This window comes from Enterobacter cloacae complex sp. BZL2005, from assembly GCF_049238885.1.
Taxonomy (GTDB): Bacteria; Pseudomonadota; Gammaproteobacteria; order Enterobacterales; family Enterobacteriaceae; genus Enterobacter; species Enterobacter roggenkampii.
The window spans coordinates 114,404-571,813 of record NZ_JBMKGI010000002.1; the positions used below are offsets into that span (position 1 = coordinate 114,404).

Sequence of the window (457,410 nt, forward strand, 5' to 3'; positions counted from 1 at the left end):
TTTCCTGCGCCTGCGCCCCGGCACGCGTAAAGCCGATATTCTCCCGGCGCTGAAGCGCGTGCAGGCAGGCCATCTTGTCGATGCGCCGCTGCAAAAACTGTCCGGCGGTGAAACGCAGCGCATATTACTTGCCCGTGCGTTGCTCAGCAGCCCGCAGCTGCTGGTGCTGGATGAGCCGACTCAGGGGGTCGACGTCAACGGCCAGGTAGCGCTGTACGATCTTATTGACCAGCTGCGTCAGGAACTGAATTGTGCGGTACTGATGGTATCCCACGACCTGCATCTGGTGATGGCAAAGACTGACGAAGTGCTGTGTCTTAACCACCACATCTGCTGCTCCGGCACGCCAGAAGTCGTCTCCATGCACCCGGAATTTATCTCCATGTTCGGCCCTCGCGGCGCTGAACAGCTCGGCATCTATCGCCATCATCATAATCACCGCCATGATTTGCAGGGACGAATCGTTCTGCGTCGGGGAAATGGACACTCATGATTGAACTGTTACTGCCCGGCTGGCTGGCCGGGATTATGCTTGCCTGCGCCGCGGGTCCACTCGGCTCGTTTGTGGTGTGGCGCAGAATGTCTTACTTCGGCGATACCCTGGCGCACGCGTCCCTGCTGGGCGTGGCTTTTGGCCTGCTGCTGAACGTCAACCCGTTCTATGCGGTGATTGTGGTCACGCTGCTGCTGGCGGCCGGTCTGGTCTGGCTGGAAAAACGCCCTCACCTCGCCATCGATACCCTGCTTGGCATCATGGCGCACAGCGCCCTGTCGCTGGGCCTGGTGGTGGTCAGCCTGATGTCGAATATCCGCGTGGATCTGATGGCTTACCTGTTCGGTGACCTGCTGGCCGTCACGCCTGACGATCTCATCGCTATCGCCATTGGCGTTGTGGTGGTGCTCGGGATTCTGCTCTGGCAGTGGCGTAACCTGCTGGCGATGACCGTCAGCCCCGATCTGGCGTTCGTCGATGGCGTGAAGCTGCAGCGCGTTAAGCTGCTGCTGATGCTTGTAACGGCGTTAACCATTGGCGTGGCGATGAAGTTTGTCGGCGCGCTGATTATTACGTCGCTGCTGATCATCCCTGCGGCTACGGCGCGTCGTTTTGCCCGTACGCCGGAGCAGATGGCCGGTGTGGCCGTGATTGTCGGAATGATTGCGGTAACGGGTGGACTCACCTTCTCGGCGTTCTATGACACGCCTGCCGGGCCGTCCGTGGTGCTGAGTGCGGCGGTGCTGTTTATCTTCAGTATGATGAAGAAGACCGCGCAGTAGTGGACATGTCCCCGGTGGCGCTTCGCTTACCGGGGCGACAAATTATCGCTGCTTACGGCATTGCCGGTGGCGTAATGCCGAAATGATTCCACGCCCGCACCGTCGCCATACGTCCACGCGGTGTGCGCTGCAGGAAGCCCTGCTGAATCAGATACGGTTCAAGCACATCCTCAATGGTTTCACGCTCTTCCCCGATTGCCGCCGCCAGGTTATCCAGCCCGACCGGGCCACCAAAGAACTTGTCCAGCACCGCCAGCAGCAGCTTGCGGTCCATGTAGTCAAAACCTTCGGCATCGACGTTCAGCATATCCAGCGCCTGCGCGGCGATCTCTGCGGAGATCGAACCGTTGTGCTTCACCTCAGCAAAGTCACGCACGCGGCGCAGCAGGCGGTTGGCGATACGCGGCGTACCGCGGGAACGTTTCGCCACTTCAAACGCCCCCTCTTCGCTCATCTCCAGCCCCATATAGCGGGCGCTGCGGCCAACGATGTGCTGGAGGTCGGCCACCTGGTAAAACTCCAGACGCTGCACGATACCGAAGCGGTCGCGCAGTGGAGAGGTCAACGACCCGGCTCGCGTTGTTGCGCCAATCAGGGTAAACGGCGGCAGATCGATTTTGATGGAGCGTGCCGCCGGACCTTCACCAATCATGATATCCAGCTGATAATCTTCCATCGCCGGATAGAGCACCTCTTCCACCACCGGTGACAGGCGGTGGATCTCATCGATAAACAGCACGTCATGCGGTTCGAGGTTGGTCAGCATGGCCGCCAAATCGCCCGCCTTCTCCAGCACCGGGCCGGAGGTGGTGCGCAGGTTAACGCCCATTTCATTAGCAACGATGTTCGCCAGCGTGGTTTTGCCTAAACCCGGCGGGCCAAAAATCAGCAGGTGATCGAGCGCATCGCCGCGCAGCTTTGCCGCCTGGATAAAAATCTCCATTTGGGAACGAACCTGCGGCTGGCCAATGTACTCATCAAGCAGTTTTGGGCGAATCGCGCGATCCACCACATCCTCTGCCTGAACAGTGCCTGCCGAAACCAGGCGGTCTGCTTCAATCATCCTTTACCTCACAATGCAGCGCGCAGCGCTTCACGAATCAGGGTTTCACTGCTGGCGTCCGGTTTGGCAATTTTGCTCACCATACGGCTGGCCTCCTGAGGTTTATAGCCCAGTGCCACCAGCGCGGCAACCGCTTCCTGCTCCGCGTCATCATCCGCCGCAGGCGCGCCTGGGGAGGTCAGCACCAGATCGGCCGCCGGCGTGAAGAGATCGCCATGCAGGCCTTTAAAGCGGTCTTTCATCTCGACAATCAGGCGCTCTGCCGTTTTCTTACCAATGCCAGGAAGCTTAATCAGCGCCGCAGGATCTTCACGCTCAACGGCATTCACAAACTGTGGTGCAGACATGCCGGATAAGATCGCCAGCGCCAGCTTCGGCCCGACGCCGTTGGTTTTAATCAGCTCGCGGAACAGGGTGCGTTCCTGTTTGTTGTTGAAGCCGTACAGCAGCTGAGCATCTTCACGCACCACAAACTGGGTAAAGACAATCGCCTCTTTGCCCGCGTCCGGCAGCTCGTAGAAGCAGGTCATCGGCATATGGACTTCATAGCCCACGCCACCCACTTCCAGCAGCACTAACGGGGGTTGTTTTTCAATGATGATGCCTCTAAGTCTGCCTATCACGTGACGCTCCTGCGTTCTGGAAGAAATTAACTGCCGACATAATAAAAAAAGGCTGGATAAACATCCAGCCTGATTTGTCATTATCGTAACCTGCCTCGCGCCAGATTGAGCCGCGATTCGCTCATTTGCATCGCGTTCTGGCTGACGTGACAGTGGGTAATCGCAATCGCCAGCGCATCGGCGGCGTCGGCCTGCGGGTTAGCAGGGAGCTTGAGCAGGGTCCGCACCATGTGCTGCACCTGACTTTTCTCCGCGCTACCGATGCCCACCACCGTCTGCTTAACCTGCCTTGCCGCGTATTCGAAAACCGGCAAATCCTGGTTCACCGCAGCGACAATGGCCACCCCGCGCGCCTGACCGAGCTTTAGCGCCGAATCGGCGTTTTTCGCCATAAAGACCTGCTCGATGGCGAAATAGTCCGGCTGAAACTGGGTGATGATCTCCGACACGCCCGCATAGATGAGCTTCAGGCGCGACGGCAGATCGTCCACTTTGGTGCGAATACAGCCACTGCCCAGGTAGGTTAACTGGCGTCCCACCTGACGGATAACGCCATAACCGGTGACGCGTGAGCCTGGGTCAATCCCGAGAATAATCGACATCACGCGTCTCCTGTAACGGGTTTACACGCTCCCATCAGAGAGTCGCTGCAACCTCATCAGAGATTTCACCGTTGTGATACACTTCCTGCACGTCGTCGCAGTCTTCGAGCATGTCGATCAGACGCAGCAGTTTTGGTGCCGTTTCTGCATCCATGTCCGCTTTGGTGGACGGGATCATGGAGACTTCAGCGTTGTCCGCTTTCAGGCCCGCCGCTTCCAGCGCATCGCGCACGGCACCCATCTCTTCCCAGGCGGTATAAACGTCGATAGCGCCGTCGTCGAAGGTCACTACGTCTTCCGCACCGGCTTCCAGCGCCGCTTCCATGATCGCATCTTCGTCGCCTTTCTCGAAGGAGATGACGCCTTTTTTGCTGAACAGGTAAGCAACGGAACCGTCAGTGCCCAGGTTGCCACCGGTTTTGGTGAACGCGTGGCGCACTTCCGCAACGGTACGGTTACGGTTGTCGGAGAGGCATTCAACCATCACCGCCGTACCGCCAGGACCGTAACCTTCATAGATGATGGTTTCCATGTTCGCGTCTTCATCACCGCCGACGCCACGTGCGATAGCACGGTTCAGGGTGTCACGCGTCATGTTGTTAGACAGCGCTTTATCCACCGCCGCACGCAGACGTGGGTTAGAGGCCGGATCGCCGCCGCCCAGACGCGCTGCCGTCACCAGCTCGCGAATGATTTTGGTAAAGATCTTACCGCGCTTGGCATCCTGTGCCGCTTTGCGGTGTTTGGTGTTGGCCCACTTACTATGACCTGCCATAAAAATATCCTCAAAGAGCGCGCCTTTTCAGGCAGCGTTAATTACAAATTCTTCAATCGCCTGCCGGTTGCTCCACGACTTGGTCAGTGCGGCGGCATCCGCCGCATTCACCCAGCGGTAGGTCAGGTGTTCGGTAAACACGATCTCCCGTTCATGGGGGAGCGCGAGACAGAACCACGATTCCGTATTGCGCTCGGTACCCGGCGCGTAGCGATGACGTAAATGGCTAAAAATTTCGAACTCCACCGTGCGCTGACAGTCCTTCAGGGTCAGTTGCTCGCGGGCAACGTCAATGGCGACCTCTTCCTTTACTTCACGCGCGGCGGCCTGCGGCGCGGTTTCCCCCTCTTCCAGACTGCCGGTAACCGACTGCCAGAATTCAGGGTCATCGCGCCGCTGCAACATCAGCACCCGCTTCGTGTCTTCTGCATAAATGACCACCAGGACCGAAACGGGGAGCTTATATGTCATATCAGTTTTTCTCTTCCTTCTTCACCACCTCAATGCCCAGCTCAGCCAGTGCGGCCGGGTTGGCAAAGCTTGGCGCTTCGGTCATCAGACACGCTGCAGCAGTGGTTTTCGGGAAAGCGATAACATCACGGATGTTATCGGTGCCGGTCAGCAGCATGGTCAGACGGTCAAGACCGAAGGCCAGACCCGCGTGCGGAGGCGTACCGTATTTCAGCGCGTCCAGCAGGAAGCCGAATTTCTCGCGCTGCTCCTGCTCGTTGATGCCCAGGATGCCGAACACGGTCTGCTGCATTTCACCGCTGTGAATACGCACGGAACCACCGCCCACTTCGTAGCCGTTGATGACCATATCGTAGGCGTTGGCGACGGCCTCTTCCGGTGCCGCTTTCAGCTCGGCAGCCGTCATGTCTTTCGGCGAGGTGAACGGGTGGTGCATCGCGGTCAGGCCGCCTTCACCGTCGTCTTCAAACATTGGGAAGTCGATAACCCACAGCGGCGCCCATTTGCTCTCGTCGGTCAGATTCAGGTCTTTACCGAGCTTCAGACGCAGCGCGCCCATCGCATCCGCAACGACTTTCTTGTTATCTGCACCGAAGAAGATCATGTCGCCGTCCTGCGCGCCGGTGCGCTCCAGGATCGCTTCCACGATGTCCGCGTTCAGGAATTTCGCAACCGGGCTGGTGATACCTTCCAGACCTTTCGCACGCTCGGTCACTTTAATATAGGCCAGACCTTTCGCGCCGTAGATCTTGATGAAGTTGCCGTAGTCGTCGATCTGCTTACGGCTCAGAGCCGCGCCGCCCGGTACACGCAGCGCGGCCACGCGGCCTTTGGCGTCGTTAGCCGGACCCGCGAAGACCGCGAACTCCACGTTTTTAACCAGATCAGCTACGTCCACCAGCTCCATCGGGTTACGCAGGTCGGGTTTGTCAGAGCCATAGCGACGCTCGGCTTCCGCGAAGGTCATGATTGGGAAATCGCCCAGCTCAACGCCTTTCACGTCATTCCACAGGCTACGCACCAGGGCTTCCATCACTTCACGCACCTGCTCGGCGGTCATGAAGGAGGTTTCCACATCGATCTGGGTAAATTCAGGCTGGCGGTCAGCACGCAGGTCTTCGTCGCGGAAGCATTTCACGATCTGATAGTAGCGATCGAAGCCGGACATCATCAGCAGCTGTTTGAACAGCTGTGGAGACTGTGGCAGCGCGTAGAATTTGCCTTTATGAACGCGGGATGGCACCAGGTAATCGCGCGCGCCTTCCGGCGTGGCTTTGGTCAGCATCGGGGTTTCGATATCGAGGAAACCGTGGTCATCCATAAAGCGACGCACCAGGCTGGTGATTTTCGCACGGGTTTTCAGGCGCTGAGCCATCTCCGGACGACGCAGATCCAGGTAGCGGTATTTCAGACGCGCTTCTTCAGTGTTGACGTGGTTGGAGTCCAGCGGCAGCGCTTCAGCACGGTTGATGATCGTCAGATCGGACGCCAGCACTTCAATGGCACCCGTCGCCATGTCGGCGTTAACGTTTTTCTCGTCACGCGCACGCACGGTGCCGGTGACCTGAATGCAGAACTCATTACGCAGCTCAGAGGCCAGCTTCAACGCATCTGCACGATCCGGATCGAAGAACACCTGAACGATACCTTCGCGGTCGCGCATATCGATGAAGATAAGGCTACCAAGATCACGACGACGATTGACCCAACCACACAGGGTGACCTGCTGTCCGACGTGGGACTGACGCAGCTGCCCGCAATATTCTGTACGCATGAGATATCCCTTAATTAGCCGCAGGCTAAATGTCGCCTGGTATGCAGGCTACTATGTCGCAGCTTTCTGTATGTCACAACTGGATGAAAAAAGGCGGCTATTATACTGGAAATTCCGCCGGACGATAAGAGCGAACCACGGCCAGGCGGTCGTTTGCTGCACTCTTATTGCGCATTCTCACAAAAATTAACAAAATTATGCGACCAATAACAGGCCATCGCGTCGTATGGTGTGTGGAAGTGATTCATTTAACGGGAGTAACGATGTTAACCCTTGATGCCAGCAAAACCGCGCTTGTGGTGATTGATTTACAGGAAGGCATTTTGCCCTTCGCCGGTGGCCCGCATACCGCGGACGATGTGGTCAGCCGAGCCGCCCGCCTGGCGGAACAATGCCGTGCCAGCGGTGCCCCGGTTGTCATGGTGCGCGTCGGCTGGTCTGCGGATTACGCAGAAGCGTTAAAACAGCCCGTTGATGCGCAGACTCCCGCCCGCGCCCTGCCGGAAAACTGGTGGACGTACCCGGTATCGCTTGGCAAACGCGACAGCGACATTGAAGTCACCAAACGCCAGTGGGGCGCCTTCTACGGCACCGATCTTGAGCTGCAGCTCCGCCGTCGCGGCATTGACACGATCATCATGTGCGGTATTTCCACCAACATCGGCGTGGAGTCGACTGCCCGCAACGCGTGGGAGCTCGGCTTTAATCTGGTGATCGCCGAAGATCCCTGCAGCGCGGCCTCCGCGGAACAGCACCAGGGCAGCATGACCCATATCTTCCCGCGCATCGGCCGCGTGCGCAGCACGGATGAGATTGTCAGCGCGCTATGATGTATGTCGGTTTACCCCAGTGGTCGCACCCGAAATGGGTGCGCCTTGGCATCACCAGCCTTGAAGAGTATGCTCGACACTTCAACTGCGTCGAGGGTAACACTACCCTCTATGCGCTCCCGAAAGCCGAGATTGTTGCACGCTGGCGGGAGCAAACAACCGACGACTTCCGCTTCTGCTTCAAGTTTCCGGCGACCATTTCTCACCAGGCCGCGCTGCGAAACTGCGGTGAGTTGACCGACGAATTCTTTGGCCGGATGGCGCCTCTGGCAAACCGCATCGGCCAGTACTGGCTGCAGCTTCCGGCCACGTTTGCTCCGCGCGACCTGCCTGCGCTCTGGCAGTTCCTGGATGCCCTGCCCCGGGAATTTACCTACGGCGTGGAGGTTCGACACCAGGACTTCTTTGCGAAAGGCGAAGCGGAAAAAGCGCTCAACCGCGGCCTGCTTGAGCGTTCCGTTAACCGGGTGATCCTCGATAGCCGTCCGGTGCACAGCGCGATACCGCATAACGAGGCCATCGTTGAAGCTCAGCGTAAAAAACCGAAAGTGCCGGTCCACGCCATCGTGACCGCGAAGAACCCAATGGTCAGGTTTATCGGCAGCGATAACATGCTGCAAAACCAGGCGATGTTCGCCGTCTGGCTGGAAAAACTGGCCTCGTGGGAACACACCACCACGCCGTATCTCTTTTTGCACACGCCGGATATTACCCAGGCCCCCGAACTGGTCGATGCTCTGTGGCAGGCCTTGCAGGCTGCGGTGCCGTCCGTGGGCAGCGCCCCTTCCATCCCACAACAATCTTCTCTTTTCTGATATCACCCCCTATCATAGGGAAGTGCCATCTGCCAAAAACAGGGAGTTTGTATGGTCAGCGCGCTGTACGCGGTGTTAGGTGCATTACTGCTGATTAAGTTTTCATTTGACGTTGTGCGCCTCAGAACGCTCTACCGCGTTTCTTACGGTGACGGCGGCTTTTCCGAGCTGCAAAGCGCTATCCGCATTCACGGCAATGCGGTCGAATACATCCCCGCGGCCCTCATCCTGCTGCTGTTTATGGAGATGAATGGCGCAGAAACCTGGATGGTGCACATCTGTGGCCTGCTGCTTATCGCTGGCCGCCTGATGCATTATTACGGCTTTCACCACCGCTTAATCCGCTGGCGTCGTTCCGGCATGAGTGCAACCTGGTGTTCGCTTTTGCTGATGGTGCTGGCTAACCTGTGGTATATGCCGTGGGAGTTGGTTTTCTCCCTCCATTAGCGCACAATACGCCACTTTATTTTTCCCGGATTTTTACGTTATGTCAGATCGCGACACGCTTTTTTCCGCGCCTATCGCCAGCCTGGGCGACTGGACCTTCGATGAACGGGTAGCCGAAGTCTTCCCGGATATGATCCAGCGCTCTGTTCCCGGTTATTCCAATATTATCTCTATGATCGGCATGCTGGCTGAGCGCTTCGTTCAACCCGGCACGCAGGTCTATGACCTGGGCTGCTCGCTCGGCGCGGCAACGCTGTCGGTACGTCGTAACGTTCATCACGAAGGCTGCCGAATCATTGCCGTGGATAACTCTCCGGCCATGGTGGAACGCTGCCGCCGCCATATTGACGCCTACAAAGCCCCTGTTCCGGTTGACGTGGTGGAAGGCGATATCCGTGAGATTGAGATCCAAAACGCCTCGATGGTGGTGCTGAATTTCACCCTGCAGTTCCTGGTGCCGGAAGACCGCCAGCTGCTGCTGGACAAAATCTATCAGGGGCTGAATCCTGGCGGCGCGCTGGTGCTCTCGGAGAAATTCAGCTTTGAAGATGCCGAGGTTGGCGAGCTGCTGTTCAATATGCACCACGATTTCAAACGGGCGAACGGCTACAGCGAGCTGGAGATCAGCCAGAAGCGCAGCATGCTCGAAAACGTGATGCTGACGGACTCCGTAGAAACCCACAAGACGCGCCTGCGTCAGGCCGGATTTGAGCATAGCGAACTGTGGTTCCAGTGCTTCAACTTTGGGTCTCTGGTGGCGCTGAAAGCGGGGAAACCCGCATGATCGAGTTCAGCAACTTCTATCAGCTGATTGCCAAAAATCACCTCTCCCACTGGCTGGAGACGCTGCCTGCGCAGATTGCCGCCTGGCAGCGGGATCAGCAGCACGGCCTGTTAAAGCAGTGGTCAAATGCGGTGGAGTTTCTGCCGGAACTGACCCCGCATCGTCTGGATCTCCTGCACAGCGTCACCGCAGAGAGTGAAGAACCGCTTCCGCCAGGGCAGATCAACCGTATCGAAACGCTGATGCGAAACCTGATGCCGTGGCGTAAAGGGCCGTTCTCGCTGTACGGCGTGAACATCAATACCGAATGGCGCTCAGACTGGAAATGGGATCGCGTTCTGCCGCACCTTTCCGACCTGACCGGGCGCACCATTCTGGACGTGGGCTGCGGTAGCGGCTATCACATGTGGCGCATGATTGGCGCAGGCGCGCATCTGGTGGTTGGTATCGACCCGATGCAGCTGTTCCTGTGTCAGTTTGAAGCGGTACGTAAGCTGCTGGGTAACGACCAGCGCGCGCACCTGCTGCCGCTGGGTATTGAGCAGCTGCCCGCACTGAAAGCCTTTGATACCGTGTTCTCCATGGGCGTGTTGTATCACCGCCGTTCCCCACTGGAGCACCTGTGGCAACTGAAAGATCAGCTGGTCAGCGGCGGCGAGCTGGTGCTGGAAACGCTGGTGATCGAAGGCGATGAACATGCCGTTCTGGTACCGGGCGATCGCTACGCGCAGATGCGCAACGTTTACTTCATCCCTTCCGCGCTGGCGCTGAAGAACTGGCTGGAGAAGTGCGGATTTGTGGATGTGCGAATTGCCGATGTCAGCGTGACCTCTATCGAAGAGCAGCGCCGGACCGAGTGGATGATCACCGAATCGCTGGAGCAGTTCCTCGACCCGACCGATCACAGCAAAACCATTGAAGGCTATCCAGCCCCGATGCGAGCGGTGTTGATTGCGACGAAGCCGTAGCCTGTTAGCCGGGTGGCGGCTGCGCCTTACCCGGCCTACTCCCGATTTTCCAGGTCCGGTAAGCGAAGCGCTACCGGGCGCAGGAGAAAAAAAGGCCCCTGTGTAATTTGCAGGGGCCTGGTACAAGCAAGCATCATATTGGGCGACATGATGCGCGGTAAAAATCGGTACGTTGCTACACGTGATGGCGCTCAATCAGCGACTTCATTTCCGCAACCGACTCTCCCTCGACACCGTAGCGTGAATACTCATCCGCTTCAGCATCCGTCGACATTGACAATCCTGTATTGCGATAACGCATGGGTGACGGCATCCATTTGCCTGCCGAGCTGTGCAACTCTTCTACCCCGGCGTTTAAAAACCGTTCCAGATTGCTGGCACGGACTCCCGCACCCGCCATTATTATTGGAACACCGGAATGTGCTTTTAGTTCCGTAATTAATTGCAGTCCTTTTTCAGCGGACGGCTGTTGACCCGATGTCAGAATGCGCGCCACGCCAAGTTCTCCAAGCGTTTCAAAGGCCTGAAGCGGATCTTTACACATATCAAATGCGCGATGAAAAGTGACGGCGAGCCCCTGCGCTGCGCTCATGACCTGACGCATGCGCGGGAGGTCGATATTGCCGTCTTCATCCAGCAGGCCGGTGACCAGCCCGGGGAACCCCAGGTCGCGCACGAGGGCGATATCATCAAGCATGGCACCGAACTCGCCCGCCGTGTAACAAAAATCACCGCCGCGTGGACGAATAATCGGGTGAACGGGAATCGTGACGGCCTGACGGGCAGCCTTCAGCACGCCGTAAGCAGGCGTCAGCCCGCCCTCTTTGGGTGCCGCACACAGTTCAATGCGGTCAGCTCCGTAATTTTGCGCGGTGACGGCACACTCCACGCTGTAACAGCAAATCTCCAGCAGCGCCATGTAATCCTCCTTAAATTCCACCAAACGAACCATCATGACATGCCGTCTGTTTTCAGTCCCGGCGGGAACTCACATCTCTTGCGCCTCACTGTCAACGATTTGCTCAATGGTCGAGGGATGAAACTTCACCGTGACCTGCCCGTCCGTGACGGCCAGCGTCGGGTTGGGTAACCGCTCTCGTTCGCCTTTGGGCGAACTGGTCTTCACAAAAATCCCCGGCTGGCTTAAGCCTTCGTCAGCTAACAGGGCCAGCGCGCGCGCGTTTAATGTCTCCGGCTCACCCGGCAGGACAATTTCAATGTGCTCCCACCCTTCGTGCGGATAGCGCTTCTCGCCCGGCCACGGCAGTTCAACCACGGTGAATTGCCAGTGGGCCACGTTCACCGGCTCACGCAGCCTGAACAGGCAGATGGGGCGACCGTTAATGATATTCTCGGACAGTAACTCGCCGCACTGTTCAAATCCGCGACGCCAGCGCTCTGCGGTAGCATTCTGATGGCAGCGCAAAGAGATGTGATCGGCCTCGAGCGGCGCGATATCCAGGCCGAGACGGGTGGCAAGTTCTGTGAACGCCTGGGTGAAGCGCGGTAAATCTGCGGAAATATCATGCAGTTCGTCAATGGATTGCCAGTTCGCCATAAGTCACTCTCTTTTCGTGTCGCAAAGCCGCTAATTTACTCTGTTGCTCTGTTTTGACCAACCGCAGAATCCGGCTTTTTACGACTGCATGTTTATGCACACCTTCTTAGCCTGGATTCTGAGCAATCTTCAGGCCCCGCGATGCTGACGGCAGAAGGCATTTGCAGTATACTCCCGCCCTAAATTCTCTAACTGGCGCGGGTGGTTGTGAGCCCGCATCAAAAAAGTAAGGTATCCAGGTGAATATTCAGGCTCTTCTCTCCGAAAAAGTCAGTCAGGCACTGATTGCCGCAGGCGCGCCTGCGGATTGCGAACCGCAGGTTCGTCAGTCAGCAAAAGTACAGTTTGGCGACTATCAGGCTAATGGCGTGATGGCAGTGGCTAAAAAACTGGGTATGCCGCCGCGACAGCTCGCTGAGCAGGTACTGACGCATCTGGATCTCGCCGGCATTGCCAGCAAAACCGAAATCGCCGGCCCGGGCTTTATCAACATCTTCCTTGAGCCTGCCTTCCTGGCAAGCCACGTTGACGCGGCGCTGAAATCCGATCGTCTGGATGTTTCCCAGCCGGAAGCGCAGACCGTCGTGATCGACTACTCTGCCCCGAACGTGGCGAAAGAGATGCACGTTGGCCACCTGCGCTCCACCATCATCGGTGATGCCGCGGTGCGTACGCTCGAGTTCCTCGGTCACAAGGTGATCCGCGCGAATCACGTGGGCGACTGGGGTACCCAGTTCGGGATGCTGATTGCTTACCTGGAAAAACAGCAGCAGGAAAACGCAGGCGAAATGGCGCTGGCGGACCTGGAAGGGTTCTATCGCGAAGCCAAAAAGCACTATGACGAAGACGAAGCCTTTGCCGAGCGCGCGCGCAGCTACGTGGTAAAACTGCAGGGCGGCGATCAATACTTCCTCGAGATGTGGCGCAAGCTGGTTGACATCACCATGTCGCAGAACCAGCTTACCTATAACCGTCTGAACGTCACCCTGACCCGTGATGACGTAATGGGTGAAAGCCTGTACAACCCAATGCTGCCCGGCATTGTGGCTGACCTGAAAGCGAAAAACCTGGCGGTGGAGAGCGAAGGCGCAACGGTGGTGTTCCTTGATGAGTACAAAAACAAGGAAGGTGAACCGATGGGCGTGATCATCCAGAAAAAGGATGGCGGCTATCTCTACACCACGACCGACATTGCCTGCGCGAAATACCGTTACGAAACGCTGCATGCCGACCGCGTGCTGTACTACATCGACTCCCGTCAGCACCAGCACCTGATGCAGGCGTGGACCATCGTGCGTAAAGCCGGGTACGTACCGGACAGCGTTCCGCTGGAACACCACATGTTCGGCATGATGCTGGGTAAAGACGGCAAGCCGTTCAAAACCCGCGCGGGCGGGACCGTGAAGCTCTCCGACCTGCTGGACGAAGCGCTGGAACGCGCCCGTCGTCTGGTGGCCGAGAAGAATCCGGACATGCCGGCCGACGAGCTGGAAAAACTGGCGAACGCCGTAGGTATCGGCGCGGTGAAATACGCGGACCTGTCCAAGAACCGTACCACCGACTACATCTTCGACTGGGATAACATGCTGGCGTTTGAAGGCAACACCGCGCCATACATGCAGTACGCTTACACCCGCGTGCTGTCGGTCTTCCGCAAAGCCAATATCGACGAAAGCGTGCTGGCGAATGCCACCGTGACCATCACGGAAGATCGTGAAGCGCAGCTGGCGGCGCGTCTGCTGCAGTTCGAAGAGACGCTGACCGTGGTCGCACGTGACGGCACGCCGCACGTGATGTGTGCTTACCTGTACGATCTGGCGGGTCTGTTCTCCGGCTTCTACGAACACTGCCCTATTCTCTCTGCGGAGAATGAATCGGTCCGCAACAGCCGCCTGAAGCTGGCGCAGCTGACGGCGAAGACCCTGAAGCTGGGTCTGGATACTCTGGGTATCGAAACCGTAGAACGTATGTAATACAAAAAACCCGGCAATCGCCGGGTTTTGTTTTTTTGCAGTCCTGACAATTCAACCGTCAGCGGTAGTTCACGATGACAGAATTACTCTGCACCTTCAGCGCCGGGATCAAACGTCCCCCGCCCGGCACTTCCCAGATGAAACGCAAAGGTTCAATAGCCGGCACGCCGTTGAACGCCTGCGTTGTTCCATTTTCGCCGTCGATTTCCGTGCAGCGCGTCTGAGAGCAGAGGCGCACCCGCAGGCCCGCTGGCGTTGGGCCAATCAGCCGGTAGTTCCAGACCACCAGACCCATCAGACCGGAAACCTCTTCAGCAGGCGCCAGCGGGTTAGACGACATGGCAACACCGCGGTTGCTGAGGGTCACCCCCATGCTGCTCGCCTGCCAGGCGCCTCCCCCGGCAGCCTGCGCCGCCAGCGGGAAGAGCAACATCCAAAGCCATTTACGCATTATTTTCCTCCAATCGTCGCGGTCATGCGGATATGACGGTTATCCGACAGCTCCAGATTCGACAGCACGACCAGCTGGCTCAGGCTGCGGCGCAGGAAGCGGGACAGCAGCGGACGCAGCGCGTGGTTCACCAGCAGCACCGGCGGCGCGCCGAGCATCTCCTGACGCGCCAGCGCCTCCTGGGTTTGCGCCAGCAGACGGTCGGCCAGGCCCGGCTCCAGGCCGCCGCCGCCCTGCAGGGCCTGCAGCAGCAGACGCTCAAGCGGCGTATCGAGGCCGATCACCTGCACTTCCCCGGTTCCCGGGAACCACTGCTGGGTAATGGCGCGTCCCAGCGCCACGCGCACCACCGCCGTCAGCTCGTGCGGATCGCTCTGGATTGGCGCGTGCTCTGCCAGCGTTTCCAGAATGGTGCGCATATCGCGGATCGGCACCTTCTCGTCGAGCAGGTTTTGCAGCACCTTGTGCAGCGTGGTTAAGGTCAGCACGCCCGGAACCAGATCTTCCGTCAGCTTCGGCATCTCCTGCGTGACGCGGTCCAGAAGCTGCTGCGCTTCCTGACGGCCAAACAGCTCCGCCGAGAATTGCCCAATCAGGTGGTTAAGGTGGGTTGCCACCACGGTACTGGCTTCAACAACCGTGTAACCCTGGATCTGCGCCTGCTCTTTCAGCGCGCTTTCAATCCAGATCGCGGCCAGACCAAAGGCCGGATCGATGGTTTGCTCGCCCGGCAGCGTGCCTGCGGCGGTGCCGGGGTTAATCGCCAGCCAGCGGCCCGGATAGGCATCACCGCTGCCAATTTCAACGCCTTTCATCAGGATGCGATAGCGCGCGGGCGGCAGGTCCATATTGTCGCGGATGTGTACCACCGGCGGCAGGAAGCCCATGTCCTGGGCGAATTTTTTACGGATACTGCGGATACGGCCGAGCAGCTCGCCGTCCTGCTGGAAATCGACCATCGGGATCAGGCGATACCCGACTTCCATTCCCAGAGAATCCTCCAGCTGAACGTCGTTCCAGGTCGCTTCGACGGCCTGATTATTCTCCGGCATTTTGACCGGAAGAGGTTCCGCTGCCGGTTTGGTTTCACGGCCACGCATCCACCAGGCAAGGCCCAGCAGCGCCGCCGTAAACAGCAGGAAGACGAGGTTTGGCATACCCGGCACCAGACCGAGCAACCCGAGCACCACCGCGGCCAGCAGCATCACGCGCGGGTTACTGAACAACTGGCCCACCATCTGCTCGCCAACGTCCTGATCGGTGCTCACGCGGGTCACGATGACACCCGCCGCAGTGGAGATCACCAGCGCCGGGATCTGCGCGACCAGACCGTCACCGATGGTCAGCAGCGTGTAGCTTTCCGCCGCGTGGCCCATGTCCATCCCGTGCTGCAATACGCCCACCAGCAGGCCGCCGACCACGTTAATCACCATGATCAGAATGCCCGCGATGGCGTCACCGCGCACAAACTTACTCGCACCGTCCATGGATCCGTAGAAGTCCGCTTCCTGCGTCACTTCCGCACGGCGCTTTTTGGCTTCATCTTCGGCGATTAGCCCGGCGTTCAGGTCGGCGTCGATCGCCATCTGCTTGCCCGGCATTCCGTCCAGCACAAATCGCGCGCCCACTTCCGCAATACGCCCTGCACCTTTGGTGATAACCATAAAGTTGATGATCACGAGGATGACGAACACCACGATCCCGATAGCGAAATTACCGCCCACCAGGAAGTGGCCGAACGCTTCCACCACTTTACCTGCCGCTGCCGCCCCGGTGTGGCCTTCCATCAGGATGATACGCGTGGACGCCACGTTCAGCGCCAGTCGCAGCAGGGTGGTAAACAGCAGAATGGTCGGGAACGCGGCGAACTCCAGGGTACGCTGGGTGAACATCGCCACCAGCAGCACCATAATGGACAGCGCGATATTGAAAGTGAAAAGCAGGTCGAGGATGAACGCCGGGAGCGGCAGTACCATCATCGACAGAATTAGCAGGATCAGAATCGGCCCGGCCAGGATCTGCCATTGGGTCGATTTCAGGTTGCCGGGCAGGCGCAACATTGCCACCAGATTAGCCATCAGTGTCCTTCTCGTTCATAAAATCCAGCGCGGCAGGCACCGGAAGGTTCTCAGGTTTCACAGGCCGTTGACCGCCGGCCAGACGCCAGCGCTTCAACTGCCATACCCAGGCCAGCACTTCCGCCACGGCGGCGTAGAGTTGTCCGGGGATCTGTTGTCCAATATCCGCATGGCGGTACAGGGCACGCGCCAGCGGAGGGGCTTCGAGGATCGGCACGCGGTGTTCGGTGCCAATTTCACGGATACGCAGCGCGATCAGTCCCGCCCCTTTCGCCACCACTTTCGGCGCGCTCATTTTGTTTTCGTCATAGCGCAGCGCAACGGAATAGTGTGTCGGGTTGGTAACGATGACGTCGGCCTTTGGCACATCGTCCATCATGCGGCGACGGGCGGCGGCACGTTGCATCTGGCGGATGCGCCCCTTCACGTGCGGGTCACCTTCCATCTGCTTATATTCGTCACGGATATCCTGACGCGACATCCGCAGCTTCTTGAAGTGGGTATAGAGCTGGAAGATCACGTCAAAACCCACCATCGGGATAATGCTGAGCACCACCAGCAGCGCGCAGAGCCCGACCAGATTCAGCGCGTTGCTCATCGCGGTGAGCGGCGACTCGCTGATAAGACGCATCATTTCCGGCCAGTGGTACCAGAGGTAAAACCCCGCGGAGCTGCCCATCAGCACCGATTTGAGAATGGCTTTGAGCAGCTCGGCCCCGGTCTGGGCAGAGAACATTTTCGCAATACCCGGCAGCGGGTTGAGTTTGGAAAATTTCGGCTGCAGCGATTTGGCGCTGAAGACCAGACCGCCGAGCATCACCGGCGAGACCAGCGCGACCAGCACAACCCCGGTAATGAGGGGCAGCAGCGCAACCATGGCCCCTTTAATCAGCTGAATAATCTGGCTGAGGATCAGATTCGGATCGTTGACCATACTGTGGTCAAAACGTAAGCCGGTTGAGAGCATGCCCGCCAGCTTGCGGGCGAGCGACTCCCCGCCCCACCAGATAATGCACACCCCTACGATAAGGATCAGCAGGGAGGTCAATTCTCGGGATCGGGGGATCTGCCCTTCCTCACGCGCCTTTTCTAGTCGGTGGGGTGTGGGGGCTTCCGTTTTGTCGTCGTTCTCTTCTGCCACTGTGCACGCTCAGCCCATTACGTCACGGGTATCATGCCAGCGCAGCGGAAATCCAATGGCGGGAAAAGCCCGTTTATTCGGGCTCTTTTCGGTGATTTTGTCGCAAACCGCCCCAGGCGGCGTTACCCCCCTGAAGCGGAATGGACCATCAGAAGCCGAGGCTGTCCAGCAGGTCGTCCACCTGATCCTGGCTTGCCACCACGCCCGCCTTGCTGGCGTCGAGCTGTGGACCATTGAGCAGGCTTTCGTTCTCGCGTTTTGGACGGGCTGCCGGTTCCGGGATGTTCTCCAGCAGCACCATCAGCAGCTGGCGCTCAATCTCCTGGATCACATCCATCATGCGCTTGATCACCTGACCGGTCAGGTCCTGGAAATCCTGCGCCATCATGATGTCCAGCAGCTGGGCGTTGGTGAAGCTGGTGTGGCCGGGCACATCCCCCAGGAACTGACGGGTGTCGGTCACCAGTTCGCGGGCATCCGCCAGCTCGATTGGGTTCTCAAACCACTCGTCCCAGCGTTTGGTCAGCGCTTTCGCACCCTTTTCCATCGCATCCTGGTGCGGTTGTGACGCTTCAACGCTGTTCAGCGCACGTTCCGCGGCCTGAGCGGTCATCTGCACGACGTAGTCCAGACGATCGCGCGCATCAGGAATCGCTTCCGCCGCTTCGGCAATTGCCTGATCCAGACCCAGCTCACGCAGGCTGTCACGCAACATGCGCGTCAGGCTGCCGATGCGGACGATAATGTCGCTCGGCGAGTGTTCTTCAACGGGTTTCATAGCAGGTTGCATCATAACCAACACCTCACATGCCGAGTTTCTCGAAGATCTTACCGAGCTTCTCTTCCAGGGTCGCCGCCGTGAATGGCTTCACCACGTAGCCGCTTGCGCCCGCCTGTGCAGCGGCAATGATGTTCTCTTTTTTCGCTTCTGCCGTGACCATCAGAACCGGCATGGACGCCATTCCCGCATCAGCACGAATGGTTTTCAGCAGTTCCAGACCGTCCATGTTTGGCATGTTCCAGTCGGAGATCACAAAACCAAACCCGCCCGCCTGCAGCTTGTTCAGCGCATCCACGCCGTCTTCTGCTTCTTCAACGTTATTGAAGCCCAGCTCTTTCAGCAGGTTGCGCACAATGCGACGCATGGTGGAAAAGTCATCCACAACCAAAAACTTAAGCTCTTTATCCGCCATAAAATAATACTCCTGAGTCAAATACGTATTGCCTGTCCGGCACTGATTTTCGCCAGCATCTGCTGGCTTACCTGGCTAAGATCGACCACTTCGCTCACGCCACCCATATTGATGGCCTCGCGCGGCATGCCGAACACCACACAACTTGCTTCATTCTGCGCAATCGTCCAGGCGCCAGCCTGGTGCATTGCAAGCATTCCGGCGGCCCCGTCGTTGCCCATCCCCGTCAGGATCACCCCCACGGCGTTGCGCCCCGCATGTTTCGCCACCGAATGAAACAGCACATCCACCGACGGACGGTGCCGGTTGACCGGCGGTCCGTCATGAATTTTGATTTGATAGTTAGCGCCGCTGCGCGCCAGTTCCATATGCTTGTCGCCAGGGGCGATATAGGCATGTCCCGGCAGCACGCGCTCGCCGTCTTCCGCCTCTTTCACGCTGATCTGGCACAGCTTGTTCAGGCGTTCGGCGAACGAACGGGTAAAGCCTGGCGGCATATGCTGCGTGATCAGAATACCCGGACTTGAGAGCGGCAATGGCTGGAGTACATGACGAATTGCCTCTGTTCCTCCGGTTGACGCGCCAATGACCAGCAGTTTTTCCGAACTGAGTAAGGGACCGGCCTTCAGGGTCGCAGGCGCGGCCATCGGCGTATGGGCGGCAAGCTTTGCCCGCGACGCGGTGCGGATCTTCTCGGCGATCATCTCGCTGTACGCCAGCATCCCCTCGCGAATGCCGAGCTGCGGCTTGGTGACAAAGTCCACCGCTCCCAGCTCCAGCGCGCGCAGGGTGATTTCCGATCCTTTCCCGGTCAGGGAGGAGACCATCACCACCGGCATGGGCCGCAGCCGCATTAATTTTTCGAGGAAATCTATGCCATCCATGCGCGGCATCTCGACATCCAGCGTTAGCACGTCGGGGTTATATTTTTTAATTAAATCCCGCGCTACGAGCGGATCGGGGGCGGTTGCCACCATCTCCATGTCGCTGTGGCTATTGATAATTTCAGTCATGATCTGACGCATCAGCGCTGAATCATCGACGGACAATACCCTGATTTTACTCATGCTTTTTCCTTACTCAGCGCATATACCGTTTGCCCACGCAGGCTAAACTCACGCACAAGGTTGCTGAAGTTTTCCGAGTGCCCGGCAAACAGTAAACCGTCAGGCTTGAGCAACGGAACAAACCGACGCAAAATGTCCTGTTGCGTCGTTTTATCAAAATAGATCATGACGTTACGGCAAAAAATGGCGTCGAACGGCCCCGGCACGTTGTACTGCTTATCCAGCAGGTTAACGGGCGCGAATTCGACGCAGTTCGCCAGCTCCTGGCGTACGCGTACCAGGCCTTCATGCGGGCCCGTGCCGCGCATGAAATAACGCTGCAGCTGCTGCGGCGACAGCGTTTTCAGTTCATCCTGGCGATAAACACCGTTACGCGCCTTCTCCAGCACTTCGGTATCGATATCGCTGGCGTAGACCTTCCAGCGTCCCGGCGCCATCCCCAGCGTATCGGCAAGGGTGATCGCCAGCGAGTACGGCTCTTCCCCCGTCGAGGCGGCCGCACTCCAGACGCGATACTCCCCGGTGCGCCGGCGCGCATGCTCGGCCAGGACCGGGAAGTGGTGGGCTTCACGGAAAAACGCCGTCAGGTTGGTGGTTAACGAGTTAATAAAAGCCTGCCACTCGGCGCTGTTCTGGTTCGCCTCGAGCATGCTCAGATAGCGACCAAAATCATCCAGCCCCAGCGTACGCAAGCGCCGCACCAGACGGTTGTAGACCATGTCCCGCTTATGATCCGCAAGCACGATCCCCGCACGCTGGTAGATTAACTGACATATCCGACGAAAATGCGCGTCGGACAGCGCGAGGCGCTGTGTCATCTGCAACAATAATGACGTTTGCCCAGGGGGCATTGGTGATGTCATAGCGCCTTCTTAATTACATTCAGGATACAACTGGCACGGCCTGCGACCGCCCGACTTCTGTTACTGCTTCAACGTGCTCTTTCACATTAAATACCGCGACCAGCCCGGTCAGACGATCCGCCTGGCTGGCCAGCTGATCGGTTGCCGCTGCCGCTTCCTCAACTAACGAGGCGTTCTGTTGCGTCACCTGATCCATCTGGGTGACCGCCTGAGCAACCTGCTCAATCCCGCGACGCTGTTCATCCGACGCCGAGGCAATCTCGCCCATGATGTCGTTCACCCGCGTCACCGAGGTGACGATTTCGTGCATGGTTTGTGCCGCCGTATCCACCAGGGCAGAGCCTTGCTGAACCCGTGACACCGATTCTTCAATCAGCACCTTAATTTCTTTCGCCGCGTTGGCGCTGCGGCTCGCCAGGTTACGCACCTCACCCGCCACCACCGCAAACCCGCGCCCCTGCTCCCCGGCACGCGCGGCTTCAACGGCAGCATTCAGCGCCAGAATGTTGGTCTGGAATGCGATACCGTCAATCACGCTGATGATGTCACCAATTTTCTGTGAACTGGTGGCGATCTCCTGCATGGTGCTGGCGACATGGGACGCCTGGTCGCCGCCCTTCTTCGCCGTCATCGCCGCCTGTTTTGACAGGTCAGACGCCTGACGCGCGTTATCGGCGTTCTGGCTAACCGTCGCGGTCAGCTGCTCCATGCTGGCTGCCGTCTGCGCCAGCGAGGCCGCCTGCTGCTCGGTGCGGGATGAGAGATCGTTGTTACCCGCCGCAATCTCTGAGATCCCGGTGTGCATGGCATAACTGCCCTGACGCACGTCGGATACCGTTTCCCGCAGCGATCCCTGCATCGCCTTCAGGCTGGCAAAAATCGCCGAAATTTCGTTTTTGCCGAACACCGCCACCGGACGCGCCAGGTTGCCTTTCGCAATGCTGTCGAAGTGGCTGCTGATAATCGCCAGCGGCTGCACAATCATTTTGCGTGACCAGAGCAGCGCGGCGCCGGTCAGCAAGCCCGCCAGAATCACCATCACGCCGAAGATGACGCCCGACATGTGATAGCTGGTGCGGCTTGCTTCACCGGCGCGCAGAACAGACTGATTGATATCCTGCTGCCATGCGTCAAAGCTGCCGTCAAACGCCGCCTGTGAGGCCTGAACCGGCGCGGTCATAAAGTCCGACAGCTGGTTGTTCTCAAGCCACGTCGCCTGATGGTCGAGATCGCTGTACCACTGTTCAAAATGGGTCTTCATGGCGGCCTTCAGCGCTTTCTCTTTCTCGCTGCCAGTGGCCTGTGCCGCAAAGGCCTTAAACTGTGCGTCAGCCTGTTTCAGGCTGTCGCGCGCGGTGGCCATCAGCGCCTTAATGTCATCCGGCGGATAACTTAGCGCGGTTAAGGTTCCCGCCTTGTTCAGCGCAGTGCTTGCCTGCAACAGCACGGCACGGGTTTGTGCCAGTGCGGAGCGCTGCTGATTACTCGTCTCAACGTCCTGCAAATTCTGATAGCCATCGCGAAACGCCCAAAAAGACAACCCGTTACTGCCAACCTGCAACACACCGCAAAGGATCAGTATCAAAAACAGTGTGGTCGAGATACGAATACGATTTAACATCCACGCTCCCATCAAGCGGCAAGCAGCCGCGGTTTAATTGTCAGTCAAAATGTTTCCCAGTTTTCATCTTGTCCGGTCGTCGCGGTACGCGTACGGTTGGCAGCCGTTTCAGCGGCTGGCGCGCGGTACGTCGCCTGCGGGGTGACCGTGTTTCCAGCGAGTGAAGCGAGACGAAACGCCGAGACGGCCATCTTCAGACGGCTCACCTGGTCTTCCAGGGCAGCGGCCGCCGCAGCGGACTCCTGCACCAGGGCGGCGTTTTGCTGTGTCACGCGATCCATTTCCGATACCGCCAGGGCAACCTGGTCGATACCACGACTCTGCTCATCAGACGCAGAGGCGATTTCACCCATGATGTCCGTCACGCGGGTGACGGCATTCACGATGTCATTCATGGTCTCCCCGGCGCTTTCCACCAGCACGGAGCCGGTATCGACGCGGGAGACGGAATCTTCAATCAGCGATTTGATCTCTTTTGCCGCGTTGGCGCTGCGGCTGGCCAGGTTGCGCACTTCCCCGGCCACCACGGCAAACCCGCGTCCCTGTTCGCCCGCGCGCGCCGCTTCCACGGCGGCGTTCAGCGCCAGAATGTTGGTCTGGAAGGCAATGCCGTCGATAACGCTGATGATGTCGGCGATTTTCTTCGAGCTCTCGGCGATGTCGTGCATGGTTTTCACTACGCCATCCACCACGCGGCCGCCGCGCTGCGCCGTCTCGGAGGCGCTTTCCGCCAGCTGAGACGCCTGGCGGGCGTTATCGGCGTTCTGCTTCACGGTCGCGGTGAGCTGCTCCATGCTGGCCGCCGTCTCTTCCAGGGCGGACGCCTGCTGTTCAGTGCGCGATGAGAGGTCGTTATTGCCCATCGCAATTTCGCTGGTGCCGGTATAGATGGCATCCGTGCCGCTACGCACGTTGGCGACGGTATCGATAAGCGAACGCTGCATATGGTCAACGCTGTTTGCCAGCTCGGTGATCTCATTGCGCCCGGACACGGTCAGCGTTTTGGTCAGGTCACCGCCGGCAATGTCACGAATATGGGCGATGACGCGACCGAGAGGGTTCAGCAGGATATGGCGAATGCCGTACCAGACCGCGATCAGCACAATGACCAGCGCCAGCGCCAGCACCGCCATCTGCCATTTCGCAAAGCGGTAGTCATTCTGGCTTTCAGCAAACGCGGAGTGATACAGATCGCCACTGACCTTTGCATATTCCCCCAGCGCCGCGCCGAGGGCGTTTTGCATCCCCTGCGTCGGCTGCGCGAAATAGGCGTCCATGTTGCCGCTCTCCAGGAACTGAATCAGCTCTGCCAGACCGGCATGGTAGGCGTTGTATTTTTCGTCGATATTCTGGCTCACCTGCTCCATCGCAGGCTGCGGGGTGATTTTCTTAAAGGCCTCGTAATGCTTTGCGGCATCCGCAAGTGTCGCCCGGGCATTTTTCAGCAGATCGGTTTTCGCGCTGCTCTGCTGATTGTTGGGATCCATCATCATGCGCGCGGACGAGCGGCTCAGGTTGATACGCGTTTGCAGCATCAGATCCCACGTTGAGGTGAGTTCACTCTGCTGCAGGCGGAGATCGTTCGAGGCCGCGAAGCTGTCCTGGTTTTGTTTTAATGACGAGAAAAAAAGCCCGCCGGAGATAAGCTGAAGTAGTGCGAAAATGACCAGCACCATCATAAGCATTGTGACAACGCGGATACGGTTCAACATACAACACCTTCTCATAGATTTATTAACGGTGTTATCGGCACAGCCAACAGGAACTTTACATTTGAGAAAGGGAAAAGCGCGGGGTTAGAAAGCCACGTCGACAATCAGCGTATCGGTGTAGGTTCCGGCGGGTGGCGTGGCCTGATTAGTTAGCACTTTCGCGGTGTAGTTGTAGGTACGCAGTAAACCGTCGGCACTGACCTGCGACGACGTCGCGCTGGTCCAGCGTTCGCTGCCGCTGCCGCCCCAGCGGTTACCCGTGGCTTCTTTGTAGATGTCATAACTGAGGTAGTTACTGCCGCTTACCATCCGGCGCACGTTATTCAGCGCGTTAGCACCGTTGTTAATGCCGATGGTATAGGTACTGCCTTTGGTACAGGTGACGGCAATCGCCTGTGAGACGGTGGGGAAACTTTGTACCAGCGGCGCGCTGTTGAAGTTGACGTCCGGCGTGGTCATGGCGCTACAGTCGTTGGTGACGGTCATATCCAACAGGATGGTGGTTGTTGAGGTCCCCGTCTGGGCATTCGTACAAAGGCTTCCAACACCGAAGGCACAGACGCTGTAGCTGATGCTGAAGGTCAACTGCACCTGGTAGGGACCGGCAGTGACGTTTTGTCCAGCGACGGTGCGAAAATAGAGCGGAATGTTATACTGCCTTGTCCCCAGCAGCCCCAGCAAGGTATTCCCGCTCCAGGTATACGTTTTACTTATCTGCACCTCGCTGCTGCTCGCACAAGCCGATAATCCGCACAGCCGGGTGGGGATTACGTCCGTAATGGCGGCATTATCCGTACGTTTCATGGTCGCGCGACTGTTGCCCGAGACTGACGCCGCGGTGTAGCTCAGGGTCACCGAATCGTTGGTCAGAACGTTGAGCACGGTATCACACGCCACAACAAGCCTGCCGGTGGTTTCAACCTCCCCGGTTCCGCTGAGCGCGAACGAGGTGACGCTGCCAAACGACGCATTAACCGTACTGACGGTACACGCCGCCCAGCCGCCGCCGGAGAATAGCAACAGCATCAACAGCAGCAGACGCTTCATGGCGCCTCCCGACACACCAGCGGACCGTAGGTTTGCAGCTTGTGCTCCGGGTTGGCTCCCACGGTCAGGGTGACCTTGCAGCGTTTTCCGTCAGGCGCGATCACCTCCAGCGGATTCACATCGCTAAGGTTTTCCAGCCAGGCAATACCGTCATACCCCACCACCGCATTGCTGCGCGAGGCACGCCGGACCTGGCTTCCCACCGGCAGCGCCTGGCCGCGCGCATCGTGGAGGATGACGCTTGCCACCCTCTCCTGCTCCATCGGGAAATCGACCAGATAGCCGCTGTGACGCCGAATTGCAATTCGCCGCTCGGTCTCTTTCAGCCGGGTGTCCGCCGGCAGGTTCAGGGTATCAATGCGGTAGCTTGCCGGGTAATACGCCGACACCCCGCTGACCAGCAGGTAACCGTTGTTATTCGTTTTGCCAACGGGCTGGTTCTCATAGCTGACGGGCACGTCCGGATGGCCGTCGGTACTGATGACCACAAACGCATCGTTGATCTTATTCGCCGCGAACAGCTCGCCATCCATCAGAACAATCGCGCCCATCGCCTCGCCCCACCAGGTCATCATGTCCCTTTCGCCGTAGCCGCCGCCCTGCAGTTCAATATTGTTATTACGCCAGCCCAGCGTGCCCTGCTGATAGTCACTGGATTTTGACTGGTTGGCCCAGGCCATGTTCCAGCTAAAGCCGCCGTCAGACGGCATGGAATGGTTGTAGTTAATGCGCTGGGTGTTGCCCGCATCCGGGGCGTTTTCGACGGTGAACGCGGCGCTGTCGCGTGCCCCCAGCGGCACCTGCAGCGACAGCGCGACCGTCCAGTCTCCCCGCTGCTGGTCCCGGCTCCCGGCGAGGTAAATACTGCTCGCGCCCCACAAATTACGGCTCCATGAGAGATTAAGCAGCTCGGTTTTTTGACTGTCAAAACTCTCCACGCCAATCCAGGCTGCGCCGATGTTGCCGTACTGTCCCAGGTTGAAGGTCAGAGAATACTGGTCCGTATTGCGGCTGAAGCTGGCGATGGGTTTATCGTTCTCGTCATACACCGTAGGCTGGTCGTAGAGGGCCAGATTGCCAAAGCCGCGGTCCCGACGCGTGTGCTGGGTGGCCACGCTGAACTCGCTGGTGCTGTACTGGTAACCCCAGCTGATTTGCCCGCCCGCCTCCCCGCGCATGCGGCTTTGCGAGTAAGAGGTATTCACCACGCCAAACTGGCCGAGTTTAATCACCGTCCCAGCCCCGCCCAGTGCCAGCGCCTCCGCCCCTTCGGCATGACCCTCCAGCGTCAGCCAGTCCGTCACCCCGTAGCGATACGAACCGCTGCCTGCCGCCGGGCCGTAGTCAAAATTCTTGATACCGTAATTACGCCGCAGGCTGCCCAGCGTCACGGCGCCGTCGCTCAGCCCTTTTTTGAGCAGGTCGCTGGAGACGTAAAACGGCAGCGTGGTGCTGACCTGGCGCCCTAATGCATCCGTCGTGACCAGTACCGCATCCCCGGCGCCGTTGATATAGGGCAGATTGGTCAGGGTGAAGGGGCCCGGCTGAAGCTGGGTTGAGCCGGACCGATAGCCGTTGATAAAGAGATCAACCGAGGTGGGTACCGCCGCTTCCCCCGCGAATTCGGGCAGCGGCCACGTCACCAGGTCAGGGCGCAGGGAGAAATCCCGCCCGACGCTGATCCCTCCCATCCGCACGCTGGAGCTCCAGCTCAGGGCATCGCTGATCACGTCCCCGACGCTCCAGCTCATTGCGTCATCCTCATTCGTGAACAGCAGGGTCGTGTCATAGCGGACATACCCTTCCTGCTGACCGTCGTTACCGGTGAAATTTTCCCGGGCATAGCCGGTGGAGGAAAACGAGCCGTTCTCATTGAAATAGCGGAATTCATGCCAGAGGGACGCCTGTCCGCCGATATGCTCCGTGTGGTTGGTGTAGAGATCGTAATTGAGCAGCGCGCCGCGCCCGAAGTGCGGTTTGGCCTGCGCCGTTTGCGCGCCGAACGGCGTCACGCGGGATGCAACCCAGTCCCGGGGAACGGTCAGCAGCAGGCGCTGTCCGGCGCTGTCGTACTCCACCCGAACCTGAGAAAGCGATGAGAGATTCACCTCTCCGGCAGGAACATGTTCTGGGGGCAGCCCCGCGCGCAGCAGGTCAGCGCTGGAGATAAAGAAAGTGCCTTTGCGCTGCGTCACGGGCACGACCAGACCGGTATCGTAGTGGTTGAGCACGAGGGCAAGCTGGAAGACCGCTTCATCATGTATCGCCTGTGCCTGGGGCGGCGGCGGAAGGCTGTCATCGCCGGACTCAGCCCAGGTCGCGGAACTGACGCAAAGCAGTATCATCATCGCCGGCTTCAGTTGACGGGCGTCGACTGCCATTGTGCGTCCCTGGCATTAATCTGCGCGCTCATCCGCTCTGGCTGACGAACGCCTGCGGGTATCGGCCAGCTGCGGGTGCTGCCGGGAAGTACGTAACCCAGCAATCCCTCCGCGACCGTGCGTTTCTGCCCTCCCTGCTCCAGCGCCACCTGGCTCAGCCTGACATGGACATCCCCCCGATTCCGAACCTCCAGTACCGGCTGCCCATCCGCTCGCGTCACCCGCCAGCTCAGGTTCCGGGTCTCCACCAGCGCGTGATGCGCCCCCTCTTTTATTGTCGGGATCCCCTGGCCATACACAAACAGCGGAATGGAGTAACGCATCTGCAACTTGAGGCCGATGGCGGGTTCGGCTTTGGCATCAGGCTGAGGAATTTCATCCACGATAATGCGGTAGGCCTGTTCGACGCCTGCGGGAACGGGGGCCTGCTTAATAAGACGGATAAGCTGCTTGCTGCCTGTGCCAATCGTGACGATGGGCGGGCTGGCGACCACATCCTGCTGCGCGGTGTAGCGCTCGTGTCCGTCCTCCTGCTTCCAGCGCACAATGCGCACCTGCATCGTGGTGGCGCTGTTTCCCTGGTTCTGGATCCACAGCTCCGTGGCGTTGGCGTCTGCCGCAAGCCACGGGTCGATAGGCCAGAGCAGAATGGTGGCAGCCGCCTGCGCCTGACCGGTTGCCACAGCCATTCCCAACGCGCCCGCCAGACAAACAGGTCTGAAAACTGGCTTCATCAACACTCTCCCTTTATTACCATGACAAGGTCACGGTGAGCTGATCGGAATACGTTCCTGCCGGGCTAAATCCGGTCAGTAGCGCCACGCCAAAAAGCGGCAGCGCGATGTTATTGCTGTTGCTATAGGTCACCGGTATCGCCTGGTTGACGCCAATTTCGCTGTTCGCGGCCAGCGAGCTGCTGCTGTAAAGCCGGTATCCCACCACGTCGGCGCCGTTCGAGCGCTTCATGCGGCGAACGGTTGAATAATTCTGTCCGCCATTAATGCTCATGCTCAGCGCCACGCCCGGCGTGCAGGCGATAGACAACGCCCCGTTTGGCACAAAGCTGGTGCTGACCGGTGCGCTCTCGACGCCGTTATGGGTGCCAAAATCCAGCGTCCCGAGAACCCCTCCGCTGCCGGTGGCCACCGCGCATCCCGGAACAATCGTCGCGCTGACCTTAAAGGACTGTGACGTCACCGCATCCGCCGCGGGCGCCATCAGCAATCCGACGATCAGCGCGAAAAAAGGCTGCACGTATCCCTCTGCGCATATGCGCAGACCAGTAAGAGTTGCCTTCATGGCGGTGCAGGACTAATAGGTGACGCTGACGTTAATCGTGTCGGTGTAGGTGCCCGGGACGACCGTCACGCTGTTACCGCCGCCGGTAATACGCCCGTAGAGGGTGTAACTGTCCACCCCTCCGGCCGTAGAGGCGATCGGCAGCGCGGTGTTATTGGCAATCACGCTGTTAAACCCGCTGTCGCTGTACAGGCTGTATGCCACGCCCTGTGCCGCGTTGGCGGTGTTAACCAGATAGCGCGCAGGGGTTCCCGGGGTGCCGACAACGGTGCCGGGTGCGGTGGAGTTGGTGTTGCCGGTGATCGCCACCGTATAGCTGGCGGTCGTACATTGAATAGTGAAGGTGTTTCCGCCGCTGGCGCCGGTGAGCTGCGTGGTCAGAGTGGAAAACGTTGCGGGATGGGTGCCGAAATCCAGTGTCCCGAAGTTAATACCGTTTTGCGTGGGCGATCCGTTTATCAGACAACCGTTCGTGAGCGTCAGCGTCGCGCCGATGGTGCCGCTACTGGTGACGGCCAGCGCCTGATGGACCGTTGTCGCAGTCAGTAAGGTGCCTGCGCAGATCAAAAGGAGTTTTCTTTTCATTTACCACCCTCCAGAAGACGTCTCCGTTCCCTTGCCACGTTTTATTTTTGTCGTTCAAGATGTTAGCCCCGCTTAATGTTCCTCTGAGGGGGGTTATTGAGAATTTAGTTTACGGATATCGCTTCGACCACCTGCCCCTTAACGCATAAGCACTTTGTCTTATTGACTTCCTATTGCCTTAAATAACAGAGAGTTAAATTATCTTTTTCAGCATTTTCATGCTATCAGGAGAGAATATATCCATTAAAGTGTGATGCGGATCACAATATATCGTCAGGGCAATAACAACAAAATTAATAAAACTTAAAAAGGAGTTGTATCCCCCTACGCTTTGCGTCAATTTATGTGCCGAATAATTTCCCGCGTCGTAATAAAAAATTTATATGTATCGGTGCGGGCTACATCTGAAGCGCATAGAGGGTCTTTTTTCGTGGCAAGTGCAAACAAACTCACACTCTTCATCGTGATATTCATGCTGGCGGGTATTCTTTCAGGGGCAGCAATTCATGAATATGCATCTGCGGATGCCATCAAAGCCTGGTCGGATAATATTACCCTTCTGACCGATATTTTCCTGCGACTGATCAAAATGGTCATTGCGCCGCTGGTCTTCAGTACGCTCACCGTCGGCATTATGAAGCTGGGCGAAACCTCCACCATTGGCCGCGTGGGCGGCAAAGCGATGGTATGGTTTATCAGCTCATCCGTGCTCTCAATTCTGGTCGGCCTGTTTATCGTCACGCTGGAGCATCCGGGCAGCGGACTGAACCTGACCGTTCCGACCGAGGCGGTGGATACCGGATTAGCCGTTGGGGGGATGACGCTGAAAGCGTTCCTGTCTCACACCATTCCGACCAGCATCGCGGGGGCGATGTCGAACAATGAGATCCTGCAGATTGTGGTGTTCTCCATGTTCTTCGGCATTGGAGGCGCGTCGCTGGGGCAGAAATTCAACGCCCCGCTGGTGGCTGCGCTGGACGTGGTTTCCCATATCATGCTGAAGGTCACAGGCTACGTGATGTACGTTGCGCCGCTGGCCATTTTCGCGGCAATCTCATCCGTTATCGCCACGCAGGGTCTGGGCATTCTGTTGAACTATGCCTCCTTTATTGGCGGCTACTACGTTGCCATTCTTCTCACCTGCATGGTGCTGCTGGCCGTGGGTTACATGGTGCTGAAAAAAGAGGTGTTCCGCCTGGTCAGCATGCTGAAAGATCCGGTTCTGGTGGCGTTTACCACCAGCAGTTCTGAAGCGGCCTACCCTAAAACGCTGGAGCAGCTGGAGCGTTTTGGCTGCTCGCGCAACATCGCCTCTTTCGTACTGCCGATTGGCTACTCCTTCAACCTGGTGGGGTCGATGGTGTACTGCTCTTTCGCCTCGATGTTTATCGCGCAGGCGTACAACATTCATCTGAGCTTCTCTGAGGTGACGGTGCTGATGCTGACCCTGATGCTGGCCTCAAAAGGGATTGCGGGCGTACCGCGCTCCTCGCTGGTGGTGCTGGCTGCGACGATCCCAAGCTTTAACATTCCGGTGGCCGGTATTCTGCTGCTGATGGGGATCGACCACTTCCTGGATATGGGCCGTTCCGCAATTAACGTCCTGGGTAATGGTATTGCGACCGCCATGCTGTCGCAGAATGAAGGCGCGCGGGACGCGGAAGCTGAAGCTGAACTGGTAAAGCAGGAAGCGTAATGGCATGAAAAAGCCGGGTGGCGGCTTCGCCTTACCCGGCCTACAAATGGCCCGAACGCGTAGGCCGGGTAAGCGTCAGCGCCACCCGGCTTTGTTTTAGGCTACGCGACTAGCCGCGATATCCTGCAGTGAAGACGGCCCCCGAACATTAACGTATGGGTGGCCACGGAAGCTGAGCAGGTGGAGCAGGATGTAAAAAAGCCGGGTGGCGGCTTCGCCTTACCCGGCCTACAAATGGCCCGAACACGTAGGACGGGTAAGCGTCAGCGCCACCCGGCTTTGTTTTAGGCTACGTGACTCGCCGCGATATCCAGCTGCGAAGACGGCCCCGAGCATTAACGTATGGGTGGCCACGGAAGCTGGGCTGGTGGAGCAGGATGTAAAAAAGCCGGGTGGCGGCTTCGCCTTACCCGGCCTACAAATGACTTGAACACGTAGGCCGGGTAAGCGTCAGCGCCACCCGGCTTTGTTTTAGGCTACGTGACTCGCGGCGATATCCAGAAGCGCCATCTCATCGCTGTTCAGCAACTTCTCAATGTTCACCAGAATCAGCATACGCTCGCCGAGCGCGCCCAGACCGGTCAGGTATTCGGTCGACAGCGTGACCGCAAACTCTGGCGCAGGACGAATCTGATCAGAGGTCAGGGAAAGCACGTCAGACACGCCATCCACCACGATCCCCACCACGCGCTGCCCCAGATTCAGGACGATCACCACGGTGTTGTCGTTGTAGTCAACGTCGCCCTGGCTGAACTTCACGCGCAGATCCACGATGGGCACAATGACGCCACGCAGGTTAGTGACACCTTTAATAAACGCAGGCGTGTTAGCGATGCGGGTAACCTGGTCGTAACCACGGATTTCCTGCACTTTCAGGATATCGATGCCGTACTCTTCATCGCCTAAAGTGAATACCAGAAATTCCTGTCCTGATGGCTCGCCCGCCAGTTTCGTTACATTACTCATACCGGTCATGTTATTACCTTCTACTTAATCAGGCGGCTGTGTACGCCACACGTTGTTCACGATTTAATCCCTGAAGCGCCGACACGTCGACGATCAGCGCCACGCTACCATCACCCAGAATGGTGGCGGCAGAAATACCCGGCACTTTGCGGTAGTTGCTTTCGAGGTTCTTCACCACCACCTGGTGCTGACCGATCAGCTGATCGACCAGCAATGCGTAGCGGCGGCCCGCGCTTTGCAGGATCACCACGATACCCTGCGTGGCCTCGGTCTTCGCCCCGTCCACTTCGAACACTTTCCACAGTTCCACCAGCGGCAGGTACTCACCGCGCACTTCGAGGACGCGCTCGCCGCCCGCCAGCGGATGCAGATCTTCCTCACGCGGCTGGAGGGATTCCATCACGGCGTTCAGCGGGAGGATAAAGACTTCGTCCGCCACTTTGACTGACATGCCGTCGAGGATCGCCAGCGTCAGCGGCAGCAGGATGCGAATGGTCGTGCCGGAGCCCTGTTTGGACTGGATCTCAACGTGGCCGCCCATCTCCTGGATGTTACGTTTCACCACGTCCATGCCCACGCCGCGTCCGGAGACGTCGGTCACCTGCTCTGCGGTAGAGAAGCCCGGTGCGAAGATCAGCATGCCCACTTCTTCGTCGGTCATGTTTTCATTGACCGCCATTCCCTGCGAAATCGCTTTTGCCAGGATGCGCTCGCGGTTCAGACCGGCGCCGTCATCGGTCACTTCAATGCAGATGTTTCCGCCCTGATGTTCCGCAGACAGGATCAGATTCCCGACCGGGGATTTCCCGGCGGCAATGCGGTTTTCCGGCAGTTCGATACCGTGGTCGAGGCTGTTACGCACCAGGTGCGTTAACGGGTCAATGATGCGCTCGATCAGGCTCTTATCCAGTTCGGTTGAGCTGCCCATCAGGGTCAGTTCAATCTGCTTGTTCAGCTTGCTGGCGAGATCGCGAACCAGACGCGGGAAGCGGCTGAAGACATATTCCATCGGCATCATACGGATGGACATGACCGATTCCTGCAGATCGCGGGCGTTACGCTGCAGCTGGCCCATGCTGGTAATCAAATCCCCGTGGGTGACCGGGTCGAGTTCGTTTGAACGTTGCGCCAGCATCGACTGGGTGATCACCAGTTCGCCCACCAGGTTAATCAGCTGATCAACCTTCTCAACGGCGACACGGATGCTGGTCGACTCGCTGGAGCGCGCGGCAGGTTTTTCACCACGGCCCGGTGCAGCAGCCTCTTTTGGCACCGCCTTGAGCGCCGGAGCCGCAGGCGCCACAGCCGGTGCGGCAGCCTGAGCGACAACAGCCGCCTCTTCCACAGCCGCAGGGGCATCAACCGCGACCGTTTCGGTTTCGAAGGCGATTTGATCGGCTTCAATCACAAAGCACAGCACCGCCACGATATCGTCCTGGCCAATACCGTCATCAAGCGTCGCGGCCAGGCTGTCTTTGCCTTTAACCACGTTGCTTAATTTCGCCAGGTTACCCAGCTCTTCTTCCAGCAGGTTAACTTCATTCTCTTTCAGGCGAGACAGCACCACGCGCAGCTTGCCTGCCGGTGCGTCAGCAGGGGCAGACGCCTGCGCGGCAACCGTGTCCACAACGCTCAGTTTTGCGGCAGGAACCACGGCTGCGGCAACCTCACCTTTGGCTTCCAGCGCGAGCTGGCGCAGCGCATTGCAGATGTATTCAAAGCTGGCGGCATCAGGCTCTGCCGAACTTTTATAGGCGTCGAGCTGTTCCTGCATAATATCTTTGGTTTCCAAAAACAGGTTGATAATGTCGGTATTGAGCTGCATCTCACCGCGTCGTGCTTCATCAAGCAGGTTTTCCATTAAATGGGTCGTTTCCTGCAGGATGGTAAATCCAAACGTTCCGGCTCCGCCTTTAATGGAATGCGCCGCACGGAAGATGGCATTGAGCTGCTCGGAATCCGGTGCTTCGGGCACCAAATCGAGCAAGTGTTGCTCCATATCGGCCAACAATTCGTCGGCTTCATCAAAGAATGTCTGGTAAAAATCGCTAATATCCATGCTCACGCTATCACCTCGGATTGGCTGGTGGCGATGTTGGAACGGCAGCCGAAGGAACGGCCCCAGGCTGTTTTAAATCGTCCAGTGACTCATTCTGACTTTCGGCGTTTTCATGCAGGATGGCCTGCTCCGCCTGCTGGTTCAGCACTAAAAGACTGATACGACGGTTGATGGCATCATCCGGCCCGCGGTCGGAAACGCGCATGGTTGCGGCCATGCCGACTACGCGCAGTACCTTGCCATCATCAAGCCCACCTGCCACCAGCTCGCGGCGCGAGGCGTTGGCACGGTCGGCAGAAAGTTCCCAGTTGCTGTATCCCTTCTCCCCACTGGCGTACGGGAAATCATCCGTGTGGCCTGACAGGCTGATTCGGTTAGGAATGCCGTTCAGCACCGGTGCAATGGCACGCAGAATATCGCGCATGTACGGTTCGACTTCCGCACTCCCGGTTTTAAACATCGGGCGGTTCTGGCTGTCGATAATCTGGATACGCAGCCCTTCCTGCACCAGGTCAATCTTCAGATGCGGTCGCAGCGCGCGCAGCTTCGGATCCGCTTCAATCAGCTGATCGAGATCGCCACGCAGTTTTTTCAGGCGCGCCTGTTCCATCTTTCGTTTCAGCTCGTCGATGTTCGGCTCTTTTTTCACCTCACCCTTCTGCTGGGTGTAATCATCGCCGCCGCCCGGGATCGGGCTTTCGCTGTTAGAGATACGCGGCCCGCCGGCCACCGCCGTTGCCAGCGGCGTGCGGAAATATTCGGCAATCTGGATCAGTTCTTTTGGGCTGGAGATGGAGATCAGCCACATCACCAGAAAGAACGCCATCATTGCGGTCATAAAATCGGCGTACGCGATTTTCCACGAGCCGTGGGCGCCATGCCCACCGCCCTTGTGCTTGCGTTTTTTTACGATGACGATCGGATGGGACTGGTTTTTCATGCGTCCTCAGTTGTCGTCTGTTGGTTTGGGTTTTTCACCGCACGCACGTGTTCTTCAAGCTCGATAAACGACGGACGCTCGCTGGAGTAAAGCGTTTTACGGCCAAACTCAACCGCGATCGGTGGCGCATAACCGTTGAGGTTAGAGAGCAGCGTGATCTTCACGCACTGCATCATTTTGGTGGTTTCCGCGCTCTTCTGGCGCAGCACGCTGGCCAGCGGAGAGATAAATCCATACGCCAGCAAAATACCGAGGAAGGTGCCCACCATCGCATGGGCAATCAGCGCGCCGAGCTCGGCTGCCGGACGGTCTGCCGAGGCCAGGGCGTGAACCACCCCCATGACCGCAGCAACGATACCAAATGCCGGAAGCGAGTCGCCGACCAGCGCCAGGCTGTTGGCCGGTACTTCCGATTCGCTTTCATGGGTTTCAATCTCTTCATCCATCAGCGCTTCGATTTCGAAGGTATTCATGTTGCCACTGATGATCAGTCGCAGATAGTCGACGATGAAATCCAGCATCATGGCATCAGCGAGAATGCGCGGATAGCTGGCAAAAATTTCGCTCTCTTTCGGGTTTTCAATATCCCGCTCAAGCGAGAACATGCCCTGCTGACGCGACTTCGCCATCAGGCGATAGAGCAGTGCCAGCAGATCCATATACATGCTTTTGGTGTATTTTGAGCGACGGAACAGCAATGGAATTGCTTTCAGCGTGCCCTTGATCGATTTACCGTTGTTGCCAACGATAAAAGCCCCTACCCCTGCGCCGCCGATGATAATAAGTTCAGCCGGTTGATAGAGTGCTCCAAGGTGCCCGCCGGTCATCATGTAACCGCCGAAAACTGTACCGAGAACTACCAGGTAACCTAATAAGATAAGCACGACATCATCCTTCCGCTAGTGACTATGGCAAGGACGTCCAGCTCGCAGCGTTGACCGTTCGCGGGGTAAAAAAAAGCAGCGGTAATCGCTTACCGCTGCTGGAATCTTTCCCACACGTTCGGGTTAAACAGCTTGTTCGATCTGTTCATCCAGCAGTTGTGGAATAATATCGGCAGCATCCCGGGAAAGTTTACGTCTTTTTACTGCACGGGAAGGAGGCTGACATAAACTACAGGCGAAGCTGCCTGCAGGTTGGTGAGCATGGGTAATGAAATTGCCGTTGCAGCAGTTGCAGCGCGACAGCTCAAGCATTCCGCTCTCAACAAAACGCACCAGCGTCCATGCGCGGGTCAGCGCCAGCAGAGGACCTTCTTCCTGCTGTGGGCATTGTTCAAGGTAAAGTTTGTAGGCTTTGATCACGGCGTCAACGCCGCTGCACAAACCGGTTTTGAGAAGATACTGCCAGGCATTGCAGAACATGGAAGCGTGAATATTCTGCTCCCACGTCATAAACCAGTCGGTAGAAAACGGCAGCATGCCTTTCGGCGGGGGACTACCACGTAACTCTTTGTACAGTTTGATGAGACGACCACGGCTCAACTGCGTCTCGCTTTCCAGCATTTGTAAACGAGCACCCAGCGTAATCAGCTCCATGGCCAACTGTATGTCACGCGCTTCCTGAACAATGCTTTTCTCGCTCATTGCTAGGCCCTTTTCTTACGGGCTACGTCATCAGGCTGGCTGATTTCGTTAAGCAAGCGAGTAGAGAGAAGAATACCGGTATGGATCTGTTGAAGATCGTCTACACGGGACTCCTGCGTCAGACGCGTTATAGTCTGAGAGTCATCGAAACGGAACTGGCAAACCAGTTGATTCGTTTCAGCCAGTTTAACCATCTGCGGGAGGGTTAAACCACCCAGCATGGTTGCCATCTCTTCGTTAATACCCAGACGAAACATCGCGGACGCCTTGTCCTGACTAATCAAACGCTGCGCGAGCAGTAAATACGACAAATTGATGTCATAGATATGTTTTAGCAACTCGGATGTATGCATTGTTCCCATCCCGAATAACCAACTATTATTTTTATGCGGAAAGACCGCACCCCGTGATGTCGCCGGGAAATCACCCGGTATAAAAAAGAAAAGGCTAAATGCATAGTTGAATTTAGGTTTGTATTCATCGAAACGCGTAAGAGAGGAAACGCAAATGCGTCTCTTACATGTTTTATCATTTCTTACAAATAACTAAGATTTTTCCTAATTCGACGCAAACTCTACTCGTCAGTTTTGACACATACAATCCAGCCATCCTCAAATTTAAAAAAAATGTGATCTACGTCACACAATTTAAGTGAATATGACCCATAAATCCATCAGTATGACTTGTAATTTGCTCAAATATTAACCAATCAACACTGTTTTGTATTCTTAATTGACGAATACTCATGCAGAAGGGGGATCAGAACTGGCATGCAACGTGCTTTTCCTCGGGTGGGCGTCGCGCGGAAACATTTACATCATTCACCCCTCCAGGAAACATTTTTCTTACTGTGAAAAAACATAGAGTTATGCAGGCAGCCCAAAAAAGATGTTTCAGAGAGTGATCATTCGAAATGATTTTGTAACGCATCAAAACGATTCAACAGTCAAGGCACAAAATTGTGTGATTTACGTTAAGTTGTTAATTTTTTTCATTTAGGGGCATTTTTCAGTTATTCTTCTTATAAGAATAATTAATGAATAATTATGATAAGCTTCACACTAATGTCGTAATCAGCCCTTGCAGAACCCGCAAAATCGCGGTAAAGGTGATCAAACGCTGTCAGTCAGACACCCAAGGAGTGCGCCATGAGTTACTCCCATCTACTTGTTTCTGTTGCCGTTTCCCCAGAAAGCCATCAACTCGTCGCCCGGGCAGTTTCCATTGCCAGACCTCACAATGCCCGCATCAGCCTCATCACGCTTGCGGCCGAACCCGAGATGTATAATCAGCTGGCTGCCCCCATGCTGGAGGATATTCGTGAGGTACTTCAGGAGGAAACGCAGCAATTTCTGCGCGAGCTGGTCGAAAAGGCACACTATCCTGTCTATGAAACCGTAATTGCGACAGGAGAACTTAATGCCCATATTCTCGACATGTGTCGTAAACAGAATATTGATTTAGTGATATGCGGGAATCATAACCACAGCTTTTTATCGCGCGCGGCCTGCGCGGCGAAATCCATTGTCGCATCAAGTCAGGTTGACGTGTTATTAGTGCCGCTTGGGGGGCGTTAACCCCCCAGGGAAATATCAGGCAAGTTTAGGGAAAGTTGCGATCTTTTTTTGTAAATCGCCTTCATGGCTTTGTGGGGCGATATCGCGGAGATCCTGAATAAAACGCGCCTGCCAGTGGCTAATATCGTTCTTCCGGATCGTCTCCATCATTTCAGCATGGCGGGAAATACGTTCCGTGAGCGGCATGGTCAGCGCGCGGTTCAGGGCATTCGCCACGTCATCGCGATCGTAAGGGTTCACGATAAGCGCCGACGTGAGCTCATTCGCGGCCCCGGCAAACTGGGAAAGCACCAGAACACCCGGATCGGCGGGATCCTGCGCTGCCACGTATTCTTTCGCGACCAGGTTCATCCCGTCGCGCAGCGGCGTCACCAGGCCAACGTCCGCATAGCGGAAGACCTTCATCAGGATCTTGCGATCGAAGTGCTGATTCAGATAAAACAGCGGCGTCCAGCCCAGTTGCCCGTAGCGGCCATTAATGCGCCCGGCTTCTGTCTCCAGCTGATGGCGAATGTCCTGATAGGCCTGAACCTCACCGCGCGACGTCGGCGCAATCTGGGTATAACGGATTTTACCGTGATGCTCCGGATATTTATCCAGCAGCGTTTCATATGCCAGGAAGCGTTCCGGCAGCCCTTTAGAATAATCAAGACGCTCGACCGAGAAGATATTTTTCACGTGCTTGAGTTCATTCTTAAGCTGCGCCAGCTTCGGCGGCAGCGGGCCGGAGGCCTGCTCCGCGATTTCGTCAGGTTCAATCCCTATTGGATACACTTCGGTGTGGAACGTTTTTCCCCACGCCGTATGGGTTTTCCCGCCTTTGGTCACCAGACGCGCTTTCCCTGACACGGAGTCCAGGAATGCCAGGCGGTCATTTTCCGTCTGGAAGCCCAGCAAATCGTAGTCACACAGCGCTTCCAGCAGCTCTTCATGCGGCGGCAGCGCGGTAAAAATTTCCGGCGTCGGGAACGGGATGTGCAGGAAGAAGCCAATCCGGTTATTCACTCCCCTCTTTCGCAGCTCTCTGGCGAACGGCAGCAGGTGATAATCGTGGATCCATAAAATATCGTCTTCCTCTATCAATGGCAGCAGTTTATCCGCCAGCAGCGCATTCACGCGCGCGTAGCCTTCGAAGGTTTCACGCTGGAATTTGACCAGGTCAAGACGATAGTGAAACGCCGGCCACAGGACGGCATTCGAGAACTGCGAGTAATACTCGTCGTAGTCTTTCTCTTTCAGTGCAAACGACGCCCACGTGATGTTCCCGCGCGTCACTTTTGTGAGCGGTTTCTCTTCTTCACTGATTTCTCCGCTCCAGCCAAACCACAGCCCGCCAGCGGCTTTCAAGGCACCTAACACCCCTACCGCCAGGCCACCCGCACTGGCTTTTTTATCATCAGGCGGTGCGATTCGGTTAGAGACGACGACTAAGCGACCCATAATGGTTTCCCCCTTTGTTTTGCGCTATTTGTTGTTGTTGCTGGTTAGCGATATCAGATACCCACTGCCAGACGCTGGCGACATCCGCCAGCCGCCATTCGGCGACAGTGTCACCAGGCCCTACCTTAACGGCGATCCCTCCGGCCTGATTAACCACACGGAACCCGGCCTCGTCGGTCAGGTCATCCCCTAAGAAAACAGGCGTCCGGCCCTTAAAAGGTGCCTCCGCCATAAATGCGGCGATGGCAGCGCCTTTATTAATCCCCTTCGGCTTTAACTCCACCACGCATTTGCCCGGCTGCAGCGCCAGCTGTGGATGCGCATCCGCAACCGTCTGAGCAAGCGCGAGCACGGCATCTCCGTGCTGCGGTGCCTGGCGATAATGCAGGGCAAAGGCCATGCCTTTGGCTTCCAGCTCGGTGACAGGCAGGTCGGCCAGCGCAGCAGAGAGCCGCTTCTGGAGCGTTTGCGTAAGTGCGTCGGGGAGTGAAACGATATGCGTTTGATCATGGATGTCGCGGCGCTCCGCTCCGTGTACACCGGCCAGCGGAAAGTGGTATGGACTGGCGAGCAGATCCAGCTCGGCCATTGAGCGCCCTGATATCAATGCCAGTGCTCCCTCATTCATGAGCGAGAGCTGATGCAAATCCTGTAACACCGCCTCCGGAATAGACACCTGATCGGGGTGCGGTTTTATCCCGGCGAGCGTGCCGTCGAGATCAAAAAAGAAAGCATAATGTCCGGGCAGTACAGGCGGTGCGGTTAACAAGTCAGCCACCCTTTTCCTCCTTACGGTTGACGAGAGGTAAACGCCTTTACCTCTTTCATAGCCATGTAAGTATAGACAGTGTGACGTCGCTCGCCATTTGACAACCGCCCCGCCAGTTTTACTGGCGGGGCGGTGAAGGGGTCAGCTATGGTTATAAGTTGAGCAATAAAAGAGGTGCAAAACGGTTACACGGTACGCTTCGCTTTTTGCTTGTAACGGTCGAATATCACCGCTGCCAGCAGGATCAGACCACGCACCACGTACTGCGAGAACGGCGAAATATTCAGCAGGTTCATGGCGTTCTCTACCGTGCCCAAAATCAGGATACCGGCCACCACATATGAGATTTTTCCGATGCCTCCCTTGAGGGAAACGCCCCCTAACACGCAGGCCGAAATAACGATCAGCTCATAACCGATAGAGGTCATTGGCTGGCCGCTGGTCATACGCGACGCCAGAATAATCCCCGCCGCGGCAGAAACGAGCCCCGAGAGCACAAAGATAATAATCTTGGTGCGCACCACCGGCACCCCGGCCAGACGGGCGGCCTCTTCGTTACCGCCAATCGCCAGCGTATTACGGCCAAAGGTGGTCCGGTTAAGCAGGAAGCCGAACAGGATCAGGCAGGCCACGGTCAGCCAGATAGGCGCAGGCAGACCCAGCCAGTTGGCGTAACCCAGCGTAAAGAAACGCTCGTCTTCAATCCCCACCGCTTTACCGTCGGAGATGATATAGGCCAGCCCGCGGACAATTTGCATTGTCGCAAGCGTCGTGATCAGGGCGTTAATCTTCAGGCGCGCGATAACAAAACCGTTCACCAGGCCGCTGATGACGCCGAGTAACAGACCGGCAAAAACGCCAATCCACAGGCTCTCCGTCATGTTGATCACCACGGCCGTCGTAACGCCTGCACAGGCAATCACCGACGCCACCGACAGGTCAAAATCGCCGGAGGCCAGACAGAACAGCATCCCGCAGGCCACCATCCCGGACATGGAGATGGCGAGACCCAGCCCCTTCATATTAATGAAGGTGGCAAAGTTGGGGACAAAGATCGCGCAGGCGACGAACAGTGCGGCAAACACCACCAGCATGCCGTACTGATCCCAGATACGCCCAACGCTCAACGCCGACTTCGACTTCGGCACTCCGGATGTAGTAACAGAGGACATCATTAACTCCTTACTCAGGCGACGGCCTGGCTAACTTTAGGCATGGCGAGGTTCAACGCCTGTTGTTCATTCGCCTGTTCATGAAGTAATTCGCCGGCAATTTCGCCTTCACGCATCACCACAATGCGGTCGGCCACGCCCAGCACCTCCGGCAGATCGCTGGAGGCGAAGAGCACCGCCACGCCGCGTTTTGCCAGCTCATAGATCACGTTATAAATCTCGTGTTTTGCCCCCACGTCGATACCGCGCGTCGGCTCATCCAGCAAGATGACCTTCATATCCTCCGACAGCCAGCGGCCCAGAATGGCCTTCTGCTGGTTTCCGCCTGACAGATTCATGATCAGCTGTTCCGGACCCGGCGTTTTGATATTCAGTGAACGAATATGGTGGTCGGCATTGCTCGACTCCCAGCTATCGTTTATCAGGCAACCTGCGCGAATAAACTTACGGCGGGCGGAAATATTGATGTTGTCGCGTACCGAGTGCACCGGAATAATGCCCTCTGCTTTCCGGTCTTCCGGACAGAGCATCATTCCCGCCCCGATCGCGTGGGCCGGTTTCTGAATGTCTACCCGCTCGCCGTCAATGGAGACCTGCCCATCGGTAATACGGGTACCGCCGAACAGCCCTTTCATCAATTCGCTACGCCCCGCGCCTACCAGACCAAACAGGCCGACGATTTCACCGCTGCGTACGGATAACGAAATCGGCGTTCTGACGCCCGGCGCTTTTACGCTATCGAGGCGCAGACGCTCAGGGCCGTACTGGCGAGGCTGCCAGTGATAGATATCACCCAGATCGCGTCCGACCATCGCCTGAACAAGCTGGTCATGGTTCACCTGCGCCATGTCGGTAAAGGTGCGCACATAGCGTCCATCTTTAAACACGGTGATGGCATCGCTGAGAGCAAAAATCTCTTCCATGCGGTGCGAAACGTACAGAATCGTCCGGCCTTCCTGACGCAATTCGCGGATCACGCGGAACAGATTTTCGATTTCCCGCTTCGAGAGCGAACTGGTGGGTTCATCGAAGGCAATAATTCTGGCGTTACGCGCCAGCGCCTTGGCAATTTCAACCATCTGCCACTGGCCGATGGAGAGATATTTCAGGGGCGTCTGGGGATCGACGTCCAGACCCAGGTGTTGAAGCTGCAGCCCCGCTTCATAATTAAGTAGCGAACGATTCACCACGCCGCCTTTGTGCGGGAGCTGTCCTAAATAGATGTTTTCCGCCACGGTCATCTCAGGGATGAGGTGCAGCTCCTGATAGATAATGGCCACCCCGGCATTGAGCGCCGCCGTGGTATCGGCAAAAGAGACCTCTTCGCCGCGGATCGCCAGCGTGCCGGTTGTTGGCGAGTAGTTGCCGCTGAGGATTTTCAACAGCGTGGATTTTCCCGCACCGTTTTCCCCCATCAGGGCGTGAACCTGGCCGGCATAGCAGTCGAAGCTGATATCGGTCAGCGCGTTCACACCGGGGAAGGTTTTCCCGATGCCGCGAAAAGAGAGATACGGATCAGACTGTCGCATAACGTCTCCGTGATTCCTGTAGTGTGTACGTCAGGCCCCTCACGCAGGATGAGGGGCACAATCACCGCGAATTACTTCCCGCCCAGTCCTTTTTTCGCCAGCTCCTCTTTGAAGTTGTCGCGGGTGATGAGCACCACGTCGGTCACTTCGGTAAATTTCGGCGGTTCAGCCCCTTTGGTGACCCAGTTGTAAAGCATCTCGCTGGATTTATAGCCGTGAACGTCCGGGCTTGGCAGCAGTGAGCCGTAGAAGCCGGTGGCCTGCGCTTTGGACAGCTCGCTGACGGCGTCAACGCCGTTGATGCCAATCCCGATCACGTCAGGTGCCTTGAAGCCCTGACCTTCCGTCGCGCGCACGCCGCCCAGCACGGTGTTGTCGTTCATGCCGACCACCAGCCAGTGTTTGACCTCCGGATGCTGAACCAGCATGGAGTTGGCGGCGTCGAAAGCGCCCGGGATATCGTTAGATTTGGTTGGGACTTTGTAGATTTGTTTTTCCGGGAAACCGGCCGCCTTCAGCGCGTCCATTGACCCGGTTGTACGACGACGCGCCGTGTCCAGCTCATCCGCTGTAATAGCCATCACTGCGGTCTCTTTGACGTCCCAGCCGCGTTTTTGCATCTCTTTATAGAGTTCCTGGCCCTGACGTTCGCCGATTTTTGTCGCGGCCATCATGACCAGCGGGACGCTGTCCATCGGCTTGCCTTTGGCGTTCACGAACTGATCGTCAACGGCAATGACCTTCATGTCGTAACCGCGGGCTTTTGCCGCGATGGCCGAGCCCAGCTTTGGATCCGGCGTACAGATAACGAAACCTTTCGCACCGCTGGCCGCCAGGCTGTCGATGGCGTTCAGGGTTTTCTCACCGTCAGGCACGGCGATTTTAATCACTTCAAAACCTAAATCTTTCCCGGCCTTATCGGCGAATTTCCACTCCGTCTGGAACCAGGGCTCTTCGGGCTGTTTTACCAAAAAACCGAGTTTTAAATTCTCAGCAATAGCGGATTGTGACATAACGGCAGCCAGACCGATGGCCGCCAGCGCTTTAGTAAATTTGTGCATGGTAAACTCCAGCTTTAGCTTTCTTTTCTGTAGGGAATATGTGCGTGCTTCTTATTTAATCGGACTTAAAACAAGGCATTAGCGCTTACCTCGTTATAAGCGTTATTGCTGGTGATAGTTTTAGCGGGAAATTAATCATCCATAAGAGAGCCCCATCACACCGCAGAATTACAGTAATTGCGTACATAAATTCAGCGAAAAATGACATAAAAAAGGCAGTATTTGTCAGACAAATGAAATGAGGGTAAGCAGGATTATCCATAAGATTAGCTAAGATATCCCTGATGCCCCGGATCGGGCACGAGAACGCTGGACGTCAGAAAAGTGCAGTATGTTTTCCATCAAAAATGCCACACGCGCTGAAAATTATTTACTCCACAGAATTTGATGTAGCGCAATTTTATTAATGCACCTGATATACGGAATAATTAATCCGTGATTCATTTTTTTACGGAGCATTATTCCGGTTTAATATTCCCGAAAGAGTAACAGCATATCTCTTCGATAAAAAATGTTGATTATCAGAGGATTATCTAAACACCGATCTATGGCGAGCTAATTGTATTTCTGTACTATATTAAAGTTTGTAATGTATGGTAAACACAGCCAATTTAAGAGTTTTCTTAGACCAAAGACAAGGGTATGCTTATTTATATCGAACACAGGAAGTGAATTTCGGTCGACTTCGTTTACTGCAGAAAGCGTATTTCTGCTCTTTTTCTTCGTACTTGCCTGGTGCTCAGGTTAAGCAGCGGACATCACGTCCCACCGTCAATAAGGATATGAGTATGGCTACCCAAACGATGATGCAAAAACTTAACGCGCAGATGAACCTTGAGTTCTACGCCTCCAACCTGCACCTTCACTTAAGTGCCTGGTGCGCTGAGAATAGCCTCACGGGCTCTGCCACCTTCTTTCGCTCTCAGGCACAAAGTAACGTCACCCATATGATGCGCGTTTTTAACTTCCTGAAAGCTGCAGGGGCAAACCCTGTCGTTAAAGCCCTTGATGGGATAAACGAGAGCTACTCTTGTCTGGAAGAACTGTTTCAGAAAACGCTTGAAGAGTATGAACAACGCTGCAGCACCCTCAACAAACTGGCCGATGAAGCCAAAGCGCAGCAGGACATTACGACGCTGAGATTCTTACGCGATATGGATAAAGAGCAGCAGCAGGATGGCCTGCTGCTGAAGACGCTGGCGGATGAGCTGCATAACGCGCAGCAGGCAGGTTTATGTCCTGAGCAAACCGACCGTCACCTGCTCGACATTGTGGCGGTGCAGCACCACTGAGTTTTTGGCCTGCTTCCGTCCCGGGGAGCAGGTCCCCTTCCCCTCTCCAACCTTCTGCTTTTGCTGAAATTTAACAAATCAGATCTGGCTCCCAATGATTAACCACACAACGTGTGATGATTTATTTAATTACATAATCATTGACGAGGGAGCATCATGATCACCATTGAGTTTGTTGTCATTCTCCTCTGCCTGCTGACGGGTACGCGTTTCGGCGGTATGGGGCTTGGGTTAATCAGCGGTATTGGTCTTTTTATTTTATGTTTCGTCTTTGGTCTGCAGCCGGGTAAACCCCCGGTTGACGTCATGCTGACCATCCTCGCGGTGATTGGCTGTGCCGCTACCCTGCAAACGGCGGGCGGTCTCAACGTGATGATGCAGTTTGCGGAACGTCTGCTGCGCAAACACCCGCAGCACATCACCCTGCTCGCCCCGTTTACCACCTGGATGCTGACCTTTCTGTGCGGCACCGGCCATGTGGTCTACACCATGTTCCCGATTATTGCGGATATCGCCCTGAAAAAAGGGATCCGCCCGGAGCGCCCTATGGCCGTGGCATCGGTCGCGTCGCAGATGGCGATCACGGCCTCCCCCGTTTCCGTTGCCGTCGTGTCGCTGGTGTCCATCCTGGCAGCCCAGCATGGGATCGGCCACGCGTGGGGAATTCTGGAAATTCTCGCCGTGTCGGTTCCTGCTTCACTTTTCGGCGTGGCTATTGCTGCACTGTGGAGTTTACGCCGCGGGAAAGATTTGGCGGACGACATGGAGTTTCAGGAAAAGCTAAAAGATCCTAAGCAGCGCGAGTTTATCTACGGCGGAACAGAGACGTTAATGAATCAGCGTTTCCCAAAACAGGCCTACTGGTCCACGTGGATTTTCTTTGCCGGCATTGCCGTGGTCGTTCTGCTGGGGGCCTTCCCTGAGCTGCGCCCCGCCTTTGAACTGAAAGGCAAAATGACGGCGCTGTCGATGAACCTTGTCATCCAGATGATGATGTTAATTGCGGGTGCCGTGATGCTGATGGCCTGTAAGGTCAATGCCTCCGCGATTTCCAACGGCGCGGTGTTCAAGGCCGGTATGGTTGCGATCTTCTCGGTATTCGGCGTGGCGTGGATGAGCGATACCTTTTTCCAGGCACATCTCGACGAGTTAAAGCTGGCCCTGGAAGGCGTGGTGAAAAGCCACCCGTGGACATATGCGATTGTGCTGTTTCTGGTGTCAAAACTGGTGAACAGCCAGGCGGCGGCGCTGACGGCGGTGGCGCCGATGGGGTTGATGTTGGGCATCGACCCGAAAATGCTGATCGCCTTTTTCCCGGCGTCTTACGGCTATTTTGTCCTGCCGACCTATCCCAGCGATTTGGCCTGCATCGGCTTTGACCGGTCAGGCACGACCCGCATCGGTAAATTTATCATCAACCACAGCTTTATTTTGCCAGGGCTGATTGGGGTAAGCTGCGCGTGTGCCGCGAGCTACCTGCTGGTCCAGACGTTCTTCTGATAACATCAAAGGGCGACGCATGCCGTCGCCCATTTCCCTGCGTCAGTGGGACTCACCCTGCGGCGTGAATCGCAGCTCGATCAGCGCGATGGCTTTCTGGATCGCACGAAGCGTTACCGGGTCAGCGGCAGCAGGATGGCTGGCAAAATCGATGTTTTTCAGCTGGGTAGACATCTTCTCGCGCACTTCAACCGGCGCAATCACGTCCAGAACATCCAGGATTTGTTTGATAACCAGCTGGCAGGCGACAACGTCAGAGACCAGTTCCTGATCGGCGCTCAGGTTTTGTGACATGGGGTTTCTCCTTATTTAAAGGCCGCCATAGTATCAAAACACGCCCCCTGACATCTTCCCTTCAACGTCTGCAGGTATAAAAAAACCTGCCGAAGCAGGTTTTTTTTATCAGAACATGGCGCCCGGCGGCACGTCTTTGAACGTGCGGCAGTAATTGGCCCACATACTTTTCAGGATTTTGCGCAGTTTCACAGTGATGCTCCATCAACGTGTTATACAACTTTATCGTCAATGCGCCTATAATATGACCACCATCACAAAAATCAATGCTTTTGTGATAGAAATCACAATTTAATCAGAATGGGGTCTGATCGCGTTCACCATCAACCCGTTGCGAAGAGTGAGGGCAGATTATCCGGCTATTCAAGCCATTGCGGCGGGCATCTGCGGGTACGATAACGTATTTCCATCCACTCAGAGCGAACCATGAAAAGAGTCATTGTAGCCGGCACACTCCTCCTGCTCGCGGGGTGCAGCATTAACCGCCAGGCTGAAGTCAGCAGCCTCGATGCGCCGAACGGCATCGTCCGCCTTAACTACGGTCAGGCAGCGCTGCAAAATGCGTATTCCGATGAGTATGTGAATAACGGTACGGCGGCAAAAGCGTGTCAGAGCATGGGGTACGCCACTGCCTCAGCCTATGGTCAGCCCATTAAAACCTGCACCCTCATTAGCGGCTCGTTGTGTCTGAACGAGAGCGTGACTATCCAGTATAAATGTATGGGTTATGCCGTGAGCCCTAAGTCAAACAATCCGTGGTATTAATCCAGACTGCCAGCGCAGGCTGGCAGTTTATTTATTACGAACAAAAACAATTCTCATTAATAAATGATAAAATCGCCAATGCGTTTTATTCCCATTCGTATTTTAAATAAATAAAATAAATATTTTACGTTTTGCAAATAATTAAATAACAAATTATAGTGTCGCTCATTGTGAACCAGAAATAATAACCCGGAGCGCCACCATGCTGAAAACTGAAATGATCGACAAGCTCAACGCACAAATGAATCTTGAGCTGTATTCATCCCTTCTCTACCAGCAGATGAGCGCCTGGTGCAGCTATCACAGCTTTGAAGGCGCTGCCGCGTTTCTGCGTCGTCACGCGCAGGAAGAGATGACCCACATGCAGCGTCTGTTTGATTATCTGACGGATACCGGCAGCCTGCCGCGCATTGAAACCGTGGCATCCCCATTTGCTGAATATAATTCTCTCGATGAACTGTTCCGCGCCACCTACGAGCACGAGCAGCTGATCACCCAGAAAATTAACGAACTGGTTCATGCCGCGATGACCAGCCAGGATTATCCAACCTTCAATTTCCTGCAGTGGTATGTCGCCGAACAGCATGAAGAAGAGAAGCTGTTTAAATCCGTGCTGGATAAATTATCTCTGGTGGGGAAATCAGGCGAAGGTCTTTACTTTATTGATAAAGAACTTTCCACGTTGGATACGCAGAATTAATTTCAGCGCGGTGCGGGTTCCCTGCACCGCGTTAATTTACATACACCCAGCGCAGCTGGTACAGCGCCAGTCGTGGGGATTCACGGCCTGGTAAAAATAGCGGTAGCTGGCCGTCTCCAGCGGAATACCCCTCTCGTAGAACATATCCGTCAACCAGTCGACATTCTCTATGATCCACTCATCTTCCTGTAAGCCTTGTGCAAAGGTCTCATCCTCAGGATCAATAACCGAATAGATTCCCCAGGTGCCCATATCTTTTTCGCGGCGGGACTCCGGAAGTATCAGGGGCTGGTTCTGCCAGTGGATTATCCAGTGGCCATGGCACAACAGGTTGCCTCCACGGCTCCATGCCGCGGTAAAAGGATTCTCCCCCGCCATAAAACCCTCACTTTATTTGATAATTTATATTAATTGTTTACGTTACGCCGAAATGTTGCTCAGCAACATTGCCCTCATGTAGTAGGCGGAAGCCTATAAAGGGTCAGAGGAACATTAATGTGTAAAACATTCATTACACTGCTTGTAACGGTGATTTGACGAGTTACGGCTTTTCCCTTACTCTGCGCCGCAGATTTTGTCGCGGTTAAGAAGCGTTGTAGAGGAAAGCGTGAAAAACAGAACTCTGGGAAGTATTTTTATCGTCGCCGGAACGACGATTGGCGCAGGAATGCTGGCAATGCCTCTGGCAGCCGCGGGCGTGGGATTTGGCATGACCCTGCTGCTGCTGGGGACGCTCTGGGCGCTGATGTGCTACACCGCCCTGCTGTTGCTTGAGGTTTACCAGCATGTACCCGCCGATACCGGTCTGGGTTCCCTCGCGGCGCGCTACCTGGGACGCTACGGCCAGTGGATAACCGGCTTCAGCATGATGTTCCTGATGTACGCCCTGACCGCCGCCTACATCAGCGGGGCCGGGGAGCTGATCGCCTCAAGCGTTAACGACTGGTTTGGCTCTGACATTACCCCGGCGACGGGCGCCATCTTCTTTGCGCTCATCGGCGGCGGCGTGGTCTGCGTGGGAACGTCGCTGGTCGATCTGTTTAACCGTTTCCTGTTCAGCGCCAAAATTCTGTTCCTGATTGTCATGCTGGTCCTGTTGGCACCGCACGTGCACAAGGTCAACCTGCTGACGCTGCCGCTGGAAAAAGGGCTGGCGCTTTCCGCTATCCCGGTCATTTTCACCTCGTTTGGCTTCCACGGCAGCGTGCCGAGCATCGTCAGCTATATGAACGGCGATATTCGCAAGCTGCGCCGCGTCTTTGTTATCGGCAGCGCGATCCCGCTGATTGCCTACATTTTCTGGCAGCTGGTGACCCTGGGCAGCATCGACTCTTCAACCTTTATTGGCCTGATGGCACAGCACGCAGGCCTGAACGGTTTTCTGCTGGCGCTGCGCGAGGTCGTCACCTCCCCGCACGTGGAGCTGGCGGTACACCTCTTTGCCGACCTGGCGCTGGCAACCTCGTTTCTGGGCGTGGCGCTTGGCCTGTTTGACTATCTGGCTGACCTGTTCCAGCGCCGCAATACCGCCGCAGGACGATTACAGACCGGGGCCATCACCTTCCTGCCGCCGCTGGCCTTTGCGCTGTTTTATCCACGCGGGTTTGTGATGGCGCTGGGGTATGCGGGGGTGGCGCTCTCGGTCCTTGCCCTGCTCCTCCCCTCCCTGCTGGCGTGGAAGAGCCGCCAGCAGCATCCGCAACAGGGTTACCGCGTGGCGGGAGGAAAACCGCTGCTGTGCATTGTGTTTGGCTGTGGCGTGGTGATTATTCTGGTGCAGGTACTGATTGCGGCGGGAATGCTGCCGGAAGTGGGTTAATGAAAAAAGGGGCTGTCATCAGCCCCTTTTTTTATCAGTGCAAACAGCAGCTCTTGAACTTCTTCCCGCTGCCGCAAGGACACGGATCGTTACGCCCAACCTTCGTGCCGTTCACCATCGGCTTCTTCACCTCCGGCTGCTGCGGATTGTTCACCCAGTAGTTATACAAGCGCAGCGCCGCAGGCTGAATGCGTTCAATGCTGGCGGTATATTCTTCTTCGGTCAATTCATCCAGCTGGTCGCCGATCTCTTCGCTACCGTGCAGCGCAATCACATCCAGATCGGCCTTCAGCTCGTCCGGCAAGGATGACCAGTCCGTCAGCGCCACGCCGCGCATGTAGCCGTAGCACCACTCTTCCACCACGGTATAGCTCTCATCGTCAATGTCGTTATAGCCAAACATCGGTTCAAACTGGTCCGGATATTCGCTCAGGCGCTCGGCAATATCGTTCATATGCTTAAAGCAAAGATCGATAAAACGGTTCATCTCGCGATCGTTTTTCCAGCGCGGAATGTATTTCTCGCCACCCCACACCGCCACCAGCCAGGTATCTGGCTCAACGACAACAGGACCGGAAAGCACTGCGGTAAACATGCCGTCCAGTTCAGACACGTCAAGCACGGACGCATCGTCATGACCGTAAGAGATTAACGTCTCTTCAAGCCACGCCATTTCGCTTTCATTTAATGGGCCTTCAGTCATCGCTGACACTCCTGATAAAAAGGAAACGATCCTAACACATATCTCACGCCTCTCCGGGCTGAAGTTTAGGTCTTTATTGCTGCAAAAACGTGCAAATCGTGACCTTTGCACAACTTATGGGCTTTATTGTTAACGATATGTGATCTCCGCTGTAATTTCTTCTCCTCCCGCAAGGCGGCATAACGCGGCGCTCTATACTCAAACATGTCACAGGCCCGTCAATGGGTTAACCATTCTGGCAACGTTTTTGCTTAATGTTCTTCGCGCGACGCTGCGCAGGGAAACCTCGCCGTATATGCAGGATGCCGTCTGTATCTTGTTCGTTTAGTGCATTTTGTTCTTGCTCGTGTTTCGGATTGGCTGCGCCGTCGGGCGTTCGGGTTTACGCCGTGGTGCAAAAACCTCTTTGCTAAGGAACATAATAATGTCGCTGAAATTTATCAGAACTCCGCTTTCTCTCGTGTTGGCCGGTTGCCTGGTGACGGCGTTTTCCGCCAGGGCAGATATCGTGATTGGCGTGGCCGGGCCGTTCACGGGTCCTAATGCCACCTATGGCGATCAGTACTGGCACGGCGCAACGCAGGCCGCTGAAGACATTAACGCCGCCGGCGGCATTAACGGCGAGAAGATCAAACTGGTTCAGGGGGATGACGCCTGCGAGCCTAAGCAGGCGGTGGCGGTGGCCAACCGCTTAGTCGACCAGGATAAAGTCAACGCCGTGGTCGGTCATTTCTGCTCCTCTTCCACCATGCCCGCCTCCGAGGTTTACAGCGATGCGGGGATCATCGCTATTACCCCCGGTTCAACCAACCCGCTGATCACCGAACGTGGCATGAGCGACATGTTCCGCATGTGCGGCCGCGATGACCAGCAGGGCCAGGTGGCCAGCGACTTCATCATCGACAAGCTGAAAGCCAAACGGGTGGTGATTATTCACGATAAAGACACCTATGGTCAGGGCCTGGCTGACGCCACCAAAGCGGCGCTGGCGAAACGCGGGGTTCAGGATGTGATGTACGAGGGGTTATCCCGCGGTGAAAAAGACTTTAACGCGCTGGTCACCAAGATCGGCGCGCAAAAACCGGACGTCGTGTTCTTCGGGGGCTGTCATCCGGAAGCCGGCCCGCTGGTTCGCCAGATGCGTGAGCAGGGCGTGCAGGCGAAATTCTTCTCCGGGGACTGTATCGTCAACGAAGAGATGGTGACCGCGGCGGGCGGCCCGCAATATACCAACGGCATTTACATGACCTTCGGTAAAGATCCGCGCCTGATCCCGGACGGCAAAGCGGTAATCGAGAAATTCCGCGCCGGTAAATTCGAGCCGGAAGGTTACACCCTGTACTCCTACGCCTCGGTACAGGCGATTGCCGCCGCCTTCAAGGCCACCGGCGGCAAAGACTCTGCCAAAGCCAGCGAGTGGCTGAAGGCCAATTCCGTCGACACGGTGATGGGCAAAAAAGCCTGGGACAGCAAAGGCGATCTGAAAGTCTCTGACTACGTGGTTTACCAGTGGGACGACAAAGGAAAATATAAGGAAGTGGAGTAACGGGACGGAGTCACGCTCAACGCCGACGGGCTTTCCCGTCGGCGCGTAATAAACATCAGGCTGCGCGGCTCGCGCAGCCTATAAAACGAGCGCGCTAAAATGAGTACATTCTTCCTGCAACAGTTAATCAATGGCTTAACGCTGGGTTCCGTCTACGGCCTGATCGCCATCGGCTACACCATGGTGTACGGCATTATCGGCATGATTAATTTCGCCCACGGCGAAGTGTATATGATTTCCGCCTATCTCTGCGCCATTGGCCTGGCGCTGCTCTCATTCTTCGGCCTGCAGTCCTTCCCGCTGCTGATCCTCGGCACGCTGGTGTTCACCATTGTGGTCACCGGGGTGTACGGCTGGACCATCGAGCGTATCGCCTATAAGCCGCTGCGCAACTCCACGCGCCTGGCACCGCTGATCTCCGCCATCGGGATATCGCTTATCCTGCAAAACTACGCGCAGCTGAGCCAGGGCCCGCGCCAGCAAGGGGTACCGACCATGCTGGACGGCGTGATTCGCCTGCATCTGGGCGAAGGGTTCGTGCAGATAACCTACACCAAAGTGTTTATTCTGGTGGCCTCGTTTGCCGGCATGCTGGTGCTCACCTGGATAATCAACCGTACCCGGCTGGGGCGGATGTGCCGTGCGGTGCAGCAGGATCGCAAAATGGCCTCCATTCTGGGGATTAACACCGACCGGATTATTTCGCTGGTCTTCGTCATCGGCGCGGCGATGGCGGGCCTGGCGGGGGTGCTGATCACCATGAATTACGGCACCTTTGATTTCTACGTCGGGTTCGTGATCGGCATTAAAGCCTTCACGGCGGCGGTACTGGGCGGCATCGGTTCCCTCCCCGGCGCCATGCTCGGCGGCCTTATCCTGGGCGTGGCGGAAGCGCAGTTCTCGGGCATGGTGAACTCGGACTATAAAGACGTCTTCTCGTTTGGCCTGCTGGTGATGATCCTGATTTTCCGCCCTCAGGGGCTGCTCGGGCGCCCGATTGTGGCCAAAGTGTGAGGGAGACAATGATGACGTCACACGGTTTTTCACTTAAACGCTGCATTCTGGACGCGATTTTCTCCGGGCTGATTGCGCTGATTATCTTCGGCCCCATTGCAGGTGTGGTGCTGGACGGATATAGCTTTACCTTCGCCGGGCAGCGACTGGCCTGGATGGTCGGTATCGTCATGGCAGGGCGTTTTCTGCTGAGCGCTTTTTTAGGTACCGCTGCCGGTGCTCGTTTCCAGGCGCGCTTCGAGGCCGATAGCGCGGGCGTATATGTCCGCCCCCCGGAATATAAAAGCCGCATGCGCTGGATTATTCCTCTGGTGATTACCCTTGCGATTTGCTTTCCGTTTGTCGCCACCAAGTATGTTCTGACCGTCGCCATCCTCGGGCTGATCTACGAGCTTCTCGGTCTGGGGCTGAACATCGTCGTGGGCCTGGCCGGTCTGCTGGATCTGGGGTATGTCGCGTTCTATGCGATTGGTGCGTACGGCCTGGCGCTGGGATACCAGTATCTCGGCCTGGGCTTCTGGAGCATGCTGCCGCTCGCGGCAATCATGGCCGCTGCCGCAGGTGCCCTGCTCGGCTTCCCGGTACTGCGCATGCACGGTGACTATCTGGCCATCGTCACCCTCGGCTTCGGGGAAATCATTCGCCTGATACTGAACAACTGGCTGACCTTCACCGGCGGCCCCAACGGCGTGTCTGCCCCTCCCCCCACCTTTTTCGGTCTTGAGTTTGGGCGACGCGCAAAAGAAGGCGGCGTGCCCTTCCACGAGTTTTTCCACCTGACCTACAACCCGAACATGAAGTTTATCTTTATCTACGCGGTGCTGTTTCTGGTGGTGATGCTGGTGCTTTACATCAAGCACCGCCTGACGCGCATGCCGATTGGTCGGGCGTGGGAAGCCCTGCGCGAAGACGAAATTGCCTGCCGCTCAATGGGGTTAAATCATGTTCTGGTTAAGCTTTCCGCCTTTACGCTGGGCGCGTCCACCGCAGGCATTGCCGGGGTGTTCTTCGCCACCTATCAGGGGTTCGTGAATCCGACCTCCTTTACCTTCTTTGAATCGGCATTGATCCTCGCCATTGTGGTGCTGGGCGGTATGGGTTCTACGCTGGGCGTAGTGCTGGCCGCCTTTGTGCTCACGGTAACGCCGGAGCTGCTGCGCAGTTTTGCCGAGTACCGCGTCCTGCTGTTTGGCATGCTGATGGTGGTGATGATGATCTGGCGTCCACGCGGTTTGATCCGCATTAACCGCAGCGGGTTTGCCGTGCGTAAGGGCGTCGCACCATGAACGAAACGATATTACGCGTTGAGCATCTGATGATGCATTTTGGCGGGATTAAGGCGCTAAACGACGTCAACCTGGACATGCAGCGCGGCTCCATTACCGCCCTGATTGGCCCCAACGGGGCGGGAAAAACAACCGTGTTTAACTGCCTGACGGGCTTCTACAGAGCCTCCGGCGGCAACATTTTGTTTAATACCCGCCATAAAACGACCAACGTTATTCAGGTCCTCGGGCAAAATTCCAGCCCGGCGACTGGATTAACCCCGCGCAGTTCGGGCAGCGTCTTTTCTACAAAATGTTTGGCGGAACCCACCTGGTCAACCGTGCCGGGCTGGCGCGCACGTTTCAAAATATCCGTCTTTTTCGCGAGATGTCGGTCGTGGAAAACCTGCTGGTCGCGCAGCATATGCGCGTTAACCGTAATCTGCTCGCCGGGATCTTAAATACGCCGGCATACCGGCGGGCGGAAAGCGACGCCCTGGACAGAGCCTTCTACTGGCTGGAAGTGGTGGATCTGGTGGAGTGCGCCAATCGCCTGGCGGGAGAGATGTCATACGGCCAGCAGCGGCGACTGGAAATCGCGCGGGCAATGTGTACCGGGCCGGAAATGATCTGTCTGGATGAACCCGCCGCCGGGCTTAACCCGGTTGAAACACACAAGCTGAGCGGCATTATTCGCTTTCTGCGGGATCATCACGACATCACGGTATTGCTAATTGAGCATGATATGGGGATGGTGATGGACATTTCGGACGACATTATCGTGCTCGACCACGGCGATGTGATTGCCAGGGGGAAACCCGAGCAGATCCAGCATGATGAAAAGGTCATTGCCGCCTACCTGGGCACGGATGAAAGCGAGGTCTCCCTATGAGCGAACCGCTGCTGGCTTTTCGCGAGGTGGATGTGTTTTACGGCGTCATTCAGGCGCTGAAGCAGGTCTCTCTTGAGGTGAATAAGGGGGAAACCGTGGCGCTGATTGGCGCAAACGGCGCGGGTAAATCGACATTGCTGATGTCCATCTTCGGCCAGCCCCGTATCCGCAGCGGGCAGATCCTGTTCTGTGGTGAAGATATCAGCCATCAATCCACCCACTACGTTGCGTCCGGCGGCATTGCGCAGGCACCGGAAGGCAGACGTATCTTCCCGGATATGACTGTGGAAGAGAACCTGCTGATGGGGACCATCCCCATCGGCAACCAGTTTGCCGCTGAGGATATGCAAACCATGTTCGACCTTTTCCCTCGCCTTAAGGAGCGACGTAAACAGCGCGCGATGACCATGTCCGGCGGAGAACAGCAGATGCTGGCGATCGCCCGGGCGCTGATGAGCCGTCCGAAGCTGCTGCTGCTGGATGAGCCCAGCCTGGGCTTAGCCCCGATTGTGGTGAAGCAGATCTTCCAGACGCTGCGCGAGCTGGCCCGCAGCGGCATGACCATTTTTCTGGTGGAGCAGAATGCGCACCATGCGTTGAAGCTGTCTGACCGCGGGTATGTGATGGTGAACGGACAGATCCGGCTGAGCGGCAGCGGTGAGGAATTGCTGGGGAATCAGGAGGTGAGGAAGGCGTATTTGGGCGGGGTGTGATTTGACACCTAAGGAACCATTAGAAATATTTTCATATAAATAACAATGAGATATTCACGAAAAGTATAGCACGCAATGCCTTGAGAAGGCCTGAGTTTGTTGATTTATTAGTCTTTGACAATCACGTCAAACTCACTGAAAAGGAGCGTTCAGAATGGCTATACCCGCATATTTATGGCTCAAAGATGACGGAGGTGCGAATATTACAGGTTCTGTAGATGTTCAGCACCGTGAAGGTAGCATTGAGGTTTTATCGTTTGGCCATGGTTTACACATTCCAACCGATGGCAATACAGGGAAACTAACCGGTACCCGCGTCCACTCCCCACTAACAATCGAAAAAGAGTTTGATTCATCCTCGCCTTACCTTTACCGGGCTGTAGCAACTGGCCAGACCCTAAAGTCAGCTGAAATCAAATGGTACCGTATCAACGATGCAGGGCAGGAAGTTGAGTATTTCAACATGCTTTTAGAAAATGTGAAAATCGTAGGGATAACGCCTGTAATGCATAACGTAAAAAATCCCTCAATGGAAAAACACAATCACCTTGAGGCGATAGAACTGCGTTATGAGAGAATCACATGGAAGCACTGCGACGGGAATATCCAGTTTACTGACGGCTGGAATATTCGGGTTACAGCATGATTATTGCTCGCTATGCATTGAATGGCTTACCGTCATCTATTCTTACCGTTCCGGGTATAGGAAACTTTCCGGCATTCTCAGGCCAGCTCTATGGCAGAAACAATCCGACTATGGCAAGCAAACCAGAAATCGGACCTATCCCGCCAGGACGTTACTTCATCGTGAACCGACAGAGCGGAGGCAGGCTCGGAGGACTAAGTGATTTTGCCCTGAAAAATATTTATGGCACCGATCGCTCAAAATGGTTTGCCTTATACAAAGATGACTGGCAGATAGATGATCAAGTATTTGTTGAAGGTGTCCGGCGTGGCCATTTCCGCCTCCATCCGATAGGACCAAGAGGGTTAAGCGAAGGCTGTATAACCCTTCTTCATCTGAGTGACTTTGATTACTTGCACGAAGCTCTTATGAAAACAACTATGATGCCGGTACCTTGCACGAGCTTTAAAGCTTACGGGACAATAACAGTAACATGAGGACTTTTATAGAAATCACCTTCAGCCTTGCAATCGGTCTTATCAGTTTTCTTTTATATACGCGCTGGCTTTTTATTTTGATACCTGTCGAATGGGCTTATGCCGTGATGGACCATTTCGGGACATACGGGATAGAAGAACTGGAGGATACGTTAGTCGATATCGCCTCTTTGTTTGGATTGCTTCCGGCAATTCTTACAGGTTTGTTAGTAAGAAAAGCAGTAAAAAGAATGTGATTTATGAGCCTTCAGGCTTAGCCTCGAAGGCTTTTTTGACCCGGAAAAGCAAAACCCCGAAAGTTGGATACCCAACTTTCAGGGTTAACTTAATTTCGATGGTGACACGATAACGTCGTTAAATAAAACTATCGTCGTCATTGCTGTAGTCGTCATCTACATCGTCGTTCTGCCAGACGTCGTTATTACTGCCGAACGGATCGTTCTGGTTGAGGAAACGGGTGTCAGAGACGTTATTAACGTCGCCGTATTGATTACCGACAAACGGTTCACCACCGACGGGCATTGTCGGCTCTTCGATGATGTTCACGATCTCTTCCGGCCGCGACTGATGGAACATGCTGGTAAGCATCTCGGCAAGCGCGATGCCACCGGCCACGCCAGCGGCTGTCTGGAGCGCGCCAGCCATAAAACCGCCGCCGCGAGTAGCCGACGCTGGCGCCCGAGAGTAATCCTGCGCCGGCGGCTGTTGCGGCTGGGCATTCCAGCTGTTGTCAGGCTGCGGGTTACTTTTCCCGCCACCAAACAGGCCGCCGAGGAAGCTGCCGCCCGTCGAGGGTTTGCTTTTTTGCGCGGCTAATTCGCTTTCAAGCTCCTGAACCCGGGCCTGCAGACGTTTCAGCGCCGCTTCCTGAATCAAAATCGACTGCGCCATATAGTAGGGGGCCGCAGGCTGCTGTCTGACAAATTCAGCGATCTGACGCTCTGCATCTGCATCCCGTTGGCTGTTTTGTTGTTCGGCCTGTTTAAGACGCTCGAAAAGGCCGTTGATAAGCTGCTGTTCTTCATATTGCATGACAATAACCTTCCGCTCTCCAGGGTGGATACCGACCAGTTTATCAGCGGCGGCAACCTGTGTCTGGCGAGTGAAATGTTTGTTTAAGATTGGTTGCAGGTTAGCTGACAATCGCCCTGCTTTCCGGGCTTGATATTAGAGAGTCAGGCTTAACGTTCTGGTATGGCAGCAAATTCCCGGGCACAGCACGATCGTGATGACGATGAGATACGCTCACTTCGCGCTAAACTGGAGGCACAAAAAAACCACCTTTCGGTGGTTTCACGACACTGCTTATTGCTTTGATTATTCTTTGTTTCCCATGGTAGCCGGAGTGGGACTTGAACCCACACAGCGCGAACGCCGAGGGATTTTAAATCCCTTGTGTCTACCGATTCCACCATCCGGCCAGGGAAGAAAGTGGAGGCGCGTTCCGGAGTCGAACCGGACTAGACGGATTTGCAATCCGCTACATAACCGCTTTGCTAACGCGCCGTAAAACTTTTCAAACTGACACCCGCTGTTGCGCATGTCTTTAATCTGGAGCGGGAAACGAGACTCGAACTCGCGACCCCGACCTTGGCAAGGTCGTGCTCTACCAACTGAGCTATTCCCGCATGTCATCAAGTAAATGTCTAACCACTTGATTTCATTATCGTCCGGCTTGCTGTGCCGCCGTTCGATGCGTTGCATTCTACTGATATGACGTTATGAGTCAACGTTATTTTTTGCATCCCCGGATCGTTTGCTGAAAATTACGGCGAAACGATCACTGATCAAGCAAATCTCCGCGCGCAGCGTTCAAATATTGCAGCATTGACCACAGCGTCAGCACTGCCGCCACCCACAGGAGGCCAATCCCCGCCCACTCAACCCAGGCGTTCGGACGCCACAGCATCCAGACCAGCGCCGCCATCTGCGCCGTCGTTTTCACTTTACCAATCCAGGAAACCGCCACGCTGCTGCGTTTCCCCAGTTCCGCCATCCATTCGCGCAGCGCAGAGATAATAATCTCACGGCCGATCATGGTTGCCGCAGGCAGCGTCACCCACCAGGTGTGATAGTGCTCAGCCACCAGCACCATCGCAATCGCGACCATCACTTTATCCGCCACCGGATCGAGGAAGGCGCCGAAACGGGTGCTTTGATTCCAGCGGCGCGCCAGATAGCCATCAAACCAGTCTGTTACCGCTGCAATAAGGAAGATCAATGCGCAGGCAAAGGGTGCCCAGACAACCGGCAGGTAAAACGCCAGCACAAAGAACGGGATGAGTACGACACGAAAAAGAGTGAGCAACGTAGGGATGTTATATTGCATAGTGACGGTAACTATTTGTTGTCAGTAAAATTTAGCTCTATGTTGCTACAGAGCCCTCAATGTTTCAACGAGTAGTAGATCTTTTCTGCCAGCCCTTGCGAAATACCCGGCACTTTTGCAATTTCCTCCATGCTGGCGTTGAGTAATCCTTGCAATCCGCCCATATACTTCAGCAGCATCTGGCGACGTTTTGGCCCCACGCCTTCGATCGTCTCGAGTGAGCTGGTGTTTTTCACCTTCGCCCGTTTTTTGCGGTGACCGCTGATGGCGTGATCGTGCGATTCATCGCGAATATGCTGAATGACGTGCAGCGCCGGAGAGTCCGGCGGCAGGCTGAAGCCCTCACCTTCCGGCTCGAAGAACAGTGTCTCCAGACCGGCCTTACGATCGGCCCCTTTTGCGACGCCCAGCAGCAGCGGATGGTTTTTATCCCAGCTGACATCAAGCGATTCAAATACCGCTTTCGCCTGGCCGAGCTGCCCTTTCCCGCCGTCAATCAGGATCACATCGGGGATCTTGCTCTCTTCTATGGCTTTACCATAGCGACGACGCAGCACCTGATTCATCGCCGCATAGTCATCGCCCGGCGTGATGCCGGTGATGTTATAGCGGCGATACTCGGCGCGCAGCGGACCGTTAGCATCAAACACCACGCAGGACGCGACCGTCTGTTCACCCATCGTATGGCTGATGTCGAAACACTCCATCCGTTTCACTTCCGGCAGCTTCAGCAGCGCCGCCAGGGCCGTTAAACGCTGGTGCACCGTCGACTGCTGCGACAGCTTCGTGCTCAGCGCCGTTGCCGCGTTGGTCCGCGCCAGCTTCAGATAACGCGCGCGATCGCCGCGCGGTTTGGTTTGAACATTGACCCGGCGCCCCGCCAGTTCAGAGAGCGAATCGGCCAGCAGGGTTTTATCGTCAAGATTAAAATCGAGCAGGATTTCAGAAGGCAGCGTGCGCATCTGGCTGCCCTGCAGATAGAACTGGCCGACAAAGGTTTCCACCACTTCACCCAGTTCGGTACCGCCAGGCACTTTCGGGAAATAGCTGCGGCTGCCGAGCACTTTGCCCTGGCGAATAAACAGCACGTGCACGCAGGCCATTCCGGCGTCAAAGGCCACGCCGATGACATCAAGATCGTCACCGGTATTTGAGACAAACTGTTTCTCAGTCACTCTGCGCACCGCCTGGATTTGGTCGCGGATACGCGCGGCCTCTTCGAACTCGAGTGCGGCGCTGGCTTTTTCCATCCGCGCGATCAGCTGCGTTAACACCTGATCGTCCTTGCCTGCTAAGAACAGGCGCACATACTCCACCTGCTGGGCATACTCTTCTTCACTCACCAGCCCGGCCACGCACGGTCCCAGGCAGCGTCCAATCTGGTACTGCAGGCACGGGCGCGAACGGTTACGGTAAACGCTGTTTTCACACTGGCGGATCGGGAAGATTTTTTGCAGCAGCGCCAGCGTTTCTCGCACGGCATAGCCGTTGGGGAACGGCCCGAAATATTCACCCTTCGCATGTTTTGCACCACGGTGCATAGCGAGGCGCGGATGGGTGTCGCCGCTCAGAAAGATAAACGGATAGGATTTATCATCACGCAGCAGGACGTTGTAGCGCGGCTGGTAGAGCTTAATATAGTTGTGCTCAAGCAGCAGCGCTTCTGTCTCTGTATGCGTGACGGTAACATCAATATTCTGAATGAGTGAGACCAGCGCTTCGGTCTTACGGGAGGCCAGGTTACTGCGAAAATAGCTGGAGAGACGTTTTTTAAGATCTTTTGCCTTCCCCACATAGATAACCGTACCGCCAGCGTCATACATGCGATAGACGCCAGGCTGGCTGGTTACGGTTTTCAGAAATGCTTTTGAATCGAACACATCACTCACTGACTTAACAACGTCTCCGCATTACACAAACCATGTCGGATGGCCAGATGCGTCAGTTCGACGTCACCATGAATGTTCAGTTTACTGAACATCCGATAACGATAGCTGTTTACCGTTTTCGGGCTGAGATTCAGCTGTTCCGAGATCTCATTCACCTTCTGACCTTTGGTGATCATCAGCATAATCTGCAATTCACGCTCGGACAAACTGGCAAAGGGTGATTCGGTTTTCTCGGGCTCGATCTGACTCAGCGCCATCTGCTGAGCGATGTCGGACGCAATATAACGCTGTCCGGCAAACACGGAACGGATAGCATTGACGACTTCCTGCGGTGCAGCACCTTTACTCAGGTAACCCGCGGCCCCCGCCTGCATCACTTTCGCGGGCAGTGGATTTTCGGTATGCACAGTCAGCATGATGACTTTGGTGTCTACAAAGGTACGCGCGATTTTGCGTGTTGCTTCAAGACCACCGATACCGGGCATGTTCATATCCATCAGCACCACATCGGCGGAGTGGGTACGGCACCATTTTACCGCATCTTCGCCACAGCATGCCTCACCGGCAACTTTAATACCTTTAATATCTTCAAGAATGCGTCGTATCCCTGCGCGCACCAGTTCGTGGTCATCAACAAGAAGGACGTTGATCAAAGGAAATGTCTCCAGAATAGGGATAACGCTACTGTGTGATAATTTGGTTTATATTAACGGTTTTCCTGACAAGATTAAAACGTTAAAAAACCGGCTATTCGATTTTGCTCTCGTTTTTGGAAATTAGGCTGTACAGGCGGTGGAAAGAGAGCCCGTGCATTCTGGACTCTTGCAGCTTTTTTTAACCATCTGTATTCAAAAAGTTACAAAAAACGGGCTGGCTTAACCTGCGCAAAAACAGGGTTCAACTTTTTGTAACAATAATTAACGGCCAGCGAACCCGACCTAAACAATTAATAATCATTAAGCGGGTTGAGTTTACCGGTACGATCTGTTTACGCAATTAAACATCGGCGTAAAAGTACGAAAAACAACCGCTGCATTTTTTGCTTCAGCTTGTGGTATACTCCGCCGCCTTGACTTTCGTCGTCGCGCTTTAGCGCCGTTTAATAATGAGGAAAATAAATGAGCACACCTGAATTTGCCACTGCGGAGAATAACCAGGAACTGGCACAGGAAGTAAACTGCCTGAAAGCACTGCTAACGCTGATGCTGCAGGCGATGGGCCAGGCTGATGCCGGTCGTGTGATCATTAAAATGGAAAAACAAATCGCGGAGATGGAAGACCAGGCTGAATCAGCGGTATTTGCTAACACCGTTAAGCAAATCAAGCAAGCGTACCGTCAGTAACAAAAAACGGCTGGATGCAGTGCATTCAGCCGTTCGCTCGTCTGTCACGCAGAACGTTTTACTGCGTCAAATCAGTCCCGTTGCCGCCGCATAGCACGCGATCTGCGTCTTGTTGGGCGCGTTGAATTTCTTCTGCATATTCTTCTGATGGAAGTTAACGGTATTCTCTGAGATCGAGAGAATGATCGCTATTTCCGCTGACGTCTTCCCTTCCGCAGTCCATTTCAGAATTTCACGCTCGCGCTTGCTGAATTTCATTTCCGGCGGCATGACCATCTCATCGTCAAAACGCATCAGCGAGGTTAAGGCCATTTGCACCAGCATTTGCAACCGCAGCTCTATTTCTTCATGGGCTAATGGCCCTTCCTGTACACGCGTACGAGAGACGGACAGGAAACCAAGCGCATGATTTGGCAGCATCAGGCACTGCGTTATTCCCGAGCGTAAACCGTGATCCTGGGCGCTGTGCCATAATTCCTGCGCCTCAGCGAATAATGCATCTGTCCAGGGGAGATGGCCCTGAATGAAATTCTCCGGTTTTAAAACCGGATCAATCGCGAAATAGTTCGCGGATTGATATTGCGCCATCCACAACTTTGGGTAAGTGGTTTGCAGGGAGATCTTAGGGCGGGTAAATGGCACGGGATGGCGCACGCAGAGCGCGTAATAATCGAATTCCAGCGCCTGAGTTTGTCGCTCCAGCTCATGATATACCTCGGCGGCACAGGTCAATTCCTGAAACCGGAGGGAGCAATCCCGTCGCCAGGTGAAAAAGTCTAAATCCTTCATACTTACTAAATGAAGCCTCTGAACAGATAATCATTATTATGGTGAATATAAGCTAACACATAAAACTTTTTTCTAGCCACAAAATATCGGCAATAGCACAATTAACTTTACTATCGATAAGGTTTATCCGATCTGGATGGAATAAAAAAACAGAAGCCCTCGTGCAGAGGGAGAATAATTTGCTCCAGAGTCAATTTCTGGAGCAAATGCGTGCAAAAATGCTACTGCATAAGGAATTTTTCAAGGAATTGACGGGTTCGCGGCTGTTGAGGGTTAGCGAACAGGCTTTTCGCTGGCCCCTGCTCCACAATCCGTCCCTGATCCATAAAGATGGCTCTGTCAGCGACATCGCGCGCAAAGCTCATTTCATGGGTCACGATCACCATCGTACGTTTCTCCTGTGCCAGTTGGCGAATGGTGTTCAGCACCTCGCCCACCAGTTCCGGATCGAGCGCAGAGGTCGGTTCATCAAACAGGATCACGTCCGGGCGCATCGCCAGCGCGCGCGCAATCGCCACGCGCTGCTGCTGCCCGCCCGACAGGCGACGCGGATAGCTGGTCTCTTTCCCCGCCAGCCCGACTTTGGCGAGCAGTTCGCGAGCCCGCGCCGTCGCTTCTTCTTTTGGCTCACCTTTAACGATCACCGGCCCTTCGATGATGTTCTCCAGCACAGTACGATGCGGGAAAAGGTTGAAGTTCTGGAAAACAAAGCCGACATGCTGGCGCAGGCGGCGAATCAACCCTTTCTGTTGGCTGATGGATTTCCCGGTATCAATCGTGATCTCCCCGACCCGGATGGTACCGCCTTCCGGCTGTTCAAGCAGGTTAATGCTGCGCAGCAGCGTCGTCTTACCCGAACCGCTCGGTCCAATAATCGCCACCACTTCGCCCTGCTCGACTTCCAGATCGATCCCGTGGAGCACCGTTTGACCGTGGAATTTCTTCACCAGGTTTTTGACGTCAATTGCACTCATTTTGGATCACGCTCCTGGCGGTTAAGCTGGTTTTCGAAATAGTTTTGCAGAGCAGAGAGCACCGTCGCCATCACCCAGTAAATCAGCGAAGCGGCCAGATACATGGTAAAGACCTCAAGCGTACGGGAGGTGATGAGCTGTGCCTGACGGAAAAGCTCCGGAACCTGAATCGTTGCCGCCAGGGAGGTATCTTTCACCAGGCTGATAAAGCTGTTGCTGAGCGGCGGAAGCGCCACGCGTGCCGCCTGCGGCAGGATGGCCCGGCGCAGCGTCTGCCAGGGCGTCATCCCGATACTGGCCGCCGCTTCCCACTGCCCTTTGTCAATGGAGGAGATGGCCGCACGCAGGGTTTCGGAGGTGTACGCCGCGGTATTGAGCGACAGGCCAATCATCGCCGCCGGGATCGGATCCAGCTCGATTCCGAACTGCGGTAAGCCGTAGTAGATCATAAAGAGCTGGGCGATAAGCGGCGTACCGCGAAACACGGAGATATAAAAGCGCGCCAACCAGCGCACCGGCAGGACAGGCGACAAGCGCATTAAGGCCAGTATAAATCCCAGTACCAGCCCAAAGAACATCCCGCCGATACTGAGCTGCAACGTAAATACCGCACCTTTCAGCAGGTACGGCAGAGAATCAATAACCAGTTGAATACTTTCTTGCATTATTATTTTTCGACCTGATTTTTAAACGTGAGGATGGTAGGCAAACAGCGCAGGCGCTCCGCCGGTATGGACAAATAAAATCGGCCCTTCATCCTTAAAGCGTTTTTGCGCAATGCCGTCGATCAGTCCGGCCATCGCTTTGCCGGTATAGACCGGATCGAGCAGTATGCCCTCGAGGCGCGCCAGCAGTTTCACCGCTTCCATTCCCTCATCGTTCGGCGTGCCGTAACCCGGCGCAAAATAGTCATCCCAGAGGAGAATATCGGCCGTGGAATTCAGCTCCAGCTGCTCTGCGACCGCCTGCTGTAGCGTAACCACTTTCGGCTTCTGATCCGCCACGCTGCGGGACACCGTCACGCCAATCAGTTCGACCTCCGGAAGCAGTTGCTCCAGCCCCACCGCCAGCCCGGCATGGGTGCCCGCACTGCCGGACGCGACCACGACGGAGGAGAGACTCACCGCCCCCTCGCACTGCTGCGCGATTTCCAGCGCGCTTTCAACGTACCCCAGCGCGCCCAGCGCATTCGAACCGCCGACGGGAATAACGTAGGGGCGAAAACCCTGCGCTTCCAGACGCGTCGCCAGCTCATCGAGCTGGGCGGTCGGGTCGGTCAGCGCGTCAACCATCTCAACCTGCACGTTAAACAGGTCTAACAGCAGGCGGTTACCGTTGGTGAGATAGTTTTCAGCCCGCGTGCCAATCGGGTTTTCCAGCAACGCCACGCAGTGGAGCCCAAGCTTCGCCGCCACGGCCGCCGTCTGGCGAACGTGGTTGGACTGGATGGCCCCGGCAGTGATGAGCGTATCCGCACCTTCGCGCAGGGCGTCCGCCGCCAGAAACTCCAGCTTGCGCAGCTTGTTGCCCCCCATCGCCATGGGCGTCACGTCATCACGCTTAATAAAAATATCGCGCCCTAAATAATCAGAAAATCGCGGGAGATACTCCAGCGGCGTCGGCGCGCCGATGAACTCCAGGCGGGGAAAGCGCGTTAAATTCTGTAGTGACATGGATGCTCCGGTAACTCAGACAAAATGTGATATTTTTCATTATGCACGCAGACGCGTAAGAAATAAAAAAGGCGCTTTTAAAAGCGCCTTTTTTTACGTCAGAAATTTATTTCGTGACGTCTGCCCCGAACCACTTCTCGGAAAGCGCCTTCAGGCTACCGTCTTTTTGCATGTCAGCAATCGCGGAATCAATCGCTTTCACCAGGTCTTCGTTACCTTTACGAACGGCCACGCCGGATTCCTGACGAGAGAACGCATCACCCGCTACCGCCAGGGTGTTGTTGGTTTTCTTCACCAGATCCAGTGCTGCCAGGCGGTCAACCAGAATGGCGTCGGTGCGGCCCACGCGCAGATCCTGGTATTTCGTCGGGTCATCATCATAGGTGCGGATATCCACGCCCTGAACGTTCTGGCGCAGCCACTCTTCGTAGTTGGTTCCCAGACCGACACCGACTTTCTTCCCTTTCAGGTCCGCAGCCGTTTTGATGGTGCCTTCGTTGCCTTTCTTCACCAGCGCCTGAATACCGGACACGGTATACGGGGTGGAGAAGTCATACTTCTTCTTACGCTCGTCAGAGATGGTGACCTGGTTGATGACCACGTCAATGCGTTTCGAATCCAGCGACGCCAGCATACCGTCCCATTTGGTCGGTTTCAGGGACGCTTTCACACCGAGGTGTTTCGCCAGCTCTTCAGCAAACTCCACTTCAAAACCGGTCAGCTTGCCGTCATCGCCCTGGAAGCTGAACGGAGGATAGGTTCCTTCCAGCCCGACCAGCAGCGTACCGCGCTCTTTTACTTTATTCAGCAGGTTTTCTGCGGCGAACGTTTTCACGCTCATGCCCGCAACCAGCGCAACGGCCATAACACCCATCAGCGCCTGACGACCCAGAAGTGCAAATTTCATAAATACCCCGATATAGTGGAATTTTTACGTAGTGTAGAGAAATCGCCTGCAACGTCAAAGGCGACTGCGCTACATCTTATTCTTTTTTAATATATATCAGAAGTTGTTCCGGCGTGGGCTTTCTGCTTTATGGCACCCGGCATTTGTACCTTATATTGTGCGTACTTGCGCAGCGCAATCCGGTAGTTGTTGGTGCTGGTCGCAGGCAACCACGGCTCCAGGTTCTCGTCGAGATAACCGGTTTTGAGCAGATCGCGGGAAATGTTGTTCACGGTCAGATGCTGCCCGAGGCGGCGCAGGCGAACTACGTATTCGCGAACGGTGCCGTGGCTCATCTCCGTTTGTTCAAACAGGAACTGCTTGAAGCCGATAATGTCGAAGAAGTCGCTTTGCTCTTTGCAGTGGAGATCGCCACAGAAACGGCAAAGCGCCACCCACTCTTTTTGCTCTTCGAGCCATGCTGCTTCGTCCATCAACGTGTCGAGGCGCGAAATCGCGATCTTATTGACGATTTCGCCGCGGCGAACCAGCGTGATACGATCGAGTAACTTGTTACAGTGGGCGCAATGCGTCTGGCTGTGTTTAAAGTCTTTCAGGTAGCGGCTTAAAGGCCGTCTTTTAGATTGCTGCACCGTCATGATAACTCCTGGTTGTCAATACGTTGTGCGGCATTTTTAAGGTGAATCAATCACCTATAACTTACCCAGCTTGGTTCGTAAGCGTTTAATGGCCTGGCTGTGCAGCTGGCTCACCCGCGACTCTCCCACCTCCAGAACAGCGCCAATCTCTTTGAGGTTAAGCTCTTCCTGGTAATAAAGGGTCAATACCAGCTGTTCGCGTTCAGGCAGAGCTTCAATCGCTTCCATGACGCGCTGGCGTAAATTCCCTTCCATTAAATGGTGTAACGGGTTTTCTTGCTGGTGCTCATCCGTCACCAGCTCGATGCTATCGCCATGCTCTTCTCGCCACTCGTCATAAGAGAAGAGTTGGCTATTATTGGTATCGAGCAACATCTGACGATACTCTTCAACAGCAATGCCAAGACGATCCGCCACTTCGGTTTCCGTTGCGTTGCGTCCCAGTTCCTGTTCCAGCTGCCCCATCGCATGCGCCACTTCGCGTGCGTTGCGGCGAACACTGCGTGGCACCCAGTCACGGCTGCGCAGCTCGTCCAGCATCGCACCACGAATACGCTGAACTGCGTAAGTCGTAAATGCCGTTCCTTGCAGAGCGTCGTATCGGTCAACTGCATTCAATAACCCGATACCGCCCGCCTGTAGCAGATCGTCGAGTTCCACGCTCGCCGGCAAGCGCACCTGGAGGCGCAATGCTTCGTGACGCACCAGCGGGACATAACGCTGCCACAGCGAGTGTTTATCCATTACACCTTCAGCGGTATAGAGTGAATTCACGATAAACAGCCCTGCGTTAGTTGAGTTATCGGCATGATTATCCGATTCTGGAGGGGTTTTAATCGGGAGAATAGTGGGTGAAATGGGGGGTTATTTAGGGGGTTATCAGAAATCAGGTTGCTTCAAGACCATAAAATAGCGGCAATAATTCCCTATAACCTGATGAAGTTACTCATAAATCGGCCTTACTTCCCTTAATTGTTAATGGAAACGGATGAAGGGCGGCCTTTAACCGCCCTTCATTGGTTTAAGCTGCAACAAACATATATTGCTTAAGCATACTATCCAGTACAGGTTTATTGATGTTTTGTTTTAAACGGAAAACACCTGTGCTTTCCACGATGTCTACAGCCTCGAGAAATTCAAGCACGACGTGATAATCTGAACGGTTCCAAAAATCAGGAATGAAGATGCGGGTATCAGCCGTGTTTTTCTGCTTTTCAAGCGTATGCTTGATGGCGTTTAAAGTGCAGGCCACACGGAAGCGTCCATCCACCAGAATAAGATCGAAAGGCTGATCATATTTGAGGATAGCCGCACTGTAATCGGCAAATTTATCCTGATGTGAGTCATCCACCGGATAGCCCCACTCTTTGGTTGGACCGATATCAACATATTCAACTTTGCACAATTCACCGGTCTCTTTATGCAGAGTATCGACCCAGAACTTATCGCTTTCAACGCCATAGACAGCAACATTGTTGCGTGCAGCCAGCTTTGTCGACCCTCCGCTACCAAACTCAAAGTATGCCTCGGCTTGTTTGATATGTTTTTCAAACAACGCGATTTCACTTTGTGACATTCTTGGCATAACCGGAATAATCGTTTTTGCGGTCTCGAAAACTGGTCCTGTGCTTTTACTCTCTTCACCGTTCAGACTATTAAGATAATCCTCAGCACGTTCATATGAGGTTGCTGAAAGCACATGCCAGGCCGCATCTTTCATGTCATAAACTGAATGAAGAATGAAGGCTAATTTCTCATTCTGGCTTTTATCAAGGATATGCAACCGTTTTTCATCTGGAATGAACAGCGCCTTCGCGGATAGCATTTTAGAAGATGCTATGTCACCAAATTTAGGGTGTGAGACAGGATTTTCGTATTCAATTTCATTAAAGGCGTGGAATACCAACCCATAATCACTGAGCAAGGACGAGATCGCCTCAAACGACATTTGGTCCTGATGCGTTTGGACAAAACTGATGCGCACATCAACAGCCAAACACCCCTGAATAATGTGTGAGCCAAACTCAAAAACAGGTTTAAGATCGAACTTATTATCCAGCGCTAATAATTCAAGTTTTTCTAGGCCATGAATATTATCGAGTTTTGATGACTGTGACTGTAGTGCAACCAGAATTTCTGCTCCCGAATTTCCTGCATCAGCAATAGGTTTCAACGTACTGCTAAGTTGATTATCCAAGCACATATAGACTGGCGTCAATTCGCCATTGCCCAGCGCATGCAGTTTGATATGTTGGATTGATTTACGGCGCGGTGGCAGGTGATTATCATTTATCACCCCAAGCGTATCCATGATAACGAAGAAGAATGAATCCAGCTCAGTCAGACTGATAAATTTCTTACTCATGGCAAAACTGCCACCGAAATCCATCATCATAATTCTGCCCGCCAACTGGAACGAGAAATCTTTACTTTCGACTCTTTTTTCCACGGTCGCGGCACCTCCAGGCATCTGCAGTACTACGGGTTCATTATCATCATGGAAATACGGAGCTTCGCCATGATGTAAGGTGAGCGCCTCAGGCTTTTTGCCCTCGCAGTAGCGTTGCCATACTGCACGCATGGCGTCAGCAAAGTGTTTCGCAAAACGCTGACCATCGCAGACTGGGGAGGCGAGCAAAATCTCACGTATATTGCTGCGAATAATCTCCAGGCTGGATAAGTCTTGCGTCAGACCCACGGTAATATCGATAAAGTTTTGCCAGTCAGAGGCGACCAGTTCCTGCAGGCCAGCGTTCACAAGGTGCGAAGCTGAGTGGCGTCCGGCAAAGGTCGGGCCAGGTAACGTGACCACTGGCACCCCCATCGCAAGGGCTTCACAGGTGGTCAGCCCGCCAGAGTACGGCCAGGGATCAAGGGCAATATCAACATCACTATAGCACGCCAGAAGTGCGTGGTGCGGTGCCATCCCTTCAATACGAACACGATCGCGCGAAATGCCATGCCCTTCGAGAGTGCTAAGAATACGCTCTTTCAGGTTTTCGTTATCAAAGTTAAAACTTTTCAGAAACAGTCGGGAGTCCGGGACGCTGTGTAGTAACACCGCCCACTGATTCAATAACAGGTCATTGATCTTAGACGCATTGTTAAAACAACCGAAGGTAAAGTAACCTTTGGATTTAACCGGCATATCGCTGACAGGCGGCAGATAGAAAGGCGGGTCGTAGCAAATGTAGTCATCCGGCATACGGATCAACTTTTCAGTATACAGTGAATCCGCCCACTCCGGCGTTTCGATGGAGTCGCTGAGCAGGTAGTCCATGCCGGCCAGCCCGGTGCTGCTGATTAACCCCCCTACCCACTTGATTTGAATAGGCGCAGGCTGCAGCTGGAAGGTTTGCATACGGCTGTTAGCGTTGTATCCGCAGAGGTCGAACAGAATATCAATCTCGTCATCGCGGATAATCTTATCAAGTTCGGCGGCGCCAACATGCTCAACGACTCGCCAACTGGCGCACATGCGCTTCAGTCGATGGGTCAGGTGATCTTCCTGATAGTTGGTGCTGTAGGCGTAGAATTCGATCTGGGAGGCGGGAATGTGCTCCAGCCCCATCACAATCATCTGCCCGACCGGATGCATGCGCAAACCATCCGAGACAAAACCAATACGCAGACATTTATCTGGTGCTTTATTTTTGGCAACCGCACGCTTAACCGAGCGCGGGGGGAACTTTTCCTGCCAGTTTTTACACAATTCAAGAATGTCTGCGGCGCTGCGCTCCGGATTATAGTGCGCACCAACGATACGGTTAAAATAAGGCGTAGGGTTATCTTTTGAGACTTCACAGCTGTGCTGGTACGCCTCATCCATCTCGTTGAACTGGCTCAGGTCTTGTTGGACAATCGCCAGGTTATTCCAGTAGAGCCAGTTAGCTGGCATTTCCGTAGTTAACTGCTTATAAAGCGCCTGTGCCTGTTCATATTTTTTTGCTTTCTGCAGAACGGTAGCGTGAAGCAGACGCAGCGGCCTGGCGGTACTCTTGTCTATACGAGATATCGCATCCGTTAGATATTCTTCTGCTTCCGACAAACGATCGCTGCGGTATAACAAATCTGATTTTGCATAGATGGCTTCGACATTAGTCCTGTCAATTTTCAGTGCATTATCAATACATTCACCCGCCTGGAAAAACTGCCCCAGTCTCTGATGAGCGCGTCCAGCGATGACCAGTAGCAGGATATTATCCTTATTATTCACCATTAGCTCATTTACCAGAGCAAGAGAATCTTGTGGGCTGGTAGTTAACCAGTCCACAGCAAGACGCATCTTCTCATTAAGCAAATTATTAATAGCCTGTTTACTATTTGGGAAAGACGTGGCGGGTGATTTTTTCATAAAGGCACATTAATCCAGGTTAAACCGTCTGGCTGAGATTGGGCGTTCAGTATAAAAAGCACAAAAAAAAATAACGGGTGAAATACCCGTTATTTTTTAGCTTAATTAGACAGATTGTTACTCAGCGATTAACGCAGCAGGGACAGAACTGTCTGAGGAACCTGATTAGCCTGAGACAGTACAGAAGTACCAGCCTGCTGCAGGATCTGCGCGCGGCTCATGTTGGATACTTCTGTCGCGTAATCGGCATCTTCGATACGGCTACGAGCTGCAGTGATGTTGTTAACAGTGCTGTTCAGGTTGTTAACGGTAGATTCGAAACGATTCTGGGTCGCACCCAGGCTTGAACGCAGGGAGTCAACGTCAGAAATTGCTTTGTCGATTTCAGTCAGCAGATTGGTGTTAACAGTTGCAACGGTCGCAGTGGTACCGGCAGCAGCAGTGTAGGCTGACAGGATGCCAACAGCAGCTGCACCGGTGGAGCCTTCGGTGATACCAGTCAGGCCTGCGGTGCTGAACAGAGTGGTTGAATCGATCTTCTTAAGGGAGATACCGATGGTTTCGTCGTCGTTTGCGCCAACCTGGATGTTCAGAGTCTGTGCAGTAGACAGTACTTTTACGCCGTTGAAGCTGGTCTGTGCAGAAACACGGTTGATTTCTTTAACGCGGTCAACGATTTCGTTGTTGATAGAAACCAGGTCATCACCGGAGTTAGTATCGTTGTTTGCCTGTACAGTCAGTTCACGAATACGCTGTAAGTTGGTGTTGATTTCGTTCAGTGCGCCTTCGGTAGTCTGTGCAACAGAGATACCGTCGTTAGCGTTACGTGCAGCCTGAGTCAGTCCTTTAACCTGTGCGGTCATACGGTTAGCAATTGCCTGGCCAGCAGCGTCATCTTTTGCACTGTTGATACGCAGACCAGAGGACAGACGCTCGATCGCAGTACCCAGGGAAGACTGAGATTTGTTCAGGTTGTTCTGAGTAGTCAGGGACAACAGGTTAGTATTGATAACTGCCATAATTTTATTTCCTTCAAAAATGGGTTTAGGTTTCGGTGCCTAACACTCACGGCGTCTCTCACCGTCAACAAGGTTATCGACGCGTCCCAAAAAGACTTTAGAATCAATTTCAAAAAAAAATTATTTCATTGATTCATATGTGTTTATATATCAAACCTGCTTTGCGGTGACGCATCCTAAAAGCAAATCCTCTGCCCTGTCAGTGTTTGTTTAACACTTCTCGTTCATGGACGTAAGTTGCCCTTTTCTTTACCTCAAGGTGTAATCCAGCTATAAGCCCCCGCCTCTGGTGGCTATTCCAGGGATTATTTTTTTGTCTCTGGCGTAAACTTTTCCACCATTGCGCCGATAAAGAGTCCTGTTCTACCACCGCATTTAAGGAAAAGAGATATGGCTACTATCACTAACCTCGGGATAGGCTCAGCAGGACTCGGGGACTTGTATAATCAGTTAGATACAGCAGAAAGAACGAAGCTGAAAACCATTACAACCCAGCAGACGACCTACAATGCGCAATTAAGCGCGTACGGTAAGCTGCAGAGCGCCATGACAAATCTACAAACTGCGACGGCTGCACTGGCAAAACCTGCGACCTGGAACTCCACGTCTGTCAGCAGTACGAATACCGCGTTCACGGCGACAACCTCGACCGAGGCTTCTACCGGCACGTTTACGGTCAACGTGAACCAAATGGCCAAAGCGCAGGTCCTGAGCAGCGGCTCTATTTCAAGTAATACTGAAAAATTGGGTGAAGTAACCGGTGCTAAACGTACCATTACAATTACCCAGCCAGGTACGAAAAAGCCGCTGGAAGTTGAGCTCTCTGACGCAGACACGTCTCTGAGCGGCATCGCTAGCGCGATTAACAAAGCGAACGGCAACGTCACCGCCAGTGTTATTAAAGCTAAAGATGGCGACTACCGTCTGTTGTTGACTTCGAAATCAACGGGTACCGACGGTCAGATGACCATTAATGTCACCGGCGACAATACCTTACAGGCAGCGATCGGTTATGACTCTGCAAGCGCTACGGGTGCACTAACCGTACAGACGAAAGCACAAAATGCCATCATGGTGGTGAATGACATCATCATCGAGCGTCAGAGCAACACGATTTCTGATGCGCTGCCGGGCGTGACGTTTACGGTCAAAGCGGAGAGTAAAGCAGACGAAACGCTGGATATTACCCGTGCAACCGATGCAAATCAGAAAGCGATCTCTGACTGGGTAACGGCATATAACTCGCTACAGTCCACCATCAACAGCGTCACCAAGTATGTGGCTGTAGACGCGGGTGAAGATCAGTCCGCCAGCAACGGGGCATTAGTGGGTGACGGTAATGTCCGTAGCATCCAGGCGCAGCTTCGCAGCATGTTGACGGATATTCAAAGCGGCTCCGTACAGATTATGGCGCAGATAGGTATTACTCAGGACCCGGCGAAAGGTAGCGATGGCACTATGGGTAACCTGAAAATTGACAATGATAAACTGAAAAAGGCACTAACAGACAACCCTGCTGGTGTACAGCAATACTTTATCGGTGATGGAAAAACCACCGGGCTGGCCACTAAAATGAGCAGCACGCTGGATTCTATGCTGAGTACCAGCGTCGGTAAAACCGGGGTCATCCAGAATGCCAAAGACGGTATCAATAAAACACTTAAGAGTCTGAGTGAACGCTACGATGATATGGAAGCGTCTATCGATGCAACTATGGCGCGATACAAAGCCCAGTTTACCCAGTTGGACGTACTGGTGACGAAAATGACCAATACAGCGAACTATCTGACTCAGCAGTTCACTAAATCATCATAAATGTAGGAGTAAGTATGTATAACACCTCTGGTGTCCAGTCCTATCAAAATATAGGAGTGGAAAGCGCGGTGATGAATGCCAGCCCTCACCAGTTGATTGTCATGCTCTTCGATGGGGCGCACAGCGCCCTTATCCGAGCGCGCTTGTTTCTTGATGCAGGACACCTTGCAGAGAAAGGCCTGGCGCTTTCAAAAGCAATCAATATCATCGACAACGGATTGAAATCAGCGCTGAACATGGAGGCTGGGGGAGAACTGTCAATTAATCTGGCGTCTTTATACGAATATATGGTTCGACGGTTATTAATTGCGAATTTGCATAACGACGTTGAGGCAATTGTTGAGGTTGAAAACCTTTTAAACAATATTGCGGATGCGTGGAAGCAAATTGGCCCCAATGCGTCCTCTATCTCAGGATAATTTTGATGAATATGCCCAGCGCAGCGCTTAGTCAATGGCACGCTTTACATGCTCAAAGCATAACGATGCTAAATCTTGCTCATACCGGTAAGTGGGATGAGCTCATTGAGCAAGAGATGCATTACGTACAATTGGTGGAAAGTATTTCCAGTAATCCCATTACGTCGTGCCCTCCTGCTCAAGTAGAGCAAGCGCGTTTCCTGTTAAAAAAAATCCTCGAAAATGAGAGTGAACTTAAAGCGCTGCTCCAGTCCCGAATGGATGAATTACGCAATCTCATCGGCCAGACCGGTAAACAGCAATCCATCACGTCTACCTATGGAAAGCTGTCAGGGAATATTCTTTACCCAGAAAGTTTTACCCGCGACACACAACTATGATTTCTTCATCCATACTCCAGAAGTCTGCCAATGGCTTCTGGAGCAAGGATGATGAAAAACCCCACCCTGTTACAATGTTTTCACTGGTACTACCCTGCTGGCGGTGAATTGTGGCGAGAGGTCACGGCGCTAGCCCCCAATCTTAACGAAATCGGCATTAACATGATCTGGCTCCCGCCCGCCTATAAAGGCGCGTCAGGCGGGTATTCTGTCGGCTATGACTCCTATGACCTGTTCGATCTGGGCGAGTTTGACCAGAAAGGCAGTATCGCCACGAAATACGGTGACAAAGCGCAGCTGCTGGAAGCCATCGACGCCCTCAAGCGCAACGACATTGCCGTACTGCTGGACGTGGTGGTGAACCACAAAATGGGTGCCGATGAAAAAGAGCCCGTCCGCGTTCAGCGCGTGAACGAGCAGGATCGCACGCAGATCGACGATGAGGTCATCGAGTGTGAAGCCTGGACCCGCTATACCTTCCCTGCCCGCGCCGGGCAATATTCGCAGTTTATCTGGGACTACAAATGCTTCAGCGGCGTCGACCACATTGAAAACCCCGATGAAGACGGCATTTTTAAAATCGTCAACGACTACACCGGCGAAGGCTGGAACGATCAGGTTGATGATGAGATGGGTAACTTCGATTATCTGATGGGCGAAAATATCGACTTTCGCAATCACGCCGTGACCGAGGAGATCAAATACTGGGCCCGCTGGGTCATGGAACAGACGCGCTGCGACGGTTTTCGTCTGGACGCCGTCAAGCATATTCCCGCCTGGTTTTACAAAGAGTGGATTGAGCACGTCCAGGAGGTCGCCGACCAGCCGCTTTTTATCGTGGCGGAATACTGGTCCCATGAGGTGGATAAACTTCAGGCCTATATCGACCAGGTCGAAGGCAAAACCATGCTGTTTGATGCCCCCCTGCAGATGAAATTCCACGAGGCGTCACGTCAGGGCCGGGATTACGACATGAGCCAAATCTTTACCGGCACGCTGGTGGAAGCCGATCCGTTTCATGCGGTCACCCTCGTCGCAAACCATGACACCCAGCCTTTGCAGGCGCTGGAAGCCCCGGTCGAAGCCTGGTTTAAACCGCTGGCGTATGCGCTGATCCTGCTGCGGGAAAATGGCGTGCCGAGCGTCTTTTATCCGGACCTCTTTGGCGCCAGCTATGACGATACGGGTGGAGACGGTGAAACGTACCATATTGATATGCCTGTGATTGAGCAGCTCCACGAGCTGATCCTCGCGCGCCAGCGTTTTGCCCACGGCGTGCAGACGCTCTTTTTTGACCATCCTAACTGCATCGCCTTCAGCCGCAGCGGCACGGAAGACGATCCCGGCTGCGTGGTGGTGATGTCGAACGGGGACGACGGCGAGAAGGTAATTTGCCTGGGGGAAAACTACGGCAACAAAACGTGGCGTGATTTTCTCGGCAATCGCGAAGAAACGGTCACCACGGCGGAGGATGGCGAAGGGACGTTTACCTGCAAAGGCGGAAGCGTAAGCGTGTGGGTAATTGAGGATGCGTTGTAGAAACCATGCCGGGTGGCGGCTTCGCCTTACCCGGCCTACTGGAGGGCACTTTTGTAGGCCGGGTAAGCGTCAGCGCCACCCGGCAACAAACGGCTACGGTAGTTTACTCTCCAGCGGATGCTTGCTCAGGTAATCGGCACACTCAACCGTTGGGCGATCGACCTTCTGCAGCTCCAGCCCGTCGTACTCAAGCGTCGAGCCATCGCGCTCCAGCGGATAGATATCCAGCTTGCGCGTCACGTTGTAATAACTGTCTGAACGCAGCATGATTTTACCCGGCACGGCAATCACGCGCTGCCACTGACGGCAGTCCAGCGTATCGCCCTCTTCCGTCACCACCAGCGTGGCAATCGCTTCAGGGCTGACCATTTTGCTCTGCGGCCCTTTTGACTGCCAGTATCCCGCCAGATGCGCCGGGACAGGATGCTTGATCACCTCTTTATAATTATCGACCTGAACGCACCCGGTCAGTGCCAGCAGCGCGCCAGCAATTGCTATTTTTTTCATCATCTTTCCTGCATTCGAAGAAAAAAATATTGTGGCATTAAAGCGCTGCGGCTGCCAGCGAAGATCGACAGGTCTTAGACCTGCATCCCCATCATATGAGCATACATTTTTCATAATCGACAAAGATCGTCCAAGAGCGCACCAAATAACAGATGGTTAGAGTCGTCGAAAACATCAGTCGTCTAAGTTCACCTTAGAGCGAGTGCTGTTTTGTGTCCCACCCATGCCCCATCACATGCAAAGCCTTGCCAACCGAAGCAAAGCTTTGTATGCCCCATTTTTTCTAAGATTACAAAACAGAGTACGTGACGTTTATCTGTACCCGGTCAGCAGGCGCTGTTTCATAAAATGTAACTGCCCCATCCGCTCCAATGAGGATGATTGCCGGAGACCATGCAGCTCCAATCATCTTCATTCCACTCACCATGACTTGTTTTTTCGGTCTGCACCACGCTGGCAGGGTTGTGATTTTAGTAGACGGCGAACTTCCTCCTACTCCAAAGGAACCTTGCAGGGTTACGACACCAGACCTCAGAACGGCTGATATTGGGTCAACTACAATGATGTTTGGAACTGTAGGAAGCAGATCATAATATTTTATGGTGTAGCTTCTTCTCTGAATATTTGCAGATTCAACAACCGGCCTGACTATAGCCGCTACACCCTGAGAAGAATAATGGTTAACTCCATTACCACCCCATGGCTTTTTAGATTTTGCGTCAATGCCAGGAGTGCCAAAAATATCATCATCAAACAAGCTTTGCTGCACCCTTTCAGGGTATCCCATGGACAGATAATAACTACTGAATGGGCCATCATCTGTGTTTGGGTAGCTAATTCTTGGATGAAATTCTCCACCATGCCGAATGCAGTTGAATCTTACAATCTCACTTTCACCATCCAGTGAAATGACAATATTTATTGAGGTTACGGAAAGGCTGATACTTCCGATGGAAGATACCGGCATTGTATAATTTATGTTTTCATAAACACCGGCATTTGTCTGGGCGACAATATTGATTTGATTACCATTTTTATTGATGGTAACCCAATCCTGAGACCCTGCACCCACAATAAATCTGACTGGCCTGTTGTCTCCCCATGATGAGGCACTGCCATTAAAATAATACTCATGGCACGCATCAGAAGGCGCTGCGTACGATCCAGATTTAACTTCCTGCACGGTCATTGGGCACGACAGAATATCCCTTCCGTCTCTCAGCAGGTTTGTCTGCCTGTTGATATCAAGCAAACCGTAACCATTCCTTTTAGCATATGACCTTACATACCCAGCAACGTAATCCCTTCCTTCCTGACTGGCATAATCATAGAAACCCGATCCATTACCGTATAGCGTGGACATTGAAGGGTTAGGCGTTGTTACGAAGACAATGCTTGGAACCTTACTCCATGATTTTATTTTGGCAATAACAGCATGCATGGATGGGGCATCAAAACCCTGCGCATCATTCATCCCGAACGCAAGAAATAATAAATCAGGAGATAAATCCTTAACATAGTCAAGCCATGGCTTCTGGCGATCTACATACCATGCAGGAAAAGCTCCTGGAAGATTGTTGGCGTTACCCCACACCTGACCACCGATGCCACGATTATAAAATCTTATTTGAGTGTCCGGATTCTTTTCTTTGATGTGCTGAACAATGCATCCATACATTGAATCAGGAGGCGTGCAGTCTGAAACGGAATAACCACTAAGAGAGTCGCCCATCATTACGACAACAGGACTTGCCGCATCACTGAACTGTTTTAATGATATATCAGGGATATTCCCTCCTATCCTGCAATTTGATGGCTCATTCCCTTTAAGTGATGCCCTGCGATATAAACCCTGAATATCATTGCCATGCAGAAAAATTCTTGTTTTATTTCTTACCGGAACTGTAACATCATCAACAACAAAATCACTGTTAACATACAGGTTTTTAATACCATTACTAATACAGCTATCAATAGCGGAATTAAGGCAGTTAGCATTTTCCTGCGGTGTTTTTGATGGTGAGCAACCAAAATCTTCTACATTTACACGCATATCGTCTCCTGGTGTAAAAGGCTTACTCGTGCTCTCTTTGTCTGTGCTTGCTAAAGCTGTGGCGACCGGCGCTATCGCCACACCACATAAAAACTTCCTGCGATTAATGAACATACAAACGTCTCCTAACATCCATGATGGAGACTTTATCACATGGGGTTACTCAGGAATAGGAGTCCATACCATCGACTCAGTGACGTCAAGAGACTGAACTTTATCAATATAATCAATCCACTTGTTCAGATAATCCTTTTCAGCATCTGAGACATCCCTCCCAAGCAGAAGTTTTGTCTGTGGCACCATGATTTTCGCTTTCGCCTGCTCGATTCTAAATGCCTTCTCTGCGGAATTAAGTAAAATCATTTCTTCAGATGAAATTTCTACTGATGGAGGGCTTGAGAAAACACCGTCCTTGTAAAAATAACCAATCAGAACTGACTCATCGCATGGCTCAAGAGTTGCGTCGTCATCAACTGCATAATCACTTACGCCATCATATTTAATTCTGTTTACCACCACGCCATCACGTATGATCGCATATTCATCTGACATTATGCATACTCCCAAATGATACAAAGCCCATTACCACCACTACCCCCTGCAAATGTGGCTCCAGCAGAGTTTGCATTGCATGCCCCGCCACCTCCAGCACCATAGTTAACTGAAGAAGTGCCGGTTTTCGCCGGACCTGATGGCTGAGCACCGCAACCAAACCATCCTCGACCACCTCTGCCGCCAAACGGGTTTGTGAGGCTATTTGCTACACCACTCCAACCGCCTTCACCGCGCTCAATTACTGTGGCTCCAGTTGGCTCCAGCGCAGGAGAAAGCCCGCCCGCTGCCGAACTTGGTGCCCCGGCTGTGCCAACCGTTCCGCCATTGCCACCAGGGCATGACAGAAGCGCACCGAATGATGAGGTTCCACCATTACCACCTGTTGCACCAGTGACGCCAACACCGCCAGTTCCAACGGTCACTGATACGCCGGAGAAATCTGAAGAAAATACAGCTGCACCATAGCTGCCAGCTGTACCGCCTGTTCCGCTACTTACCTGAGATGAGTTGGTAACAACCGCGCCGCCTCCTGCGCCACCGGCCCCAATAAGCTCAACATAAACAAACTTTGTACCTGTTGACGGTGTATAAGTGCCAGAAGAGGTAAAGATTTGAGGCGCACCTAAAAGCCTGCCAGTACCCAACCCTAAATATGAAACAACATCAGCAATAGTGCTCTTGCCGATAATGTCCCGGCCTACAGATGTTAGATCTGTGAGCGCAGCAGTATCCGGCCCATTGAAATACGCCAGCTTATTCGCAGCGCCAGTGAGAGCTGCAATGGCTGTCAAGGTAGCGTCAAGAGGCTGGAAATCAGCACCAAATGCGGTATGCATTTTGGTAATGAAACCAGCAACGTTACCGTCATCAAGCACATTTTGCCCGCTTTTATCAGCGGTATACTGCGCCAGTGCAGATGCGATGAAGAGAGCCTGGCGGATCGCTTTGTTGATCTGTGCACTGCTGGCTTTGCCGGACTGAAACCCGGTAGCCAGGGCGGCAAGTGCCACCCAGTCAGCTTGTGACATTACGTTTGCCCCGGAACCTGTTGCGAAGGGCTTAAAGTCATTGGTAGGCATTAGAGTAATTTCTCCCATGAGCCGTCATCAAATCCGGCGATATAGTCGTTGTCCATGTCAAAACCGAAAAAACGGTTTCCTTCCGATGGCGTTTCCACCGCCGGTATTTCAATACTTCCCCCCCACACGCCAGCAGCTTTAACGGTCAAATAGCCCTGTTTAATTGCCGCGATGAGTTCAAGCGAAACATCTGAGATATCAACCTCCGGAAATACCCAGATACTGATCGTCATGTCCTGATTGTCGACGATCTGCATTCGCAGGCCGGAGCCGGTCAGAGCTGTATCAAGGATTTGAGGCAACGAATCGTTGGTACCGTCCCAGTTGTTGATAGCGATTTTTGCCTTAAGAATTACGCGGTATGTTTCATCACTCAGTGCCGTATAGCCGCTGTCCGGGTCAAATGGTCCCTGCCATACGCCCTGATCCCATCCGAGGCCATCAGTATCGAACGAGAAATAAATTCCGCTGATTGGCACACTGACGATGCGACTGCGCCCGATCCACTCACCAAGAATGTCCAGTTGCACACCGACTGCAGTATCTATGTCGAAGGCAGCAATTAGACTATTAAGCGAAGTAGAGACGTCGGTAAGTGGCCGGGTGGATAAATCAACATGCTGAAAAAAAAGGGGCTTCCCGGCGTGGTAGTTGGTTATCAGGTCGGTGTATTTGCTCATGATGACACCGTGATAGAGATATTGGCTGTCGTGCAGCTTGCTGACTCGTCATACGCAATAGCAATATTCGCTGCCGCTTCACTACCAGCAACCTTGCCAATAAGCAGTTCAGTAATATCGTAATAGCGCGCGTTTCCGCCACTTACGACACCAAGGTTTGCCGGTGAATAAATCCGGCTTAGCAGAACGCTGTCGCCGATTTTCAGGCTGTTAATGTAATCCGAAACTGCTTTTTTAATGTCTTCCCCGATCTGCGACGTATAACCAGTAAAAACGCGGAGAGTAATAGCGACATACACAGGCACATCAACTGGACGTGAAAAGCTTATGTTATGTGGGTTGCCATAATAATCAGGAACCTGAACAGTAGTTGTTCCATAAGTGGCAACCCCTTGACCTTTTTTACCCCGGATAGTCTGCGCGATCGTTGTTGCGTCACCGCCGTCCACAATTGCCGATATGGAGTGAGCCGGAAGTCCGTTAGCATCACCGGCGCCAGTATCGTTTTCATAGAGCTTATGGCGCGTAACGCCTGCAATGTTCGCCAGCGCACCGTCAACAGCATCAAAAGGCGTCAGAGACGGTAAGGCAACGCTCTGTGATTGCCGGACACGCAATTCAGCATTTGTTTCGGCGGCAACGCCTACCGTAGCCGCTTGCGGGTTAGTTACTGATACCCAGCCACGTGTCGGGGTGTTTATCTTATTAACTGACCCGGCAGGGGCGGCCACAGCGCCAGCAACAGAACATGTCGCAGTAGCAATAACCGTCCCATCAATACCAATTGTCACCTGAGCAGGAAGATTCCAGATGATGCCGTTGGCATCTTTCACAGAGCCGTTTGTGATTAACGTTCCGGCCTCACCCTCGATCAGCTCATCGACCGTAGAGTTTGTCGCAGCACGGCGAGTGATGCCGTTAATTTTGACGTTACTGGTTAATGCATCGTCCAGCGCCGTCGATGGAGAAAATGACCGGTAAACAGAAATGGCCGTGTTGTTCGCATCGTGAATGGCCAGAGCCACCAGAGCGACCATCTGGCCGTCTTTGCTGTCCGGGTCGAGATAGGCATCACTGCCATAAATCTGCTGAAAATAGCCGGTGATGGTGTCCAGAACGGTCTGATAGTCGGGCGCACTTATCCCCTCAGCGGTTACCGTTGCCGATAAGCCGAGTGTGTCGAGGTCCAAAGACATTACGCCTCCGAAGTTACTGTGGTTGTCCCGTAGATGGTTTCCACCGTCGCTGTGAACGTTACACGGCGTGTGGTGCCGTCAACGGTGGTATTAAATGCAGTGATTGAGCTAACCCCCTGCGTTTCCAGGATGCGCCGGCGGATAGCCAGGTTGTAGGTGTCAGGCTTTTGCTTACCCAGTACGGACTGAATCCAGGGTGTTCCCTCTGTGGTGTCGAGGAACCACTGACCGTACCAGAGCAGGAAGCGCGTTTTAATGGCCTGCGCTACGGCCTCCGGAGAGTTCACCAGCCAGGTATCATCGCCCTCACCGAAAGTGTAATCCCCGTCATCATCTTCACGTCGGTATCGCATTATTCAGGCTCTCCGGTGCTATCGTTGCCATGTTCAACGCCACCATGCGTGTGCGTCATTAGGCTCTTACCGCCTGCAGTCACGTCGTTGGTTACGGTGACCGGGCCGTGCATTGTGGCCGTGCCTCCTCTCTCACCCATTCCTTGCGACAGGTTGCCGTTGATCGTCACGTTGCCGTTAAGGACGATTTCCGGGGCGTTAATAGTCGCGCTGCCGGCGGTGGTGGCAGTGATATCCCCTCCGGCTGCCACCTCAATGAAAGCCGAACCATCATCGGTACGCAGCTGCGCTCCCGTAGTGCTGATGCCGCCGATTTTCTTCGCCTGCGACTGCGGGCCCACGATACAGAACGCATCCGATAAATCATGCATGCGCCCGTCTACCGGCTCCTGTACACCCCCGCTTTGCCACCAGAAATCAATGCAGCGGTCGGCAAATATCACCAGACACTCATCGCCTTCGCTAACGGGAAAAGTGAGCGTACAGCCGCCCCCGCGGGGGAATACAACTGGAACATCCACCAGCAGCGGATAATCCTTCGTGCTTTTGTTGCCGTCGTTGTCGCGCTCGATGTAGCGGATCGCTGGCTGAACAACAGCCGTCAAAGATTCTGGGTCGAATGACTGGATGATCCCCGGCAGTGCTACGCGCATTTGCTCGCTAAGCGTCTTTCGCTCAGACGCCAGAACCTCCGCCAGCGCCCCACTACGGGTTTGGCTTGATACGCCCATGTTTTCTCCAGATAATGATTACCCTCACTTAGTGAGGGGTAGAATAAAAATTTAATTACTTAGTATTTTTGACTACAGGAGATACCTATGGGCTTCAGATTTAGGAAGCGGATACGCATAGCTCCAGGCCTAGCAATCAATATCAGCAAGAGTGGCGTTAGTACGTCGATTGGCCCAAAAGGCGCCACTACCAACATAAGTGGAAGAGGAATAAAAACCACCGTTGGAATTCCGGGATCCGGTTTGTCATACACCGTTGGCCCAGGGAAAAAATCTGGAAAAGCTACATCGGAAGAGGAATTTTCAGAACAGGAACCAACGGCTCAAAGGGAAGGGATCCATTGGTGGAGGCTTGCAGTTTTCATCATTGCCGCCATAGTTCTATCGCAAATATTTAAGCAGTGAGATTTTAGCCCTGATTAACTCAGGGCTTTTTTATACTGTTTTGCATGGATATGAACCAATCAATTTAGGCGCATCCATACTGTTCTGTAGCAGTTGAACATTGAGCCAAGATTTGCCATCCCGCTTGATGAATTGAAATCCGTAATTATTTCCATCACGGGAAGGCATTATACCCATATCCCATTTGGCATTTGATTCGTCACCTTTCTTTCCGAGATATTTAACCTTTTGACTGGTAACCAATTCTCCATTGATTCTTACCAGACCCTCAGAATCGTTAATAGTTAGCTTGTAACCGCCACATTGGATGGCAGAAAGTGCCGGTGCAGAAAATAAAGCGATCAATATCAATAATTTTTTCACCCAGCGCCTCTCTCCAGTGCTGATTGAGTTTTTAGATCCATCGCGCCACGCGCTTCACACATCATATCCATGTACGACGCCTGGCCCCTTGTGTCGCCAGTGTACATAATGCCACGGACAATATAAACGCCGTCAGTAGCAATACTGGCAGGCTGCGCAGTTGTGCCTTCAATGGTGATGTTTCCGTTGTTGTTCTGGTCAGTGATACGCCCTTGCGTCATGGCGATATCGTTATTCCCCAGCACGGTACGGAACACAGAAGCCTGATTCAGCTCGATCAGGCCATTAACGCGGATGTTAGGGTTAATCAGGCAACGGACGTTAACGCCGCTACCAATGGTCTGCTGAGGCATGCCGACAAGGCCGGTGGCGCTGTTCAGCTTAATGGCTTCGTGAACAACCTCATTTTTCGCCACCATTTCCCGCTTACCGTCGACAAACATCCAGTCAGCCTTGCATTGCTCGGCGACGTTATCCATCAGATGCCTGGTCATACCAAAAAGCACCCTGCCGCGAGGAAACACCGTTGCAGGCATGGCGGGGGTATTCCCTTCCGTGGCTCCGTTAGCGTTGAAGTCCTTCATGAGCACTGCATTGACGTCAGAGACCGTATAGCCAGCCGCCAGCGTCTGCGCAGTGATCGAGGTAGCGAATGCCCGGTCAGAATCAGCCGCCTGAATAAGGACAAAGCTATCAACGGGGTTATCTTTTCCTGTGATGGTGTACCGGATTTCTCCGTCGAAAATCAGCCCATAATTTCGACCGTCCATCTGCCCGACTTCATCGGGTTTTACTGTCCTGGCGACGCCTACCTGGCTGGCGGGAACGTCAGCTGCAATGCCATCGTAACCAGCGATAACCCTAATCCGGGAGAATTCCTCTCCGACGATCCGGTTTACGGTATCAGCTGAAAGGTTATAGATTTTGAAAGTACCTACTCGCGTTTCGCTGCTGAGATTAAACCAGTCGATAGTAAAAGTGCTCTTGAAGCTACCAAAATCAGTGGCGTTCCCCTTCGAATCGACTAACTGCAATTCGAAGTGCCGCATCCAGTTCTGAGACATTTTTACTCCGTTACCGCATAAAGATGGCTGTAAATACCCAGATCGGCCTCAGTTGGATTTTCGCTGGACTGGTTGTCGCAGCCCACATAAAGCGAAAAGCCAAGCCCGAGATAGCGATACTGCGCCAGCAGGTCGGCGCCGGTGATAAGCGGGATCCCCTTTATCAGGTCCGCGCCGCTGCTATCCATAATATCCAGACACCAGAAAGCAGCACGCCAGGTCACAGCCATTTGCAGACTTTGACCTGCCACGGATATGGAGAATCGCTGGTTTTCCGGAGAAAGAGGGATTTCGCTGATCGTCATTTACCCTCCCGCTACAAAGCCACTTAACCGGCTCAATATTGATTCATTTTTTTGAACTGGCGTTTTCACCCCGGAGTTTTGCACGGCTGAGGTGTTCGCCCCTAACTTCATATTGGACTTTGAAGCTACCTGCGTGGTGGTTGTGCTTGTGATAATCACTTCCCGGAGCGTCAGCACAGCAGAGAGAATATTTTCCGACGTCCTGTCGGTAGTGACCTCAAGCGCACGGATCAGCATATTGGTGTAAATCCGCTTACCGGTCACCACATCTAAAGGCACCCTGCTGCTCTGCAGATTTAACAGCTCCTGATAAGTCTCCTTCGGGCCAATACCAACGCTTAGCCCAAGAGAAGATGTATCTACGAAGTCAAGTAAGGAACCGCCACCAGCAAAACCGACCTGCATTACCACTTCCGAAGGACGTCGAAATGCATGGTCGGAAATTGCTGCGCCAACCTCTACGGGATGCTCGGTTATTTCAAGAGAGTCATCATGCTTTTCCGAAATAACAACACTGGGGACTATCAGCCCGATCCGCCTGCTCTGCTGCTGAAAGAGAGTAGAAAGAATATCCATCATCCTGCTCCAGTTTGGTTATTTCTCAGCACCCTGGCATTAGCATCAAGCTGGCGGCGACTGACTTCCTGCCCAATCTCCTGAGCATTACCGCCATAGATGTTGTAGGTGTTTTGCTGATTCACCTGCGCTCCAGCAGCCTGATGGGCAAGTGGGCTATTCCAGTTCGAATATCCCTCTTTGCGGGCCATAGACTGCATGAGCATAGCCATCGTATTGGGGTCGGACAGGTTTAATGCTGCTGTCGGCGATACACCCATCCAGCCAGCAACGTCACGGGCATATTTGGCAGGATCGTTGTTATCGGCCGCAGGCGCCCAGGTGCTGACGATATCCATGATAGTCTGCAGGCGGCGCCCGGTCGTTTTACCAGTAAAGTACCGCATGAGCTGGTTTTTCATGGCCTCCCAGCCTTCCAGCGCAGAACCAAACGCACGAAAACCACCACCGCCTACGGGCCGAATATTGCCGGGGTTATTGTTGCGATCTGCAAGCGTATTCCCTTCGCCACGGAAGAAACGGCCTATGCTGCGCGGGTCAAATCCGGTCTTATCCTTTATCCAGTCAGCTGCGCTATTGGCACTATCAGAAACGCCGGGCAGCGCATCAGGCTGGTTACTGCCTTGCTTGAGAAGAGCCCTGCCAATGCTTGCAGCATCCGACCAGCGACCGTCCTTGATAGCGTTAAGCAGGTCGCCGATCATACTCAGCATCTTACTAAACTCACCCATCTGGGTAATGAAGTTGCTGAAATCCCATTTCAAAGACCAGGATTTAGGGTCGATATTGAGCAGCTTTGCCAGCGCTTTTCCGAGGTCGAGGATAGTCTGTTTCAGGTCGCCGACCATCTTCAGTGCTGCGTCTACTTCAGGCTTCCATTTCTCCCAATCGATAAGGCTTTTACCACCTTCTCTGAAGGTTTTGTAATCCTCCCATAGCAAAGCGATGGCAGCGGCAAGACCAAGAACCCACGTAATCGGCGATGCGAGCATAGCGCGGTTTAGCATCCACCACGCTGCGGTTAACGCTCCAATTAGTTCGATCAGCTGCTGCGACTGCTTATCAAGAGAGTCCCACCAGTCGCTGATACTCTGACCCAATTGGATGAGGCGGTAAATTACCCTGCCTACCATCTCGCCAGCCCAGAGAATTCCTTTCACGGTACCGGTTATCGCGCCTTCAATTTTCGGGAAGTTTTCCAGGATCTGGCGACGCAGCCTGTCCAGAGAGCCAGCAAGTCCATCAGCGAGACTGGAGCCGATTTTATCCCGCGCCATGCCTGCCATCAGCCCAAAGGAGCGCAGCGAGGTCATGAATTTATTGGAGCTGACGGCGGCCACATCAGCGTTATAGCCGATCGCCTTCGCCATCGCGGTGTATTCGCCACTAAACTGGCCGATACCGCGACGCATTGCCATCAGGGTGTTTTCATCCAGACCCAGCATCTCAGCGTACTGGTTCGCGCGGTAATACGGCATGCTGCTAAGACGCTGGCCGACGCCGGTAAAGATCGTCGCCATATCCCGCATGTTGCCGCTGGCATCACGCGTTTGAACACCCAGCCGGTTCAGGAAACCCTCAGCGCCGGGATTGTTACGCATGAACCGGGCAAGATTTTCGAGAGAGCCGCGGGCCCCGTCGACACTGCCGCCAACCTGACTAACCGCATACCCAATCTGCTTAATGCCCTCCACCGTCGCGCCTGTGCGCTGAGAGGCCCAGTACAGGTCGTCGAGACCGCTGGCAATTTTCGCAGTGAATGCAACGACGGAAAGCGCCGCCGCCTCAACTTTGACGCCCAGCTCAATCGCTTTAAGCGTTGTCCCGGCAACGACGGCATCGAATTTTCTGGCGCCAGCCTCATCAACGTTAAACCCAAGCGAGATCAGAAAGTCCTTGAGCGTTTCAGCGTTCATTAGCCTCTCTCCATTTCGCTATGCGGTATTCGTTATCGGCTTTCAGGTCCAGCCAGTCATTCATGCGGGCAACGTCGGCCAGGTCGACCGAACCGTCCTTCAATGCGGTATAAGGAATGTACCCGGCTTCCACCGGGCGCATCAGGAAGCTTTCGCCTTCCGGCAGGGATTCCAGCGTTAAGCCTGCGGCGACGGGGCCACCTTCTCGTTGTCGGGGAGTTCTTTCAAAAAATTTCCCAGGCTGTCGGCGACCACCCGCGCCACCAGCTGCAGCATCGTAAACAGATCGATATCGTCGAACATCAGTACGCCCTGATCGAAGACTTTCGCCCATCCCTTTTCGTGCTGGCGGGACACGACACCCAGACACGGGTAAATCACCGCGTTAACGTCCTCGTCCGGCAGCGCGGCCAGCGTATCGGCAATTTTCGGCAGTACGCTTTCCAGCACAGCACCCGAGTTACCCGCAGCGGCCTGAGCTTTCAGCGTGGAAAATTCGCTGACGAGCCCAGCCAGCACCGGGAGCAGCTTGCGGCTGACTTTCAGTTGCTGGAAAACGTCGAGTTTGGCGGTACGGTAGTTGACGCCTTTGATTTCAAATTCCATCTGTTAAAACTCCCCCAGAAGCTGATCAATCTTGCCGCAGTCAAAGACCCACGACACCGTGTTGCCGACTTTTGCGTTAGCGTGATCCGGCTGTTTCTGGAAAGCACAGCTGCGCGCGGTGGTGATGTCGCCAGATGCTTTGTTTCGCACGACGATCACGTTGTTACCCCAGGTAGCGGAGGACTGGCTCTGGGCGTTGTACATCAAAGACAGCTTTTTGTTGACCGGGGAGGTTTTCAGCAAGGTTACCGTGATTGTGCCGCTCTTTCCGGCGTGCAGGCTGTGCATCACTTCCCCGTCAGCGCCGACAGTCATGGTGTTTTTTGCCTCGGTCATCGTAACCGTGATGCCCTCTTCGGAGTTCGCCGAGCCGTAGCCCAGATCGATACTTCCGGTTGGGCCGGTAAGGGAGGCCGAGACGTCAATAAAGCTGTAGGTGTTTCCCATTTATTCCCCCTTATCGAACCACGTTGATCTGTACGTCGCCATAGTGAATCGCCCCTGCCATCTTAATGGCCGCCTGAATCACAGGCGACTTACGCGCTTCCCTGTCAGATTGTGCCTGGTTGGCTACCGCATCTGCGTAGACGTAGTAACCCTTGGTCAGGGTATCGCCGGATTCAATATGGCCAATCGGGCCACCATTCCAGACGCCCGGAGCAATCAGCCCGTTATTTACCGCCTGATCCAGCGATGCTTCGACGTTGGTCATTAACCGGGTTACGCCCGCGTCGGTCTGCGGAATTTTGGTGGTCGAGGTGTACAGCAGGTTATAGAGATTGGTCTGAACGTAGTTCTGCAGCCAGTCCAGCCCGTGGCGTTCGTCGAAGAAATCACCGTTCGCCATCACGCCCTGCTGGATAATCGCCGTATCGTTGGCGTAGTAGACGTAGACGTTACCGTTAATGGCATCAATGGCGGCTGCCTGCGCGGTCGTCAGCGTCTCGTATGTCACGCCTGGCTCAGTCTTGAACTTCAGGGTGATCGTGGTGTTGTTGCCGGTAAAGTTCACAGTGAACGCACGACCAAAGGCCGAGATAGCGGCATATTTGCTGCTGGTACTGTACTGCCAGAATGTGCGGGAGTAGCCCGCCGCCTTCAGCTTATAGCCGATATTGCCGGTATTACCGGATACCAGTACATTCGCGTCATCAGTGGTAACCGCCAGAATACGGCTCAGACTGGAAGCCTCGATCGCCGCGGCCACCGAAATCACATCCGCTTCAACCAGATCGGCGCTATCGGCAATCGCCAGGCCGTACCAGTTGGTATATTGCAGAGAGGCATTAACCGCCTGCAGCAGGGTTTCTACAGTACCGGATTCACCCGTTGCCAGGGTCTTCGCCCAGCGGCCGATATAGACCAGCGTGGGTTTTGGTGACTGTGAAAAGAAGATGGTCGCCGCCTCGTACTCGGGAGAATCGACACCAAAATCATCGCCGATATCCTCAATGGCTGAATACTGGCGAATACGCTCAGTGACCGGGATAACCGTAGAGGTACCCAGAATGAGGAGCGCGCCGAAGTTACGCCCCGTTGCCGCTACCGGTGACATGATGACATCAACGTTAACGACATTGGAAACAGGTAAGCCCTGTGCCATGTTTTAATCTCCAAAGAATTGCACTGGCGCGTCGACCAGCGATTTAATGCCGTACTGGCGGATGATTTTGCGGCGCAGGTCAACGCTGATATCGTAGCGGCGCACCCACTGGTTATTGATGAGCTCGGGCAGATTGAGGATCCGCCCATGCTGCAGGAACGTCAGCCCGACGTGGTTCAGTTCGTCGTTGTTCTGAGCCACCAGGAGGCCATCACGAAAGCGCGTGGCCGCCGCCAGCCCCTGCGGGCCATAAAAACAGAGGATCAGGCTGATGGTTTCATGCGACCACTGCTCGGTGTTCTCTTCACCCTGCACGTACGCGGGGTTGAAGTCCTCCTGGATGCCGGTAATACCGAACGCGCACCAGGTGGCGCCGTTTTTTGGAATGGCTTGCTGCGGGTCGGTCCAGCGCGGGTAAACCAGCGTGGCAGCCAGCCCGGTCACGCCCCGTACCCAGCGACTGATTAGCCGTTCCAGATCTTCATCGTAGGGTGGAGAGTTACCGACGGGAGTCAGGTAACCGGCCGTTGTGCTGTCGTTACTCAACTGGTGTACCTCCGTCAAACTCCAACAGTTCGCAATGCGCCTGAACGAAACCGGCGCCGTATGCCGGGTACGGGTCGACAAAGGTCACGCGGTACTCTCTCCCTCTGTACGTCACAGTGTCAGCGTCTAGCCCTGGCTGGCCCTGCGTTAGCCTGAATTGCGTCACAATGAGGATTGCGCCGTTGATGTTCTGCCCGGCAGCCATTCGCTTGGCTTCAAGCGAGCGGTCGACAGTCACCACGCCAGAGAACGGGATATCCTGCGCGGTGTTAACCGGGAAGTTATCCTCATCAACCGTCTGCACCTGCCGGTGACATACCAGAGTCAGATCGACAAAGTCCGGATCAAGCAGAACATCAGTCACATCGAGAAACGGCATTATTTTTTCCTCACGACATACTGAATAGCTCTGAAAAGGTATCCGCGCGCACGCAACGGCTTATCGCCAGGGATAGGAGGTTTCATTGCTCTGCGCTTCTTGATGGTCTTTTCAGATAGCGGGGTCAGTCGATCGCCTGCCTCAATGACAGCCTTTGAGGCATCACGCGCAATCTGTCCTGCGGCTTCAAGATGCATCGACGCCACATCTGCCTTACCTTCAAGCGCAGACTGTGCGGCCAGTTTTAAACGCTCGGTCGTTTTATCCCGCGAATCCTCAATGCCCATGTCCAGAAATGGCCTTGGCGGCAGAGTAACGGTCTCCCCGTCTATCTCTACGGTTGCCCCGGTGGACTGGAGATACCCCAGCTCAGCGTTACTCAGCGGCGCATCATCGCGCGGAGGACCTGCCGGGATACCAACCAGCACATCAGTGCCTGACAGTTGTTTCAGCGCATCCAGAACGACACTGTAATTGTCTTCCCGAATTGTGAGCCCGCTTTTCATTCCGGCGTCCCCAGTTGAACCGCTCCGGCACCAAACATCATCAGGTATTCCCAGAACTCCGATCCGTAACGGGTGTTGTTCCAGAAACCGGCATTAGGGTCCAGAGTTGCGCTTGCGTCGTAACTGGCCGAAACCTTATCCACTGATTTTGCGGTCTGTATGCCGCTATTTACACCACCAGCAGTACCCACAGCTACACCACGCATATCGGCGGCGTAAAGGTACATGTAGTGCGCAACATACAGCCCGACGATGTAGGGAAAGATATCCACGCCAAAGCGCGACTCACTCAACATGGCATCAGCAAGATTCAGTCGAGTCTGGATCATTGGCGTGGGGTACTTTGTATCGTCAGCGAACTGCGGAAAGGTTGCCCTGAACTGCTCAGGCGTCGGCAGACTTTGATTTCTTGCCATTATTGGTAGTCTCCGGCAATTGCGCTTCGAGTTCAGCAATACGCGCGTCTTTCTCGGCGATTTTTGCTTCCAGCTCAGCAATGCGCGGGTCTTCTGCGACCGCTGGCGCTTCGCCATCCGGAGAACAGTGCGCTTTTACGAACCAGTGATCAGCAACCGTGTCATCAACGTCGTGGAAGCCAACCGGGAAATGCTTTTGCTCTTTGCCGTCGTTGAAGTTAAACGGGGAGAGTACGTAAATCTTTTTCATTGCAAGTCCTCATGAGCGGCCCTTTCGGGCCGCCGCAGGTTAGATGCCGTCGACGTAGGCCAGAGTTTCCGGATAAACCGGCTCTACTGCACCGAGCTTGCCGTAATAGGTTACGAGCTGATACAGGCCGCGATACTGGATCGGCACGCTCATCAGCGGAACCATCGGGAAGCGAACGTATTTCTTGTCGTTGGTGTAGAACATCATGCGATCAGAGTTCGACACGCCACGACCTTTCGCCCATTTCACCGGACGGATGTTCAGAGGACGCCCGTTCTGGTGGTATGCGATGGTGTTGGTTTCCAGATAGGTCAGCAGGGACTGGTTACCAGCGCTGGATACGATGGTGCTTGCCAGCAGAGAGAACTGCTCCGGCGGGATCAGCAGGTCCGTCGGTACCATGGAGTAAGCCGAGTTGGCCCACGCAGCACTCAACCCGGCATTAATGCTCGCCCGGATTTCGTCAGCGGTGGAGGTCGCCCAGGTCTTCGCGGCGTTGGTCGGCGTTACCTGCGTCAGGTTCAGCAGGCCTTTAACGTCCAGACCGGAATCGCCGATATAAACCTGCTCGTCTGTGTCCATGTTCCACTTCAGCTGCATGCCGTCGTACTTCTGTGTGTCGATCGGGCGACCAACCTGCGCAGCTGCCTGCAATTCGGGAACGGTCCATCCCAGCTCCATACCCCAAAGGGTAAGCGGGAAGCCAGTTTTTGCGATGTCGACGTTAACGCCAGCCAGCGCGGTAGGGATTTTGCTAAGCCAGTTTTTACCGTTAGCATTCGGTGTACCGGCAGCAGCAAAGGTGGTGTTAGTGAACGAGCTGATCTCATCAGCAATAGACACATCTTCACGCAACTTGATATCGCGCGACCAGGTGAAATTCACCAGCGGCAGATTCAGTGTCTGATCGAGACGCTCCAGCTCATGGACAAGAAAGGCACCAGTGCCGTCGACTGTCGCCTGGTCAAATGTCATTGGCATTTGCGATTTCCTTAAATATTGAAGGCCAGCTCAATGTTGCCGCTGGTGTCGCCAGGGCCATTGAAGTAAGCGTTAGTGATCTGGACGGTATTCGAGCCATCAGCGGCGGCAAGGAACGCGCCGAGAGGGCTTGAGGCGGATGGTGTGGCCACTCGCATGTAGACCGGGCCATGCAGCGCAACGCTGGATGCATCCGCGCCGATGTTTACCGTGACGTAACCACGTACCAGGCAATCGCCGGTGAAGTTTTTACCGCTGCCTACCTGCTGGACTTTATCCGGCTGGCTGGCGGTCGGATACGGACGAACGTAAATGCCCACCAGCACCGACGCTGTATCGCTCGCAGCGATTGGCACAAATTTCCCGGAGGAAATCTTGCCGCCAAGGCCGTAAGCGGGGAAAAGGTTGGAGGAGTCCAGCAGTTGAGGTTCAACCGTCAGATCCTGCGGACGAGAAATTGCCCCGGCGATGCCCGCAGGCATCCGGTAAAGAAATGTATTACCCATTGGTTAGCCTCGTTTAGACCAGAATTCCTGCGCGGCCTGATTCATACCGGCAATGGTTTTAACAGTGGTGGCAGTCTGCGTTTGCAGGCTGTCGACGGTTTTGGTGTTGCGGTTTTTCGCCAGCTCAGAAACAGCCGTGAAAGCCATATCTACCGTGGCTTTTTTCAGCTTGCTGATATCGGCATCACCGACAATAGAGCGCACCAGAGATTGATCGGCAGAAGCGAGCACCTGGCGTTTGAACGCTGTCGGCTTAGCCTTTTCTGGCAACTGGATGCCTGGCTGAATCAGATCGGCGCGATAAGCGGCATCACCGGTTACTTTGCCTTCCTCCTCATCCTTCTCTTCTGGATCTTCATCACCAGTCGATTGCTCCTGACGCTCCATGCCTTCCAGCTTATCCAGACGGGCAATGATGGCCTGCGCCCAGTCGGGGACTTCTCCGCCTTCATCGCCAGTGCCAGGCAATGCCGGGCCGGGAAGCGGATTTTGCGGCGCAAGGTTAATGACCACTCCTCCGGGTGTCATGGAGGTCGATACATCGTTATCGCCAGTGACATCATCAGGCGGGTTGTCGATAAGATTCGCCATTTCGGCAGCGTCCCCGGTTTTACGGGCCTTCAGGAGCCGGGTAAACCAGTTTTTAGTAGTGCTTGGCATAGAATCCCCTATTGCACAACGTGAACCAGCCCGCCCGTTAGGGACAAAGGCCAGATGATTACCGGTTATCGCGTACTGCTCTGCGATGCCCGGTGAGATTTGTCGGTAGTCAGCGTCATAACCGCAGCTCACCTCTTCGTCGCCGTTCTCCACTGCCTGAATGGCCTCAGGCGTTTTGGCAATGACGTCCGCCAGCAGCAGGTCTGATTTATCACCCGCGCCTCGGCGAACATTCTGGATGTGGCCGTTAGAGAGTTGCCGCCAGTTTTCTGGCGTGACGAAGATGATGTTTCCGCTGAAGTCTTTGGGGTGGCCTATCGTGACGGCCATACCCTCAAACGATGCGATAGTGCGCTCGCTGAAAACTTCTTCAGGCGTGCGCTGTACGGTTATGAGTCCGTGGCTATCAGGCTGCAGGTCAGGCAGCTCCTCAGCGCCATATACCTGCTCACCAGTCCTTGCGATCGGGACGTCCTTAAACAGGACTGACCCATCAGCAAGTTGAAAGCGGGTATTACCAAGGCGGGTTTTAAAGAAATATTTCATCCATCTACCGCCTGCGTTGATTTAATGAATTCCCGCAGCAGATGTTTAATCTGGCGAACATTTCCGCGGCCAGTGATACTGCATCGACGTTTATCACCTGCACGCTGGAATGTTGCTGAAATACCGTCGTAGGAGGCGGTTATCTTTTCGATATCGCCAACCTGCTGCTTGAGGAAATAAATTGCTTTTTTCATGGGGTTACCTGCTGAATTGCGGGTATTGAAAAGGCCGCTCACTGGCGGCCTGTTATTTCTGTGGATCCGGGATATTCACTTCCGCCCAGCATTTGCAGTTCGGGAGGCATCCGGCATGTCCGGTCATACCGTCCAGCGTTGGCGGGTTATCCCACCTGACAAATTTATCTTTCATTTTGCGGTGTGAGGGCCGGGTGCCAGCACCCTCAATACGCCACCAGTAACCCTCAGAGCCAACGGATAACGCCCGAGCCTGAGTTAATGCGCCAGTTGCACGCCCTATCTCAGTGCGGGCTATCATCCGCGCCCTGCTGGCCGCCACGTCACCGGACTGCATGATCATCTCGTAAAGCTGATCGGGGCGCTCTCCGCGAATTACAGCCTCCATCGCCCGCGCCTGAATCTCAGAAACGCGGCTGGCAGCCTCAAGCGGAAGTGATTTCATGTACTGGACCTGACGGGCCACAATATCGCGCGCAACAGCACCGACAGGCGTATTACCCACGACGTCACGCAGGCCAGAGGAAATTTCTTCCGAAACAGAGCGCCACTGGTTCCACTCTTCACGCTCTACCTGGGCAAACATCTTTCGACCGACCATTTCGGCCCAGTCGTCAATCACCCCGGAGTAGTCAACAAGCGATTTAGCAATGCTGTCAGCGCTTGCCTGTGAACCATCGTAGGAGCCCGTGACGATTTGGTTTATCTGGTCGACTATCGCCAGTAGGCTTTTCTGGTACTGGACCTCCGATCGGCGGCGGAGGGCTGGTTTCAGATTCAGTCTCCTGCCACTGTTTCGCCGCATTCTGGATATCCTCATCGCTAATTGAAGCACCGATGCCGGTAACATCAGAAAGTTCGCGCAAATCGGTAAGCGCAGCAGCCGGGGACATTCCCAAATCACGCACCGCGGTTGCCAGAGCGGTAGTTGTGTTGGTCGCCACCGTAGAGCGATCGGTGTCGCTCATCTGCCACAGGGGGTTAAACTCAAAGGTGAAATCTTGCGGCAACGGCTCGCCAAACTCTGAGCGATGCAGTACATCGAATAACAGGCGGATGTGAGGCCGTAAATCTCGCTCCTGAAGCGTTCCCACGTCGTCGTAGTAGTTCGCGAGGTCAGCGTCACCGGTTGAAAAACCCTTCGGCGACTGGCGGAACAGACGGACAAGAGGAATGCCAACAGCACCCGCGATATCCTCTTTAAACTCGCTAAGCAGGTCAGACAGCCCTGCGAAAGAATAGGAATGTGTTTCAAATTCGTCCTCCGAATCAAACAGGGACATACCCTCGTTCGTCTGGTACTGGCGGACCATCTCCATATTCTTGATAAGCGCCTCAAACGCTTTACCGCCTGTGGCGATAATTTCACGCAGCTTTTTAATCTTTGCCGTTCGCAGATGTGCCTTGTAGGCAAGCTGGGCGGCGCCGACGCTGGTGCTATCGTAGGAAGTCAGGCGATCGAAGATGCGCTCGACAATGGACATGCCCCACTCGTTTTCGGTGATTTTCTGCTGGTAGGGCAGTTTCACACCATCCATGCGAATCAGTCGGCTGTGGTGAACGGTCCACGCAGGAAGCCCCTGCGCCGTCGTCACGATGTCATAGAATTCTGGCTTGCCGAGATTGGGGCCAAGTGCCTTAATGCGCCTGGTGAGCTGCGGGTTAATCATCCAGCGGTCAAGTACAGCCAGACCTTTAAAGCTGCCCTTGCCAACCTTATCCAGCACCAGCGGCGTCAGCGGTGCCTGACCTTCAATCAGAATCAGCGCCACCGCCCCGCCATACAGTCGGGACCATTTCAGCGTCTCGTTGATGCAATCCCAAAGCTGAAGCTCATCGAACCGCGATTCCAGAATGCCACGACGTTTCGGGTCAATCTCACTGGTGATCCGCACGCCCTTTTTGGTCATATCGTCCGCTTTCGAATCGACTGCGGCACCAATAATCCAGGAGGAGCGATAAGCCCACTCGATGAGCAGGCGGTTGCGGCTGGTATAGTTCGCCCTGTAGGTCGATGCGGCATGCTGGTTAGGCTGCTGCATGCCGACACGGGCAATAAAGTTATCGTACGAATCCGCCGTGGCGACTCGTCCTGTTTTCTTCGCCATGGTGACTATTCTCCGGATTTTTTGGTACTCGTGGCGGATAGGATAATTTGTTAAAAAACGACCCGATTTAACATAATGACTGTTACCCGCACCAGCCGGATCCCTCCCATGATGAAATGTCCGCCAAAGGCTTATTTATCGGGGTTAAGTGGCTAAAAGCGCGTGAATAAAACATGCATAAACAGGGTCGAAAAATGAATAGCGTGAATTTTGCGTGAAACGGTTATTTCCAGGTATTTAGCTGTTCCCCAGCGCTTCCCAGATATCCATTGCCGTATCAGTAGGAGCGAACGCCATGATAAAAGCGTCGGCCACGTTCGGCGATGGCACATCACGCTTGGCGAGGTCTTTTTTGCTTTCCACCATCACACGACCATTTTTGTCAAAATCGCGGTGAGGTGTGGAAAGCTCGAATTTCAGCTTTTCCAGTAACGGGCAGTCACTGTCGATGCTGATCAAATCGTCGACATCAAACTTTTCTCCGTTCTTCACTGCGTTGTAGGTGTTACGAAAACGTTCGGCCACCAGCCACCAGGCCTGAGCTTTCAGGTTTGCGAAGAAATCTTTATTCAGGATGTCGAGTTGATACACCTCATCCGGTTCGTGCACACCTTCACCAGCATTGAATTTTGTATGCTGGATGGCTGCTGAATGATAGGGATCAGCTGCTTTACGCTCGGCGTTGATTTCTTCGAACTTAGAACCACTACCAGCACCGACTCCTATGGAGTCGTAGACAATTTCCGCTCCGCGCTCCAGGGCTGCGTTATAGGTGCGCTTACAGCTTTTCATCAACTCGTCTTCTTTGGCCTTCCATTCGTCAGCCCAGTAGACGACAGAGCCATAGCGGTAGACGTTGGCGCATTTATCCGCGCCGCTGTCGGCTACGTCGAAGCCCAGGCGCTTACGCCCGGATGGTTCGAACCCAAGTTTTTTATGCGCATCAATCGCGGCTTCTACCCACGAAAGTTTGATAACAGCGTTATCGTCATCGGTGCGCGGCACGCCGAGATAAACATGCTCAAAGGTTTCCGGGTCACGTGCTTTAGCCGCGTCGATAACATTCTTCATGGTGCTGCTGAGGAACTTGTTTTCGTCGTAATTGATTTTTCGCACCAGCGTGTCAGGTGGTGGGTCAACAACGAAATTTCGCCAGACGTAATCCGTCACCAGTCGCGGGTTAAAGATAAACCAGCACTCCGATCCCTCTTTACGAATGGTAGGTTCGAGAATTTCCCATTGCGCTTCCGTAATAGCGTGCGCCTCTTCATTCCAGAGTACATCCACGCTTTCCAGCGACTTGATCTCTTCGATGTGCCGCCAAAGGCCGTAAAAAATGAACTCGGCCCCGGTGTGACGGTTGATGATTTTGTTGTCGAGAATGCGGAAACGGTGGCGCAGACCAAAGCGGTTAATCTGTATTTTCAGCAGAGCGTAAACCGATTCCTCGATTTTGTTCTGTATCTGACGCGTACAGAGAAAACGCAGCGGGTAATGGTCAGCCAGATAAATAGCGAATCCGGCAGCATCCCATGATTTTGACGATGACCGGCCACCGTAAAGCACCTTATTCCTGGCTCTCGTCGTCCAGAACGGACGCAGCGCCGGATTCAGTGTCGGTTTTGATGTCTGCATAGAAGTCGTTCAGGCCGCGAGGGGCATTGTTATTCGGGTCGCCCGCTTCACGTTTAAGGCGGTCAGCTTCAAGCGTTACTTTTTCAGCAGAGGCCAGGCGATGCTCGATAGAGGCTTTGGTTAACTCCAGCGATTCAATGCGCGCTGTGTTGCGGTGCATGGCTTTCTCAGCGGCGCTGATGTTATCCAGAAATTGCTGCCTCTCATCTTCGTCAGCGGCGTCGTCCATCATCGTGCTCCAGCGTCCGATATTCTCAGCCGCCGTGAGGTTCGCAGCACGTAGCCAGAATAATTCGTCATCAAGGCTAAGCGCCTGTGCGTCTTCGCTGGTTGCGTCCGAGAGGAGCAAACGGCGACCGTAGCCTCCATGTTTGAGCGCATGCTGATTGCCGGGAGCGAACGGATTGACAGGGGGCGCAGTGCGCGATCCGCGTATCGGTTTCGTGTCTCGGGAATTTTTGGTGCTGCCTGTTTCACAGTCGGATTTTTTCACCCTCCCGGATTTACTGGCCTCGCCCTTTCCCTTTTGCGAATTCGCACTTTTTTTCGCACTGCTTTTTTGCGAATTCGCACGATAATTCGTAACTTTGATGTAGCGTTTCGCAGATGCGTAATTCAGTCCCTGAGCCTGGCACCAGTCTTTAGGGGAAATACCTGTTTTGGCATGCTCGGCGAGGAACTGGTCTTGCAGTGCTCCCCAGTCCGGTTTTGCCATAAATTATCCTTTGTAATTCTCAGATTTTGCATGAAACTTAAGCTAAACAATTTGTTGAGGTTTGCAGATGAATAGAAGCGAATGGGATTGGTGTCTAAATAATGATGACTCTCTTTATTATTTCCCAATCAACCACACCGTAAAGGGAAACTACAGAATTCATTTTGAACTGAGTGGCTCTCACAACCTCAGAGTTTCTGACGCTGCTCTAGCAGGGAAGCCCGTTCTTCTGTTCGAATACGTTGATGAGGATGATGACCGTCCAGCCATTATTGGATTCATTGAAGCAGATTCCACTATCGAGTCCATGATTGATCATCTCAACAGCATTGACAGCATTTACCACGAGCCGATATACAAATGCGTGTATGAATGGGCGCTACAACTTTTCTATCGATAGTCATACGCCATTACGATGGGTCTGCCCATGGTGATGACTTTGTAAGTAAATTCTTAATATCCCACGCTTACGCTTGTTGTTACCTGTTGAGGTGCCAGGCTATTCGTGACTCTGATGCGGAGAATGCCAACTCCGGGGAAACATCAATAAAAAGAGCATTGAAACTGAGACTCCTATAGCCCTCCTTGTGGGGGCTCTTTTTTGCCATTATCAAGCCCACCAGCGGATGAGCTTTGTAATGGAAAGCCGTTGTGAAAGTGGCTCTCAAAACCACAAATCTGTGGTTATGCGGCCAGGCGGTGCTGCTCTTCGATAAGTGGCTGACGATGGTTACGCTCGAACATGCCACGCAGTACCTCTTTCCTTTGCTCGAAGTCCCACCCCATGCTGATAAATACCGTGTTGGCGCGCTGTAGCTCGGTGATGCAGTGAATTTGTTCCGGCGTCAGGTAATCGCGGATCGGTTCTTTCTTCCCGATTTCGTGATGCACGCGGAACTTGGCTGAAGTCATGCCCAAAGCCAGCCTGTTAATCAGGTCAGCCTCGTTGGAGAAGTGATGCGGTGCGATCTGTTTACCCTGAGCCTCTCGCTCATGCTTGATGGCGTCGGTCATAGGCTTGTACTCCAGGCGCGCGGAGTTGCGGTCCATCGTCTTCTTAGCCAGCGCGCTGCGCATCGTGAAGAATTCAGCCACAAGGCGCTTCTTGAAAGCCCGGACAACTTCGTTGTTTCGCATGTAGGTGATCAGCAGCGTGGTTTGCTGCTCGTTTAACAGTGCCACCCTTTGCTTTTGCTTGCCGCCCTTTGTGTCCAGGGTGCGGATTTCAAATCCGACCCCTCCAAACTCTTCAAGGTCACTTTTGTTACGGTCAACCAGCTTGATGATGGTGTCATGGTCTCGCCCAACACCTTCGGCGATGGCGGCAGTATTGGTTACCAGGTCGAGTTTCTTGATTTCAACTAATTGCATGGCGTCTTTACCTTTTAGAAAGTGAGCCTGTCTCACAGAAAAGCCGCCCGAGAGAGGTCGCCACCTATAACGGCATTTCTCAGGCTCGCTTACTGAAAGGCTCTCGTTGATGTACGCGTGAGATGCGCAGACATAAAAAAGCCCGACCGAAGTCAGGCTCTGTTATTTGGGTAACGAATCATTTAAGACACTGCTCTTTGATGTAGTCCTGCATGCCGCGAATCATCTTGTCAGCGGTTGCGATTCCGTCCCGGTGATCGAAATAATTCCGTCGAGCGTCTGGAGTAAGTTCGGGGGTTCCTGCATCATCCACGCCGGTGGCGGAGGTGGCTTTTGGCACTCCAGGGCAGGTTGCGGCGATGCGCAGCCGTTTAGCGCCAGAATCGACATCCCGACGCAAATCGTTAATGGTTTTTTTCGCATCGGACAATTCCTTCGTGTATTTGGCATCCAGTGCAGCGACATCACGCTGGCGGGTCTGCATGTCTTTGATTGTGTCGTTAGCCAGTGACAGGCTTTGCTCAGCGTCGTCAGCGCGTTTCTTCTCTCCCTTATAGCTGGAATACGATAACCACGATGCCAGCGCCAGCAGGAGAATCACGCCTGGCACTATCAGCGACTTCAGGCTGATGTTCATGCGGGGATCTCAACGTGAGGCGCGTCGATGAATTTGGTTTCGATAGGCAGCGCCGGGTCATTCTTCCAGTTGATGCCGAAGCGGAGTTTCAGGCCCTGTTCGTCAGCTGCCTGCTTAACCGCTTTGAGCAAAGGCTTGAACTCTTCAATCTTCCAGGTGGTGTTAACCGGGATGATGTCGACCGCATGACCGGTCAGGTGACGGCTGTTCATCGTCTGAGATTTACCGGTGGCGACCATCTCTTTCTGCCGGGCCTGCGTTCTCAGCCCTTCGATGACGATGAAGTCTACCGGTGTGATTTCCAGCGCCCGGCGGATCACTTTCACCAGGTCAGGATTTACGCCTTTAAGGTTGTTCTCACTGCGCTGTGAGAATTTGAAGTTATTGGTTTGCATTTTTCATCCCCGTCAGGCGTTCCCAGAAATAAGTCAGCGCAACAGAACCCATGGCGCCACTAACTCCAGCTGCCGCCAGAATCATATAAAGGCTCAGGCCACTTTCTACGCTGACAAGTCCACCAATCACGCCGGTAAAGCCAGAAACGGCTATCTGAGCCAGCGCATTGATCCAACTCCAGGTCGCTTTGTTCTGTTTAACGTCGATCAGGTAACGCACAAGGCCGCCCCAACAGGCGAGCACAAGGACGACGATCCAGGAAAGACCGGCAATGCTCTCTTTATCTTGCATACGTTTAGCCATATCACCTCCGAAAGAACGGGGTGCTGTTTGTAGTAAGGGATCAGGCCCTCGGGACGATTTAACAAGTAGGCGTGTCGATGATGGTTCCCGGAGCCTGAAATAAAAAAGCCAGCGACAGGCTGGCAATGTGAGGGTATGGCAATGTCGGCTCTCTGGCCGAAGGGTCCCAGGTAGTGGGTTCTGGTGTGTGGCGTACCGCAAATAAAAAAGCCCAAGGCGTTAACCTCGGGCTTGAATTCTTTGTGTCGACAATCAAAGCTATGGCGACGATATCAGATTTACATGAAATATATGCGTTTCAATCCAGTTTTGCAAGACTTGAGTCTAAATTTGTCGCCTTTTGTTGTGAACGTGATCGCGTAACCTGCAATAAAGCCCCGCTATCCAGGCGCAGGAAGATACGCCGCATCTCAACCCAACGGTCCGTAAACGTCTCTGACCAGTTCTTTGGTGTTACGCCAACCAGCGACGCCAGCGCCTGGTATTCGTACGTCTCCCGCCCCGCCAGCTCCGCTTTGACGTCCTGCGCCGCCAGCCAGATAAGTTTCTTCAGGCGCTCCAGCGTCTTGCCAGCCACCTTCTTCGTGCCGAGCTGTTCCCGAAACTCTGCCCACGCCCACTGGGTTATCGCCACCTGGTACTCGAATCGGATGTTCTCGCTGTAGTTCCATAGCAGCCATGCCTTCTGGTGCTCTTCCAGCGACAGGACTGCGCGGCGCCAGGATGCGGTAACAAACTCAACCGGACCCACCAGCGCGATAGATGATCCCTTGGCGCGCGACTGGCTGCCGCTCATCGGCGGGCCGTCAGGGTTCACTTTCCGGCCGGTTACCGGATCGGTTATTTTCTTCCGTCCTCGGCTGCGCGCCGTCGCGGTGAACTGCGCGTTCTCGGCGAAAGCTACCAGTTGCCCTTTCGTCGCCCCGCTCAGATCTGCGGTTGCCACAATGAGCTGCTGACGTACGTATTCCAGTTGCTGACTGTTCATTGTGCGGCTCCTGCAGGATGATAGATGCGAACGAAGTTACGGAGAATGCGGTAATCGACCAGCACGGAGCCCGGGCGGCGGTAAATCCGGAGGCGCTGCCAGCGCGCTCGGAGTATCTCGATCGTTTCTGGCTTCATGCTGCCTCCTGCTGTTTCAGTGCGCGAAGGCCTGATCTGGCCTTGGCGCGGATGCCATCCAGTTCTTCACGGGTGTATCGGTGGGTTTCGTTGTTGGATTCCAGCGCCAGCACGCGCTCTTCACCGATCAGTTCAACCAGCGCGGCGCGGTACGCCTCGATGCTCCCTGATTTGTGAACGTTGCAGGCGGAGCACTGGAGCCAGATATTGTCCGGGTTAAAGCGAAGCTGTGGTGCGGCTGCCGTGGTGCGGTAATGCCCGGCATGCCAGGCGAAGGCGGTCTTGGTACCGCAGGAGATGCAGCCATGCCCGGCGGCCAGCAGCGTTTCGCGCCGCCAGTCGTTGAAGGCGCGCTGAGTCATCTGCACCCAGTGACGGATCGGCTTCAGTTCATTACGGCGCGCAGCGCGCCGTTGGCGACCCTCCTTCTCTTCGGTGCGCTGGCGCTGCGCTTCCTTCTGCTGAGCGGCTTCGCGGGCTTTTGCGGTCTGTTCTTTGCCGATCGCGCTGGCGCATTCGAAGCTACAAACTACCTGCCCGTTGCGTACCGGGTGGAACCACTGGCGACAGCCATGATATGCGCACTTGCGGCGCGGTAACTTAGCCATGCGCCTTCCTCGCCGCGAGACGCAGCCATTTCTGATCCACCAGGCGCGCGGTGTAGCCTTTCATAGTCGGGATGTCGGACGGCTTAGCCGCTGGCTTGCGCTGGCGGCGCGCCGGAACGCGGAAGATTTCGTTTGAGATAACGCGGGAAAGTGGAGTTGACATCAGGCCTCCTGCTTATCGCGCAGCACCTGAAATTCGCTGCTTTGAGGAATTGTGAGCACCAGGCCAAACTGAGCGCACCAGCCTTCCACCTGGCACATGAAATGGTGCATGTCGCCAGTGTCCAGATCGGACGTGTGGCGCAGCTCTAATTCAATCGTCTTAATTCCGGTCACGAAGTCGGTGTATTCAACCTCTTCATAACCGAGATAGGTCTTTTTGAGGTTGCGCTTTACCCATGCAGGCGTGGCGTCAGTGCGCCCAGACTTGATCAGGTAATCGCTGATTTCCTCGTACCAGACATGGCTCAAGCTATTTTGAGAAAGGCTTCTCTTCTCGTGCCAGTCTTTGAGTTGCAGGCGGAAGCACTTGCCACTTTCGAGGAGAGGCTTCAGATGCTGAGTGATAGCACCAAGGTTGCCACGATGTAGCTTGATGCCGTCTTTTGGGAGAATCATACGCCACCTCCGAGAGGTAACGCAGAATGCAGAAAATCGCAGGTGCATTTCTGCATCTGTGACAAGGTGAGGAGTTCAGATTGTTGTCGCATTTAAGTCCCCTTAAATGCGAAGAAGTCACCGGAGTTGTTCAGGCTCCGATGACTTAATTATGGATGGATGATTATTGGAAATCAAACGTTGCTTGACGTTTAACTCACCATGGCAACAAGCACATGCCAACCAGCATTGACAGAGCGAACATAACCAGAATCACCAACATCACTGCGTCGAATGGGTTAGGCGTCATCGCTTGTCCCTTTTCAGTTTGGCGATCGGGTTGTTCCACGCGTCAATATCCTCCTGGATAAGTTTTCCTTTCCCTTTGCATAGCTCGCATTTTGTCAGCAACCCAAAGCACTCAGGGCACTTAACAAATGGACCAGCCTTTCTCTTCCATGAAAGCACGCAAGCATTGATGATTATCTTGTTTAAACTCTCCATCACTTCACCTCCTGCTGCGGTGCTGCTGGCAGCGGCATCCAGTGGGTTGGCTTGCAGTAGCAATCAAAGCCGTGTCCGTGTGCTGACCCGCCAACGTACGTTGCCATCCTGATTAATGGATCATTACTTTCCGGCGCGTCTGGACGGTACGCCAACACTTTTTCTCCTGCGGAAGGCATCCGCTCAACGCAAGCCACCCAACCATCCTGAATCACCGGAGAGTTGCCGCTCACGGCCTCCTGAAAGCGTTCAAGCTCCACGTACTCCTGACATGACCAACCGCCATCAATGAAATCACGAGCTTCAACAGCGTCGAAAGTGAATGATGTTTCGCCGCCAGTTGATGAGGTTAAGCCGTACAGGTCTGCTACTGGCTCAATCTGTGTTACAGGCTCTACCTTTTCGGTGACATCACCAAGATGGTTAACCATACCGAGCTTATCCTCGTGATGGTTCTTACCCTCATGTGTGAGGGATACATCGGCACCCTGAAGCATGGCGGCGCGGCAGTCATCAAGAGCACGGTTGTACCACTCCGCGCAGCCACCACCGACGCGACGCCCTTTGTACATCCACCATCCATCCGCGTCGTTACGCTTAATGGGCTCAGGCACAGAAACCGGCGCTGGAGGGGCGGTGTAGACAACGCTTTCAACCCAATGTGCACCATCTTCATTGCAATGGCACTTCGACTCTAACGGCTCATCCAAACCTTCGGCACCACACCCGCTACAGGTAAAGAGTTTCCGGCTTTTAGCTTCGAGCGATGCCAGCGCGATGCGCAGCGCCGCCAGCGTGTTGCCGTCGTCTTCGTCCAGGCCGAACGGGATTTCATCACGGGCAGCTTCCATCTCGGCAATTTTCTGCTGCAGCCATTGTTTGGTAATAGCGCTCATGATGCCTCTCCTTTACCGGCTGCGGCGGCGTTAACCATCGCACGATATACTTCAGCTAGGCGCTGTGACATCAGTCGAGACATCCGCCCGGTTGAAGTCAATCGACGCTTACCAGCTACCAGCTGATCAAGCGTGGGCTCGACCGGAACCAATGTACGCGCCTCCAGCTCAGCAATCCTCCTCTCTGCCTCTTCAAGTTGAGAGCGCAATTCAGGCGCTTTGTCATCTGCGTTCCGACGTAATGTTGTTACCTCATCAAACAGCTCTACCGCGATATTTCCCTGCTGTTTTGCCAGATTCTCTGCGGCTTCCAGCTCATCCAGCAGCGCCAGCACATCGCGAGTTTCCACGAACATATTCGGATCGAAGTTATCGACCGCTTTTTCTGCGGCTGCCTGCAATTTTTCTCGTGTGCGTTTGTCGATGTTGCTCATTGGGCGGCTCCTTCAAATTGGTAAGAAATTTTAATTCCCAACTTTTTAGCCATGGCATGCTCAGCGACGGCACCTTCCGACTCTTGCCACCCATGCAGCATGTGAATGGCGTCTGCGCAGCGAAGCATCGCCAGGCAGATGTCCATATACTCACGCTGAGATAAACCATCCGGGAGCGTGGCCGGATTTAATGCCACATGACCACCTGATAACATCTGCTGTGCTACTGCGTTAAACATCGGACGGTTGTAGTTTTCGTAACCCGTCATTGGTCCTGCGATGTAAATTTTCATACCCCTACCCCCCCCCAAACCATCAATACCCTTCTCATTGCCGCGCTGTTGCGGCACTCCTGGCAGATCACGTTTGTGTCCGTCCGCTGAATTAACTTCGACTTGCCCTGCTTCATGCCCGGTATCGTGTCAGGGGCGAAGCGCATGCCGTAACTGGTCAGGCTGTAAAGGCGCTGGCCATATTTGCCTTCGCAGCTGATCAGCCCATCGGCCAGCAGCGTGCTAACCGTCCCGGATATCTTTTTGGTGTCCATTCCGATAAGCGCTGCCAGTTTGGCGTTGTTCAGTCCTGGGTTATTGCGCAGGGCTGCCAGCACCTGCTCACGGATTGTTATGGTCATTGCCTACCCTCCGGATCCCATATTCACGAACGATTGCGAGCGAGATTACAGCTATTTCCCAACTCGATTTGTAAAGTGCTTTTCGCTTTTCATCGGTATCAACGCGCTCTATCCAGGCTGCATCCCCTTTCGAATACTGGTTGATAACGACATAGTCATCGCTGCATGCTTTCACGCTGCCCCCTTGGAACGGTAAGAATCCCAGGTGAATGACAGCGTGCACCCGCCGCCGTCGCTCATGCGGTCGATAACGCGCTCAGTCACGAACGCTGCCAGTTCTTCTTTGGTCTGGTTGCTGATCAGGATGGTCGGCTTCATCCGCTCGTAACGGGTGTTGATGATTTCGAACATGATCAGCTTCTCGGCTTCGCTGCCGAACTGGACGCCTACCTCATCGATAATCAACAGATCCGGAGTGGTGAAGTGCGAAATCACGTCGTTCTCGCAGCGCGTCGCTGTTTTCGACCACGTTGATTTGAACTCACGGGCAATCTTCAGCGCGGTGGTGAAAATTACCGGGCTCTGGTGGTTCTCGATGACATAACGGGCGATCGCCAGGGCAAGATGGTTTTTTCCGGTCCCCGGCTTGCCGCACATCACCAGCCCGCCACCCTGCTTCAGGCGCTCTGGCCACTTCGCGGCATACGCTTGGCAAACCCGCAGTGCGCGTTCTGACTCTTTGCCAACCGGCTGGTAGTTTTCCAGCGTGCACGTCACAAAGCGCTCGGGGATTTCGAGCTGGCGCAGCAGGCGATCGATGTTCTGCTGGCGCGTGCGGTCTTCCCAGCGTTTTTTCTCGGCATACAGGAAGGTCAACTCATCGCGCAGGCAGCCCGGGCAGCGAGTCGGCGGTGACGGTAGTTTTATCAGGCTGCTGGTAAGAACGCGTTTACGCTGTTCGTACTCGCCATGTTTCTCGCAAAGCACTGTTTCGAAGACTGTCTCGCAGTTAGGGAGTTGCTCTGGCGGCCTGCCGAGGACTTCCAGCATTTTTTCGATAGCGTCGATTTTTTCGAGCAGTTCCATACTCAGTCCCTCGCCCATGATGGGATTTCAGTCTGGCCGTAGTCTTTGCCAGCGAAGTTCTCAGATACGCGAGACGGAGCACGGGAAGGCTGCTTGGCGCCCTTAGGCTCAAACAACCCCTGCCAGCCGTTAGCAATGCTCTGGTTGATAATTTCTTCAGGCTGATATCCGCTGCACTTGCAACGCTCGAGCAGGTTGATGGCCTGGGTAACCGTCTGCTGAGACTTGATCGGTTTCTTCAGGTCACGACGATAATCTACCCATGACTTCCAGACTGAAACTGACAGCCACTCAGGAAGGTCAACACCAGCCGGATCGAACGAAGCCGGTTTGGGGGATTTAGGGGGTTTATTAATATTGTCTTTTTTGTCTTTTGTATGTTTGTCTTTTGTGTTTCCACCCTGGCTGAAAATGTCATTCCCACACGGTGTAAAACTTTCCTTCCCTGACGGTTGAAATGTTTCCATCACGGCAGAAATGTTTTCAACCGCTTGTGAAACTTTGATGTCGAACATCTCTCCGCGTATCATCTGTGCCTTGAGATTTTCGTGAATTACTGGTTCCATTGCGCCAGCATGAAGGCTGAAAGGAGACACGAAGAAAACCTTAGGGTTCTTGCCTTCAAAGTAGTGTCGAACCTCTTTCAGTCTCTCTTCAGACTTTCTGGTGGTAAAGCCAATCTTTACAGGCCCGCATTCACTTTCAGCAAAAACATAAATATACCCGGCCTTGTTTTTTGTAGCCCCGTATTCACGCCTGCGCTCTGGCTTACTTATCTGCCATTCTGAAATCATCTTGTTTATGCCGACATGACGACCGGACTGTGTCAAAACTGACTTGCGGATTAGTTCGTTTTTCGCTGTTGAGCAGCGAGTGGCGGCCAGGCCGGTCAGGGCAGATAGCTGATCATTGCTTACCCAGTCTGCCTTTTTGTTGAAACCGTATGTTTTGCGCATTACTGCCATGAAGACCAGCAGCTGATGCTGAGACAATCCAGCCAGCATGACAGCCTCCAGAAGTTCATTGGCGATGCGCGTATAGCCATCATCAAGATCTGCCACGCGCGGCTCCTTAGGTGCCACGTCAGGCACAGGGAAATTGATTACTTCGGCAGTGTTTGCCATAATTGCTCCTGTGAATTGATCCAGTTAATTCAACTTGAAAGCCGTTGGTGTTCCAGCACCGCGGCTTTTCCCCTTTCTACGTTCATGCTTCAAAATCTCCCTTCGCTCCATCCCTGTTCGAAATCAGGATGGCCAGCAGCAGCGACATGTTCGGGACCAGGTTCTCCCGCCACCGGCTTACGGTTGATTTGTTCACGCCAGCTACTTCGGCGATCTTGGTAGTCCCAAGATCTGCGATTTGCCGCTGCACCCAGCTCTCAATTCGTCGTGCCTCCGCTTTGTTGCGTGTCGTTAAGGTCTCCATTTGCGATACTTCCTCTGATTTAATTGGTTAGGGCCGCCGTTAAGCGGCATGGTTCTCTGGGTGTGGAAACAGGTCGGGAAGATCAGGTCGAATTTCGTGTGCCTTAATCTCGCCACCAGTAGCGTTTACGATGGCTGTTACTTTTTCCGGAGATACGGAACCACCGTTAAGCCACTTGTGAACCGCTGGCTGGCTAACGCCGCAAATATCTGCGAGTCGCTTCTGGCTGCCAACGATTTCTAAAGCTCGTTGAATAACTTTGTTCATGGATTTTACCTATCCGATTACTGGATTAATGAAAAGATAACCCAAGTTATGGGCATTGTCCATAACCTTTGTTATTTTACTCTACATAACCTCGGTTATATATTGATAAGATGAAAACATTTGCAGAACGACTGAACGCGGCTATGTCGGCCGCTGACATATCTCAAGGACAGTTGGCTGATAAAGTCGGTATATCCCAGCCTGCAATTCAAAAGATGACGTCAGGTAAAACGAGCGGCAGCCGTAAGATGGTCGAGCTAGCTCATGCTCTGGGTGTAAGGCCGGAATGGCTTAGTTCTGGAGTGGGGGAAATGCGGATTGATGGTAATGTGCCATCGGCAGCCCAACCGGTCTCGGAAACAATTGATGTCTTTCGGGTTGATGTTTTAGACCTGAAAGTAAGCGCTGGTCCGGGGTCTTTTATGATTTCTGAATTTGTTGAGGTCCTGCATGCTATTGAGTTCACAACTGAGCATGCCAGATCTCTTTTCGGGAACCGCACTCAAAATGATGTGAAGGTGATGACCGTAGACGGTGACAGCATGTGCCCAACGATTCAGTCGGGAGATCGCCTGTTCTTTGACGTTTCGGTGAGGAACTTCAAGGTTGACGGAGTATACGCATTTGTCTTCGGGCAGCACTTCCATGTCAAGCGCCTGCAGATGCAGGGCCTGCAGTTAGCCGTGCTTTCAGATAATCCGGCTTACAAAGATTGGTATGTGACAGAAGAAAATCAGGACCAGCTATACATCATGGGTAAAGCGCTTATTCACGAATCGATAGCTTACAACAAACTGTAGCAGTGGCCGGAAGAGACTTTTGGTTAGAGACGAAGATGCGGCTGGTCTGATCGGCAAGATGTTCTGGTCGGCGCATAGCTGGTAGCAATTGAGCAAGAATCTTCATCGAATTAGGGGAGTTTTCACTCCCCTCAAAATATAACATAGTAAATGGATTGAATTATGAAGAATGGTTTTTATGCGACTTACCGCAGCAAAAATAAAGGGAAAGATAAGTGCTCAATAAACCTGTCTGTTTTCCTTAATTCTCTGCTGGCTGATAATCATCACCTGCAGGTTGGCTCCAATTATTTGTATATCCATAAAATCGATGGAAAAACTTTTCTCTTTACCAAAACAAATGACAAGAGTCTGGTTCAGAAGATAAATCGCTCTAAAGCTTCAGTTGAAGATATTAAGAACAGCCTCGCAGATGACGAATCATTGGGATTCCCATCTTTTTTATTTGTTGAAGGCGACACCATTGGTTTTGCCAGAACTGTTTTCGGGCCGACCACATCCGATCTGACAGATTTTTTAATCGGGAAAGGAATGTCATTAAGCAGTGGAGAGCGCGTTCAGATAGAGCCACTGATGAGGGGAACCACCAAAGACGATGTTATGCATATGCATTTCATCGGCCGAACAACGGTGAAGGTAGAAGCCAAGCTACCTGTATTTGGCGATATATTAAAGGTCTTAGGGGCAACAGATATTGAAGGGGAGCTTTTTGACTCATTGGATATAGTCATTAAGCCAAAATTTAAAAGGGATATAAAAAAGGTTGCCAAGGATATTATTTCTAACCCGTCACCTCAATTTTCAGACATTAGCCTGCGGGCAAAAGATGAGGCCGGAGATATTTTAACAGAACATTATCTATCAGAAAAAGGCCATCTCTCAGCGCCTCTGAACAAGGTCACCAATGCTGAGATAGCTGAAGAGATGGCATATTGCTACGCAAGAATGAAAAGTGATATACTGGAATGTTTTAAAAGGCAGGTGGGCAAAGTTAAGGATTAATTATCAGGAGTAATTATGCGGAACAGAATCATGCCTGGTGTTTACATAGTCATAATTCCTTACGTTATCGTAAGCATTTGCTATCTCCTTTTCCGCCACTACATTCCTGGTGTTTCTTTTTCAGCTCATAGAGATGGTCTTGGGGCGGCATTGTCATCATATGCAGGAACCATGATTGCAATCCTGATTGCTGCCCTGACGTTTCTAATCGGAAGCAGAACGCGCCGACTGGCCAAGATTAGAGAGTATGGGTATATGACATCGGTAGTTATTGTCTATGCCCTTAGTTTTGTTGAGCTTGGAGCTTTGTTTTTCTGCGGGTTATTGCTTCTTTCCAGCATAAGCGGCTACATGATACCCACTATCGCCATCGGCATTGCCTCTGCATCGTTCATTCATATATGCATCCTTGTTTTCCAACTATATAATTTGACCAGAGAACAAGAATAACCCGGCCACCGCGCCGGGTTTTTTATTGCACACCCATAAAGCTATCCCCCATTCTGCCGATAACTATTCAGCCTGAAGCTGATAACAATAACTATCGCAACACTACCTGCCCGCCCGTGCGGGCTTTTTTATTGCCCTTTCCGCACTATCTCCGCCGCATCCCTGTTCACTCCCTTCCCTGTCACGTTTCCTGTTTCCTTCCGGTACTGCTTCAGCTTGTCGATGATGTTTTGCTGGGTCATGGGTAAATCAGCCAGTGACAATTCCATCACTGCCCGCCCCATCGCCTGAATTTTCATGCTTATACGCTCTTCATCCAGAACCATGCACATCCCTCCTGCTGTTTTTTTAAGCATAGCACTCATGATTTACAAAAATAAATTCATTTAGTTATCATTAATTTATAACTTATGTGATTGATATTATAAATTAGGTTATTGCCATCACTCATAACTAAGGTTATCTTTAATCCATCGAAACGAAACATCGACAGCTGAGCGAAGTTAGCCAGCGGCGGACAGCAAGTCGCCTGCTCATTAAGAATTCAGTCAAGCAGCAAATCACCCGGAGCGCTCCTGGCAAATTGAAATGGCGCCCAATGGGATTGAGGCAGGTGTGTAACGCGTGGCGGGTATAGCACACGAAGAGGACTCCGCACCGGAATGGTTTGCTGCTCAGTTCCCGAACATCGGGGAATCTTTACCAACAGCTCTTTGCGAGGGGCTGACGGTAAACAAACAGAGGGGTGTGTATGTCAGATAAAAAAACGGCGCCACTACTGCTTAACGTAGACGCCAGCGAGGTGCTTACTCAGACCGGGGAGCTTTTAAAGTTACTTGAACTTCCAGCCAGTTCCTTTCAGGGAATTCCTGAGCATGTCGTCGAGCTGTTTTTTGACCGTGTCCGTGGCCTGATTGACAACATCGTCCTTAGTGATTTCGCGACCACAGTCAGCACAACTGACGCCGGTGAAATTTGTCTCAAAGTCAAAATCATCGGGCTGGTTGAACATCTCACTTCCGCAGTCAGGGCACACGGTCCGCATGGTTTGCATGAATATATCCTTTCTACTGTTGGGGAGATTAAAGAGTAAGCGATTTCTTGCTGTTGGGGAATAGCGGGAAAGCGCGCGCCGGGCGCGGATAAATACCCCGGCACTCATTCAAGTTGAGGCTGCCAGGTAGGCGGCCTTTTTCATACCTGGAGTCATTTACGAGTGGCTCAAGTTATGACAACTGGCGGCCATCCACCGCCCATTGAAACACTGAATAAATGCGTTGAAGTCTTGTATTAACCGTTCCGTTCGCCGCGATAAGGCCAAGAGGATTTATGACAGTCACCCACAACGGCAAGCAGTACACCGCGAAAAAGCTCAACGATAACGAGTGGCAGCTGACGTCGGTATCGGCACCGAGTGAAAAGTTGGTACTTAACCGCTGGCAGATGCATATCGCTGGCCTCCTGAAACAGGTTGAGGTGAAGGCATGATCAATCATCACCTGCTGCGCGCAGCGCAGAGTAAAGCAGCCATTGCCCTGTTTATCGGTGATGGCGCCATGTGGATGGCAGCCTACGACGAAATGAAGGTTGCCATCGGTTATCCGTGGCATAGAAAAGCAGCCTAACCCCCTATTCAACCGATCGGCCTGGCATTACGCAGGCGGGATCTGCACATCCAAATTTCAGGAGAAACCATGAGCGAAGTAACGGACTTAACTGTCATCGAAATCAAGCCGGAACAGGCTCCGGTGCTTTACGTAGCGGGCGGCCTTGATGCTTATCTCGAGCAAATCCGCCAGGCGGTAAACGAAGTGCCGGACCTTTCCACGAAGAAAGGTCGTGACCGAATAGCTTCTCTGGCGGCGCAGGTGTCCCGCAGCAAGACGGCAATCGAAAAGCCGGGCCGTGAGTACCTGAAGCGCCTGAAAGAGGCTGTGCGTCCGGCTGAGGCCGAAATTAAGCGATTCTGTGATGCCTGCGACGAGCTGCGCGATGCGACCCGCCGCCCACTCACCGAATGGGAAGCCGAGCAGGAACGCATCAAGGCTGAAGAAGCTATGAACGCGCTGCACGCCGAAGCGCTGGTGATGAACGAAGAGTTCGACCTCCAGCGTGCCGCGCAGATCGAAGCAGACCACGAAATGGCTCTGCTGATGAATGACAAGTTTGACCGTGACCGCGAAGAGCAGCGCCGCCAGGCGGAACAGGCTCAACGTGAGCACGAAGAACGCATTAAGCGAGAAGCGGCAGAACAAGCCCGCCGCGATGCCGAAGCGAAGCACAAAGCGGAGATTGAAGCCGCAGCGCGCCGTGAAGCTGAAGAGAAAGCACGTGCAGAGCTGGCTGAACGCCAGCGCGTCGAAGCCGAACAGCGTGCGGCACGTGAGAAGCAGGAAGCGGAAGCGCGTGCTCGCCGCGAAAAAGAAGAAGCCGTAGCCGCGGAGCGCCGCCGCCTGGAAGAGGCAGAAGCCGCACGTCTGGCCGAAGAACAGCGTAAAGCGGAAGAAGAAGCGCGTCGCGCCGCGGACAAAGAGCACCGCCGCACCATCAACCGTCGCGTCATCGCAGACCTGATCGCTCAGGGTATCCCCGAAGAATTCGCGCAGAAAGCAATGCTGGCTATCGCTGGCGGCAAAGTGCAGGACGCGCACATCAAATATTGAGGCGAATCATGAATATCACATGCGAGTGCGTAGACATGCGCACATCTGTCGGCCCCCACAACACCATCAAAGTTGAGATGGAAGGCGTTGTGCTGGCCGGTACCGTTAAAACCCGTGACGTACTACCCCAGCTCGACGGCGCAGAAGTCATTGAGTGGCTGGCTGAGCAGGGTTACGTCATCACCCATCAGGAGCGTGCAGCATGACGGAAGCAGAACGGTGGGATGAAGAGTCATTCCTTCGCCTTATGCGCGACGAGCTGCCGGAAAAGCCGGAGGGTGATGACGAGCCAGTTAACCTGGCCGCCGAGCGGCAGAGCCCGGTCATTAGCTGGGATGAGTTTGTGGGGAATTACACATGAACCTTGATGATTTAGATGCGCCATTTGCAAGTGAGGATATTGAGTGGCGCATTCAGCAGGTGGGAAAAAACAATAACGGAATCTGGGCCAAGGTGCTGGCCTACGTAACTAACCGCGCAATCATGAAGCGGCTGGATGAAGTATGCGGCAAAGCTGGCTGGCGTAACGAATACCGCGATATTCCGAATAACGGCGGTGTTGAGTGCGGTATTTCCATCAAAGTTGATGGCGAGTGGATCACCAAGTGGGACGCCGCAGAAAACACACAGGTTGAAGCTGTGAAAGGTGGTCGCTCTGGCGCCATGAAGCGCGCTGCTGTGCAGTGGGGTATCGGTCGTTACCTCTACAACCTGGAAGAAGGCTTCGCAGTGGTTTCAGCAACACGCACGCCAGGGTTCCAGTACGCCAAATCAAAAGAGGTTGGTGTTTTCTACTGGAAGGCGCCCGCTCTACCGGGATGGGCATTGCCTTCAGGAACACCAATGGAGCATGACCAAAAACCGCAAGATGGTCACCAGCAGCCAGACCAGGCACATCAGTCCGTGGATGCGGACAAAATTCTCGCCGAATTCTCTGCATATGCTGGCTCTGAAAACGATAGCGATCGGCTTAAGCATCGCTATGAAGACACATGGAAATTGCTTAACGGATTTACTGAGCACCAGAACAAATGCAAAGACGTTACTGGCATTCGACTCAAAGAACTTAAACAGGCGGCGTAAATGGCTAGCAAAGGCGTAAACAAAGTGATCCTCGTCGGCAACCTCGGTCAAGACCCTGAGGTTCGTTATCTTCCGTCCGGCGGCGCAGTATGCAGCGTGACGCTGGCGACATCGGAGTCATGGCGAGATAAAGCCACCGGCGAGCTCAAAGAGCAAACGGAATGGCACCGCGTCGTTCTGTTCGGAAAGCTGGCTGAGGTAGCCGGGGAATACCTGCGCAAGGGCTCTCAGGTTTATATCGAGGGTCAACTGCGCACCCGAAAATGGACAGATCAGGCTGGCGTGGAGAAGTACACCACGGAGGTAGTGGTAAACGTCGGCGGCACAATGCAGATGCTTGGCGGCCGTCAGGGCGGTGGCCAACCGGTAGGTGGCGGTCAGAACCAGCAGCATGGCGGTTGGGGTCAGCCTCAGCAGCCGCATGGCGGCAACCAGTTCAGCGGCGGCGCGCAGTCTCGTCCGCAGCAGCATTCGGCACCTGCCTCATCTAACGAACCACCGATGGACTTCGACGACGATATACCCTTTTGAATCATCTCCCGGTCAGGAGAAACCAATGAACAAATTTACCCCCGAGTATCGAAAATATCTTCTCCGGCCAATCCCTGACCGGAAGCTTTCACCATCTGAGCGAGCCGATCGAAAAGAGCTTTACCAAATTATCCTGCAAGAAAGATCCAACGACGACTCACCCCCTTCCCCATCCAATTACACGCCAGTGGACCCATATATCAACGACAACCGCAAGGGCCTAGGTGGCGCTTCAAGGAGTGACTAATGACTCACGCTCACGACGACATCAGGGTAGGAAATCTGTGCCTCCCCTTCATTGGTAATGGCTGGCTAATGCCATGGGGTGAAGTTGTCAGCAATCCATTAAAGGCGCAGCGACTTGCTGAGGAATATCGGGAAAGGCAGGAGGCGGCATGACTGATTACACCGTCAGCAACACGCCCGCGGATCAGCGCGACCTCTGGCGCACACCACCAACCCTTTTCGCTTCCCTTAATGCTGAGTTTTGCTTCCAGTTGGATGCCGCCGCGGCGCCGCATAACGCGCTGTGCCGGAAGTTCATCACCGCCGAGCAGAACACGCTGGAAACGCCCTGGGCTGATTACCTGAGTATTCCCGGCTACGTTTGGCTTAATCCGCCATACAGCGACATCATGCCGTTCGTGAAGAAGGCTGCCGCCGAGAGCGCCAATCAGATCGGCACGGTCATGCTGGTTCCGGCAGACACTTCGGTTGGCTGGTTCAAGGAGGCAATCCAGACCGCCAGTGAGGTTCGTCTCATCACCGCCGGGCGGCTTGCATTTATCAACCCGGTCACCGGTAAGCCTGTCAGCGGCAACAACAAAGGCTCGATGCTCATCATCTGGCGACCGTACCCGCGTACACACTGCCACTTCGCAACTGTGGACCGGGACGAGCTGATGGCTTTCGGGGCGAAACTTCTCGCCCGCCGGGAGGCCGCATGACGCCAGAAACAGACAATGCCATCCGCGCCGCCTGCCGCCGCTGCACAGAAGAAATCCAGCAGGCCATGCGTAAGAAGCCAAAGCCTAACTGGAACGAAACGGTGCCTCCCATCATCAACAAGCATCACAAGAAAATTGAAGCTCTGGGAGTTAGCCTCCTGGAGTTCGTCGTCAAAACTGGCCGCCTTAACGGGCGGTTTGGAGCCGAACAATGACAACAAAATTCCCCGGGTCGCTATCGCGGCCTTTTTTATTGCTGGCGTTCACATTTAACCGAATTAACCGACAGTTCCGGGAGCATTGACCATGGCCGATATCATCGATACCGCAGCAGAGATTGAAGAGCTTCAGCGTAACGCTGCCCTTTCCGCTCACCGGATCAACCATAACGCCGTATCAGCTGAGCGTTGTGAAGAATTCGAAGAACCAATTCCCGAGCCGCGGCGCGCTGCCGTTCCCGGCTGCCAGACATGCGCGGAGTGCCAGAGCGTCATCGAATTGAGGAATAAGCAGAGGGGGATCCAGTGAAAGAGCGCGGAATGATTTTTAACGGCGAGATGGTTCGCGCCATCCTCGACGGCCGGAAGACGCAGACGCGGCGCATCATGAAAGTTCAGCCGTCTGATGGATTCCACCCAACACATAACGGTTACGATCTGGATTTAAACGCCCACTGGTACACGCCTGGCATGGTCGATAAAAACGGATACCTGCAGCCTGCAAAGAAAGATGTGTTTGGCGTTGCTGATGAAAATGAAGGCTATACCTGCCCGTTCGGTGCCGTCGGCGATCGCATCTGGGTGCGCGAAACGTGGGCTGAAGCTGGTGCTGGCGCGCCGGACCTGAAACTTTATCGCGCGGATTACCCTGAGCATGTTCCGACTCATTACGAGAATGTGCCGCCGGCTGATGAAATACGCTGGACGCCTTCGATTCACATGCCTCGCTGGGCCAGCCGACTCACTCTGGAAATTACCGGAGTGCGTGTTGAGCGGCTTAGAGATCTGAGTGAGGACGATGCAAAGTCAGAAGGCATTACGCCGCCTTCTGGCGGAGTTCTTCCCAGTTGGGAATATCGCATTAACTTCCGTGACCTTTGGATGAGCATCTACGGTGCCGACAACTGGGAAGCTAACCCATGGGTTTGGGTAATCGAATTTAAGGTGGTGCCCAATGTTCAGGATAATCCAGCCTAATACCTGGTACGCCGATCCCCACGGCGCGCCCTGAAAAATCCTCCGCGCTACCCACGAAGTCATCCATTACATCCGCAACGGTCGCACCTGCATCGCCAGTATGGGCCGCTTTCAGCATGAATTCGAGCCGCTGACCAAAGCACAGGCTGAGCGGTTCTCCGAAGAAATCGAAACAGCAGAACACCTGAAGAAGCTGCGCGCCCAGCGTGCGGCATGAGGAGAAATCGTGAAACCTTACGAATCGAAGAAATCACAATTCACCAGAAACCTGATCCGGCAGCGCCACGCTGAATGGTCAGCAAAGACCTTTGGCAATGTCGGCCCCGTCGGACCGCTGAAGCACCTTTCGAAAGAGGCGCTGGAAGCTGCAGCCGATCCTGGCGACCTCAGTGAATGGGCTGATATGCAGTTCCTGCTGTGGGACGCGCAGCGGCGCGCCGGTATCACCGATGAGCAAATCACCGCGGCACTGGAAGAAAAGCTAAAGGTGAATATGGCTCGCCAGTGGCCGGAGCCGAAAGACGGAGAGCCGCGCCTTCACATCAAATCATGACGCAACTGATAGCCAGTTATGAGCTGGCTATTGGGTGCGAAAGCACTGCAACGTCATCCCTTTTGCCCTCCACTGTGAGGGCATTCTTTTTGGGAGTTCACCATGCAATCAAACCCCATGACCTGGCTCATCGCCGCACTTATGGCGCTGGGCGCTCTCATCTCATTTCTTCACGAACCGGAAGGTGTGCAATGGCTGCTTTTAATGTGGGCGCAATAGTCCAGAAGAAGACCGGCGGCATTCATGGCGTGGTGGATAGCCTGCAGGACCTGGACGGCGACCATCCACAGTTCTGGGTGCGGTGGGACGACCGAAATTATTCAGTGCATCCGGAAAACGAATTACGCGCGGCCACGCCAGACGGTCCGCAGTTTTATAAAACGATGTCATAGGAGCGATCATGAGCGAAATTATTCAAATCGTGCCCAGTGATTGGGTGACAGAAGACCTGCTTGTGAAAATGACAGGGCTTCGCCCGGGAACGATAGCGAGAGCCCGTAAAAAAAGCTGGCTCTGCGGCAGGGAGTACGTCCACATGTCTCCGGACAGCATCCCAAAGGAAAACAGCGAGTGCTTGTATAACCACAAAGCGATCGACCAGTGGGTTGAGAGCCTCAAAAAGAAACAGCCGGGTGCGCGCCAATGAAGATCCGTTTATGCTTAGCGGGCTCTTGGACGTCAGGAGGGAATAATGGCTAAGTCAGCATACCCAACAGGCGTGGAGAATCATGGCGGAACGCTCCGCATATGGTTCATTTATAAAGGTAGCCGGGTGCGTGAAAGCCTCGGCGTGCCCGATACACCAAAAAATAGAAAGGTCGCTGGCGAGCTGCGTGCGTCGGTGTGCTTCGCGATAAAGACAGGCAACTTCAACTATGCCGCACAGTTCCCTGACTCGCCGAACCTGAGAAGGTTTGGGGTGGAGAGCAAGGAGATCACCGTGCTCGAACTGGCGAACAAGTGGCTTGAACTGAAGCGTATGGAGATCAGCACCAACGCGATGTCTCGCTATTCATCTATAGCGCGCAACATGGTGCCAAGGATCGGCAGTGATAGGCTGGTGTCTGCGGTGACGCAGGAAGACCTGCTGTTTATAAGGAAGGAATTGCTGACCGGTTATCACACACTGAAGGCTGGACAGAAAACGCCGGTTAAAGGCCGCTCCGTCAGAACGGTCAACAACTACATGAAGATCATGGGCGGGATGTTTAAGTTTGCCGCTGACAGCGGGTATGTCAGGGGGAACCCGTTCACCGGCATAGCCATGCTTAAGCGGTCACGTTGCGAGCCTGACCCGCTGACGCGCGAGGAGTTTGTCAGGATGATTAACGCCTGCGCCCACCAGCAACTGAAAAACATGTGGTCGCTGGCCGTCTACACCGGTGTGCGCCACGGTGAACTGGTGTCGCTGGCCTGGGAAGATATCGACCTGAAAGCGGGTACGATGATGATCCGCCGGAACCATACGTTAACGAAGGAGTTCACCCTTCCGAAGACGGAGGCCGGAACGGACCGCATCATCAACCTAATTCAGCCGGCGATCGACGTGCTGAAGAGCCAGGCCGAATTAACCCGCCTTGGTAAGCAGTATCAGGTTGAGGTGAAACTGCGCGAATATGGCCGAACCGATGTGCATCCATGCACGTTCGTGTTTAACCCGCAGATCGCATCACGTAATGGCCGTGCCGGGCATCATTACGCAGTGGGGTCAATAAACCAGTCGTGGGAAGCGGCAATGCGACGCGCCGGGATTCGCTATCGCAGAGCATACCAGTCCCGACACACGTATGCATGCTGGTCGTTAGCTGCCGGTGCCAACCCGAACTTCATCGCGAAGCAAATGGGCCACACCGACGCGCAAATGGTTTACCGGGTGTACGGATCCTGGATGGCTGAAAATAACCAGGACCAGGTACTCATCCTCAACCAGAAATTGAGTGAGTTTGCCCCATCCATGCCCCACGCAGTGGGATCGGATGGTTATTAATTATAAATATCATTAGGTTAGACAACCTAAACTTGCATGCCCATCACTTCCTGATAAGCCGACACCAGCTTGTTACGCACCTGGATCCCCATCTGCAGGGAAACCGAGGCTTTTTGCAAATCGGTCATCACATCATTCAGCGCCACGCCCGGCTCGCCGAGGGTGAACTTTTCTGCCTGCGTGCGCGCTGCGGTCTGGGTATCACTGATACGGTCAAGAGCGGCATGCAGTTGCCCTGCAAAGCTGATGCTCGGCTGCTGATCTGCCACATTCTGATTACGGGCCGTCATCGCCGTTGCCTGCAGCTGACTGATTACCCCTTCAATGCCCTGTATAGCCATGACTCTCCCCTGGATGGTTTTTTACGCGGTCAAGACTAACAGCTTGTCAATAAGATAATGGCGGTAAATAGCATGAAAAAACCAGGTTATTTGACGCATAGAAAATCACGAATCATCAAATAATGGCAGGGCCATCAATATGGAACATTTGTCGTGTTTGCCGACCCGGGAGTCAGTTTTGTTTCTCTACACGAATAACGTAAACCACCAGGATTTAAGAGGTGCGCAATGAGTGCAACAGCATCGACAGCGCCGCAGAATAAATCACTCGAGTGGATGAACCGCCTTCGCGCGAATCCTAAAATCCCGTTGATCGTGGCAGGCGCTGCCGCAATTGCGATCCTTGTAGCGATGGTCCTGTGGGCGAAAAGCCCTGATTACCGGACGCTCTACAGTAACCTTTCCGATCAGGATGGCGGCGCCATCGTCACCCAGCTGACCCAGATGAACATCCCTTATCGCTTTGCCGATAATGGCGGTGCGCTGGAGGTCCCGGCAGATAAGGTGCACGAACTGCGTCTGCGCCTGGCCCAGCAGGGGCTGCCGAAGGGCGGCGCGGTAGGCTTTGAGCTGCTGGATCAGGAAAAATTCGGTATCAGCCAGTTCAGCGAGCAGGTGAACTACCAGCGTGCGCTGGAAGGTGAGCTGGCCCGCACCATTGAAACATTAGGCCCGGTGAAGAGTGCCCGCGTGCACCTGGCGATGCCTAAACCTTCCTTATTTGTCCGCGAACAGAAATCACCTTCGGCTTCAGTGACCGTGAACCTTGAGCCAGGCCGCGCGCTGGACGAAGGGCAAATCAGCGCGGTGACGCATCTCGTCTCCAGCGCCGTGGCCGGTCTGCCGCCGGGTAACGTGACGCTGGTTGACCAGAGCGGTCACCTGCTGACGCAATCCAATACCGCTGGTCGCGATCTGAATGACGCGCAGCTGAAATATGCCGCCGATGTGGAAAGCCGTCTCCAGCGCCGTATCGAAGCGATCCTGGGTCCGGTGGTGGGCAACAGCAACGTGCACGCGCAGGTCACCGCGCAGATCGACTTCTCGAATAAAGAACAAACCGAAGAGCAGTACAGCCCGAACGGCGATGCGGCGCAGGCGGTGATGCGTTCGCGCCAGATCAACACCAGCGAGCAGATTGGCGGCGCAAACCCGGGCGGCGTGCCGGGCGCGCTGTCTAACCAGCCTGCCCCGGCTAACGCGGCGCCGATCTCTACGCCGCCGGCCAATCAGCAGAACGGCCAGCAGAATAACCAGCAGACCACCTCAACGGCGACGAACAGCGGTCCACGAAACAGCAGCCGTAACGAAACCACGAACTACGAAGTGGACCGGACGATTCGCCACACTAAACTGAACGTGGGCGATATTCAGCGTCTCTCCGTTGCGGTAGTGGTGAACTACAAAACGCTGGCGGATGGCAAACCGTTGCCGTTGACCGCCGAACAGATGAAGCAGATTGAAAACCTGACCCGTGAAGCGATGGGTTACTCCGAGAAGCGCGGCGATACCCTCAACGTGGTGAACTCACCATTCAACTCGGTGGAAGAGACCGGCGGTGAACTGCCGTTCTGGCAACAGCAGGCGTTTATCGACCAGCTGATGTCCGCAGGACGCTGGCTGCTGGTGCTGATTGTCGCGTGGCTGCTGTGGCGCAAGGGCGTTCGTCCACAGCTCCAGCGCCGTGCTGAAGCTGAAAAAGCGGCTCGCGAGCAGATGAATGCGCGTCAGGAAACGGAAGAAGCGGTTGAAGTGCGCCTCAGCAAAGATGAACAGATGCAGCAGCGCCGCGCTAACCAGCGCATGGGTGCCGAGGTGATGAGCCAGCGCATTCGCGAAATGTCAGATAACGATCCGCGCGTCGTGGCGCTGGTCATCCGTCAGTGGATGGGTAACGAACATGAGTAATACGCTTACGGGCACCGATAAAAGCGTCATCCTGCTGATGACCATTGGCGAAGATCGCGCGGCGGAGGTGTTTAAACACCTCTCCCAGCGGGAAGTGCAAATTCTCAGTGCGGCGATGGCCAACGTGCGTCAAATCTCCAACAAGCAGCTGACCGAAGTGCTGTCGGAGTTTGAGCAGGAAGCCGAACAGTTTGCCGCGCTGAACGTCAACGCCAACGACTACCTGCGTTCCGTGCTGGTCAAGGCGCTGGGCGAAGAGCGTGCCGCCAGCCTGCTGGAAGACATTCTGGAAACGCGCGATACCGCCAGCGGTATCGAAACGCTTAACTTTATGGAACCGCAGAGTGCCGCGGACCTTATTCGCGACGAGCACCCGCAGATTATCGCCACCATCCTTGTCCACCTCAAACGTGGTCAGGCGGCCGATATTCTGGCGCTGTTCGAAGAGCGTCTGCGTCACGATGTGATGCTGCGTATCGCCACCTTCGGCGGCGTTCAGCCTGCCGCGCTGGCGGAGCTGACCGAGGTGCTGAACAACCTGCTCGACGGCCAGAACCTCAAGCGCAGCAAAATGGGCGGCGTGAGAACGGCGGCAGAAATCATCAACCTGATGAAAACGCAGCAGGAAGAGGCCGTCATTACGGCGGTTCGCGAATTCGACGGCGAGCTGGCACAGAAAATCATCGACGAGATGTTCCTGTTCGAAAACCTCGTCGAAGTGGACGACCGCAGCATCCAGCGCCTGCTCCAGGAAGTGGATTCCGAGTCGCTGCTTATCGCCCTCAAAGGCGCCGAGCAGCCGCTGCGCGAGAAGTTCCTGCGCAACATGTCTCAACGTGCGGCCGATATCCTGCGCGACGACCTTGCCAACCGTGGTCCGGTTCGTCTGTCTCAGGTGGAAAACGAACAGAAAGCCATTCTGCTTATCGTTCGTCGTCTGGCGGAAACCGGCGAGATGGTGATTGGCAGCGGAGACGACACCTATGTCTAATGAGCTGCCGTGGAAGCGCTGGACGCCGGACGATCTGGCCCCTCCCCTCTCCGAGTTCACGCCAGCCGCGATCCCGACCGAGGCGCTTGACCCGGACGTCGAGCAGCCCGAGCTGAGCGAAGAGGAGCAGCAGGCGCAAATGCTGGCTCAGCTGCAAATGCAGGCGCACGAGCAGGGCTACAATGCCGGTCTGAACGAAGGCCGGCAGAAAGGCCACGAGCAGGGGTATCAGGAAGGCCTGGCGAAAGGGTTAGAGCACGGTATCGATCAGGCGCGCCAGCAGCAGGCGCCGATCCATGCCCGCATGCAGCAGCTGGTCAGCGAGTTTCAGCACACGCTGGACGCGCTGGACAGCGTGATTGCCTCGCGACTGATGCAGATGGCGCTGGAAGCCGCGCGTCAGGTGATCGGCCAGACGCCCGTGGTGGATAACACCGCGCTAATCAAACAAATTCAGGGTCTGCTGCAGCAGGAGCCGCTGTTCAGCGGTAAGCCGCAGCTTCGCGTCCACCCGGACGACCTGCAGCGCGTGGAAGAGAGCCTGGGCGCAACGCTAAACCTGCACGGCTGGCGGCTGCGCGGCGATCCGTCGTTACATCACGGCGGCTGCAAAGTCTCAGCCGATGAAGGCGATCTGGATGCCAGCGTCGCCACCCGCTGGCAGGAACTGTGTCGCCTGGCGGCACCGGGAGTCGTCTGATGACCGCACGCCTCACCCGCTGGCTCACCACGCTCGACAACTTTGAGACGAAGATGGCGCAACTGCCATCTGTTCGTCGTTATGGGCGGCTGACGCGCGCCACCGGTCTGGTCCTGGAGGCCACCGGCCTGCAGCTTCCGCTGGGCGCGACCTGCGTGATTGAGCGTCAGGACGGTCTGGAAACGCGTGAAGTAGAAAGCGAAGTGGTCGGGTTCAACGGCCAGCGCCTGTTCCTGATGCCGCTTGAAGAGGTGGAAGGTATTCTGCCCGGCGCGCGCGTGTATGCCAAAAACACGTCCGGCGATGGGCTGCAAAGCGGGAAACAGCTGCCGCTTGGTCCTGCCCTGCTGGGTCGCGTGCTGGACGGCAGCGGGAAGCCGCTCGACGGGCTGCCCTCCCCGGACACTACCGAAACCGGCGCATTAATTACCCAGCCGTTTAACCCCCTGCAGCGTACCCCTATCGAGCATGTGCTCGACACCGGCGTGCGACCGATTAACGCCCTGCTGACCGTGGGACGCGGGCAACGTATGGGCCTCTTCGCCGGGTCAGGCGTGGGTAAATCCGTTCTGCTCGGCATGATGGCGCGCTACACCCAGGCGGACGTTATCGTCGTGGGCCTGATCGGCGAACGCGGTCGTGAAGTAAAAGACTTTATTGAAAACATTCTGGGCGCGGAAGGCCGTGCCCGCTCGGTGGTCATTGCCGCACCGGCGGACGTGTCGCCGTTACTGCGTATGCAGGGGGCAGCCTATGCCACCCGCATCGCCGAAGATTTTCGTGACCGCGGCAAGCACGTGCTGCTGATTATGGATTCGCTGACCCGCTACGCGATGGCGCAGCGTGAAATCGCGTTGGCTATCGGTGAGCCACCGGCGACCAAAGGCTACCCGCCTTCGGTCTTCGCCAAACTCCCTGCCCTGGTGGAACGTGCGGGGAACGGCATCAGCGGCGGCGGCTCCATCACCGCGTTCTATACGGTGCTGACCGAAGGCGATGACCAGCAGGATCCGATTGCCGACTCCGCGCGCGCGATCCTTGACGGTCATATCGTGCTGTCTCGTCGTCTGGCCGAAGCCGGACACTATCCGGCGATAGATATTGAAGCCTCTATCAGCCGCGCAATGACGGCGCTGATAACCGAGAAGCACTACGCCCGCGTGCGTAACTTTAAACAACTCCTCTCCAGCTTCCAGCGCAACCGCGATCTGGTCAGCGTGGGGGCGTATGCCAAAGGCAGCGACCCGATGCTCGACAAAGCGATTACCCTGTGGCCGCAGCTGGAGGCATTTTTGCAACAAGGCATTTTTGAACGTGCCGACTGGGAAGATTCAATTCAGGCTCTGGAGCTGATTTTCCCGCAGGTGTAACACAGGTGGAGGGCGAAGGTCATGGCGCAAAACAGCGCGTTATCAACGCTGAAAGATCTGGCTGAAAAAGAAGTTGATGATGCCGCATTGCAGCTTGGCGCAATGCGACGCGGGTGCCAGCAGGCTGAAGAACAGTTGAAGATGTTAATCGACTATCAGCATGAATATCGCACCAACCTCAATACCGATATGACACAGGGCATTGGAAGCCAGCGCTGGATTAACTATCAGCAGTTTATCCAGACGCTGGAGAAGGCGATAGATCAGCATCGCCAGCAGCTACACCAGTGGACCCAGAAAGTCGATACCGCGCTGAATTTCTGGCGCGAGAAGAAGCAGCGACTGCAGGCCTGGCAGACCTTACAGGACCGACAGATTGCGGCAACGACCCTGGCGGAAAACCGCCTGGATCAGAAAAAAATGGATGAGTTTGCCCAGCGCGCATCAATGAGGAAACCGGAATGATCACACTGCAACAACTGCTCATGAGCGACAGCGACCTGTCAGGCGGTACGCAGACAGGAAAAGGCACCGACGGTGCACAGGACTTTCTCGCGCTGCTCGCGGGTGCCCTGTCGGACGCGACGGGCAAGGGCAACGATGCGCCCCTGACGCTGGCTGACCTGAAAGCCGCCGGCAGCAAGCTGTCCCACGTTGCTCAGGACGCCAAAGGGGATACCACCCTGCAGGCCAAAATTGCCGACCTGCTCTCGCGTCAAACTGCGCTGAATGGCGATGAAACGTCGCCCGTTACGTCGCTTGATACGCTGGTAACCGGGCTGGTGCCGCTGTCAAAGGGTGATGCCCTGAAAACGCTTAATGCGGTCAACAGCAAAGATGACGGCAAAAGCGAGCTGAGCGAAGAGGAGCTGGCCGGGTTAAGCGCGCTGATGGCCATGCTGCCGCACCAGCAGACCAGCACCTCACGTGCGGCAGGCAGTGACGGTGTGTCCGCCACCGCTACGCTGAGTTCAGCGGCGCTGACGCAAAACGGCGCGGGCCAGCCGTCCCTGAACGCGCTTCCGGGAAGCCATGATAAAGCCCAGAGTGCTGCGCCTTATCAGAGCCAGGCGAAAAACAGCGACCCGGCCCTGTCGGGTAACGCGCCGGCCACGCCGGCCGTGGCCGCAACGGCAGAGAAGCAGGAGCTTGCCAGTTCCTCCTCCTCAGCCTCACCGACGGCGACCCTGGCACCGATTATGTCCAGCCATGCGACCAGTCAGACGGCCGCCACCGTCGCCACCGCGCCGGTGTTAAGCCAGCCTCTGGGTACGCATGAATGGCAGCAGTCCCTGAGCCAGCACATCACCCTGTTCACTAAACAGGGCCAGCAGACAGCCGAGCTGCGTCTGCACCCGGAAGATCTGGGTCAGGTGCAAATTTCGCTTAAGCTGGATGATAACCAGGCACAGCTGCAGATGGTTTCTGCGCACAGCCATGTCCGTGCGGCGCTGGAAGCCGCGCTGCCGGTCCTGCGAACCTCACTGGCGGAGAACGGCATTCAGCTTGCGCAAAGCAGCGTCAGCAGCGAGAGCTTTGCCGGGCAGCAGCAGTCCTCATCCCAGCAGCAGCACCAGGCTTCGCGTTCCGGCAACACCGGCGGCTTTAATGACGAGAGCGATGAGTTACTGCCTGTCCCTGCCGCTCTGCAATCCGCCGCGCGCGGTAACAGTGCCGTAGACATCTTCGCCTAAACGCCAGAGGTAGCGTGATTATCCCCGTCTTTTCCACGCTTTGACGACAGCAGGACACGGGATAATCACCTTATTAAGCTGTACCGAAACAGGAAGCTCGTATCAGATGACTGACTCCGCTCTCACCAAAAAAAGTAAGCGTTCCATCTGGATCCCGCTGCTGGTGTTGATCACGCTCGCCGCCTGCGCTACCGCGGGCTATAGTTACTGGCGTATGCAGCAGGAACCTTCGACCGCTGCGGCCAAAGCCGAACCTGCACCACCGCCGGCGCCGGTATTTTTCCCTCTGGACACCTTCACCGTGAACCTCGGTGACGCGGATCGTGTGCTGTATGTCGGTATTACGCTGCGCCTGAAGGATGAAGCCACGCGCGCGCGTCTGAATGATTATCTTCCGGAGGTGCGTAGCCGCCTTCTGCTGCTGTTCTCTCGTCAGGACGCTTCGGCGCTGGCCACCGATGTGGGTAAGCAAAAGCTGGTCGACGCCATTAAACAAACGCTGGCGACCCCGCTGGTAAACGGCCAACCTAAGCAGGAAGTCACTGACGTTCTGTATACAGCCTTCATTCTGCGGTAACGACATGGGCGACAGTATTCTTTCTCAGGCAGAAATCGATGCGCTGCTCAACGGCGACAGCGATAAAAGTGATGATCCGCAACCGGGTATTGGCGGCGATAGCGATATTCGTCCCTATGACCCGAATACCCAGCGTCGCGTGGTACGTGAACGTCTGCAGGCGCTGGAGATCATTAACGAACGTTTTGCACGTCAGTTCCGTATGGGGCTGTTTAACCTGCTGCGTCGTAGCCCGGATATTACGGTCGGTGCGATCCGCATTCAGCCGTATCACGAGTTTGCCCGCAACCTGCCGGTGCCAACCAACCTTAACCTGATTCATCTGAAACCGCTGCGCGGCACCGGTCTGGTGGTGTTTTCGCCAAGCCTGGTGTTCATCGCGGTGGATAACCTGTTCGGCGGCGACGGGCGTTTCCCGACCAAAGTAGAAGGTCGCGAATTCACCCACACCGAACAGCGCGTCATTAACCGCATGCTTAAGCTGGCGCTGGAATCCTACAGCGACGCGTGGAAAGCGATTAACCCGCTGGAAGTGGAGTACGTCCGTTCTGAGATGCAGGTGAAATTTACCAACATCACTACCTCCCCGAACGATATCGTCGTGAACACGCCGTTCCACGTGGAGATCGGTAACCTGACCGGCGAGTTCAACATCTGCCTGCCGTTCAGCATGATCGAACCGCTACGCGAGCTGCTGGTTAACCCGCCGCTGGAGAACTCCCGCAACGAAGACCAGAACTGGCGTGAAAACCTGGTCCGCCAGGTCCAGCATTCGCAGCTTGAGCTGGTGGCGAGCTTCGCCGATATCCCGCTGCGGTTATCTCAGATCCTGAAATTACAACCCGGTGATGTTTTGCCGATAGAAAAACCCGACCGCATTATTGCCCATGTGGATGGTGTCCCCGTGCTGACAAGCCAGTACGGCACGATTAACGGTCAGTATGCGTTACGCGTTGAGCACTTGATCAACCCGATTTTGAATTCGCTGAATGAGGAACAGCCCAAATGAGTGACATGAACAATCCGTCCGATGAAAACAGCGGAGCACTGGACGATCTGTGGGCTGACGCGTTAAACGAGCAAAAAGCGACCCCGGCCAAAAGCGCAGCGGATGCCGTATTCCAGCAGCTTGGCGGCGGTGACGTCAGCGGCACGCTGCAGGATATCGACCTGATTATGGATATCCCGGTTAAGCTGACCGTTGAGCTGGGACGCACCCGCATGACCATTAAAGAGCTGCTGCGCCTGACGCAGGGCTCCGTAGTAGCCCTTGACGGTCTGGCCGGCGAGCCGCTGGATATCCTGATCAACGGCTATCTGATTGCTCAGGGTGAAGTGGTGGTGGTGGCCGATAAATACGGCGTACGCATCACCGACATCATTACCCCGTCTGAACGTATGCGTCGTCTGAGCCGTTAAGCATGAAAACCCAGGCAACAGTATCGCAACCTTCTGCCGTTCCCGGCTCGCCTCTGCTCCAGGTGAGCGGGGCGTTGTTCGGTATTATTGCCTTTATTCTTATCGCCGCCTGGCTGGCGAAGCGCTTTGGCCTGGCGGGGAAAACCGCCGGTGCCCGCGGGCTGAAGGTCAGCGCCAGCACCACGCTGGGGCCGCGTGAACGCGTGGTCATCGTCGAGGTGGACGATGCGCGCCTGGTCCTGGGCGTCACGGCGTCAAACATCAGCGTGTTACATAAACTGCCGCCCGCCCCTGCTGTGGTGGACGAGCGTGCAGAGGCCCCTGCGGATTTCCAGTCCGTGATGAAGAGTTTGCTTAAGCGTTCCGGGAGATCCTGATGCGCCGTTTGTTATCCCTGACGCTTGCGGGCGTTGGCCTGTTTGCTCCCGCGGTCTATGCGCAACTGCCCGGTCTGGTTTCTACCCCGCTCGCGGGCGGCGGCCAAAGCTGGTCGCTTCCGGTTCAGACGCTGGTGTTCATCACCTCGCTGACGTTTATTCCGGCCATCCTGCTGATGATGACCAGCTTCACCCGCATCATCATCGTTTTTGGTCTGCTGCGAAACGCGCTGGGCACCCCTTCCGCTCCGCCAAACCAGGTTCTGCTCGGGCTGGCGCTGTTTTTGACCTTTTTCATTATGTCGCCGGTGATCGATAAGATTTACACCGACGCCTACCAGCCGTTCAGCGAAGATAAAATCTCCATGCAGGAAGCGCTGGATAAAGGCGCGCAGCCGCTGCGGGAATTTATGCTGCGCCAGACGCGCGAAGCGGATCTGGCCCTCTTTGCCCGCCTGTCCAACACCGGCGAGCTGCAGGGACCGGAAGCGGTGCCCATGCGTATTCTGCTGCCCGCGTATGTCACTAGCGAGCTGAAAACCGCATTCCAGATTGGCTTTACCATCTTTATTCCGTTCCTGATTATTGACCTGGTGATCGCCAGCGTCCTGATGGCGCTCGGGATGATGATGGTGCCGCCCGCGACCATCGCCCTGCCCTTTAAGATCATGCTATTTGTGCTGGTCGACGGCTGGCAGCTGCTGGTCAGCTCGCTGGCGCAGAGTTTCTACAGTTAAGGAACGGCAATGACACCCGAATCGGTCATGATGATGGGCACGGAGGCGATGAAAATCGCGATTGCCGTTGCCGCGCCGCTGCTGCTTGTCGCGCTGGTTACCGGTCTTATTATCAGTATTCTCCAGGCCGCCACGCAGATTAACGAAATGACGCTGTCATTCATCCCGAAAATTATCGCCGTGTTCGTGGCGATTATCGTGGCCGGGCCGTGGATGCTGAACCTGCTGCTGGACTATATGCGCAACCTGTTTACCAACCTGCCGTACATCATCGGCTGACCTGACGATGCTGCACTTCACCAGCGACCAGTGGGTTCAGTGGCTCGGCGTCTATTTCTGGCCGATGCTTCGCATCATGGCGCTGATCTCCACCGCCCCCATTCTCAGCGAGAAATCGATCCCCAAGCGTGTCAAAGTGGGGCTGGGCATCATCATCTCCATTATCGTCGCCCCATCTCTTCCGCCGGTGGATATTCCGATCTTCTCGGCGAATGCCGTATGGGTGGCCCTGCAGCAGGTGATGATTGGCGTCGCCGTTGGCTTTACCATGCAGCTCGCCTTTGCCGCGGTGCGTACCGCGGGGGAACTGATTGGCCTGCAGATGGGGCTCTCGTTCGCCACGTTTGTTGACCCTGGCAGTCATCTCAACATGCCCGTGCTGGCGCGCATTATCGATCTGCTCGCCATGCTGCTGTTCCTGTCGTTCAACGGCCATCTGTGGCTTATCTCCATGCTGGTGGACACGTTCCATACGCTGCCGATTGGCGAAAATCCGGTGAACAGCAATGCGTTTCTGGCGCTCACCCGCGCGGCGGGGCTGATCTTCCTCAACGGGCTGATGCTGGCGCTGCCGATCATCACCCTGCTGCTGACCGTCAACCTGGCGTTAGGTTTACTCAACCGAATGGCACCGCAGCTTTCGGTGTTTGTCATTGGTTTTCCGCTGACGTTGACGGTCGGAATTTTATTAATGTCATTACTGATGCCACTTATCGCTCCCTTCTGTGAACATTTATTCGGCGAGATATTCAACCTGTTAGCGGATATTGTCAGCGAACTGCCACGTAAATAATAGCCCGCACTGTTGCTACTGTCTTTCTGAGGATATTCCTAAAATAAAACGCGAAAAACATCTTCCAGGATATATCTGACGCGGTTTAATTGTTTCTAACCACCTCACAATACTTAATATTTACTTTACTTTAAGAAGATTCCTGGCAAATTATACGTAACTTTACGGGATAGTGAGTCCGCCTGAAAGTCTTTGTCATGCTCACAGGTTTATTATTTTTTTCCATCCCGTATGGCTGTTTTGAGCTCTCAGGCAGATGGTGAATTATCGTTACGCATTGAGTGAGGGTATGCCATGTCAACGATCATTATGGATTTATGCAGCTACACCCGGCTAGGGTTAACCGGGTACCTGGCAAGCAGAGGGGTAAGAAAGAGAGACATCAACGATGCACACACCGTTGACGAACTCGCAGCCGCTTGTGACGAACTCAAACCAGGCGTGGTGTTTATTAATGAGGACTGTTTCATTCACGATCCAGCCAACAGTCAGCACATTAAGCAAATCATTAATCAGCATCCAAAAACCCTGTTTATTGTTTTTATGGCGATCGCGAATATCCATTTCGATGAGTATTTGTTGGTCCGTAAAAATTTATTGATCAGTTCTAAATCGATTAAACCCGAGTCGCTGGATGACATTTTGGGTGATTATTTGAATAAAGAAGTTAAAAATGTAGGGGCGGTTAACTTACCCACCCTATCATTAAGCAGGACTGAATCAAGTATGCTGCGAATGTGGATGGCGGGACAAGGAACTATTCAGATCTCCGACCAGATGAATATTAAAGCGAAAACCGTTTCATCACACAAAGGAAATATTAAACGGAAAATTAAAACGCATAATAAGCAAGTGATCTACCACGTGGTACGCCTGACCGATAATGTGACGAACGGGATTTTCGTCAACATGCGTTAGTCGCTTAAGAAAAGACCCTGTGCACCCTACCTTTGATCTCTGGCCTGGCCAGAGATTTTTGCTTTTACAGCGGGTGTCGGGCACGCAATGTGCTACCCGACGCCGTGCTAGTCTGCCTTCTCAACAAAAATCCCGTCCGGATGCCCCAGTTCGTTAAAAAACCAAATGCCGAGCGGGTAGTCTTCCAGTGATACCAGGTACATTGTACCTTCGCTAAACTCTTCAATTGCCAGCACCACACCCGGGCGGCGCGGCCCACCGTCCGTTTTAACGGTTACCCGATCGTTGACCTTCATACATTCCTCCTCTGGTTTTGAGCCAGTGTAGAACAAAACGCAAAAACGCACATCGCCGCCCGGCGTGAATGGCGTTTTTATGCACAGGCTATACTTAACCCTGGACACGTTTGCAGGTTGAAAGAGGAGTCCCGCAATGAAGACCGATAAAGAGTACAGCGATACCATCAAGCGCGAAGTCGAGGTGGATGTCGATGCCCTGCTGGCCGCCATCAATGAGATCAGCGAGTCAGAAGTCCGCCGCACGGACGACAATTCGGACCGCGTCATTGTCAACGGAAGGGATTATCACACCTATCGCGAGCTGGCCGAGGCCTTCGAGCTCGATATTCACGACTTTAGCGTGTCGGAAGCCAATCGTTAGGGCGAAAAAAATCCCGGTCATGGGGATGACCGGGATCAAAACTTGCTTATGCAAGAAGCACTTGAAAATTCGTTACACCAGGAAATCTGATGTACATGCCACACTATCCCCAACGAATTTGTCTGACAAGCATATATTCTTAGGATGAATATAATATTTTTAACATAATGCTTTTGGTTATGAGCAATAACATACGCCGAATGCGGGTTTGTCAGGGAATACTCTCATTTCTCCGGTTAACAATTCGGATATTTTTTAGGAATTTTCTTAGAGAGAAACGCATCCGTCACCGGGAGTCACTATGCCTTCACTGCGGGATACCTTGCTGATTTTTTCCGACCTAGATGGCTCGTTGCTGGATATTCATACCTATGACTGGCAACCCGCCATGCCCTGGCTGGACAGGCTGCAGGATAACCAGATTCCGATCATTCTCTGCAGCAGCAAAACCGCGTTAGAGATGCTGGATATTCAGCAGGATCTGGGGCTGGAAGGCCTGCCGTTTATTGCCGAGAACGGCGCGGTGATTCAGCCTGACGTGCGCTGGGACACTATCCAGCGTCAGATTAGAGGGATGACGCACCGGGATATTCGTCCGCGGATCGAGCAGATTCGCCTGCAGACGGGCTTTAAATTCACCACCTTTGACGATGTGGATGAGCACGTTATTAGCGAGTGGACCGGACTGACGCGCTACCGTTCGACGCTTGCCCGCAAGCACGAAGCCTCCGTCACGCTGATCTGGCGCGATACCGACGAGAACTTGCTTCAGTTTGAAGAGGAACTGGCGCACAGCGGCCTGCAATGCCTGCAGGGGGCGCGCTTCTGGCATATTCTGGACGCTCGCTGCGGTAAAGACGTGGCGGTTAACTGGCTGATTGAACGGTATCGCGAGCAGGAAGACATTGAACCCACCACGCTAGGGCTCGGCGACGGTCCCAACGATGCGCCGCTGCTCGACAGCATGGACTTCGCGGTGGTGATCAAGGGGATTAACCGCCAGGGCATCACGCTACGGGACGATAACCCCGCGCGGGTCTATCACACCCAACAGCCCGGGCCTGCGGGCTGGCAGGAGGGGCTGGATCATTTCCTGTCCTGATCCCGCCACACAACCCGGTTACGCCCGCTCTGCTTGGCCTGATACAGCCGGGCGTCCGCCACGGACTGCAGCTGTTCAAAATCGTAATTGCACGTTTCATCCGCGCTGCTGACGCCCAGTGACGCGCTGATGTGCAGGGTTGTGCTCTTCTTCACCAGGATCTCCTTACTGTTGATTCGGCAACGAATGCGTTCGGCGACGCCTCTCGCCTCCTCCAGACCAAGACCGGGAAGGACCACACAAAACTCTTCGCCACCGACGCGTCCGGCCACGTCATTCTTGCGTAACGCGCTGGCAATCACGCCTGCCGTATGGGAAAGCACCTTATCACCGGCCTGATGGCCGAAACGGTCGTTGATGTTTTTAAAATAGTCGAGATCGATCTGAATCACCGAGAACGGCAGAGACTGCTGACGACAGGTTTCCGCCAGCAATTTTGCTCGATCGAACAGCGCGCCGCGATTATTCAATCGGGTCAGCGGATCGTGCCAGGCCTGCCACTGTAGCGAGTGCTGAAGCGTATACATGTTACTCACCATCCGACGGATCACCAGCCACGAGATCAACAGCATGGCGGTAAAGAGCGCCCACAGCAGCGCCAGCACAATGCTGATACTGCCGAAGTCGTCCTGCACCCCTTCGTGCAGGGTGTGGATCCGCAGGACGACGCCATCGAAATGATCGAGCCGCTCCCAGGTGATAAACCGGCTCCCGAGGCGGATACCGCCGCCGGTATCATGCTCAATCGCCTGGGCAATCTGCGCCGTTTCGCGTTCGTCAAACTGGTTAACCGGACTTCCCGCGTGGGCCGAGGTGGCAATCATATTAAGCCGGGTATCGTACAGCTGATACTCCCCCTCCGTCCGGTCTTCCGTCGCGTCGGTCAGCAAACGCTGCATCGTGTCTAATGTAAAATCCATCGCCACGACGCCGTACCAGTAATGATCGAAATAGATGGGAACGCTGGCGGTGATCGTGCGTTCATCCCCGGTCCAGGATGAAGGCGTGGAGATAAACCAGCGCACGGCGCGGGCGCGGTTGTTACGCTCTGACTGCTGGGTAAACCAGGACTGCGTGACCAGATTATAATAGCGGGCGGTAATATCACCCGCCCGATCCGGCGTATCCGTGGAAAGGAAAAATCCGGCGCGGGAGACGTAGATCACCCGCGCTTCCGTTTGCGCTCTCGATGACGCCAGCCTGAGCAGATACCCCACTTCGAGCGCGGCAGAAATTTCATGACTGATGCGCTCAGCGTCCCGATTCAGAAGCGTGGTTTTATCCACGAACGCATCCGAGACCCCGTTGATGGGAAGGGTGCGCTTTTTATCAACGGCGAGCTGCCAGGTGGGGAGCATGCGGACGGTGTTAAAGCGTGACACCGCGTCCTGTAGGACATCAAAGGCCAGCGGCGTCTCGATTGCATCATGCATGCCCTGGCGGAATAACAGCATCCTGTCGACGCTGTTCTGTAACTGCCTGTCCAGCGAACTGGCCACCGTATCCAGATGATTGCGCTGGCTGGAGATGTACGCCTCTTCCAGCACCACCACCTCACGCCAGGTCAGGAGCGTGGAAAACACCAGAACGATCAGAAAACAGAGATTAACAATCCGCCCCGGATTGCTACGCTTATGCAGCCATTGCAAAAAAGTTTGTCTTACAACAAAGGTATCGCGCTGCACACACACTCCCTGATTACTGCTCTATACCCGAAACCTGAGATAAAAACGCCCGGCAAAGCCGGGCGTTATGTGATTAAGCCTTGTCCCGTTTGTGCTGCCCGTCCCCCGGCTGAAGCTCATCTTCACGGAATGCTTCCCGCTTGATGCTATAGCCATCGTGCCACCGGCATTCCACCATTCCGCTGGAATACCCGGTGACGATCATACGTGGGCCGCCCTTTTTAGGCTTAACTTCATCACTGACCAAAAAGACCATACCTGCCTCCTGTATCAGGGTGAAACTGTTTCAATTTAGACGAGGAATGGTCTTTTTGCATCCTGCCGACGGTAACAATTAGTGCGACGTGCCGCGAATTTTCTCAACCAGCTTCACCGCCGCAACGACGATAGCGCCAATGATAAAGCCCAGCACCAGGTTCAGCAGCGTGGGCAGAATCGCCGCGATAACGGCCCCCTGCGTGGAGGAGAAATGTTCGATGGCATGGTGCAGCGGCGCAATGCCGTGAACCACAATTCCGCCGCCTACGAGGAACATCGCCAGCGTTCCCACCACCGACAAGCTCTTCATCAGCCAGGGCGCCAGCACCAGCAGGCTTTTGCCGATGCCTCTTGCCACCGCGCTCGACTTTTCTTCCAGCCAGTAGCCAATATCGTCCAGCTTGACGATCAGTCCCACCAGACCGTACACGCCCACGGTGACCAGAATCGCGATGCCGGAGAGGATCAGGACCTGATTCAGGAGCGGCGCGTCAGAGACAATGCCCAGCGTAATCGCGACGATTTCTGCAGACAGAATAAAGTCGGTACGAATGGCGCCTTTGACCTTATCGCGCTCGAAGGTTTTCGGATCCTGCGCGGCCAGCGCTTCAAGACGCTGCTGGCGCACCTCCGGCGTATCGCTCTGCTTGCGCGCGCTAAAGGAGTGCAGCACCTTCTCCACGCCCTCGAAGCAGAGAAATGCCCCACCGATCATCAGTAACGGCGTGATGGCCCAGGGGATAAAGGCGCTGATCAGCAGCGCCAGCGGCACCAGGATCACCTTATTCAGGAAGGAACCTTTCGCCACGCCCCACACCACCGGCAGTTCACGGTTTGCCCTCACCCCACTCACCTGCTGCGCGTTAAGCGATAAATCATCGCCCAGCACGCCTGCGGTTTTCTTCGCCGCCAGTTTCCCCATCACTGAAATGTCGTCCAGTAGGGTGGCTATATCATCCAGCAATGTTAATAAGCTACTTCCTGCCAAAATCTTAATCCTTCATTTTTTGGTAATTAAGTGAATAGTATGGAGCAAAAGCGCAAACCCGGAAACAGGCACCTTACGTCAACAAAAAATTCACATCAGCTACACAATTAAAGGGCTCGCCAGCGCGATAGTTTTCGCGTTTACTATCAGCGACCTTTTTATTTCGACGTGAGGGATTATGCGTTTCCGGCAATTGCTACCGCTCATCGGGGCACTCTTTTCGCTGTACATCATCTGGGGCTCAACCTACTTTGTCATTCGCATCGGCGTGGAAAGCTGGCCGCCGCTGATGATGGCGGGCATCCGCTTCCTTTCGGCGGGTATCCTGCTGCTGGCCTTCCTGATGCTGCGCGGGCATAAGCTTCCCCCGCTGCGCCCGATGCTGAATGCCGCCCTGATCGGCCTGCTGCTGCTGGCAGTGGGGAACGGGTTTGTGACGATTGCCGAGCACCAGAACGTCCCGTCCGGGATCGCCGCCGTGGTCGTTGCCACCGTACCGCTGTTTACCCTCTGCTTCAGCCGTCTTTTCGGCATCCGCACCCGCAAGCTGGAATGGCTGGGGATTGGGATTGGGCTGGCCGGCATTGTTCTGCTCAACAGCGGCGGCAACCTGAGCGGGAATCCGTGGGGCGCGGTGATTATCCTGATCGGCTCGATGAGCTGGGCGTTCGGCTCCGTCTACGGGTCGCGTATCGAACTGCCGACCGGCATGATGGCCGGTGCGATTGAGATGCTCGCCGCGGGGATTGTCCTGCTTCTGGCCTCCACCCTGACGGGAGAAAAGCTGACCGCGCTGCCGGACCTGTCGGGCTTTCTCGCGGTGGGCTACCTGGCGCTGTTTGGCTCTATCATCGCCATTAACGCCTATATGTTCCTGATCCGCAACGTCTCCCCGGCGGTCGCCACCAGCTACGCCTACGTTAACCCGGTCGTGGCCGTGCTGCTCGGGACAGGACTGGGAGGAGAAACGCTTTCACCTGTGGAATGGATTGCTTTAGGGATCATCGTGTTTGCTGTCGTGCTGGTCACGCTGGGCAAATATCTGCTGCCGGCAAAACCGGTGGTCACGCCTTGTGAGGTGGAGAAACCGTAAGCAGGTGAATACCCTGCGTGTCGATCTGCGCGGTCTGACCGCCGCCGCAGATCCACTCTTCCAGCCGTTCGCGCAGATCGGTATCGTTCAGCTTTAGTCTGCCTCTCAGCGCACACTCCCAGACGATCAGCACCCGCCAGCCCTGCTCAATAAGCATTGAGAGATCCCGTTTGTCACGCTCGACGTTTTTACCAATCTTATCCAGCCAGAAATCGGTGCGCGTCGCGGGGACTTTAAACAGGTAGCAGTCGTGATGGTGCCAGAAGCAGCCGTGAGTAAAGATGATGCACTGCCAGGCCTCGATGACGAAATCGGGACGACCCGCCAGGGCGGGCTCCTGCACGCGAAAGTCAAACCCTGCCTGCGTCAGCAGCGCGGCCAGGCGCTTTTCAATGGCGGTGTCACGCGTGCCGATGGCACGCATGTTTTTACTGCGCGTGGCCTTATCGTGAACGTCCGTCATTGACGGCCTCACTCTGGCGTAGCGCCACCGCCTGTCTGATGCGCGGAGCCAGCAGTTTTGCGACAGCCGCAAACGCGGGAACGACGACCGAGTTACCAAACTGGCGGTACGCCTGGGTGTCTGAAACCGGAATGCGGAAACCGTAGCCTTGCGGCGTTTCAAAGCCCATCAACCGGGCGCATTCCCGCGGCGTTAAGCGCCGTGGGCGATGACGCTGATTGTGCGGATCGTCGAAATCTTTTTCACCCAGCGCTTTATCCCAGCCTCTGTCGATCAGGATTTCCGCACCGTCTTTATAGTAGCGAGCAGACAGCGTACGGGTGACGCTGTGCGGATCGTTCGGGTTGACCATCCCAAAACCGAAGCCGTTGCCTTTCGCCTGATGCTTCTTGGCATAGCGGTAAAGGTATTTCCACAGCACCGGGGTCAGGATAAATTTCGCGTCGACGACCGGTTCCAGCAGGTCGGCCACGGTAGGACGGCGCTCGGGATACAGAGAAGGAATATCCCGCAGGGTGAAATCCCCTTTCAGATTGAGATCGCGGCGGAAGCCCACCAGCACTATACGTTCGCGATGCTGGGGCAGGAAATGTTTCCCATCAATGATTTTAGGATCGTCCGCGCCCATGTCCTCTGAATCGGCCACGTCATAACCCAACTCATCCAGCGTTTGCATGATAATGCGGAAGGTTCTCCCGCCGTCGTGGCTTTTTAAGTTTTTGACGTTTTCCAGTACAAAAATGGCCGGACGACGGGCGTCAATAATGCGCGCCACGTCAAAAAACAGCGTTCCCTGCGTATCGCAGGCGAAACCGTGGGCGCGTCCGAGGGCATTCTTCTTGGAGACGCCGGCCAGCGAAAAAGGCTGGCACGGGAAGCCGGCCAGCAGCACGTCATGCGCGGGGATCGTCTGACGAATATGCTCGGCGGCCTGCTCATCGCTCACGCCGCTTTTATGGCTCAGGGTGACATCGCGAATATCGGCGTTGAAATGATGCTCGTGCGGGTCGCAGTACCAGTTGGCCTTATAGGTACGCACGGCGTGCTTGTTCCACTCGCTGGTAAATACGCACTGTCCGCCGATAGCTTCAAAACCGTGCCGAATACCGCCGATACCGGCAAACAGATCGATAAACCGGAAGGCATAGTTCGGGTGCGCGGCAGAAGGTCGCGGAAGCAGGTTTTGCAGATAACGAAACTCGCCTTCACTCAGGCGACGCCCTGCTCGCTCGCTGGACAGCAGACGTTTAAGGATCGCCGGGCTCCAGTGGCTTTCGCCGTGCGCCACCAGCAGACTGGCCAGCGTTTTAGCATCATAGATATCCAACAGCTGGCGCAGTAAGGCCTGCACCGTTGCCGTTGATTTCTCAGCCTGCGCGGGCGCGGGCTCTTTCACTGCTCGATTTTCCTGCATTCTTTTAACCGGAGAGTAAAGACTGGGAACAGATTACCACAGTTCAGTTGCGCAAACTGCGACGGAAGCGGCTCAGCACCTGGCTATCCAGCCCGAGGCAGTCGCCGTGTAATTCGGCGCTGAGTTTCGCCATAAACTGGATCAGGAAATCGGCATTGTGACGTGCCAGTTCGCGGCCCATTTCCGTCTGCATTGTATCAGGCAAACGCAGCAGCTTGGTCTGAAAATGGTCGAGGGCAAATGCCCTATCGTCGAGAGGGCGCGCATCGGCAAAGGGATCGTCCGCGTCAAATAGCGGCACGCCCAGCGCGCCCGAGACGGCAAAAACGCGCGCCAGGCCGATAGCACCTAACGCTTCCAGCCGGTCAGCGTCCTGCACTATTTTGGCTTCCATACTCTGCGGCGCGATTTCGGCGCTAAAGCTGTGCGCCTCAATCGCGTGCGCGACGGCGGCAATATGCTCTGGCGGAAAGTCCGGAAAGTCGCGTCGCAGAATGTCGCTCGTCTTACGCGCGGCGAGCCTTGACGACTGACTGCGTTCGGGATGATTTTTCGGCAGGCTGACAATATCGTGAAAATAGCATGCGGCCAGAATCACCCGCGGCTCGACCGCGTGGTGAACCATGATTTTTTGCGCCGTCATCCAGACCCGTCGAAAATGCGAAATATCATGTGCGGTATCGTCGTTCTGATGATTTTCCTTGAGCCAGCGCTCAAAGCCATGCTGCCACCGGGCCAGTTCCATCGTCATGTCCTGTTGTTAAAAAGAGGATGAATTATAACACAGCCAAATTAAATAAATTAAAAAATAGAAATGCGAAATATTTAATAATAATTACACCTTATAAATTCAATTAATTAATTCATCGGAAAAATAAAGAGATTTATAGAAATAATTTGAAATATTTCATCGAATTTTATTACATTTATTTTTGAAACTAAATCACATCTCCTGGAATAGTATCAACCCTGTAATTACGGAGGGTAATTACATATATTCATATAAATTATCTTTAAAGGGAATATATAATGAAAGAAAAGTTCTGGCAATTCTTGTACCCGCATTATTAATGGCAGGCGCAGCAAATGCGGCTGAAATGTACAACAAAGACGGCAATAAAGTTGACCTGTACGGTAAGGTTGATGCGCGTCATACCTTCTCTGACAATCCTGGCGACGACGGCGATGAAACCTATGTACAGATTGGTTTCAAAGGCGAAACCCAGATCACTAACGACCTGACCGGTTACGGCCAGTGGGAATATAAAACCTACGCTAACGATACCGAAGGCGCGGGTGATAAATCCTTTAACCGTCTGGCATACGCTGGCCTGAAATTTGGCGAATACGGTTCATTTGATTATGGCCGTAATTACGGCGTCGTGTACGACGTTGAAGCGTGGACCGATATGCTGCCTGTATTTGGCGGTGATTCCTACACCTGGACTGATAACTTTATGGTTGGCCGTACCAACAGTGTTGCGACCTATCGTAATAATGATTTCTTTGGTCTGGTTGATGGCCTGAACTTTGCGCTGCAGTATCAGGGTGCTAACGAAGGTGCTAACGCTAACGAAGATCAGGAAGGCACTAAAAACGGTCATAAAGACGTACGCTTCCAGAACGGCGACGGCTTCGGTATGTCCACCTCCTATGACTTCTCTGGCGATCTGTCCGGCCTGAGCCTGGGTGCGGCGTACTCTTCTTCTGACCGTACCAACGATCAGGTTGCCTACGGCAAAGCCGCAGAAAGCATCGGTTTTGCGGGTGGCGAAAAAGCTGAAGCCTGGACCGTTGGCGCGAAATACGACGCAAACAGCGTTTACCTGGCGATGATGTATGCGGAAACCCGCAACATGACGCCAATCGGCAACGTTGGTATCGCCAACCAGACTCAGAACTTTGAAGCGGTTGCACAGTACCAGTTCGACTTCGGTCTGCGTCCTTCCCTGGCATGGGTTTACTCAAAAGGTAAAGATCTGGACGGTAAAGGATTCAATCAGGATCTGGTTAACTACATCGACCTGGGCATGACCTACAGCTTCAACAAAAACTTCTCCACTTATGTTGATTATAAAATCAACATGCTGGACAACGATGAAGCGCTGTATGACGCATACGGTATTTCCACCGACGACATCGTTGGTGTGGGCATGACCTACCAGTTCTAACCTCTAAAATATCAAAGGCCGCATCTGCGGCCTTTTTTATTTCTTAACGGTACGTATTACGGCGCTTCCTGCAGCGCCACGCGGATAAACCCGTTATTCTGCACCAGCAGCTCATGAGCTTTCCACGCATCCAGCCCTGTCAGCACCATCAATACCGCTGTTTTACAGTGATGGTTACAGCTCTCCAGCGCCGCTTTTGCCTCCGCCCGGGAGCATCCCCCCGCTTCCATTACAATGGCGATTTGACGTTCGGCCCATTTGGTGTTGCTTGCCTCAAGATCCACCCGCAGGTTGCTGTATACGCGCCCGGTTCGAACGGCCAGCCCAGTAGCGATCATCGAGAGGATCATTTTTTGCGCGATCCCCGCTTTGGTGTTGAGGTAGCCGGCCACCACATCGGCACCCAGTTCGGGGGCTATAACCATACTCGCCAGCTGCGCGGCTTCACTTTGCGCATCACCGGTAATCACGGCGACCGGCGAACCCAGCGACCATGCATGCCGCATCGCTCCCCAGACCCACGGCGTTTTTCCGCTGACGGTCACGGCCAGCATCATATCGTGTTCACCAAATTTAATGGCCTGCAGGTCGGAAACGCCGCGCTCGTAGCTCCCTTCCCCCTCTTGTGCCGTTACGGCCATCACAGGGGTTTTGCCCGGCGCATAGTCATCGGCAACCTGTTGCGCGACACGGCCAGACGGCCCCGCCCCGACAATGACCAGGCGACCACCGTGATTGAGGGTCGCGGCAGCGTTATCCACCGCACGGGCAATCGTCTGTAAACAAGGGGTGATAGCAGCAGAAATGAGTGCATCATCCTGGTGAATGACTTTCAGCATGTCCAGCGTGGACAATCTATCGATATTCATCGTGCTGGCGTGCCGTCTTTCCTTGACCGAACCGGTAAGCATAATGCTCATAAACAGCCTCCTTATTATGAGTACCCACACACTATAAAGTGTTTTATATAGATGACCTGCGAGGAGGGTCACGAAAAGAGGACCAAATCCACGCTTTTACATGGCTTTAAGAAAAGTGCGTCATCGGCGATAATTACCCTCTTACTTAATCATCGCGGAGTGTTGATGAGCGATTTGCAGCCTTTCCTTCCGACGCGCAAGCGCCCCATGAAACTCAATACGCTGGTCACGCTGATGGTGTGCGCGATTATCGGTTCAGTTCTGCTGGTGGTTTTTGCGCTCTATTCGGTGCAGATCACCCGCGCAACGCGCGATGATGTCAAAGACACCGCGCTCGGCATTGCCCGCACCCTCGCCGACAGCCCCGAGATCCAGCGCGGCCTCATGCAGGCACCGCAGGAGAACATTATTCAGCCCATCGCCCAGGCGGTGACGAAGCGAAACGATCTGCTGTTCACCGTGGTCACTGATATGCGCGGGATCCGCTACTCTCATCCGAATGAGGCGCTGCTCGGGCTGCATTTTATCGGTGACGATTTAACGCCCGCGCTGGAAGGCAAAGAGAACGTATCGGTTAACCGGGGCGCGCTCGCCGAAGCGCTGCGCGTTTTTACGCCCGTCTACGACGCCCAGCACGAGCAGATTGGCGTGGTGGTCGTCGGAATCTCCCTGAATAAGGTTGAAGAGCAGATCGCTCGCGGGCGGCTCAACGCCGTCTGGACCATTTTGTTCAGTATTTTTATGAGTTCTATGGCGATTTGGGGTCTGGTGCGAGTTTTGAAGCGCATTCTGTTCGGGCTCGAACCCTACGAAATCTCCGCCCTGTTCGAACAGCGCCAGGCGATGCTGCAATCGCTTCGCGAGGGTGTTCTGGCCGTTGATATACACGGGCGCGTGACGATGATTAATCAGACCGCCAGAGAAATATTGCTTCTCCCCTCCGGCAAGCAGACCGAAAACACCAGCGCGCCCCTGCTGGCCAGCCTGCGTGACGTTTCGAAGACCGGCGTCGCACGCCAGGATCAGGAGATTAGCTGCAACGGTCGGCTATTGCTGTGCAACATGGTCCCCGTGAAAAGTCAGGATCGGGTGATCGGCGCCATCACCACCTTCCGTGATAAAACGGAAGTCAGCCAGCTGATGCAGCGTCTGGACGGCATGGTTAACTACGTCGATGCCCTGCGCGCCCACACCCACGAGTTTATGAATAAACTGCATGTGATACTCGGTCTGCTGAATATTAAGCGCTACGACAAGCTGGAAGAGTACATTCTCCAGACGGCACATCATTACCAGACGGATATCGGTACGATACAGAGCAAGGTAAAATCCCCGGTGGTTGCCGGGTTCCTGCTGGGTAAAATTAACCGGGCGAAAGAAGCGGGCGTCACCCTGACGCTGGCGGATGAAAGCCAGATACCGGATACCGCAAGTGAAGAGCAGGTCGCGGTGCTGATCACCGCGCTGGGCAACCTCATTGAAAACGCGCTCGACGCGATGGAAGGACAGCAGGAGGGCGAGATCGGCCTGCTGCTGCATTATCAGAATGGCTGGCTCAGCTGTGAAGTCAGCGACGATGGCCCCGGCATTGATCCCACTCAGCTGGAGTCTATTTTTACAAAGGGCTTCTCAACAAAAGGTGAAAACCGCGGCGTTGGGCTGTTCCTTGCTCGCCAGCAGATTCAGAACCTTGGCGGCGATATCTCCGTCGAGTCTGAGCCCGGCGTATTTACCCAATTTTTTGTTCACATCCCCTGGGATAGCGAGAGGAAAATCGCGTGATAAATGTGTTAATTGTCGATGATGACGCCATGGTAGCCGACCTCAACCGTCTGTATGTCAACCGTGTTGAAGGCTTTAGCTGCTGCGGCGTCGCCTCCACGCTAAGCCAGGCCGAGGCCATCATTAATAACCCCAGCCAGCCCGTCGATCTGGTGCTGCTGGATGTCTATATGCAGCAGGATAACGGGCTGGATCTGCTGCCCGTGATTCGCGCATCCGGCCGCCCAATCGACGTGATCATGATCTCCTCGGCCGCCGACGCCGCGACGATCCAGACCTCCATCCATTACGGCGTGGTGGATTATCTGATAAAGCCGTTCCAGTTCCCACGCTTTGAAGAGGCGCTGAACGGCTGGAAGGCAAAGCACAGCCTGATGGGGTCGCACCAGTATTACGAGCAGGCGGACGTCGACCGGCTGATCCACGGCGGGGCGCCGGAACTGGCGGACAGCAAAAAGCTGCCGAAAGGGTTAACGCCGCAAACGCTGCGCACGATTTGCCAGTGGATTGACGCTCACCCGGAGACGGAGTTTTCCACCGACGATCTGGCAAACGCGGTCAATATTTCCCGCGTGTCCTGCCGCAAATACCTGATCTGGCTGGCGCAAATCAATATTCTGTTCACCAGCATTCACTACGGCGCCACCGGGCGTCCGGTGTATCGCTACCGTCTCCAGCCGGAGCAAACGGGCCTGCTCAAGCAATACTGTCAGTAACGCGGTAGGTATCATCCAGCAGGGTAAAGCGGAAGTGGTGTGCTGAAGAGAACACCACTTCTTTTGTTTTGGTCACAAAGATGGCCTCAATGTCGGGGCGCGCACGCAGCGCGGCACAGCCCTTCTCCACGCCCATGCCGTACATCAGCGTGGTCCAGATATCGCCGTCGATGGAATCTTTGGAAATGATGGTCACGCTGTCCAGTTCGTTATCGAGCGGGTATCCGGTGCGCGGATCAAGAATGTGGTGATAGCGTTTGCCGTCTTGTTCAAAATAGCGCTCGTACGTTCCCGACGTGACGACGGACACGTTCTCAACGATCATCGTGCCGATCAGCGCATCTCCGGCGAACGGTTTTTTCAGCCCGACGCTCCAGCCCCCTTCCGGCGAGCCTAACGTCTGAATGTTGCCGCCGAGGTTAATCAGCCCCAGCTCCGCGCCCTCTTTATGCAGGTAATCCCGCACCCGGTCGGCGATATAGCCTTTGGCAATCGCCCCCAGATCGATCTGCATCCCCGCTCTGGTCAGAAACACGCTGCTGCTGGCCTCATCAAGGAGAACATCCTCGGGCCAGGTTATCGCCAGCAGCGACGCGATTTCATCGGCAGGCGGAACGCTGTCCCCCTGAAAGCCAATCTTCCAGCGCTTCACCAGGGGACCGATCGCCAGATTAAAGGCGCTGTCCTTGAGCAAGCTTGCCGCTTTTGCACAGCGGATCAGATCAAACACCGGCCGACTGACGGTGACCGGATGCTGGCCCGCCGCATGGTTAATGTCCATCACCTGCGAGTGCGCGCGGTTAACGGTGAGCAGATCTTCGTACTGTTTGATCAGACGAAACACGCGGGACGCGAGGGCTTCGTCATGGGAGAAGAGTTTCAGGAGGATGGGCGAGCCCATCAGAACGGCGGAGTAGCTGTAAACGCGATGGCTATCAGGCATGGCAGGAGTCCTCAGAAGTAGCCCCGGCAAGCTCCGCGCCGCCGGGGAAAATGCCGGATATCGCTGCGCGTATCCGGCCTGGGAAGCAGGTGCCTTACATCTTTTTCGAACGCAGAGCCGCCTGATGTCCTGCAAGGGTACCAAAAATGATGATATCTGCCACTGCGTTACCGCCGATACGGTTGCCGCCGTGGATCCCGCCGACCACTTCACCGGCCGCAAACGCACCTGGCAGCACGTTGTGGTTGCTGTCCAGCACGCAGGTTTCGGTGTTGATGGTCACGCCGCCCATGGTGTGGTGCACGCCCGGTGCAATCTGAATGGCGTAGAATGGCCCTTCATTGATTGGCGCACGCAGCGCGGTGGTACGTCCAAAGTCGTCATCGTGCTGTTTTTCAACGAAACCGTTGTAACGTTCCAGGGTCGCCAGGAAAGCGTGGTAATCCATGCCGAGCGCTTCCGCCAGCGCTTTTGGCGAGCTGGCGCTGGTCACGAAGCCTTTAGCGATGTACTCATCCGCGGCTTTGTTTTTGGCGCGAACATGCTCGTCAAAGACGATGTACGCGTATTTCTCCGGCAGCGCGATGATTGACGCCGAGACTTTATCGCGGGTCGACATTTCGTTGTAGAAGCGTTCCCCTTTCTGATTGACCAGAATCGCCCCGCCGCCGCGGATGGATTCGGAAATCAGGTACGAGGTTTTCTGCTCAACGGTTGGGTGGATCTGGATCTCGCCCATATCAACCGTACCTGCCCCGATACGCTCCAGCAGCGCGATGCCGCCGCCGGTCGCCCCTTTATGGTTAGTGGTAACGAATCCTTCCAGGTCAGGGCGGTATTTCACCACCATCTGGCTGTTAGCGCTGAAGCCGCCGGTGGCGACAATCACGCTTTTCGCTGCCACGGTGAGGGTTTCGTTCTCTTCGGTGGTCAGGCGCACGCCGGTCACTTCGCCGTTTTCGAAGATGATCTCGCTGACGGAGGTATCCAGCATCACCTCGATGTTGCGTTTGTTGACGTTACGCACCAGGCCGCTGATCAGGTAGCCGCCGACCGCTGAGCCGTCTTTTGGACGGTGGGTACGGTCAATGCTCATCCCGCCGGTGGTGGTGATGTCGTTCAGCATGATGCCGCGGGTTGCCAGCCATTCAATCGCCTGCGGCGCGTTCTCAACGAAGCGGTGCAGCAGTTCCGGGTTGTTCTTGTTGCCGCCACCTTTCAGGCTTTCCTGGTAGAACAGCTCTTTGCTGTCCTGAATGCCCTTCACGCGCTGGAAGCGGGTTTCTGCGGCGTTCATCCCGGCAGAGGCTTTAATGGTGTTGCCACCGATGGTTGGCATTTTCTCAACAATCAGCACGCTCGCGCCTTCGTCGTGCGCCTGAATCGCCGCCGCCAGACCGGCGCCGCCGCTGCCGACAACCACCACGTCCACGCTGCGGGTTTCGTTCGGGTCAACGCCCTCTTCCGCGGCCAGCGCTTTGCTGGATTTCAGCATCGCTTTAGAGACCGCTTTCTTCACCGCCTCGCTCTGGCTGGTTGCGCCGGTGATGGCATCCACGTGCGGGGTGTTGGCATCAAGAATGCGGGTGCGGATCTCTTCAAAGCTGGTGACAAACTCAACGTCTTCGCTCGGGCCAGAGGCCAGCTCGATGTCTGCAATGCGGTCAGTTTCCAGACTGACGTTAATCACCAGCTCGTTCGCGTCGTCCTGCACCTTCTCAGTAAACATGCCCGGTTTGAATTTCGATTCGCCCATGCTCATGTCGCGGATCATCGCTTCCACCAGCGAGAAGCGCCAGAGCGGCTCAGGAATGTTCAGCGCCTCGCGCTGGGTGCTGTCCATAAACAGCTCCAGTTTTTCCCCGGCCGCGATGCGGTCGGTCCAGTCCGGGTAAGCGATGGTGGCACGGCCAACGGCAATCAGGTCGTAACCGTGGTCCAGCGCTTCATTGGCATCGGCGGCATTCACCACGCCGCCCACGCCCATCACCGGTACCTGAGCCAGCGTTTCAGAACGCATCGCGCAGTATTTTTCGATCAGCGGCGTCGGGTCCTGGGTGTCAACAATGGAAGGACGCAGGGTCGCGCCGACGGAGAAGTGGAGGTAGTCCACGCCGCGAGCCGCCAGTTTTTCCAGCAGGTACATGGTGTCTTCAAAGCGGATGCCCGGCACTTCAAGCTCTTCAGGAGAGAAGCGGTAGCCAATAATAAAGGCGTCGTCCGCGTACTGGCGCACCATTTTGTGGGTGATATCCAGTACTGCCAGCGGGAACTTCGCGCGGTTGTCGCGGCTGCCGCCCCACTCGTCATCGCGCTGGTTAGAGTTTGGCGAATAGAACTGCTGAATCAGATAGGTGTTTGCCCCGTGGATTTCCACGCCGTCGAAGCCGGCCTGGATGGCGCGGCGCACCGCTTCACCAAACTTGCCGATCATGCCTTCCACTTCTTCGCCAGTCAGTGCCACTGGCGTTGCTGCGCCCTCACGCGGCGCGGCAACAGCGCTTGGGCCAACCGGCGTACGGCCACCGATCAGTTTCGGGTCGACCATGCGGCCGCCGTGGTAGATCTGCAGCAGGGCTTTAGATCCTTTGGATTTGATCGCCTCCGCGATTTTCGCCAGCCCGGCAATTTTCTCGTCATTGTCAATCCCGATCGCGCCCGGGAAGGCGAGACCGAGATCGTCGACGAAGCAGCACTCCACAATGATGGTGCCGATGCTTCCGGAACGGGCACGATAGTACTCCACCAGTTCGCTGGTGACGGTGCCGTCGTAATAGCCGGTGCAGGTGGTCATAGGGGCCATTAACAAACGGTTTTTCAGTTCAGTGCCATTCGGTAATGTGAAGGGGCTAAGAATACGTTCGTTAGTGCTCATAATTGAAACTCCAAACTTTTTAAAATTAAGAATTCGTTATCGGATTAATTTTTTAGTTCGTTGTTATTTGCCGATGTCATGATATTAATATAATGATTTTTTTAGTTTCCAAAGTTATTACGTTAGTTAAAAAACTATTTAATCCCTGCAATAACACAATTAACACATTGGTGTTAGCGAATGTCATTTAGCCATTCACAATAATTTAAAATTCGTTAAATAATGATTGGTAAAACCACTTCCCCAACTAACTAAAAAAAACCCAACAAAACAAACATATATAAAATCACAGAAAATAAAAATGTTACAAAAATGATAAAATAAACCAATAAAAAGGGAATACCCACATACGCCAGAGTGGTTATTAATAAAAGCATAAAAATAACGCTGCAATTCTATTTTTTTGATCGCGATCAATAGTTATGGCATCCAAAAGCGCAATATAAAAACATCATCAATTTTTAATTTAGCGCCTCCATAAAAGCGTTAAATTGCTATTACTGAAAATACAAAATCGCACCTTTAATAACTAAAAAAAGCAAAGAAACTTAAGAAAGTGATTTTGTTTTTCATTACGACCGAATCTTTGACAACTTAAGACGTGAAACTATGAATACAAAAACTGCTGTAACGCCCCCTGTGGCGAACCAGGCATCAAATGGAAACGCAAAACGTCTGCTGATGATGGCACTGCCCGTCATCGTCGCCGTACTGCTGCTGTTTGTTCCGGTACCGGAAGGCCTGCCTCCTTACGCGTGGCACTATTTCGCTATCTTCGTTGGTGTGATCGTCGGTTTGATCTTCGAACCGCTGCCGGGCGCGGTGATCGGTCTCACCGGCGTGGTCGCCATTGCGCTGTGCAGCCAGTGGGTGCTGTTTAGCCCTGAACAGCTGGCTGATCCGAAATTCAAGCTGGCGGGCGCCTCCTTTAAATGGGCGGTGAGCGGGTTTGGTAACTCTACCGTCTGGCTGATTTTCGGTGCCTTTATGTTCGCCGCAGGCTATGACAAAACCCGCTTCGGCCGCCGTCTGGCGCTGATTCTGGTGAAATACCTCGGCCGTCGCAGCCTGACGCTCGGTTACGCGATTACGTTTGCTGACCTGCTGCTGGCACCGTTCACCCCGTCCAACACCGCGCGCAGCGGCGGGACCATCTACCCGATCATCGCTAACCTGCCGCCGCTGTACGGTTCAAAACCGAACGACCCAAGCGCGCGTAAGATTGGTTCGTATCTGATGTGGGTGGCGATCACCGCGGCCTGTATCACCAGCTCAATGTTCCTCTCCGCACTTGCGCCGAACCTGCTGGCCCTGGCGCTGGTGAAAAGTACGGTTGGAATCGATATCTCCTGGGGGACCTGGTTCCTCGCCTTCCTGCCGCTGGGTATCCTGCTGATTCTGGCCATGCCGCTGCTGGCCTACTGGTTCTACCCGCCTGAAGTGAAGGTAAACAACGAAGTGCCGCTGTGGGCGACCCGTGAACTGGAAAAACTGGGCAAACTGTCCCGCAATGAAATCCTGCTGCTGGTGTTCGTATGCTGTGCGCTGCTGATGTGGATCTTTGCCGCCGCGTGGATTGAACCGGCTATGGCTGCCCTGCTCATCGTCGGCCTGATGCTGTGGACCGGCGTGCTGGAGTGGAACGACATCACCGGTAATAAAGCCGCGTGGAACACCTTCGTCTGGTTCGCCACCCTGGTGGCGCTGGCAGATGGCCTCTCCTCTACCGGCTTTATCAGCTGGTTAGGTAAAGAAGGCGGTTTGCTGATGAGCGGTATCTCTCCGGGCGTAGCGACCATCGTCCTGCTGCTGGCGTTCTACCTGCTGCACTACCTGTTTGCCAGCACCACCGCGCACACCACGGCGCTGCTGCCAGCGATGCTGACCATCGCCTCCACCATCCCGGGCATGAATATGGAAGTGTTTGTTCTGCTGATGGTGACCTCGCTGGGCGTGATGGGGATCATCACCCCGTACGGCACTGGCCCAAGCCCGATCTACTACGGTAGCGGCTACCTGCCAACCAAAGACTACTGGCGCCTCGGCACCATCTTCGGTGCCATCTTCTTGGCGGCCCTGCTGCTGATTGGCTATCCGTGGATGTCCATGATGTTCTGATTCCTGACCGCCGGACTTCTCCTCCGGCGGTTTTATTTTTTTGGAGCAAGCTATGTCAAACAAACCGTTTTTTTATCAAAACCCCTTCCCACTGGCGCACGACGACACCGAATACTATCTGCTGACCAAAGAGCACGTTTCCGTTGCCGAGTTCGAAGGCCAGGAAGTGCTGAAAGTGGAGCCGGAAGCGCTGACCCTGCTGGCGCAGCAGGCCTTCCACGACGCCGCATTTATGCTGCGTCCTTCCCACCAGAAGCAGGTTGCCGCCATCCTCAACGACCCGGAAGCCAGCCAGAACGACAAGTACGTTGCCCTGCAGTTCCTGCGCAACTCCGAGATCGCGGCCAAGGGCGTGCTGCCCACCTGCCAGGATACCGGCACCGCAATCATCATGGGTAAAAAAGGCCAGCGCGTCTGGACCGGCGGCGGTGACGAAGCGGCCCTGAGCCAGGGCGTGTATAACACCTACATTGAAGACAACCTGCGCTACTCGCAGAATGCGGCGCTGGACATGTACAAAGAGGTGAATACCGGTACCAACCTGCCCGCGCAGATCGATCTCTACAGCGTTGACGGCGATGAATACAAATTCCTGTGCATGGCAAAAGGCGGCGGTTCTGCCAACAAAACCTATCTGTATCAGGAAACCAAAGCGCTGATCACCCCGGCGAAGCTGAAAAACTATCTGGTTGAGAAAATGCGTACCCTGGGGACGGCGGCCTGTCCGCCATACCATATCGCATTCGTGATTGGCGGCACCTCGGCGGAAAGCACGCTGAAAACCGTGAAGCTGGCTTCCACCCGCTACTACGACGCCCTGCCGACGGAAGGCAACGAACACGGCCAGGCGTTCCGCGACGTTCAGCTCGAACAGGAGCTGCTCCAGGAAGCCCAGAACCTCGGCCTGGGCGCGCAGTTCGGCGGGAAATACTTCGCCCACGACATCCGCGTGATCCGCCTGCCGCGCCACGGCGCCTCCTGCCCTATCGGCATGGGGGTTTCCTGCTCCGCGGACCGCAACATCAAAGCGAAAATCAACCGCGACGGGATCTGGATCGAGAAGCTGGAGCACAACCCGGGTCAGTACATTCCGGAGTCACTGCGCCAGCAGGGCGAAGGCGACGTGGTCAGCATCGATCTGAACAAGCCGATGAATGAGATCCTGGCGCAGCTGTCTCAGTATCCGGTCTCTACCCGCCTGTCGCTGAACGGGACGATTATCGTGGCGCGCGACATCGCCCACGCGAAGCTGAAAGAGCTGCTGGATAACGGTGAAGAGCTGCCGCAGTACGTTAAAGATCACCCGATTTACTACGCGGGCCCGGCCAAAACGCCGGAAGGCTACGCGTCTGGCTCCCTCGGCCCAACCACCGCAGGGCGCATGGATTCGTATGTGGACTTGCTGCAGTCCCACGGTGCGAGCATGATCATGCTGGCCAAAGGCAACCGCAGCCAGCAGGTGACGGACGCCTGCCATAAGCACGGCGGTTTCTACCTGGGCAGCATCGGCGGCCCGGCGGCGGTGCTGGCGCAAAACAGCATCAAGAGCCTGGAGTGCGTGGCGTATCCTGAGCTAGGCATGGAAGCTATCTGGAAGATCGAGGTCGAGAACTTCCCGGCGTTTATCCTGGTGGATGACAAAGGCAACGATTTCTTCCAGCAGATCCAGAACCAGCAGTGTAAAGGCTGTTCACAGCGCTGAGTGCTTCCATACGTCCGGCAAGAGCGACAGCGTTTCAGCGATTGTGCTGCGCTTGTCGCTCCCCGGCTTCCAGATGGTGACCATCGTCTGACCAATCCCCTGGCTGCCCACTTCGGTGTGCAGCCTTTTTACGTTTTGCCACTGCCCGGCGTGAAAATGCGTCGGTAAGAATCCCCAGCCGCAGCCGCGCTCCAGCAGACCGCGCAGCATCTCCGGCTCATTGGTAAAGAGGGTATGCCCGGAAATCTGCAGGCGGCGCGCCACCGGCTCGTCCGAGGCGGGGTGCATGACGAGCTGAGGTACCAGGGAGAGATCGAGCAGCGACAGAGGGGAAGCACTGTCCGCAAACAGCCCGCTGGCGGCATAAAAATCCATCTCGATGGCCCCCAGGGCACGCCACTCCATGTCGTTGCCCACGCTGCGGTTGCGCGCCTGGCAGATGGCCAGATCCGCGTCGTTATTCGCCAGCAGCCGTTCCGATTCATCCCGCGAGGCGCAGATAAGGCTGAGGCGGATTTTTCGCACCGCCATTTCAGCAATCACCCCGTGAAGAAAGGCTCTGGGCGTAAAAGGATCGTAGACCAGCGTCAGGTCCTGCGTCGCACCGTGCGGCACCTCTCTGGCAAACGCCTCAAAGGCTTTTACCTGCCGCATCAGGAGGTGCGCCTGGCGCTGAAGCTGTTCCCCTTCGGGCGTGAGCCGCAGGGTGCGGCCGTCGCGAATAAACAGCGCATAGCCCAACCCATCCTCAAGAAAATCAACCAGATCGCGAAGCGTCGTGCGGTCCTTCTTCAGCGCCACCGCGGCTTTACTGAGGCTCCCATTCTCGGCCACGGCGGTAAATGCCTCGAGCTGTGCAAAAGAGTAAATCAGTCCAGCCACGCTACGCTCCCTCTGTTTTTTAGGGGGATTTTCCCCCACTACGCGTTTTTTATTATAGCCCCGGGGTTTTTAAACTGAAGCCGTTCTTAACATGTAAGAGACGGATATGAAAAACAGAAAAGTAAACCATGCCCTGCTGGCGGGCCTTGTCTTCAGCACCCTGATCTCCCCTGCGGCAGTGGCGGCCTGTAAAGGCACCGACCTCAGCGCCTGCCCTGCCCCCTTCGACACCACGCTGCCTGACACCCATAAGATGCTCACCTGGAGTCAGGCCGATCGCGTGGTGGGCTTTCGCAATGACTACCGCAACTACACCGGGGATGTTTTCCGCCACGGTAACGCTGTGCCGCTGGAAATGTCGGACAAGCCGCTCACGGACGCACACTATCAGGTCAACGGCAGGCGCTTCGGCCTTAAGGACTACCTCCAGCGGCAGAACGTCAGCGGCATGCTGGTGCTGAAGGACGGCAAAATCGCCTGGAAGTATCTTGGAGAGGGCAATACCGACTCGACGCTCTGGACCTCGCGCTCGGTTGGGAAATCGGTGGTATCGGCGCTGGTGGGCGTGGCCCTCAAAGAGGGAAAAATTCACTCGCTCGACGATCGGATCACGCGGTATGAACCCGACCTGAAAGGCACCGCGTGGGACGGCGTGACGCTTAAGCAGCTTATCACCCATACCTCCGGCGTGGCCTGGAACGAGGATTACACCAACCCTAAATCCGACTTCGCGCAGCTCACCGAGTGCGAGGCGAAGCCGGGTACCTATGACTGCGTGCGCAAGCTGGTGAAGGGGCTGCGCAGGGCGCACCCGGCCGGAGAGAACTGGTCTTACTCTTCGGGCGGCGCCTGGCTGCTGGGTGACGTGCTGGAGCGGGCCACCGGCATGACGCTCGCAGCCTATCTGGAGAAAAGCATCTGGCAGCCTTACGGCATGGCGAGCGACGGCGTGTGGCATGCCTACAGCAAAGGCCAGCACGACGTCGGCGCGCACGGCTTTAACGCCACGCTGGAGGACTGGGGACGCTTCGGGCAATTTATCCTGAACAACGGTACGTTACCGAACGGTAAGACCATCCTGCCGGAAAACTGGATCCGGCAGTCGTCAGGCTGGACGAAGGCCAAAGGCTCGGTCTCAGACGCCCATCCCGAGGGGCTGTACGGCTACCAGTGGTGGAACAATGAAGTGCCCGCCAACGCCGCGGGCGTAGAGCCGACGGCACAGGATTCGCTGAAAGGTTCGCTCTGGGCGCTGGGCATTTTCGGACAGATGATCGTGGTGAACCCGAAGGAAAATCTGGTCATCGTCCAGTGGTCTACCTGGCCGCAGGCGGAACCGTCCTTCAGCGCCCAGCCGCTGGAAGCCTCTCTGATGTTTAGCGCGATTGCCAGGGCGCTGCGCTAAATGGCCTCCGCCGGGTAATAAAGCGGTTACCCGGCTCATTCTGAAACGCGCCTCTGCGCCACATCACAAAATCGCAATATCAGAGACTTACAGAATATTGGTGAATAAAAAGCCAACATTTTGTTAAGTTATTGTTGCCATTAATTGTATTTATTCGCCGGATTATATTCATGCAAGAAATGCATCAGTCGATGCGGCATTTGCGCTTATCTAATTCCTCATCCTGATCCAGTTTTCAGAAACAGACGCGTAAAACGTCAACAATAAACTGGAGATAACCATGTTTTCCTCAACCTCACCTGCAACCGTACGTTCGAAGGCGGGCGCGATACTTCGCGTCACGTCCGGCAACTTTCTTGAGCAATTCGATTTCTTTCTGTTCGGCTTCTATGCCACCTACATCGCCCACACGTTCTTCCCGGCGAGCAGTGAATTTGCGTCGCTGATGATGACCTTCGCCGTCTTCGGCGCGGGCTTTTTGATGCGTCCAATCGGCGCCATTGTGCTGGGGGCTTATATTGACAAGGTTGGCCGCCGCAAAGGGCTAATAGTAACGCTTTCCATTATGGCGGCAGGGACCTTCCTGATCGTGCTGATCCCGTCTTATCAAAGTATTGGGCTTTGGGCGCCGCTGCTGGTGCTGACGGGCCGTCTGCTGCAGGGCTTTTCCGCCGGCGCGGAGCTTGGGGGCGTGTCGGTCTATCTGGCTGAAATCGCCACGCCGGGCCGCAAGGGGTTTTACACCAGCTGGCAGTCCGGTAGCCAGCAGGTCGCCATTATGGTCGCCGCCGCAATGGGCTTTGCGCTGAACGCGGTGCTGGAAGAGAGCGCCATCCGCGAATGGGGCTGGCGCATCCCGTTCCTGTTCGGCTGTTTAATCGTGCCGTTTATCTTTTTCCTGCGCCGCAAGCTGGAGGAGACGGAAGAGTTCAGCGCGCGCCGCCATCACCTGGAGATGCGTCAGGTCTTTAAAACGCTGCTCGCGAACTGGCAGGTGGTGGTCGCGGGCATGCTGATGGTGGCGATGACCACCACGGCCTTTTATCTGATCACCGTTTATGCGCCCACCTTTGGCAAAAAGGTGCTGATGCTGAGCGCGTCAGACAGCCTGCTGGTCACGCTGCTGGTGGCGATCTCTAACTTCGTCTGGCTGCCGGTGGGTGGTGCCCTGTCGGACCGTTTTGGCCGCAAGCCGGTGCTGATTGCCATGACCCTGCTGGCGCTGGCGACCAGCTACCCGGCCCTGACGCTGCTGGCGAACGCGCCCAGCTTCTTGATGATGCTGAGCGTGCTGCTGTGGCTCTCCTTCCTCTACGGCCTCTATAACGGCGCGATGATCCCGGCGCTGACGGAAATTATGCCTGCTGAAGTCCGCGTAGCAGGGTTCTCTCTGGCTTACAGCCTGGCAACGGCGGTGTTCGGTGGCTTTACCCCGGTGATGTCCACCGCGCTGATTGAATACACCGGTGACAAAGCCTCGCCGGGCTACTGGATGAGCTTCGCTGCGGTATGTGCCCTGCTGGCAACGCTCTACCTCTACCGCCGTCGTGCGATGTCGCTGCAAAATACCGTCAAGTCACAGGGGGCCGCATGAAACGCACGTCTCGCTATACCGCCAGCGCGCTGGTGCTGATGTTCCTGAGCGCGAGCGCCTGCGCGCAGGACGTGAAGGTCATGATTTCCGGCGGTTTCAAAGCCGCCCTGGAAAAGCTGGCGCCGGAGTATGAACGTCAGACCGGAGATAAAATTGTGGTCATCCCCGGCCCCTCAATGGGCAATACGCCGCAGGCGATCCCAAACCGGCTCGCGCGCGGCGAGAAGGCCGACGTGGTGATTATGGTGGGCGATGCGCTGGAGAAGCTCGAAAAGGCCAGCCAGACCCGGCCGGGTTCGCGAACGGAACTTGCGGACTCTCCCGTCGGCATGGTGGTAAAAAAAGGAGCGGATATACCGGACATCAGCAGCGACGCGAAACTGCGTGAAACGCTGCTGCAGGCCAGCTCCATCGCCTACTCTGACAGCGCCAGCGGCAGGTACGTCAGCCAGGGGCTGTTCAAAAAGCTGGGCATTGAAAAGGAGGTCGCCGATAAAGCGACAATGGTCGAGCGCATTCCGGTCGCCTCAGAAGTGGCTAAAGGAAAATACGCCGTCGGTTTCCAGCAGGTTAGCGAGCTTCTGCCGGTTCAGGGCGTCACCTTTGTCGGGAAAATCCCTGACAATGTGCAATACATCACGCGCTTCGCGGGTGCGGTCACTCGTCACGCTGAACACCCTGACGAGGGGAAAGCGCTGTTGACCTATCTCGCCTCACCGCCCTCACGCGCCGTCATCGAGAAGACGGGGATGATCCCCGTTACGTCCGGCGATACTGCTCGGTAATCTGCTTTTCCAGTTCAGCCGCAATGTAAGACTGGATGCGCCCCCGGCGCCGGATAAGCCCAACGGTGCGTTTCACTTCCGGCGCCACCAGCGGCAGATGCGTCAACAGCGTGTGCTCAGAGGTCGGCATTGACATGGCGGGAACGGCAGCGATGCCAATCCCCGCCTCTACCATACCGAGCATCGTGGTGACGTGACGCGTTTCGCAGACGCTGGGGCGCCCGGGAATAATATCCCCCAGCATCCGATCGAGCAGGTTACGGTTACCTGACGTTTTATCGAGGGAGATATAATCCTGCTGGTAAAACGCCTGCCACGTCAGGTGACTCTTCTGCGCCACGGGGTGATCCTTTCGGCACGCCGCGACGTAGACATCCTCCACCAGCGGGAAAAACTCGATTTCTGACGGCAGATTTCCTGCAAAGCAGATACCAAAATCCGCCTGGCTGCGGGCCACGGCGTCAATCACATTCCCCGCGCTGCTGTCGATGAGCTTGATGCGAACGCGCGGATAGCGAGACTGAAAACGCCGGATCACGTCGGGCATAAAGTAACAGGCCGCGGAAGGTACCGCGGCAACCGCGATCAGCCCCGTCCGCTCTTCGCTGGCCTTATCGACATCCGCCAGCATTGACTCCACGCTGTCGAGCAGCTGCGCGGAGCGCTCGGCAAAGTTTTGCCCGTAGAGCGTCAGCGCCACGCGGCGGGTGGTGCGATCGAACAGCCTGTTTCCCAGCGCGGCTTCCAGCTTTTCAATCCTGCGGCTCAGCGCCGACTGGGATAAGCAGATAGATTCAGCGGCGACACGGAAGTTACCGTATTCCACTAACGCTCTGAAAGCATAAAGATCGTTAAGGTCAAAATTCACGGGCATAGCGTCTGGATGTCCTGTCATGGAATACGCAACAAAGTCAAAAATAATAGCGTCTTATTGACCTGCCGCAACCGCCCAGGCGTTGAAATACCGATCAGAGGTCGTTGAGATGCAGGCGGACGTACCCGGCGCGGTCGGTAATGGCCTGCCGATCCTCTTCCGTCATGTCCGCAAGCTGTTTAAAGACAATGCCCAGGCGGGGATTGTTGCCGAGACGCGCCTGATTGCGCGCAAAGAAGTCCCAGTAAAGGGCATTGAAGGGGCAGGCCTGCTCTCCGGTACGCTGGTTGTGCTGATACCGGCACCCCTGACAGTAATTACTCATCTTATGAATGTATGACGCGCTTGAGACGTAGGGCTTACTGGCCAGCAACCCGCCATCGCCAAACTGGCTCATGCCGAGGGTATTGGGCAGTTCCACCCACTCAAAGGCGTCAATATAGACGCCCAGATACCATTCATGAACCGCCTGCGGCGACAGGCCGCTGAGCAGGCTAAAGTTTCCAATGACCATCAGGCGCTGGATATGGTGGGCGTAAGCCTCGGTGAGCGACTGCCCAACGGCATGCGCCAGGCAGCGCATCTGCGTTTTGCCCGTCCAGAACCAGTCCGGCAGCGGGGCGTGCTGGTCTAAGGCATTCAGTTCCCGATAGCCGGGCATCTGCGACCAGTAGATCCCGCGCACATACTCCCGCCAGCCGAGAATTTGCCGGATAAACCCTTCAACGGCAGGCAGCGGCGCGTGGCCCAAACGCCACGCCTGCTGGGCGGCGGCAACCACTTCCCGCGGATTAAGCATCTTTGTATTCAGCGCAAACGAAATTAACGAATGGAAAAGAAAAGGTTCCTCCGTGTGCATCGCGTCCTGCCAGTTTCCAAACTGCGGGAGCACGTGCGTGATAAATTCATTCAGCCTGGCTTTGGCTTCAGAACGGTTGAGCGGCCAGCGAAAATTGTCGGCCTGCGGTTCGCCGAAGGTCTTTACGCCGCAGCGTTGGATCTCCGCCCATAAGGCGGAACGATCGTGGCAGGGACGCGCGTCCCCAGGCGCGGGAGGCTCGCCGGACCAGCGCTTGCGGTTTTCAGCATCGAAATTCCATTTCCCCCCTTCCGGCTCGCCTGCTGACGTCAACAGGACGCCGTGCCGACGACGCATTTCCCGGTAAAAGTACTCCATTCGCCAGCTTTTGCGTGACGCAAAAAACGCGCTGACCTGTTCCCGCACGGTGAAAAAATGCTCGCTGCTGACGCAGGCCGTTTCAACGGAGACCGTTTTCGCCCACGCCTGCAGCTGCGTATCAAGACGCCATTCGTCGGGCTCCTGCCATATCACCCTGCCCGCGCCGTAATGCGCGACAAGCGCGTTGAGATTGTCTTCCAGCGCGCCGCGGTTCGAGCTGTCAGAAAGTCGGACATACCTCACCCGATGCCCCTTCTCCTTTAATGCAGAGGCAAACGCGCGCATGGCGGCGAAGATAGCGATAACTTTCTGGGCGTGATGAAGCACATAGGCGGTTTCTGCCCGGAGTTCCAGCATCACGTAAATGATGTTCGGACTGCAGGTATCAAACCAGCTGTGATGCGGATTAAGCTGATCGCCCAGGATCAGACGTAGCTCGGTCAACGGTGGCTCCTGCGACAGCGCTCAGAACAGTATTTAACCTCATTCCAGCATTTCGCCCATTTCTTGCGCCACGTCATGGGCCGCTGGCAGTGCACACACAGTCGACTGGGCAGGTCCTGCTTGTTACCTTTGAAATCGCTCATCTTTTCAATACCGTACTGATTTATTCACCCCACCTGCGGATAAAGGCTACGACAGACTTCACAAAATGAAGGTGATGCCCGCAAACCGCTACCCACCGCTACGTACGAAATGATAGTTTATTCAGGCTGGATTTGTCGCAGCAGGCGATATTCTGGCATCTTAACCTAACCTGACTTTCCCATTTTTGTTCAAGTGACGAGTTTGCGAGCAAAGCGATGATAAAGTGGCCCTGGAAAACGAATGAGGCTGGCCGGGATGTGGCGCTGCCATGGGATGACGCGCTGACGATCCCTGTTCTGGCTAATCTAAACCCGGATGAACAATCGAAACTGGTTCAGCTGGCGGATCGTTTTTTACAGCAAAAGCGCCTGGTGCCGCTGCAGGGGTTTGAACTCGATCCCCTGAAAAACGCCCGCATCGCGCTGCTTTTCTGTCTGCCGGTGCTTGAACTCGGCATTGAGTGGCTGGACGGTTTCCACGAAGTGCTTATCTATCCTGCGCCGTTCGTGGTGGATGACGAATGGCAGGACGATATTGGGCTGGTGCATAACCAGCGCGTGGTGCAGTCCGGACAAAGCTGGCAGCAAGGGCCGATTATCCTCAACTGGCTCGATATTCAGGACTCGTTCGACGCCTCCGGTTTTAATCTAATTATCCATGAAGTGGCACACAAGCTGGACACCCGCAACGGCGATCGCGCCAGCGGCGTCCCGCGGATCCCGCTTCGCGAAGTGGCGGGCTGGGAGCACGACCTGCACGCGGCGATGGATAACATCCAGGATGAAATAGACCTGGTGGGCGAAAGCGCGGCCAGCATTGACGCCTATGCGGCAACCGACCCGGCAGAGTGCTTTGCGGTGCTCTCCGAGTACTTCTTCAGCGCGCCCGAGCTCTTCGCGCCCCGTTTTCCGGCCCTCTGGCAACGTTTCTGCCAGTTTTATCAGCAGGATCCGCTACAGCGCCTGCGGCAGAATGAGGCGTCCGGCGGGCATTCGTCCCGCCAGTTTCATTAAGCTTTTTCAGCAGGGGTACGCTCGGTTGACCATACCCCTATGCTCAGGGCTAAAAACAGCAATGCCATTCCCCACGCGGCCACCGTTAAAGACTGCTCCCCGTAAAAGCGCGTCACGACCGGCACCATCAGCGCGCTGACGCCGTAGCCTAACGTGTGGCTGGTGGCGATGACGCCCGCCCCTTTCCCCGTGGTTAGCCGATCGTTCAGCAGCAGCTGGTAGCCCGGCGTGGCCATCGCCGCCCCGAGTGACGTGATAACAATCCCCACGTAGAACAGCGCTAAACCGGCGACAGACATCAGCCCAAGCCCAGCCACCATCAGCACCGCCGCGATGCTGAGCAATGTCACCGGGCTGAAATGCTGCGGGCGGACCACCAGAAACTGTGCCGCGAGCGTGGCCAGCGCGGCCAGGCTCAGCAGAAGCGCAACATGATGGCTGATGTCCCGGGCGTTACCGTCCAGCAAGGGGCTAAGATGCGGTGACAGGCCAATCTGCATCAGGCTCACCAGCGCCGCCAGCAGCAGCGCCAGCAGCAGGAACGGCAGCATGGAGGCCTGCAGGCGGGTTGCCTGATGGGCTACCGGCGGCAGCGGCGGATCGGCGACTTCGCGAAGCACCAGCAGCAGAGCGAGAAGCGGCGCAACCGCCATCAGCCAGAGCGGCGCCACCGGATTAACGCTGAGCATCAGCGCCGCCAGCGGCGGGCCGAGCAAACGCCCGCAGCTGAGGCCGGAGCTTATCGTCGCCAGCGCCGCCATTCTTTTCTCCAGTCCCGCACGCTGAATCGCCCACGTCTGGGCCGCAGGCACCAGCCCCGAGACCGTCAGTCCGTAGAGCAGGCGCGAGAATATAAGCCCCGCCAGCCCCCAGACCGTATCCAGCCTTCCGGCCGCCATCGCCCAGACCACCAGCGCCATCACGACGAAACTGGCCAGATAGCCGCTTAGCGAGGCCAGCATGACGGACTTACACCCCTTCCGCTCGCTCTGACGCCCCCACCAGGGCGAGGCCGGTAAAAAGAGCATGGATCCAAACATCAACAGCCCGGCCCAGACCGAGAGTGACAGCCCGGTCAGGGTGACCAGCTGCGGGAGCATCACCAGCAAACCGTTTTGCCCGATGCCCAGTAACCCCGCAGATAGCGCCAGGGGCCAGTTAGCTTTTGAAGTGACGTTTTCCGTCAAGGTTTCAGAGTCAGCGCGCATGAGAATGTGAACATAGTGTCAATAAATGTGTGGAAATTATGAAGTTTATGAAAACAAATATTGCAAAAATGGTTGCGAGTGTAAACAGAATGAATATCATAACGAGAATTATTATCAATCATGGAATGAGGTACATCTATGCGTGCTCTGCTCCGCGCCGCCGGTACAGACGTTGCAGCCCAGTGCTTTTTAAACGCCCTGTTGCGTGAAACGAAGGACTGGCGCTATCTCCCCGCTACCGATGCGGATGCACTATCTGAGATCCATATCCCGCTTTCCCAAACCCAGGCGCTTCGGGTGCCGGTACGCTATTTCTCACCCACCCAGCATCATCAGTACCGTTTCCCGGCAACGCGGATTCAGAGCAACAGCGACAGGGGTGACGCCGTCACTTTCCCTCAACTGCTTGATTTAATTCTTGAAAAACCGTCCGTAAAAGGCTCGCTGGATGCCGATACGCTGGCGCGTTTTAAGCAGCGCGTTCTCGAAAGCCATGCACACACCTGGCAGGCGATTGATTTACGCCACCGCTGGGCAACCCTGCGCGATAAGCCGCTGACGTTTGCCGAAGCGGAACAGGCGCTGCTGGTCGGCCATGCGTTTCACCCGGCACCGAAGTCCCACGAGCCGTTCAACGAAGCCGAGGCGCGCCGCTATTTGCCCGATTTCGCCTCCCGCTTCCCGCTGCGCTGGTTTGCCGTTGAGAGCACGCTCGTTGCCGGCGACAGCCTGAACGTCTCCCTGCGTGAGCGTCTGCTGCGCTTTGCGGCCCAGAGCGCGCCCGAGCTGCTCGGCCACTTTACCGACACCCGCTGGCTGCTGCCGATGCACCCGTGGCAGGCCGACTATCTGCTGGAGCAGAACTGGTGCCAGCGTCTGGTGGAAAACGGTTCGTTGCAGGACCTGGGTGAAGCGGGCGCACAGTGGCTGCCCACCAGCTCCTCCCGCTCGCTGTACAGCGAGACCAACAGCGACATGATTAAGTTCTCCCTCAGCGTGCGCCTGACCAACTCCGTGCGGACGCTGTCGGTGAAAGAGGTGAAGCGCGGCATGCGCCTGGCGCGTCTGGCAAAAACGGAACGCTGGCAGGATTTACAGGCGCGCTACCCGACCATGCGCGTGATGCAGGAAGACGGCTGGGCGGGGCTGCGTGACGAGAGCGGCACTATTCAGGAAGAGAGCCTGATGGCCCTGCGCGTCAATCTGCTGTTCGATACGCCAGACACCCAGACCAACGTGCTGGTGAGCCTGACGCAGGCCGCGCCGGACGGCGGTGACAGCCTGCTCGCCGCGGCGGTGCGCCGTCTGAGCCAGCGTCTTGATTTACCGCTCGCCCAGGCCGCCCGCTGCTGGCTGGACGCCTACTGCGACCGCGTATTGCTTCCGCTGTTCAGCGCCGAGGCGGACTACGGTCTGGTCCTTCTGGCGCACCAGCAAAATATCCTCGTTGAGATGCAGCAGGATTTCCCGGTCGGGCTGATCTACCGCGACTGCCAGGGCAGCGCGTGGACCGAAGGCGCCGACGCGTGGCTGAAAGAGGCGGGCGAAACTGAGGTGGAAAACCGCTTCGGCGAGAGCCAGCTGCTGCGCTACTTCCCTTACTACCTGCTGCTGAACTCTACCCTTGCCGTCACCGCCGCCCTCGCCGCCGCCGGTTTCGACAGCGAAGAGAGCCTGATGTCCCGGGTGCGCGACGCGCTGGCAGAACTGCGCCGCACGGCGAAGCAGACCCGCTGCCTCGACTACGTGCTCGACAGCCCGACCTGGAACTGCAAAGGCAACTTCTTCTGCTACCTGCACGATCGCAATGAAAACACCATCGCCGATCCGGCGGTGATCTATTTCGACTTTAGCAACCCGTTCTACAAGGAGAAGGCGTGATGGCTATCGCGAATATCGTCCATTCCGGCTACGGCTTTCACTGCACCGCAACGGATCGCGCCCTGCCGCTGGCGTTGGGTCTCGACGGCAGCGCGGTGCTGGAGCGTCTGAAGGGGATCCCGGACGGCTGGCTGGTGGAAGCCCTGGATCAGCTGTTTGTGGCCGCCCCCGCGCTGACCGGCATTACGTTGCCGTGGGCGGACTGGCAGGATGAACCCCAGGCGCAGGCGCTGTTTGGCCTGGCCCACGGTGATTATCTGGCGCGCGACGCCTTCTGGCAATTGCCGCTGTGGCTGAAGGGCGAACGCCTGCAGGCGAGCGGCGGAATGCAGTTTGACGAGAGCCGTCAACTGTACTTCCCGCTGCGCCCTCGCCGCCCGCAGGGTGAGGTGTATCGCCGTTACGATCCGCAAATTAAGCGTACCCTCAGCTTCCGCGTGGCCGACGTGGCGCTGGACGGCGAGCGTTTTACCCGCTGGATGAATAACCCGCGTGTGAACGCCTTCTGGGAGATGGCGGGCCCGCAGGCCGAGCAGGAAAACTACCTGCGCCGTCAGCTCGACTCGACCTACTGCTACCCGGTTATTGGCTGCTTCGACGATCAACCGTTTGGCTATTTTGAACTCTACTGGGCACCGGAAGACCGCATTGGCCGCCACTACCGCTGGCAGCCGTTTGACCGCGGGCTGCACATGCTGGTGGGCGAAGAGAACTGGCGCGGCGCGCAGTACATCCGCAGCTGGCTGCGCGGTCTGAGCCACTACCTGTATCTCGATGAACCGCGCACCACGCGCATCGTGGCCGAGCCGCGCTTCGACAACCAGCGCCTGTTCCGTCACCTTTCCTCTGCCGGTTTTGACACGGTGAAAGAGTTCGACTTCCCGCATAAACGCTCGCGCCTCATTATGAGCCAGCGTCACCGCTTCTTCAGCGAGGTGGGCCTGTGAACGCGCTCTGGGAAAAAGTGAACCGCGAGATGGTGGCGAAGATCCTCGCCGAGCTGGAATACGAGCGCACCCTGCGCGCCGAGCCGGTTTCGTCGGACGGCTGGCGCATCGCCATGGGCAACGCGTCCTGGCAGTTTTGCGCCACGCGCGGGATCTGGGGCTGGCTGCATATCGACCCGGACAGCCTGACCACCGCCAGCGGCGATGCCGTCGAAGCGGAAAGCGCGCTGCTGCAGCTGGCGACGGTGCTGGAGATGAGCGACGCGCAAACGGCAGAGCACATGGAGGACCTCTACGCCACGCTGCGCGGCGACATGCAGCTGCTGCAGGCGCGTGACGCGCTGGATGCGGACGCGCTGATCCACCTCGATCCGGACGAATTACAGTGCCTGATGCGCGGTCACCCGAAGTTTATTTTCAACAAAGGTCGCCGCGGCTGGGGGCTGGACGCGCTGCGCCAGTACGCACCGGAGTACCGCGGACGTTTTTGTCTGCACTGGGTTGCCGTTCAGCGAGAGCATCTGGTCTGGAGCAGCGACGCCGATTGCGATATCAGCGCCCTGCTGGCGAGCGCCATGGACAACGCCGAGCGCGCCCGCTTTGACGCCCGCTGGCAGGCGCTGGGCCTCGACGAGAGCTGGCTGCCGGTGCCGCTGCACCCGTGGCAGTGGCAGCAGAAGATCGCCATTCATTTCCTGCCGCAGCTGGCGCGCGGTGAGATGGTTGAGCTGGGCGAGTTTGGCGATGAGTACCTGGCGCAGCAGTCTCTGCGCACGCTCACCAACGCCAGCCGTCGCGCGCCGTTTGACATCAAGCTTCCGCTGACGATCTACAACACCTCCTGCTATCGCGGTATTCCGGGCAAATACATTGCCGCCGGGCCGCTGGCCTCGCGCTGGCTGCAGCAGCAGTTTGCCACCGACGCCACGCTTGCCCGCTCTGGCGCGCAGGTACTTGGCGAACCCGCCGCCGGATATCTGTCGCATCCGGGCTATGCGGCGCTGCCGAAAGCGCCGTACCGCTATCAGGAGATGCTGGGGGTGATCTGGCGCGAGAACCCGTCCTGCTATCTGCAGGAGGGTGAACAGGCGGTGCTGCTGGCGGCGCTGATGGAAACCGATAACGCCGGGCGCCCGCTCATCGACGCGTGGATCAACCGTTCCGGGCTAAGCGCCGACGCGTGGCTGGAAAAGCTGTTTGAGGCATCGGTGATCCCGTTCTATCACCTGCTCTGCCGCTACGGCGTGGCGCTGATCGCCCACGGGCAGAACGTGACGCTGGTGATGAAGGACTCTATCCCACAGCGCATCCTGCTGAAGGATTTCCAGGGCGATATGCGCCTGGTGGATGAAGATTTCCCGCAGGCCCAGAGCCTGCCGGAACAGGTGAAGGCCGTCACGGCGCGCCTGAGCGCGGATTACATCATCCATGACCTGCAAACCGGCAACTTCGTGACGGTGCTGCGTTTTATCTCACGCCTCACGCTGCAAAGCGGCGTCAGCGAAACGCGTTTCTATCAGATCCTCGCCGGCGTTCTGCACCGCTATATGGCCGTGCACCCCGAGCTTGCCGAGCGCTTTGCGACGTTCGACCTGTTCAAGCCGCAAATTATTCGCGTGATCCTCAACCCGGTCAAACTGACCTTCTCCGAACACGACGGCGGCAGCCGCATGCTGCCGAACTACGTCACCGACCTTGATAACCCTCTTTTTCTGGCCTCCCGGGAGTCCGCGCAATGAAAACCTATGATTTCATCGGCATTGGTATTGGCCCGTTTAACCTCAGCGTCGCCGCCCTCGCAGAAGGTCTGGACGGCTTTAGCTCGCTGTTCCTTGAGCGTAAACCGCACTTCTCATGGCACCCGGGGATGATGGTGCCGGACTGCCACATGCAGACCAGCTTCCTGAAGGATCTGGTCAGCGCCGTGGAGCCGACCAACCGCCACAGCTTTCTGAACTACCTGGTGCAGCGCAAAAAGTTCTACCGCTTCCTGACCACCGAGCAGCGCACGGTTTCCCGCGAAGAGTTTGCGGACTACCTGTGCTGGGCCGCGGATAACCTCACCAACCTCGCCTTCAGCCAGCAGGTGCAGCAGGTGAGCTTTGATGAGAAAAACGGCCTGTTTGAGGTGGTGACCCAGTGCGACCGCTTCCTGGCGCGCCACGTCTGCGTAGGGATCGGTAAGCAGATCAACCTGCCGGACTGCGTCACCGTGCAGGACGATAGCTGCTTCCACGCCAGCGAGATGATGCTGCGCACGCCGGATCTTACGGGCAAGCGCGTCACCGTCGTCGGCGGCGGCCAGAGCGGCGCCGACCTGTTCCTGAATATTTTCCGTGGCGAATGGGGCCAGCCGCTGAGCCTGAACTGGGTCTCACGCCGCAACAACTACAATGCGCTGGATGAGGCCGCCTTTGCTAACGAGTATTTCACGCCGGAGTACGTGGACAGCTTCTCCACGCTCGGTGAAGAGGCGCGTCGGCAGATGCTACACGAGCAGAAGATGACCTCCGACGGCATCACCACCGAGTCACTGCTGGCGATTTACCGCGCCATGTACCATCGCTTCGAAGTGCTGCGTGAAAAACCCTGGGCGCACCTGATGCCGTCCCGTTCGGTGACGGCCCTGACGCGCCTGGAAAACGGACAGCGTCTGAGCATACAGCATCACCTCGACGGCGGCCGAGAGCAGCTGGAGAGTGACGTTGTGATCTTCGCCACCGGCTATCGCGCCGTGCAGCCAGCGTTCCTCGCGCCGCTGTCTCACCGCCTGCATCTGGATACGGACGAAGCCTTCTGCATCAACAACGATTTCACCCTCGAATGGGACGGCCCGCAGAGTAACCGCCTGTTTGCCGTGAATGCCGGGATGCACCGTCTCGGCATTGCCGAACCCCAGCTCAGCCTGATGGCCTGGCGCGCGGCGCGAATTTTGAATCGCGCGCACGCCGACGAGCCGTTTGAGCTGGCTACCACCCCCGGCGTTATCCACTGGCGAAGCACCACCAGCCCGGAGAACAGCCAGGTTTTTAAATCATTAGCAAAAACCACCGAGTACTGACACACACAATCAGGGTCAACATAACAATGAAACGTTCTCATCTTTGGGTTTTAAATCCTTGCCTGCTTGCAATGCTTTCTACCTCTGCGTGGGCGGAAGAACAAAAGGAAGAAAATATCGTTGTCTCCGCCAGCCGCGCGCACCGCAGCGTGGCGGAGATGGCGCAGACCACCTGGGTCATTGAGCGGGCTGAAATTGAGCAGCAGGTTCAGGGCGGGAAAGAGATTAAAGAAGTGCTGGCGCAGCTGATTCCGGGCATGGACGTCAGCAGCCAGGGACGTACCAACTACGGCATGAACCTGCGCGGCCGCTCCATGATGGTGATGGTGGACGGCGTGCGCCTGAACTCGTCCCGCAGCGACAGCCGCCAGCTCGACTCTATCGATCCGTTCAACATTGACCGTATCGAGGTTATCTCCGGCGCCACGTCACTCTACGGCGGCGGCAGTACCGGCGGTCTGGTGAACATCGTCACCAAAAAAGGCCAGCCTGAGACCGAAGTCGAATTCCAGACCGGGGCTAAAAGCGGGTTCAACAGCCACAACGACCACGATGAGAACGTATCGGCAGCGGTCAGCGGCGGCAACGATAACGCGTCCGGTCGTCTGTCGGTGTCGTATCAGCGCTACGGCGGCTGGTATGACGGCAACGGCGACGAGGTGATTATTGATAACACCCAGACCGGCTTACAGTATTCCGACCGTATCGATGTGATGGGAACAGGCACCATCAATATTGACGATCACCAGCAGCTGCAGCTGACGACCCAGTACTACAAGAGCGAGTCCGACGGCAAGCATGGTCTGTATCTCGGGAAGAACTTCTCGGCGGTCACGGGGGATGCGACCGCGTACAACAAAGGTAACCTCGATTCTGACCGCGTGCCGGGTACCGAGCGCCATCTGATCAACCTGCAGTACTCCAATACCGACTTCTGGGGCCAGGATCTGGTCGCGCAGATTTACTATCGCGACGAGAGCCTGACCTACTATCCGTTCCCAACCCTGACCAAAGGCGTGGTCACCAGCATCGGCGCGTCGCAGCAGAAAACCGATTTCTACGGCGGCAAGCTGACGCTGAACAGCAAGCCGGTGGACGATTTGACGCTGACCTGGGGTATGGATGCCGACCACGAAACCTTCGACGCCAACCAGCAGTTCTTCAACCTGAAAAAAGCTGCGGCAAGTGGCGGCATGGAGCTGGATAACGCCTACAACGTGGGCCGCTACCCGGGCTACAGCATCACCAACCTCGCCCCGTTCCTGCAGGCCAGCTATGATATTGACGCCATCACCCTGAGCGGCGGCGTGCGCTACCAGTACACCGAGAACAAGGTGGACGACTTTGTCGGTTACACCCAGCAGCAGGCCATCGCTACCGGGAAAGCCACCTCCGCCGACGCGGTGCCGGGCGGGAAAACCGATTACAACAACTTCCTGTTTAACGCCGGGATCCTCGGTCGCCTGACCGAACAGCAGCAGCTGTGGTTTAACTTTTCCCAGGGCTTCGAAATTCCGGACCTGGCGAAGTACTACGGCTCCGGGACCTATCAGCTCAGCAACGGTCACTATCGCCTGCTGAACAGCGTCAACGTCAACGACTCGAAGCTGGACGGTATCAAGGTCAACGCTTATGAGCTGGGCTGGCGCTACACCGGGGATAACCTGCGCACCCAGGTTGCGGCGTATTACTCGCTCTCGGATAAAACCATCACCATCAACAAGACGGACATGACCATTAACCTGGAAGACGACAAGCGTCGTATCTACGGGGTGGAAGGTCAGGTGGACTACTTCTTCACCGACAGCGACTGGAGCACGGGCGCGAACTTTAACGCCATTAAGTCGGAAACTCGCGAAAACGGGAAATGGGAGAAGCTGACGGTAGACAGCGCCAGCCCGTCGAAAGCCAGCGCGTGGGTCAACTGGGCGCCGGGCGACTGGACCCTGCGCATGCAGAGCACGCAGACCTTTGACGTCTCTGACGCCGACGGCAAGAAGATCGATGGCTATAACACGGTCGACTTCCTGGGCAGCTACGCCCTGCCGGTGGGTAAAGTCAGCTTCAGCGTGGAGAACCTGCTGGACAAAGACTACACCACCGCCTGGGGCCAGCGCGCGCCGGGGCTGTATAGCCCAACCTACGGTGCACCGGGTCTGTATACCTATAAAGGCCGTGGGCGGACGTTTGGTCTGAACTACTCCGTTCTGTTCTAATCCTGAGCGCCGCCTGCGGGCGGCGCATTTTGCTGTGTAATTTCGAAGCGAATTTACTATAAAATCAGCGATTTGCTGAAATTGTCGGCAAACGAACAAAAAGCGCGATTTCACCCTTTGACAAGGCGAACTGAGGTCGCTACTATGCGCCTCGTTCACACGATTCCTCTGTAGTTCAGTCGGTAGAACGGCGGACTGTTAATCCGTATGTCACTGGTTCGAGTCCAGTCAGAGGAGCCAAATTTGAAAAGCCTGCTTTTGAAGCAGGCTTTTTGCTTTTCTGCGTCGGGTAAAATTGTCGGGTGGCGGCTTCGCCTTACCCGACCTACGGGACTGCATCTCTGAAGTTAACTCTGAATCGCATCCAGCCTGGCAATCACCTTAATCTCAAACTTAAATCCGTACAGCCACGTCACGCCGATCCCGGTCAAGGTAGGATAAGGCGCGTCCCCCCAATATTCTGGCAGGATACTCCAGATAGCGTCGAGGTTTGACTCGGGATCGACGACAAAGAGGGTCACGTCAACCACGTCAGCGAACGTGCAGCCCGCAGCCGCGAGGACAGCATTAAGATTATCGAAGGCCAGCCTGACCTGCGCTCTCAGATCGGGTTCAGGCGAACCATCCTCGCGACTACCCACCTGCCCCGAAACGAACAAGAAACCGTTGGATTTGATGGCCGGTGAATAGCGATTGCGCTCATAGAGCGCCTGCCGACCGGAGGGGAAAACTGCTTCGCGTGCTGTCATGTTTGTACCTTTGCAATAGGGCAAAATCAGCCCGTTGAACATAAAGACACTTTACAGGTGCAGGTTCGGGCGGATAAACAAGCGACTTTGTCCATCATTGTTTGTAATATCCAAACAATCGGTGAAAAGAGAGGATAAGGAATGGATCGTTTCGACGCGATGCGCGCCTTTGCTCGCGTGGTGGAGGCAGGTAGCTTCACAAAGGCTGCCCAAACGCTTCATATGAGCAAAACCACGGTGACGCAGCTCATTCAGCAACTGGAAGCGCGCCTGCGCGTCAAATTGCTCCATCGCACCACCCGCAGGCTCGGTGTGACCCCCGATGGCGCGGTCTACTACGAACGCGTCATCCGCCTGCTGGCGGACATGGAAGATGCTGAAAACAGCCTGTCCAGCGCGACGATGACGCCCAGGGGACGGCTACGGGTTGATGTGCCCAGTCCGCTGGCCCGCCTCATCCTGGTGCCGGCGCTACCGGCTTTCCATGCACGCTACCCGGATATCCAGTTCGATATGGGCGTGAGCGACCGGGTGGTGGATCTGATCGGCGACAACGTGGATTGCGTCCTGCGCGGTGGCGAAATCAACGACCAGTCCCTGATCGCACGCCATGTCGGCGATTTGCACATCGGTGTTTACGTCGCACCGAGCTATGTGGAACGCCTCGGCGCCCCGGCGCACCCGCGAGAGCTGGAAAACACCGACCATCGCATTGTAGGGTTCTTGTCCTCGCGCACCGGTAAGATTGATCCTCTGGTACTGCGCAGTGAGAGTGAACATATTGACATCACGGGCAGCTATGTCCTTGCCGTGGATGATGGCAATGCTTACCTCGAAGCTGGGTTAGCCGGGTTAGGCGTGATTGCGCTGCCGGTCTATATGGCAGAAGCGCATCAGGCTTGTGGTTCCTTGATTCGGCTATTCGAACATTGGCGTATTAAGCCAATGCCCCTGTACCTGGCATTTCCCCCTAACCGCCACGTCAACGCCAAACTGCGCGTTTTTATTGATTGGATCGTTGAATTGATGCAGCAGCATGTCCCTAATTCCAATAATAAGTCACTCCCTCCCAGCCCCTGATTCGCTCATTAGGGTTGGTTACTTTCCACAGCACTCACCGCTCGCCGCCAGGCCGCCACCTCCTCATCCAGCCACGCCACAAAAAGCCCCACCTCCGGCTTCTCCTCCTTTGGCTGCGCTGTCACCAGCCAGTAAGGCCAGGGATATGGCGCAGTGATGGAGGTTAGCTGGACCAGTTCACCTCGGATGATGGCATCCTGAACCAGAGAGCGACGCTCCAGCGCGATGCCTTTCCCGAGCCGGACGGCTTCAATAATTAAATTCGAGTCGTTAACGCATAAACCGTCAGGCACGATCTCTTTCTCAAGACCCGCATTCATGCACCACGTTTTCCACGACTCCATGGAAAAAATAAGATGACTTTTTGCAATGTCAGACGGCGTAGCGGGCAGCACGCCCCCGTTACAGCCCGGTGCGGCCACCACAATGAGCTCATCGGAAAAAAGATAATGACTTTCGCTCCCTTCCCAGTTTCCCTGCCCCATCCGTATCGCGATATCTATCCCTTCCTGCTGCAGGCTGGTGACCGTCAGACTGGCCTGGATCCGCAGGGTAATAAGCGGATACTTCGTCCGAAAGCGTTCCAGGCGCGGCAAAAGCCAGTGGCATCCAAATGACGGCACCATCGCCAGCGTCAGCTCCTGCTTTCTCGGCTTCACCTGTACGAGCCGGGTAGCATCCGCGATGTGGTTCAACGCTTCGCGTACCTGTAAGGCATAGAGCCGCCCTTCTTCGTTGATCTGCACTCCTCGCCCCAGACGGATAAACAGCTTTACGCCCACCATCTCCTCCAGCGTTTTGATCTGCTGGCTGATAGCGGAATGGGTAACGTGGAGTTCTTTCGCCGCCAGCGTCACGCTGCCAAGACGGGCGACGGCTTCAAAGCTTCGCAAACTGGCAATGGGTGGAAAATCCGACATGAAAGCACTTCCTTATCTGCGCTGGATATACAGCGGCAACCTGACCCTATGTCAGTAATACTAACCCTTACGGTAAGATACTGAAGATATTCGCCATGCAAATTGTATTGTAATGTCGGGTCATCCTTTTCAATGACGCGTTCTTTCACACAGACAGGAAAACGGGAAAGATGATTAAGCTTGTTGGCATGATGGATTCACCTTATGTACGGCGCGTGGCGATCTCCCTTGAGCTTTATGGGGTTGAGTTTGAAAGCCAGCCGCTGTCAGTCTTTAGCACCTTCGACGCATTCTCCCGGATCAACCCCGCGGTAAAAGCCCCGACGCTGGTTCTGGATAACGGAATACGTCTGATGGATTCCTCGCTGATTCTGAATTATTTTGAGGCTCAGGCCGACCCCGAGCGGAGACTCCTGCCCGTCGCGCCGGATGCGCAGGCAAACGATCTTCAGACGCTGGGCTTTATTCTCGCCGCCGCTGAGAAAGCGGTGCAAAATGTGTATGAACACAACCTGCGTCCGGTGGAAAAGCAGCACGTTTCATGGGTCGAACGCATTACAATCCAGCTGCTGGCGGCCTGCAGGGAATGGAATACCTTACTGGAGGGGCGTCCCGCCACCGCCGTTCCCGATCAGGTTGCCGTCACGAGCACGGTTGTCTGGACATTTATTCAGTCGATGATCCCGCAGGTCGTTAACGCAGCGGATTTTAGAACGATCCAGGCGTTTGCCGAATCATTCGAATCGCAGCCGGCCTTCAAAAAATATCCGTTCAATTAAATGCAGAGCCCGGTAAGCGCAGCGCCACCGGGCAAACCCGCACCTAAATCTGATAATCAATCGCCACTTCTTCCGGCTCCATCACCTGGCGTTTAATCTCATCCACCGACAGCCCGGCGTTGCAGAGCTCGATAAAGCGCCACACATAGTTACGCTGCAGCTGTCCGCGCTTCAGGCCAAGCCATACGGTGTTGGCGTCAAACAGATGACGCGTGTCAAGACGCACCAGGTTCCCGTCCTCGCGTTCTCCGCTGGACTGTTCCGCCACCAGCCCAATGCCCAGACCCAGTTCGACGTAGGTTTTGATCACGTCTGAATCCTGCGCGCTCAGCACGATGTCGGGCGTTAACCCTTTACGATTGAAGGCTTCATCTATGCGCGAGCGTCCCGTGATCCCCTGGCGATAAGTAATGAGCGGCCATTTCGCAACGTCTTCCAGCGTCAGGGGAGAGACCTGATTCAGCGGATGATCGACCGGGAGCAGTAAGCTGTGATACCAGCGGAACCACGGGAACGCCACCAGCAGCGGGTCGTTGCTCAGGCGTTCGCTGGCGATACCGATATCCGCCCCACCGTTTTGCAGCAGCACTTCAATTTCCTGCGGCGTGCCCTGGATAAGCTCCAGACGCACCTCCGGAAAAAGTTCGCGGAACGCCTTAATCACCGGCGGCAGGCTGTAGCGCGCCTGGGTGTGGGTGGTGGCAATGGTGAGCACGCCGGAGGCATCATTGGTGAAGAGATCCGCCAGGCGACGCACGTTGCTGGCCTCGTTGAGGATCCGCTCAGCGATGGTGAGCAATGCTTTACCCGGCTCCGTCATGCCGAGCAGCCGCTTGCCGCGACGGATAAAGATCTCTATGCCCAGCTCCTCCTCCAGCTCGCGGATATGGCGGCTGACGCCGGACTGAGAGGTATAAAGCATATTGGCGACCTCGGTCAGGTTGTAGTCCCGCCTGGCCGCCTCACGGATAATTTTAAGCTGCTGGAAATTCACGATTCACTCCGGCGCATCTGACATAGCTCTATTGTTAGAGTCAGCCGAGCTGCAGAACAAATAATAAAAACCAGCATCTTATGCTTTTATGGAATATCAGCTCACGAGCTGGAGCTCACGGTTCTCAAGCGATGGCTTGCTGACCAGCGACATCAAAATCTCTTTTACCGCCTGCGCCTGCGGCGACAGCGAACCGCGTGCGGACATGTTCAGCGACAGCGGCAGGCTCATCGAAGGCGTGGTGATCCGCGCCATCCAGCCGTTTGCCGCGCTGCACAGCGAACGCGCGGCGGATTCGGGCAGTACGGTGACGCCCATTCCGCTGGCAATGGCCGCGGTCAGCGTGGAAATCGAGTCAATTTCGCCGATGATTTTGGCCGTCAGGCGGCGCAGGGAAAACGCTTCGTCCACGCGCACGCGCACGGCGCTGTAGTCGCGCGGCAGATAGAGGTTCATCTCTGCCACGGCGGTAAGGTCTACGCTCTGGCCCGGACAGTCGCGGGTGCCCACGAGATAGAGATCTTCCTTCAGCAGCGGCTGGCTGGTGATCCCGGCCACCGGGGAGCGATCGTAAAGCACCGCCATGTCCAGCTGGCCGTTGAGCAGTTTGTCATTCAGTACGGACCCGCTGTTTTCGTGCAGGTACACCAGCACTTCAGGCAGCTCAGCGCGAACGGCCTGCAGCAGCGGCATGGTAATAGAGGACGCGGCCGTTCCCGGCGCCAGGCCAATAGAAACGTGTCCGCTCAGGGTCTGACCCACGTTATTCACCGCCAGCTGCGCCTGCTCGCACTGGCGCAGAATCGTGCGCGCATGGGTATAGAGAATTTTTCCGGCTTCCGTTGGCGTGACGCCGCGTTTGGTGCGGATCAACAGCTGCTGATCCATCTCGCCTTCCAGAGTAGCCACCTGCTGGCTCAGCGCAGGCTGCGCGATATGCAGCACTTCTGCTGCTTGAGTCAGGCTGCCGATATCGACGATTTTTACGAAGTATTTCAGTCGTCTTAAGTTCATTTTGCCCCCTGTTCGAAATGCTGTGCCGGAACCGGCTGTCGTTGTTGAACAGGTTTTGCAATATGAATGCCACTTTTACCAGGCGGTCTGAATCGGGCGCTAAGCGCCTGAAAATAAGGAAACCTAATCATGGAGGGGGGTTTTATTACCGAAACAGCAGTTTATGATCTGCCCCATTAGAGGTATATCCGCACCAAAGCGGTGCATTCCGCTGTCAAAAACAGCACTTTGCCGATTTTGTCAGCAAACGATCAAAAGGCGGCGATCCACCCTTTGACAAGGTGAACGCAGGTCGATAATATGCGCCCCGTTCACACGATTCCTCTGTAGTTCAGTCGGTAGAACGGCGGACTGTTAATCCGTATGTCACTGGTTCGAGTCCAGTCAGAGGAGCCAAATTTGAAAAGCCTGCTTTTAAAGCAGGCTTTTTGCTTTTCTGGGTTGGGTTAAATTGTCGGGTGGCGGCTGCGCCTTACCCGACCGACAAAAACCTCGAATCGTAGGCCGGGTAAGGCAACGCCGCCACCCGGCGAAAATGTCCTCAATTGCCGAGCTTCACCGGCATCCCTGACCGCCGTTCCAGCTCAGCACCTGCACCCTCGTTGATCAACTCTGTCCGCAGCGCGGCCGATATCGGCAGCGGCACTTTCCGGGTCGATTCAAATTCCGCACGGTTACGTGACAACGGCTCATGCACTTCCACCCAGCGGCTGCCGTCCGGTTCCGTGGTGACTTTAACGGGCCGATCGATAAGCTGCACGCGGGTTCCGACGGGAACATTATCGAAAAGGTATTTGATGTCGTTATTCCGCAGACGAATACAGCCCTGGCTCACCCGCAGCCCGATGCCGAAATTGGAGTTTGTGCCGTGTATGGCATAGAGCCTGCCGATATAGATTGCATACAGCCCCATCGGGTTATCCGGCCCGGCGGGCACGAAGGCAGGCAGCGTTTTTCCCTCTGCCGCATAGGCACGGCGCGTTTTGGGCGTCGGAGACCAGGTGGGTCCCACCTGCTTACGTTCAACCGCCGTTACCCAGTTACGCGGGGTTTCGCGCCCGGCCTGACCGATGCCGATGGGCAGCACTTCAACGGTATTGCTGCCCGGCGGGTAATAGTAGAGACGCATTTCCGCCACGTTAACGACAATCCCCTCGCGAACGGTGTCGGGCAAAATCAGCTGCTGGGGAATGACCAGCCGGGTGCCGGATTTGGGCAAAAAAGGATCCACGCCCGGGTTCGCTTCCAGCATATTGCTCAACCCCTGCCCGTACTGCGCGGCAAACGCCTCAAGCGGTAACGTATTATGATCCGGCACGGTAATGACCTGCGAGCTCCCCACCAGGCGACTGCCCGCCGGCGGTAAAGGATAGCTCACCGCCTGCACGCTCTGGCTGATGAGTAACGCAGCAAGACATCCCAACGCCTTTTTACGACACATATTCCCTTCCTCAGTCGCTTCGCTCTTTAGTAAGCATAGCGTAGCCGTTTTGCATTACCCATCAGGAAATAAAATCAGTTTGCACAGGCCCCCTGTCGCGGTAGTCTCATAGGTTCCGTTTATATGACGGCCGCTATGTGAGTGACCTTTTCTTATACCAATAATTAAAAATCAGTGCAGACAGGACAACTATGGACTCCACTCTCACCTCCACACATCCCAACGAGGAGACACCTTCGCTCAATCGTGCCCGCCGCGCCGCACTCGGCAGCTTCGCGGGTGCCGTCGTCGACTGGTATGATTTTCTGCTCTACGGCATTACCGCCGCGCTGGTGTTTAACCGCGAATTTTTTCCGCAGGTCAGCCCCGCGATGGGCACCCTCGCCGCGTTTGCCACCTTCGGCGTCGGTTTTCTGTTTCGCCCGCTGGGCGGGGTGATCTTCGGCCACTTTGGCGACCGCCTCGGCCGCAAGCGCATGCTGATGCTTACCGTCTGGATGATGGGGATCGCCACGGCGCTGATTGGCATTCTCCCGTCGTTTTCCGCGATTGGCTGGTGGGCACCGGTATTGCTGGTGACATTACGGGCGATTCAGGGCTTCGCCGTGGGCGGTGAATGGGGCGGCGCGGCGCTGCTATCCGTTGAGAGCGCGCCCAAAAATAAGAAAGCGTTTTACAGCAGCGGCGTGCAGGTCGGATACGGCGTGGGTCTGCTCCTTTCTACCGGGCTGGTCTCCTTGATCAGCCAGCTCACCACCGATGAGCAGTTCCTGAGCTGGGGCTGGCGCATTCCGTTCATCTTCAGCATCGTGCTGGTCATCGCCGCGCTGTGGATCCGTAACGGCATGGAGGAGTCGGCAGAGTTCGAAAAACAGCAGGAAAAACCGGCCGTCAAAAAAAGGCTGCCGGTCATGGAGGCACTCGTCCGGCATCCTGGCGCTTTTCTGAAAATTATTGCCCTGCGCCTGTGTGAACTGCTGACGATGTATATCGTCACCGCGTTTGCCCTGAACTACTCGACGCAGAACCTCGGCCTGCCGCGTGAACTGTTCCTGAATATCGGTCTGGTGGTTGGCGGGATCAGCTGCCTGACCATCCCCTGCTTCGCCTGGCTGGCGGACCGCTTTGGCCGCCGTCGCGTCTATATCACCGGGGCGCTGGTGGGCACCCTCAGCGCCTGGCCATTCTTTATGGCACTGGAGGCGCAGTCGATCTTCTGGATTGTCTTCTTCGCCATCATGCTCGCCAACGTCGCTCACGACATGGTGGTCTGCGTCCAGCAGCCGATGTTTACCGAACTGTTCGGCGCCAGCTACCGCTACAGCGGCGCGGGCGTGGGCTACCAGGTCGCAAGCGTGGTCGGCGGCGGGTTTACGCCATTTATTGCCGCCGCGCTGGTGACCTTCTCCGGCGGAAACTGGCACAGCGTGGCGATTTATCTGCTGGCCGGTTGCCTGCTCTCTGCTGCGACGGCCCTGGTGATGAAAGAGCCCCGCCACACCTGATCGCCCTTTTGTTTCACAGGCGTGTGACATACTATCGGGTAGAGTCGCACACCTGTGGAACAAGGAGACAGAGATGAATAATAAGGGCTCCAGCCTGACCCCGGCTCAGGCGCTGGAAAAACTCGACGCGCTGTATGAACAGTCCGTCAATGCGCTGCGCAGCGCCATCAGCGAATATATCGAAACAGGGAAACTTCCCGACCAAAAGGCCAGAAACGAGGGCCTTTTTGTTTATCCATCGCTCTCTGTGACCTGGGACGGCAGCGCCAGCACGACGCCAAAAACCCGCGCCTACGCCCGTTTTATCCACTCCGGCTGCTACAGCACCACCGTCACCCGCCCGGCCCTGTTCCGCCCGTATCTTGAAGAACAACTTACGCTGTTGTACCAGGATTACGGCGCGCACATTGCCGTTGAGCCCTCGCAGCATGAGATCCCCTATCCGTACGTAATTGACGGTTCGGCGTTAACCCTTGACCGCTCCATGAGCGCGGGGCTGACCCGCCACTTCCCGACGACGGAACTGTCGCAGATTGGCGATGAGACCGCCGACGGGATTTATCACCCGGCAGAATTTTCTCCTCTGTCGCACTTTGACGCCCGCCGGGTCGATTTCTCCCTGGCGCGACTTCGCCACTACACCGGTACGCCCGCTGAACATTTTCAGCCGTTCGTGCTCTTTACCAACTACACCCGCTACGTCGACGAGTTTGTCCGCTGGGGCTGCAGCCAGATCCTCGACCCGGAAAGCCCGTATATTGCCCTCTCCTGCGCGGGCGGGATCTGGATCACCGCAGAGACCGAAGCCCCCGAGCAGGCCATCTCCGATCTGGCCTGGAAAAAACATCAGATGCCGGCCTGGCACCTGATCACCGCCGACGGTCAGGGCATTACGTTGATTAACATTGGCGTCGGCCCGTCGAACGCCAAAACCATCTGCGACCATCTGGCGGTACTGCGCCCTGACGTGTGGCTGATGATTGGCCACTGCGGCGGCCTGCGTGAAAGCCAGCTGATTGGCGACTACGTGCTCGCCCACGCCTACCTGCGCGACGACCACGTGTTGGATGCGGTGCTGCCGCCGGATATCCCGATCCCGAGCATCGCCGAAGTACAGCGTGCGCTGTATGACGCCACCAAAGAGGTCAGCGGCATGCTGGGCGAAGAAGTTAAGCAGCGCCTGCGCACCGGTACGGTCGTCACGACGGATGACCGCAACTGGGAGCTGCGTTACTCAGCCTCCGCGCTGCGGTTCAACCTGAGCCGCGCGGTAGCCATTGATATGGAAAGCGCCACCATCGCCGCACAGGGCTATCGCTTCCGCGTCCCGTACGGCACGCTGCTGTGCGTCTCCGATAAACCGCTGCACGGCGAAATTAAGCTGCCGGGCCAGGCCAACCGTTTCTATGAAGGGGCTATCTCAGAGCATCTGCAAATTGGCATTCGCGCCATCGACCTGCTTCGGGCGGAAGGTGACAGACTGCATTCCCGCAAGCTGCGCACCTTCAACGAGCCGCCGTTCCGCTAATAACGATAAGGAATAACCATGTCCAGCACATCTCCGCTCTCTGCCCTGCGCCACTGGCTTGAGGCCAGCCATCTCGACGGGATGATCGTCCCGCGTGCGGATGCGTGGCAGAGCGAATACTGCGCGCCCTGTGACGAAAAGCTGGCCTGGCTGACGGGCTTTGACGGTTCTGCCGGCGTCGTGCTGGTACTGAAGGATAAAGCGTTGCTGTTCGTCGACGGGCGCTATCAGGTGCAGGCCCGCGTTCAGGTGAATCTGGACGAGATTGAAATTCACCACCTGCACAACGAGCCGCTGGCTGAATGGCTGGCAGAAAACGTGGAGGCAGGCACGCGCATCGGTTTTGACGCACTGCTGATGACCAATACGGAGTTTGAGCAACTGTCCGCCACGCCGTGCAAGCTGGTACCGCTGAAGGCTTCGCCGTTTGACGCCTTATGGACCGATCGCCCTGCCGCACCGGCGGGGCTTATTCGTGAAATGCCGGTTGAAGTAAGCGGTGAAAGCAGCCAGGACAAACGTCAGCGCGTCGCTGCCGTGCTGGCCGCGAACAATGCTGATTATCTGGCCGTTACGCTGCCGGATAACATTGCATGGCTGCTCAACGTAAGGGGCTCAGATATCCCAACCAGTCCGGTACCGCTCTCATTTGCCCTGCTGAGTCGTGACGGCCACGTTGAGTGGTTTGTAAACGACAACAAGCTCGGCGCCCTGCCTGAAGACGTGCGTAATGCGTTTACGATTGCCCCGCAGGACGCCTTCATCGAACGCTGTCAGCAGATTGCTGCAGGCAAACGGGTGATGGTTGATGCCGATTCCGCTCCGGTCGCCCTGCGCTTTGCCATTGAACCACGGGGAGAGATTGTCTGGCGAACCGATCCCATCACCCTGATGAAGGCCACCAAAAACCCGATCGAGCTGGCTGGGTATCGCGCGTGCCATCACCAGGACGGTGCCGCCTGGGTCAACTTCCTGGCCTGGCTGAGCCGCGAAGTGCCGCTGCGCGAGGCGGCAGGAAATCCGCTCACCGAGCTGGAAGTGCAGGCGCAGCAGCTCGCGTTCCGTAAACAGCAGCCCGGGTTTATCGAGCAAAGCTTTGCGACCATCTCCGCCTCTTCGAGCAATGCGGCGATGTGCCACTATCATTCGAGCGAGGCCAGCAACAAGCCCATCGGCCATGATCATTTTTACCTGAACGATTCCGGCGGTCAGTACGTTAATGGCACCACCGACGCCACGCGCACGCTGGTATGGGGTAAGGTCGACCCGCAGCAGCGCCTGCACTACACCGCCGTGCTGAGAGGCTTTCTGTCGCTCATTACCCTGCAGTTCCCCTCTGGCACTCAGGGGCATCAGCTGGATGCCTTCGCGCGTCGTCCGCTGTGGGAGATGGGGCTGGATTACGATCACGGCACAGGGCATGGCGTGGGGCATCAGCTTCTGATCCATGAGAACCCGCATCGCATCGCCAAAAAGGTCAACCCGTGGCCGCTGGTGGCGGGCAATATCATGACGATTGAACCTGGCTACTATCTGGGCGATAGCCACGGGATTCGCATTGAAAACCAGGTGGAGATTGTGGAGAGCCGTCCGGGATTCTGTAAATTTGCCTCGCTGACGCTGATCCCGATTGATTTAAGCCAGGTCGAGCTGGATCTGTTGAGCGAACAGGAAAAAGCGTGGCTGGATGCGTATCACCAGCAGGTGCGTGAGGCGCTGTCACCACTGGTGAACAGCGATGCGCGTTCGTGGCTGGAAGAGGCGACGGCACCGGTTCGTGTGAACGGATAGTGCGGCTTTTGCCGGGTGGCGGCTTCGCCTTACCCGGCCTACGATTCGAGGTTTTTGTCGGTCGGGTAAGGCGAAGCCGCCACCCGACAATTTTACCCGACGCAGAAAAGCAAAAAGCCTGCTTTAAAAGCAGGCTTTTCAAATTTGGCTCCTCTGACTGGACTCGAACCAGTGACATACGGATTAACAGTCCGCCGTTCTACCGACTGAACTACAGAGGAATCGTGTGAACGGGGCGCATATTATCGATGCTCCCCCATGATGTCAAAGGCAGAATGCATATTTCCGATCGTTTGCCGATTTATTCTCCACTTCGCGCAATTGTCAGGCATTTTTCCGCGGGTATTTCCACAGCCAGCGCCCGCTGACCATGCGCCAGTAGAACAGCGCGCCCCGTACGGCCCAGTCCAGGAACATACCCAGCCAGACGCCGACTACGCCCCATCCGAGCATCACCCCGAGCGTATACCCCGCCACAACGCGACATCCCCACATGCCGAGCATCGACACCCACATCGCAAAGCGGGCGTCACGCGCGCCCTTCAGCCCGGCTGGCAGTACCCATGAGGCCGCCCAGATGGGCATAAAGGCCGCATTGAGCCAGATGAGGATTTTAACGACCTCTTTAACGTCCTCTTCGTGGGTATAGAACGAGGCCATCAGCCCGGCAAACGGCGCCGTTCCCCAGGCAATCACGGTCAGTCCAATGGTTGAGAGCCAGAAAACGTGGCGCAGCTGCCGCTCAGCCTGGCCAATCTGTCCTTTCCCGAGCCGTTTCCCGGTAATGATAGTCGAGGCCGAACCCAGCGCGTTACCCGGCAGGTTAATCAGCGAGGCGATAGAAAAGGCGATGAAGTTACCGGCGATAACGTCGGTGCCCATCCCGGCGACAAACATCTGCGTCAGCAGCTTCCCGCCGTTAAACAGCACCGACTCAATACTGGCGGGAATGCCGATCCCCATCACTTCCCAGATAATGGCGAAGTTAAAGGGGCGGAAATAGCTCTTCAGCGTGAGGCGCAGCGAGGGGGTGATCCCCGCCATCAGCACCCCGATAATCGCCGCCGCACCGATATAGCGTGAAATGGTTAACCCCAGTCCGGCGCCGACGAACCCCAGCCCGTCCCACGAGAACACGCCGTAGATCAGCACGCTGCTGATGATGATATTCAGGATATTCATTCCGCCGTTGATCAGGAGCGGAATTTTGGTGTTACCTGCCCCGCGCAGCGCGCCGCTGCCAATCAGGGCGATAGCCGCCGCCGGATAGCTGATGACGGTCATCTCCAGATAGGTCAGCGCCAGGTTTTTAACCTCGTTCGTGGCTTCCCCGGCGACAAAATCGATAATCTCTTTACCGAAATAGTGAATCACCGCCGCCAGAACAATCGAAAAGACAGTCATGATCATCAGCGACTGGCGGGCTGCCTCGCGCGCACGTTTGGGATCGAGCTTGCCGAGGCTAAAAGCCACCACCACCGTCGTCCCGAGATCGATGGCAGCAAAAAATGACATCACCACCATGTTAAAGCTGTCCGCCAGCCCGACCCCCGCCATCGCCTCTTTCCCCAGCCAGCTCACCAGGAAGGTGCTCAGTACCCCCATCAGCAGAACGCAGGTATTTTCCAGGAAGATAGGCACAGCAAGAGGGGTGATTTCACGCCAGAACAGGACACGATAGCTTTTACGTTTTGCATACCATGGCGTGCGCGCGATCGCCTGGCGTAAGGAGGCAGTGACGTTCAAAATGGACCTTAGCGAGAAAAGTTGAAACTCCATTTCAAATGATGGGGGAGAAATGCTAATCCTGCAAAGTATTTTCCTGAAAAAAGATGTGTGGAATTACAACAAACTGACGACAGAATCAGCAATCAGTCGATTTTCCCTAAGATCAGGTTTGACAAAAGTTTTTTCGCCGCTAAGATAAGCCTCCACAACGATTCCTCTGTAGTTCAGTCGGTAGAACGGCGGACTGTTAATCCGTATGTCACTGGTTCGAGTCCAGTCAGAGGAGCCAAATTTAAAAAGCCTGCTTTTAAAGCAGGCTTTTTGCTTTGCGGATGAGGGAAAATGAACGCTCTGTTTGTCTACGGCACGCTGCGCCCGGGCCATTCTAATGCGCATATCCTTGAAAACATCGGCGGTGAATGGCTGGCCGGTTTCGTCTCCGGTACGTTCTACGAGCGCGGCTGGGGTGCGGCGGCGGACTTTCCCGGGATTGTCCTCCACTCCGATGGACCGCGCGTCGAAGGCTATCTGTTTATCTCTGATAACCTTTCCGCACACTGGCAAATGCTGGATGAGTTTGAAGACGGCTATGACCGGGTTGAGGTCACGGTGACCACCACTGAAGGCAAGCAGGTTCAAGCCTGGATTTATCAGCTACAGCCACATTCTGAGTCATAAAAAAAGGCTCTCTGTCACCAGAGAGCCTTTTTCACGATTCGCTGCGATTACTCGCTTTTTGCTTCGCCGTTTTTGATTTCGCCCATCACTTTCAGCTTCTTAGAGATGTCGCGACGCTCTTTGGACAGTTCAGCATTTTTGATGATGTAATCATCAACACGGTCTTCATAGTCGCTCTTCATGCTGGCGATGATGCCCTGAATAGCTTCAACGCTCATGCCTGGCTTGATATAGTCGCTCAGGTTGTCGAGCAGCAGAACACGTTTCTGGTTGTCACGGATCTTCTTCTCAACGTCCTGGATTTCACGCTGCAGCTTGTTTTTGCGGCGGAACAGGCGGACGAATTCCAGAACATCCTGGAACGAAGGCTTGGTAGTTTCCATTTTTACACCCCTGATAATGTGAGATTCGGATTCGTTAAAGCAACCGTTGTAACAATAACCTTACTGACAGCGGCTGCGAATGACAATGAGTATATCGTTTAAACCTATCATAACCCCAATTGCTGCTGAATCGAAGCAGCAGGCGTCACATCCGCGTTTTATTTGCGCAGCGCTCGACAAATCAGATGCGATAGCAGCTCAAGCTGTCGCGCCAGTTCCATACTCAGCCAGACATAGCCATGAATGGGCGTTTCCGCCACGTTATCGCCCTGCCGCTCATTGATTAACTGCTTCAGCTCCGCAACGATCTCATTCAGCCGCTCGCTGTTTGCCAGTATCGGCTGCGGGTTACCTTCGTAGAGCGCATGAGCGATGGTCAACAGCGTTTGCTGCGTCATCTGCTGGGTCTCTTTGAGGGTCTGCGCGTTAAGCATCAACAGATGGCTCGGGCGAGAGGCCCAGTGCGCGTTGATTTGCAGTTCAAGCATGCAGACCAGGTTGCGGCTTACCGTCTGGATGGCTTCGAAAATCGCTTTCTGAATATGGGTCTCTTTGCTGGCGGGCGTGATCAGGCCGCGCATTTTGACCACGTCGTTGAGGATGGTTTGCAGATGCTTTTCCAGCCGGGGGCGTTCAACCAGATTAGGGGAAAAACCGGCCTGATAGACGCGGTTAAACGCGGTGACATAGTTGGCCATCTGGATACGCCAGTGCAGAAAAGCCCGCTGCGGCCAGATGCCGGTAAACAGCATGGCGAGCAGTGAACCCAGAATGACATCCCCGCTTCGCCACAGCGCCGTGGTCATATCGCCGGCGGGTGCGCCGACCACCACCGCAAGCGTGATACCAATCAGCAGCGCCTGATAAGGACGCTTGCCCAACGCCAGCCAGCCGCACAGGAACATGGCGGCACCGCACCATATCAGCATGACCGGGAACGAGATAAGCTCCAGCTTCAGGGCGATTAGCCCCAGGGCCGAACCTAACACGGTCCCGCCAATACGCTCGAAGGCGCGCGGGACAACGTTGCCCCAAAACGAGATGGGCCCCATCACCACCACCAGCGTGATCAGCGGCCACGTCCCTTCCGGAACCTCCAGCAAGCGGACCAGTACAAACGTCAATACGAATGCCAGCGCGATGCGACACCCGTGCACCACACGGTAGTGTTTATACAACCGAATTTCAAAAGGGGTTAATGATTTGTCGGGACGCACACCCGCTCTCCAGCTACACGGCAAATCACAATTGTACTGTGTTTTCAGCCGGGCGGAACGGTCCCGGCTGAAAAACCCTTTATTCAGCAGGCCTAAACCGGTTTGTGCTCTACCGCGATATACATTTCAATATCCCAGTAGCCGTCCGCGTTGCCATCATTCAGGTAGCGCTCGAAGCAGGGTTTGAGCGCCATCTGATACTTATTGTCCTGCAGCAGGGAATTGAAGAACTGATACCACGGCGTGGCAAAGTCGTAGTTTTCCACACGCGCCGTCGCCACGGCATAATCACCGCCCGCGATTTCCGTCATCATGACGCCTTCGCTGTTTTCCGGGATCACAAAATCGTCCGGTACGGTAACGGCCGTATCGCAGCGCAGTTTTTCGGCCGGGACTTCATCCGGGTTATCGTAGTAGACCGCCACCCACTCCAGCGGCTCAATGTGACGCCCGTCGACCCACATGACCAGCTGTTCAAAGCCCTGTTTTACCGTGTGTTCCCACGGACCGACCAAATGAAAACCGGCAATCTTACGTTTCTGTTGCTGCGTAATGCTGTAGTCCATGCTGCCTCCGTTTATCACTGTATATTTATACACTATAAAACTGGATTATCATTATCAGCAAACGAGGAGTGTTTATTATGTGAGCAGACTCGCAACCCTGCCAGTCTGCTCATCGGCGGTTAAAGCGTGTGATGCAGATAATCGCTCAGACGAGAGAACAGGCCGCCTTTATCAACGGCTTCCAGCGTGACCAGCGGCCAGTGGGCTACCACCTTGTCGCGATCGTAAAGCTGGATCTCCCCGACACGCTGATGCGCGGCAATCGGCGCTTCCAGCTCTTTTTTATCCAGCACGTATTTGGCTTTGATATTGGGCACCTCCGCTTTCGGCAAGGCCAGCCAGAAGTCCTGGTCGGTGCCCAGTTTTACCTGCTCCTTGTCGCCGTACCAGATGCGCTCCGTTCCCACTTTTTTTCCGTTATGCAGGATCTGCACCGTATCGAAATTCTGCTGCCCCCAGTGCAGCAGTTTTCGGGCCTGGTCCTCACGCCCTTTCGGGCTGTCCGCTCCCATTACAACGGCTATCAAACGACGCTGACCGTCAACGGCGGATGCAATCAGGTTAAAGCCGGCCCCCGAGGTATGCCCCGTTTTCAGCCCGTCTACGTTCATGGTCTTATCCCACAGCAGACCGTTACGGTTCTGCTGGGTGATCCCGTTCCAGGTCAGACTCTTTTCGCTGTACATATGATAAAACTCGGGCTCACCGTGGATAATGGCCCGGGAGAGAACGGCCAGGTCATACGCCGAGCTATGCTGGCCCGGCGCGTCCAGCCCGTGGACGGTTTCGAAGTGGGTATCACGCAGGTTCAGCTTCTGCACATAGTCGTTCATCATCTTCACGAACTGCGGCTGCCCGCCCGCCACGTGATCGGCCAGCGCCACGCAGGCGTCGTTGCCGGAATCGACAATCAGGCCGCGGCTCAGATCGCGCACGGTGACGCGATCGCCCTCCTTCAGGAACATCAGCGATGAACCGTCAAACACCGGGTTCCCTTTTGCCCAGGCATCACGCCCTACGGTGACGATGTCATCCGGGGTAATGCGGTGGCTATCAATGGCCCGATCCACCACATAACCCGTCATCAGCTTGGTCAGGCTCGCCGGATTACGTTGTTGATGTTCGTTGCCCGCCGTTAAAATCTGACCAGTCGTGTAATCCATCAGCACCCAGGAGCCAGCCTGAATGGCCGGAGGCTGCGGCGAAAAATCCAGTGGTTCGGCCGCAAAAGCAGATGAGACACTCGAAGCGAGTAAAGAAACAGCAATAAACAGACGGCGTTTCAACGGTATATCCTCAGGTCATTAAAAATCGATGACCTTTTTACGGGAGTTCTGATGTCGTTACCTGGCTTAATTGCAAAAAAATGTGACAGAACGCAGATTTTTCTCTGAAGCTGGCGCGCAAATTTGCGACGCGGCGGTGCTTTTTATTCGGTCTGACCCGCACGATCGTTTACCATAGTGACGTCATTTTTTAACAGGATGGTATTACTGGTGTCTGACTCTGCCGCTCGCCCGACTTTTTTGTTCCACGACTACGAAACCTTTGGCACGCATCCGGCGCTGGACCGACCGGCGCAGTTTGCCGCCATCCGTACCGACGACGAATTCAACATCATCGGCGAGCCAGAGGTCTTTTACTGCAAGCCGGCGGATGATTACCTGCCGCAGCCCGGCGCGGTGATGGTCACCGGGATCACCCCGCAGGAAGCGCGGGAAAAAGGCGTTAACGAGGCAGAATTCGCCCGACGCATCCACGACCTGTTTACCGTTCCCAATACCTGCGTGGTCGGTTACAACAACATCCGCTTCGATGACGAAGTGACGCGCAACATCTTCTATCGCAACTTCTACGATCCCTACGCCTGGAGCTGGCAGAACCGCAATTCACGCTGGGATTTACTCGACATCATGCGCGCCTGCTACGCCCTGCGTCCTGAGGGCATTCACTGGCCGGAAAATGAGGAAGGTCTGACAAGCTTCCGGCTGGAACACCTGACGCGCGCCAACGGTATCGAGCACAGCAATGCCCACGACGCGATGGCGGACGTCTATGCCACCATTGCCATGGCAAAGCTGGTGAAAAGCGCACAGCCCCGGCTGTTTGAGTATCTGCTGAGCCATCGCAGCAAGCAGAAGCTTATGACCCTTATCGACGTACCGCAGATGAAACCCCTGGTGCATATTTCCGGCATGTTTGGCGCCTGGCGCGGCAATACCAGCTGGGTTGCGCCGCTGGCCTGGCATCCGGACAACCGTAATGCGGTCATCATGGTGGACCTGGCGGGCGATATTTCACCGCTGCTCGAACTCGACAGCGATACCCTGCGCGAACGGCTTTATACCCCGAAAAACGAGCTCGGCGATCTGCCGGCGGTGCCGGTCAAACTGGTGCATATCAATAAATGTCCGGTCCTGGCGCAGGCGAATACGCTGCGCCCGGAAGATGCTGACAGGCTGGGCATTAACCGCCAGCACTGCCTCGATAATCTCAAAGTGCTGCGTGAAAATCCGCAGGTGCGCGAGAAAGTCGTGGCCATTTTTGCTGAAGCCGAGCCGTTCGTGCCGTCTGAAAACGTGGACGCCCAACTCTATAACGGTTTCTTCAGCGATGCCGATCGCGCGGCCATGAATATCGTTCTGCAAACAGAGCCGCGTAACTTACCGGCGCTGGATATCACCTTCGCCGATAAGCGCATCGAAAAGCTGATGTTTAACTACCGCGCGCGTAATTACCCCGGCACGCTGGATGAAGCCGAGCAGGAACGCTGGCTGCAGCATCGTCGCAACGTGTTTACGCCAGAGTACCTGCACAGCTATGCACAGGAGCTGGAGATGCTCTACGGCCAGTATGAAGGGAATGCTGAAAAACAGGCGCTGCTGAAATCCCTGTTCCAGTACGCGCAAGAGATAGTTTGATCGATAGGTATAAAAAAGCCGGAGGCGATGTCTCCGGCTTTTTTTTGCCCGTTGGCGCGGCGCTTACGCGGGCCTATGGGTTATGGAGGTCGGGTAAGGCATAGCCGCCACCCGACACAGTCTTACGCGACGTCTTCGTACTGCGGAACCGGGTTACGGAAGCTCTTCGTGACGCAGGCCAGGTAAACCAGACCGATACCCGCCCAAATCAGGCCAAGCACCATTGAGCTCTCTTCCAGGTTAACCCACAGCGCGCCCACGGTCAGGGCACCGCACATCGGCAGGAACAGATACTGGAAGTGATCTTTCAGCGTCTTGTTACGCTTTTCACGGATCCAGAACTGAGAGATAACCGACAGGTTAACAAAGGTGAACGCCACCAGCGCACCGAAGTTAATCAGCGCCGTTGCCATCACCAGGTCAAAGTTAATCGCCAGAAGCGCGATCGCACCGACCAGGATAATGTTCATCGCCGGGGTACGCCAGGTTGGATGCACGTAGCCGAAGAAGCTTTTCGGGAATACGCCATCGCGGCCCATTACGTACATCAGACGCGCAACGCCTGCATGCGCGGCCATACCGGACGCCAGTACGGTGATGGTGGAGAAGATCAGCGCGCCGACCTGGAACGCTTTACCCGCCACGTACAGCATAATTTCCGGCTGAGACGCATCCGGATCCTTGAAGCGAGAGATATCCGGGAAGTACAGCTGCAGGAAATAGGTCGAGAAAATAAAGATCAGACCGCCAATCAGCGCCGTCAGGAAGATGGCACGAGGAATTACGCGCTCTGCATCTTTGGTTTCTTCAGACAGGTTGCTGATCCCGTCAAAACCGGTAAAGGAGAAGCACAGAATGGTTGCCCCGGTAATCATCGGGATCACATGCGCATCACCAGACCAGAACGGCTTGCTGCTCGCCAGGGTGCCCGCGCCTTCGCCGTGGAATACGCCGTAAATCACCATGCCAAGAATAACCGCAATCAGGACAACCTGAAGCACAACGATAACGGAGTTAAAGTTGGCGACAGACTTGATGCTGCGCAGGTTAAAGGCCGTCATAAAGGCCACCAGCGCCACGACGAACATCCACGAGGGAATCGACGGCACCAGCGCTTCAAAATAGATTTTTGCCAGCAGAATGTTGATCATCGGCGCGAACAGATAGTCGAGCAGCGAAGACCAGCCCACCATAAAGCCAACCGTCGGGCTGATGGATTTCTGGGCATAGGTGTAGGCGGAACCCGCAGACGGATAGCGACGCACCAGTTTACCGTAGCTCAGCGCGGTAAAGAGGATCGCAATCAGCGCGAAGCCATATGCCGTTGGCACATGACCGTCTGTGAGGCCTGATACGATACCGAATGTATCAAACAGCGTCATCGGTTGCATATAGGCCAGGCCCATCATAACAACCGGAATCAACGTAAGCGTTTTACGTAATTCCACGCGAGAGGTGTTTGGAGTTGCGTTATGCGACATAGTTATTCTCCTTTACGGTGATAACCGCCACGTAAGCGAAAAATTGCCCCATTTCTTTCTTCCTCAGCGACAACAACTGTCGGATTTTAGTAAATATCTATCCGGTACGAAGCCCGGCCTCTTGGTTTTTAGTTTCGTTTCGTACATGCAAAAAAAAATAACCGACGCCTTTTATATCGTCGATTATTCATTTGGTTGCAGCGGCGGCATTTTGCCCCACATCGGATACAAAAGGCAATACTTTGCAACGCACCGGTCATTTTCTTTTTGCTAACTGGCTGATTTCTCGACGCTGCCCTGAGCATATACAGCAGCGATAGCACTATTTGCTAAAATTTCGTCCCGCCACCAGGCACTCGCCAGCCCGGCGGTCTGTTCATTCCAGCCCACCCACACCGATTCATGGCTGTTTTGAGCAAGTACCTGTTTTTCAACAAGCGCACCGCTGTCAATAAAGCGCTGCGCCAGATAGCGGGGTAAATAGCCGCAGCCCAGACCGCTAATTTGCAGCTCAAGCTTGGTTTTAAAGTCGAAAACGGTAATCGCTTCCTGCTCATCAAGCAGCTGCGAGGAGACCGCACATTCCGGGCGAGAGCTGTCACCCACTACAATCGCGCGGTAGCCTTTAATCACGCGGCGGTTAAGCGGCTCGGGCTCCTGAGCCAGCGGATGATGAGGCGCCACGGCAAATACCTGCTCCAGCACGCCAAGGCGGGCAAAACCAAATTCACTGAGTTGGGGAGGCTCATGCAATGCACCGACAAAAATGTCCGCCCTGCCCTGGGTTAAGGCATCCCAGGAACCGCCCAGCACGCCGTTGATGAAAATAAGCCGGGTGACGCTGTGATGTTGGTAAAACATTTCAATCAGCGGCGTGAGAAGAGAAAACGGAAAGGTGTCATCCACCCCAATCACCAGCTCGTTTTCCCATCCCTGATGCAGTTTGACGGCCTGTTTTTCGAGTTCACGAACGGTATGGAGGACTTCGCGGCCTTTTTCCAGCAGCATCTGTCCGGTGCGGGTAAAGCGTGCGCGGTGCCCGGAGCGATCGAGGATCTGAATATTGAGATCGCTTTCCAGTTTTTGGACGGTATAGCTCAGGGCCGAAGGGGTTTTGTAGAGCTTTGCCGACGCAGCGGCAAAGCTCCCCTCTTTTTCCAGTGCATCCAGAATAATAAGAACATCCAGCAGCGGTTTCATGCTCGCCCCCTTCTGGTGTGCGATCGTCTCCGCTGCGGAACTTATTCCATGGGCATCACCAGCGGATCGGGATACTGATACTCAAACCCCAGCTCATGACAAATGCGATTGCCATCAACAATTTTGCCTTTACTGCCATCTTTTGCCTCACCAAAGATCGGCGGAGCCAGGCCCAGCTGACGTGCCATCAGTGGGTAAAAGGTGCTGCGCGCCGGATGAGTCGGTGCACATATATTATAGATGTGTCCACCTTTCGGAGCCTGTAAGAGTAGCTCAATTGCGCCAATAACATCCTCAAGATGGACAAGATTCACGCCATGCTGGCCGTCTGGCGCAGTCTTTCCGGCAAAGAAGCGTCCCGGATGGCGGCCAGGGCCCACCAGCCCCGCCAGACGAACGATATCGACCTGCGTGCCGGGAAGATTGTGTAGCCAGTCTTCCAGCTCTTTCAGGACCTGACCGCTCGCGGTAACGGGACGGCGCTCGGAGGTCTCTTTAACTACGCCTTCAGCATCGCCATAGACCGACGTCGAGCTGGTGAAAACAATGCGCGGTACGTGATGCGCCAGCGCGCTGTCGACTATCTCCTGCATCGCCTGCAGATAAAATGATTCACCCGGGCCGCTGCGCCGCGCGGGTAGCGTAATCACCAGCGCATCGACGTTCATCAGCGTGTCCAGATCGTCCGCATCACACACCAGTTCCGGCTCCAGACGCAGTTCAACGCCATCAATACCGCACATGCGCGCCGCTTCGACCCCATCTCGGGTGGTCTTGCTCCCGGTCACCTGCCAGCCTTTCGCGGCTAATGACATCGCCAGCGGCATTCCCAGCCATCCTAAACCGACAATCGCGACCTTTTTCATGCGAATTCTCCTGACTCTCACTCGTCTTTCATAAGGCTACGCCAGCCCGGCAGAACACACAATTCATAGCATCAATATGAAATGAATTAATGATCAAAAAAAGCCCTTGCAATATGTCGCACAACTGGTTTAGGTTAAAAGACATCAAATGAATAAGCATTCATCGAGAATTTATATGACACGCGTTCAATTTAAACACCACCATCATCACCATCATCCTGACTAGTCTTTCAGGCGATGTGTGCTGGAAGACGTTTGGATCTTCCAGTGGTGCATGAACGCATGAAAAAGCCCCCGGAAGATCTTCTTCCGGGGGCTTTTTTTTGGACCGAATTCAGACAGGTTAAAACAGGTTAACGAGGAATAAAGAATGTTAGATAACTCACGTTTACGCATAGCTATTCAAAAATCAGGCCGTTTGAGTGACGATTCACGCGAACTGCTGGCCCGCTGCGGGATTAAAATTAACCTGCACACCCAGCGCCTGATTGCTCTGGCTGAAAACATGCCCATCGACATTCTGCGCGTGCGTGATGACGATATTCCCGGCCTGGTGATGGATGGCGTCGTTGACCTTGGCATCATCGGTGAAAACGTGCTGGAAGAAGAGCTGCTGACCCGCCGCGCGCAGGGCGAAGACCCGCGTTACTTCACCCTGCGTCGTCTGGACTTCGGCGGCTGCCGCCTGTCGCTGGCGACGCCGGTTGATGAAGCGTGGGACGGCCCGGCCGCGCTGAACGGCAAACGTATCGCCACTTCCTACCCTCACCTGCTAAAGCGCTATCTGGATCAGAAAGGCGTGCAGTTTAAATCCTGTCTGCTGAACGGTTCTGTAGAAGTGGCGCCGCGTGCGGGTCTGGCGGACGCCATCTGTGACCTGGTGTCTACCGGCGCGACGCTGGAAGCGAACGGTCTGCGCGAAGTGGAAGTCATCTACCGCTCTAAAGCGTGCCTGATCCAGCGCGACGGCGAGATGGCCTACGCCAAACAGCAGCTGATCGACAAGCTGCTGACCCGTATTCAGGGCGTGATTCAGGCGCGTGAATCCAAATACATCATGATGCACGCCCCAACCGAGCGTCTGGATGAAGTGATTGCCCTGCTGCCGGGCGCCGAGCGACCAACCATCCTGCCGCTGGCAGGCGATCAGCAGCGCGTGGCGATGCACATGGTGAGCAGCGAAACCCTGTTCTGGGAAACCATGGAAAAACTGAAGGCGCTGGGCGCAAGCTCCATCCTGGTGCTGCCAATTGAGAAGATGATGGAGTAATGGCCATGAGCTTTAACACAATCATCGACTGGAATACCTGTAGCGACGCACAGCAGCGCGAGCTGCTGATGCGCCCGGCGATTTCCGCTTCCGAGAGCATCTCACGTACCGTGGCGGAGATCCTGGATAACGTCAAAGCCCGCGGCGATGACGCGTTGCGTGAATACAGCGCGAAGTTTGATAAGACGGACGTCGGCGCATTACAGGTTACCGAGCAGGAAATCATTGATGCCAGCAATCGCCTGGGGGATGACATCAAGCAGGCGATGGCCGTTGCGGTGAAAAACATTGATACCTTCCACACCGCGCAAAAGCTGCAGACCGTGGATGTCGAAACCCTGCCCGGCGTGCGCTGCCAGCAGGTGACGCGCCCGGTTGCGTCCGTCGGCCTCTATATTCCCGGCGGCTCTGCCCCGCTTTTCTCCACCGTGCTAATGCTGGCGACTCCCGCACGCATTGCCGGGTGTCAGAAAGTGGTGCTGTGCTCGCCGCCACCGATTGCCGACGAGATCCTGTACGCGGCGAAGCTGTGCGGCGTGCAGGCGGTCTATAAAGTGGGCGGCGCGCAGGCGATATCCGCCCTGGCGTTCGGCACGGAATCCATTCCCAAGGTCGATAAAATCTTTGGCCCGGGCAATGCGTATGTGACCGAGGCTAAGCGTCAGGTCAGCCAGCGTCTGGACGGCGCGGCCATCGATATGCCTGCCGGCCCGTCTGAAGTGCTGGTGATTGCCGACAGCGGCGCAACGCCAGATTTCGTCGCGTCTGACCTGCTTTCCCAGGCGGAACACGGCCCGGACTCGCAGGTTATCCTGCTGACGCCGGATGCCGATATGGCGAAACGCGTGGGCGAAGCCGTGGAGCGTCAGCTTGCCGACCTGCCCCGCGCCGACACGGCACGCCAGGCGTTAGCGGCCAGCCGTCTGATTGTGGCGCGCGATCTCGAGCAGTGCATTGCCATTTCTAACCAGTACGGTCCGGAGCACCTGATTATTCAGACCCGCAATGCGCGCGATCTGGTCGACAGCATTACCAGCGCGGGCTCGGTGTTCCTCGGCGACTGGTCACCGGAATCCGCGGGCGATTACGCCTCCGGCACCAACCACGTGCTGCCAACGTATGGCTATACCTCAACCTGTTCCAGCCTGGGGCTGGCGGATTTCCAGAAACGCATGACCGTGCAGGAACTCTCCCGCGAAGGGTTTGCCTCACTGGCGTCCACTATTGAAACCCTGGCCGCCGCCGAGCGCCTGACCGCTCACAAAAACGCCGTTACGCTGCGCGTTGCAGCCCTGAAGGAGCAAGCATGAACATTGAAGAATTAGCCCGCGAAAATGTCCGTCGCCTGACGCCCTATCAGTCTGCGCGTCGTCTGGGCGGTAAAGGGGATGTCTGGCTGAACGCCAACGAATATCCAACGGCGGTGCAGTTTGAGCTGTCGCAGCAGACGCTGAACCGCTATCCGGAATGTCAGCCGAAGGCGGTTATTGAAAACTACGCGCAGTACGCTGGCGTGAAGCCAGAGCAGGTGCTGGTCAGTCGCGGTGCGGATGAGGGCATTGAACTGCTGATCCGTGCCTTCTGCGAGCCGGGCAAAGACGCGGTAATGTACTGCCAGCCGACCTACGGCATGTACAGCGTCAGCGCGGAAACCTTCGGGGTGGCGTGCCGCAACGTGCTCTCACTGGAGAACTGGCAGCTGGATCTGCAGGGGATTGCCGACAATCTCGAAGGCGTAAAAGTGGTGTTTGTTTGCAGCCCGAACAACCCGACCGGGCAGATTATTAACCCGCAGGATATCCGTACCCTGCTGGAGATGACGCGCGGAAAAGCCCTGGTGGTCGCGGACGAAGCCTACATCGAGTTCTGCCCGCAGGCGACGCTGGCTGGCTGGCTGGAAGAGTACCCGCACCTGGTGGTACTGCGTACGCTGTCAAAAGCCTTTGCTCTCGCGGGTCTGCGCTGCGGATTCACGCTGGCAAATAAAGAGGTCATCGACCTGCTGCTGAAGGTGATCGCCCCGTACCCCCTCTCGACGCCGGTTGCCGATATTGCGGCACAGGCGCTGACGCCTCAGGGGATTAACGCGATGCGCGAGCGCGTGGCGCAAATCCTGGAGGAACGTCAGTACCTGGTGACCGCCCTGAAGGATATCCCGTGCGTGGAGCAGGTGTTCGACTCGGAAACCAACTACATCCTGGTGCGCTTTACCGCTTCCAGTGCCGTATTTAAATCTTTATGGGATCAGGGCATTATCTTACGAGACCAGAATAAACAACCTTCTCTGAGCGGATGCCTGCGCATTACCGTCGGCACCCGTGCAGAGAGCCAGCGCGTGATTGACGCACTGAAAGCGGAGAAAGTATGACCCAGAAGATCCTTTTCATCGATCGTGACGGCACCCTTATTTCGGAGCCCCCAGCTGATTTTCAGGTCGACCGATTCGACAAGCTGGCGTTTGAACCTGACGTGATCCCGGTGCTGCTTAAGCTGCAAAAAACCGGGTACAAGCTGGTGATGATCACCAACCAGGACGGTCTGGGTACCGACAGCTTCCCGCAGGCAGACTTTGACGGCCCGCATAATCTGATGATGCAGGTGCTGACCTCGCAGGGCGTGGTGTTCGATGAAGTGCTGATTTGCCCGCACATGCCAGCCGACGAGTGCGACTGCCGTAAGCCAAAGGTGAAGCTGGTCGAGCGCTATCTGGCGGAGGATGTGCTGGATAAGACCAACAGCTATGTTATCGGCGATCGCATTACCGATATTACGCTGGCGGAGAACATGGGCATCGCGGGGCTGCGCTATGACCGCAACAACCTTAACTGGGCGATGATTGGCGAGCAGCTGACAAAACGTGACCGCTACTCGCACGTTGAACGCAACACCAAAGAGACGCAAATTGATGTGAAGGTCTGGCTGGACCGCGAAGGCGGCAGCAAGATCCACACCGGCGTGGGTTTCTTCGACCACATGCTGGACCAGATTGCCACCCACGGCGGTTTCCGCATGGAGATCGCGGTAAAAGGCGACCTCTATATTGACGATCACCACACCGTGGAAGATACCGGCCTGGCGCTGGGTGAAGCCCTTAAGCTGGCGCTCGGTGATAAACGCGGCATTAACCGTTTTGGCTTTGTCCTGCCGATGGACGAGTGTCTGGCGCGCTGCGCGATGGATATCTCCGGTCGTCCGCACCTGGAATACAAAGCAGACTTCAATTACCAGCGCGTGGGCGATCTGAGCACCGAAATGGTGGAGCACTTCTTCCGTTCATTGTCCTACACCATGGGCCTGACGTTGCACCTGAAGACCAAAGGCAAGAACGACCACCACCGCGTGGAGAGTCTCTTCAAGGCCTTCGGCCGCACGCTGCGCCAGGCAATTCGCGTGGAAGGCGACGCCCTGCCCTCATCAAAAGGAGTGCTGTAATGAACGTGGTGATTCTGGATACCGGATGCGCCAACCTGAACTCAGTAAAGTCGGCCATCACCCGCCACGGCTACGAACCGGTGGTCAGCCGTGACCCGGACGTGGTGCTGCGTGCCGACAAGTTATTTCTGCCGGGCGTAGGCACTGCGCAGGCGGCGATGGATCAGATTCGCGAGCGCGAGCTGGTCGATCTGATCAAAGCCTGTACCCAACCGGTGCTGGGCATTTGCCTGGGTATGCAGATCCTGGGCCGCCGCAGCGAAGAGAGCAACGGCGTTGACCTGCTGGGCATTATCGACGAAGACGTGCCGAAAATGACCGACCACGGTCTGCCTCTGCCGCATATGGGCTGGAACCGCGTGTACGCCAAAGCGGGCGACAGGCTTTTTCGCGGCATTGAAGATGGCGCGTATTTTTACTTCGTGCACAGTTACGCTATGCCGGTGAACGTCAATACCATCGCCCAGTGCACTTACGGCGAGGCGTTTACCGCAGCCGTACAGAAAGACAATTTCTTCGGCGTACAGTTTCACCCGGAGCGCTCGGGCGCCGCGGGCGCGCAGCTGCTGAAAAACTTCCTGGAGATGTGATGATTATTCCCGCGTTAGATTTAATTGACGGCACGGTTGTCCGTCTTCATCAGGGCGATTACGGTCAACAGCGCGACTACGGAAAGGACCCGCTGCCGCGCCTGCAGGATTATGCCGCTCAGGGTGCACAGGTGCTGCATCTGGTCGATTTAACGGGTGCGAAAGATCCGGCGAAGCGCCAGATCCCGCTGCTTAAAAATCTGGTTGCCGGTGTTGATGTGCCGGTACAGGTCGGCGGCGGCGTGCGTACGGAAGATGACGTGGCGGCGCTGCTGGACGCGGGCGTGGCGCGCGTGGTGGTCGGTTCAACCGCCGTCAAAGATCCTGAGACGGTGAAGGGCTGGTTCCGCCGCTTTGGCGCCGACGCGCTGGTGCTGGCGCTGGACGTGCGCATTGACGAACAGGGTAATAAACAGGTGGCGGTCAGCGGCTGGCAGGAAAACTCCGGCGTGACGCTGGAGGCGCTGGTCGAGATGTATCTGCCCGTTGGCCTTAAGCACGTGCTGTGTACGGACATCTCGCGCGACGGCACGCTGGCGGGTTCCAACGTTTCTTTATATGAAGAAGTTTGCGCCCGTTATCCGCAGGTGGCGTTCCAGTCATCTGGCGGCATCGGTGACTTAGCCGATATCGCTGCGCTGCGCGGAACGGGGGTACAGGGCGTGATTGTGGGCCGGGCCCTGCTGGAAGGTAAATTTACGGTGACGGAGGCGATTCAATGCTGGCAAAACGGATAATCCCTTGCCTGGACGTACGTAACGGCCAGGTCGTGAAAGGCGTGCAGTTCCGCAACCACGAGATCATTGGCGACATCGTTCCGCTGGCAAAACGCTATGCCGATGAAGGCGCAGATGAGCTGGTGTTCTACGATATTACCGCGTCCAGCGATGGCCGCGTAGTCGACAAAAGCTGGGTCGCTCGCGTGGCGGAAGTGATCGATATTCCGTTCTGCGTGGCGGGGGGGATTAAATCCGCCGACGACGCCGCCAAAATTCTCTCGTTTGGTGCCGACAAGATTTCCATCAATTCCCCTGCCCTGGCCGACCCGGAGCTGATCACCCGCCTGGCCGATCGTTTTGGCGTGCAGTGTATTGTGGTTGGGATCGACACCTGGTATGACGCCGCAACGGGCAAGTACCACGTCAATCAATACACCGGAGATGAAAGCCGCACGCGCGTGACGCAGTGGGAAACGCTCGACTGGGTGCAGGAAGCGCAGAAGCGTGGCGCGGGCGAGATTGTCCTCAACATGATGAACCAGGACGGCGTGCGTAACGGGTATGACCTCGAGCAGCTGAAAAAAGTCCGTGAGGTCTGCCACGTTCCGCTGATTGCCTCCGGCGGCGCGGGCACCATGGAACACTTCCTCGAAGCCTTCCGCGATGCGAACGTAGACGGCGCGCTGGCCGCTTCCGTGTTCCACAAACAGATTATTAATATTGGTGAGTTAAAAACGTACCTGGCCGACCAGGGCGTGGAGATCAGGGTATGTTAACAGAGCAACAACAGGCGCAGCTGGACTGGAATAAAACGGACGGATTACTGCCGGTGGTTGTCCAGCATGCCGTCTCAGGCGAAGTGCTGATGCTGGGGTATATGAACCAGAACGCGCTGGCGAAAACGATCGACAGTGGCAAAGTGACGTTTTACTCCCGCACGAAACAGCGCCTGTGGACCAAAGGGGAAACCTCGGGTCACTTCCTGAACGTGGTCAGCATTACGCCGGACTGCGATAACGACACCCTGCTGGTACTGGCAAACCCCATCGGTCCGACCTGCCATAAGGGCACCAGCAGCTGCTTTGGAGAGGCGAGTCACCAGTGGCTGTTCCTGTACCAACTGGAGCAGCTGCTGGCGGAGCGTAAATCGGCGGATCCGGAGAGTTCTTATACCGCGAAGCTGTACGCCAGCGGAACCAAGCGTATTGCGCAGAAGGTGGGTGAAGAAGGCGTTGAGACAGCGCTGGCCGCGACCGTGCATGACCGCGAGGAGCTGACGAACGAAGCGTCTGACTTAATGTATCACCTGCTGGTGCTGCTGCAGGATCAGGAGCTGGATTTGACGGCGGTGATTGAGAATTTACGTAAAAGACATAAATAAACACCCTACCGGGGGAGCTCGCGCCTCCCCTTTTCCTTTAATAAAGCAGTTATCATTCCTTCCGCGAGCGGGTATCATCAGCCGATAGTGTAACGCACGATTTTATGCGTTAAGAGTTACTCATTTAACATTGAGGTTGAAGATGAAATTTCTGGTCACCGGCGCTGCCGGCTTTATCGGTTTCCACGTCAGCGAGCGCCTGTTGCAGGCAGGGCATCAGGTTGTAGGAATTGATAACCTTAATGACTATTACGATGTCAATCTGAAGCAAGCACGACTGGATCTGCTTACGTCCGACAATTTCACTTTCCATAAGCTGGATCTGGCGGATCGCGAAGGGATGGCCTCGCTGTTTGCTACTGAGAAATTTGACCGCGTGATCCACCTCGCCGCGCAGGCTGGCGTACGTTACTCTCTGGAAAATCCGCACGCTTACGCGCAATCAAACCTTATCGGCCATCTCAACGTACTGGAAGGCTGCCGACACAACAAGGTGCAGCATTTACTGTATGCTTCTTCCAGCTCTGTTTACGGCCTGAACCGAAAGATGCCTTTCTCCACCGATGACTCGGTTGATCACCCGGTTTCCTTGTATGCCGCGACGAAAAAATCCAACGAACTGATGTCGCATACCTACTCTCATCTTTACAATCTGCCGACGACCGGCCTGCGCTTTTTCACCGTGTATGGGCCATGGGGCCGTCCGGACATGGCGCTGTTTAAATTTACTAAGGCCATGATTGAAGGCAAAAGTATTGATGTTTACAACTATGGCAAGATGAAGCGCGACTTCACTTATATCGATGATATTGTTGAAGCTATTATTCGCCTGCAGGATGTTATCCCTCAGGCCGATGCGAACTGGACCGTTGAAACAGGGTCCCCGGCGACCAGCTCTGCGCCGTACCGTGTTTACAATATTGGCAACAGTGCGCCAGTAGAGCTGATGGATTACATCACCGCGCTGGAAGAAGCGTTAGGCAAAGAAGCGGATAAAAATATGATGCCTGTTCAGCCAGGTGACGTGCTCGAAACAAGCGCGGATACCACGGCGCTCTATGACGTGATTGGGTTTAAGCCGAAAACGTCGGTGAAGGAAGGCGTGAAGAATTTTGTGGACTGGTATCGCAGTTTCTACAAGGTCTAAAAAAACAAAACCCGGCGAATGCGCCGGGTTTTTTATGCGTTACGGGCAGTAATCAGTCGCTGCCGAACAAATCGCGGGTATACACTTTATCCGCAACGTCCGCCAGCTCTTCCGCCATGCGGTTAGAGATGATCACGTCCGCCTCTTTCTTGAATGCATCCAGATCGCGCACCACGCGGGAATGGAAGAACTCATCTTCCTTCATTACCGGTTCATAAATAATGACCTGTACACCCTTGGCCTTAATGCGCTTCATGATGCCCTGGATGGAAGATGCACGGAAATTATCGGAGCCACTTTTCATAATCAGGCGATAGACGCCTACCACTTTCGGCTGACGGGAAAGTATTGAGTCAGCTACAAAATCTTTGCGGGTCCGGTTGGCATCAACAATCGCCGAGATGATGTTGTTAGGAACAGACTGATAGTTAGCCAGCAACTGCTTAGTATCTTTCGGCAGGCAGTAACCGCCATAGCCAAACGACGGGTTGTTATAATGATTGCCGATACGTGGATCCAGGCAAACGCCTTCGATAATTTGACGGCTATTCAACCCCAGGCTCTCTGCATAGCTGTCCAGCTCGTTAAAGTATGCCACACGCATGGCAAGATACGTGTTAGCAAAAAGCTTAATGGCTTCCGCTTCGGTCGAATCGGTGAACAGCGTTGGAATATCTTTTTTGGTCGCCCCTTCCTGGAGCAGCGCGGCAAATCGCTCGGCGCGCTCTGAACGCTCGCCAATAACGATGCGTGATGGGTTCAGGTTGTCGTACAGCGCACGCCCTTCACGGAGAAATTCCGGGGAGAAGATGACATTATCAATGCCGTACTTTTCTTTAACGGACTGGGTAAAACCAACCGGGATGGTGGATTTAATGATCATCACCGCGTTCGGGTTGATTTCCGTAACATCGCGGATCACCGACTCAACGCTCGAGGTGTTGAAGTAGTTGGTTTTAGGATCATAGTCGGTCGGTGTGGCGATAATCACATAGTCCGCCCCACGGTAAGCATCCTGCTTGTCAGTGGTTGCGCGGAAGTTTAGCGGCTTCGTTGCCAGATACTCTTCAATCTCTTTATCTACAATCGGGGACTGCTTCTTGTTAAGCATGTCCACTTTAGCCTGCACGATATCCAGCGCAACCACTTCGTGGTTCTGAGCAATCAAGATACCGTTGGAGAGACCTACATAACCTGTACCGGAAATTGTTATTTTCATTCGCGAATAACTTCTGTAAGTGAGCTGTAGAGATGACCGCAGGGCCATCACGATAATCAATAACTGTAGGGCTTTTTACCTCCTGCCTTGTGGGAGTGTCAAGGCGAAGCCTCAGGAATAGCCCGTCCAGGTACAACATTCAGACTACTTCGAATATGTGGTTGTGATTTTGGTGAAAAAAAACCCGGAGAATATCTCCGGGTTTATATAACAACCTGAGGCTAAATCAGATTAGTCCAGCCATTCCGTGTGGAACACACCTTCTTTATCTGTACGCTTATAGGTATGCGCACCGAAATAATCACGCTGAGCCTGAATGAGGTTAGCCGGCAGTACCGCAGCACGATAGCTATCGTAGTAGGCTACTGCAGCAGAGAAGGTCGGAACCGGGATACCGTTCTGCACAGCGTAGGCAACCACGTCACGCAGCGCCTGCTGGTATTCGTCCGCAATTTTCTTAAAGTACGGTGCCAGCAGCAGGTTGGCGATACCAGCGTTTTCAGCATAGGCATCGGTGATTTTCTGCAGGAACTGCGCGCGAATGATGCAGCCCGCGCGGAAGATCTTCGCGATCTCACCGTAGTTCAGATCCCAATTGTTCTCATCTGACGCCGCACGCAGCTGAGAGAAGCCTTGCGCGTAAGAAACGATTTTACCCAGGTACAGTGCACGACGCACTTTCTCAACGAACTCCGCTTTATCACCTGCTGATTTAGCCTGTGGGCCAGACAACACTTTAGATGCCGCCACGCGCTGCTCTTTCAGGGAAGAGATGTAACGCGCGAAGACAGATTCGGTGATCAGAGACAGTGGTTCACCCAGATCCAGAGAGCTCTGGCTGGTCCATTTACCGGTGCCTTTGTTCGCTGCTTCATCCAGAATCACATCAACCAGGTATTTACCCTCTTCATCTTTTTTCGTGAAGATATCTTTGGTGATGTCAATCAGGTAGCTGTTCAGCTCGCCTTTGTTCCACTCGGTGAAGGTTTCAGCCAGCTCTTCATTGGAGAGGTTCAGACCGCCTTTCAGCAGGGAGTATGCTTCCGCGATCAGCTGCATATCGCCGTATTCGATGCCGTTGTGCACCATTTTCACATAGTGACCCGCACCATCCGGACCGATATAAGTTACACACGGCTCGCCATCTTCTGCAACAGCAGCGATTTTGGTCAGAATAGGCGCAACCAGTTCGTATGCTTCTTTCTGGCCGCCAGGCATGATAGATGGGCCTTTCAGCGCGCCCTCTTCACCACCAGAAACACCGGTGCCGATGAAGTTGAAGCCTTCAGCAGACAGTTCACGATTACGACGGATGGTGTCCTGGAAGAAGGTGTTACCGCCATCAATGATGATGTCACCTTTTTCGAGGTAAGGCTTCAGGGAGTCGATAGCTGCATCAGTACCCGCGCCCGCTTTCACCATTAACAGGATACGACGAGGGGTTTCCAGAGATTCAACGAATTCTTTAACCGTATAGAAAGGGACCAGTTTCTTGCCTGGGTTCTCGGCAATCACTTCTTCGGTCTTATCACGGGAGCGGTTGAATACGGAAACGGTATAGCCACGACTTTCGATGTTGAGCGCCAGGTTGCGCCCCATCACTGCCATACCGACAACACCGATTTGTTGCTTGGACATTATAAACTCCTGTCAGGTGTGGTTACGAAGACTGAAAAACAGGCTCCAAAGTAAAACTGAATATAGTGTACGACAAAAACTTGCTATTCAATAGTAATGATGCTGACCAACTATCTGATTAACATTCTTATTATGATTGCTATATTTGTAACAGCAGGAATGACGAAGGTGGTTAATGATAAAATCTGTTTTAAGTCATTATTTATCAGATTAGACATGCTGATCGCCAGCAATGAAACCACTAAAATGGGCAAAATCGGAAGTAAATAACGCCCCTGAAAGCCGAGTAAATTATCATATGCCACTGGGTTATAAGTAAGATATAACGGCAATGAAAGAACAATTCCAAAAATAAAGAACAACATTAAGGAGAATGCAAAGCAACTTGTGCGAGAAACACATGAAAAGTTATTGGGCACATTAAAATGTGGATTTGTTAAGCATGCAAAGAAAAGATTCACCAATAACAACCAAAATGCAATTATCATATACATGCCATTTAGGCCATAATGTAATGGGAGAATAGTTGAGTAAAGTTGTTTAACATCAAACACAGTTGATAAAGAAAGTGAAATAAAGTAAAGTGGATTCCTCAACACAAAACAAATTTGTTCGAGCGGTACAGCACCATTACCTAAATAAACCAAACTTTTGTCAGTAAACTTTACCCAAACAATACTCGTTCCAACTGCAAGAAGTACACATCCCATTAAAAGCAAAGTACTCCGGATTAAAGAATTCCTAAAAACCATGAAGCCATTACAGCAAAAATGTAGCACCAATGGAGTTATAGTAATCATTGAATATCCTACCTTACTATTCCCTATGGCAAAGGCGAGAAGGTAAAGTAATATCCATTCTTTTCGTTTTATCAGCGACGCTCTACTATAATCAAAACTCAATATATAGAATATAAAACATAGACAAAGCGCCAGAGTTAAAGCATCAGCACTGACTGAAGCCCATAGAGATAAAGCCATGGGTAACATAGCCAAAATAAGTAGGACTGATACCGAATGTTGCCCAAGCAAAACTCGAGAGCTAAAAAAATAAATTAAAAACAAACAAGAAAAGCCGTTTACAATACGCATAAAATAAACGGAATGCTCAACACTTAAATGCATGAGCTTCGATACAGATAAAGAAATCGCCAATGGCAGGTACGGAAGCGGGGGGTAAGTGCCAGCAGAATTTATAGATTTCACCATACAATTCGCATCTAAGCTTTCACTTTCAGGTTGGTACCAAGCAATTAAAAAATGTTTTTTTGCTGCTGAAAAATAATCTTGGCAATTAATACCAACACCAATATCCCCTTCACGATTTATCAAATGAAAATGGGATACTTCATAGGCTCGCAGGAAATGAGCCCCTTCATCTGGATTGCCGAAAGGTTTTTTTAATAAAGAAAATGCGACAACAACAATAACTAAGAATATAAAAATAATCCGTTGTGATTTAATACCCATATATCACTCCAGACTTTCTGCCAATGGACGTTGTGGTTGCGTATGCATATCATAAGAGAGGAACGATAGAAATAATTGCACACCAATAATTATTGGCATCGATGCAAGCATTACGGTACCGCTCGATGCAACAGTGTCAGAAATTATGGAATTATACCATTCTGAAAGACCGAAAATAATACCAAATGACATCATTAAAATACTTAATGGTAATTGAACGGATGCAACAGAGAAATCTCTCAGATAATATTTATAAAAGATTCTCTTGATTGAGTTTTTAATATGACCTTTCATAAATTTAAAGAGTATATCTGATATTTTTAAGTTTGATATTTCGTCTGCATAAACTGATTTCATTGGAATATCAATCACGACAGCGTTAATGGTACCCAAACGGAAAAGAATATCTGACTCAAAAAAATATCGCTCAGAAATCTTATCGAGATTTAATAGTTTGAGAACATTCAAATTAATTGCTGTATAACCATTAGTAGGGTCGAAGAGATCCCAATAACCGGAAGATATTTTCTGCATGAAAGACAATCCAAGATTACCTAATAATCTTATTTTGGGCATCGACTTAACATCTTCTGGGTTATAAAATCGGTTTCCCTTTGTATAATCAGCTTTATTTGACAATATTGGATCACTAAAATGATGCAATATGCTAGGATCCATCTGATTATCACCATCTATCTTTACTGCACAGTAATGACCATCTAAAATAGCTTGCTTATAACCACTTAAAACAGCAGCACCGACACCTTTGTTGACTTCATGGAAGATCACTTTTACACGCGGATCTAAACAGTTAGCCTGAACATAATTCCCAGACATCTCCGGACAACAGTCATCAACAACATAAATTGCACTTACATTTTGCTCAATACGGTTTATGACATCAAGAATATGCTTTTTAACTTTATAAGTTGGAATTACAACAGCTATAGTTTTTTGTATCACGTTATTTTCCATTATTGAACACCCAGAATTTAGAAATAAAGAAACTTATAACAAACAACAATGTTTCCGTTGCTATTTTGGCTATTAATGTATGCAGCGGCAAAAATGAAATATTAAGAGAAATGAATTTTAAAAAAACCATCAACAAAATATTACTAAGTAGCGTCATGAAAACCCAGAACAATGCAAAACGGAAGTATACTTTTATTAAATAACGAACCTCAAGACACCTTTGATATTTAAATGTATACCGATAATTTAAATAACACCCGAGGCATGCAGCCAATGCACGTGATAAGATATTTGCATAAGTTACTTTGACATCAACCAAAACAAAAAATTGTAATAATGCTGTGTCTACAAAGAACTGAATAACACCAACATTAAAAAAAACAAAAATTCTGTCGAAAGTTTTCAAGTTCATTTATAAAATCTTTTTTCTATGAGCGTGTATGACAAAGCTGAAATACCCAAGATCACTATCAGCGATATTAACTCGGGCCAAAATTGTCCGAGATTGTTTGATGGAAGTGAGTTTTTAATATTCAAAAATATTGGCAAATGATACAAATAAATACTATAACTGATAGTTCCTATATAACAAAAACCGGACCAATGACATAGTTTTACAAAGATATTATTACGTTCAAAAACAATAAAGGAGGCGATAACACTAGCGATACCAACCGCGAGAAAAGTTCTCGAAAAAATGACTGTTGAGGCTGATGTCCAGAACTGAGGGCCTATATGTTTTACGTGAAAAACAAATACTGACACTATCAGCAATCCACTCATAAACAAGAATGTTCCAATATAATTATTTTCAAAGAATTGTCGTTTTGTTGTCCACAATTTCGCCAGAAGGACTCCACAGGCAAATTCATCGAGCATTCCCGGAAGTTGTGTTGTCCATATAAACATCATCATTGGATCTGCTTTAACAATATAAAAACAATAAGCACGCCAGCACCATGAAATGACAAACCACAGCGCAATGTAATAATAAATCTTTTTATCACTTTGTATGATTTTATAACTTAAAGCCATGAGGATGTAAAACATGAATTCAACGCCTAAAGTCCAATAGACGCCATTAATACTGCCATGGAAACGTGCATCAAATGAATGTAAAAAAAGCAGGTGAACAGCAATATGTGTTATACCATTTGTAGTAACTAAAAAATAAGAAGATGCCAACGCCACAAGCACGAGCATCGAAAAATAGTAAGCTGGCGCTATTCTCAAAAAGCGACGTTTGAGGTATTTTAATGTATCCCAGGGCTTCGACTTGATGACACTAATACCTATGAATAACCCACTGAGGACAAAGAAAATATCAACCCCAATCCAACCCCACGTAAACAATCTTGTAATAAAAGATACTTGCAATACCTCCATGTGATAGAGAACGACAAGCATTGCCGCGACGCCACGTAGGACATTCAGGCTGATTAATTTATCTTTCATGAACCCTCAAGACTCAAAATGTTTTATTTTTAACGAAATCATTTATAACAAGCATAAGTTCGCATAAAATTATTTATTATCATAAAAAACAACAGCCTTACGGCTGTTGTCATTTTTATTTTTTATTTATTATTTCATGCATGGGTTTTCTTGAGAGATATCGCTTCAACTTCTTTTGGATGTTAATAGGTATGAATTTCACCAATCTAGCAAGTAATTTTATCCTCATGGACATCCATAATAATAATAATATCCGTTCTTTTATACTTGCCGTTTTTTCCGTATTCTTGTGCAATATTGAGTGATTAATTAAAATCTCCGACAACTGGAGAGCATTATCTCTCTTATCATATTCCATAATATTTTTATTACTCAGCAAAGACAAATACATTTCTGAATAATAGTTTTCAGATACCTCATGAGCTACATGCTTGAAAACATTGCTCACTTTGCAGTCATAAAAGTCAGGCTGTTGCAGCATAAACTCCTCAAACATTGATACTAACTGCTCGACAGAACTATCCCAATCAATAACTTTAGCTAAGTGATTAGCTGTAACCCGCTCGGTGAATGCTCCAATATTAGGAACAATGACTGGATAACCATTTTGAATCGCCAAACTAAGAGTATAACTATATGTTTCAGGCCACAGAGCCGGATACCAAACCACATCAGGCGAGATGTTATTTACCAACTCGATTGCATGTTCTTCATTATAAGGGCCGTGTATAATAACTGAACTATCAAGTTGACGATAAGCATACCCCAAGAGGTAAAATTCAATATTTTTTTTGCGGAGAGCTTTAGCAACTTTTTCTAGATTATCAGCGCCTTTCTCCTTGCTTAACGCACCAATAACAAGGACTTTAAGCTTGTCACTTTGGTTGCATTTTTTTATATTATTAATTTTATTCTTAGCATAAAGCTCATGATCTAGATGGTAAGCGACACGCGACCTTTTTTTGAGCTGTGGCATAAATTGAATAAAACGACTATAACAGTCGATTGATGGAAAAATTACTTCATCAGCTTTATTGAGCCATTCTTGATAACTATTAGATTGTAATAAAAATGATTTTTGTTTATTATTATAATTTTCTACAACTACATTATCACCAATGAACAAGCCATTCTCATCAGTTAATGTTGGGTTAGATGATAATAAGAAATAATCATGAATCGTAATCGCATATTTGACTTGTAATTTATTCGGAAGTTTTAAAATTCTTTCATTGAATCCCAAAGTATGGTGAAAATGTACAAGACTTATGCCAACTCGTTTCAAGAAATCCAGTAGCTTTTGATAATCTTCAACTCCAAAGGAGAATTCATATTTGTTACTATGAGAAGATAAATCGATCCTAATATTGACATCACCATCTGTTGCACCTGGTGTTAAGAGAAGGAAATGCACATTACCTTTGTAAAATTTTGCCATTTCGGCAATATGTTTTTTAACACCGCCACCAAGTTTGTGTGAAACTAATAAAATCGTTGGCAATTGACTTTTGGTAAGCAATGACAAATATGTTTGTATTCTAGAGTAATGCGCAGGATCTTGTTCTATAAAACGCATTACGTCATGAGTATACTGTGGATGCAGCTCATTTAATAACTCCATAGCGCGTTCCTTACGTGGGTTCTGCTCATCGGCAAAACTCACGCCACCTTTATGATACACAAAGGTGTCTAAGGCATGAACATTTTTCCATCCTTTCTTAATCGCACGTTGGCACCAGTCGTTTTCCTCACCATAGCCACGCCCAAAGGTTTCTACATCGAGTAAACCTACATCCTCAATTGCCTCACGCTTCAAATACATACAAAAACCGACACCCGTAGGTACTTCCACATAATTTGCTTTGGAGGAACTATTTGCAACGCTAGAAAATGTTTTATCGATGAGATCTACGGACATTCCTGCAAAGAGCACATTGTCTTCACAGAAATTAGGGAAACTACAAATAGTTGCATTATTTGAGTAAGGCGTTACTGTAGCTATTTTGTCATTTGAATGAGCAATTTTCCGCAATCGCTCTACCCAATCATTTACAACTTCCACATCGCTGTTTAGAAAAATGACATCAGTATCATTATGATAAGTCATCCCTCGATTAGTCGTACCTGTGAAACCTAAATTACTTTCATTTTCTAACAGAATGAAACCATAATTTTTGGCAGTTATTCTTAAGTACTCAGTCAACTCTGGCTCAGGACTGCAGTCGTTAATTAAAATAACATTGACGAGATCTTTATCGATACTGCTATGAACAGTTTCAATTGCCGCGACCGTCTCATCCATTCCTCTGTAAATAGGAATGACTATATCGATTTTTCTCATTTTAAGATATTCCTAGCTTTTTTTGTTACTTTAATAACGGCTCTTGCCAAGATAGATTTTCTTATTTCTAAAAGCTCATTTTTGAAATAATCCCTCTCTTCAGCAAGTTTTTCCAAGAGGTCATGATGTTCATTAATTACAGCTGCATCTAATGCTATCTTATTACGTAACTCATTAATTATCTGAAGATGCTTAGGATGCAGCTCCATCACCCGTTCAGGTATTTTACATATTAATGACGAAAATTGAACATCTGAGCCATTAATTTTATTTAAAAAACCTCTTTCTTTTTTCTGAACATTAGAAAGAAGATTGGCATCAAAATCAATATTGATACTTTTCAAAAGTGCACTTGCTATTTCAGCAGGAGATATCTCTAAAGGATGAATTGTTTTGAGATTAACAAGACTCCAATAGACACCTCGGTAAGCCATCCAGGCGAGGGATACACGTTCATTAATACACCACTCTTGATCAAATATGAAAACACTGTCGCTCAAAAATTTCACATTAAATGGAGTGAGATCGATTAAATTGCCTGGTATTGTATTATTTTCATCCGCTTTTGTGAGTAGAAGATTGAACCAGTGTTTGTAATAAATCATGAAGGAATCTAAATTTTTATATATATTCCATTCTTGCTCTAATTCATTCTGTAGACTTTTACCTGAAACATACTCTTGTTCAAGATCAAGAAGTACAATGTCATTCTGTGGTTTACATTTATTTATCTTACTTTTAGATACAGTAATACTTTGACCGTCATGATTAAATCTTGTCTCTGTAACAAATGCGCTATTGCGATGGCAATTATAATACGATGCAATGATATTCTTCTGAAATATAGTATCATTACTTTTTCCACCGCTGATATCACTATATTCGGCAACTATTAAAAATGAGTTAGACAAATCTTGTGCGATATCATTTTTGCATAGCTCAGGCCATACTAATGATTCTTCAAAAACACGCCCAGTTCTGCCAGAATAATCCCTTGATTGTATAGAACTCAGCAGTTCTTGAGAGATATTTGCTTCATTAAAGCTTTCGTCATCAAGTATAAGTACTGGTAATTTATAATCAGGAAATGGATAAAAGAACTTTGTGCTCAAAAAACCATTAGCATTAAGTAATTGTTTAATTTCTTTTTTGCCAAATGTAATAGGTGAAACTTTTTTATACCTATTTTCAATACTAAGATTTATTTCATCAAGATGGTCTTCTGCACATCCATTGAAATATTTCAGCCCCAATTTGTTCTCTATCGCAACAACAAGTTTTCCAGATGGCTTAAGGTATTTTTTAGCTATTTCGAGGTAACTCTGAATAGGATCACTGGCAGATGAAAATAAAGGTGCATATTCTAGAACTCCAATGAATAAAACCCAGTCATATTTTTTCTCACTTTCATATTCAAGAAAATTATCTACATGGATTTTTACGTTTTCTAATTCGCGACAACGCTCTCCAGCAATTCTAGCGCGAGAGGAAGTCCCCTCAATAGAATCAACTATCGCGCCAATCTCGCCTAAATATCTGGTCATGGCCCCGCATCCACAACCTAATTCCAGGACATCTTCTCCAGCCTGAATATTCAAGGGGCGAAGCAAACAATGACGCTGCCTTGAGAAATGATATTCAGTTGGCCAATCAGTGATTTTTTGCGCAAGCTCATTTGACCAAACACTCTTATCATTGAGATTAAGAACTATTTCATAAAGTCTATTTTCAGTATCCGAGCCATCAGAGTAATTGATAGATGACGAGTCATTTTTCTCATAGAAATTATATTTTTTGTTTTTTTTATACATTGAGCTCACTCGCTTCAACTCCTCTCAGTAAATCTACAACACCATAAGATTTAGTTTTCGATTCGACTCTAATATTTATTGCATCATAGCGACGTTCTATTGGAACAATTTCATCGTTTATCTCAGTAACAACACCAAGAGAAATCACATAGTCACCAGTACAGAGTTCTGGTTTCAATCTAAATGCACATTGGATAATTTGCCCTGCACTCACACTCTTAAGAGATGCATCATCAACCGATGCACGGGTGTTGGTACCAAAAATAGTAATTCCATCTACGGATTTAAGTGTAAAGCCTATAATTACGTTTAAGAAGCTTTCAAAAAATTCGACTTCAAAACAAAATACCAGATCAGCATGATTATCGAATATAATAGGGTTTCTTTTTTCGCCCTGCTGTATATCAAAGTTAATTATCTGTGCTTGCCTATTACCCCATCGATGCTCATGATTATTATAATAAATAGCATCTGATAACTCTCGTCTTTCAAAACTAGTGCCTAATGCTTTAAGCTTTGTCGGTTCTTCGTTTTTCCCAAAAAGGAGTTCCAAATATTTGTTTGCAATAATACTTGACTCCCCTATTGCCAGCATCTCACCCTGCTCAATCAACACAGCGCGGTCGCAGTGCCTCGTAACCTGTTCCGTCGAATGTGTTACAAGGAGAACAGTTGTTCCTTTAGATTTAAGTTCATTGATTCGCCTAAAACATTTTGACTGGAACCGAACATCGCCAACAGCAAGGGCCTCATCAATAATTAAAATGTCCGGATCAACAGAAGAAGCAATTGCAAAAGCCAGGCGCATAAACATTCCGCTTGAGTAGTTTTTAACTGGCTGCTCAATAAAGTCGCCAATGTCCGCAAAATCGAGAATGCTATCGAACCTTTCTTCTAGTTCTTTTTTAGTTAAACCTAAAATGGCGGCGTTAATATAAACATTTTCCCTGCCGGTGAATTCAGGATTAAAGCCAGCCCCTAGCTCCAACAATGCAGATAGTCGTCCATGAACTTCTATTTTTCCGGATGTGGGAGTAAGTGTTCCACAGATAATTTGCAACAATGTAGACTTACCTGCGCCATTACGGCCAAGAATGCCAATTGATTCCCCTCGTTGTGCCTCAAAAGAAATACCTTTAAGAGCATGAAATTTTTTGACAGTAGAGGAATCTTTGAGCCCAAATACATCGCGAGAAAATTTCGCAAGTTTTTGGAACTGATTTTTGTAAATATTATACGATTTGCAAACATTATCAATTTTTAAAGTTGTTCTATATAACATCAGCAAACCCTTTTTTTGTTCTATCAAAAATAATTAGCCCCAGAGCAGCAATTGCAAATGTACTAACTAATGATATTATATAATGAAGATAATTGGGATGGTTGCCATAAATTAGGACATTTCGAAATTCTTCGATGAAGTATGTCAGCGGATTTAAATATATGATTGTCTGAAGTCTTTCAGGTAGCATTGAAACTGGATACAAAATTGGTGAAGCAAACATTAGCATTGCTGTCAATATACCCGTAAGGTGAATAACATCCTTAAAATAGACACCAATAGCTGAAATAATCCAACTGATACCCGCGAGTAAAAAAATAAATGGTATAATCAGAGGGAACAAATACAATATATTAAGTGATATACTGTGAGTTATAATTACTTTCGCTATTACAAGCAAAACAAATCCAATACCAGCCTGAAACGTCGCACTTCCTACAATTACCCAAATTAATGACTCAAGAGGAAACACGACCTTTTTAACATAATTTGAATTATTTTGCATGAGTCCCGGCGTTCGATTCAAACATTCAGCTAATTGCGCATGAAGTATCATGCCAGTGTATAAAATTAACGCATACATGTCTCGTGGTAATTCTTCACCTTTTCCCCAGCGAGCCTGAAATACATATGAAAACACAAATGTATAAAGAGCAAGCATTATCAATGGAGTAATAACAGACCATGCGAGTCCAACTGTTGACCCCCTGTATCGCTGTAAAATATCACGTTTTGTTAGCTGATAGATTAAATTATAATTAGCAAATAAGCTTTTATATAACTTATTGAAAATCGACATTAATTTTTCTCTTTGCTTAAAGATTTATCCCACAAGCACAACATCAAAAATCAGAATTGCTCATAAAACACTATATTTTTTTTAATAACAGCGCCACATAAAAAGCAATACTTTCTAAAACACTTTGTCTGTATAAGCCAACACTGTGAGCATTTACCATTCTGCTAATAAAAGATGCCGTTCTTATATAATTAAATTTATCAATTAATATTTTGCTTTCTTCTGTAAGATGCCCATTTAATGCCTTCAAAAGTAAAATGTTTTTATCTATGCTTGGCCGCAAACTACCAGAGAAAAGTAATTTAAACCTTAATATTCTTGCTGACAGTAACCTGTTAGCACCAACTATATTTCCAGAATGTTGTCGATATTTTACTGTCGAAGTTGAATCATAGTAGACGTAACCACCACATGCACAGACACATTGATATATCCACCAATCATGTGATGGAACTAGTATACTTTCAGGAACCTTAGTTATAATTTTTCTTGCCGCGTGATTTATCAGCATGGTATTACCGCCAGCAATGCTTTGGATTAGCGCATTTTTAAGTGTGGCAGCTTTACTGAAATTGTATGAATAACCAATTGTAATATCTTGTTCATCGATTAACTCAGTTCTCGAGCAGTATAATGCAGGAGTCTGTGACTTGCTACTGAGGGCCGATAGACTTCTTTCTAATTTATCCGAATTCCAAATGTCATCCTGATCGCAAAAAGCATAGTAATCAGAAAAAATACAGTGGTTGTATATTAAGGAAAGAAAGTTTCTTGCAAAACCCTGGCCGGGTCCATCTAGTATGACCAAACGGTTTTTTCCTAATTTTTTCTGGTAATGCCTCAGAATTTCTATTGTTCTGTCGCTGGAACCATCGTCAGAAACGTAAATATCCCAGTGTGTATAAGTCTGGTTTATTATTGAATCTAACTGTTTTTTTAAAAATTCTTGTCCATTATACGTGCAAAGTAAAATGGTAACTTTCGGCTGATGTGTCATTATCAACAATAAATATCTGCTTTTTTTAACGTTACGGCACAAGCATCTTTTTGAGAAAGCTGAATATTATCTACTAATGGCCATTTAATACCAATATCAGAATCATTCCAGATGATGCTTCTTTCAGAGGTTGGACAATAATAATTGGTGGTTTTATAAACAAACTGTGCTTTTTCACTTAATGTTAAGAATCCATGAGCAAAACCTTCAGGGATCCACAATTGCTTTTTGTTATCTTCACTCAAGATAATTCCGACCCACTTTCCAAATGTTGGAGAGTCCTTGCGTATATCGACTGCAACATCAAAAACTTCACCTTCAATGCAACGCACCAGTTTACCTTGTGCATTCGGTTCAAGTTGATAGTGTAAGCCTCGCAAGACGCCGCGCTGTGACTGGGAATGGTTGTCCTGAACAAAATCAATATTGGAACCAACAGCTTCATCAAAAATTTTCTTATTGAAGCTTTCAAAAAAGTAACCTCGAGCATCACCAAATACTTTAGGTTCGATAATCAATACATCGGGAATTTCTGTTTTAATAATATTCATATATGCACTCGAATTATTTACCAAGAGTTTCTTTTACTACACGCACAACGCCTGTCTTCCAGTCCGGTAATGATACATTAAATACCTGCTCAAACTTACGGTTGCAAAGACGTGAGTTTAATGGCCTTTTCGCAGGAGTAACATATGAAGATGTTGATACACCGTTAACCTTTTTAACATTCAAACTTTCGCCATTATATTCAGCTGTTTCAAAAATAAGATTGGCAAAATGGTACCATGTGGTTTCACCGCTTGCGACTAAATGATAAATTCCATAATTGGCATTTTCTGACATAACTTTGTGGATAGCTAATGACGTACAATCCGCAATGAGTTCAGCTCCTGTAGGAGCCCCAAACTGATCGTTGATTATTGAAAGTTCTTCTTTTTCACCAGCTAGACGCAGCATTGTTTTTATAAAATTTGCACCACGTGTTGCGTAAACCCAACTTGTTCGAAAAATCAGATGCCTAGGATTATTATTAATAATGGCCAGTTCACCTGATAATTTCGTTTCTCCATAAACATTTAGTGGTCCAGTTTTTTCATCCTCACGTCGAAAATGCGAACCACTTCCATCAAAAACATAATCTGTGGAGTAATGAACTAATAGTGCATTAATATTTGCCGTTTCTTTAGCAATTATATCAACAGCATCGGCGTTCAAAGACTGGGCTAATCCAACGTCGCTCTCTGCTTTATCTACTGCAGTATGAGCTGCAGCATTGACGACAACATCCGGTTGAACTCGGCGAATCGTTTCTGCTATTCCTGAAAGGTTTGTCAGATCTCCACAAAGCTCATTATCAAAATAATCAATTGCTATCAGCTCACCCAGAAAACATAGCGAACGTTGAAGTTCCCAACCAACCTGCCCATTCTTCCCAATCAATAAAATTTTCATTTTCTGTTCCATAAACGCCCGATCAAAGTTCTTCATTAATGAGCATTCTTAAATATCGTCCATATTCATTTTTAGCCATTTTATTTGCCTGTTCCTGAAGCTGTTCACGTGAAAGCCAACCTTTACGGAATGCAATTTCCTCTAGACAAGCCACTTTCATTCCCTGACGTTTTTCTATTGTATGAATAAATTGGGAAGCTTCCACTAGACTGTCATGTGTACCAGTATCAAGCCAGGCAAACCCTCTCCCTAACAACTCTACTTGCAGGTTACCTTGTTCAAGATACATCTGATTGAGTGTTGTGATCTCGAGCTCCCCTCTTTCAGAGGGTTTAACCTGCTTGGCCATTTCCACAACATGATTATCGTAAAAATAAAGTCCTGTCACGGCCCAATTTGATTTTGGTTTTACTGGTTTCTCTTCAATTGAAAGTGCTTTGTAGTTTTCATCAAACTCTACAACACCGAAACGTTCTGGATCTTGTACCTGGTACCCAAATACCATGGCACCGCCTAAGAGCTGTGCGGCAGTTTCCAGTTTTTTACCAAAGCTTTGACCGAAGTAAATATTATCACCAAGTACAAGGGCACATGGTTCATTATTAATAAACTGCTCACCAATAATGAATGCCTGCGCCAGGCCATCCGGAGAAGGTTGAACGGCGTAAGACAAGCTGATGCCAAATTGCGACCCGTCGCCCAGTAGACGTTTGAATGAAGGCATATCTTCCGGAGTAGTGATTACCAAAATCTCACGGATACCTGCCAACATCAGGACAGAAATAGGATAGAAAATCATTGGTTTATCATAAACAGGAAGCAACTGTTTAGATACACCTTGCGTAATAGGATAAAGACGCGTTCCGGAACCACCCGCGAGCACAATACCTTTCATCATATTTATCCTTTATTATTCCGCCAGTCCAAGACGTTCGCCCGCATAGGAGCCATCCATAACGCGCTTCCACCAGCTTTCGTTATTTAAATACCACTCGACCGTTTTACGGATACCGGACTCAAATGTCTCCTGAGGTACCCATCCCAGATCGTTTTTAATTTTGCTGGCATCGATGGCATATCGCAGGTCGTGTCCAGGGCGGTCGGTTACATAGGTAATCAGATCGGCGAAGTGAGTAATGCCTGTAGGCTTAGCGGCTATAATTTCATCCAGAATGGTGCAGATTGTCTTAACGACCTCAATGTTTTTACGCTCGTTGTGTCCACCGATATTGTAAGTTTCCCCCACAGCACCTTCAGTCACTACTTTGTATAACGCACGCGCATGATCTTCAACAAACAGCCAGTCGCGAATCTGCTCGCCGTTACCGTACACCGGAAGCGGTTTGCCTGCCAGTGCGTTGAGGATGATGAGTGGGATCAGTTTTTCCGGGAAATGGTAAGGACCGTAGTTATTTGAGCAGTTAGTTACCAGAGTAGGTAACCCATAGGTTCGACTCCATGCGCGGACTAAATGGTCACTGGATGCTTTCGAAGAGGAATAAGGACTGCTGGGGGAATAAGGTGTTGTCTCAGTAAACAGTGGTAGAGAGCTTCCGGCTGGTACCTCATCAGGATGCGGCAAATCACCATACACTTCGTCGGTTGAGATATGGTGGAAACGGAACGCATCTTTGCGGACATCATCCAGCTGTGACCAGTACTTTCGTGCCGCTTCAAGCAGAACATAGGTACCAATAATATTGGTTTCGATAAATGCCGCTGGACCAGTGATTGAACGGTCAACATGACTTTCTGCCGCAAGATGCATGATAGCATCAGGTTGGTGCTCAGCAAAAATACGCGCCATGGCATTTCCATCACAGATGTCTGCTCGTTCGAATGCATAACGCGGATCATTTGCAATGTCTACTAGCGATTCGAGGTTACCAGCGTAGGTCAACTTGTCTACGTTAACCACAGAATCTTCAGTATTATTAATGATATAACGAACTACTGCAGATCCAATAAAACCTGCACCACCAGTGACAAGTATTTTCACAAGACTATTCCGTATTGCGTTGTAATGTTTAGATTTAAACTTAAATCATAGAGCCGAACTGGCGTACGCAGAAAATAAAACACGCTACCGCCCCTGGCTCTACAGCTACCAGTATACTGAAAACAATGACAGTGTTTTTTAGCCCTCCAGCCACAGCTGGCGAGCTATTTTAAGGGGGTTGGCACAAAATGCTAATCGACTATTCTCCCCTTTAACGGCGCTGAAAACAAGGAAAAATCTCAGCGTAAAATAGGGAGTCAAAACCGCTCGCCGCTTTTTTATTGCTTGATTTTAATACAAAAAAAAAGGTAGTGAAGATAATTTATTAAGCTGTAAACAGCTCGGAATTATCCTCGGCTACCTGTGTATTGTTACGACCGAAACGACCGGTTCGTCGGCTTACTGACTAAGAAGTTGCTCGATTTTCTTACGGAACTTCGCCCCTTCCTTCAGGTTGCGCAGCCCATAGTTCACGAACGCCTGCATATAGCCCATTTTCTTACCGCAGTCATAGCTCTCACCGGTCATCAGCATCGCATCGACAGACTGCTTCTTCGCCAGCTCGGCAATCGCATCGGTGAGCTGGATACGATCCCAGGCGCCTGGCTCGGTTTTTTCCAGTTCCGCCCAGATATCGGCATTCAGAACATAACGCCCCACTGCCATCAGGTCAGAATCCAGCGTCTGCGGCTGATCCGGTTTTTCGATGAACTCAACGATGCGGCTAACCTGCCCTTCCGTCTCCAGCGCTTCTTTCGTCTGAATTACGGAGTACTCGGAGAGGTCGCCTTTCATGCGCTTCGCCAGCACCTGGCTACGGCCCGTTTCGTTGAAACGTGCCACCATTGCCGCCAGGTTGTATCGCAGCGGATCGGCAGACGCGTTATCAATAATGATATCCGGCAGCACAACGATGAACGGGTTATCACCCACCACCGGACGGGCACAAAGGATCGAGTGTCCCAGACCCAGCGGCTGCGCCTGACGCACGTTCATGATGGTCACGCCCGGCGGACAAATAGACTGCACTTCCGCCAGCAGCTGACGCTTAACGCGCTGCTCAAGCAACGCTTCGAGTTCGTAAGAGGTGTCGAAGTGGTTTTCTACCGCATTCTTGGATGAGTGCGTAACCAGGACGATTTCTTTGATCCCTGCAGCAACAATCTCGTCGACAATGTACTGAATCATTGGCTTGTCGACGATCGGCAGCATCTCTTTAGGAATGGCTTTTGTGGCGGGCAGCATATGCATGCCCAGGCCTGCTACCGGAATGACTGCTTTCAAATTAATCATTATTTCTTCCACCTTAAAATGGTTGACGAATTATAGCTCTTAAACCTGTTTTCGCCAGCATGATTTGCCGTAATCCTGAAGCAATGTTACGCCTTAGCATCACATATTTCTGTAGTTGTAATCTGATTCGATCGCGCTTATATGCCAGGAATCGTCTTAAAACAGATTATTGTCGATTATCTGTGCGGCAGCGCAAAGTTCAGTCTTTCCACATTCACCACCTGCTGGTCGACCCGGTCAATATCCACCGAGCTTTGCCCCTTCTCGTTCACAGCTTTGATGTTCGCCAGCGAAAGCAGCGTCTCGTCTTTCGCCATGAATTTTCCTCGCACATCCTTGCGCAGGTCGAAGTTTATCTTCAGGGCAGGCCCCACGGCAGCTTCCTGCATCACATTGATATTACGTAAGAAAAGATGCTGCGGCTTGTTGTGCAGTTCCAGCGTTGCGCGCTGCATTTCCACATTAGTAATCGCCACAAACGACGTCGCATTACCGGATGAAATCTGTATTCCGCGCAATTTATAGGCGAGCTGGCGGTTATCGAGATGAATATTATTGAGCTTGAAGTTCTGCGGGATGGACAAATAATCGCCTTTTATGACCCCATAGCCGATTAACATTCCCGCGCTGTTGACCATGTCGACATTATCAATAATGAAATTATCACAGCCATAAATCGCCACCGTGGCGTTGTCTATTCCCGCCTTTTTACTGAAGTCTGGGGTGATATTTTTGGCCTTAATATTGCGGATAACAAAGTGCTTCCCGTTTTCCACATGCACCAGCTGACGACAGTTGCTGCCGGTGATGTTGGCCACCACGAAGTTCTTAACGGTTTGCTTTTCCGGGTAGTCGTTGTCGTAGGTGCTCCCGGCAAGGCCAATGCCGATGCCCCAGTTGATCTTGCCGTTGGTGCAGTTGATGTTGTCGATGACATGATCGGAGATCAGGATATTGCGATCGTTGATGGCGACGTTCCATTCGATCGCATCGCCCTGCAGATGGCTAAATTTGCTGTTGGTGATGCGGGCGCCGTCCACCTGGTTGTGGAAACCCTGGCGCAGGATGGCGTAGTTGGCCTGACTCACGCTGATGTTATCAATCACCAGATTGCGCATCACGCTCGGTTTCTTACCGCCGATGTAGATTTGCGTCACAGGGCCAAAACCGCTCATGGCCAGCCCTTTGATGACGCAGTTAGAGCCGCGAACGTCGAGCGCAATGTTCTCCGTGCGGCCAGCGCCTTCGCCTACCACTTTGCTGCCTTCCTGCAGAACAAAGCGGCCGCGGCCATTGCCGGTTAACGCCCCGCGGATCAGCAGCGTTTTACCGTCGGGAATGAAAATACCCGTGTTGATGTTTTCACAGGTCAGCCCGGCAGGGACAACGACCGTGTCCCCGTCATTAAACGCCTGCTTAAAGGCCGCGATCCAGTCGTTGTTATTGTACTGTTTAACAGAGACCGTTCTTCCACTCGCCGCCCGCGCAATGCGGGACGACAGCAGCGGCGTAGCCGCCAGAACGGACAGAGACGAGACAAAGGTGCGTCGGGTAATCTTTTTCAGCATACATCCTCGGCGTTACAACGTTTGCAGCAGGCTGGCTAACTGACGGTTAATCACCTGCTGGTTAAAATCGGCTTCAACTTTTTGTCGGGCATTATGGAGCACGGGCTCCAGCGCCTGCTGGTCGATATCGCTGAAGGCAGCTAACCGATCGGCGAGCGCCATGGCGTTATTCTCCGGCACCAGCCAGCCGGAATGGTCAGACTTAATCAGCTCCGGGATCCCGCTGTGCAGGGTCGAGACCACCGGTATACCCACGGCCATTGCCTCCATCAGCGCCACCGGAATGCCTTCCATATCGCCATCGGCACCCGTTACGGAAGGCAGCAGAAATACATCAGCCTCATCGAGCATGGCCTTGACCTCGTGGCTTGGCTTGAAGCCCGGCATCTCTACAACATCTTCCAGCTGATACTGTTCGATCAGCGTGCGCAGACGACGCTCCCACGGCCCAATCCCGAGAATGCGGTAGTGGAAATCCACCCCGCGCGCTTTCAGCTGGCGGCAGGCTTCAATCGCCACATGCAGGCCTTTCTTCTCGGTCAGACGCGCGACGGAGATGATCTGCAGCGGCTTGCCCGGCACCTTCACCGGACGGCGAGTAAAGCGCGTTAAATCCACGCCCATGCGCGACACGGCAATTTTCTCTCCCGGGCAGCCCATGCTTTTCAGGCGTCCGGCCCACAGTTCGCTGATGGGCAGCATCATGTCGCCGCGGCGGAAAAGCTGCTGGTACTCCGGCGTATAGTGGTTCAACACTTCGCGGCTGGAGATGTCGATACCGTGGAAAATGGTCGCAATTTTACCGTCAATCACGCCCAGTTCGCGTAGCTTCGCGGCGGTGACGCCTGCCGGGCCAAAGTGGGCGATAAACACGTCGGCACGATACGGCTGCGCCGTTTGCCCGCAGATGGCCGAGAGAATTAAATTGCGTGATTCCGACCCATAGCGGGAAACGTTCAGCGCCCGCCACGTCGACGCGCGATGGATCCCACGTAAGGTCTGGCTGGCGCGGTGGCGCAGCTTACTCAGCTTCCCGGACGGCTCATCCTGCAGCCAGCGGGTTTTTGCCTCCAGCCCATACTGGGTATACGCCGCGTGGGTGTTTTGGGTATCGCCCTTTTGCAGGGCGATAATCTCCACGTCATATCCCATATCGATAAACGCGGTGATTTGGTTCAGAACAAAGGTCTCAGACGACAGCGGAAATTTCAGTAAGAAGAAACCAACCTTCATTTCCCCTCCCGCACGCGGTCAAGTACCGATTTCACCATCCCAATGCCCTTCTCGCGCTCGGCTTTCACCGCCACCGCCAGACGTTCATTGATCGCAGGCAGCTGGCCGAGCGTGTCGCCCACCATCGCACCCAGCGACCCGTCCAGCAGATGACGAATATCCACCGCCATTTCCGGCATACCGAGCTGCTGCATAATGCCCGCGGACTTGTGCTCGTAGTTAATGGCAATGGCCGGCGTGCCAAAGTTCATGGAGATAATGGCCGAGTGCAGGCGCGTGCCCACCGTCAGGTCGCAGGCGGAGAGCAGCTTGCCCATTTCCAGGTCGTTCAGCTCGTCCATCACCACGTGATAGCGGGACGGATCGTTCACCAGGTTGCGCAGGTTCAACGCCACCATGCGGTCATCTTTGTTGTAGCTGTCGATGCCGGTACAGGTGGACAGCGCCAGCACCTGATAACCGCTGTCCAGCACGCGGTTCACCACGTCGGCGAATGCTTGCTCATACGCCGCCTGCGTCGTGCCTAAACGTTTATCAAATGGCGCCAGCTCGCGCAGGGTGATCGCGACGGTTTTCTGTTTCGCCGTAACGTCGAGCCAGTGCTGCACCGCGTAGCTCGGCTGGAAGCTGTCGTCCTGGTGATCCACCAGCCAGGCGGTGTCCACGCCGTGCTCAACTTTCGACGTGTCAATCTCGCTGCGCTTCATCATGTCAAGGCTGACCGACTCGCGTAGAATCAAGGCATCGCAGTGGCCAAACACATAGTTCGCCAGCTGGTTAAACTGCGGATCCTGGAAAGGCCCCACGCTGTGGCCAATCATAAACAGCGGCTTTTTCGCCATGAACGTACAAAGCGCATGCTCAAACTGCGGCACGCCGTAGAGATCGACGAAGAACGAACCGCCGACCTGAATAATGGCGTCATAGCCGGACAGCAGACGAACAAAGTCGGTAAAGCCCTGCGCGATGGCGATGTTGCGCAGCTTGCCGGTATCGGTCACGCGGGAAAGCAGCACCTGATGCTGGTAGCGACGACGCAGTACTTTCTTCACGCGGCCCATCACGCCCGCGGCGTTGTTATGCTGTTTCATCTGGCTGTAGAGCGGATCGCCCATTACCGGGCGGTTCAGTAACCAGGATGAGCTGACAGGATAACGGCTCATCACGTCCACTTCGGTCTCAGGCTTAAGGGTGTTAATTGCATCCAGTAAACCGCGCAGGATGGCGCTGTCGCCACGGTTGCCGCAGGTATGGTTGCCAAGAATTAATAATTTCATAATGGCCTCTTAAATAACTAGCCTGCGCGAAGCAGCGTTTTCATTTTTTCGTTACGGCAAAACTGGCGCTTCATCTCAACCACGAGCGCATTGCGAGAAAGCACAATCATCACGCCAAATGCCAGCGCCCCCGCGGCAACCTGCACCGCCAGCAGCGCGGCCAGCGGCAGATGCCCGCTGAGGATAATGCCCAGGCCGTAGCTCACCGCTAGGGTCGGCAATGAGAGATAGAACGGCAGCCACAGGCTCAGGATGTACTGACGGTAGCTGGAGCCCAGCACCGGTTTAATCATGATGAAGTAGCTCAGGACGGTATTGACGATCTGCACCAGCAGGAAGCCCAGCGTCACGCCAATAGCGCCCGCCATGTGCCCGCCGACGATAATTGCCGGAATAAACAGGAAGGTTTTGAATACGTTGAACTTAAAGCTGATATCCACGCGCGCTTTTGCCATCAGCAGGGACCCAATCGGGTTCCCCACGGAGCGCAACAGCCCTACCACGCACAGCAGCTGCAGGATCGGGATAATACCGTTCCATTTCTCACCAAACACCAGCGGTACGACGTTGCTAGACACCACCATCAGCCCCAGCAGCACCGGGAAGTTGATGATCCCCACTACCGAAAGCAGCTTGTAAAAGTTAATGCGCAGCTTTTCGGTGTCGTCCTGAATCTTGGCAAACGCCGGGAACAGCACGCGGGTGATTATTGGGTTCAGCTTCATCGGCGGCACCACCGCGACGTTGTAGGCCAGGTTGTAGCCCCCCGCCACGCTCGCGCCGAGAATACGTGCCAGCACCAGCGTCGAGAGGTTGGTGTTCACGTAGTTGATAATGCTGTCCGCCGTCAGCCACGCGCCAAAGCGCAGGTTGGACGAGACGGACGCAAGAGAGAAATGCAGTCCCGGGCGGTAAATTTTACGCCCAAAGTAGCCGAACAGCAGCGTACGCACGGCAGAGTTCACCAGGTAACCGAGGATGGCGGTCATCGCCAGCGGCCAGAAATGGGCGCTCACGACGGTAAAGGTAAAGCCCGCCAGCACGGCGCTGGTCTCGATCATGCCGATCTTGTTGAACTCCAGCTCTTTCTGCATCAGCGCGCGGAACTGCTGCCCGTGGGGGATTACCACGAACGCAAACGACAGCGTACGCATCAGCGGGGCGAGATCCGGGTTGTGCAGCACGCTGGCGATGGTATCGCTCAGCAGGAACACCAGCACAAACACGAAAATCCCCAGCCCCACGTTCAGCCAGTAGAGCGTGGTCAGCTCAAGATGGCTGATCTCTTTGCGCTGGATAATCGAGTTGGCGATACCAAAGTCAGACAGCGTATCGGCCAGCGCAATGATCACCAGCGAGACGGTCAGCAGGCCGAACTGGTGATTATCGATAATGCGCGCCAGCACCGTCATCTGCACCAGGCCGAGGCCAATGATGACGATGGTCGCCATCGCTGACCACTTGGCGCCGCTGATGGTTTTTTCACGTAAGCTCATCTTAGTACGCCGCTTTGTTCACGAAACCTTTGAAAATGGTCAGAAAAACAATCTTGATATCGAACCAGAGGCTCCACTCGCGGATGTACTCCAGATCGAACTCGATGCGTTTTTCCATTTTTTCCAGCGTGTCGGTTTCGCCGCGCCAGCCGTTGATTTGCGCCCAGCCGGTGATGCCCGGCTTCACCTTATGGCGCAGCATGTAGCCTTCAATCAGCGAGCGGTACTGCTCGTTGTGCGCCACCGCGTGCGGACGCGGGCCAACAATCGACATCCCGCCGGTAAAGACGTTGATAAACTGCGGCAGCTCGTCCAGCGAGGTGCGGCGCAGGAAGTTCCCCACGCGGGTGACGCGCGGATCGTTCTGAGTGGCCTGGGTCACGACCTTGTCGTTCTCCATCACCTTCATGGAGCGGAATTTCCACACCATAATCGGCTTACCGTCCATGCCGTAGCGGGTCTGACGGAAGATAACCGGTCCTGGCGAGCTCAGCTTCACCGCGAGGGCAATGCAGCACAGCACCGGGGAGATGAGCAGCAAAATCAGCGAAGAGAGCACGATATCTTCCAGACGCTTCAGCACGCGGTTAATACCGGACAGCGGCGTGTCGTACAGCGGTACGACCGGCACCCCGTTCACCTCTTCAATACGGGAGTGAAGAATGTTGAAGGTAAACACGTCCGGGATCAGGATCACTGAACAGGTGGTATCCGCCAGCTCGCGCATCAGCTGCTTAATGCGGGATTCGTCTTTCATCTGCATGGCGATGTAGACGTTGTGAATTTTGCCGGCTTTGGCATCGTCAATCAGCTGATCGTAGTTGCCCGCCCAGTCGGCAGGCACGCCGCCAGGCTTTGCGTCGTGATAAATCCCGACCACTTCAAAGCCTAACCACGGCTCTTTGCGGAAGCTGTCGAGCAGCACTTTCCCAACCGGCAGATCGCCTGCCACCGCCACGAAGCGACGGTTATAGCCCCGGTTGCGCAGCCAACCCGCGCCAAAGCGGATCAGGGAACGGCACACCACCATGCCGACGCTGGTCAACAGATACCAGCTCAGATAGGTCACGAGGCGATTATCAAAATCATGGCTAAATGCCACCAGGCCTGCGCTGAAGATCAGGCTCAGGGTCCAGTTCTGCAGCAGCAGCATCAGTTCAGTGGTCATTTTGACGCCGCGCCACGAGCGGTAGAAATCGGTCATACCGCCGATCATTTGAAACACGACCAGCGCAATCAGGGCCATCAGCAGATGCATATATAAGAACGGCAGCCCGCTGATCCGACACACCGCCCACAATCCACCGACCATGATGGTGATATCAGAAAAACGCTGCACCATAGAGATTAACGATGCATTCGTTCTCGCTCGTTCGCGTTTTTTTAGATTCGTCATCGTTGTTCCTGTATTCGGTTCCCCCTCCCACCGGGAGGGGCAGTTATTACTGATTCAACAGCGCCAGAATGTCCTTCGTTCGGGCTTCCATGAGCGCGGTGTCAGCGCGGGACTCCACGTTCAGGCGCACCACCGGCTCGGTATTGGACGAGCGCAGGTTAAAGCGCCACTGCGGGAACGCCATGCTGATGCCGTCGGTACGGTCAATTTCCAGCGCGTGGATGGCAAAGTGCTGCTCCACGCGGGCAATCGCCTCGGCAGGCTGTGCCAGCTTGCTGTTGATCTCTCCGCTCGCCGGGAACGCCGCCATACGGTCGCGCACCAGCTCGCCCAGGGTTTTCCCCTTCAGGCACAGCAGTTCAGTCACCAGCAGCCACGGGATCATCCCGCTGTCGCAGTAGGCAAAGTCACGGAAGTAGTGGTGGGCGCTCATCTCGCCGCCGTAGATGGCGTCTTCTTCGCGCATGCGCTCTTTGATGAAGGCGTGACCGGTTTTGGACATCACCGGCGTGCCGCCTGCGGCAGAAACCACGTCGACGGTGTTCCAGGAGAGGCGCGGGTCATGAATGATCTTCGCGCCAGGGTTTTTCTCGAGGAACGCTTCCGCCAGCAGGCCGACAATGTAGTAGCCCTCGATGAACTGCCCTTTCTCGTCGAACAGGAAGCAGCGGTCAAAATCGCCGTCAAAGGCGATACCCATGTCCGCGCCGTGTTCAATCACCGCGTTGCGGGTGTCGTCACGGCACTCCGGCAGCAGCGGGTTAGGAATGCCGTTCGGGAAGTTGCCGTCCGGGGTGTTGTGCACTTTGACGAAGGTCACCGGCACGTTCAGTGCTTTAAAGCGCGCTTCAAGGGCATCGACCACCGGGCCAGCCGCGCCGTTGCCGGAGTTAATCACCAGCTTCAGCGGCTTCAGGTTTGCCACGTTGATGTAGCCCAGCAGGTGGTCGATGTACTCTTTCTGCAGGTTGATTTTTTTGTAGCTGCCGCGCTTCGCCTCGTTCACCGGCGGGAAATCGTTGGCTTCCGCCAGACGCTGCACGTCGCGCAGGCCGGTGTCGCCGCTGATAGGACGGGCGCCCTTGCGCACCAGCTTCATGCCGTTGTAATCCATCGGATTGTGGCTGGCCGTCACTTCAATACCGCCGTCCACGCCCAGGTGGAAGGTGGCAAAGTAAATCTCTTCGGTTCCGGAAAGACCGATGTCCAGCACGTCCACGCCCGCGTCCTGCAGCCCTTTCGCCAGCGCCAGCTTGAGGGATTCACTGGTCAGACGCACGTCACCGCCCAGCACGATGGTCTGCGGTTTTAAGTATTCGCCGTACGCGCGGCCAATGCGCCACGCAATGTCTTCATTCAGCTCTTCGCCCAGCTTGCCGCGAATATCGTAGGCTTTAAAACAGGTTAATTTATCCATGATGACCCCTTTTTCAGGCAACAGTCGGTCCTGACCACTAAATGGCCAAATTAATTTTTTTGTCATTCGTAGGCCCGGTAAGCGCAGCGCCACCGGGCATGATGCAGAGAGCTACACTCGCCCGTAGCGGTCCTGGAAGCGCACGATATCGTCCTCTTCCAGATACGAGCCGGAGCGCACCTCAATTAAGTCGAGAGGAATTTTCCCCGGGTTCTCCAGACAGTGCGTCGCCCCCAGCGGAATATAGATGGACTCGTTTTCGCCCAGCAGTTTCACTTCACCGTCGATGGTGACTTTGGCGGTACCCGCGACCACCACCCAGTGCTCGGCGCGGTGATGGTGCATCTGCACCGACAGCCCCTCGCCCGGCTTCACGGTGATGCGTTTCACCTGATAGCGGTCACCGGCGTCAATGGAGTCATATTTGCCCCACGGACGGTAGACTTCGCGATGAATATGGTGCTCGTGACGGCCATCCGCCTTGATCTTCTCCACCACTTTTTTAACGTCCTGCACGGCGTTACGGTCGGCAATCAGCACGGCGTCTTTGGTCTGGACCACAACAAGATCTTTTACCCCAACCGTGGTGACCAGGCCGGACTCGGCGTAGACGTAGCTGTTTTCCGTTTTGTGGCTAATGACATCGCCGTGATGGACGTTACCCTCCGGGGTATGGGCGCTGATCTCCCACAGGGAGGACCAGGATCCAACATCGCTCCAGCCCGCATCCATCGGTACCACGACGGCGTCAGCCGTGCGTTCCATTACCGCATAGTCAATGGACTCTTCCGGACAGGCGAGGAAGGCCTCTTCATCCACGCGGATGAAGTCGAGATCCGGATCCACCACCGCCATCGCTTTCTCGCAGGCGCTCAGAATATCCGGGCGATATTTGCGCAGCTCTTCCAGATAGCGTCCGGCGCGGAACAGGAACATCCCGCTGTTCCAGTAATATTCCCCGCTGGCGACATACGCCTGCGCGGTTTCCAGATTCGGTTTTTCAACGAACTGCGCCACGTCAAACGCCACGCTGTCGCCTTCACCCGGCGTCACGTTGCCGCGACGGATGTAGCCGTAGCCGGTTTCCGGCAGATCCGGCACGATACCGAAGGTCACCAGCTTGCCGCGCTCAGCGTAAGGAATGGCCGCACGCACCGCGTCGCGGAAGGCCTCTTCCTGCTGGATCACGTGGTCTGCCGCCAGCACCAGCATCAGCGGGTCACAGTCCGGGCTGCTGCGTTTTGCCGCCAGCGCCGCCAGGGCGATAGCCGGTGCGGTATTGCGTCCGGCAGGCTCCAGGATGATATTTTCTGTGAGTTTGTTCAGCTGGCGCAGCTGCTCGGCAACAATAAAGCGGTGCTGTTCGTTACAGATCACCACCGGGCTTTCACACTCCACGCCGTGGAGACGGTTTACCGTCGTCTGCAGCATGGTGAGATCCCCTTTCAGGCAGAGGAACTGTTTTGGATAGAGCACGCGGGACAGCGGCCACAACCGGCTACCAGAGCCACCAGCCATCACAACCGGATACAAAGTGGTTTGACTCATGATTTATCCCCGTATATCTGCAATAAATTGGCTCAGCACGTTCTCTTTCTCGAGCGTGCGTTCGGCATATTCACGTGCCACCGTGTTCACTTTTGGCATGGCAAGTGCCTGTTCAATGCCGGTGACCAGCGCCGGAACCGATTCCGGCTCTACGCACACCGCAATCCCCGGATAGCTGTCACATAGCTGGCCTAATTCAGTTTCGGCTTCGGCCGTAATCACCGCGTTACCGCCCACGGCCAGAATGTTGGTCAGCTTGGACGGCAGCACCGCATCCGCCGCGCCGCGCTTTTGCACCACCAGATGGCAGTCGCCCATCTTCAGCAGCGCAGGCAATGCCTCGTAAGACTGAAGCGGGAAGAATTTCACGTTGGTCAGGCCGCGAACGCTTACCATTTTTTCCAGCCGCGCTTTTCCACCGCCCTGCCCGACAATCACAAACATCCATGGATGTTCGTTCAGCAGTTGAGCCGCCTCGATCACGCTCTCCAGCCCCTGCTTTTCGCCGATATTGCCTGAGTAAAGAATGATTTTTTGATCTTCAGGCAAACCGAGCTGCCCGCGCAGCGCCTGAGCGTCTTGCTCAGTCACGTCGCGAAAACGCGCCACTTCGGACCAGTTCGGGAAGAAGATCACCTTCTCCGCCGGGACACCTTTCTCCTGCGCTTTGTTCATCATGGAGCGCGAGATCGTTGAGACGTAGTCCACGTTGTGTAAGCCACTGCGCTCAAACGCGCTGGCGAGCTTCGCCACCTTGCCGCCTTTGCTTTTGCCTGCCATCCCCAGGCCCAGCATGGCGTCCACTTCATAATCCTGAATGTGCAGCAGGGTGCGCGCGCCGGAGAGTTTGCCCAGCAGGCGCATGCCCGGCGTGCAAAACAGCGTCGGCACCACGCCGATAATGCGATCCGGCTTCCAGCGACGCTGCGCCATCAGCGGGAAGAAGCTGCTCAGGGCAAAGCTGCCGAGATGAATCAAGCGCTTCAGCGTCGAGGGCTGCTTAGGCACATACAGCGGGCAGCGCCAGACGGTCGCTGCCCCCTCTTCGCGACGGTAGCGCCAGCTTGAGTAGCGCTCCCCCACTTTCCACTCCGGGTAGTACGGCGGCGCGGTAATGACCCGCACGTCATGTCCCTGGCTCGCCATCCACTCGACCATCTCGCCGGTGTATTTTCCGATGCCGGTTAATTCCGGCGAGTAGTTGATTCCGTATACGAGGATCTTCATAAGCCCGGCACCCCGGACTGACGTTCAGCGAGGAAATAGGCACGGCTGTTGTCATGCACATTGTCGCTCGCCAGCAGCGCCTCTGGCGTCTGCCAGCGGTAGTCGTCATGCTGAGAATCAGGCAGACGCAGGTCTGCCTCACTCACCTTCAGGCGGAACCCCAGCACGATGTAGTGCGTGGAGAACCCGGTACCCGAAAAGTTATCGTCATAGAAGTGCTGCCAGACCCCGTAAAACTGGCCCGCTGCCATCGGCAACTGCAGGCCCAGTTCCGCCAGAGTGAGACGCTCAAACGCATCGGTCAGCGTCTCATCCTTTTGCACGCGCCCGCCGGGCACGAACCAGAAGCCCTGTGCAGGACGGTTGGTTCGTTTCCCCAGCAAGAACTCGCCGCGTTCGTTCTCCACGATCAAATCAATTGAGATGAGCGGAGTGGAACGCACTACCGTGGCAAAATCTTCCTGACTTAAAAACATCGTTACCCCCGGAAGCGGTGCTGGTTTTCCAGGAACCACTGATAGGTGCTGGCCAGCCCCTGCTCCAGTGACACCTCGTGATACCAGCCCAGCTGATGCAGACGGGTCACGTCCAGCAGTTTGCGCGGCGTGCCGTCCGGTTTCGTGGCGTCAAACACCACGCGGCCTTTGTAGCCCACCACCTGCGCGATGGTCTGCGCCAGCTCGCGAATGGTGCAGTCCACGCCGGTGCCCACGTTGATGTGCGACAGCATCGGCTCGGTGTTCTCCTGCCACACCTCGCGATCCAGCTCCATCACGTGAATGCTGGCCGCAGCCATGTCGTCCACGTGCAGGAATTCGCGCATCGGCGTACCGCTGCCCCACACCACCACATCCGGCGCGTTCTCGGCGGTCGCCTCGTGGAAGCGGCGCAGCAGCGCCGGGATCACGTGCGAATTGCTCGGGTGGAAGTTGTCGTGCGGTCCGTACAGGTTGGTCGGCATTACCGAGCGATAGTCGCGGTTGTACTGACGGTTGTAGGACTCGCACAGCTTGATCCCGGCAATTTTGGCAATCGCGTACGGCTCGTTGGTGGCTTCAAGCGTGCCCTGCAGCAGCTCGCTTTCAGCGATCGGCTGTTTTGCCATTTTCGGGTAAATACAGGATGAGCCGAGGAACAGCAGCTTGTTCACGTTGTGCAGATGCGCCGCGTGAATGATGTTGCTCTCAATCATCATGTTTTCGTAGATGAAATCCGCCGGGTAGGTGTTGTTGGCAACAATGCCGCCCACCTTCGCCGCCGCCAGATACACCTGGTCAATACGTTCGTTCGAAAAGAAGTCCTGTACCGCACGGCTGTCGAGCAGGTTCAGCTCGTCGCGCGTGCGGACAACCACTTCGACGTCACCGCGCTGTTCGAGCTGGCGAACAATCGCGGAACCCACCATTCCGCGATGACCGGCGACAAAAATACGTTGTTTTGTCATTCTCAGGACTCCAGCGCGATGGCAACCTCGTAGCCATGAGATTTGAGCAGGGAGTGTTTTTTCGCTGCTTCAAGATCTTTGGCTACCATCTCGGAAACCATCTCCTGCAGAGTGGTTTCTGGTTTCCAGCCCAGCTTCTCGTGCGCTTTGGTTGGGTCGCCCAGCAGGGTTTCCACTTCAGCAGGACGGAAGTAGCGTGGGTCAACCTGCACAATCACGTCGCCTGGCTTCACGCCCGGTGCGTCATGGCCGGTCACGGAAACCACGATGCCCTTCTCTTCCACGCCGGTGCCTTCGAAGCGCAGCTTGATGCCCAATTGAGCGGCAGCCATTTCGACGAACTGACGAACGGAGTACTGCACGCCGGTGGCGATCACGAAGTCTTCTGGCTGTTCCTGCTGCAGCATCATCCACTGCATTTTCACGTAGTCTTTGGCATGGCCCCAGTCACGCAGGGAGTCCATGTTGCCGAGGTGCAGGCACGATTCCAGACCCTGCGCAATGTTGGCGATTGCGCGGGTGATTTTGCGGGTCACGAAGGTTTCGCCGCGACGTGGAGATTCGTGGTTGAACAGAATGCCGTTACAGGCGTACATGCCGTAGGATTCACGGTAGTTCACGGTGATCCAGTAGGCGTACAGTTTCGCTACCGCGTACGGAGAACGTGGGTAGAACGGCGTGGTCTCTTTCTGTGGGATTTCCTGCACCAGGCCGTACAGCTCAGAGGTGGATGCCTGGTAGAAACGGGTTTTCTTCTCAAGACCCAGGAAGCGGATCGCTTCCAGCAGACGCAGGGTACCCATGGCGTCCACGTCAGCGGTGTATTCCGGAGACTCGAAGGAGACCGCAACGTGGCTCATCGCGCCCAGGTTGTACACTTCATCCGGCTGCACTTCCTGCAGGATACGGGTCAGGTTGGAGGTATCGGTCAGGTCGCCGTAGTGCAGGTGGAATTTCGGGTTCGCCGCGTGAGGATCCTGATAAATATGATCGACACGTTCGGTGTTAAATGAAGACGCACGACGTTTAATACCGTGTACTTCATAACCTTTTTCCAGCAGTAACTCTGCCAGGTAAGAACCATCCTGCCCGGTAACGCCGGTGATGAGAGCGACTTTAGACATGTTTATATTCCTCTACTTATGAATTTAATCAGTTTCAACGCGTTCGCGTATCACCACTGCGGGGTTGCCACGACAAATTTTATTTGCCGGTAGCGATTTAAAAACGCTGCTGCGGGCACCGACTACCGTGCCATCGCCAACAGAAACACCCGGTGCAACAAAAACATCCGTTGCCAGCCAGCATTTTTCACCAATCACAATAGGCGAAGCGGTAATATCAAAATGCTGACTCATAAAGTCGTGGCTGCCGGTGCACAAATAACATTTCTGTGAAACCACCGAATTCGCGCCAATCGTAATCTCGCCCAGGGTATATAACACCGCGTCATCCCCTACCCAGGCGTAATCCCCAAGCGTTAATTTCCAGGGATAGGTAATTTTCACCGAAGGACGAATGACTACGTTTTTTCCTATTTTTGCGCCAAAGAGACGCAATAAAAATGCTCGCCAGCGGTAAAGTATTTGCGGTGACCAGGCAAATAAGGTGGCCTGAACCGCCCACCATAGCTGCACTTTAATACCGCCTGCCCCCCGAAAACCTTTCGGTACGGAGAAACCGTTCAGATCCTGCATTACGTTTCCTTATATTCAGGCTTTGTTATATAAGGCTTTCGTTTTACTCGTGGTACGCACGCGTAAAAAATAAGATAATTCCGCCCAGAATCCCGGCACGCGTAATATTTTACGCTGCACGTTTTTGGCATCCTGGCACAACTCCAGATTATTCGAGGTTGACACACCCCCCATTGAAAACTCAGATACCAGCCCTTTAATTCGGCGGAACGGGTAACCTGACTTATACAGACTGGCGGCCAGCGCATAATCGGATGACACTTTATACTGCAAATCGTAAGGCTGTTTTTTCAGACCTTTTACCGGAAAGAAAATGGCCTGATGGCTGGCGGGTAAGCTGTGGTAGATATACCAGCCCGGCTTCGCGCTGCGGCACACTTTATGTCCGTCGCCAAAATCAAGCAGCGCATCGCCAATATACATGGCGTCCTCTTTCTGGCACGCCAGCTGACGGGCAAACAGCGCCACGTCGTCATGGAAGATATCACCCGAATTCAGGAAGATGGCATAACGGCCTTGCGCCATGTTAATGCCTTTGTTCATTGCATCGTAGATGCCTTTATCTTTCTCGCTGATGTAGCGTAAGTTGAACTCACCGTTGAGTTTTTCCAGAAACTCTGCCGTGCCATCGTTCGAGCCGCCGTCGACCACAATCCACTCAAAGGTGAGGCTTGGATCGCGCGCCAGGTTGCGCAGCGAGCGCCAGGTTTTTACCACCCCTTCGTAATTACGAAAAGCGACAGTAATGACGCTAAGAAACATAAATCACCTCATTTCGTCATACGTGCGTAATATTAAGCGCCTTGCGCAGAATAAACGGACAGACAATCAAGAAAGCATATTCCGGGCTAAATATTGACCCGGTAAAAAACAGCGACACCGGCGTAAACAGATAAAGTTGCACGCGAAAGTTCTGGTTATCACCAAACGCGTTAATCATCATTTTGAAAACTTTAAACAGATACCACAGCGTCAACAGTACGGCGAACCACGAAAAATAAATAATTAACAGATACAGACCATTGTCTATGGTTTTACCGACATCCGCACCGTTAAAGATTCCGAATGATGCAACATATTCGTAAAGTGAGCCGAATCTTACTACACCATCAATATGGGTTAAGGAATAACCCACCATCACCAGTGGTCCAATGATGCGATAATAGGACGAGGATCCTTCCGTTCCCAAATCACCCAGACGTTCTGAGATGTAGGGGAAAGCAAATATCACGCCCACCATAAATACCGTCAGGGAGATAATCGCCAGCGGCAGTTTTTTCTTAATCGCATCTTTGTTCAGGTACTGAAACGCCCATTCCAGCAGGTAAAACAGGATAAATGTCATTACCCCTGAGAACGATCCAGACAGAACGATTCCTGCAAGAATCATAGCATCGGTCTTAGGCGTTTTGATACCAAACTGTTTGATGCTGAGCCAAATTGAGATTAACGCCAAAGCGAAAAACGCCGGTTCAAAATAGAGGGCCGTGGTACGCTTCCCGCCGAACTTGATGAAGTTCAATACATAGCTGTTGCTGTAAATGAGATATTTCGAAATTATCTCCATCAGGCTGCTGCCGCCGGTGAGAATAATTTGCGCCATCTCCATAGCAGCAAGCATAACAATTAACGCAACGGCAATATAAAAGAACCTGAGGATTTTCCGATAATTGTGCGGAGAAATCGTTTTAAAGCGAATACTCCAGACCATTCCGATAATAATGACAATATAAACAAACAGCATGGTCGAGGTGACGTATTTACTGGCATCCAGCGACTGACCGAAGATATAGTTAAAAAGCGTCAGACCCGTACCCAACCCTAAGGCAATCATCAGCTTCTTCAGGTTGATTTTATCGACATACAGCAGAAGCAGAACGGGCAAGAAGGTGACGATAGTTATCGGGAAGCTTTCGCCGAGCTGGGCAATCTTAACGTTGACCAGCAGGTAAATCAGCGGCAGCAGCAGATAACTACAGATTCTGATAGAACGAGACATACTCCTCCAGCATCTGTTGTCCACTGTAGGCCTTGCGGCTGCGGTTGCGGAACGATTCCAGGTCGGTGCCAAAAACGGCCTGAGCGATCTGCGCCTTCGGCAATTGCACCAGCGGCAGAACCTCCTGCTCCGCAAAAGTTTTCCCGCCGGATTTTTCCAGCACCTCACGTGCCGCATCGCTGTGGGTGGCAATCACCGGCACGCCGATGGAGAGCGCTTCACAGAGGATCAGCGGGTAGTTATCCACGCGGGAGCTGAACACCAGCGCATCCATTTCATTCAGCGCGCTCATCAGCTTGCGCTTATCGGTTTCAAACCCGTGGTTGACCACGTTAGTCCCTTCAAACGGTGAAAATTTGCCGAAGGTGTGAAGCTCAATTTTGTCACCCAGCGCCATCATGTCGCGCACCAGCTGCTGGTTGGTTTTCCCGTCGTAACGAAGGTCATGCGCAACGATAGCGATTTTCGGTTTGCCCGTGGTTTGCGCCACCGGCGTCAGGTCGGCGAGAATGGCTTCCGTCGCCACGTCGATGCCGTTGTTAATAATCTGGCAGCGCCCTGCCCCATACAGACTGTTGAAGGCATCGGCCACGTGCTGGCTCGGGGAGATAAACGTACAGCCGAGCGAGAGCATGTCGCGGAAAAGCTGACGCTTTCCGGCCACCAGCTTGTGCGCGCGATCCACCTTCACCGGCGGATAGTTGCTCAGCGTCGGGCATTTCTGGCAGTTGTTTTTCCAGCCTTCGCAGCCGTCGGTAAATGCGCAACGGCCGGTTACGCTCCAGTGATCGTGCAGCGTCCAGACGAAGCGGGTGTCGGGCTTGTGGGCCTGCACCTTCTGACAAAACGCTACCACCTCTTCCAGATTCAGCCAGTAGCTGTGCAGCACGTGAAAATGCAGCACAACCGGGCCGGTAGTGCGGGTCACCGTGCGATAAAGCGTATTCAGGTTGCCAAACAGATCGCGGTTAAACAGACGGAACAGCGCAATGTTGGCAATCGAGGTCAGGCGCGGCGTGTGCTTGTGCACCTGCGGGAAGTTATCGTGACTGACGCTTTTCTTGCCGCCCTTGCCATAGCCATAAATAAATCGAGACTGAAGTCCTTTTTGCAGCGCGCGCTGGTGCAGATCCAGCGCCACCCCTGCCGCTCCGCCTTCTGCGAGGCGTACGTTAAATTGCAGAATATTCATTTAATCACCTTCACGCGGGCTTTTTCTCCCACCACCAGCGCGTTATCCGGAATGGTGTCCAGCACCACGCTGCCCGCACCAATCGTGACGTTGTTACCAATCGTAATGTCGCCAATGATCACCACGTTCGCGCCCAGCTCGACGTTATTGCCAATGACCGGGCAGGCCAGGCTGTCTGGCCCACGGTTGCCAATGGTCACCCCATGGCGGATGGTGAAATCATCCCCGGCGACCACGAACTTGTTGATCACCACCGCATAGCCGTGATGGATGGTAAAGCGACGGCCAATGGTGGCAGCGGCCTGAATTTCATAGCCAAAAAAGCATTCGGTAATGATGCGGTACAGCACCAGTACGGGGGCCGCCCAGATGTTGTTCAGGATATTTTTCTTACGCCACACCGAGCAAAAATGCGCGATGCGGTACGCCAGAACCATGCAGCAAGGACGCAGGCTCCAGCTGTTAGCGCGGCAATCTTCCAGAAACATTATTTCCCCCGAAGTCCATCAGCCAGGCGCTTGCCGTTACGTATGGACAACAGCGTCAGCAGCGTGCGCCAGTTCATGCGCTTATTGCGGATCTGATAGAGGGTAAAGAGCTGATATTTACGGCTGGCACGGTCAAACTTGTCCTTGTGCTTGCGGTAAAAATGGAAGTAGCCCGAGAACTTCTTCGGCGACGAGGTGATCTGCATCTCCCCGTGGTTGATGTGCAGGATCTGCGTGGCCTCTTCCACTTTCCACGGCTCGCCATACTCCACCACCATGCGCAGAAAGATATCGTAATCCTGCGCGGCCTTCAGTTCGGTATCGAACAGGCACTCCTTGAAGCGCCACGCCCAGGTGAAGACCTGGTTACCAATGATGTTGCGCTTGTAAAACAGGCGTCGAGAGTACGGTGATTTCGGATAGAGCGGCAGGCTGGCAGGCTGCGAGTACACCTCGCCCTGACAGACATAGTCGTTGGCATACAGGAACGCATGCGTGACCAGCTGCTCTTTATGCGACAGGAAAATAGACAGGCGGTTTGGCGTCCATTCGTCATCGTCGTCGATGCCGGTCAGATACTGCCCTTTGGCCTGCATAATCGCCTGATTTCGTACAGCACAGGCGCCAGAGTTAATCTCGTTGTGGGTATAGACCACCCGCGGGTCGTTGAGGTCAGTCACGAATTTTTGCAGCTGTTCATACGAGGAAGAGCAGTCATCAACGATGATCAGCTCCCAGTTATCGTAATCCTGACGTAACACCGACTTGATTGCGCGGATCGCCAGCTGCTGACGATTCCATGTCGGCATATAGATTGAAACTAAAGGGCGTTGTGTGGTCATGATCTTCCCCTGATCCCTCACCCCGCCCCTCTCCCCTCGGGAGAGGGTTAGGGTGAGGGGGATTGTTATTTGCTGTCAGACTTATATTCGTACTCGTAATACCCGTAATCCTGGTACCCGGTCGCGCGGCGGAAGATGGAGTTCAGGATCACCCCTTTCACCTCAATCCCGTTCTGCTCGAAGCGGCTCAGGCTGGTTTCCACCTCTTTCAGGGTGTTCACCGCGTAACGCGCCACCATCAGCGTCGTACCCGCATGGCGACCCACAACGGCAGCATCGGTCACGGCCAGAATCGGCGGCGTATCGATCAGCACCAGGTCGTAGTTTTTGCTCGCCCACTCAACCAGCTCGGTAAAGCGTTCGCTCATCAGCAGCTCGGACGGGTTAGGCGGTACCTGCCCACGTGGGATCAGGTCAAATTTCGGCACGGTAGTCGGTTTCGCGCTCTGGCTGATGTCACCTTTGCCAAGCAGGATCTCCGACAGACCGTTGACGTTGTTGGTGCCCAGCAGCTCGTGGGTGTAGCCCTTGCGCATATCGCAGTCGATAAGCAGCACGCGCTTGTTGGTCTGGCTAACGACCGCCGCCAGGTTGGCGCAGACGAAGGTTTTACCGATTGACGGGCTAACACCGGTCAGCATCAGGACGTTGTTTTTAGCCTGCATCATGGCGAAGTGCAGACTGGTACGCAGGCTGCGTATCGCTTCAATCGCCAGGTCGGTTGGGTTACCCACCGCCAGCAGCTGGCTCTGTTTGTAACGCTTAACGCCTTTGATGGTTTTCACGCTGTCACGGGATTTTTGCCACTCAGACAGCGGAATGCTGGCATAGACGTTGATACCGTTCTCTTCCAGCACCTGCGGGCTTTCGATACCGCGGTTGAACAGCGAACGCAGCAGCACGCCAACGATGGAGAGCATCAGGCCGAGAATAATGCTGCCGAGAATGATCAGCGCTTTCTTCGGCTTCAGCACGCCAGGCTGGGTAATCGCCGGGTCGACGATGCGCACGTCACCCACGGTGCTTGCCTCGGTGATTTTCAGCTCCTGCTGCTTGTTCAGCAGCTGCATGTAAACCTGCTGTCCTGACTCCACGTCGCGGGTCAGACGCACGATCTCCTGCTGCGTTTTCGGCATCGCGGTCACACGGTCATTGAGCTTCGCCTTCTCCTCTTCCAGCGTGCGGCGTTTCTCCAGCAGCGTGCGGTAAGCCGGGTGACGTTTGGTGTAAAGCTTGGAGATCTCCGCCTCTTTGAAGGTCAGCTCGTTGAGCTGAGCGTCAATGTTGACCATCGAATCGAGGACCGATTTCGCCTCCAGCGGCAGGTCGACAGAGTCTTTATCCTGGCGGTAGGCGTTCAGCTTGTTCTCGGCATCATCCAGGCGGGCGCGCACTTCCGGGAGCTGTTTCGACAGGAACGCCAGGCTTTTCGCCGCTTCAGCCGACTTACGCTCAACGTTCTGCTCAAGGTAGTTGCGGGTAATGCTGTTCAGGATGTCGCGGATCTGATCCTTATCCTCCCCGGTAAAGGTCATGCTCAGCACGCCGGTGTCCTTACCGTTTTCGGTAACGGTCAGGTTGTTTTGCAGGTTGTTGATCATCCCCAGCGTGGAGAATTTGGTGACGGTAAACTCCCCGCCCTCCTGGGCGTTGATCGCACTGACCATCATGCTGACGCCGTCTTTGCTCAGCATCTGTCCGACTTCACCGCGCGCGCTAAAGCCCGCGTCGCTGGTCAACTGATACTGTTTCGGGCCAAGCACCGTCAGGGTAAAGGTCTGATCGGCTGCCCCTTTTGGCAGCACGAAGTCAGTGACCTTCACCGTGTCGTTGCTTCTGCCCATCAGCCGATCCCAGCCCGCACCAAAGATTGGGAAGGTATTTTTGGTGACGGAGATATCGAGCCCAAGGTCGTGAACCGTTTTACCCAGGACCAGACGTGACTGGATGAGCTGGATTTCAGCGTCAGAGGCCGGCGGCTTGTTCGCCAGCGCAGAGCCAATGTCCTGCACCAGCGAGTTACCGGTATTCTGCTCGATCTGCACCAGCGCATCGGCGCTGTAGATAGGGGTGGCGAACAGCGTATAGACGACGGCCGCCGCGGCAAACACGGCGGTAATGCCCAGCACCCACCACTTTGCCTCGATAACCGTGCCAACCAGGCGCCCAATATCAATTTCATCACTGCCCGAAGTCGGGGCGGCAGAAGGTTTTGTTTTTTCTGTCATTGTTATCCCTGCTGAGCTTTCAGTGCCTGCGCCCACTGTTGGGCAGACTGGTCAAGTAAGGTGTAAACCGCCTCGAAAGCCTCATGGCTTTTGCGATATGGATCGGGGATTTCACGTTCATTGTCCCAGTGTCCAAACAGCATCACCTTACCGCGCATCTCCGGAGCGGTATCGCACAGCGCTTGAATATGGCGTTTTTCCATCGCCAGAATCAGGTCATACTCACGGCACATGCGGCCAGTGACCTGGCGGGCAACATGCCCGTCGAGAGAGAGGTGATGGTCCCGCGCCACGCTCATTGCGCGCTCATCGGCACCTTTACCGACCAGTGCACCCAGCCCTGCCGAATCAACGTTCAGTTCGGGCTGGTAGTGTTTCAACAACCGTTCAGCCGTAGGGGAACGGCAAATGTTCCCCACGCATACCACCAGAATTTTGTTAAACATCGCGGATTACCAGGTATGAATGTCGCGCGCCGTATCCGTCATGTAGCGAACGCCACTGATGGTTGGCAGCAACTGGTTGATCAGACGGTTCCAGCGGGCAACCGGTGCGGTAGTGACATACACCACGTCGTATGGCTGGAGACGGAACTCCGTCGCCATCACCAGAGAGGTCGCATCGGACATATCCAGCTGGTAGATGTTGGCAATCTTGCCTTTCGCGCTGCCCTCACCTTTCAGCGGACGGATCACGAAGATACCGGTCGCGTTAGAGGTCGTCAGATCGATACCCTCAGCATTGCCCAGCGCTTCGGTCAGCGTCATACCGCTGAAGTCCATCTTGAGGGTGCTCTGTTTCTTCACTTCACCCATCACGAAGACTTTAAGATCGTCATTGCGTGGTACATAGAGGATGTCGCCCGGATAAAGCAGGCGGTTCTGGGTCAGATCGCCGTTTTGCATCAGCGCCTGCAGCGAAATGCGCTGCTCTTTCCCGTTGTGGGTCAGTACCACGTTGCGCCAGTCGGCGCCGTCGGTTAACCCGCCTGCGGCGTTAATGGCATCCAGCACGGTCAGAGGAACGTTGGTGATGGCCTGCTGACCAGATTTGTTCACCTGGCCGGAGATATAGGCTTTTTGCGAGCGGAATGCGGCGATATTAACGTCCACCTGCGGATCGGCGATGTACTGCGCTAAGCGGCCGGTAATATCACTGCGGATCTCGGCAAGCGTTTTCCCTGCTACATGGACTTTACCAATGTAGGGATAGAACATGGTGCCATCTGACTGCACCCAGTTACCGGTGTCGCTTGAGCTACGGTACTGGCCCGCTGGCGTGGTCAGTTCGGGGTGATCCCAGACGGTCACGTTAATGACGTCTCCAGGCCCTACGCGATACTGGTAGGAAGCAATTTCCTGGTCCAGTGACATATTTGGCTGGGCAACGTTTGGACGTGGGCGTAATTGTTCGACCAGACGAGGCGTAAGTGGATAAACATTCACCATTTTGTCGAGATCAAAATCGGCATCCTGTTGCTTGATCACATCCTTGCCCATTGTAGACATATTGCTTCCGGGAAAGACCGTGCAACCGCTCATCAAGGTCACAGACACCAATAATGGCATCAATTTCATTTTGGAGTTCATCATTGATTATTTATCACTTTGGCAGAGTAATTATCCTGTGCAATTTAAATACGTGTGAATCTAAAATGCATTAAGAATGTAGCTAATTAAATAAAAATATAAGTGGCATCATTCCTAAAAAAAACGCTATTTGGCCAGTCACTGTTGACAACGTAATCATGGCCCACCCACACACATTCAGGCACGCTACCGCCCTTGGCTTCCAGCTACCAATACGCTATAACACAATGAATTACAGGCAAAAAACCGCAAGAATTTTTTACTGGTGAAATAAATGAAGCATTCAAAATACGCAGGCACTATTTCGTTAATCGCCCAAAAAAAACATCAATCCTTAACGGGAGATATCCTTTTTTAGGCTAATAATCTTGTAACAGTTAATCCCAAAACAGGCAAGAAAACGGGTTCCGAACGTCAACTTTTAAGAATTTATTTAGAAATGCACTTTATTTTTAAGAATTTCTTTATGTTGACAGCGTTATGATTGACCATCTTTTAATGCGATATTTCTTAATTTTGTTATTTCGGATAAATACAGATTTCCTGGATAAATTAAAACTATTATACCCGCCAGTTTTAATTTAATGATTATTGAGAGAAATCTCATACTGACATTGCATTTTCCCACAGCTTTATCCATGATCGAATTGTGTCATTAGTCATGTTACAGAAGGTATTGCTACTACTATGGAATGGATTGCCGATCCCTCAATCTGGGCCGGGCTGGTTACGCTGGTTGTCATCGAGCTGGTGCTCGGGATTGATAATCTGGTTTTTATCGCCATCCTCGCTGAAAAACTGCCCCCTTCCCAGCGCGATCGCGCGCGCGTAACGGGGCTGCTGCTGGCGATGGTGATGCGCTTACTGCTGCTGGCCTCTATTTCCTGGCTGGTCACGCTCACTCAGCCTCTGTTCTCCATTCACGGTCTGAGCTTTAGCGCCCGCGATCTGATCATGCTCTTCGGCGGGCTATTCCTGCTGTTCAAAGCCACCGTGGAGCTCAACGAGCGGCTGGAAGGCAAAGACAGCGAGAACCCGACCCAGCGCCGCGGAGCAAAATTCTGGCCGGTGGTCGCGCAAATCGTGGTGCTGGATGCGGTCTTCTCCCTGGACTCGGTGATCACCGCCGTCGGGATGGTGGACCACCTTGCGGTGATGATGGCCGCGGTCATTATTGCCATCACGCTGATGGTCATGGCCAGCAAGGCACTGACCCGCTTCGTGAACAGTCACCCGACCATCGTTATCCTTTGCCTGAGCTTCCTGCTGATGATTGGCTTCAGCCTGGTGGCCGACGGTTTTGGCTTCCATATTCCGAAAGGCTACCTGTATGCCGCCATCGGGTTCTCCGTCATGATTGAAGCGCTTAACCAGCTGGCGATATTCAACCGCCGTCGCTTCCTTTCCGCCAATCAGACTCTGCGTCAGCGCACAGCCGACACGGTCATGCGTCTGTTAAGCGGCAAGAAAGAGGATGCGGAGCTGGACGCCGAATCCTCCGCCATGCTGGCCGACCACAGCGACGGGCAGATCTTTGACCCGCAGGAACGACGGATGATTGAGCGAGTGCTCAATCTGAACCAGCGTACGGTCAGCAGCATTATGACGTCGCGGCATGATATAGAGCATATTGACCTGACGGCCCCGGAAGCGCACATTCGCGCCCTGCTGGATAAAAACCAGCACACCCGCGTGGTGGTGACCGGCGGGGAAGCGGAAGAGGAGCTATTGGCGTGGTACACGTCATTGATCTGCTCCAGCAGCAGCTCCACGGTGAGCCGCTCAATCTCCGCGCTCTGGTTCGCCAGCCGCTGGTCTTCCCGGAGGGGCTGCCGTTGCTTTCCGCCCTTGAGCAATTCCGTAACGCGCGCACCCACTTTGCCTTTGTGGTGGATGAGTTTGGTTCGGTGGAAGGGCTGGTCACGCTCAGCGACGTGATGGAAACCATTGCCGGTAATCTGCCAAACGAGGTGGATGAGATTGACGCCCGCCACGACATTCAGAAAAACGCCGACGGCTCGTGGACGGCTAACGGCCATATGCCGCTGGAAGACCTGGTGCAGTATGTGCCGCTGCCGCTGGATGATAAACGGGAATACCACACCATTGCCGGTCTGCTGATGGAGTATTTGCAGCGTATCCCACAGCCGGGGGAAGAGGTTCAGGTCGGCGACTATCGGCTTAAAACGCTCCAGATTGAAAACCATCGCGTGCAGAAGGTTCAGCTGATACCGCTGCGGGAAGAGGAAGAACTGGATTTTGAGGTGTAAAAAAGCCGGGTGGCGTTTCGCTCACCCGGCCTGCGGTGTTCGGTTTTTGTAGGCCGGGTAAGGCGAAGCCGCCCCCCGGCGCAACAGGCATCAAAGCTTATCCAGCAGCTTCTTCACATCCTTGCCGTCCTGTGAATCTTTATTACGATCCGCCCAGCCGCTGAGTCGACGTTTCGCTTCATCCTGCAGATGCTTACGCAGGATCTGATCCACCTGCAGACTGTAATTCAGGGCCTGCCATTTGCCGTATACGGTCAGCGGGACCGGCGTCTCTTTCAGGAAGTCAATGAGCTTGCTTTCCCCCTGCCAGCCGGAAAGTACCCGCACGTTAAAGCGCGTGTCCGCCGTCTCTTTGACCAGATCCAGCTTACCCTCGCCCGTTAATGATAAGAGTGAAGAGGTACCCTGCATTCCGTCGAGAGAGAGTTGTCCGTTGTTCAGCGTCAGGTCCGTGGTGAAGCTGTCGAGGCGCGTGGCACTGTCGTAGTTCTCCTGGGCCTTCACATCGCTGCTGCGCTCCACCGCCTGCTGCACCAGCTGCTGGAAGTTAAGCCCTTCCATACGGGAGTTTTTCAGATCAAGATGCGCCTGCCCCTGCCACTCGCGGCGGAAAGCATCGGCATCAATTTTCGTGCCGGAGAAATCACCCGCGAGCGTCAACTGCCCCGTCAGAGAGATCGGGTAGTTAAACGCGGTCAGGATGGTCCCTATCTCAACGTTATCGAGACGCGGCTGGAATTCGGCGCTGGCAACGTCTTTACGGACATCCAGCGTGCCGGGCAGTGAGAGGTGTCCTGCGCCCATCTTGCCGCTCAGTTCGGAGATCACCAGCAAACCGTTATGGTTAAACATCTGGCTGCTCACGTCGGTAAAGTCCATGCCGCGCCAGCGCAGGCTGGTGGCTTTCAGCAGAATATCCGCCGTGAATCCGCGCAGAGCGTTATAGTCAGGTTGATCGAGATTCGACGAAATAACCGGACGTGATACCGGCGCCTGGCTTTGCCCCGTCTGCGTCGCCTCGCTGTCCGTGGCGCTGGCTGGCAGAGGTGGCAACAGGTTTTCCAGGTTGAGCTTGTCAAATTGCAGATTCAGCACCCACTTCGGCTTCTCTTCAAAGGTGACGCTCGCCTGCCCCTTAAGGCTACTGTCGTTTGCCTGCAGGTTGAGATTATCCAGCTCCAGCTGTTTTTGTTCCTCACGCCACACGGCCTGCAGCGTTCCCTGACCGGCGATCCCCTGGGTGGGCAGATTGGCCCCCGTCAGCTGCCAGTTAAGCTGCTGGATGTTCGCCGTGAGCTGATGCGGATAGTCTGACGCATTTACATTAGCATTCAACGACAGCGTCAGATCCCGCTGATCGCGGTTCACGCGCCCGCTAAATTCCACCGATGCAAGATGGTGCTCATCCTGTTCCATCTGCAGATTAATGTTGCGAACGGTGACCAGCTCTTCGTGCTCATGCTGGAAAACCAGCACGCTATCGGCCACTTTCAGTTTGCCAATATCAAAGGACCAGCCAGTATCAGACGGTTCATCAGGCAGGGTATTTTCACGCGGTGCCACCGGCGCGTTGGCATCACGGACAGCTTCAGTTTGCGGGGTGAGCTGAATCACCGCGCCTTTCAGCATCACCTGATTCACCTGCAGCTGATGGGAAATGAGCGGGATCAGCGCCACATCAAGGCGCATGTTGTCTGCGGACACCAGCGGCTGGGACGCCCCCGGCGCCGTGAGCGACATGCGGCCAGAGAGAATGCTGAGCTGCGGCCAGACGTGCCAGCGCAGCGGCCCGTCCAGCTTCAGTTGATAACCACTGCGTGCCTCAACCTGCCGCACCATATACGCGCGGAAGTCGTTAGGGTTAACCAGCAGAACCAACGCCGAAAGGCCAGCCACCAGCACCACCAGCAAAATCATCAGCGTTGTCAGAACTCTTCTCATGGCATCCTCAATGGACTAACGATCAGTCTTTATCAATACGGCTGGCAACCGCACCCTGCTGGTCGCGATATTTTGCGTCCTGACGGCGGTTATACGGCCTGTCTGCCGGGCCTGACAGCGGTTCAAAACTTAACGCGCCGATCATCATCCCCGGACGAAGCGCCAGCGGCAATTTACCGGCATTGAAGAATTCCAGCACAATACGGCCCGACCAGCCTGGATCGATACGGTGCGCGGTCACGTGTACCATCAGTCCCAGTCGCGCCAGCGAAGAACGGCCGTCAAGCCAGCCGACGAGGTCCGCAGGCAGGGTGACGGATTCAAACGTTACCGCCAGCGCCAGTTCACCCGGATGCAGATAAAAGGCTTCGCCATCTTCGATTACGATTTCGTCACTCATCACGCGATCGAGCGCGGCGCTGACTTCGTCCTTCGGTCCGCTAAGGTCAATGAACGGTGCGGTATGGCCGCTAAAGGTGCGGAATTTATTCCCCAACCGGACATCGACGGTCACCCCATTGATACGCTCAACAGGTGGACGTGGGGTAATAGACAAACGGCCTTCATCCAGCCAGGCTTCAATATCGCGATCACAAAGACGCATGCCTTTTTCTCCTTTCATGCATCGTACCCTGAGCCGGTAAGCGCTCAGGGTAAAACCAGGTTATCTCTGAACGGTACACAATTCACGCGGCTTATTCAAAAAACTGGCTGATTTTCGCTTTTAAGATATCGATCGCGATGCGGTTTTTACCCCCGCGCGGCACGATGATATCGGCGTATTGTTTGGAGGGCTCAATAAACTGCAGGAACATCGGGCGGACCGTTTTCTGGTATTGCGCCATCACGGAGTCCATTGAGCGGCCGCGTTCATTAACGTCACGCTTGATGCGGCGCATCAGGCAAATATCCAGCGGGGTATCGACGAAAATCGAGAAGTTCATGGATTCACGCAGGCGGGCGTCGGTCAGCAGCAGGATGCCTTCAAGGATAATGACCTTTTTCGGCTCGATGCGGATCGTTTCCTGGGTGCGGGTATGTTCTACGTAACTGTAAACGGGCAGTTCGATCGCCTGGCCGCTCTTAAGCGCTTCTAAATGCTGGAACAGCAGGCTGTGATCCATCGCATTTGGGTGGTCGTAGTTCGTTTTAACGCGCTCTTCCATCGACAGATGGGATTGATCTTTGTAATAGCTGTCTTCGGGAATGACGCCGATATGCTCATCACCTACTTGTTCACGCAGTTCGCGATAAAGCGTACTGGCAATTAGACTTTTACCTGAAGCCGATGCGCCGGCGATGCCTATAATGACGCACTGATGAGACTTATCAGTCATAAATTTAGCGACCTGATTAACCTGGATGTAAAGGAAGGACGACGCCGGAGCGTCAAACGCGGCAATTATAGGGATTTCGCGGGCGTGATACCAGTCGAATACTCAGGTTCTGCGAGACTGACCGAAAAGTGACGAGTTATTCCCTGAATGAAATTTAAATGCGCATTTTTTCGCCGCTTACCCGTTTTTTTTCACCGAGTAAGTATTTAATAAGTCTGTGTTGTCAAATTCTGAGCGGTCACCATATGAATTGTAAATTGTTTGTACTAGCATAAACCAAATTATCAAATTCACGCGTTCGGACATCTTCTTCCCTGACGGCATGGCGTCTCTGGATAAAGCGGTAATGAATAAACAATACCAGCGGGTTTTGGTGACCACCCCACATCCTTTATTACGACTTGTCTGTCTGGGCCTGGTCACCTTTATCTTTACCTTATTTTCGCTGGAGCTCACCCGCTTCGGCACCCTGCTGGCCCCGCTCTGGTTTCCCACCGCCATTATGATGGTGGCGTTTTACCGCCATGCCGGAAAAATGTGGCCGGGCATTGCCCTGGCCTGTTCGTTCGGCAATATTCTGGCCTCATGGATGCTGTTCTCCTGGGGGTCGGTCAGCCTCATCTACCCTGCGGTCAACGTCATTGAGGCCGTTATCGGCGCGCTGTTCCTGCGTAAATGGCTCCCGTGGTACAACCCGCTGCAGAATCTGAACGACTGGATCCGCGTGGCCATCGGCAGCGCGCTGGTGCCGCCACTGATGGGCGGCATTCTGGTGTCTCTGCTGGCACCCGGCTCTGAGCCCCTGCGTAATTTCTTCGTCTGGGTGTTGTCAGAAGCCATTGGCGCACTGGCACTGGTGCCACTGGGGCTGTTATTTAAACCGCATTATCTGCTGCGCCACCGTGACCAGCGATTGCTGCTGGAAACGCTGACCACGCTGGCCGTGACGTTAGCCCTCAGTTGGGCAGCCATCACCTGGCTGCCGTGGCCCTTCACCTGCGTGATCGTTCTGCTGATGTGGAGCGCCGTGCGCCTGCCGCGGATGGAAGCGTTCATGGTGTTTCTGGTCACCGTGATGGTGGTGTCGCTGATGATTGCCCGCAATCCTCTGGCGCTGACCACCCAGCACGCCGGGCCGATGCTGAACGCCCCCTGGCTGCCGTTCCTGATGCTGCTCCTGCCCGCTAACGTGATGACCATGGTGATGTACGCCTTCCGCGCCGAACGCAAACATATCACCGAAAGCGAAGAGCGCTTTCGTAACGCGATGGAATATTCCGCCATCGGCATGGCGCTGGTCAGCATTGAAGGCAAATGGCTTCAGGCTAACAAGGCGCTGTGCAATTTCCTCGGCTACAGCCAGACGGAGCTTCAGTCGCTGACCTTCCAGCAGCTCACCTGGCCAGAAGATCTGAATACCGACCTCGAGCAGCTCGAACAGCTGGTCAATGGCGAGATCAATACCTACTCCCTCGAGAAGCGCTATTACACCCGCGACGGGGAAGTGGTCTGGGCGCTTCTTGCCGTCTCCGTGGTGCGCCATGCCGACGGCTCGCCGCTCTATTTTATTGCCCAGATTGAAGACATTAACGATCTGAAGCAGACCGAATGGGTCAATAAGCGCCTGATGGAGCGCATTACGCTGGCTAACGAAGCCGGGGGCATCGGCATCTGGGAGTGGGATCTGGAACCCGACATTATCAGCTGGGATAAGCGGATGTTTGAGCTTTATGAAATACCGCCGCACATCAAGCCCACCTGGCAGCTCTGGCACGACACGATGCTGCCGGAGGATCGCGTCCACGCTGAGCAGGTGCTGCGGGACTCCCTGATTTCCCGCCTGCCGTTTAAGCTGGAATTCCGCATCCGCGTGAAGGAAGGCGTGCGTCATATTCGCTCCCTGGCGAACCGGGTGCTCAATAAGCAGGGGGAAGTTGAACGGCTGCTCGGCATCAACATGGACATGACCGAGGTTAAGCAGCTTAACGAGGCCCTCTTCCAGGAAAAAGAGCGTCTGCACATTACCCTCGACTCCATCGGTGAAGCGGTGCTGTGCACCGATATCAACATGAACGTCACCTTTATGAACCCGGTCGCGGAGAAAATGAGCGGCTGGCTGCAGACCGAGGCTATCGGCCAGCCGATCCTGAAGGTGTTACACATTACCTTCGGTGAAAAAGGGCCGCTGATGGAGAATATTCACAGCGGCGATATGTCCCGTTCCGATATCGATCAGGATGTGGTGCTGAACTGCCGTACCGGCGGCAATTATGATATCCACTACAGCATTACGCCGCTCAGCACGCTGGATGGACAGAATATTGGCTCGGTGATCGTCATTCAGGACGTCACCGAGTCGCGCAAAATGCTGCGCCAGCTGAGCTACAGCGCCTCCCACGATGCCCTGACCCATCTGGCAAACCGGGTCAGCTTCGAAAACCATCTCAAACGGCTCTTGCAGACCGTTCGCGAAACGCGCCAGCGCCATGCCCTGGTGTTTATCGACCTCGATCGCTTCAAAGCCGTCAACGACACGGCTGGCCACGCCGCGGGCGATGCCCTGCTGCGGGAACTGGCTTCCCTGATGTTGACCATGCTCCGCTCCAGCGACGTGCTGGCGCGTCTGGGCGGGGACGAGTTCGGGTTACTGTTACCGGACTGCAACCTGGAAAGCGCGCGCTATATCGCCGGTCGCCTGATTCATGCCATCAACGGCTATCACTTTATGTGGGAAGGCCGCCTGCACCGGATCGGCGCCAGCGCCGGCATCACGCTGATTGATGAAAATAACCATCAGGCGTCGGAGATCATGTCGCAGGCGGACATTGCCTGTTACGCCTCAAAAAACAGCGGGCGTGGCATGGTGACGGTGTACGAACCCCAGCAGGAGCGGGATCATCACACGCGCAGCATGATGTCGCTTGATGAACAGTGGCACATGATTAAAGACAATCATCTGATGATGATTGCCCGCAGCGTCGCCTCCCCGCGCATCCCGGAGAGCAGTAATTTCTGGCTGCTGTCGTTACGCCTGTGGACCAGCCAGGGCGAAGTTCAGGAAGAGCATGCCTTCCGCTCGGGTCTGGCGGAGCCTGAGCTTCTGCACGCCCTCGACAGACGGATCTTTAGCGAGTTTTTCCGCACCTATGCCACCCAGATCGCCAGTAAAGGCATGGGCGTGGCGCTGCCGCTCTCGGAGGCCGGTTTAGCCAGCGTGACGCTGGTCGATGAACTGCTCGACCTGCTGGATAAAAGCCCGATGCCGGGCCGTCTGCTGCATCTGGTTATCTCTGCCGATGTGGTGTGCAACCCGGATAAGAACCTGCACAGGGGTCTGCAAAAGCTTCGCCAGGCGGGCTGCCGCGTGATCTTCAGCCAGGTGGGGCGCGACATGAACGTCTTTACCCACCTGACCGCGAATATGGCCGACTATCTGATGCTGGATGCAGAGGTGGTAACCAACGTGTATGGCAATCTGATGGATGAGATGATGGTGACCATTGTTCAGGGCCACGCCCAGCGTGTGGGAATGAAAACTATCGCGGGCCCCTGTAACCAGCCCATCATGATGGATACGCTCTCCGGCATCGGCATCGATTTTATCTTTGGTGACACCATCGCCGAGCCGCAGCCATTAGATCTTCTGCTCAACACCAGCTATTTCGCCATCAACTGACGGTGCCCAGCCGTCGGTATACCAGATGTGCAGCAGCGCGTAGGAGCGCCACGGCTTCCAGCGTTCGGCATAACGACGAATTTGCGCGGGCGTCATTCCGGCGAAGCGCTGTTTAATCAGGTAATCATCCGGCAGAAACACATCTTTCGCCTGCCAGCCGCGCAGGGCCAGATAATTTGCCGTCCAGCGCCCTATCCCCGGCCGCTGCTGTAACGCCTTCATCCCCTCTTCTGTATTCGCGGGCGGGGAAAGCGGAAACGTTCCGTCGATAACCGACTGCGCCAGATGAATCAGCGACTCCGCGCGCTTTAGCGGCATACCCAACGCCTTCAGCGCCAGCGGGTCCGCTGCCGCCAGCGCCTGGGGCGTGGGGAAGCAGAGATAGCCCGGACAATCCGCCACCGGTTCGCCACAGAGCGCCACCACGCGTGACGCCAGCTTCGCCGCCATCGCCACGCTCACCAGCTGCCCGAGGATCGCCCGGACGCCCTGCTCGTACGCATCCATCGCCCCCGGTAAACGCAAGCCTGGCCTTGCAGCACCGAGTTCGCCCAGCGTTTCTGCTATTTGCTGCGGGTTACAGCGGAGATCGAACAGGCGTTCGATGCGTTCAAGACACGCCTGCGCAACCGGAATTAACCCCGGGCTGAGCGTCACGCTCAGCGTATGGCTGGCGATATCCGGCGTCACGCGGAAAATCCCCTGATGCCCCTCGCAGGCAAAACTGCGCTCATAGTAATCGTTGGTGACGGTTTCAATGCCCGTTACCGCGCGCGCGCCAAGAAAACCAAACATCCACTGCCAGTCATAAGGGGGAAGCCAGGTGAGGGTATACATCGTTGCTCCTTTTTTAGTGTTATCAGCATAAACGTAAAGACCCTGTTTTGCCTTGCTTTCATATTCCTGTTGTCGCCATGCAGACATTTCGTTAAAGTCTCGCCCCTTCTCACCGGCATGGGGATTCATCGTGTTTATTGGATTTGACTACGGTACGGCAAACTGCTCGGTTGCGATTATGCAAGACGGGCAGCCACGGCTCCTGAAAATGGAAAAAGAGAGCACGCTGCTGCCGTCTATGCTCTGCGCACCGACGCGTGAAGCGGTGAGCGAATGGCTGTTCCGCCACCATCAGGTTCCGGCCACGGCAGCGGAGACCCAGGCGCTGCTGCGCCGGGCGGTCAGCTTTAACCGCGAGGAAGATATCGACGTTACGCCCTCCAGCGTGCAGTTCGGCCTCGCCTCGCTCGGGCACTACATTGAAGACCCCGAAGAGGTCTACTTCGTTAAGTCGCCAAAATCCTTCCTCGGCGCCAGCGGCCTGAAGCCGCAGCAGGTCGCGCTGTTTGAAGACCTGGTGTGCGCGATGATGCTGCATATTCGCCAGCAGGCGCAGACGCAGGTCTCCGATGCGATTACCCAGGCGGTGATTGGCCGCCCGATCAACTTCCAGGGGCTGGGCGGCGACGAGGCCAACCAGCAGGCGCAGGGGATCCTGGAGCGCGCGGCGCACCGCGCAGGCTTCCGCGACGTGGTATTCCAGTATGAGCCGGTTGCCGCAGGGCTGGACTTCGAAGCCACGCTGACGGAAGAGAAGCGCGTACTGGTCGTGGACATCGGCGGGGGCACGACGGACTGCTCGCTGCTGCTGATGGGGCCGCAGTGGCATCACCGTCGCGATCGTGAAAACAGCCTGCTCGGGCACAGCGGCTGCCGGGTAGGCGGTAACGACCTCGATATCGCCCTGGCCTTCAAGAGCCTGATGCCGCTGCTCGGCATGGGGGGGCAAACCGAAAAAGGGATCGCCCTGCCGATCCTGCCGTGGTGGAACGCGATTGCCATCAACGACGTGCCTGCGCAGAGTGATTTTTACAGCACCGCCAACGGCCGCTTCCTTAACGATCTGGTGCGCGATGCCCAGGACGGCGAAAAGGTCGCCCTGCTCTATAAAGTGTGGCGTCAGCGTCTCAGCTACCGCGTGGTGCGTACGGCGGAAGAGAGCAAAATCGCCCTGTCCGACCGCGCTGAGCATGCGGTTTCCCTGCCGTTTATCAGTGACGAACTGACCACCGCCATTTCGCAGGACGGGCTGGAGACGGCGCTCGCACAGCCGCTGCAGCGCATTCTGGAACAGGTGCAGCTCGCGCTGGAGAACGGCAAAGAGAAGCCGGACGTCATCTACCTGACCGGCGGTAGCGCCCGTTCACCGCTGATTAAGAAAGCGCTGGCCGAACAGCTGCCGGGCATTCCAGTTGCGGGTGGCGATGACTTTGGTTCCGTTACCGCTGGTCTGGCGCGCTGGGCGCAGGTGATGTTTAGCTAGTGCGGTTGTGCCGGGTGGCGGCTTCGCCTTACCCGGCCTACAAAACGTGTGTTTTTGTAGTGCGGTCTGGTGCCCTCTCCCACAAAACACCAAAAACGGCAACATCCGTTGCCGTCCGCATTTACCTTGTAGGCAGGGTAAGCGAAGCGTCACCCGGCAACACTCAGACAATTCCCGACAGTCTTCCATATTTCCTCCATTTTTCCGCTGTGTTGCCTGACTAAACTAGTATCATTCCCCGAAGTATTCAGGATGAGAACGTATAACGATGAAAGGCAGTAACAAATCCCGCTGGGCAATAGCCGCTGGCATCATTGTGGTGGCCCTTGCCGCCGCCTGGTACTGGCACAGTCAATCCGCGAACACCGCCGCACCGGCCGGCGCCACCAGCCAGGCCCAGCGCCCCACGGGTGGAGGTCGTCACGGCATGCGCGGCGGCGCGCTGGCGCCGGTTCAGGCGGCGACGGCGGTGAATAGAGCCGTTCCTCGCTATCTCACCGGTCTCGGGACCATTACCGCTGCCAACACCGCCACGGTGCGCAGCCGCGTCGACGGCCAGCTCATCGCGATCCACTTCCAGGAAGGTCAGCAGGTCAAAGCGGGCGATCTGCTGGCGGAAATCGACCCGAGCCAGTTTAAGGTCGCCCTTGCCCAGGCGCAGGGACAGCTCGCGAAAGACAACGCGACCCTCGCCAACGCCCGGCGCGATTTAGCCCGCTACCAGCAGCTGGTGAAAACAAACCTGGTGTCCCGTCAGGAGCTGGATACCCAGCAGTCGCTGGTCAGTGAAACGCAGGGCACGATCAAAGCCGATGAAGCCTCGGTGGCCAGCGCCCAGCTGCAGCTGGACTGGAGCCGCATCACCGCGCCGATTGACGGACGCGTCGGCCTGAAGCAGGTCGATATCGGCAACCAAATCTCCAGCGGCGATACCACGGGCATCGTGGTGATCACCCAGACCCACCCGATTGATTTAGTCTTTACCCTGCCGGAAAGCGATATCGCGACCGTCATGCAGGCACAAAAAGCCGGTAAAGGCCTGGTGGTGGAAGCCTGGGACCGCACCAACAAGCAGAAGCTGAGTGAAGGGTCTCTGCTCAGTCTGGATAACCAGATCGACACCACCACCGGCACCATCAAGCTGAAGGCGCGCTTTAATAACCAGGACGATGCCCTCTTCCCGAACCAGTTCGTCAATGCGCGCATGCTGGTGGCGACCGAAGAAAACGCGGTCGTGATCCCCACCGCTGCGCTGCAGATGGGTAACGAAGGTAACTTTGTCTGGGTGCTTAACAGCGACAATAAGGTCAGCAAGCACTTGGTTAAAACCGGTATCCAGGACAGCCAGACGGTGGTCATCAGCGCCGGGCTTTCCGCAGGCGACCGCGTGGTCACCGACGGCATTGACCGTCTGACCGAAGGGGCCAAAGTGGAAGTGGTGGAACCGGCGAAACAGGGAGCGACCTCCTGATGCAGGTGCTGCCGCCGGGCTCTACAGGTGGGCCGTCACGCCTGTTTATCCTCCGTCCTGTCGCCACCACGCTGCTGATGGTGGCGATCCTTCTCGCCGGGATTATCGGCTATCGCTTCCTGCCGGTCTCGGCGCTGCCGGAGGTGGATTACCCCACTATTCAGGTGGTGACGCTCTATCCCGGCGCCAGCCCGGATGTCGTGACGTCCGCCATCACCGCCCCGCTGGAGCGCCAGTTCGGCCAGATGTCGGGGCTAAAACAGATGTCCTCCCAGAGTTCAGGCGGGGCGTCCGTCGTGACGCTGCAGTTCCAGCTGACGCTGTCGCTGGACGTCGCCGAGCAGGAGGTACAGGCCGCGATTAACGCCGCCACCAACCTGCTGCCGTCGGACCTGCCTAACCCGCCGGTCTACAGCAAAGTGAACCCGGCCGATCCGCCGATCATGACGCTGGCCGTCACCTCCTCCGCCATGCCAATGACCCAGGTCGAAGACATGGTCGAAACGCGCGTGGCGCAGAAAATTTCTCAGGTCTCCGGCGTCGGCCTCGTCACCCTGGCGGGCGGACAGCGCCCGGCGGTGCGCGTCAAGCTTAACGCGCAGGCCATCGCCGCGCTGGGCCTCACCAGCGAAACCATCCGCAGCGCCATCAGCAATGCCAACGTCAACTCGGCGAAGGGCTCGCTGGACGGCCCAACCCGCGCCGTCACGCTCTCGGCGAACGACCAGATGCAGTCCGCCGACGAATATCGTCAGCTGATTATCGCCTACCAGAACGGCGCGCCGGTGCGTCTGGGCGACGTGGCGACCGTAGAACAAGGCGCGGAAAACAGCTGGCTGGGGGCCTGGGCCAACAAGCAGCAGGCGATCGTGATGAACGTGCAGCGCCAGCCGGGCGCAAACATCATCGAAACCGCCGACAGCATCCGCACCATGCTGCCGCAGCTGATCGAAAGCCTGCCCAAATCGGTCAGCGTGAAGGTGCTTTCCGACCGTACCACCAACATTCGCGCGTCGGTCACCGACACCCAGTTCGAGCTGATGCTGGCGATTGCGCTGGTGGTGATGATCATTTATCTGTTCCTGCGCAACGTTCCGGCGACCATTATTCCCGCCGTCGCCGTACCGCTCTCGCTGGTCGGCACCTTTGCGGTGATGGTGTTCCTCGATTTTTCGATCAACAACCTGACGCTGATGGCGCTCACCATCGCCACCGGGTTCGTGGTGGATGACGCTATCGTCGTTATCGAGAACATCTCGCGCTATATCGAGAAAGGTGAAAAACCGCTGGCCGCCGCGCTGAAAGGCGCAGGTGAAATCGGCTTTACCATTATCTCGCTGACCTTCTCGCTGATTGCGGTGCTGATCCCGCTGCTGTTTATGGGCGATATCGTCGGGCGTCTGTTCCGCGAGTTTGCCGTGACGCTGGCGGTCGCCATTCTGATCTCCGCCGTGGTGTCGCTGACCCTGACGCCGATGATGTGCGCCCGCATGCTGAGCCATGAGTCCCTGCGCAAGCAAAACCGCTTCTCGCGCGCCTCCGAGCGCATGTTCGAGCGCATTATTGCCGCCTACGGTCGCGTGCTGGCGAAAGTCCTTAACCACCCGTGGGCCACGCTCGGCGTGGCGCTGGGAACCTTGGCGCTCAGCGTGATGCTGTGGATTTTCATTCCGAAAGGCTTCTTCCCGATCCAGGACAACGGCATTATTCAGGGCACGCTTCAGGCCCCACAGTCGGTCTCTTTTGCCAATATGGCGCAGCGCCAGCAGCAGGTATCTGACATCATCATGAAGGATCCGGCGGTAGAGAGCCTGACCGCTTACGTCGGCGTGGACGGCACCAACCCGTCGCTCAACAGCGCGCGTCTGCAGATCAAACTTAAGCCGCTGGATGAGCGCGACGATCGCGTCAACGCCGTCATTGAGCGGCTGCAAAGCGCCGTCGCCCGCGTGCCGGGCGTTGAGCTGTACCTGCAGCCGATTCAGGATTTGACCATCGATACCCAGGTCAGCCGCACGCAGTACCAGTTCACGCTGCAGGCCACCTCGCTGGACGCGCTCAGCACCTGGGTGCCGCAGCTGGTGGATAAACTCAAAACCCTGCCGCAGCTCGCCGACGTCAGCAGCGACTGGCAGGACAAAGGGCTGGCGGCGTACGTGAACGTCAACCGCGACGCCGCCAGCCGTCTGGGCATCACCATGGCGGACGTGGATAACGCCCTGTACAACGCCTTCGGTCAGCGTCTGATCTCCACCATCTACACCCAGGCGAACCAGTACCGCGTGGTGCTGGAGCACAACACCGACAACACGCCCGGCCTGGCGGGGCTGGACTCGGTGCGCCTGACCAGCAAAGATGGCGGCATTGTGCCGCTGAACGCTATCGCCACGGTGGAAGAACGCTATACCCCGCTGTCGATTAACCATCTGGATCAGTTCCCGTCCACCACCATCTCCTTTAACGTGCCGGACAATTACTCTCTGGGTGAAGCGGTGGAGGCCATTCAGGCGGCGGAAAAAGCGGTAAGCTTCCCGGCTGATATTCAGACCCAGTTCCAGGGCAGCACCCTGGCGTTCCAGGCCGCGCTGGGCAACACAATCTGGCTGATCGTGGCGGCGGTCGTGGCGATGTACATCGTGCTCGGCGTGCTGTACGAAAGCTTTATCCACCCGATCACCATCCTCTCTACCCTGCCGACGGCGGGCGTGGGGGCACTGCTGGCATTAATGCTGGCGGGCAGCGAGCTGGACGTGATTGCCATCATCGGTATCATCCTGCTCATCGGGATCGTGAAGAAAAACGCCATCATGATGATCGACTTCGCCCTGGCCGCCGAGCGCGAGCAGGGCATGTCGCCGCGCGATGCGATTTTCCAGGCCTGCCTGCTGCGTTTTCGCCCCATCCTGATGACCACGCTGGCCGCCCTGCTGGGCGCGCTGCCGCTGATGCTCAGCACGGGCGTCGGCGCGGAGCTGCGCCGTCCGCTGGGTATCGGCATGGTCGGCGGTCTGCTGGTGAGCCAGGTGCTTACGCTGTTCACCACGCCGGTGATCTACCTGCTGTTTGACCGCCTGGCGCTGTGGACCAAAAGCCGCTTCCCGAAGCGTGAAGAGGAGGCATAAGTGAAGTTTTTCGCCCTCTTCATTTATCGCCCGGTGGCGACGATTTTAATCTCGCTCGCCATTACCCTCTGCGGCGTGCTGGGCTTCCGGCTGCTGCCGGTGGCGCCCCTGCCGCAGGTGGACTTCCCGGTGATCATGGTCAGCGCCTCGCTGCCGGGCGCCTCGCCGGAAACCATGGCCTCGTCCGTTGCCACGCCGCTGGAGCGTTCGCTCGGGCGAATTGCGGGGGTCAACGAGATGACCTCCAGCAGCTCGCTGGGCAGCACGCGCATTATTCTGGAGTTCAGCTTCGACCGGGATATCAACGGCGCGGCGCGCGACGTGCAGGCGGCCATCAATGCCGCACAGAGCCTGCTGCCGAGCGGGATGCCGAGCCGTCCGACCTACCGCAAGGCCAACCCGTCCGACGCGCCGATCATGATCCTGACGCTGACCTCGGATACTTATTCGCAGGGGCAGCTGTACGATTTTGCGTCTACCCAGCTGGCTCAGACCATCTCACAAATTAACGGCGTCGGGGACGTGAGCGTCGGCGGGAGTTCCCTGCCCGCGGTACGCGTGGGGTTAAACCCGCAGGCGCTGTTTAACCAGGGCGTGTCGCTGGACGACGTGCGCTCCGCCATCAGCAACGCCAACGTGCGCAAACCGCAGGGGGCGATAGAGGACAACAGCCACCGCTGGCAGATCCACACCAACGACGAGCTTAAAACCGCGGCGGAATATCAGCCGCTCATTATTCACTACAACAACGGCGCGGCGGTGCGCTTAAGCGACGTGGCCAGCGTCACCGACTCGGTGCAGGACGTACGCAACGCCGGGATGACCAACGCCAAGCCGGCGATTTTGCTGATGATCCGCAAGCTGCCGGAAGCGAACATTATCGAGACAGTGAACAGCATTCGCGCCCGTCTCCCGGAGCTGCAGGAGACCATCCCGGCAGCAATCGATCTGCAAATTGCCCAGGATCGCTCCCCGACCATTCGCGCCTCGCTGGAAGAGGTGGAGCAAACGCTGGTGATCTCCGTCGCGCTGGTGATCCTGGTGGTCTTCCTGTTCCTGCGATCCGGCCGCGCGACGCTGATCCCGGCGGTGACCGTGCCGGTCTCGCTGATCGGTACCTTTGCCGCCATGTACCTGTGCGGGTTTAGCCTCAACAACCTGTCGCTGATGGCCCTGACGATTGCCACCGGCTTCGTGGTGGATGACGCCATCGTGGTGCTGGAAAACATTTCCCGCCATCTGGAAGCGGGCGTGAAACCGCTGCAGGCCGCGCTGCAGGGCACGCGCGAGGTGGGCTTTACGGTACTCTCCATGAGCCTGTCGCTGGTAGCGGTCTTTCTGCCGCTGCTGCTGATGGGCGGGCTGCCGGGCAGGCTGCTGCGCGAATTTGCCGTCACCCTTTCGGTGGCTATCGGCATCTCGCTGATTATCTCGCTGACGCTGACGCCAATGATGTGCGGCTGGATGCTCAAGCGCAGCAAGCCGCACTCGCAGCCGCGCCGCAAAGGCTTTGGCCGCGTGCTGATGGCAATGCAGGAGGGCTACGGCAAATCGCTGAAGTGGGTGCTGAACCACACAAGGCTGGTCGGTCTGGTGCTGATCGGCACCATCGTGCTCAACGTGTGGCTGTATATTTCCATCCCGAAAACCTTCTTCCCGGAGCAGGATACCGGCGTGCTGATGGGCGGCATTCAGGCGGACCAGAGCATTTCCTTCCAGGCGATGCGCGGCAAGCTGCAGGACTTTATGAAGATCATTCGGGAAGACAAAGCCGTGGATAACGTCACTGGCTTTACCGGCGGGTCGCGCGTCAACAGCGGGATGATGTTTATTACTCTGAAACCGCGCGGCGAGCGCAACGAAACCGCCCAGCAGGTGATTGACCGCCTACGGGTGAAGCTCGCCAAAGAGCCGGGGGCCAATCTGTTTTTGATGGCCGTTCAGGATATCCGCGTCGGCGGGCGACAGGCGAACGCCAGCTATCAGTACACGTTACTCTCGGACGATTTAGCCGCCCTGCGCGAGTGGGAGCCGAAGATCCGCAAGGCGCTGGCCGCCCTGCCCCAACTGGCGGACGTAAACTCCGATCAGCAGGACAACGGCGCCGAGATGGCCCTGACCTACGACCGTGAAACCATGTCGCGGCTGGGCATCAACGTAGAAGCCGCCAACAGCCTGCTGAACAACGCCTTCGGCCAGCGCGAGATCTCCACCATCTACCAGCCGATGAACCAGTACAAGGTGGTGATGGAGGTTGACCCGCGCTACACCCAGGACATCAGCGCCCTGGACAAAATGTTTGTGATTAACAACGACGGCAAGGCGATTCCGCTCTCGTACTTTGCCAGCTGGCAGCCTGCCAACGCGCCGCTGTCGGTGAACCATCAGGGGCTGTCGGCGGCGTCGACCATCTCCTTTAACCTGCCCGCCGGTTCGTCACTTTCCGAGGCCAGCGACGCGATCAACCGCGCGATGACCCAGCTTGGCGTGCCGTCCACCGTGCGCGGCAGCTTTGCCGGGACCGCGCAGGTATTCCAGGAGACGATGAACTCGCAGGTGATTTTAATTCTGGCCGCCATCGCCACGGTCTATATTGTGCTGGGCATGCTGTATGAAAGCTACGTGCACCCGCTGACCATCCTCTCGACGCTGCCGTCAGCGGGCGTGGGGGCACTGCTGGCGCTGGAGCTGTTCGGCGCGCCGTTCAGCCTTATCGCACTCATCGGGATCATGCTGCTGATCGGCATCGTGAAGAAAAACGCCATCATGATGGTGGACTTCGCGCTGGACGCCCAGCGCAACGGCAACCTCTCGCCGGAAGAGGCCATCTTCCAGGCCTGCCTGCTGCGCTTTCGTCCGATCATGATGACCACACTGGCGGCGCTGTTTGGCGCGCTGCCGCTGGTGATCTCGGGCGGCGACGGCTCAGAGCTGCGCCAGCCGCTGGGGATCACCATTGTCGGCGGCCTGGTGATGAGCCAGCTGCTGACGCTGTACACCACGCCGGTGGTCTATCTGTTCTTCGACCGCCTGCGGCTGCGCTTTTCGCGTAAAAACAGAACTACGGTGACAGGATAAATGACAGAGCTTCCCAGCAACGTTCGCTGGCAATTATGGATAGTCGCCTTCGGCTTCTTTATGCAGTCGCTGGATACGACCATCGTCAACACCGCCCTCCCCTCCATGGCGAAAAGCCTCGGGGAGAGCCCGCTGCATATGCACATGGTGATTGTCTCCTACGTGCTGACGGTTGCCGTGATGCTGCCCGCCAGCGGCTGGCTGGCCGATAAAGCGGGCGTGCGGAATATCTTCTTTACCGCCATCGTGCTGTTTACCACCGGCTCGCTGTTTTGCGCGCAGGCCAACACCCTCGACCAGCTGGTCATGGCGCGCGTGCTGCAGGGCATCGGCGGGGCGATGATGGTGCCCGTCGGGCGGTTAACGGTGATGAAGATTGTGCCGCGCGAGCAGTACATGGCGGCGATGACCTTTGTCACCCTGCCCGGCCAGGTGGGGCCGCTGCTTGGGCCTGCGCTCGGCGGGATGCTGGTGGAGTACGCCTCCTGGCACTGGATCTTCTTGATCAATCTGCCGGTGGGCATCATCGGCGCGATGGCCACCCTGACGCTGATGCCGAACTACAAAATGCAGACCCGGCGCTTTGATTTCTTCGGCTTTATTCTGCTGGCAGCGGGCATGGCCACGCTTACCCTGGCACTCGACGGGCAAAAGGGGCTGGGGATTTCGACCCTGATGCTCGGGTTGCTGGTGGTTATCGGCATTTCCACCATTGCAGGGTATTTGTGGCATGCTCGCGGCAATGACCAGGCGCTGTTCAGCCTGAACTTGTTTAAAAAACCTACCTACCGTCTCGGGCTGTTCGGCAGCTTTGCCGGACGCGTCGGCAGCGGCATGCTGCCGTTTATGACGCCCGTGTTTCTGCAAATTGGCATGGGCTTTTCGCCATTCCACGCGGGCCTGATGATGATCCCAATGGTGCTCGGCAGCATGGGGATGAAGCGCATGGTGGTGCAGGTGGTGAACCGCTTTGGCTACCGTCACGTGCTGGTGGCCGCCACGCTGGGGCTGGCGCTGGTCAGCCTGCTGTTTATGGCCGTGGCGCTGATGGGCTGGTACTACGTCCTGCCGCTGGTGCTGTTCTGCCAGGGGATCATCAACTCCATGCGCTTCTCGTCGATGAATACCCTGACGCTAAAAGACCTGCCGGACGATCTGGCGAGCAGCGGCAACAGCCTGCTGTCGATGGTGATGCAGCTCTCCATGAGCGTGGGCGTGACGATCGCGGGGTTGCTGCTCGGCATGTACGGCCAGCACCATCTCAGCGTCGACACGCCGGTGGCGCATCAGGTCTTTATGTATACCTACCTCAGCATGGCGGTCATCATCGCCCTGCCCGCGTTCATCTTCGCCCGCGTGCCGGATGATACCAGCAAGAACGTCGTGATTAGGCGCGGCAAAAGGAGTGGCTCATGAAATTCTGGCGTCCGGGTATTACCGGCAAGCTCTTTCTGGCGATTTTTGCCACCTGTATCGTCCTGCTGATCACCATGCACTGGGCGGTGCGGGTCAGCTTCGAGCGCGGCTTTATTGATTACATCAAGCATGGCAATGAGCAGCGTTTGCAGGGCTTAAGTGATGCGCTGAGTGAACAGTACGCCCAGCACGGCAACTGGCGTTTTCTGCGCAACAATGATCGCTTTATTTTTCAGATCCTGCGCTCGCTGGAGCACGATACCGGTGACGATCGTCCGGGCCCGGGCATGCCGCCGCACGGCTGGCGCACCCAGTTCTGGGTAATCGACCAGGATATGCGCCCCCTGGTTGGCCCGCGCGCGCCGATACCGCCGGACGGCACCCGGCGGGCGATTAAAGTGAATAACGCCACCGTTGGCTGGGTTATCGCCTCCCCGGTGGAGCGCCTGACGCGCAACACCGACATCAACTTTGACCGCCAGCAGCGCCGGACCAGCTGGCTGATTGTCGCCCTCTCCACGCTGCTCGCCGCGCTCGCCACCTTCCCGCTGGCGCGCGGTCTGCTCGCCCCGGTGAAACGGCTGGTGGAGGGCACGCACAAGCTGGCCGCCGGGGATTTCACCACCCGCGTCGATACCCGCAGCCAGGACGAACTGGGCAAGCTGGCGCAGGACTTTAACCAGCTCGCCAGCACCCTGGAGAAGAACCAGCAGATGCGCCGCGACTTTATGGCCGACATTTCACACGAGCTGCGTACGCCGCTGGCGGTGCTGCGCGGCGAGCTCGAAGCCATTCAGGACGGCGTGCGCCAGTTTACGCCCGAATCGGTGGCTTCCCTGCAGGCGGAGGTGGGCACGCTCACCAAGCTGGTGGACGATCTCCACCAGCTCTCCATGTCCGACGAAGGCGCGCTGGCCTACCAGAAGGCGCCCGTAGACGTCATTAACGTGCTGGAAGTGGCGAGCGGCGCCTTCCGCGAACGCTTTGCCAGCCGCAACCTGAAAATCGACCTCTCCCTGCCGGACAGCGCGGTGGTGTTTGGCGACAAAGATCGGCTGATGCAGCTGTTCAACAACCTGCTGGAAAACAGCCTGCGCTACACCGACAGCGGTGGCGGGCTGCATATCTCCGGCAGGCAGGACAACGGGCGCTTCGCCCTCACCTTCGCCGATTCCGCCCCCGGCGTGCAGGACGCGCAGCTGGAAAAATTGTTCGAGCGCTTTTACCGCACCGAAGGCTCCCGCAACCGCGCCAGCGGCGGCTCCGGCCTGGGGCTGGCGATTTGCGTTAACATCGTCGAGGCGCATAATGGCACGATCCGCGCCGCCCATTCGCCTTTTGGCGGGGTTAGCATTACAGTAGAGTTACCTCTGGAACGGGATTTATCGAGAGAAGTATGACCGAGTTACCGATTGACGAAAACACGCCGCGCATTTTGATCGTCGAAGACGAACCCAAGCTGGGACAGCTGCTGATCGACTATTTACGCGCGGCCAGCTATGCCCCGTCACTGATCGGCCACGGCGACCAGGTGCTGCCCTACGTGCGCCAGACCCCGCCGGACCTGATCCTGCTGGATTTAATGCTGCCAGGGGTTGATGGATTGACCCTGTGCCGGGAAATTCGTCGCTTCTCCGACGTGCCGATCGTCATGGTCACCGCCAAAATTGAAGAGATTGACCGCCTGCTGGGGCTCGAAATCGGCGCTGACGATTATATCTGCAAACCCTACAGCCCGCGTGAGGTGGTCGCCCGCGTGAAAACCATTCTGCGCCGCTGCAGGCCGCAGCGCGAGCTTCAGGTGCTGGACGCCGAAAGTCCGCTGATTGTGGATGAAAGCCGCTTCCAGGCGAGCTGGCGCGGCAAGCTGCTGGACCTGACGCCTGCTGAGTTCCGCCTGCTGAAAACCCTCTCCCACGAGCCGGGAAAAGTCTTCTCCCGCGAACAGCTGCTGAACCATCTGTATGACGATTACCGCGTGGTGACCGACCGCACCATCGACAGCCACATCAAAAACCTGCGCCGCAAGCTGGAGGCGCTGGACGCCGAGCAGTCGTTTATCCGCGCGGTGTATGGCGTGGGGTATCGCTGGGAAGCGGATGCGTGCAGGATTGCCTAGTTAGCAGCTGGTCAATCCAGGCCGGGTAAGGCGAAACCGCCACCCGGCACAATAACTTTACCTCCCTGCCCCGCAGCGCTACAATGCCCGCCCTTAATGTGGGGGATCTCCCCTTACCGCTGCACCAGGTGCACGCGGATCTGACCTGTCATCAGAACGAGAACAAACATGTTTAAACCGGAACTCCTTTCCCCGGCGGGAACGCTGCAAAATATGCGTTACGCTTTCGCCTATGGCGCCGACGCCGTGTATGCGGGCCAGCCGCGCTACTCGCTGCGCGTGCGTAATAACGAATTCAACCACGAGAACCTGCAGCTTGGCATCAACGAGGCGCATGCTCTGGGTAAAAAATTCTACGTGGTGGTCAACATCGCGCCGCACAACGCCAAGCTGAAAACGTTCATCCGCGACCTGAAGCCGGTGGTGGATATGGGGCCGGACGCGCTGATCATGTCGGACCCGGGTTTAATCATGCTGGTTCGGGAGAACTTCCCGGAGATGGATATTCACCTCTCCGTACAGGCTAACGCCGTCAACTGGGCGACGGTGAAGTTCTGGAAGCAGATGGGGCTGACCCGCGTCATCCTGTCCCGCGAGCTTTCGCTGGAAGAGATCGAAGAGATCCGCACCCAGGTGCCGGATATGGAAATCGAAATCTTCGTTCACGGCGCGCTGTGCATGGCCTACTCCGGCCGCTGCCTGCTCTCAGGCTATATCAACAAGCGCGACCCGAACCAGGGTACCTGCACCAACGCCTGCCGCTGGGAATATAACGTCCAGGAAGGCAAAGAGGACGACATCGGCAACATCGTCCACAAGCATGAGCCGATCCCGGTGACCAACGTTGAGCCAACGCTGGGCATCGGCGCGCCAACCGACAGCGTGTTTATGATTGAAGAAGCCAAACGTCCGGGCGAGTACATGACCGCCTTTGAAGACGAGCATGGCACCTACATCATGAACTCGAAAGATCTGCGCGCCATCGCCCACGTCGAGCGCCTGACCCAGATGGGCGTGCACTCCCTGAAGATTGAAGGCCGCACCAAATCCTATTACTACTGCGCGCGTACCGCGCAGGTGTATCGTAAAGCCATCGACGATGCGGCCGCCGGTAAACCGTTCGATACCAGCCTGCTGGAAACGCTGGAAGGTCTGGCGCATCGCGGCTATACCGAAGGCTTCCTGCGCCGTCACACCCACGACGACTACCAGAACTACGAGCACGGCTACTCCGTTTCCGAGCGCCAGCAGTTTGTCGGTGACTTCACCGGCGAGCGCAAAGGCGCGCTGGCGGCCGTGGCGGTGAAAAACAAGTTTACCAAAGGCGACAGCCTGGAGCTGATGACCCCGCAGGGCAACATGAACTTCACGCTGGAGCATCTGGAAAACGGCAAAGGCGAAGCGATTGAGGTCGCGCCGGGCGACGGGCACACCGTCTGGCTGCCGGTTCCGGAAGAGGTGGAGCTGACGTTCGCGCTGCTGATGCGTAACTTCAACGGTGAAAGCACCCGGAACCCACACGGCAAATAGTCAATTAGGGAAATTTTTTCGCGCTGGGATAATTCTTAGAATCGGATCACATACCGCTTCGTTCAATACGGGTATTATCCCCCCGCTGAAAAACATAACCCATAAATGCTAGCTGTACCAGGAACCACCTCCTTAGCCTGCGTAATCTCCCTTACGCGGGCTTATTTTTTGCCTTCTCTCTCCTCAATCCAGGCAATGAGTTCGTCGATTTGCTTCTCTGAGAACACGGCGATCCCATTCTCAGCGAGCAACGACGCAGCAACCCCCATCCCCGCTTTCTGTATACCGCGAAAAGTTCCGTCATAAATAAACTCACTGCCGCACGTTGGGCTGCCATCGGTTAACAATGCAGCGCTACACCCCGACGCCTGAGCAGCGCGTAGCGCGAGCCAGGCTGCAAGCTGATAATGTGCGGTCACGTCCTGCCCGGTATTTTCCATAATTCTGGCTTGCCCGAGCATCACGTCTTTGCCATCAGCGAATTTAATCTCTGCCGGAGGACGCGGTACAGGCAGCCCGGCAGCCAGTTCAGGGCAGTGGATAACCAGACGTTGTTCCTGTTGCCAGCGAGCGAGTTGCGCGTTCATTCTCGCTTTTTCACTTCCGTTATAACGAACCCTGAAGCCCATCAGGCACGCGCTTACCAAAATTTTATTCATCATCACTTTCCTGTGATTACGTTAATCTCATCGCTGAAGTGTAACGTGCTTTTGTGCCTGTTTTGTTCCTTTCATCCTGTTCTTACCCGCTTTTTCCCTCTCTGCTATACACTCTTACTAACGCTAAAAAAGGGAGCAGCGCGGATGGCAACCTATCCAGACAGTTTATTGATTCTCAACGGCAAAAGTGCGGGCAACGATCTGCTGCGTCAGGCCATTCAGGGTTTGCGTGACGACGGCGCGCGCATCCACGTAAGAGTAACATGGGAAAAAGGCGACGCGGCACGCTATATCAATGAAGCCCTCGGGCTTGGCGTTGAGACCATCATTTCCGGCGGCGGCGATGGCACCATCAATGAGATCGCGTCAGCGCTGATCGACCTGCCCCCGGCAGACCGCCCGCTGATGGGTATTTTACCGCTCGGCACCGCCAATGATTTTGCTACCAGCGCCGGGATCCCCGAGGCGTTAGAGAAAGCGCTTCAGCTGGCGATCCTCGGTAAAGCGACCGCGGTAGATATTGCGCAGGTGAATGACAAAACCTGCTTTATCAATATGGCCACCGGCGGGTTCGGCACGCGCATCACCAGCGAAACGCCGGAAAAACTCAAGGCGGCGCTGGGCGGCGTGTCGTATCTGATCCACGGTCTGATGCGCATGGATACCCTCAAGCCTGACCGCTGCGAAATTCGCGGCGAGGATTTTCAGTGGCAGGGCGACGCGCTGGTGATTGGCATCGGTAATGGTCGTCAGGCCGGCGGCGGGCAGCAGCTGTGCCCGGAGGCGCTGATCAATGACGGTCAGCTACAGCTGCGGATTTTCACGGGTGACGGCCTGCTGCCCGCGCTGTTTACCACGCTGACGCAGCCGGAAGAGAGTCCGAATATCATTGACGGGAAATCCGCATGGTTTGAGGTAAATGCCCCGCACGGGATGACCTTTAACCTCGATGGGGAACCGCTCAGCGGGACGCAGTTCCGCATTGAGGTGTTGCCCGGCGCGCTGCAGTGTCGGTTGCCGCCAGACTGTGTGCTTTTGCGCTGATGGTATTGCCGGGTGGCGGCTACGCCTTACCCGGCCTACGCTTCGCCCTCAGGTCAGGCAATCGTGACTTTGCTGTCCAGATAGACGTCCTGAACCGCATTGATCAGCTTCACGCCGTCAGCCATCGATTTCTTAAACGCCTTACGGCCCAGGATCAGCCCCATGCCGCCCGCGCGCTTGTTGATAACCGCAGTCCGCACCGCGTCTGACAGGTCAGTATCGCCGCCCGCCGCGCCGCCGGAGTTAATCAACCCTGCGCGGCCCATGTAGCAGTTCGCCAGCTGGTAGCGCACCAGGTCGATCGGGTTATCGCTGGTCAGTTTGCTGTAAACGCGGTCATCGGTGTAACCAAAGTTCACTGCTTTATATCCGCCATTATTCTCGGCCATTTTCTGCTTCACGATATCCGCGCCAATGGTCGCCGCCAGGTGGTTCGCCTGGCCGGTCAGGTCAGCCGACACGTGGTAATCCACGCCGTCTTTTTTGAACGCCGAGTTGCGCAGGTACGCCCACAGCACGGTCACCATACCCAGCTCGTGCGCGCGCTCAAACGCCGCAGAGATCTCTTCAATCTGACGACGAGACTGTTCTGAGCCGAAATAGATGGTCGCCCCAACGGCAACCGCCCCCATATTGAACGCCTGCTCGACGCTGGCATAGAGCGTCTGGTCATATTCGGTGGGGTAGCTCAGGGTTTCATTGTGGTTCAGCTTCACGAGGAACGGAATGCGGTGGGCATAGCGACGCGAGACGGAGGCCAGCACGCCATAGGTGGACGCCACGCAGTTACAGCCCGCTTCAATCGCCAGCTCAACAATGTTCTTCGGATCGAAATAGAGCGGATTCGCCGCGAAGGAGGCGCCCGCCGAGTGCTCAACGCCCTGGTCTACCGGCAGAATAGAGAGATATCCGGTGCCGCCGAGCCGCCCGGTGTTATAGAGCGTCTGCATATTTCTTAGCACGGCAGGCGGACGGTTGTTATCGACCATCACGCGGTCAACGTAGTCATGACCAGGCAGGTAAAGCTGGTCGGCTGGAATGGTCATACAACGATGCTGTAAAAGGCTGTCGGCGTCTTTGCCAAGCAACTGCGCAATATCAGTCATGTGATACTCCCGTAAGTTCGACGTCATGTCGGTGTGCGTTTATCCAGTCCCATCTTTTATGGGCAGACTAAGCCTGGTACCGACTTAACAGATTTTCCACCCTTTGCAATTTTTTTCAGCACAATCTGCTGGCTCGATTCGTGTACAACAAAACTGTTACATTGATCAAACAATCGCCACAAAGGTATTTAAAAGGTATTATTGAATGGTATGTTAAAGGCGTACCCTCTCTGACATGCAGGATTCAAAAATGAAAACGAAAGTCCAACTGTCATTCATGATGTTTGTTGAATGGTTTATCTGGGGCGCGTGGTTTGTGCCGCTGTGGCTGTGGCTGAGCAAAAGCGGTTTTACCGCCGGGGAAATTGGCTGGTCTTATGCCTGTACCGCCATTGCCGCCATTCTCTCCCCAATTCTGGTCGGCTCGCTGACCGACCGCTTCTTCGCCGCGCAGAAAGTGCTGGCGGTGCTGATGTTTGCCGGCGCGATTCTGATGTACTTCGCGGCACAGCAAACCCAGTTCAGCACCTTCTTCCCGCTGCTGCTGGTTTACTCCCTGACCTACATGCCCACCATCGCGCTGACCAACAGCATTGCCTTCGCGAACGTGGACGACGTCGAGGCCGATTTTCCGCGCATCCGCGTGATGGGCACCCTCGGCTGGATCGCCTCCGGGCTGGCGTGCGGCTTCCTGCCGCAGATGCTGGGCTATAGCGATATTTCCGATACCAATATTCCGCTGCTGATGACCGCCGCCAGCTCCGCCCTGCTCGGCGTCTTTGCCCTGTTCCTGCCGAATACGCCGCCGAAAAGTACCGGCAAGCTGGACTTCAAAGTGATGCTGGGGCTGGACGCGCTGATCCTGCTGCGCGACAGAAACTTCCTCGTCTTCTTTTTCTGCTCGTTCCTGTTCGCCATGCCGCTGGCCTTCTACTACATTTTCGCCAACGGCTATCTCACTGAAGTGGGGATGAAAAACGCCACCGGCTGGATGACGCTCGGCCAGTTCTCTGAAATCTTCTTTATGCTGGCGCTGCCGTTCTTTACCAAACGCTTTGGTATTAAGAAGGTCTTACTGCTGGGTCTGATTACCGCCGCCATCCGCTACGGGTTCTTCGTTTACGGCGGTGCGGAACAATACTTCACCTACGCCCTGCTGTTCCTCGGCATTCTGCTGCACGGCGTGAGCTACGACTTCTACTACGTCACCGCGTATATCTACGTGGATAAAAAAGCGCCGGTGCATATGCGCACCGCCGCGCAGGGCCTGATTACGCTCTGCTGTCAGGGCTTTGGTAGCCTGCTGGGTTACCGCCTGGGCGGCGTGATGATGGAAAAAATGTTCGCCTACAAAGAGCCGGTGAATGGGCTGACCTTCAACTGGGCCGGAATGTGGACATTTGGCGCAATCATGATTGCCGTGATTGCCGTGCTGTTTATGCTGTTTTTCCGCGAATCGGACAAAGAGATCGCTGCAATTGCGGTGGTTGATGGCGATGCCGCGCTGACACAAGGGGAAGTTAAATGAAACAAGAACGTATTCTCGGTGCCCTTTACGGGCAGGCATTAGGGGATGCGATGGGCATGCCGTCGGAACTGTGGCCGAGAAAGCGCGTCAAGGCGCACTTCGGCTGGATCGACCGCTTTTTACCCGGCCCGGCAGAAAATAACGCGGCCTGCTATTTCAGGCAGGCAGAGTTCACCGACGATACCTCAATGGCGCTGTGCCTGGCCGACGCGATCATCGAGTGCGACGGGGAGATTCACGCAGACGTTATCGGCAAGCATATCCTGAACTGGGCGCTCGATTTCGACGCGTTCAACAAGAACGTGCTCGGCCCGACCTCCAAAATCGCGCTGAATGCGATTCGTGACGGGAAGCCGGTCAGCGCGCTGGAGAACAACGGCGTGACGAACGGGGCGGCGATGCGCGCCTCCCCGCTGGGCTGCCTGCTCCCGGCGACGCGGCTGGAACACTTTGTTGAACAGGTGGCGCAGGCCTCCAGCCCGACCCATAAATCGGACCTCGCGATTGCCGGCGCGGTGGTGATTGCCTGGGCGGTTTCCCGCGCCATCGACGGCGAAAGCTGGCAGAACATCGTTGATGCCCTGCCGGGGATCGCCCGCTATGCGCAGGAGATGAAAACCACCACCTTCAGCGCGTCGCTGGCGGCGCGTATTGAGCTGGCGCTTAAGACCGTACGGGAAGCCAACGGTATTGAGTCCGCCAGCGAGCAGGTTTATCAGCTGATTGGCGCGGGAACCAGCACCATTGAGTCCGTTCCGGCGGCCATTGCGATGGTGGAACTGGCAGGAACCGACCCGAACCGCTGCGCCATCTTATGCGCCAATCTGGGCGGTGATACTGACACTATTGGCGCCATGGCGACGGCCATCTGCGGCGCGCTCCACGGCGTGCAGGCGATTGATCCGGCGCTCAAAGCCGAACTCGACGCCGTCAACCAGCTCAACTTCGGCCATTATTGCGAGAAACTGCTGCACTTCAGGGAGCAAAGGGAGGGCGTATGAAGGCATTTGCTCAACGTCTCGAAAATCTGCACGCCACGCGCCCGGTGACGGTGCTGGGCGCCGCGGTGATTGACGTCATCGCCGACGCCTACGCCCTGCCCTGGCGCGGGTGCGATATCGAACTTAAGCAGCAGGGCGTGAATATTGGCGGCTGCGCGCTGAACATTGCCATCGCCCTGAAACGCCTCGGGATCGCCGCGCAAAATGCCCTTCCCGTCGGCCATGGCGTATGGGCGGATATTATCCGCAACGCCATGGCGCAGCAGGATCTGCACAGCGCCGTAGAGGCTGAAACCGGCGACAACGGCTGGTGTCTGGCGCTGGTAGAGCCTGACGGCGAGCGCACCTTTATGTCCTTTAGCGGCGTGGAAAACCAGTGGCAGCAGCGCTGGCTGGATGCGCTTCACGTTCCGCAAAACAGCCTGGTTTATCTCTCCGGCTACCAGCTGGCCTCGCCGTGCGGCGAACTGCTGACAGGCTGGCTGGAAGGGTTACGTGACGTGACGGCCTTTATCGATTTCGGCCCACGCATCGCGGATGTTCCTGATGCGCTGATGGAGAGAATCATGGCCTGCAGGCCAATCGTGTCGCTCAATCGTCAGGAAGCGGAACTCGCGGCTGAAAGACTGGGTGTGGAGGCTGAAAACCTGGGTGAAGTGTGGCAGCAGCGCTTTGGCGCCGCGCTGATTGTGCGCCATGATAAAGACGGTGCTACGTGGTATGACGGTGACGCCTCGGGCGTTGTTCCGGCATTTCCGGCGACGGTTATGGATACCATTGGTGCAGGCGACAGCCACGCGGGCGGCACGCTGGCCGGGCTGGCTGCGGGATGGTCACTGGCAGATGCCGTTCTGCTGGGGAATGCCGTGGCGTCATGGGTGGTCAGCCACCGCGGCGGGGATTGCGCCCCGACGCGCGAGGCACTACTCCTCGCACACAAAGACGTATAGATCGCTGCGACAGTAGCTGATGCTGTACTCAATCGGCCGGTGCTGCTGGTCAAGCGCGACCTGCTTGATCACCAGCACCGGTATTTTTTCATCCATCTTAATGTGCGCCTGAAACTCGCTGTCGGGCATGCGGGCGCTCACCCTTGAGCGGGTGCGCTGCGGGTAGATATTCTGACTGCGGAAGTAGTCATAGAGCGAAATGCCAATCGCATCCGGGTCGGGAATTAACCCGACGGGGACCCAGGACTCTTCAATCGACACCGCATCGTCATCGACATAGCGAATGCGCTTGAGCAAAAAGACCTCGCTGTCCGGGGAGATAGACAGGTGGTTGGCCACCTCTTCCGGACACTTCACCACCCGCTTGTTGACCCAGAGCGTATTCGGCTTCTTGCCGCGCAGCACCACCTGCTGGGAAAAACCGCGCGCCTCTTTCAGCGAATATTCGAAGATATTGTTGATTTGCGTGCCATAGCCACGGGCGCGCGTCACCACGCCCTCTTCTTCCAGCGCCTGCATCGCTTTACGCACGGTGATGCGCGACACCCCGGTCAACTGGCTCAGATCGCGCTCGCCGGGCAAAATATTCCCGTGCTCCAGCACCCCGCTGCGCACCGCATTTTTTACCGTTTCGGCAAATTTCAGGTACAGCGGCGTGTTATCGGGCGCGGCGATCCGTTCATTCAGTTGAGCGATTAACCGGGTATGCGCTTGTTCCATCTCTGTTTTCTCAGGCGTGATGTATTCTGCCAGTATACTGGCTTACCACCATGCATGAAAATGGTGTACCGGCCCAATACCGTGACCGACTTCCAGAGTATCGGCTTTTGCCAGCGCCGCCGAGAGCCAGGCTTTTGCTTCGCTAACCGTATCGGCCCAGCTTTCATGACGTGGGCGCAGCGCCGCCAGCGCGGCCGAGAGCGTACAGCCCGTGCCGTGGGTATTTTTGGTCTGCACGCGCGGCGCGGTAAAGCGTACTCCTCCGTCGCGGGTAAAGAGCCAGTCCGGACTTTCCGGATCATCAAGATGCCCGCCCTTCATCAGCACCGCCCCGCAGCCCATCGCCAGCAGCGCATTGCCCTGCTCTTTCATTTCCCGTTCAGTTTGCGCGTGCGGCGCGCCCAGCAGCGCGGCGGCTTCCGGAAGATTGGGCGTGATGAGCGCCACCTGCGGCAGCAGCTTATTGCGCAGCGTCTCGACGGCGGAGGCGGAGAGCAGCGGATCGCCGCTTTTTGCCAGCATGACCGTATCCAGCACCACGTTTTGCACCTGATAGCGCTTAAGCCGTTCGGCCACCGCTTCCACAATGTCCGTTTCGGCCAGCATGCCGATCTTGGTGGTATCAATACGCACGTCGCTGAACACCGAATCCAGCTGCGCGGCAACAAAATCTGGCTCGATGCGGTAGACCGACTGCACGCCGCACGTGTTTTGCGCCACCAGCGCGGTAATCACCGAGCAGCCGTACGCGCCCAGCGCCGAGAAGGTTTTCAGGTCTGCCTGGATACCCGCGCCGCCGCTGGGATCGGTGCCGGCAATGGTCAGGGCGTTAATCCGCTTCATGCCTGCTCCTCCAGCGTGTAGAGCGCGTCGAGGAACGCGCTGGCAAAACTGCCCGGGCCGCGCGAGTGCGCAACGGCCACCGTTCCGGCCCGCTTCATCCATCCGCAGGCGGCGGCGATGTTATCCAGCCGGTCACCCGGCAGCGAGCAGCTCGCCGCCACAACGGCAGAGAGCGCGCACCCGGTGCCCACCACGCGCGTCATCAGCGGGTCACCGCCGGTAACCGTTCGGGTGCGTTGCCCGTCCGTGATGTAGTCCACCTCGCCGGTGACCACCACAATCGTATTGATCTGCCGGGCCAGCGCCTGGGCAGCAGGCACCGCGCTGGCGGCGGTATCGGTCGTATCGACGCCGCGCCCGCCCGCGCTGATCCCGGCGAGGGCAAGGATTTCGGAAGCATTGCCGCGAATGGCCGCCGGTTTCAGGGCAAGGATTTGATGGCAAAACCGGGTGCGGAACGCCAGGGCGCCCACGGCAACCGGGTCCAGCGTCCAGGGTTTGCCTGCCGCTACCGCACTTTCAATAGCACGACGCATCGACTGGGCGCGCAGCGCGGTCAGCGTGCCAACGTTAACCAGCAGCGCATCGGCTATCGCGGCAAACTGCTCGGCCTCTTCGGCCTCGATCACCATCGCCGGAGATGCGCCAAGCGCCAGCAAAACGTTGGCCGTAAAGGTCTGTACGACGTCATTCGTCATACAGTGGGTCAGCGGAGAACGGGTTCGGAAGTGGTGTAAAACGTGTAAATCGAGCAGGTCAGGCTGCATGGGTTCGCTCCTGCCTTGCGTGAAGAAGCGATGACCGGGAAGGCATCTGACTTCCCTACGCTGGCATTATCCAGATCAGGTAATACGGGTATTTCTCAGCCTTCACAAAGAAGGGCACCCCGAGTCAAAATACTTTTAAAACAATGATTTATTAAAATCAATGTTCTCAATCAGTGTAACCGTGGCCACTGGCCAGGCGCAAGGAGTTTTGATTTATCACGGCAGCGTTCGCGTTATGAATCTCCCTAAACACGTTTTCGCTAGCATCTTCAACATAAATATTTTTTTCTGGTATATCCCGGAACAAAAATGAGCTGAGTTCATTTTCATTCGAAGCTGACGAAAGGTTCGATAATAAATAATCGGCAAAAACCCATAAATTCACATAAACTGTTATGTGTATTATTAACCCATTTTAATCAAAACACTTAAATACAATTAATGTATTGGTGTTTTATATCTAATTTCACTCTCATCCATTATGAAAGGCTATCTTATTGTATTATAAGATTATTACGCCAGGTCTTTCTGGATCGACTCGTTTAGCTATTCCTGCTATTTATGATTTAGATCAATAATCAAAATTACACATTCATAGATAGTTACTGCAGGTTACGAAATAAGTTATCAAACCAAAATTTCCACCGTTAATCGTGAATTAATTCAGATATAACAAGACGTTGTATCTTCCCGCCAGGATAGCGCCCTTACTTTATTTTTTCTTGTAGTGATGATGAGAGCTTTAAAATGAACTATTTAAATATAACAGCTATCGCTGTTTTTGGTTTTGTGTTCGCTGGTTCAATGAATACCGCAAATGCTGCGGAAGTAAACGTAAACCTTGACGATAACGTCAATAATCCAAGTGCTTACATTCAAATTCAGGGTACCGATAAAACCGCCTATAACCTTGATAACATCGAGGGGAGTAACATTAAGCAAGACGGGCAAATCTATAACCTTCAGGGCGATATTGAAAGAGCAAATACAGCTATTAATAAAGCACAAGATACAGCTAATACCGCTCAAGATGGCGTAAACGCTAACACTCAAGCGCTGGCAGGTAAGGTAGATAAAAGCATTTTCGACGCCGATCAGGATAGACAAGATCACGCTCTTCAGGATGCCTCTGACAAAGCGACTCAGGCATTTAATACGGGCGCTTATGCGCAATCTTTAGCGGTTGATGCACAAACGGTAGCCGCTGCTAACAAAGCTGCTGTTGCTAACGTTCAGTCACGCCAGCAAGCACAAGAAACGACGATTCAGAATCACAGCGCACAATTAGCGAATCATGAATCACGTATTACTGCGTTAGAGAGTCAAAATAACGCGAAGTTCTCTTCTCTGGAGCATCAGCAGAATGAGGATCGCAAGGAATATCGTGCTGGTATCGCTGGCGCTGCTTCTCTTGCTGGTTTGCATTACGTTGATACAGATAACGCGGTTGCCGTCGGTGCTGCCAACTTCAAAGATGCGCAAGGTTACGCAGTCGGTTACCGTCATAAGTTCGCTGAGAATGTTGCCGCTACCCTCTCTACATCAGGTACATCCAACGGTGATGAAATTGTTGCGGCGTCCGCATCTTATGGATGGTGATTTAACAATATTAAATTAAAATGCCAGCAAACCGCCAATCAGCTAAAAAACTCACCCTGGAGTTTAATTAGCTGGCTATAACTCAATACATTGCTGCTAGCACAAAAATGACAAAGTATATTTTTATTTCCGCCGTTCTGTATCTGACTTTTATTTTATTAGGGATATGGATCGGCTTGATGTTAGGTACCTATATTTATAATTGTAATTACTGAGGCAATAATGAAAAAATTAATGATGGTAGCGGCTGTATTATCTCTTGCTGCGTGTTCCTCACCAGCTCAACGGATGGCTGATTGTCAAAGCAAAGGAGTGAGTAAAGATGCTTGTTATATTGCAGAGCAAAACCGCACCACAGCCATTAACGCTGCGGCTGAAAAACAGGCTTTAGAGAATGCAGCTCAACTTGCACAGTCAGCGCACAGGCGCCTTCCTGAAGGCTGCACTCAGGTTATGGATGCTGCGGGTCATTGTGATAGCAAGCCAGCCAAAGTAAGCGGTGATTTAAAAAAGTTATCAGGTGAAGCGGATCACGTTATGAATAAGCCTGTCTCTGATGCTGCTGAATATCTGCTTTCGAAAGGCTGGAAGCCAAATAAAGGTTCATGGCACAAGGGTAGCTATATTATGCAGCTGGTTGTCGAAAAAGAGAGAGTTGTAAACGCGCAATTATCAAAAATGTGATCTTTGCAGGACGCTACCACCTGATAAGATTTACGTAGCCCCATGTGTATGGGGCTTTGTTTTAGCTCGTTAATAGATTTACTCCAGCTGCCACGCCCCGCCATGAATAAGCGACGCCCCTCCCGTCCAGGCAAATAACGCCAGCTCGCGGCAGTCGGCATCAGGATATATACGGCTGCTGAGGCACGCCTCACCCTCGTTAACAAACACTTCCACGGAAGAGCTATCAAAGAACAAACGAAGATTAAGCGCGTTGCTCAGGTTCAGCGCGACGCTTCGGGTACCGCACAGGCCATACTGCGGATAGTCTCGCTCCAGCACCAGGCGCTGCATCTGCGCATCAACATAAAGGCGTAACCCGTCGCCAAGACGAATGCCGTACTGCTCCGCGCTGCTGTTGGCGCAATCCCACTGCAGAATGACCTCCATCGCATCGCAGTGTTCCACCAGCGTCATCTGCTGGTTATTAAGCGTACTTATCGGGCAGGGGAACCACGCCCCGCGCAGGCTTTCCACTTCTCTGGCTGGCCGCATCTGCAGGCGGTTATCCGCGCTTAGCGTCAGTTCGCGCGGTAAAGAGAGCATGCCAGCCCACCCGTCCTCCTGTTCCGGAAGGGGAGATTCCCACATGTCGAGCCAGCCGATAACGATGCGGCGGCCGTCAGGCGTCAGGAAGCTTTGCGGCGCATAGAAATCATGCCCGTAGTCCATCTCCACAAATTCACCTTCACGCACAAAAGGCTGACCAGGCTGCCATTCGCCTACCAGATAGCCGCTCTGGAAGAGATTGCGATGTTTAAATCCGTCTGCCGCCAGTCCCTGAGGCGAGAACATCAGCACGCGTTTACCATTGAGAGTGAAAAAGTCCGGGCATTCCCACATATAACCCATCTCTTTTTCAGCCACCGCGAGCACGCCCCTGTCGTGCCACTCGCGCAGATCGGCAGACCGGTACACACGCACCTGGCCCGTATCCCCCTCGCGCGCGCCAACGACCATGTACCACCACGCCCCTTCACGCCATACCTTCGGATCGCGGAAGTGATGCAGCCCGGGCGGTGTATCAATGACTGTCCCGTGCCGCACAAACTGGATGCCGTCACGGCTGGTTGCCAGGCACTGCACCTGGTAGAGATTAGCCTCATCGCCGGGATCGCCGTGGAATTTGTGGCCGGTGTAAATCAGCGCCAGCGTATCGCCATCCACCACCGCTGAGCCGGAAAAACAGCCGTCCTTGTCGTCTGGCCCTTCCGGGGCCAGCGCAACCGGGAGGTGCTCCCAGCGAACTAAATCTTTGCTGCGCGCATGGCCCCAGTGCATCGGCCCCCACTGGGTCGAATACGGATGGTGTTGATAAAAGGCGTGATACCAGCCGTCAAACCAGACCAGGCCATTCGGGTCGTTCATCCAGCCAGCACGCGCTGCGAGGTGGTAACGGGGATACCAGCGCAGATTAAGCCCTTCGCGTCTGGACTGCAGTTCCTGTTCTGCTTTCGTAATGGAATACATCATTTCTCTACTCTTTCGATCAGATGGTGGAAGGTTGCGGCATGAGCGGGTCAGAAGAGGACTTACCCGAGCGCAACAGGAAGATGGAGATAAACGTGGTGCTGAAGACCAGTAGCCCCATGATGAGATAGGACTGGGCAAAGCCGTATTTCTCATAGCTGTAACCTGCCAGCGGCGACAGCACCGAGGCAATCACCGAGCTTGTACAGGCAAAGCCCACCAGATAGAGGGTGGAAGAGAGCCGCTTATCAAAATGCAGGCTGTTGTATTTAAAGATGGAGACCAGCAAAACGGGTAGTTCAACCGCGTGCAATAGCTTGGTAATAGAGATCAATACCGGTCCCTCAACCAGACCCGATGCCACCATACGCATCGCCATCACCATTCCGGCGAAAATCAGGCCGTTTTTCGCACCGAGGCGATTCACCAGCCACGGGGCGCAGAACATGCCCGCCGCTTCCAGGAAAACCTGGAAGGAGTTGAGATAGCCGTACATGGCGTTTCCTTCCTGCAACGTCGGGAACTGTGAGGAGAAATAGACCGGGAACTGCTGGTCGTAAACGCCGTAAATACAGGTGCCAATAACGAAAAACACCAGCGCCCAGAAGCGCGGCAGCGTCAACAGACGTAAGGCATCCTCCAGCGTGACCTTACCGCCGGATACCGCCTCCTGCATGGCGTGCGGCGCGGAAGAGACTCTTAGGCGCGCCAGCAACACAAAAAACACCAGCCCGGCGCAGCTCGCCACCGCGAAGTTCAGCTTCGGATTGATGTTGAACAGCAGACCGGCAAAAAAGGTTGCCACCGCCCAGCCAAGGGATCCCCACATCCTCGCCTTGCCAAACTCAAACTGACTCTGGCGGGCCACGCGCTCGGTATAGGATTCCAGTACACCAATCCCGCCGTTAAACGTCAGCCCGATATAAATCCCGCCGAAAATACTGCCGAGCAACACGTTAATCTGCAGCAGATAACCAAACAGCAGGAAGGCCGGACCGGAAAGAATGAGCAGGCTGGTGAGAAACCAGAGCAGGTTTTTTCGCAGGCCGAGCTTGTCCTGAATGAAGCCGTAGCAGATTTGCGCGCACAGCGCGGAGACAGACAGCACGGCATAGATGACCCCCGTATCCCCTGCCTTTAACCCCACCTCCTGGTGAAGCCATATAGAGAGCAACGAGCCGGAAGATGACCACGTGACAAAAAAGAAAAACAGTAATGCGCTTAATAAAGGGTAGCTGTGAGAGTGATGCGTTTTCATCATGACATTCTCATGTTGGAGTAATGATGCAATGGTAACGTTAACATTTACGCTTTCTCATGCTGTTTGGCTGAATTTTAAGATGTTAATCACGAAAGTTAACGTTAACATCAAGAGAATGAGATCGCGATCAAATATTCAACACTGAGGTAAACATGACCCGGCTTGGGCATCAGCCTTTCTTTTACATCAGCGACTTAGTTGTATACCCTTTCACGCAGAGCATTAACGGAGTAAGACAATGGCTTCCCTGAAGGACGTCGCAAAGCTGGCTAACGTATCGCTGATGACGGTCTCCCGCGCGCTGAACAGCCCCGAGCGCCTTAAGCCGGAAACGCTGGCGCGCGTTCAGCTGGCTATTGAGCAGACCAGCTACGTGCCCGATCTGTCCGCCAAGAAAATACGCGGCGCGCATGCCTCGCCTAAAACCATAGGGGTACTGGCGCTCGATACGGTGACGACGCCGTTCTCGGTGGAGATCACGCTGTCTATTGAAGAGACGGCCAGAATGCACGGCTGGAACAGCTTCGTGATGAATATGTTTACCGATGACAATCCGGACGCCATTGTCGACCTTCTCCTCTCTCATCGGCCCGACGGAATTATCTACACCACCATGGGGTTACGTCAGGTTCCTCTCCCGGCCAAACTCCTCACCCTTCCCTGCGTGCTGGCCAACTGCGAAAGCGACGGCGAAAAGGTCGCCAGCTATATTCCCGATGATGAGCAGGGGCAATATACCGCCGTGCGGGCGTTACTCGCGGAGGGTTATCGACGCCCTCTCTGCCTGCATTTACCTGAGGGGCATCTGGCCACAACCCGCCGTCGTCAGGGGCTGGAGCGTGCATGCCGTGAAGCGGGGCTCGATCCGGACAGCCTGGAGCACTGCTATATGGCACTCGGCGATGAGCACTATCGCGACATTCCGGCCGTGTTGCTGGCGCACATGCAGAATGGCATTCCCAGGTTCGACGCCGTTATCTGCGGTAACGATCGTATCGCGTTTATGGTGTACCAGACGCTACTGGGACAAGGGCTTCGTATACCGGACGACGTCGCGGTGATCGGCTATGACAATATGGTGGGCATTGGGGAGTTGTTCCTTCCTCCTCTCACGACGGTACAACTGCCGCACTATGAAATTGGTCGCCTGAGCGCCCTGCATATTATTAACGGTGAAGAACATCAGGAAACCACGCGCGTAGAAAGTCCATTTTTACTGCGTGATTCCGTTGCACAGGCAACGTGAGCACCGTTTTCTGCACCTGCCGGATAAACAGGGAAAGCTTCCCTCCTTTTGTGCCGTTGAATGGCACGATTTGTCACACTCTTTTCTGCGACTTTACACACCGGGCAAATAGCCTGTAAACCGCTGTTTTTATTTGGCATAAAATACAATTTTCATTTTAAAAAAGGGGATATTTCCTCGCTATACACACGTGTCACAATACAGTAAACAAATTAACCATTGAGCCCCGTGGCAAAAGGCTCTATATTGGCGGCGTTTTTTTCAGGCCCCTTCTGTTTTTTAACTTTTTATTCAATCGTGGCTCATAACGAAGCGGCGGTTGTAGGAGTGATATGATGACGGATAAAGTCCGTATTGACACCGTAGATGCCCACAAAAGCAACGAAACCTATCTGGCCCGTCAGGCCGAGTTCGAATCTAACGTCAGGAGTTATCCGCGCAAACTGCCTTTAGCCATCACTAAAGCAGAAGGCGTGTGGATCACCGATGCAGATAATAAAGAATACCTTGACTGTTTAGCAGGTGCAGGGACCCTTGCGCTTGGCCATAACCATCCTGATGTGCTGAAAAGCATCCAAAATGTCATTACCAGCGGCTTGCCGTTACATACTCTGGATCTGACAACGCCTCTGAAAGACGCGTTTTCCGAATACCTGCTCTCTCTGCTGCCTGGCCAGGGCAAAGAGTACTGCCTGCAGTTCACCGGTCCATCCGGGGCTGACGCCGTTGAAGCAGCGCTGAAGCTGGCGAAAAAAGTGACCGGCCGTAGCGGTATCATCAGCTTCTCTGGTGGTTACCACGGCATGACCCACGGCGCACTGTCCGTGACCGGCAACCTGTCTCCGAAAGAAGCGGTAGACGGTATGATGCCAGAAGTGCAGTTCATGCCTTACCCGCACGAATACCGTTGCCCGCTGGGTATCGGTGGTGAAGCGGGCGTGAAAGCGCTGACTTACTACTTCGATAACCTGATCAACGACGTTGAAAGCGGCGTGCGTAAACCTGCTGCGGTGATCCTGGAAGCGGTTCAGGGCGAAGGCGGCGTGAACCCGGCTCCGGCTGAATGGCTGCAGCGTATCCGTAAAGTGACTCAGGAACACGGCATTCTGCTGATCCTCGACGAAGTTCAGGCTGGCTTTGCCCGTACCGGTAAATTCTTCGCCTTCGAACACGCGGGCATTGAGCCAGACATCATCGTGATGTCTAAAGCCGTCGGTGGCGGTCTGCCGCTGGCCGTGCTCGGTATCAAAAAGCAGTTCGACGCATGGGCGCCAGGTCACCACACCGGTACCTTCCGCGGCAACCAGCTGGCGATGGCAACCGGTCTGACGACGCTGAAAATCCTGAAAGACCAGAACATCGCAGGCAAAGTGGCGGCACAGGGCGAATGGCTGAAAGGCCAGCTGAAAGAGATGGCGAAACGTTATCCGGTTATCGGCCACGTGCGCGGTCTGGGCATGATGATCGGTATTGAGATCGTTAAGCCGCACGAAGCCGCTGACCACATGGGCTGCTTCCCGGGCGACGGCGAGCTGTCTGCACTGATTCAGAAGAAGTGCTTCGAAGCCGGTCTGATTCTGGAGCGCGGTGGTCGTAACGGTATCGTTCTGCGTCTGCTGCCTTCTCTGCTGATCAGCGATGAAGAGCTGAAGATCTTCCTGGATAAATTTGAGCAGGCACTGCTTGCTGCGGGCGTTCGCCCGGCGTAACCGGAGTTATTGATTACGATGTCTGATTCAAACCCAATTTTGTTCTCCTCTGCGCAGAGCATTGAAGCTTACCAGCAGGCGATTGAACAAAGCACTCAGGCTGTGATGCAGTGGCTGAAACAGCCTGAGATGTACCAGGGCAAAACGGTCGCGGAACTGCGCGACCGTATTAAGCTGGATTTCAACCCGAAAGGGCTGGGCAACGAAGCGGCGATTGAACGCGCCGTGGAGTTCTTCCTGAAAGACAGCCTGTCCGTTCATCACCCGCAGTGTGTGGCGCACCTGCACTGCCCAAGCCTGGTCGTAAGCCAGGCGGCGGAAGTGCTGATCAACGCCACTAACCAGAGTATGGACTCCTGGGATCAAAGCCCGTCCGCAACCATCATCGAGATCAAACTGATCGAGTGGCTGCGTACCCGCGTGGGTTATCAGGCTGGCGACGCCGGTGTCTTCACCAGCGGCGGAACCCAGAGCAACCTGATGGGCCTGATGCTGGCGCGCGATGCGTTCTTTGCGCGTCAGGGTCACTCCGTTCAGCAGGACGGTCTGGTGGGCGATCTGCGTAAGATCCGCGTACTGTGCTCTGAAAACGCGCACTTCTCTGTGCAGAAAAACATGGCGCTGATGGGTCTGGGCTACCAGTCCGTGGTGCAGGTGAAAACGGACGAATTCTCCCGCATGGATCTGACCGATCTGGCGGCGAAAATCGAACAGTGCAATGCGAACGGCGAGCAGATTCTGGCGATCGTCGCAACGGCAGGTACCACCGATGCCGGTGCTATCGATCCGCTGCGCGCCATTGCTGAACTGGCGGCGAAGCAGAACATCTGGGTACACGTTGATGCGGCCTGGGGCGGCGCACTGCTGATGTCTGAGCAGTATCGTCACTACCTGGACGGCATTGAGCTGGTGGATTCCGTCACCCTGGACTTCCACAAGCAGTTCTTCCAGACCATCAGCTGCGGCGCGTTCCTGCTGAAAGAAGCGCGCCACTATGAGCTGATGCGCTACCAGGCGGCTTACCTGAACTCTGAGTTCGACGAAGAAGCCGGCGTGCCGAACCTGGTGTCCAAATCGCTGCAGACCACCCGTCGTTTCGACGCGCTGAAGCTGTGGATGAGCCTGGAAGCGCTGGGTCAGGAGCAATACGCGGCGATCATCGATCACGGCGTGACCCTGGCACAGCAGGTTGCGGCGTACGTGAAAGCGCAGCCTGCGCTGGAACTGGTTATGCAGCCGCAGCTGGCAAGCGTGCTGTTCCGCTTCCGTGGCGAGGTGCAGGCAGATGATGCCGGTATCGCCCTGCTGAACCAGAAAATTGGTGATGCGCTGCTGGAATCCGGCCGTGCAAACGTCGGCGTGACCGAGCATAACGGCGTGACCTGCCTGAAGCTGACGCTGCTGAACCCAACCGTGACGCTGGAAGATATCAAAATCCTGCTGTCTCTGGTTGAGCGCACCGCGCAGGAAGTTCTGGCTAAGTAATATAAAACCCCTCTCCCGCCGGGAGAGGGGTTATTCTTATAAGCCCGCCCACCACATCCTGATTTTTAATCCCCAGTAGCTCGTCCAGCCCGTTGTGGTACTGACCACGTTCCCCTTCGATACAATGACTAACGTCGGCGTCACGCTCACCTGCCACGCCTGCGACAGCGCACCGTTTTCATCATTTATCACCGGCATTTTAAGCTGTTTCTTGTCAACCCAGCGTGCAAGCTTTGCGTTATCACCAGAGCGCATGGCGATACTCACCACGTTCCCGCCCTCTTCTGCCAGCTGATTAACCGCAGGCGTGGTGTAACGGCAAATGCTGCACCAGGTCGCCCAGACGTAGATCAGCAGCGGACGCTCCTGGCTGAGCGCCGCAATATCATGCATTTTTCCGTCGATGCTCGTCATCGGCGTTGCACTAAAACTGGCGGGGAGTGTCGGTTTTCGGTATTGATCAACTCCCCACGCCACGGCCAGCGTCAGCAGAACGAGTATGACTCCTTCCCGCGCCCAGCGGCGCAGTCGATTGATTTTGCGGTTATCCATTGTGACCTCGCGTTTTAACGAAGGTCATCTTAACGGGCAATTCACCATCACGCTGTAAAGAAATGTCGCGCCAGGGTTACTCCCGGGTATAGCCATAGTCGTAAGCGCTATACCCCGAGTTGTAATAGAGCGCCGCCGATTTCACAATGTCATTAAGGATCACGCCATTCACCTTTACGTTCATCCGTTCCATACGCTTAAGGCTGGTCTCGATCTCTTTCACGCTGGTTTTACCAAAGCGGGCGACCAGCAGCGTTGTGGCTGCTGCTCTGGCGATCAGCAAAGCATCCGTCACGGCAAGCACAGGTGGAGTGTCGATAATCATGATGTCATACCGCTTTTCAATCTGCGCCATCACATCCTGGAAGCGTTCACTCATGAGCAGGTCAACGGGATGCGTAGGTTGGGGTCCGCAGGTCAGTACATCAAAACCGCCTTTCTCAAAGCGTTGAACCGCCTCCTGCCACTCAACGGTTCCGTCGAGCACGCAGGACAACCCCCGATGATTGTTCAGCCTGAACACATTGTGGACATACCCTTTACGCATATCCGCATCAATAAACAGCACCCGCTGTCCGGCCTGTGCCACAATCGACGCCAGTGAAGTACTGACCAGCGTCTTTCCGCAGTCCTGCGTGGGGCCAGACACCACGACAACCCGGTTTGCGGTATCCATCATGGTAAAATGCAAACTGGTGCGCAGCCCACGCATCGCCTCGACAAACGTATCAGCCGGACGGTCAATGGGCAGGAAAGGCACGTTGGATATCCTGTGCTTCCAGTGGGAAGTAAACAGGTTTCTCCTGCGCAGGTGCGTTTTTTTCCATAACCATACCGAGCGCGGAAGCGTTACCAGCAGCGGCATCCCGAATTCTTCAAGTTGTTCTGACGAGGTAATGCCCCGCTTGAAGGCGGAACGCACTAAAACCGTTCCGGCAGAGAGGAGCAGCCCTATCATCATGCCAAAGAGAATGATGAGGGCTTTGCGCGGTCTGACTGGGGCCGGCTGCGTCACCGCCGGGTCTATGATCCGCACATTCCCGATAGCGCTGGAGCGCGAGATGCTCAGCTCTTGCTGACGCGTCAGCAACTGCATGTATACGGCGCGCCCGGATTCAACATCACGACTCAGGCGTAATATTTCCTGCTGCGTGGATGGCATGGAGGAGACGCGGCTATACAGGCGCGCGCGTTCCCGCTCAAGCGTTTGTTTTTTCTCCAGTAAAGCACGGTAGGTGGGATGGTCCTTTTTGAACAGCTGAGAGACCTCTGCCTCGCGAAACGTCAGCTCGTTAAGTTGATTTTCCACGTTAACCACCTGATCAAGAACCGACTTTGCCTCAAGAGATAAATCGACCGAATCGCTTTGCTCTCGATAGGCATTCAGTCGCGCCTCGGCTTCATCCAGTTCGCGACTGATTTTAGGTAACTGATCCTGTAAGAACGTGAGGCTACGGGAATCTTTAGCTTCCTGGCGCGCAATGTTCTGGCTGAGAAAATTTTCGGCAATCGTATTAAGTACCGTAGCGGTCTTGCCGGGATCGTCACCCGTTAACATTAAGGCGATCATACCACTCTGTTTCGACGACTCCACAACCGTCAGTCTGCTCTGAATGGCGTTGATGGCCTCAAGCCTGGTAACGATGTTGAGGGTAAACTGGGTTCCCGGTGCCGCATTGAGGGAGGTCACCAGAAGAGAGACGCCCTCTTTAAGCAGCGCTTTTCCAACAACGCCTTCTGCCTCAAGCGTTTGTCCCTCAAGACGATATCGCCCTTGCTCGAGAACAGTGAGTAAAAGCGTTTGTGGATCCCCCTCCACAGACGGAATATTCAGCGAGCCAATCGTGATTTCAGCGGGGTTGTGCCCCTGCACGTGCTCCCAGAAAGCCCCAATGACGGGGAACAAGCGCCTATTAACCTCGTAGGTCAGCCCTAACCGATCAACGGTCTGTCCGAGGACCATCCGTGATTTAAGGAGTAAAAGTTCTGGAGCGACATCGGGTGAGAGATCGGATCTGAGCGAGGTCAGGTTCTTGAGCAGCGCGTTGCCCTGCTTCGCTTCGACCTGCACCAGGGCATCAGCCTGATAAACCGGCGTGACGCTGAAGGCGTAGATTCCCGCACATACCGTGAACAGAAGCGTAACACACGCGATCATTACCCGGTGATCGAACATCTCAGCAAGCAACTGAATGAGATCCATTTCGTTATTCTGCGGTGTCGCAGCACTATATTTGTCTGATTTAGAAGACGACATTACGGCTTCATTCCTTGTTAACTCAAACGACGAGCCCATTCCTGACTGGCTTTCCCCAATTGCCCGAAAACATATTCAAAGGCTTCACGGTTTTTGCGATACGGGTCGGGAATGTCCTGGGTTTCCAGCCATTGTCCAAATAGCAGCGATTTTCCCCGGTTCTCCGGGGCCATTGTGGCAATAAAACGAAGGTGTTCCGGCTCCATCACCAGAATCAAGTCGGACTGTTGCAACAGACTGCACGTCACCCTGCGGGCAACGTGCCCCTCCAGCGAAAGGCCGTGACGCAAGGCCACAGCCTGCGCACTCGCATCCGCCGGGCGTCCTTCTAGTCCGAAAATACCTGCAGAGGTGACCTGCCTGCCGGGTAATTGCTGACGCAATAGCCGCTCACCAATGGGTGAGCGGCAAATATTGCCGGTGCAGACCACTAAGATCGAATGGAACATGACTACGGCCACGATCGGATGTTACGAACGGTTTCGGTCAGGTCATGTACGCCGCTGATGGTGGGCACCAGTTGGGAGATCACGCGATTCCAGCGCGATAGCGGTGCCGTGGTGACGTAGACAATGTCATACGGCTCAAGCTGGAATTCCGTACCCAACCCCATGGCTGAAGCATCTTCCGCATTCAGCTGATAGATATTGGCGATTTTGTCGGTGTCACCTTTTTTCGATACCTGGCGAATAACAAAAATGCCGGTTGCATCGGCCATATTTTGGTTAAGCCCCCCGGCATTTCCCAGGGCCTCGGCCAACGTCATGCCGCTACGATCCATCTTAAGGGTGCTCTGTTTCACCACCTCGCCCATTACGAACACTTTCAGCGCGTCGTTCCGGGGAACAAACAGGATATCGCCAGGATAAAGCAGCTTATTTTGGGTCAAATCGCCATGCTGCATCAGGGCATAGAGTGAGAGGTGGGCGTCCTGTCCATTGTGTGTGAGCACGACGTTACGCCAGTCGGCATCCGCCGAGAGCCCACCCGCGGCGTTAATCGCATCCATCACCGTCAGCGGAATATTGGTTATCGGCTGTTGACCCGATTTTTCCACCTCTCCGGTGACGTAGGCTTTTTGTGAACGGAAGGAGGCTACGCTGACGTCCACCTGCGGACTCTCAATGACGCTATCCAGTCGAGCCGTAATCTCTTCACGTACCTGTGAAACCGTTTTTCCTGCCACCCGCAGTTTACCGACATAGGGATAAAAGAGCGTACCGTCAGCGTTGACCCAGTTGCCTGTATCGCTCGCGCTACGATATTGTCCTGCGGGCGTTGTTAACTCAGGATGATCCCAGACGGTGACCGTCAGGATGTCGCCTGCGCCAATACGGTATTCCCAGTTTTTGATCTGCTTGTCCAGATTAGGATTTGCCTGAGATTTCGACACGGGCGGGCGCAGTTTTTCAATCCACTCCGGCGTCAGCGGAAAAATTTCCACGCGCTTATCAAGCTGATAATTTGCCTCTTTCGCCGAAATAACTTTCTTACCTGACACACTTAAGTTCTGACCAGGTGAAAAAACACACCCTGTTAACTGACTAATACTGAGAAATAACAGCGAAAATGCAGTTGTACTTTTCATTAATATAAATATTTCTTTTTAACGTTGCGTTTATCGTTAAGCCTGTAAAAAGACCCAATCCAACCCCATGAAATGTAATCAATTATGCTTATGAGAGATGAACTTCCTGTCCTTATAAAACACACCTCACCCGCGTTTTAAAAAACAGATCCTATACTCGACCTGGTTAAAAAACGGATGTCAGCACGCTTCATCCGGAGGCAATATTAAATGCTCTTCAGAGAGAAAGCATTCGCCTCGCTTTCTAACTTTGATATGGAAAGTTATTTTCAGAATTAATTAATGAAATGATAAATATTAAAAATATAATGCATCGACAATATTCCCGATACTGATAAACATCACACTATTGGGCTACACAAAACCGTCCACTTTTGTTACATTTTTTTTCAAACATACCCTGCGTTGATACTTAAAATGGACTGTCTGCTTCGCTTTCGACGTCCCGCAGACGAAAAGTATCTGTAACGATATCACTGGAGAAAAAATGGCTAAGCGTAAACTGCTGCTTCTGGGTGTATTACTGTCTCTGGCGGGATCCGCATTCTCTGCCCCGCAAACGGCCGCTGCACCCTCCGGCATCAAGGCCTATGAAGAACAAGAGTTCATCGCTGACTTCACGAAATTCAAGATTGGCGACACGGCGCCGGCGCAGTATCAAACGCCGGAGTACACCATTAAACAGTACCAGCTGCGTAACCTGCCGGCTCCGGATGCCGGAACCCACTGGACCTACATGGGCGAGAACTACGTGCTGATCGGCGATGCGGACGGCAAAATCTACAAAGCCTATAACGGAGATATTTTCTATCACCGCTAAGACCATTCTGATCCGCCCCTGGCAGGAAAGCGATCGTCCTTTCCTGCGCACGCTCTTTCTCCACGCCCGGCGTGAGGCCTGGCCATGGCTGGACAGTTCAGACTGGCAGCTTGAAGACTTTGACGCGGCCACCCGTGACGAAGTGATTTGGGTTGCCACGCAGAACGGCCATCGCCTGGGCTTTGCCTCCGTCTGGGCGAACGATAATTTTCTGCACAACCTCTTTGTTGACCCGCAGTATCAAAGCCACGGCGTCGGGAAAATGCTTCTGGAACAGGTGCATAAGACGTTTACCAGTACAGGTTCGCTTAAGTGTCTGGTGAAGAATGCGCGGGCTGTCGCGTTTTACCAGCGGCACGGCTGGCACATTGAGGCGACGGGGGATTCTCCGGAGGGAGAGTATTATTTGATGCACTATCGGCTTGGGTAAAGTCAGGTGGCGCTTCGCTTACCTGACCCACAAAACCGTATTTCGTAGGCCGGGTAAGGCGAAGCCGCCACCCGGCACTAAGCGAAGAGGTATTACACCGCGCGGAACGCGATTTCGCCCGGGATGACTTCGCCCTGCCAGTAAAGCTGCGCCGCAACGCGTCCCGCCAGCTGACGATACATCTCTGCAAATTCGCTATCCGGACGGCTGACGACCGTCGGCTTGCCGCTGTCCAGATCTTCACGCAGGGTAATGTGCAGCGGCATCTGTCCCAGCAGTTGGGTGTGATACTTCGCAGCCAGTTTTTCTGCCCCGCCCGTACCGAAGATAGGTTCGTGGTGACCGCAGTTGCTGCAGATGTGCATGCTCATGTTCTCAACGATACCGAGCACCGGCACTTCCACCTTCTCGAACATCACAATGCCTTTTTTGGCGTCGATCAGCGCGATATCCTGCGGCGTGGTCACCACAACGGCACCCGTCACCGGAATGTTCTGCGCCAGCGTGAGCTGGATGTCACCGGTCCCCGGCGGCATGTCCAGCACCAGATAATCCAGATCCGGCCACATCGTCTCCTGCAGCATCTGCAGCAGCGCTTTGCTGGCCATCGGGCCGCGCCAGACCATGGCGTTATCGTCAGTCACCAGGTAACCGATGGAGTTGGTCGCCAGACCGTGCGCCATGATCGGCGCCATGTGGGTCCCATCGGGCGAGGTTGGACGCTGGTTTTCCGCGCCCAGCATGTTTGGAATAGACGGGCCGTAGATGTCGGCATCAAGAATACCGACCTTTGCCCCTTCCGCTGCCAGCGCCAGCGCCAGGTTTACGGCGGTAGAGGATTTCCCCACCCCGCCCTTGCCCGAGCTGACGGCAATGATGTTTTTCACGCCGTTGACGCCAGGCTGGTTTTTCACGCGCTTCAGCGTGGCGATGCTGTGGCTCAGCTTCCAGTCGATCGCCTTCGCGCCGGTAATGCGCAGCAGCTCGGCGCTGGTCTGCTCTTTCAGCGCGTCAAAGGCGCTGGTCCAGACGAACGGCATCTGCAGCTCAACGTGCAGCGTGTCGTCCAGCCAGGCAACGTGGTGTAACGCTTTCAGCGTAGTGAGATTGTGCTTCAGGGTTGGATGCTGAAAGTTAGCCAGCGTCCCGGCGACCATTGCTCGTAAGGCTTCCGGTGATTTGGCCTGGGATTGAGAACTCATCCCGACTCCTTTGTTCTTGTGAATAAGACCTTAGATGAACAAGTTTACCTGAAAGGCCGTGGTTTGTGCTTACTTAATAATGCCCCTTTTGGTAATATCAAAAACCCTTTTCACAGTTAAAAGAAGTAATGCCTACTATGACTCAAGTCGCGAAGAAAATTCTGGTAACGTGCGCACTGCCGTACGCCAACGGCTCAATCCACCTCGGCCACATGCTGGAGCATATCCAGGCTGATGTCTGGGTCCGTTACCAGCGAATGCGCGGCCACGAGGTTAACTTCATCTGTGCGGACGATGCCCACGGCACGCCGATCATGCTGAAAGCGCAGCAGCTGGGGATCTCCCCGGAGCAGATGATTGCCGAAATGAGTCATGAGCATCAGACCGATTTTGCTGGCTTTGACATCAGCTATGACAACTATCACTCCACGCACAGCGACGAAAACCGCGAGCTGTCGGAGCTGATCTACACCCGTCTGAAAGAGAACGGTTTTATCAAAAACCGCACCATCTCTCAGCTGTACGATCCGGAAAAAGGCATGTTCCTGCCGGACCGCTTCGTCAAAGGCACCTGTCCGAAATGTAAATCCCCGGACCAGTACGGCGATAACTGCGAAGTGTGCGGCGCGACCTACAGCCCGACCGAGCTTATCGAGCCGAAATCCGTGGTTTCCGGCGCCACGCCTGTGATGCGTGACTCCGAGCACTTCTTCTTTGACCTGCCGTCCTTCAGCGAAATGTTGCAGGCATGGACCCGCAGCGGCGCGCTGCAGGAGCAGGTAGCGAACAAGATGCAGGAGTGGTTCGAATCCGGCCTGCAGCAGTGGGATATCTCCCGCGATGCGCCGTATTTCGGCTTCGAAATCCCGAACGCGCCGGGCAAATACTTCTACGTCTGGCTGGACGCGCCAATCGGCTACATGGGCTCTTTCAAGAACCTGTGCGACAAGCGTGGCGACACCGTCAGCTTCGAGGAATACTGGAAGAAAGACTCTACCGCCGAGCTGTACCACTTCATCGGCAAAGACATCGTTTACTTCCACAGCCTGTTCTGGCCGGCCATGCTGGAAGGCAGCAACTTCCGCAAGCCAACCAACCTGTTTGTTCACGGCTACGTGACGGTGAACGGCGCCAAGATGTCCAAGTCCCGCGGGACGTTCATCAAGGCCAGCACCTGGCTGAACCACTTCGACGCGGACAGCCTGCGCTACTACTACACCGCGAAGCTCTCTTCCCGCATCGACGATATCGACCTGAACCTGGAAGATTTCGTGCAGCGCGTAAACGCGGACATCGTGAACAAGGTGGTGAACCTGGCGTCCCGTAACGCGGGCTTTATTGCCAAGCGCTTTGACGGCGTGCTTTCTGCCGAACTGGCCGATCCTGAGCTGTATAAAAGCTTCACCGATGCCGCCGCTGCGGTTGGCGAAGCCTGGGAAAGCCGTGAATTCGGTAAAGCGATTCGCGAAATCATGGCGCTGGCCGATGTTGCCAACCGCTATGTGGACGAGCAGGCTCCGTGGGTGGTCGCGAAACAGGAAGGCCGCGACGCTGACCTGCAGGCGATCTGCACCATGGGTCTGAACATGTTCCGCGTGCTGATGACCTGGCTGAAGCCGGTTCTGCCGCAGCTGGCTGCCCGTACTGAAGCGTTCCTGAACACCGAACTGACCTGGGATGCAATCCAGCAGCCGCTGCTCGGCCACAAGGTGAACATCTTCAAGGCGCTGTACAACCGCATCGAGATGAAGCAGGTTGAAGCCCTGGTAGAAGCATCCAAAGAAGAAGTGAAGGCGGCTGCGGCACCGGTCACCGGCCCGCTGGCGGACGATCCGATTCAGGAAACCATTACCTTCGATGATTTCGCCAAAGTCGACCTGCGCGTGGCGCTGATCGAGAACGCGGAGTTCGTGGACGGCTCTGACAAGCTGCTGCGCCTGACGCTGGATCTGGGCGGCGAGAAGCGCAACGTCTTCTCCGGGATCCGTTCTGCCTATCCGGACCCGCAGGTGCTGATCGGTCGTCAGACCGTGATGGTCGCCAACCTGGCGCCGCGTAAAATGCGCTTCGGCATCTCTGAGGGGATGGTGATGGCCGCAGGCCCTGGCGGGAAAGATATCTTCCTGTTAAGCCCTGACGAAGGCGCGAAGCCGGGTCAGCAGGTGAAATAACAAAAAAGCCGGAGATTATCTCCGGCTTTTTTTTGCCCGGCGGCGCTACGCCTGCACGGGCCTACGGGTTTTGTAGGCCGGGTAAGGCGAAGCCGCCACCCGGCTAAACATCACGCCTTCGGGTGATGCACCCGGTGGGTCAGCCCGCGCAGGAAATTACGCAGAAACTGGTCGCCGCACTCGCGGTAGTTTTTATGATCCGGTGCGCGCATCATGGCGGTCACTTCCGGCACGGATACGCGGAATTTTTGCTCGGTCATGATCGCCACGATATCGTCCGTTTTCAGCGAGAACGCGATACGCAGCTTTTTCAGCACCGTGTTGTTGTTCACCCGACGCTCCAGCGCCAGCTCTGGCGCGGCAGGATCTTTGCCACGCTTATCGTAAATCAGGCCGTTCAGGAAGCCCGACAGAATGATATCAGGGCAGCGGACAAACCCCTCTTCGTCTTCTTTGGTCATCCACGTGTCAAAACTCGCAGACGTGGATTCCATGTCGGACAGCGCAAGAATGCGCACCATGTCGTTATTGTTCGCTTTCAGGGTGTAGCGCAGGCTACGAAGAATATCGTTACTTAGCATAGTGCCTTCGAATGTCGATGATGCAATGGCGCGCAGTGTACCAGCTTTACAGCCCAATCGCCTCTTTCAAACTCTTCAGGTAGCGGCGGCTGACCGGGACGGTTTGCCCGGCGCGCAGCACCAGCTCGGCCTGGCCGTTATCTTCCAGGCGGATCTCCTTCAGATGCGCCATATTCACCAGGTACTGGCGGTGACAGCGAATCAGCGGCGTGCGGCTCTCCAGCGTGCGCAGGGTCAGCTCGGTAAACCCTTCGTTCCCTTCCGCGCTGGTAACAAATACCCCGCTCAGGCGGCTGCTGACAAAGGCCACATCATCCATCTGCAGAAGATAGATCCGGCTGTGCCCGGTGCAGGGGATAAACTTCAGCGGCTGCTGGTTCTCCGGCAGCAGCGTGACGTCCTGCACGGTGCGCTCCTGGCGTAAACGGGTGAGCGTTTTATCCAGACGCTTCTCTTCAATCGGCTTGAGTAAATAATCAAACGCATGCTCCTCAAAGGCCTTAACGGCATATTCGTCGAACGCCGTCAGAAACACGATGTAGGGACGATGGTCCGGGTCAAGCATGCCGACCATCTCCAGCCCGCTGATGCGGGGCATCTGAATATCAAGGAACAGCACGTCCGGGCGCAGCTTGTGCACCGCGCCGATAGCCTCAATGGCGTTGGCGCACTCCCCCACAATCTCAATATCCGGCTGCTCCTGCAGCAGAACGCGCAGGTTTTCCCGTGCCAGCGGCTCGTCATCCACAATCAGCACTCTTAACATGCGTTTTCCTCCAGCGGCAGTCGTACGGTAATACGGGTAAATCGGTCGGGCTCGCAGGCGACGGTAATGCCACAGTCATCGCCAAAATGGGCGCGCAGACGTTTATCCACCAGGCTCATCCCTAATCCGCCGGAGGTGGAAGGCTGATAAAGCCCGGCATTATCTTCAATATCCAGCACCAGGTGATGGTTGAATCGGCTGGCGGCAATGGTTATCTCCCCCCTTCCCAGCAGCTGTGATGTACCGTGCTTAATGGCGTTTTCCACAATCGGCTGCAGGGTAAAGGCCGGAAGATGCTGATACGCCAGCTCGTCCGGCACGGAGAGCGACACCTGCAGACGCGACTGGAAACGCGCCTGCTCAATCTGCAGATAGGCATTCACGTGCTCAATCTCATCGGCGAGGGTCACGATCTCCGACGGCCGCTTCAGGTTCTTGCGGAAAAAGGTCGACAGAAACTGCACCAGCTGCGCGGCCTGATCGCTGTCGCGGCGGATCACCGCTTTGAGCGTATTGAGGGCGTTGAACAGGAAATGCGGATTGACCTGCGCATGCAGCAGCTTAATCTCCGACTGCGTCAGCAGGGCTTTCTGCCGCTCATACTGCCCGGCGAGGATTTGCGCGGACAGCAGCTGGGCGATCCCCTCCCCCAGCGTGCGGTTGATGGAGCTGAACAGACGGTTTTTCGCCTCATACAGCTTGATGGTGCCCATCACCCGCTGATTCTCGCCGCGCAGCGGAATCACCAGCGTGGAGCCCAGCTTGCACTGGGGATGCAGCGAACAGCGGTAAGGCACTTCGTTACCGTCGGCATACACCACCTCGCCGGTTTCGATGGCGCGCAGCGTATAGGCTGAGGAGATCGGTTTGCCCGGCAGATGGTGATCGTCGCCCGTACCGGTAAAGGCCAGCAGCTTTTCCCGATCGGTTATCGCCACCGCGCCGATATCCAGCTCCTTGTAGAGCACCTGGGCCACCTTCATGCTGTTCTCTTCGTTGAACCCCTGGCGCAGGATCCCTTCCGTCGAGGCGGCAACCTTCAGCGCCGTGGCGGAAAAGGCCGAGGTGTACTTCTCAAACATGGCGCGCTTGTCGAGCAGAATGCGCATAAACAGCGCCGCGCCCACGGTATTGGTCACCATCATCGGAGCGGCAATGCTGCTGACCAGGTGCAGCGCATCCTCAAACGGACGGGCAATCAGCAGAATGATCGCCATCTGCGCCATTTCGGCCACAAAGGTAATGGCTCCGGCGGTGAGCGGGCTGAAGACTTTATCCGGGCGACCGCGCTTGATCATATAGCTGTGCACCAGGCCGCCGAGGAGCCCTTCAACGATCGTGGAGATCATACAGCTCAGCGCCGTCATCCCGCCCATGGAATAGCGATGCAGCCCCCCGGTTAAACCGACAAGACCCCCGACGACGGGACCGCCGAGCAGCCCGCCCATCACCGCGCCGATAGCGCGCGTATTGGCAATAGAGTCTTCGATATGAAGACCAAACCAGGTCCCCATAATGCAGAATATGGAAAATACGACGTAGCAGAGGAATTTGTGCGGCAGACGGACGGTGACCTGCATCAGCGGGATAAACAGGCGCGTTTTGCTCATCAGCCAGGCAATGACCAGAAACACGCACATCTGCTGAAGCAACAGCAGCACCAGGTTAAACTCGTACATACTCAAAACCGCACACGCTAAAAAACGCGTAACATACACGGATGCGGCTCAACTTTCTTTGAAGCATCCCAAAAAAGCGCAAAATCGTGCCCGTTATCACACCTTTTTCAGAATATCGCATACGCTTCGCATTCTTTGCGCAAAAAACAATCAATTCTTCCTGGTTCGGCAAAGTGGGTCTACAGTTAAGCTGGGAACGCGTAAGCCAGGGGGCGAATATGGCGCTTTACACGATCGGTGAAGTGGCACTCCTTTGTGATATCAATCCCGTTACCCTACGGGCGTGGCAGCGACGGTATGGATTACTCAAACCGCAGAGGACCGACGGTGGGCATCGCCTTTTTAATGATGACGATATCGACCGCATTCGCGAAATCAAAAGCTGGATTGACAACGGCGTGCAGGTTGGGAAAGTGAAGTCCCTGCTGAGCCACGACGACCCGGATACGCAACATCTCTGGCGCGAACAACAGGAAACCCTGCTGCGGCTCCTGCAGGCGGGCAACCTGCAGCGCCTGCGTGGATGGATAAAAGAGCAGGGTCGCGATTACCCGGCGCAGACGCTGATATCCCATCTTTTCATTCCGCTCCGGCGACGCCTGCAGTGCCAGCAGTCCACCCTGCAGGCGCTGCTCAGCATGCTCGACGGCGTGCTGATCAACTACATTGCCGTCTGCCTTGCCTCAGCGAAGAACAAAGCCGGAAAAGATGCGCTGGTTGTCGGCTGGAACGTACACGATACCACCCGCCTGTGGCTGGAAGCGTGGATTGCCACCCAGAAGGGCTGGCGCGTGGATGTTCTGGCGCACTCGCTGGCGCAGCTCAGACCTGAGTTTTTCGACGGCCAGACCCTGCTGGTCTGGTGTGGCGAAGTGCCGTCCGCCTCGCAGCAACAGCTGCTGACGGAATGGCGTGAGAATGGTTACCCGGTCTATTCCCTTGGTCCGGATGAGCCATAACGGCATTTAATGGTTCATTAACAGCTGCGCTTCACCGTATAATTGTTCCGTTAACAACAGGAGCATATGATGAAGGCAACCAAACTGGCCATTATTACCCTTTTTGTCCTGATGGCCGTCAGCGGTATCGGCGGCGTGATGCTGGCAGGGTACTCGTTTATTGTTCGCGGCGGTGTCGGCTGAGGTACAGCGCCAGCCGCTCAAAAGCGCGATCGACGACGATTGCCGCCAGCGCAACCAGCAGCGCTCCCTGCACAATATACGCCGTATTAAACCCGCTTAAGCCGATAATGATCGGCGTGCCCAGCGTATTAGCGCCGACCGTCGACGCAATGGTCGCCGTCCCAATGTTAATGATGACCGACGTGCGGATCCCGGCAATGATAACCGGTGCCGCTAGCGGCAGTTCAACCTTGCGCAGCCGCTGACCGCGACTCATCCCCATCCCTTCCGCCACGCTCAGCACGGATGCAGGTACCGCCGCGAGGCCCGCCAGCGTGCCCTGCAGCACCGGCAATACGCCGTACAGAATCAGCGCAATGATGGCAGGCTGTTGGCCAAAGCCCATCACCGGCACCGCTATCGCCAGCACCGCCACCGGGGGAAATGTCTGTCCGATGGCCGCAATCGTCTCCACCAGCGGGCGAAACTCCCGGCCCGCGGGCCGCGTGACCGCGATGCCCGCCCCCACGCCCAGCACAACCGCGATGGCGCTTGAGAGCGCCACCAGCCAGAGATGCGCCAGGGCGAGATTAATGAAGCTCTCCTGCTGATACACCGGCCGCGGCAGCCCGGGAAAGAGACTGTTAAACAGCGCCGCGCTGTGGGGCATCAGAAACAGTAAGCCGACAAAGAGCGCTACCAGCCAGAGAAGCGGATCACGCAGTGCCTTCACGCGTCACCTCCCCGGCCAGCAGATCGCGAAAGTGTAAGGTGCCGCACGGCGCGCCCCGGGCATCAGAAACGGGCAATACTTCGCACTGGCGCGCGACAAACGCGGAGAGCGCATCCCGCAGGCTCATCTGCGCCTGCAGCGGTTCGCCGCTCACCGGCGCCGCCTCCCGACGCATATAGTCGCTCACCGTTCGCAGGGAGAGCAGCCTGACGCCCAATTCGCTGCGGCCAAAAAACTCGCGCACAAAGTCATTCTTCGGCCAGGTTAACAGCTCAAGCGGCGAGCCCTGCTGCACCACTTCGCCATGATCCATCAGCACCAGATGGTCGGCCAGGCGCAGGGCTTCATCAATATCGTGCGTCACGAGTACGATCGTGCGTCCGAGAATGCGGTGAATGCGGGTCATCTCCGCCTGCAGCGCCCCGCGCGTGACCGGATCCAGCGCGCCGAAGGGTTCGTCCATCAGCAGCACCTGCGGGTTGGCCGCCAGCGCGCGCGCCACGCCCACGCGCTGCTGCTGCCCGCCGGAAAGCTGGTGCGGATAGCGGTCGCGCAGCGCGGGCTCTAGCCCCAGCAGAGACATCAGTTCATCAACACGTTCGGCGATTTTCGTCCGTGACCATTTCTCCAGCTGCAGCACGGTGGCGATGTTCTGCGCCACCGTCCAGTGCGGAAACAGGCCGATGGACTGAATGGCATAGCCCATCCGACGGCGCAGCTCCAGCACCGGCAGGCTGCGGATCTCTTCCCCGGCAAAGCGGATCAGCCCGCTGTCATGCTCCACCAGCCGGTTGATCATCTTCAGGGTGGTGGATTTGCCCGACCCGGAGGTGCCTATCAGCACGGAAAACGCCCCCTCGGCAAAGTTCAGGTTCAGGTGGCTCGCCGCCGGGCGACCGGCAAAGGTTTTACTGACATCATGAAATTCAATCATTGGCTCTTCTCCCGAGCAGCGCGAGCCATAAGGCAAACAGTGCGTCGACGACCACCGCCAGCGCAATCGTGGGCACCACGCCCAATAACACCAGATCCAGGGCACTGCTCAGCAGCCCCTGGAAGACCAGCGCGCCAAAGCCGCCCGCGCCAATCAGCGCCGCAATCACCGCCATGCCGACGGTCTGGACCGCCACCACCCTCAGGCTGCGCAACAGCAGGGGCAGCGCCAGCGGCAGCTGAATTTTCCAGAAACACTGCCGCGCGCTCATTCCCATCGCATGGGCGCTTTCCAGCACGTCAGGTGCGACCTGGCCTAAGCCTGCGACCACGCCGCGTACCAGCGGCAGCAGGGCATACAGCACCAGCGCGATAAGCGCGGGCGTTAATCCCGTTCCGGCTATTCCCAGCATTCCCAGCGCCGGAAACGACTTCACCAGCCCGGCCAGCGGCGCAATCAGCAGGCCAAACAGCGCGACGGAAGGAATGGTCTGGATAACATTGAGCACGGCAAAAACCCCGCCCTGGCGTGAAGGATGGCGATAGCACCACATACCAAGGGGGATCCCAACCAGAAGCGCCGGAACGAGCGTACCGAAGAGGATCGTCAGGTGCTGCGCGAGGGCATCATCAAACACCTCCTGACGGTTGGCGTACTCTTTTAACAGCGAAAGGTTGTTCAGCTCACCGCTGAACAGCAGGAGTAAAGGAATACACCATATCTGCGCATTGAGCACCCATCGCCAGACGGCGCTGGGGATGAGTCGACGAATCGCATCGCTGCAGGCCAGCAGGCAGAGCGCCAGCCACAGCCACAGGCCGCTGCCGATAGTGGTTCTCGCCAGCGGACTTTCCGCCGAGGCCATATGCGTCGCCGCCAGCCCGGCGCTCCAGAACAGGAGAATAAACAGCCCTTCAGAGAGAAGCAGCGTCAGCCACTGGGCCGGGCGTCCCTGCCAGAGCGACAGGATCACCCACGCGCCCAGCGCCGCCGCCAGCCACCCCGGCGTAAATGACCAGACCTGCCAGAGCGCTTTGCCCTCCCCCGACATCAGGCGGTTTGGGGCAACGTTGACAAACGGTAACGCGACCGCCGCGATGGCCACGCAGGCCAGCAGCAGCAGGACGCGGTTATGACATTTTATTGGCACAGCCTTTTCCCGTTACTTCACAAGCCCTTGTTGTTTCAGGAAGTCGGCGGCCACTTTTTTGGCATCCAGCCCCTCGACGGCAATGCTGGCATTCAGCTGCTGCAGCGTTTTTTCATCCAGCTTTTCGAAGACCGGTTTGAGCCATTCTGCAATGTCCGGGTACGCTTTCAGCACCGCCTCACGCACCACCGGGGTCGGCGCGTAAATTGGCTGTACACCTTTTGGATCGGTCAGGGTCTGCAGGCCAAGCGCCGCCACCGGGCCGTCGGTACCGTAGGCCATGGCCGCGTTAACGCCGGAAGTTTGCTGTGCCGCCGCTTTGATGGTCACCGCGGTATCCCCGCCCGCCAGCGAGAGCAGCTGCGCCTGGTCGAGCTTGAAGTCGTAGGCTTTTTCAAACGCGGGCAGCGCGTCAGGACGCTCGATGAACTCCGCCGACGCCGCAAGCTTAAAGTCGCCCTTCTCTTTCAGGTAGCGGCTGAGATCCGCCAGGGTAGTCAGCTTCCCTTTCTCCGCCACGTCCTTGCGCACGGCGATAGTCCAGGTATTGTTGGCCGGTGCCGGGGTCAGCCAGACCAGTTTGTTCTGTTCCGCGTCGAGTTTTTTGACTTTCTCATACCCGGCTTTGGCGTTTTTCCATGCCGGATCGTTTTCATCTTTGAAGAAGAATGCGCCGTTGCCGGTGTATTCCGGGTAGATATCCAGCTCGCCGGAGGTAATCGCGCCGCGCACGACGGGCGTGGTGCCGAGCTGGACTTTATTGACCGTTTTCACGCCGTGGCTTTCCAGCACCTGCAACATGATATTGCCGAGCAGCGCGCCTTCGGTATCGATCTTCGAACCCACTTTTACCGGCTCCGCCGCCTGTAACGGCAGGCTCAGCGCCGCCAGTAACACCGCAGATCCCAACATCCCCTTTGCAATCGTCATTCCGCTATCCTCATTTTTTTGCTGCCTTTTTCAGAGGCTTGAGAGAAAAGCGTAGCTTAAAACGGCGGAATTAACCGTCAAAATGCCTTTTTAGCATAAGGTAAGACGCCTCCCCCGCAGGACGGGGGAGGCAAAGGAGGGAAAGGTTACAGCAGCTCGAACTGGCCTTTATTCACGCGGGCGGAGTCCACGCCGATAAAGACGTTAAATTTGCCCGGTTCCGCATCGTATTTCATCTGCTGGTTCCAGAACTTCAGCGCATCCACGTCGATCGGGAAGCTGATGGTTTTGGTTTCCCCCGGCTTCAGGTTGACCTTCTCAAAACCGCGCAGCTGTTTCACCGGACGGCTCATCGACGCGGTGACATCCTGCACGTACATCTGGATCACCGTAGCCCCTTCGCGCTTGCCGGTGTTAGTCACCTCAACGCTGGCGGTGACGTTGCCGTCACGCTTCAGGGTCGGCGCCGACATTTTCACGTCGGAGACCTTGAAGGTGGTGTAGCTCAGGCCGTAACCAAACGGATAGAGCGGGCCGTTAGCTTCGTCGAAGTAGCGAGAGGTGTACTTGTTCGGCTTGTCGGCGTTATACGGGCGACCGGTGTTCAGGTGGCTGTAGTACACCGGGATCTGCCCGACGGAGCGCGGGAAGGACATCGGCAGCTTGCCCGACGGGTTGTAATCGCCAAACAGCACGTCGGCGATGGCGTTACCGCCTTCGGTACCGGCGAACCAGGTTTCCAGAATGGCGTCAGCCTGCTGGTCCTCTTTCACCAGCGCCAGCGGACGGCCGTTCATCAGCACCAGCACCAGCGGCTTGCCGGTGGCTTTCAGGGCGGCGATCAGATCGCGCTGGCTCTGTGGAATGGTGATATCGGTACGGCTGGAGGCTTCGTGCGCCATACCCTGCGCTTCACCCACGACCGCAACAACGACGTCAGACTGCTTCGCGGCGTTCACCGCTTCGTCAATCATCTCCTTCGGCGTGCGCGGATCGACCTTCACCGCTTCCTCGTACTGATTGAGGAAGGTCACGATGTCTTTATCGTTGGTGACGTTCGCCCCTTTGGCGTAAACCACTTTGGCGTTTTCACCGACGGCACTCTTGATACCGGTCAGCACGGTCACGGACTGGTCAGCCACGCCCGCCGCAGACCAGCTGCCCATGACGTCGCGCTTGCTGTCGGCCAGCGGACCCACCACGGCAATGGTGCCGGATTTTTTCAGCGGCAGCGTGTCGAGGCGGTTCTTCAGCAGCACCAGGCTTTCGCGCGCGACGTCACGCGCCTCTTTGCGGTGCAGGCGGCTTTCGGCATTGGTATCTGCCGGGTCGGAGTCTTTCGGACCCAGGTGGCTGTACGGATCGTTAAACAGCCCCATGTCGTATTTCACGTTCAGCACGTGACGGGTGGCATCGTCCAGCTCCGCCATCGTCACCTTGCCGCTCTTCACCAGCCCCGGCAGGTACTTGCTGTAATACTCGTCGCTCATGCTCATGTTGATGCCGGACTTGAGCGCGACGCGCACCGCGTCTTCCGGATCGGAGGCGGTCCCGTGTTTGATCAGCTCTTTAATCGCGCCGTGGTCGGAAACGGTGATGCCCTTAAAGCCCCACTGGTCGCGCAGCACGTCTTTCAGCAGCCAGGAATCAGAGGTTGCAGGCGTGCCGTTCAGCGAGTTCAGCGCCACCATCACCGCGCCGCTGCCCGCATCCAGCCCTGCCTTGTACGGCGGCATGTAGTCGTTGAACAGGCGCTGCGGGCTCATGTCGACGGTGTTGTACTCTTTACCGCCCTCCACCGCGCCGTAGGCCGCAAAGTGTTTGACGCTGGTCATTACCGAGTAGCGGTCCGCCGGGCTTTTGCCCTGCATCGCTTCCACCATGGTTTTACCCATCGTGGAGGTTAAATACGTATCTTCACCAAAGCCTTCCGAGCCGCGGCCCCAGCGCGGATCGCGCGAGACGTCCACCATGGGCGCCCAGGTCATGTTCAGCCCGTCGTCCGCCGCTTCATAAGCCGACACGCGCCCGACGGTTTTCACCGCGTCGAGGTTAAAAGAAGACGCTAAGCCGAGGCTGATGGGGAAGACGGTACGCTGACCGTGCACCACGTCATAGGCAAAGAACAGGGGAATTTTCAGGCGGCTGAGATCCATCACCTGGTCCTGCATCTTGCGGATATCCTGGCGGGTGACGGTATTAAAGATGGCCCCTACCTGCCCGTCTTTGATCATCTCGCGGATGGCCTCTTTCGGATTATCCGGGCCGACGCTGATCAGACGCAGCTGGCCGATTTTCTCATCGACCGTCATTTTCTTGAGCAATTCCGTGACAAACGCGTCCCGCGCTTCAGGCGTGAGCGGGTGATTGCCAAACAAATCCTCTGCCAGCGCAGGTTGCAGCGCCAGGCTGACGGCGACACCTACAGAACATAGCCATTTCATGTCGTTTTACTCTCTCATCAATAACCGCCGGACGATCTCGGCCATACCGTGCGAAAAGCGCAGTGTGCCACAAACCCTCCGATCGTTGCAGGGTTATTCTCTGATTTTTCTCGTGAATACTCGACCGCTTAACAGTTAATCGCGCTATGCTTTACAGCGAGAAATTTGCCCCACCACAAGGAGTGGAAGATGTCTTCTGTTCGAACTGACGATAACAAAACCTTTATTAACGAACTGTCGCGCCTGGTTGGCTCCTCTCACCTGCTTACCGACCCGGCTAAAACCGCCCGCTACCGCAAGGGCTTCCGCTCCGGTCAGGGCGAGGCGCTGGCGGTGGTTTTCCCCGGCACGCTGCTGGAGCTGTGGCGCGTCCTGAGCGCCTGCGTCGCCGCCGACAAGATTATTTTAATGCAGGCGGCCAACACCGGCCTGACCGAAGGCTCCACGCCGAACGGCAACGATTACGATCGTGACATCGTGATTATCAGCACCCTGCGCCTCGACAAGCTGCACCTGCTGGATAAAGGCGAGCAGGTGCTCGCGTTCCCCGGCACCACGCTCTACTCCCTCGAGAAAGCGCTTAAGCCGCTGGGCCGCGAACCGCACTCGGTGATCGGCTCCTCCTGCATTGGCGCCTCGGTGGTCGGTGGGATCTGCAATAACTCTGGCGGCTCGCTGGTGCAGCGCGGCCCCGCCTATACCGAGATGTCCCTGTTTGCCCGTATTGACGAAAACGGCAAGCTGACGCTGGTGAACCACCTGGGAATCGATCTCGGCGTCACGCCAGAACAGATCCTCAGCAAGCTCGACGACGATCGCGTGAAGGATGAAGACGTTCAGCACGACGGTCGCCATGCGCACGATCACGACTACGTGACCCGCGTGCGGGATATCAATGCCGATACGCCGGCGCGCTATAACGCCGACCCGGATCGCCTGTTTGAATCCTCCGGCTGCGCGGGCAAGCTGGCCGTTTTTGCGGTGCGTCTCGACACCTTCCCGGCCGAGAAAAAGCAGCAGGTATTCTACATCGGCACCAACCAGCCTGAGGTTCTGACGGAGATCCGCCGTCATATTCTGGGCGAATTCACCCATCTGCCGGTGGCGGGCGAGTACATGCACCGGGACATTTACGACATCGCCGAGCGCTACGGCAAAGACACGTTCCTGATGATCGACAAGCTCGGCACCGACAAAATGCCGTTCTTCTTCACCATGAAGGGCCGTACCGACGCGATGCTGGAGAAAGTGTCGCTGTTCAAACCCCACTTCACCGACCGCTTTATGCAGAAGCTGGGCAACGTTTTCCCGGCGCATCTGCCGGAGAGGATGAAAACCTGGCGCGACAAGTACGAACATCACCTGCTGCTGAAAATGGCCGGAGACGGAATTGCCGAAGCGCAGAGCTGGCTGACCGAATTCTTTAAAACCGCCGAAGGGGATTTCTTTGCCTGTACGCCTGAAGAGGGCAGCAAAGCCTTCCTGCACCGCTTTGCCGCCGCAGGGGCCGCCATCCGATATCAGGCGGTACATTCCGAAGAGGTGGAAGATATTCTGGCGCTCGATATCGCCCTGCGGCGTAACGACACCGAGTGGTTTGAACACCTGCCGCCGGAAATCGACAGCAAGCTGGTGCACAAGCTCTATTACGGCCACTTTATGTGCTATGTCTTCCATCAGGATTACATCGTCAAGAAAGGGGTCGATGCACACGAACTGAAGGAGCAGATGCTCGCCCTTCTGCGTGAACGCGGCGCACAATATCCTGCGGAACACAACGTCGGACATCTTTATAAAGCCCCTGACGCACTTAAGCAGTTTTATCGCGCGAATGACCCTACAAACAGCATGAATCCCGGCATCGGTAAAACAACGCGGAAGAAATACTGGAAAGAGAGCGCAGACGCGGAGCGGCACATAACGCAAACGTCTGATTAATTCCTACAGCCAAATTTGAGAGATTGTTAAGCGCTCCTTAATCGTAATAGAGTAACGGCTTATCGCCGGAGAAACGTTTCTCCGGCCTTCGATAACGAGGAGCAGGCACATCATGTCGGCTATTGATGTTTTATCCGAGACCGAGCTGGAAGTGCGCGACGCCCGTCCCGATGATGTGCATGCCATTGCCGCGATCTATGCCTGGCATGTGCTTCACGGGCGCGCGTCATTTGAAGAAGTCCCCCCGACTATTGACGAAATGCGTCATCGCATGAAAAGCGTGGCGGAGAACGGTTTACCGTGGCTTATCGCGCTATATCGCGGCATTGTGGTGGGCTACTGCTATGCCACCCCTTACCGACCGCGACACGCCTACCGCTATACCCTGGAAGAGTCGATTTACGTGGATGCCAGCATCACCGGGCGCGGTTTTGGCACGGCACTGATGGATGCGCTGATCGCACGCTGCGAGCAAGGGCCGTGGCGGCAGATAATTGCCGTGGTAGGAGATGGCAATAACAATGCCGGCTCGTTACGCCTGCATAAAAAACATGGCTTCGTGATTGTCGGTCAGCTGCGCAGCGTAGGCTACAAGAAAGGCGACTGGCGGGATACGGTGATTATGCAGCGCCCGCTCAACGATGGTGACTGGACGCTGCCGGAATAAACGCAAAACGGTAACCTGGGTTACCGTTTTTAGTGTTTGTAGGCCGGGTAAGGCAAAGCCGCCACCCGGCGCTGACAGACGGCTCAGTCGTTCTGCGCCGTCGCCATCTGCTCCGCTTTTTGCTTTTTATACGTCAATGCCGCGGCCGGGACAGGCTGCACTTTTCCTGTTTCAATCCAGGTCCGCAGGCGGCTCGCGTCGGCGAAGTGCGTGTATTTGCCGAAGGCATCCATCACTACCAGCGCCACCGGCTTACCGTTAAATACGGTGCGCATCACCAGACAGTGTCCGGCCGCGTTGGTAAAGCCGGTTTTCGTTAGCTGAATATTCCAGTTATCCCGGTATACCAGATGGTTAGTATTGCGGAACGGCAGCGTATAGGCCGGGTTCGCAAAGGTCGCCATCTCTTCACGGGTGGTACTGAGCTGACCAATCAGCGGGTACTGTTTGCTGGCAATCAGCAGTTTCGTCAGATCGCGCGCCGTGGAGACGTTGTTGATCGACAGACCCGTCGGTTCAACATAGTGCGTATTGTTCATCCCCAGCGCTTTGGCTTTCGCGTTCATCGCGCGGATAAACGCGTCGTAGCCGCCCGGATAGTGGTGCGCCAGGCTCGCCGCCGCGCGGTTTTCAGACGACATCAGCGCCAGCAGCAGCATATTTTTACGGCTGATCTCACTGTTCAGCCGCACGCGGGAGTAGATCCCTTTCATCTCCGGCGTGTGGCTAATATCCACTTTCAGTTTTTCGTCCAGCGGCAGATGGGCATCAAGCACCACCATCGCGGTCATTAATTTGGTAATTGAGGCGATCGGTCGCACCAGGTCCGGATGGCTGGCGTAAATCACCTTATTGGTGTTGAGATCGACAATCATCGCGCTGCCGGACGCAATTTGCGGCTGAGCAGCAGCGGTGGTCACCGCGGGCGCTTTGGCGACGGCCGGTACGACTGCGGACGCACCCAGCAACAGCGCCAGGCTAAGTAAAGAGACTCGGAATTTCAGCATGGTGAGACTTCTGATAATTATTCACGCACGTTATGACGTACACCGCCTGGGTTGTTAGATAAACACAGGCTGGCCTCGGCATCATAGCCGTCAGCGGGCGTTGTCGCCAGAGGATAATCGTGAACGGATGCTGCATTGCTGGCATTTACGCCAGCAATGCAGTGAACTCAGAAGAGACGGTATCCATAACCCCAAAGAATCACCGTCAGCGCCAGTAATGCCTCCAGCACCAGCACCCCGATGGCGAGCGTTGAGCTCGAGAAGCTCAGCCCCTCTTCTTTATTGATATTCAGGAAGGTAGGAACCCCCAGATACAGCAGATAACCGGTGTAAAAGAGGGCAATGGTACCGATCAGCGCGCACAGCCAGACCAGTGGATAGAGCGCAACAATACCGCTTAAGAACAGCGGGGTCGCGACATACCCGGCAAAGACCATACAGTGCGCCAGCGATGGACGCTGCGGATAGTTACGCGCCATCCAGTGAATCACGCGCCCCATGACCGCCACCCCCGCCAGCATCAGGCCATAAAAGATGATGGCAAGATAGAGTCCGGTAAACCAGGAAAGCTGAACCACGGTGCCGTCACCGAAGTTCCAGCCGATTTGTGTCGTTCCGATAAAAGCGCATATTACCGGCACCGCGGCCATCAGCAGCACGTGGTGCGTGTAATGATGCGAGACCGTTTCGTTCTCACTTTTAATGACATGCATTTCACGATCGGGATGGGAGAAAAGTCCCCAGACATGGTTCATAGCGCCCCCTTGTTGTCGGCCCGTCAGCGATACCTTAAGTATAATGCAGGCTTTAGATTATTTTATGTACAGTGGGAAATTTCCGTTGATTTCCCCGCCGTTGATTCAAGGGGTATATGATTAAACGAGGCACGCAGAGGGAGAAAACCGTTACGTAATGGATATTAACGCACTCATTGAGCAATATGGCTATGCCGCGCTGGTCATCGGCAGCGTGGCAGAAGGTGAAACCATCACGCTGTTAGGGGGCGTCGCCGCGCATCAGGGGTTACTGAAGTTCCCGCTGGTTGTTGCCGCGGTCGCGCTGGGCGGGATGATAGGCGATCAGCTGCTCTACTTTCTGGGGCTGCGCTTTGGGCCCACGCTGCTCAAGCGTTTCGCAAAGCATCAGAAGAAAATCCGCCGCGCTCAGCGGCTCATTCAACGTCATCCCTACCTGTTCGTTATTGGCACGCGCTTTATGTATGGCTTTCGCATTATCGGGCCGATACTGATTGGCGCCAGCCATCTGCCGCCCAAAATTTTTCTGCCGCTCAATATTGTGGGCGCGATTGCCTGGGCGCTGATCTTTACGACGCTCGGTTATGTAGGGGGCGAAGTGATTGCGCCCTGGCTGCATAATCTCGACCAGCACCTGAAGCACTGGGCGTGGCTGATTCTGGTAGTCGTGGCGGTGATTGCGGTGCGACTGTGGCTGAAGCACCGTGAAAAGACGCGGGATGAGGAGTAGCCTGGTTCAGCCTGATGCCCTCACCCACAGGGCTGAGGGTTCCCCAGTAATTTTTTTACCTGAAGCGATGAATACTGCTTCAGGAAAATTAATGGTTTACAGCGACGCCCTGATCCGGCTGTAAATCGCCGAGGCGTTTCCGTAGGGCCGGGGCGAGGCGCAGGGATGCGCCGAGAGGGCGTGGCCTGCAGGGATGCAGGCTCATGCCCGACCCGATAGCCTGAAGGAATAAGCTGAGGGTACCGCGAAGCGGCGATTTACCGCCGGGAGCCCGGGTCGCCAGGGCGGCGGCGATTGAGCCGCCCTGGCACGTTCACAGGTCATGCTGTTACAGAGTAGCAAAGAACATGAAGTGAACGGAATGACCACTACAGCCGTATGTTCCCCCTCACCCCAGCCCTCTCCCTCAAGGGAGAGGGAGAAAGGTTACTACCCCTCCAGCTTAAACTGCGGGTTCGCCAGCATAAAGCCCCCGTCGACGATAAACGATTGCCCTGTTGTATAGCTGGCGTCGCTGTCACACAGCCACGCCACCAGGCTGGCAATCTCTTTCGTGTGGCCCGGCCTTGCCAGCGGGATTTCCGGCATGGAGCCTTCCTTCACTTCGCTGTCGTCCATGTCGTTCATCGGCGTGGCAATCGCACCCGGCGCGACGGCGTTCACCAGAATGTTGTGCTTCACCAGCTCCATCGCCATGGATTTGGTTAAGCCGCCGAGCGCATGTTTTGCCGCCGTGTAGGCACTCGCTTGCGGCAGAGGCGTGTGTTCATGCACCGAGGTGATGTTCACAATCCGTCCCCCTTCCCCCTGCTTCACCATCTGCCTTGCGGCTATCTGTGAACAGAGAAACGCCCCGTCCACGTCGACGGTGAAAATATTCCGCCAGTCGTCAAACGGCATCTCGAGGAACGGCGCTTTGGTCATCGCCCCTGCATTATTGACCAGCACGTCCAGCCGGCCAAAGCGCACAATCAGCGTCTCTATTGCCTCAGCGCCTTCCGGCAGCGTGCTTAGATCAAGATGGACAGCCTCCGCGCGCTGCCCCTGCGCTTCGACTTCACGGCAGGTTTCCAGCGCCCCTTTCTCATCCGAGTGCCAGGTGACGCCAATATCAAACCCGCGCTCAGCCAGCATCAGGGCCGTGGTTTTACCGATCCCGGAATCCGATGCGGTCACAATCGCTACTCTGGTCATACTCACCTCCTGAAAAACTGCAAAGAGGTAAGTATAGTTAATGACCTTTTTTAGCCATGATGATAGCCACCGCCCAGCGCGGAGGTCAGCTGCAGCGTGGCGTCCACATACTGCCCCTTCAGCAGCAATCCTTCGAGGTGCTCTTTAAGGGCCGGTATTCTGGCTTCACTGACCCGGGAGCCCGCAACGATCCCCGCGCTGAAACGCGCCTGCGCCAGCGCCACAACCCGTGCCGCATCTTTTTCAACCTGCTGCTGGTGGCTGTTTTTCGCCATCAGCGTTTCGACTTCACTGGCCGTGTGTGCCACCTGATTGACGGCCTCTACCACCGCTTTGTTGTAGTTGGCTACTGAAAGGTTGTTCTGCGCCTGAGCGATATCCAGCCCGGCGTTAAGCCTGCCGCTGTCGAAAATCGGCAGCGTCAGCCCGGCGGTCACGCCCATCTGCTGCGCGGACGAACGGAACAGATCGCTCAGATGGAGAGCATCCTGCTGTAAGAACGCCATCAGGTTCACGTCAGGATAAAACGCCGCTCGGGCGGCCTCCACTTCGCTCATGGAGGCTTCGATATACCAGTGCGCCTCCTGCAGATCCGGACGGCGTGCCAGCAGTTCATAGCCGAGCGTCGACGGTAGCGAGGCTTCCACCGTTGGCAAGGCGTGCCGCGTCAGCTTCACGGAGGAGGCGTTCGTCAGCGCAACCAGGCGCGCCTCAATGGCTTTCATTTTCCCGTTGACTTCGGCCAGCTGCTCTTCGGTTTTGCTGGCGTTGATATCCGTTTCAACGCCCTCCACGGAGGAGGTGATCCCGTGTTGATACAGCTCGCGATCGGCACCGATAATATTGTCCTGCTCATGTTTAATCTGCGCGAGGACCTCCCCCACGGCGGCCTGCGTTTGCCACTCCCAGTAGAGCCGCGCCACGCTGCTGGCCAGCAGCTGACGGGTCTGCTCCAGCTCCGCTTTTTGCGCATTCACTTTGCCAATCCGGGCTTCGACCTGCGCGCGATTTTTTCCCCACAGATCGAGATCCCAGCCTGCCGTCAGGCCAAAGGTGCCGTTGGTGTACCACGGCCCGGTTGTCCCTGCCGCCGGGTCGGTAATGGCAAAGGGCCCCATCAGCCCCTCGGCGGACATTTTCTGACGTTCGGCATCCGCTGAAAAATCAATCTGCGGACCGTCGGATGCCATAGCAGCTTTGGCCTGGGCTTCCGCAAGCGTAATGCGCTGACGGGCAATCTGCATATCCGGCGCATCGCTTAATGCCTTCGCAATAAGCCCGTTAAGTTCCGGATCGTTATATGCTTTCCACCACTCATTTTTCGGCCAGTCCTGATGATTCAGAACCGTATTCACCGACGCCGCCGTGGTTTGCGTTTTAATGGGAGATACCGTGACATGTTCAGGCGCACAGGCAGCCAGAATAAAAACGAAGGGAGCACTCAGAGATAAAATAAGAGAACGTTTCATGACGCCATAAACTCAAAAAATAAAGGCGCAAATTACGCTCGATTCTCTTTATTTTTTTAGTAATGCGTGGCAATGCGTAAATTGTCATAGATTTAAATATACGGAAAAATATTCACCAGAATTATTATTTAAATTGAATTATGCAAATAAAAAATAATCAACCCGACAGGGTGAACATCCCCTGTCAGGTTGATCGCTTTATTAAACTTTCAGCGAAGCGCCTTTTGTCGCAATAACCTCTTTATACCAGTAGAAGCTTTTCTTACGGCTGCGCGCCAGCGTGCCTTTCCCGCTGTCATCGCGATCGACGTAAATAAAGCCGTAGCGCTTAGAGAGTTCAGCTTTTGATGCGCTCACCAGGTCGATGGGCCCCCAGCTGGTGTAGCCCATCACCTCAACGCCGTCTTCAATGGCTTCCCGCACCTGCACCAGGTGATCGTTGAGATAGCTGATGCGGTAGTCATCCTGCACCGTGCCGTCTGTGTCCGGTTTATCCTTCGCCCCGAGGCCATTTTCCACGATAAACAGCGGCTTCTGATAGCGATCCCAGAGCATGTTTAGCAGAGTACGCAGGCCGATGGGGTCAATCTGCCAGCCCCATTCGGAACTGGCCAGATGCGGGTTTGGCACCATGCTCAGGATGTTGCCGCGCGCCTGCTGGTTGAGGGCTTCATCCGCGGTGACGCAGCCCGTCATGTAGTAGCTGAAGGAGATAAAATCGACGGTAGATTTCAGCGCCTCGCGGTCGGCGTCAGTGACCTCTAGCTGAATGCCGTTGTCGCGGAAGAAGCGCTGCATATAGCCCGGGTAGGCGCCGCGACACTGCACGTCGCCAAAGAATTGCCACGCGCGGTTTTCCTGCAGCGTCTCCAGAACATCTTCCGGCTTGCAGGTCAGCGGATACATCAGGCCGCCCAGCAGCATGTTGCCGATTCTGGCATCCGGGATAATCTCATGGCAGGCCTTCACCGCCAGCGCGCTGGCCACCAGCTGGTGGTGGATCGCCTGGTACACCTCCCCTTTGCTGCTGGTTTCCGGCAGACCGACGCCGGTCATCGGCGCGTGCAGAGACATATTGATCTCGTTGAAGGTCAGCCACAGCTTGACCTTCTCTTTGTAGCGCGCAAACACGGTACGGGCGTAGCGCTCAAAGAAGCCGATAGTCTGACGGCAGCCCCACCCGCCGTACTGCTTCACCAGCCCCCACGGCATTTCATAGTGCGACAGCGTTACCAGCGGGGTAATGTTGTGCGCGGCCAGCTCGTCAAACAACCGGTCGTAAAACGCCAGCCCCGCCTCGTTCGGCTGCTGCTCGTCACCGTTCGGAAAAATGCGGGTCCAGGCAATGGAGACGCGCAGGCAGCTAAAGCCCATCTCGGCGAACAGCTTGATGTCTTCCGGGTAGCGATGATAGAAGTCGATGGCGACATCCTTGATGCCGCTGTCCCCAGGGACGCGCTCAACTACCGGGCCGAAGACACCCTGCGGCTGAACGTCAGAGGTGGACAGCCCTTTCCCCTCCTCCAGATACGCACCCTCTACCTGATTCGCGGCAACCGCGCCGCCCCATAAAAAATCGTCCGGGAAAGTTTTCATCACGTTCTCCTGTTATTGATGACTGACGCTGAGTAACGGCGCACCGGCAATGACGGACGTTGCCGCCACGGTCGCCACCTCGCGATACTCGTCGCTGTTACTGATAATAATCGGGGTCGCCAGGTCGTATCCGGCATCGATAATCGCCTGTCGGTCAAACTCCAGCAGCAGATCGCCGGGCTGCACCTTGTCACCGACCTTCACATGGGCGGTAAACGGCCTGCCGTCGAGCTTCACGGTGTCGATACCCACGTGGATCAACACTTCAACCCCGCTGTTACTGAGCAGGCCGATGGCGTGTTTGGTCTGGAACAGCGAAGCCACCACACCGGCAAATGGGGCAACCACTTTGTTATCGGAGGGAATAATCGCGGCGCCGCTGCCCAGCAGGCCGCTGGCAAACGTGGTATCCGGCACCTGGTCGAGAGCAAGAACGGTACCGGTCATCGGCGATAGCACATCGTTTTCGCCCGCGGAGACCACATTCTCTGGCGCGGTGTTTCCTGGCATACCGGCGAGCAGCGTCAGGCCGCAGCTCAGCACCAGCGCCACCACCGTGCCGATAATGCCTCCCCACAGCGTGGCGTCCACGCCGCCCGGCGGAATCATCTGGGCGATGGTAAAGATATTGGCGAAGCCGAAGGAGTAAACGTGGGTGTCACTGAAGCCGACAATCGCCCCGCCGATAGCGCCAGCCACGCAGCCAAAGATAAACGGACGGCGCAGCGGCAGGTTTACGCCATACACTGCGGGTTCGGTGATACCAAAAATACCTGCCGTCACGGATGAACCGGCCAGCATTTTCTGACGAGCATCGCGGGTACGCAGGAAAATGCCCAGCGCCGCCCCCACCTGGCCAAACACCGCAGGCAAAAGCATGGGCAGCATGGAGTCATGCCCCAGCACCGCCAGGTTGTTGATCATCAGCGGCACCAGCCCCCAGTGCAGGCCAAAAATAACGCAGACCTGCCACAGCGCGCCCATCGCCGCGCCCGCCAGCCACGGTGCCAGAACGTAAATAGTCTGATAGCCGTTCGCCAGCATCTGGCTCAGCCAGGTCGCCAGCGGCCCGATAACGAGGAAAGTCAGCGGCACGGTCACGCCCAGACAGATCAGCGGCGCGAAGAAGTTTTTCATCGAGGAAGGCAGCAGCCTGGTGCTCTGTTTTTCCAGCCAGCAGCTGACCCACGCGGCGAGAATAATCGGGATCACCGACGCGCTGTAGTTGAACCACGTGACGGGGATGCCCAAAAAGGCTTCCGATACCGCCCCCGGCTGCTGGCTGGCGTTAAATGCCGCAATCATCACCGGATGGGTGAGCGCCCCGCCGATCACCATGGTAATAAACGGGTTGCCGCCGAACTTTTTCCCGGCGGTATAGCCCAGCACCAGCGGGAAGAAGAAAAACAGCGCATCGCTGGCGGCAAACCAGATTTTATACGTGCCGCTCTCGGTCGTGAGCCAGCCGCAGACCTCGGCCAGCGCCAGCAGCCCCTTCAGAATACCGGACGCGGCCAGAATGCCGATAAAAGGGGTAAAGATCCCGGAGACGATGTCAATCAGGCGGCCCAGCAGGTTCCCCTTTTCGCCCTTCTCTTCCACGACAGGGGCGTCGTCGGTCAGGCCTGCTTCATTGCGGACAGCCTGCCAGACGTCGTGAACGTGGTTGCCAATCACCACCTGAAACTGGCCGCCGCTTTCGACCACCATGATCACGCCCGGGTTTTTCTTGAGCCCTTCCGCATCCGCCCGTTGATTCTCTTTCAGTTTGAAGCGAAGCCGGGTCGCGCAGTGCACAAGACTGACGATGTTCTCTTTTCCGCCAACGTGGCCGAGAATATCCTTCGCTAAAGCCTGGTATTCCATCTCGATTTCCTTACATCCGATGCCCGCAGGCACCTGTTGACTGAGTACAAAAATAAAAAAACCCGAGAACGACCTTCTGACGAAGGCCGCGCTCAGGTTTTGCCTGCGTGATGCAGTAACAATCCTGTTTTGAGGCTTAACGCCCCTCTTTTCTCACCCGCTCGATATGAATGGCGAGGAACATAATTTCTTCGGTTGTCAGCTCACGCTGGTAGCTTTTGTTCAGGTGCTGCGCAATTTTCTCGGCGCATTTCCACGCCTTCGCGTAGTTGTCTTTGACTGCCGTATGCAGGGAGACATCGTCATCTTCCACCACGGTGCGGGTGAGCATCCGCTGGGCAAAAAACTTCAGGTGGGTGACAAAACGCTGGTAGCTGAGCGACTCTTCGTCATACTCAAGCTGCAGCTGATACTTCACCAGCTGCAGGATCTCCTGCATCACCCGCGTCACGTGCATCACCTCCGGCATTTCGCTGTTCAGCTGCGCGGTAACCAGATGCAGCGCGATAAAACCGGCCTCATCCTCCTCCAGTTCGACGTTAAGGCGTCTGGCGATAATGGCCCGCGCCTCCTGCCCTAATTCGAACTCCTTCGGATACAGCCGTTTAATATCCCACAGCAGCACGTTTTTGATGGCCAACCCGTTCTTCTGCCGCTCAATCGCAAAGTAGCAGTGATCGGTGAGGGTGATATACAAGCTCTCCTGCAGCTTGCCCAGCCGCTGCGCCGCCAGCCCGATGATGCGGTCGCAGGTGGTCATCACCTCCAGCGGAATTTGACTCAGCAGTTCTCCAAGCCGACGCACCAGTTCATCGCTTTGTAACGCAAACACCTTTTCAACCCGCGCGGTATCCAGCGCTTCACCGACGCGCTTCTGAAAGGCCAGCCCACGGCCCATCACCACCTGTTCGCGCCCGCGCTCATCCTGAACAACCACCACGTTATTATTGAGTATCTTGGCGATTTTCATCTGAACCCCAGAAACAAAAAAACCTGACCTCCGGCAGATGCCAGAAAATCAGGTTTTGCCTGCCTAAGCAGTAACAATCCAGTTCTGGCACTCTATCAGTTTCATTCGTAGCCTCAATGCGTCACGCGTCAGAAACGTGACGCGGATCGAACTTGCTACCGTGATATCAGAAGGTCACCACCGTTTTCAGCTCGGTGACCCAGGCATCCTGGGTGCGGCTGACCCCGCCGGGATGGTGCCAGTACTGAATGCCAGGCTGCAGTTCAAGCCATGACACCGGACGAAAGCGGTAGTAAAACTCGCCGTTCAGGGAATGGCCCGGCACGGGGTGCCAGGCCGGATTGTTGTAGTCGCTCACGCCGCTCAGGCTGTTCAGGTAACGCTGGTTGCGGGCGTACTGGCTACTCATATCAATCCAGGTTAAGCCAAAGCCAATCCAGTCTTCCGGTCGGGCATCAAACAGTCCGCGGTAGCGCAGCGAGGCGGCATAAACCTGATGCATGTAGTTAGTGCTCTGATCCGCAAGGCTCATGCTGAACGAGGTGCTCAACCCGCGATTCGGGTCATCCTGATGCTGCGTAAGCTGCTGGTTCAGCCCGGCGTACATGAACCAGGTCCGGCTGTGGGTATCGAATCCGTCCGGGTCCGTCGCGCCCGCCCCGCCGGATTTGCCGCGATAGAGATCGGTTTGCGGCGCGTTGGTAAACACCACGCCCAGGTTGTACGCGCCCGGCAGGCCGTTAATCAGCGGACGCGCTTCGATTTCAACCGGCAGTAAGATCCCTTTGCTGCCCTTCGTCGACCAGCTCCAGGCATGGCTGCGGCTGGCGGCCTGCGGATTCTGCTCCATCACACCGCCTTTTAAGGTCAGCGTCGGCGTGAGTTTATAGGCAAGCGTGGTTCCCCAGGTGTGGACGTTCCAGTTGTTCCAGGTCAGCGAGTTGGCTGACTTTCCGCCGCACTGGGACAGCAGCTGGAAATCACAGGGGATAATTTGATCGAAGGTCTGCACCTTGTTCATCATCCCGATGCGCCAGGTCAGACGCCGGTCGTCAAAGCTGCGGGCAAAGGTCAGCCAGCCCAGACGGGTAATCGACTGCCCTCCCCAGCTCTCCTGGGTCAGATCGTTGAAGTTGACGCGCGGGTCCTGCACGCGTTTGGTGGTGAGATCGTCATTGTGGTTGCGGTTGACGATGTTCCCCTCGATACGCGCGTCCGGGATACCGGTCCAGCGCTCCAGATCCTGGTTGAAGGTCAGCGCGAACTGGTCAATATAGGCCACGTGGGAGTCGTGGTTATATCCGCCTCCGCCGTTCCAGCCAATTTCATTCAGGTATCCGAGGTTATAGGTAAAACCGTTATCGTTAAGGATTTTACGTATGCCGAGCATTTCGCCCAGCACAGGCTCCGGCGGAGCTTCAAACCCTAATACCGTACCGTTCCAGTCTTGCGCCATCGACAGCGGGGATATCGCCAATAAGGCGAACGCATAGAGTTTATTTTTATATGCCATGATAACAACCTGTGATTGAGTATTGAGTGCGTAACCGGCCGCAGGAAATTTTTCTATTTCCTGTCGCTATTTCTTTTTTTAAGAATCATTAAAAAGCGCTAAGCCAAATATCTCTCCTGCGTAAATGACAGGCAAAAAAAAACCTAAGCGCCCCACAGCGAAAATGCTGTGGAACGCTTAGGTTTTGCCTGTTAACCAGTCACAATCCTGCGTTGAAAACAGTGGCACCTTAACACCGTCGCGCCACGTTGAAAACCTGAACTGTTTTCTGTTTTAAAAAAGTGTGAGCAATTTAACGCTTATTATTTGGACTGAATCACCCGGGCAATATCAGCCGACGTCTGTAAAGTACGAATCTCCTGAAATAATTCCAGCGCTTCCTCGTACTCTTTGCGTAAATAACTCAGCCACTGCTTAATACGCGCGACGTGATACAAACCGGTGTCGCCCTGCTTTTCCAGACGGCTGTATTTTTGCAGCAGCGTGACGACATCTGCCCAGGGCATACGCGGTTCGTTATATTTCACCACCCGGCTGAGGTTGGGCACATTCAGCGCGCCGCGGCCGATCATTACCGCATCGCAGCCGGTGGCCTGCAGACAGGCCTGCGCGCTCTCGTAGTCCCATATTTCGCCGTTGGCGATCACCGGAATGGAGAGGCGTTTGCGGATCTCACCGATCGCCTGCCAGTTTATGCGATCGGCTTTGTAGCCATCTTCTTTAGTGCGGCCATGCACCACCAGCTCGGTGGCCCCGGCCTGCTGCACCGCATCGGCGATCTCAAACTGTCGGGCATCGCTGTCCCACCCCAGGCGCACCTTTACCGTCACCGGCAAATGCGCGGGCACGGCCTCGCGCATGGCTTTCGCGCCGCGGTAAATCAGCTCAGGATCTTTCAGCAACGTCGCCCCGCCGCCGCTGCCGTTCACCAGCTTCGACGGACAGCCGCAGTTGAGATCCACCCCGTAAGAGCCCAGCTCAACCGCGCGGGCGGCGTTTTCCGCCAGCCATTCCGGATACTGGCCGAGGAGCTGAATCCGCACCAGCGTGCCGGAAGAGGTCCGGCTCTGGTTGTGCAGCTCGGGGCACAGGCGGAAGAAGGATTTTACCGGCAACAGCATATCGACCACGCGAAGAAATTCCGTCACGCAGAGATCGTAATCGTTCACCTCGGTCAGAAGCTCGCGCACGAGGGAGTCGAGCACGCCTTCCATTGGGGCCAGTAAAACACGCATAGCAGTACCTGTGAAAAAAGACGCGCTATAGTAGCCGCTCTCTATATCGCTGGGAAGCGCTTCTGTTCAGGCAGAAAGTCACCCGGCGTTGCCCCAACAATGGCGCGAAACGCCGCCGCAAATGCCGCCGGGCCGGAAAACCCCAGCATCCAGGCCACCTGCTTAACCGGGTATCCGTTGGCGAGAAGATCCAGCGAGGCACAAATCCTTGCGCGCTGTCGCCAGGCCCGGAAGCTAAAGCCGGTATCGTTGATAAACGCACGTGAAAATGTGCGTTCAGACATCGCGGCCCGTTCCGCCAGCCTTTCCAGAGAGAGATCCCAGAGATTGTTGGCAATGATGTCACAGGCCACGCGATGTAAGCGCTCATCCACGGGCATCGGCAGTTCGGCAGAAATCTGCTGCGTCTCGCTGAGGATGTCGAGCAGCAAAACGGCCATGCTGCGCTGGCTTGCCGGCCGGTATTCCGCGCTGAACAGCCCGGCAATCAGCTCTTTGAACAACGCTGTGGCCATAATCACGTGAACCTCGTCTTTCCGCTTAAAAGGTTCGCATTGCGAAATCAGTGCCGGGCTAAACCAGACCGCGCGAAGCTCCGTTGCGGATAACACGCTGTAGGTATGCTCCTGAAAGGGAGGGATCCACAGCGCGCGCTGCGGCGGTATGACCCAGCGTTTGCTGCCGGTTTCGACCAGCATGACTCCTTTGATGGCAAACAAAAGTTGTCCCTGCGAATGCTGGTGAGGCGGATCGACTTCGCCGCGCGTATAGCGAATTGCCCCTCTTGACCATCCGATAGCATCGTCGTGAATTGGCGTTTTATCGATAACGGTTGGCATTTCACATTCCCCCCTTCCTCTTATGATGCTGCTTGTACACGTAACCAGAGAGAGACGCAATGCACATCCATTTTATTATTCATGAACATTTCGAGGCGCCAGGCGCCTATGAAATCTGGGGGAAAAGTCGCGGCTGCAGTCTGAGCTACACCAGAGTGTATCAGGGCGAACCGTTACCTGAGGAACTGGGGCACACAGACCTGCTTATCATCATGGGAGGCCCGCAGTCCCCCGCCACCACGCGTGAGGAATGCCCCTGGTTTGATGCGCAGGCGGAAAAGGCACTCATCAGCCGCGCGATAGAGGAAGGTAAAACGGTGATAGGCGTTTGTCTGGGCTCACAGCTTATCGGCGAAGCGCTGGGCGCCGCGTTTTGCCACAGCCCGGAAAAAGAGATCGGCAAATTTCCCGTCAGGCTCACAGATGTAGGCAAGGCGAACCCGCTGTTTGAAGACTTTGGCAGCGTGCTGAACGTCGGTCACTGGCATAACGACATGCCTGGGTTGACGCCGCAGGCTAAGGTTCTGGCTTACAGCGAGGGCTGTCCCCGCCAGATCGTGCAATACAGCGAACGGGTTTACGGTTTCCAGTGCCATATGGAGCTAACGCCGGAGGTGGTAGAGTTGCTGATTGAGCATTCGCAGAATGACCTTCGCCGCGCGGGTGAATTCCGTTTTGTCGAAACGGCGGAAAAACTCCGCTCGCATGATTATCGCGAAATGAACCAGGTGCTGTTTTCTTTTCTCGATAAGCTGACCGCCTGACGCTGATGCCTTCTCTGGCGCGTTACTTCGCCAGCGCAACCCCTTTCCTCTAAACTGTAGCCTGCACCAGTAAGGTGATACCGGACGTTCCATTCCGGAATGTCTGGTATGCTCAAAATTCATGATGTGATCCGTGGCACATTTTTAGGTTTAATTGTATGATGAATGCGTTTCAGCAAGGACTATCACCATGAGCAAATCATTGAACATTATCTGGCAATATCTGCGCGCATTCGTCCTGATTTATGCCTGCCTGTATGCCGGGATTTTCATCGCGTCGCTGCTGCCCATCACCATTCCCGGCAGCATTATCGGCATGCTGATCCTCTTCGTGTTGCTGGCGCTGCAAATCCTGCCTGCAAAGTGGGTCAATCCCGGCTGCTTCGTCCTCATTCGCTATATGGCGCTGCTTTTCGTGCCTATCGGCGTCGGGGTCATGCAGTATTTTGATTTGCTCAAAGCCCAGTTCGGCCCGATTGTTGTTTCCTGCGCGGTGAGTACGCTGGTGGTTTTCCTGGTGGTGAGCTGGAGTTCACATCTGGTGCATGGCGAACGTAACGTGATTGGGGAGAAAACAAAAAAATGATGGACAATATCTGGTGGTCCCTGCCGCTGACCCTGGCAGTGTTCTTCGCCGCACGTAAGCTTGCCGCGCGTTTCAAAATGCCCTTGCTGAACCCCCTGCTGGTGGCGATGGTGGTGATTATTCCGTTCCTGCTGCTCACCGGCATTCCTTACGAACGCTACTTTGCCGGCAGCAAAATCTTAAACGACCTGCTGCAACCCGCCGTCGTGGCGCTGGCGTTTCCTTTATATGAGCAGCTGCACCAGATCCGCGCCCGCTGGAAATCCATCATTACCATCTGTTTTGTGGGCAGCCTGGTGGCAATGATCACCGGCACGTCGGTGGCGCTGCTGATGGGTGCTTCCCCACAGATTGCGGCGTCAATCCTGCCTAAATCGGTGACCACGCCTATCGCGATGGCGGTTGGGGGCAGCCTCGGCGGCATTCCGGCCATCAGCGCGATGTGCGTCATTTTCGTCGGTATTCTCGGCGCGGTGTTTGGCCACACCCTGCTGAACGCGATGCGTATTCATACTAAGGCGGCACGGGGGCTCTCGATGGGCACCGCCTCGCACGCGCTGGGTACTGCCCGCTGCGCGGAGCTGGATTATCAGGAAGGGGCGTTTAGCTCCCTGGCGCTGGTGATCTGCGGGATTATTACCTCCCTGCTGGCCCCGTTCATTTTCCCGCTGATTCTGGCAGTGATGGGCTAAAATTTGCGATGCGTCGCGCAAATTTCATTTTGATTTCATAAGTTGCATACATAATGAGAAGTGGATCACATATAAAGCCCTGACGGCTCCGTAAACTACCGATCCATTAACCTTTATGAGGCAAACGCCATGCACCCACGTTTTCAAGCTGCTTTCGCCCAGCTTGCAGAGAATTTGCAGTCAGCCCTTGCTCCCGTTCTGGCAGATGCGCACTTCCCCGCCCTGCTGACCGCGGAGCAGGTCACGATGCTGAAACAGGCAACGGGACTGGACGAAGACGCGCTGGCTTTCGCACTGCTTCCTCTGGCTGCCGCCTGCGCGCGGGCCGATCTCTCCCACTTCAACGTCGGGGCCATTGCGCGCGGCGTCAGCGGCACCTGGTACTTCGGCGGCAACATGGAGTTCCTGGGCGCAACCATGCAGCAAACCGTTCACGCCGAGCAGAGCGCCATCAGCCACGCCTGGCTGCGCGGTGAAAAAGCGCTGAGCGCCATTACCGTGAACTACACCCCCTGCGGCCACTGCCGTCAGTTTATGAACGAGCTGAACAGCGGGCTGCAGCTGCGCATCAACCTGCCGGGCCGCGCGCCGCACACGCTGGCGGATTACCTGCCTGATGCGTTTGGCCCGAAAGATCTGGAGATCAAAACCCTGCTGATGGACGAGCAGGACCACGGTTTCGCCCTGTCCGGCGATGACCTGAGCCAGGCGGCGATTACCGCCGCCAACAAGAGCCACACGCCGTACAGCAGGTCCCCGAGCGGCGTGGCGCTGCAGTGTCGCGATGGCCGAATCTTCACCGGCAGCTATGCAGAAAACGCCGCGTTTAACCCAACGCTGCCGCCGCTGCAGGGCGCACTCAACCTGCTGAGCCTGAACGGCTATGATTATCCTGACATTCAGCGCGCCATTCTGGCAGAAATTGCTGATGCGCAGCTGATTCAGTGGGATGCCACTGCCGCAACGCTTAAAGCGCTGGGCTGTACAACGATTGACCGCGTACTGCTGGCGTAACCCTTCCGGCGGGCAGAAATGCCCGCCAGTTTGTTGAAAAACCCCTCAGTTGAGTCGCTGTTTCTTGCGCTAACCAGGCGGGTAAAGTAGCCTGAGTTAAATTTCACCTTCGGTACGAGCCATCTGCATGTTAAAGCGCGTTTTTTACAGCCTGTCTGTCCTGGTCGGCATACTGCTGTTGATCGTGCTCGGCCTCGACCGCTGGATGAGCTGGAAAACCGCCCCCTATATCTTTGACGACCTGCAGGACCTGCCCTATCGTCAGGTTGGCGTGGTGCTCGGCACCGCCAAGTACTACCGCACCGGCGTCATCAACCAGTATTACCGTTACCGCATTCAGGGCGCACTGAACGCCTACAACAGCGGCAAGGTGAACTACCTGCTGCTGAGCGGCGATAATGCTCTGCAAAGCTATAACGAGCCGGTGACGATGCGTAAGGACCTGATTGCCGCGGGCGTGGATCCTGCCGATATCGTGCTCGACTACGCGGGCTTCCGCACCCTGGACTCCATCGTCCGTACGCGCAAGGTCTTCGACACCAACGACTTCATCATCATCACCCAGCGCTTCCACTGCGAGCGCGCGCTGTTTATCGCCCTGCACATGGGCATTCAGGCGCAGTGCTACGCGGTGCCGTCGCCAAAAGATATGCTGAGCGTGCGCGTCCGCGAGTTCGGCGCCCGCTTTGGTGCCCTGGCCGATCTGTATATCTTTAAGCGCGAACCGCGCTTTTTAGGCCCGCTGGTGCCGATTCCGGCGATGCATGAAGTGCCGGAAGACGCGCAGGGTTATCCGGCCGTCACGCCCGAGCAGCTGCTGGATATGCAGAAAAAAGAGAAATAACAGAGCCGCCTTTATACTTTCTTTACGCCGGGCCTGACGCTTTTTATCTCCCCTTTACGTCGGCTCTTTTAAGCTGAGTTCACTGCCGCTACGGCTTCATTGAAGAATGACTATGAACTCGATAATGAATGCGTTTTTCCTCAAAAGTCTCCGCCCGTACTTTAACTTTCCCGGCTTATCACTCCCTGGCGCACTTAATTCTGGCCTCTGGCTGGATGAAAAAATTGACGCCCTGCAGCACAACGTTGCCGTGGAAGTGGCCGATTATCTGGAACGTTACCCGCAGACGAAACATGTAGACGTTTACCTGAACGATATTAACGGCACGATGCGCGGCAAGCGCCTCTCGGTAGAGAGCATGCTGAGCCTGGAAAAAGGCTGTTATTTTCCGCTTTCCGTCTACTCAATGGATCAGAAGGGAAACATCGCCGCCCCGCTTTATGATGAACCCGACCGGCTGTGCGTCCCTGTCGCCGGCTCTTTGCGTCCCTGTCCGCAGGATCCGGAGCACACGGCGCAGATCCTGCTGACGATGAAAGACAGCGACGGTAACCCCTGCCCGCTTGAGCCGCGCGCGATACTGCAGAACGTCGTGGCCCGCTTCCACCAGCACGGCCTTTTCCCGGTCATTGCCCCGGAAATTGAGTTTTACCTGACGGGACAGGGCGAACGCGATCCGCAAAATCAGGGCTGTTTTCATATGGATACCTCGTCGGCGCATGCGGCGCTGTTTGACGAGCTGGAACAGCTGGCGCACCTGCAGCGCATCCCGCTGTCAGGGGTCGTAGCGGAAGCCGAGTCCGGACAGTACGAATTAAACCTGAAGCACAGCCAGCGCGTCGTTGAGGTCTGTGATAACGTGCTGGCCCTGCGCCGCCTGACCCGCTATGTCGCTGAAAAGCACGGTCTTCAGGCCAACTTTATGGCTAAGCCTTTCAGCCAGCTCTCCGGCAGCGGTTTGCACATCCATTTCAGCCTGAACGATAGCCGTGGCGAAAACGTTTTTGCCTCGCCGATGAACGCGCTGAGCAGCATGATGCGTTTGTGCATCGCGGGCCAGCTGGCGCTGATGCCCGCCTCCGTCGCCATTCTTGCGCCGGGGGTCAACGCGTTTCGTCGCCTGCGTAAAAACCTGACGGAACCCGTCTTTAACTCCTGGGGCTATAACACCCGCTCCGCCGCCTTGCGTATTCCCTGCTCGGATGAGAGCAACCGTCGCATTGAGTACCGGCTGGCCGGGGCCGATGCGAATCCGTATCTGGTGGCGGCCACTATCCTGACTGGCATGCTGTACGGGCTGGAACATATCGACGAGGGGGATCTCCCTGAGCCGCAGCATGACCAACCCGAACTACCGCTGTTCCAGCAGGAGGCGATTGAGGCCTTTGCCCGCTGTCAGTATCTCACCGACAGCCTGGGCGACGCCTTTTCCGAACAGTGGGTCGCCTGCAAGCTTTCTGAACTCGACTGGTTTGAGCGGATTGTGACGCAGGAGGAGTCCCATCTGGCATAGGGCATAAAAAAAAGCCCGCTCGGTGAGCGGGCCGGGTATGGCGAGAAACGATTACTTCTTACGGGCGTACTTCAGTGAATCCAGCGCAACCGCGAAGATAATGATGGCGCCCTTGATGATGTACTGCCAGTACGGGTTCACGCCGATATAGGTCAACCCGTAGTTGATGACGGTGAAGATGATCACACCGGTCACCACGCCGAGTACGGTACCCACGCCGCCGCTGAAGGAGACGCCGCCGACCACGCAGGCTGCAATCGCATCCAGTTCGTACATAAAGCCAAGGTTGTTCGTTGCAGAGCCGATGCGGCCCGCTTCCAGCATCCCGCCGAAGGCGTAGAACACGCCGGACAGGGCATAGATGATGAGCAGGTTCAGGGCGACGTTTACGCCGGACACTTTCGCCGCTTCCGGGTTACCGCCGATAGCGAAGATGTTTTTGCCAAAGCGCGTTTTGTTCCACAGGATCCAGACGAAGGCGACCGCAATCAGCGCATAGAAGGTGATGTACGACAGGCGGAAGCTGCCCAGCGCGATAAACCCTTGCGTAAAGGTCGAGAAGCCGCTGTCAAAGCCCGAGATGGGCGAAGCACCGACGAAGTCGTAGTACAGGGAGTTGATACCGTAAACGATGATCATCGTGCCCAGGGTGGTGATAAATGGCGTCACGTTCAGGTAGGCGATGATAATACCGTTGATCAGACCAATCACCGCACCAATGGCGCAGACAATCAGGATCACCACGAAAATCGGCATGGTGGCCATTTCCGGGAAGACCTTGTTGGCGTTTTCCATCGACTGCAGCAGGGTTGCCGCGATAACCGCCGCCAGACCTACCTGACGACCGGCAGAAAGGTCCGTCCCCTGGGTCACGATCAGGCCCGCCACGCCCAGCGCAATGATAATACGCACGGAGGACTGGGTCAGAATGTTACTCAGGTTCAGCAGGCTTAAGAACGTAGGGTCCTGGAAAATGATGATTGCCAGCAAGACTAAAAGAACAACGTAAATACCGCCTTCTTTCAGGTAAGTGAGAAAACTTTTTTTATTTAACGCACTCATGAGGAGCCCCTGATCTTAAAGGTGCAAAGACGCAAGACGCAAAATTTCGTTTTGCGTTGTCGTTTTGGTGTCAACAATACCGGCGACGAGACCATTGCTCATAACCAGAATACGGTCTGTGATCCCTAACAGTTCCGGCATTTCGGAAGAAATAATAATGATCCCTTTATTCTTTTTCGCCAGCTCGGCAATCAGCTGATAAATTTCAAACTTCGCGCCGACGTCAATACCGCGGGTCGGCTCATCCAGCATCAGGATTTCGGGCTGCGTTAATAACCAACGGCCAATAATCACTTTCTGCTGGTTACCGCCTGACAGCGAACCAATCTGGGTGCGGTGGCCTGGCGTTTTCACGCGCATGGAGTCAATCACCCACTGGGTATCGCTTTTCATGCGGGAATTATCCAGCAGCCCGACTTTGTTTTTGTAATTGCGAATGTTAGAAATTAACGAGTTAAAGTTAATATCCAGATAAGCATAAATACCGGTCGAACGACGCTCTTCCGTCACCAGCGCAAAACTATTATTAATGGCTTCGTTGGCGTTGTGGTTATTGATTTTCTTACCGTGCAGCGTAATGGTGCCTTCGGCTTTCTCACGAATGCCAAACAGGGTTTCCACGATGTCGGTGCGCTTTGCCCCCACCAGGCCGGCAATCCCCAGGATTTCACCCTTGTGCAGGTCGAAGGAGACATCGCGGATAGACGGCTGACGTAACGAGGTCAGATTGCGCACTTCCAGGATCACTTCGCCCGGCTTGTTCTCTTTGTCCGGGAAGCGCTGGTTCAGGGAACGGCCGACCATCATGGCGATGATCTTGTCCATGTCCAGCCCTTCCAGCGGCTGCGTGGCGATCCACTGGCCGTCGCGCAGGATGGTGATCTCATCGCACAGCTGGAAGATCTCTTCCATTTTGTGGGAGATGTACACAATGCCGCAGCCGCGATCTTTCAGCTTACGAATAATGGTAAAAAGGTGGTTAACCTCTTTTTCCGTTAATGAGGATGTCGGTTCGTCCATGATGACAATTTTCGCATCATAGGAGAACGCTTTGGCAATTTCGATCATCTGCATCTGGGAGACGGATAATGTTCCCACGCGGGCGCGCGGATCGATATCAATATCCAGCTCGTCGAAAATCGCCTTGGTGTCGCGATACATTTTGTCCTGATCGACAAAAACACCTTTGGAGGGATAACGCCCCAACCACATGTTATCCATGACTGAACGCTGCAGCACCAGGTTTAATTCCTGGTGAACCATCGAGATACCGTTTTCCAGTGCTTCTTTCGCTGAATGGAAATCGATCTCTTTCCCCTGAAAAAGAATGCTGCCAGAATCTTTTTGATAGATCCCAAAAAGACATTTTAATAATGTTGATTTACCCGCACCGTTCTCCCCCATTAAGGCATGAATAGAGTGAGGACGCACTTTTAAATTAACATTATCGAGTGCCTTAACGCCGGGAAATGACTTGTTGATACCGCTCATTTCCAACAGGTATTCACCGGATGACTGAGTTGTTGTGCTGACCATAATTATACCTTGTTGGCCTCGCATATCGCGTTATAAAAGGGCGCAACTCGTTGCGCCCAGTGAAGACAAGCTAACTCTTTTATTTACCGATAAACTCAGCCAGGTTGGACTGGTCTACGCCCACGTAAGGTACGCGAACGATTTTGTTGTCAATTTTCCAGTTGGTGCCATCTGCCGCACCTTTGCCATCGGCCAGGTTTTTCGCCAGGTCGAAGGTGGCTTTCGCCTGGTTGTTGGCATCGTTCAGCACGGTACCGGCCATCGCACCGGATTTAACCAGCGCCAGCGCTTCTGGCAGCGCATCTACGCCGAATACCGGGATAGAGGATTTGTTGTGTGCTTTCAGTGCTTCTACCGCACCCATTGCCATCGCATCGTTGTTGGCGATAACCACTTCGATTTTGTTGGCGTTAGGGCCGGACAGCCACGCGTCCATCTTATCTTTCGCCTGAGCGGTATCCCACATCGCGGTATCTAACGCCAGCTGCTGGGTTTTCAGGCCCTTGTCGTTCAGCTCTTTGATAACGTAGGTGGTACGCGCTTCAGCATCCGGGTGGCCAGGTTCGCCTTTCAGCAGCACGAACTGAATCTGACCGTCTTTGTTCAGGTCCCAGTTCGGGTTCGCCGCCCAGTGTTTCGCGATCAGATCGCCCTGAATAATACCGGACTCTTTGGAGTCGGTACCGACGTAATACGCTTTGTCGTAGCTATCCAGCGCCTTACGGGAAGGTTCTTTGTTGAAGAAGACGATCGGCACGTTCTGGCCGCGCGCTTTTTCAATAACCGTGCCTGCTGCAGCCGGGTCAACCAGGTTGATGGCCAGGGCTTTCACGCCTTTCGCCAGCAGAACGTCGATCTGGTCGTTCTGTTTGGACTGGTCATTCTGGGAGTCGTTCATCAGCAGCTGAACGTCTGGCGCTGCTTTCGCATCTTTCTCAATCGCTTTACGCACAACAGACATGAAGTTGTCGTCGTATTTATAGATGGTCACACCAATACGGGTATCCGCAGCGTGCGCTGCTGCACCAAAAAGCATGCTTGCCATTACAGCAGACAGGGTCAACACCTTCTTATTCATGGTATCTCCGGTTTTTTTTATGCAGGGTAGTTCTTGTGAATAACGAGCGGCGGGCAGATGTTAATAAAACGTTACTGACAGCCGAGGTTCACTTATAAAATTTCTCTCTTCCGTGTTCGGTAACGCTCCAGAAATGCGTTTTATTCGTTGTTTGCGGCACATTGGCTATAGTGAAAGTGAATAATCACTGTTACATAGCGTTTCAGCCCCTAAAACGCTGACATCATAGTCAGCGCCTTGTTAAGATACTGTGAATTTACTCACAGATTGAAAACGGTTACATCACCACATGTAATCAGTTAGTGATCGGAACCACAATTTGCCGGGCCGCGACGGAGTGGCGGCGCACTAAAGTCGGCATGAAACAGTGTGTTGCCCCCGGATCCAGCATGCCTGCGGCCCCCTGTAACGCCAGCTCAGTCGCCAGTTTCGCCATAGAGGCAATCGGGTAACGCACGGTTGTCAGCTGCGGGTCGGTGTAACGGGCAATCGGGATATCATCGAAACCAATGAGTGATAAATGCTGTGGCACCGCAATACCGTTATCCTTCAGCGCGGTCAGGGCACCTGCCGCCATGCTGTCGTTATAGGCAAACACCGCAGACAATTGCAGATTGCGGCCCAGCAGCTCTACCATCGCCGCTTCACCGCCCTGCATGTCCGGCGTGCCGGTTCCCACCCAGCTCTCGGATGGCGTAATGCCATGCTCTTTCAGGGCGTTTTGCCACCCCTCGCGCCGCAGTTCGTCATCTTCAATCGCGTGGCTGGAAGCCAGATAACCGATCCGCTGATGCCCATTGTTGATGAGCATTTTCGTGGCCATCATGGCGCCGCTGACGTTATCCAGCCCGACGCAGCGGTGGGCATAGCCGGGGACGATGCGGTTGATCAGCACCATGCCCGGGATCTGCTCCATCAATCCGGTTAGCTCTTCATCGCTCAAGGCTTTTGAATGGACAATCAAAGCGTTACAGCGCTGGCGGATCAGCACTTCAATGGCATGACGTTCTTTTTCCGCCTCATGATAGCTATTGCCGATCAGGACATATTTCTCATGCTGCTGGGCGACCATATCGACCGCTTTCACCAGTGCGCCGAAAAAGGCATCCGAGACATCCATTACCACCACGCCGATGGTGTCGCTGACCTGCGTCGCAAGCGCCTGGGCATTGGCATTTGGCCGGTACCCGAGCTGGGTCACTGCCTTCATTACGGTTTCTCGGGTTTCAGGGCTGACCAGCGCGCTATTGTTCAGCACGCGTGAGACGGTAGCCACAGAAACGCCCGCCTGACGGGCGACGTCACGAATGGTGATCATATTCACCATCCTTCAAAGGATTGCAGCAACTCACAGACACCCCCTGTGTTTAGCAAGGTGGCTATTTTGGCAGCGAGAGAAAGGGGACTACGTGAAGAAGCTCACAGTCATGAAAACGCTTACATCCGTTTTGTTAATGATTGTGATCCAGATCGTTATCTGGATGTATTTTTCAATGATATCCCTGAAGCACGTGCGGTTAACTGACGCCATACCCACTCCAGCGGTCCCTGGCGGAAATAGCGTAGCCAGAGAACAGAAAACGCCAGGTTTACTGCCCAGACCGGAATAACAAACGCCAGCAGTGTAAGTCGGTCGAATTTCATAAACAGGCCAAAGCGATAGAAAAGCGTGGTGCAGATCAGCGTTTGCAGGAGGTAATTGCTTAACGCCATGCGTCCCACGCAGGCGATAGCGCTGACCATCCACAGACGAGAAAGCGAGGGCCAGAAGCCGTAGATCAGCGCCGCGTAGCCGAAGGTCTGGAACGGTGCGCTCAGTTCACGCGGCACCTGAAGCAGGAACGCGCACCAGCGGTAATCCCAGTGGATATGCCACTGCGCTATCACCGCCGGGAGGTTAATCAGCACACCGAGCAGCACCAGACCGGCGCCTGTGCGACGATAGTGACGCAGGCTGAATTCCCCTTTCAGCCAGCCGGTGCGCATCAGTGACGCGCCCATCAGCATCATGCCCGCCAGCTGCCAGCCGTATTGCGCGCCCAGCGCGAGGAGGTTATCCCCCAGCATATCCGCGCGGTTGCTTATCGCTTCCGTACCGCCCTTCAGCTTCCAGAACTGTTCGTACTGCAGGTTAGCGGCATCCGGGATCCAGGCACGATTCGTCGTCTCCCCGGAGATCATCCCCAGCAGCAGCAGTACCCCAAGCCCCATGACATAGAGCATCACGCCGGTGTTGAACAGGCTTTTAACGCTGTGCGCATCGCGAATGAGGCGCCAGCAGATGAGCCCGACTAACCCATACGCGAGAAGAATATCGCCGTCCCAGAAGAACAGGCCATGGATAAAACCGAGGATAACCAGCAGCGTCAGGCGCGACTGGATCCAGCGCGTACCACGTTTGAGGAGAAGCTGCAGGCCTGCGCCAAACAGCAGGGCGAAGAGCGTAAGGAATTTGACCTGCGCAAAGAGATCGAGGATTGCCCAGGTCCAGGCATCACTGCGGGTAATGTCGCCATACCACGCGGGATTGAGATACGCCGCCTTCGGCAAACCGAAGGCGGTGATATTAAGCAGCAGGATACCGAGAATGGCGACGCCGCGAACAAAATCGAGCGTGACGTTTCGCTCCATGGTCCCTGCCCTGTCAGACTTAGTTGTGGTGACGTACGGCGCGCAGGAACTCCTGGCGGGTATTCTGGCTCGATTTAAACAGACCGCCCAGCGAGGTTGTGGTGGTCGCACTGGTGGCATCGCGCACGCCGCGCGCTTTCACGCAGTAGTGAACCGCGTCGATAGAGACGGCCACGTTATTAGTGCCCAGCAGCGTTTGCAGCGCGGTCAGGATCTGCTGGGTCAGACGCTCCTGCACCTGCGGACGCTGAGCGAAGAACTGCACGATGCGGTTGATCTTCGACAGGCCAATCACCGTGTCTTTGGGGATATACGCCACGGTTGCTTTACCGTCGATGGTCACGAAATGGTGTTCGCAGGTGCTGGTCAGCGTGATATCGCGGACCGTTACCATCTCATCCACTTTCATCTTGTTTTCAATGACGGTGATTTTCGGGAAGTTGGCGTAATCCAGGCCGGAGAAAATTTCGTCGACGTACATTTTCGCGATGCGGTGCGGCGTCTCCATCAGACTGTCGTCACTCAGATCGAGATTCAGCAGCTCCATGATGTCGGTCATGTGACCGGCAATCAGACGCTTGCGGGTTTCATTGTCCAAATCCTGTACGGGCGGACGCAGTGGCGTTTCAAGACCGCGCGCAACCAGGGCTTCGTGGACCAGGGCAGCTTCTTTACTGAGTGATGACATTTTGTTCTCCTGCAGGTGTGGCGTCTTTTGCCCTCGTTGTGGCAAAAGTATGCGTTCATTGTGCGTGAGGCGGCGCACATAATCCAGTATTCACGACGATAATTATTGCGATTGCTGTTGCCTTTCAGCGTGACGATTCCAGACAAGCGCTCCTCCAACAAACAGCGCAATGCCCGCCAGCCCCAGCGCGGGCTCCAGCCGGTGGGTAAGCCAGGTTGATAACGCCGAGGTGACCGGACCAATCAACTGCCCAATCGCATACCCGGTGGTGAGCAGGCCTGCCATATAGCGCGTGTGGTTTGGCGCCAGCTCGCGGCCGTATAAAAGAGAGAGCTGCACGGCACACAAAAAGCCGCCGCCCACCAGCAGCCCACCCGTCAGCAAACCGCCAATCCCCGGCAGCAGCCAGGCCGCCAGCACGCCTGCGCCCTGTAACCACAGTACGATCGCCAGCCTGCGGTTAGCCGTTGAGGTATGGCGTAACAGAATACTGAGCCCAATGCCCACCACGGCGGCGAGACCAAAAATCGGCCAGACAAACTGGGCAAACAGGCTGCCGGGAAAACGCACGGCCGCCATTTGCGACAGAAAGGTCGCCGGGAGGATATAGCCAAACCCGGCCAGGCTGTAGCTCCAGACCAGACGCGTTAAATCCGCCGTAAGCACCAGCGGCTCCGGCGCGGTGCCGGGTCGATGGAGCTGCCCGGATCGCGGCAGGTAGCGCGCCACGAGGGCAATCAGCACCAGCGCCAGTACGCCGTAGATTTGCCATGCCGCCCCGGCCGACAGGGACTTCGCCTGAATATAGACGGCGAGCAGCCCGCTCAGGGCAATGCCCGCCCCCGGTCCGGCAAACACCGCAGCGCTCAGGCCCGGTTTACCCAGCTGCCCCAGCCGTTCGTTGGTCCAGGCGGCAATGAGTACCATCGACCAGCCGCTCATGCAGCCAATCACGAAGCGCAGCAGGCCGTGCACGACGGCGTTATCCGCTGCCGCGGAGAGCAGCGTCAGCGCCACCGCGCCGGTGATGCCCAGCCAGAGGCGCGTTTCAACGAAGCGGTGCGCACGCATCGCATCCCACGCACCCACCAGATAGCCCAGATAATTCATCGCCGCCACCAGACCCGCGCTGGTCAGCGTAAGCTGTCCGACAGCAATCATCAGCGGCACCTGAGGCGTAAAGGCAAAGCGCCCTATCCCCATCGCCACCACCAGAACGACAAACCCACTGAGCGCAATACGCAGCGCCATGACCGCTCCAATTGTTAAAGAAAAGTAAATTTATGATGCAGCATCTCGCCGCCTCGCGAAAGTGAAAGTTACTCACAGGTCAATGAAAAGGCTGTATTATGGGTTTTATGAATACGCATTCTCATTAAGGAGCCCTGCATGGAACTGCTCGAAGAGCACCGTTGTTTTGAAGGTCGACAGCAGCGCTGGCGGCACGACTCCACCTCTCTGAACTGTGCAATGACGTTCAGCATTTTCCTGCCGCCGACGGAAAACCCGCCGGTTTTGTTCTGGCTTTCCGGCCTGACCTGTAACGACGAAAACTTCACCACCAAAGCCAGCGCGCAGCGTATTGCCGCCGAACTGGGCATTGCGCTGGTGATGCCAGACACCAGCCCGCGTGGCGACGATGTGGCCGACGATGCCGGATACGACCTGGGCAAAGGCGCCGGGTTTTATCTCAATGCGACCGAGCAGCCCTGGGCGCGCCACTACCGCATGTATGATTACCTTCGCGATGAACTTCCTGCGCTGGTGCAGTCGCAGTTTGCGGTTGGCGAGCGCTGCGCGATCAGCGGCCACTCGATGGGCGGACACGGGGCGCTCATCATGGCGCTGAAAAATCCGGGGAAATACGTCAGCGTGTCGGCATTTGCGCCAATTGTGAACCCAACGCAGGTGCCGTGGGGGCAGAAAGCCTTCACACACTATCTGGGTGAGGATGCGGAAAAATGGCAGGCATGGGACAGCTGCGCGCTGATGCTGGCCAGCAAAGCTGAAGAAGCCATTCCCACCCTTATCGATCAGGGTGATGCGGACCAGTTCCTCGCCGGTCAACTGCAGCCTGCGGTGCTGGCAGAAGCGGCACGCCAGAAAGACTGGCCGCTGACGCTGCGCATTCAGCCGGGATACGATCACAGCTATTATTTCATCGCGTCCTTTATTGAGGATCATCTCCGCTTCCATGCGGAGCATTTATTTGCATAAGCACCGCCTGTTTTGCCCGGTGGCGCTTCGCTTACCGGGCCTACGGGCCTGTGCCCTTATGTAGGCCGGGTAAGGCGCAGCCGCCACCCGGCACAGGGCTGAATCAGAACTTATAATCCACGCCGACAAAGTAGCGACGGCCATCTTCCGTGTAGCTGTAATCGTCGCGGCTCAGATCTTTGTCCAGCAGGTTCTGCACGCCCGCGCGCAGCTTCACGCTTTTCGTCGCCTGCCACGCGGCGCCGGTATTCCAGATAACATAGCCACCCGGCGTTGGGTCGCTGCTGGTCAGCGCGCGTTTCTCACCGGTGTAGTTGCCCTGAACATAGAACGACCAGTCCTGCGTCGCCTTCCAGTCAACGGTCCCGTTGGCGGTGTGGAACGGCAGATCGGACAGCGGTTTGTTGCCGCCGTTGCTGATATCACGACCGTCGTTGTAGGTGTAGTTCAGCGTCACTTTCCAGTCGTCCGCCAGCGGGAATTTCAGCTCGGTCTCCACCCCGCGGATGCGCGCCTTGTTGACGTTGTAGTAGCGGAATATCGGCTCACCGTCCGCATTCAGGCCAACGTAGTTAGGGTAGCTCTGCGCCTGCTTCGCATTGGCCGTACGGCTGATGCTGATGCGGTCATCGACGTTATTCTGGAAGGTGGTCACGCTGGCCTGCACGCCCTCTAACCAGCCCTCTTCCCCGCTGTAGTACAAGCCGAATTCGAAGCTCTCGCTGGTTTCCGGCTTCAGATCCGGGTTACCGACAATCTCACAGGCACCGCGGCACGAGCCGGTGACCCAGTCCGGGCTCAGCTGCAGCAGTGACGGCGCTTTAAACGCGGTCGCCCAGCCCCCTTTCACCGTGACGGTATCGGTCGCGTTGTAGACCAGATAGGCGCGCGGGCTCCAGTGGTCGCCGTAGGTATCATGGTCGTCCATACGGATGCCGGTGGTCAGCGCCAGAGGTTCAAAAATACGCCACTCGTCCTCCAGGAACAGGGCATACTGGCTTGTCGACGTACTGCTGCTGGAGCCGCCCGTCAGGTTGACCGGATCCTTCAGCTTATCGTGACGCCATTCGCCGCCGAAGGTCATCAGCTGGTTGATGTCGCCCAGCGGCAGCACGTATTTCCCGTCTACCGCGTTGCTCTCGGAGGTGATCGGATTGCTGTTGCCCGGGTTTTTGTTATCCACCTTCTCGCCGTAAACCTTCAGCTCGCTGTTGCCGACGCCCCAGCGGCCGTTGTGGCTGAGAGAGTAGTTCTGACGCTCAAGGCGGTTTTTGTCGAGGGAATCCGAGTCACGATCCTGACGGTCGAAACCGTAGCCCGCCGTAAAGTCGTGATTTTCAGACGGCGTCCAGGCGAACTCCACATTCGCATCGCGGCTGGTGAAGCCTTCAATGCGCGGTGTTTCACCGCTCGCCGTGGTAGAGGACTTCTGCTGACCGTCTTTCTCACGCTTCGCGAGGCTACCGTAGGCTTTCAGCCCCAGCAGGCCGTCCACCAGCGGACCGCTGGTATAGAACTGGCCGTCGTACGTATCACCACGATCGCGATGTTCCTGAATTGTGGAATCAGCGCTCAGGGTGCCCGTCCATTTCTGGCCGATTTTTTTGGTGATAATGTTCACCACGCCGCCCAGCGCATCGGAGCCATAAAGCGAGGACATCGGCCCACGCACGACTTCGATTCGTTCGATGGCGTCAACCGGCACCCAGTTGAGGTCGAAATCATTATGGCGGAACACTGCGTTACGGGAATTGACGCGCTTGCCGTCGATCAGGATCAGCGTGTAGCTGCTGTCCAGCCCGCGAATACTTACCCCTTTACGGTTGTCCCCTTCGCTTGTGAGCTGCACGCCCGGCACATCCCGTAACACATCTTTCAGATTTTGAACGGGTTTGCGCTGCAAATCTTCCTGGGTAATCACGCTGATGCTTGCCGGTGCGTCTTTCAGGTTTTGCTCGGTCGCGGAGGCCGTAACAACCATTGTGTCGCCGGATTCCGCTGCGATAACAGGCAGGGCCAGGGACATTGCGGACGCACAAAGTCCTCCCCTGACGAAGGGATTCAACCTAAACATTCCATATCTCCATGAGGTAAATACAACTCAATCAAATCATCATTGCTCACAGCGTCTTCCTTGCCGCCCACATCTCCGGTGGGTCGGTGACACGCTTATTTTTGATAACGATAAAGCAAACGATAATTATTATCAATTAAATTGTTAAGAAATATATCTTTGTTACAGGAGGCGGAAATAAAAAAGCCCGCTCAAACGAGCGGGCTAAGAGAGAGGAAGTGCGATTATTGTTTAAATCGTTCCGGGAATTCCATTTCACTGTAGCGAACGAAGTGTGTTCCTTTCGTCAGCTTGTAGCCAAACCAGATGACGAGGAACAGCGGAATACCAATGTAGGTTGCCGTGACGGCGCCCCAGTCAATGGTGTCCGCCAGGAACGCTTCATAGTTCTGTCCCAGCGTAATAATCAGGCACAGAATGAAGGCGAAAATGGGACCCAGCGGGAAGAACCCTGAGCGATACGGCAGCTGGTTAACGTCATAACCCTGTTTGACGTAGCCACGGCGGAAACGATAGTGGCTAATGGCAATCCCCAGCCAGGCAATAAAGCCCGTCATCCCGGAGGTGTTAAGCAGCCACAGGTACACCGTCTGGTTGCCAAACATAGAGGTCAGGAAGCACAGGCCGGCAATCACCGTTGTGGCGTACAGTGCGTTGCGCGGTACGCCGCCACGGGACAGCTTCGCGAAAATACGCGGCGCTTTACCGTCGCATGCCAGCGTGTAGAGCATACGGGTGGACGCGTACATTCCGGAATTACCGGCAGAAAGTACGGCGGTCAGGATAACGGCGTTCATCACCGCTGCGGCTGAAAGCAGGCCGGCATGCTGGAAGACCAGCGTGAACGGGCTGACGCTAATGTCTTTGACGTCATTACGCAGCAGGCTTGGATCGGTGTACGGAATGATCAGGCTGATAATCAGGATCGCGAACACATAGAACAGCAGGATACGCCAGAAGACCTGACGAACCGCGCGCGGAATATTCTTCTCCGGGTTTTCTGACTCACCGGCAGCAATGCCAATCAGCTCGGTTCCCTGGAAGGAGAAGCCGACAATCATTGCCACGCCAATCATTGCCGACAGTCCACCGGCAAACGGCGCATCGCCTATTGTCCAGTTACTCCAGCCCGCAGGTTCAGCGCCTTTGAAAATACCAACGATCATCGCCACACCGACGACGATAAAGATGATGACGGTTGCCACTTTGATCAAAGAGAACCAGTATTCCGCTTCGCCGAAACCGCGCACGGAGATGTAGTTCAGCAGGAAGATGACGGCCAGGAACAGGGCGCTCCAGATCCAGCCCGGCGTATCCGGGAACCACCAGTTCATCACCAGCTGTGCGGCAACGAGGTCAACGGCAATAGTGACCGCCCAGTTGTACCAGTAGTTCCAGCCCAGCGCGAAGCCGAAGCCTTCTTCAACGTATTTTTGACCATAGGTCGAGAACGAACCGGATACCGGCATGTACGCGGCCAGTTCGCCGAGACTGGTCATCAGGAAGTACACCATCAGGCCAATCAGGATATAAGAGAAAAGTGCCCCACCCGGGCCGGCTGCCGAAATCGTTGCGCCAGAGGCAACGAAAAGACCTGTACCGATGGAGCCGCCAATGGCGATCATCGTCAGGTGACGCGCCTTGAGTTCACGACGTAGCGTGGGCGCTTCTGTGGTTTTAATTTCTGAAACCATATGAAAATGCTGTCCATTTAATAAATGAGGCGCGATTGTAGCAGACGATCCGCGTTCCTTCCGGCAGAAATACTCAGTTATAAGAGAGCTTCATGACGCGGCCAGGATTATAAGTAAAGCATAATTTTTCCCTCTTCCCTTTGGGGTGAGGGACGATGTCAGATTTCGCAATAGCGCAGAAAACGCTGCAGGGAGCTGGAAAGGTGTTTCTGGCGATGATGAATGCACCACAGCGTGCGCACCAGTTTCGGGAGCGGAACGGGAATTTCCACCAGCGATCCGGTTTCCAGCTGTTCGGCAATAACGCGCCGGGAAAGACAGCTGATACCCAATCCGTGGCGCACCGCGTGCTTAATCGCCTCGGAGTTCCCCAATTCCATCCCCAGCTGGAAATGCGGCAGATGGGACAGCAGCAGGTAATCGACAATTTCACGCGTGCCGGAGCCCTGCTCGCGCAGGATCCACTGCGCCTGCGCCAGCCGCTCCAGCGTCACCTCGCCCTGCAATAACGATGAGGCCGGGGACGCAAACACCACCAGCTCGTCTTCCAGCCAGGGCTCGGCAATGATATCGACGTTGTGGCAGGGCCCCTCGATGAGGCCGATATCCACGCGGAAGTCGATCACCGCGTTGATGACGTCCTGGCTATTGCCCACGCTCATCTCCAGCGGCAGGGTCGGGAAATCCCGACGATAGCGGGCGATCACCTCCGGCAGGATGTAATTGCCGATGGTGCTGCTGGCGTAGACGCGGATCGCGCCGTTATCTTCGCGGAACAGCTGTTCGATTTCGATAGCCTGCTCCAGCAGCGCCAGCGCGCGTGGATAAAGAAGACGACCGTGTTCGTTGACCACCAGACGCTTCCCTACCCTGTCGAAAAGCTGAACGCCCAGCTGTCCTTCAAGATCGGTCAACGCCGCGCTGACCGCAGACTGCGAGAGCGCCAGCATTTGTGACGCCTGGGTCGTCGAGCCGCTTTTCAGCACCTCGGCAAACACTTCCAGCTGACGCAAAGTAATGTGCATGGTTACTTACCACTTATATAGATTGATTATAAGTATATAATCAATTTTATTTTTAAGCCAGACCGCCGTAACCTTTAGCCAGACAAAGGAGAAGGTTATGTCAGAAATCACCTTACAACATCATCGTACAGTGTGGCACTTCGTGCCGGGTCTTGCGCTCAGCGCCGCAGTGACCGCCATAGCGCTATGGGGCGGCAGCATCCCGGCCATCGCAGGCGCGGGTTTCAGCGCGCTGACGCTCGCCATTTTGCTCGGCATGGTCGTGGGTAACACCGTTTATCCACATATCTGGAAATCCTGCGACGGCGGCGTAATCTTTGCCAAGCAGCATCTGCTGCGTCTTGGGATCATTCTTTATGGCTTTCGTCTCACCTTTTCGCAGATTGCGGATGTGGGTGCGAGCGGGATCGCCATCGACGTTCTGACCCTGACCAGCACCTTTTTACTGGCCTGCTTTATCGGTCAGAAAGTGTTTGGCCTGGACAGGCAAACCAGCTGGCTGATCGGTGCCGGGAGCAGTATCTGTGGCGCAGCGGCGGTGCTGGCAACGGAGCCGGTCGTGAAAGCCGAAGCCAGCAAGGTAACGGTTGCCGTCGCGACGGTGGTGATCTTCGGTACGCTGGCGATTTTCCTCTACCCGGCCATGTATCCGCTGGTCGCCCACTGGTTTAGCCCGGAAACCTACGGCATCTATATCGGCTCGACCATGCACGAAGTGGCCCAGGTGGTCGCAGCAGGACATGCCATTAACCCGGGCGCTGAAAACGCGGCGGTGATTGCCAAAATGCTGCGCGTGATGATGCTGGCGCCGTTCCTGATTTTCCTGGCCGCACGGGTTAAACAGCTGGCACCGGCTGGCGGCAGCGAGAAGAGCAAAATCACCATTCCGTGGTTTGCGATCCTGTTCATCGTGGTCGCTATCTTTAACTCCTTCCACCTGCTGCCGAAAGCGGTGGTGGATATGCTGGTGACGCTGGATACCGTACTGCTGGCGATGGCCATGGCGGCGCTGGGGGTGACCACACACGTCAGCGCGCTGAAAAAAGCCGGTGCGAAACCGCTGCTGATGGCGCTGGTGCTCTTCATCTGGCTGATTGTCGGCGGTGGCGCAATTAACCTCGCGGTCCATAGCCTGATGGCATAAACCACTACATCCTTCTCCTGTTAACCCGCTATCATAGGCATTTCGGGTTAACAGGAGTCCCTTTATGAAATATGTTGGAGCGCACGTTAGCGCTGCAGGTGGCCTTGCGAATGCCGCCATTCGCGCCGCCGAAATTGAGGCGACCGCTTTCGCCCTGTTCACCAAAAATCAGCGCCAGTGGCGCGCCGCACCGCTCACCGCTGAGGTGATTGATGATTTCAAAGCCGCCTGTGAGAAATACCGCTACGGGCCCGGCCAGATCCTCCCCCACGACAGCTACCTGATCAACCTCGGTCACCCGGTTGAAGAAGCGCTGGAAAAATCCCGCGAGGCGTTTCTGGATGAAGTGCAGCGCTGCGAACTGCTGGGGCTGACGCTGCTGAACTTCCATCCGGGCAGCCATCTGATGCAGATCGACGAAGATGCCTGCCTGGCGCGCATTGCGGAGTCCATCAACATCACTCTGGATAAAACCAAAGGCGTGACGGCGGTGATTGAGAACACCGCTGGTCAGGGCAGCAACCTCGGCTTTAAGTTCGAACATCTGGCGGCGATTATCGACGGCGTGGAGGACAAATCCCGCGTCGGCGTGTGCATTGATACCTGTCACGCGTTTGCCGCCGGTTATGACCTGCGCACCACCGAGGCAACAAAAAACACGTTTGATGAGTTCGAGCGCATTGTGGGCTTTAAATACCTGCGTGGAATGCACTTAAACGATGCGAAAAGCGCCTTTGGTAGCCGCGTTGACCGCCATCACAGCCTGGGCGAAGGCAACATTGGCCACGATGCGTTCCGCTTTATTATGCAGGACGCCCGCTTCGACGGTATTCCGATGGTGCTTGAAACCATCAATCCGGACATCTGGGCAGAAGAGATTGCCTGGCTGAAGGCACAGCAAACCGCTGAACAGGCGGCATAAAAAAAGCCGGGTTGCATTAGCAACCGGCTTTTTTATTGCTTACCGCTTACGCTGCTTTCGCCACAACTTCCGCTTCCGGACGTTTCAGCACCGCGTAAGAGAGGCCCGCCACCAGCGTACCGGCAACAATCGCCAGCAGGTAGCCCAGTACCGGGGTGATGGCGCCAGGGATCAGCAGCACGAACAGACCGCCGTGTGGTGCCATCAGTTTTGCGCCAATCGCCATGGAGATTGCACCCGTTACCGCACCACCCGCGATACAGCACGGCAGCACACGCATTGGGTCACGCGCCGCGAACGGAATCGCACCTTCGGTGATGAAGCACAGACCCAGCACCAGCGCGGCTTTACCACCTTCCTGCTGCGCTTTATCGAACTTACGACGGGCAATAATTGTCGCCAGGCCGAGCGCCAGCGGAGGCACCATGCCTGCCGCCATGATCGCCGCCATTGGCGCGTAGGTCTGGGTACTCAGCAGGCCCACACCAAAGGCGTACGCCGCTTTGTTCACCGGACCACCCATGTCGGTACACATCATGCCGCCGAGAATCGCACCCAGCAGAACCGCGTTCGCGGTGCCCATGGTCTGCAGCCAGTGGGTCAGACCCGCCAGGATGCCTGCAACCGGCTTACCAATCAGGTAAATCATCGCCAGGCCGACCACCAGGCTGGAAATCAGCGGGATGATCAGGATCGGCTTCAGCGCTTCCATACTCTGCGGCAGCTTCAGCTTCGAGCTAATCAGCTTCGCGACGTAACCGGCAAGGAAGCCCGCGATGATACCGCCGATAAAGCCAGAACCGGTGCTCACGGCCAGCATACCGCCGATAAGACCCGGGGTCAGACCCGGGCGGTCAGCAATGGAGAAGGCAATAAAGCCCGCCAGTACCGGCACCATCAGGGCGAAGGCTGAGCCCCCGCCGATCTGCATCAGCGCTGCCGCCAGCGTTCCTTCTTCTTTAAACGCGGTGATACCAAACGCGAACGAGAGCGCGATACACAGACCGCCCGCGACCACCATCGGCAGCATGTAAGACACGCCGGTCAGCAGGTGACGATAGGCGCCTGCGGACTCTTTCTTCCCTTCCGTCGCGGTCTGACGCGCGCCGGTTGCCTGATACGGCTTCGCTTCCACCAGCGCTTTATCAAACTCCTGCGCGGTCTTTTTCAGCGCCAGGCCGGTGGAGGTGCGGTACATTGGCTTACCGGCAAATTTCGCCAGGTCCACTTCGATATCCGCCGCCACAATCACCAGATCGGCCTCAGCCACTTCCTCTGGGGTGATGGCATTGCCGGCACCGACGGAGCCGCGCGTTTCAACTTTTACCCACCAGCCGCGTTTTTTTGCTTCGGTTTCAATGGCTTCAGCCGCCATAAAGGTGTGAGCCACCCCCGTCGGGCAGGCCGTCACCGCCACAATGCGTTTCGGGCCCGTGGCCGCAGCCGGTGCCGTCGCGACAGGCGCGCTGTAGACAGACGCGTGACCTTTCGCTTCGCTCAGGAACAGTTCCGGATGTGCCACCGCGCGATTAATATCGCCCAGCCACACTTTTTTGCCGTTCAGCGCACTGTCAGCCGGGATGTTGTCGCCCAGGACAATGGCCAGTTCGGCATCGCCCGGGTTATCAGTCATCTCGAGATGTGCTTTGTTCGCCGCCGCTCCCAGCAAGGTCTTCGCCATATAGGCGCGTGCCTGTCCGAGACCGGAGTCAATGATCAGCAGCGTTTTCATTATTCCTCTCCTGCTGTTAGTTAAAAGGTTTTAAGTCAACGCGCGCCATCATCGCGGCTAACTGGGTACGATCGGTAATACCGACATTGCTCTGGCTGACGGCCAGGGCAGCAACGGCAGTGGCAAGACGTAAAGTATGTTCACTGGATTCCCGCATCAGCAGACCATAAATCAGTCCGCCAACCATGGAATCCCCTGCGCCAACGGTACTCACAACCTCCATTGACGGCGGTTTGGCGATCCATTCGCCAGACGCGTTAACCCACAACGCGCCTTCTGCACCAAGCGAGATCACCACGTGAGCGATACCCTGCTCGCGCAGCGCATGGGCAGCGTCAATCACATCTTTTAATTCTGGCAGCTTACGGCCGGCCCAGATCTCCAGCTCGCGGCGATTAGGCTTCACCAGCCACGGAGAGGCTTTCAGGCCCGCGACCAGCGCGTCACGGCTGCTGTCAAAAATAATGCATGGGCACTGGCTGCGCAGGCGCGTCATCCAGTCGGTAAACGCTTCCGGACTGACGCCGGACGGCAGGCTGCCGCTGACGCACACCATGTCAAACTGCCCCAGCCAGGTCAGCGAGTCGTTGACAAAGCGTTCCCAGTCTGACGGCGTCACTTCGAAGCCAGAGAAGTTCAGATCGGTCACTTCACCGTCTTTCTCCGTCAGCTTAACGTTGATACGGGTACGGCCCTGAACAACCTGGAAACGGTTGGCAATGCCCAGCTCGCTGAACAGCTGCTGGAAACCATCCTGGTTGTCTTTGCCGAGGAATCCGCCCACGGTGACATCGATACCGAGATCCTTGAGCACTTTCGCGACGTTAATCCCTTTGCCCGCAGCATGCAGGCCGGTGGTACGCACGAGGTTAACTTCGCCGCGCTCAATTTCCGGGCAAAACCCCACCAGGTCATAAGCCGGGTTCAGCGTAATAGTCGCAACACGTCTGCTCATTATGCGCCCTCCCCCAGACCCGCCGCGATGGCATCGCCAATCGCTTTCAGCGCCTGTTCAGCATCGGCACCCTGCGCGGTGAAGCGCAGACGGTGGCCTTTCTTCACGCCCAGCGCGACCACTTTCATCAGACTACGGCCGTTGGCCGGTTTGCCCGTGCCGTCAAGATTCGCCACGGTAATCTCACTCTCAAATTGTTTAATGGTATTCACCAGCATGGTGCCCGGACGGGCATGCAGGCCGTGCTCGTTACGCACCACGAACTCCGCGGTTAGCACGTCATCCGTCAGCGCATCATCACTGGTCAGCAGTGCCAGCACGGTGGACGCATCAGCGTTCAGCAGTTTTTCAGCTTTGTTGTTCAGCAGCAGATCGCCAAGACGCTTCAGCACGGAAACCGGCTGTTCATCAGCCATCGCGACGGTCACCAGCATGGCTGCGCGCTCGCCTTCTACCTCAAACGCCGAGGCAGCACGGCTCACGGCAATCGCACTGCGCAGGTTGCCTTCAGCACTGTCGTTCAGCCAGATGCCCTGACCCAGATTCAACGGCTTATCGTTAATCACGCGCGTCACAAAGGTGGCATCCGCCGCGCCGGCTTCTTTCAGACGACCCGCGTTCAGCGCCTGCAGCGTCACCAGATCGGAAGCAACCACATCCAGCGTCAGCGTTTCATTATCCAGTTTCAGCGCTTCACTCTGTTTTTCGCCCATCAGCAAGGCGCGCAGCTCTTCCGCGGTGGTGGCGGATTTAAGCTGTTCAGCCACCGCGTCATCGCTCAGGACATGCGTCAGCTGACGCAGCAGACCTAAGTGTTCATCGCTGCTGGCCGCGATACCGATGGCCACATAGGCCACCTGACCGTCGCCCCAGAGCACGCCCTGCGGGAACTGATACACCTTAACGCCGGTTTTCAGCACCTGATCGCGGGTGTCGGTGGTACCGTGCGGAATGGCAATGCCATTGCCGAGGAAGGTTGAAGTCTGCTGCTCGCGGGCCAGCATGCCGTTGACATAGCCGTCCGCGACGTTACCCGCCTGCACAAGCGCAGCGGCAACCTGGCGAATAGCCTCTTCTTTATCCCCGGCCTGAGCGCCCGGGTGGATATCCTGAACAGATAACTGGAACATGGTTCTCCACTCCTGCTGAACTTGAATCGTTTCAGCTTTAATGAGAAAAAATGCGCTAGCCTGCTCCGTTTGTTAAAACAAGATAGCGCTGAAACGTTTCAAAAAGTCTTGCGCTTTCTGCTGTACCTTGCAAGTAAACTCGTCTTTCTGATATCAGAATTTAGAGATACAGCACATTTCTTCTTCATTGAGCTGAATTTTGCTGAAGTTCAGCAAGTCAGTTTCAGCTAAGGTCAGCAGCGTGAGAGGCAAGTTGAAATGCCATTTTGATTTTTCGTGGCATCATTGACCGCACCCACTGTTTATTTTTTAGCTGACGGCGTACACTCCGCCCCTCTCTGCTACTCGCTAATTATAAAACATGCATAACACCCCTGCGGCTGCCTCGCCAAAGCCCTTTGACTTGACCTCAGCGGCCTTCCTGATTGTTGCCTTTTTCACGGGCATTGCCGGTGCGTTACAGACCCCGACGCTGAGCTTATTTCTGACCAATGAGGTTCATGTTCGTCCGGCGCTGGTTGGCTTCTTTTTTACCGGAAGCGCCATCATCGGCATCCTGGTCAGTCAGTTTCTGGCGGGGCGATCCGACAGAAAAGGCGATCGTAAAAGCCTGATCGTTTTCTGCTGCCTGCTGGGGGTCATGGCCTGCGTTCTGTTTGCCTGGAACCGCAACTACTTCATTCTGCTTTTCGTCGGGGTATTCCTGAGCAGCTTTGGCTCGACGGCTAACCCACAGCTGTTTGCGCTTGCCCGCGAACACGCCGACCATACCGGACGTGAAGCGGTGATGTTCAGCTCTGTCCTGCGTGCGCAGGTGTCGCTGGCGTGGGTGATTGGCCCGCCGCTGGCCTACGCGCTGGCGATGGGTTTTGGCTTTACGGTGATGTATCTGAGCGCGGCAGTCGCGTTTGTGGCGTGCGGCGCGCTGGTGTGGTTCTTCCTGCCGTCCATGCGCAAAGAGCCCAAGGTGGCAACGGGTGTGCTGGAAGCGCCGCGCCGTAACCGCCGCGATGCCCTGCTCCTGTTCGCGATCTGCACGCTGATGTGGGGCACCAATAGCCTGTATATCATCAATATGCCGCTGTTTATTATTAATGAACTGCACCTGCCGGAGAAGCTGGCGGGCATCATGATGGGCACCGCAGCCGGGCTTGAGATCCCGACCATGCTGATCGCGGGCTATTACGCCAGGCGCTTCGGGAAACGTTTTTTAATGCGCATCGCCGCCGTCGCCGGTCTGCTGTTCTATCTCGGCATGCTGACGGTACATACGCCTGGGCTATTGCTGGCGTTACAGCTCCTGAACGCTATCTATATTGGTATTCTCGCCGGGATAGGCATGCTTTATTTCCAGGATCTGATGCCGGGCCAGGCAGGCTCCGCCACCACCCTTTATACTAATACCACCCGCGTGGGCTGGATTATTGCCGGTTCAATGGCCGGTGTCGTGGCCGAAATCTGGAACTATCACACGGTGTTCTGGATTGCGCTGGTGATGTGTACGCTGACGATGGGCTGCCTGGCGAGGATTAAAGACGTTTAAGGCGCGGTGAGCGCTTCCAGCTCAAGAAGGTACGTTATCGCCTGCTCTCGCGTGCTGCCGCACATTTCAGCCGTGGGCTGAAGCCCGGAGCAGACCTTCGGGCGCAACGGTGAGCCAAAGATCATGCACAGGTTCGTTTCCGAGAGCTGAACGCAGCGGGTATTGGCAGGTTTGCCCTCGGGCATTCCTGGAATGGGGCTTGAAATGGACGGTGCAGTACAGCACGCGCCACAATCGGGACGACAATCCATAAATGCTCTCTTTCGCTGGCGAATGCCCGTACGGTCGGGCATCGCGCGCACAGTAACACCTTTTGTGTATTGATAGCAAAAGCCACGAATTCCTCTTGCCTGAAAGGCCGCGCGCGAGTAATTTGGCGCGATATTTTTTACCTCCCGTAAACAGGATTACTGCAATGCCAAGAGCGAACGAAATTAAGAAAGGTATGGTACTGAATTACAACGGCAAATTGCTGATTGTGAAAGATATCGATATTCAGGCACCAAGCGCCCGTGGTGCAGCTACGCTGTACAAAATGCGTTTCGCCGATGTGCGTACCGGCCTGAAGGTGGAAGAGCGCTTTAAAGGTGACGATATCGTCGATACCGTGACCCTGACCCGTCGCTATGTTGATTTCTCCTACATCGACGGCAACGAATATGTGTTCATGGACAAAGAAGATTACACCCCGTATATCTTCACCAAAGACCAGATTGAAGAAGAGCTGCTGTTCATCCCGGAAGGCGGTATGCCTGATATGCAGGTTCTGACCTGGGACGGCGTGCTGTTGGCGCTGGAACTGCCTCAGACCGTCGATCTGGAAATCGTTGAAACCGCACCAGGCATCAAAGGCGCATCCGCCAGTGCCCGCAACAAACCGGCTACCCTGACCACCGGCCTGGTTGTGCAGGTGCCGGAATACCTTTCTGCTGGCGAGAAAATCCGCATCCATATCGAAGAAAAACGCTATATGGGTCGCGCTGACTGATTGCGGCGTTTGTCGGGTGGCGCTACGCTTACCCGACCTACGAAAAAACCGGCCCTGAAGCCGGTTTTTGTGTTTTTGTAGACTGGGTAAGGCGAAGCCGCCACCCGGCAATTCCGGTTACAGCAGCTCCGGATACTTCGTCATCTTCAGCGCCAGCTCAACGCCGCGCACTTCCGCCATCCCTTTAAGACGGCCAATCGCCGAATAGCCCGGGTTGGTTTTCTTACGCAGATCGTCCAGCATCTGGTGTCCGTGATCCGGACGGAACGGGATAGGACGCACATCGCCAGCCTGCTTACGACGCGCCTCTTCTGCCAGAATAGCGTCCACCACCGCGACCATATTCACATCGCCGCCCAGGTGCGCCGCCTCGTGGAAGGTTTTTGGGTTCTCTTCACGGCAGGTCGCACGCAGATGCGTAAAGTGAATGCGATCGCCGAAGGTTTCAATCATCCGCACCAGATCGTTATCGGCCCGCACGCCGTAGGAGCCGGTACACATGGTAAAGCCGTTGTGGATGCTGTCGACCGTCTCTTTCAGCCACTGCATATCTTCAATCGTAGACACGATACGCGGCAGGCCGAGGATAGGACGCGGTGGATCGTCCGGATGTACCGCCAGGCGAACCCCCACCTCTTCCGCGACCGGCACAATTGCGCGCAGGAAATACGCCATGTTTTCACGCAGCTGGTGCTTATCAATATCGCCGTATTCCGCCAGGCGGGCGCGGAACTGATCCAGCGTATACCCCTCTTCGGCACCCGGCAGGCCCGCAATAATATTACGGGTCAGCTTTTCGATGTCTGCGTCACTGGCGGCGTTAAACCACGCGCGCGCCTGCTGCTGCTCTTCCGCGGTGTAATCCGCTTCTGCGCCAGGGCGTTTCAGAATGTGCAGTTCGAATGCCGCAAAGGCAATCTGATCGAAACGCAGCGCTTTTGAGCCGTCCGGCATTTGATATTCGAGGTCTGTACGCGTCCAGTCCAGAATGGGCATGAAGTTGTAGCAAACGGTATCAATACCGCAGGCCGCGAGGTTACGGATGCTCTGCTGATAGTTGGCAATCCAGGCCTGATACTCGCCGGAATGGGTTTTGATGTCTTCGTGAACCGGAATGCTTTCCACCACAGACCAGGTTAATCCCTTCTCCGCCAGCAGCGCCTGACGCGTCTGGATTTCCTCTACCGGCCAGACCTGACCGTTAGGAATATGATGCAGCGCCGTGACGACACCCGTTGCGCCAGCCTGACGCACATCATCAAGAGAAACCGGATCGTTCGGCCCGTACCAACGCCAGGTTTGTTCCATTGCCTCACCCTCTCAAGTTGTTATACCAATATGCGTTACTACAATGACGACTACCATACATGTTTACCGCGAAGGGTCAATACACCGCCACACATTGATTGATCAAACTCACATAACGAGGATATTTACGGCTCACCAATTTTATTTGCTGTCATATAACTTTACACTGGCATTGTTAATTAATGGTTAATCAGGTGTATCTCATGAAGACAATTGCCTCCACCGCCCTTCCTGCCCGGGTTCAGCAACCTCGCTACGATCGCCAGTCATTACGCTCCCGCATCGTCCACTTTGGCTTTGGCGCGTTTCACCGTGCGCACCAGGCCTTGTTAACAAATCGGGTGCTGAATGAAAAAGGCGGCGACTGGGGAATTTGTGAGATTAGCCTCTTCAGCGGCGATGTGCTGATGAGCCAGCTGCGCGCGCAGGATCATCTGTTCACCGTGCTGGAAAAAGGGGCTGAAGGAAATGAGGCGATTATCGTCGGTGCCGTCCATGAATGCCTGAACGCAAAGCTGGACTCCCTGCCCGCTATTATTGAGAAATTTTGCGAACCTCAGGTCGCGATTGTCTCGCTCACCATCACAGAAAAAGGCTATTGCATCGATCCCGCGACCGGGAAACTCGACCTGAATAACCCCCGGATCGTCCACGACCTTGAAAACCCCTCAGAGCCACATTCCGCCCCTGGGATCCTGGTCGAAGCCCTCCACCGCCGCCGCGAGCGCGGCCTGCCCGCCTTTACCGTGCTCTCTTGCGACAATATCCCGGACAACGGGCACGTGGTGAAAAACGCGGTGCTGGGCATGGCGCAAAAACGTTCCGCAGGGTTATCTGAATGGATTGATAGCCACGTGAGTTTCCCGGGGACGATGGTCGACAGGATTGTGCCCGCCGCAACGGAGGCCTCGCTGGCGGAAATCACCGACGCGCTCGGCGTGGAAGATCCGTGCGCCATCAGCTGCGAGCCGTTCATTCAGTGGGTCGTGGAAGATAATTTTGTCGCCGGGCGTCCCGAGTGGGAAGTGGCGGGTGTCCAGATGGTGCAGGATGTTCTGCCGTGGGAGCAGATGAAATTACGCATGCTCAACGGCAGCCACTCTTTCCTGGCGTATCTCGGGTATCTTGCCGGCTACGCGCATATTAATGAATGCATGGAGGATGCAGCGTTCCGAGAAGCCGCCCGTCGGCTGATGCTGAACGAGCAGGCCCCCACGTTACGGATTAAGGATGTCGACCTCACCGCGTATGCCGATAGCCTGATCGAACGCTTTGCCAACCCGGCCCTCCAGCATCGGACCTGGCAAATCGCGATGGACGGTAGCCAGAAGCTTCCGCAAAGAATGCTGGACGGGATCCGCGTTCATCTTGAGCGAAACACGCCGTGGCCGCTGCTGGCCCTGGGCGTGGCAGGCTGGATACGCTACGTCAGCGGCACCGACGAGCGCGGCAACGCGATTGACGTTCGCGATCCCCTCAGCGATAAAATCCGCACGATCGTCAACGCCAGCAGCGACATCGACCGCGTCCCCGCGCTGCTGGGGCTGAGCGAAGTGTTTGGTCACGATCTCGCGCACAATCGTGTTTTTGTTGAGGCTGTTAGCCAGGCCTATCAGCGCATCACCCGTCACGGCGCACGTCAGGCTGTTATCGAAACGTTAAATATTTAACGATTGTTGCGCTTAACGCGAACGGATAAAGCCTCCGTTCGCCCTTCCCCTTCTCACAGGTCACGTTTTTCGCCAGGATAGAGAACAGTGTTATCGCATCATCATTCTCATCCGGAGCGCACGTGACCAAAACCAACCTCATCACCGGTTTTCTCGGCAGCGGTAAAACCACCTCAATTCTCCACCTGCTGGCGAATAAAGATCCGGCCGAGAAGTGGGCCGTGCTGGTCAATGAATTTGGCGAGGTGGGCATTGACGGCGCGTTACTGTCATCCAGCGGCGCGATGATTAAAGAGATCCCCGGCGGATGCATGTGCTGCGTCAATGGCCTGCCGATGCAGGTAGGGCTCAATACCCTGCTGCGTCAGGGCAAACCCGACCGCCTGCTGATTGAGCCCACCGGGCTGGGCCACCCGAAGCAGATCCTCGATTTACTGACCGCCCCGGTTTACGAGCCGTGGATCGATCTGCGCGCCACCCTGTGCCTGCTCGATCCGCGTCAGCTTCTGGATGACAAGGCGGTGGCCAACGAGAACTTCCGCGATCAGCTCGCCTCGGCGGACGTTATCGTCGCCAACAAGGAAGATCGCGCCACGCCAGAAAGCCAGGCCGCGCTGGAGGCGTGGTGGCACCATTTTGGCGGCAATCGCACGCGGGTGCAGGCCACGCAGGGGAATATTGATAGCGCCCTGCTTGACCTGCCTCGTCTGAACCTCACCGAGCTGCCCGCCAGCGCGGATCATGCGCACAGCCATCCGGTTAAGCAGGGTCTGGCAGCCCTGAGTCTGCCGGAGCACCAGCGCTGGCGTCGTAACCTGAACAGCGGCCAGGGATACCAGGCCTGCGGATGGATTTTCGATGCTGAAACCGTTTTTGACACCATTGGGATCCTGGAGTGGGCCCGCCTTGCGCCCGTCGATCGCGTGAAAGGGATCATGCGCACGCCGGACGGACTGGTGCGGATCAACCGCCAGGGCGACGATTTCTTCATTGAAACGCAGAACGTGGCGCCGCCTGACAGCCGAATAGAGTTAATTAGTGCGGTTAACGCCGACTGGAATGCCCTCCAGTCCAGCCTGTTGAGGATTCGTTTAAGTTCGGGCGGCTAACGTTGCCCCAGTTTTCACTCTATGCAGAACGTTATGACAACTCGATTTCCCCTGATATTACTGCTTAATGTCGCCGGTCTGGCGCTTTTCTTCTCCTGGTATATCCCGGCGAATCATGGTTTCTGGTTCCCCCTGGATTCTGGCATCTTTCACTTCTTCAACCAGGCGCTGGTGAAGAGCGACGCATTCCTGTGGCTGGTGGCCATCACCAACAACCGCGCCTTCGACGGCTTCTCGCTGCTGGCCATGGGCTGCCTGATGCTCTCTTTCTGGCTGAAAGAGGATAAAGCGGGACGTCGGCGTATTCTGATTATCGGTCTGGTAATGCTGCTGTTTGCTGTCGTCATTAATCAGCTGGCTACCGCGATTATTCCGGTTAAGCGTTCCAGCCCTACGCTCTTTTTCACCGATATTTATCGCGTCAGTGAGCTGCTGCATATTCCAACAAAAGATGCGTCGAAGGACAGTTTCCCCGGCGATCACGGCATGATGCTGCTCATTTTTTCCGCAGTCATGCTTCGCTATTTCGGCCGAAAAGCGTTTGCCATAGCCCTGATTATTTTTGTGGTTTTTGCCTTCCCGCGCGTAATGATTGGCGCTCACTGGTTCACCGATATTGCTGTCGGTTCGCTCTCCGTTGCGCTGATTGCGCTGCCGTGGTGTTTAATGACCCCGCTAAGCGACAGGATAATAACGTTGTTCGATCGCTATCTTCCCGGTAAGGCGCAACAACAATTAAACAAATAACTAACCTAAATTAACGTGAGCTATCAGGGATCGACATGATCCCCGATAGCCTTCCCGCCACGATCTTTTCCCTCTGTCATATTCCTGTCATCACATTCATGATAAAAATGAAGCAATTGCGCGATCACGCGTCGGATCTGACCGCATTTTAAGCAATTACGGATTTTTACTTTCTGTATCACATTTTCTTATAAAAAAAAGGCTTTTTTTACTCGCAATACCCCTGGCAATCGGTTAATCTCGAACTCGTTTTGCCCCATAGGGATAATTATTTCGATGGTGAATAATTTTGTGCGCTATGCCACAAATGTGACCAGAAAGAATTGTCTCGATGTGAACAGATAATTAGTCTCGTCACGTTTGGCATTTTTATAACGATATTTGTCGTTAAGGACTTCAAGGGAAAATAAACAAAATGGTCAAATCTCAACCGTTTCTGAGATATATCTTGCGGGGGATCCCGGCGATAGCAGTCGCGGTACTGTTATCTGCATGTAGTACATCGAACACCGCGAAGAATATGCATCCTGAGACGCGTGTTGTGGGAATGGAAGATTCCTCTTCACTGCAAGCCTCTCAGGATGAATTTGAAAATATGGTACGTAATCTGGACGTGAAGTCCCGCATTATGGACCAGTATGCTGACTGGAAAGGCGTGCGTTATCGTCTTGGCGGCAGCACGAAAACAGGTATTGATTGTTCCGGTTTTGTACAGCGTACGTTCCGCGAGCAATTTGGGTTAGATCTTCCGCGTTCAACCTATGAACAGCAGGAGATGGGCAAGTCGATTTCACGTACCAAACTGCGCACCGGTGATTTAGTTCTGTTCCGTGCCGGTTCTACCGGTCGACATGTTGGCATCTACATTGGTAATGACCAGTTCGTACATGCCTCCACCAGTAGCGGTGTGACCATTTCCAGCATGAACGAACCGTACTGGAAGAAGCGTTATAACGAAGCGCGCCGCGTACTGACCCGCAGTTAATATAACTATTGTATCGTTGGTTATCCCTTGGCTGGCGATATGATGAAAAAAAGCACTGCTTCGGCAGTGTTTTTTTTTGCCCGTTACACTGAATACATCAAGCGGCTTTTCAGGAATCACGACGTCTATGCTCACCCGCTACTTCTCCAGTAATCGTAAAATACTGATCCTCAGTATTATCACGGGTCTCATCACCGCCCTGCTCCTGGGTTCCCTGCAATTTTCGTGGAGTTACCACAAGCGGGAAGTCAAATTCGACACCCTGGTGAATGATGTGAGCGCCTACATGGGGAGCTATTTCGAAGACCTGAAAAAAGCGGTCAATGTCCTCCAGCCTCTCACGCTGAACACGTGCCAGGACGTCAACCAGGAACTCACCTCACGCGCGGCCTTCAGCATTAACGTTCGCGCCTTCCTGCTGGTCCGGGACAAAATGGCATTCTGCTCCTCGGCAACAGGCCCGATGAATGCCCCGATGGAGACGCTCATACCTGAGCTGAACATCAATAAACAGATCGATATGGCGTTGCTTCCGGGTACCCCCATGCTGCCTGATGAACCTGCGATTGCGATCTGGTACCGCAACCCATTAGTGAAGGACGGCGGGGTGTTCACTTCTGTGAATATTAATCTAACGCCTTACCTGCTCTATACTGAGCGCCAGGACGAGTTCGCGGGTATCGCTATCATTATCGGCGATAACGCCTTGTCGACGCGGTCCAGCACGCTGGTTCATACCCGCGACTTGCATGACATCCCGGTCCGCACGGCGACGCTGAAAGACCTCCCCCTGACCATCAACCTGTATGCGGACGCATGGACCAGCGATGAAATTCTCTACGCGCTGTTCTTCGGGCTGGTATGCGGGATTTGTGCCGGATCGCTTAACTACTACATCCTCAGCATTCGGCTCAACCCGGGTAAAGAAATTTTAAGCGCTATCAAGCGCGGTCAGTTTTATGTGGTTTATCAGCCCGTCGTCGATGCCAAATCGCTCAGGATGACCGGGCTTGAAGTCCTGATGCGCTGGAAACACCCGACAATGGGGGAAATTCCGCCGGACGCGTTTATCAATTTTGCCGAAGCACAGAAGCTGATTGTCCCGCTGACGCTGCATCTCTTTGACCTTATCATTCACGATGCTCCTGTGTTACAAACGCTGTTACCTCCGGGCGCAAAGGTGGGTATTAACATTGCACCGGGGCATCTGCATGCGGAAAGCTTCAAGGACGATATGCGCACCTTCAAAGCCCTGCTGCCGCCGGATTACTTCCAGATCGTGCTGGAAATTACCGAGCGCGATATGCTCAACCATCGGGAAGCCAACACCCTTTTCGAATGGCTGCATAACGAAGGGTTTGAAATCGCCATTGATGATTTTGGTACCGGCCACAGCGCGCTGATTTACCTTGAGCATTTCACCATGGATTACCTCAAAATCGACCGTGGTTTTGTTAATGCGATCGGTACCGAGACCGTGACGTCGCCGGTGCTGGATGCCGTTCTGACGCTGGCAAGACGACTGAATATGTCGACCGTCGCCGAAGGGGTAGAGACGCCGGAACAGGCGGCCTGGCTGCGCGAACACGGCGTTAACTTCCTGCAGGGATACTGGATTAGCCGCCCGATGCCGCTGGCGCAGTTCCGCGAATGGCGGCCTGATATTTCGCCCGAAGGCGATTAATTTCACATTGCCCGTGACGTCACTTATTATTCAGCTTAACCGAGCCGGTCTGTAGAGAGGGAGCTGCCGCGAGATGCTTATGCGCTTTATGTTGCTGATGTTGGCATTCACGAGCCTGTCCAGCCAGGCGCAAACCATCAAAGAGAATATCGCCTTCGCGGTGATTGGCGAGCCGAAATACGCGGTCAATTTTACGCACTTCGATTACGTCAACCCAGCCGCGCCAAAAGGCGGTAAGGTCACGCTTTCCGCCACGGGAACCTTCGACAACTTCAACCGCTACGCCCTGCGCGGCGTGGCGGCCGCGCGTACGGAATCGCTTTACGATACGCTCTTTGTCACCTCCGATGACGAGCCCGGCAGCTACTATCCGCTCATTGCCGAGAACGTGCGTTACGCCGATAACTTCGCCTGGGCGGAAATCTCGCTGAACCCGCGGGCACGTTTTCACGATGGCACACCGGTGAAGGCCAGCGACGTTGCGTTCACCTTCCATAAATTCATGACCGAAGGCGTCCCCCAGTTCCGCATCGTATATAAAGGCGCGTCGGTCAGAGCCATCGCGCCGCTCACTGTGCGCATTGAGCTGAGCGAACCGAACAAAGAGAATATGCTCAGCCTGTTCTCGCTGCCGGTGATGCCGGAATCGTTCTGGAAAAATCATAAGCTGAGCGACCCGCTTTCAACGCCTCCTCTGGCTGGCGGCCCCTACCGCATTACCGACTGGCGCATGGGGCAATATGTCGTCTATTCCCGCGTCAAAGACTACTGGGCGGCCAATCTGCCGGTCAACCGCGGACGCTGGAACTTCGACACCCTTCGCTATGATTACTACCTCGACGATAACGTGGCGTTTGAAGCGTTCAAAGCCGGGGCATTCGATTTGCGCGTCGAGAGCAGCGCTAAAAACTGGGCGACCCGCTATATCGGCAAAAATTTCGCCAAAGGCTATATCGTCAAAGACGAACACAAAAATGAATCTGCCCAGGACACCCGCTGGCTGGCGTTTAATATTCAGCGTCCGGTATTTAATGACCGCCGGGTGCGGGAAGCCATCTCCCTGGCCTTTGATTTTGAGTGGATGAACAAAGCGCTGTTTTACGGGGCTTATAGCCGCGCCAACAGCTATTTTCAGAATACCGAATACGCCGCGCGTGATTATCCGAAAGCCGACGAACTGGTCCTGCTGGCCCCCCTTAAAGCAGAGGTACCGCCAGAGGTGTTTACAACGGTGTTTCAGCCGCCCGCATCGAAGGGTGACGGTTACGACCGCGACAACCTGCTCAAAGCCAGCAAGCTGCTGGATGACGCAGGCTGGCACCTGAAGAACCAAAAACGTGTGGATGCCAAAACGGGCAAGCCACTCAGCTTTGAGCTGCTGCTCTCGTCCGGGGGCAACGACCAGTGGGTGCTGCCGTTTAAGCACAACCTTGAGCGGCTGGGCGTGACCATGAACATTCGCCAGGTCGATAACGCGCAGATCACCAGCCGCATGCGCAGCCGTGATTACGACATGATGCAGCGCCTGTGGCCCGCGCAGCCGTGGCCTAGCTCGGACCTGCAAATCTCCTGGGCCTCCAGCTACATCGACTCCTCGTACAATGCGCCGGGGGTAAAAAGCCCGGCGATTGATGCGCTGATTGCGAAAATCGTGGCGGCGCAGGGGGATAAAGACAAGCTCGTGCCGCTCGGGCGCGCCCTCGACAGGGTCTTAACCTGGAACTACTACATGCTGCCGATGTGGTATATGGGCGAAGATCGCCTTGCGCGCTGGGATAAGTTCTCCGTGCCTGCCGTGCGCCCAGTCTATTCTCTGGGCTTTGACACCTGGTGGTATGACGTTAACAAAGCCGCCAGACTTCCCGCTGAACGGCGATAAGGAATTATCATGGGTGCCTATCTTCTCCGCCGTCTGCTGCTGGTCATCCCCACCCTGTGGGCCATCATCACGATTAACTTTTTTATTGTGCAAATCGCTCCTGGCGGGCCGGTCGATCAGGCCATTGCCGCCATTGAATTTGGCAACAGCGGCGGCATGCCGGGCGGCGGCGGCGAAGGGATGGGCGCCAGCCATGCGCGAACTGGCGTAGGGAATATCAGCGAAAGCCATTACCGCGGCGGACGCGGGCTGGATCCGGAGGTGATCGCCGAGATCACCCACCGCTACGGCTTTGATAAACCGATTCACGAGCGCTATTTCAAGATGCTCTGGGATTACATCCGCTTTGATTTTGGCGATAGCCTGTTTCGCAGTGCGTCAGTGCTGACGCTGATCAAGCAAAGCCTGCCGGTTTCGATCACGCTCGGGCTGTGGGGTACGCTGATCATCTATCTGGTCTCTATACCGCTTGGGATCCGCAAAGCGGTGTACAACGGCAGCCGGTTCGATATCTGGAGCAGCACGTTCATCATTATCGGCTATGCCATCCCGGCGTTTCTGTTCGCCGTTCTGCTGATCGTCTTTTTTGCCGGGGGCAGTTATTTTGATCTCTTCCCGCTGCGGGGGCTCGTCTCCGCCGATTTCAGCTCCCTGCCGTGGTACCAGAAAATCACCGACTACCTCTGGCATATCACGCTGCCGGTTCTGGCCACGGTCATTGGCGGGTTTGCGGCCCTGACCATGTTGACCAAAAACGCCTTTCTCGATGAAATTCGTAAACAGTACGTCGTCACGGCCCGCGCTAAAGGCGTGAGCGAAAAGCAGATCATGTGGAAGCACGTGTTCCGCAACGCCATGCTGCTGGTGATCGCCGGATTTCCGGCCACGTTCATCAGTATGTTTTTTACCGGCTCGCTGCTGATAGAGGTGATGTTCTCGCTTAACGGTCTGGGCCTGCTGGGCTATGAGGCCACCGTGTCGCGTGATTATCCGGTAATGTTCGGCACGCTCTATATTTTCACCCTGATTGGCCTGCTGCTGAATATCATCAGCGATATCAGCTATACGCTGGTCGATCCCCGAATCGATTTTGAGGGCCGATGATGCCGCGTTTAAGCCCCGTCAACCAGGCCCGCTGGGCCCGCTTTCGCCACAACCGCCGCGGCTACTGGTCGCTGTGGATTTTTGCCGTGCTGTTTGTCTTAAGCCTGTTTTCAGAACTGATCGCTAACGATAAACCGCTGCTGGTGCATTTTAACGATCGCTGGTACGTGCCGGTCATCGCCAATTACAACGAAAGCGACTTTGGCGGCCCGTTTGCGACGCCGGCAGAGTATCAGGACCCGTGGCTTCGCCAGCAGATTGAGCAGCACGGCTGGGCGCTCTGGGCGCCGGTGCGTTTTGGCGCAAACAGCATTAACTTCGCCACCACGACCCCCTTCCCTTCCCCGCCCTCCGCGCAAAACTGGCTGGGAACGGATGCAAACGGCGGCGACGTGCTGGCGCGCATCCTGTATGGCACGCGTATTTCGCTTCTCTTTGGGCTGATGCTGACGATCTTCTCCAGCGTGATGGGCGTCGTGGCGGGCGCCATTCAGGGCTACTACGGCGGGAAAATTGACCTCTGGGGCCAGCGGGTGATTGAGGTCTGGTCAGGCATGCCGACGCTGTTTCTGATCATCCTGCTTTCCAGCGTCGTACAGCCCAACTTCTGGTGGCTATTAGGCATCACCGTCCTGTTCGGCTGGATGGCGCTGGTCGGTGTGGTCAGGGCCGAGTTTCTGCGCACCCGTAATTTCGACTATATTCGCGCCGCGCAGGCGCTTGGCGTGAGCGACCGCGGGATCATCTTCCGCCATATGCTGCCCAACACCGTGGTGGCAACGCTCACCTTCCTGCCGTTTATTCTGTGCAGCTCCATCACCACCCTCACCTCACTGGATTTTCTCGGTTTCGGGCTACCGTTGGGTTCCCCGTCCCTCGGCGAACTGCTGCTGCAGGGCAAGAACAACCTGCAGGCGCCGTGGTTAGGCATCGCCGCCTTTCTTTCCGTGGCCGTGCTGCTGTCGCTGCTGATTTTTATTGGCGAAGCCGTGCGCGATGCCTTTGATCCGAACAAGGCGGTTTAAAATGACCCAGCCCCTGCTCCGTATTGATAACCTGTCGATTGCCTTTTCAAAACAGGACGAGACGCGCACCGTGGTCAGCGACCTGACGCTGCAGATCCAGCGCGGTGAAACGCTGGCCCTGGTGGGTGAGTCGGGTTCAGGCAAGAGCGTTTCGGCGCTCTCCATCCTGCGGCTGCTGCCTTCTCCGCCGGTGAGCTACCCGCAAGGGGATATCCTTTTTCACGGCCGTTCGCTGCTGCACGCCGACGAACAGACCCTGCGCGGCATTCGCGGCAACAAAATCGCGATGATCTTCCAGGAACCGATGGTGTCGCTTAACCCGCTGCACAGCCTGGAAAAACAGCTCTATGAAGTGCTCTCCCTGCACCGTGGGATGCGCAAAGAGGCCGCGCGGGGAGAAATTCTGGATTGTCTTGAACGCACAGGCATACGCAATGCGGCCAAACGGCTGAATGATTTTCCGCATCAGCTCTCCGGCGGCGAACGCCAGCGCGTGATGATCGCCATGGCCCTGCTGACGCGCCCCGAGCTGTTGATTGCCGACGAGCCCACAACGGCGCTGGACGTGACGGTACAGGCGCAAATACTGACGCTGCTGCGGGACCTGCGTGACGAGCTAAACATGAGCCTGCTGTTTATCACGCACAACCTGAGCATTGTGAGAAAGCTGGCCGACAGCGTCGCGGTGATGCAAAACGGCCGCTGTGTTGAACAGAATACGGCGTCCACGCTGCTGAGTGCCCTACAGCACCCCTATACGCAGCGCCTGCTCGACAGCGAACCCTCCGGCGACCCGGTTCCCCTCGACGCTGACAGCACGCCGCTGCTGCGCGTTGAGGATCTGTCCGTCTCGTTCCCGATCCGCAAAGGTATTCTGCGCCGCATTGTCGATCGCAACCCGGTGTTAAAAAATATCCGCTTCTCGCTGCGCCCGGGCGAATCCCTCGGGCTGGTGGGCGAATCCGGCTCGGGTAAAAGCACCACCGGTCTGGCGCTGCTGCGCTTAATTGCCTCACAGGGCGAAATCCTGTTTGACGGCATGCCGCTGCACCGCTGGAACCGGCGGCAGATGCTGCCCGTACGTCCTCGCATGCAGGTGGTCTTTCAGGATCCCAACTCCTCGCTTAACCCGCGGCTCAGCGTGTTACAGATTGTCGAAGAGGGCCTGCGCGTCCATCAGCCCGGCCTGAGCGCGCAGCAGCGCGAGCAGGAGGTCATGCGGGTAATGGTTGAAGTGGGTTTAGATCCCGAGACGCGCCACCGCTATCCTGCGGAATTTTCCGGCGGGCAGCGCCAGCGTATCGCCATTGCCCGCGCGCTGATCCTGAAACCAGAGCTAATTATTCTGGATGAACCGACGTCGTCTCTGGACAGGACCGTACAGGCGCAGATCCTGGCGCTGCTTAAAGGGCTACAGGAAAAGCACCGGCTGGCCTATATCTTTATCAGCCATGATTTGCAGGTAGTGCGGGCGTTATGCCATCAGGTGATTGTGTTGCGACAGGGAGAGGTGGTCGAGCAGGGTGATTGCCAGCGCGTATTTAGCGCGCCAACGCAGCGCTACACGCGCCAGCTGTTGTCGTCAGACTAGCGCTCAGAATGGATACTGGCCGGAGAAAGGCTCTGCAATAGCAACGCCAAAATTTTTCAGGCGGCAGGTGGCAGCAAACTCGTCCTGGCTTTTCACAAACAGGCACGGCTCCCCTTCGCATTCCAGCACGGAGCTGTCCACTTCGATATCCGTCAGGGCCTGACTGAGACGCTCCATCACCCGCCATGCATTTTCATCGCTCGGGCTCAGCAGCTTGAGCGCCACCAGGCAGTTTTCACAGCCCGCGACGTTTTGCGGAATCGGTTCAACTTTCGAACCAGCAAAACCCGCCGACCAGCGATAGCTCTGGGGCAAGCGATGGACAATAGAAAGTTGTAATGTATTCACGTTCGTTCCCCGGAAGCAAAATTTACTTCACAATTTATTTACATTTATAGTAACACATCATCGCCAGCCTGCACTATTCAGCACTTTTTTATCGGTATTCAGGCTCGCGTCGGCGCTATATGTACCCGTTTCTGCGATCTAACTCAACCTTTTTGAATACAATGATGTGACTTTTTACACAAATAGATTTTACATAAAATAAACAAACACAGCATAAACGAACGGGGTTTGGTTGATATGTATCAACAAAAAAGGCCCTGCCGGGCCTTCTCTGTGTTTTAGTGGGCCGCTTTTCGCGGTCGACTGGCGTAAAGATAGAAGAGTATCGAGCTGGTTGCGCAAAACGCCATCGCCCACAGCATCGGCCATGCCGTCGTAAAGGTGGCCATCGAAAGCAACGCGCCAACGATAGCGCCGATGCCGAAGCGGAACGTCCCCGCCAGGGAAGAGGCGGTCCCCGCCATGTGCGGGAACTCATCCAGGATCACCGCCATCGCATTGGACGACACCATCGACACACAGCCGACAAAGGCCGCTACGCCGACCACCAGCGCCCAGAAGCCCACGCCCAGAAACGCGCTCACCACCAGCCAGATCGCCATCACAAACTGGATCCACAGCCCCGCGCGAAACATGTTCAGCGCCCCCACCCGCCGGACAAAGCGGCTGTTGATGATGGTCATGATGAACAGGAAGACGATGTTAAGCGCAAAGTAATAGCCGAAGTGCTGCGGCGACACGTGGTTAAGCTCGATGTAGACAAACGGCCCGGCGCTCAGGAAAGAGAACATTCCGGCAAAGCTGAACCCGCTTGCCAGCATATAGCTGAGCACGCGCTTGTGGCGAAACAGCGAGGCAAAGTTGCCGATGGTGGTACGGATGTGAAACTTCTGGCGGCGCTCGACGGGAAGCGTTTCATCTATAAAGAAGAAGATCATTGCCGAGGCCAGCAGCGCGGCCAGGGCCAGGATCCAGAAAATCACATGCCAGCTGAACCACACCAGCACCGCACCACCCGCCATTGGCGCCGGCAGCGGCGCAATCGTCGTCACCAGCATCACGAACGACATCATGCGGGAGAACTCTTCCTTCGGGTAGATATCGCGCATCAGGGCGTTAATCACCACGCTTGCCGCTGCCGCCGCCAGACCGTGGAAGAAACGCATGATGATCAGATGATCGATGGTCTGGGCCAGCGCACAGGCAACCGCTGCGGCCGCAAAGACCAGCGTCCCGCCCAGAATGACGGGCTTGCGTCCAAGGCTGTCCGCCATCGGGCCATAAAACAGCTGGCCGAGGGCAAAGCCGAGAATATAGGTGCTGAGCGTCATCTGCGCGCTGCCCGCCGGGACGCCAAACTGCGCGGAAATGACCGGCAGCGCGGGCAGGTACATATCAATAGACAGCGGCATCAGCATGGCCAGCAGGCCAAGAATGAAGACGATTTTGAACGACGAGTGTGGCCTGATGGTCACAGGGTTCTCCTGAAATTAGTGCGAAGGCAGACCGACGCTGGCGATCTCTTCTTCCGTTAACGGACGGTATTCGCCTGGCGCAAGGTCGGGATCGAGTTCAATCGCACCAATCCGTTCGCGATGCAGGCCAACAACGTGGTTCCCCACCGCGGCAAACATACGTTTCACCTGATGGTAGCGCCCTTCGCTGATGGTCAGACGGACCTCCGTCGGGGTGATGACTTCAAGCACCGCCGGCTTAGTCAGATCTTTTTCATTATGCAGCTGCACGCCTTTCGCGAAGTGCTCAGCCGTGTCATCCGACACCGGTGACTCCAGCGTCACGAGATAGGTTTTCTCGCAGTGGTGGCGTGGAGAGGTGATGCGGTGCGACCACTGACCGTCGTCGGTCATCAGCACCAGACCGGTGGTGTCGATATCGAGGCGGCCTGCGGCATGCAGCTTGTGCGCCACCGGTTCGTCGAGGAAATAGAGCACCGTCGGGTGATCCGGATCGTCCGTTGAGCAGACGTAGCCTTCCGGCTTATTGAGCATGAAGTAGCGAGGACCGTGCTGCTGGGTCAGCGGATTGCCGTCATACTCCACCTGATGGTCAGGTTGCAGTTTGAACGCGCTGTCTCTCACAATGTCGCCATCCACGGTAACGCGGCTGGCGCGAATTTCGCGCCCGGCAATAGCGCGGCTTACGCCGAGTTGCTGAGCGATAAACTTATCAAGTCGCATGAAATCTTTTTAGCCTTAATGGTGCAGGAAGTCGGACAACAGGTCCGAAAATAGAAGCAGTCTGGAACGGTTCAGTATAATGGTCTGGTTGCGCCACTCAAGGGAAAAAGTTTCGTGGCATACTATCTATACCCTAAATAATTCGAGTTGCATGAAGGCGGCAAAGGAGTGAATCCCCGGGAGCTTACATAAGTAAGTGACCGGGGTGAACGAGTGCAGCCAACGCACAGGCAACTTGAAGTATGACGGGTATATGTGCGGAATAACAAAACCGAGACCCCATGACTTTTACACTTCGTCCCTATCAGCAGGAAGCCGTTGACGCCACCCTCGCCTGGTTCCGTAAACATCGCGAGCCGGCGGCGATTGTGCTCCCGACCGGTGCAGGCAAAAGCCTGGTCATTGCCGAGCTGGCGCGTCTGGCCCGTGGCCGCGTGCTGGTGCTGGCGCACGTTAAAGAGCTCGTCGCGCAAAACCATGCCAAGTATTGTGCACTTGGACTGGAAGCCGACATTTTCGCCGCCGGTCTAAAGCGTAAAGAGAGCCACGGCAAGGTGGTGTTTGGCAGCGTGCAGTCGGTGGCCCGCAATCTGGATCTGTTTCGCAGCGAATTTTCGCTGCTGATTGTCGACGAGTGTCACCGCATCAGCGATGACGACGACAGCCAGTATCAGCAAATCCTGACGCACCTGAAAGACGTGAACCCTCACCTGCGCCTGCTGGGCCTGACGGCGACCCCGTTTCGTCTGGGTAAAGGCTGGATCTATCGTTACCATTATCACGGCATGGTGCGCGGCGATGACAAGGCCCTGTTTAGCGACTGCATCTACGAGCTTCCGCTGCGCTACATGATTAAACATGGCTACCTGACGCCGCCTGAACGGCTGGATATGCCGGTGGTGCAGTACGATTTCAGCCGCCTGCAGGCGCAGAGCAACGGGTTATTCAGCGAAGCGGATCTTAACCAGGAGCTGAAAAAGCAAAAGCGCATTACGCCGCATATCATCAGCCAGATTGAGGAGTTCGCCGCGACGCGCAAAGGGGTGATGATCTTTGCCGCCACCGTTGAGCACGCGCGCGAAATCACCGGGTTACTGCCCTCCGGCGACGCGGCGCTCATCACCGGCGAGACGCCCGGCCCCGAGCGCGACCGCCTGATTGAGGCCTTTAAAGCCCAGCAGTTCCGCTATCTGGTTAACGTGTCGGTGTTGACCACCGGCTTTGACGCCCCGCACGTCGACCTGATCGCTATCTTGCGCCCGACCGAATCGGTCAGTCTGTATCAACAAATTGTTGGCCGCGGCCTGCGTCTGGCGCCGGGGAAAACCGACTGTCTGATCCTGGATTATGCCGGTAACCCGCACGATCTCTATACGCCTGAGGTCGGCGCGCCAAAAGGAAAAAGCGACAACGTGCCCGTGCAGGTCTTTTGCCCTGCCTGCGGGTTTGCCAACACCTTCTGGGGCAAAACCACCGCCGAGGGTACGCTGATCGAACATTTTGGCCGCCGCTGTCAGGGCTGGTTTGAAGATGATGACGGGCATCGCGAGCAGTGCGATTTTCGTTTCCGCTTCAAAAACTGCCCGCAGTGCAACGCCGAAAATGACATTGCCGCTCGCCGCTGTCGGGAGTGCGACACGGTGCTGGTTGACCCGGACGACATGCTGAAAGCGGCGCTAAAGCTGAAAGATGCGCTGGTGCTGCGCTGTTCCGGCATGGCGCTACAGCCCGGCGCCGATGAAAAGGGCGAATGGTTGAAAATCACCTATTACGACGAGGACGGGGCGGACGTCAGCGAGCGCTTCCGGGTCCAGACGCCTGCCCAGCGAACGGCCTTCGAACAGCTGTTTATTCGCCCGCACACCCGCACCCCGGGCGTGCCCCTGCGCTGGATCACCGTGGCCGATATCGTGCGCCAGCAGGTGTTGTTGCGCCATCCGGATTTTGTCGTCGCCCGTAAGAAAGGCCAGTACTGGCAGGTGCGCGAGAAGCTCTTTGACTACGAAGGTCGCTTCCGTCGCGCCAACGAATTGCGCGGTTAGCGGGACTTTTCATTGATGTGAGGGGCATTTGAGTATAAAATGCCGCCCGCTTCACATCCGTGAGGCAGAACACTCACCTGCTGCTGGGTCGCCTGTAGTAGGGTTTTAAATACAGAGAGAAATCAATGTTCACTATCGAAGCAGAAGTACGTAACGTGCAGGGTAAGGGTGCGAGCCGCCGCCTGCGTACCGCTAACAAGTTCCCGGCTATCGTTTACGGTGGCGAAGCTGCTCCAGTTGCAATCGAACTGGATCACGACAAACTGTGGAACCTGCAGACCAAAGCTGAATTCTACAGCGAAGTTCTGACCATCGTTGTTGGCGGTAAAGAAGAAAAAGTGAAAGTTCAGGCTGTTCAGCGTCACGCGTTCAAGCCAAAACTGACTCACATCGACTTCGTTCGCGCGTAATCGCAAACCTGTCGAAAAAAACCCCGCTTCTGCGGGGTTTTTTGTGCCTGCTATTTACCGCCCGAGGTGCGGCGCTGAAGCTGATCGCGCAGATTCGGCGGCGTCCCCTTAATGGTCAGCGTATCGGTGGCCGGATCCCAGAAGATACGTTCCCCCAGCAGCATCGCATCAAAGTTGATGGTTAACCCGCCGCCGCTGCCGGCAAACTTGGTTAACTGACGCAGCGTGCTGCGATCCGCCGGGAAGCTCTCTTCAAGCTCATAGCCCTTCTCTGCGGTAAATTCCTGGAAGCTGACTTCGCTGACGCCCGCCAGCTCTTTTGACAGCGACTCCAGCTCAATCTCTTCCCCAGCCTGCAGCTGTTCGTTGCAGTAGCTGTAAACCTGCTGGCGCACCGTCTGGCGCTCAGATTTATCAAGCTGCGCTTCGGCTGTGAAATCGTCAACCGCCTGGAGCAGCCCTTTGTTCTGCGCTTTGGCGTTAAGCCCTTCACTGGCACCGAGGAAGTCCATGAAGAAATCCGCCACTTTGCGGCCCACGCGTCCCTTCAGGAAAGTCAGGTAGCGGGTCGATTCCGGGTTGGTTTCCCACTCGGTCAAATCAATACGCGCCACGATATCCGCATGGTTGATATCCAGATAGTGCGTCGAGCTGATATCCAGCTGCTCGTTCACGCGCATGCTGCTTAAGTTATTCAGCACGGTAACCAGCAGGTACTCGACCGCCAGGTAGCGGTAGTGGCAGAACAGCACGATCCCGCCGTCGGCGAACGGGTATTTCGCCAGCTCGTCGCGCAGACGCCCGGTTGCCGCACGGCTAAACGCCAGGAAATCCTCTTCACCCTGGCGCTGCAGGCGCAGGCTATCGGCCAGTTCACTCTCTTCGCTGAACAGCCCATAGGCTTTATTTTTGGCGCTGTAGACGCGATGCAGTTCTGCCATCATCTCCACAACGGTCGCCGTAGGTTCCAGTAACGAATCGCGCAGCACCACTTCAAGGGTTTGCTCATCGCGCTTGATAAGCTGGTGCAGGGCAATCTGGTTGATTTCCAGACTCATGATAAACTCTCCTTTTAGACCGGGCGGTATTCAACCACCACCAGGACATGTGTGCAACAACAGATAAAAAAGGGGAAAAAAAGCTGTTGCTACGGTAATATGTTGCCCTTTCATCAACAAACTGATTTTGATTTATGCCACAACATTCCCGCTACAGTGATGAACACGTTGAACAACTGCTCAGTGAGCTGGTCAACGTACTGGAAAAACATAAAACGCCGACCGATCTCTCCCTGATGGTTTTGGGAAATATGGTCACCAACCTGATTAACACCAGCGTTGCTCCGGCTCAGCGTCAGGCGATCGCAAAATCTTTCGCCCAGGCTTTACAGTCGTCCGTCAGCAACGACCCGGCCCATTAAGGGATACGAACAACAGTTTATGGTGACGAATCGTCAGCGCTACCGTGAAAAAGTCTCCCAGATGGTCAGCTGGGGGCACTGGTTTGCCCTGTTCAACATTCTGCTGGCGACGGTCATTGGCTGTCGTTATCTGTTTGTCGCAGACTGGCCAACAACGCTCACCGGGCGTATCTACTCCTGGATAAGCGTTGTCGGTCACTTTAGCTTTTTGGTTTTCGCCACCTATCTGCTGATCCTGTTCCCCCTGACGTTTATCGTCATGTCGCAGCGTCTGATGCGATTCTTGTCCGCCATCCTTGCGACGGTGGGGATGATGCTGCTGCTTATCGACAGTGAAGTGTTCACCCGCTTCCACCTGCATCTCAACCCCATCGTCTGGGAGCTGGTGATTAACCCCGACCAGAACGAAACGGCCCGCGACTGGCAGCTGATGTTTATCAGCGTCCCGGTGATCCTGTTGATTGAAATGCTGTTTGCCACCTGGAGCTGGCAAAAACTGCGTAGCCTGACCCGCCGACGCCACTACGCGAAGCCCGTCGCCGCGCTCTTCTTCGTCTCCTTTATCAGTTCGCACATCATGTATATCTGGGCGGATGCGAACTTCTATCGTCCTATTACTATGCAGCGCGCGAACCTGCCGCTCTCGTACCCGATGACGGCCCGTCGCTTCCTCGAGAAACATGGCCTGCTTGATGCGCAGGAGTACCAGCGCCGTCTTATCGAGCAGGGTAACCCGGAAGCCGTCAGCGTGCAGTATCCTCTGAGCGACCTGCGCTATCGCGATATGGGCCGCGGGCAAAACGTCCTGCTCATCACCGTCGACGGCCTGAACTATTCCCGTTATGAGAAGCAGATGCCTGCCCTGGCCGATTTCGCAAGTCAAAACGTCACGTTTACTCAGCACATGAGCTCCGGTAACACAACCGACGCGGGCATCTTTGGCCTCTTCTATGGCATTTCAGCCGGATACATGGACGGCGTACTCTCTACCCGCACGCCTGCGGCGCTGATCACCGGGCTGAATCAGCAGGGCTATCAGTTAGGGTTGTTCTCATCCGATGGCTTTAACAGCCCGCTCTACCGCCAGGCGCTGCTGTCTGATTTCTCACTGCCGGCGGCACAGAATCAGTCCGATGCGCAGACCGCCAGCCAATGGATAAACTGGCTGCAGCGCTATGCCCAGGAAGATAACCGCTGGTTCTCATGGGTTGCCTTTAACGGCACAACGCTTGCTAACAGCAACAAGAGTGATTTCGCGCGCCGCTACGGCCGCGCGGCGGGTGATGTTGATGCGCAGATTGCCCGCGTGCTTGACGCGCTACGTGAGTCCGGCAAGCTGGACAACACCGTGGTGATCGTGACGGCAGGCCATGGCGTCCCGTTAGGTGACGAGACGAAGAGCATGAGCTGGTCACGCCCTGACCTGCAGGTTCCGCTGGTCATCCACTGGCCGGGCACCCCGGCGCAGCGCATCACTATGCTTACCGAGCATAAAGATGTGATGACCACCCTGATGCAACGCCTGCTGCACGTCAGCACGCCAGCAAACGAGTATTCGCAGGGCCAGGATCTCTTCAGCGCCGCGCGCCGCCATAACTGGGTTACGGCAGCAGGGAATAATACGCTGGTGGTGACCACGCCGAAGCTGACGCTGGTGCTGAACAGCAACGGGAATTATCAGACGTATAACCTGCAGGGTGAGCGGCTAAAAGACCAGAAACCGCAGCTGAGCCTGCTGCTGCAGGTCCTGACGGATGAGAAGCGTTTTGTCGCTAACTGATTAATAATAAACCAGTTAGCGACGGATTTCCTTGCATTCAAAACGGAATCGAGTAGTATTCTTTCTATGCGTCGGCACGTAGCGCAGCCTGGTAGCGCACCGTCATGGGGTGTCGGGGGTCGGAGGTTCAAATCCTCTCGTGCCGACCAAAAACACATTGAAAACCAGCCTCTTATGGCTGGTTTTTTATTTCGCCTCGTCCGGCGTTTTGCGCAGGTATACAAGCGTTACCAGACAAATCACCGCCCCGGCATAAAACGTATATTCCGCCCCAAACGTTTCCCAGATGGCTCCTGCCCCCAGGCTGGCGACTAACAATCCCACGCCGCTGACCAGACTAAAAATGCCGTAGGCGGTACCGCGCAGATCCGCAGGCGCCGTTTTTGCGATCATTGCCGCCAGCAGCCCCTGCGTCATCCCCATATGCACTCCCCAAAGCGCAACGCCCAGAAGCATTCCAGCCCAGTGGGTGCTCAGCGCCAGCACAATATCTGCTCCAATCAGCATCACCAGACCCCACTGCAGTAGCCTGGTGTGGCTCATCCGGTCCGATAACTTGCCAAACGGATAGGCTGAGAGGAAATAAAGCAGATTCATGGCCACCATCACCAGCGGGATCAGCGCCAGCGGCACCCCCGACTGCTGTGCGCGCAGGACAAGAAAGGCTTCACTGAAGCGTGCGAGCGTGAAGATGGCCCCCAGACCAATCACCCACCAGCAGCCTTTCCCGAGACGCCTGAGGTTCTCTTTTTTGATGGGGTTCGTGCGTTTATGTTCGACGGGCGTTTTCGGCTCATGCAGGCCGAAGAAAAGCAGCGCCACGGCGAGCACGCCGGGGATCACCGCGATCCAGAAAATCGTGCGGAAATCATCGTTCCACAGCAGCATCAATCCTACGGCCAGCAGCGGCCCGAGAAATGCGCCGATGGTGTCCATGGACTGACGCAGCCCAAAGGCCGCGCCGCGAAGTTCCGGCGGCGTAACGTCAGCAACCAGCGCATCGCGCGGCGCTCCCCGGATCCCCTTCCCGACCCGGTCGATTAAGCGTGCCCCCAGAATCATGCCGGAAGAAGAGGCGATAGCGAACAACGGTTTACTCAACGCGCCAAGACCGTAGCCCAGAACCGCCAGCCCTTTACGCTTGCCCAGATAGTCACTGATGGCGCCGGAAAACACCTTGATAAACAGCGCAGTGGCCTCAGCCAGGCCTTCAATCAAACCAATGAAAATGACGCTGGCGCCCAGCGTCGTGACCATAAACAATGGCAGCAGGCTGTGAATGATCTCCGAAGAGATATCCATCAACATACTTACTCCACCGACCACCCAGACACCTTTTGGGATCTGGCGGAGCGTGGCAAACCGGGATTGCATTAAGCCTCTCCTGCTTTCTGTAAACAAAGGTGCTCTCAACAGAATATCCTGGAAAGGCGAATAAAAATTATCAGGCATAAAAAAAGCCACCCCGCAGGATGGCTCAGTTATCGCAAATCGGTGCTTAGTGCTTCTCACGTCCGCCCAGGAAAAAAATACCCAGCGGTATAGCCAGCAGAACGGTGAATACCAGACTGTAGACAAAGATCATCGCCGACTGCAGGACATACATGCTGGTTGTCCAGGCTGAGAGTGGAATGTTGTACTGTTCGATGACGCCAACAATGGTGGCCCGCCCCACGCACGCGGCAGCAATCATAAACACGACCAGCAGCGCCAGGAGGAACTTGCGGCCTTCAGGCGTTTTCAGTTTTGCACGAACCATCTCTCTTCCCTTTTACAGATGAATAACATTATATAGAGTCTAAAATAACACAAACGCCTGCCAGACTCCACGCCAGTACAAACACCTACATAAATAACAAATACCTGGTTTATTACGCTGTATATATTGAAAATGTAAGTAAATAACACCAATCATTCACGGCCGCTATGTTAACCTGTGCAAGATCGTTTTGACATAAAGGAATGACAATGAAAAACGCACCTAAATTTGCCATCGCACTCATCGCCGCCGCGTGTGTCAGCACCAGCGCTTTCGCCAGCGAAACACCTAAAGCGCAGCCGCTGGAAAAAGTCGCCCCGTATCCGAAAGCGGATAAAGGGATGAAGCGTCAGGTGATTCAGCTTCCGGTTCAGCAGGATGAAGCGAACTACAAAGTGGAGCTGTTAATTGGCAAGACGCTGGAAGTGGACTGCAACCAGCATCGTCTGGGCGGTCAGCTGGAAAGCAAAACGCTGGAAGGCTGGGGTTACGACTACTACGTCTTTGATAAAGTCACCTCTCCGGTCTCCACCATGATGGCCTGCCCGGATGGCAAGAAAGAGAAGAAATTTGTGACCGCCTATCTGGGCGACAACAGCCTGCTGCGCTACAACAGCAAGTTGCCGATCGTGGTCTATACGCCTGAAAATGTGGAAGTGAAATATCACGTGTGGAAGGCTGAAGAGAAGATTGAGCAGGCTGTCGTACGTTGAAATTAAGTCGGGTGGGGGCTTCGCCTTACCCGACCTACAAAACAACACCGAACATAGGCCGGGTAGGCGTCAGCGCCACCCGGCTTTTTTACCTTACAGCGCGATATCCGCAACCGGTTTGTTTTCCGGCTGAGGCTTCAGCTCCGCTTTTGGCGCAGCATCCGCAGCCTGCGGTTTGATGTACTGCAGCTGCAGTACGCGGCTGGTGTATTCCAGCTCCTGCTCCGTCGCGCTCACGTTACCGTTCAGCTTCGTGCCGTAGGATGGAATAATGGTCTTCAGCTTCGCCTGCCATTCCGGACTGGCGACTTTATCTTTAAACACTTTTTCCATCAGGTGCAGCATGATTGGCGCAGCGGTAGACGCACCCGGTGACGCACCCAGCAGCGCGGCGATGGTACCGTCCTTATCGCTCACCACTTCGGTGCCCAGACGCAGCACGCCCCCCTCTTTCGGATCGCGCTTGATGATCTGCACGCGCTGACCCGCCTGCCACAGACGCCAGTCTTCTTTCTTCGCCTCAGGATAGTACTCTTTCAGCGCTTCGAAACGGTCGTCGTCAGACAGCATCACCTGGCTAATCAGGTATTTCACCAGATCGAAGTTATCCAGCCCCACGTCCATCATCGGCTTGACGTTAGAGGTGGTGGTTGCGCTGAGCAGATCCCACAGGGAGCCGTTTTTCAGGAATTTAGTGGAGAAGGTCGCGAATGGGCCAAACAGCACCACGCGTTTGCCGTCAAGCATACGGGTATCGATGTGCGGAACAGACATTGGCGGTGCGCCCACGGAAGCCTGACCGTACACTTTTGCCAGATGACGATTCACCACTTCCGGGTTATCGGACACCAGGAACTGACCGCCCACCGGGAAGCCCGCGTAGTCATCCGCTTCCGGAATACCGGACTCCTGCAGCAGTTTCAGCGCGGCACCGCCCGCACCGATAAAGACAAACTTCGCCTTGATGACGTGCTCGGCTTCGTTGTTTTTCAGATCGGCAACAGTCACGCTCCAGCTGTTATCCGCGTTGCGCTTGAAACCGCGCACTTCGGTGCTGAGCTGCAGGTTGAAGTTCTCTTTTTTCTTCAGAGACGTCACCAGCTGACGGGTAATTTCACCGTAGTTGACGTCGGTACCAATTTCGGTACGGGTCGCCGCCACTTTCTGGTTCGGGTCACGACCTTCCATGACCAGCGGAGCCCACTCTTTAATCTGCGCGTGGTCTTCAGAGTATTTCATCCCGCGGAACAGCGTGCTCTGCTGCAGTGCGGCGTAGCGCGCGCGCAGGAAGTTGACGTTCTGCTCGCCCCACACAAAGCTCATGTGCGGTACGGTGTTGATGAAAGAGTGCGGGTCGTGCAATACGCCGCTGTTGACCTGGTGAGACCAGAACTGGCGAGATACCTGGAACGCCTCGTTGATCTCTACCGCCTTCTCGATACTAATGGAACCGTCCTTTTTCTGCGGCGTATAGTTCAGTTCCATGAGTGCCGAATGGCCGGTACCGGCGTTGTTCCAGCCGTTCGAACTCTCCTGCGCCACGCCATCAAGGCGCTCGACCATGGTCATTGACCAGTCCGGCTGCAGTTCTTGCAGATAGGTTCCCAGCGTGGCGCTCATGATACCGCCACCGATTAAAAGGACGTCCGTTTCCTGCTCTTTTGGTGCGTCAGCTTTCGCCGCCATGGAGACGGTGTTAAGCCCCACGGCCAGAGAAAAGAGCATGGCAGTCATTTTTTTCATAATTTATGCCTTAGTGTAAAAGTGCTTGATGCGTGGAAATTGCAGGTGAAACAAGCTGCGGGGGCACGGTAACAACTTTTAAATATTGTTTAAAGGTTACGAAATTATTGTAATTGTGAAATTTAATGATGGATTGTTTGTGAGGAATTATCGAAGCGTCTGGTAAAGCGCGGTTTAACTGGCTAGTATGTTGCGTTTTGTGATCGCGCGCACGGAAGCCTGCCCTAACCAGCGAAACGTTATGTCCCTACCCCATTCTGCTGTCTCTCCCGAAAACCGTGTCGCCAGCGTGCTGCGTTCCCCTAAACAGCTGACGCGTGAAACGCTGGCTGGCGTGATTACCGCCCTGGCGCTGATCCCCGAGGTCATCTCATTTTCGGTGGTGGCGGGCGTTGACCCGAAGGTCAGCCTGATCGCTTCCGTGGTGCTGTGTCTTGCCCTGTCTGTACTGGGTGGTCGCCCGGCGATGGTCACGGCCGCGGCCGGTTCCGTGGCGCTGGTTATTGGACCCATGGTGCATCAGCACGGCGTACAGTACATTCTTCCCGCCGTGCTCATGGCTGGCGTAATTCAGATTCTGTTTGGCCTCCTGGGCATGGCCAGACTGATGCGCTTTATTCCCCAGTCGGTCATGACCGGGTTTGTTAACGCCCTCGGGATATTGATTTTCTTTGCGCAGGTTCCGCATTTCTGGAGCCGAAGCCCGCTGATTGTAGGCCTGTTCGTGCTGACGGTGCTGATCGTGCTGTGGGTGCCGCGCTATTTCAAAAGCATCCCTTCCCCGCTGATTGCGATTGTGCTGTTAACCTTGTTTACCGTTTCAACCGGGCAAAACCTGCCGACCGTGGGCGATGAAGGCGCCATGAGCGGCGGCTTGCCGGGTCTTAGCGAACTTCTGGTCCCCCTCAATTTACAGACGCTGAGCATAATCTGGCCGTGCGCGTTGAGCATCGCGTTTGTCGGCCTGCTGGAATCCCTGCTGACCGCAAAGCTGGTGGATGAGCTGACCGCGACGCCGTCAAGTAAACGCCGCGAGAGCATTGGATTAGGCGTCGGCAATATCCTGGCCGGATTTTACGGTGGTATTGCGGGCTGCGCGATGATCGGACAAACCATCGTTAACGTGGAGATGGGGAAAGGCCGAAGCCGCATTTCAACCTTCGCTGCGGGCATCGTGCTGCTGATCCTGGTGACGGCGCTCAGCGACGTGATGGCCAACATCCCGATGGCGGTGCTGGCGGGCATTATGGCCATCGTCGCCGTTAAAACCTTCAGCTGGCACAGCCTTCAGCCGGCCACGCTGAAAACGGCTCCGATTGCTGAAACGGTCGTCATGCTGGTCACCGTTGCCGCCACGGTATCAACCGGCAATCTGGCGATTGGCGTGCTGGGCGGGATTATCGTCATGGTGCTGCTTCCCGCCCGCATTAAGCGTCGGCTTAAAGCAGAAAAATCGTCGCCAGCCCAAGAAAAATAAAGAAACCGCCGGTATCGGTGATGGCGGTGATCATCACGCTCGACCCCACCGCGGGGTCGCGCCCCAGTTTGGTCATGGTCAACGGGATAATAACGCCCATCATCGATGCCACGAGCAGATTCAGCACCATCGCCAGCATCATCACACCGCCTAGCGCCATATCGTCATACAGCCACCAGGTGATGCCGCCCATAATGCCGCCCCACACCAGGCCGTTGATCAGCGCCACGCCCATCTCTCTGAAGATCAGAAAGGCGAAGTTGCCGGGCTGAATATTTTCCAGCGCCAGCGCGCGGACGATCATGGTAATGGTCTGGTTTCCGGTGTTGCCGCCAATCCCGGCCACAATCGGCATCAGCGAGGCCAGCGCCACCAGCTGCGAAATGGTGTGTTCAAAGCCGTCAATCACGCGGGAAGCGATGAACGCGGTACACAGGTTAATGGCCAGCCACGCCCAGCGCGTTTTCACCGCCTTGCCGACGGAAGCATGGACGTCATCTTCCGCGCTGATCCCCCCCAGCGCACGCAGGTCGTTGTCGGTTTCTTCATAAACGACGTCAACGATCTCGTCGATGGTCAGACGCCCCATCAGTTTGCCGACGGAGTCCACGACGGCGGCACTCACGAGGTCATCACGTTCGAAGGTACGCGCCGCTTTTTCCGCATCGTCCTCCGGGGAGAAGACCATCGGCTCGTTTTCCATCACCTCGCTCACCTTCCGCTGGGTGCTGTTGAGCAGGATGGTTTTCAGCTCCAGTTCGCCGAGGAGGGTTTTATCCCGGGAGGTGACAAACAGCTTATCGGTGTTATCCGGCATTTTGCCCAGGCGACGCAGATAGCGCTGCACGGTGCCGAGCGTCACGTCCGGGCGCACCGTGATAACGCCGAACTCCATAATCGCGCCGACGCTGTTTTTGTCGTAATGCATCACCTGGCGCACGCGCGCGCGTTCATCGGCAGGCAGTGACGCCAGCAGGCGGCCGGTCAGGTTTCGCGGCAGGTGTTGAACCAGGTAAATCTGTTCGTCGATATCCAGGGTTTGCAGAGCGTCGAGGATGTCCCGATCGCTCATCTCGTCGATCAGGTCGTCCCAGACGTTTTCCGAGGCCTCAAGCAGCACCTGTCCGCGCTCGTGATCCTGCACCAGACGCCACAGGGCGTGACGTTCTTCCGAGGGAAGCGCTTCCAGGGTATCCGCCAGATCCGGCGGCGGGAGATGAGCAACCAGCGCACCTACCTCAGCAATATCGTCGGCTAACGTGCCGACATCATATTGCTCAGCCAGGGTCAGCTTGCCTAATAGCGTAGACGTGACCGCTTTATCGGTCGTGAGAAGCCAGATCAGTCGCGCACGTTCCTGGTCACGCTGCCTGGCGCTGTTTTTCTTTAATACCGACATCAATCATAAATCCATGAAATAAGTTGGTATTAAGCATAGCGCGAGGATATGTAAATAAGAATAAACAACGGGCCGGGATGGAGAAAAAAGCGGCATATCGTGCAAATCATTGTGCCCGGCGGCGCTACGCTGCACGGGCCTACAAAATCCCAGGCCGGGTAAGGCGAAGCCGCCACCCGGCACACGGGCATCAGGCCGTTCGCGCCACCGCGTCACGCGAGGCCGCATCGCGCGCTTCACCGGTCAGCTCGCTCAGCCTGCCGTCGCGCATCTCCAGCAAGCGGTCAGCGTGAATAAAGTAATGATCGTCGTGGCTGATGGCGAAAATGGTTTTGCCCATCTCCTGCATCAGCGGCAGCAGCACCTGATAAAACTCGCGGCGGAAGTGCGGGTCCTGATCCGCCGCCCACTCGTCGAGCAGAATGATGTCACGCTCTTCCGCCAGCGCCAGCAGCAGCGCCACGCGTTTTTTCTGCCCTTTGGAGAGTTTGAGGTTAAGGATCTTGCCGTCCTGAAGTTCCAGCTTGTGCGACATCTGCAGGTGCGCCAGCCATTTTTCCACCAGCGCAGGATTGGCCTGCTGCCCTTCCGGCCCCAGCAGCCGATCAAACAGCCAGACGTCGGTGAACACCGCCGAGAAAAGCTTGCGGTAGTCCTCGGGCTTCTCCGCGCTCAGCGCCGTGCCATCCAGTAAAATCTCGCCCGACTGCGGCTGATAAAGGCCAGTGAGCAGCATCGCCAGCGTCGATTTACCGCTGCCGTTGCCGCCAATCAGGAACAGCAGCTCGCCGCGGCGGATCGTCAGATTGAGCGGCCCCACGGAGAAGGCGCTGTCCTGATAACGGAACGTGACGTTACGCAGCTCGAGCGTCTGCCAGTTCGGGAAGGCCTGTGGGCGCGGGAATTCGGGCTTAAACCGCGCGAGATCGAATTTTTTGAGTTTATTAAAGGCCACCTGCGCACTCAGCAAGGTGGGCAATGCGCCGACCGCCGAGAGCAGCGGCGTGCGCAAAAACAGCAGCGTCAGTGAGTAGGTTGCCGCGACGTTGGTATCCGCCCAGCCCAGGCTGTTCGCCATCCAGAACACCAGGCCAATGGCGCCCAGCATCATAATGTTTGACCAGTTCACCGCGCTCAGGTGGAAGGTATCGGCGCGAATGATATGGTGCCGGTATTCGCGCGCGTCCGGAATATAGAGATGGTTAAAGATATACTCGGCGCGCTCGCGGTTCAGGGTGAGTTCTTTGCGCCCTTCCAGTACCGTCTGGTAATCGTTATAGAGCTTATCTTCAGTTTCGCGCAGGACCGCCATGTGTTTATAGACGCGGGACACCAGCACAAAACCGCCCCAGATGGTGATGGCAATCCACAGCGCAGTCACCGCCAGCATTTTGCTGGAGAGCCAGGCGAGATAGGCCGCCGAGCCGAAGGTCAGAATGATCCCCTGCACCAGCTCCGGCAGACGAACGAACGCGATAGTAATGGCGCGAACGTCGCTGGTCAGCCCCGCCAGCAGGGAGGCGCTGCCGAGCTGCTCGACGCGCTCGACCTGAGTGTCCAGGATGCGCTTGATAAACTCGCTGCGCAAGCGAAAAACGAAATGGTGCCCGAGCGCAGTCAGCGCAAGCTGGGAACCGAGCGTAACCGCCATCAACAAAAGCAGCAGGCCAAGAAACTCCGGCAATACGGAGAGCGAGGTGTCGACCATTTCAATCAACCGCACGTTAATAAACGCGATCAGGCCAATACCCAGCGCGGCGCTGGCCAGGCTTAACGCCATGACGGCGACGAAGGGCCAGCGGTACTGACGCCAGACGAGGAGAAGTAGTTGCATGCAGGCAATCCGGACAATAAAAATCAGCGAGCAGTGTAAACTGCCCTGCGCGGACATCAAGAATAATTCTTATTTTAGTTTACGCATCCCCGCCTGACGGAAGGTCAGATTAAAGCGGTACTCGCCCGTGAGGGGGTGAACGCCGGGTTTCAGCGGCTGAATGCCGTGATAGTAAAGCCGCGATTCCCTGCCCCACACCACCACATCGCCATGTTCCAGCATGAAGCGTTTGAGCGGATCGTTGCGGCGTAATCCCCCAAACTGAAAAACGGCGGGCAGGCCTAACGATACCGAAACGATAGGCGCGCGCAGATCGGGCTCATCCTTGTCCTGATGCAGCGAGAGCTTCGCCCCGACGGCGTAGCGGTTGATCAGACAGGCGTCAGGACGGAAGTCAGGATAATCCGCCGCCACGGCAGCCTCGTGACAAAGTGCCTGGAAAACCGCAGGCATGGGAGGCCACGGCCGACCTGTCGTGGGATCGTTCGGAGCATACACATACCCACGTTCGTTTGTCGCCCAGCCCAGTTCGCCGCAGTTGGCCATGGCCACCGACATGGTGTAGCCGCCCGGCGTCACCATATGGCGAAACGGTGAAGCCGCTGTGACCTCTTCAATACCGGCAAGCAACGCCTCCGCACGGGAGAGAGCAAAGCGGCGCAGGATAACCGCCCCCGGCGCAAGCGGCTCCTGCCAGGGTTCAGCATCCGCAAAAAGATCGAGCATTATCCCTCCCGGCGTTTCGCCTCACGTTTTAGCAATAGCGCTTTTCGCGCCGCCCCCCAGCGATAGCCCGACAGCGCGCCGTCGTTGCGAACCACGCGATGGCAGGGGATCACAATCGCCAGCGTGTTGGCCGCACAGGCTCCGGCGACGGCGCGTACCGCACTGGGCTGACCAATCGCCTGCGCCACCTGCTGGTAACTTGCCGTTTCACCGCAGGGAATTGCGCGAAGGGCCTGCCAGACGCGCTGCTGGAACGCGGTACCGCGAATATCCAGCGGCAGCGCAAGCGGTACGTCGCGGTTATCAATACTGGCAATGACCTGGTGGATCCGCTGTACGAAGGCGTCGTCCCGCGGCGCGTGCGTTGCTTTTGGAAATTGCGTTGCAAGCTCTGCGGTTAATTCAGCATCGGTGTCACCCAGCAGAATCGCGCAGATCCCCCGCTCGCTTTCGGCGACCAGACAGCGTCCTAACGAACAGTCATCGATAGCATACCGTACGGCCACCTCTCCTTTACGGTACTGCTTCGCCGTCATGCCCAACGCATCGTTGGCTTTACGATAATAGCTGCTGCTGTCGGGAAATCCCGCTGCCAGCACGGCATCGGTAATTTTGTCTCCCTGCGCAAGCGCGGTGCGCAGACGCTGACCCCGCGCCGCCTGCTGCCAGGCTTTTGGCGTCATGCCGGTCACGGATTTAAACAGGCGGTGGAAATGGAAAGGACTCATGGCAACCTGCTCCGCCAACCTCTCCAGAGTTAGCGCAGGATCCTGCTCCAGAAGCCGACAGGCGTGTTCCACTTTTGCCAGCTTTTGCGCCTGCGGATCGCGCTTGTCCGGCATGCAGCGCTTGCATGGACGAAAGCCCGCCTGAGCGGCGTGCCGGGCATCGGGATAAAAGCGGACATTTTTACGCAGCGCGTGGCGGGCGCGGCATGACGGACGGCAGAAAATACCGGTCGTCTGCACGGCGAAGACAAACTGATCGTCAGCGAGCGGATCGCGGGCCAGCACGGCCTGCCAGCGATCCTCATCGGTAGTGAAGGTTGGGTTTTTCATGATCGGCTCCTCGTATAAGCATACATAGAGCGTGCCTGAGCGCCACCGATAAAAAACCCGCAACCTTGCTTTTTAATTTTTGTCGCTGACCAGGAAACTGTTGAACTGCGGCGAGCTCCAGGTTTTAAACCCGTCGCCCTCTTTGGTGATCATATAAACCGCCAGCCCTTCCTGACGGACCACCTCTTTGGCTTTTTCCGGGCCAAGAACCATTAATCCGGTATCCCAGGCATCCGCTTCGAGCGCGGTGGGGGCAATGACCGTCACCGAGACCAGGTTATGCGTGATGGGGCGACCGGTCTGCGGATCAATCACGTGCGAAATACGCTTCCCGTCAAGCTCATAATAGTTGCGATAGCTTCCGGAAGTGCTGATGCCATGTCCGTTGATATCCACTATCGCCTGCACGGCATTTTGCCGATCCGTCGGTTTTTGAATCGCCACGCGCCACGGTTTATCGCTGGCGTTCATGCCCCGACTGACCAACGCGCCGCCCACGGAGACCAGATAACGGGAAATCCCCTCCTGCGCCATCAGTGCAGCAAGATGATCCGCCGCATAGCCTTCCCCGACCGTCGACAGATCGACAAACAGATCGGGAATATCTTTCTGCAGGTACTGCTGCCCGTACTGGTTGATGACGGTCAGATGCTGTAGCCCGGTCCGGGCGCGGGCGTCATCAATGGCCGCCTGTTCGGGCGTCTTCACCGGCTGTTTATTCGGGCCAAATCCCCAGAGGTTCACCAGAGGGCCGACGGTGACATCCATCGCACCGTTGGTTTTATAACCTACGCGCATTGCCTCGGTCACGATATCGGCCATCGCCTCGCTCACCGGCCACAGAGAGGTGCTGGTTGAGAGGTTAAAGCGCATCAGCGCCGAGTCATTTTTATAGGTCGACAGCAGCTGATCGTCGGCGTCCAGCTGTGCCTGGATTTTGCCGCGAAGCTCATCCGTGCGCGTTTTATCGAGGTTCATCACGCTGACGCGCCAGAAGGTGCCCATCGTTTTGCCTTCGAGCACCGTCGCGGCAGGTGCGTCGGTTTTCGCCACGGGCGCGGGATCGTTACACGCGGTCAGGAAAAAAAGCATAGCCAGAAAGCTGGCGCGTAAAAAAGTCATGTCCATTCATTATTATCCTCATGCCAGGGCGGCAAGAGTACACCAAAACGGGTGAGTTGTGAGAATCAGAAAGGCACAAAAAAAGGGGCCATCAGGCCCCTTACGTCACACGATGGCGCGATTAGAACTGGTAAACCAGACCCAGCGCGACGATATCGTCAGTACCGATACCCGCCTGACGGGTGAATTCATTTTCATCAACCAGGTTGATTTTGTAATCCACGTAGGTGGACATGTTTTTGTTGAAGTAGTAAGTCGCACCCACATCAACATATTTCAGCAGATCCTGATCGCCGAAGTTTTCGATGTCTTTGCCTTTAGACTGCAGGTAAGCCACGGATGGACGCAGGCCGAAGTCGAACTGGTACTGAGCAACCACTTCGAAGTTCTGCGCTTTGTTAGCAAAGCCGTAAGCGGTAGTTGGGTTGCTGCCGTTAGAGGTACCAAAACGGGTTGCGTTGTAGGTCTGAGAGTACTGTGCTGCCAGATAGATGTTGTTGGCATCGTACTTCAGGCCACCAGAATAGACTTCTGCGTGATCCCCTTTACCGTATACGCCCAGTGCGTTCTGATCGGCGGTACGTTTGGAGGAGGACATCGCACCACCCACGCTGAAACCTTCGCCCAGGTTATAGGTCACGGATGCACCGTAGCCATCGCCGTTCTGGTTCAGCAGGCTGCGACCGTCGGTGTTTTCACCGCTTACGCTGCCGTTTTTGCCCTGATACTGCAGAGCAAAGTTCAGGCCATCAACCAGACCAAAGAAGTCCTGGTTACGGTAGGTTGCCACGCCGTTAGCACGAGACTGGAGGAAGTTGTCGGCACCATAGGTGTCTCCACCGAATTCAGGCAGAACGTCGGTCCAGGAGGTCACGTCGTAAATCACGCCGTAGTTACGACCGTAATCGAATGAACCTGCTTCCGCGAACTTCAGACCTGCAAAGGCCACACGAGTCCAGGACTGGTTGTCGCCTTCGTCTTTGTTACCCTGAATCTGGTATTCCCACTGGCCATAACCGGTCAGCTGATCGTTAACCTGAGTTTCACCTTTGAAGCCAAGACGCATGTAGGTCTTGTCGCCGTCGTTACCCTTGTCGTCAGAGAAATAATGCAGACCATCGACTTTGCCGTACAGATCTAATTTGTTGCCATCTTTGTTATAAATTTCGGCCGCATTTGCTGCGCCTGCCACCAGGAGTGCTGGTACCAGGAGGGACAGTACTTTAACTTTCATTTTATTAACCCTCTGTTATATGCCTTATAATTGCCACTGCTTACTGGTTAACCCTCATTAACCAGTCGGCAATTTCATTCTCCGCAAAATTACAGAATAATCCAATGCGAATATGATACGAAAACTTTGAAGATGTTTCATCTGTCCATCAAGATGTTTCAAAATGTAAATATCAAGGAACTTTTACAAAGCACAAATAGCTTATAAATTTAGCACTTATAATCAAAAGAAAAATCATACATATAGTAATCAATAACTTATAATAAAAATCGTTACAGCACTGAATGACAAAACAAGATCGCGGCTAATCTCTAAAATATCTCTCGCTATCATCATTAACTTTATTTATTACCGTCATTCAGTTTTGAATGTCTGTTTATCCCTAATTGAGCCGGATGCTTCGCATTCGGTTTTTTTTACCTTTCTTTACGCAACGCCTCATTTTTTGTGCTACCGCACCGAAATTGTAACGACTATTAACTAAATTCTCCCCAGCGATCGTTCGCTAACACACAATTGATGTAAAACTTAATTTCTTGTTAATTCGTGCTATTTGCTGGCCAGCCGCACTTTTTATTTGTACGCGCAGGACGAGTTTGTACATGTTTACCGCGCCACCCGCCGCCGGTATTGTCCGTTGAAAAAGTCGCCTGTTCCCGGACGGTGGCGCTGGAAATTCAGTTATTACCCTTTATACTGCCCTATCGCCACAGAGCATGACCATGACGGGTTAAAGATATCAATGAGTCAGACTGAAACCACCGCCCCGAGCAAATTCTCCCTCCTCCCCGGGAGCATCACCCGTTTCTTTCTTCTTTTGATCGTTGTGCTGTTAGTGACCATGGGGGTGATGGTACAAAGCGCGGTTAACGCCTGGCTGAAGGATAAGAGCTATCAGGTCGTCGATATCACCCACGCCGTGCATAAGCGCATCGATACCTGGCGCTACGCCACCTGGCAGATTTACGACAATATTGCGGCCGCCCCGGCCTCCTCATCCGGAGATGGACTTCAGGAGACGCGGCTTAAGCAGGATGTCTATTACCTCGAAAAACCGCAGCGTAAGACTGAGGCGCTTATTTTTGGTTCTCACGACAGCGCGACGCTTGAGATGACGCAGCGTATTTCGACCTATCTGGATACCCTCTGGGGGGCCGAAACGGTGCCGTGGTCGATGTACTATCTGAACGGTCAGGACAACAGCATGATCCTGATCTCAACGCTGCCGTTAAAAGATCTCTCTTCCGGGTTTAAAGAGACCACCGTGGGCAGCATCGTCGATTCCCGCCGGGCAGAGATGCTGCAGCAGGCGAACGCCCTTGATGAACGTGAAAGCTTCTCTTCCCTGCGCCGCCTGGCCTGGCAAAACGGTCATTATTTTACTCTGCGCACTACCTTCAACCAGCCAGGGCATCTGGCGACGGTGGTCGCCTTCGATTTACCCATTAATGATTTAATCCCGCCGGATATGCCGCTCGATAGCTTCCGTCTGGAGCCCGACAGCAGCACCCAGAACATGCGTGCGGCGTCTGACAAAGAGGCCGCAGAGAGCGTCTCGATCTCCTTTAACGGTTCAAAAATCGAAATTGCCTCATCCCTGAACTCGACCGGTATGCGTCTGGTGTGGCAAGTGCCGTTTGGCACGCTGCTGCTCGACACGCTGCAAAATATCCTGCTGCCTCTGCTGCTGAATATCGGTCTGCTGGCGCTGGCGCTGTTTGGCTACAGCACCTTCCGCTTCCAGCCGGGGCGTCAGAGCGACGCCTCTGCGGTCCCGGCAGGCACCAGCAATGAACTGCGCGTGTTACGTGCGCTAAATGAAGAGATTATTTCCGTGCTGCCGCTTGGGGTCTTAGTTCACGATCAGGAAGCGAATCGTACGGTAATGAGCAATAAAATTGCCGACCATCTGCTGCCGCATCTTAACCTGCAGAACATCACCACCATGGCGGATCAGCACCAGGGGGTGATCCAGGCCACCATCAACAATGAGCTGTACGAGATCCGTCAGTTCCGCAGCCAGGTCGCCTCCCGCACGCAAATTTTCATCATTCGCGATCAGGATCGCGAGGTGCTGGTGAATAAAAAGCTCAAGCAGGCGCAAAGACTGTATGAGAAAAACCAGCAGGGGCGCGCCGCATTTATGCAGAACATTGGCGATGCCTTCAAGCAGCCGTTAAAAACGCTGGCGACCCAGGCGGAGGCGTTAAATACGTCAGAAAGCCACCAGCTTGCCTGTCAGGCCGACTCGCTGGTCAGAATGGTTGACGAGATCCAGCTGGCGAACATGCTGGAGAATGATTTCTGGAAAGGAACACCTACCCTCTTCTCTGTTCAGGACCTGATCGATGAAGTCGTTCCGGAAGTCCTGCCCGTGATTAAGCGTAAAGGGTTGCAGCTGCTGATCAATAACAATCTTCCGGCAAATGACGAGCGCCACGGCGATCGTGAAGCGCTGCGCCGCATACTGTTGATGATCATTCAGTACGCGGTGACGACCACGCAGATCGGCAAGATCACCCTCGAAGTCAGTACGGAGGAGTCGGCAGAAGACCGCCTGACGTTCCGCATCCTCGACACCGGGGAAGGCGTCACCACGAGTGAAATTGATAATCTCCACTTCCCGTTCCTGAACGACACGCAAAGCGATCGCTACGGCAAGGCCAATGCCCTCACCTTCTGGCTGTGCGATCAGCTGGCGCGTAAGCTCGGCGGCCATCTGAATATCAAAGCCCGTGAATCCCTCGGCACCCGCTATTCTCTGCACGTGAAAATGGCGGCCAATCCGCAGGAAGAAGATGAAGAACGTCTGCTGGATGATGTCGTGGTGATGGTCGATGTGACCTCGAACGAGATCCGCAATATTGTCGTTCGTCAGTTAGAAAACTGGGGGGCGGCCTGCATCACGCCGGATGAAAGACTTGCAAGTCAAGAATTTGATCTGTTTTTAACTGATAATCCGTCTAATCTTACTGCCTCCGGCTTGCTTTTAAGCGATGATGAGTCAGGCGTGCGGAAAATCGGCCCTGGCCAGCTGCGCGTCAACTTTAATATAAGCAATGCGATGCAGGAAGCTGTACTACAACTAATAGAAGAGCAGCTGGCGCAGGAAGAGATAGCGGAATCCCCGCTTGGCGGTAATGAAAATGCCGAGCTTCACGCCAGCGGATACTATTCACTCTTTGTTGATACAGTACCAGATGATGTTAAGCGGTTGTATACTGAGTCCGCTGCGAATGATTTTGCAGCGCTGGCACAGACAGCACACCGGCTTAAAGGGGTGTTTGCCATGCTTAATCTGGTTCCCGGCAAGCAGTTATGTGAAACGCTGGAACATCTAATTCGTGAGAAAGATGCCTCTGGCATTGAAAAATACATCAGCGACATTGACGCCTACGTCAAAAGCTTGCTGTAGCAAGGTAGCCTTATACATGAACAATATGAACGTAATTATTGCCGATGACCATCCGATTGTACTGTTCGGTATTCGCAAATCACTTGAACAGATCGAGTGGGTGAATGTAGTCGGTGAATTTGAAGACTCTACAGCACTGATCAATAACCTCCCAAAGCTTGATGCACACGTGCTCATTACCGATCTCTCCATGCCCGGAGACAAATACGGTGATGGGATCACGCTCATCAAATATATTAAACGTCACTTCCCGGATATCTCGATCATTGTTCTGACCATGAACAACAACCCGGCGATCCTGAGCGCGGTACTGGATCTGGATATCGAAGGGATTGTGCTGAAACAGGGCGCACCGACCGATCTGCCTAAAGCGCTTGCGGCGCTGCAGAAAGGCAAGAAGTTCACGCCTGAAAGCGTTTCTCGTCTGCTGGAAAAAATCAGCGCGGGTGGCTATGGTGACAAACGTCTGTCGCCGAAAGAGAGTGAAGTTCTGCGCCTGTTCGCAGAAGGTTTCCTGGTGACCGAGATTGCCAAGAAGCTGAACCGCAGTATTAAAACCATCAGCAGCCAGAAGAAATCAGCGATGATGAAACTGGGTGTGGACAATGATATTGCGCTGCTCAACTATCTCTCCTCCGTGACGCTGAGCGCAACGGATAAGGATTGATCTCCACTGTAAATGCCGGGTGGCGCTGGCGCTTACCCGGCCTACAAAACCCGCAGGCCCGCGCAAGCGCAGCGTCGCCGGGCAAATAAAAAAGGCCCTTCCGGGCCTTTTTTATATTCTCGTTTTTCTCACGCGCTCTGCGTAAATCGACAATGTCTGCTTCAGCACGTCCAGCGTCACCGGTTTCGACAGACAGCTGTCCATGCCTGACTCCAGACAGCGCTGCTTCTCTTCCGCCAGCGCGTTCGCCGTTACGCCCACCACCGGCAGCGTCAGGCCAAGCTGCCGGATGCGCTGCGTCAGACGGTAGCCGTCCATGTTAGGCATGTTGACGTCGCTCAGCACGATATCAATATGATTCTTACTCAGCACGTTCAGCGCATCCACGCCGTCATTGGCGGTTTTGCACTGGTAGCCCAGCGATCCAAGCTGGTCAGCCAGCAGGCGGCGGTTAATCGGATGGTCATCCACCACCAGAATCATCATATCGTCATTCACCGACGCCAGAGACTCCGGTGACGGCAATCCGCCCGCGCCGTCGCGCTCTTCCAGCTCCACTTTGTAGATGCGTGCCAGCAGGCTCAACAGCTCGTGCGGCGTCGCAACACTGTGTACCCATTCCCCAGGCGCGCGCTCGACGGGAATGCCGATGTGGCGACGGCAGAAGAGCACCGACCCTCTCCCCTGCCACGGCTGCTCCTGCATCTCGTCGGCGATCAGCACATCGTCAACGTCCGGTGTTTGACCTTCATAGCGGCACACCCTCACGCCGCAGTGGGTCAGCAGCGCCGTCAGATAGTCATTCAGCGAGGCGTTATGCACCGCCAGCCAGCAGCGCTTATCGCTCAGGCCATCTACCGTGGCTTTTGCCGGATATTGCGCCGAATAGAGCGGAATGCGGATGGTGAACTGGCTGCCCATGCCGGGCTCGGTATCCACGGAGATATCGCCGTCCATCATGCTGACGAGCTTCTCACAAATCGCCAGCCCCAGTCCGGTGCCCTGGAAGTTACGCTGCACGCCGGTACCGACCTGGAAGAACGGATCGAACAGGCGAACCACCTCCTTCGCCGGGATGCCAACCCCCGTGTCGCGCACGCGAATGCTCAGGTAATCCCCTGCCCGGCAGACGTGCAGCACAATACAGCCGGTATCGGTAAATTTGATGGCGTTGCTGAGCAGGTTAGAGATGACCTGCTGCAGGCGCATCGGATCGCCGTGCAGCGTCAGCGGCACGTCCGGTTCGATAAAGCAGTAGAGCCCCAGCTGTTTACGCACCACCAGCGGCAGATAGTTGGCGCTGATGTGGTTCATCACCTCGCGCGGTGAAAACTCGCGCGGCTCGATTTTCAGCTGCTCGGACTCAATTTTAGAGAAGTCGAGAATATCGCTGATGATTTTCAGCAGCAGGCTGGAGGAGTTGTTCATCGCCGTCACCAGCCGGTCGACGCCTTTCGGCAATTCCTTCGTCTGCAGCAGATCGAGGTTACCGATAATCCCGTACAGCGGCGTACGCAGCTCGTGGCTGACGGTCGCAAGGAACATGGATTTTGACTGGCTGGCCTGCTCCGCCGCCTGCGCCATCTCCTGCAACGACTCCTCCATCTTCACGCGCGCGGAGACATCCACCAGCACGCAAATCGCCACGTTTTCATTGCGATAGCGGGAATGGACAAAGCTGATCTGCAGGTTGGTGTGCGTACTGGTGAGCACGTCCACGAAGTTAACCTGCTGACCGCAGATAATCTGCGTCAGCCTCTGCCGGTCTTCGTGCGTCAGCATGTTCAGGTAGTTATGCGCCAGTTCGTTACTCAGGATGTTGGTCCCGTCCTGGGTACGCAGGATACAGATCCCCACCGGCGCCGAGGCAACAATCTTGCGGTTAAACTGCTCGTGTTCCTCCAGGCGCTGGGCGTCGCTTTCGGCGGGAATAAAGATTTTCCGCTCATACATGCGCGCCAGCGTAAACAGCGCACCCCCCGCCAGCAGGTTGAGCAGAATTGCATTCATGATAAGAATGCGTATCCGCTCAAGCACCATATCCACCGGCAGCGAATAGACGATACTCAGCGACGAAGGCGGCAGACTCTTCTTCAGCACCAGCTCGCGGAAGCCCGAGGTATAGCCAAACCACGACCGCTCCTGCATCCAGTGCGGTTCGACGTTCAGCCGGTTATCGGGCCCGGCAAGCGAGATCAGCTGATGGCCGTTTTCATCCAGAATGGTCACCCCCATGGGCAGGCTGCCAGGGGTGAAGAAGTTTTCCATGCGGATGGTCTGCTCAATCCCCATCAGCGCCTGCAGGCGATTACCGAGATAAACCGGCGTCAGGGCATAGAAATAGCCCACGCCGGGGCGCGGGCCCTGGCTCACCCAGAAGATGTTATTCCCGCGCTCGTCCTGTGGTGCATTGCGGTATTTCACAATACGTTCATGCAGGCTTTTCAGCGCATTGTCACGTTCAACGGGCACGTCGCGCAGGCCAAAGTCAGCCATGCAGAGATTTTCGCTGCCAATCAGGAAGACGCGGTTCAGGTCATAGGCGGCGGAGAAGTTGTCGCGCCAGTAGCGCATAAACCAGGCTAGCGATTCCAGCGACCCGCGCCAGGTATTGCTCATGGTGGAGCAATCGGAATCCGGGAACAGCGGCTGGAAGTCCGGAACTTCGGTTTTGTCGTTACGCCCGCGGAGCGCAAGAATACCGTTTTCCGCCGTCAGACGATTCTCGGCAATATACTTCAGCTCCTTCATGACGTCAGACGTTCGCTGAATGTAGCGCTGGGCCTGGTCGGAGCTTAAGTTAAACTCCTGGCGGATCTCCGCTTCTTTCTGATGCAGCGCATTAACGATGTAAAACACCGAGAACAAGGCCACCAGCAGCCAAAGCAGGAGCGCCAGCGCTCTAAACAGATAGCGAGAGACTTTCAGCGTAGTACGAAAGGAGACGAGGTATTTCAAGGGGGCGAGGCTCCGCCGTCGGGGTCAAAAGAATGTGGTTAAGGTAGCGGTAAACGCGCCAGGTCGCAACGTTGACTTATCTGCTTCTGCAAAAGAAAAGGGCCGGAATCCGGCCCTTTTTTGCATCAGGAGACATTACTCGTCAGCGTCATCCGCTACGTCATCGTCGGTGTCGGCTTCTGGCGCGATGTCCTCATCGCCTTCCGCGACGCTACCGTCGATGGAGTCGAGCTCTTCGTCATCCACCGGCTCGGCAACGCGCTGCAGACCCACCACGTTTTCATCTTCCGCTGTACGGATGAGGATCACGCCCTGGGTGTTACGACCCACCACGCTGATCTCAGACACGCGGGTACGCACCAGCGTACCGGCATCGGTGATCATCATGATCTGGTCGGCATCGTCTACCTGCACCGCGCCGACAACGGAACCGTTGCGCTCGGTCACCTTGATGGAGATAACGCCCTGCGTGCCGCGAGACTTGGTTGGGTATTCCCCTTCCGCCGTACGTTTACCGTAACCATTCTGCGTGACGGTCAGGATAGCCCCTTCACCGCGCGGAATAATCAGAGAAACAACGCTGTCTTCGCCAGCCAGTTTGATACCACGAACGCCCGTCGCGGTACGGCCCATTGCACGGACGGCGTCTTCTTTGAAGCGCACCACTTTACCGGCCGCAGAGAAGAGCATGACTTCATCGGAGCCCGAGGTCAGATCCACGCCAATCAGCTCGTCGCCTTCGTTCAGGTTCACGGCGATAATACCGGCAGAACGCGGACGGCTGAATTCGGTCAGCGCGGTTTTCTTCACGGTACCGCTGGCGGTCGCCATAAAGACGTTCACGCCCTCTTCGTACTCGCGTACCGGCAGAATGGCGGTGATACGTTCGTTCGCTTCCAGCGGCAGCAGGTTAACGATTGGACGACCACGTGCGCCGCGGCTTGCTTCCGGCAACTGATAGACTTTCATCCAGTACAGACGACCGCGGCTGGAGAAGCAGAGGATCGTGTCATGGGTGTTCGCCACCAGCAGGCGGTCAATAAAGTCTTCTTCTTTAATACGTGCTGCAGATTTACCTTTACCGCCACGACGCTGTGCTTCGTAGTCCGTTAACGGCTGATACTTCACGTAGCCCTGGTGAGACAGGGTCACCACAACGTCTTCCTGGTTGATCAGGTCTTCGATGTTGATGTCCGCACTGTTGGCGGTGATTTCGGTGCGGCGCTCGTCGCCGAACTGATCGCGGACCAGCTCCAGCTCTTCGCGGATCACTTCCATCAGGCGCTCTGCGCTGCCCAGGATATGCAGCAGCTCAGCAATTTGTTCCAGCAGCTCTTTGTATTCGTCGAGCAGTTTTTCATGCTCAAGGCCGGTCAGTTTCTGCAGACGCAGATCCAGAATCGCCTGGGCCTGCTGTTCAGTCAGGTAGTATTGACCGTCACGCACGCCGAACTCAGGTTCCAGCCATTCAGGACGCGCCGCGTCATCGCCCGCACGTTCCAGCATCGCGGCGACGTTGCCCAGATCCCACGGACGGGAAACCAGCGCGGTTTTCGCTTCCGCCGGGGTTGGCGCACGACGGATCAGCTCGATGATCGGGTCGATGTTGGCCAGCGCAACCGCCAGCGCTTCAAGGATGTGCGCACGGTCGCGCGCTTTGCGCAGTTCGAAGATGGTACGACGGGTCACCACTTCACGGCGGTGACGGACGAACGCGCTCAGGATCTCTTTCAGGTTCATGATCTTCGGCTGACCATGGTGCAGCGCAACCATGTTGATACCGAAGGAGACCTGAAGCTGCGTCTGGGAGTACAGGTTATTCAGGACAACCTCACCCACCGCGTCGCGTTTGATCTCAATCACGATGCGCATGCCGTCTTTATCAGACTCGTCACGCAGCGCGCTGATGCCTTCAACGCGTTTTTCTTTTACCAGCTCGGCGATTTTTTCAATCAGACGCGCTTTGTTCACCTGATACGGGATCTCGTGAACAATAATGGTTTCACGGCCGGTTTTGGCGTCCGCTTCTACTTCAGCGCGGGCACGGATGTAAATCTTGCCGCGGCCGGTACGGTACGCCTCTTCAATGCCGCGACGACCGTTGATGATCGCCGCCGTCGGGAAGTCCGGGCCCGGGATGTGTGCCATCAGCCCTTCAATGCTGATATCTTCATCGTCGATATAAGCCAGACAGCCGTTGATCACCTCGGTGATATTGTGCGGCGGAATGTTGGTTGCCATACCGACCGCGATACCGGACGAACCGTTCACTAACAGGTTCGGGATCTTGGTGGGCATCACATCTGGGATGCGCTCGGTGCCGTCGTAGTTATCGACGAAATCAACGGTCTCTTTTTCCAGGTCGGCCATCAGCTCATGAGCGATTTTCGACATACGGATTTCCGTATAACGCATCGCCGCAGCGGAGTCGCCGTCGACTGAACCAAAGTTACCCTGACCATCTACCAGCATGTAGCGCAAGGAGAATGGCTGCGCCATACGAACGATGGTGTCATAAACGGCGGTATCACCATGCGGGTGATATTTACCGATGACGTCACCGACGACGCGGGCAGATTTTTTATAGGCTTTATTCCAGTCATTGCCCAATACGTTCATGGCGTATAGTACGCGACGGTGTACCGGCTTAAGGCCATCGCGGACGTCCGGCAGCGCACGGCCAACAATGACCGACATCGCATAGTCCAGATAGGAGCTCTTCAGCTCTTCCTCGATGTTAACCGGTGTAATTTCTCTCGCAAGGTCGCTCATCTAACCGCTATCCCTCTACTGTATCCCGGATTCAAAGGTCGCAAATTATAACACAGCCGAGGTGATTGAGGTAAACCTATACGCTTTATTCACAGGGATTGCCTGATATACTCATTCGTCTTGCTAAATAAGGAGTAAAAGCGCCCATGAATGCCGAAAAATCCCCGGTGGCTCACAACGTTGACCACGAAGAGATTGCCAAATTTGAAGCGGTGGCGTCCCGCTGGTGGGATCTCGAAGGCGAGTTCAAACCGCTGCACCGTATTAACCCGCTGCGTCTGGGCTATATCGCGGAGCGCTCCGGCGGTCTGTTCGGTAAAAAAGTGCTCGATGTCGGCTGCGGTGGCGGTATCCTGGCGGAAAGCATGGCGCGCGAAGGGGCGAACGTCACGGGCCTGGATATGGGCTTTGAACCGCTGCAGGTTGCTCGTCTTCATGCGCTGGAGTCTGGCATACAGGTGGACTACGTGCAGGAAACCGTGGAAGAACACGCGGCAAAACATGCCCATCAGTACGATGTGGTAACCTGCATGGAGATGCTGGAGCACGTTCCCGATCCGCAGTCCGTGGTGCACGCCTGTGCAAAACTGGTGAAACCGGGTGGACAGGTCTTCTTCTCGACCATCAACCGCAACGGTAAAGCCTGGCTGATGGCCGTCGTTGGCGCGGAGTATGTGCTGCGCATGGTGCCGAAAGGCACGCATGACGTGAAGAAATTCATCAAGCCTGCGGAACTGTTAAGCTGGGTCGACCAGACGTGGCTCAAGGAGCAGCACATCACTGGTCTGCACTACAATCCGCTGACCAATAAATTCAAACTCGCACCGGGCGTTGATGTTAACTATATGTTGCATACAACCGCCAAAAACGACTAACGTCATTCGTTATTCTTATAAAGATTGCGCGACATCATGTTGCGCAATTCTGACCGCCCGTTGAAGAAATCAGCACTCGATCAAATTTTGAATTTTTTTTCTTAATTATTGACATGTCTTCCAGGCCTTACGGTACGAGGACTTAGCCTTTTTTACCCTTTCACAACCTCAATTTAACGTCAAAATCAACCCTTGTACTGAAAAGAATCCTTACTAGAATACTCACCATATAGCGTTTTTCTTATCGCAAACCCCCTATATGTAGTATTTATCCACAGAGTTAGTCACAAGACGGTTCTGTGGATAAGCGGGGGATATTTTTTTATTTCACGGACAGGTAAACCCCACATGAATCAGAGTCTGCTGGTGACAAAGCGCGACGGTACTACCGAGCGTATCAATCTGGACAAAATCCATCGAGTTCTCGACTGGGCAGCAGAAGGACTGAACAACGTATCTATCTCCCAGGTTGAACTGCGTTCACACATCCAGTTCTACGACGGCATCAAAACGTCTGATATCCACGAAACGATCATTAAAGCGGCGGCGGACCTCATCTCCCGCGAAGCACCGGATTATCAGTACCTCGCTGCACGTCTGGCGATTTTCCACCTGCGTAAAAAAGCCTACGGCCAGTTTGAGCCGCCGAAGCTTTACGATCACGTGGTGAAAATGGTTGAGCTGGGCAAATACGACACGCATCTGCTGGAAGACTATACGGAAGAAGAGTTCGAGCAGATGAACGGGTTTATCGATCACTGGCGCGACATGAACTTCTCCTACGCGGCGGTGAAGCAGCTCGAAGGCAAATACCTGGTTCAGAACCGTGTAACCGGTGAGATCTACGAAAGCGCCCAGTTCCTCTATATTCTGGTGGCCGCCTGCCTGTTCTCTAACTATCCGCGTGACACCCGTCTGGATTACGTGAAGCGTTTCTACGATGCGGTATCGACGTTCAAGATTTCACTGCCGACGCCAATCATGTCTGGCGTGCGCACCCCAACCCGTCAGTTCAGCTCCTGCGTACTGATCGAGTGTGGTGACAGCCTGGATTCCATCAACGCCACGTCCAGCGCCATCGTGAAATACGTTTCCCAGCGTGCCGGTATCGGCATCAACGCCGGTCGCATCCGTGCGCTGGGCAGCCCGATTCGCGGCGGTGAAGCATTCCACACCGGCTGTATCCCGTTCTATAAGCACTTCCAGACGGCGGTAAAATCCTGCTCTCAGGGCGGCGTGCGCGGCGGTGCTGCGACCCTGTTCTACCCTATGTGGCACCTGGAAGTGGAAAGCCTGCTGGTCCTGAAAAACAACCGTGGTGTTGAAGGCAACCGCGTGCGTCACATGGACTACGGCGTGCAGATCAACAAGCTGATGTACACCCGCCTGCTGAAGGGCGAAGAGATCACCCTGTTCAGCCCGTCCGACGTCCCGGGCCTGTACGACGCGTTCTTCGCCGATCAGGACGAATTCGAGCGTTTGTACACCAAATACGAAAAAGACGACAGCATCCGCAAGCAGCGCGTGAAGGCGGTGGACCTGTTCTCCCTGATGATGCAGGAACGTGCCTCTACCGGCCGTATCTACATCCAGAACGTTGACCACTGCAACACCCACAGCCCGTTTGATCCGGTGGTTGCACCAGTGCGCCAGTCTAACCTGTGCCTGGAGATCGCCCTGCCGACCAAACCGCTGGAAGACGTGAACGACGAAAACGGTGAAATTGCGCTGTGTACGCTGTCCGCGTTCAACCTGGGTGCCATCAAGAGCCTGGACGAGCTGGAAGAGCTGGCCGTGCTGGCGGTTCGTGCGCTCGACGCCCTGCTGGACTACCAGGATTACCCAATCCCGGCCGCGAAACGCGGTGCGATGGGGCGTCGTACCCTGGGTATCGGCGTGATCAACTTCGCCTACTGGCTGGCGAAAAACGGCAAGCGTTACTCCGACGGCAGCGCCAACAACCTGACGCACCAGACGTTCGAAGCGATTCAGTACTACCTGATGAAAGCGTCCAACGAGCTGGCGAAAGAGCAAGGCGCGTGCCCGTGGTTCAACGAAACCACCTACGCGAAAGGCATTCTGCCAATCGACACTTACAAGAAAGACCTGGATGCGATTGTCAGCGAGCCGCTGCACCTCGACTGGGAAGGCCTGCGCGAGTCCATCAAGACTCACGGCCTGCGTAACTCCACGCTCTCTGCCCTGATGCCGTCCGAGACCTCTTCGCAGATCTCTAACGCCACCAACGGTATTGAGCCGCCGCGCGGCCACGTCAGCATCAAAGCCTCGAAAGACGGCGTGCTGCGTCAGGTGGTACCGGATTACGAGACGCTGGGTGACAACTACGAGCTGCTGTGGGAAATGCCAAACAACGACGGCTACCTGCAGCTGGTGGGTATCATGCAGAAGTTTATCGACCAGTCGATCTCTGCCAATACCAACTATGACCCGACGCGCTTCCCGTCCGGCAAGGTGCCGATGCAGCAATTGCTGAAAGACCTGCTCACCGCCTACAAGTTTGGCGTGAAAACGCTGTACTATCACAACACCCGTGACGGTGCGGAAGACGCGCAGGATGACCTGGTTCCGTCAATTCAGGACGATGGCTGCGAAAGCGGCGCATGTAAGATCTAATGTAAATGCCGGGTGGCGCTACGCTTACCCGGCCTACGTTTTTAGGACACACTCATGGCATATACCACCTTTTCACAGACGAAAAACGACCAGCTCAAAGAGCCGATGTTCTTCGGCCAGCCGGTCAACGTGGCACGCTACGATCAGCAAAAATATGACATCTTCGAAAAGCTGATTGAAAAGCAACTCTCCTTCTTCTGGCGTCCGGAAGAAGTGGACGTCTCCCGCGACCGTATTGACTACCAGTCTCTGCCGGATCACGAAAAACATATCTTCATCAGCAACCTGAAGTACCAGACGCTGCTGGACTCCATCCAGGGCCGTAGCCCGAACGTGGCGCTGCTGCCGCTGATCTCGATTCCTGAGCTGGAAACCTGGGTGGAAACCTGGGCGTTCTCCGAGACGATCCACTCCCGCTCTTACACCCACATCATCCGCAACATCGTGAACGATCCGGCAGTGGTGTTTGACGATATCGTCACCAACGAGCAGATCCAGAAGCGCGCGGAAGGCATTGCCCATTACTATGATGAGCTGATCGAGATGACCAGCTACTGGCACCTGCTGGGCGAAGGCACTCACCATGTGAACGGTAAAACCATCACCGTGAACCTGCGCGCGCTGAAAAAACAGCTGTACCTGTGCCTGATGAGCGTTAACGCGCTGGAAGCGATCCGCTTCTACGTCAGCTTCGCCTGCTCCTTCGCCTTTGCCGAGCGCAAGCTGATGGAAGGCAACGCCAAAATCATCCGTCTGATTGCCCGTGATGAAGCCCTGCACCTGACCGGTACCCAGCACATGCTGAACCTGCTGCGCAGCGGCACGGACGATCCGGAGATGGCGGAAATCGCCGAAGAGTGCAAGCAGGAGTGCTACGACCTGTTCGTGCTGGCGGCTCAGCAGGAGAAAGAGTGGGCAGACTACCTGTTCCGCGACGGCTCCATGATTGGCCTGAACAAAGACATCCTGTGCCAGTACGTTGAGTACATCACCAACATCCGCATGCAGGCGGTCGGTCTCGACCTGCCGTTCCAGACGCGCTCTAACCCTATCCCGTGGATCAACACCTGGCTGGTGTCCGATAACGTGCAGGTTGCGCCGCAGGAAGTGGAAGTGAGTTCTTATCTGGTCGGTCAGATTGATTCTGAAGTCAACACCGACGACCTGAGCGACTTCCAGCTCTGATGTCACGCGTCACGTTAAGTCTTTCCGGCACTGAGGTACTGTGTCGGGAAGAGCACCCTTCTCTGCTGGTGGCGCTTGAGGCGCATCAGGTCGAAGTAGAGTACCAGTGTCGTTCCGGCTACTGCGGTTCTTGCCGCTGCCGTCTGGTCGCCGGCCAGGTGGACTGGCTGACCGAACCGCTAGCCTTTATCAACGAAGGGGAAATTTTGCCCTGCTGCTGCCGGGCAAAAGGCGATATCGAGATCGAGATGTGATGGTGTCGGGTGGCGCTTCGCTTACCCGACCTACAAAACCGCAGTTCGTAGGCCGGGTAAGGCGCAGCCGCGACCCGGCAATTTCAGCGTTAATCCTTCAGGAAGCTGACCGCTTTATCCGGGAAATCCGTAAACAGTCCGTCCACGCCCGCCTGGTTATATAACACCTCATAAAGCTGATTCACATCCGTGGCATACGGCGGCAGCTGGTCTGCACGCACGGTGTACGGATGCACCTGCATCTTGCTGGCATGCGCCTCTTTCACCATCGCCGTCAGCTTCACGTGGCCCGGCGTTGAGCCTTCCGCCACCAGCATGTGGTAATCCGGCCCGATGCCGTCGGCGTACTGCGCAATCTGCTTCATCGCGCCCGGCTTAAACATCCAGTCGTAGCTGTAGTTCACCCACTTGCCGTCCGGCTGCTTCTCCTGGGTTTCATTCCAGTCGGTATAGGCGATCAGCTGCACCAGATTGAGATCCATCCCCATCTTCGGCTCCAGCTCGGTTTTGATGCGCTTCAGCTCGGCGGCGTCAAAACACTGCAGGTAGACTTTGTCCTGCTTGCTGGTGTAGCCGTACTGTTTGAGCACCTCCAGCGTCTTCGCGGCAATGTCTTTCCCTTCCTGATGGTGGAACCATGGGGCTTTGATTTCCGGGTAGATGCCGATGTTTTTACCGGTGGAGTGGTTCAGTCCCTGAACAAACTCAATCTCTTCCTGGAAGGTATGGATCCGGAAGTCAGATTTGCCCATCGGGAAACGTCCCGGATAGACCTGCACCTTCTTGCCGTTTTCAATCTCGAAGCCTTCGGTGAACTTCAGGGAGCGGATCTCCGCCAGCGTGAAGTCAATGGCGTAGAAGCGGCCATCTTTGCGGGCGCGATCCGGGAAACGCTCTGCCACGTCCGTCACGCGGTCAAGATAATGGTCGTGCAGGACGACCAGCTGGTCGTCCTTCGTCATCACCAGATCCTGCTCCAGATAATCCGCGCCTTGCGCATAGGCCATCGCTTTCGCCGGGAGCGTATGCTCCGGCAGATAGCCGCTGGCACCGCGGTGGGCAATAACGATTTTATCCGCCGCCAGCGCGGAGCCTGTCATCAGGCCCGCCAGCAGCAGGCCGGTTGCTAACTGAGTTAATTTCATCGCAAAGCTCCTTATTGACGACGCGCCAGCACTTCCGCGTGGTGACGTTTTTCCCCGATCATCACAACAATCAGCAGCAGTACCGCCAGCACGCTTCCGCCAATCATCACCATAAAGCCGCCGTCCCAGCCGAAGAAGTCAACGGTATAGCCCACGATGGCGCTCGCCGCGACCGAACCGCCGAGGTAGCCGAACAAGCCGGTAAAGCCCGCCGCCGTTCCCGCCGCTTTCTTCGGCGCCAGCTCCAGGGCGTGAAGACCGATCAGCATCACCGGACCGTAAATCAGGAAGCCGATGACGATCATACAGGCCATGTCTACTGATGGGTTGCCCGGCGGGTTGAGCCAGTAAACGACGGTCGCGATGGTGACCAAGGTCATAAAGAACACGCCCGTCGCGCCGCGGTTGCCTTTAAACACCTTATCTGACATCCAGCCGCAAAGCAGCGTGCCTGGGATCCCGGCATATTCATACAGGAAATAGGCCCAGGAGGACTTATCCAGCGCGAAGTGCTTCACCTCTTTCAGGTAGGTCGGGGACCAGTCGAGGATGCCGTAGCGAAGCAGGTAAACGAACACGTTCGCAACCGCGATGTACCACAGCAGCTTGTTCGGCAGGACGTACTTCATGAAGATCTGTTTTGCGGTCAGCTCTTCTTCGTGCTCCTTGCTGTAATCATCCGGATAGTCGTTTTTGTACTCTTCAATCGGCGGCAGGCCGCAGGACTGCGGCGTATCGCGCATCAGGGCGAAGGCAATAATCGCCACCAGAATGGCACCAAAGGCAGGCATGTAGAGCGCCGCGTGCCAGTCGTTGAACCAGGCCATCCCCAGCAGGAACAGCAGCGGCGGAATACCGCCGCCCACGTTATGGGCGCAGTTCCATACCGACACGATGCCGCCGCGCTCTTTCTGCGACCACCAGTGCACCATGGTGCGTCCGCACGGCGGCCACCCCATTCCCTGGAACCAGCCGCAGAGAAACAGCAGCACGAACATGATGGCAATGCTGGAGGTTGCCCATGGCACAAATCCCATAAACAGCATCACCGCTGCCGCCAGGATCAGACCGGCAGGCAGGAACACGCGCGGATTCGAGCGATCCGACACGGAACCCATGATGAATTTGGAAAAACCGTAGGCGATGGATATCCCCGACAGCGCGAACCCCAGATCGCCGCGGGAGAAGCCCTGCTCCACCAGATACGGCATGGCGAGCGCGAAGTTTTTACGTACTAGGTAGTACGCCGCATACCCGAAGAAGATCCCCAGGAAGATTTGCCAACGCAGACGGCGATAGAGCGGATCTATTTCTGCCTCTGGCAGACGCGCCCTGTGGGGCGCAGGTTTGAAGATACTGAGCATAACAGCCTCCGTGGCCTTGAAATGAATGAGCAGGTGGCTCGCACCTGAATTCCAGAGGCGGGGATGTTAAGAAATCACGGTGATTGTTACTGTGAATCAACGCACAGATTGTTACAGAAATATGACAGAATGCGCAAAAAAGCGCATGAAATCACGTTTCACTTTCGAATTCCGCGCGTTTATGTTCGAAATCAAACAAACCACAAAATTACTATGGCTAAATGATAAAAAACGAACATAGAGGGTAAACAATGACCAGTCACGATCCTCGTTATAGTGATGTGATAATCATTGGTGGTGGCGCAACCGGCGCCGGGATCGCGCGCGATTGCGCCCTTCGCGGCTTTAGCGTTACGCTTCTGGAACGCCATGATATCGCCACGGGCGCAACCGGACGGAACCACGGCCTGCTGCACAGCGGCGCCCGGTATGCGGTCACCGACGCGGAATCCGCGCGCGAATGTATTGCTGAAAACCAGATCCTCAAGCGTATCGCACGCCACTGCATTGAGCCGACCGACGGCCTCTTTATTACCCTTCCTGAAGATGACCTCGCCTTTCAGGACACCTTTATTACCGCCTGCACTGCTGCGGGCATTCAGGCGGAGGCCATGGATCCGGCGCTGGCGCGGCGGCTGGAACCGTCGGTTAACCCGGCGCTTATTGGCGCGGTGAAAGTCCCTGACGGTACCGTCGATCCGTTCCGCCTGACCGCCGCCAACATGCTGGACGCCCGTGAGCATGGCGCACGCATTCTGACCGGACATGAAGTGACCGGGCTTATTCGCGAAGGTCATCGCATCTGTGGGGTGCGGGTGTTTGATACGCAGTACAACGAGCACGGCGAGCTGTATGCCGCCGTAGTGGTTAATGCGGCGGGGATCTGGGGCCAGCGTATAGCGGAATATGCGGACCTGTCGGTGCGCATGTTCCCGGCGAAAGGCTCGCTGCTGATCCTCGACCACCGCATCAACAACCACGTGATTAACCGCTGCCGCAAGCCGTCTGACGCCGATATCCTCGTCCCGGGCGATACCATTTCATTAATCGGGACGACTTCAACGCACGTGGACTACAGCGAGATTGATTACAACCGCGTCACCGCTGAAGAGGTGGATATCCTGCTGCGGGAAGGGGAAAAACTGGCCCCGGTGATGGCCCAGACGCGGATTCTGCGCGCCTACGCGGGCGTGCGTCCGCTGGTCGCCAACGACAACGACCCGAGCGGACGGAACGTCAGCCGGGGCATCGTGCTGCTCGATCACGCCGCGCGCGACGGCATGGACGGGTTTATCACCATCACCGGCGGCAAGCTGATGACCTATCGCCTGATGGCCGAGTGGGCGACCGATGCCGTCTGCCGCAAGCTCGGAAATACCGAGCCGTGCGTCACGGCAGAACAGCCGCTGCCGGGATCGCGGCAGTCCACCGAAAAAACGCTGCAGAAAATCATCTCCCTGCCCGCGCCGCTGCGCGGGTCCGCGGTATACCGCCACGGCGACAGAACGCCACCGTGGCTTGGTGAAGGAAGATTGAGCCGCAGCCTGGTGTGCGAGTGCGAAGCCGTGACGGCCGGTGAGGTGCAGTACGCGGTGGAGAACCTGACGGTCAACAGCCTGCTCGATCTCCGCCGCCGCACCCGCGTCGGAATGGGGACCTGTCAGGGCGAACTGTGCGCCTGCCGAGCTGCGGGGCTGTTGCAGCGCTTTCATACCACCACAGCCACCCAGTCGCTCGATCAGCTCAGCGCGTTTTTAAACGAGCGCTGGAAAGGCATTCAGCCTGTCGCCTGGGGCGATGCCCTGCGTGAAAGTGAATTTACCCGCTGGGTCTACCAGGGGCTTTGCGGTCTGGAGAAGGAGCAACACGATGAAATTTGATACCGTGATTGTCGGCGGCGGGCTGGCGGGCCTGCTCTGCGGCATTAAGCTCACGAAGCAGGGGCTGCGCTGCGCCATTATCACCCGGGGGCAGAGCGCCCTGCACTTCTCGTCGGGCTCGCTGGATCTGGTGGACGAAGCGTACCGCGATAAGCTGCCGCCGGAGCACCCGTATCACCTGGTTGGTGCACAGCATATTGACCGCTTTGCGCTGGAAACCGAAGCGCTGCTGGCGGAGTGCGGCGCGCGTCTGCAGGGCAGCGCCAGGTTCAATCACCAGCGCGTTACGCCGCTCGGCACCCTGCGTTCCGCCTGGCTCAGCCCGGAGGAAATGCCCGTTGCCCCCATTCGCGCGGGACGCGTGCGGGTGGTAGGGATTAGCGGCTTTCTGGATTTTCAGCCCCATCTCGCGGCGGCGTCACTTTGTCGCCAGGGCGTTAACGCCGAAACGGCAGAGATAGAGCTGCCTGAGCTTGATGTCCTGCGCGATAACCCGAGCGAGTTTCGCGCGGTGAATATCGCCCGTTTTCTGGATAACGAAGAGAAATGGCCGTTGCTGTATGACGCCCTCAGGCCGCTTAGCAACAACGGTGACGCCCTGCTGATGCCCGCCTGCTTCGGTTTACGCGACAACCGGCTCTGGCGCTGGCTCTCGGATCGTCTGCCCTGCTCGCTCGGCCTGCTGCCAACGCTGCCCCCGTCTGTCCCCGGCATCCGCCTGCACACCCAGCTCCAGCGCCAGTTTGTTGCCCAGGGCGGCGTGTGGATGGCGGGGGATGAGGTGAAGAAAATTACCCTGGTGGACGGCGCGGTAAGCGAAATCTGGACGCGAAACCACGAGGATATTCCGCTTCGCGCCCGCTATACGGTGCTGGCAAGCGGCAGTTTCTTCAGCAACGGGCTGCTGAGCAGCCGGGAAGGCATTCGGGAAGCCATTATGGGGCTGGATGTTCGCCAGCGAGCCTCTCGCGCGGACTGGTATCAGAGTGATTTCTTCTCGCCGCAGCCCTGGCAGCAGTTCGGCGTGATTGTCGATAACCACCTGCATCCGCAGCTTGCCGGTAAGCCCGTCAGTACTCTTTTTGCCATCGGTTCGCTGCTGGGCGGATACGATCCCATCGCCCAGGGATGCGGTGGCGGCGTCTGCGCCGTCACGGCGCTGTATGTGGCAGAGCAGATTAGCCAGCGCACGGAGGCTGAACAATGAACGACACCCGTTTTGAAAGCTGCATCAAATGCACGGTGTGTACCACCGTCTGCCCGGTCAGCGGCGTGAACCCACGCTATCCCGGGCCTAAACAGGCCGGGCCGGACGGCGAGCGCCTGCGCCTGAAGGACGGCAAGCTGTACGATGAAGCCCTGAGATACTGCATCAACTGCAAACGCTGCGAAGTCGCCTGCCCGTCGGATGTGAAAATCGGCGATATTATCCAGCGCGCCCGGGCGCGCTACAGTACGCAAAAGCCGTCGCTGCGGGACGCGATTCTGAGCCACACCGATCTGATGGGCAGCGTCTCTACGCCGTTTGCCCCGCTGGTGAATGCCGCGACCTCTCTCAAACCGGTGCGCCAACTGCTGGATGCCACGCTGAAGATAGACCATCACCGCAGCCTGCCGAAATATTCTCATGGCACCTTCCGCCGCTGGTATAAATCCGTGGCGGCGGAGCAGGCGCAGTACGCCGAGCAGGTGGCCTTTTTCCACGGCTGCTATGTGAACTACAACCATCCGCAGCTGGGTAAAGATCTGCTGAAAGTGCTGAACGCCATGGGAACTGGCGTTCAGCTGCTTAGCAAGGAGAAGTGCTGCGGCGTGCCGCTGATTGCTAACGGGTTTACCGATAAAGCGCGCAGGCAGGCTCAAAGCAATGTCACCTCCCTGCGCGAAGCCATCGTCGACAAGGGCATACCGGTGCTGGCGACCTCGTCCACCTGTACCTTCACCCTGCGCGATGAATATCCGCATCTGCTGGACGTGGACAACACCGGCCTGCGAGAGCACATCGAGCTGGCAACACGCTTCCTGTGGCGCAAGCTGGACAGCGGGCAGACGTTGCCGCTGGGGAAATTGCCGCTGAAAGTGGTGTATCACACGCCGTGTCATATGGAGAAGATGGGCTGGTCGCTCTATACGCTGGAGCTGCTGCGGTTAATCCCGGGGCTGGAGCTGACGGTGCTGGACTCGCGCTGCTGCGGGATTGCGGGAACCTACGGCTTTAAGCGTGAAAACTACGAAACGTCGCAGGCGATCGGCGCTCCGCTGTTCCGTCAGATTGAGGAGAGCGGCGCGGATATCGTGGTGACGGACTGCGAAACCTGCAAGTGGCAGATTGAGATGTCCACCAGCAAGCGCTGCGAGCATCCGATTACGCTGCTGGCAAAGGCGCTCGGGTGAACATGGCCGGGGCGAAAGGCCCCGGCACAGGCGTTACTCTACGAACAGCGACTCAACCACGTTAATCCAGCCGTGCTCGCTGGCCACCTCTTTGCCATTCAGCCAGCGGCGCAGCATGTTCAGCGCCATCATGGCGCATACCTCCTGACGCACCGCCAGGCTGTGGCGGGTAATGCTCATTTTTACCCGCAGGGCATGGGTGCCCTCGGGCGTCGCCAGCGCGAAGTTGAGGTATTCCTCATCCAACCCGCCGACAAACAGCGCCAGACCGGCAAAATGCTTCACCCTTCTCTCGGACGCCCAGCGGGCGGTTTGCGCGAGAGTCTCCTGCTGGAACGGCACCACTTCGCTGGCCAGCAGCGGCGCGTTGACGCGCGACAGCTGCAGCGCCAGCAGGCCACCGGTGAACTGCTCGCTTAAGGTCACGCTCAGCTGACGCGACTGCAGATGCTTCGCAATCTGCGCCGGTAGCCCTTCCGTGCCTTCAAAGATCAGGCTTTCACCCGCTACGCGCTGCACCTCAGGCCACAGCGCCAGCATCGCCTCTTTCTGGGTGGCCGGTCCGGTCAGCTTAAGCTCAATGATCGGCATGGAGGATCGATAGCCCATAGACACGCCCGGCGGGAGTGAGAGGTGATCGAGGCTCTGAGCCAGATCGCTTTCCGAACGGCCAAAAGTGGTCAGACGCAGGCACAGCGGGGGTTCCGGCAGGGTAAAACGCTGGCGAAGGCGCGGCAGGATCTGCTGCTCGACCATCACTTTAAATTCTGAGGGCACGCCCGGCGTGAAGAACATCAGGCAACGGTTCAGCTGCATGGCAAACCCGCACGCGGTACCGACCGGGTTATCGACCAGTTCAGCACTGGCGGGAATTTCAGCCTGTTTGCGGTTGCTGGGGGCCATGACGCGGCCACGTTCGGAGAAAAAACGCGCCATCTGCGAGAGCCACGCCTCATGCAGCACCAGCCCTTCGCCTTTTGCGGTCGCGGCGGCCAGGGCACTGAGATCGTCACTGGTGGGGCCGAGCCCGCCGTTCACAATCAGCACGTCGCACTGTTCACTGCGCTCGCGCAGAACAGCGACCAGTGACTCAAGATTGTCGCCCACCGTATTGCGGCGCGTTAACGGTAATCCTTGCTCAAAGAAAAGATCGGCAAGCCAGGCAGCATTGGTATCAATAATTTGTCCATGCAGCACTTCGTCGCCGGTGGATAACATCTCCACGTTAATCATTGTGTTCTCCCGCTTATTTGGTCAAAACACTATAGCGCAAACGCGGGGTGGAGAAGAGGAGAAACTGGCGCGACAGCATGCCGCGCCGGAGAGATTAGAAGCCTGCGCTCACGCCCACGTACGGACCGTCGGCCAGCGCGTTGTCGCGGTTGCCGTCTTTACCGGCCAGGTTCAGATAGCGATAGCCTGCTTCGATGGTGATTGGACGCATGATGGTCCAGCGCGCGCCGGCGTTGGCTTCCTCATAGCTGTCGATACCGCTGGAGAGGGAGTCCGGAGAGTAGTAGTACTCGCCAAACAGGCCGAAGCTGTCGCCAATTTTCCACTGCAGGCCGCCGCCCACTGCCGCCGCATATCCTTCGTCACCGTCATTTGGGTTGGTATAGATACCTTTACCGCCGACGGTCGCCAGGAACGGGCCCAGAGGAATGTTGAGGCCCAGGCCGAGGCTTGCCGCGTCGCCGTCGTCATCGTTATGCGTCCAACCGCCGGTCATCGCCAGACCGGATGTCTCGGTACCCATGCCGAAGCCCAGGTGGGTATAATCCTGACCCGCCGAGCCGTTAATGCTAATGGCGTTCGCCGCCGCAGATACAACCATCAGGCCGAAGCCCACTAATGCCACTTTTTTCATTGTCGTGATCCCGCACAATTTTTATAGAGAAGTCCCAAAACCGCGAGATTTTAACCTGGGTCTTCCGGGGATCAAGCACTCTGCGTGCGGCAGGCCAGTAGATTGTAACTATTTGAAACGGCTATTATCCCTTCAGCGTTGCGTTAACCCACTCCTGCAGCGCGCGGCGCGAAACTTTAATGCCGCCATTTTTGAGTTCAGTCGGCAGCAGCAGCCAGCGGACGGGTTGCTCAAAACGCGCCACCTTGTCCCTGACCCAGTCGGGTAAAGTGGTGATATCCGTTCCCGGCTCGCACTCCACCACCGCCACCGGACGTTGCCCGAACTCAGCGTCGTCCAGCGGAACGATAAACACCTGGTTAACCTGCGGGTGCGTGGCGATAACGCGCTCGAGCGATTCCGGCTGGATCCCTTCTCCGCCGCTAAAAAAGAGGTTATCCATGCGGCCGAGGATCGTCAGACGGCCGTCATGCCATTCGCCGCGATCGCGGGTGGCGAACCATCCCTGCGCGTTGGTCAGCGGAATCAGTTCACCATCCCGCCAGTAGCCTGAGGCCATGCTTTGCGCTCTGATCCAGACTTCACCGTTAACGACCTGCACCTCTCTGCCCGGCAGCGCACGGCCCACGTCCGGCTCGCCGTCGGCCTCTTTCGCACAGACGGTTGACGCAAACTCGGTCAGACCGTAGCCGCAGAAGGTGCGTATATCCTGCTCTCGCGCCTGTTCGGTCAATTCCACAGGGATGGCCGCCCCGCCCAGCAGCACCGCTTTCAGTGCGACAGGCTGGTGGGCATTAAGCAGACGCCAGAGCTGGGTTGGCACGAGCGAGGCGTGGGTGCAGCCGCACAGCGCCTGCTCCAGAGGCTGTTTCTCGCGCACGGTTAACCGCGCGCCGGCCTGCAGCCAGCGCCATAAAATCCCCTGGCCCGAAACGTGGAACAGCGGCAGCGAAAGCAGCCAGTCGTCGTCTTCACCGTAGGGCATCAGCGACAAAACGCCGCTCGCGCTGGCAAGATGGGCTTCGCAGGTATGGACCGCCGCTTTCGGCAGACCGGTGGAGCCGGAGGTCAGCGTCATGGAGGCCAGCCGCGCCGGTTGCCACGCAGCGCAATACGCATTGGCGGTCTCGCGCATGCTCAGGGCAGGAAGGCCGTCGTAGCTGCCGTCCAGCACCAGCGCAAAGCGCAGCGTCATCTGCGGGAGCAGCACGTCCAGCAGCGGGCGCGGCAGCTGCGGATTAACGGGAAGAATACGCGCCCCGCACTGGAGTAGCGCCAGCCACGCCAGCAGGGTTTGCGGATGATTATGGGCCTGCAGCAGCACGCCGCAGCCCTCCTCCACGCCCTGCTGGTGAAAGCCTGCCGCAAGGCTGTCGATGCGCGCGCACAGCTGTTGCCAGCTGAGCACCTCGTCGTTCAGCCTCAGGACCGGTTTATCGGCAAACAGCGCGCACCAGTGTCGCCACGGCCAGTCGGTAAAACTCATCGCAACGGCTCCAGCGCCGCGACGTCGAGGCACGGCAGCGCGCTGTCCGGCCACGGGCGGAGAAGCTGAGCCTGCATCAGGTTCAGCGTGTCGAGGCCGGGGACCGTGTCAGGCGTTAACCAGGCGGCCATGCGCGCCAGCTGGGTTAGCCCAAGGCTGGACTCAATTGACGAGCTGATCACCGCCGTCAGCCCTAAGGCGTGCGCCGCCGCGACCTGTTCGCGCACTTTCGCCAGGCTGCCGGTCAGCGTCGGTTTAATCACTACCGCGCTTACGCCGGGCTCGGCAGCAAATTCAAAATCGGCCTCGCGCAGGCTTTCATCCCAGGCGATGGCAATCCCCGTTTCGCGGGCAAACGCGCGCGAATCCTCGCGGGTTTTGCACGGCTCTTCCAGGAAGGCAATGCGGCTCCGGTAGGCCGGGTTGACGTACTTCGCAAACTGCTGCGCCTTAAGCGGCGTCCAGGCGCGGTTGGCGTCCAGACGCAGATGCAGATCGGGGATCGCCTCCAGCAGCAGGTTGGCGACCATGCCGTCACGCACCGCTTCATAAAGCCCGACTTTGATTTTCGCGACCTTCTCGCCCGGCATGGCGGAGAGCTGCGCGAACAGCTCGTCCGGATCGCCCGTACAGAGCGGTGCCGCGCGGTAATTCCCCGCTTCTGGCAGGCTGCCGTCCAGCTCCGCCAGCGCGCAGCTGATACCAAAGGCCGCGGAAGGGACATCCGGTAACGCCGGGTTCTCGCCCTCACGCCACGCGTCTGCCCACGCCAGCAATGCAGCATGCGCATCCTCCAGCGACTCGAGGCTAAAGCCCGGCAGAGGCGAAATCTCGCCCCAGCCTTCCCGCTCGCCCTGCTGCAGATGCACGAAGAAGCCGTCACGGGTTTTTAACCGCCGTTCACGCAGCACCACGCCCGCGTCCATCGGTATCTGCCAGCGGTAAACCTGCGCGCGACGCATTACGGATTCCGTTTGTATTTGCTGAAGTCTGGCTGGCGTTTTTCGTTAAACGCGTTGCGCCCTTCCTGACCCTCTTCGGTCATGTAGAACAGCATGGTGGCGTTGCCCGCCAGCTCCTGCAGACCCGCCTGACCGTCGCAGTCGGCGTTAAGTGCCGCTTTCAGGCAGCGCAGCGCCATCGGGCTGTTTTGCAGCATTTCGCGACACCAGCGCACGGTCTCTTTTTCGAGATCGGCAAGCGGCACCACGGTATTCACCAGGCCCATATCCAGCGCTTCCTGCGCGTTGTACTGACGGCACAGGAACCAGATTTCACGGGCTTTTTTCTGCCCGACGATGCGCGCCATGTAGGAGGCACCCCAGCCGCCATCGAAAGATCCCACTTTCGGGCCGGTCTGGCCGAAGATGGCGTTTTCAGCGGCAATGGTCAGGTCGCACATCATGTGCAGCACGTGGCCACCGCCGATGGAGTAGCCCGCCACCATCGCCACCACCGGTTTTGGACAGGTGCGGATCTGACGCTGGAAATCGAGGACGTTCAGGTGGTGCGTCCCCGCATCGTCCTGGTATCCGCCGTAGTCGCCGCGCACTTTCTGATCGCCACCGGAGCAGAACGCTTTCTCGCCTTCGCCGGTCAGGACAATCACGCCGATGTTGTCGTCATAGCGCGCATCCGCCAGGGCCTGAATCATCTCTTTCACGGTCAGCGGACGGAAGGCGTTACGCACCTGCGGGCGGTTGATGGTGATTTTGGCAATACCGTCGGTGGATTTGTGGTAACGAATGTCGGTGTAGCCTTCGGAGCAGTCCTGCCATTCAACCGGGGCGTAAAGCATGTGTTCATCAGGATAGATCATAGAGTGTCCTTTATTCGAAGACGCAGTATCTGAGCCAGACTCGCGGCAACCGCGTCGGGGTTTTCCCGGTGGGCGTTGTGTCCGGCGTTGGGAATTGCATGGCAAACGGCGTTCAGCTCCGCAGCAAGGGCCGTAAACTTCTCATCACGTTCGCCATAGAGATAATCAAAAGTGAAATCACGTGCGCTGAGCGCGGTACGCAGGTCGGGCTGCACGGCCAGCGACGTCGCCTCGAGCATCATCGCCAGCGCCGCGCCGTTGTTCTGGCTGCGCAGGGTAATCAGCGCGTCGCGCTGGGCGTCCGTCAGGGAGGCAAACACGGGCTGTTGGTACCAGTCAGCGAATACCTTTTCCAACGGTTCGCTGCGAAAACGCGTCGCCCAGCGGCGGTCTGATGCCAGCCGCGCCTGTCGCGCATCGGCATCCTGCAGGCCCGGATGGCCGCCTTCTACCGTCACGCCCAACAGCCCCTTCGGCTGCTGGCAGGCATGGAACATCGCAATGCGGCCGCCGAGGGAGTACCCGACGAGCCAGAATTTCAGTATGTTGTAACTAACCTGAGTTCTGGTAAGCAACGCGCTCAGCTCGTCGAAGCCCGTCACGCCCAGGTGCCGGGATCCACCGTGTCCCGGCAGATCCAGATACAGCCGGGGGTAATCGCAAAGCCGCTCACCAACACCCTGCCACTCGCGGCAATCGCCGGAAAAACCGTGCAAAAAGACCAGCCAGGGATAGCCTGGTTTTCCAGCCTGCTGCACGCCAGTGAGGATCACAGCTGGCTCACCTGCGCCAGCAGGCTTTGCAGGGCCTGCGCACCGTCAGCCTCGTTAACCACCAGCTCAATCAGCGTCGCGCCCGGCTGCTTCCAGGCGGAGCTTAGCGCCGTATCCAGCTGTTCCCAGCTTTCCGGGCGATGGTATTTCAGGCTGAACATTGCCGCGGCGTGTTCGAAGTGCACGTTCTGCGGCATCAGATAGAAGCGCTCGCGCTCGCTCTGCGGCGTAGGCAGCAGGGAGAAAATCTGTCCGCCGTTGTTGTTAACCACGATCAGCACGAACGGGGCAGACGCCTGACGCAGCAGCGCCAGCGCGTTGAGGTCGTAGAGCGCGGAGAGATCCCCCACGATGGCCAGCGTCGATTTTGCGCTGGCGCGCTGCACGCCCGCCGCCGTAGAGATCAGCCCGTCGATGCCGCTGGCACCACGGTTGCTGTACACCGGGTAGCCCGCGGGCAGCTGCGAAAAGGCGTCAATCAGCCGCACGACCAGGCTGTTGCCGACAAACAGCTGCCCCTGCTCGGGCAGGTACTGGCGAATACGGTGCGCCAGCCCGGCCTCGCTGAACGCTTCACAGCGCGCATGGGTCAGTTCCCACGCCTGGCGCGACAGGTCCGGGAGGGTAACCGCCCAGGGTTTGCGTTTTTCAGCCGGATGGAGCGCCAGCCAGGCGTCGATACGGCTGACCAGACGACGACCGCGATGGTGCGCCGGGTCAAGACGCCCTTCCAGCGCGTCCACCAGCCAGTATTCGTCCGGCGTGCAGGTGGCCTGCCACTGCAGTAACCGCTTGCCGGTTAAACTCGATCCAAGCTGGACCACAATCTGCGCCTGCGACAGCTCGGTGACCGCTTTGGCATTACCCAGCCAGAGATCCGCGCACGGCAGCGGCTGCCCGGTCTGGGAAAGCACGTCGCCGATCAGCGGCCAGCCCAGGGTTTGCGCCCATTCGGCGACCAGCTTGCCTTCGGCAGCGCTCATGCGCCCGGCGATAACCACGCCGCGCTTCTGCCGCCAGAAGAACCAGTCGCGCTGCTTCGCGCTCTCAAGGTGCGTCTGCTCGCGCAGCCACGGTTTTTCACTCTGCCACCAGTCACCGAGAGACTGCTGCCAGTCAAGACCCGTGTCGTCCAGCTCGCCGTACAGCGGCTCGGCAAACGGGCAGTTGATATGCAGCGCCCCGCCGCGCAGCGTTTCCATGGCGTGATCGACGGTGGAGACCAGCCAGCTTGCCGGAATATCCTGGGTGGGCCGGGGCAGCGAAATCGTCTGCGAAGGATGCGAAGAAAAGAGTCCCGGCTGACGGATGGCCTGATTGGCGCCGCAGTCGATAAGCTCAGGGGGACGATCGGCCGTCAGCAGAATCAGCTTTTCACCGGTTAACCCGGCTTCAATCAGAGCCGGATAGAGGTTCGCCACGGCAGTACCGGAAGTGACAATCACCGCCACGGGTTCTTTGCTGACCTTCGCCAGACCCAGCGCGAGATGCCCGAGGCCACGCTCATCAAAGTGGGTGTGGTGAATCAACGCCCGGTTTTCGGCGGCCGCCAGCGTCAGCGGCGTTGAGCGAGAACCCGGTGCAATACACACATGCCTGACGCCATGGCGCGTCAGGGCTTCAAGGATCACCGCCGCCCAGCGTCGGTTAAAAGAACTTACTGACATGAGATTGTCCGGTATCAAGAATGCGACACAGTATAAATAATAGAAAAAATTGGAATTTTGATGTGAATCGGGATTGCGCGATTCAGTATTAATCCCTTAGGAGCAGAGAGCGCAACCCGGCCGCTTTGTTTTCAATCTCCTGCCACTCCTGCTCCGGGTCAGATCCGCTGACAATGCCGGCCCCGGCGTAGAGCCGCAGCGAGTCCTCATGGACGCGGGCTGAACGCAGCGCCACGCAGAACTCACTCTGGTCAGGCGATAAATACCCGGCCGAACCGGCGTACCACTCGCGGTTAAAGGGCTCAACCTTCTGAATAAACTCGCGCGCAGGCTGTCGCGGCAAACCGGCAACGGCCGCCGTCGGCTGTAGCATATGCAGGCACTGCTCGTCGTCGGCCTGCTTGAGCTCGGTCCAGATACAGCGGCGCAGATGCTGCACCTTACGCAGGCGTACCACCTGGGCAGGCAGTACCTCAAGCGTCTGCGTAGAGTGCTGAAGACGCTGACAGATATCTTCCACGACCAGCATATTCTCGCGCTGGTTTTTATCGTCGTTCAGCAGCCACTCGCCCAGACGCTGCGCCTTTTTATCATCGGTATGGCTGGCGACGGTGCCCGCCAGCGCTTCGGTGCGCAGCAGCGTGCCGCGTCGCCGCCAGAGACGCTCGGGCGTCGAGCCGAGAAACGCGTTGCTGGCGTCGAATACCATGCAGAAGTGATAGCAATGTAAATTGAGGGCGCGGCTGGCCGCCATCAGCGCGACGGGGTTAATGCGCTGTGTAAACTGAAGATCGGTGGCCCTCGCAAGGACAACCTTTTCAAAATCACCGCGCGCGATGGTTTCGGTCGCCCTTCGGACAAGTCTCAGCCATTCGGCCCGTTGAGGCTGATGGTTTTCGTGCTCAACCTGAACGGCCAGCGGGCGGATAGGCCTGGCTGGCTGGAGCTGCTGTAAAAAATCCCGCGCGGCATGGGCATCTTCCTGAAGTGAATAATCGCTCCACAGCTGCAGGCGCAGCGTAGCGGTGCCGGCGGTACGTCGCCAGAACAGTCGCGGTAAAAAGAGGCTGCCCTGCTCCGGATTAAAGGCGTTCAGGCCGCAGATGCGGGTATCACCTGGCGCGTTTTGCTCGCGCAAAAACTGCGTGGCTAACGCCAGAGAGGAAAAGATGATAACCGCCCCCAGCGCGGCCAGCTCTTCATCGCCGTTACGCTGCTGCCAGTAAAACTGCGGATAGCACTGCTGCGCCCCAAGCCAGGCGAGAGGGTCGAAGGCATCGTTTAACGGGAAAGAGACGTCGAAATGACGTATGCCGGGCGTTGCGGGTAACGCTTGCGAAAGCTGGGTACGCAATTGCTCCAGCGCGAGGAAAATCGAATTCACGCGAACCTCTCCCTGTTAAAACCTCGTATTATACGGGGTACTGGCCATAAATAGCAGTACCCACGTATAGGGAGTGGTTAAGCGGCTTAACGACGGGCCAACAGCAGCCCCAGTACCAGGCCTACGGCAGCCCCCACGCCAATACCCTGCCACGGTTTTTCATGCACGTAATCATCGGCACGGTACACCGCTTTTTTGGCGCGGTAGTAGTAGGTATCAGACGCATGGCTGACGCGGTTTTTCACTTCATGCAGCGCCTGTTCGGCACGGGCTTTTAGCTCAATATATTTCTGATCGGCAGGGTCGCCCGAGGAACGTAACACCTCTTCCAGCGTTTCGCTCAGTAAGGCCAGGTCGTCGTCGATACGGGTATCCCAGGATTGAAATGACATATTTTTCTCCATGTTAGTACACCAGTTCGCTAACTATAGCCAACGACTCGCCATTACGCCTGCTTCGCTTCCCGCGCCATGCCGATGTGGGGAATGCCGTCTTCATCGTACACCTCGGTGACCGGCACGAAACCAAAGTGGCCGTAGAAGGACTGCAGGTGCGCCTGTGCGCCCAGGTATAACGCCTTGTTCGGCCACTGTTTCTGGCATGCCTCCAGCGTTTTCTCCATCAGCTGATAGCCCAGTTTTTCACCGCGCGCTTTGCCGCTGATGATGACCCGACCAATCACGACAGGCTCGAATTCGTCCTCGCTTTTCAGAATCCTCGCATACGCCACCAGCTCGTTATCCCGCCAGCCAAGAATATGGCGGTTCTCGCCGACGAGATCGTCGCCGTCGATGTCCTGATACGGGCAGGTCTGTTCAACCACAAACACTTCGCAGCGCAGTTTCAGCAGGGCGTAAAGTGAATGAACGGTAAGGTCACTATGGTGTAAATCTTGCCACTGGATCATGTCAGTCTCCTTCCTGGGGTTCATCACGTTATACTAAACACCTCCCCGTTCAGCAAAGGGCTGATTGCGTTATGGAACTGATTTTTCTGGGTACGTCCGCGGGCGTGCCAACCCGCTCACGGAATGTGACGGCGATACTGCTGGATCTTAAACACCCCACCCGCGGCGGGCTGTGGCTGTTTGACTGTGGTGAAGGGACGCAGCATCAGCTCCTACACACCGCTTATCACCCCGGCAAGCTGGATAAAATTTTTATCACCCATCTGCATGGCGACCATCTGTTTGGCCTTCCCGGCCTGCTGTGCAGCCGCTCGATGGCCGGTAACGCCAACCCGCTGACGATTTACGGGCCTGCGGGTATTCGTGAATTTGTTGAAACCACGCTGCGCCTGAGCGGGTCGTGGACCGATTATCCGCTGGAGGTGGTTGAGATTACCGAAGGCCTGGTATTCGATGACGGAGATTATCGGGTTAGTGCTCAACCGCTCAATCATCCTGTGGAATGCTATGGCTACCGTGTTGACGCGCATGACAAACCCGGCGCGCTGGATGCCGCCGCGCTGATGGCCGATGGCGTAAAACCCGGGCCGCTGTTCCAGCGCCTGAAGCACGGCGAGACCGTCACGCTGGAGGACGGGCGCGTCATCAATGGGCAGGATTATCTCGCCGCACCGCAGCCCGGCAAGAAGCTGGCGATCTTTGGCGACACGGCCCCGTGCCGGGCGGCGCTCACGCTGGCCCAGGGCGTGGACGTGATGGTACATGAAGCGACCCTTGAAACGGCGATGGAAGAGAAAGCCAACGGCCGGGGCCACAGCTCGACGCGACAGGCGGCGCAGCTAGCCCGTGACGCGGGCGTCGGGAGGCTCATCATCACCCACGTCAGCTCGCGCTACGACGCGCGGGGCTGTGAAAAGCTGCTGGCAGAGTGCCTCGCGCTGTTCCCGGAATGTGAGCTGGCCGAAGATTTCGCTCAGGTCAGCGTTTAGTCCTTCATTTTTCCCTCAGGATGCCGATAACGATTAAAAGGTCAGCATTTCTCTCGAGGGTAGAATGGATAATTTCCAGAAAGATATTGATGACAGGGCGAATCTGACCCTGTCGAACCGTTTTGAACTGTTGCTGTTCCGTCTTGGCACCTCTCTTAACGAAAATAAATCTGAGCTGTTTGGCATTAACGTCTTTAAGCTGCGTGAAATTGTGCCGATGCCGGAGTTCACGAAACCCGCCGGGATGAAATCACCGCTGATGGGAATGGTGAATATCCGCGATCAGGTGATCCCGGTGATTGACCTGGCCGCCGTGGCGGGCTGTAAGCCCACCACCGGGCTGAATATCCTGCTGATCACCGAATATGCGCGCAGCGTGCAGGCGTTTGCCGTGGAGTCGGTTGAGAACATCATGCGTCTGGACTGGAAGCAGGTGCACGCGGCGGAAACCGCCGTCAGCGGTCGCTATATCACCAGCATTGCGTGTCTTGACGAGAAGAGCGATACCAACGATCTGGCGATGGTGCTGGACGTTGAGCAGATCCTGTATGACATCACCCCGGCCAACCACGATCTGCACGCCACCAATCTGAAAACCACTAAGTTCAATATCAAGCCGGGCGCGGTCGCGATTGTGGCGGAAGATTCCAAAGTGGCGCGTTCGATGCTGGAGAAAGGCCTGCAGGCGATGGAGATCCCGGCGCAGCTGCATATCACCGGCAAAGACGCGTGGGAAAAAATTGGCGTGCTGGCCGCACAGGCACAGGCTGAAGGCGTGCCGATCACCGATAAGATCGCGCTGGTGCTGACCGACCTCGAAATGCCGGAGATGGACGGTTTTACGCTGACGCGCAAAATCAAAACCGACCCGGTTCTGAAGGATATTCCGGTGGTGATCCACTCTTCCCTTTCCGGCAACGCCAACGAAGACCATATTCGCAAGGTGAAGGCGGATGGCTACGTCGCGAAGTTTGAGCTGAACGAGCTGTCGTCGGTGATTGAGGAAGTGCTGGACCGCTCGATGAAGAAGATTGACGGGCCGTTGATTAGCCGTAAACAGCTGGCTTAGTCGGGTGGCGCTACGCTTACCCGACCTACAAAACCCGTAGGCCCTGCAAGCGTAGCTACGCTGGGCAATAAAAAAACCCGCCGAAGCGGGTTTTTTGTTTTTACATCAGCGGCATCGCTCGCTGCACGATATCAATCAGCGGTTGCGGATAGATACCGAAGATCAGCACCAGCAGCGCGGAGATAAGCACGACGATACCACCAGCGCTGTACTGCCAGTTGCCTGGAGCATCACGATTGAGCTGCTGAGGTGCGCTCAGGTACAGGCTCACGGCCACGCGCAGGTAGTAGTACAGACCAATCGCGGAGCCGATCACCACGCCCGCGGTCAGCCACCACAGGTGCGCCTGCACACCGACGGCCAGCACGTAGAACTTACCGATAAAGCCAAGCGTCATCGGAATACCGGCCAGAGAGAGCATCATCACGGTCATTACGGCGGACAGGATCGGACGGTGCCAGAACAGACCACGGTAAGAGAACAGTGAATCGGCATCCGGACCACGGTACGGGCTGGACATCAGGCTCACCACGCCGAAGGCGCCGAGGCTGCTGAACAGGTAGCCGGCCAGATAGACGCCCACGGCTTCCATCGACATCTCACCGCTCTGCAGCGCAATCAGCGCCACCATCAGGTAGCCCAGATGAGAGATAGACGAGTAGCCCAGCAGACGCTTGATGTTGGTCTGGCTCAGCGCCATCAGGTTACCGAAGATGATGGAGACGAACGCGATGATGCCCAGCACCACGCGAACCGCTTCGCTGTCACCCACCGGCGCGTACAGGAACAGACGCATCACCACCCCGAAGATGGCGATTTTGCTCGCCGTCGCCAGGAAGGTCGACACCGGAGCCGGTGCACCCTGGTAGACGTCTGGCGTCCACAGGTGGAACGGCACCAGAGAGAGTTTGAAGCCAAGGCCAACAATCATCATGCCCAGACCCGCCAGCAGCAGCGGCTCATGCAGCATGCCGTCACCGAGGCTCTTGCCGAGCGCCATAAAGGAGAGGTTACCGGACTGTGCGTACACCAGCGCAATACCAAACAGCAGGAACGAGGACGCCGCCGCAGACAGGATGGTGTACTTGATGCTTGCTTCCAGCGAGCGCTTCTGGCGGAAGGCGTAACCAATCAGACCGAACAGCGGCAGAGAGATCAGCTCAATGCCGAGGAACAGCGCGGCCAGGTGGTTCGCATTCGCCAGCAGAATGCCGCCCAGCGCGGCAATCAGAACCAGCAGGTAAAACTCTTCTTTGTTGTCGTTGTAGCCTTCGAGCCACGGGTACGCAAAGGTACAGGTTGCCAGGCTCGCCAGCAGCACCAGACCGGTATACAGCATGGCGTAACCGTCAACGCGCATCAGCGGGGTGACGTCCATCGCCCCACCCTGGCCAACAAACCAGAGTGAGACTAACGCGGCGTTCAGGCCGATGACCGACAGCGTGGCATTCAGGAAGTGATTGCGTCGCCACGCAATGGAGAGCATCACAACCACCACCGTCAATCCGACGATCAGCAGCGGTAGCAGCGCGATCAGTTGTTGTGGAGTTATTGTCATGGCGAATTACGGCCTTGTAGTAGAAACAGAATTAACAAACCACTGCTGGATATTGCCCATCGCGCTGTGCGAGGTATCCAGAATCGGCTGCGGGAAGAAGCCCAGCAGCACCAGCAGTACGACCAGCAGCAGGATGATGAACAGCTCACGCAGCGACATCCCCGGCAGTTCTTGTGCAGCAATTTCGCTCTTCGCTTTACCGAAGTAAGCGCGGTGCAGCATCGCCAGCGAGTACACGGAAGCGAACACCAGACCAAAGGTGGAGATCACGGTAATCACCGGTACCACTTTGAAGCTGCCGAACAGAATCATAAATTCGCCGACGAAGTTACCGGTACCCGGCATCCCCAGAGTCGCCACCGCGAAGAACATGGAGAGCGCTGGCAGCCACTTAATTTTGCTCCACAGACCGCCCATCATACGCATGTCGCGGGTGTGCAGACGTTCGTACAGCTGGCCGCACAGGATGAAGAGACCGGCTGCGGACAGACCGTGCGCAATCATCTGGATCACCGCCCCCTGGTACGCCAGCTGGCTACCGGTGTAGATAGCAATCAGCACGAAGCCCATGTGGGAAACGGAGGTGTAGGCAATCAGACGCTTGATGTCGTACTGGGTGAAGGCCATCCAGGCACCGTAGAAGATACCGATCACACCCAGCCACATGGCAATCGGTGCGAACTCTGCGGAGGCGTTCGGGAACAGCGGAAGGGCGAAACGCAGCAGGCCGTAGGCCGCCGTTTTCAGCAAGATGCCCGCCAGGTCAACGGAACCCGCCGTTGGCGCCTGAGAGTGTGCGTCTGGCAGCCAGCCGTGCAGCGGAACCACCGGCATTTTCACCGCGAAGGCGATGAAGAAGCCCAGCATCAGCAGGTATTCTACGCCGTGCGACATTGGGGTCTTCAGCAGGTCTTCGTAGTTGAAGGTCCAGGTGCCGGTCGCGTTGTGGTGAACAAACACCAGCGCCAGAATGGCAATCAACATCACCAGACCACTCGCCTGGGTATAGATGAAGAACTTGGTTGCCGCCGTGATACGCGTTTTACCGTCGGACGCCTTGTGGCCCCACAGCGCGATCAGGAAGTACATCGGCACCAGCATCATCTCCCAGAAGAAGAAGAACAGGAACATGTCGATGGCAAGGAACACGCCGATTACGCCGCCCAGGATCCACATCAGGTTCAGGTGGAAGAAGCCCTGGTATTTTTCAATTTCTCGCCAGGAGCAGAGTACCGCCAGAACGCCGAGCAGACCGGTCAACACCACCATCAGCAGTGAGAGACCGTCAATCGCCAGGTGGATCGTAATGCCGAAACGTGGGATCCACGGCAGGATGAACTCAGACTGCCACTGCGGAATGCCCGCAGACTGGGTCAGTGAGTAACCGCCCTGCAACCACAGTTGCAGGCCAAGCGCGAGCGTCAATCCCATGGTGATCAGCGCGATCCAGCGCGGCATCTTCACGCCAAAGCGTTCAGTCTGCCAGCACAGGAAGCCGCCGATGAAGGGAATTAATATTAGCCAGGGTAGTAACATGGCGATTTACATTCCTTTTTAAGGCCCCCAGCAGGGGCCTGATTTTCAACGAATTCGAATAAAATTCACTTAACGATCAACGCAACACCATCAGCAGCGCCAGCACGACAACCGCACCGATGCTCATGGACGCCACATACCAGCGCAGGTAACCGTTCTCGCTGTACAGCAGGCCTTTGCCTGCAAAGCGGGAAAGGATCGCCGGGATATTCATCAGGCTGTTCAGCGGGTCGCGCTTCAGCAGCCACGCGATGCCCAGGAACGGCTTAACGAAGATCATGTCGTACAGCCAGTCGAAGCCCCACGCGTTGTACCACCAGGTGCCCAGCAGGCGGCCCGGCGCACTGTTGGCCACGGCAGTGACCAGCGTACGTTTGCCCAGCCACAGCCATGCCGCAATCAGGATGCCCGCGATAGCGACCACACCGGAGGTGATTTCAAGCGTCAGAACGCGACCGTGCTCAAGCTCGGTTGTCGCCGGCAGCACGCCCTGCAGCGGAGGCACAATCATCGCGCCAACGAAGGTGGACAGTACCAGCAGCACAATCAGCGGCAGGTGATGGGTAATCCCCTTCCCTGCGTGAGCGTGAATTTGTTCTTTACCGTGGAATACGATGAAAATCATACGGAAGGTATACAGGGAGGTCATGAACGCACCGACCAGACCCGCAACCATCAGATTGATATGACCATTCGCCATGGCACCCGCAAGGATTTCGTCCTTACTGAAGAAGCCCGCGGTGATCAGCGGCAGGGCCGCCAGCGCCGCGCCGCCCACCAGGAAGCAGACATAGACCAGCGGGATGGACTTACGCAGTCCGCCCATTTTGAAGATGTTCTGCTCGTGATGGCAGGCCAGAATCACCGAACCGGATGAGAGGAACAGCAGCGCTTTAAAGAACGCGTGCGTCATCAGGTGGAAAATGGCCGCGTCCCACGCCTGAACGCCCAGCGCGAGGAACATGTAACCAATCTGGCTCATGGTGGAGTACGCAAGTACGCGCTTGATGTCGGTCTGCACCAGCGCGGCAAAGCCTGCCAGCACCAGCGTGACCGCACCGACGATACCCACCAGGTGCAGAATTTCCGGAGTCATCAGGAACAGGCCATGGGTACGCGCAATCAGGTAGACACCGGCGGTAACCATGGTCGCAGCGTGGATCAGCGCGGAGACAGGGGTTGGACCCGCCATCGCGTCGGCCAGCCATGTCTGCAACGGCAGCTGCGCGGATTTACCCACGGCACCACCCAGCAGCATCAGCGTTGCCCACCACAGCATGTTGTTGCCTGCGGCGAAGTGCGCTGGCGCCAGTTCCACCATTTCGCGGAAGTTCAGCGTGCCCAGTTCGTTGTAAAGAATGAACAGCGCGAAAGCGAGGAAGACGTCACCCACGCGGGTCACGACGAACGCTTTCATGGCCGCTGCGCCATTCTTCGGATCGGTATAGTAGAAACCGATCAGCAGGTAAGAGCACAGGCCCACGCCTTCCCAGCCCAGATACATCAGCAGCAGGTTATCAGCCAGCACCAGAACGACCATGCTGGCGATAAACAGGTTGGTGTAGGCGAAGAAGCGGGAGTAACCCTCTTCACCGCGCATATACCAGGAGGCGAACATGTGGATCAGGAAGCCAACGCCGGTCACCACGGAAAGCATGGTCAGCGAGAGGCCATCCAGCACCAGGTTGAAGCCGATGTTGAAATCACCGACCGACATCCAGGTCCACAGCGGCACGCTGAAAGGCTGACGCCCGTTGTTAAAGAAGTCGATACCCGCATACGCTGTCACCAGCGCGGCCAGGCCAACAGAGCCCATGCCGACGGTTGCAGACAGATTCTCAGACCAGCGGCCGCGAGAAAACGCCAGCAGCACGAAGCCAATCAGCGGAAAAATAATGGTTAAGGCAAGCATGTTCATCCACGCAACTCACTTACTGAATCGATGTTCAGATTCTGGCGGCGACGATGGAGCTGCAGCAACAGCGCCAGGCCAATACTCGCTTCGGCAGCCGCAAGACTGATGGCGAGAATGTACATCACCTGACCATCGGTCTGGCCCCAGTAGCTTCCGGCGACCACGAAGGCCAGCGCGGAGGCGTTAATCATGATTTCCAGCCCGATCAGCATAAACAGCAGATTGCGGCGGATAACCAGACCAGTCAGACCCAGAACGAATAAAATCGCAGCGAGGATCAGTCCATGTGTTAAGGGGATCATGCGCGCTCCTCCGTTTTTCTTTTCGCGCGGTCGTCAGTGCGGTTGCTCAGCACCTCGCCAGCACGCTCTTCGCGGCCAACATGGAAGGCCACAACCAGACCTGCCAGCAGCAGCATGGAGGCCAGTTCAACCGCCAGAACGTATGGGCCAAAGAGCGTAATACCGACCTCTTTAGCGCCGATCGGCGTGCCGTCGATGCCCTGATCGTTTACACCCAGAATGGCGTACACGATCACCACCAGCATGATGGCCGACAAAATTGCCGGGCCGATCCACACCTGCGGTTTTAACCACTGACGTTCCTGCTCGATTTCAGAGCCGCCCAGGTTCAGCATCATCACGACGAACACGAACAGCACCATGATGGCCCCGGCGTAGACGATGATTTCCAGCGCACCGGCGAAGTGCGCGCCCAGTGCGAAGAACACCCCGGAAATAGCCAGCAGCGAGATGATTAAGTACAGCAGCGCATGCACCGGATTGGTGTGCGTGATCACTCGCAGCGTAGCCAGGATGGCGATAAGGCCACAGATATAAAAAGCGAATTCCATTGCCCTCTCCTTACGGTAACAGGCTCTTGACGTCGATAGGCTTGGCTTCGTTCTCTGCTTCGCCCTTATCTTTGCCGTCGATTGCCATACCCGCCATCCGGTAGAAGTTATATTCCGGGTATTTGCCCGGACCGGAAATCAGCAGATCCTCTTTCTCGTACACCAGATCCTGACGCTTGTACTCACCCAATTCGAAGTCTGGGGTGAGCTGAATCGCCGTGGTTGGGCACGCTTCTTCACACAGACCGCAGAAAATGCAGCGTGAGAAGTTGATGCGGAAGAACTCAGGGTACCAGCGGCCGTCTACCGTCTCGGCTTTCTGCAGAGAGATACAGCCAACCGGGCACGCTACCGCACACAGGTTACAGGCAACGCAGCGCTCGGAACCGTCCGGGTCGCGCGTCAGCACGATACGGCCACGGTAGCGCGGCGGCAGATATACCGGCTCTTCCGGGTACATCCGGGTTTCGCGTTTGGCAAACGCGTGCAGGCCGATCATCCAGATACTGCGTACCTGGGTACCGAAGCCTACCAGTAATTCTTTTAAGGTCATGGTCTATTGCCCCTTATGGCTGCTGCCAGAGAATGACAGCGGCCGTTACCAACAAGTTGACGAGCGTCAGCGGCAGGCACACTTTCCAGCCGAAGGACATTACCTGGTCATAACGCGGACGCGGTAACGCTGCGCGAATCAAAATGAACATCATCATGAAGAACGCGGTTTTCAGCGCGAACCAGATGAACGGCGGTAAGAACGGGCCATGCCAGCCACCGAAGAACAGCGTTACCATCAACGCGGAAATGGTGACGATACCGATGTACTCGCCCACGAAGAACAGACCGAATTTCATACCGGAATATTCGATGTGGTAACCGTCGGCCAGTTCCTGTTCGGCTTCTGGCTGGTCAAACGGGTGACGGTGACACACCGCCACGCCCGCGATGGCAAAGGTAATAAACCCAAAGAACTGCGGAATCACGTTCCAGATGTCGGCCTGGTTGTTGACGATGTCGGTCATGTTAAATGAACCGGCCTGCGCCACCACGCCCATCAGGGAGAGACCCAGGAACACTTCATAGCTTAGGGTCTGCGCGGACGCACGCATCGCACCCAGCAGCGAGTATTTGTTGTTACTGGACCAGCCTGCGAACAGCACCGCGTAAACCGCGAGGCCTGCCATCATCAGGAAGAATAGAATGCCGATGTTCAGGTCAGCGACCACCCAGGTCGGGCTGACCGGAACGATAGCAAACGCCAGCAGCAGCGAGGTGAAGGCGATCATCGGTGCCAGAGTAAAGATCACGCGATCCGAGAAGCGCGGGATCCAGTCCTCTTTAAAGAACATCTTGATCATGTCCGCGACCAGCTGGAGTGAACCACCCCAGCCCACGCGGTTCGGTCCGTAACGGTTCTGGAACAGACCGAGCAGACGACGTTCACCAAAGCTCATGAACGCGCCGCAGGTGACCACCACCAGCAGGATAACAATCGCTTTCAGAATGCTCAGCAGGATGTCGATAAGATCCGGCGTTAACCAACTCATGCTTTTGCCTCCTGCAGATTATCAAGACGCGCACCCGCCAGAACCGGCGCGATGCCAGGCATACCCATCGGCAGACCGACCTGCCCTGCTGTCAGACTTTCAGAAATAATCAGCGGAAGGCTGATGGTCTGGCCGTCATAGCTAAAGGCAATGTTCGCGCCCGCGTTAACGCCAAGCTTCGCAGCGTCCGCCGGGTTGAGCTTGATGTACGGCTGCGGCATGCGGGTCTGGAAGACCGGTGAACGCTGGGACAGCTCGTCGCTACCGAACAGGTGGTAGTACGGGGCAATACGCCAGCTACCGTCCTGCGCCTGGAAACTCGCCGGTACGGTGGTGAAGAAGTCCAGACCGGTTTCGGAGGCTTCAATCAGACGCACGCCCGGATCGCCGTGGCGCAGGGAGCCGCCCACTTCAGCCTGGAACTTGTTCCATGCCTGCGGGGAGTTCCAGCCCGGTGCCCATGCGAACGGGATTTGCGAACGCGGCGCAGACGGCTGGTTGTTCCCTTCCATGGAGAAGGCGAACATGGTGTCTTTATCCTGCGGCTGGCGCGGTTCGTGCACGCTGATATTGGCGCGCATTGCGGTACGGCCACTGTAACGGTGCGGTTCACGCGCCAGTTTCTGGCCGCGAATACGGAAGCTCGCTTCAGGCGCGGCATCTTTAATGCCCGCCAGCTGAGGCAGTTTTTCGACTACCGCATCGATAACGTGGTCGAGCTGCGTCCAGTCCACTTCACGGCTCTGCACGGTGCTGTGCAGGGAGTGCAGCCAGCGCCAGCTTTCCAGCATCACGGTGTTGCTGTCGTAGTACGCCGGGTCATAAACCTGGAAGAAACGCTGTGCGCGGCCTTCGTTGTTGATAACCGTACCGTCGCTTTCTGCGAAGCTTGCCGCAGAGAGCACCAGGTGCGCTTTGTCCATAATCGCGGTGCGCTGATGATCGATAACCATCACCAGCGGCGCTTTAGAGAGTGCAGCGTCGACACGCGCGGCTGATGCATGGCGATGCAGGTCATTTTCCAGCACCACCACGGCGTCAGCGGCACCGGACTCCAGTTCGCTTAACGCAGCTTCCAGCGAGCCGCCGCCAATCATGCCCAGACCAATGCTGTTCACCGCACGGGCAATCATGGTCACGCCAACGTCAGCACCGCGGCCTTTCAGAGCTTTAGCCACGTTGGCTGCTGCCTGAATGATCTCTGCGCTACCGGCGTTGGTACCGGAAATAATCAGCGGTTTCTTCGCACCGGCCAAGGCCTGAACAATCACGTCAACCTTGTTTTGCAGGTCGCGATCCAGCTCAACGGCCGGTGAGTTGTTGTCCAGCGCGTGGGCAATGGCAAAGCCAAGACGCGCCTGATCTTCAACCGGTGCGCAGTAGGTCCACGCCGCAATATCGTCCAGACGGGTATTGTCGACGTTGGTCACAAACAGAGGATGCTTCGCGCGCTGGCCAATGTTGAGGATCGCCGCAATCTGCCAGTCAGCCACTTTTTGCGCCGCTGCCATTTCACGTGCTTTCCCCTTCACCGCCTGACGAACCGCCAGAGCCGCGCGTGCGCCGGTCTGCGTCAGGTCTTCACCCAGCACCAGAACCGCATCATAGGATTCAATTTCGCGCAGCGCAGGGGTATGGATACCGCCTTCACGCAGCACTTTCAGTACCAGCTGCAGACGTTCCTGCTCGCCCTGGGCGATGCCGGTATAGAAGTTTTCCGCCCCCACCAGCTCGCGCAGCGCGAAGTTGCTTTCGATGCTGGCACGCGGGGAGCCAATACCAATCACTTTCTTCGACTGGCGCAGAATATCTGCCGCGCCCTGCATCGCCTGTTCAGCGTTCAGGGTAATGAAGTCGTCGCCACGGCGCTGAACCGGCTGACGCGGACGGTCCTTCAGGTTCACATAGCCATAGCCGAAACGACCGCGGTCGCACAGGAAGTAGTGGTTAACGGTACCGTTGTAACGGTTTTCGATACGACGCAGTTCGCCGTAGCGCTCACCCGGGCTGGTGTTACAGCCGAGAGAACATTGCTGGCAGATGCTTGGCGCAAACTGCATGTCCCATTTACGGTTGTAACGCTCGGAGTGGGTTTTATCCGTGAAGACGCCGGTCGGGCAGATTTCTACCAGGTTACCGGAGAATTCGCTTTCCAGTACGCCGTCTTCCGGACGACCGAAGTAGACGTTGTCATGTGCGCCATACACGCCCAGATCCTGACCGTCTGCATAGTCTTTGTAGTAACGCACGCAGCGGTAGCAGGCGATGCAGCGGTTCATTTCGTGAGAGATGAACGGCCCCAGATCCTGGTTACGGTGGGTACGCTTGGTAAAGCGATAGCGACGGAAGCTGTGACCGGTCATCACGGTCATATCCTGAAGGTGGCAGTTACCGCCCTCTTCACAGACCGGACAGTCGTGCGGGTGGTTGGTCATCAACCATTCCACAACGCTTTCGCGGAACTGTTTCGCTTCTTCGTCATCAATCGAAATAAAGGTGCCTTCGGTGGCTGGCGTCATACAGGACATCACCAGGCGACCACGCGTGTCTTCCGCGTTTTGATATTGCTTCACCGCACACTGGCGGCAAGCACCGACGCTGCCCAGCGCCGGATGCCAGCAAAAGTACGGAATATCGAGGCCAAGAGACAGACAAGCTTCCAGCAGGTTGTCCGCCCCGTTGACTTCGTATTCTTTGCCGTCTACATGAATCGTAGCCATTAGCATGCTTCCAGTTGGCTCGGTCGAAACCGAGCGTTAATCAAAATTCTTGTCGTTACCAGCGCGCTTTAAGCAGGTTCGGCTGAATCCCATTAATCGCATGGGTATTGCTGAACGGCTGCTTGATGCCTGCTTCGAACTCGTCGCGGAAATATTTGATCGCGCTCTGCAGAGGTTCGACGGCACCCGGTGCGTGGGCACAGAAGGTTTTACCCGGGCCTAAGAATCGACACAGTTGCTCAAGTGTCTCGATATCGCCAGGCTGGCCTTCGCCACGTTCGATTGCACGCAGGATCTTCACGCTCCACGGCAGACCATCACGGCACGGTGTGCACCAGCCGCAGGACTCACGGGCGAAGAACTCTTCCAGGTTACGCACCAGCGAGACCATGCCGATCTCGTGGTCGACGGCCATCGCCAGCGCCGTACCCAGACGGCTGCCTGCTTTACCAATGCTTTCGAATTCCATCGGCAGGTCAAGGTGGGCTTCGGTCAGGAAGTCTGTCCCTGCCCCACCCGGCTGCCAGGCTTTGAATTTCAGGCCATCGCGCATGCCGCCCGCGTAGTCTTCAAGAATTTCACGTGCGGTGGTACCGAACGGCAGTTCCCAGACGCCAGGATTTTTCACGCGACCGGAGAAGCCCATCAGCTTGGTACCGGCATCTTTGCTTGAGGAGATGCCCTGATACCACTCCACGCCGTTCGCGAGGATAGCCGGGACGTTGCACAGGGTCTCGACGTTGTTGACGCAGGTCGGTTTACCCCACACGCCGGAGCTTGCCGGGAACGGCGGCTTGGAACGCGGGTTCGCACGGCGGCCTTCCAGGGAGTTAATCAGCGCGGTCTCTTCACCGCAGATATAACGCCCGGCACCGGTGTGCACGAACAGTTCGAAGTCAAACCCGGTGCCGAGAATGTTTTTGCCCAGCAGGCCCGCTTCGGTGGCTTCTGCAATCGCGCGACGCAGGTTTTCCGCCGCTTCGATGTACTCACCGCGCAGGAAGATATAGCCACGGTACGCTTTCAGCGCGAACGCGGAGATCAGCATGCCTTCCACCAGCAGGTGCGGCAGCTGCTCCATCAGCAGACGGTCTTTATAGGTACCCGGCTCCATTTCATCGGCGTTACACAGCAGGTAACGGATGTTCATGGATTCGTCTTTTGGCATCAGGCTCCACTTCAGACCGGTGGAGAAGCCCGCGCCGCCGCGGCCTTTCAGGCCAGACTCTTTTACCGCGTTAACGATGTCGTCCGGCGCCATGCCGCCAAGGGCTTTACGCGCACCGGCATAGCCGTTTTTGCTCTGATATTCGTCGAGCCATACCGGCTGTTTGTCATCACGCAGACGCCAGGTCAGTGGATGCGTCTCAGCAGTACGAATTACAGTTTTCATTTGTACTGCTCCAGCAGGTCAGGAATCGCTTCCGGCGTCAGATGGCTGTGAGTGTCCTCATCAATCATCATGGTCGGCCCCTTGTCGCAGTTACCCAGGCAGCAGGTTGGCAGCAGAGTAAAGCGCCCATCGAACGTGGTCTGGCCCGGCTTGATATTGAGCTTCTTCTCAATCGCAGCCTGAATGCCCTGATAACCGGTAATGTGGCAGACCACGCTGTCACAGTAGCGGATCACATGGCGGCCTACCGGCTGACGGAAGATCTGGCTGTAGAACGTGGCTACGCCTTCTACGTCACTTGCCGGAATACCCAGCACTTTCGCGATCGCATAGATCGCCCCGTCCGGCACCCAACCACGCTGTTTCTGTACGATTTTCAGCGCTTCAATGGACGCCGCACGCGGGTCTTCGTAGTGGTGCATCTCGTGCTCAATGGCGGCACGTTCTGCTTCACTCAGCTCAAAAGCCTCGGTTTGTGGTTGTTGATTCTCGTGCATAATTAGCGGTCCACATCTGACATAACAAAATCGATACTACCCAGATACACAATCAGGTCGGAGACCAGACTGCCGCGGATGGCGGACGGGATCTGCTGCAGGTGCGCAAAGCTCGGCGTACGCACGCGAGTACGGTAGCTCATGGTGCTGCCGTCACTGGTCAGGTAGTAACTGTTAATACCCTTGGTCGCTTCGATCATCTGGAAGGATTCTTGTGCCGGCATGACCGGGCCCCAGGAAACCTGCAGGAAGTGGGTGATCAGGGTTTCGATATGTTGCAGCGTGCGCTCTTTCGGTGGCGGCGTGGTCAGCGGGTGATCCGCCTTGAACGGGCCTTCCGGCATGTTGTTGAGGCACTGCTCAAGGATGCGCAGACTCTGGCGCAGCTCTTCCACTTTCAGCATCACGCGGGTGTAGCAGTCGGAAACGCCGCCGCCCACCGGGACTTCAAAGTCGAAGTTCTCGTAGCCAGAGTAAGGACGGGCTTTACGCACGTCGAAATCAATACCGGTTGCACGCAGACCTGCACCTGTTGTCCCCCACTCCAGCGCCTCTTTGGCGCCATAGGCAGCAACGCCCTGGGAACGCCCTTTCAGGATGGTGTTACGCAGCGCGGCTTTCTCGTAAGAGGCCAGACGTTTCGGCATCCAGTCGAGGAATTCACGCAGCAGGCGGTCCCAGCCGCGCGGCAGATCGTGTGCCACACCGCCGATACGGAACCAGGCCGGGTGCATACGGAAACCGGTAATGGCTTCTACCAGATCGTAGATTTTCTGACGATCGGTAAAGGCGAAGAAGACCGGGGTCATTGCGCCGACGTCCTGAATGAACGTGGAGATGTACAGCAGGTGGCTGTTGATACGGAACAGTTCTGACAGCATGACGCGAATCACGTTAACGCGATCCGGCACGGTAATGCCTGCCAGTTTCTCAACGGCCAGCACGTATGGCATTTCGTTGACGCAGCCGCCGAGGTACTCGATACGGTCAGTATACGGAATGTAGCTGTGCCAGGACTGACGCTCGCCCATCTTCTCAGCACCACGGTGGTGGTAGCCGATGTCTGGCACGCAGTCGACAATCTCTTCGCCGTCGAGCTGAAGAATAATACGGAAAGCACCGTGCGCAGACGGGTGGTTCGGACCGAGGTTGAGGAACATGAAGTCCTCGTTGTCGGTACCGCGCTTCATGCCCCAGTCTTCCGGTTTGAAGGTCAGCGCCTCCATCTCCAGATCCTGCTTGGCTTTGGTCAGCTCAAACGGATCGAATTCGGTAGCACGTGCCGGGTAGTCTTTACGCAGCGGGTGGCCGGTCCAGGTCTGCGGCATCATGATGCGCGTCAGGTGTGGATGGCCGTCGAAGGTCATGCCGAACATTTCCCATGTCTCACGCTCGTACCAGTTGGCGTTCGGGAAAAGTTTGGTGATCGTCGGCAGATGCATGTCGTTTTCAGACAATGCCACCTTGAGCATGATATCCGTATTACGGTCTATTGAGATCAGGTGGTAGAAAACGGAAAAATCCGCAGCAGGGAGACCCTGGCGGTGCGTTCTGAGACGTTCGTCCATGCCGTGTAAGTCAAACAGCATGACGTATGGTTTTGGCAATTTCTTGAGGAAATCGACAACTTCCAGCAATTGTTCACGCTTCACCCAAACAACGGGTACCCCGGTGCGGGTAGCCTGAACAGTAAAGGCATCCGGCCCAAAACGGTTGCGCAGTTCGCCAATGACTGGGTCATCCAGATGATCCCGGGTCTGCCAGGCGGCTTCTTGCGCGGTTAAGTCGGTCATATTGTTCACCATTGCAAATGGTCCGTGGTGACTGTTGAGCCTGGCTTCGCGCTATTTGAGTAGTGATATGCGAAGGTGTTCTCCAGGCCTACAGGCGCAAATTAAATTTCGTCAGGCGTACGCAGATTGGTGACGGCAATACGTTCACCACGTTTACGCTCGCGCTCAGACTGCATGTTCGCGCGATACACACCCTGATCGCCAACGACCCACGACAGTGGGCGACGTTCTTTACCGATGGACTCCTGCAGCAGCATCAGCGCCTGCATGTAGGCTTCCGGACGAGGCGGACAACCCGGGATGTACACATCCACTGGGATAAATTTATCTACGCCCTGTACGACGGAATAGATGTCGTACATACCGCCAGAGTTAGCACATGCGCCCATGGAGATAACCCATTTTGGCTCCAGCATCTGGTCATAAAGACGCTGAATAACAGGTGCCATCTTGGTAAAGCAGGTACCGGCCACCACCATCAGGTCAGCCTGACGTGGGGAAGCACGCAGTACCTCTGCCCCAAAACGCGCAACGTCATGCACCGCAGTGAATGACGTCACCATTTCAACGTAGCAGCAAGAAAGGCCAAAGTTGTAAGGCCAGATGGAGTTCTTACGACCCCAGTTGACCATATCGTGCATGGCATGTTCGAGTTTGCCCATGTACACGCTTTTATTGACTTCTTGCTCCAGGGGGTCGGTTACGATCTCCTGTTTTTGCAGGGGGTAACGGTCATTCTCACCGTTAGGATCTATGCGGGTGAGCGTATAATCCATCTTATTGCCTCGCTGTTACTGCTGACGATTAGAGATACTGTTTTCCGGGTTGATGTGTTCACGACGTGAACGCGCAGGCGTCCAGTCAAGCGCGCCAATACGCACCAGATAAACCAGACCGGCCAGTAGCACTAAAATGAAAATTGCGGCCTCGACAAAGCCCACCCAACCACTTTCGCGAATGGAGGTAGACCATGCGAAGAGGTAAAGCGCTTCCACGTCGAAGATGACGAAGAACATGGCTACCAGGTAAAACTTGGCAGACAGGCGTAAGCGAGCGGTACCTACTGAATCAATACCTGATTCGAAAGGTGTGTTTTTGTGCCTTGCACGGGCGCGACCGCCCAGGAACCAGCCGCCGACTAACATCAGGCAGCACAGGCCAATGGCTACAATAAGAAAGATTGCGAATGCCCAGTGATGAGCGATGACTTCTGTGGATGTTGACATACTCATTGCTTACTCATCAAAAGTGATACCAACGACACTGCTCTTGCTGGCAGATGGGCATCACATCGATTCATGGGGAGGAACAAATAACCTTACACTAACTGTCAGAAATGAGACATAGACAGCAAAATGATGGGGTTTTTTACTCCTTTCTATAACCTATTGTCAACTTTAACAAAGGTTTCTTCACATTAAATTACATCGAGCGATTCTCATTAACATTTGGTGCCCTTTAACCCTGGTGGGTACATGACTTTCCGTCAAATGTATGTTGTTGAATCGTGTCCGTTTCGGAAGTAAAAAAAATAACCCTCCTATTTTGACAGGATTTGCCAACGATTCCTCCCCCCAAATAGGAGTATTTTCTTGATCTGCGACACGCTTTTGTTAATTCAACCTGGAAAACGGCAACATATTTCCTGTTTTTTTAACATAGGGGGGATATGGATGAAGTTAGAACGGAAAACGGATGAGTTTTAATCAAAAGCATTTAGCTTATTGATAAATAGAGGGTATCCCGTAAATCCACGCGGCATACGCGGGTATTATTGCTAAAAAAAAGCCACTGCATGTGAAAATCACACGAGTGGCTTTTTTTTACACTTACATTTTGTTACCAGAATTTTGAGCTGGCGATCACTCAAAATCCCCTTCAACGATCAGGGAATCATCCCCCCCTTCGGAGGTAACGCGCTCGAACTGCCACGGGTTATGGTAGTTTTCCATCGCCTCGAACACCACTTTTGCCAGCTCGTTATGGCTGGACGAATTATGGCAGAGCAGATATTCCGTATCCGGCAGCGCAGGCAGGCCATCGGATTTTCCCAGAACGCGCAGATCGGGGCTCATCATTTCTACCGGACGGGCGGTAACACCCAGACCGGCTTTCACGGCGGCACGCACCGCTGGCAGCGTGGACGCCACATACGCCAGACGCCACGGAATATTGGCCTCATTCAGCGCCGTCAGCACCATATCGCGGAACGGGCTCGGGTCATCCAGTAACACCAGCGGCACCGGCTCGCCTTTTTGCAGCACGTATTCGGCCGCGCAATACCAGTGCGTAGGTGATGTACGCAGCGTCAGGCAATCAAACTGCCCGGGACGATGCGTGGTGACCACCAGGTCGACTTTATTCTCATTTAACATCTCAACCATAAAAGCATTACGCTTTACGCTAACGTCCAGCGCAAGCTTCGGATAAACCGAACTGATGCGATTGAGAAGAAACGGCAATATAGTATCCGCCGACTCATCAGATGCACCTAACGTTAGCACGCCCTGAAGGTTGCTAAACATTAATGACATACATGCTTCATCATTAAAGCGAAGAATTTTCCTGGCATAACCCAGAAGCTGAATACCGTGTTCCGTTAAGAGCTTATTACGCCCGTGACGGGCAAATAGCTCTTTACCAACCAGTTGCTCCAGCCGCTGCATTTGCTGGCTGACGGCGGACTGAGTTCGGCAAACGGCGGCAGCAGCTGCTGCAAAAGTGTTGAGATCGGCGACCGCAACAAACGTTCTCAGCAGATCGAGGTCGAGATTCATTATCGGACGATTTGCATTTATCATATCTATTCACTTTCAGGTTGCTCGTGCGGAGCTGCCCGGGTTGAAGCTGTGTGTGTACAGTTAAGCAATTCCCTCTGAAGATTTTCCCTCGCATCCCGGCCCGGCAGACTGCCTGACAGATAGTTATTGTGCTGCTTTATATCAACAGTCAGAAAGCACGTTTCATGACGTTATTTTTATTCTCTTAAACGTTCAGGATATTTAGATGTTCGCAGGTTTATGTAAATTACATTAAAGGTATAACACCTTTTCTGCCATCTGTATCGCAGCGCTGTCAACGTAGCAGGAGATGTGCGACACATTCCAGCCAGAGATAACTCTAACAATAACAATCAATTAATTCAGAAAACCAGTGTCAGATATACAAAAAACGTGCATCTGTCCTCTGCTTTCCTTGAAGACATCTTAACCCAAATCCACTTTATTTATAAGTCTTATTGCAATATTAAGGATTAAAGAAGAATGTTAAGCTTCTAAACTAATTTTATTAAAATTAACTAAAGTTGCATTTTATAGGTTAATAATAAATAAATTTTAATTTAGATTAAGACTATTCATTAATGGCATTTAACATTAATTTCACATGAGTAACTTTTATCCACAGTATGCTATTACAGAAACAGGCATCAAGCATTCAGGTTTTACGAAAAGTCACTCAGGGTGATTGCCACCTCTGTCCAGCTTACTACTTATTTTTAACAGCACATTATACAGTATTTTGGCAAATGGATAGCACATTTAACCTAACCTCTCGCTAAGCGCGCAACTTTAAGACAGTGAAAAAGCGCACGCGCAGCGAAAAAGATTCATCAATAATTTGCTCCGGGCACAAAATCTTCTCCTGCACACCCTTCAAAACGAAGCGAGGGGGGAGTACATTATTCCGTGCTGACTTCCACGGCAGGGAGCGGCAATAATAGCGAAAAGGTTAAAGGTTCATGTCCCCTATCGAAAAATCCAGCAAGCTAGATAACGTCTGTTATGACATCCGCGGCCCGGTTCTGAAAGAGGCAAAACGCCTTGAAGAAGAAGGCAACAAGGTTCTGAAACTCAACATTGGTAACCCTGCGCCATTTGGTTTTGAAGCGCCGGATGAAATTCTGGTTGATGTGATCCGCAACCTTCCGACTGCACAAGGCTATTGCGATTCAAAAGGACTTTACTCCGCACGTAAAGCCATTATGCAGCACTACCAGGCACGCGGTATGCGTGATGTTACCGTTGAAGATATCTATATCGGCAACGGCGTCTCCGAACTGATTGTGCAGGCAATGCAGGCCCTGCTGAACAGCGGGGACGAAATGCTGGTACCCGCGCCGGACTATCCGCTGTGGACGGCTGCCGTATCACTGTCCAGCGGTAAAGCAGTGCATTATCTGTGCGACGAATCCTCTGACTGGTTCCCGGACCTGGATGATATACGCGCAAAAATTACGCCCCGCACGCGCGGTATCGTCATTATTAACCCCAACAACCCGACGGGCGCGGTTTACTCAAAAGAGCTGCTGATGGAGATCGTCGAGCTGGCCCGCCAGCACAACCTGATCATCTTTGCAGACGAAATTTACGACAAGATCCTCTACGACGCGGCGCAGCACCATTCCATCGCCGCGCTGGCCCCGGACCTGCTGACCGTCACCTTTAACGGCCTGTCCAAAACCTACCGCGTGGCCGGTTTCCGCCAGGGCTGGATGGTGTTAAACGGTCCTAAAAAACACGCCAAAGGCTATATTGAAGGGCTGGAGATGCTGGCCTCCATGCGTTTATGCGCCAACGTGCCGGCGCAGCACGCGATCCAGACCGCGCTCGGCGGCTATCAGAGCATCAGCGAGTTTATCGTGCCCGGTGGACGCCTGTACGAACAGCGTAACCGCGCGTGGGAGCTGATCAACGATATCCCGGGCGTCTCCTGCGTGAAGCCGAACGGGGCGCTCTATATGTTCCCGAAAATTGACGCAAAGCGCTTCAATATCCACGACGACCAGAAAATGGTGCTCGATTTCCTGCTGCAGGAAAAAGTGCTGCTGGTCCAGGGCACGGCGTTTAACTGGCCGTGGCCGGATCACGTGCGTATCGTGACGCTGCCGCGCGAAGATGACCTGGAAATGGCCATCAGCCGTTTCGGCCGCTTCCTCTCCGGATACCATCAGTAACGTTGCCTTTCTGCCGGGTGGCGCTGCGCTTACCCGGCCTGCAAAATCCGCAAATTTGCATCTTGCCTCCCCTCCCCGCACAATGAACGCCTGTCGCAGTGAAGACAAAAGGTAACCTATGAGTCAGAGTCATTTCTTTGCCCACCTCTCCCGCCTGAAACTCATCAACCGCTGGCCGCTGATGCGCAATGTCCGCACGGAAAATGTGTCAGAGCACAGTCTGCAGGTTGCGATGGTCGCTCACGCGCTGGCCGCGATTAAAAATCGCAAATTCAACGGTCAGGTTAATCCAGAGCGCATCGCCCTGCTGGCGATGTACCACGATGCGTCAGAAGTGCTCACCGGCGACCTGCCTACGCCGGTGAAATATTTCAACTCGCAAATTGCGCAGGAATATAAGGCCATTGAGAAAATTGCCCAGCAGAAGCTGATTGAGATGGTGCCCGAAGAGCTTCGTGATATCTTCGAGCCGCTTATCAACGAGCATCAGTACACGGAAGATGAAAAGTCGCTGGTCAAACAGGCCGACGCGCTGTGTGCCTATCTGAAGTGTCTCGAAGAGCTGTCCGCAGGGAATAACGAATTCTTGCTGGCGAAAACGCGCCTGGAAAAAACGCTGGAATCCCGCCGCAGCGAAGAGATGGATTACTTTATGCAGGTGTTTGTACCGAGCTTCCATTTATCGCTGGATGAGATTAGCCAGGATTCTCCCCTCTGATTTTCGCCCAGCGGCGCTGCGCTTGCAGGGCCTGCTGGCTTGTTGGCCGGGTAAGGCGCAGCCGCCACCCGGCAAAATGCTCAGAACGGAAACAGGACCGGTATCAATACCACGCACACCACCATCACCAGCACGGTGAACGGCACGCCCAGCTTCACGAAATCGCTGAACCGGTAGTTCCCCGGTCCCAGCACCAGCGTGTTTACCGGTGAAGAGACCGGCGTCATAAACGCCGCGGAAGCGGCCATCGCCACCATCATCGCAAACGGATACGGCGATACGCCCATGGACTTCGCCATCGCCAGGGCGATAGGTGCCATCAGTACCGCCGTCGCGGTGTTCGAGATAAACAGGCCGATGGTGGCACACATGATAAACAGGCAGACCATCATCATGTATGGCCCATACCCGCCGCCCACGTCCATTAAGCCTTTAACGATCAGGTCTACCCCGCCGGTTTTTTGCAGCGCCAGGGCAAAAGGCATCATCCCGACAATGAGAATGATGCTCGGCCAGTGAATGGCCTTATAGGCGCTTTCGGCGTCAATGCAGCGGAATTTGCCCATCAACAGGCAGGCGATGATTGCGGCGACCGGATTGGGGATCTCATCGGTCAGCATCAGCGCCACCATCAATACCAGGCAAAAAATCGCATGGGGCGCCTGGCTGTGGGCCGGGGAGGCGTCGCTCTCCTCAACGGGCATGTTGAGCACCACAAAATCACGCCCTTTTTGCCCGAGCTGGCTAATCAGCTTCCAGTTACCGACGACGAGAAAAATATCGCCCAGCAGGATCGGCTCATCCACCACCGCCCCTTCCATCGCCACGCCATCGCGCTTCAGCCCCACGACGTTCAGACCATAGCGGGTGCGGAACCCCATCTCCCGCACGGTTTTACCCAGCAGTTCCGACTCCGGGATCAGCGACACCTCGGCCATGCCGACATCCAGCGCCTGATCGGAGAAATACTCCCCGCGCAGCACCATCGGCTCCAGCAGCTGTTCACTGCAGAACTCGCGCAGGTCCACATCCGCGGTGGACATATCAATCAGCAGGACGTCACGCGCGCGGAATTCCGACACCCCGTTGACGTTGACGATCACCCGGCGAAACCGTCGCCAGCGCTCTACGCCGATCACATTCGCGCCATAGCGCTCACGCAGCTTCAGGTCATCCAGCCGCTGCCCCACCATCGGCGAGCCGGGCCGGATCGCCAGACGGCGCGCGCGCCCGGTAAGGCGGTACTCCTTAATCAGATCGCGGAAGGTGCGTCGCTTCCATCCTTCTTTATTTTTGTCCTGTTTTTCACCTTTCAGGGCAAAACGGGTCAGCAGCATGTAGACCACGCCCATGACCAGAATGACCAGCCCAAGCGGGGTGACGCTGAAAAAGCTAAAGCCCTCAAATCCTTCCCGGATCAGTTCGCTGTTGACCACCAGGTTCGGCGGCGTGGCCACCAGGGTCATCATGCCGCTGATAAGCCCGGCAAAGCTCAGGGGCATCATCAGGCGAGAAGGCGAGCTCTGCATCCGCATGGAGACGCTCAGCACCACCGGGATAAAGATAGCGACCACGCCCGTGGAGCTCATAAACGCCCCCAGCCCGGCGACGGTCACCATCAGGTAGATCAGCATCTTGGTTTCGCTGCTGCCCGCCACTTTTACCAGCCACGCCCCCATAATGGTCGCTACGCCGGTGCGCACCAGACCATCCCCTATGATAAACAGGGCGGCAATCAGGATAACGTTGGGATCGCTAAATCCGGAGAAGGCTTCCGGCAGCGTCAGCGTTCCGCTGAGCACAAATGCGACGATAACAAACAGGGCGACGGCGTCCATGCGTACCTTGCCCGTGGCAAAAAGAATGATGGCGATTAAAAGCAGGCTCAGGACCCAAATCAGTTCACCGTTCACAACCTATCCTTGTCAGTGGAAGATGAGGAATTTTGCCATAAAAAAGCCCCAGCAATGTGGGGCCATATCATGGGATTACATTTTTAGCGAGACGGTTACAACTCCGTCAGAGGCTTTTGAAACAGACAGTGCCGTCAGTGAATCCAGCACCAGGTCTGCCTCGTCCAGGCGGGGAGATTCCGCAGGAACGTTAACGGCGATGACGTGGCTTCCTGCGTTCAGCCCGGCCAGTACGCCAGCCGCCGCATCTTCCACCACCACGCACTCTGCAGGGTCCAGGCCCAGCAGTTCAGCGCCCAGTAAAAATGCGTCAGGCTCCGGTTTACCCCGCTTCACGCGCTCCGCCGTGATAAACACGTCCGGCGTTGGCAACCCTGCAGCCTTGTGCCGGGCGTGGGCCACCGGCACGGAACCGGAGGTGACGATAGCCCACGGGATCTGCGCCTCGTTCAGATGCTCAAGCAGCTCGCGCGCGCCCGGTAACGCGGTGATGCCGTCCGTATCGGTGGCTTCAATGTGTTCCAGGTACTTGAACTCCGCCTGAATGTCCTCCTCAGAGCGTCCGGCCAGGAAGTGCCGTAGCGAGGTAATGGCCTGTTTGCCATGGATAAAATTCAGCACGTCCTGATGGTCGATGCCATGTCTGTCAGCCCAATGGCACCAGGAACGTTCCACAACCGGCAGCGAGTCCACCAGCGTACCGTCCAGATCAAACAGAAAACCTCTACACTGCACACGCACCTCCGTCAGGCATTAATGATTTGTTGAATTTCGTTGCTGCTTAAATGGTATTGACGCGGGCAGGCGTGCCACGCGCTCAGCATACGCTGATATTTATCCCACATCGGGGTCTGCGCGTTGAAGCCGTGGGTGCCCGCGTCAAAGTGGGTATAACGTCCTTCCGTATTCACCATGAAGCGCACATAGCTCAGATAACGCGCTTCCGTTGCGGCATCAAAACCTAAGAAGGTCACGCGGCGCTCGTCAATGGACTGCTGATCTTTGAGATTCGTCCAGGACACATGCAGGGCGTGATACATCTCCATAATGTCGATCACGATGCGACAGGTTTCTTCTTTCAGCTCGCCAAACTCGCGGTCCAGTTCGCGCATTTGTAGACCAAAGCCGCGTTCGACGATGGTTTGCAGGCGGCTGTAGCGCGCAGCGTTATCGGGATCAAGCATAGTCATCATCTTGTACTGGTTAGACAAAATCAGACGTTGGGCATGGGTCATTTCCATCTTTCGACTCCTGTAGCGCATTGCACTTAAAAAAAAGACACGGTAACTGATTGTTACTGTGCCCTCTTTTCTTGGTCGTTTCGATGATCAATCACAATTCATCGAGGAATGTTTTATCCAGTTGCTTAAATGCACGCTTTAACGTGTCCGCCAGCGCCTGGTAATCCGGCTTGCCTTCCACCGGGGCGAGCGCCTGCCCGGCCTCTTCCAGTTTACCGCGCACTTCATAAAACCAGTGTAAAATAGAAGGGGGAAGTGGCGTGATGGACCGTTTACCTAACCACCACAGGCCCTGCATTGGCAGGCTTAATGCGAAGAGTGCCGTGGCGACGGCAGGGCCAAGCTGTCCACCGAGCGCAATCTGCCAGCACAGCGTAAAGATAGCGACAGGCGGCATAAAGCGAATCGCATAGCGCGTGGCGCGGATGGTGCGATTCTCAATAAACATCGGCGCAAGGCGCTTTTCCATCGGCCACGTCTTTGCGTAATGCTGTCCCCGACGAAACAGGCTAAAGAAATTAACGGACGGGTTCTCTGGTGTCGACATGGCTGTACCTCAACTTCACATATAAAAATTAAAATTTTCGTGCAAAACCACAACAAGCTATGACAACGTTCAAAATATTTTGTCATCACTACCCCGTATCGGGTATCCTGTGCCAGCCTGATAGGGCCTTAGACGAGAATCATTAGCTCGTCAAATTATTGCATATTATGCCATTGGCTGAAAATTGTGCAAAATGGCATAAAATCATAGTTATTTCTTCCATCATGCCACAATGTTCGTTTGGCATGATGTTAATCATAAATGTCCGGGTCATCATGCGTTACGCTGTTAGACTCACTGACGTTTTTTTAGCCACGTATCAATAATAGGTACTTCCATGTCGAGTAAGTTAGTACTGGTTCTGAACTGCGGTAGCTCCTCACTGAAATTCGCCATCATCGATGCGCTCAACGGTGACGAATACCTCTCTGGTTTGGCCGAATGTTTCCATCTGCCTGAAGCACGTATCAAGTGGAAGATGGACGGCAGCAAACAAGAAGCGGCTTTAGGTGCAGGCGCCGCTCACAGTGAAGCGCTGAACTTTATCGTTAACACTATTCTGGCACAAAAACCAGAACTGTCTGCTCAGCTGACTGCGATTGGTCACCGTATCGTCCACGGCGGCGAAAAATACACCAGCTCCGTGGTGATCGACGACTCTGTGATCCAGGGCATCAAAGACTCAGCCTCTTTCGCACCGCTGCACAACCCGGCTCACCTGATCGGTATCGCTGAAGCGCTGAAATCCTTCCCGAATCTGAAAGACAAAAACGTGGCCGTATTCGACACCGCGTTCCATCAGACCATGCCGGAAGAGTCTTACCTCTATGCCCTGCCATACAGCCTGTACAAAGAGCACGGCGTACGTCGCTACGGCGCGCACGGCACCAGCCACTTCTATGTGACTCAGGAAGCGGCAAAAGTGCTGAACAAGCCGGTTGAAGAACTGAACATCATCACCTGCCACCTGGGCAACGGTGGTTCTGTTTCTGCTATCCGCAACGGTAAATGTGTTGATACGTCCATGGGTCTGACCCCGCTGGAAGGTCTGGTGATGGGTACCCGTTCCGGTGACATCGACCCGGCGATCATCTTCCACCTGCACGACACCCTGGGCATGAGCGTTGACCAGATCAACAAAATGCTGACCAAAGAGTCTGGCCTGCTGGGTCTGACCGAAGTCACCAGCGACTGCCGTTACGTTGAAGACAACTACGCAGAGAAAGAAGACGCTAAACGTGCAATGGACGTTTACTGCCACCGTCTGGCGAAATACATCGGCTCTTACACTGCGCTGATGGAAGGCCGTCTGGACGCGGTTATCTTCACCGGTGGTATCGGTGAGAACGCGGCAATGGTTCGTGAACTGTCCCTGGGCAAACTGGGCGTTCTGGGCTTCGAGGTTGATCACGAGCGTAACCTGGCTGCCCGCTTCGGCAAGTCTGGCTTCATCAACAAAGAAGGCACCCGCCCTGCTCTCGTTATCCCAACTAACGAAGAACTGGTCATCGCGCAAGACGCGCACCGCCTGACTGCCTGATTCCACACCGCCAGCAATGCTGGCGGTGCTGTTTTGTAACCCGCCCGATTTGGGCGGTAACGAAAGAGGATAAACCGTGTCCCGTACTATTATGCTGATCCCTACCGGAACCAGCGTCGGCCTGACCAGCGTCAGCCTTGGCGTTATCCGTGCTATGGAACGCAAAGGCGTTCGTCTGAGCGTCTTTAAGCCAATCGCCCAGCCACGTGCCGGTGGCGATGCACCAGACCAGACCACCACCATCGTTCGCAAGAACTCCAATCTGCCGGCGGCTGAACCGCTGAAGATGAGCCACGTTGAGTCTCTGCTCTCCAGCAACCAGAAAGACGTGCTGATGGAAGAGATCATCGCCAACTACCATGCTAACGCGCAAGACGCGGAAGTGGTGCTGGTTGAAGGTCTGGTTCCAACCCGCAAACACCAGTTTGCCCAGTCTCTGAACTTCGAAATCGCGAAAACCCTGAACGCAGAGATCGTTTTCGTGATGTCTCAGGGCACTGACACCCCGGAACAACTGAACGAGCGTATCGAACTGACGCGCAGCAGCTTCGGCGGCGCGAAAAATACCAACATCACCGGCGTGATCGTCAACAAGCTGAACGCGCCAGTGGATGAGCAGGGCCGTACTCGCCCTGACCTGTCCGAGATCTTCGACGACTCGTCCAAAGCGAAAGTCATCAAAGTTGACCCGGCTAAGCTGCAGGAATCCAGCCCGCTTCCGGTTCTGGGCGCGGTGCCATGGAGCTTCGATCTGATTGCCACCCGTGCAATCGACATGGCGCGTCACCTGAACGCGACCGTGATTAACGAAGGCGACATTAACACCCGTCGCGTGAAGTCCGTGACCTTCTGTGCGCGTAGCATTCCGCACATGCTGGAACACTTCCGCGCAGGTTCCCTGCTGGTGACCTCCGCAGACCGTCCTGACGTGCTGGTTGCAGCCTGCCTGGCCGCAATGAACGGCGTGGAAATCGGTGCGATCCTGCTGACCGGTGCCTACGAGATGGACCCACGCGTCAGCAAGCTGTGCGAACGCGCGTTCGCTACCGGCCTGCCGGTCTTTATGGTGAACACCAACACCTGGCAGACCTCCCTGAGCCTGCAGAGCTTCAACCTGGAAGTGCCGGTTGATGACCACGAGCGTATCGAGAAAGTACAGGAATACGTTGCGGGCTACATCAACGCAGACTGGATCGAATCCCTGACCGCGACCTCCGAGCGCAGCCGCCGTCTGTCTCCTCCAGCCTTCCGTTACCAGCTGACCGAGCTGGCGCGTAAAGCGGGCAAACGCGTTGTTCTGCCAGAAGGCGACGAACCACGTACCGTTAAAGCGGCGGCTATCTGTGCAGAGCGCGGCATCGCGACCTGTGTGCTGCTGGGTAACCCGGATGAGATCAACCGCGTAGCGGCCTCTCAGGGCGTTGAGCTGGGCGCTGGCATCGAAATCGTTGACCCGGAAGTGGTTCGCGAAAGCTACGTCGCCCGTCTGGTTGAGCTGCGTAAGAGCAAGGGCATGACCGAAGCCGTTGCGCGTGAGCAGCTGGAAGACAACGTGGTGCTGGGCACGCTGATGCTGGAGCAGGACGAAGTTGACGGTCTGGTTTCCGGTGCGGTTCACACCACGGCGAACACCATCCGTCCACCGCTGCAGCTGATCAAAACCGCGCCAGGCAGCTCTCTGGTGTCTTCCGTGTTCTTCATGCTGCTGCCTGAACAGGTTTACGTTTACGGCGACTGCGCGATCAACCCGGATCCAACCGCAGAGCAGCTGGCAGAGATCGCTATCCAGTCCGCAGACTCCGCGACCGCTTTCGGTATCGAGCCGCGCGTGGCGATGCTCTCCTACTCCACCGGCACATCTGGTGCAGGTAGCGACGTAGAGAAAGTGCGTGAAGCGACCCGTATTGCGCAGGAAAAACGCCCTGATCTGATGATCGACGGCCCGCTGCAGTACGATGCCGCAGTCATGGCTGACGTTGCAAAATCCAAAGCGCCGAACTCGCCGGTTGCAGGTCGCGCTACCGTGTTCATCTTCCCGGATCTCAACACCGGTAACACCACCTACAAAGCGGTACAGCGTTCTGCCGACCTGATCTCCATCGGGCCAATGCTGCAGGGCATGCGCAAACCTGTGAACGACCTGTCTCGTGGCGCACTGGTAGACGATATCGTTTACACCATCGCGCTGACAGCGATCCAGTCTTCGCAGCAGCAGTAATGTATTGCCGGATGGCGCTTCGCTTATCCGGCCTACAAAACCGTAGGCCCGGTAAGCGCTAGCGCCACCGGGCAACAAAAAGGCGACCACTTAACCGGTCGCCTTTTTTATTTACAGCAGCTCTCTCGCCGCCGATACAATGTCATGTGCCGTCAGGCCATACTCTTTCTGCAGGAAATCCTGCGTTCCCACCTGGCCGTAACGCTCCTTGACCCCGACCCGCCGCATCGGCACCGGACAGGTTTCCACCAGCACTTCCGCTACCGCCGACCCCAGGCCGTTGTGAATGCTGTGGTTTTCGCAGGTGACGATGCGCCCGGTTTTCTCGGCGTAGTTTTTCACCAACATTCGGTCGATAGGCTTCAGGGTAAACATGTCGATGACCGCCGCGCTGACCCCCTCCTGCTCTAGCTGGCGCGCCGCCTCCAGCGCCTCCGCCACCATGATGCCGTTGGCAATCAGCGTGATATCACTGCCTTCGCGCAGCACGTTGCCTTTGCCAATGGTAAAGGTCGAGCCCGGCGCATAGACGCTCGGCGCCTGCTTGCGGATGGTGCGCACCCAGTAAAAGCCTTCGAGGTCGATAAGCTGACGCAGTACGTCCTCGAACATCACCGCGTCTGTGACCTCCAGCACCACCGAATGCGCCAGACCGCGCACGATGCCCATATCTTCGAACGACATGTGCGTCCCGCCGTTGTGGCAGGCCGTCACGCCCGCGTCTGAAGCAATCACCTTCACGTTGTTACGCTGGTAGTCCAGGGACATAAACAGCTGGTCGAAGCAGCGGCGGCTGGCAAACGCGGTGAAGGTATGAACGAACGGCTTGCGGCCGGTAAGCGACAGCCCGGCTGCCGTGCCGATGACGTTAGCTTCCATAATGCCGCAGTTAATCACGTGCTGCGGATAATCGCGCGCCACGCCGTCCATCGCCATCGAGCTCATCAGGTCGGCTTCAAGCGCAATGATGTCGCTTCCGGCCTCAATCTGCTTTGCCACGAAGCCCGCGTAAACTTTACGCATCTCAACGGCGTCTTTCTGTCCTGCCGGTGCAACCTTAATCATGTGAAGCCTCCAGTTGGCGAATCGTCTCGTTGAGGGCCGCTTTACTCTCCGCGGTCAATCGCAGGTGATGCGAGTTGCTGAGCTGCTCCAGATACGGCACCCCCTGGCCTTTGATGCTGTCAAGGATCACCACCCGCGGGCGAGCGTCCGCGGCAGGCACCCGGGACGTTACCGCCAGCAGCGCAGGAATGTCGTCCCCCTTGACCGTCACCACGTCAAAGCCAAAGGCGCGGAATTTGCCCTCGAGGTCGAACGCGCAGATGATCTCGTCCAGCTCGCCGTCGAGCTGCTGTTTGTTCCAGTCGACAAATACCGTCAGGTTGTTCAGGCGATGGTGGGCAATAAACTGGAACGCTTCCCAGCACTGCCCCTCGTTCAGCTCGCCGTCGCCGACGATGCAGAAGACCCGATTCGGCCGCCCTGCCAGCCTGTGCGACAGCGCCATGCCGCCGGCGATGGAAATCCCCTGTCCCAGCGAACCGGTGGTAGCATCTACGCCGCGCGTTTTCAGACGGTCCGGGTGGCTCGGCAGGCGCGTCCCGTTTTGGTTGAGCGTGCTCAGCTCTTCTGTCGGGAAGTAGCCCTTGATCGCCAGGGTGCTGTAGAGCGCGGGGCCCGCATGGCCTTTTGACAGCACAAAGTAGTCTCGCTCCGGCCAGTCCGGGTCCGCCGGGTCGATTTTCATCACCGCGCCGTACAGCACGGCCAGGGTTTCAACCACCGACATGCTGCCCCCGTAGTGCCCAAAGCCCAGCTGCGTCAGGGATTTCAGCGTCTCCAGGCGGATCTGACGCGCGAGTTCGGTTATCTCTTTCTCATTCATGATTTGGCTCCGGTGTTTTCCTGCGCGTTACCGCCCGCAGGTTTGTTTTTCGCGAAGACGTTGTACGCCACCAGCAGCGCGAACAGCGCCACGACCAGCCCGGTGATGGCCAGCGGCGACAGGAAGCGCGCCAGGTTGCCGAGCACAATCCCAACCGCGCCGAAGTCGGCGTCAGAGAAGGTGGTGTTGGCAAAGCCAATGGCGCCCAGTACCGGCAGCAGCAGGACCGGCAGGAAGGTAATCAGCAGGCCGTTGGCGAAAGCGCCTATCATTGCCCCGCGGCGTCCGCCGGTGGCGTTACCGAACACGCCCGCGGTTGCGCCGGTGAAGAAGTGCGGCACCACGCCCGGGAGGATCAACACCCAGCTAAACTGACCGCAGATGAACAACCCCACAATCCCGCCGAGGAAGCTGAACAGGAAGCCAATCAGCACCGCGTTAGGTGCATAGGGATACACCACCGGGCAGTCCAGCGCAGGACGCGCGTTCGGCACCAGTTTTTCCGAGAAGCCGGTAAAGGCCGGGACGATTTCCGCCAGAATCAGGCGTACGCCCTGCAGGATGATGAACACGCCTGCCGCGAAAGTGATAGCCATGATGATGGCGTACACGAGGTAGTTCTGACCGGCGCTGAAGGTGGCCTCGACGTACTCACGCCCGGCGCTCACCGCCATGATCAGGTAGATAATCATCATGGTCAGGGAGATGGAGATTGAGCTGTCGCGCAGGAAGCTCAGGTTCTTCGGCAGGTTCATCTCTTCGGTTGAGCGGGAACCTTTACCTACCTTGCTGCCAATCCAGCCGGACAGCACGTAGCCCAGCGTGCCGAAGTGGCCGAAGGCAATCTCATCGTTGCCGGTAATGCGCTTCATGTAGCGCTGCGCAATCGCCGGGAAGAAAGCCATGATCAGGCCGAGGATCAGCGACCCGGTAAAGACCAGCCCTACGCCTTCAAAGCCCGCCACCGTCAGGATCACGCCAATCATGCACGCCATATAAAACGTATGGTGCCCGGTCAGGAAGATGTACTTCAGGCGGGTAAAGCGGGCGACGATAATATTCGCCACCATCCCGAAGGCCATAATCAGCGCGGTCGCTGCACCGTATTTTTCGAGTGCAATGGACACAATGGCTTCATTATTTGGAATAATGCCCTGAATAGTAAAAGCGTGTTCAAACATGCCGCCTAACGGATTTAATGATCCCACCAGCACCGTGGCGCCGCCGCCCAGCACAATAAAGCCGAGAATGGTTTTAATCGTCCCTTTCACCACGTCCGAAAACGTTTTTTTCTGCGCAACCAGACCAATAAGCGCAATTAAGCCGACCAGCACCGAAGGGACTTTTAAAATATCAACAACGAAATTCAGCGTTTCAAGGATAAACATATCCACCTCGCCTTATCAGGGTTATTGTCTTTCGAACCAGGCGCGCAGCTGCGCTTCAAGTTCGTTGATGTCGATGATGTTGTTGATCACCACCAGCTGGCTGTCCGGCACGCTGGCGCTGGCCGCAATGTCTTTTGCCATCACGAACAGATCGGCCGCGCCCGGCGTCGCCGAGGAGAGATCGGAGTGTTCAACCTCAGCCTCAATCTCCAGCTTTTTGAGCACCTTTTTAATATTCATTTCGACCATAAAACTGCTGCCCAGGCCAGAACCGCAAATAGCCATGATTTTCATTGTTGTCCCCTTATTTTGAGTAGAGTACGCCCCATCACGCTGACGCGTAATGTAGTGAAAAACCGGATTACAGAATTAAATCAGAAGCGGTTAATAATTGTTTTAATTTCCTCCAGGGTATTCGCCTGATGCAGTTTCTCCATCTCCTCGTCGCTGGAAAATAATTCTGCGAGTGCGGATATCATTTCGATATGGCTATGTTTGTCAGGTGCCGCGAGCATGATAATCACATCGACAGGGTCAAACTCACCGGCACCAAACGAGACGCCCTGTTTTAGTTTTAATAACGACAACCCCAGTCCTTTGGCGCCTTCCTCCGGCCGCGCATGCGGCATCGCCAGCCCTGGTGCCAGCACATAATAAGGTCCTAACGCGTGGTGCTGCTTGATGATGGCCTTGACGTAGTCAGGCTCAATCACCTGCAAATCCAGCAGCGGCTTCGCGCACAGCTTCAGCGCCTGCGGCCAGTCTTCCACGCTCTCCTGCAGCGTGATGGTTGTATCATATATCCATTTTTTGAGCACTTTTCACTCCCGCCACACGTTTAAGATGAGCAAACTTTATTCAACGCATCGCGGAATGACTGCGATCGCGATCACAAAGATAGCGCTACCAATCGTTAACATGCAGAAATGTGATAGCGCTATCAAATTGCAATCACGTTGCTAAATCACAGCAAAAAAAGGGATTTAAGGCGTATACTGCCTGTCACGTGAAACGAAGGAAAAAAAGAACGCGTCTGGTCAGCAGGAAGGTGTATGTCTCTAACCCGAAAACGGCGCAGTACTGGTAAAGTGACACTCGCCGATGTCGCACAGCTTGCCGGTGTGGGCACGATGACCGTGTCCCGTGCGCTTCGCACGCCCGAACAGGTTTCCGATAAACTACGAGAAAAAATTGAAGCTGCCGTGCAGGAGCTGGGTTATATGCCTAATCTTGCCGCCAGTGCCCTTGCCTCGGCGTCGTCATGGACGATAGCCATGGTGGTGCCCAACCTCTCCGAAGCCGGCTGCTCGGAGATGTTCGCCGGGCTTCAGCAGGTGCTGCAGCCTGCCGGATATCAGATCATGCTGGCAGAATCCCAGCATCGTCTTGAGCAGGAGGAGAAGTTGCTGGAGACGCTGCTGGCGTCAAATATCGCCGCAGCGATTTTGCTCAGCGTTGAACATACCGACACCGTTCGCCACTGGCTGAAAAACGCCTCGATTCCGGTGATGGAGATGGGCGCCATGCGCGCCGATCCGATTGATATGAACATCGGGATTGATAACGTGGCGGCCATGTTTGAGCTCACGGAGATGGTCATTAAGCGCGGCTATCAAAACATTGGCCTGCTGTGCGCCAACCAGGAGCAGTGGATTTTCCAGCAGCATCTGCAGGGCTGGTATAAAGCCATGCTTCGCCACCATATGTCGCCTAACCGGGTCATTAACGCGGCGATGCCGCCGAGCTTCTCGACCGGCGCGGCGCAGCTGCCCGAATTCCTGCTGGCATGGCCTGAGCTGGATGCGCTGGTGTGCGTCTCTGACGAGCTGGCCTGCGGCGCGCTGTACGAGTGCCAGCGCAGGCGAATCAAAGTGCCGGACGATCTGGCAGTGGTAGGGTTTGGCGATAGCGACGTGAGCCGCGTCTGTCAGCCGCCGCTGACGACCATGGCGGTGCCGCATCGTAAGATTGGCATCGAAGCCGGGAAAGCGCTACTGGAGCGCCTGAATGGCGGAGACTGGCGCGATCAAAAGCCCATCGCGTCCAGCCTGTGTCTGAGAGAGAGCTGCTGACGCTTACTCAGCCTCTTCCTCTTTTTCTGATTTGGTCGATTCGTTTTTGGCGTTGCGGGTCATCCACAGCGCCAGCGCTTTTAACGAATCCGGCGTGAACTCGTCGCAGCGCGCGGTGATCTCTTCCGGCGTCATCCAGCTGACTTCACTCACTTCTTCTTCCTGCAGAGCGAACGGGCCGTGGGAGACGCAGCTAAACAGCCCGCCCCAGACGCGGCAGTTCTCGTCTTCGAAATAGAACTGACCGTGCTCGGCAAACGGCACGCCGGCGATGCCTAACTCCTCTTCCGCTTCACGACGCGCAGAATCCAGCAGCACTTCATCCGCCTGGACGACGCCGCCTGCAGTGGCATCCAGCATACCCGGGAGAAAATCTTTGGTGTCCGTGCGGCGCTGAACCAGAATTTTACCCATACCGTCATGCACAACGATATATGTCGCACGGTGGCGCAGGCGCTCCGCACGCATTTGCTCGCGGCTGGCCTGCGCGATCACTTCATTCTCTTCGTTGACAATGTCAACCCACTCTGTACTTGCCAAATGACTCTGCTCCACCATCGGGAAACCTTCTTTTCTAAGCGCTCTTTCGGCGCGTTTGCAGTTGAGGTGTAACTTACGGATTAATCGCTACCTGCGCAATAACTTGCTGATCATTAAGTGCGATAACGCTCAGGGTATTTCCTTCCAGCATGCCGTAGCTCGCAGGATACCCGCCTTTTGGGATGCTGACCGAGCCCGGATTAAAGTGATAAATCTCACCGCGTTTTTCCGCAACCGGAATATGAGTATGACCGTAAACCAGGACATCGCCAGCCGCGAGGGCCGGGAGATTATCCGGGCTGAAAAGATGCCCGTGGGTCAGGAACAGACGGTGTTGTTCGAGCAGCACCTGCTGCCACGGCGCGGTAATGGGAAAATGCAGCAGCATCTGGTCCACTTCGCTGTCACAGTTGCCGCGAACGGCGATGATGCGCGAGGCATACGGGTTGAGTTTTTCCGCGACCTGCGCAGGGTCATAGCCTTCCGGCAGCGCGTTGCGTGGGCCGTGATTCAACACGTCACCCAGAATAATCAGCCACTTCGCACCGCTTTTCTCAAACAGAGAAAGGACACGCTCGGTCGCGGGCAGCGATCCATGGATATCCGACGCAAACATCAGTTTCATCAGTCACTCCTCGGGAAAACAAACTGCCCCCATCATACCTGAAGCGTCAGGGCTTATCAGCCCGCGCGCTTAGCCGAGAGTGCCACATAGCGCTGTACGGAGGCACGCTGCCACTGGAATGCGGCATAATCCACCAGCAGCTGCGGCACCTCATCACCGTTGAGGATCAGGCGGTTTAGCATCAACGCCAGATCGGCATCCGCAATGCACCACTCGCCGAACAGGTTTGGGTTGCCATGGGCGAGCAGTAAGGAGGCGGTTCCAATCAGCTTCTGCGCGCTTTCCTGGCCTTCTGCGCTGAGGTCGGGCTTTTTCACCCCGGCAAACACGACGTCCGTCGAGCGTTCCACGCGAATCGGCACCAGATCGCTGCGCAGCCACGCCTGGATCTGCCGCGCCCGGGCGCGCTTTTGCAGATCGTGAGGATAGATACGCTCCCACTCCGGGGGGGCGAACCGATCTTCCAGATACTCATCGATCGCTGACGATTCGCTCAGGGCAAATCCATCAATCTCCAGCACCGGCACGCGTCGGGTCAGATCGTAGCCCTGCCACTGCGGCTTGAGATGTTCACCGCCGTCGAGATCAACGGTCTTCAGGGTAAAAGCGAGTCCTTTTTCGGCCAGCGCAACGTAAACGCTCATGACATAGGGAGAAAAGAAGTTCGCATCGGACCACAACGTGATGACGGGCTGGTTCATAACATCCTCATAGGCTGATCGGTTTTTACTCAACATATAATCTCTTTGCCTCGCTGTCACTTGATGAAAACTCACGATTTACAACAACCACCTATACTCATTTGTCATGGCACCACTATTCGCATGGACAGGAGTTGAGAATGATCGACCTTTATTATGCCCCTACCCCAAACGGCCATAAGATCACCCTCTTTCTTGAAGAAGCCGAGCTGGATTACAGGATCATTCGCGTGGATATCAGCAAAGGCGAGCAGTTCAGCCCTCTCTTTCTGGCTATCTCGCCGAATAATAAAATCCCGGCCATCATTGATAACCAGCCGGCGGACGGGGGCAGACCGTTGAGCCTGTTTGAATCCGGTGAAATTTTGCTCTACCTGGCGGAGAAAACCGGCAAGCTGCTGAGCGGCGAACTGCGCGAGCGCCACCATACGCTGCAATGGCTTTTCTGGCAGGCAAGCGGGCTGGGCCCCATGCTGGGACAAAATCATCATTTTACCGCTTACGCCCCGCAACCCATTCCTTATGCGATAGAGCGCTATCAGGTTGAGACGCAGCGGCTCTACGACGTTCTGAACCGTCGGCTGGAGAAAACGCCGTGGCTCGGGGGCGATCATTACAGTATTGCCGACATCGCCTGCTGGCCGTGGGTGAATACGCATGAAAAACACCGAATTGACCTGGCCGCTTACCCGGCGGTGAACAACTGGTTTGAGCGCATCCGGACCCGCCCGGCGACCGAGCGAGCGATGCAAAAAATCCAGCAAATTTAACCCGGTATGAGGCTGGGTGCCTGTGAGGCTCTCATGTATTATGGGCAGGAAATACTGACACGGAGAAGACCTGCAATGTCACAGCCAGACGCCATTATTCGTATAAAAAATTTACGCCTGCGTACCTTCATCGGTATCAAAGAGGAAGAGATCGCCAACCGTCAGGATATTGTTATTAACGTGGTGATTCACTACTCCGCAGACAAAGCGCGCGCCAGCGAAGACATCAATGACGCGCTGAACTACCGCACAATCACCAAGAACATTATCCAGTTTGTGGAGAATAACCGTTTCTCTCTGCTGGAAAAATTAACTCAGGATGTGCTCGATATCGCACGCGAACATCACTGGGTCACTTATGCTGAAGTTGAGATCGATAAACTTCACGCCCTGCGTTACGCCGACTCCGTCTCTATGACGTTAAGCTGGAAACGCCAGGCGTAAACCTGGAGGTTGTATGAAGATTTTGCTGACCGGCGGTACTGGCCTGATTGGTCGTCACCTCATTGCGCGTCTGCAGGCCTTGCACCACGACATCACCGTGGTCACGCGCAGCCCGGAAAAAGCGCGTCAGGTGCTAGGGGCAGGTGTTGATATCTGGAAAAATCTGGCCGAGCAGCAAAATCTGGACGGTTTCGACGCCGTTATTAACCTCGCGGGAGAACCCATCGCCGATAAGCGCTGGACGGAAGAGCAAAAACAGCTGTTATGCAGCAGCCGGTGGAACATTACCGAAAAGCTGGTCGAGCTGATCCGCAACAGCCATACGCCGCCTTCCGTGCTGATTTCGGGTTCCGCAGTAGGCTATTACGGCGATCTTGGCGAGGTGGTGGTGACCGAGGAAGAGCCTCCCCATAACGAGTTTACCCATAAGCTCTGCGCCCAGTGGGAGCGTATTGCCTGCGCGGCGCAGAGCGATCGGACCCGCGTTTGCCTGCTGCGGACCGGTGTCGTCCTCGCGCCGAAAGGCGGCATTCTGGCGAAGATGCTTCCCCCTTTCAGGCTAGGACTCGGTGGCCCCATCGGCAATGGCCGTCAGTATATGGCGTGGATCCATATCGACGATATGGTCAACGGGATTCTCTGGCTGCTGGATAACGATCTGCGCGGGCCGTTTAACATGGTTGCGCCGTATCCGGTGCGAAATGAACAGTTTGCCCACGCGCTGGGACATGCCCTGCACCGCCCGGCGATATTGCGCGTGCCTGCGACGGCGATTCGGCTGCTGATGGGTGAAGCGTCTGTTCTGGTTCTGGGCGGACAGAGAGCGCTGCCAAAACGGCTGGAAGCGGCCGGGTTTGCGTTCCGCTGGTATGAATTAGAAGAGGCGCTGGGGGATGTGGTGCGGTGAATATGGTACAGTGACAGGCCATGTTCCGAAGAAATGGCGTAACAATGGCAACCATCACCACTCCCCGGCTTTACCTCACCCCTTTTGAACCCACTGACTGGGCCTTCTTCCGCTCGCTGCGTGAAGATCGCCGCATCATGCGCTATATGGCCGCCATCGCCCCGGAAAAAGAGACCCGACGCGTGTTTGCCGCGCGACTCGCTGCTGCTCATGTGTTTGTCATTCGCGCCCGGGATGATGATACGCCGCTTGGCGATATCGGCCTGCAAATCAGCGCTGAGAATCGTGAAGAGGCCGACATCGGCTATACGGTTGTGCCTGCCGCGCAGGGGAAAGGTATCGCCAGCGAAGCGCTGCGCGCGGTGTGTGATTACGCCTTTAACCAGACCGGCGTGAAGGCGATTAATGCGTACGTACTGGCGGACAACGGCGGGTCGATACGGGTGCTGGAGAAAGCCGGGTTTGCGCGTATGCAGGTACTGGAAAAGGCGTATGAGATTGACGGCGTGCGCTATGACGACTGGGTGTACCGGCTGGAGTGTAGTGCGGCCTGAATGCCGGGCGGCACTGCGTTTGCCCGGCCTACGGTTTTGTAGGCCCGGTAAGCGAAGCGCCACCGGGCGATTGGGCTGCACTGCGGTCTGATGCCCTCTTACTTCAGAGAGCCTTTAAGGAACTGCTGCAAACGCGGGCTTTGCGGGTTTGCCAGCACCTCGTCCGGGTGGCCCTGCTCTTCAATTTTCCCCTGATGCAGGAAAATCACGTGGTTCGAGACGTTACGGGCGAAGCCCATCTCGTGCGTCACCACCACCATCGTTTTGCCCTCTTCGGCCAGCTTCTGCATGATGCGCAGCACTTCGCCAACGAGTTCAGGGTCCAGCGCGGAGGTCGGTTCGTCGAACAGCAGCACCTCGGGCTCCATCGCCAGCGCGCGGGCGATAGAGACACGCTGCTGCTGACCGCCGGAGAGATGCACCGGGTATTTCATCTGCTGGCGTTCGTCAATGCCCACTTTCGCCAGGTATTTCACCGCGCGCTCGCGGGCTTCATGCTTGCTCAGGCCCAGCACCTGAACCGGTGCTTCCATCACGTTCTCCAGCACCGTCATGTGGCTCCAGAGGTTAAAGTGCTGGAATACCATCGTCAGGCGCGTACGCAGCAGGCGCAGCTGGTTCTTGTCTGCCACCTTCAGCTGACCGTCTTTGTCACGCACCAGGTTGATATTCTGCCCGCTCACCACAATTGAGCCTTCACTCGGCTTTTCGAGGAAGTTGATGCAGCGCAGGAAGGTACTTTTTCCCGAGCCGGATGAGCCGATGATACTGATCACGTCGCCCGCATTCGCCTGCAGCGACACCCCTTTCAGCACTTCATGTTCGCCGTAGCGTTTGTGCAAATCAATTACGTTTAATTTGTTCTCAGCCATCATCTTTCTCAGTGCGTCGAAGAAGGTTTTATATGCTGCAACCAGCGTTTTTCAGCCTTACGGAACAGGCTAATCAGAACATAAGAGATAATTAAATAGAGCACCGCCGCAATGCCAAACGCGGTAAACGGCTGATAGGTTGCGGAGTTAATATCGCGCGCTATTTTGAGCAGGTCCGGCACCGTCGCGGTAAAGGCGAGCGCAGTCGAGTGCAGCATCAAAATCACTTCGTTACTGTAGGCCGGTAACGCGATACGCAGGGCCGATGGCAGAATGATGCAGCGGTAGAGTTTCACCGACGAGAAGCCGTAGGCCCGGGCTGCTTCAATTTCACCGTAAGGA

General features: G+C 55.5%; 435 protein-coding genes, 8 tRNA genes, 6 pseudogenes, 1 riboswitch and 1 other annotated feature (2 of these 451 only partly in view). Of the genes and pseudogenes, 176 read left to right on the forward strand and 273 right to left on the reverse strand.

Going from position 1 to position 457,410, the window contains the following annotated elements:
- Both znuC and znuB read left to right on the forward strand, forming a co-directional pair.
- A protein-coding gene (znuC, locus tag ACOTXI_RS04895) for a zinc ABC transporter ATP-binding protein ZnuC (protein ID WP_023293956.1) crosses the window boundary here: on the forward strand, positions 1-493 show its 3' portion. The gene continues 263 nt to the left of window position 1, outside the view; 493 of the gene's 756 nt are visible here — the last part of the coding sequence; its start codon lies off the left edge, out of view; its stop codon occupies positions 491-493.
- Complete coding sequence (gene znuB / locus ACOTXI_RS04900) at positions 490-1,275, forward strand: zinc ABC transporter permease subunit ZnuB (protein ID WP_048029424.1); 786 nt, start codon at positions 490-492, stop codon at positions 1,273-1,275. Before znuC ends, znuB begins: the two co-directional genes overlap by 4 nt.
- Positions 1,276-1,327: 52 nt before the next feature.
- On the opposite strand, the gene ruvB is transcribed toward znuB, so the two are convergent.
- The 6 genes from ruvB to aspS all read right to left on the reverse strand — a co-directional run bounded on the left by ruvB (position 1,328) and on the right by aspS (position 6,583).
- The gene (gene ruvB, locus ACOTXI_RS04905) at positions 1,328-2,338 is read right to left on the reverse strand and encodes a Holliday junction branch migration DNA helicase RuvB (protein WP_008500449.1); all 1,011 of its coding nucleotides are present in this window, start codon (positions 2,336-2,338) and stop codon (positions 1,328-1,330) included.
- A gap of 8 nt (positions 2,339-2,346) precedes the next feature.
- Positions 2,347-2,961, reverse strand: coding sequence for a Holliday junction branch migration protein RuvA (gene ruvA / locus ACOTXI_RS04910; protein WP_008500448.1), 615 nt, complete (start codon positions 2,959-2,961; stop codon positions 2,347-2,349).
- An 80-nt stretch (positions 2,962-3,041) separates the two neighbouring features.
- Complete coding sequence (gene ruvC, locus ACOTXI_RS04915) at positions 3,042-3,563, reverse strand: crossover junction endodeoxyribonuclease RuvC (protein ID WP_003859749.1); 522 nt, start codon at positions 3,561-3,563, stop codon at positions 3,042-3,044.
- A 34-nt stretch (positions 3,564-3,597) separates the two neighbouring features.
- Positions 3,598-4,338 carry a YebC/PmpR family DNA-binding transcriptional regulator gene (locus ACOTXI_RS04920; protein ID WP_008500447.1) on the reverse strand — a complete coding sequence of 247 codons (741 nt, stop codon included), beginning with the start codon at positions 4,336-4,338 and terminating at the stop codon, positions 3,598-3,600.
- Between the two features lie 27 nt (positions 4,339-4,365).
- Entirely contained in the window at positions 4,366-4,809 is a 444-nt protein-coding gene (gene nudB, locus ACOTXI_RS04925; protein ID WP_008500446.1) for a dihydroneopterin triphosphate diphosphatase, read from the reverse strand.
- A 1-nt stretch (position 4,810) separates the two neighbouring features.
- Positions 4,811-6,583 (reverse strand): aspartate--tRNA ligase, encoded by a 1,773-nt coding sequence (aspS, locus tag ACOTXI_RS04930; RefSeq protein ID WP_008500445.1) that lies wholly within the window; start codon positions 6,581-6,583, stop codon positions 4,811-4,813.
- 263 nt (positions 6,584-6,846) lie between these two features.
- On the opposite strand from aspS, the gene ACOTXI_RS04935 reads away from it, so the two are divergent.
- From ACOTXI_RS04935 to cmoB, 5 genes are read left to right on the forward strand one after another with little or no spacing between them, the layout of a single operon-like run.
- Entirely contained in the window at positions 6,847-7,413 is a 567-nt protein-coding gene (locus tag ACOTXI_RS04935; protein WP_058653395.1) for a hydrolase, read from the forward strand.
- Complete coding sequence (locus ACOTXI_RS04940) at positions 7,410-8,228, forward strand: DUF72 domain-containing protein (RefSeq protein ID WP_058653397.1); 819 nt, start codon at positions 7,410-7,412, stop codon at positions 8,226-8,228. Before ACOTXI_RS04935 ends, ACOTXI_RS04940 begins: the two co-directional genes overlap by 4 nt.
- Before the next feature lie 51 nt (positions 8,229-8,279).
- Positions 8,280-8,675, forward strand: a complete 396-nt coding sequence (locus ACOTXI_RS04945; RefSeq protein ID WP_021240443.1) for an MAPEG family protein — start codon at positions 8,280-8,282, stop codon at positions 8,673-8,675.
- A gap of 40 nt (positions 8,676-8,715) precedes the next feature.
- Positions 8,716-9,459, forward strand: coding sequence for a carboxy-S-adenosyl-L-methionine synthase CmoA (gene cmoA, locus ACOTXI_RS04950; RefSeq protein WP_008500441.1), 744 nt, complete (start codon positions 8,716-8,718; stop codon positions 9,457-9,459).
- The gene (gene cmoB / locus ACOTXI_RS04955) at positions 9,456-10,427 is read left to right on the forward strand and encodes a tRNA 5-methoxyuridine(34)/uridine 5-oxyacetic acid(34) synthase CmoB (protein ID WP_058653399.1); all 972 of its coding nucleotides are present in this window, start codon (positions 9,456-9,458) and stop codon (positions 10,425-10,427) included. Before cmoA ends, cmoB begins: the two co-directional genes overlap by 4 nt.
- Positions 10,428-10,602: 175 nt before the next feature.
- On the opposite strand, the gene cutC is transcribed toward cmoB, so the two are convergent.
- Positions 10,603-11,346: a copper homeostasis protein CutC gene (gene cutC / locus ACOTXI_RS04960; RefSeq protein WP_058653400.1), complete on the reverse strand. Its 744-nt coding sequence runs from the start codon at positions 11,344-11,346 to the stop codon at positions 10,603-10,605.
- 69 nt (positions 11,347-11,415) lie between these two features.
- Positions 11,416-11,985, reverse strand: a complete 570-nt coding sequence (locus ACOTXI_RS04965) for a VOC family protein (RefSeq protein WP_058653403.1) — start codon at positions 11,983-11,985, stop codon at positions 11,416-11,418.
- Positions 11,986-12,224: 239 nt separating this feature from the next.
- Here ACOTXI_RS04965 and argS point away from each other — a divergent pair, with 239 nt between their 5' ends.
- Positions 12,225-13,958: an arginine--tRNA ligase gene (argS, locus tag ACOTXI_RS04970; RefSeq protein WP_058653405.1), complete on the forward strand. Its 1,734-nt coding sequence runs from the start codon at positions 12,225-12,227 to the stop codon at positions 13,956-13,958.
- 58 nt (positions 13,959-14,016) lie between these two features.
- Here the strand turns inward: argS and flhE are convergent, their stop codons facing one another.
- The 14 genes from flhE to ACOTXI_RS05040 form a co-directional block, all read right to left on the reverse strand.
- On the reverse strand, positions 14,017-14,409 hold the full coding sequence (gene flhE, locus ACOTXI_RS04975) for a flagellar protein FlhE (RefSeq protein WP_044596634.1): 393 nt from the start codon (positions 14,407-14,409) through the stop codon (positions 14,017-14,019).
- Positions 14,409-16,487 (reverse strand): flagellar biosynthesis protein FlhA, encoded by a 2,079-nt coding sequence (gene flhA, locus ACOTXI_RS04980; protein WP_087855432.1) that lies wholly within the window; start codon positions 16,485-16,487, stop codon positions 14,409-14,411. The genes flhE and flhA overlap by 1 nt, the downstream gene beginning before the upstream one ends.
- Positions 16,480-17,628, reverse strand: a complete 1,149-nt coding sequence (gene flhB, locus ACOTXI_RS04985; protein WP_021240449.1) for a flagellar biosynthesis protein FlhB — start codon at positions 17,626-17,628, stop codon at positions 16,480-16,482. Before flhB ends, flhA begins: the two co-directional genes overlap by 8 nt.
- A 148-nt stretch (positions 17,629-17,776) precedes the next feature.
- Positions 17,777-18,421, reverse strand: coding sequence for a protein phosphatase CheZ (gene cheZ / locus ACOTXI_RS04990; RefSeq protein WP_008500432.1), 645 nt, complete (start codon positions 18,419-18,421; stop codon positions 17,777-17,779).
- A 10-nt stretch (positions 18,422-18,431) separates the two neighbouring features.
- Positions 18,432-18,821 carry a chemotaxis response regulator CheY gene (gene cheY / locus ACOTXI_RS04995; RefSeq protein ID WP_008500431.1) on the reverse strand — a complete coding sequence of 130 codons (390 nt, stop codon included), beginning with the start codon at positions 18,819-18,821 and terminating at the stop codon, positions 18,432-18,434.
- Positions 18,822-18,838: 17 nt separating this feature from the next.
- Positions 18,839-19,888 carry a protein-glutamate methylesterase/protein-glutamine glutaminase gene (locus ACOTXI_RS05000; RefSeq protein ID WP_008500430.1) on the reverse strand — a complete coding sequence of 350 codons (1,050 nt, stop codon included), beginning with the start codon at positions 19,886-19,888 and terminating at the stop codon, positions 18,839-18,841.
- Complete coding sequence (cheR, locus tag ACOTXI_RS05005; RefSeq protein WP_008500429.1) at positions 19,885-20,751, reverse strand: protein-glutamate O-methyltransferase CheR; 867 nt, start codon at positions 20,749-20,751, stop codon at positions 19,885-19,887. The genes ACOTXI_RS05000 and cheR overlap by 4 nt, the downstream gene beginning before the upstream one ends.
- A gap of 19 nt (positions 20,752-20,770) precedes the next feature.
- Positions 20,771-22,372 (reverse strand): methyl-accepting chemotaxis protein IV, encoded by a 1,602-nt coding sequence (gene tap / locus ACOTXI_RS05010; protein ID WP_058653408.1) that lies wholly within the window; start codon positions 22,370-22,372, stop codon positions 20,771-20,773.
- Positions 22,373-22,416: 44 nt separating this feature from the next.
- Positions 22,417-24,084, reverse strand: coding sequence for a methyl-accepting chemotaxis protein II (gene tar, locus ACOTXI_RS05015; protein ID WP_058653411.1), 1,668 nt, complete (start codon positions 24,082-24,084; stop codon positions 22,417-22,419).
- 84 nt (positions 24,085-24,168) lie between these two features.
- The gene (locus tag ACOTXI_RS05020) at positions 24,169-25,131 is read right to left on the reverse strand and encodes a Csu type fimbrial protein (protein WP_025912281.1); all 963 of its coding nucleotides are present in this window, start codon (positions 25,129-25,131) and stop codon (positions 24,169-24,171) included.
- Complete coding sequence (locus tag ACOTXI_RS05025; RefSeq protein ID WP_058653413.1) at positions 25,128-27,512, reverse strand: fimbria/pilus outer membrane usher protein; 2,385 nt, start codon at positions 27,510-27,512, stop codon at positions 25,128-25,130. Before ACOTXI_RS05025 ends, ACOTXI_RS05020 begins: the two co-directional genes overlap by 4 nt.
- A complete protein-coding gene (locus ACOTXI_RS05030; protein ID WP_023344438.1) occupies positions 27,488-28,246 on the reverse strand; it encodes a fimbrial biogenesis chaperone in 759 nt (252 codons plus the stop codon). Before ACOTXI_RS05030 ends, ACOTXI_RS05025 begins: the two co-directional genes overlap by 25 nt.
- Before the next feature lie 16 nt (positions 28,247-28,262).
- Positions 28,263-28,811, reverse strand: coding sequence for a Csu type fimbrial protein (locus tag ACOTXI_RS05035; RefSeq protein WP_032622788.1), 549 nt, complete (start codon positions 28,809-28,811; stop codon positions 28,263-28,265).
- A gap of 12 nt (positions 28,812-28,823) precedes the next feature.
- Complete coding sequence (locus ACOTXI_RS05040) at positions 28,824-29,396, reverse strand: Csu type fimbrial protein (RefSeq protein ID WP_008500422.1); 573 nt, start codon at positions 29,394-29,396, stop codon at positions 28,824-28,826.
- A gap of 430 nt (positions 29,397-29,826) precedes the next feature.
- On the opposite strand from ACOTXI_RS05040, the gene ACOTXI_RS05045 reads away from it, so the two are divergent.
- A complete protein-coding gene (locus tag ACOTXI_RS05045) occupies positions 29,827-31,092 on the forward strand; it encodes a dicarboxylate/amino acid:cation symporter (RefSeq protein WP_008500421.1) in 1,266 nt (421 codons plus the stop codon).
- 471 nt (positions 31,093-31,563) lie between these two features.
- Here the strand turns inward: ACOTXI_RS05045 and cheW are convergent, their stop codons facing one another.
- The 6 genes from cheW to flhD form a co-directional block, all read right to left on the reverse strand.
- Positions 31,564-32,067, reverse strand: a complete 504-nt coding sequence (gene cheW, locus ACOTXI_RS05050; RefSeq protein ID WP_008500420.1) for a chemotaxis protein CheW — start codon at positions 32,065-32,067, stop codon at positions 31,564-31,566.
- Positions 32,068-32,086: 19 nt separating this feature from the next.
- Entirely contained in the window at positions 32,087-34,123 is a 2,037-nt protein-coding gene (cheA, locus tag ACOTXI_RS05055; protein WP_008500419.1) for a chemotaxis protein CheA, read from the reverse strand.
- A 4-nt stretch (positions 34,124-34,127) separates the two neighbouring features.
- A complete protein-coding gene (motB, locus tag ACOTXI_RS05060) occupies positions 34,128-35,057 on the reverse strand; it encodes a flagellar motor protein MotB (RefSeq protein ID WP_008500418.1) in 930 nt (309 codons plus the stop codon).
- The gene (gene motA / locus ACOTXI_RS05065; protein ID WP_008500417.1) at positions 35,054-35,941 is read right to left on the reverse strand and encodes a flagellar motor stator protein MotA; all 888 of its coding nucleotides are present in this window, start codon (positions 35,939-35,941) and stop codon (positions 35,054-35,056) included. Before motA ends, motB begins: the two co-directional genes overlap by 4 nt.
- A gap of 123 nt (positions 35,942-36,064) precedes the next feature.
- The gene (flhC, locus tag ACOTXI_RS05070) at positions 36,065-36,643 is read right to left on the reverse strand and encodes a flagellar transcriptional regulator FlhC (protein ID WP_008500416.1); all 579 of its coding nucleotides are present in this window, start codon (positions 36,641-36,643) and stop codon (positions 36,065-36,067) included.
- Between the two features lie 2 nt (positions 36,644-36,645).
- Positions 36,646-36,996 carry a flagellar transcriptional regulator FlhD gene (flhD, locus tag ACOTXI_RS05075; RefSeq protein WP_008500415.1) on the reverse strand — a complete coding sequence of 117 codons (351 nt, stop codon included), beginning with the start codon at positions 36,994-36,996 and terminating at the stop codon, positions 36,646-36,648.
- Positions 36,997-37,791: 795 nt separating this feature from the next.
- On the opposite strand from flhD, the gene uspC reads away from it, so the two are divergent.
- A complete protein-coding gene (uspC, locus tag ACOTXI_RS05080) occupies positions 37,792-38,220 on the forward strand; it encodes a universal stress protein UspC (protein WP_008500414.1) in 429 nt (142 codons plus the stop codon).
- Positions 38,221-38,235: 15 nt separating this feature from the next.
- Here uspC and otsA read toward each other — a convergent pair whose 3' ends face one another.
- The 5 genes from otsA to araF form a co-directional block, all read right to left on the reverse strand.
- A complete protein-coding gene (otsA, locus tag ACOTXI_RS05085) occupies positions 38,236-39,660 on the reverse strand; it encodes an alpha,alpha-trehalose-phosphate synthase (protein ID WP_058653415.1) in 1,425 nt (474 codons plus the stop codon).
- On the reverse strand, positions 39,635-40,438 hold the full coding sequence (gene otsB, locus ACOTXI_RS05090) for a trehalose-phosphatase (RefSeq protein ID WP_058653416.1): 804 nt from the start codon (positions 40,436-40,438) through the stop codon (positions 39,635-39,637). The genes otsA and otsB overlap by 26 nt, the downstream gene beginning before the upstream one ends.
- A 176-nt stretch (positions 40,439-40,614) precedes the next feature.
- Positions 40,615-41,604, reverse strand: coding sequence for an L-arabinose ABC transporter permease AraH (gene araH, locus ACOTXI_RS05095; RefSeq protein ID WP_171843394.1), 990 nt, complete (start codon positions 41,602-41,604; stop codon positions 40,615-40,617).
- An 11-nt stretch (positions 41,605-41,615) separates the two neighbouring features.
- Entirely contained in the window at positions 41,616-43,130 is a 1,515-nt protein-coding gene (gene araG / locus ACOTXI_RS05100; RefSeq protein ID WP_058653418.1) for an L-arabinose ABC transporter ATP-binding protein AraG, read from the reverse strand.
- A 71-nt stretch (positions 43,131-43,201) separates the two neighbouring features.
- Positions 43,202-44,191 (reverse strand): arabinose ABC transporter substrate-binding protein AraF, encoded by a 990-nt coding sequence (araF, locus tag ACOTXI_RS05105; RefSeq protein WP_008500409.1) that lies wholly within the window; start codon positions 44,189-44,191, stop codon positions 43,202-43,204.
- Between the two features lie 788 nt (positions 44,192-44,979).
- On the opposite strand from araF, the gene ACOTXI_RS05110 reads away from it, so the two are divergent.
- Together ACOTXI_RS05110 and ACOTXI_RS05115 are read left to right on the forward strand one after the other, a co-directional pair.
- The gene (locus tag ACOTXI_RS05110) at positions 44,980-45,483 is read left to right on the forward strand and encodes a non-heme ferritin-like protein (RefSeq protein WP_008500408.1); all 504 of its coding nucleotides are present in this window, start codon (positions 44,980-44,982) and stop codon (positions 45,481-45,483) included.
- 156 nt (positions 45,484-45,639) lie between these two features.
- Complete coding sequence (locus ACOTXI_RS05115; RefSeq protein WP_008500406.1) at positions 45,640-46,983, forward strand: anaerobic C4-dicarboxylate transporter; 1,344 nt, start codon at positions 45,640-45,642, stop codon at positions 46,981-46,983.
- A gap of 42 nt (positions 46,984-47,025) precedes the next feature.
- On the opposite strand, the gene ACOTXI_RS05120 is transcribed toward ACOTXI_RS05115, so the two are convergent.
- On the reverse strand, positions 47,026-47,277 hold the full coding sequence (locus tag ACOTXI_RS05120; protein ID WP_008500405.1) for a DUF2766 family protein: 252 nt from the start codon (positions 47,275-47,277) through the stop codon (positions 47,026-47,028).
- Between the two features lie 108 nt (positions 47,278-47,385).
- Positions 47,386-47,469, reverse strand: coding sequence for a stress response protein AzuC (azuC, locus tag ACOTXI_RS05125; RefSeq protein WP_014884364.1), 84 nt, complete (start codon positions 47,467-47,469; stop codon positions 47,386-47,388).
- 234 nt (positions 47,470-47,703) lie between these two features.
- Between azuC and yecR the strand changes: the two genes are divergently transcribed.
- Together yecR and ftnA are read left to right on the forward strand one after the other, a co-directional pair.
- Entirely contained in the window at positions 47,704-48,042 is a 339-nt protein-coding gene (yecR, locus tag ACOTXI_RS05130; RefSeq protein ID WP_058653419.1) for a YecR family lipoprotein, read from the forward strand.
- Positions 48,043-48,244: 202 nt separating this feature from the next.
- Positions 48,245-48,742 carry a non-heme ferritin gene (ftnA, locus tag ACOTXI_RS05135; protein WP_008500403.1) on the forward strand — a complete coding sequence of 166 codons (498 nt, stop codon included), beginning with the start codon at positions 48,245-48,247 and terminating at the stop codon, positions 48,740-48,742.
- A gap of 36 nt (positions 48,743-48,778) precedes the next feature.
- Here the strand turns inward: ftnA and ACOTXI_RS05140 are convergent, their stop codons facing one another.
- On the reverse strand, positions 48,779-49,120 hold the full coding sequence (locus tag ACOTXI_RS05140) for a hypothetical protein (protein ID WP_046092820.1): 342 nt from the start codon (positions 49,118-49,120) through the stop codon (positions 48,779-48,781).
- Between the two features lie 229 nt (positions 49,121-49,349).
- Between ACOTXI_RS05140 and tyrP the strand changes: the two genes are divergently transcribed.
- Entirely contained in the window at positions 49,350-50,561 is a 1,212-nt protein-coding gene (gene tyrP, locus ACOTXI_RS05145; protein ID WP_058653421.1) for a tyrosine transporter TyrP, read from the forward strand.
- A 34-nt stretch (positions 50,562-50,595) separates the two neighbouring features.
- Here tyrP and ACOTXI_RS05150 read toward each other — a convergent pair whose 3' ends face one another.
- Entirely contained in the window at positions 50,596-51,264 is a 669-nt protein-coding gene (locus ACOTXI_RS05150; protein WP_058653423.1) for a YecA family protein, read from the reverse strand.
- A gap of 424 nt (positions 51,265-51,688) precedes the next feature.
- Between ACOTXI_RS05150 and ACOTXI_RS05155 the strand changes: the two genes are divergently transcribed.
- From ACOTXI_RS05155 to ACOTXI_RS05190, 8 genes and pseudogenes are all read left to right on the forward strand, one after another.
- Positions 51,689-52,810 (forward strand): branched-chain amino acid ABC transporter substrate-binding protein, encoded by a 1,122-nt coding sequence (locus ACOTXI_RS05155; protein ID WP_008500398.1) that lies wholly within the window; start codon positions 51,689-51,691, stop codon positions 52,808-52,810.
- Between the two features lie 99 nt (positions 52,811-52,909).
- On the forward strand, positions 52,910-53,824 hold the full coding sequence (locus ACOTXI_RS05160; protein ID WP_008500397.1) for an ABC transporter permease subunit: 915 nt from the start codon (positions 52,910-52,912) through the stop codon (positions 53,822-53,824).
- Between the two features lie 11 nt (positions 53,825-53,835).
- A complete protein-coding gene (gene livM / locus ACOTXI_RS05165; RefSeq protein WP_058653424.1) occupies positions 53,836-55,110 on the forward strand; it encodes a high-affinity branched-chain amino acid ABC transporter permease LivM in 1,275 nt (424 codons plus the stop codon).
- Positions 55,107-55,981, forward strand: a pseudogene (locus ACOTXI_RS05170) (ATP-binding cassette domain-containing protein). Before livM ends, ACOTXI_RS05170 begins: the two are co-directional and overlap by 4 nt.
- Positions 55,978-56,694, forward strand: a complete 717-nt coding sequence (locus ACOTXI_RS05175; protein WP_008500393.1) for an ABC transporter ATP-binding protein — start codon at positions 55,978-55,980, stop codon at positions 56,692-56,694. The pseudogene ACOTXI_RS05170 and the gene ACOTXI_RS05175 overlap by 4 nt, the downstream one beginning before the upstream one ends.
- Positions 56,695-56,848: 154 nt before the next feature.
- Positions 56,849-57,340, forward strand: coding sequence for an Hcp family type VI secretion system effector (locus tag ACOTXI_RS05180; protein ID WP_008500392.1), 492 nt, complete (start codon positions 56,849-56,851; stop codon positions 57,338-57,340).
- Positions 57,337-57,816 carry a DUF2778 domain-containing protein gene (locus ACOTXI_RS05185; protein WP_008500391.1) on the forward strand — a complete coding sequence of 160 codons (480 nt, stop codon included), beginning with the start codon at positions 57,337-57,339 and terminating at the stop codon, positions 57,814-57,816. The genes ACOTXI_RS05180 and ACOTXI_RS05185 overlap by 4 nt, the downstream gene beginning before the upstream one ends.
- A complete protein-coding gene (locus tag ACOTXI_RS05190) occupies positions 57,813-58,052 on the forward strand; it encodes a hypothetical protein (protein WP_023325544.1) in 240 nt (79 codons plus the stop codon). Before ACOTXI_RS05185 ends, ACOTXI_RS05190 begins: the two co-directional genes overlap by 4 nt.
- A 118-nt stretch (positions 58,053-58,170) precedes the next feature.
- Here ACOTXI_RS05190 and ACOTXI_RS05195 read toward each other — a convergent pair whose 3' ends face one another.
- From ACOTXI_RS05195 to uvrY, 7 genes are all read right to left on the reverse strand, one after another.
- On the reverse strand, positions 58,171-58,848 hold the full coding sequence (locus ACOTXI_RS05195) for a DUF2076 domain-containing protein (protein ID WP_032622786.1): 678 nt from the start codon (positions 58,846-58,848) through the stop codon (positions 58,171-58,173).
- A 302-nt stretch (positions 58,849-59,150) separates the two neighbouring features.
- Positions 59,151-59,237 (reverse strand) — tRNA-Leu (locus ACOTXI_RS05200).
- 11 nt (positions 59,238-59,248) lie between these two features.
- Positions 59,249-59,322: transfer RNA gene (locus tag ACOTXI_RS05205), tRNA-Cys, on the reverse strand.
- A gap of 46 nt (positions 59,323-59,368) precedes the next feature.
- Positions 59,369-59,444, reverse strand: a tRNA-Gly gene (locus ACOTXI_RS05210).
- Between the two features lie 152 nt (positions 59,445-59,596).
- A complete protein-coding gene (pgsA, locus tag ACOTXI_RS05215; protein ID WP_008500348.1) occupies positions 59,597-60,145 on the reverse strand; it encodes a CDP-diacylglycerol--glycerol-3-phosphate 3-phosphatidyltransferase in 549 nt (182 codons plus the stop codon).
- Between the two features lie 56 nt (positions 60,146-60,201).
- On the reverse strand, positions 60,202-62,034 hold the full coding sequence (gene uvrC / locus ACOTXI_RS05220; protein ID WP_008500347.1) for an excinuclease ABC subunit UvrC: 1,833 nt from the start codon (positions 62,032-62,034) through the stop codon (positions 60,202-60,204).
- Entirely contained in the window at positions 62,031-62,687 is a 657-nt protein-coding gene (gene uvrY / locus ACOTXI_RS05225) for a UvrY/SirA/GacA family response regulator transcription factor (RefSeq protein ID WP_008500346.1), read from the reverse strand. The genes uvrC and uvrY overlap by 4 nt, the downstream gene beginning before the upstream one ends.
- 371 nt (positions 62,688-63,058) lie before the next feature.
- Between uvrY and ACOTXI_RS05230 the strand changes: the two are divergent.
- Together ACOTXI_RS05230 and ACOTXI_RS05235 are read left to right on the forward strand one after the other, a co-directional pair.
- Positions 63,059-63,127, forward strand: a pseudogene (locus ACOTXI_RS05230) (hypothetical protein); the annotation flags it as partial.
- A gap of 25 nt (positions 63,128-63,152) precedes the next feature.
- Positions 63,153-63,377, forward strand: coding sequence for a DUF2594 family protein (locus ACOTXI_RS05235; RefSeq protein ID WP_008500345.1), 225 nt, complete (start codon positions 63,153-63,155; stop codon positions 63,375-63,377).
- 66 nt (positions 63,378-63,443) lie between these two features.
- Here the strand turns inward: ACOTXI_RS05235 and sdiA are convergent, their stop codons facing one another.
- The 9 genes from sdiA to ACOTXI_RS05280 all read right to left on the reverse strand — a co-directional run bounded on the left by sdiA (position 63,444) and on the right by ACOTXI_RS05280 (position 73,731).
- Positions 63,444-64,166 carry a transcriptional regulator SdiA gene (gene sdiA / locus ACOTXI_RS05240; protein WP_058653428.1) on the reverse strand — a complete coding sequence of 241 codons (723 nt, stop codon included), beginning with the start codon at positions 64,164-64,166 and terminating at the stop codon, positions 63,444-63,446.
- Positions 64,167-64,387: 221 nt separating this feature from the next.
- Positions 64,388-65,140, reverse strand: coding sequence for an L-cystine ABC transporter ATP-binding protein TcyN (tcyN, locus tag ACOTXI_RS05245; RefSeq protein WP_008500343.1), 753 nt, complete (start codon positions 65,138-65,140; stop codon positions 64,388-64,390).
- Entirely contained in the window at positions 65,137-65,805 is a 669-nt protein-coding gene (gene tcyL / locus ACOTXI_RS05250) for a cystine ABC transporter permease (protein WP_008500342.1), read from the reverse strand. The genes tcyN and tcyL overlap by 4 nt, the downstream gene beginning before the upstream one ends.
- 21 nt (positions 65,806-65,826) lie before the next feature.
- Positions 65,827-66,813 (reverse strand): D-cysteine desulfhydrase, encoded by a 987-nt coding sequence (gene dcyD, locus ACOTXI_RS05255; protein WP_058653430.1) that lies wholly within the window; start codon positions 66,811-66,813, stop codon positions 65,827-65,829.
- Positions 66,814-66,919: 106 nt separating this feature from the next.
- Positions 66,920-67,720, reverse strand: a complete 801-nt coding sequence (tcyJ, locus tag ACOTXI_RS05260; protein ID WP_021240470.1) for a cystine ABC transporter substrate-binding protein — start codon at positions 67,718-67,720, stop codon at positions 66,920-66,922.
- 86 nt (positions 67,721-67,806) lie between these two features.
- Positions 67,807-68,358 (reverse strand): flagella biosynthesis regulatory protein FliZ, encoded by a 552-nt coding sequence (gene fliZ, locus ACOTXI_RS05265; RefSeq protein WP_008500339.1) that lies wholly within the window; start codon positions 68,356-68,358, stop codon positions 67,807-67,809.
- Positions 68,359-68,412: 54 nt separating this feature from the next.
- Positions 68,413-69,132, reverse strand: a complete 720-nt coding sequence (locus tag ACOTXI_RS05270) for an RNA polymerase sigma factor FliA (protein ID WP_008500338.1) — start codon at positions 69,130-69,132, stop codon at positions 68,413-68,415.
- A 247-nt stretch (positions 69,133-69,379) separates the two neighbouring features.
- Positions 69,380-72,712 carry a hypothetical protein gene (locus ACOTXI_RS05275; protein WP_084831977.1) on the reverse strand — a complete coding sequence of 1,111 codons (3,333 nt, stop codon included), beginning with the start codon at positions 72,710-72,712 and terminating at the stop codon, positions 69,380-69,382.
- A gap of 128 nt (positions 72,713-72,840) precedes the next feature.
- Positions 72,841-73,731 (reverse strand): flagellin, encoded by an 891-nt coding sequence (locus ACOTXI_RS05280; protein ID WP_058654150.1) that lies wholly within the window; start codon positions 73,729-73,731, stop codon positions 72,841-72,843.
- Positions 73,732-74,121: 390 nt separating this feature from the next.
- Here ACOTXI_RS05280 and fliD point away from each other — a divergent pair, with 390 nt between their 5' ends.
- Genes fliD through amyA form a run of 4 tightly spaced genes read left to right on the forward strand, consistent with a single transcriptional unit; the run spans position 74,122 to position 77,884 of the window.
- The gene (gene fliD / locus ACOTXI_RS05285; RefSeq protein WP_058654151.1) at positions 74,122-75,546 is read left to right on the forward strand and encodes a flagellar filament capping protein FliD; all 1,425 of its coding nucleotides are present in this window, start codon (positions 74,122-74,124) and stop codon (positions 75,544-75,546) included.
- A 14-nt stretch (positions 75,547-75,560) separates the two neighbouring features.
- Complete coding sequence (gene fliS / locus ACOTXI_RS05290) at positions 75,561-75,965, forward strand: flagellar export chaperone FliS (protein WP_058654152.1); 405 nt, start codon at positions 75,561-75,563, stop codon at positions 75,963-75,965.
- Positions 75,966-75,970: 5 nt separating this feature from the next.
- Positions 75,971-76,345 (forward strand): flagella biosynthesis regulatory protein FliT, encoded by a 375-nt coding sequence (gene fliT, locus ACOTXI_RS05295; protein ID WP_103786983.1) that lies wholly within the window; start codon positions 75,971-75,973, stop codon positions 76,343-76,345.
- Between the two features lie 51 nt (positions 76,346-76,396).
- On the forward strand, positions 76,397-77,884 hold the full coding sequence (gene amyA / locus ACOTXI_RS05300) for an alpha-amylase (protein WP_058654179.1): 1,488 nt from the start codon (positions 76,397-76,399) through the stop codon (positions 77,882-77,884).
- A 93-nt stretch (positions 77,885-77,977) separates the two neighbouring features.
- Here the strand turns inward: amyA and yedD are convergent, their stop codons facing one another.
- The 8 genes from yedD to ACOTXI_RS05340 all read right to left on the reverse strand — a co-directional run bounded on the left by yedD (position 77,978) and on the right by ACOTXI_RS05340 (position 85,038).
- Positions 77,978-78,391 (reverse strand): lipoprotein YedD, encoded by a 414-nt coding sequence (gene yedD, locus ACOTXI_RS05305; RefSeq protein WP_023293875.1) that lies wholly within the window; start codon positions 78,389-78,391, stop codon positions 77,978-77,980.
- A gap of 289 nt (positions 78,392-78,680) precedes the next feature.
- Positions 78,681-80,558 carry an SGNH/GDSL hydrolase family protein gene (locus ACOTXI_RS05310; protein ID WP_421633919.1) on the reverse strand — a complete coding sequence of 626 codons (1,878 nt, stop codon included), beginning with the start codon at positions 80,556-80,558 and terminating at the stop codon, positions 78,681-78,683.
- Positions 80,559-80,603: 45 nt separating this feature from the next.
- Positions 80,604-80,996: a tail fiber assembly protein gene (locus ACOTXI_RS05315; protein WP_421633918.1), complete on the reverse strand. Its 393-nt coding sequence runs from the start codon at positions 80,994-80,996 to the stop codon at positions 80,604-80,606.
- The gene (locus ACOTXI_RS05320) at positions 80,996-82,096 is read right to left on the reverse strand and encodes a hypothetical protein (RefSeq protein WP_421633917.1); all 1,101 of its coding nucleotides are present in this window, start codon (positions 82,094-82,096) and stop codon (positions 80,996-80,998) included. Before ACOTXI_RS05320 ends, ACOTXI_RS05315 begins: the two co-directional genes overlap by 1 nt.
- Positions 82,078-82,758 (reverse strand): DUF2612 domain-containing protein, encoded by a 681-nt coding sequence (locus ACOTXI_RS05325; protein WP_421633915.1) that lies wholly within the window; start codon positions 82,756-82,758, stop codon positions 82,078-82,080. Before ACOTXI_RS05325 ends, ACOTXI_RS05320 begins: the two co-directional genes overlap by 19 nt.
- Complete coding sequence (locus ACOTXI_RS05330; protein ID WP_421633914.1) at positions 82,755-83,954, reverse strand: baseplate J/gp47 family protein; 1,200 nt, start codon at positions 83,952-83,954, stop codon at positions 82,755-82,757. The genes ACOTXI_RS05325 and ACOTXI_RS05330 overlap by 4 nt, the downstream gene beginning before the upstream one ends.
- Positions 83,954-84,307, reverse strand: coding sequence for a hypothetical protein (locus tag ACOTXI_RS05335; RefSeq protein WP_421633913.1), 354 nt, complete (start codon positions 84,305-84,307; stop codon positions 83,954-83,956). The genes ACOTXI_RS05330 and ACOTXI_RS05335 overlap by 1 nt, the downstream gene beginning before the upstream one ends.
- Positions 84,307-85,038: a Gp138 family membrane-puncturing spike protein gene (locus ACOTXI_RS05340; protein ID WP_107334396.1), complete on the reverse strand. Its 732-nt coding sequence runs from the start codon at positions 85,036-85,038 to the stop codon at positions 84,307-84,309. Before ACOTXI_RS05340 ends, ACOTXI_RS05335 begins: the two co-directional genes overlap by 1 nt.
- A gap of 87 nt (positions 85,039-85,125) precedes the next feature.
- On the opposite strand from ACOTXI_RS05340, the gene ACOTXI_RS05345 reads away from it, so the two are divergent.
- Positions 85,126-85,443, forward strand: coding sequence for a DUF4236 domain-containing protein (locus ACOTXI_RS05345; protein WP_000506882.1), 318 nt, complete (start codon positions 85,126-85,128; stop codon positions 85,441-85,443).
- A 30-nt stretch (positions 85,444-85,473) separates the two neighbouring features.
- Here ACOTXI_RS05345 and ACOTXI_RS05350 read toward each other — a convergent pair whose 3' ends face one another.
- From ACOTXI_RS05350 to ACOTXI_RS05455, 22 genes are all read right to left on the reverse strand, one after another.
- Complete coding sequence (locus ACOTXI_RS05350) at positions 85,474-85,806, reverse strand: hypothetical protein (RefSeq protein ID WP_000734772.1); 333 nt, start codon at positions 85,804-85,806, stop codon at positions 85,474-85,476.
- Positions 85,803-86,870: a hypothetical protein gene (locus ACOTXI_RS05355; RefSeq protein WP_421633911.1), complete on the reverse strand. Its 1,068-nt coding sequence runs from the start codon at positions 86,868-86,870 to the stop codon at positions 85,803-85,805. Before ACOTXI_RS05355 ends, ACOTXI_RS05350 begins: the two co-directional genes overlap by 4 nt.
- A 2-nt stretch (positions 86,871-86,872) precedes the next feature.
- Complete coding sequence (locus ACOTXI_RS05360; RefSeq protein ID WP_021312699.1) at positions 86,873-87,175, reverse strand: phage baseplate plug family protein; 303 nt, start codon at positions 87,173-87,175, stop codon at positions 86,873-86,875.
- Positions 87,176-87,751 (reverse strand): phage baseplate protein, encoded by a 576-nt coding sequence (locus ACOTXI_RS05365; RefSeq protein ID WP_107334395.1) that lies wholly within the window; start codon positions 87,749-87,751, stop codon positions 87,176-87,178.
- Positions 87,751-89,667 (reverse strand): hypothetical protein, encoded by a 1,917-nt coding sequence (locus tag ACOTXI_RS05370; protein ID WP_421633910.1) that lies wholly within the window; start codon positions 89,665-89,667, stop codon positions 87,751-87,753. Before ACOTXI_RS05370 ends, ACOTXI_RS05365 begins: the two co-directional genes overlap by 1 nt.
- Positions 89,657-89,809 (reverse strand): DUF6889 family protein, encoded by a 153-nt coding sequence (locus tag ACOTXI_RS05375; RefSeq protein WP_110247638.1) that lies wholly within the window; start codon positions 89,807-89,809, stop codon positions 89,657-89,659. Before ACOTXI_RS05375 ends, ACOTXI_RS05370 begins: the two co-directional genes overlap by 11 nt.
- Before the next feature lie 35 nt (positions 89,810-89,844).
- The gene (locus ACOTXI_RS05380) at positions 89,845-90,273 is read right to left on the reverse strand and encodes a phage tail assembly chaperone (RefSeq protein ID WP_117032180.1); all 429 of its coding nucleotides are present in this window, start codon (positions 90,271-90,273) and stop codon (positions 89,845-89,847) included.
- A gap of 3 nt (positions 90,274-90,276) precedes the next feature.
- Positions 90,277-90,720: a DUF3277 family protein gene (locus tag ACOTXI_RS05385; RefSeq protein WP_048289807.1), complete on the reverse strand. Its 444-nt coding sequence runs from the start codon at positions 90,718-90,720 to the stop codon at positions 90,277-90,279.
- Positions 90,721-90,730: 10 nt separating this feature from the next.
- Positions 90,731-91,876 carry a DUF3383 family protein gene (locus tag ACOTXI_RS05390; protein ID WP_421633909.1) on the reverse strand — a complete coding sequence of 382 codons (1,146 nt, stop codon included), beginning with the start codon at positions 91,874-91,876 and terminating at the stop codon, positions 90,731-90,733.
- Between the two features lie 3 nt (positions 91,877-91,879).
- Positions 91,880-92,422, reverse strand: a complete 543-nt coding sequence (locus ACOTXI_RS05395) for a phage neck terminator protein (protein WP_375029595.1) — start codon at positions 92,420-92,422, stop codon at positions 91,880-91,882.
- Positions 92,415-92,801, reverse strand: coding sequence for a head-tail adaptor (locus ACOTXI_RS05400; RefSeq protein ID WP_129306838.1), 387 nt, complete (start codon positions 92,799-92,801; stop codon positions 92,415-92,417). Before ACOTXI_RS05400 ends, ACOTXI_RS05395 begins: the two co-directional genes overlap by 8 nt.
- Entirely contained in the window at positions 92,801-93,307 is a 507-nt protein-coding gene (locus ACOTXI_RS05405; RefSeq protein ID WP_421633907.1) for a hypothetical protein, read from the reverse strand. Before ACOTXI_RS05405 ends, ACOTXI_RS05400 begins: the two co-directional genes overlap by 1 nt.
- A complete protein-coding gene (locus tag ACOTXI_RS05410) occupies positions 93,304-93,723 on the reverse strand; it encodes a DUF4054 domain-containing protein (RefSeq protein WP_421633906.1) in 420 nt (139 codons plus the stop codon). Before ACOTXI_RS05410 ends, ACOTXI_RS05405 begins: the two co-directional genes overlap by 4 nt.
- Positions 93,692-93,973: an STY1053 family phage-associated protein gene (locus ACOTXI_RS05415; protein ID WP_000725700.1), complete on the reverse strand. Its 282-nt coding sequence runs from the start codon at positions 93,971-93,973 to the stop codon at positions 93,692-93,694. Before ACOTXI_RS05415 ends, ACOTXI_RS05410 begins: the two co-directional genes overlap by 32 nt.
- A gap of 39 nt (positions 93,974-94,012) precedes the next feature.
- Complete coding sequence (locus ACOTXI_RS05420) at positions 94,013-94,954, reverse strand: DUF2184 domain-containing protein (RefSeq protein ID WP_047718855.1); 942 nt, start codon at positions 94,952-94,954, stop codon at positions 94,013-94,015.
- Between the two features lie 11 nt (positions 94,955-94,965).
- Complete coding sequence (locus ACOTXI_RS05425) at positions 94,966-95,460, reverse strand: structural cement protein Gp24 (RefSeq protein ID WP_000528476.1); 495 nt, start codon at positions 95,458-95,460, stop codon at positions 94,966-94,968.
- 3 nt (positions 95,461-95,463) lie between these two features.
- Complete coding sequence (locus ACOTXI_RS05430; RefSeq protein ID WP_021312711.1) at positions 95,464-96,666, reverse strand: DUF2213 domain-containing protein; 1,203 nt, start codon at positions 96,664-96,666, stop codon at positions 95,464-95,466.
- Complete coding sequence (locus tag ACOTXI_RS05435) at positions 96,663-96,860, reverse strand: hypothetical protein (protein WP_047718852.1); 198 nt, start codon at positions 96,858-96,860, stop codon at positions 96,663-96,665. Before ACOTXI_RS05435 ends, ACOTXI_RS05430 begins: the two co-directional genes overlap by 4 nt.
- Before the next feature lie 52 nt (positions 96,861-96,912).
- Positions 96,913-97,461: a phage minor head protein gene (locus ACOTXI_RS05440; RefSeq protein ID WP_047719187.1), complete on the reverse strand. Its 549-nt coding sequence runs from the start codon at positions 97,459-97,461 to the stop codon at positions 96,913-96,915.
- Between the two features lie 55 nt (positions 97,462-97,516).
- Positions 97,517-98,968 carry a DUF1073 domain-containing protein gene (locus tag ACOTXI_RS05445; protein ID WP_048289820.1) on the reverse strand — a complete coding sequence of 484 codons (1,452 nt, stop codon included), beginning with the start codon at positions 98,966-98,968 and terminating at the stop codon, positions 97,517-97,519.
- Between the two features lie 237 nt (positions 98,969-99,205).
- A complete protein-coding gene (locus ACOTXI_RS05450; protein WP_421633904.1) occupies positions 99,206-100,603 on the reverse strand; it encodes a PBSX family phage terminase large subunit in 1,398 nt (465 codons plus the stop codon).
- Positions 100,536-101,318 carry a hypothetical protein gene (locus ACOTXI_RS05455; RefSeq protein ID WP_421633903.1) on the reverse strand — a complete coding sequence of 261 codons (783 nt, stop codon included), beginning with the start codon at positions 101,316-101,318 and terminating at the stop codon, positions 100,536-100,538. The genes ACOTXI_RS05450 and ACOTXI_RS05455 overlap by 68 nt, the downstream gene beginning before the upstream one ends.
- Positions 101,319-101,385: 67 nt before the next feature.
- Between ACOTXI_RS05455 and ACOTXI_RS05460 the strand changes: the two genes are divergently transcribed.
- Positions 101,386-101,718: a hypothetical protein gene (locus ACOTXI_RS05460; RefSeq protein WP_069602000.1), complete on the forward strand. Its 333-nt coding sequence runs from the start codon at positions 101,386-101,388 to the stop codon at positions 101,716-101,718.
- A gap of 284 nt (positions 101,719-102,002) precedes the next feature.
- Here the strand turns inward: ACOTXI_RS05460 and ACOTXI_RS05465 are convergent, their stop codons facing one another.
- From ACOTXI_RS05465 to ACOTXI_RS05545, 17 genes are all read right to left on the reverse strand, one after another.
- A complete protein-coding gene (locus ACOTXI_RS05465) occupies positions 102,003-102,689 on the reverse strand; it encodes a Rha family transcriptional regulator (protein WP_200925845.1) in 687 nt (228 codons plus the stop codon).
- 178 nt (positions 102,690-102,867) lie between these two features.
- A complete protein-coding gene (locus ACOTXI_RS05470; protein ID WP_182014285.1) occupies positions 102,868-103,326 on the reverse strand; it encodes a lysis protein in 459 nt (152 codons plus the stop codon).
- Positions 103,323-103,721, reverse strand: coding sequence for a M15 family metallopeptidase (locus tag ACOTXI_RS05475; protein WP_063945274.1), 399 nt, complete (start codon positions 103,719-103,721; stop codon positions 103,323-103,325). Before ACOTXI_RS05475 ends, ACOTXI_RS05470 begins: the two co-directional genes overlap by 4 nt.
- Positions 103,708-104,013: a phage holin family protein gene (locus ACOTXI_RS05480; protein ID WP_123277553.1), complete on the reverse strand. Its 306-nt coding sequence runs from the start codon at positions 104,011-104,013 to the stop codon at positions 103,708-103,710. Before ACOTXI_RS05480 ends, ACOTXI_RS05475 begins: the two co-directional genes overlap by 14 nt.
- Positions 104,014-104,323: 310 nt before the next feature.
- Positions 104,324-105,013 (reverse strand): bacteriophage antitermination protein Q, encoded by a 690-nt coding sequence (locus ACOTXI_RS05485; protein ID WP_421633902.1) that lies wholly within the window; start codon positions 105,011-105,013, stop codon positions 104,324-104,326.
- On the reverse strand, positions 105,010-105,150 hold the full coding sequence (locus tag ACOTXI_RS05490) for a YlcG family protein (protein ID WP_017693180.1): 141 nt from the start codon (positions 105,148-105,150) through the stop codon (positions 105,010-105,012). The genes ACOTXI_RS05485 and ACOTXI_RS05490 overlap by 4 nt, the downstream gene beginning before the upstream one ends.
- On the reverse strand, positions 105,147-105,758 hold the full coding sequence (locus ACOTXI_RS05495) for a recombination protein NinG (RefSeq protein ID WP_421633901.1): 612 nt from the start codon (positions 105,756-105,758) through the stop codon (positions 105,147-105,149). Before ACOTXI_RS05495 ends, ACOTXI_RS05490 begins: the two co-directional genes overlap by 4 nt.
- The gene (locus ACOTXI_RS05500; RefSeq protein WP_334801135.1) at positions 105,751-105,921 is read right to left on the reverse strand and encodes a NinE family protein; all 171 of its coding nucleotides are present in this window, start codon (positions 105,919-105,921) and stop codon (positions 105,751-105,753) included. The genes ACOTXI_RS05495 and ACOTXI_RS05500 overlap by 8 nt, the downstream gene beginning before the upstream one ends.
- A complete protein-coding gene (locus ACOTXI_RS05505) occupies positions 105,921-106,376 on the reverse strand; it encodes a YbcN family protein (RefSeq protein WP_045286862.1) in 456 nt (151 codons plus the stop codon). Before ACOTXI_RS05505 ends, ACOTXI_RS05500 begins: the two co-directional genes overlap by 1 nt.
- 482 nt (positions 106,377-106,858) lie before the next feature.
- Entirely contained in the window at positions 106,859-107,755 is an 897-nt protein-coding gene (locus ACOTXI_RS05510) for a DUF551 domain-containing protein (protein WP_421633900.1), read from the reverse strand.
- Positions 107,752-108,189, reverse strand: a complete 438-nt coding sequence (locus ACOTXI_RS05515; RefSeq protein WP_421633899.1) for a hypothetical protein — start codon at positions 108,187-108,189, stop codon at positions 107,752-107,754. Before ACOTXI_RS05515 ends, ACOTXI_RS05510 begins: the two co-directional genes overlap by 4 nt.
- Positions 108,186-108,482, reverse strand: a complete 297-nt coding sequence (locus ACOTXI_RS05520) for a DUF4406 domain-containing protein (protein WP_017693170.1) — start codon at positions 108,480-108,482, stop codon at positions 108,186-108,188. Before ACOTXI_RS05520 ends, ACOTXI_RS05515 begins: the two co-directional genes overlap by 4 nt.
- Entirely contained in the window at positions 108,479-108,823 is a 345-nt protein-coding gene (locus ACOTXI_RS05525) for a winged helix-turn-helix transcriptional regulator (protein WP_421633897.1), read from the reverse strand. Before ACOTXI_RS05525 ends, ACOTXI_RS05520 begins: the two co-directional genes overlap by 4 nt.
- A 171-nt stretch (positions 108,824-108,994) precedes the next feature.
- Complete coding sequence (locus tag ACOTXI_RS05530) at positions 108,995-109,849, reverse strand: ATP-binding protein (RefSeq protein WP_421633896.1); 855 nt, start codon at positions 109,847-109,849, stop codon at positions 108,995-108,997.
- A gap of 2 nt (positions 109,850-109,851) precedes the next feature.
- On the reverse strand, positions 109,852-110,973 hold the full coding sequence (locus ACOTXI_RS05535) for a replication protein (protein WP_421633895.1): 1,122 nt from the start codon (positions 110,971-110,973) through the stop codon (positions 109,852-109,854).
- Positions 110,974-111,055: 82 nt separating this feature from the next.
- Complete coding sequence (locus tag ACOTXI_RS05540) at positions 111,056-111,277, reverse strand: CII family transcriptional regulator (protein ID WP_421633894.1); 222 nt, start codon at positions 111,275-111,277, stop codon at positions 111,056-111,058.
- 39 nt (positions 111,278-111,316) lie between these two features.
- Entirely contained in the window at positions 111,317-111,544 is a 228-nt protein-coding gene (locus tag ACOTXI_RS05545) for a transcriptional regulator (RefSeq protein WP_016042179.1), read from the reverse strand.
- 110 nt (positions 111,545-111,654) lie between these two features.
- Here ACOTXI_RS05545 and ACOTXI_RS05550 point away from each other — a divergent pair, with 110 nt between their 5' ends.
- The 3 genes from ACOTXI_RS05550 (at position 111,655) to ACOTXI_RS05560 (ending at position 113,796) form a co-directional block, all read left to right on the forward strand.
- Complete coding sequence (locus tag ACOTXI_RS05550; RefSeq protein WP_016042178.1) at positions 111,655-112,344, forward strand: XRE family transcriptional regulator; 690 nt, start codon at positions 111,655-111,657, stop codon at positions 112,342-112,344.
- Positions 112,345-112,506: 162 nt separating this feature from the next.
- Complete coding sequence (locus ACOTXI_RS05555; protein WP_032986353.1) at positions 112,507-113,346, forward strand: protein rexA; 840 nt, start codon at positions 112,507-112,509, stop codon at positions 113,344-113,346.
- A gap of 15 nt (positions 113,347-113,361) precedes the next feature.
- Positions 113,362-113,796, forward strand: a complete 435-nt coding sequence (locus tag ACOTXI_RS05560) for a hypothetical protein (protein ID WP_032986352.1) — start codon at positions 113,362-113,364, stop codon at positions 113,794-113,796.
- A gap of 128 nt (positions 113,797-113,924) precedes the next feature.
- Here the strand turns inward: ACOTXI_RS05560 and ACOTXI_RS05565 are convergent, their stop codons facing one another.
- The gene (locus ACOTXI_RS05565) at positions 113,925-114,122 is read right to left on the reverse strand and encodes a hypothetical protein (RefSeq protein ID WP_058679032.1); all 198 of its coding nucleotides are present in this window, start codon (positions 114,120-114,122) and stop codon (positions 113,925-113,927) included.
- A gap of 506 nt (positions 114,123-114,628) precedes the next feature.
- Positions 114,629-114,958 carry an ECs_2282 family putative zinc-binding protein gene (locus tag ACOTXI_RS05570; RefSeq protein WP_421766134.1) on the reverse strand — a complete coding sequence of 110 codons (330 nt, stop codon included), beginning with the start codon at positions 114,956-114,958 and terminating at the stop codon, positions 114,629-114,631.
- Positions 114,959-115,125: 167 nt separating this feature from the next.
- Here ACOTXI_RS05570 and ACOTXI_RS05575 point away from each other — a divergent pair, with 167 nt between their 5' ends.
- The 17 genes and pseudogenes from ACOTXI_RS05575 to ACOTXI_RS05655 all read left to right on the forward strand — a co-directional run bounded on the left by ACOTXI_RS05575 (position 115,126) and on the right by ACOTXI_RS05655 (position 122,756).
- Positions 115,126-115,284, forward strand: a complete 159-nt coding sequence (locus ACOTXI_RS05575; protein WP_421633893.1) for a hypothetical protein — start codon at positions 115,126-115,128, stop codon at positions 115,282-115,284.
- Positions 115,281-115,421, forward strand: coding sequence for a host cell division inhibitory peptide Kil (locus tag ACOTXI_RS05580; RefSeq protein ID WP_045332448.1), 141 nt, complete (start codon positions 115,281-115,283; stop codon positions 115,419-115,421). Before ACOTXI_RS05575 ends, ACOTXI_RS05580 begins: the two co-directional genes overlap by 4 nt.
- Before the next feature lie 69 nt (positions 115,422-115,490).
- Positions 115,491-116,459: a hypothetical protein gene (locus ACOTXI_RS05585; RefSeq protein ID WP_421633892.1), complete on the forward strand. Its 969-nt coding sequence runs from the start codon at positions 115,491-115,493 to the stop codon at positions 116,457-116,459.
- Positions 116,460-116,467: 8 nt separating this feature from the next.
- On the forward strand, positions 116,468-116,665 hold the full coding sequence (locus ACOTXI_RS05590; protein WP_001303341.1) for a hypothetical protein: 198 nt from the start codon (positions 116,468-116,470) through the stop codon (positions 116,663-116,665).
- Entirely contained in the window at positions 116,662-116,820 is a 159-nt protein-coding gene (locus ACOTXI_RS05595) for a hypothetical protein (protein WP_222664914.1), read from the forward strand. The genes ACOTXI_RS05590 and ACOTXI_RS05595 overlap by 4 nt, the downstream gene beginning before the upstream one ends.
- Entirely contained in the window at positions 116,817-117,542 is a 726-nt protein-coding gene (locus ACOTXI_RS05600) for a Rad52/Rad22 family DNA repair protein (protein ID WP_315425482.1), read from the forward strand. Before ACOTXI_RS05595 ends, ACOTXI_RS05600 begins: the two co-directional genes overlap by 4 nt.
- A complete protein-coding gene (gene ssb1, locus ACOTXI_RS05605) occupies positions 117,543-118,073 on the forward strand; it encodes a single-stranded DNA-binding protein SSB1 (RefSeq protein ID WP_421633891.1) in 531 nt (176 codons plus the stop codon).
- Positions 118,074-118,319: 246 nt separating this feature from the next.
- Positions 118,320-118,472, forward strand: coding sequence for a DUF1317 family protein (locus tag ACOTXI_RS05610; protein WP_032665753.1), 153 nt, complete (start codon positions 118,320-118,322; stop codon positions 118,470-118,472).
- A complete protein-coding gene (locus tag ACOTXI_RS05615) occupies positions 118,469-119,020 on the forward strand; it encodes a phage N-6-adenine-methyltransferase (RefSeq protein ID WP_421633889.1) in 552 nt (183 codons plus the stop codon). Before ACOTXI_RS05610 ends, ACOTXI_RS05615 begins: the two co-directional genes overlap by 4 nt.
- Entirely contained in the window at positions 119,017-119,235 is a 219-nt protein-coding gene (locus ACOTXI_RS05620; protein ID WP_023300422.1) for a hypothetical protein, read from the forward strand. The genes ACOTXI_RS05615 and ACOTXI_RS05620 overlap by 4 nt, the downstream gene beginning before the upstream one ends.
- Positions 119,236-119,326: 91 nt before the next feature.
- Positions 119,327-119,548, forward strand: coding sequence for a TraR/DksA C4-type zinc finger protein (locus ACOTXI_RS05625; RefSeq protein ID WP_421633888.1), 222 nt, complete (start codon positions 119,327-119,329; stop codon positions 119,546-119,548).
- Positions 119,545-120,216: a hypothetical protein gene (locus ACOTXI_RS05630; protein WP_421633887.1), complete on the forward strand. Its 672-nt coding sequence runs from the start codon at positions 119,545-119,547 to the stop codon at positions 120,214-120,216. Before ACOTXI_RS05625 ends, ACOTXI_RS05630 begins: the two co-directional genes overlap by 4 nt.
- A 37-nt stretch (positions 120,217-120,253) precedes the next feature.
- The gene (locus ACOTXI_RS05635) at positions 120,254-120,433 is read left to right on the forward strand and encodes a DUF4222 domain-containing protein (protein WP_421633926.1); all 180 of its coding nucleotides are present in this window, start codon (positions 120,254-120,256) and stop codon (positions 120,431-120,433) included.
- Positions 120,434-120,490: 57 nt separating this feature from the next.
- A pseudogene (locus ACOTXI_RS05640) lies at positions 120,491-120,763 on the forward strand (DUF550 domain-containing protein); the annotation flags it as partial.
- 197 nt (positions 120,764-120,960) lie between these two features.
- Entirely contained in the window at positions 120,961-121,161 is a 201-nt protein-coding gene (locus tag ACOTXI_RS05645; RefSeq protein ID WP_421633886.1) for a hypothetical protein, read from the forward strand.
- Between the two features lie 8 nt (positions 121,162-121,169).
- Positions 121,170-121,415: an excisionase family protein gene (gene xisR, locus ACOTXI_RS05650; protein WP_045336385.1), complete on the forward strand. Its 246-nt coding sequence runs from the start codon at positions 121,170-121,172 to the stop codon at positions 121,413-121,415.
- A 45-nt stretch (positions 121,416-121,460) separates the two neighbouring features.
- Positions 121,461-122,756 (forward strand): tyrosine-type recombinase/integrase, encoded by a 1,296-nt coding sequence (locus ACOTXI_RS05655; protein ID WP_421633885.1) that lies wholly within the window; start codon positions 121,461-121,463, stop codon positions 122,754-122,756.
- A 26-nt stretch (positions 122,757-122,782) separates the two neighbouring features.
- Here the strand turns inward: ACOTXI_RS05655 and fliE are convergent, their stop codons facing one another.
- Positions 122,783-123,097, reverse strand: a complete 315-nt coding sequence (fliE, locus tag ACOTXI_RS05660) for a flagellar hook-basal body complex protein FliE (RefSeq protein ID WP_008500329.1) — start codon at positions 123,095-123,097, stop codon at positions 122,783-122,785.
- A gap of 228 nt (positions 123,098-123,325) precedes the next feature.
- Here fliE and fliF point away from each other — a divergent pair, with 228 nt between their 5' ends.
- From fliF to rcsA, 14 genes and pseudogenes are all read left to right on the forward strand, one after another.
- Positions 123,326-125,005 (forward strand): flagellar basal-body MS-ring/collar protein FliF, encoded by a 1,680-nt coding sequence (fliF, locus tag ACOTXI_RS05665; RefSeq protein WP_021241384.1) that lies wholly within the window; start codon positions 123,326-123,328, stop codon positions 125,003-125,005.
- A complete protein-coding gene (fliG, locus tag ACOTXI_RS05670) occupies positions 124,998-125,996 on the forward strand; it encodes a flagellar motor switch protein FliG (RefSeq protein WP_008500327.1) in 999 nt (332 codons plus the stop codon). Before fliF ends, fliG begins: the two co-directional genes overlap by 8 nt.
- A complete protein-coding gene (fliH, locus tag ACOTXI_RS05675; protein WP_058654006.1) occupies positions 125,989-126,696 on the forward strand; it encodes a flagellar assembly protein FliH in 708 nt (235 codons plus the stop codon). The genes fliG and fliH overlap by 8 nt, the downstream gene beginning before the upstream one ends.
- Positions 126,696-128,066: a flagellar protein export ATPase FliI gene (gene fliI, locus ACOTXI_RS05680; RefSeq protein ID WP_008500325.1), complete on the forward strand. Its 1,371-nt coding sequence runs from the start codon at positions 126,696-126,698 to the stop codon at positions 128,064-128,066. The genes fliH and fliI overlap by 1 nt, the downstream gene beginning before the upstream one ends.
- 21 nt (positions 128,067-128,087) lie before the next feature.
- On the forward strand, positions 128,088-128,531 hold the full coding sequence (gene fliJ / locus ACOTXI_RS05685) for a flagellar export protein FliJ (protein WP_021241386.1): 444 nt from the start codon (positions 128,088-128,090) through the stop codon (positions 128,529-128,531).
- Positions 128,528-129,760 carry a flagellar hook length control protein FliK gene (gene fliK, locus ACOTXI_RS05690; RefSeq protein ID WP_021241387.1) on the forward strand — a complete coding sequence of 411 codons (1,233 nt, stop codon included), beginning with the start codon at positions 128,528-128,530 and terminating at the stop codon, positions 129,758-129,760. The genes fliJ and fliK overlap by 4 nt, the downstream gene beginning before the upstream one ends.
- A gap of 106 nt (positions 129,761-129,866) precedes the next feature.
- Positions 129,867-130,337: a flagellar basal body-associated protein FliL gene (gene fliL / locus ACOTXI_RS05695; RefSeq protein WP_058654005.1), complete on the forward strand. Its 471-nt coding sequence runs from the start codon at positions 129,867-129,869 to the stop codon at positions 130,335-130,337.
- 4 nt (positions 130,338-130,341) lie between these two features.
- Complete coding sequence (gene fliM, locus ACOTXI_RS05700) at positions 130,342-131,346, forward strand: flagellar motor switch protein FliM (RefSeq protein WP_008500320.1); 1,005 nt, start codon at positions 130,342-130,344, stop codon at positions 131,344-131,346.
- The gene (gene fliN / locus ACOTXI_RS05705) at positions 131,343-131,756 is read left to right on the forward strand and encodes a flagellar motor switch protein FliN (RefSeq protein ID WP_008500318.1); all 414 of its coding nucleotides are present in this window, start codon (positions 131,343-131,345) and stop codon (positions 131,754-131,756) included. Before fliM ends, fliN begins: the two co-directional genes overlap by 4 nt.
- 2 nt (positions 131,757-131,758) lie before the next feature.
- Positions 131,759-132,133, forward strand: coding sequence for a flagellar biosynthetic protein FliO (gene fliO / locus ACOTXI_RS05710; protein ID WP_021241389.1), 375 nt, complete (start codon positions 131,759-131,761; stop codon positions 132,131-132,133).
- Complete coding sequence (gene fliP, locus ACOTXI_RS05715; RefSeq protein ID WP_008500316.1) at positions 132,133-132,870, forward strand: flagellar type III secretion system pore protein FliP; 738 nt, start codon at positions 132,133-132,135, stop codon at positions 132,868-132,870. Before fliO ends, fliP begins: the two co-directional genes overlap by 1 nt.
- A 9-nt stretch (positions 132,871-132,879) precedes the next feature.
- Positions 132,880-133,149 (forward strand): flagellar biosynthesis protein FliQ, encoded by a 270-nt coding sequence (gene fliQ, locus ACOTXI_RS05720; RefSeq protein WP_008500315.1) that lies wholly within the window; start codon positions 132,880-132,882, stop codon positions 133,147-133,149.
- 7 nt (positions 133,150-133,156) lie between these two features.
- A pseudogene (gene fliR, locus ACOTXI_RS05725) lies at positions 133,157-133,949 on the forward strand (flagellar biosynthetic protein FliR); the annotation flags it as partial.
- A 287-nt stretch (positions 133,950-134,236) separates the two neighbouring features.
- Positions 134,237-134,860 (forward strand): transcriptional regulator RcsA, encoded by a 624-nt coding sequence (gene rcsA / locus ACOTXI_RS05730; protein WP_008500313.1) that lies wholly within the window; start codon positions 134,237-134,239, stop codon positions 134,858-134,860.
- Positions 134,861-134,967: 107 nt separating this feature from the next.
- On the opposite strand, the gene dsrB is transcribed toward rcsA, so the two are convergent.
- A complete protein-coding gene (gene dsrB, locus ACOTXI_RS05735; protein WP_008500312.1) occupies positions 134,968-135,156 on the reverse strand; it encodes a protein DsrB in 189 nt (62 codons plus the stop codon).
- Positions 135,157-135,292: 136 nt separating this feature from the next.
- Here dsrB and yodD point away from each other — a divergent pair, with 136 nt between their 5' ends.
- Positions 135,293-135,520: a YodD family peroxide/acid resistance protein gene (gene yodD, locus ACOTXI_RS05740; RefSeq protein ID WP_013097742.1), complete on the forward strand. Its 228-nt coding sequence runs from the start codon at positions 135,293-135,295 to the stop codon at positions 135,518-135,520.
- 301 nt (positions 135,521-135,821) lie between these two features.
- Complete coding sequence (locus ACOTXI_RS05745; protein WP_058654004.1) at positions 135,822-136,622, forward strand: mannosyl-3-phosphoglycerate phosphatase-related protein; 801 nt, start codon at positions 135,822-135,824, stop codon at positions 136,620-136,622.
- Here the strand turns inward: ACOTXI_RS05745 and dgcQ are convergent.
- The 3 genes from dgcQ to ACOTXI_RS05760 all read right to left on the reverse strand — a co-directional run bounded on the left by dgcQ (position 136,607) and on the right by ACOTXI_RS05760 (position 139,553).
- Positions 136,607-138,307 (reverse strand): cellulose biosynthesis regulator diguanylate cyclase DgcQ, encoded by a 1,701-nt coding sequence (dgcQ, locus tag ACOTXI_RS05750; RefSeq protein WP_058654003.1) that lies wholly within the window; start codon positions 138,305-138,307, stop codon positions 136,607-136,609. The two genes, ACOTXI_RS05745 and dgcQ, sit on opposite strands and share 16 nt — an antisense overlap.
- A 73-nt stretch (positions 138,308-138,380) precedes the next feature.
- Positions 138,381-138,563, reverse strand: coding sequence for a YodC family protein (locus tag ACOTXI_RS05755; RefSeq protein ID WP_008500307.1), 183 nt, complete (start codon positions 138,561-138,563; stop codon positions 138,381-138,383).
- 78 nt (positions 138,564-138,641) lie between these two features.
- Positions 138,642-139,553: a DUF808 domain-containing protein gene (locus tag ACOTXI_RS05760; protein ID WP_008500306.1), complete on the reverse strand. Its 912-nt coding sequence runs from the start codon at positions 139,551-139,553 to the stop codon at positions 138,642-138,644.
- Between the two features lie 178 nt (positions 139,554-139,731).
- On the opposite strand from ACOTXI_RS05760, the gene yedA reads away from it, so the two are divergent.
- Positions 139,732-140,646: a drug/metabolite exporter YedA gene (gene yedA / locus ACOTXI_RS05765; RefSeq protein ID WP_021241392.1), complete on the forward strand. Its 915-nt coding sequence runs from the start codon at positions 139,732-139,734 to the stop codon at positions 140,644-140,646.
- On the opposite strand, the gene ACOTXI_RS05770 is transcribed toward yedA, so the two are convergent.
- The 3 genes from ACOTXI_RS05770 to ACOTXI_RS05780 form a co-directional block, all read right to left on the reverse strand.
- A complete protein-coding gene (locus ACOTXI_RS05770; RefSeq protein ID WP_103786726.1) occupies positions 140,618-141,109 on the reverse strand; it encodes a very short patch repair endonuclease in 492 nt (163 codons plus the stop codon). The genes yedA and ACOTXI_RS05770 overlap by 29 nt on opposite strands.
- Positions 141,090-142,505 carry a DNA cytosine methyltransferase gene (locus ACOTXI_RS05775; protein ID WP_058654001.1) on the reverse strand — a complete coding sequence of 472 codons (1,416 nt, stop codon included), beginning with the start codon at positions 142,503-142,505 and terminating at the stop codon, positions 141,090-141,092. The genes ACOTXI_RS05770 and ACOTXI_RS05775 overlap by 20 nt, the downstream gene beginning before the upstream one ends.
- A gap of 61 nt (positions 142,506-142,566) precedes the next feature.
- Positions 142,567-143,268, reverse strand: a complete 702-nt coding sequence (locus tag ACOTXI_RS05780) for a phosphohydrolase (RefSeq protein ID WP_021241395.1) — start codon at positions 143,266-143,268, stop codon at positions 142,567-142,569.
- Between the two features lie 277 nt (positions 143,269-143,545).
- On the opposite strand from ACOTXI_RS05780, the gene ompC reads away from it, so the two are divergent.
- The gene (gene ompC / locus ACOTXI_RS05785; RefSeq protein ID WP_421633925.1) at positions 143,546-144,694 is read left to right on the forward strand and encodes a porin OmpC; all 1,149 of its coding nucleotides are present in this window, start codon (positions 143,546-143,548) and stop codon (positions 144,692-144,694) included.
- Between the two features lie 56 nt (positions 144,695-144,750).
- Here ompC and ACOTXI_RS05790 read toward each other — a convergent pair whose 3' ends face one another.
- A complete protein-coding gene (locus ACOTXI_RS05790; RefSeq protein ID WP_025913340.1) occupies positions 144,751-145,614 on the reverse strand; it encodes an N-acetylmuramic acid 6-phosphate etherase in 864 nt (287 codons plus the stop codon).
- 165 nt (positions 145,615-145,779) lie between these two features.
- Here ACOTXI_RS05790 and ACOTXI_RS05795 point away from each other — a divergent pair, with 165 nt between their 5' ends.
- Both ACOTXI_RS05795 and dcuR read left to right on the forward strand, forming a co-directional pair.
- On the forward strand, positions 145,780-147,396 hold the full coding sequence (locus ACOTXI_RS05795) for a sensor histidine kinase (RefSeq protein WP_023293867.1): 1,617 nt from the start codon (positions 145,780-145,782) through the stop codon (positions 147,394-147,396).
- Positions 147,393-148,112 carry a two-component system response regulator DcuR gene (gene dcuR / locus ACOTXI_RS05800; RefSeq protein WP_008500296.1) on the forward strand — a complete coding sequence of 240 codons (720 nt, stop codon included), beginning with the start codon at positions 147,393-147,395 and terminating at the stop codon, positions 148,110-148,112. Before ACOTXI_RS05795 ends, dcuR begins: the two co-directional genes overlap by 4 nt.
- Here the strand turns inward: dcuR and ACOTXI_RS05805 are convergent.
- The gene (locus ACOTXI_RS05805; RefSeq protein WP_058653999.1) at positions 148,093-149,055 is read right to left on the reverse strand and encodes an FAD:protein FMN transferase; all 963 of its coding nucleotides are present in this window, start codon (positions 149,053-149,055) and stop codon (positions 148,093-148,095) included. The genes dcuR and ACOTXI_RS05805 overlap by 20 nt on opposite strands.
- Before the next feature lie 94 nt (positions 149,056-149,149).
- Complete coding sequence (locus ACOTXI_RS05810; RefSeq protein WP_058653998.1) at positions 149,150-151,930, reverse strand: flavocytochrome c; 2,781 nt, start codon at positions 151,928-151,930, stop codon at positions 149,150-149,152.
- 609 nt (positions 151,931-152,539) lie between these two features.
- Between ACOTXI_RS05810 and ACOTXI_RS05815 the strand changes: the two genes are divergently transcribed.
- Positions 152,540-154,048, forward strand: a complete 1,509-nt coding sequence (locus ACOTXI_RS05815; RefSeq protein WP_008500292.1) for an anion permease — start codon at positions 152,540-152,542, stop codon at positions 154,046-154,048.
- Between the two features lie 52 nt (positions 154,049-154,100).
- Entirely contained in the window at positions 154,101-155,750 is a 1,650-nt protein-coding gene (gene fumA, locus ACOTXI_RS05820; protein ID WP_008500291.1) for a class I fumarate hydratase FumA, read from the forward strand.
- Here fumA and ACOTXI_RS05825 read toward each other — a convergent pair.
- Positions 155,739-156,632 (reverse strand): LysR family transcriptional regulator, encoded by an 894-nt coding sequence (locus ACOTXI_RS05825; RefSeq protein ID WP_008500290.1) that lies wholly within the window; start codon positions 156,630-156,632, stop codon positions 155,739-155,741. The two genes, fumA and ACOTXI_RS05825, sit on opposite strands and share 12 nt — an antisense overlap.
- Positions 156,633-156,738: 106 nt before the next feature.
- On the opposite strand from ACOTXI_RS05825, the gene ACOTXI_RS05830 reads away from it, so the two are divergent.
- The 3 genes from ACOTXI_RS05830 (at position 156,739) to ACOTXI_RS05840 (ending at position 160,416) form a co-directional block, all read left to right on the forward strand.
- Positions 156,739-158,037, forward strand: coding sequence for a serine hydrolase domain-containing protein (locus tag ACOTXI_RS05830; protein ID WP_008500289.1), 1,299 nt, complete (start codon positions 156,739-156,741; stop codon positions 158,035-158,037).
- Positions 158,038-158,317: 280 nt separating this feature from the next.
- A complete protein-coding gene (locus ACOTXI_RS05835) occupies positions 158,318-159,631 on the forward strand; it encodes an MFS transporter (RefSeq protein ID WP_058653996.1) in 1,314 nt (437 codons plus the stop codon).
- Positions 159,628-160,416, forward strand: a complete 789-nt coding sequence (locus ACOTXI_RS05840) for a substrate-binding domain-containing protein (protein ID WP_023344462.1) — start codon at positions 159,628-159,630, stop codon at positions 160,414-160,416. Before ACOTXI_RS05835 ends, ACOTXI_RS05840 begins: the two co-directional genes overlap by 4 nt.
- On the opposite strand, the gene ACOTXI_RS05845 is transcribed toward ACOTXI_RS05840, so the two are convergent.
- From ACOTXI_RS05845 to ACOTXI_RS05855, 3 genes are all read right to left on the reverse strand, one after another.
- Positions 160,391-161,290 carry a LysR family transcriptional regulator gene (locus ACOTXI_RS05845; RefSeq protein ID WP_021241403.1) on the reverse strand — a complete coding sequence of 300 codons (900 nt, stop codon included), beginning with the start codon at positions 161,288-161,290 and terminating at the stop codon, positions 160,391-160,393. The two genes, ACOTXI_RS05840 and ACOTXI_RS05845, sit on opposite strands and share 26 nt — an antisense overlap.
- Before the next feature lie 94 nt (positions 161,291-161,384).
- A complete protein-coding gene (locus ACOTXI_RS05850; RefSeq protein WP_008499489.1) occupies positions 161,385-162,914 on the reverse strand; it encodes a cryptochrome/photolyase family protein in 1,530 nt (509 codons plus the stop codon).
- Positions 162,911-163,057: a DUF2256 domain-containing protein gene (locus tag ACOTXI_RS05855; RefSeq protein ID WP_071530926.1), complete on the reverse strand. Its 147-nt coding sequence runs from the start codon at positions 163,055-163,057 to the stop codon at positions 162,911-162,913. The genes ACOTXI_RS05850 and ACOTXI_RS05855 overlap by 4 nt, the downstream gene beginning before the upstream one ends.
- A gap of 216 nt (positions 163,058-163,273) precedes the next feature.
- Here ACOTXI_RS05855 and mtfA point away from each other — a divergent pair, with 216 nt between their 5' ends.
- Complete coding sequence (gene mtfA / locus ACOTXI_RS05860; protein WP_008499488.1) at positions 163,274-164,071, forward strand: DgsA anti-repressor MtfA; 798 nt, start codon at positions 163,274-163,276, stop codon at positions 164,069-164,071.
- Here mtfA and ACOTXI_RS05865 read toward each other — a convergent pair.
- Positions 164,068-165,279: an MFS transporter gene (locus tag ACOTXI_RS05865; protein WP_008499487.1), complete on the reverse strand. Its 1,212-nt coding sequence runs from the start codon at positions 165,277-165,279 to the stop codon at positions 164,068-164,070. The genes mtfA and ACOTXI_RS05865 overlap by 4 nt on opposite strands.
- A 138-nt stretch (positions 165,280-165,417) precedes the next feature.
- On the opposite strand from ACOTXI_RS05865, the gene ACOTXI_RS05870 reads away from it, so the two are divergent.
- The 6 genes from ACOTXI_RS05870 (at position 165,418) to ACOTXI_RS05895 (ending at position 173,624) form a co-directional block, all read left to right on the forward strand.
- Complete coding sequence (locus tag ACOTXI_RS05870; protein ID WP_008499486.1) at positions 165,418-167,160, forward strand: IucA/IucC family protein; 1,743 nt, start codon at positions 165,418-165,420, stop codon at positions 167,158-167,160.
- A complete protein-coding gene (locus ACOTXI_RS05875) occupies positions 167,160-168,107 on the forward strand; it encodes a GNAT family N-acetyltransferase (protein ID WP_008499485.1) in 948 nt (315 codons plus the stop codon). Before ACOTXI_RS05870 ends, ACOTXI_RS05875 begins: the two co-directional genes overlap by 1 nt.
- Positions 168,104-169,846, forward strand: coding sequence for an IucA/IucC family protein (gene iucC, locus ACOTXI_RS05880; RefSeq protein ID WP_058653995.1), 1,743 nt, complete (start codon positions 168,104-168,106; stop codon positions 169,844-169,846). Before ACOTXI_RS05875 ends, iucC begins: the two co-directional genes overlap by 4 nt.
- Complete coding sequence (locus ACOTXI_RS05885) at positions 169,843-171,168, forward strand: lysine N(6)-hydroxylase/L-ornithine N(5)-oxygenase family protein (protein ID WP_058653994.1); 1,326 nt, start codon at positions 169,843-169,845, stop codon at positions 171,166-171,168. Before iucC ends, ACOTXI_RS05885 begins: the two co-directional genes overlap by 4 nt.
- Positions 171,169-171,194: 26 nt before the next feature.
- A complete protein-coding gene (locus ACOTXI_RS05890; protein ID WP_058653993.1) occupies positions 171,195-173,384 on the forward strand; it encodes a TonB-dependent siderophore receptor in 2,190 nt (729 codons plus the stop codon).
- Positions 173,385-173,548: 164 nt separating this feature from the next.
- Positions 173,549-173,624: transfer RNA gene (locus ACOTXI_RS05895), tRNA-Asn, on the forward strand.
- A gap of 107 nt (positions 173,625-173,731) precedes the next feature.
- Here ACOTXI_RS05895 and ACOTXI_RS05900 read toward each other — a convergent pair.
- Positions 173,732-174,133, reverse strand: coding sequence for a RidA family protein (locus ACOTXI_RS05900; protein ID WP_023344471.1), 402 nt, complete (start codon positions 174,131-174,133; stop codon positions 173,732-173,734).
- A 141-nt stretch (positions 174,134-174,274) separates the two neighbouring features.
- On the opposite strand from ACOTXI_RS05900, the gene ACOTXI_RS05905 reads away from it, so the two are divergent.
- Positions 174,275-175,213, forward strand: coding sequence for a LysR family transcriptional regulator (locus tag ACOTXI_RS05905; RefSeq protein ID WP_045418722.1), 939 nt, complete (start codon positions 174,275-174,277; stop codon positions 175,211-175,213).
- Positions 175,214-175,221: 8 nt separating this feature from the next.
- Here the strand turns inward: ACOTXI_RS05905 and gcvA are convergent, their stop codons facing one another.
- Positions 175,222-176,133 (reverse strand): transcriptional regulator GcvA, encoded by a 912-nt coding sequence (gcvA, locus tag ACOTXI_RS05910; protein WP_421633883.1) that lies wholly within the window; start codon positions 176,131-176,133, stop codon positions 175,222-175,224.
- Positions 176,134-176,303: 170 nt separating this feature from the next.
- Here gcvA and ACOTXI_RS05915 point away from each other — a divergent pair, with 170 nt between their 5' ends.
- A complete protein-coding gene (locus tag ACOTXI_RS05915; protein WP_047746489.1) occupies positions 176,304-176,912 on the forward strand; it encodes a glutathione S-transferase family protein in 609 nt (202 codons plus the stop codon).
- Positions 176,913-176,955: 43 nt separating this feature from the next.
- On the opposite strand, the gene cbl is transcribed toward ACOTXI_RS05915, so the two are convergent.
- Positions 176,956-177,906 (reverse strand): HTH-type transcriptional regulator Cbl, encoded by a 951-nt coding sequence (gene cbl / locus ACOTXI_RS05920; protein ID WP_008499476.1) that lies wholly within the window; start codon positions 177,904-177,906, stop codon positions 176,956-176,958.
- A 96-nt stretch (positions 177,907-178,002) separates the two neighbouring features.
- Positions 178,003-178,920: a nitrogen assimilation transcriptional regulator NAC gene (nac, locus tag ACOTXI_RS05925; protein WP_008499475.1), complete on the reverse strand. Its 918-nt coding sequence runs from the start codon at positions 178,918-178,920 to the stop codon at positions 178,003-178,005.
- Between the two features lie 320 nt (positions 178,921-179,240).
- On the opposite strand from nac, the gene ACOTXI_RS05930 reads away from it, so the two are divergent.
- A tRNA-Asn gene (locus ACOTXI_RS05930) sits at positions 179,241-179,316 on the forward strand.
- A gap of 145 nt (positions 179,317-179,461) precedes the next feature.
- Here the strand turns inward: ACOTXI_RS05930 and ldtA are convergent.
- Positions 179,462-180,361: a L,D-transpeptidase gene (gene ldtA / locus ACOTXI_RS05935; protein WP_058653991.1), complete on the reverse strand. Its 900-nt coding sequence runs from the start codon at positions 180,359-180,361 to the stop codon at positions 179,462-179,464.
- 191 nt (positions 180,362-180,552) lie between these two features.
- Between ldtA and shiA the strand changes: the two genes are divergently transcribed.
- The 3 genes from shiA to ACOTXI_RS05950 all read left to right on the forward strand — a co-directional run bounded on the left by shiA (position 180,553) and on the right by ACOTXI_RS05950 (position 185,185).
- Positions 180,553-181,866, forward strand: a complete 1,314-nt coding sequence (gene shiA / locus ACOTXI_RS05940) for a shikimate transporter (protein ID WP_008499472.1) — start codon at positions 180,553-180,555, stop codon at positions 181,864-181,866.
- Between the two features lie 73 nt (positions 181,867-181,939).
- Positions 181,940-183,394: an AMP nucleosidase gene (locus tag ACOTXI_RS05945; RefSeq protein WP_058653990.1), complete on the forward strand. Its 1,455-nt coding sequence runs from the start codon at positions 181,940-181,942 to the stop codon at positions 183,392-183,394.
- 18 nt (positions 183,395-183,412) lie between these two features.
- On the forward strand, positions 183,413-185,185 hold the full coding sequence (locus ACOTXI_RS05950) for an aminopeptidase P family protein (RefSeq protein WP_032663242.1): 1,773 nt from the start codon (positions 183,413-183,415) through the stop codon (positions 185,183-185,185).
- A 145-nt stretch (positions 185,186-185,330) separates the two neighbouring features.
- Here the strand turns inward: ACOTXI_RS05950 and ACOTXI_RS05955 are convergent.
- Together ACOTXI_RS05955 and emmdR are read right to left on the reverse strand one after the other, a co-directional pair.
- Positions 185,331-185,406, reverse strand: a tRNA-Asn gene (locus ACOTXI_RS05955).
- Between the two features lie 103 nt (positions 185,407-185,509).
- Positions 185,510-186,964: a multidrug efflux MATE transporter EmmdR gene (emmdR, locus tag ACOTXI_RS05960; RefSeq protein WP_120271128.1), complete on the reverse strand. Its 1,455-nt coding sequence runs from the start codon at positions 186,962-186,964 to the stop codon at positions 185,510-185,512.
- Between the two features lie 162 nt (positions 186,965-187,126).
- On the opposite strand from emmdR, the gene ACOTXI_RS05965 reads away from it, so the two are divergent.
- Together ACOTXI_RS05965 and ACOTXI_RS05970 are read left to right on the forward strand one after the other, a co-directional pair.
- A tRNA-Asn gene (locus ACOTXI_RS05965) sits at positions 187,127-187,202 on the forward strand.
- Positions 187,203-187,255: 53 nt separating this feature from the next.
- The gene (locus ACOTXI_RS05970) at positions 187,256-187,591 is read left to right on the forward strand and encodes a gamma-glutamylcyclotransferase family protein (protein ID WP_008499468.1); all 336 of its coding nucleotides are present in this window, start codon (positions 187,256-187,258) and stop codon (positions 187,589-187,591) included.
- A 47-nt stretch (positions 187,592-187,638) separates the two neighbouring features.
- On the opposite strand, the gene ACOTXI_RS05975 is transcribed toward ACOTXI_RS05970, so the two are convergent.
- The 4 genes from ACOTXI_RS05975 to dacD form a co-directional block, all read right to left on the reverse strand.
- Positions 187,639-187,974 (reverse strand): DUF496 family protein, encoded by a 336-nt coding sequence (locus ACOTXI_RS05975; protein ID WP_008499467.1) that lies wholly within the window; start codon positions 187,972-187,974, stop codon positions 187,639-187,641.
- A 158-nt stretch (positions 187,975-188,132) separates the two neighbouring features.
- Positions 188,133-189,191 carry an FUSC family protein gene (locus ACOTXI_RS05980; RefSeq protein ID WP_008499466.1) on the reverse strand — a complete coding sequence of 353 codons (1,059 nt, stop codon included), beginning with the start codon at positions 189,189-189,191 and terminating at the stop codon, positions 188,133-188,135.
- 92 nt (positions 189,192-189,283) lie between these two features.
- A complete protein-coding gene (gene sbmC, locus ACOTXI_RS05985) occupies positions 189,284-189,757 on the reverse strand; it encodes a DNA gyrase inhibitor SbmC (protein WP_008499465.1) in 474 nt (157 codons plus the stop codon).
- Between the two features lie 119 nt (positions 189,758-189,876).
- A complete protein-coding gene (gene dacD, locus ACOTXI_RS05990) occupies positions 189,877-191,043 on the reverse strand; it encodes a serine-type D-Ala-D-Ala carboxypeptidase DacD (protein ID WP_008499464.1) in 1,167 nt (388 codons plus the stop codon).
- A gap of 198 nt (positions 191,044-191,241) precedes the next feature.
- On the opposite strand from dacD, the gene sbcB reads away from it, so the two are divergent.
- On the forward strand, positions 191,242-192,678 hold the full coding sequence (sbcB, locus tag ACOTXI_RS05995) for an exodeoxyribonuclease I (RefSeq protein ID WP_369750702.1): 1,437 nt from the start codon (positions 191,242-191,244) through the stop codon (positions 192,676-192,678).
- A 122-nt stretch (positions 192,679-192,800) separates the two neighbouring features.
- Here sbcB and plaP read toward each other — a convergent pair whose 3' ends face one another.
- The 4 genes from plaP to ACOTXI_RS06015 all read right to left on the reverse strand — a co-directional run bounded on the left by plaP (position 192,801) and on the right by ACOTXI_RS06015 (position 196,225).
- On the reverse strand, positions 192,801-194,159 hold the full coding sequence (plaP, locus tag ACOTXI_RS06000) for a putrescine/proton symporter PlaP (protein WP_008499462.1): 1,359 nt from the start codon (positions 194,157-194,159) through the stop codon (positions 192,801-192,803).
- Positions 194,149-194,211, reverse strand: coding sequence for a membrane protein YoeI (gene yoeI, locus ACOTXI_RS06005; protein WP_099458931.1), 63 nt, complete (start codon positions 194,209-194,211; stop codon positions 194,149-194,151). Before yoeI ends, plaP begins: the two co-directional genes overlap by 11 nt.
- Before the next feature lie 218 nt (positions 194,212-194,429).
- Positions 194,430-195,359, reverse strand: a complete 930-nt coding sequence (locus ACOTXI_RS06010) for a LysR substrate-binding domain-containing protein (protein ID WP_021241428.1) — start codon at positions 195,357-195,359, stop codon at positions 194,430-194,432.
- Positions 195,360-195,400: 41 nt separating this feature from the next.
- Positions 195,401-196,225, reverse strand: a complete 825-nt coding sequence (locus tag ACOTXI_RS06015; protein ID WP_058654130.1) for an SDR family oxidoreductase — start codon at positions 196,223-196,225, stop codon at positions 195,401-195,403.
- A 175-nt stretch (positions 196,226-196,400) separates the two neighbouring features.
- Here ACOTXI_RS06015 and hisL point away from each other — a divergent pair, with 175 nt between their 5' ends.
- The 10 genes from hisL to ACOTXI_RS06065 all read left to right on the forward strand — a co-directional run bounded on the left by hisL (position 196,401) and on the right by ACOTXI_RS06065 (position 204,764).
- Positions 196,401-196,451, forward strand: a complete 51-nt coding sequence (gene hisL / locus ACOTXI_RS06020; RefSeq protein WP_001364200.1) for a his operon leader peptide — start codon at positions 196,401-196,403, stop codon at positions 196,449-196,451.
- Positions 196,427-196,550 (forward strand) — a sequence feature (His leader region). Its footprint overlaps the gene before it by 25 nt.
- A gap of 45 nt (positions 196,551-196,595) precedes the next feature.
- Entirely contained in the window at positions 196,596-197,495 is a 900-nt protein-coding gene (gene hisG / locus ACOTXI_RS06025) for an ATP phosphoribosyltransferase (RefSeq protein WP_058654131.1), read from the forward strand.
- A 5-nt stretch (positions 197,496-197,500) separates the two neighbouring features.
- On the forward strand, positions 197,501-198,805 hold the full coding sequence (hisD, locus tag ACOTXI_RS06030; RefSeq protein WP_045419028.1) for a histidinol dehydrogenase: 1,305 nt from the start codon (positions 197,501-197,503) through the stop codon (positions 198,803-198,805).
- Positions 198,802-199,863, forward strand: coding sequence for a histidinol-phosphate transaminase (gene hisC / locus ACOTXI_RS06035; protein ID WP_023325608.1), 1,062 nt, complete (start codon positions 198,802-198,804; stop codon positions 199,861-199,863). The genes hisD and hisC overlap by 4 nt, the downstream gene beginning before the upstream one ends.
- The gene (hisB, locus tag ACOTXI_RS06040; protein WP_058654132.1) at positions 199,860-200,927 is read left to right on the forward strand and encodes a bifunctional histidinol-phosphatase/imidazoleglycerol-phosphate dehydratase HisB; all 1,068 of its coding nucleotides are present in this window, start codon (positions 199,860-199,862) and stop codon (positions 200,925-200,927) included. Before hisC ends, hisB begins: the two co-directional genes overlap by 4 nt.
- Positions 200,927-201,517, forward strand: a complete 591-nt coding sequence (hisH, locus tag ACOTXI_RS06045; protein WP_021241433.1) for an imidazole glycerol phosphate synthase subunit HisH — start codon at positions 200,927-200,929, stop codon at positions 201,515-201,517. Before hisB ends, hisH begins: the two co-directional genes overlap by 1 nt.
- Positions 201,517-202,254, forward strand: a complete 738-nt coding sequence (gene hisA / locus ACOTXI_RS06050) for a 1-(5-phosphoribosyl)-5-[(5-phosphoribosylamino)methylideneamino]imidazole-4-carboxamide isomerase (protein ID WP_058654133.1) — start codon at positions 201,517-201,519, stop codon at positions 202,252-202,254. The genes hisH and hisA overlap by 1 nt, the downstream gene beginning before the upstream one ends.
- Positions 202,236-203,012 (forward strand): imidazole glycerol phosphate synthase subunit HisF, encoded by a 777-nt coding sequence (hisF, locus tag ACOTXI_RS06055; protein ID WP_058654134.1) that lies wholly within the window; start codon positions 202,236-202,238, stop codon positions 203,010-203,012. The genes hisA and hisF overlap by 19 nt, the downstream gene beginning before the upstream one ends.
- Positions 203,006-203,617 carry a bifunctional phosphoribosyl-AMP cyclohydrolase/phosphoribosyl-ATP diphosphatase HisIE gene (gene hisIE, locus ACOTXI_RS06060; RefSeq protein ID WP_058654135.1) on the forward strand — a complete coding sequence of 204 codons (612 nt, stop codon included), beginning with the start codon at positions 203,006-203,008 and terminating at the stop codon, positions 203,615-203,617. The genes hisF and hisIE overlap by 7 nt, the downstream gene beginning before the upstream one ends.
- A 142-nt stretch (positions 203,618-203,759) precedes the next feature.
- Entirely contained in the window at positions 203,760-204,764 is a 1,005-nt protein-coding gene (locus tag ACOTXI_RS06065) for an NAD-dependent epimerase (RefSeq protein ID WP_058654136.1), read from the forward strand.
- Between the two features lie 52 nt (positions 204,765-204,816).
- Here the strand turns inward: ACOTXI_RS06065 and ugd are convergent, their stop codons facing one another.
- The 36 genes from ugd to ACOTXI_RS06245 form a co-directional block, all read right to left on the reverse strand.
- Positions 204,817-205,983 carry a UDP-glucose 6-dehydrogenase gene (gene ugd / locus ACOTXI_RS06070; protein WP_021241437.1) on the reverse strand — a complete coding sequence of 389 codons (1,167 nt, stop codon included), beginning with the start codon at positions 205,981-205,983 and terminating at the stop codon, positions 204,817-204,819.
- A gap of 231 nt (positions 205,984-206,214) precedes the next feature.
- Positions 206,215-207,621 carry an NADP-dependent phosphogluconate dehydrogenase gene (gndA, locus tag ACOTXI_RS06075; protein ID WP_058654137.1) on the reverse strand — a complete coding sequence of 469 codons (1,407 nt, stop codon included), beginning with the start codon at positions 207,619-207,621 and terminating at the stop codon, positions 206,215-206,217.
- Between the two features lie 110 nt (positions 207,622-207,731).
- Complete coding sequence (locus ACOTXI_RS06080) at positions 207,732-209,090, reverse strand: DUF2142 domain-containing protein (RefSeq protein WP_008499447.1); 1,359 nt, start codon at positions 209,088-209,090, stop codon at positions 207,732-207,734.
- A 3-nt stretch (positions 209,091-209,093) separates the two neighbouring features.
- On the reverse strand, positions 209,094-210,065 hold the full coding sequence (locus tag ACOTXI_RS06085; protein WP_008499446.1) for a glycosyltransferase family 2 protein: 972 nt from the start codon (positions 210,063-210,065) through the stop codon (positions 209,094-209,096).
- Positions 210,055-210,477 carry a GtrA family protein gene (locus ACOTXI_RS06090; protein ID WP_032622657.1) on the reverse strand — a complete coding sequence of 141 codons (423 nt, stop codon included), beginning with the start codon at positions 210,475-210,477 and terminating at the stop codon, positions 210,055-210,057. Before ACOTXI_RS06090 ends, ACOTXI_RS06085 begins: the two co-directional genes overlap by 11 nt.
- Positions 210,474-211,520 (reverse strand): acyltransferase family protein, encoded by a 1,047-nt coding sequence (locus tag ACOTXI_RS06095; protein ID WP_008499445.1) that lies wholly within the window; start codon positions 211,518-211,520, stop codon positions 210,474-210,476. Before ACOTXI_RS06095 ends, ACOTXI_RS06090 begins: the two co-directional genes overlap by 4 nt.
- Positions 211,521-211,635: 115 nt before the next feature.
- Entirely contained in the window at positions 211,636-213,861 is a 2,226-nt protein-coding gene (locus ACOTXI_RS06100) for a glycosyltransferase (RefSeq protein ID WP_087855404.1), read from the reverse strand.
- A complete protein-coding gene (locus ACOTXI_RS06105) occupies positions 213,858-215,672 on the reverse strand; it encodes a class I SAM-dependent methyltransferase (RefSeq protein ID WP_032622656.1) in 1,815 nt (604 codons plus the stop codon). Before ACOTXI_RS06105 ends, ACOTXI_RS06100 begins: the two co-directional genes overlap by 4 nt.
- Positions 215,665-216,954, reverse strand: a complete 1,290-nt coding sequence (locus ACOTXI_RS06110) for an ABC transporter ATP-binding protein (protein ID WP_008499441.1) — start codon at positions 216,952-216,954, stop codon at positions 215,665-215,667. The genes ACOTXI_RS06105 and ACOTXI_RS06110 overlap by 8 nt, the downstream gene beginning before the upstream one ends.
- Positions 216,944-217,753 (reverse strand): ABC transporter permease, encoded by an 810-nt coding sequence (locus tag ACOTXI_RS06115; RefSeq protein WP_008499440.1) that lies wholly within the window; start codon positions 217,751-217,753, stop codon positions 216,944-216,946. Before ACOTXI_RS06115 ends, ACOTXI_RS06110 begins: the two co-directional genes overlap by 11 nt.
- A 70-nt stretch (positions 217,754-217,823) precedes the next feature.
- Positions 217,824-218,750, reverse strand: coding sequence for a glycosyltransferase family 2 protein (locus tag ACOTXI_RS06120; protein ID WP_008499439.1), 927 nt, complete (start codon positions 218,748-218,750; stop codon positions 217,824-217,826).
- Between the two features lie 2 nt (positions 218,751-218,752).
- A complete protein-coding gene (rfbC, locus tag ACOTXI_RS06125) occupies positions 218,753-219,301 on the reverse strand; it encodes a dTDP-4-dehydrorhamnose 3,5-epimerase (protein ID WP_008499438.1) in 549 nt (182 codons plus the stop codon).
- A gap of 13 nt (positions 219,302-219,314) precedes the next feature.
- On the reverse strand, positions 219,315-220,205 hold the full coding sequence (gene rfbD, locus ACOTXI_RS06130) for a dTDP-4-dehydrorhamnose reductase (RefSeq protein WP_008499437.1): 891 nt from the start codon (positions 220,203-220,205) through the stop codon (positions 219,315-219,317).
- A 22-nt stretch (positions 220,206-220,227) separates the two neighbouring features.
- On the reverse strand, positions 220,228-221,100 hold the full coding sequence (gene rfbA, locus ACOTXI_RS06135; RefSeq protein ID WP_032622655.1) for a glucose-1-phosphate thymidylyltransferase RfbA: 873 nt from the start codon (positions 221,098-221,100) through the stop codon (positions 220,228-220,230).
- Between the two features lie 15 nt (positions 221,101-221,115).
- Complete coding sequence (gene rfbB, locus ACOTXI_RS06140) at positions 221,116-222,204, reverse strand: dTDP-glucose 4,6-dehydratase (RefSeq protein ID WP_058654535.1); 1,089 nt, start codon at positions 222,202-222,204, stop codon at positions 221,116-221,118.
- A gap of 399 nt (positions 222,205-222,603) precedes the next feature.
- Complete coding sequence (gene galF / locus ACOTXI_RS06145; protein WP_008499434.1) at positions 222,604-223,497, reverse strand: GalU regulator GalF; 894 nt, start codon at positions 223,495-223,497, stop codon at positions 222,604-222,606.
- Positions 223,498-223,673: 176 nt separating this feature from the next.
- Entirely contained in the window at positions 223,674-225,065 is a 1,392-nt protein-coding gene (wcaM, locus tag ACOTXI_RS06150) for a colanic acid biosynthesis protein WcaM (RefSeq protein ID WP_058654536.1), read from the reverse strand.
- A gap of 12 nt (positions 225,066-225,077) precedes the next feature.
- Positions 225,078-226,298: a colanic acid biosynthesis glycosyltransferase WcaL gene (gene wcaL, locus ACOTXI_RS06155; protein WP_023325627.1), complete on the reverse strand. Its 1,221-nt coding sequence runs from the start codon at positions 226,296-226,298 to the stop codon at positions 225,078-225,080.
- Positions 226,295-227,575 carry a colanic acid biosynthesis pyruvyl transferase WcaK gene (gene wcaK, locus ACOTXI_RS06160; protein ID WP_021241452.1) on the reverse strand — a complete coding sequence of 427 codons (1,281 nt, stop codon included), beginning with the start codon at positions 227,573-227,575 and terminating at the stop codon, positions 226,295-226,297. Before wcaK ends, wcaL begins: the two co-directional genes overlap by 4 nt.
- A gap of 17 nt (positions 227,576-227,592) precedes the next feature.
- Positions 227,593-229,071 (reverse strand): colanic acid undecaprenyl disphosphate flippase WzxC, encoded by a 1,479-nt coding sequence (gene wzxC, locus ACOTXI_RS06165; protein WP_058654537.1) that lies wholly within the window; start codon positions 229,069-229,071, stop codon positions 227,593-227,595.
- A gap of 1 nt (position 229,072) precedes the next feature.
- Positions 229,073-230,467 (reverse strand): undecaprenyl-phosphate glucose phosphotransferase, encoded by a 1,395-nt coding sequence (gene wcaJ, locus ACOTXI_RS06170; protein ID WP_008499429.1) that lies wholly within the window; start codon positions 230,465-230,467, stop codon positions 229,073-229,075.
- Positions 230,468-230,513: 46 nt separating this feature from the next.
- Complete coding sequence (gene cpsG, locus ACOTXI_RS06175) at positions 230,514-231,884, reverse strand: colanic acid biosynthesis phosphomannomutase CpsG (protein ID WP_032622651.1); 1,371 nt, start codon at positions 231,882-231,884, stop codon at positions 230,514-230,516.
- Between the two features lie 111 nt (positions 231,885-231,995).
- A complete protein-coding gene (gene cpsB, locus ACOTXI_RS06180; protein WP_008499427.1) occupies positions 231,996-233,432 on the reverse strand; it encodes a mannose-1-phosphate guanyltransferase in 1,437 nt (478 codons plus the stop codon).
- Positions 233,433-233,435: 3 nt separating this feature from the next.
- Positions 233,436-234,659: a colanic acid biosynthesis fucosyltransferase WcaI gene (wcaI, locus tag ACOTXI_RS06185; RefSeq protein WP_008499426.1), complete on the reverse strand. Its 1,224-nt coding sequence runs from the start codon at positions 234,657-234,659 to the stop codon at positions 233,436-233,438.
- Positions 234,656-235,135, reverse strand: coding sequence for a GDP-mannose mannosyl hydrolase (locus ACOTXI_RS06190; RefSeq protein WP_008499425.1), 480 nt, complete (start codon positions 235,133-235,135; stop codon positions 234,656-234,658). The genes wcaI and ACOTXI_RS06190 overlap by 4 nt, the downstream gene beginning before the upstream one ends.
- 2 nt (positions 235,136-235,137) lie before the next feature.
- A complete protein-coding gene (fcl, locus tag ACOTXI_RS06195; protein ID WP_008499423.1) occupies positions 235,138-236,103 on the reverse strand; it encodes a GDP-L-fucose synthase in 966 nt (321 codons plus the stop codon).
- A 2-nt stretch (positions 236,104-236,105) separates the two neighbouring features.
- Entirely contained in the window at positions 236,106-237,227 is a 1,122-nt protein-coding gene (gene gmd / locus ACOTXI_RS06200) for a GDP-mannose 4,6-dehydratase (protein WP_003863514.1), read from the reverse strand.
- A gap of 24 nt (positions 237,228-237,251) precedes the next feature.
- Positions 237,252-237,800, reverse strand: coding sequence for a colanic acid biosynthesis acetyltransferase WcaF (gene wcaF, locus ACOTXI_RS06205; protein ID WP_008499422.1), 549 nt, complete (start codon positions 237,798-237,800; stop codon positions 237,252-237,254).
- Between the two features lie 15 nt (positions 237,801-237,815).
- Entirely contained in the window at positions 237,816-238,562 is a 747-nt protein-coding gene (gene wcaE / locus ACOTXI_RS06210; RefSeq protein WP_058654814.1) for a colanic acid biosynthesis glycosyltransferase WcaE, read from the reverse strand.
- Between the two features lie 16 nt (positions 238,563-238,578).
- Positions 238,579-239,799, reverse strand: coding sequence for a colanic acid polymerase WcaD (gene wcaD, locus ACOTXI_RS06215; RefSeq protein ID WP_008499419.1), 1,221 nt, complete (start codon positions 239,797-239,799; stop codon positions 238,579-238,581).
- A complete protein-coding gene (gene wcaC / locus ACOTXI_RS06220; protein WP_008499418.1) occupies positions 239,774-240,991 on the reverse strand; it encodes a colanic acid biosynthesis glycosyltransferase WcaC in 1,218 nt (405 codons plus the stop codon). The genes wcaD and wcaC overlap by 26 nt, the downstream gene beginning before the upstream one ends.
- Positions 240,988-241,479, reverse strand: a complete 492-nt coding sequence (gene wcaB / locus ACOTXI_RS06225) for a colanic acid biosynthesis acetyltransferase WcaB (protein WP_008499417.1) — start codon at positions 241,477-241,479, stop codon at positions 240,988-240,990. The genes wcaC and wcaB overlap by 4 nt, the downstream gene beginning before the upstream one ends.
- Positions 241,479-242,321, reverse strand: a complete 843-nt coding sequence (wcaA, locus tag ACOTXI_RS06230; RefSeq protein ID WP_021241458.1) for a colanic acid biosynthesis glycosyltransferase WcaA — start codon at positions 242,319-242,321, stop codon at positions 241,479-241,481. The genes wcaB and wcaA overlap by 1 nt, the downstream gene beginning before the upstream one ends.
- A 65-nt stretch (positions 242,322-242,386) precedes the next feature.
- Positions 242,387-244,549 carry a tyrosine-protein kinase Wzc gene (wzc, locus tag ACOTXI_RS06235; RefSeq protein ID WP_008499415.1) on the reverse strand — a complete coding sequence of 721 codons (2,163 nt, stop codon included), beginning with the start codon at positions 244,547-244,549 and terminating at the stop codon, positions 242,387-242,389.
- 2 nt (positions 244,550-244,551) lie between these two features.
- Positions 244,552-244,995, reverse strand: a complete 444-nt coding sequence (gene wzb, locus ACOTXI_RS06240; RefSeq protein ID WP_058654815.1) for a low molecular weight protein-tyrosine-phosphatase Wzb — start codon at positions 244,993-244,995, stop codon at positions 244,552-244,554.
- A gap of 6 nt (positions 244,996-245,001) precedes the next feature.
- A complete protein-coding gene (locus ACOTXI_RS06245) occupies positions 245,002-246,141 on the reverse strand; it encodes a polysaccharide export protein (protein WP_008499413.1) in 1,140 nt (379 codons plus the stop codon).
- A 684-nt stretch (positions 246,142-246,825) separates the two neighbouring features.
- On the opposite strand from ACOTXI_RS06245, the pseudogene ACOTXI_RS06250 reads away from it, so the two are divergent.
- A pseudogene (locus ACOTXI_RS06250) lies at positions 246,826-248,408 on the forward strand (TerC family protein).
- A 90-nt stretch (positions 248,409-248,498) separates the two neighbouring features.
- Here the strand turns inward: ACOTXI_RS06250 and asmA are convergent.
- From asmA to udk, 3 genes are all read right to left on the reverse strand, one after another.
- Entirely contained in the window at positions 248,499-250,349 is a 1,851-nt protein-coding gene (gene asmA, locus ACOTXI_RS06255) for an outer membrane assembly protein AsmA (protein WP_008500853.1), read from the reverse strand.
- A gap of 22 nt (positions 250,350-250,371) precedes the next feature.
- Positions 250,372-250,953: a dCTP deaminase gene (gene dcd, locus ACOTXI_RS06260; protein WP_008500854.1), complete on the reverse strand. Its 582-nt coding sequence runs from the start codon at positions 250,951-250,953 to the stop codon at positions 250,372-250,374.
- Between the two features lie 91 nt (positions 250,954-251,044).
- Positions 251,045-251,686 carry a uridine kinase gene (udk, locus tag ACOTXI_RS06265; protein ID WP_008500855.1) on the reverse strand — a complete coding sequence of 214 codons (642 nt, stop codon included), beginning with the start codon at positions 251,684-251,686 and terminating at the stop codon, positions 251,045-251,047.
- Between the two features lie 346 nt (positions 251,687-252,032).
- Here udk and ACOTXI_RS06270 point away from each other — a divergent pair, with 346 nt between their 5' ends.
- Positions 252,033-255,362: a diguanylate cyclase gene (locus tag ACOTXI_RS06270; RefSeq protein WP_058654331.1), complete on the forward strand. Its 3,330-nt coding sequence runs from the start codon at positions 252,033-252,035 to the stop codon at positions 255,360-255,362.
- On the opposite strand, the gene alkA is transcribed toward ACOTXI_RS06270, so the two are convergent.
- Positions 255,321-256,199: a DNA-3-methyladenine glycosylase 2 gene (gene alkA / locus ACOTXI_RS06275; RefSeq protein WP_008500857.1), complete on the reverse strand. Its 879-nt coding sequence runs from the start codon at positions 256,197-256,199 to the stop codon at positions 255,321-255,323. The two genes, ACOTXI_RS06270 and alkA, sit on opposite strands and share 42 nt — an antisense overlap.
- 130 nt (positions 256,200-256,329) lie before the next feature.
- Here alkA and yegD point away from each other — a divergent pair, with 130 nt between their 5' ends.
- From yegD to yegQ, 8 genes are all read left to right on the forward strand, one after another.
- A complete protein-coding gene (gene yegD / locus ACOTXI_RS06280; protein ID WP_008500859.1) occupies positions 256,330-257,682 on the forward strand; it encodes a molecular chaperone in 1,353 nt (450 codons plus the stop codon).
- A gap of 268 nt (positions 257,683-257,950) precedes the next feature.
- Positions 257,951-259,153, forward strand: a complete 1,203-nt coding sequence (locus ACOTXI_RS06285; RefSeq protein WP_008500860.1) for an MdtA/MuxA family multidrug efflux RND transporter periplasmic adaptor subunit — start codon at positions 257,951-257,953, stop codon at positions 259,151-259,153.
- Positions 259,153-262,275, forward strand: coding sequence for an MdtB/MuxB family multidrug efflux RND transporter permease subunit (locus tag ACOTXI_RS06290; RefSeq protein WP_103786729.1), 3,123 nt, complete (start codon positions 259,153-259,155; stop codon positions 262,273-262,275). The genes ACOTXI_RS06285 and ACOTXI_RS06290 overlap by 1 nt, the downstream gene beginning before the upstream one ends.
- Positions 262,276-265,353: a multidrug efflux RND transporter permease subunit MdtC gene (gene mdtC, locus ACOTXI_RS06295; RefSeq protein WP_058654333.1), complete on the forward strand. Its 3,078-nt coding sequence runs from the start codon at positions 262,276-262,278 to the stop codon at positions 265,351-265,353. It begins immediately after the preceding gene.
- Positions 265,354-266,769 (forward strand): MFS transporter, encoded by a 1,416-nt coding sequence (locus tag ACOTXI_RS06300; protein ID WP_058654334.1) that lies wholly within the window; start codon positions 265,354-265,356, stop codon positions 266,767-266,769.
- Complete coding sequence (gene baeS, locus ACOTXI_RS06305; RefSeq protein WP_021241469.1) at positions 266,766-268,169, forward strand: two-component system sensor histidine kinase BaeS; 1,404 nt, start codon at positions 266,766-266,768, stop codon at positions 268,167-268,169. The genes ACOTXI_RS06300 and baeS overlap by 4 nt, the downstream gene beginning before the upstream one ends.
- On the forward strand, positions 268,166-268,888 hold the full coding sequence (gene baeR / locus ACOTXI_RS06310) for a two-component system response regulator BaeR (protein ID WP_008500865.1): 723 nt from the start codon (positions 268,166-268,168) through the stop codon (positions 268,886-268,888). Before baeS ends, baeR begins: the two co-directional genes overlap by 4 nt.
- A 168-nt stretch (positions 268,889-269,056) precedes the next feature.
- Positions 269,057-270,418 (forward strand): tRNA 5-hydroxyuridine modification protein YegQ, encoded by a 1,362-nt coding sequence (gene yegQ / locus ACOTXI_RS06315; protein ID WP_058654335.1) that lies wholly within the window; start codon positions 269,057-269,059, stop codon positions 270,416-270,418.
- Positions 270,419-270,579: 161 nt separating this feature from the next.
- Here yegQ and ACOTXI_RS06320 read toward each other — a convergent pair whose 3' ends face one another.
- Positions 270,580-271,080 carry a DUF523 domain-containing protein gene (locus ACOTXI_RS06320; protein WP_058654336.1) on the reverse strand — a complete coding sequence of 167 codons (501 nt, stop codon included), beginning with the start codon at positions 271,078-271,080 and terminating at the stop codon, positions 270,580-270,582.
- A gap of 141 nt (positions 271,081-271,221) precedes the next feature.
- Between ACOTXI_RS06320 and yegS the strand changes: the two genes are divergently transcribed.
- A complete protein-coding gene (gene yegS / locus ACOTXI_RS06325; RefSeq protein WP_058654337.1) occupies positions 271,222-272,121 on the forward strand; it encodes a lipid kinase YegS in 900 nt (299 codons plus the stop codon).
- Positions 272,122-272,174: 53 nt separating this feature from the next.
- Here the strand turns inward: yegS and fbaB are convergent, their stop codons facing one another.
- Positions 272,175-273,227, reverse strand: coding sequence for a class I fructose-bisphosphate aldolase (fbaB, locus tag ACOTXI_RS06330; RefSeq protein ID WP_008500869.1), 1,053 nt, complete (start codon positions 273,225-273,227; stop codon positions 272,175-272,177).
- A 250-nt stretch (positions 273,228-273,477) separates the two neighbouring features.
- Between fbaB and ACOTXI_RS06335 the strand changes: the two genes are divergently transcribed.
- Genes ACOTXI_RS06335 through ACOTXI_RS06345 form a run of 3 tightly spaced genes read left to right on the forward strand, consistent with a single transcriptional unit; the run spans position 273,478 to position 276,706 of the window.
- The gene (locus ACOTXI_RS06335) at positions 273,478-274,755 is read left to right on the forward strand and encodes a nucleoside permease (protein WP_044597925.1); all 1,278 of its coding nucleotides are present in this window, start codon (positions 273,478-273,480) and stop codon (positions 274,753-274,755) included.
- On the forward strand, positions 274,752-275,756 hold the full coding sequence (locus tag ACOTXI_RS06340; protein ID WP_058654338.1) for an ADP-ribosylglycohydrolase family protein: 1,005 nt from the start codon (positions 274,752-274,754) through the stop codon (positions 275,754-275,756). The genes ACOTXI_RS06335 and ACOTXI_RS06340 overlap by 4 nt, the downstream gene beginning before the upstream one ends.
- Positions 275,753-276,706, forward strand: a complete 954-nt coding sequence (locus tag ACOTXI_RS06345; RefSeq protein WP_058654339.1) for a PfkB family carbohydrate kinase — start codon at positions 275,753-275,755, stop codon at positions 276,704-276,706. The genes ACOTXI_RS06340 and ACOTXI_RS06345 overlap by 4 nt, the downstream gene beginning before the upstream one ends.
- Here ACOTXI_RS06345 and ACOTXI_RS06350 read toward each other — a convergent pair.
- From ACOTXI_RS06350 to thiM, 3 genes are read right to left on the reverse strand one after another with little or no spacing between them, the layout of a single operon-like run.
- Positions 276,680-277,426 (reverse strand): GntR family transcriptional regulator, encoded by a 747-nt coding sequence (locus ACOTXI_RS06350; RefSeq protein WP_023344521.1) that lies wholly within the window; start codon positions 277,424-277,426, stop codon positions 276,680-276,682. The genes ACOTXI_RS06345 and ACOTXI_RS06350 overlap by 27 nt on opposite strands.
- A 42-nt stretch (positions 277,427-277,468) precedes the next feature.
- Positions 277,469-278,269: a bifunctional hydroxymethylpyrimidine kinase/phosphomethylpyrimidine kinase gene (thiD, locus tag ACOTXI_RS06355; RefSeq protein WP_058654340.1), complete on the reverse strand. Its 801-nt coding sequence runs from the start codon at positions 278,267-278,269 to the stop codon at positions 277,469-277,471.
- Positions 278,266-279,036: a hydroxyethylthiazole kinase gene (gene thiM, locus ACOTXI_RS06360; protein WP_058654341.1), complete on the reverse strand. Its 771-nt coding sequence runs from the start codon at positions 279,034-279,036 to the stop codon at positions 278,266-278,268. Before thiM ends, thiD begins: the two co-directional genes overlap by 4 nt.
- Positions 279,037-279,071: 35 nt before the next feature.
- Positions 279,072-279,168, reverse strand: a riboswitch (TPP riboswitch).
- Between the two features lie 615 nt (positions 279,169-279,783).
- Between thiM and ACOTXI_RS06365 the strand changes: the two genes are divergently transcribed.
- Positions 279,784-280,635 carry a YadA C-terminal domain-containing protein gene (locus ACOTXI_RS06365; protein ID WP_103786730.1) on the forward strand — a complete coding sequence of 284 codons (852 nt, stop codon included), beginning with the start codon at positions 279,784-279,786 and terminating at the stop codon, positions 280,633-280,635.
- A 222-nt stretch (positions 280,636-280,857) separates the two neighbouring features.
- A complete protein-coding gene (locus tag ACOTXI_RS06370) occupies positions 280,858-281,319 on the forward strand; it encodes a hypothetical protein (RefSeq protein WP_102000894.1) in 462 nt (153 codons plus the stop codon).
- Positions 281,320-281,397: 78 nt separating this feature from the next.
- On the opposite strand, the gene ACOTXI_RS06375 is transcribed toward ACOTXI_RS06370, so the two are convergent.
- Positions 281,398-282,831: a glycoside hydrolase family 32 protein gene (locus ACOTXI_RS06375; protein ID WP_058654904.1), complete on the reverse strand. Its 1,434-nt coding sequence runs from the start codon at positions 282,829-282,831 to the stop codon at positions 281,398-281,400.
- A 16-nt stretch (positions 282,832-282,847) separates the two neighbouring features.
- A complete protein-coding gene (locus tag ACOTXI_RS06380) occupies positions 282,848-284,089 on the reverse strand; it encodes an MFS transporter (RefSeq protein WP_021241479.1) in 1,242 nt (413 codons plus the stop codon).
- 238 nt (positions 284,090-284,327) lie between these two features.
- On the opposite strand from ACOTXI_RS06380, the gene ACOTXI_RS06385 reads away from it, so the two are divergent.
- From ACOTXI_RS06385 to ACOTXI_RS06395, 3 genes are all read left to right on the forward strand, one after another.
- Entirely contained in the window at positions 284,328-285,335 is a 1,008-nt protein-coding gene (locus ACOTXI_RS06385) for a LacI family DNA-binding transcriptional regulator (RefSeq protein WP_021241480.1), read from the forward strand.
- A gap of 332 nt (positions 285,336-285,667) precedes the next feature.
- On the forward strand, positions 285,668-287,044 hold the full coding sequence (locus ACOTXI_RS06390) for a diaminobutyrate--2-oxoglutarate transaminase (RefSeq protein ID WP_014884533.1): 1,377 nt from the start codon (positions 285,668-285,670) through the stop codon (positions 287,042-287,044).
- An 18-nt stretch (positions 287,045-287,062) separates the two neighbouring features.
- Positions 287,063-288,529 carry a pyridoxal phosphate-dependent decarboxylase family protein gene (locus ACOTXI_RS06395; RefSeq protein WP_023325650.1) on the forward strand — a complete coding sequence of 489 codons (1,467 nt, stop codon included), beginning with the start codon at positions 287,063-287,065 and terminating at the stop codon, positions 288,527-288,529.
- A gap of 36 nt (positions 288,530-288,565) precedes the next feature.
- Here ACOTXI_RS06395 and ACOTXI_RS06400 read toward each other — a convergent pair whose 3' ends face one another.
- The 4 genes from ACOTXI_RS06400 to ACOTXI_RS06415 all read right to left on the reverse strand — a co-directional run bounded on the left by ACOTXI_RS06400 (position 288,566) and on the right by ACOTXI_RS06415 (position 292,926).
- Entirely contained in the window at positions 288,566-289,081 is a 516-nt protein-coding gene (locus tag ACOTXI_RS06400) for a protein disulfide oxidoreductase (RefSeq protein ID WP_023325651.1), read from the reverse strand.
- Between the two features lie 76 nt (positions 289,082-289,157).
- A complete protein-coding gene (locus ACOTXI_RS06405) occupies positions 289,158-291,338 on the reverse strand; it encodes a polysaccharide biosynthesis tyrosine autokinase (protein WP_058654902.1) in 2,181 nt (726 codons plus the stop codon).
- Positions 291,339-291,355: 17 nt separating this feature from the next.
- Positions 291,356-291,787, reverse strand: a complete 432-nt coding sequence (locus tag ACOTXI_RS06410; protein ID WP_058654900.1) for a protein tyrosine phosphatase — start codon at positions 291,785-291,787, stop codon at positions 291,356-291,358.
- 2 nt (positions 291,788-291,789) lie between these two features.
- Positions 291,790-292,926: a polysaccharide export protein gene (locus ACOTXI_RS06415; protein WP_058654899.1), complete on the reverse strand. Its 1,137-nt coding sequence runs from the start codon at positions 292,924-292,926 to the stop codon at positions 291,790-291,792.
- A gap of 487 nt (positions 292,927-293,413) precedes the next feature.
- Between ACOTXI_RS06415 and ACOTXI_RS06420 the strand changes: the two genes are divergently transcribed.
- Both ACOTXI_RS06420 and ACOTXI_RS06425 read left to right on the forward strand, forming a co-directional pair.
- Positions 293,414-293,746, forward strand: coding sequence for an RcnB family protein (locus ACOTXI_RS06420; RefSeq protein ID WP_008500887.1), 333 nt, complete (start codon positions 293,414-293,416; stop codon positions 293,744-293,746).
- Complete coding sequence (locus ACOTXI_RS06425) at positions 293,691-294,176, forward strand: GNAT family N-acetyltransferase (RefSeq protein WP_058654897.1); 486 nt, start codon at positions 293,691-293,693, stop codon at positions 294,174-294,176. Before ACOTXI_RS06420 ends, ACOTXI_RS06425 begins: the two co-directional genes overlap by 56 nt.
- Positions 294,177-294,268: 92 nt before the next feature.
- Here ACOTXI_RS06425 and apbC read toward each other — a convergent pair whose 3' ends face one another.
- A complete protein-coding gene (gene apbC, locus ACOTXI_RS06430; protein WP_008500889.1) occupies positions 294,269-295,378 on the reverse strand; it encodes an iron-sulfur cluster carrier protein ApbC in 1,110 nt (369 codons plus the stop codon).
- A 137-nt stretch (positions 295,379-295,515) separates the two neighbouring features.
- Here apbC and metG point away from each other — a divergent pair, with 137 nt between their 5' ends.
- Positions 295,516-297,549, forward strand: a complete 2,034-nt coding sequence (gene metG / locus ACOTXI_RS06435; protein WP_058654895.1) for a methionine--tRNA ligase — start codon at positions 295,516-295,518, stop codon at positions 297,547-297,549.
- A 110-nt stretch (positions 297,550-297,659) separates the two neighbouring features.
- Here the strand turns inward: metG and ACOTXI_RS06440 are convergent, their stop codons facing one another.
- From ACOTXI_RS06440 to ACOTXI_RS06450, 3 genes are read right to left on the reverse strand one after another with little or no spacing between them, the layout of a single operon-like run.
- Positions 297,660-298,130 carry a DUF1456 family protein gene (locus ACOTXI_RS06440; protein ID WP_008500891.1) on the reverse strand — a complete coding sequence of 157 codons (471 nt, stop codon included), beginning with the start codon at positions 298,128-298,130 and terminating at the stop codon, positions 297,660-297,662.
- A 46-nt stretch (positions 298,131-298,176) separates the two neighbouring features.
- Positions 298,177-298,896, reverse strand: coding sequence for a two-component system response regulator BtsR (gene btsR, locus ACOTXI_RS06445; protein WP_023293826.1), 720 nt, complete (start codon positions 298,894-298,896; stop codon positions 298,177-298,179).
- A complete protein-coding gene (locus ACOTXI_RS06450) occupies positions 298,890-300,575 on the reverse strand; it encodes a sensor histidine kinase (RefSeq protein ID WP_058654894.1) in 1,686 nt (561 codons plus the stop codon). Before ACOTXI_RS06450 ends, btsR begins: the two co-directional genes overlap by 7 nt.
- A 218-nt stretch (positions 300,576-300,793) precedes the next feature.
- Between ACOTXI_RS06450 and mlrA the strand changes: the two genes are divergently transcribed.
- Complete coding sequence (gene mlrA, locus ACOTXI_RS06455; RefSeq protein WP_008500894.1) at positions 300,794-301,534, forward strand: HTH-type transcriptional regulator MlrA; 741 nt, start codon at positions 300,794-300,796, stop codon at positions 301,532-301,534.
- Between the two features lie 69 nt (positions 301,535-301,603).
- On the forward strand, positions 301,604-301,717 hold the full coding sequence (locus ACOTXI_RS06460; RefSeq protein ID WP_008500895.1) for a protein YohO: 114 nt from the start codon (positions 301,604-301,606) through the stop codon (positions 301,715-301,717).
- On the opposite strand, the gene ACOTXI_RS06465 is transcribed toward ACOTXI_RS06460, so the two are convergent.
- The 5 genes from ACOTXI_RS06465 to bglX form a co-directional block, all read right to left on the reverse strand.
- Positions 301,692-302,429, reverse strand: a complete 738-nt coding sequence (locus ACOTXI_RS06465) for an ABC transporter permease (RefSeq protein WP_008500896.1) — start codon at positions 302,427-302,429, stop codon at positions 301,692-301,694. The genes ACOTXI_RS06460 and ACOTXI_RS06465 overlap by 26 nt on opposite strands.
- Positions 302,413-303,363: an ABC transporter ATP-binding protein gene (locus tag ACOTXI_RS06470; protein ID WP_021241488.1), complete on the reverse strand. Its 951-nt coding sequence runs from the start codon at positions 303,361-303,363 to the stop codon at positions 302,413-302,415. The genes ACOTXI_RS06465 and ACOTXI_RS06470 overlap by 17 nt, the downstream gene beginning before the upstream one ends.
- Complete coding sequence (locus ACOTXI_RS06475) at positions 303,356-304,513, reverse strand: ABC transporter permease (RefSeq protein ID WP_058654891.1); 1,158 nt, start codon at positions 304,511-304,513, stop codon at positions 303,356-303,358. The genes ACOTXI_RS06470 and ACOTXI_RS06475 overlap by 8 nt, the downstream gene beginning before the upstream one ends.
- Positions 304,514-304,525: 12 nt before the next feature.
- Positions 304,526-305,443: a glycine betaine ABC transporter substrate-binding protein OsmF gene (osmF, locus tag ACOTXI_RS06480; RefSeq protein WP_103786731.1), complete on the reverse strand. Its 918-nt coding sequence runs from the start codon at positions 305,441-305,443 to the stop codon at positions 304,526-304,528.
- Between the two features lie 146 nt (positions 305,444-305,589).
- Complete coding sequence (bglX, locus tag ACOTXI_RS06485; protein WP_058654889.1) at positions 305,590-307,887, reverse strand: beta-glucosidase BglX; 2,298 nt, start codon at positions 307,885-307,887, stop codon at positions 305,590-305,592.
- Between the two features lie 189 nt (positions 307,888-308,076).
- On the opposite strand from bglX, the gene dld reads away from it, so the two are divergent.
- Together dld and ACOTXI_RS06495 are read left to right on the forward strand one after the other, a co-directional pair.
- Positions 308,077-309,825 carry a D-lactate dehydrogenase gene (dld, locus tag ACOTXI_RS06490; RefSeq protein ID WP_023293821.1) on the forward strand — a complete coding sequence of 583 codons (1,749 nt, stop codon included), beginning with the start codon at positions 308,077-308,079 and terminating at the stop codon, positions 309,823-309,825.
- Positions 309,826-309,937: 112 nt separating this feature from the next.
- Positions 309,938-310,492: a GNAT family N-acetyltransferase gene (locus ACOTXI_RS06495; protein WP_058654887.1), complete on the forward strand. Its 555-nt coding sequence runs from the start codon at positions 309,938-309,940 to the stop codon at positions 310,490-310,492.
- 83 nt (positions 310,493-310,575) lie between these two features.
- On the opposite strand, the gene pbpG is transcribed toward ACOTXI_RS06495, so the two are convergent.
- Positions 310,576-311,499, reverse strand: coding sequence for a D-alanyl-D-alanine endopeptidase (pbpG, locus tag ACOTXI_RS06500; RefSeq protein WP_058654885.1), 924 nt, complete (start codon positions 311,497-311,499; stop codon positions 310,576-310,578).
- Positions 311,500-311,666: 167 nt separating this feature from the next.
- Positions 311,667-312,254 (reverse strand): Yip1 family protein, encoded by a 588-nt coding sequence (locus ACOTXI_RS06505; protein WP_008500904.1) that lies wholly within the window; start codon positions 312,252-312,254, stop codon positions 311,667-311,669.
- 157 nt (positions 312,255-312,411) lie between these two features.
- Between ACOTXI_RS06505 and ACOTXI_RS06510 the strand changes: the two genes are divergently transcribed.
- A complete protein-coding gene (locus tag ACOTXI_RS06510; RefSeq protein WP_008500905.1) occupies positions 312,412-312,984 on the forward strand; it encodes a DedA family protein in 573 nt (190 codons plus the stop codon).
- Between the two features lie 429 nt (positions 312,985-313,413).
- Here ACOTXI_RS06510 and ACOTXI_RS06515 read toward each other — a convergent pair whose 3' ends face one another.
- The 8 genes and pseudogenes from ACOTXI_RS06515 to ACOTXI_RS06550 all read right to left on the reverse strand — a co-directional run bounded on the left by ACOTXI_RS06515 (position 313,414) and on the right by ACOTXI_RS06550 (position 323,666).
- Positions 313,414-314,178 (reverse strand): SDR family oxidoreductase, encoded by a 765-nt coding sequence (locus ACOTXI_RS06515; RefSeq protein WP_072205931.1) that lies wholly within the window; start codon positions 314,176-314,178, stop codon positions 313,414-313,416.
- Between the two features lie 50 nt (positions 314,179-314,228).
- Entirely contained in the window at positions 314,229-315,647 is a 1,419-nt protein-coding gene (gene mdtQ, locus ACOTXI_RS06520; RefSeq protein ID WP_058654883.1) for a multidrug resistance outer membrane protein MdtQ, read from the reverse strand.
- 201 nt (positions 315,648-315,848) lie between these two features.
- Positions 315,849-317,243, reverse strand: a complete 1,395-nt coding sequence (locus ACOTXI_RS06525; RefSeq protein WP_058654882.1) for a glycoside hydrolase family 1 protein — start codon at positions 317,241-317,243, stop codon at positions 315,849-315,851.
- A 12-nt stretch (positions 317,244-317,255) separates the two neighbouring features.
- Positions 317,256-319,221, reverse strand: a pseudogene (gene bglF, locus ACOTXI_RS06530) (PTS beta-glucoside transporter subunit IIABC).
- 24 nt (positions 319,222-319,245) lie between these two features.
- Positions 319,246-320,079, reverse strand: coding sequence for a BglG family transcription antiterminator LicT (gene licT / locus ACOTXI_RS06535; protein WP_023293816.1), 834 nt, complete (start codon positions 320,077-320,079; stop codon positions 319,246-319,248).
- Positions 320,080-320,245: 166 nt separating this feature from the next.
- The gene (locus tag ACOTXI_RS06540; protein WP_369878960.1) at positions 320,246-321,535 is read right to left on the reverse strand and encodes a carbohydrate porin; all 1,290 of its coding nucleotides are present in this window, start codon (positions 321,533-321,535) and stop codon (positions 320,246-320,248) included.
- Between the two features lie 359 nt (positions 321,536-321,894).
- On the reverse strand, positions 321,895-322,827 hold the full coding sequence (dusC, locus tag ACOTXI_RS06545) for a tRNA dihydrouridine(16) synthase DusC (protein ID WP_008500912.1): 933 nt from the start codon (positions 322,825-322,827) through the stop codon (positions 321,895-321,897).
- A gap of 41 nt (positions 322,828-322,868) precedes the next feature.
- Positions 322,869-323,666, reverse strand: a complete 798-nt coding sequence (locus tag ACOTXI_RS06550; protein ID WP_045259735.1) for an AraC family transcriptional regulator — start codon at positions 323,664-323,666, stop codon at positions 322,869-322,871.
- A gap of 59 nt (positions 323,667-323,725) precedes the next feature.
- Between ACOTXI_RS06550 and ACOTXI_RS06555 the strand changes: the two genes are divergently transcribed.
- The 6 genes from ACOTXI_RS06555 to ACOTXI_RS06580 all read left to right on the forward strand — a co-directional run bounded on the left by ACOTXI_RS06555 (position 323,726) and on the right by ACOTXI_RS06580 (position 329,079).
- Positions 323,726-324,430, forward strand: coding sequence for a type 1 glutamine amidotransferase (locus tag ACOTXI_RS06555; RefSeq protein WP_058654879.1), 705 nt, complete (start codon positions 323,726-323,728; stop codon positions 324,428-324,430).
- A 190-nt stretch (positions 324,431-324,620) separates the two neighbouring features.
- Entirely contained in the window at positions 324,621-325,016 is a 396-nt protein-coding gene (locus ACOTXI_RS06560) for a CidA/LrgA family protein (RefSeq protein WP_014884558.1), read from the forward strand.
- Complete coding sequence (locus tag ACOTXI_RS06565; protein ID WP_008500916.1) at positions 325,013-325,708, forward strand: CidB/LrgB family autolysis modulator; 696 nt, start codon at positions 325,013-325,015, stop codon at positions 325,706-325,708. Before ACOTXI_RS06560 ends, ACOTXI_RS06565 begins: the two co-directional genes overlap by 4 nt.
- Positions 325,709-325,837: 129 nt before the next feature.
- Positions 325,838-326,722: a cytidine deaminase gene (gene cdd, locus ACOTXI_RS06570; protein WP_058654876.1), complete on the forward strand. Its 885-nt coding sequence runs from the start codon at positions 325,838-325,840 to the stop codon at positions 326,720-326,722.
- 127 nt (positions 326,723-326,849) lie between these two features.
- On the forward strand, positions 326,850-327,566 hold the full coding sequence (gene sanA, locus ACOTXI_RS06575) for an outer membrane permeability protein SanA (RefSeq protein WP_008500918.1): 717 nt from the start codon (positions 326,850-326,852) through the stop codon (positions 327,564-327,566).
- A 124-nt stretch (positions 327,567-327,690) separates the two neighbouring features.
- Entirely contained in the window at positions 327,691-329,079 is a 1,389-nt protein-coding gene (locus ACOTXI_RS06580; RefSeq protein ID WP_058654907.1) for a glutamine synthetase family protein, read from the forward strand.
- 51 nt (positions 329,080-329,130) lie between these two features.
- Here the strand turns inward: ACOTXI_RS06580 and mglC are convergent, their stop codons facing one another.
- From mglC to ACOTXI_RS06615, 7 genes are all read right to left on the reverse strand, one after another.
- Positions 329,131-330,141: a galactose/methyl galactoside ABC transporter permease MglC gene (mglC, locus tag ACOTXI_RS06585; protein WP_008500921.1), complete on the reverse strand. Its 1,011-nt coding sequence runs from the start codon at positions 330,139-330,141 to the stop codon at positions 329,131-329,133.
- Between the two features lie 15 nt (positions 330,142-330,156).
- Complete coding sequence (mglA, locus tag ACOTXI_RS06590) at positions 330,157-331,677, reverse strand: galactose/methyl galactoside ABC transporter ATP-binding protein MglA (protein ID WP_058654874.1); 1,521 nt, start codon at positions 331,675-331,677, stop codon at positions 330,157-330,159.
- A 79-nt stretch (positions 331,678-331,756) separates the two neighbouring features.
- Positions 331,757-332,755: a galactose/glucose ABC transporter substrate-binding protein MglB gene (gene mglB, locus ACOTXI_RS06595; RefSeq protein WP_008500923.1), complete on the reverse strand. Its 999-nt coding sequence runs from the start codon at positions 332,753-332,755 to the stop codon at positions 331,757-331,759.
- Positions 332,756-333,050: 295 nt separating this feature from the next.
- On the reverse strand, positions 333,051-334,073 hold the full coding sequence (galS, locus tag ACOTXI_RS06600; RefSeq protein ID WP_008500924.1) for an HTH-type transcriptional regulator GalS: 1,023 nt from the start codon (positions 334,071-334,073) through the stop codon (positions 333,051-333,053).
- 155 nt (positions 334,074-334,228) lie between these two features.
- A complete protein-coding gene (gene yeiB, locus ACOTXI_RS06605) occupies positions 334,229-335,386 on the reverse strand; it encodes a DUF418 domain-containing protein YeiB (protein ID WP_058654872.1) in 1,158 nt (385 codons plus the stop codon).
- 19 nt (positions 335,387-335,405) lie between these two features.
- The gene (folE, locus tag ACOTXI_RS06610) at positions 335,406-336,074 is read right to left on the reverse strand and encodes a GTP cyclohydrolase I FolE (RefSeq protein WP_008500927.1); all 669 of its coding nucleotides are present in this window, start codon (positions 336,072-336,074) and stop codon (positions 335,406-335,408) included.
- 102 nt (positions 336,075-336,176) lie between these two features.
- Positions 336,177-337,325, reverse strand: a complete 1,149-nt coding sequence (locus ACOTXI_RS06615) for a YbfB/YjiJ family MFS transporter (protein ID WP_058654870.1) — start codon at positions 337,323-337,325, stop codon at positions 336,177-336,179.
- Positions 337,326-337,463: 138 nt separating this feature from the next.
- On the opposite strand from ACOTXI_RS06615, the gene fghA reads away from it, so the two are divergent.
- Positions 337,464-338,291, forward strand: a complete 828-nt coding sequence (gene fghA / locus ACOTXI_RS06620; protein ID WP_058654868.1) for an S-formylglutathione hydrolase — start codon at positions 337,464-337,466, stop codon at positions 338,289-338,291.
- A 103-nt stretch (positions 338,292-338,394) separates the two neighbouring features.
- On the opposite strand, the gene cirA is transcribed toward fghA, so the two are convergent.
- The 3 genes from cirA to yieE form a co-directional block, all read right to left on the reverse strand.
- On the reverse strand, positions 338,395-340,365 hold the full coding sequence (gene cirA / locus ACOTXI_RS06625; RefSeq protein WP_025913183.1) for a catecholate siderophore receptor CirA: 1,971 nt from the start codon (positions 340,363-340,365) through the stop codon (positions 338,395-338,397).
- Between the two features lie 224 nt (positions 340,366-340,589).
- Positions 340,590-342,059: an amino acid permease gene (locus tag ACOTXI_RS06630; RefSeq protein ID WP_008500931.1), complete on the reverse strand. Its 1,470-nt coding sequence runs from the start codon at positions 342,057-342,059 to the stop codon at positions 340,590-340,592.
- Between the two features lie 158 nt (positions 342,060-342,217).
- Entirely contained in the window at positions 342,218-343,084 is an 867-nt protein-coding gene (gene yieE / locus ACOTXI_RS06635) for a DNA-binding transcriptional regulator YeiE (protein WP_008500932.1), read from the reverse strand.
- A gap of 97 nt (positions 343,085-343,181) precedes the next feature.
- On the opposite strand from yieE, the gene ACOTXI_RS06640 reads away from it, so the two are divergent.
- Both ACOTXI_RS06640 and nfo read left to right on the forward strand, forming a co-directional pair.
- Positions 343,182-344,228, forward strand: a complete 1,047-nt coding sequence (locus ACOTXI_RS06640) for a YeiH family protein (RefSeq protein WP_103786733.1) — start codon at positions 343,182-343,184, stop codon at positions 344,226-344,228.
- 64 nt (positions 344,229-344,292) lie between these two features.
- Positions 344,293-345,150 (forward strand): deoxyribonuclease IV, encoded by an 858-nt coding sequence (gene nfo, locus ACOTXI_RS06645; protein ID WP_008500934.1) that lies wholly within the window; start codon positions 344,293-344,295, stop codon positions 345,148-345,150.
- 46 nt (positions 345,151-345,196) lie between these two features.
- On the opposite strand, the gene fruA is transcribed toward nfo, so the two are convergent.
- From fruA to fruB, 3 genes are read right to left on the reverse strand one after another with little or no spacing between them, the layout of a single operon-like run.
- A complete protein-coding gene (gene fruA, locus ACOTXI_RS06650) occupies positions 345,197-346,882 on the reverse strand; it encodes a PTS fructose transporter subunit IIBC (protein WP_008500935.1) in 1,686 nt (561 codons plus the stop codon).
- A 16-nt stretch (positions 346,883-346,898) separates the two neighbouring features.
- Positions 346,899-347,837, reverse strand: coding sequence for a 1-phosphofructokinase (gene fruK / locus ACOTXI_RS06655; RefSeq protein ID WP_008500936.1), 939 nt, complete (start codon positions 347,835-347,837; stop codon positions 346,899-346,901).
- Positions 347,837-348,967 (reverse strand): fused PTS fructose transporter subunit IIA/HPr protein, encoded by a 1,131-nt coding sequence (fruB, locus tag ACOTXI_RS06660; RefSeq protein WP_008500937.1) that lies wholly within the window; start codon positions 348,965-348,967, stop codon positions 347,837-347,839. Before fruB ends, fruK begins: the two co-directional genes overlap by 1 nt.
- A gap of 361 nt (positions 348,968-349,328) precedes the next feature.
- Between fruB and setB the strand changes: the two genes are divergently transcribed.
- A complete protein-coding gene (gene setB, locus ACOTXI_RS06665; RefSeq protein ID WP_058654866.1) occupies positions 349,329-350,510 on the forward strand; it encodes a sugar efflux transporter SetB in 1,182 nt (393 codons plus the stop codon).
- Here the strand turns inward: setB and ACOTXI_RS06670 are convergent.
- Positions 350,507-350,761 carry a YkgJ family cysteine cluster protein gene (locus ACOTXI_RS06670; RefSeq protein WP_021241515.1) on the reverse strand — a complete coding sequence of 85 codons (255 nt, stop codon included), beginning with the start codon at positions 350,759-350,761 and terminating at the stop codon, positions 350,507-350,509. The genes setB and ACOTXI_RS06670 overlap by 4 nt on opposite strands.
- A 164-nt stretch (positions 350,762-350,925) precedes the next feature.
- Here ACOTXI_RS06670 and yeiP point away from each other — a divergent pair, with 164 nt between their 5' ends.
- Positions 350,926-351,498, forward strand: a complete 573-nt coding sequence (gene yeiP, locus ACOTXI_RS06675) for an elongation factor P-like protein YeiP (protein WP_008500940.1) — start codon at positions 350,926-350,928, stop codon at positions 351,496-351,498.
- 117 nt (positions 351,499-351,615) lie between these two features.
- Here the strand turns inward: yeiP and uxuA are convergent, their stop codons facing one another.
- Entirely contained in the window at positions 351,616-352,806 is a 1,191-nt protein-coding gene (gene uxuA, locus ACOTXI_RS06680) for a mannonate dehydratase (protein ID WP_058654865.1), read from the reverse strand.
- Positions 352,807-353,009: 203 nt separating this feature from the next.
- Between uxuA and ACOTXI_RS06685 the strand changes: the two genes are divergently transcribed.
- The 9 genes from ACOTXI_RS06685 to yejF all read left to right on the forward strand — a co-directional run bounded on the left by ACOTXI_RS06685 (position 353,010) and on the right by yejF (position 364,600).
- Positions 353,010-354,476, forward strand: coding sequence for a mannitol dehydrogenase family protein (locus ACOTXI_RS06685; protein ID WP_058654863.1), 1,467 nt, complete (start codon positions 353,010-353,012; stop codon positions 354,474-354,476).
- A gap of 122 nt (positions 354,477-354,598) precedes the next feature.
- The gene (locus tag ACOTXI_RS06690; protein ID WP_058654861.1) at positions 354,599-355,585 is read left to right on the forward strand and encodes a CobW family GTP-binding protein; all 987 of its coding nucleotides are present in this window, start codon (positions 354,599-354,601) and stop codon (positions 355,583-355,585) included.
- Positions 355,586-355,618: 33 nt separating this feature from the next.
- The gene (locus ACOTXI_RS06695) at positions 355,619-356,332 is read left to right on the forward strand and encodes a phosphatase PAP2 family protein (RefSeq protein ID WP_165602948.1); all 714 of its coding nucleotides are present in this window, start codon (positions 355,619-355,621) and stop codon (positions 356,330-356,332) included.
- 415 nt (positions 356,333-356,747) lie between these two features.
- Positions 356,748-357,317 (forward strand): bifunctional murein DD-endopeptidase/murein LD-carboxypeptidase, encoded by a 570-nt coding sequence (mepS, locus tag ACOTXI_RS06700; protein WP_008500946.1) that lies wholly within the window; start codon positions 356,748-356,750, stop codon positions 357,315-357,317.
- A 127-nt stretch (positions 357,318-357,444) separates the two neighbouring features.
- On the forward strand, positions 357,445-359,001 hold the full coding sequence (locus tag ACOTXI_RS06705; protein WP_008500947.1) for a cyclic di-GMP phosphodiesterase: 1,557 nt from the start codon (positions 357,445-357,447) through the stop codon (positions 358,999-359,001).
- Between the two features lie 73 nt (positions 359,002-359,074).
- Positions 359,075-360,880, forward strand: coding sequence for an extracellular solute-binding protein (locus tag ACOTXI_RS06710; protein ID WP_008500948.1), 1,806 nt, complete (start codon positions 359,075-359,077; stop codon positions 360,878-360,880).
- Positions 360,881-360,889: 9 nt separating this feature from the next.
- Positions 360,890-361,984: a microcin C ABC transporter permease YejB gene (locus ACOTXI_RS06715; RefSeq protein ID WP_008500949.1), complete on the forward strand. Its 1,095-nt coding sequence runs from the start codon at positions 360,890-360,892 to the stop codon at positions 361,982-361,984.
- The gene (locus ACOTXI_RS06720; RefSeq protein WP_058654856.1) at positions 361,984-363,009 is read left to right on the forward strand and encodes an ABC transporter permease; all 1,026 of its coding nucleotides are present in this window, start codon (positions 361,984-361,986) and stop codon (positions 363,007-363,009) included. Before ACOTXI_RS06715 ends, ACOTXI_RS06720 begins: the two co-directional genes overlap by 1 nt.
- 1 nt (position 363,010) lies before the next feature.
- Entirely contained in the window at positions 363,011-364,600 is a 1,590-nt protein-coding gene (gene yejF, locus ACOTXI_RS06725) for a microcin C ABC transporter ATP-binding protein YejF (RefSeq protein ID WP_103786734.1), read from the forward strand.
- A gap of 3 nt (positions 364,601-364,603) precedes the next feature.
- Here yejF and ACOTXI_RS06730 read toward each other — a convergent pair whose 3' ends face one another.
- The 3 genes from ACOTXI_RS06730 to rsuA form a co-directional block, all read right to left on the reverse strand.
- Positions 364,604-364,948, reverse strand: coding sequence for a YejG family protein (locus ACOTXI_RS06730; RefSeq protein WP_008500952.1), 345 nt, complete (start codon positions 364,946-364,948; stop codon positions 364,604-364,606).
- A gap of 278 nt (positions 364,949-365,226) precedes the next feature.
- Positions 365,227-366,423: a Bcr/CflA family multidrug efflux MFS transporter gene (locus ACOTXI_RS06735; RefSeq protein ID WP_058654853.1), complete on the reverse strand. Its 1,197-nt coding sequence runs from the start codon at positions 366,421-366,423 to the stop codon at positions 365,227-365,229.
- A 15-nt stretch (positions 366,424-366,438) separates the two neighbouring features.
- On the reverse strand, positions 366,439-367,146 hold the full coding sequence (gene rsuA, locus ACOTXI_RS06740) for a 16S rRNA pseudouridine(516) synthase RsuA (protein ID WP_021241522.1): 708 nt from the start codon (positions 367,144-367,146) through the stop codon (positions 366,439-366,441).
- Between the two features lie 281 nt (positions 367,147-367,427).
- Between rsuA and ACOTXI_RS06745 the strand changes: the two genes are divergently transcribed.
- Positions 367,428-369,188, forward strand: a complete 1,761-nt coding sequence (locus ACOTXI_RS06745; RefSeq protein ID WP_058654852.1) for a DEAD/DEAH box helicase — start codon at positions 367,428-367,430, stop codon at positions 369,186-369,188.
- 125 nt (positions 369,189-369,313) lie between these two features.
- Positions 369,314-369,598: a 50S ribosomal protein L25 gene (gene rplY, locus ACOTXI_RS06750; RefSeq protein WP_008500956.1), complete on the forward strand. Its 285-nt coding sequence runs from the start codon at positions 369,314-369,316 to the stop codon at positions 369,596-369,598.
- 50 nt (positions 369,599-369,648) lie between these two features.
- Here the strand turns inward: rplY and yejK are convergent, their stop codons facing one another.
- Positions 369,649-370,656: a nucleoid-associated protein YejK gene (gene yejK, locus ACOTXI_RS06755; RefSeq protein ID WP_008500957.1), complete on the reverse strand. Its 1,008-nt coding sequence runs from the start codon at positions 370,654-370,656 to the stop codon at positions 369,649-369,651.
- A 134-nt stretch (positions 370,657-370,790) separates the two neighbouring features.
- Here yejK and ACOTXI_RS06760 point away from each other — a divergent pair, with 134 nt between their 5' ends.
- The 3 genes from ACOTXI_RS06760 to ACOTXI_RS06770 all read left to right on the forward strand — a co-directional run bounded on the left by ACOTXI_RS06760 (position 370,791) and on the right by ACOTXI_RS06770 (position 372,947).
- Positions 370,791-371,018 (forward strand): YejL family protein, encoded by a 228-nt coding sequence (locus ACOTXI_RS06760; RefSeq protein WP_008500958.1) that lies wholly within the window; start codon positions 370,791-370,793, stop codon positions 371,016-371,018.
- 19 nt (positions 371,019-371,037) lie between these two features.
- The gene (gene yejM, locus ACOTXI_RS06765) at positions 371,038-372,798 is read left to right on the forward strand and encodes an LPS biosynthesis-modulating metalloenzyme YejM (protein ID WP_058654850.1); all 1,761 of its coding nucleotides are present in this window, start codon (positions 371,038-371,040) and stop codon (positions 372,796-372,798) included.
- Between the two features lie 72 nt (positions 372,799-372,870).
- A tRNA-Pro gene (locus ACOTXI_RS06770) sits at positions 372,871-372,947 on the forward strand.
- 37 nt (positions 372,948-372,984) lie between these two features.
- On the opposite strand, the gene ACOTXI_RS06775 is transcribed toward ACOTXI_RS06770, so the two are convergent.
- Positions 372,985-374,172, reverse strand: coding sequence for an MFS transporter (locus ACOTXI_RS06775; RefSeq protein WP_023294093.1), 1,188 nt, complete (start codon positions 374,170-374,172; stop codon positions 372,985-372,987).
- Between the two features lie 124 nt (positions 374,173-374,296).
- Positions 374,297-374,557, reverse strand: coding sequence for a DUF2534 family protein (locus ACOTXI_RS06780; RefSeq protein WP_008500962.1), 261 nt, complete (start codon positions 374,555-374,557; stop codon positions 374,297-374,299).
- A gap of 209 nt (positions 374,558-374,766) precedes the next feature.
- Here ACOTXI_RS06780 and eco point away from each other — a divergent pair, with 209 nt between their 5' ends.
- Positions 374,767-375,270: a serine protease inhibitor ecotin gene (gene eco, locus ACOTXI_RS06785; RefSeq protein ID WP_421633874.1), complete on the forward strand. Its 504-nt coding sequence runs from the start codon at positions 374,767-374,769 to the stop codon at positions 375,268-375,270.
- 93 nt (positions 375,271-375,363) lie between these two features.
- On the opposite strand, the gene mqo is transcribed toward eco, so the two are convergent.
- On the reverse strand, positions 375,364-377,013 hold the full coding sequence (mqo, locus tag ACOTXI_RS06790; RefSeq protein WP_023325740.1) for a malate dehydrogenase (quinone): 1,650 nt from the start codon (positions 377,011-377,013) through the stop codon (positions 375,364-375,366).
- Between the two features lie 187 nt (positions 377,014-377,200).
- On the opposite strand from mqo, the gene ACOTXI_RS06795 reads away from it, so the two are divergent.
- Positions 377,201-378,490: a SulP family inorganic anion transporter gene (locus tag ACOTXI_RS06795; RefSeq protein WP_008500965.1), complete on the forward strand. Its 1,290-nt coding sequence runs from the start codon at positions 377,201-377,203 to the stop codon at positions 378,488-378,490.
- On the opposite strand, the gene mgtE is transcribed toward ACOTXI_RS06795, so the two are convergent.
- The 6 genes from mgtE to ACOTXI_RS06825 all read right to left on the reverse strand — a co-directional run bounded on the left by mgtE (position 378,453) and on the right by ACOTXI_RS06825 (position 385,863).
- A complete protein-coding gene (gene mgtE / locus ACOTXI_RS06800) occupies positions 378,453-379,889 on the reverse strand; it encodes a magnesium transporter (RefSeq protein ID WP_008500966.1) in 1,437 nt (478 codons plus the stop codon). The genes ACOTXI_RS06795 and mgtE overlap by 38 nt on opposite strands.
- A gap of 190 nt (positions 379,890-380,079) precedes the next feature.
- Positions 380,080-381,723 carry a multidrug ABC transporter permease/ATP-binding protein gene (locus tag ACOTXI_RS06805; protein WP_058654905.1) on the reverse strand — a complete coding sequence of 548 codons (1,644 nt, stop codon included), beginning with the start codon at positions 381,721-381,723 and terminating at the stop codon, positions 380,080-380,082.
- 69 nt (positions 381,724-381,792) lie between these two features.
- Complete coding sequence (gene alkB / locus ACOTXI_RS06810) at positions 381,793-382,449, reverse strand: DNA oxidative demethylase AlkB (RefSeq protein ID WP_058654849.1); 657 nt, start codon at positions 382,447-382,449, stop codon at positions 381,793-381,795.
- On the reverse strand, positions 382,449-383,507 hold the full coding sequence (gene ada / locus ACOTXI_RS06815; RefSeq protein WP_008500244.1) for a bifunctional DNA-binding transcriptional regulator/O6-methylguanine-DNA methyltransferase Ada: 1,059 nt from the start codon (positions 383,505-383,507) through the stop codon (positions 382,449-382,451). The genes alkB and ada overlap by 1 nt, the downstream gene beginning before the upstream one ends.
- A 72-nt stretch (positions 383,508-383,579) precedes the next feature.
- Entirely contained in the window at positions 383,580-384,635 is a 1,056-nt protein-coding gene (apbE, locus tag ACOTXI_RS06820; protein ID WP_008500243.1) for an FAD:protein FMN transferase ApbE, read from the reverse strand.
- A gap of 115 nt (positions 384,636-384,750) precedes the next feature.
- The gene (locus ACOTXI_RS06825; protein ID WP_008500242.1) at positions 384,751-385,863 is read right to left on the reverse strand and encodes a porin OmpC; all 1,113 of its coding nucleotides are present in this window, start codon (positions 385,861-385,863) and stop codon (positions 384,751-384,753) included.
- A gap of 742 nt (positions 385,864-386,605) precedes the next feature.
- Between ACOTXI_RS06825 and rcsD the strand changes: the two genes are divergently transcribed.
- Both rcsD and rcsB read left to right on the forward strand, forming a co-directional pair.
- The gene (rcsD, locus tag ACOTXI_RS06830) at positions 386,606-389,278 is read left to right on the forward strand and encodes a phosphotransferase RcsD (protein WP_058654847.1); all 2,673 of its coding nucleotides are present in this window, start codon (positions 386,606-386,608) and stop codon (positions 389,276-389,278) included.
- Positions 389,279-389,294: 16 nt separating this feature from the next.
- Positions 389,295-389,945, forward strand: a complete 651-nt coding sequence (rcsB, locus tag ACOTXI_RS06835) for a response regulator transcription factor RcsB (RefSeq protein ID WP_003859405.1) — start codon at positions 389,295-389,297, stop codon at positions 389,943-389,945.
- Between the two features lie 111 nt (positions 389,946-390,056).
- On the opposite strand, the gene rcsC is transcribed toward rcsB, so the two are convergent.
- Positions 390,057-392,903, reverse strand: coding sequence for a two-component system sensor histidine kinase RcsC (gene rcsC, locus ACOTXI_RS06840; RefSeq protein ID WP_008500240.1), 2,847 nt, complete (start codon positions 392,901-392,903; stop codon positions 390,057-390,059).
- Positions 392,904-393,038: 135 nt separating this feature from the next.
- Positions 393,039-395,675 (reverse strand): DNA topoisomerase (ATP-hydrolyzing) subunit A, encoded by a 2,637-nt coding sequence (gene gyrA / locus ACOTXI_RS06845; protein WP_008500239.1) that lies wholly within the window; start codon positions 395,673-395,675, stop codon positions 393,039-393,041.
- 146 nt (positions 395,676-395,821) lie between these two features.
- Here gyrA and ubiG point away from each other — a divergent pair, with 146 nt between their 5' ends.
- From ubiG to yfaE, 4 genes are all read left to right on the forward strand, one after another.
- Positions 395,822-396,550: a bifunctional 2-polyprenyl-6-hydroxyphenol methylase/3-demethylubiquinol 3-O-methyltransferase UbiG gene (ubiG, locus tag ACOTXI_RS06850; protein WP_021241539.1), complete on the forward strand. Its 729-nt coding sequence runs from the start codon at positions 395,822-395,824 to the stop codon at positions 396,548-396,550.
- Positions 396,551-396,898: 348 nt separating this feature from the next.
- On the forward strand, positions 396,899-399,184 hold the full coding sequence (gene nrdA / locus ACOTXI_RS06855) for a class 1a ribonucleoside-diphosphate reductase subunit alpha (protein WP_008500237.1): 2,286 nt from the start codon (positions 396,899-396,901) through the stop codon (positions 399,182-399,184).
- 54 nt (positions 399,185-399,238) lie between these two features.
- Positions 399,239-400,369, forward strand: coding sequence for a class Ia ribonucleoside-diphosphate reductase subunit beta (gene nrdB / locus ACOTXI_RS06860; RefSeq protein WP_008500235.1), 1,131 nt, complete (start codon positions 399,239-399,241; stop codon positions 400,367-400,369).
- Positions 400,369-400,623 (forward strand): class I ribonucleotide reductase maintenance protein YfaE, encoded by a 255-nt coding sequence (gene yfaE / locus ACOTXI_RS06865; protein ID WP_008500234.1) that lies wholly within the window; start codon positions 400,369-400,371, stop codon positions 400,621-400,623. Before nrdB ends, yfaE begins: the two co-directional genes overlap by 1 nt.
- An 89-nt stretch (positions 400,624-400,712) precedes the next feature.
- Here yfaE and glpQ read toward each other — a convergent pair whose 3' ends face one another.
- Positions 400,713-401,768, reverse strand: a complete 1,056-nt coding sequence (gene glpQ / locus ACOTXI_RS06870; RefSeq protein ID WP_008500233.1) for a glycerophosphodiester phosphodiesterase — start codon at positions 401,766-401,768, stop codon at positions 400,713-400,715.
- An 11-nt stretch (positions 401,769-401,779) separates the two neighbouring features.
- A complete protein-coding gene (gene glpT / locus ACOTXI_RS06875; protein ID WP_045354273.1) occupies positions 401,780-403,132 on the reverse strand; it encodes a glycerol-3-phosphate transporter in 1,353 nt (450 codons plus the stop codon).
- Between the two features lie 251 nt (positions 403,133-403,383).
- On the opposite strand from glpT, the gene glpA reads away from it, so the two are divergent.
- From glpA to glpC, 3 genes are read left to right on the forward strand one after another with little or no spacing between them, the layout of a single operon-like run.
- Entirely contained in the window at positions 403,384-405,012 is a 1,629-nt protein-coding gene (gene glpA / locus ACOTXI_RS06880) for an anaerobic glycerol-3-phosphate dehydrogenase subunit A (protein ID WP_058654845.1), read from the forward strand.
- The gene (glpB, locus tag ACOTXI_RS06885) at positions 405,002-406,219 is read left to right on the forward strand and encodes a glycerol-3-phosphate dehydrogenase subunit GlpB (RefSeq protein WP_058654844.1); all 1,218 of its coding nucleotides are present in this window, start codon (positions 405,002-405,004) and stop codon (positions 406,217-406,219) included. Before glpA ends, glpB begins: the two co-directional genes overlap by 11 nt.
- On the forward strand, positions 406,216-407,406 hold the full coding sequence (gene glpC / locus ACOTXI_RS06890; protein WP_058654842.1) for an anaerobic glycerol-3-phosphate dehydrogenase subunit GlpC: 1,191 nt from the start codon (positions 406,216-406,218) through the stop codon (positions 407,404-407,406). The genes glpB and glpC overlap by 4 nt, the downstream gene beginning before the upstream one ends.
- Before the next feature lie 33 nt (positions 407,407-407,439).
- On the opposite strand, the gene ACOTXI_RS06895 is transcribed toward glpC, so the two are convergent.
- The 10 genes from ACOTXI_RS06895 to ACOTXI_RS06940 all read right to left on the reverse strand — a co-directional run bounded on the left by ACOTXI_RS06895 (position 407,440) and on the right by ACOTXI_RS06940 (position 417,309).
- Complete coding sequence (locus ACOTXI_RS06895) at positions 407,440-408,639, reverse strand: nicotinamide mononucleotide deamidase-related protein YfaY (RefSeq protein ID WP_021241545.1); 1,200 nt, start codon at positions 408,637-408,639, stop codon at positions 407,440-407,442.
- Between the two features lie 94 nt (positions 408,640-408,733).
- On the reverse strand, positions 408,734-409,273 hold the full coding sequence (locus ACOTXI_RS06900; RefSeq protein WP_008500226.1) for a YfaZ family outer membrane protein: 540 nt from the start codon (positions 409,271-409,273) through the stop codon (positions 408,734-408,736).
- Positions 409,274-409,397: 124 nt separating this feature from the next.
- A complete protein-coding gene (gene menE / locus ACOTXI_RS06905; RefSeq protein WP_058654841.1) occupies positions 409,398-410,759 on the reverse strand; it encodes an o-succinylbenzoate--CoA ligase in 1,362 nt (453 codons plus the stop codon).
- The gene (gene menC, locus ACOTXI_RS06910; RefSeq protein WP_008500224.1) at positions 410,756-411,721 is read right to left on the reverse strand and encodes an o-succinylbenzoate synthase; all 966 of its coding nucleotides are present in this window, start codon (positions 411,719-411,721) and stop codon (positions 410,756-410,758) included. Before menC ends, menE begins: the two co-directional genes overlap by 4 nt.
- Positions 411,721-412,578 carry a 1,4-dihydroxy-2-naphthoyl-CoA synthase gene (menB, locus tag ACOTXI_RS06915; protein ID WP_008500223.1) on the reverse strand — a complete coding sequence of 286 codons (858 nt, stop codon included), beginning with the start codon at positions 412,576-412,578 and terminating at the stop codon, positions 411,721-411,723. The genes menC and menB overlap by 1 nt, the downstream gene beginning before the upstream one ends.
- On the reverse strand, positions 412,575-413,351 hold the full coding sequence (gene menH, locus ACOTXI_RS06920) for a 2-succinyl-6-hydroxy-2,4-cyclohexadiene-1-carboxylate synthase (protein WP_021241548.1): 777 nt from the start codon (positions 413,349-413,351) through the stop codon (positions 412,575-412,577). The genes menB and menH overlap by 4 nt, the downstream gene beginning before the upstream one ends.
- Positions 413,348-415,018: a 2-succinyl-5-enolpyruvyl-6-hydroxy-3-cyclohexene-1-carboxylic-acid synthase gene (gene menD / locus ACOTXI_RS06925; RefSeq protein WP_021241549.1), complete on the reverse strand. Its 1,671-nt coding sequence runs from the start codon at positions 415,016-415,018 to the stop codon at positions 413,348-413,350. The genes menH and menD overlap by 4 nt, the downstream gene beginning before the upstream one ends.
- A gap of 88 nt (positions 415,019-415,106) precedes the next feature.
- Entirely contained in the window at positions 415,107-416,402 is a 1,296-nt protein-coding gene (menF, locus tag ACOTXI_RS06930; protein WP_021241550.1) for an isochorismate synthase MenF, read from the reverse strand.
- A gap of 86 nt (positions 416,403-416,488) precedes the next feature.
- Positions 416,489-416,794, reverse strand: a complete 306-nt coding sequence (gene elaB, locus ACOTXI_RS06935; RefSeq protein WP_008500219.1) for a stress response protein ElaB — start codon at positions 416,792-416,794, stop codon at positions 416,489-416,491.
- A 53-nt stretch (positions 416,795-416,847) separates the two neighbouring features.
- Complete coding sequence (locus ACOTXI_RS06940; protein WP_021241551.1) at positions 416,848-417,309, reverse strand: GNAT family N-acetyltransferase; 462 nt, start codon at positions 417,307-417,309, stop codon at positions 416,848-416,850.
- 71 nt (positions 417,310-417,380) lie between these two features.
- Here ACOTXI_RS06940 and rbn point away from each other — a divergent pair, with 71 nt between their 5' ends.
- Positions 417,381-418,298 (forward strand): ribonuclease BN, encoded by a 918-nt coding sequence (gene rbn, locus ACOTXI_RS06945; RefSeq protein WP_021241552.1) that lies wholly within the window; start codon positions 417,381-417,383, stop codon positions 418,296-418,298.
- Between the two features lie 64 nt (positions 418,299-418,362).
- Positions 418,363-419,367: a chemotaxis protein gene (locus ACOTXI_RS06950; protein ID WP_021241553.1), complete on the forward strand. Its 1,005-nt coding sequence runs from the start codon at positions 418,363-418,365 to the stop codon at positions 419,365-419,367.
- Positions 419,368-419,467: 100 nt separating this feature from the next.
- On the opposite strand, the gene nuoN is transcribed toward ACOTXI_RS06950, so the two are convergent.
- The 14 genes from nuoN to lrhA all read right to left on the reverse strand — a co-directional run bounded on the left by nuoN (position 419,468) and on the right by lrhA (position 435,977).
- The gene (gene nuoN, locus ACOTXI_RS06955; protein WP_008500215.1) at positions 419,468-420,925 is read right to left on the reverse strand and encodes an NADH-quinone oxidoreductase subunit NuoN; all 1,458 of its coding nucleotides are present in this window, start codon (positions 420,923-420,925) and stop codon (positions 419,468-419,470) included.
- A 6-nt stretch (positions 420,926-420,931) separates the two neighbouring features.
- Positions 420,932-422,461, reverse strand: a complete 1,530-nt coding sequence (gene nuoM / locus ACOTXI_RS06960) for an NADH-quinone oxidoreductase subunit M (protein WP_008500214.1) — start codon at positions 422,459-422,461, stop codon at positions 420,932-420,934.
- A 76-nt stretch (positions 422,462-422,537) separates the two neighbouring features.
- Entirely contained in the window at positions 422,538-424,379 is a 1,842-nt protein-coding gene (nuoL, locus tag ACOTXI_RS06965) for an NADH-quinone oxidoreductase subunit L (protein WP_008500213.1), read from the reverse strand.
- Positions 424,376-424,678 carry an NADH-quinone oxidoreductase subunit NuoK gene (gene nuoK / locus ACOTXI_RS06970; protein ID WP_003861496.1) on the reverse strand — a complete coding sequence of 101 codons (303 nt, stop codon included), beginning with the start codon at positions 424,676-424,678 and terminating at the stop codon, positions 424,376-424,378. The genes nuoL and nuoK overlap by 4 nt, the downstream gene beginning before the upstream one ends.
- Positions 424,675-425,229, reverse strand: coding sequence for an NADH-quinone oxidoreductase subunit J (gene nuoJ / locus ACOTXI_RS06975; protein ID WP_008500212.1), 555 nt, complete (start codon positions 425,227-425,229; stop codon positions 424,675-424,677). The genes nuoK and nuoJ overlap by 4 nt, the downstream gene beginning before the upstream one ends.
- Before the next feature lie 10 nt (positions 425,230-425,239).
- Positions 425,240-425,782 (reverse strand): NADH-quinone oxidoreductase subunit NuoI, encoded by a 543-nt coding sequence (nuoI, locus tag ACOTXI_RS06980; RefSeq protein WP_003861491.1) that lies wholly within the window; start codon positions 425,780-425,782, stop codon positions 425,240-425,242.
- 13 nt (positions 425,783-425,795) lie between these two features.
- Complete coding sequence (gene nuoH, locus ACOTXI_RS06985) at positions 425,796-426,773, reverse strand: NADH-quinone oxidoreductase subunit NuoH (RefSeq protein ID WP_008500211.1); 978 nt, start codon at positions 426,771-426,773, stop codon at positions 425,796-425,798.
- On the reverse strand, positions 426,770-429,493 hold the full coding sequence (gene nuoG / locus ACOTXI_RS06990) for an NADH-quinone oxidoreductase subunit NuoG (protein ID WP_025913145.1): 2,724 nt from the start codon (positions 429,491-429,493) through the stop codon (positions 426,770-426,772). The genes nuoH and nuoG overlap by 4 nt, the downstream gene beginning before the upstream one ends.
- Before the next feature lie 55 nt (positions 429,494-429,548).
- Positions 429,549-430,886, reverse strand: coding sequence for an NADH-quinone oxidoreductase subunit NuoF (gene nuoF / locus ACOTXI_RS06995; RefSeq protein ID WP_008500209.1), 1,338 nt, complete (start codon positions 430,884-430,886; stop codon positions 429,549-429,551).
- On the reverse strand, positions 430,883-431,383 hold the full coding sequence (nuoE, locus tag ACOTXI_RS07000) for an NADH-quinone oxidoreductase subunit NuoE (RefSeq protein WP_008500208.1): 501 nt from the start codon (positions 431,381-431,383) through the stop codon (positions 430,883-430,885). Before nuoE ends, nuoF begins: the two co-directional genes overlap by 4 nt.
- 2 nt (positions 431,384-431,385) lie before the next feature.
- A complete protein-coding gene (gene nuoC / locus ACOTXI_RS07005; protein ID WP_008500207.1) occupies positions 431,386-433,188 on the reverse strand; it encodes an NADH-quinone oxidoreductase subunit C/D in 1,803 nt (600 codons plus the stop codon).
- Between the two features lie 89 nt (positions 433,189-433,277).
- The gene (gene nuoB / locus ACOTXI_RS07010) at positions 433,278-433,952 is read right to left on the reverse strand and encodes an NADH-quinone oxidoreductase subunit NuoB (protein WP_003861482.1); all 675 of its coding nucleotides are present in this window, start codon (positions 433,950-433,952) and stop codon (positions 433,278-433,280) included.
- 15 nt (positions 433,953-433,967) lie between these two features.
- Positions 433,968-434,408: an NADH-quinone oxidoreductase subunit NuoA gene (gene nuoA, locus ACOTXI_RS07015; protein WP_006176516.1), complete on the reverse strand. Its 441-nt coding sequence runs from the start codon at positions 434,406-434,408 to the stop codon at positions 433,968-433,970.
- A 630-nt stretch (positions 434,409-435,038) separates the two neighbouring features.
- On the reverse strand, positions 435,039-435,977 hold the full coding sequence (gene lrhA / locus ACOTXI_RS07020; protein WP_021241557.1) for a transcriptional regulator LrhA: 939 nt from the start codon (positions 435,975-435,977) through the stop codon (positions 435,039-435,041).
- A 938-nt stretch (positions 435,978-436,915) separates the two neighbouring features.
- Here lrhA and alaA point away from each other — a divergent pair.
- Together alaA and yfbR are read left to right on the forward strand one after the other, a co-directional pair.
- The gene (gene alaA / locus ACOTXI_RS07025) at positions 436,916-438,130 is read left to right on the forward strand and encodes an alanine transaminase AlaA (protein WP_008500204.1); all 1,215 of its coding nucleotides are present in this window, start codon (positions 436,916-436,918) and stop codon (positions 438,128-438,130) included.
- A 118-nt stretch (positions 438,131-438,248) separates the two neighbouring features.
- Entirely contained in the window at positions 438,249-438,848 is a 600-nt protein-coding gene (gene yfbR / locus ACOTXI_RS07030; RefSeq protein WP_008503531.1) for a 5'-deoxynucleotidase, read from the forward strand.
- Between the two features lie 80 nt (positions 438,849-438,928).
- Here the strand turns inward: yfbR and ACOTXI_RS07035 are convergent, their stop codons facing one another.
- From ACOTXI_RS07035 to yfbV, 4 genes are all read right to left on the reverse strand, one after another.
- Positions 438,929-440,761: an SLC13 family permease gene (locus ACOTXI_RS07035; RefSeq protein ID WP_021241559.1), complete on the reverse strand. Its 1,833-nt coding sequence runs from the start codon at positions 440,759-440,761 to the stop codon at positions 438,929-438,931.
- A gap of 75 nt (positions 440,762-440,836) precedes the next feature.
- On the reverse strand, positions 440,837-441,496 hold the full coding sequence (locus tag ACOTXI_RS07040; protein ID WP_021241560.1) for a sugar phosphatase: 660 nt from the start codon (positions 441,494-441,496) through the stop codon (positions 440,837-440,839).
- An 11-nt stretch (positions 441,497-441,507) separates the two neighbouring features.
- Positions 441,508-442,002: a YfbU family protein gene (locus tag ACOTXI_RS07045; RefSeq protein WP_008502874.1), complete on the reverse strand. Its 495-nt coding sequence runs from the start codon at positions 442,000-442,002 to the stop codon at positions 441,508-441,510.
- Positions 442,003-442,093: 91 nt separating this feature from the next.
- The gene (gene yfbV, locus ACOTXI_RS07050) at positions 442,094-442,549 is read right to left on the reverse strand and encodes a terminus macrodomain insulation protein YfbV (RefSeq protein WP_045407718.1); all 456 of its coding nucleotides are present in this window, start codon (positions 442,547-442,549) and stop codon (positions 442,094-442,096) included.
- Positions 442,550-442,886: 337 nt separating this feature from the next.
- Between yfbV and ackA the strand changes: the two genes are divergently transcribed.
- On the forward strand, positions 442,887-444,089 hold the full coding sequence (ackA, locus tag ACOTXI_RS07055; protein ID WP_045334289.1) for an acetate kinase: 1,203 nt from the start codon (positions 442,887-442,889) through the stop codon (positions 444,087-444,089).
- Positions 444,090-444,165: 76 nt separating this feature from the next.
- Complete coding sequence (gene pta / locus ACOTXI_RS07060) at positions 444,166-446,307, forward strand: phosphate acetyltransferase (protein ID WP_008502877.1); 2,142 nt, start codon at positions 444,166-444,168, stop codon at positions 446,305-446,307.
- A gap of 111 nt (positions 446,308-446,418) precedes the next feature.
- Here the strand turns inward: pta and ACOTXI_RS07065 are convergent, their stop codons facing one another.
- From ACOTXI_RS07065 to ACOTXI_RS07085, 5 genes are all read right to left on the reverse strand, one after another.
- On the reverse strand, positions 446,419-447,372 hold the full coding sequence (locus ACOTXI_RS07065; RefSeq protein WP_058654840.1) for a transketolase family protein: 954 nt from the start codon (positions 447,370-447,372) through the stop codon (positions 446,419-446,421).
- On the reverse strand, positions 447,365-448,195 hold the full coding sequence (locus ACOTXI_RS07070) for a transketolase (protein ID WP_058654839.1): 831 nt from the start codon (positions 448,193-448,195) through the stop codon (positions 447,365-447,367). The genes ACOTXI_RS07065 and ACOTXI_RS07070 overlap by 8 nt, the downstream gene beginning before the upstream one ends.
- Entirely contained in the window at positions 448,192-449,583 is a 1,392-nt protein-coding gene (locus ACOTXI_RS07075; RefSeq protein WP_032675242.1) for a PTS ascorbate transporter subunit IIC, read from the reverse strand. The genes ACOTXI_RS07070 and ACOTXI_RS07075 overlap by 4 nt, the downstream gene beginning before the upstream one ends.
- 21 nt (positions 449,584-449,604) lie before the next feature.
- On the reverse strand, positions 449,605-449,877 hold the full coding sequence (locus ACOTXI_RS07080; RefSeq protein WP_008502881.1) for a PTS sugar transporter subunit IIB: 273 nt from the start codon (positions 449,875-449,877) through the stop codon (positions 449,605-449,607).
- A gap of 80 nt (positions 449,878-449,957) precedes the next feature.
- Positions 449,958-450,401 carry a PTS sugar transporter subunit IIA gene (locus ACOTXI_RS07085; RefSeq protein WP_058654838.1) on the reverse strand — a complete coding sequence of 148 codons (444 nt, stop codon included), beginning with the start codon at positions 450,399-450,401 and terminating at the stop codon, positions 449,958-449,960.
- 234 nt (positions 450,402-450,635) lie between these two features.
- On the opposite strand from ACOTXI_RS07085, the gene ACOTXI_RS07090 reads away from it, so the two are divergent.
- Positions 450,636-451,655: a LacI family DNA-binding transcriptional regulator gene (locus tag ACOTXI_RS07090; protein ID WP_021241565.1), complete on the forward strand. Its 1,020-nt coding sequence runs from the start codon at positions 450,636-450,638 to the stop codon at positions 451,653-451,655.
- Positions 451,656-451,658: 3 nt separating this feature from the next.
- Here ACOTXI_RS07090 and yfcD read toward each other — a convergent pair whose 3' ends face one another.
- The 3 genes from yfcD to yfcF are packed head-to-tail and all read right to left on the reverse strand — an operon-like array spanning position 451,659 to position 453,521.
- Positions 451,659-452,213 (reverse strand): NUDIX hydrolase YfcD, encoded by a 555-nt coding sequence (yfcD, locus tag ACOTXI_RS07095; protein WP_008502582.1) that lies wholly within the window; start codon positions 452,211-452,213, stop codon positions 451,659-451,661.
- A 55-nt stretch (positions 452,214-452,268) separates the two neighbouring features.
- Positions 452,269-452,820 (reverse strand): phosphodiesterase, encoded by a 552-nt coding sequence (gene yfcE / locus ACOTXI_RS07100; protein ID WP_023325771.1) that lies wholly within the window; start codon positions 452,818-452,820, stop codon positions 452,269-452,271.
- A gap of 56 nt (positions 452,821-452,876) precedes the next feature.
- Positions 452,877-453,521, reverse strand: coding sequence for a glutathione transferase (yfcF, locus tag ACOTXI_RS07105; protein ID WP_058654836.1), 645 nt, complete (start codon positions 453,519-453,521; stop codon positions 452,877-452,879).
- A 140-nt stretch (positions 453,522-453,661) separates the two neighbouring features.
- Here yfcF and yfcG point away from each other — a divergent pair, with 140 nt between their 5' ends.
- The 4 genes from yfcG (at position 453,662) to ACOTXI_RS07125 (ending at position 456,196) form a co-directional block, all read left to right on the forward strand.
- Positions 453,662-454,291 (forward strand): GSH-dependent disulfide bond oxidoreductase, encoded by a 630-nt coding sequence (gene yfcG / locus ACOTXI_RS07110; protein ID WP_008502585.1) that lies wholly within the window; start codon positions 453,662-453,664, stop codon positions 454,289-454,291.
- 75 nt (positions 454,292-454,366) lie between these two features.
- Positions 454,367-454,735: a dihydroneopterin triphosphate 2'-epimerase gene (folX, locus tag ACOTXI_RS07115; protein ID WP_047748495.1), complete on the forward strand. Its 369-nt coding sequence runs from the start codon at positions 454,367-454,369 to the stop codon at positions 454,733-454,735.
- A 13-nt stretch (positions 454,736-454,748) separates the two neighbouring features.
- Complete coding sequence (locus ACOTXI_RS07120) at positions 454,749-455,642, forward strand: TIGR01777 family oxidoreductase (RefSeq protein ID WP_008502587.1); 894 nt, start codon at positions 454,749-454,751, stop codon at positions 455,640-455,642.
- Positions 455,643-455,686: 44 nt separating this feature from the next.
- A complete protein-coding gene (locus tag ACOTXI_RS07125; RefSeq protein WP_058654834.1) occupies positions 455,687-456,196 on the forward strand; it encodes a GNAT family N-acetyltransferase in 510 nt (169 codons plus the stop codon).
- Between the two features lie 98 nt (positions 456,197-456,294).
- On the opposite strand, the gene hisP is transcribed toward ACOTXI_RS07125, so the two are convergent.
- A complete protein-coding gene (gene hisP / locus ACOTXI_RS07130; RefSeq protein WP_014832781.1) occupies positions 456,295-457,068 on the reverse strand; it encodes a histidine ABC transporter ATP-binding protein HisP in 774 nt (257 codons plus the stop codon).
- An 8-nt stretch (positions 457,069-457,076) separates the two neighbouring features.
- Positions 457,077-457,410 carry the final stretch of an ABC transporter permease gene (locus ACOTXI_RS07135; protein WP_008502590.1) on the reverse strand. The gene runs 383 nt beyond the window's last position, so the window shows 334 of its 717 coding nt (coding positions 384-717); its start codon lies beyond the right edge, outside the window — the gene reads right to left on this strand; it ends in the stop codon at positions 457,077-457,079.

What these genes read in the sequence shown, in the direction of transcription:
- rfbA (WP_032622655.1), bottom strand. Translation starts at nt 221,100, where the DNA reads ATGAAAGGTATTGTGCTCGCGGGTGGTTCCGGAACGCGTCTTTATCCT.
- ACOTXI_RS06720 (WP_058654856.1), top strand. Translation starts at nt 361,984, where the DNA reads ATGCCGCGTTTAAGCCCCGTCAACCAGGCCCGCTGGGCCCGCTTTCGC.
- hisC (WP_023325608.1), top strand. Translation starts at nt 198,802, where the DNA reads ATGAACATTGAAGAATTAGCCCGCGAAAATGTCCGTCGCCTGACGCCC.
- wcaL (WP_023325627.1), bottom strand. Translation starts at nt 226,298, where the DNA reads ATGAAGGTTGGTTTCTTCTTACTGAAATTTCCGCTGTCGTCTGAGACC.
- wcaF (WP_008499422.1), bottom strand. Translation starts at nt 237,800, where the DNA reads ATGCAGGATCTGAACGGTTTCTCCGTACCGAAAGGTTTTCGGGGGGCA.
- ACOTXI_RS05865 (WP_008499487.1), bottom strand. Translation starts at nt 165,279, where the DNA reads ATGCGCGCTGACTCTGAAACCTTGACGGAAAACGTCACTTCAAAAGCT.
- ACOTXI_RS06710 (WP_008500948.1), top strand. Translation starts at nt 359,075, where the DNA reads ATGCTTATGCGCTTTATGTTGCTGATGTTGGCATTCACGAGCCTGTCC.
- nudB (WP_008500446.1), bottom strand. Translation starts at nt 4,809, where the DNA reads ATGACATATAAGCTCCCCGTTTCGGTCCTGGTGGTCATTTATGCAGAA.
- wcaA (WP_021241458.1), bottom strand. Translation starts at nt 242,321, where the DNA reads ATGACCACACAACGCCCTTTAGTTTCAATCTATATGCCGACATGGAAT.
- motB (WP_008500418.1), bottom strand. Translation starts at nt 35,057, where the DNA reads ATGAAAAACCAGTCCCATCCGATCGTCATCGTAAAAAAACGCAAGCAC.
- ACOTXI_RS06415 (WP_058654899.1), bottom strand. Translation starts at nt 292,926, where the DNA reads ATGAAAAGTACAACTGCATTTTCGCTGTTATTTCTCAGTATTAGTCAG.
- dusC (WP_008500912.1), bottom strand. Translation starts at nt 322,827, where the DNA reads ATGCGTGTTTTACTGGCCCCAATGGAAGGCGTGCTCGACTCCCTCGTG.
- yedA (WP_021241392.1), top strand. Translation starts at nt 139,732, where the DNA reads ATGCGTTTCCGGCAATTGCTACCGCTCATCGGGGCACTCTTTTCGCTG.
- ACOTXI_RS06460 (WP_008500895.1), top strand. Translation starts at nt 301,604, where the DNA reads ATGAAGGCAACCAAACTGGCCATTATTACCCTTTTTGTCCTGATGGCC.
- apbC (WP_008500889.1), bottom strand. Translation starts at nt 295,378, where the DNA reads ATGAGTTCTCAATCCCAGGCCAAATCACCGGAAGCCTTACGAGCAATG.
- ACOTXI_RS05905 (WP_045418722.1), top strand. Translation starts at nt 174,275, where the DNA reads ATGGATCGTTTCGACGCGATGCGCGCCTTTGCTCGCGTGGTGGAGGCA.
- fliZ (WP_008500339.1), bottom strand. Translation starts at nt 68,358, where the DNA reads ATGACGGTGCAGCAATCTAAAAGACGGCCTTTAAGCCGCTACCTGAAA.
- wcaD (WP_008499419.1), bottom strand. Translation starts at nt 239,799, where the DNA reads ATGTCTCGTTCTATCAGAATCTGTAGTTATCTGCTGCTGCCGCTGATT.
- thiD (WP_058654340.1), bottom strand. Translation starts at nt 278,269, where the DNA reads ATGAAGCGGATTAACGCCCTGACCATTGCCGGCACCGATCCCAGCGGC.
- flhC (WP_008500416.1), bottom strand. Translation starts at nt 36,643, where the DNA reads ATGAGCGAGAAAAGCATTGTTCAGGAAGCGCGTGACATACAGTTGGCC.
- yejF (WP_103786734.1), top strand. Translation starts at nt 363,011, where the DNA reads ATGACCCAGCCCCTGCTCCGTATTGATAACCTGTCGATTGCCTTTTCA.
- ACOTXI_RS05595 (WP_222664914.1), top strand. Translation starts at nt 116,662, where the DNA reads ATGACGGAAGCAGAACGGTGGGATGAAGAGTCATTCCTTCGCCTTATG.
- ACOTXI_RS05970 (WP_008499468.1), top strand. Translation starts at nt 187,256, where the DNA reads ATGAACGCTCTGTTTGTCTACGGCACGCTGCGCCCGGGCCATTCTAAT.
- yieE (WP_008500932.1), bottom strand. Translation starts at nt 343,084, where the DNA reads ATGCACATTACTTTGCGTCAGCTGGAAGTGTTTGCCGAGGTGCTGAAA.
- glpT (WP_045354273.1), bottom strand. Translation starts at nt 403,132, where the DNA reads ATGCTCAGTATCTTCAAACCTGCGCCCCACAGGGCGCGTCTGCCAGAG.
- cheY (WP_008500431.1), bottom strand. Translation starts at nt 18,821, where the DNA reads ATGGCGGATAAAGAGCTTAAGTTTTTGGTTGTGGATGACTTTTCCACC.
- ACOTXI_RS05745 (WP_058654004.1), top strand. Translation starts at nt 135,822, where the DNA reads ATGCCTTCACTGCGGGATACCTTGCTGATTTTTTCCGACCTAGATGGC.
- ruvC (WP_003859749.1), bottom strand. Translation starts at nt 3,563, where the DNA reads ATGTCGATTATTCTCGGGATTGACCCAGGCTCACGCGTCACCGGTTAT.
- fliF (WP_021241384.1), top strand. Translation starts at nt 123,326, where the DNA reads ATGAGTGCAACAGCATCGACAGCGCCGCAGAATAAATCACTCGAGTGG.
- ACOTXI_RS06950 (WP_021241553.1), top strand. Translation starts at nt 418,363, where the DNA reads ATGGATAATTTCCAGAAAGATATTGATGACAGGGCGAATCTGACCCTG.
- ACOTXI_RS06375 (WP_058654904.1), bottom strand. Translation starts at nt 282,831, where the DNA reads ATGATGTATTCCATTACGAAAGCAGAACAGGAACTGCAGTCCAGACGC.
- ACOTXI_RS06120 (WP_008499439.1), bottom strand. Translation starts at nt 218,750, where the DNA reads ATGACACATCAGCCGAAAGTTACCATTTTACTTTGCACGTATAATGGA.
- menE (WP_058654841.1), bottom strand. Translation starts at nt 410,759, where the DNA reads ATGAGTTTTACCGACTGGCCGTGGCGACACTGGTGCGCGCTGTTTGCC.
- ACOTXI_RS04920 (WP_008500447.1), bottom strand. Translation starts at nt 4,338, where the DNA reads ATGGCAGGTCATAGTAAGTGGGCCAACACCAAACACCGCAAAGCGGCA.
- ACOTXI_RS05845 (WP_021241403.1), bottom strand. Translation starts at nt 161,290, where the DNA reads ATGCCCGTGAATTTTGACCTTAACGATCTTTATGCTTTCAGAGCGTTA.
- ACOTXI_RS05440 (WP_047719187.1), bottom strand. Translation starts at nt 97,461, where the DNA reads ATGGTCGGTCGAAAGATGTTTGCCCAGGTAGAGCGTGAAGAGTGGAAC.
- ACOTXI_RS05835 (WP_058653996.1), top strand. Translation starts at nt 158,318, where the DNA reads ATGTTTTCCTCAACCTCACCTGCAACCGTACGTTCGAAGGCGGGCGCG.
- fghA (WP_058654868.1), top strand. Translation starts at nt 337,464, where the DNA reads ATGGAACTGCTCGAAGAGCACCGTTGTTTTGAAGGTCGACAGCAGCGC.
- fliL (WP_058654005.1), top strand. Translation starts at nt 129,867, where the DNA reads ATGACTGACTCCGCTCTCACCAAAAAAAGTAAGCGTTCCATCTGGATC.
- ACOTXI_RS07090 (WP_021241565.1), top strand. Translation starts at nt 450,636, where the DNA reads ATGTCTCTAACCCGAAAACGGCGCAGTACTGGTAAAGTGACACTCGCC.
- ACOTXI_RS06320 (WP_058654336.1), bottom strand. Translation starts at nt 271,080, where the DNA reads ATGATGAATAAAATTTTGGTAAGCGCGTGCCTGATGGGCTTCAGGGTT.
- ACOTXI_RS06640 (WP_103786733.1), top strand. Translation starts at nt 343,182, where the DNA reads ATGTCAGAAATCACCTTACAACATCATCGTACAGTGTGGCACTTCGTG.
- yfbV (WP_045407718.1), bottom strand. Translation starts at nt 442,549, where the DNA reads ATGTCGACACCAGAGAACCCGTCCGTTAATTTCTTTAGCCTGTTTCGT.
- ACOTXI_RS05025 (WP_058653413.1), bottom strand. Translation starts at nt 27,512, where the DNA reads ATGGCAGTCGACGCCCGTCAACTGAAGCCGGCGATGATGATACTGCTT.
- ACOTXI_RS05000 (WP_008500430.1), bottom strand. Translation starts at nt 19,888, where the DNA reads ATGAGTAAAATCAGGGTATTGTCCGTCGATGATTCAGCGCTGATGCGT.
- rcsD (WP_058654847.1), top strand. Translation starts at nt 386,606, where the DNA reads ATGAGTCAGACTGAAACCACCGCCCCGAGCAAATTCTCCCTCCTCCCC.
- livM (WP_058653424.1), top strand. Translation starts at nt 53,836, where the DNA reads ATGACGTCACACGGTTTTTCACTTAAACGCTGCATTCTGGACGCGATT.
- nuoK (WP_003861496.1), bottom strand. Translation starts at nt 424,678, where the DNA reads ATGATCCCCTTAACACATGGACTGATCCTCGCTGCGATTTTATTCGTT.
- fliP (WP_008500316.1), top strand. Translation starts at nt 132,133, where the DNA reads ATGCGCCGTTTGTTATCCCTGACGCTTGCGGGCGTTGGCCTGTTTGCT.
- fliK (WP_021241387.1), top strand. Translation starts at nt 128,528, where the DNA reads ATGATCACACTGCAACAACTGCTCATGAGCGACAGCGACCTGTCAGGC.
- cdd (WP_058654876.1), top strand. Translation starts at nt 325,838, where the DNA reads ATGCACCCACGTTTTCAAGCTGCTTTCGCCCAGCTTGCAGAGAATTTG.
- ACOTXI_RS06580 (WP_058654907.1), top strand. Translation starts at nt 327,691, where the DNA reads ATGAATGCGTTTTTCCTCAAAAGTCTCCGCCCGTACTTTAACTTTCCC.
- ACOTXI_RS06670 (WP_021241515.1), bottom strand. Translation starts at nt 350,761, where the DNA reads ATGGATTGTCGTCCCGATTGTGGCGCGTGCTGTACTGCACCGTCCATT.
- ACOTXI_RS05450 (WP_421633904.1), bottom strand. Translation starts at nt 100,603, where the DNA reads ATGCAGACATCAAAACCGACACTGAATCCGGCGCTGCGTCCGTTCTGG.
- metG (WP_058654895.1), top strand. Translation starts at nt 295,516, where the DNA reads ATGACTCAAGTCGCGAAGAAAATTCTGGTAACGTGCGCACTGCCGTAC.
- ACOTXI_RS06505 (WP_008500904.1), bottom strand. Translation starts at nt 312,254, where the DNA reads ATGAACCATGTCTGGGGACTTTTCTCCCATCCCGATCGTGAAATGCAT.
- nuoB (WP_003861482.1), bottom strand. Translation starts at nt 433,952, where the DNA reads ATGGATTATACGCTCACCCGCATAGATCCTAACGGTGAGAATGACCGT.
- yegS (WP_058654337.1), top strand. Translation starts at nt 271,222, where the DNA reads ATGGCAACCTATCCAGACAGTTTATTGATTCTCAACGGCAAAAGTGCG.
- mglA (WP_058654874.1), bottom strand. Translation starts at nt 331,677, where the DNA reads ATGGTCAGCACAACAACTCAGTCATCCGGTGAATACCTGTTGGAAATG.
- ACOTXI_RS06410 (WP_058654900.1), bottom strand. Translation starts at nt 291,787, where the DNA reads ATGTTCCATTCGATCTTAGTGGTCTGCACCGGCAATATTTGCCGCTCA.
- hisA (WP_058654133.1), top strand. Translation starts at nt 201,517, where the DNA reads ATGATTATTCCCGCGTTAGATTTAATTGACGGCACGGTTGTCCGTCTT.
- galS (WP_008500924.1), bottom strand. Translation starts at nt 334,073, where the DNA reads ATGATCACCATTCGTGACGTCGCCCGTCAGGCGGGCGTTTCTGTGGCT.
- fliI (WP_008500325.1), top strand. Translation starts at nt 126,696, where the DNA reads ATGACCGCACGCCTCACCCGCTGGCTCACCACGCTCGACAACTTTGAG.
- ACOTXI_RS05870 (WP_008499486.1), top strand. Translation starts at nt 165,418, where the DNA reads ATGCGTGCTCTGCTCCGCGCCGCCGGTACAGACGTTGCAGCCCAGTGC.
- hisF (WP_058654134.1), top strand. Translation starts at nt 202,236, where the DNA reads ATGCTGGCAAAACGGATAATCCCTTGCCTGGACGTACGTAACGGCCAG.
- nuoF (WP_008500209.1), bottom strand. Translation starts at nt 430,886, where the DNA reads ATGAAAACTGTAATTCGTACTGCTGAGACGCATCCACTGACCTGGCGT.
- nuoG (WP_025913145.1), bottom strand. Translation starts at nt 429,493, where the DNA reads ATGGCTACGATTCATGTAGACGGCAAAGAATACGAAGTCAACGGGGCG.
- ACOTXI_RS06555 (WP_058654879.1), top strand. Translation starts at nt 323,726, where the DNA reads ATGCACATCCATTTTATTATTCATGAACATTTCGAGGCGCCAGGCGCC.
- ACOTXI_RS05380 (WP_117032180.1), bottom strand. Translation starts at nt 90,273, where the DNA reads ATGGAATTTGAAATCAAAGGCGTCAACTACCGTACCGCCAAACTCGAC.
- ACOTXI_RS05110 (WP_008500408.1), top strand. Translation starts at nt 44,980, where the DNA reads ATGGCTACCCAAACGATGATGCAAAAACTTAACGCGCAGATGAACCTT.
- ACOTXI_RS06495 (WP_058654887.1), top strand. Translation starts at nt 309,938, where the DNA reads ATGTCGGCTATTGATGTTTTATCCGAGACCGAGCTGGAAGTGCGCGAC.
- hisH (WP_021241433.1), top strand. Translation starts at nt 200,927, where the DNA reads ATGAACGTGGTGATTCTGGATACCGGATGCGCCAACCTGAACTCAGTA.
- ACOTXI_RS06080 (WP_008499447.1), bottom strand. Translation starts at nt 209,090, where the DNA reads ATGGGTATTAAATCACAACGGATTATTTTTATATTCTTAGTTATTGTT.
- ACOTXI_RS05915 (WP_047746489.1), top strand. Translation starts at nt 176,304, where the DNA reads ATGATTAAGCTTGTTGGCATGATGGATTCACCTTATGTACGGCGCGTG.
- mglB (WP_008500923.1), bottom strand. Translation starts at nt 332,755, where the DNA reads ATGAATAAGAAGGTGTTGACCCTGTCTGCTGTAATGGCAAGCATGCTT.
- ACOTXI_RS05620 (WP_023300422.1), top strand. Translation starts at nt 119,017, where the DNA reads ATGACGCCAGAAACAGACAATGCCATCCGCGCCGCCTGCCGCCGCTGC.
- asmA (WP_008500853.1), bottom strand. Translation starts at nt 250,349, where the DNA reads ATGAGAAGAGTTCTGACAACGCTGATGATTTTGCTGGTGGTGCTGGTG.
- ubiG (WP_021241539.1), top strand. Translation starts at nt 395,822, where the DNA reads ATGAATGCCGAAAAATCCCCGGTGGCTCACAACGTTGACCACGAAGAG.
- ACOTXI_RS05310 (WP_421633919.1), bottom strand. Translation starts at nt 80,558, where the DNA reads ATGTTCATTAATCGCAGGAAGTTTTTATGTGGTGTGGCGATAGCGCCG.
- ACOTXI_RS05385 (WP_048289807.1), bottom strand. Translation starts at nt 90,720, where the DNA reads ATGGGAAACACCTACAGCTTTATTGACGTCTCGGCCTCCCTTACCGGC.
- rbn (WP_021241552.1), top strand. Translation starts at nt 417,381, where the DNA reads ATGGAACTGATTTTTCTGGGTACGTCCGCGGGCGTGCCAACCCGCTCA.
- yejK (WP_008500957.1), bottom strand. Translation starts at nt 370,656, where the DNA reads ATGAGTCTGGAAATCAACCAGATTGCCCTGCACCAGCTTATCAAGCGC.
- nuoM (WP_008500214.1), bottom strand. Translation starts at nt 422,461, where the DNA reads ATGTTACTACCCTGGCTAATATTAATTCCCTTCATCGGCGGCTTCCTG.
- ACOTXI_RS05175 (WP_008500393.1), top strand. Translation starts at nt 55,978, where the DNA reads ATGAGCGAACCGCTGCTGGCTTTTCGCGAGGTGGATGTGTTTTACGGC.
- sbcB (WP_369750702.1), top strand. Translation starts at nt 191,242, where the DNA reads ATGGTATTACTGGTGTCTGACTCTGCCGCTCGCCCGACTTTTTTGTTC.
- ACOTXI_RS05370 (WP_421633910.1), bottom strand. Translation starts at nt 89,667, where the DNA reads ATGAACGCTGAAACGCTCAAGGACTTTCTGATCTCGCTTGGGTTTAAC.
- menB (WP_008500223.1), bottom strand. Translation starts at nt 412,578, where the DNA reads ATGATCTATCCTGATGAACACATGCTTTACGCCCCGGTTGAATGGCAG.
- dld (WP_023293821.1), top strand. Translation starts at nt 308,077, where the DNA reads ATGTCTTCTGTTCGAACTGACGATAACAAAACCTTTATTAACGAACTG.
- ACOTXI_RS05470 (WP_182014285.1), bottom strand. Translation starts at nt 103,326, where the DNA reads ATGAACATCAGCCTGAAGTCGCTGATAGTGCCAGGCGTGATTCTCCTG.
- elaB (WP_008500219.1), bottom strand. Translation starts at nt 416,794, where the DNA reads ATGTCATTTCAATCCTGGGATACCCGTATCGACGACGACCTGGCCTTA.
- ACOTXI_RS06775 (WP_023294093.1), bottom strand. Translation starts at nt 374,172, where the DNA reads ATGCAATCCCGGTTTGCCACGCTCCGCCAGATCCCAAAAGGTGTCTGG.
- tcyL (WP_008500342.1), bottom strand. Translation starts at nt 65,805, where the DNA reads ATGCAAGAAAGTATTCAACTGGTTATTGATTCTCTGCCGTACCTGCTG.
- wcaB (WP_008499417.1), bottom strand. Translation starts at nt 241,479, where the DNA reads ATGTTTCTGGAAGATTGCCGCGCTAACAGCTGGAGCCTGCGTCCTTGC.
- hisD (WP_045419028.1), top strand. Translation starts at nt 197,501, where the DNA reads ATGAGCTTTAACACAATCATCGACTGGAATACCTGTAGCGACGCACAG.
- ACOTXI_RS06190 (WP_008499425.1), bottom strand. Translation starts at nt 235,135, where the DNA reads ATGTTTTTAAGTCAGGAAGATTTTGCCACGGTAGTGCGTTCCACTCCG.
- gndA (WP_058654137.1), bottom strand. Translation starts at nt 207,621, where the DNA reads ATGTCCAAGCAACAAATCGGTGTTGTCGGTATGGCAGTGATGGGGCGC.
- ACOTXI_RS05120 (WP_008500405.1), bottom strand. Translation starts at nt 47,277, where the DNA reads ATGTCACAAAACCTGAGCGCCGATCAGGAACTGGTCTCTGACGTTGTC.
- nuoE (WP_008500208.1), bottom strand. Translation starts at nt 431,383, where the DNA reads ATGCACGAGAATCAACAACCACAAACCGAGGCTTTTGAGCTGAGTGAA.
- ACOTXI_RS05975 (WP_008499467.1), bottom strand. Translation starts at nt 187,974, where the DNA reads ATGGAAACTACCAAGCCTTCGTTCCAGGATGTTCTGGAATTCGTCCGC.
- wcaE (WP_058654814.1), bottom strand. Translation starts at nt 238,562, where the DNA reads ATGTTTCTTAGCGTCATTACTGTCGCTTTTCGTAATTACGAAGGGGTG.
- ACOTXI_RS06110 (WP_008499441.1), bottom strand. Translation starts at nt 216,954, where the DNA reads ATGTTATATAGAACAACTTTAAAAATTGATAATGTTTGCAAATCGTAT.
- ldtA (WP_058653991.1), bottom strand. Translation starts at nt 180,361, where the DNA reads ATGTGTCGTAAAAAGGCGTTGGGATGTCTTGCTGCGTTACTCATCAGC.
- ACOTXI_RS06105 (WP_032622656.1), bottom strand. Translation starts at nt 215,672, where the DNA reads ATGTATAAAAAAAACAAAAAATATAATTTCTATGAGAAAAATGACTCG.
- ACOTXI_RS06565 (WP_008500916.1), top strand. Translation starts at nt 325,013, where the DNA reads ATGATGGACAATATCTGGTGGTCCCTGCCGCTGACCCTGGCAGTGTTC.
- ACOTXI_RS07125 (WP_058654834.1), top strand. Translation starts at nt 455,687, where the DNA reads ATGGCAACCATCACCACTCCCCGGCTTTACCTCACCCCTTTTGAACCC.
- ACOTXI_RS06385 (WP_021241480.1), top strand. Translation starts at nt 284,328, where the DNA reads ATGGCTTCCCTGAAGGACGTCGCAAAGCTGGCTAACGTATCGCTGATG.
- ACOTXI_RS07045 (WP_008502874.1), bottom strand. Translation starts at nt 442,002, where the DNA reads ATGGAAATGACCCATGCCCAACGTCTGATTTTGTCTAACCAGTACAAG.
- cutC (WP_058653400.1), bottom strand. Translation starts at nt 11,346, where the DNA reads ATGGCGCTGCTGGAGATTTGCTGTTACAGCGTGGAGTGTGCCGTCACC.
- ACOTXI_RS05780 (WP_021241395.1), bottom strand. Translation starts at nt 143,268, where the DNA reads ATGGAACTGGCCCGGTGGCAGCATGGCTTTGAGCGCTGGCTCAAGGAA.
- rcsB (WP_003859405.1), top strand. Translation starts at nt 389,295, where the DNA reads ATGAACAATATGAACGTAATTATTGCCGATGACCATCCGATTGTACTG.
- ACOTXI_RS05155 (WP_008500398.1), top strand. Translation starts at nt 51,689, where the DNA reads ATGTCGCTGAAATTTATCAGAACTCCGCTTTCTCTCGTGTTGGCCGGT.
- ACOTXI_RS06065 (WP_058654136.1), top strand. Translation starts at nt 203,760, where the DNA reads ATGAAATTTCTGGTCACCGGCGCTGCCGGCTTTATCGGTTTCCACGTC.
- emmdR (WP_120271128.1), bottom strand. Translation starts at nt 186,964, where the DNA reads ATGGAGTTTCAACTTTTCTCGCTAAGGTCCATTTTGAACGTCACTGCC.
- ACOTXI_RS05115 (WP_008500406.1), top strand. Translation starts at nt 45,640, where the DNA reads ATGATCACCATTGAGTTTGTTGTCATTCTCCTCTGCCTGCTGACGGGT.
- ACOTXI_RS05890 (WP_058653993.1), top strand. Translation starts at nt 171,195, where the DNA reads ATGAAACGTTCTCATCTTTGGGTTTTAAATCCTTGCCTGCTTGCAATG.
- ACOTXI_RS05625 (WP_421633888.1), top strand. Translation starts at nt 119,327, where the DNA reads ATGGCCGATATCATCGATACCGCAGCAGAGATTGAAGAGCTTCAGCGT.
- ACOTXI_RS05415 (WP_000725700.1), bottom strand. Translation starts at nt 93,973, where the DNA reads ATGAAAAAGATTTACGTACTCTCCCCGTTTAACTTCAACGACGGCAAA.
- osmF (WP_103786731.1), bottom strand. Translation starts at nt 305,443, where the DNA reads ATGACGATTGCAAAGGGGATGTTGGGATCTGCGGTGTTACTGGCGGCG.
- ACOTXI_RS06615 (WP_058654870.1), bottom strand. Translation starts at nt 337,325, where the DNA reads ATGGCGCTGCGTATTGCGCTCAGTGGGTTTGTCGTTCTGGTGGTGGCG.
- nuoA (WP_006176516.1), bottom strand. Translation starts at nt 434,408, where the DNA reads ATGAGTATGTCAACATCCACAGAAGTCATCGCTCATCACTGGGCATTC.
- cheW (WP_008500420.1), bottom strand. Translation starts at nt 32,067, where the DNA reads ATGACCGGTATGAGTAATGTAACGAAACTGGCGGGCGAGCCATCAGGA.
- ACOTXI_RS05770 (WP_103786726.1), bottom strand. Translation starts at nt 141,109, where the DNA reads ATGACGGACGTTCACGATAAGGCCACGCGCAGTAAAAACATGCGTGCC.
- ACOTXI_RS06405 (WP_058654902.1), bottom strand. Translation starts at nt 291,338, where the DNA reads ATGTCGTCTTCTAAATCAGACAAATATAGTGCTGCGACACCGCAGAAT.
- yecR (WP_058653419.1), top strand. Translation starts at nt 47,704, where the DNA reads ATGAAAAGAGTCATTGTAGCCGGCACACTCCTCCTGCTCGCGGGGTGC.
- uspC (WP_008500414.1), top strand. Translation starts at nt 37,792, where the DNA reads ATGAGTTACTCCCATCTACTTGTTTCTGTTGCCGTTTCCCCAGAAAGC.
- ACOTXI_RS06290 (WP_103786729.1), top strand. Translation starts at nt 259,153, where the DNA reads ATGCAGGTGCTGCCGCCGGGCTCTACAGGTGGGCCGTCACGCCTGTTT.
- ACOTXI_RS06795 (WP_008500965.1), top strand. Translation starts at nt 377,201, where the DNA reads ATGTTGCGTTTTGTGATCGCGCGCACGGAAGCCTGCCCTAACCAGCGA.
- flhA (WP_087855432.1), bottom strand. Translation starts at nt 16,487, where the DNA reads ATGGCTAATCTGGTGGCAATGTTGCGCCTGCCCGGCAACCTGAAATCG.
- ACOTXI_RS05570 (WP_421766134.1), bottom strand. Translation starts at nt 114,958, where the DNA reads ATGAGTGCCGGGGTATTTATCCGCGCCCGGCGCGCGCTTTCCCGCTAT.
- ACOTXI_RS05795 (WP_023293867.1), top strand. Translation starts at nt 145,780, where the DNA reads ATGAGCGATTTGCAGCCTTTCCTTCCGACGCGCAAGCGCCCCATGAAA.
- ACOTXI_RS05030 (WP_023344438.1), bottom strand. Translation starts at nt 28,246, where the DNA reads ATGAAGCCAGTTTTCAGACCTGTTTGTCTGGCGGGCGCGTTGGGAATG.
- ACOTXI_RS05420 (WP_047718855.1), bottom strand. Translation starts at nt 94,954, where the DNA reads ATGCCAATGACATTTGACCAGGCGACAGTCGACGGCACTGGTGCCTTT.
- ACOTXI_RS06705 (WP_008500947.1), top strand. Translation starts at nt 357,445, where the DNA reads ATGCTCACCCGCTACTTCTCCAGTAATCGTAAAATACTGATCCTCAGT.
- yodD (WP_013097742.1), top strand. Translation starts at nt 135,293, where the DNA reads ATGAAGACCGATAAAGAGTACAGCGATACCATCAAGCGCGAAGTCGAG.
- tcyJ (WP_021240470.1), bottom strand. Translation starts at nt 67,720, where the DNA reads ATGAAATTTGCACTTCTGGGTCGTCAGGCGCTGATGGGTGTTATGGCC.
- fliH (WP_058654006.1), top strand. Translation starts at nt 125,989, where the DNA reads ATGTCTAATGAGCTGCCGTGGAAGCGCTGGACGCCGGACGATCTGGCC.
- ACOTXI_RS06345 (WP_058654339.1), top strand. Translation starts at nt 275,753, where the DNA reads ATGAAGGCATTTGCTCAACGTCTCGAAAATCTGCACGCCACGCGCCCG.
- ACOTXI_RS06365 (WP_103786730.1), top strand. Translation starts at nt 279,784, where the DNA reads ATGAACTATTTAAATATAACAGCTATCGCTGTTTTTGGTTTTGTGTTC.
- ACOTXI_RS06715 (WP_008500949.1), top strand. Translation starts at nt 360,890, where the DNA reads ATGGGTGCCTATCTTCTCCGCCGTCTGCTGCTGGTCATCCCCACCCTG.
- ACOTXI_RS05345 (WP_000506882.1), top strand. Translation starts at nt 85,126, where the DNA reads ATGGGCTTCAGATTTAGGAAGCGGATACGCATAGCTCCAGGCCTAGCA.
- mgtE (WP_008500966.1), bottom strand. Translation starts at nt 379,889, where the DNA reads ATGTCGGTATTAAAGAAAAACAGCGCCAGGCAGCGTGACCAGGAACGT.
- ACOTXI_RS05900 (WP_023344471.1), bottom strand. Translation starts at nt 174,133, where the DNA reads ATGACAGCACGCGAAGCAGTTTTCCCCTCCGGTCGGCAGGCGCTCTAT.
- ACOTXI_RS05375 (WP_110247638.1), bottom strand. Translation starts at nt 89,809, where the DNA reads ATGCGCCCGGTGGAAGCCGGGTACATTCCTTATACCGCATTGAAGGAC.
- ACOTXI_RS05495 (WP_421633901.1), bottom strand. Translation starts at nt 105,758, where the DNA reads ATGGCTAAGTTACCGCGCCGCAAGTGCGCATATCATGGCTGTCGCCAG.
- fruA (WP_008500935.1), bottom strand. Translation starts at nt 346,882, where the DNA reads ATGAAAACGCTGCTGATCATTGACTCCGGTCTCGGACAGGCACGCGCC.
- hisIE (WP_058654135.1), top strand. Translation starts at nt 203,006, where the DNA reads ATGTTAACAGAGCAACAACAGGCGCAGCTGGACTGGAATAAAACGGAC.
- folX (WP_047748495.1), top strand. Translation starts at nt 454,367, where the DNA reads ATGTCACAGCCAGACGCCATTATTCGTATAAAAAATTTACGCCTGCGT.
- ACOTXI_RS06900 (WP_008500226.1), bottom strand. Translation starts at nt 409,273, where the DNA reads ATGAAAAAAGTGGCATTAGTGGGCTTCGGCCTGATGGTTGTATCTGCG.
- ACOTXI_RS05840 (WP_023344462.1), top strand. Translation starts at nt 159,628, where the DNA reads ATGAAACGCACGTCTCGCTATACCGCCAGCGCGCTGGTGCTGATGTTC.
- ACOTXI_RS06010 (WP_021241428.1), bottom strand. Translation starts at nt 195,359, where the DNA reads ATGAAACCGCTGCTGGATGTTCTTATTATTCTGGATGCACTGGAAAAA.
- ACOTXI_RS05600 (WP_315425482.1), top strand. Translation starts at nt 116,817, where the DNA reads ATGAACCTTGATGATTTAGATGCGCCATTTGCAAGTGAGGATATTGAG.
- ACOTXI_RS05510 (WP_421633900.1), bottom strand. Translation starts at nt 107,755, where the DNA reads ATGAGCGCTATTACCAAACAATGGCTGCAGCAGAAAATTGCCGAGATG.
- galF (WP_008499434.1), bottom strand. Translation starts at nt 223,497, where the DNA reads ATGATTAATTTGAAAGCAGTCATTCCGGTAGCAGGCCTGGGCATGCAT.
- ACOTXI_RS06450 (WP_058654894.1), bottom strand. Translation starts at nt 300,575, where the DNA reads ATGTACGAGTTTAACCTGGTGCTGCTGTTGCTTCAGCAGATGTGCGTG.
- menD (WP_021241549.1), bottom strand. Translation starts at nt 415,018, where the DNA reads ATGTCAGTAAGTTCTTTTAACCGACGCTGGGCGGCGGTGATCCTTGAA.
- ACOTXI_RS05020 (WP_025912281.1), bottom strand. Translation starts at nt 25,131, where the DNA reads ATGAAGCGTCTGCTGCTGTTGATGCTGTTGCTATTCTCCGGCGGCGGC.
- bglX (WP_058654889.1), bottom strand. Translation starts at nt 307,887, where the DNA reads ATGAAATGGCTATGTTCTGTAGGTGTCGCCGTCAGCCTGGCGCTGCAA.
- btsR (WP_023293826.1), bottom strand. Translation starts at nt 298,896, where the DNA reads ATGTTAAGAGTGCTGATTGTGGATGACGAGCCGCTGGCACGGGAAAAC.
- ACOTXI_RS06550 (WP_045259735.1), bottom strand. Translation starts at nt 323,666, where the DNA reads ATGCCAACCGTTATCGATAAAACGCCAATTCACGACGATGCTATCGGA.
- gcvA (WP_421633883.1), bottom strand. Translation starts at nt 176,133, where the DNA reads ATGTCGGATTTTCCACCCATTGCCAGTTTGCGAAGCTTTGAAGCCGTC.
- ACOTXI_RS05560 (WP_032986352.1), top strand. Translation starts at nt 113,362, where the DNA reads ATGCGGAACAGAATCATGCCTGGTGTTTACATAGTCATAATTCCTTAC.
- ACOTXI_RS05855 (WP_071530926.1), bottom strand. Translation starts at nt 163,057, where the DNA reads ATGAGCGATTTCAAAGGTAACAAGCAGGACCTGCCCAGTCGACTGTGT.
- nuoN (WP_008500215.1), bottom strand. Translation starts at nt 420,925, where the DNA reads ATGACAATAACTCCACAACAACTGATCGCGCTGCTACCGCTGCTGATC.
- ACOTXI_RS05180 (WP_008500392.1), top strand. Translation starts at nt 56,849, where the DNA reads ATGGCTATACCCGCATATTTATGGCTCAAAGATGACGGAGGTGCGAAT.
- cheZ (WP_008500432.1), bottom strand. Translation starts at nt 18,421, where the DNA reads ATGATGCAACCTGCTATGAAACCCGTTGAAGAACACTCGCCGAGCGAC.
- rsuA (WP_021241522.1), bottom strand. Translation starts at nt 367,146, where the DNA reads ATGCGACTTGATAAGTTTATCGCTCAGCAACTCGGCGTAAGCCGCGCT.
- ACOTXI_RS05390 (WP_421633909.1), bottom strand. Translation starts at nt 91,876, where the DNA reads ATGGCACAGGGCTTACCTGTTTCCAATGTCGTTAACGTTGATGTCATC.
- nuoC (WP_008500207.1), bottom strand. Translation starts at nt 433,188, where the DNA reads ATGGTGAACAATATGACCGACTTAACCGCGCAAGAAGCCGCCTGGCAG.
- ACOTXI_RS05360 (WP_021312699.1), bottom strand. Translation starts at nt 87,175, where the DNA reads ATGACGATCAGCGAAATCCCTCTTTCTCCGGAAAACCAGCGATTCTCC.
- uxuA (WP_058654865.1), bottom strand. Translation starts at nt 352,806, where the DNA reads ATGGAACAAACCTGGCGTTGGTACGGGCCGAACGATCCGGTTTCTCTT.
- fliQ (WP_008500315.1), top strand. Translation starts at nt 132,880, where the DNA reads ATGACACCCGAATCGGTCATGATGATGGGCACGGAGGCGATGAAAATC.
- ACOTXI_RS06525 (WP_058654882.1), bottom strand. Translation starts at nt 317,243, where the DNA reads ATGAAAACTTTCCCGGACGATTTTTTATGGGGCGGCGCGGTTGCCGCG.
- yegQ (WP_058654335.1), top strand. Translation starts at nt 269,057, where the DNA reads ATGTTTAAACCGGAACTCCTTTCCCCGGCGGGAACGCTGCAAAATATG.
- ACOTXI_RS05545 (WP_016042179.1), bottom strand. Translation starts at nt 111,544, where the DNA reads ATGAACAAAGTTATTCAACGAGCTTTAGAAATCGTTGGCAGCCAGAAG.
- glpB (WP_058654844.1), top strand. Translation starts at nt 405,002, where the DNA reads ATGAAATTTGATACCGTGATTGTCGGCGGCGGGCTGGCGGGCCTGCTC.
- plaP (WP_008499462.1), bottom strand. Translation starts at nt 194,159, where the DNA reads ATGTCGCATAACGCAACTCCAAACACCTCTCGCGTGGAATTACGTAAA.
- yfaE (WP_008500234.1), top strand. Translation starts at nt 400,369, where the DNA reads ATGTCACGCGTCACGTTAAGTCTTTCCGGCACTGAGGTACTGTGTCGG.
- ACOTXI_RS05810 (WP_058653998.1), bottom strand. Translation starts at nt 151,930, where the DNA reads ATGAGCACTAACGAACGTATTCTTAGCCCCTTCACATTACCGAATGGC.
- ACOTXI_RS05235 (WP_008500345.1), top strand. Translation starts at nt 63,153, where the DNA reads ATGAGCACACCTGAATTTGCCACTGCGGAGAATAACCAGGAACTGGCA.
- ACOTXI_RS06085 (WP_008499446.1), bottom strand. Translation starts at nt 210,065, where the DNA reads ATGGAAAATAACGTGATACAAAAAACTATAGCTGTTGTAATTCCAACT.
- cheR (WP_008500429.1), bottom strand. Translation starts at nt 20,751, where the DNA reads ATGACATCACCAATGCCCCCTGGGCAAACGTCATTATTGTTGCAGATG.
- ACOTXI_RS05425 (WP_000528476.1), bottom strand. Translation starts at nt 95,460, where the DNA reads ATGGGTAATACATTTCTTTACCGGATGCCTGCGGGCATCGCCGGGGCA.
- yfcG (WP_008502585.1), top strand. Translation starts at nt 453,662, where the DNA reads ATGATCGACCTTTATTATGCCCCTACCCCAAACGGCCATAAGATCACC.
- ACOTXI_RS06245 (WP_008499413.1), bottom strand. Translation starts at nt 246,141, where the DNA reads ATGATGAACTCCAAAATGAAATTGATGCCATTATTGGTGTCTGTGACC.
- glpC (WP_058654842.1), top strand. Translation starts at nt 406,216, where the DNA reads ATGAACGACACCCGTTTTGAAAGCTGCATCAAATGCACGGTGTGTACC.
- dcyD (WP_058653430.1), bottom strand. Translation starts at nt 66,813, where the DNA reads ATGTCACTACAGAATTTAACGCGCTTTCCCCGCCTGGAGTTCATCGGC.
- ACOTXI_RS06540 (WP_369878960.1), bottom strand. Translation starts at nt 321,535, where the DNA reads ATGGCGCAAGACTGGAACGGTACGGTATTAGGGTTTGAAGCTCCGCCG.
- ACOTXI_RS05455 (WP_421633903.1), bottom strand. Translation starts at nt 101,318, where the DNA reads ATGGCAAAACCGGACTGGGGAGCACTGCAAGACCAGTTCCTCGCCGAG.
- ACOTXI_RS05430 (WP_021312711.1), bottom strand. Translation starts at nt 96,666, where the DNA reads ATGAAATATTTCTTTAAAACCCGCCTTGGTAATACCCGCTTTCAACTT.
- alkB (WP_058654849.1), bottom strand. Translation starts at nt 382,449, where the DNA reads ATGCTCGATCTTTTTGCGGATGCTGAACCCTGGCAGGAGCCGCTTGCG.
- ACOTXI_RS06745 (WP_058654852.1), top strand. Translation starts at nt 367,428, where the DNA reads ATGACTTTTACACTTCGTCCCTATCAGCAGGAAGCCGTTGACGCCACC.
- udk (WP_008500855.1), bottom strand. Translation starts at nt 251,686, where the DNA reads ATGACTGATAAGTCTCATCAGTGCGTCATTATAGGCATCGCCGGCGCA.
- fliM (WP_008500320.1), top strand. Translation starts at nt 130,342, where the DNA reads ATGGGCGACAGTATTCTTTCTCAGGCAGAAATCGATGCGCTGCTCAAC.
- thiM (WP_058654341.1), bottom strand. Translation starts at nt 279,036, where the DNA reads ATGCAGCCTGACCTGCTCGATTTACACGTTTTACACCACTTCCGAACC.
- rfbC (WP_008499438.1), bottom strand. Translation starts at nt 219,301, where the DNA reads ATGAATATTATTAAAACAGAAATTCCCGATGTATTGATTATCGAACCT.
- rfbD (WP_008499437.1), bottom strand. Translation starts at nt 220,205, where the DNA reads ATGAAAATTTTATTGATTGGGAAGAATGGGCAGGTTGGTTGGGAACTT.
- ACOTXI_RS06695 (WP_165602948.1), top strand. Translation starts at nt 355,619, where the DNA reads ATGACAACTCGATTTCCCCTGATATTACTGCTTAATGTCGCCGGTCTG.
- nuoH (WP_008500211.1), bottom strand. Translation starts at nt 426,773, where the DNA reads ATGAGTTGGTTAACGCCGGATCTTATCGACATCCTGCTGAGCATTCTG.
- ftnA (WP_008500403.1), top strand. Translation starts at nt 48,245, where the DNA reads ATGCTGAAAACTGAAATGATCGACAAGCTCAACGCACAAATGAATCTT.
- wcaI (WP_008499426.1), bottom strand. Translation starts at nt 234,659, where the DNA reads ATGAAGATCCTCGTATACGGAATCAACTACTCGCCGGAATTAACCGGC.
- ACOTXI_RS06395 (WP_023325650.1), top strand. Translation starts at nt 287,063, where the DNA reads ATGTCTGATTCAAACCCAATTTTGTTCTCCTCTGCGCAGAGCATTGAA.
- ACOTXI_RS06560 (WP_014884558.1), top strand. Translation starts at nt 324,621, where the DNA reads ATGAGCAAATCATTGAACATTATCTGGCAATATCTGCGCGCATTCGTC.
- mtfA (WP_008499488.1), top strand. Translation starts at nt 163,274, where the DNA reads ATGATAAAGTGGCCCTGGAAAACGAATGAGGCTGGCCGGGATGTGGCG.
- wzc (WP_008499415.1), bottom strand. Translation starts at nt 244,549, where the DNA reads ATGACAGAAAAAACAAAACCTTCTGCCGCCCCGACTTCGGGCAGTGAT.
- yfcF (WP_058654836.1), bottom strand. Translation starts at nt 453,521, where the DNA reads ATGAACCAGCCCGTCATCACGTTGTGGTCCGATGCGAACTTCTTTTCT.
- ACOTXI_RS05480 (WP_123277553.1), bottom strand. Translation starts at nt 104,013, where the DNA reads ATGCAAGATAAAGAGAGCATTGCCGGTCTTTCCTGGATCGTCGTCCTT.
- shiA (WP_008499472.1), top strand. Translation starts at nt 180,553, where the DNA reads ATGGACTCCACTCTCACCTCCACACATCCCAACGAGGAGACACCTTCG.
- znuB (WP_048029424.1), top strand. Translation starts at nt 490, where the DNA reads ATGATTGAACTGTTACTGCCCGGCTGGCTGGCCGGGATTATGCTTGCC.
- ACOTXI_RS05550 (WP_016042178.1), top strand. Translation starts at nt 111,655, where the DNA reads ATGAAAACATTTGCAGAACGACTGAACGCGGCTATGTCGGCCGCTGAC.
- ACOTXI_RS05315 (WP_421633918.1), bottom strand. Translation starts at nt 80,996, where the DNA reads ATGTCAGATGAATATGCGATCATACGTGATGGCGTGGTGGTAAACAGA.
- ACOTXI_RS05195 (WP_032622786.1), bottom strand. Translation starts at nt 58,848, where the DNA reads ATGCAATATGAAGAACAGCAGCTTATCAACGGCCTTTTCGAGCGTCTT.
- ACOTXI_RS05185 (WP_008500391.1), top strand. Translation starts at nt 57,337, where the DNA reads ATGATTATTGCTCGCTATGCATTGAATGGCTTACCGTCATCTATTCTT.
- ACOTXI_RS05585 (WP_421633892.1), top strand. Translation starts at nt 115,491, where the DNA reads ATGAGCGAAGTAACGGACTTAACTGTCATCGAAATCAAGCCGGAACAG.
- eco (WP_421633874.1), top strand. Translation starts at nt 374,767, where the DNA reads ATGAAAAACGCACCTAAATTTGCCATCGCACTCATCGCCGCCGCGTGT.
- ACOTXI_RS06940 (WP_021241551.1), bottom strand. Translation starts at nt 417,309, where the DNA reads ATGATCCAGTGGCAAGATTTACACCATAGTGACCTTACCGTTCATTCA.
- fliO (WP_021241389.1), top strand. Translation starts at nt 131,759, where the DNA reads ATGAAAACCCAGGCAACAGTATCGCAACCTTCTGCCGTTCCCGGCTCG.
- ada (WP_008500244.1), bottom strand. Translation starts at nt 383,507, where the DNA reads ATGAAAAACCCAACCTTCACTACCGATGAGGATCGCTGGCAGGCCGTG.
- ACOTXI_RS06510 (WP_008500905.1), top strand. Translation starts at nt 312,412, where the DNA reads ATGGATATTAACGCACTCATTGAGCAATATGGCTATGCCGCGCTGGTC.
- ACOTXI_RS06095 (WP_008499445.1), bottom strand. Translation starts at nt 211,520, where the DNA reads ATGAAAGATAAATTAATCAGCCTGAATGTCCTACGTGGCGTCGCGGCA.
- ACOTXI_RS06420 (WP_008500887.1), top strand. Translation starts at nt 293,414, where the DNA reads ATGGCTAAGCGTAAACTGCTGCTTCTGGGTGTATTACTGTCTCTGGCG.
- sbmC (WP_008499465.1), bottom strand. Translation starts at nt 189,757, where the DNA reads ATGGACTACAGCATTACGCAGCAACAGAAACGTAAGATTGCCGGTTTT.
- ACOTXI_RS05335 (WP_421633913.1), bottom strand. Translation starts at nt 84,307, where the DNA reads ATGCGATACCGACGTGAAGATGATGACGGGGATTACACTTTCGGTGAG.
- ACOTXI_RS05190 (WP_023325544.1), top strand. Translation starts at nt 57,813, where the DNA reads ATGAGGACTTTTATAGAAATCACCTTCAGCCTTGCAATCGGTCTTATC.
- lrhA (WP_021241557.1), bottom strand. Translation starts at nt 435,977, where the DNA reads ATGATAAATGCAAATCGTCCGATAATGAATCTCGACCTCGATCTGCTG.
- ACOTXI_RS05460 (WP_069602000.1), top strand. Translation starts at nt 101,386, where the DNA reads ATGAATAGAAGCGAATGGGATTGGTGTCTAAATAATGATGACTCTCTT.
- tar (WP_058653411.1), bottom strand. Translation starts at nt 24,084, where the DNA reads ATGTTGAACCGTATCCGCGTTGTCACAATGCTTATGATGGTGCTGGTC.
- ACOTXI_RS05490 (WP_017693180.1), bottom strand. Translation starts at nt 105,150, where the DNA reads ATGAAGCCAGAAACGATCGAGATACTCCGAGCGCGCTGGCAGCGCCTC.
- hisB (WP_058654132.1), top strand. Translation starts at nt 199,860, where the DNA reads ATGACCCAGAAGATCCTTTTCATCGATCGTGACGGCACCCTTATTTCG.
- ACOTXI_RS05805 (WP_058653999.1), bottom strand. Translation starts at nt 149,055, where the DNA reads ATGCCTGATAGCCATCGCGTTTACAGCTACTCCGCCGTTCTGATGGGC.
- rcsA (WP_008500313.1), top strand. Translation starts at nt 134,237, where the DNA reads ATGTCAACGATCATTATGGATTTATGCAGCTACACCCGGCTAGGGTTA.
- yfbR (WP_008503531.1), top strand. Translation starts at nt 438,249, where the DNA reads ATGAGTCAGAGTCATTTCTTTGCCCACCTCTCCCGCCTGAAACTCATC.
- ACOTXI_RS05535 (WP_421633895.1), bottom strand. Translation starts at nt 110,973, where the DNA reads ATGGCAAACACTGCCGAAGTAATCAATTTCCCTGTGCCTGACGTGGCA.
- fruK (WP_008500936.1), bottom strand. Translation starts at nt 347,837, where the DNA reads ATGAGCAGACGTGTTGCGACTATTACGCTGAACCCGGCTTATGACCTG.
- sdiA (WP_058653428.1), bottom strand. Translation starts at nt 64,166, where the DNA reads ATGAAGGATTTAGACTTTTTCACCTGGCGACGGGATTGCTCCCTCCGG.
- ACOTXI_RS05465 (WP_200925845.1), bottom strand. Translation starts at nt 102,689, where the DNA reads ATGCAATTAGTTGAAATCAAGAAACTCGACCTGGTAACCAATACTGCC.
- fliT (WP_103786983.1), top strand. Translation starts at nt 75,971, where the DNA reads ATGAATATGCCCAGCGCAGCGCTTAGTCAATGGCACGCTTTACATGCT.
- cmoA (WP_008500441.1), top strand. Translation starts at nt 8,716, where the DNA reads ATGTCAGATCGCGACACGCTTTTTTCCGCGCCTATCGCCAGCCTGGGC.
- ACOTXI_RS05520 (WP_017693170.1), bottom strand. Translation starts at nt 108,482, where the DNA reads ATGAAAATTTACATCGCAGGACCAATGACGGGTTACGAAAACTACAAC.
- araG (WP_058653418.1), bottom strand. Translation starts at nt 43,130, where the DNA reads ATGCGACAGTCTGATCCGTATCTCTCTTTTCGCGGCATCGGGAAAACC.
- ACOTXI_RS06090 (WP_032622657.1), bottom strand. Translation starts at nt 210,477, where the DNA reads ATGAACTTGAAAACTTTCGACAGAATTTTTGTTTTTTTTAATGTTGGT.
- ACOTXI_RS05540 (WP_421633894.1), bottom strand. Translation starts at nt 111,277, where the DNA reads ATGGAGACCTTAACGACACGCAACAAAGCGGAGGCACGACGAATTGAG.
- fcl (WP_008499423.1), bottom strand. Translation starts at nt 236,103, where the DNA reads ATGACAAAACAACGTATTTTTGTCGCCGGTCATCGCGGAATGGTGGGT.
- fliD (WP_058654151.1), top strand. Translation starts at nt 74,122, where the DNA reads ATGGCTACTATCACTAACCTCGGGATAGGCTCAGCAGGACTCGGGGAC.
- ACOTXI_RS05040 (WP_008500422.1), bottom strand. Translation starts at nt 29,396, where the DNA reads ATGAAAAGAAAACTCCTTTTGATCTGCGCAGGCACCTTACTGACTGCG.
- ACOTXI_RS05945 (WP_058653990.1), top strand. Translation starts at nt 181,940, where the DNA reads ATGAATAATAAGGGCTCCAGCCTGACCCCGGCTCAGGCGCTGGAAAAA.
- nrdA (WP_008500237.1), top strand. Translation starts at nt 396,899, where the DNA reads ATGAATCAGAGTCTGCTGGTGACAAAGCGCGACGGTACTACCGAGCGT.
- wcaC (WP_008499418.1), bottom strand. Translation starts at nt 240,991, where the DNA reads ATGAATATTCTGCAATTTAACGTACGCCTCGCAGAAGGCGGAGCGGCA.
- ACOTXI_RS07070 (WP_058654839.1), bottom strand. Translation starts at nt 448,195, where the DNA reads ATGAATGAGAAAGAGATAACCGAACTCGCGCGTCAGATCCGCCTGGAG.
- ACOTXI_RS06425 (WP_058654897.1), top strand. Translation starts at nt 293,691, where the DNA reads ATGCGGACGGCAAAATCTACAAAGCCTATAACGGAGATATTTTCTATC.
- ACOTXI_RS05340 (WP_107334396.1), bottom strand. Translation starts at nt 85,038, where the DNA reads ATGGGCGTATCAAGCCAAACCCGTAGTGGGGCGCTGGCGGAGGTTCTG.
- ACOTXI_RS05035 (WP_032622788.1), bottom strand. Translation starts at nt 28,811, where the DNA reads ATGAAGGCAACTCTTACTGGTCTGCGCATATGCGCAGAGGGATACGTG.
- fliE (WP_008500329.1), bottom strand. Translation starts at nt 123,097, where the DNA reads ATGGCTATACAGGGCATTGAAGGGGTAATCAGTCAGCTGCAGGCAACG.
- ACOTXI_RS06515 (WP_072205931.1), bottom strand. Translation starts at nt 314,178, where the DNA reads ATGACCAGAGTAGCGATTGTGACCGCATCGGATTCCGGGATCGGTAAA.
- ACOTXI_RS06340 (WP_058654338.1), top strand. Translation starts at nt 274,752, where the DNA reads ATGAAACAAGAACGTATTCTCGGTGCCCTTTACGGGCAGGCATTAGGG.
- folE (WP_008500927.1), bottom strand. Translation starts at nt 336,074, where the DNA reads ATGTCATCACTCAGTAAAGAAGCTGCCCTGGTCCACGAAGCCCTGGTT.
- ACOTXI_RS05515 (WP_421633899.1), bottom strand. Translation starts at nt 108,189, where the DNA reads ATGAGCAACATCGACAAACGCACACGAGAAAAATTGCAGGCAGCCGCA.
- ACOTXI_RS05150 (WP_058653423.1), bottom strand. Translation starts at nt 51,264, where the DNA reads ATGACTGAAGGCCCATTAAATGAAAGCGAAATGGCGTGGCTTGAAGAG.
- pbpG (WP_058654885.1), bottom strand. Translation starts at nt 311,499, where the DNA reads ATGCTGAAATTCCGAGTCTCTTTACTTAGCCTGGCGCTGTTGCTGGGT.
- ACOTXI_RS07075 (WP_032675242.1), bottom strand. Translation starts at nt 449,583, where the DNA reads ATGTTTATCCTTGAAACGCTGAATTTCGTTGTTGATATTTTAAAAGTC.
- fliG (WP_008500327.1), top strand. Translation starts at nt 124,998, where the DNA reads ATGAGTAATACGCTTACGGGCACCGATAAAAGCGTCATCCTGCTGATG.
- ACOTXI_RS06270 (WP_058654331.1), top strand. Translation starts at nt 252,033, where the DNA reads ATGAATAAACAATACCAGCGGGTTTTGGTGACCACCCCACATCCTTTA.
- ACOTXI_RS05875 (WP_008499485.1), top strand. Translation starts at nt 167,160, where the DNA reads ATGGCTATCGCGAATATCGTCCATTCCGGCTACGGCTTTCACTGCACC.
- flhE (WP_044596634.1), bottom strand. Translation starts at nt 14,409, where the DNA reads ATGCGTAAATGGCTTTGGATGTTGCTCTTCCCGCTGGCGGCGCAGGCT.
- fliN (WP_008500318.1), top strand. Translation starts at nt 131,343, where the DNA reads ATGAGTGACATGAACAATCCGTCCGATGAAAACAGCGGAGCACTGGAC.
- araH (WP_171843394.1), bottom strand. Translation starts at nt 41,604, where the DNA reads ATGATGTCCTCTGTTACTACATCCGGAGTGCCGAAGTCGAAGTCGGCG.
- mglC (WP_008500921.1), bottom strand. Translation starts at nt 330,141, where the DNA reads ATGAGTGCGTTAAATAAAAAAAGTTTTCTCACTTACCTGAAAGAAGGC.
- sanA (WP_008500918.1), top strand. Translation starts at nt 326,850, where the DNA reads ATGTTAAAGCGCGTTTTTTACAGCCTGTCTGTCCTGGTCGGCATACTG.
- otsA (WP_058653415.1), bottom strand. Translation starts at nt 39,660, where the DNA reads ATGGGTCGCTTAGTCGTCGTCTCTAACCGAATCGCACCGCCTGATGAT.
- mqo (WP_023325740.1), bottom strand. Translation starts at nt 377,013, where the DNA reads ATGAAAAAAATGACTGCCATGCTCTTTTCTCTGGCCGTGGGGCTTAAC.
- gmd (WP_003863514.1), bottom strand. Translation starts at nt 237,227, where the DNA reads ATGTCTAAAGTCGCTCTCATCACCGGCGTTACCGGGCAGGATGGTTCT.
- yfcE (WP_023325771.1), bottom strand. Translation starts at nt 452,820, where the DNA reads ATGAAACTGATGTTTGCGTCGGATATCCATGGATCGCTGCCCGCGACC.
- ACOTXI_RS05830 (WP_008500289.1), top strand. Translation starts at nt 156,739, where the DNA reads ATGAAAAACAGAAAAGTAAACCATGCCCTGCTGGCGGGCCTTGTCTTC.
- ACOTXI_RS07065 (WP_058654840.1), bottom strand. Translation starts at nt 447,372, where the DNA reads ATGATTAAGGTTGCACCGGCAGGACAGAAAGACGCCGTTGAGATGCGT.
- ACOTXI_RS06470 (WP_021241488.1), bottom strand. Translation starts at nt 303,363, where the DNA reads ATGATTGAATTTCATGATGTCAGTAAAACCTTTGCCGGTCGCCCGGCG.
- ACOTXI_RS06780 (WP_008500962.1), bottom strand. Translation starts at nt 374,557, where the DNA reads ATGGTTCGTGCAAAACTGAAAACGCCTGAAGGCCGCAAGTTCCTCCTG.
- ACOTXI_RS06895 (WP_021241545.1), bottom strand. Translation starts at nt 408,639, where the DNA reads ATGATTAACGTGGAGATGTTATCCACCGGCGACGAAGTGCTGCATGGA.
- ACOTXI_RS05575 (WP_421633893.1), top strand. Translation starts at nt 115,126, where the DNA reads ATGACAGTCACCCACAACGGCAAGCAGTACACCGCGAAAAAGCTCAAC.
- ACOTXI_RS05475 (WP_063945274.1), bottom strand. Translation starts at nt 103,721, where the DNA reads ATGCAAACCAATAACTTCAAATTCTCACAGCGCAGTGAGAACAACCTT.
- nuoJ (WP_008500212.1), bottom strand. Translation starts at nt 425,229, where the DNA reads ATGGAATTCGCTTTTTATATCTGTGGCCTTATCGCCATCCTGGCTACG.
- mlrA (WP_008500894.1), top strand. Translation starts at nt 300,794, where the DNA reads ATGGCGCTTTACACGATCGGTGAAGTGGCACTCCTTTGTGATATCAAT.
- ACOTXI_RS06805 (WP_058654905.1), bottom strand. Translation starts at nt 381,723, where the DNA reads ATGCAACTACTTCTCCTCGTCTGGCGTCAGTACCGCTGGCCCTTCGTC.
- ACOTXI_RS04940 (WP_058653397.1), top strand. Translation starts at nt 7,410, where the DNA reads ATGATGTATGTCGGTTTACCCCAGTGGTCGCACCCGAAATGGGTGCGC.
- ACOTXI_RS05485 (WP_421633902.1), bottom strand. Translation starts at nt 105,013, where the DNA reads ATGAACAGTCAGCAACTGGAATACGTACGTCAGCAGCTCATTGTGGCA.
- cpsB (WP_008499427.1), bottom strand. Translation starts at nt 233,432, where the DNA reads ATGAGTCAAACCACTTTGTATCCGGTTGTGATGGCTGGTGGCTCTGGT.
- ACOTXI_RS05365 (WP_107334395.1), bottom strand. Translation starts at nt 87,751, where the DNA reads ATGGATATTCTTTCTACTCTCTTTCAGCAGCAGAGCAGGCGGATCGGG.
- hisG (WP_058654131.1), top strand. Translation starts at nt 196,596, where the DNA reads ATGTTAGATAACTCACGTTTACGCATAGCTATTCAAAAATCAGGCCGT.
- ruvB (WP_008500449.1), bottom strand. Translation starts at nt 2,338, where the DNA reads ATGATTGAAGCAGACCGCCTGGTTTCGGCAGGCACTGTTCAGGCAGAG.
- wcaK (WP_021241452.1), bottom strand. Translation starts at nt 227,575, where the DNA reads ATGAAATTATTAATTCTTGGCAACCATACCTGCGGCAACCGTGGCGAC.
- ACOTXI_RS05525 (WP_421633897.1), bottom strand. Translation starts at nt 108,823, where the DNA reads ATGACCATAACAATCCGTGAGCAGGTGCTGGCAGCCCTGCGCAATAAC.
- baeR (WP_008500865.1), top strand. Translation starts at nt 268,166, where the DNA reads ATGACCGAGTTACCGATTGACGAAAACACGCCGCGCATTTTGATCGTC.
- rplY (WP_008500956.1), top strand. Translation starts at nt 369,314, where the DNA reads ATGTTCACTATCGAAGCAGAAGTACGTAACGTGCAGGGTAAGGGTGCG.
- ACOTXI_RS05815 (WP_008500292.1), top strand. Translation starts at nt 152,540, where the DNA reads ATGAATACAAAAACTGCTGTAACGCCCCCTGTGGCGAACCAGGCATCA.
- ACOTXI_RS05405 (WP_421633907.1), bottom strand. Translation starts at nt 93,307, where the DNA reads ATGAAAAGCGGGCTCACAATTCGGGAAGACAATTACAGTGTCGTTCTG.
- wcaJ (WP_008499429.1), bottom strand. Translation starts at nt 230,467, where the DNA reads ATGACGAATCTAAAAAAACGCGAACGAGCGAGAACGAATGCATCGTTA.
- ACOTXI_RS05580 (WP_045332448.1), top strand. Translation starts at nt 115,281, where the DNA reads ATGATCAATCATCACCTGCTGCGCGCAGCGCAGAGTAAAGCAGCCATT.
- nfo (WP_008500934.1), top strand. Translation starts at nt 344,293, where the DNA reads ATGAAATATGTTGGAGCGCACGTTAGCGCTGCAGGTGGCCTTGCGAAT.
- dcd (WP_008500854.1), bottom strand. Translation starts at nt 250,953, where the DNA reads ATGCGTCTTTGTGATCGCGATATTGAAGCCTGGCTGGATGAAGGCCGT.
- nrdB (WP_008500235.1), top strand. Translation starts at nt 399,239, where the DNA reads ATGGCATATACCACCTTTTCACAGACGAAAAACGACCAGCTCAAAGAG.
- ACOTXI_RS05330 (WP_421633914.1), bottom strand. Translation starts at nt 83,954, where the DNA reads ATGTCTTTGGACCTCGACACACTCGGCTTATCGGCAACGGTAACCGCT.
- cmoB (WP_058653399.1), top strand. Translation starts at nt 9,456, where the DNA reads ATGATCGAGTTCAGCAACTTCTATCAGCTGATTGCCAAAAATCACCTC.
- ACOTXI_RS05755 (WP_008500307.1), bottom strand. Translation starts at nt 138,563, where the DNA reads ATGGTCTTTTTGGTCAGTGATGAAGTTAAGCCTAAAAAGGGCGGCCCA.
- nac (WP_008499475.1), bottom strand. Translation starts at nt 178,920, where the DNA reads ATGAACTTAAGACGACTGAAATACTTCGTAAAAATCGTCGATATCGGC.
- ACOTXI_RS05655 (WP_421633885.1), top strand. Translation starts at nt 121,461, where the DNA reads ATGGCTAAGTCAGCATACCCAACAGGCGTGGAGAATCATGGCGGAACG.
- ACOTXI_RS06390 (WP_014884533.1), top strand. Translation starts at nt 285,668, where the DNA reads ATGATGACGGATAAAGTCCGTATTGACACCGTAGATGCCCACAAAAGC.
- ACOTXI_RS06440 (WP_008500891.1), bottom strand. Translation starts at nt 298,130, where the DNA reads ATGCTAAGTAACGATATTCTTCGTAGCCTGCGCTACACCCTGAAAGCG.
- mepS (WP_008500946.1), top strand. Translation starts at nt 356,748, where the DNA reads ATGGTCAAATCTCAACCGTTTCTGAGATATATCTTGCGGGGGATCCCG.
- ACOTXI_RS05885 (WP_058653994.1), top strand. Translation starts at nt 169,843, where the DNA reads ATGAAAACCTATGATTTCATCGGCATTGGTATTGGCCCGTTTAACCTC.
- ACOTXI_RS07080 (WP_008502881.1), bottom strand. Translation starts at nt 449,877, where the DNA reads ATGAAAATCATGGCTATTTGCGGTTCTGGCCTGGGCAGCAGTTTTATG.
- ACOTXI_RS05555 (WP_032986353.1), top strand. Translation starts at nt 112,507, where the DNA reads ATGAAGAATGGTTTTTATGCGACTTACCGCAGCAAAAATAAAGGGAAA.
- fruB (WP_008500937.1), bottom strand. Translation starts at nt 348,967, where the DNA reads ATGTTCCAGTTATCTGTTCAGGATATCCACCCGGGCGCTCAGGCCGGG.
- aspS (WP_008500445.1), bottom strand. Translation starts at nt 6,583, where the DNA reads ATGCGTACAGAATATTGCGGGCAGCTGCGTCAGTCCCACGTCGGACAG.
- glpQ (WP_008500233.1), bottom strand. Translation starts at nt 401,768, where the DNA reads ATGAAATTAACTCAGTTAGCAACCGGCCTGCTGCTGGCGGGCCTGATG.
- ssb1 (WP_421633891.1), top strand. Translation starts at nt 117,543, where the DNA reads ATGGCTAGCAAAGGCGTAAACAAAGTGATCCTCGTCGGCAACCTCGGT.
- baeS (WP_021241469.1), top strand. Translation starts at nt 266,766, where the DNA reads ATGAAATTCTGGCGTCCGGGTATTACCGGCAAGCTCTTTCTGGCGATT.
- mdtQ (WP_058654883.1), bottom strand. Translation starts at nt 315,647, where the DNA reads ATGAAACGTTCTCTTATTTTATCTCTGAGTGCTCCCTTCGTTTTTATT.
- ACOTXI_RS06825 (WP_008500242.1), bottom strand. Translation starts at nt 385,863, where the DNA reads ATGAAAGTTAAAGTACTGTCCCTCCTGGTACCAGCACTCCTGGTGGCA.
- ugd (WP_021241437.1), bottom strand. Translation starts at nt 205,983, where the DNA reads ATGAAAATAACAATTTCCGGTACAGGTTATGTAGGTCTCTCCAACGGT.
- ACOTXI_RS06630 (WP_008500931.1), bottom strand. Translation starts at nt 342,059, where the DNA reads ATGGTTTCAGAAATTAAAACCACAGAAGCGCCCACGCTACGTCGTGAA.
- ACOTXI_RS05435 (WP_047718852.1), bottom strand. Translation starts at nt 96,860, where the DNA reads ATGAAAAAAGCAATTTATTTCCTCAAGCAGCAGGTTGGCGATATCGAA.
- yedD (WP_023293875.1), bottom strand. Translation starts at nt 78,391, where the DNA reads ATGAAAAAAATAGCAATTGCTGGCGCGCTGCTGGCACTGACCGGGTGC.
- ACOTXI_RS05530 (WP_421633896.1), bottom strand. Translation starts at nt 109,849, where the DNA reads ATGGAACTGCTCGAAAAAATCGACGCTATCGAAAAAATGCTGGAAGTC.
- nuoL (WP_008500213.1), bottom strand. Translation starts at nt 424,379, where the DNA reads ATGAACATGCTTGCCTTAACCATTATTTTTCCGCTGATTGGCTTCGTG.
- ACOTXI_RS04945 (WP_021240443.1), top strand. Translation starts at nt 8,280, where the DNA reads ATGGTCAGCGCGCTGTACGCGGTGTTAGGTGCATTACTGCTGATTAAG.
- ACOTXI_RS05790 (WP_025913340.1), bottom strand. Translation starts at nt 145,614, where the DNA reads ATGAGCATTATGCTTACCGGTTCGGTCAAGGAAAGACGGCACGCCAGC.
- ACOTXI_RS05320 (WP_421633917.1), bottom strand. Translation starts at nt 82,096, where the DNA reads ATGGGAGAAATTACTCTAATGCCTACCAATGACTTTAAGCCCTTCGCA.
- ACOTXI_RS05355 (WP_421633911.1), bottom strand. Translation starts at nt 86,870, where the DNA reads ATGTCTCAGAACTGGATGCGGCACTTCGAATTGCAGTTAGTCGATTCG.
- fbaB (WP_008500869.1), bottom strand. Translation starts at nt 273,227, where the DNA reads ATGACTGATATTGCGCAGTTGCTTGGCAAAGACGCCGACAGCCTTTTA.
- ACOTXI_RS05505 (WP_045286862.1), bottom strand. Translation starts at nt 106,376, where the DNA reads ATGATTCTCCCAAAAGACGGCATCAAGCTACATCGTGGCAACCTTGGT.
- tcyN (WP_008500343.1), bottom strand. Translation starts at nt 65,140, where the DNA reads ATGAGTGCAATTGACGTCAAAAACCTGGTGAAGAAATTCCACGGTCAA.
- flhD (WP_008500415.1), bottom strand. Translation starts at nt 36,996, where the DNA reads ATGCATACATCCGAGTTGCTAAAACATATCTATGACATCAATTTGTCG.
- ACOTXI_RS06285 (WP_008500860.1), top strand. Translation starts at nt 257,951, where the DNA reads ATGAAAGGCAGTAACAAATCCCGCTGGGCAATAGCCGCTGGCATCATT.
- ACOTXI_RS05325 (WP_421633915.1), bottom strand. Translation starts at nt 82,758, where the DNA reads ATGAGCAAATACACCGACCTGATAACCAACTACCACGCCGGGAAGCCC.
- alaA (WP_008500204.1), top strand. Translation starts at nt 436,916, where the DNA reads ATGTCCCCTATCGAAAAATCCAGCAAGCTAGATAACGTCTGTTATGAC.
- ACOTXI_RS05275 (WP_084831977.1), bottom strand. Translation starts at nt 72,712, where the DNA reads ATGAAAAAATCACCCGCCACGTCTTTCCCAAATAGTAAACAGGCTATT.
- amyA (WP_058654179.1), top strand. Translation starts at nt 76,397, where the DNA reads ATGAAAAACCCCACCCTGTTACAATGTTTTCACTGGTACTACCCTGCT.
- alkA (WP_008500857.1), bottom strand. Translation starts at nt 256,199, where the DNA reads ATGTATACCCTCACCTGGCTTCCCCCTTATGACTGGCAGTGGATGTTT.
- ACOTXI_RS06100 (WP_087855404.1), bottom strand. Translation starts at nt 213,861, where the DNA reads ATGAGAAAAATCGATATAGTCATTCCTATTTACAGAGGAATGGATGAG.
- araF (WP_008500409.1), bottom strand. Translation starts at nt 44,191, where the DNA reads ATGCACAAATTTACTAAAGCGCTGGCGGCCATCGGTCTGGCTGCCGTT.
- ACOTXI_RS05280 (WP_058654150.1), bottom strand. Translation starts at nt 73,731, where the DNA reads ATGGCAGTTATCAATACTAACCTGTTGTCCCTGACTACTCAGAACAAC.
- licT (WP_023293816.1), bottom strand. Translation starts at nt 320,079, where the DNA reads ATGAAAATCGCCAAGATACTCAATAATAACGTGGTGGTTGTTCAGGAT.
- xisR (WP_045336385.1), top strand. Translation starts at nt 121,170, where the DNA reads ATGAGCGAAATTATTCAAATCGTGCCCAGTGATTGGGTGACAGAAGAC.
- ACOTXI_RS05645 (WP_421633886.1), top strand. Translation starts at nt 120,961, where the DNA reads ATGGCTGCTTTTAATGTGGGCGCAATAGTCCAGAAGAAGACCGGCGGC.
- fumA (WP_008500291.1), top strand. Translation starts at nt 154,101, where the DNA reads ATGTCAAACAAACCGTTTTTTTATCAAAACCCCTTCCCACTGGCGCAC.
- ACOTXI_RS04935 (WP_058653395.1), top strand. Translation starts at nt 6,847, where the DNA reads ATGTTAACCCTTGATGCCAGCAAAACCGCGCTTGTGGTGATTGATTTA.
- ACOTXI_RS05160 (WP_008500397.1), top strand. Translation starts at nt 52,910, where the DNA reads ATGAGTACATTCTTCCTGCAACAGTTAATCAATGGCTTAACGCTGGGT.
- nuoI (WP_003861491.1), bottom strand. Translation starts at nt 425,782, where the DNA reads ATGACCTTAAAAGAATTACTGGTAGGCTTCGGTACCCAGGTACGCAGT.
- ACOTXI_RS05590 (WP_001303341.1), top strand. Translation starts at nt 116,468, where the DNA reads ATGAATATCACATGCGAGTGCGTAGACATGCGCACATCTGTCGGCCCC.
- apbE (WP_008500243.1), bottom strand. Translation starts at nt 384,635, where the DNA reads ATGGACATGACTTTTTTACGCGCCAGCTTTCTGGCTATGCTTTTTTTC.
- ACOTXI_RS05445 (WP_048289820.1), bottom strand. Translation starts at nt 98,968, where the DNA reads ATGGCGAAGAAAACAGGACGAGTCGCCACGGCGGATTCGTACGATAAC.
- wzxC (WP_058654537.1), bottom strand. Translation starts at nt 229,071, where the DNA reads ATGAGCTTACGTGAAAAAACCATCAGCGGCGCCAAGTGGTCAGCGATG.
- dsrB (WP_008500312.1), bottom strand. Translation starts at nt 135,156, where the DNA reads ATGAAGGTCAACGATCGGGTAACCGTTAAAACGGACGGTGGGCCGCGC.
- yeiP (WP_008500940.1), top strand. Translation starts at nt 350,926, where the DNA reads ATGCCAAGAGCGAACGAAATTAAGAAAGGTATGGTACTGAATTACAAC.
- yeiB (WP_058654872.1), bottom strand. Translation starts at nt 335,386, where the DNA reads ATGGAGCGAAACGTCACGCTCGATTTTGTTCGCGGCGTCGCCATTCTC.
- setB (WP_058654866.1), top strand. Translation starts at nt 349,329, where the DNA reads ATGCATAACACCCCTGCGGCTGCCTCGCCAAAGCCCTTTGACTTGACC.
- ackA (WP_045334289.1), top strand. Translation starts at nt 442,887, where the DNA reads ATGTCGAGTAAGTTAGTACTGGTTCTGAACTGCGGTAGCTCCTCACTG.
- ACOTXI_RS04965 (WP_058653403.1), bottom strand. Translation starts at nt 11,985, where the DNA reads ATGGCGAACTGGCAATCCATTGACGAACTGCATGATATTTCCGCAGAT.
- yejM (WP_058654850.1), top strand. Translation starts at nt 371,038, where the DNA reads ATGGTGACGAATCGTCAGCGCTACCGTGAAAAAGTCTCCCAGATGGTC.
- ACOTXI_RS05400 (WP_129306838.1), bottom strand. Translation starts at nt 92,801, where the DNA reads ATGCCGTTTCTCGATGTGACTGATGTTCTGCTTGATCCGGACTTTGTC.
- ACOTXI_RS05410 (WP_421633906.1), bottom strand. Translation starts at nt 93,723, where the DNA reads ATGGCAAGAAATCAAAGTCTGCCGACGCCTGAGCAGTTCAGGGCAACC.
- cpsG (WP_032622651.1), bottom strand. Translation starts at nt 231,884, where the DNA reads ATGGATAAATTAACCTGTTTTAAAGCCTACGATATTCGCGGCAAGCTG.
- ACOTXI_RS05140 (WP_046092820.1), bottom strand. Translation starts at nt 49,120, where the DNA reads ATGGCGGGGGAGAATCCTTTTACCGCGGCATGGAGCCGTGGAGGCAAC.
- yfcD (WP_008502582.1), bottom strand. Translation starts at nt 452,213, where the DNA reads ATGGTGGAGCAGAGTCATTTGGCAAGTACAGAGTGGGTTGACATTGTC.
- ACOTXI_RS06300 (WP_058654334.1), top strand. Translation starts at nt 265,354, where the DNA reads ATGACAGAGCTTCCCAGCAACGTTCGCTGGCAATTATGGATAGTCGCC.
- pgsA (WP_008500348.1), bottom strand. Translation starts at nt 60,145, where the DNA reads ATGCAATATAACATCCCTACGTTGCTCACTCTTTTTCGTGTCGTACTC.
- ACOTXI_RS06335 (WP_044597925.1), top strand. Translation starts at nt 273,478, where the DNA reads ATGAAAACGAAAGTCCAACTGTCATTCATGATGTTTGTTGAATGGTTT.
- glpA (WP_058654845.1), top strand. Translation starts at nt 403,384, where the DNA reads ATGACCAGTCACGATCCTCGTTATAGTGATGTGATAATCATTGGTGGT.
- ACOTXI_RS06115 (WP_008499440.1), bottom strand. Translation starts at nt 217,753, where the DNA reads ATGTCGATTTTCAATAAGTTATATAAAAGCTTATTTGCTAATTATAAT.
- ACOTXI_RS05610 (WP_032665753.1), top strand. Translation starts at nt 118,320, where the DNA reads ATGACTCACGCTCACGACGACATCAGGGTAGGAAATCTGTGCCTCCCC.
- ACOTXI_RS05950 (WP_032663242.1), top strand. Translation starts at nt 183,413, where the DNA reads ATGTCCAGCACATCTCCGCTCTCTGCCCTGCGCCACTGGCTTGAGGCC.
- fliJ (WP_021241386.1), top strand. Translation starts at nt 128,088, where the DNA reads ATGGCGCAAAACAGCGCGTTATCAACGCTGAAAGATCTGGCTGAAAAA.
- ACOTXI_RS05500 (WP_334801135.1), bottom strand. Translation starts at nt 105,921, where the DNA reads ATGTCAACTCCACTTTCCCGCGTTATCTCAAACGAAATCTTCCGCGTT.
- ACOTXI_RS06685 (WP_058654863.1), top strand. Translation starts at nt 353,010, where the DNA reads ATGAAGACAATTGCCTCCACCGCCCTTCCTGCCCGGGTTCAGCAACCT.
- ACOTXI_RS06400 (WP_023325651.1), bottom strand. Translation starts at nt 289,081, where the DNA reads ATGGATAACCGCAAAATCAATCGACTGCGCCGCTGGGCGCGGGAAGGA.
- ACOTXI_RS06350 (WP_023344521.1), bottom strand. Translation starts at nt 277,426, where the DNA reads ATGGAACAAGCGCATACCCGGTTAATCGCTCAACTGAATGAACGGATC.
- wzb (WP_058654815.1), bottom strand. Translation starts at nt 244,995, where the DNA reads ATGTTTAACAAAATTCTGGTGGTATGCGTGGGGAACATTTGCCGTTCC.
- ACOTXI_RS06760 (WP_008500958.1), top strand. Translation starts at nt 370,791, where the DNA reads ATGCCACAACATTCCCGCTACAGTGATGAACACGTTGAACAACTGCTC.
- ACOTXI_RS06370 (WP_102000894.1), top strand. Translation starts at nt 280,858, where the DNA reads ATGAAAAAATTAATGATGGTAGCGGCTGTATTATCTCTTGCTGCGTGT.
- cirA (WP_025913183.1), bottom strand. Translation starts at nt 340,365, where the DNA reads ATGTTTAGGTTGAATCCCTTCGTCAGGGGAGGACTTTGTGCGTCCGCA.
- ACOTXI_RS06380 (WP_021241479.1), bottom strand. Translation starts at nt 284,089, where the DNA reads ATGATGAAAACGCATCACTCTCACAGCTACCCTTTATTAAGCGCATTA.
- wcaM (WP_058654536.1), bottom strand. Translation starts at nt 225,065, where the DNA reads ATGCTGAAAAAGATTACCCGACGCACCTTTGTCTCGTCTCTGTCCGTT.
- gyrA (WP_008500239.1), bottom strand. Translation starts at nt 395,675, where the DNA reads ATGAGCGACCTTGCGAGAGAAATTACACCGGTTAACATCGAGGAAGAG.
- menC (WP_008500224.1), bottom strand. Translation starts at nt 411,721, where the DNA reads ATGCGTCGCGCGCAGGTTTACCGCTGGCAGATACCGATGGACGCGGGC.
- ACOTXI_RS05615 (WP_421633889.1), top strand. Translation starts at nt 118,469, where the DNA reads ATGACTGATTACACCGTCAGCAACACGCCCGCGGATCAGCGCGACCTC.
- ACOTXI_RS06015 (WP_058654130.1), bottom strand. Translation starts at nt 196,225, where the DNA reads ATGAAAAAGGTCGCGATTGTCGGTTTAGGATGGCTGGGAATGCCGCTG.
- tap (WP_058653408.1), bottom strand. Translation starts at nt 22,372, where the DNA reads ATGTTAAATCGTATTCGTATCTCGACCACACTGTTTTTGATACTGATC.
- hisP (WP_014832781.1), bottom strand. Translation starts at nt 457,068, where the DNA reads ATGGCTGAGAACAAATTAAACGTAATTGATTTGCACAAACGCTACGGC.
- fliS (WP_058654152.1), top strand. Translation starts at nt 75,561, where the DNA reads ATGTATAACACCTCTGGTGTCCAGTCCTATCAAAATATAGGAGTGGAA.
- ACOTXI_RS07120 (WP_008502587.1), top strand. Translation starts at nt 454,749, where the DNA reads ATGAAGATTTTGCTGACCGGCGGTACTGGCCTGATTGGTCGTCACCTC.
- ACOTXI_RS05565 (WP_058679032.1), bottom strand. Translation starts at nt 114,122, where the DNA reads ATGGTTCTGGATGAAGAGCGTATAAGCATGAAAATTCAGGCGATGGGG.